Source organism: Alteromonas sp. S167, assembly GCF_036864375.1.
Classification (GTDB): domain Bacteria; phylum Pseudomonadota; class Gammaproteobacteria; order Enterobacterales; family Alteromonadaceae; genus Alteromonas.
This window is the reverse complement of the sequence record NZ_JAZETR010000001.1, coordinates 288358-740245: the sequence shown is the minus strand read 5'-3', so window position 1 is coordinate 740245 and position 451888 is coordinate 288358. Positions and strand designations below refer to the sequence as shown.

Sequence of the window (451888 nt, the reverse complement as noted above, 5' to 3'; positions counted from 1 at the left end):
ACACTAAAGGCACTTGCTTCGCTCGCCGGGACACTAAGACATGGATTGCGTCACTTAGTTCCTTATTTAGCCCATGTGTTATCGCCCTTTGTGCGGGTGTTATGTACTCAGGGAAGAAATTTAGATGTCAAAGAAATTATTACTACTTTTAGCCGTTCTAATTGGAGTCTTTATTTATTCCAAGAATGATCAAAACGTAGAAGTACTACCACAACCTGCCTTACCTCAACAAGAAACTCTAATTCAAGCAGACCGTTTTTCATTTCGTTGCGATGGTAGACAACATTGCAGTCAAATGACATCTTATGAAGAAGCAAAATTTTTCTTAGAGAACTGCCCAAATACAAAAATGGATGGCGACAATGACGGAATACCATGTGAAAAGCAGTTTTAGCAATGTAAATAACAAAACCAAGGAACTAATATGAAAGCTAAAACGAGAAAGATATTGGCTTACACAGCTGCGGTCATGATTTTAGGTAGTTTGGGGTTCTATGTGTCTATGGAAGACTACCAAAAACAGAATATGGCTAAATTTTTGAATCAAACATTTTCTTAAACTAGAAGTTTCAACCTCACTGAAAAGGCTCTCTGTTAAAGTGTGTGAACATAGGGAAATTAAACATTCACTGGGACGCTAACACAATACAGTTTCGCTGTTGCGCCCCACCCACAGTCGCCTGTTAATTAAAATCAGCTCTATCAAAAGGATTGTCACATGAAGAAGGGTTTTATCTTAGCATTATCATTAATTTGTTCGGTCGCAGCTGCGAATGAAAATAAAGTTATCGGCTACTCAAGCGATTCTCAAGCAGATGAAGAAAACTTTTTTCTAATCAGCACACAGGAAGGCAGCTATACAATTAAATCTTGGCAGTTCGACATGGAAAATGCGACGTGGGATGGCAAGGGAGAGCCAAGATTAGCAATCGGTGAGGCTGTTAATAAAGCATATAAGTATTTTGAAAAAGCAGAGTCTAACCTTGGTGTTAAAGAGGTCGAACTTAAACCTGCTTTCAGCCGAGAAGGGACCGTCATTTGGTACTATCTTGTAACACTGACAACTCTACCGTACAAGTTTAATTCTGATGAATTTGAAATTGTGGTTTTGCAAAGTGGTGAACTTCTTGAACCCAATAGTAAATAGAGTTAACAAGCAAATAGCCTCACTCACTTCGTTCGCTAGAAACGCATACACGCAGGGAAACGTAGCTTTTACGCTCCACCCGCCTGAACGCTAATAGGAAAGTTACTCAATATGGATATTTTTAATTACTTTCACCAAATGTTCGATTTGGCCTCAGAAGGAGAGCTTCAGGGAATTTGGTTCTGGGCTTCATGCTATATGCTCGTTGTGTGCCTTTATTCAGCATATTTTCAAATCCAAACACGATATTGGGCTTCTACTGTTGGCCAAATTCACAGCTTAGGACTGAAAAAGTTTGGTATCTCAAACGATTTAACCGAACAGCAATACCGTGGTAAAGCGCTCTATTCATATACAGTAGCTGGTAAAACTTATGAAGGAACGCGCATTTCACCTTGGGTCTTCGTTACCAATTACAATGCGAAGGGCTTACTTCTTAAACAACAATCTGGCATCAACATGCCAACCGAAGACACTGTTACCATTTACTACAACCCTAAAAAACCACAAAAAAGCTTTTTAATTAAGGCGAATAAATTTGGAATTTTGGTTACGCTTGTCGTCGCAGTGGCGCCTTTTTTGACTTATGTAAGTCGTTTTCATTTTTAAAGCACTGAAAAATTATCTAAGACACTTAACATTAGCTATGAAGCTAAACGCTAATTGCCAACTTTATTGAATGCCAATGCGCTTTCAATTAGCCTATAGTTTGGGCACGCTTGTTTCGCGTTTTTAGGGAAGACTATTCGCTGGTGTTTACAAACTGTACGAACTATTTTCACGTTTACACAAAGCCCTGTCGCTAATTCAGAATATGGAGGTTTTAATGGATTGTAAGAATTGCGGATCTGATAACACACAAAGATTAGAAGTTGTTTATGACGGCGGCTATTCAACGACTGAAAGCACAAGCTATTCGTTTGGTTTACTGGGTGGCAATTATGGAGGTGGTCTTGGTGGTGCAAGAACCACTACAAACGAAACATCAGTTTCTAACTTGGCAAAGAAAGCTGCGCCCCCTGAAAAGCTCACATACAGATACTTGATAATTCTAATTGCTATCGGCGCCCTCTTGGTAACAAAATCCAGCGAATTAAACTTCTGGTTTTTCTTTGGTTTGCTGTTAATAGCAACTGGCGGATACCTTGTGCATTTTGCCTATAAATTCAATAAATACCGGTGGCCCCTGCAATATGCACATTGGCATCGACAATGGTTTTGCCATAAATGCGGAAATATTTTTCACTAGACGATATATCTAATCGTTATGTAAAAAGCTATCTCATGACGGAAATTAATGAAAACAACTCGCAAGACACGGAGTCAACATGAAGCTTTTACTCATTCTTACCTTACTTAGCATACTTTCCGCATGCGCATCTAAACCCACTCAGGAAAAGGAACCTGAAAATAAAATAACTGTCACTGGCACTAGAATAAAGCGTTCAGAACTTCCGCCTGGCCCAAAACTCAAAATGAGTATTAATAGAGAAAACAAGTCGAGCAATATAATGCAGGCGTTGGCGGATATGCAAAACCTTCCTCAACCTAAGGACATAGGCAATTGCTCGGGGCTTATCTCAGCCTTATCTATGTCGAACTTAAAATTAAGAATAATAGATTCCAATAATGCAGTACTAAAAACTGAGCATGGTATATACGAATATTTATTCGACGACGAGAGCTGCCCAACTGATTAAAATAACTTATTTTTCGTTTTATAAGGGCTTGTTCCTTGTTCGATGAAATACAAAACAAACCACCAAGGAACACAACAATAAAATGGAACCCAACTACTCAGAATACTCCACAATAGAGCTTGAAGATGCGCTAGCTGATGTTGATAAAGACGCTTTTCCAGAGCGAGTTGAGCGCATTGAAAGCGAACTACGTGCCCGCCAAATCACAGAACAGAGCACGTCTAACAAGGTTAGTGATAAGCAAGAAGACATTAGTGGCTCTACCCTTGAAGCAGCCCCCAGAATGCTGAGGTTGGTTAATCACATTTTAGATGCGTTGGTTGTGTTTATATTTGCGTTTGTCGCTAGCTTTATTATGAACTTAATTGGCCTTGGCCATGTAACGGAAATGCTGTTTGAGTTGCCCGACATTGTTTTCGGACTGCTAATGTATTTAATTTACTATGTGCCGCTCGAAACAATCACAGGCAAATCTGTAGGTAAACATTTTACAAAAACAAAAGTGGTTAATTTGTCGGGTGAAAAGCCAGACATATATCAAATTGCTGGGCGCACATTTGCGCGCATGATTCCATTCGAACCACTTTCTATTTTTAGAAGCTCTCGCGATTGTTGGCACGACTCGCTAGCCAATACAAAAGTTGTTTTAGAGGACGATGAACAGGAACATAAGTCCTTAAAAGATTAGCTCATAAATCGTAGGTTGTTTTAAAAAGGACTAAACAAACGTAACGTTAAACACAAGGACTTTACAATGAAATCAAAACTTCTTTTCGCGCTTTTTACAGTTGTTATTTCGCTACTTTCGCTTTTTGCTGGATTTGTAGCAGGTACCTCAAACATTGCTGGTTCAAATGTAAGTCAACTGTATTATGGCGCTTTAGAATTACAAGCTATTCAGCATTACATTGATACTCAAAGGTATGAAGAAGCAAGAAGAGTGATATGTAACTCACTGAAAGCCAGAGTGAATATTATGAACCTGGCAAAGCCAATGATGAGCAGCAGAAAAAGTGACGAGATTGATCAATTTAGCCAATCGCTGTTGGTTTCGGAAATTGAAAACAATGAAGCGGCTCTGCTGGATAATTGCAATTAGAAAAACAGCCCTACCGCGAATGGCAAGCCCACGCTGCTGAACAAACGAGTTTTAAGGTGAATTTTTGTTCTGAACACTGTCAACTTGCTTAACACTTGAAGTAAAAAAAACGGTGCTCAAAAATAAACCAATGCAATAACATAGCCTTACATAGAAGGTATGATTTTTGCATCAAATACTACTAATGGTTGTATGTTGGTTTGGAGTCTGAAATGAAACGAACAGTAATTGGCGCTTTTCTATTTGTATTATCTAGCGTTGCGCATGCTGGATTGATAAGCATCGGTTTTGAAGAAGTTCAGGCTGGTTACACCCCGCAACCACAATTCAAACCACAAATCATCAGCAATCAATTTGCTAGTCTTGGCATTGTGTTCGAAAATGCATTAGTGGGTGATTGTACCAATAGCGCATATGGTACGGGTGTTGTGCATCTATACAGCGAAGGAAAAGGCGCCTGCGGAGACTACACGCCAGATATTAAAATGTTCTTTGTTAATCCTAACGATATAAATGAGCGTGCATTTACCACATTCTTTTCAATATTAGTTACCGATGGAAACGACACTACACTTGAAGCATACGACGTAGACAATAACTTGCTTACCAGCATTTCAACTATAGACGGCGGTAAGAATGAAACGCTAACCCTTGAAGAAATTGGCGATATAGCGTGGTTGAATATCTTTTCAATAAGTGATGGTACTGGCTACGACGACATTGTGTTTGAAGAAGTTAAGCTTTTTAGTGTGTCTGAACCTGTTGGCTTAGCCATTATGGGCTTGGCTTTAGCTGGCATTGGCTTCTCTAGGAAGAAAAAGAAGCACTAGGATAGCGCCAATGCTTAACGGCATTTAAGAACGCACGCATTCTTGCCGACTGATGAAGTCGCTGAGGATGTACAATATACATTGTGTGCTGCATCGGGTTAGCCTCTTTAAAGATAACTTCCATTTCACCTTGCTCAATACATTGCAATACTACGTAACTAGGCAGCCTAGCCACACCCCTTGCCTTTTTCACATGTGCTATTAACGACAAATTGTCGTTCACTTTAAGCCAGCCAGATACCGCCACACGCTTTCTGTTTATGGTCCAGCTGTCTTGATCAGGCCCTGTTAAACACGCATGTGAAGCTAATTCACTTACGTGCTCTATCATTCCGTTGGCTCGAATATAATCTGGCGAAGCCACTATCATATGCTCATATTGAAACAAAGGTTTTGCCACCATGTCCTGCGGCGGATTATTGGTCGACCTAAAGGCAATATCAAATTGACCTTTGTTGAGGTCGTGTCTGTGGTAGCTGGTATCAATGTGCAGCGACACTCCAGGGTTTTCTTGAGAAAATTGAAAACAGCATTCGCCCAAAACAAAATGCGCAAAAAGGTTTGGCGCCGTTAACGAAATTTTCCCCTCTAGTTGGGTTTGCTCACGAATTAAGTTTTGTTCTATATCTTGCACACATTTAGTCAGCTTCTTTGTATCGGCATGTACTTGTTGCCCTTCCGCAGTAAGGTGCACTTGCCTAGTTGAACGCTGCAGAAGCTTTACGCCTAGCGCCTCTTCAAGCGCCTTGATTTGCTCAGACAAATACCCTCTAGAAATGCCTAAGCGTTCAGCCGCTTCTCCAAAATTTAAGGTATCTGCAACCGCGCTAAACAACACTAAACGCTCAATTTTTTTATGTGGTTTCACAATCAACACTATTCACTATAGCTGCTATCTATTATTCACTATACCATACAATGAATTCGTTTTATTAACGCTGAAGAATTGCCAAAAGCCCTATACACTTTGTGTAATAAATTTCACAGTGATAAATACGACGAGAAGAATTATGAGCACGTTTCCTCTTCAACATTATTTTCCACATGCTAGCCAGCTTGTGTACGGCTGCATGGCCATTGGCGGTGAATGGAATACTTCACCACTTAGTAGCGAGCACCAAAAGCAAGCAGATCACGCGATAAATGCCGCGCTAGAGAGCGGTATCACAGTGTTTGATCATGCTGACATTTATAAAATGGGCAAAGCAGAACAGGCTTTTTCCAATGTGCTTACGCAAACACCGTCGCTACGTGAAAAGATGGTAATACAGTCGAAATGTGGCATTCGATTTGATGATGAGTCTGGCCCAAAGCGTTATGACTTGTCGTCTGAATGGATAATAGAAAGCGTTGAGCAGTCGCTTAAGCGTCTAAAAACCGACTATTTAGATATATTACTTTTCCACCGCCCCGACCCATTGATGGATCCTGCCGATATTGCCAGTGCAATGGATAAGCTGCACGAGAGCGGCAAGGTAAAACATTTTGGTGTGTCGAACATGAGTGCGCTTCAAATTCAGCACCTTCAACACTTTACCGATAGACCGCTTATTGCCAATCAAATTGAGATGAGCCTGACGAACCTTCAATTTGTTGAGGAAGGTATTTTGGTAGGCAATCCAGAAGGTGGCGCGGTGAACTTTACGCCCGGTACCATTGAATATGCAGTACAAAACGGCATTCAGCTTCAGTCGTGGGGCGCGGCAAGCCAAGGTAAATATACTGGTGCGCCGATGCAGCTTAACGAAAAAGAACAGCAAACCAAGGCATGTGTAGATTCGCTTGCAGAGAAATATAACGTGTCACCAGACGCTATTGTTTTGGCTTGGTTGATGCGCTTAAGTGCAAATATTCAGCCTATTATCGGGTCGGCCAACCCACAGCGAATTAAAAGCGCTGCGGCAGCAACTTCAATTCAATTAACCCGTGAAGACTGGTATTCGCTTTACGTACTTGCCAGAGGAGCTGAATTACCATGATGTCTGACAATGATACGCAAATAAGCATGCAGCAAGCTCAAGCAGTCACTGATTACGCTATTAAGTGGGCACAGAGCAATCAACAAAACATTGCAGTTGCTGTTGTCGATAGCGCCGGCGAGCTTATTACGTTTAGCAGAATGGATTTAGCCAGCCCACAAACGTGCTTGCTTGCCCAAAACAAAGCGTATACATCTGCCCGCGACAGACAAAAAACCAGTACACTTGCAAAGTGGGCACTTAGTACCAACAAAACCATTAACTTTTGGACTGACACCAGAATTACCGGAATGGCTGGCGGTGCGCCAGTAGAAAACAGTGAAAACCGTGTTATTGGTGGTGTTGGTATTAGTGGTATGGATGAGTTTGAAGACGAAAAGCTTGCCGTGGATGCCATAGAAACCATTTTCAATAACAGCTAAGGCTGAAAACAATGAAAAAGAGAACAAGCATTAAGCTACTAACCCTTTCTGTTTTACTAGGCTGTTTAAGTGCATGTGATGGAAACGAAAAGGCAGCAATACCACACAATACTGCGCTTACTCACTACCTTCAGCGTGATATTCAAGAAGACAGTTTTTATTTTGTTATGCCTGATAGGTTTTACAATGGAAATACTGAAAACGATTTAGGAGCACCAGTAGGTTCTATTTCGCACGGCGGGTTTGAACCCACATCAAAGTGGGCGTTTCACGGCGGCGATATGGCGGGTATTGAGCAAAAACTCGATTACCTTGAAGGTATGGGCATTACCGCTATTTGGATGACGCCTATTCTTAGGAATAAAGCCGTGCAGGATGACGGCATAGCGCATCACGGATATTGGATAGTCGATTTTACCGAGATTGACCCGCACTTTGGTAGTAATGCTGACTTAAAACAGCTTATAGACGCAGCGCATAGCAGAAATATAAAGGTGTTTTTCGACATTATTACCAACCATACCGCAGATGTTATTAAGTATGAGGAATGTCATCAGAAAAACGGCGAGCACCTTGAAGGTAGAGACCACTGTGAATACCGAACCCTCGCTGAGGTTAAAGAAAAAGGCACGTTAACGCCTTTTATAACGGCTGACGAAGAATCGGTGAAGTCGCCTGAATGGCTGAACGACACTCGCTACTATCACAATCAGGGCGACACTTCTTTTCAGGGTGAAAACAGCTTGTTTGGCGATTTTAATGGTCTAGACGACATTAATACCGAGCACCCAGATGTGGTGTCGGGCATGATAGATATTTACAAGAACCTGATCACCGAATTTAAACCAGATGGCTTTAGAATAGACACTGTGCGTCATGTTCAGCTGCCATTTTGGCAGGCATTTTCGCCAGCAATTATGGCTCATGCCCATAAAGAAGGCATTCCGAAATTTCATATATTCGGAGAGGTTTACGACGCATCACCAAAAGCGCTAAGCCTTTACACTACTGAAGGAAAACTCCCCGCTGTGTTAGACTTCGGGTTTCAAGATGCTGCTCGTCATGTGTTTTTCGACAATAGCAAGGTTAGCAAGTTAGCCAGTTTAATTGAACAAGATAACTTGTATAACGATGATAATAGTGATGTTACTCAACTGCTTACCTTTTTAGGCAATCACGATATGGGCAGACCTGGACATTTTATTAATAGCGCATTAAGTGATGCGCCTCATGAGGAAAAGCTTCAACGAAGCATACTTGCCCATGCCTTCATGTATTTTTCTAGAGGTGTGCCAGTTGTTTATTATGGTGACGAGCAAGGTTTTACGGGTGATGGCAACGACGTAGATGCCAGAGAAGATATGATGCCGTCATATGTCGCCTCGTATAACGACAACGACCTTCTTGGTACAAATGCCACCACGGTTGACGATAACTTCGATACAAAGCACCCTATTTACCAAGCTATTTCAACGTTTGCTAATATTCGCAAGCAGCTGCCTGTATTGCAGTACGGCGAAATGAAAACACAGTTGGTAGATAACAGTAAGCAAGTGTATACCTATGTGCGTACTAGCGATGTCCACGGAAGCCCTTTGTTTGTAGCTTTTAACGCATCTACACAAAAACAAGTGGTTAAACTTGATGCGTCGTTTGCGCAGCAAAAACACTTATTTGGTGATGCGCGCCTAATGGAGAAAGACGGCGTAGTACAGCTTGCTTTGCCTGCGCTTAGCTTTGGAATCTTTGCGCTTTAGTCATGAATTAATGGATTAGCCGCTTACCACCTTTCAATTAGGTACATGGGTAATCTCTTGTATTACTGACGCTCCTATTAAAAAGCACGCTATAGCGTGCTTTTTACGATAACCTGTTACCATCGCAGTTTTACTGCAACAACATACGCACTAACTGTGCAATAAGCAAAATACCCATTAGTGGCCAAATCCACTTTGCCCATTTTGCGGCATCTTCATTGCTAATTCTCATTTTCGAGCGTTCAATAAGCGGTATGATGAGCGCTAATGCGCCAAACAATACGGCCAATAAAATAATAACTTCCATTATCGCATTCCTATCGCGTATTTAAGCACTTCTTTCTTCGCAGGCTCTATGCGCTGGGCAACCGAAAGAAGCTGATTTCTTATCCATTTTATGGGGGCAACGTCGTTGCTAAACAAGGTATAGAACCCATCCATTGCCGTCATCATTATAACGTTATCGCGCTTTCTTGGCGTTTCAAAGTCTTGTTTTAAGGCACTCACAAATGCATCAGAATGTAATGGCATGCGCTTGGCGGTTACCGACAAAAAGGCTTCAATGTCCTTAAAGCCTAAGTTAACGCCCTGCCCCGCTAACGGGTTTATAGTGTGCGCTGCATCACCAAGAATAACACTGCAACCCTTGATATAACTGTTCGCATGCGAACGCGTAAGCGGGAATACGGCCTTATCAACCACCGAAAACGTATTATTGTTAAGGGTTAGCTCTTGTGGGAACGCTGCCGTAATTTCTTGTGTAAGCTGTGCATTATTAAGGCTTTTTAGGCGCTTTAATTCGTCAACACTGTCGTACCATACAAGCGAGGCGTAATTGCCAAACATGGGCAAGAAAGCCTTTGGGCCACTAGGCGTAAATTGTTGCCACGTTATGGCGTCTACCGGCTTTTGCATTTCAACTGTAATGCCCATCGCTTGCTGAGCGTATTGCCAACCGTTAGTGCCTATACCAGCCGCTTGTCGCACTTGGGAATTCGCACCATCCGCACCAACAAGCCATTGCGCCTCAATTGAGGTGTCATCGGCTAGCGTTACCGTTGCCGTTTGCTCAAGTGCAATACGTTTAACCTTTTTCCCGGTAATAACCGTTACGTTCTCAAATTGTTCAAGTGCTTGTAGACAGCCAAGCTGCAACAACCTGTTTTCAACAAAATACCCTAGTTGAGGTACGTTGATGCTTTGGGCGGTAAAGTCGGTTCGATGCTGTGGTTCATCCCATACGCTTAACCCCGTATAGGGTTTTACACGCATCGCTTTAATATGCTGCCATGCGCCTAATGCTTCAAGAAGTGTCACCGACGCATCGCTTATAGCTGATACACGAAGATCAGGGCCATCGCTATCGCTAAACGGCTTGGGTAAAAATGGCTCTATCACCACCACGTTATACTGCTGCTGGGCTAAACCCAACGCTAACGCTGCGCCTACCATGCCGCCGCCATTAATACAAAAATCGACCATTTACTCTCCTTAAAACACGCACTTGCATTATGTAATAAAACACTTTGCCGTGTGAAGTAAAACGTAGAATAGGTTTGCCTTAGATCAAAACACAATGAATCGTCGCAAGACACTGGGAATATGCGTGCATAACAGGTAAAATATGCGGCTATTTTGAACATCTTACGTAACGGGTGTTGCGCAATTGTTGGAATTACTCATACAACACACCGCCACCACTTACTTGGAACTTTATCAGGTTATCGAATAGTTGTTATGACTAAAAAGCTGTATATCAAAACCTGGGGCTGCCAAATGAACGAGTACGACTCGGAAAAAATGGCAGACTTACTCGACTCAACGCACGGCTACAGCGCGGCAGAAAGCGCTGAAGAGGCCGATGTTATTTTGCTTAACACGTGCTCTATTCGCGAAAAAGCACAAGAAAAAGTGTTTCACCAACTAGGTCGTTGGAAAACCCTTAAGCAAGATAAGCCCGAACTTATTATTGGCGTTGGTGGCTGCGTTGCCTCACAAGAAGGCGACACTATTCGTCAGCGAGCACCGTTTGTTGACTTAGTTTTCGGCCCACAAACACTGCACCGTTTGCCTGAAATGATTAACGAACTTCAAGGCGGCGCAAAGTCAGTGATTGACGTGAGCTTCCCTGAAATCGAGAAATTCGACCGCTTACCCGAGCCTCGCGCTGAAGGGCCAACGGCGTTTGTTTCTATTATGGAAGGTTGCTCGAAATACTGCACTTTCTGCGTAGTACCGTACACCCGTGGTGAAGAAGTAAGCCGCCCGGTTGATGACGTGTTACTTGAAATTGCGCAACTTGCCGGGCAAGGCGTTCGCGAAGTTAACTTACTTGGCCAAAACGTAAACGCGTTTCGCGGTGAACACTTCGACGGCACGATTTGCCGTTTCTCAGAGCTTTTAGAGCTTGTTGCCGCTATCGATGGTATTGACCGTATTCGTTACACCACGTCACACCCAGTAGAATTTACTGACGACATTATTGAAGCGTACGCCTCTATTCCTGAGCTTGTAGACCACTTACACCTTCCAATTCAAAGCGGTTCAGATCGCGTTTTGAATCTGATGAAGCGTGGTCACACGGCGTTAGAATATAAATCTAAAATGCGTAAGCTTAAGAAGATTCGCCCAAACATTAGTTTGTCGAGTGACTTCATTATTGGTTTCCCTGGCGAAACTGACGCCGACTTTGAAGCTACCATGGATTTAATTCAGGCCGTAGATTACGACCTTAGCTTCAGCTTCATTTACAGTGCACGTCCAGGTACACCTGCAGCCGATGCCGTAGATGATGTAAGCGAAGAGACTAAGAAGCAACGCTTACACCTACTCCAACAACGCATTACTCAGCAAGCACTGCGCATTGCACGCCACATGGTGGGTACAGAGCAGCGTATTTTGGTTGAAGGCCCGTCTAAGAAAAACCCGATGGAGCTTTCAGGCCGTACTGAAAACAACCGCGTGGTTAACTTTGAAGGCACGCCAGACATGATTGGTGAGTTTGTTGATGTGAACATTACCGATGTTTTCACCAACTCATTGCGTGGTGAAGTTGTGCGTAGAGAAAGCGAAATGGGCTTGCGTGTTGCCGTTTCGCCCCAATCTATCATGGCAAAACATCAGGCAGATTTGCCGGATGAACTTGGCGTGGGTCAATTTAACCCAGCCTAACAACACTTTTTTAAAAGAGCGAGGAATAAAGTAGCTTGAGTACTTTGGTTAGTAATGAATTTGATTTAGAACCGGCAGATACCAAACGTTTGTCCAGTTTATGTGGCCCTTTTGATGACAACATCAAGCAAATAGAACGCAGATTAGGGGTAGAGATTACCTACCGCAATAATGCATTTAAGGTACTAGGCGAGCCACAGCAAATAAAAAGCGCCAGCGAGCTACTGAAGCTACTTTATATTGAAACACAGCCTGTTAAAGGCCGTGTTCCCGAGCTTGAAGCAGAACAGGTTCACCTTGCTATTCAAGAAGCCCGCGTTATTGAGAAAGACGCAACAGGCGGCTATGGCAAGGAAGTGAACATCAAAACCAAACGTGGCGTTATTAAGCCGCGTAATCCAAACCAAGCGCAATACGTGGCAAACATTGTTAACCACGACATTACATTTGGTATTGGCCCCGCTGGTACAGGTAAAACTTACCTAGCCGTTGCCGCTGCAGTTGATGCCTTAGAGCGTCAAGAGATTCGCCGAATATTGCTTACCCGCCCAGCGGTTGAAGCAGGTGAAAAGCTTGGTTTCTTACCGGGCGATTTATCTCAAAAAGTGGACCCATACTTACGCCCACTTTACGATGCCCTGTTTGAAATGTTGGGTTTCGAAAAAGTAGAAAAGCTTATGGAGCGCAACGTTATTGAAGTAGCGCCATTAGCATATATGCGTGGTAGGACGCTTAACGACGCCTTTATTATTTTGGATGAAAGCCAAAACACCACGGTTGAGCAAATGAAGATGTTCTTAACCCGTATTGGCTTTAATTCGAAAGCGGTTATTACCGGTGATATCACTCAGGTGGATTTACCGCGCGGTGCTAAGTCAGGGCTACGTCACGCTATTGAAGTATTAAGCGAAGTGGATGATATTTCGTTTAACTTCTTTAACGCAGAAGATGTAGTACGTCACCCTGTTGTAGCCCGTATTGTGCGTGCCTATGAAGTTCACGATGCTGAACAAGAACGTTTGCGTAAAGAGCGCAAGGAAGAAGCACTTCGACTACAGCGCGAGCAAACAGCAAGTGACGCACAAAGTAGTAATAGCACTAGCAGTAATGCTAGCAACAGCGATAACACCCCATCGTGAGCGCCATTATTGACTATCAGCAAGCGTTTGAGGGCGACAACGCCATTTTAGCTGCAATCCCCTCACCCGCTGACCTTGAAACTTGGGCTAACGCAGTGCTTGCCTGTGAAGGGCTTGAGCATCAAGAAGTGACCATTCGTTTTACCGATGAAAGCGAAAGCCAGAGCCTAAACAGTGAATATCGCGGAAAAGACAAACCAACCAATGTACTGTCTTTTCCGTTTGAGGCGCCACCCGGCATTGAGATGAATCTGCTGGGCGACCTTATTATTTGTGCTCCTGTTATCAGCCGTGAAGCTGCCGAGCAGAATAAGGCAGTGCTTCATCATTACGCCCATATGACGGTACACGGCATATTGCATTTGTTAGGCTACGACCATATTGACGATGCAGAGGCCGAGGAAATGGAAAGCAAAGAGATTGCTATTCTTGCGGGCTTAGATATAGAAAATCCCTACGAAGTCTAGGCAGCGCAATTCGTTTAGAAAGGAAGCTGAATATACTTTACTGAAGAGGCGTTACAAAACTTTATAAGTGTATGTAACACCTATCGTTTTATACTTAACAACAATAAATCATTGACGACCAGCAAGAAGCATTTTAACGTTGGCGTTGAACTAACAATTAAACGGACATTATGAGCGACGATAATCCTCACTCTACCAACGGCTCATCAGGCAAGAGTTGGTTAGATAAACTAAAAAATTCAATTTCTGGCGAGCCGAGAAGTAAAGAAGAGTTGGTATCAGTAATAACTGATGCCGAGCAAAACGAAATCATCGACCCACAAACCCGCGAAATGATTGAAGGGGTAATTGGGGTAAACGAAATGCGAGTAAGGGATATTATGATCCCTCGCGCTCAAATGACCACCATAGACGTAGAGCAAAAGGTAGAAGAGTTTTTACCTGTAATGCTTGAATCTGCCCATTCCCGTTTTCCTGTAATTAGCGAAGACAAAGACCACATTGAAGGCATATTGCTAGCAAAAGATTTACTGTCTTTTGCGTTTAATGCCGAAAAAGAATTCAACCTTCGCGACATTCTTCGCCCTGCTGTAATTGTGCCAGAGAGCAAGCGTGTAGACGTCTTATTAAAAGAATTTCGCCAGCAGCGCTACCACATGGCAATTGTTGTTGATGAGTACGGCGGTGTGTCTGGCCTGGTTACCATTGAAGATATCCTAGAGATCATCGTGGGTGAAATTGAAGACGAGTACGATACCGAAGAAGACGGTACAGACGATATTCGCCCGTTAAACAAGTCGACCTACACGGTAAAAGCACTTACGCCTGTTGACGACTTTAACGAGTTCTTCGAAACAAAATTCAGCGAAGAAGAAGCCGATACTATTGGCGGCATTGTGCTTAAAGCGTTTGGCCATATGCCAGAGACCAACGACGAAATTGTGATAAACGATATTCAGTTTAAAGTGACAAACTCAGACAAGCGCCGCTTAATTCAGCTTAAAGTGTCGGTACCGTCACTCGAGTAAAGTAAGAAAAAACAAGTTACTCATACAGGTGCTGAAAGGCACCTGTATTGTTTTAGGCAGTTTTTATCGCTTTTTTACTGCCTTTTTACTGCTTTTTTAAGAACATATTTAGCAAAGCTAGCTTTAAGCTATCGCTGTAGCAGCTTAAATTCATTAAACATACGGTAAGTCACTCACCATCATGTTAAAACGCAATTCCTCAGGCTTTTTATCGCACCGCTTTTCACACTTCTTACCGCACCTGCTGCTTGTTATGAGTGGTGCAAGTTTAACTCTAGCTTTTGCGCCCTTTAACTTGTGGCTTATTACCATACCTGCTCTTGCATTGGCTTTTCGTCAAATAATAAAACTGAAGCACAAGCCTTTTTTGGCGGGCTGGCTACTTGGCGCAGGTTGGTTTGGTGCAGGCGTAAGTTGGGTGCATGTGAGTATTGCCGACTTTGGCGGTCTGCCGCTTATAGCATCAATCGGTTTAATGGCACTGTTGTGTGGCTACCTTGCACTGTACCCCGCGCTTGCTATTAAATTTACTGCGAAATACTTTCCAACACGGCTTTGGCCAATGGCGCTGCCCTTTTTCTGGGTGGTAGCAGAATGGTTGCGAAGCTGGATGCTGTCTGGTTTTCCATGGCTTTCGCTTGGGTACAGCCAGCTTGATAGCCCACTAGCTGGGTTTGCCCCAATAATTGGCGAAACCGGCATTACCGCACTGCTGGTGTTAAGTGCGGCACTGCTAGCACTAATAAATAATAAACGTACGGTGTTTAATGCCGCGTTGGTTATTAGCTGCTTATTTGTAAGTGGCTATATGCTTTCACAGCACACGTGGGTGAAGCCAAAACAGACCTACAGTGTGGGGATGGCACAAGGCAATATTGCGCAAAGTTTACGTTGGGTTCCCGAGCAAGACGAACCCACTATGCAAACTTACTGGTCGCTTACTGAAGGGCTTTGGAGCAATGATTTAGTTGTATGGCCTGAGGCTGCCGTACCCAAACTAGAACCCCTTGCTCAGCCATTTTTAGCCCAAGTGAACGAGCGCGCTTTTAACGAAAACACAGCGCTTATTACTGGCATTGTGAACTACAACTGGGAAACCGACGAAGCGTGGAATAACCTAATTGTGTTGGGGAAACGCAATGATGATGCCGCGTATCCTGACTATCAATACTTTCACAACAACCGCTTTGCTAAACATCATCTTCTACCTGTTGGAGAGTTTGTCCCCTTTGAAGACTGGCTACGCCCGCTTGCCCCTTTGTTCGATTTACCCATGTCGAGCTTTTCAAGAGGCGATTTTCAGCAACCTAACTTAGAAGCTAACGGCATTAAATTAGCGCCGGCCATATGTTTTGAAATTACGTTTCCAAGGCAGGTAATAGCTAACGTACATGCTGATACCGATATGATCATTACAGTAAGTAATGATGCATGGTTTGGTCGTTCACATGGCCCTGCGCAGCATTTACAGATTGCGCAAATGCGTGCTCTGGAAATGGGGCGCCCTGTGCTGCGTGCAACTAATAACGGTATTACTGCGTTTATCGACCATAAAGGCAAGATAAATGCCGTGCTGCCTCAGTTTGAAGCGGCGAGCATTACCGCACCGGTTATTGCAACCACTGGCTTTACACCCTACTACCACCTACAAGACTTAGGCGTGTGGTTTATAGTTACCTTGCTACTTATTGGTGCTGTGGTAGTTAAAAGACGAGGTTAATATTTAACCTCGTTTTAAGATATGAGTATCCAAAGCAATAATACTTTTCATGAGTAAAATAGCTTCTAACGCATAAACGATAAATTACGCGTAGAGAAGTTAGCTAAATTTGGAAATACTTCCAGCAATTGGCTATCCGTTAGTCCAAACCATGCGCCCAACGTGGCGGCGTATTGGTCTACCGCAATGGTGGGCAGCAACCTTCCGTCACCAATGTCCTGATTACCGTTTAGCATTAGCTCTGGCACTTCGCCATATACATCACCACCATTTACTGCACCGCCAAGCACAATTTGATGACCGCCCCAACCATGATCAGTGCCATCACCATTGCTTGTCATTGTTCTACCAAAATCTGATGCGGTGAACGTAGTAACAGCCTCCGCTACACCCAGCTCTTGAGTTGCGCTGTAGAACGCCGCTAAACCTTCTGCTAACTCGGTTAGCAAACGTGGATGGTCGGCGTTTTGGTTGTCGTGCGTGTCCCACCCCCCCATCGCAACGTAATAAACTTGCCGTGGCTGATCTAGAGTTTGCTGCGTAGCTATCATTCTTGCCACACCTTCCATTTGCGCACCAAAGCGCGATGCTGGAAATTCAGTTTGTAACTCATCAACTGTAGCTAATGCACTGTTCACCAGTGAGCCAGTTCTTCGGGTACGCTGCACAATATCACTAAATGCTTGCTGAAAACGGTTAGACGCACCGCCATTAATAGTATCGTAAAAGGCCGCATTAGCTTGTTGCCAAGACACATCTGTATTAATGCCCACCATTTCTTCAGCGCCGTTTGGCCCTAAAGCAAATGGCAGCACGTTTCGCCCCGTTTGCCATAAGTTGCCACCAGCCATTGATAAGTTCATAGACAGCGGATGCCCCGAGTCATAAATCAAGTCGGCCATTCTGCCCGCCCACCCAGTAAGTGCAACGTTTTGTGGGTCAGCAGTTTGCCAATGATTTTGCTGGTCACTATGAGAGAATAACTGCGGAGGTAATACAGCTTGCCCCGATAACACCTGACTTACTGTTACCGGCTGAATAAGTGGCCCCATATTTGACACAAATGCGGCATGCCCGCTTGCGTAAACGTTTGATAAACTAGCGAGCGATGGATGCAACCCAAGCGAAGAGTACTGTGCAGAACGGGTAGTAATAGGTAGTGTTTCTTCAAGGGCTACTGCTAAGTTTTGGCGTGTACTTTCATAAGCGCTATACGCTGCAGACTCTGTTGGTACAAGCATGTTTAGGCTGTCGTTTCCGCCAAGTAAAAACACGCACACCAACGCTTTGTAGTCATTAAACGGTTGGGTTTGAGACATGGCCTGCACTAAAGAAAATTGTGAAGACACACCATATAGCGAGCTGGCACCAACGGCTGAAGCGATTCCTTTTTTTAGAAATATACGTCTATTCATCATTGTGCTCCAAGCCTAAGGTTGAATGGCAAATTCAGGGGAAATAGTGGCGAGATACACTAAGTTTGCGTATTTCATCCAAGCGACTTCTGCACCCGACCAGTGCTCGGCGGCGCTGTTTAATGCCAGCCGCGTTTCATCATTCATTTGCCCTGCAAACAACACTAGGTTTATATATTCGATAATGGCGTCATCGTTTTGAAGCGCTGCTAATTGGTCGAAATTAACGATGCCAACATCATCTTCTACTATCTCGTCGCCCCGTAAATTATTAAACCACGCCATGTAGAACATATAGTTGATGTAGCGCGTCACGCTAATTTCATTTTCTAACTGAAACTCTGGCGAGATTAGGCCGCTATCGCGAATGTCGCCCGGTAAGCTGTAGTCAGGGCGATAAAAATTAAATACGCTAGGCGAGCCTAGTGGTGAAAGCCCTAAATTATATTCAACAAATTCATGGCCCATGCCGTTGTCCCGTGCTCCTGAGTTAAAAGCGCGCATGGTATGCGCTAATCTAAGTAACGGCATACGTAGCTTTCCAGTTTGCCGAGCGCTTAGCGAGACTGCTTCTTCATCGAGCAAAATAGCCTGAACAACCGCTTGCAAGTCGCCTCTTACGCCATCGCCGTTATCATTAAAAACCTGCGATACCCGCGCAACATACTGTGGCGATGGATTACTACTTACTAGCCTTTGTATCAGCTGTTTTGAAATAAATGGGCCAACATTAGGATGATGAAATAAGTTATCTAACGCTTGGCTTAAGTCTTGTTCTGCACTTTGACCTGCAGGCAACACAGTGCCGTTTAACAGTACTTTTTCACCTTCATCATGAAAGGCGTTGTAGGCCGACATAGGCGTTAAACTATCGTAGTGCCATTCCCACCAATGTGATTTTCCAGCAAAGTGCCAACCTGTAAACACATGGGCAAACCCTTCAATCTCATCTTGGCCATAGGTAGCAATTGTATTGCCCGCTGCATCGCGTTTTGCGGTGCCGTCGGGGTTAAGTTCAACCAAGCCAATGGTAAATAGCTGCATCACTTCTCTAGCGAAGTTTTCATCTGGTCGTATATTTCGCTCGTCGTCGGGGCGTTCATTACCCAGCATGCTCAAATACATACCCATCATCGGGTTTAGGGTAACCTCTTCCAAAAGGGTTCTGAAATTACCGAAACTGTTTCGTACCAAAACATCGTAGTAGTTGGCGACACCGTGTGGGTCAACCAACAAACGATCGTCTTTGGTCGACACAACGAAGATTTGTGATAGTGCAAAGGCTACACGCTGACGAAGCTGGTCATCGCTGTTGACTACCCTGTCCCACCATGACTCAACCCAATGCTGTGAATACATTTCATCGGCGGCATATTTGGTACTAAGCAATGGCAAGTGTAGTGATGCAGGCGTATTAAATTGTTCGGCTAGCCAAGTTTGCCTATCGATGTTGGCTGCATACTCAATACTTTGTTGCGTTGGACCAAACGTAGACTGCATTAAAAATAACGCAGCACTTTCCTGCCCCATGGGTGTTGGCTCATCTTCTGGCGGAGGCGGTGCTTCGGGTGGGGGCGTTTCAGGTGGCGCTTCTGGTGGTGTTTCAGGCGGCGGTGTTTCAGGTGGTGCTGGCGAAGGTGAGACCGGTGTTGCACCGTCTCCCTCTATGGGAGTTTGTGGTGACGCGCTGTCACCAGAACCACCACAGGCAGTTAGAAACAAACAAAAAAGGAAGATATAGAGTGCTCGCATAACCCTTGCCTACGATGATTTACACCATTTAAGTGTATATCACGCGTGCAACATTTGGTTATTGCACGCGTGCTTTAGGTATAAAATCACTGACCACCGGCAGCCTGTATTGCCGTTAGCGCTATAGTAAACACAATGTCATCTACCAGCGCGCCGCGGCTTAAGTCGTTAACCGGCTTACGCATGCCTTGAAGCATTGGGCCAATGCACACTAAGTCAAAACTGCGCTGAACTGCTTTGTAAGTGGTGTTTCCAGTATTAAGGTCTGGGAACACAAACACGTTTGCCTTACCTGCAACAGGGCTGTTTGGCGCCTTACTTCGCCCTACACTCTCAATGGCAGCCGCATCGTATTGAAGTGGTCCATCAATGAGTAAGTCAGGGCGCAATGACTGTGCAATTTTGGTTGCTTCTCGCACTTTTTCCACATCGCTGCCCGCGCCTGAAGTACCTGTACTGTAGCTGATCATTGCAACGCGAGGCTCTATGCCGAACATTTGAGCAGAAGTAGCCGATTGGATAGCAATGTCGGCAAGCTGCTGTGCATTAGGGTCTGGGTTAATAGCACAATCGCCATATACCAACACTTGATCAGGCAGCAGCATAAAGAACACAGACGAAACGAGTGATGCATTTTCTGCGGTTTTTATAAGCTGTAATGCTGGGCGAATAGTATTGGCCGTGGTATTAACCGCGCCTGACACTAAGCCATCTACGTGGTCTTGCTGAAGCATCATGGTGCCAAGCGTTACGTTATCGCTCAACAACTCGTTAGCAACAACCTCGGTTACGCCTTTATGGCCGCGCAGTGCTACTAACCCTTCAACATAGTCTTGTTTAATGTTGCTCGGCGATAATATTTCAACGCCGTCACCAAGCACTACACCCTGCTGTTCTGCTACGCGTCTTATCTCAGTCTCGTCACCCAGTAAAACCGGGCGCGCTAAACCACGCTTTGCACAAATTGACGCTGCTACAACTGTGCGTGGTTCGTTACCTTCGGGAAGCACAATGCGCTTGTTAACCTGCCTTGCACGGTTAGTCAGGTAAAAACGAAACGCCGAAGGTGACAGCTTTCTCTGTCGTGATACTTTTTCAGTAAGCGAGGTTACCCACTTTGCATCTAAGCTTTCTGCAGTATGTACCATTACCTTTTCTATACGATTGCTATCGTCAACCGGCACTTCTTGGTTAAACGCCTGCAGGTTTTGTGCTGTTTGCCATGTATTGGTATTTACCAGCATCACCGGCAAGCCTGTTTCCATTGCTTGGCTGCACAGCGCCATAATGTTCTCATCTGGCTCGTAGCCACCAGTCAGTAATAACGCACCTAGCTTGGTACCGTTTAATGCGGCAAGACAGCACGATACAAATACGTCACCGCGGTCGCCAGACATTACAAGCAATGCCCCTGGTTTTAGGGTATGAGTCATGTTGTGAATTTCACGGGCACAAAATGAAACGCTGCTTAATCTGCGCTCTGCCATTTCCCCTTCATTTAACAAGGTAGCATTTAAATGTTTTGCCACGTCGGTTGCCCGTGGCGACACTAAATCGGCGCTCCAGTCTATGGTGCCTAATAAGCTTAAGCCTTTCTTGAAGATTGGAAGGTCACGCAGTGCTTGTGTGCGAGCTTCGTCATGCTCAGGCGCTTCAATGGCGCCAATATCGGCACGTAAACGACCATGCTCATCAAAAGGCGCATTTACTTTATTGAATATGCAGCCAACCACTTTTTGGCTTTTATGGCCGCCGTAAGTATCAACCACAATTTCTAGACGGTGATTAATGTCGGTTACCGAGTCGTTTCCAGGCACAGCAACAAATACAATATCAGCGTCTAATGCTCTGCTGATCTCTAGGTTTAAACGCTCAGCATACGGATGGTGTCGTGTGGTAACTAAGCCTTCAATTACCGTAACGGCTTCATGCTCACTGTTATCTTCAAAACGCTCGATAATTTCTTCTAACAACTCATCTGTGCTGTCGTTACTGATCATGCGCTCTACATAATCTAGCGTAAACGGAGAAATAGGTGACACGCTGGCGTGGTGTGAAATGATGGCCGTTGAACGTTCTTCACCATTATCACCTCTTCGAGGCTGCGCAACTGGCTTGAAGAAGTTAAGTTTAATGCCTTGCTCTTCAATAGCGCGAACAAGACCCATGCTGACAGTAGTAAGGCCCACACTGGTGCCCACTGGGATCAACATTATTTTGCGAGACATAAATGCTCCTGATATAGCGCCTTATTGCAAAGGCGCCGGTTCAAAACTAATTAAAAACCTGATGCAAACTTAGGCTGGCTAATGCAAGCCTAAGCAAACTGTGCGGCTTGTGCTGCAATAACCCACTCTTCATTGGTAGGCACAACTAGCACTTTGGTGCTTGATGATGGTGCACTTATTTCGCCCGCGTTTCCAAATCGCGCATCAAGGTTTCTCTGCTCATCAATTGCTACACCAAAATGCTTGAAATAGCCCATAGTGGTTTCGCGGATCAGTGACGAGTTTTCGCCAATTCCGCCGGTAAACACAATGGCATCTAGGGTTGGTACGGCAATCATGTAGCCCGATATGTATTTGGCCAAGCGATAACAGAAAATTTCAATGGCAAGTAACGCACCTTCATGTCCGTTAAGTGCGGCTTCTTCCAATGTTCTACAGTCGTTACTTAACTCGGAGATACCCAATAGACCAGATTGCTTGTTCAACAGGTCGTTTATTTCTTCTGCCGTTTTACCAAGCTTTCGTTGCAATGTTCCAGGAAGACTTGGGTCTAAGTCACCACATCGGGTGCCCATCACTAACCCCTCAAGCGGTGTAAAGCCTAGGCTGGTGTCTACTGCTTGACCTTTTTCGATGGCTGATACGCTACAGCCATTGCCAAGGTGTGCACTTATGATGCTTGTGTCCTCTACCGATTTATTTAGTTGAGCAGCAGTACTGTCTAAAATAAATTTATGGCTAGTACCGTGGAATCCGTAGCGACGGATACCGTGTTCTTTGTAAAGCGCCATTGGAAGCGCATAAACAAAGGCTTTCTTCGGGATGGTTTGGAAAAATGACGTATCGAATACAGCAACATGCGGTAAATTCGGGTAGGCCTTTTGCGCAGTAGTAATACCTTTCAAGTTTGCCATGTTGTGAAGCGGCGCCATGCTGGCATATTCTTCAATGGCAGCCAGAACGGTTTCATCTACCAATGCTGCTTGTTTAAATTTCTCGCCACCATGCACCACACGGTGACCAATAGCGATTGGCACAACACCGGTTTGCGCAATAACCGACTGAATAGCATTCAACGCTTCTGTGTGACCCGCTTTCTCGGGCAATGCTAACGTATTTTTTTTGCCGTCTATCTTATACGACAAGCTAGCGTCTTGGTTGCCTAGGCTCTCTGCCATTCCAGATAGCCCTGCTTCACCAGTTTCAGCATTAATAATGGCAAACTTCACAGAAGAGCTGCCGCAATTTAAAACAATAACGTCTTTTTTCATTTGGCTTTCAAATTAAAAGTGGTGGGTCAAACAATGAATTTGAATTGTAGCATTTATAAACAAAAAGGTTGGTTAACGTTATGCTAAATCTTTTATAAAAAACATCGCATTCACTTGTTTTTCAAAGGGTCTTTTAGGTTTTTCTATTTATTTCAACAGGCCTTAACTTTCCTGTAAAAATGGGTTTTAGGGGCCCTTTTCAGATGGCATTAACGAACGCTAAAAACAAAAAATATAAAATTTTTTTTGTTTTTAGTGTTGAAAAGCATTTGGCCTATCCCTACATAGTATTCGTCGGCGCTGAAAGGTCAGGTCGACACAAACGCCGCCGAATTGTCGGGGCACATTAATTTAAACATATTGCTTTATTTTGAGGATATGACTATGCGTACTATCGATCTATCTCCACTTTACCGTTCATTCATCGGTTCAGACCACCTTGCTTCTCTTATCGACGCGGCTTCGCGCTCTGAGAAACAAAGCACTTACCCTCCGTACAACATCGAGCTTTTAGGCGACGATAAATATCGCGTAACCATGGCGATTGCAGGTTTCAGTAAAGACGACGTTTCGATTCAGGTTGAAGAGAACACCCTGACTATTACTGGCACTAAAAAAGCGGAAGAGAAAGAGAGTAACGAACGTAAGTTCTTACATAAAGGTATTTCTGAGCGCAATTTTGAGCGTAAATTCCAACTTGGCGACCATGTGAAAGTATTGGCAGCTGATATGGAAAATGGCCTTCTACATATCGATATGGAGCGAGTCATTCCAGAATCGAAAAAACCACGTCAAATTGAAATTGGTTCTCGACTTATCGAAAACTAATCACTCAATTTCATAATTTCTTGGTTTGTTTCCCATTTTTTCGCGGCGCCTCTTGGCGCCGCTTTTTATGTCGGTCAGAGCGCACAGTTTAAATCAATTTCTTCCTCACGACCTGTAAACCCACCTCTTCCTTTCGCATCGTTTTCTGTAACCACGCCAATTATATAAGGGTTTGATGTATCAAGCTCCGCATTCACACCGTCAGTAGCAACCGCTCTCTCATGAAAAAGTATCATTCCTACTGGAATGATGTCACTTTGCTAAACTGCATCAAATATCGAACCCACTATCGCAAAGCTAGTTGATTTAATTCATGGACTCGTGAGGGATATGACATAGCTTGCTTTGCCTGCCTCGCCTGAAGAGAACGTGCCTGATATACACTTATTGGAAAGCTCCCCCGTGGATGCCGACGTTATTGCGTGAAAAGAACTAGTAGCCACACCCGTATCGAAAATACCTTCGTGTTTTAAAGTTACTGTCCCCCTCAAGCCATTTATTACACCTACAAATGATTCAAAACCAACAAATGACGCCTTAGTTGGAGTTTCATATGCCATGATATACTCAATACTCGACTCACCGACCATATCACCAGCGTATGTTTGTTTTACGGAAGCGCGGGTTAGCTTTGCACCTCCAGATTTTTCAGATACCGTATCCTCTTCCCAGCCCACGATAGAAAAATCACCTCTGCATTCCATACTTTTTCCTCCAACGCTTTTTTAGGATGCTAACGTGGTTAATAAATAGTGCAAAGTAATTAAAGTGTAACAGAGTGTTAAGTTGTGCTTTTAATCAAGAGTGAAGCTCGAGATAGCTCTTCTCAATACAGTATTGTTTTCTTTCATTGAATGAGATAATTTTGAAAGTGACTCAGCTAACTCAACCTCGTGTTTAGCTGCTGATTCTACATCGACGATATCTTTTGCAACTTCTCTCGTTGTCACTGACTGCTGTTCTGCAGCCGCAGACATACTGTTTGCCATCGCTTCTAATTGAGATGCTGCATCTTTTACCTTTTTAGCCGTTTCTCTTCCATCACCTGTTACTTCCACTGAGTTTTTCACTGCAATCGCGTTTTTATTTATATCCTCCACCACGACCATACTCGCTTGCTGAAGCGATGCGAGTAGCGATGATATCTGATCCGACGCGTTACGGCTGCTCTGTGCTAGCTTTCTCACTTCATCAGCAACAACAGCGAAACCACGACCATGCTCACCCGCTCGGGCAGCTTCTATCGCAGCATTCAAAGCCAGTAAATTAGTTTGGTCTGACAGAGCATTAATGGTTTCTAATATGCCACTAATTTCCGTTACCTGTTTCTCCATATCAGCAGCATTATTTTCAACGGAACTCATGTCCTCTTCTAATTGCTTCATCTCCCTTCTGATTGACTCATTTATCTCGAATGCTGTATTTGATAATGTGTCTAAGGATTGACTGGCAGATAATGTGTCAAATGCCGATTTTGCAATTTCATCGCTCGTCACTGATACCTCCTCCAGGGCAGATGCAATATTCAGTGAGCGTTGCTGTGTATCGCCTGCATCTGCAACCATTGCGGCGCAGGACTCCTCTAACTCTGATGACAAACGAGTACTTGCCTCAATTGATTGCTCTAAGCCACGGATAAGATCTTTCAGAGCCAGGATCGTTTTATTAACTGCGCGAGAGACCGAGCCTAGCTCATTTCTTGCTTGTGAGCTGACGTCTACTGTTAAATCACCGTTATCCGCTATGTTGTGTAGATTTTGGATAAGGCGTCGTAACTGCGTATTGAGGATATGAAGGAGCGAACGATAAATAAGCGCAACAACCGAAACACCGACAATAATAATTAAAACAGTAACGGTAAGTGCAAGAACAGCAGAATCGTGCATGGCACGGGCGTCTTGCGCTACTTTCTGCCAAATATCATCAAGTATGCCTTTCACGCCCTTTATTTGAGAAGTTGCAGCGCCAAACCAATTATCGTTTGAAGGAAGTGAGTTAAAATCTATATTTTCTGATTCTAGTGATACAAGTGTGCGCGTTATTAAAGCGGCCTCTTGTGATGACAAAACATCATTAAACACAGCAAAATTGTCTGGGGGTAAACTGTTTTTCAATTTGCCTGAAATGTATTCCACTTCCTGCTTGTATTTTGCAAGCTGGCTCTTAACCACACTATTTGCACTTTTTCGTGCAATCACACCATTTACTTTCCCTCTTTGCTGTCCCAAGCGCTCTTTTAGTTGGGCAAGTAAAATAGCGTTAGCCAGTGATTCCTTTGATGCAAGGTTATTAACATAGATTGTGAGTGAATTTGCAGCGTTGAGCGCCGCAGCATTCAGTGAACTATAAAAAGTAAATGCTCTCCCGCCACTACCACTGTCGACCTCACGTCTTAAAGCATCCTTACCCGCTAAATATTCTTTTAAAGCAAGTAAAATGCGACTCACTTTTTCCCCATAGGCTGCGTTTTCGGATAGCAAAGATTCAAGTTTTCGTTGCGCCTCGTCTGCGTTTTTTCTTTGAGCTTTTACTTTGTCAAATGCTGCATCGCTAGGGTTACCAAGATAGCCAGCTGTCAGCCCTCGCTCAACTGCGTGATGATGTGCTATTGCCTCGACAGACGCAATAAGGTCAATCATTTCAACGTCGCTACTTGCCGCAATTGTATCTGAAAGAGAACGGCTAACATCTTTAAATGCAAGAAAAGCAACGCTGATAAGAAGAATTGAAGCACCGCAGATAGTTAGCTGGAAAATTGATAATCGTTGTAGCACGCGCACGATCGAACTCCGTGTATATGATGTACTATTGAAAGAAAATACATGACCTCCGTTGAAACCAACTGAAAGGCGCCTTTTTCCAGTATAGAAAACAATCAAATAAGCGCAAATAACGATATTTCGCTCATTGCTCAGGATTAGTTTTGTATTGTGAATACAAAAAAGCCGAACGGGTGCATAGCGCTTTTCATGTCTCAATCTAAATGAAGCTGGAAGATTTGACTAACAGCTCTAGGTATCCATCAATTAAGGCTCCGATCGCCCACGAGGCAGGAACTGAGAGTGCAATTGCGAGGGTTTTCATACCTTGGGGGATGTCAATCGCCAATTCAGATACGTTTGCAATTTGTTGTTTAGAACTAATCAATGAACTTAACTTCCTCAATCGAACTGGGTCGTCTGTAAGACGCCTGTTACTGTGGCCTGAACTGCTAAACAGACTTTTTATTGAGTGGTTTATTCTTTCTACTGCAAGTGCTTTCTTCTTTGAGATGTTTTTCTGTACCTTATGAATAGGACGAAAGAGATAAACGATAAGCACTAGGAAAATAACGGCTACGATCACGCGGTCAATTACTGGGACAACTGTACCAAGCCAAAACAGCGGTATCAGACTTAGTGATACGGCACTCACTATCGCATTTGATATGACCAAATCAGATAAGTGTTCAAAACGCTCAATACCAAATAAATCAACAAGCTTTTCATTCAAAAAATGTGAAATCACGAACCAAGTGATAAAAAGGACGGTATAGAGTGTTAAGAATGCATAGCGCCAAAAGAATATGCCCAAAAAAGACAAATACCACGCCAAATAGTCTGTACTCGATACCAACTTTTCACTGGTAATGTATAAAATAGTGAAAAGTATTCCGGTAATCCAGCTGTATCTCAAACCGAAGTTAATCCCACTCGTAAGCTTTAGCTTTAATTCTTTATGACTCATTTCATTCGGATACTTGGTGAGAAACTCATTAAGGCAATATAAGCAGCGGTGATAAAGAAACTGGTTAGCGTATATGAAAAATGCAATCATTATTGCGAAGGTAAGTGCGGCATTGCGCTGTCTAATGCCTAACGTTGAATTCAGGAGACTAAGCTCAAACGCACCAAAAAAATTGGCAACGACAATTGCAAAAACCCCTGCAGATATACTTATTACGGCGAGCAAAAACCTTCGATAATTACTCATTACAACACCTGCTTTATAGCTTGGCTCACTAAACCAGCTCCCGTCCAAGACAATAAAGGTAGAAACACAAGGAAGCTCACTTTAATTGCAAAAGGCAACGTTAAAGGCCAACTTGGTGCCCCTTCTATCTCGGAACGCACTGTTAACAAGTCAGAAATAAATTGAAGTTTGGTATCACTGTCTACTAATCGTCGCGTTGCACTTTTACTATACGTCTCTAGCGTCTCCTTTTTTAGAACTTCATTGATTCGTTCTAAGGCCTTAGACTTTTTATCAGCAACTACATTGTGCACTTCAAATATTGGCTGGAACAAAACCAAAAGGATTATTAACGAGAACACAATGAGTAAAAATGCATCAGCGGTTGTTACTGTGATAAAAATAAATGAAACCGCAAATATACAAAGATACACCGATGCAATGAAAAAATTGTGTAAAACAAGCATGCATAGCGGTCGTAAGTGCTCTATTTCAAACAACCTCACTCTAAAATGCTTACGAAGGTGCCTTTTAATGAAGCGCAATACTGCTACATTAGCTGCAAGAAAAAACAAGCCAGTTGTCCACATAGGTATTGCTTGTGCTATTAAAAATGTCCTCTTTGGCTCATCGCCAAGAGTATCTGCAATGTCTTGCGACAAAATATAAAAACACGCTAAAAATACAGCTAACGCAAAAACAGGAAAAAAAGACTTTCTCAAATTTTCTGAGATTATGACTCTGATCCTTGCCTCAACTTTATCTCTTCTCTTTTTCCGCCGATGGGAAAGTAAAAAAGAAAGATAGACTGAAGACTTATCTACTGTTTGTCTATGTGCCCACCATGCAAAAGCCACGAGAAAAGGCGCTGTCAGAGCTGTTGCAGAATCTCTTGCGGCTAAAGAAGAAGGATCAAGGCCGAATGAAATAAACCCTAATGCAGCATTGGCTGTTAGAAAAGTAAGTAAATACACTAGGTAAAGCTTCGTTTTGATAAGCTCGTTAACTCCTTTTAACACCCTATTCTCCAAAATACTTTCGGTAAATGCATTCTTCTGTATATATTATGACCAACAGACTGTATGTCAATAGATACAAAAAAGCCGAGCAAATGCTCGGCTTTCCAATATGGCTATATCAAAACATAGCTTAGATGTATTCGACCTCAATGATTTCCACTTCAACAGCGCCCGCTGGCGTTTGAATGGTTACCATATCGTCAAGCTCTTTACCAATTAGCCCACGAGCAATTGGAGAGTTCACAGAGATCAGATTGTTTTTAATATCTGCTTCATCATCGCCCACTATGCGGTAGGTAGTTTCTTCATCGGTATCAACATTTAAAATGGTTACAGTAGTACCGAAAATAACCTTTCCGGTGTTGTCCATTTTAGTAACGTCGATGATTTGCGCATTCGACAGCTTGCCTTCGATATCTTGAATACGACCTTCACAAAAGCTTTGCTGCTCACGTGCTGCGTGATATTCGGCGTTCTCTTTAAGGTCGCCGTGCTCACGCGCTTCAGCAATCGATTCGATAATACGCGGACGGGTTTTGGTTTTAAGCTCGTTTAGTTCGTCACGCAGCATTTGAGCGCCACGCGCTGTCATTGGATACTGACTCATGGATACAGTCTCGCCTAGCTAGTTATTTAAAACAGAAAAGTGCGCCGCGAAGGCGCACTTTTTATTCGTTCACACAAATGTAATATGACTAGGATACCTCGTATCCTAGCCATTGTCATTAGTGTTTAATTCTAGCGTGCAGTTCTTGAACTGATGCTACTCTGTTGCGGTCATCAGCTGACTTAGCTCTAATTGTAGCGAACGCAGCATTCATTGTTGTTGTGTAGGTTACTTTATTAAGTAACGCTTCACGTCGAATGTATACCGAGTCGGTAATAGCTTGTCGGCCTTCAGTTGTGTTAACCAAATAGGCGTATTCACCGTTTTTGATTGCATCAACAATGTTAGGACGACCTTCCGACATTTTATTCACTACCGTGCTCATAATGCCTGCATCATAAAGCTCTGTCGCTGTTCCGCGCGTTGCTTCAATTTTAAAGCCGGCCTCAACGAGCGCTTTTGCCAGTTCAATCATGCGAGGTTTGTCGTTATCACGAACCGAGATAAGTGCTTTACCCTCTTTAGGAAGCGGAGCACCTGCGCCTAAGTTCGCTTTAGCGTACGCTTCTTCAAACGTATCGCCCACACCCATAACTTCACCAGTCGAACGCATTTCTGGGCCTAATAGTGGGTCAACGCCTTGGAACTTAGCAAACGGAAGTACTACTTCTTTCACAGAGTAGAAAGGAGGAATAACTTCTTCCGTTACGCCCTGCTCTGCCAGGCTTACACCTACCATTGCACGTGCGGCAACTTTTGCTAATGGAATACCTGTCGCTTTCGACACGAACGGTACCGTACGTGCAGCGCGCGGGTTAACTTCGATTAGGTACACTTCACCATCTTTGATTGCGAACTGTGTATTCATCAAGCCAACTACGCCAAGTTCAAGGGCCATAGCTTTAACTTGCTCGCGCATTACATCTTGAATTTCTTTAGACAGTGAATGTGGAGGCAGTGAACATGCAGAGTCGCCAGAGTGAACACCCGCTTGCTCGATATGCTCCATAATGCCGCCGATTACCACTTCTTTGCCATCGCAAATTGCGTCGATATCAACTTCAATAGCATCGTCAAGGAAACGGTCTAGCAGTACTGGCGCGTCGTTAGACACTTTTACTGCTTCGTTTAGGTAGCGCTTAAGATCTTTAATGTCGTATACGATTTCCATCGCACGACCACCTAGTACATAACTTGGGCGAACAACCAGCGGGAAGCCAATTTCTTCAGCCATTGCAAGGGCTTGTTCAACGTTAGTTACCGTGGCATTTGCTGGCTGCTTAAGGTTGAGCTTGTTAACCATTTGTTGGAAACGCTCACGATCTTCAGCCCGGTCAATGGCTTCCGGTGAAGTACCAATAATGGGTACGCCGGCCGCTTCAAGAGCGCGTGCTAGTTTAAGCGGCGTTTGACCACCGTACTGCACGATAACGCCTTTCGGGTTTTCTTTCGCAACAATCTCAAGCACATCTTCAAGCGTGACTGGCTCGAAGTACAGGCGATCTGACGTGTCGTAGTCGGTAGAAACCGTTTCAGGGTTACAGTTAACCATGATGGTTTCGTAACCGTCTTCACGCATAGATAGTGCCGCGTGAACACAGCAGTAATCGAATTCGATACCTTGACCGATACGGTTTGGACCACCTCCCAATACCATAATCTTGTCGTTGTCGGTTGGTGCCGCTTCACACTCTTCGTCATACGTCGAGTACATGTAAGCAGTACTGGTCGAGAACTCAGCGGCACAGGTATCTACACGCTTGTATACAGGTGAAATGCCAAAACCGCGGCGAGTTTCACGTACATCACTTTCAGCTACTTTGGTAAGTTCCGCTAGACGTGCGTCAGAGAAACCTTTGCGCTTAAGCGAACGCATTAGATCTGCATCGATGCGCGGTAAACCAAGTTCGGCCACTTTTGCTTCAAGAAGAATAAGGTCCTCAAGCTGTACAAGGTACCAGCGGTCAATATTAGTAAGGTTGAATACTTCTTCAACCGTCATACCCATACGGAAGGCATCGCCGATGTACCAAATACGCTCTGCACCAGGTTGACGAAGTTCATAAACCACTTTATTGCGCGACTCAGGGTCGTCAAGGTCAACCATTGGGTTTAAGCCAGTTGCACCTACTTCTAAGCCGCGAAGGGCTTTTTGCAATGACTCTTGCTGGTTACGACCAATTGCCATAACCTCACCTACCGACTTCATTTGGGTAGTAAGACGGTCGTTAGCGCCGGCAAACTTCTCAAAGTTGAAGCGTGGGATCTTAGTGACAACGTAGTCAATTGACGGCTCGAACGACGCAGGTGTAAGGCCACCTGTGATATCGTTCGCGAGTTCATCTAGTGTGTAACCGATTGCTAGTTTTGCTGCCACTTTTGCAATAGGGAAACCCGTTGCTTTAGACGCAAGTGCTGATGAACGCGAAACACGCGGGTTCATCTCGATGATAACCATGCGCCCAGTTTTAGGGTCTACACCAAACTGTACGTTTGAACCGCCGGTTTCAACACCAATTTCACGCAGTACAGCCATAGCGGCATTGCGCATAAGTTGGAATTCTTTGTCGGTAAGCGTTTGCGCTGGTGCAACGGTAATAGAATCACCAGTGTGAACACCCATTGGGTCGAAGTTTTCAATAGTACACACAATAATGCAGTTGTCTGCTTTATCGCGCACCACTTCCATTTCGTACTCTTTCCAACCTAGCAGCGACTCGTCGATAAGTAGCTCACTAGTAGGAGATAGGTCTAAACCGCGGTTACAAATTTCATTGAACTCATCAATGTTGTAAGCAATACCGCCACCTGTTCCACCCATGGTGAATGATGGACGAATAATACAAGGGAAACCAATGCGACTTAATACATCATGTGCTTCTTGCATGCTGTGCGCAATTTCCGCACGCGGGCATTCAAGGCCAATATTTTTCATTGCCTTGTCGAAACGCTCGCGGTTTTCAGCTTTATCGATAGCATCTGCCGTTGCACCGATAAGTTCACAACCGAACTCTTCTAATACACCATGTTTATCAAGGTCTAGTGCACAGTTAAGCGCCGTTTGACCACCCATGGTGGGAAGAATGGCGTCTGGACGCTCTTTTTCGATAATTTTACGCACTACTTCCCAGTGAATTGGCTCGATGTATGTAGCATCTGCCATTTCTGGGTCTGTCATAATGGTGGCTGGGTTAGAGTTCACCAAAATAACTCGGTAGCCTTCTTCGCGAAGGGCTTTACACGCTTGCGCGCCTGAATAGTCAAATTCACAAGCCTGGCCGATAACAATAGGGCCAGCACCAATGATAAGAATGCTTTTTATGTCGGTACGTTTTGGCATAACGGGCTAATTCCTACTGCTTGTGTTGTTCAATAAGTTCAATGAAATGGTCGAATAATGGTGCCGCTTCATGTGGACCTGGGCTGGCTTCAGGGTGACCCTGGAAGCTAAATGCAGGCTTGTCGGTGCGATGAATGCCTTGCAACGACTTGTCGAACAACGAAACGTGAGTTACTTCTAGGTTATCTGGCAAGCTAGACTCATCTACAGCAAAACCATGGTTTTGGCTGGTGATCATAACTACGTTACGCTTTAGGTCTTTAACCGGGTGGTTCGCGCCATGGTGGCCGAATTTCATTTTCACTGTAGTTGCACCACTTGCAAGCGCAAGTAACTGGTGCCCAAGACAGATGCCGAAAACAGGTATGCCCGTTTCAACAATGGTTTTAATAGCCGTAATTGCGTAATCACAAGGCTCAGGGTCGCCTGGGCCATTAGACAGGAATACGCCATCTGGATTCATGGCCAATACATCTTCAGCAGGCGTTTGTGCTGGCACCAGGGTAACTTTACAACCGCGGTCAGCAAGCATGCGAAGGATATTGTTTTTTACGCCGAAGTCGTAAGCAACAACGTGGTATTTTGTTTCACTTGGCGTGACATAACCTTTACCAAGTTCCCAGCTACCTTCAGTCCATGTTTTTGGCTCAGTAATGCTCACTACTTTTGCCAAATCCATGCCTTTTAGGCCAGGAAAAGCTTTTGCTTGCGCTAATGCGCTAGACTCGTCTAATTCATCAGTACAAATGATGCAGCCATTTTGTGCACCTTTGTCTCGTAAGATACGCGTTAAACGGCGTGTATCTATGTCAGCAATACCCACAACGCCTTTCGCTTTTAGGTATTCAGACAGTGTTTGCTGTTGACGAAAGTTACTAGCAACAAGAGGTAGGTCACGAATGATAAGACCTTTTGACCAGATTTTATCTGCTTCAACGTCTTCGTCGTTAGTGCCGGTGTTGCCAATGTGTGGATAAGTAAGGGTGATGATTTGTTCAGCGTAGGATGGGTCGGTGAGAATTTCTTGATAGCCAGTCATGGAAGTATTAAAAACAACTTCCCCGACGGCGGAGCCTGTAGCGCCTATCGCCGTACCTTTAAAAACAGAACCATCCTCTAACACCAAAAGGGCAGAATTAGCCAAGTCAACCTCCAGATTAAGGATAACTATGTGTTTGTGCAGTTTTTTGCACAAACCCCACAAAAAACGGGAGTTATTGATAACAATACATCCCGTTTTACGATCTTTGCAGCTAATAAAACCGCACTCTTCAGCCATTTTCGAGGCCTCAGAATACGAAATTCTGGCAAATTCCGGTGAGTATACATCACTGTCGGAAAATGGCAAATTTATTTGCAGTAATTTATCAAAATAGAGGCTTTAGCGCGTTTTTCGCTTAAAACCACCGAAAGTATGACTCGTTGGTCAAGATTAGCACAACATAACGTTAACATTTACTCAACGGAATACTTAACCGAACGAGGAGCGAGCACGAATACATTGCACTAACACACTGTATTTTAACTAACAGTAGTGGTTGCTAGACCTTTAAGTTCAATACATCCACCATGGAGTATAGACCAGGTTCTTTGCCATTCAACCATTGTGCAGCATGCACCGCTCCCTTTGCGAAGGTGAGTCGGCTAGATGCTTTGTGCGTTATTTCTAATCGTTCCCCAATGTCAGCGAACAGTGCCGTGTGCTCACCAACAATGTCCCCTGCGCGCACCGTAGCAAAACCAATGGTGCCCTGATCTCGCTCAGGCTCTTTACCTTCGCGTCCATATACTGCACATGTTTTTAAATCTCTGCCAAGCTCATCAGCAATTGCTTCACCTATGGCCATCGCGGTGCCTGAAGGTGCATCTTGCTTGAACCTATGATGCGCTTCGGTAATTTCAATGTCTGCGGTTTCGCCCAACACGCTCGCGGCTTGTCGAACAAGCGACAGCATTAGGTTTACCCCTACGCTGTAATTTGCAGCAAACACAATAGGGATGTGCTTTGCAGCACTATCCAATGCAGCTAGCTGCACTTCATTAAGCCCTGTAGTGCCTATTACTACCGGCATATTATTTTTTACGCACCATTCAAGGTTACTCTCAATAATTGAAGGCAACGTAAAATCAATCATTACATCGGCATCACTACTGTTAAGCGACGACACTGCAGTACAATTAATGTCTTTTTTTCCAATACCAGCAAGTTCACCTACGTTCATACCCACCCAAGGCGAGTCGTCCCTTACGGTAGCAACACCAAGCTGCGCATTCTCATTTAATTCTAACGCTTCAATAAGCACACGACCCATACGCCCGTTGGCGCCAAACAAACCTACTTTCATGCTATTTCACACTTTTTAATTATTGGGTAATTGCTCTGCATTCTGCCAAATGAAAATACTATTGCAATGCAAGAATGGCATTTAATATATCAATTACGTTTCGCGTTAATGCAAATTACATCTCCAATATAAATTTACACTACCGTTTAACTGAAACCATATGAGAGGCGCAAAAGTTAATATGCGAGAGTCTGCACAGAAAAAACGCTCATTAGCTGCCGACTACTCTTACTTTTAGATACACTTGGCTCTGCGCTTAGATACATTGTTAAACGTATTCATACTGTGCCGATTTAATCTTAGCCGGAGCTCGCTAGTATGCTTTTATTCGTTTCTTATTCAAAACAAACCTAAAGATAAAAATATGAAGAAAAACGCGCTAATTTGGGACATCCCCACTCGCCTGTTTCACTGGTTGCTTGTAGGAAGTATTGTGGCCCAATATGCCACTGTAAACTGGTTAGATAATGCTGTGCAATGGCACTTCTATGTTGGTTATTTTACGCTTTTTCTTGTTGTATTTAGACTGTTTTGGGGTGTGGTGGGCACGCGCTACGCCAAATTCACGCAGTTTGTTAAAGGCCCTAAATTAGTGGTGAATTATTTAAAATCACTCTTTGATAAGCACGCGACTCCAACGGCAGGACACAACCCATTAGGCGGATGGTTTGTTATTGTCATGCTGATTTTGGTGGCTATACAGGCTATTTCAGGCCTATTTATGACTGACGACATCTTTTTAGATGGCCCTTACCGAGCACTGGCAACTGAAGAAGTGTTAAGTGTAATGTCGTCATTACATCATCTTGCTTTCGACGCTTTACTCTATGTGATTGTTCTACATATTGGTGCTGTTATCTTCTATACAGCGTTTAAAAAGCAAAAACTCGCACCTGCAATGGTCCATGGTAAAAAAGAGGTTTTCCATAATGAAGTAGATGGAAAGCATATAAGTATCGAGCACTCAAAGTTAGTTCGTGCATTAATAGTGGCTTTAATAGCTGCATTCGTTGTGTACTTAGTCATTGAAGTGTATCCACCCGCACCGCAGGTGGACGACTTCTATTATTAGCAGCGCCTGTATTCCGCTAACTTTCACCAGGCCTTTGCGAAGCGCGCAATAGACACCAACGTGGCGTTTATTGCGCTTTAGCTTTAGCAACTAGCCCTTTTTGCATCATTACCTGTTGAATTTCAGCTACACTAGCAGGGTCATCGATAGTAGAAGGAACGGTAATATTTTCGTTAGCGGCGACTTGCCTAATAAGTTTACGAAGAATTTTACCCGAGCGAGTTTTCGGTAGTCGGTTTACTACAATGGCGCGTTTAAAACTAGCGACAGGTCCAATGGTCTCTCGTACAAGGCTTACAAGCTCGCTTTCCAACTGAGTTTCATTAATATCAACACCATCTTTTAACAGCACCAAGCCAATGGGAAGTTGGCCTTTTAACGTATCGTTAATCCCAATTACGCTGCATTCGGCAATGGCAGGGTGTGAAGCTAGAACTTCTTCCATCTCACCGGTAGAGAGCCTGTGACCTGCAACATTAATTACATCGTCTGTACGCCCCATAATAAATACAAATCCATCATCATCGATGAAACCATTATCCCCTGTACTGTAATACCCTTCATACTCGGTTAAATAGCCTTGAATAAAGCGGTCATTATCTTGCCAAATAGATTGTAAGCACCCTGGAGGCAGCGGCAGCTTTATAGCAATAGCACCTTTTTTACCTACATCTTGTTGCTCGCCATTACTGTTAAGTACTTGTACATTAAAACCTGGCGTAGGCACACTAGAAGAGCCAGGTTTAGTTTGAAGTGGTTGAATACCCATAGGGTTTGAACAAATCGGCCACCCCGTTTCGGTTTGCCACCAGTGATCGATAACCGGTACACCCATTTTTTCGCTTGCCCAATAGTAGGTAGAAGGGTCAAGACGTTCACCTGCCATAAAGAGTGTGCGTAAACTTGAAATGTCATATTCTGATAAAAGTAGCGCATTGGGATCTTCTTTTCGTATAGCACGAAACGCCGTTGGTGCAGCGAACAGTACGTTCACTTTATGCTTTTGAACTACACGCCAAAATGCGCCCGCGTCGGGTGTACCAACAGGTTTACCTTCATACATCACCGTGGTTGCCCCCTTAATTAGAGGACCGTAAACAATGTATGAATGCCCTACAACCCAGCCAACGTCAGATGCCGCCCAAAAAACGTCTTCTTCACTTATACCGTATATGGCATCTAGTGAATAATGCAACGCAACGGCATGCCCACCGTTGTCTCTTACCACGCCCTTGGGCTTTCCTGTTGTGCCCGATGTATAAAGTACATATAAAGGGTGCGTGGCATCTAGTTCTACTGCCTCTACTGGGCTACTACTTGACATAAGGTAATGCCAATCGTGATCGTAACCAGTCTCAAGCCGTGCTTTCAGCTGTTCTCGTTGAACCAAAATACAACCCTGAGGTTTGTGCGTTGCCAAATTAATTGCCTCATCAACTAATGGCTTATAGGGCAATACTTTTTTACCTTCAATACCACATGATGCAGTTACGATAATTTTTGGCGTTGCATCGTCTATCCGCACCGCAAGCTCATTGGCTGCAAACCCACCAAAAACGACAGAATGAATAGCGCCTATTCGCGCGCAAGCTAACATAGCGATAGCGGCTTGAGGGATCATAGGCATGTAAATAATGACGCGGTCGCCTTTTGTGACACCTAGCCTAGAGAGTGCACCTGCGAATGTTGAAACCTCACTAAGCAGTTCGCTATAAGTAAAAGATACTGTGCTTTGCGTTACGGGGGATTCATAAATAAGTGCTGTTTTATCACCCTTTCCAGATTGGACATGATGATCGAGCGCGAGGTAGCTAGTATTTAGGGTGCCACCTTTAAACCACTCAACAGTGCCGCCGGATATATTATTAAACGCAGAGGGAGGGGTCTTGAACCAGTCGATAGCCTTCGCTTTTTCAAGCCAAAATGCCTGTGGCGATTGCGTGGCAGCTGAATATTCCTTCTTATAAAGCATAACGATGTCCAATAAAGATGAAGTAGTTATTACCCTACTTCATCGCGATGGCTAATGCTTATAAGACTTCAGGCTTAAGGGTCTTATATTATTGAAAATAAAGACATTTAATATCTAAATTTTCATTACTTATTGTGCGTTAAATATTCTTTCTCGCCAAACATCAACACTCATAGGTTTATCAAGCCAAAACCCCTGAAAAGAATCACATCCACAGGTACGAGCGTGTGATAGTTGATGGTCAGTCTCAATACCTTCAGCCACGGTATTAATGTTCATTGCATTTGCAAAGTTACAAATACTGCGAACTAACAGTCGCTTTTGGTCCGAGTCATCTATGTCCTCTATGAAAAGCCGGTCAACTTTTAGCTCTTTAATGGGCAGAGATTCTAAATAATTTAAATTCGATTCTGCTTTTCCGAAGTTACCGATGGATATGTTAAAACCAAATTCAGAAAGCACTTTAATTCGTGATTGAATAATACTGATACCGCGCTTCAACGCTCCTTCGGCCAATTCTAATGTGAGCATATTGCTTGGTATCTTCCATCGCTCAACAGTAGCAACAAACTTAGATACAAAATCAGCACGAGCCAAATGCTTCGTGCTTATGTTCAACGAAAGCTGAGTAGTAACGTTTTTCTCCAAACACTCGCTAAGTAATTGACAAGCGCGGTCACAAACCCATAACCCCAAGTCAGCAATAGCATCGTCTTCTTCAGCAATCGGGATAAACTCATTGGGTTGAATTACGCCTAAATGTGGATGATGCCAACGTAAAAGTACTTCAGAACTAATAATATTTTTTTCTGCGTTATATTGCGGCTGAAGTTCGATAAACAATTCATTGCTAGACAAAGCTCGAGAAAGAGAGCGCTTGATATAACTGTACCTCTCAATATCCTGCGTATTGATATGAGTAACGTCGTGTACAAGGCTTCCTGAGTTCATAGCCTTTCCACTACTCACGGCTGTTATCGCCATGCAATCAATTAACTTCTTATAGCTCACATGCTTTGAGGAAATGGTGCAGCTAACAGTCTCAGCCTCAATTTGAAGCGCATTATTATGAAGCGTAAATGGAATTAACACATGCTCTTCGAGCAGGTTGCACACTTTTGAAATGGCTTCACACGATGTTATTGAGTCGATAAACGACTGCATTGGCACGACATAAAAAGCGCCGCGTTCTCCTTTCGCTACCATATACGCACTTGATAAAAATGTTCGCGCCAACCTATTGGAAACAATTCGCATAATATAGTCGAAGGTGGCTACACCAAATACATCTTCGTATTCACTAATATGCTTTATTGCCACACGCATAAACACGCGCGTGCTGGGGATAGAACTCGATTTGGCACCAATTTCATTGATGTATCTCTCCAGTTTACAAAGGTTCGATAACCCTGTAACAGAATCTTCAAAAGCGAGTTGCTTGTAGTATGTCAGGTCTCGTTCATGTTCAGAGTTATCTTTAATGGTCACTACCGTTAAAGACTGCTGATGAATATTGCATTGTTTTTGCGACACTTCACAACTTAAACGCTTACCATTTTTATGCCGCACGTGACGCGTTGATACATCGTTGCTAAATGTTGTAGCTGGAAAATGGCTTGTAGCTGATTGGGCAAAAATAATGTTGATGTCTTGTCCAATGAGTTCATCAGGACAATAGCCTAGTGTCGGTTTTGCCTGCTCGTTCACCGTCAGCACCGTACCGTGTTCATCAACGGTCATTACCACTGCGTCAATGTGGTTAAGTATAAGAGAAACATAGTCAGCAAAGTTATTTTGTGAGTCGGATAACAGCTGGGTTTGCGTTTCATCCTGAATTGCACCATAAAGACGTTTGAGCTTAACACCATCACGTTTTTCTAACTGGCAATAAACAGTAAGCTTTATACTTCGCTTGCCTTTATTTCTATCGCGTAGACTAAAGTGAAAATCAAAACAATCGCTACGTTTTATCGCACGCAGTAAAGACGTAATAAACGTACGCCTTTCTTCATAAGTCAATATGTCAAGAATATGTTGGTAAGACATAAAGCCAACATGCTCGAGCCCCAGTATCTCTTTAACTATGGAGGTACATTGTAACGTTCCAGACTCTCTATCTAACTCCCACGCCCCAACACGAGAAACTTCACTCACCTTTTCAAGTAATGCTAGTTGCTGTGAAAGCTTTTCAGAATAAGGGTGTTTGGCAAGATGGTAGTGAAGCGCTATTTCAATCTTTTGGCGAATAATGTCTAGGTAGCAATGCTGAACTGTGTTCAACGATTTATTTTTCAAAAAGGTGAGCGCAACATACTCTATTGCACCATGAACATTTTTGATTGCTTTCACAACAATATAGGTGTTTTCGTAACATGCAAGCTCAGGCGGTAATGCAAGCTCTTCTGCTGCAATTGGCGCGCTCATTGCCGACATTGCAAGCATTTGATTAATATCGTCGGGCAACCTAATAGACAGTTTTTCTAGATTGGTGTGTGAAGAATCGGCGTGTGTGATAACAGCCACACCTGAGTGAATGTTAATAGAGGCCATCAAGACGCAAAGCGCTTGTGTCTGTTGCCTCCCCTCATCGAGCAAGCTGCCAAAATCAGGGTTGTCAGCGTAGTGCGTTGAGAGTGTGTTGCTGTTGCGTAGTTCCATCTAACTTATGCCCCACAAAATAAAAACGTAATTCGGTCAATCAGCGTGTCTACGCCAAAAATATTCACTTGCGTATGCTACGCCTTTTAGCTCATCCTTTAGTCTAAATTTTAGTCAACAAACCCTCCAATATCCAGTTTGCATTGTGTTTTAACGTGCAATTTTTTATCGATTATTTCACTCTACTTCAAATCAATTGTTTGACGTTTGTCGAAAATATGCAGCTTTAATTCGTTGATGTTTATCAACTTTACACACAAGCAACATTGTATAGTGCTGAATTGCTCGTGTGTAAGTTGGTATATTTGCTAACTAAAGCTTCTTATGTAGCCGTTTTTACAATGACCTGTCTTTTTTAATTTAGTCTTTCTTATGATCAGTCTTTTTTGTAATCAGTCTTTTTTATAATCATCGTGACAAGACTTACAGCTAGCGCCAATTTTACCAATAGCGCTGCGATACGCACTTTCATCGCCAGCATCAACCACGGTTTGAAGGTTTTGTGATGCTGCCTTAAGGGCCATAACTTTCTTTTCAACGTCTGAGAAGTTTTCCCAAATTGCATCTTTTGCACCTGTCTCAACGCTAAATTCACGTGTATCGACCGCCATGTAGTCACTCATCATATCCGCTAGTTGTTCTAGGCGGACGGCGTTGGTTTTCATAACAGATTCGTCAAACGGAAGTGCGCCTTTCGCCATTCCACCTAATGGCCCCATATTGCTGCGTACAAGCTGAAAAATTGCCTGGCGATATTGGGTAGCCGCTTTAGCATGCTTTTCTGAAGATGCTGGTTTTACTTCTACCGCAAACGTCGCACTTGAAATACATGCTGCTACAGCGCCCACTACTATTGCTTTTGAAAAAAATTTCATGCCTGTTCCCTATTTCATTTTTTGTATTTTTATAAATCGAACGAATTCAAACTGTGTTGTTCTGAACAACGTAAATGCACACAGTAGCGTTATGTAGAAAATAGCGACCGATTTGCCGCTTCCATAGCTCGTTCGTTCCTATGAATGTGTTTTTCTATCGTGACTAATAGTGCAATAAAGCGCAAGAATTATAACGCTGAATGACATTATTGAAGGGGCTAACAACAAAAAAAGCCCTCAAATGAGGGCTTTAACTATTTACGATACTGTAAATGCTTTAAACACTTAGTTCGTTAAGTCGTCGAAAAACTTCTTCACACCGTCAAAGAAGCCTTGTGCTTTTGGACTGTGCTTACCAGATGCCTTGCCAACCGAGTCTTCAAGTTCTTGAAGCAGCTCTTTTTGGCGCGCAGACAAGTTAACCGGTGTTTCCACAACAACTTTACACATCAAGTCGCCCATTGCGCCGCTACGTACTGACTTAACGCCTTTACCACGTAGACGGAACATACGGCCCGTTTGCGTTTCAGGGCTAATTTTTAGCTTAACTTTACCGTCAAGCGTTGGTACTTCAAGCTCACCGCCTAACGCTGCTGTAGTGAAGCTTAATGGTACTTCACAGTAAAGGTTATTTCCGTCACGTTGGAAGATATCGTGGTCTCGTACATGCACTTGCACGTACAAGTCGCCTGCTGGGGCACCGTTTTCTCCCGCTTCACCTTCACCCGATAGGCGAATTCGATCACCTGTGTCTACGCCGGCTGGAATTTTAACGTTAAGGGTCTTGGTTTTCTCTTTGCGACCGTGACCGTGACAGCTGTTGCAAGGGTCTTCGATAATCTTGCCCTTACCAGAACATGTAGGACATGTCTGTTGCACAGCAAAGAAACCCTGACGCATCTGTACTTGACCATTTCCATGACACGTTGGACAGGTTTTAGGTGACGAGCCTTTCTTCGCGCCAGAGCCATCACACACGTCACACTCTACAAGTGTAGGTACGCGAATGTCGACACTCTTTCCGCGTACCGCTTCTTCTAGTGATAATTCTAGGTTGTAGCGAAGGTCGGAGCCTTGGCGTGCACGCGATTGACGGCCGCCACGACCTCCACCACCAAAGATGTCGCCGAATACGTCACCGAAGATATCGCCAAAATCAGCACCGCCGCCGTAGCCGCCGCCACCGCGATTAGGATCAACGCCCGCATGACCGTACTGGTCGTAAGCGGCACGTTTTTGTGAATCTGACAGGATTTCGTAGGCTTCTTGGATTTCTTTAAACTTATCTTCTAGCGCTTTATCGCCTTGCGTACGGTCAGGGTGATATTTCATCGCAAGCTTTTTATACGCTTTTTTAATTTCGCGGTCGCCTGCGCTCTTATCCACCCCGAGCACTTCGTAGTAGTCACGTTTCGACATATCGTTCACTTATCCTACTTTTTTGTCGACAAGCACGCAGTGCCTATCGAATCTACATCTGACTGTTGTGAAAATAACCTAAGTGAGTAGCTGTGCTATATCGCTAAGCCATTTACACCAAGTTATTTACACAACAAAGGCGCAACAAGAAAACCCTGCTGCGCCTGAACTGCTATTTACGGCCCGCTAGGTTGTAAACGGGCCTTTCGCAACAGCTTACTTTTTATCGTCGTCTTTTACTTCTTCGAACTCAGCGTCAACAACATCGTCGTCCGCTTTACCAGACGCTTGTTGCTCTGCACCTTCAGCGCCGCCAGCGGCCGCTTGTTGTGCTTGCGCTGCTTCCATCAGCTTGCTAGACGCTTGAATAAGTTCTTGCGTTTTCGCTTCGATTTCCGCTTTGTCTTCGCCTTTTGACGCTGTTTCAAGAGCAGTAAGGGCTTCTTCAATTGGCGCTTTGTCTTCTGCACTTAGTGCATCGCCAACTTCTTCAAGCTGTTTGCGCGTAGCGTGAATCATGCCATCAGCTTGGTTACGCGCTTGAATTAGCTCTTCAAACTTCGCATCAGCTTCTTTGTTCGCTTCTGCGTCTGCTACCATTTTTTCTACTTCTTCATCGCTTAGGCCTGAAGAAGCTTTGATGGTGATCTTCTGCTCTTTACCTGTGTCTTTATCTTTCGCAGACACGTGTAGGATACCGTCAGCATCTAGGTCGAAAGTTACTTCGATTTGCGGTACACCGCGCGCTGCTGGACGAATACCTTCAAGGTTGAACTGACCAAGAGACTTGTTGCCGCTTGATTGCTTACGCTCACCCTGTAGTACGTGTACTGTTACCGCAGACTGGTTGTCTTCCGCTGTCGAGAACGTTTGTGACTTCTTAGTAGGGATAGTCGTGTTCTTCTCGATAAGCGCAGTCATTACACCACCCATTGTCTCGATACCTAGAGACAGAGGCGTAACGTCTAGAAGTAGTACGTCTTTAACGTCACCAGAAAGTACACCACCTTGAATTGCCGCACCTACTGCTACCGCTTCATCAGGGTTCACGTCTTTACGTGGCTCTTTGCCGAAGAACTCAGTTACATACTTCTGTACTAGTGGCATACGAGTTTGACCACCCACAAGGATGATGTCGTTGATGTCGCCTACAGATAGGTCTGAGTCAGCTAGTGCTTGCTTAAGTGGGTTAAGCGAGTTTTTCACTAGGTCTTCAACTAAAGACTCAAGTTTTGCACGAGTAAGCTTAATCGCTAAGTGCTTAGGACCTGTCGCATCAGCAGTGATGTAAGGCAGGTTAACTTCTGTCTGTTGTGAAGAAGAAAGTTCGATTTTGGCTTTCTCGCCCGCTTCTTTAAGACGCTGCATAGCTAGCGGATCTTTACGAAGGTCGATGCCTTGATCTTTCTTGAACTCTTCAACTAGGTAGTTGATGACACGGTTATCGAAGTCTTCACCACCAAGGTGTGTGTCACCGTTAGTCGCTAGTACTTCAAACGTGTGCTCGCCATCTACTTCATCAATTTCGATGATAGAGATATCAAATGTACCACCACCTAAGTCGTATACCGCAACAACGTTGTCGCCTTGCTTCTTGTCCATGCCGTACGCAAGAGCAGCAGCAGTTGGCTCGTTGATGATACGCTTAACTTCAAGACCTGCAATGCGACCCGCATCTTTAGTAGCTTGACGCTGAGAGTCGTTGAAGTAAGCCGGTACAGTGATAACTGCGCCAGTCACTTCTTCGCCTAGATAGTCTTCAGCGGTCTTTTTCATTTTCTTAAGTACTTCAGCAGAGATCTGCGGCGGCGCCATTTTCTCGCCTTTCGCTTCTACCCACGCATCACCATTATCAGCGCCTACAATTTTGAAAGGCATGATGTCGATGTCACGCTGTACTTCTTTGTCTTGGAAGCGACGACCAATTAAACGCTTGATAGCGAATAACGTGTTTTCAGGGTTTGTTACCGCCTGACGCTTCGCTGATTGACCTACAAGTGTTTCACCATCGTTTGTGTAAGCGATGATAGAAGGGGTTGTACGATCGCCTTCCGCGTTTTCAATTACGCGAGGTTTGTCGCCGTCTAGAACTGCGACACATGAATTCGTTGTACCTAAGTCGATACCAATGATTCTACCCATTTCGTGTCTCCGAAAAAGTTTCTTAATTCTGTACTTTTAGTGGGGTTATTCCCCAATGTTTTCAATAGATGTCAGTAAAAAAACTGACATTTTTGTGTGTTTGTCGCAAAAAGCGTGATTTACGCTTGCGTGTCCACACCACCACTTGGTGCGCGCGATACCATTACCATGGCAGGGCGCAGCAAACGGCCGTTAATTTGATAACCTTTTTGCATCACGGCCATTACAGTATTTGGCTCGTGGTCTGCGCTTTCTTGCATCGACATCGCCTGATGCAAATCAGGGTTGAAGGTTTCGCCCTGCGGATCAATAAGGCTTAATCCGAATTTCTCAATAGTGCTTAGGAAAGTTTTGTGGGTCATTTCCACGCCTTCCAGCAATGGCTTAACCGCTTCGTTTTCAGCATCGGTCATTTCGATAGCACGCTCTAGGTTATCGATAACCGGAAGCAGCTCGCCAGCAAAGCGTTCTAGCGCAAACTTACGCGCTTTTTCTACTTCGCCTTCAGCACGACGACGAGCATTTTCAGCCTCAGCGCGAGCACGAAGAACACTATCTTGTTGCTCTTTTACTGTCGCTTGCGCTTCAGATAATGCAGTTTCTAGTTCATAAATACGTTGCGCGTTCTCATCAAGAGGCGCCTCTGCCCCTTCAACCGCTTCAGCTTCAACTTGTGTATCAGCTGCTTGCACAGTTTCGTCCACTGTATTCTCTTGTTCTGCCTGCACGTCGCGATTGTCGCTCATGCCTACCTCCAAACGTTTTTTTAATTAGGCATTGCCCAAAAATGATTAAAATTTATGGGAATCTTTCTGATGGGCTTATTTATGGGGCTAGTTTTGGGGCGATCAAGGGTATCCACACAATTTTTGTGGATGATTTTTTAAAAAGTATAAAAACCCACTGTTTCAATGCGAAATCTGTACTAAAGTACCGCGAGTAAGCGCACTTCAAAATACGACAACATGTAAAAAGCGTGTTAATGTAATTTAAGCTAAGCAGTTGTTTTTATATGGACCTTTTATGCTGAGTATTTGGACAGTGGGCACGTTGGTTGGCGTGTATCTTATTGCGCTTTTTGCTGTGGCGTTTTGGGGTGATAAACGCCTGCGAGATAACCAGCAACACCCTGTTCTGTACAGCTTGGGGTTGGGTGTACACTGTACGTCGTGGGCCTTTTTTGGAACTGCATCACAAGGTGCGCAGTACGGCTGGGCTATCATACCCACTTACCTTGGTATTATGTTAACCATGGCTTTTGGCTTTCCTGTTGTGCTGCACATAAGCCGACTGTGCCAACAACATAACATTAGTTCACTTGCCGACCTTATCTCACTTAAATACCGTCACTCTCACCTCATTGCAGCGCTTATTACGCTGTTGTGTTTTATCGGTGTTATTCCCTATATCGCGCTTCAATTAGACGCTATCACAAAGTCAATAAGCTTAATTACAGACGCACCACAATCGAGTAACCCTCAGGTAAGTGTTTACGTTGCTGGTCTTATGGCGCTATTTGCTATCATTTTTGGTACGCGTTCGCTCAATTTAACCGACAAACACCCCGGCCTTTTGCTTACCATTGCTTTCGAATCGGTTATAAAACTTTTAGCGCTTTGGGCTGTTGGCATTTTTGTTTGCTTTTATTTGTTTGAAGGCGTCCTTGATTTAATCGCAAAGGCATCAGCACATGAAGCAGCGAAAGCGGTGATATATGCAGACAGCGCTATAGGCGTTTATGTAACCCACGTTGCGCTTGGCATTTGCTCAATGTTCGTGTTACCGAGACAATTTCATATGAACTTTGTTGAGCAAAATGGTGAAGGTGAACTACGCACAGCGCGATGGCTGTTTCCGCTTTACCTCTTAGGAATGACACTATTCGTTATTCCCATCGCGCTTGCCGGTAAAATGCTGCTACCAAGCAGCACCAATTCAGACGCTTATGTACTAGCGATACCGCTTTACGCTGAAAATATGGCACTTTCTTCTTTTGCCTTTATTGGCGGACTGGCAGCGACAACCAGTATGGTTATTGTTGCCACACTTGCCATGGGGATAATGATTGCAAACAATGTCATTACGCCGCTATGGCTAAAAGCACGGTTAAAAACAGCGCCCGAAAGGTCAATGCAACCAGGCAGGATCCTTACAATTCGACGGCTTACCGTGTTAGTGGTGTTAACAACCGCGCTGTGGTACCACCTAAATATCAGCCAAGCTGCACCGTTGGTGAAAAGCGGCGTTATTGCTATTGCGCTGCTAGGGCAATGTATGCCGGTACTGATGTTTGGCTTGTATTGGAAAAAAAGCACACGGGCTGCTGCCATATGTGCGCTGCTGGCGGGCTTTGTTTGCTGGTCAATTTTTTTACTTTATCCAAGCATTTTATCAAGCTACTACTTTAATCCGCCACCAACCGACGAAGCCCTAGGTGTAGGCTTTACTTATTCACTTATAGCAAACTGCATTACTTTCGTTGTTATTGCTTTGCTTACCTATAGGTCATCAGAACCCGTTGCTACAGATGGCGCACAGTTAACCCAAGCACCACGCTTGATGGTAAAGGTAAAAGACTTGATCTCACTTACAAAACGCGTGCTAGACGAACCTTCTCAAGAACGACTTACGCAGCAACTGTCTGTTGATGTTAATCGCGCATTTGCCCGAGGTTACGCTAGCCATGCATTAATTGAGCGGGTCGATAAGCTATTAGCCGCACAGGTAGGAGCGCCAAGTGCACGCATTTTACTTGGTGCAATTGCAGACACCGGTAGCGACACATTACCAGAGCTGGTTGATTGGGTTGAAGAAGCCTCTCAGTCTTTTCAGTTTAATCACGAAGTGTTGCAGTCTTCGGTTCAAAATATTGAACAAGGTATTAGCGTTCTTGATGAGAAATTGCAGCTGCTAGCGTGGAACGACAGATACATTGAGCTATTTAACTACCCCAAAGGCTTCTTGAAAGCGGGCATGCCCATAGCCGACATATTACGATTTAATGCCAATCGCGGGCTGTTCAGCTCGCACACTGACAAACACAACATCAACAATAACAGCAATACAGATACGGCGTCAGAAGCTGAAATAAAGAAACGAATTCGTTACATGCTTACGGGAAGCCGACATAAATTTATTCGCAAGCAACCCGATGGGCGCGTAATTGAGCTTAATGGCGCACCTTTACCCGGCGGTGGTTACGTAACAACATACAGCGATATTACCGAGTACATTGCTATTCAAAACGCCCTCGAGGAGGCAAAATCGGACCTTGAAGCAAGAGTAATACAGCGCACTGCAGAGCTAGAAGAAGCAAAGCATCAAGCCGACAAAGCCAACGAAAGTAAAACACGTTTTCTTGCTGCCGCGGGTCATGACTTAATGCAACCTTTTAATGCAGCATCGCTATTCGCGTCTATGTTGAATAAGAAGACAGAGGGCAGCGAATTAGCGAGTTTGTCAGAAGGTGTAGTGAATTCGCTTAACAACGCCCAAAGTTTATTAACGATGCTACTTGATATGACAAAGCTAGATGCTGGCGTTTTAACCCCACAAAAAGTAACGTTTGACCTAGATGATGTGCTGGCATCGTTAGTACAAGAGTTTAGTATTCTTGCGCAACAGAAAAACATTGAGCTGCGCTATGTACCCACTAAAGTAAAGGTGTATAGCGACATTAATTTACTTAGACGAGTACTGCAGAACTTACTTTCTAACGCCGTTCGCTACACCCACACGGGAAGGATTGTAGTGGGTATAAGGCGACATTCAACGCATCATAAGCATGGGCCTAGCGTAAGTATCTTTGTATACGACACCGGCAGTGGTATTGCGCCAGAGCAGCAGCAGGAAATATTTAGCGAATTTCACCAGCTTGAGAGCAATCACAGCGGAGAAGGTATTGGGCTGGGCCTGACTATAGTAGATAAAATTTGTAAGCTGTTGGAGCACAACGTTGCGCTAACGTCGGTGCCCAATCGCGGCAGCAGTTTTAGTGTTACTGTACCTCGAGTGTGCACTGAAATGGGCGTGCCCTATAATGCTTCTGCAAACAAGCCTGTTGATGAGGCAAATATTCTTGTAGGGGGGAATGAAGAAAATGGTGATATTAGCATTGATAAGAGCATTCAAAATAGTACGTTAAATAGCTTGGCCTTTTTGAAAAACAGCGCCTTTTTGCTAATAGAAAATGATGAGCAGGTAGCCAGTGCCATGTGCGCTTTACTTCAAGATTGGGGAGCAACAGTAACGTGGGTAAAAGGTGCAGAACAAGCACTGCGTTATTCGCAAGAAGACTTCGACGTACTTATTGCAGACTACCACCTCAATCATGGGGAGAAAGGTACTGACGTAACAAACTCCCTTTACGAAGCAGGAATGCAGTTCACCTTAAGCGTGCTTATTACCGCTAATAGAAGCAACGAAGTTCGCCAAGAAGCGGATGAGCTTGGCATGGCTTACCTACCGAAACCAGCCAAGCCACCAGCGTTGAAGCGACTGCTTAAACAATCGCTTATTTTGAACACAGACTGTTAAGGTTTATTGGCATCAGTGGTGTCGCTGGTGCTTGTTTCTTTTGTCAGGGTTTTCCCGTGTTTGGTTTCTTTAAGTTCGGTAGCTTCAGGTTGAATTAGCGCATCAATAACCGATTGCTCGTGCGCGGTAAACGCTGTTGAAAAGTTATCAAACCCAACTGTAATTTTCTTTTTCTCAGCGGGAGCTAGGCGCGCGTTAGCGTTTGCTAATTGCTGAGTGAACTGGTTAATGGAAATACGATTGTAAGTATGTATCCCCGGTTTCCCCGACGTTGAAGGAGTAAGTAAATCATCGTGCTCAAGCATAAATGCATGTTTAAACACCGCTTGAGATTTTGTAAAACAGGCCGTTGGGCTTCGCAATAATGCAGCTTCTGGTAATGCTTTAATTCTAACGCTTTTACCGTCCTCACTTTTTTGCCACGTAACACCGCACACACTGATATTGAAGGCACCGGTCTGGTTGGCAACCTCTTCTCGGGCAAGTGTTGAGTGTTCATTTAATGCCTGAAGCTCTTTAACCACTTCATGAAGGCGGTCAATGGATAACTTCTCAATGGTGACAGCACCAGCTTTAGACTGATAAGTAAGCTTTATCGTATTTTCTAGGTAGTACACTTGCCCGGTATCACGCCATATAGATACCTTTTGTGAAGTGTCTTGGACTGCCGTTGTATTATCACGACGCTTTTTAATGTTTTTAAAAATTCTAGAAAGCACAGCATTTACATAAGCAAACAAAGGTAATGTTGTTACGCATTTAATGCTGTGACGGATTTCTGAAATCGGGCTATTTGAAGCGTGAGTAGTTTGCTAAATGTGCATGGCATTTTTAAACGCTATGCCTGCTTTAGTGCGATTAATTACACCCAGCTTTTTAAGCACTGCTGAAACGTGCTGTTTCACCGTGGATTCTGAAATGGCAAGTTCGTAGGCAATTTGTTTGTTAAGCAGGCCATCAGACACCATTTTGAGCACTTTCAGTTGATGCGGAGTAAGCTGTCGCAATCGTGCGTGAAAGTCGTCCGGTTCATCTTGATCTATCGATTCAGGTGCAGGCGTTGTGGGAACCCAAGTTTCTCCTTCTAACACTTGTTCAACCGCATCTACAATGGTTTCTACCGACGCCGATTTGGGAATAAAACCACTTGCGCCAAGAGAAATCGCTTTTTGAATTAAATTTGGTGACTCCTGCGCTGTAACAATTACTACTAGCACGTCTGGAAACCTTGCTTGAAGGTCTGATAGGCCATGCAAACCTTCATTCCCTGGCATAGACAAGTCTAAAAATACAAGCTCGATATTGTCGTTTGCTTCTAACGTCGCAATAGTTTCTGGGTAGGATGATGCTTCACACAGTTCTGTGCCCTCCATGGTACTTAGCGCGTGGCACATTGCAGCGCGAAAAAGTGGGTGGTCATCAGCAATTAGAATATGTACAGGCATCATGCAGTATTTAGCGTTACTTCTTTAAAAAGAACATAACACCACAGCGCAGGTAAATAAACTGCCTTTACCTATGCTGCAGCGTAAAGTGATGGTTGTAGTAAAGAAGCGCGCGTTTGCTTCTTTTTACAAGAACACACAAACGCGCTTATCCGATTAGAAACGATAACCTACCGTAAGGTGTACGGTGCGTGGGTCGCCATAATAACCAATTAATGTGGTATCGCCGCCCAGACCTGGTCCAAAGTTACCGTCTTCATCGCGCGTTACAAAATCGTAACCACCTACAAGGTACTCTTCGTCGGTAAGGTTTTTCACATGTAAACCCGCGTACCAATCGCCTTCCAAGCTCTCCCATCTAGCACTTAAATTAACCATGCCGTAGGCATCTTGCTGAATAAGGTCGCTCGTTTCAAATAACAGGTAGTCGTCGCGGTAGTAGTAGTTGGCGTTAAACGTAATGTCACCAAAGCCGGTTTCTAGCAAATAGTTAGCATTTACGTTAAAGGTGTTTTCAGGTGTGCTGGCCAAACCAATCAATGGCGGAGTAGCGTTATTTTCCTTAATTTCAAAATCAATGAAACCATAGGCTACGTCAAACTGAAGGTTGTCAGTGGCTACCCATGTCATTTCAAGTTCAGCACCTTTCGCCGCTGTTTCTGCTGCATTACGCAAACGTTGATCTAGTGCTGTCGGGTCTGATAAATCCCCTTCAACACCAATATACTGACGGTCTTTGTGGTCATAGGAGAATAGGGTTACGTTTAAACGAAGCGCGTCGTTAATGTCGCTTTTCATACCCACTTCAAAGCTATCGACCACCTCTGGTGCCACGCCAGGCTCGTTCACTGTGGCTCTTGGGTTAAACGTACCTGACTTAAAGCCTTGCGAATAACTAGCAAAGAACATAGTGTCGCGGTTCATTTGATACTCAACACCTACGCGTGGCGTAAAGCGTGACCAGCTTTGTACAGCTGGCGCATCAAGCACGCCGTCGCCGTCAGTATCATTACCTAGTACTTGTGGAACAAGCTGACCATCAGGACGCACATAACCGTCAATCCAGCCTGTAGACGGGTAAACGTTGTCGAAAATAAGCCCGTTGTTTACGAAGGCCGACTTTTCTTCGTCTGTGTATCTGGCACCCAAAGAAAGTGAAAGCTTGTCGTTAATATCGTAGTTTAATTGCGTGTAAGCCGCCCAGCTTTCTGAGTTATTACACCCCGTTACTTCACGCGTTAACCCAGGAGCACCAAGCGCTACACCCAGCACGCCAAGTATGGCATCGAAGTTACCGCAGCTTTCACCGTCGTAGTAATACAGGCCAGAAACTAGGCTGAAGTTATCCCCAAAATAGTTTGCTTGAAGTTCGTGCGTGTCATTGCTGTCATCATACTCTGCCGGTACGTCGAAAATTGGCAACGGCGTATTATCAAAGTCGATGTTTGTTGGCGAGTAGCTTTCGCGGTGCGAGCCTATGTATTTGAGCTCTAATTTGTCACTTACATTGTAGCGCGCAAGCCAGTTATAGCCTTCAAGCTCAACTTTGTTCCACGTTGGAAGACTGGTGTAAGAGTCAAACACTGAATCTGGCACTGGTGCGTCAGTTAAGACGCTTGGAAGCAAACGGTAGCCCCCTTTTGCATTCGACGTATCTTCGGTTTTATCCCAGCCAATTCTAAAGAATAAATCTTCACTTGGATGAATTTCTAACGAAACACGGGCTGCCCATAAGTCTTTGTTATAGTTTTCTCTATCTTGGTTTGGCAAAGCACTTACTAGATACTCACCAAAACCGTCACGATTAAGGTTGGCATAGCCCACGCCTAAGTAAACAGTGTCTTCTACCACCGGAATTTGACCAGTTACGCGTATATCACGCTGATTGTAACTACCTACCGTCGCTTCTACATTCATTTGAGTGTCGCCAGACATCTCTTTAGTAACATACTTAACCGCGCCGCCGATGGTGTTTTTACCATATAGTGTACCCTGAGGGCCGCGCAGCACCTCAATTCTTTGCACATCGAGCAAGTCTAAAACCGCGCCTTGTGGACGCGCTATGTATACATCATCAACATAAATGCCCACGCCAGGCTCGTAGCCCCAAAGCGGATCCTGCTGCCCCAGCCCACGAATAAACGCAGTAAGCGTTGAGTTGGTACCACGGCTAGTTTGTAGTGTGGTATTTGGAGAGAACTGCTGAACTTCGGTTAATACGGCAATGCCCTTTTCGCCAAGCTCTGCTGCACCTATTGATGTAATGGCGACAGGCGTTTCTTGTAAAGACTCAACGGTTCTACGCGCGGTAACTTCAATACGCTCTAGTTTGCCCTTTTCATTTTCTGCGGCCTCGCCGTTATCTTGTGCATGAGATGGTAGTGCAAACAAGCTAGTTGCTACCGCTATGGCACATAGGCTAGCGCGCGTGCTGCCAATTGATAAAGGTTTCGACATGGCTGCTCTCATTTTTGTAGTGCTAAAAGCATTGTGTGTTGATAGTGACATAGTGAGTCCTTTTTTGTTCTAGGTTTTGTTTCACTGCCGGATGTATTGCCTACGGTCCAAATCACTTTAGTTAATTATTTGTTAACAGTATGTAGTACCATCGTACTATGGGATTTTCGGAAAAGTAACGTCAAACTTCATCTGGTTATAAAATGCTTTTTTATTGATTTGTATATGCTTTTACGTTTTTCTTTTTACATAGCATATCAGTTACTCATCGACTTAACTGTTCCGGATCATCTGCGGTCACAGATTTTTAAAGGATAATAACTATGTTAAGTATGATTGGCTTAGTAGGTGGATTAGTACTGCTTATTGTTTTAACAATACGCGGTATGAATTTGTTTATTGCGGCCCCTTTGTGTGCGCTTGTTGTCGCCCTCACCAATAATATTGCCGTGTTTACCGGTGAGGTAAACTTTGTTGAAACCTACATGAGTGGCTTTTCGGGTTTTATTGCGTCTTGGTTCTTTATGTTTTTACTTGGCGCTTTGTTCGGCAAGTTTATGGAAGACACAGGTGCTGCAGATGCCGTATCGGGCTGGATTATTAATAAAATAGGCTACAAACGCGCGGTGCTGGCCGTTGTTATCGCGTGCGCCCTGCTAACATATGGTGGTGTAAGCGTTTTTGTTGTTGCTTTTTCAGTGTACCCCATGGCTGTTAGCCTATTTAAAGACGCCAATTTACCTCGACGTTTTATTCCCGCCGCCATGGCCTTTGGCTCGGTGACGTTTACCATGACATCGGCGGGTTCGCCTGAAATCCAAAACTGGATCCCTATTAAATATTTGGGCACATCGCCTTTTGCCGCATGGGAAGTAAGCTTAATAGTTGCCGTATTCATGGCCGTATTTGGCTATTGGTGGCTTGCTAAAATGATTCGTAAAGCGGTGAATAATGGTGAAGTGTTCGAGGCGCGCGACAGCGACCCTGAAATTCGAGAACGTGCATTACCTCACCCAATGACAGGAATTCTTCCTCTTGTAGTGGTTTTGCTTATCTCATTTTTCTTCCACGAATCGCTAGCGCAGTTAGCCTTAATTTTGGCACTTGGCGGCGGTGTGCTTTGTTTGCTGGCAATCAATTTCAAACACTTTAACAGCTTACCCTTAGCCATAAATGCCGGTACAACAGGCGCTTTAATTGCTATCGGCAATACCGCAGCGGTGGTAGGTTTTGGTTCAATCGCCAAAAATACTGAAGCTTTTCAAAGCACGGTAGCCTTGATGACACAAATTCCAGGCAACGAACTTATTGGCGCAGCCATAGCCGTGAGTGTAATTGCAGGATTGACGGGAAGTGCCTCTGGCGGACAAGCCATTGCTCTGCCCTTAGTAGCGCCTCATTACCTAGATCAAGGCGTTGAGCCTGACCAGCTACATCGTATAGTTTCTATATCATCCGGCGCGCTAGATTCATTGCCCCATAATGGCTATGTGGTTACCACCATTCGCGCCATTTGCCATGAAACCCACCAGGCTGCGTATTGGGCTGTGGGCGCATTAACCGTGGTTGTACCGCTTATTGGATTAGCCATGGCCATTGGTTTATTTAGTATTTTATAGCCAGTGGCTAAACCAATGAATACTGAACAGCAGATTATGCAAGATGCTAAATTATAATAGGTTTCAATGTATGACGACGTCCACAAACGCATGTAACAGCCAGCAGCGCTCAATCTTTTATAGAGATAGAAATAAGAACCGCATGTTGAAGTGTGTTGTGTTGCTTGCAGGTGTTATTGCGAGTGTTCTTGGGCAGCCACTGTTGGCTCTAGCAAGCGATGGCCTGCCGCCTTCTACTACACTTGTGGCGGCTGAACTTACCGCCCAAGCAGTTAATGAACATAGCAGCATGCTAGTTAAAAAGCGTACATTTAGCTTGGATAGCTTTACGACCTTTGGCGGACAAACCATCAAGCAAGTAAAAGTGGGTTGGGAAGCTTACGGCACGCTGTCTACCAATAAAGACAATGTGGTGTTAGTTACCCATTATTTTTCTGGCTCTTCGCATGCCGCAGGAAAATACTCACCAGATGATGCATCGCCGGGCTATTGGGACAGTATTATAGGGCGAGGAAAAGCCATTGATACCAACAAATTCTATGTAGTGTCTGTCGATACACTGGCTAATTTGAATGCGTTTGACGAACGCGTAATTACGACAGGACCTGCTAGCATTAATCCGGATACAGGGAAGCCCTACGGTTTAAGCTTTCCGGTGGTCACCATTCGTGATTTTGTAAACGTACAAAAAGCCTTACTAGAAAGCTTAGGCATAACCAAACTTCATGCTGTTGTGGGCCCATCGATGGGGTCAATGCAAGCGATCGACTGGGCAGCAGCATATCCAGATTGGGTGGAGCGCATGATATCAGTGATAGGAAGCGCGCAAAGTGATGCATGGACCACCAGCGCACTTGAACATTGGGCAACGCCTATTAAGCTGGACACACACTTTAATAACGGTGATTACTATGACGCCTCGGCACCTACCTCAGGCTTAGTGGCATCGTTAATGCTGATAACTCAAAACGCACTTACTCCTGCGTTTTTTAATCTGCAAGGAAGTAAGCTTCAAGCTGAAGATACCAGCGCGCTTGCGCACATCAACAACGAGCCTGCAATCGTGGCGTGGTTAAGAAAACGCGCCGAAGCGCGAAGCGCAAAAATGGATGCAAATCATCTATTGTATTTGGTTAGAGCATGCCAGCTTTTTATCGCAGGTCATCAAGGCTCACTTACAGCGGGTTTATCGAACATCAAAGCGAAAACCCTTTTTATTCCGTCTAATTCAGACTTGCTACTAATGCCCTATTTATCGCAAGAAGCGCACAAGCAACTTAATGAACTGGGCAACGATACACATTACCTAGAACTCGACGGCAACCTTGGACACCTTGAAGGCGTTTCAAACATTAGCGCGCAAGCGGCAGCCATAAAAACGTTTTTAGAAAAGGACTAATTATGACAAAACGAAATAGACTTTCAGCAGCATGTGTAGTTGCACTTGGTGCGCTATTTACCACGAACGTCTGCACTGCAGATAGCCATGATGAAAGTAAAATGGCGTTAAACCTGAATTTAACCAACGTCACAGTATCAGGCCTTTCTTCTGGCGGATATATGGCAACGCAATTTCACATCGCGCACAGCGACTGGGTGAAAGGCGCAGGCGTACTTGCAGCTGGCCCGTATTTTTGTGCAAAAGGTGATATCACAACAGCACTTGCCCAATGCGTGAACAAGGTAGAAGGTGACACATCAGCGACAGAACTTGCGCAAACTGCCAAAAAATACGAAGAACAAGGCAAAATTGCGTCTCTTGATAATTTAAAGAATGCAAAAGTATGGCTATTTCACGGTACACAAGACAACCGCGTTATTGGTGACGTTTCCGACAAGCTCCACGAACAATACCTAACGTGGACAGACACTCAAAATGTTAAGTACATAAACGACAAACCCATCGCTCATGTATTTCCAACCCAAAACAACGGCGTTAACTGTATGAAATCGGAAAGCCCGTTTATTGGAAACTGTGATTATGACGCCGCTGGCGACATGCTTAACCATCTAATTGATGGCCTTAAAACGCCAGACGATGCACTTAGCGGTACAGTGCATTCACTTGATCAGCAAGCGATTGCAGGCGACAGCGCCAAAACACTTGCCAGTGAAGGGTTTGTATATGTTCCGGCGTCTTGCGCTGAGGGAGACGAATGTCGCGTACACATCAGCTTTCATGGATGCAACCAGTATGCAGAAACGGTTGGAGATGCCTACGTTACTCAAACTGGCATTAATGAATGGGCTGACGACAACGCAATAGTTGTACTTTATCCGCAAACGAAAAAGTCTTTATTTATGCCGCTTAACCCTCAAGGTTGTTGGGACTGGTGGGGATACGCGTCACCCGACTACGCCAACAGAGAAGGGTCGCAAGTAAAAGCGGTAACAAGCATGGTGCATTATCTTGCAAGCGACAGTGCAGCGCTTTCGCACAAGAAAGCCAATTAATTTGGTAAGAGACGAATAATGAATAAAAGAACCGTTTTTATTACTGGCGGTGCTAGTGGTATTGGCTTTGGAATTGCAGAAGCGATGGCTAAACAGGGGCATCACGTAATTATTGCCGATATTAATGAACAAGCAGCCCAAGAGGCTGCGGCTAAACTAGCGCAGTTTGATGGCTCGGCCAGTGCCATTGCCGTTGACGTTTGCGACGCCGAACAAGTTGCAATGTTGCCCGAAGCGTTGGGCGTGCTTAGCGTAGATGTTCTTATAAACAATGCGGGTATCCAACATGTTGCCAAGCTAGAGGACTTTCCCCCACAAAAATGGCAGCAACTGATCAACATTATGTTAGTTGGCCCTGCCCTTCTTACTCAAGCATTTTTGCCTGCAATGCGTGCGCAAAATTTTGGGCGGATAATAAACGTGGGCTCTATTCATTCTGTGGTAGCATCGCCCTATAAATCGGCGTATGTTGCAGCAAAACACGGGCTTCTTGGCTTTTCAAAAACCGTAGCATTAGAAACGGGCGACTGTGACGTTACTATTAATACACTGTGCCCCGCCTACGTGAAAACGCCCTTAGTTGAGCAGCAAATAGCTGCGCAAGCAAAAGAAAACAACCTTACCGAAGAGGATGTGGTTAACAAGATAATGCTTGAGCCCATGCCTAAAAAGCAGTTTATCAGCGTTGAAGAACTGGCAGATACGGCAGCGTTTTTGATGTCAAACAGTGCGAGAAACATTACAGGACAAACCATGATCCTAGATGGTGGTTGGACTGCGCGTTAATCACCACAACGATGTGTAAATAGAGACGATTTCATCCGCCGTTGGCACGCGAGGATTATTGCCTGGCGAACCCGATGCTAAAGCTTGTTCAGCCATAGTATCTACAATGGCAAAAAAGGCAGCCTTATCTATTCCAAAATCTGCAGGTGTGGGAACCTGCAGATCAGCATTTAGTGCGTTTAGCTCTTGCAGCAGTTTTTCATTTGCAACATCGTCGGCGTCGGCTTGAGAAGCGACACCCATCGCTCGTGCACACATAGCATATCGAGTTGTTGCACTTGGCAACGAAAACGCAGTAACAGCGGGAAGCAACATGGCGTTTGATAACCCGTGAGGCACATGAAACGCTGCACCAATAGGCCTACTCATACCGTGTACAAGTGCAACAGATGCATTGGAAAATGCAATACCTGCTAAAGTAGAACCCAACATCATCGCTTCTCGTGCCTGCTCGTTATTTCCATCTACGAAGACAGTGCGCAAATTTGGGGCTATAAGCGCCATAGCTGACAAGGCTTGTGCATCACTGTAAAGGTTCGCTTTTTTGCTTACAAACGCCTCAATAGCGTGTGTTAGTGCATCTATGCCAGTATCGGCAGTAACGCGTTGAGGTAAACTTTGCGTTAACGTGTAATCGACCAGTGCCGCGGTTGGCATAAAACCACGCCCTACACACAGCATTTTCTCACTTGTTTTTTCATCGGTAATAATAGTAAAGCGCGTAACTTCTGACCCAGTACCGGCTGTAGTAGGTATTGCAATAATAGGTAATCCAGCTACATCAGTAACGGTTGGAAATTTGTAGTCACGCATTTGACCACCGTATTTCCCGAGTATGGAAATCGCTTTAGCGCTATCAATAGGACTGCCCCCACCAAGCGCAACAATGCAGTCGTACTCGTTTTCCCGCACCATAGATACGCCAGACTCAATTGAAGACACCGTAGGCTCGGGAACCGTGTCGGCAAAAACATCAGCCACTATTCCAATGTCCGCAAGCTGTGTTGTTATTTTTTCAGCGTAACCAAGCTCAACCATCATTTTATCTGTGACAATAAGCGGCTTGCTACAATCAAGGCTTGCAAGTATGTCAGACACTTTTTCACTTGCGCCCTTCCCGATTTCCATCATCCTTGGCAGCAAAATATGATGTGACATAAACAACTCCTTGAATTTAACGCCTGAAAGCACAGTTGATATTTCTTGTTACAGTATCGTTTATTTACTCGCCAATGAAATAAATAAAGAAAATAAGACGTCATTAATACGCGTAATTGCACGCTAAACGCTTTTATTTTGCAAAAAACCTGTGCTACTGTCCGAACATTGGAAATGAAAGGATAGTTGCGTTCCATGCCCTATCAAACCGTTGCTTTAATTGGAAAACCTCAACACGCCGCCACCCACGACAGTCTAAATATTCTTGCAGAATATCTACTGGCCAAAGGGTGTACATTATTGGTAGAAGAATGTATTGCAGAAGAACTCGAAACAGACAACTTTCGAAGCTGCAACTTAGTGACCATAGGCAAAGAAGCCGACTTAGCGGTTGTTGTAGGTGGCGACGGAAGTATGTTGGGAGCAGCACGCGTGCTTGCGCGCTTCGATATTCACGTTGTTGGTGTTAACCGAGGCAACCTGGGCTTTCTAACCGATATTCATCCCGACGAGATTGTTCAACAATTAGACCTAATATTCACCGGTGACTGCGTAGTAGAAAAGCGTTTCTTACTAGAAGTGGAAGTGTATCGACACGAGAAACTTAAAAGTAATAATTCCGCAATGAACGAAGTGGTTCTGCATCATGGCAAAGTAGCACACATGATGGAGTTTGAAATTTACATCGACGATCAGTTTGTTTTCAGTCAGCGTAGCGACGGTCTTATTGTTGCTACGCCAACAGGCTCCACGGCTTATTCTCTATCTGCTGGCGGGCCAATAATAATGCCCAAATTAGATGCGTTAACACTGGTACCTATGTTTCCCCACACACTAAGCAGCCGCCCAATTGTGGTTGATGCCGATAGCCAGGTATCGATGAAGGTGTCTAAAGTAAACAGCGATTCACTACAGGTGAGCTGCGACAGCCATATTGTCCTTCCAGTGCTTCCCGGTGATGAAATAAGAATTAACAAAAGCGCCGACAAGCTGCACCTTGTTCACCCTAAGGGATACAGTTACTTTAACGTGTTACGTAAAAAGCTGGGCTGGGGCAGTAAATTATATTAATTCAAATTGAAACGCGCTTCGTTTGTTATCGAAACCACGATAGACGGTAGCGCTCTGCATTTCTTACATGCCCCTGTACCTTTTACTCACCTTTAGCGTATTGAAAAATAGCGATTTTTTAACCTTTCGTGTTTTTTCCATGCGTTTCATGAGCTTATAAAAAACGGTATTGTCGGCACACGCGTTGCAACATCTTCTATATCGAGTTTGGTCGTGTTTACAGCGGCTTTAACACTTTTACACTAGATAATCAGGAGATGTCATGAGTAATACCAATATCAAATTTACAGCACCAGGTATGGATAACGATGCGGCTGCGAAAACCATTGAGGTATTGGAGAAGCGTTTAACTGCATTGCTGGACTTACAATTAACATTGAAACACATTCACTGGAATGTAGTGGGTCCAAATTTCATCGGTGTACATGAAATGTTAGATCCACAAGTTGATGCGGTGCGTGATATGACAGACACCATTGCCGAACGTATTGCAACATTAGGTGGCGTACCAAAAGGCACACCAAAAGCGATTGTAGAGAGCCGAAGCTGGGATGACTACAGCATTGGTAAAGGTTTGGTAATGGACCATCTGAAGGCGTTGGATGCGGTATATGATGGCGTAAATGGCGATCACCGTTCTGCTATTGAAACAGTAGGCGAGCTAGACGCTGTATCTGAGGATATGATTACAGGCCAGCTAGCTGATTTAGAACAATTTCAATGGTTTGTGCGTGCACACATTGAATCGAGCGACGGTGAACTACAGCAATAAATGCTTAAAGGTCTTTGAATTGTTGAAAAGGAGAGGATTGCCCTCTCCTTTTTTATGATTTTTCCATTTAAGAAAATACTTAATCCTTTTTACCACACGAAACGAAAATGCTGTACAGTGTTGAACAGTACTGTTTAACGCGTTAATGCTTAAAACGAAAAAAATTTAATCAGCAGACGTTGAGCATAAAAAATTTTAAACGCTTAATATCAGCAACTTAACGCTATCACCTCGCTTGTAACTCTTTTTAATTTCAATCTTCACTTTACACACAAAAAATACTGTATATATTTACACGTACTGTATATATCATCATGTTTATTTTGAAGGTGTACTTATGTTGGCGCATTTATCAATTTCTAATTTTGCCGTTGTAAAGCAGCTGTCTGTTCAGCTAGAAAATGGTTTAACGGCCATTACCGGTGAAACTGGTGCTGGTAAATCAATTGCAATAGACGCATTAAGTCTGTGCCTTGGAGAGCGCGCCGACGCCAATGCCGTAAGAAAAGGTGCAGCAAAAGCTGAAATAATCGCGCATTTTTCGCTTTCAGGTAATTCGGCTGCGAAAACATACCTCGATGAACATGAACTTACATCAGATGAAGACGAAAATAGCTGCTTTGTTCGACGCGTAGTGTCAAAAGAAGGCCGCTCAAAAGCCTTTATTAATGGTGTTCCCGCCTCGCTGCAACAGCTTAAAGGGCTTGGTCAATATTTGTTGGCTATTCATGGCCAAAATACGCATCTGCAATTATTGAAAGAAGACCATCAACGCTCGCTTCTTGATACCTACGCAAAACACACCAGTCAAATAGATAGCGTTGAACACGCATATTCAAACTGGAAAGAAAAGCAGCGTATGCTGCAATCGTTAAAAGAACAAGCTCAACAACGAGAAGACAGACTTCAGCTATTAACTTATCAAGTACAAGAACTAGATGAATTTGCTATTGAAGAGGGTGAGTTTGAAGAGCTTGAAGTAGAACACAAGCGCCTAAGTAATGGGCAAAGCTTACTTGAACAAGCTCAAACCAGCGTTTACAACCTGTATGAAAACGACGAGGGGAATGCGCTAGCAGTCATTCAAAATAGTATTGAGCGATTAGGTGAACTAGAAGCCCACGACGCAAGCTTAACGCCAATTATAAGCCTTCTAAACGAAGCCTCTATACAAGTTGAAGAAGCAGCTAGTGAGCTTCGTAGCTACTGCGATCAGTTAGAAATTGACCCACTTCGACTACAGCAAGTAGAGGCGCGCTATGCCAAAGCCATGGAACTTGCCAGAAAGCATGCGGTAATGCCAGAAGCCTTGTTCCAATATCACCAGATGCTAGCAAGCGAATTTAGTGCGCTAGGAGAACAAGAAACGTTATTGGGCACCCTTGAGTCAGAAGTAGACAATATGCATGCACAATATCTTGCTGCAACGAAAGCGTTGTCTGAAAGTCGTTCGTGCGCAGCAGTTAATTTAGCAAAAGACATTGAAGCGCAAATACAACAAATGAATATGCCACATGCAAAAGTGGCCATAGACGTGTTGTACGACGAACTTAAAAAGCCCTCAAGCACAGGTTTAGACAATATAGAATTTAAGGTATCTACCAACCCTGGTCAGGATGCAGATAAACTTGAAAAAGTGGTGTCAGGCGGTGAGCTTTCAAGAATTGGTTTGGCAATTCAAGTTATTGCCAGTGACAATCATGCTACGCCTACAATGATTTTTGATGAAGTAGATACTGGTATTAGTGGCCCTACAGCATCGATTGTAGGCGCGCTTCTTCGCAGACTTGGCAATCAAGCGCAGGTTATGTGCGTAACCCATTTACCTCAAGTTGCAGCGCAAGCGCATAATCAGCTTTTCGTGACGAAGCTTACTGATGGTGAAAGTACAGAAACACAAATGTTAGCGTTAACCAAGCAAGACAGAATTGATGAGCTGGCAAGACTACTTGCAGGTGATAAAATAACCAAATCTGCGTTGGCTAATGCAAAAGAACTGCTTAAAAGCGCCGCATCGAACTAAAATGCAGTTGATTGGTCATAGTTGTCAATGTAGCATGCCTTCGCGCTTGCATTAAAACAGTTCGGATTAACTATTCCGTTGACCGAACACGAACAAAGGCAATACTGGACTTAATAACGCATGAAGTTGCAACACCTACTAGTAATACTTGGTATCACGCTTACATCAACCGCTTGTTCTAACTGGATTTACAGAATCGACGTGCCCCAGGGAAACTTCCTTGATCAACGTGACGTGGAAAAACTACGCATCGGCATGACTAAAGAACAGGTTATTTATGTTCTTGGAAACCCTGTAGTTCAAGATTCGTTTAATGATGATACGTGGTACTACGTTTATGATATGAAGCGCGGAATGAGAAAGCGCGGCGAAGATTTTCAAAAGCAGATGATCATTCACTTTGTAGATAACAAAGTAGAGTCGGTGGAAGGTGACTTTGAGCTCTCTGAAGACTTTGATACCCCGCTAGACAGTTAATAAAAAAGGAGTGCTCGCACTCCTTTTTGTTATCCCCCAGTCTTTTCATTTCCTACATTTGGCAAACACTATGTTTGTTGGCGTTTTGATTTACTAAAACACAAAGGACGATAAATGGAACACAGTTTTTGGCACAGTAAATGGCAGAAAAATGAGATTGGATTTCACGAGCCTAAAGGGAACGCTCTACTAGTAAAACATGCTCAGTATTTACTAGGCACTATGCCAAATTCAGCACGTATTTTTGTACCGCTTTGTGGAAAAACGCGAGACATTGCCTGGTTATTGTCGCAAGGCGCATCGGTAGTAGGTGCAGAGTTAAGTGAAGTTGCTGTTACCCAACTCTTTGAAGAGCTTGGCGAGGCACCGTCTATATCACAAACACCTACCGGTAAAATTTTCCACAAAGAAAACCTTACTGTGTTTGTAGGTGACATTTTTAAGCTAACGGCAAATGATATTGGTGCGGTGACCGGTGTTTACGACAGAGCAGCTTTAGTTGCCCTACCTGATGCAATGCGCTCTCTTTACGCATCACATATTGTAGAAATAACTGAAAGCGCGCCTCAGCTTATTGTTTCTTTTGAATACGACCAAAGCCGCATGCCCGGCCCCCCTTTTAGTGTTAACGAAGCAACCGTCGAGTCGTTGTATGGCGATACCTACGTCATAACTAGGTTAGAGAGATCGGTGCTTGAAGGTAAGCTCAAAGGCAAAGTAGATGCAGACAACCTTGTATTCCATTTAAAGGGGAATAGCTAGTTAGCTTGTCTGGCTTCTAAAAAGCCATTAAAGTTTCGATACCAAATAAAATGGCGCCAATAAGGCCACCCACAATGGTGCCATTTATCCTTACCTTTTGAAGATCTCTTCCAATATTTAACTCTACTTGCTGCGCCATTTCCCTCTCATCCCAACTATTAATCGTATCTTTGATATGTCGTGTAAGAAAATCGGCAAGCTCTGGCGCCATATACTTGGCAGCTTCGCCAATATGCTTATTAAAGGCCAGAGCCAATTCACCATCACTGTTCAAATTAGTGCCTAGCTCTTTGTATAACTTGGCGACTTTCGCTTCCGCTTTCCCTTGTTTTTCTTCAAGGGAAGATAAAAGCCAATTGCTCAGTTTAGCCCAGCTTTGATGGATGTAATTTTTCAATGCCGGGTCGTTAATGATTTTGTCTTTGTAGCCATTAACTTTATTTTCCATTAATGGACTGTGTTGTAATTCGTACAAAAACTCATGTACTTGCTCATCAAAAGCATGCCTTATTGGGTGCTCTTCGTCGTTATAAATGTCTTCTAAAATACTCGACACTGCTTTTACTGCAATAAGTGCCCCTTGTTCACTTAACCAGCTTGAAGGTAGCAACTTTTCAATTCGGCTATATTCTGTTTTTAACCAAACAACTAGAGTATCGGCAATGTAAACCTGTGTATCTGGCTGAGCGAGCAGGTGCGCCAATTTTCCAAGGATACGATCTAAAACAACCTGGTGCTGGCGCTCTCTTGTTACAGCGTTAAGCGACGTTGACATTAGCTGACGTAAATCTAACTGATGAATACCTTTCTCTGCAGTGCGCGATATAAACTCTTTTACTGGCTTATCGTCGAGTACACGCAACAAGCCCGCTAATGCATCACACGTGAAGCGACTTAGTCTAGCCGAGTTAGCATCAACACTTAGCCAACGCCCCGCCCCTTTTGCAGGGTTACTGCTAGCAATAAGCTTTTCTATTGCATCTGGATGGAAGAACTTTTCTTTTACAAACAGAGATAGATTTTCTGCGATAACAGACTTATTTGTTGCGACGATATTGGTGTGGGGAATTGGATAACGACGAGGGATAGGCTTAAAAAGCGCAGTAACGGCGAACCAGTCTGCCAAGCCTCCAACTAGCGCCGCTTCGCTCGCCATTTTTGTCAAGCCTAGCCACCAAGCACCTGATAGTGATGGAAAAAATCGAGGAGCCAACGTTGTTAACACGAAAACGCTAGCAGCAATAATTAGACAACCTAACGCAAGCCGCTTCGCACGTGTTAACTGTGCATGTTTATCCAAAATTTCCTTCTCCACTTTACAAACCACAAACTAAGCCACCAATCACCAGCATCACATATTTCCCAAAGAAAAGAAAAACTATGCAAACAACAGACCGACTACTTCCCAAACCAAACATTCATCACTAATTCATTCTTTTCAACGTGGACAGGCACTCTAACTGAACTGCATTTGTTTACGTGCACTAACGTGTACTAACGTGTACTAACGTGGACAGACACTTTTATAGACTTTTTTGTACCAAGTGCTCCTTACCTTTCATTTTTACGTTGAGCTCAATAAATCAATGGTAAGCAAGCATTTTGAGTGTGTGTCCACATAAGGCTTTATAAACGTGGACAGGCACTTTTAGAGCTTTTCTGTATAACAAACCTATATGCCCCTCGCTAAAAGTTAATCTCTAGAATTCTACGAGAGCCCTGCTTGTCTTAGTTTTTGAGTGTGTGTCCACGTAACGCTATAAGCTTGCATGTTTGAATGTCTGTCCATGTAAACTTTCTTAGTGTCTGTCCACGTAAACTTCCTAACTAGAGTAGGCACTCTTTTTATTTAGTTGAGTATTAGCTATTTTCCTTAACATTTAGTCAGTATTGCTAATTGCTAGGCAACTCAGTGTTTCACCTTTATTTTCAGACACCTTAAAAAAGCCATAAAACATTGATTAGATTGAAAAATTCAATAATGGCATAATAAGTGAAGAACTTGAGATATAAGTTCATGAATTAAGAATGTAAGGATATAAAATGAATAAATCTCTTGTTGCTGGCGCTATTTTACTAGCTACTTCGTCATTACTTTCTGGCTGCGTAGTTCACGTTGGCAATGCAAGCGCAATGGATGGCAGCGATTTCAGCTCAATTTTAGGCAACATAGATATCGCTGAAGGCAAACATGCGGGCGATATTTCCTCTGTAAATGGCAACGTGGAAATCAGTGACAACGCCGGCGCTGACGATGTTAGCATTGTTAATGGTAATTTAGAGATGGAAAGCCACGTTACCGTGTCGAGCATTGATATTGTAAATGGCGATATTACAGCGACATCGCACTTAACAGTAACTAATGATATTGAATCGGTGAACGGTGATATTTTGATCCCAGCGCATAGTAAAGTGGGTGGTGATATCGAAACCGTAAACGGTGATATTTCAATTACAAACAGTACTATTGGCAGTGATATTGAAACAGTAAATGGCGACATCACCCTTACTGACAACACACATATTGCCGGTGACATTATTTACAGAGCAAGTGAAAGCTCATGGGGCAAGATGTCTGACTCAACTCCTACACTTGTTATAGATGCTTCAGTATCTGTTGATGGTGACATTATTTTAGAGCGCCCAGTAAACCTTGAAATAGAAAACCAAGCGATTGAGCAAAAAGTTGTTGTAAGCTACCGAAACGCACAGTAATTTGTGATTTTTAAAATCAACTTTACGTAATATGACCGAACTTGAAAAGATGCTGGCGGGAGAGCTTTATTTCCCGTCAGACAAGCTGCTTACTTCAATGCGCAAGGCGTGCCGCAAGCAACTCGATATTCTAAATGCAACCTGCCAGACTGAACATAAGAGACGTACGCAACTGCTTAAAGCATTATTTGGCAGTACCGGAAAGCGCCTGTATATCGAGTCATCGTTTAAATGTGACTATGGCGATAATATTCATGTAGGTGAAAATTTTTACGCTAACTTTAACTGCGTTATTTTAGACGCAGCCAAGGTAACAATTGGCGATAATTGTATGATTGCCCCCCAAGTAGGTATTTACACGGCCACTCACCCTATTAATGCTGAGCAGCGAGCTACAGGTATCGAATTTGCCAAACCTATTACGTTAGGAGATAACTGCTGGATTGGCGGGAATGCGGTTATTAACCCAGGCGTTACGTTGGGAAATAATGTTGTGGTTGCATCTGGTGCAGTGGTAACCAAGTCGTTTGGCGACAATGTGGTTATTGGGGGCAATCCTGCAAGAGTAATAAAACCAGTCTCCTAAAAAGATAACGCTATTCAAATAAACACATAAAAAACCGCTCTAACGAGCGGTTTTTTAAAGTTACTTTCTTTTACCTGGGCGTCCAGCGCGCTTGTTCAAGCCTTGTTGCTTACGCACTTTGTGCTTCTTCACAGAACGACGCATTCGACTTAGCCTTGCGTGATCAAGCTTACCTTGACGTACGTTTACCATCGTTTGCGTTTCATCTGGTAGTTGAACATGGCTGCGTAGCGCGTTGACATCTTCAAGTCCAAGCTCAACCCATGCACCTTGCGGCAAACGTTTTTGAAGTTCAATCGGGCCGTATTTCACACGAATAAGTCGACTTACTTGAACGCCTTGCGATTCCCACAAGCGGCGCACTTCACGGTTACGCCCTTCTTTCAAGGTAACATTAAACCAGCGGTTCATGCTCTCTTCTTCAGCATGTTGCGGTGTTGGTGTACCAGATATTGTCAGGAACTTTGCTTCGCCGTCTTCAAGTTCAACACCTTTTTGCAGGGTATTAAGCGTTTTGCCCGTTACCTCTCCAAAAACACGCACTGCGTATTCGCGTTCAACTTCACATTTGGGGTGCATTAAGCGGTTCGCTAATTCACCGTCATTAGTGAAAAGCAATAAACCACTGGTATTCATATCAAGGCGACCAACGGTTATCCATCGGCCTAAACGAATAGCAGGTAATCTATCAAAAACGGTATCACGTCCTTCAGGATCGTGACGGCTGCACAATTCGCCTTCTGGTTTGTTGTACATCAACACGCGGCAAATTGGCTGTTCGGTTTGACGAGACAATAAATGACCGTCTACGCGAATTTGCGCAGTGTGATCGACTCTATCACCTAGCGTCGCTACTGCGCCGTTTACTGATACACGTCCCTCTTCTATCCAACGTTCCATTTCTCGTCGCGAGCCTAGCCCTTGGTTAGCCAGTACTTTTTGCAACTTTTCAGTCATGGTTTCACTCTTTATTGCTTGTTTACGGTCGCACGGTCTATTCAGACGGTGCCTCATTTAACACCTTAAGCGGCGAGTCGGATGCAATGCTTTCAGCCATATTTTCAAACGCATCAGCGTTGGGTAAATCGCCCAATGATGTCATTGAAAAGTAATCTAAAAAACTTTTGGTAGTAGCATACAGCGCGGGTCTTCCCGGCACTTCTTTATGACCCACTACCCTTATCCAGTCTCGTTCTGTGAGTGTTTTTATAATGTTGCTGCTTACCGCAACACCACGCACTTGCTCAATCTCGCCGCGCGTAATGGGTTGACGGTATGCAATTAGCGCCAATGTTTCGAGCATGGCTCGTGAATACTTTGGCGCATTTTCTTGCCATAATTTACTTAACCACGGGCTAAGCGCATCTAACGATTGAAATCGAAAGCCGCTTGCTACTTCAACTAACTGAATGCCACGAGGTTGATAGTCTAGCTTTAGTTCATTAAGCACCTTGCTAAGGGTTCTATCAGCCACGCTAAATTCGTTTAGTACAGTTTCTCTAAGCTGTTGTCTTGAAATGGGTTTATCAGCAACAAAGATTGCTGCTTCAACCAACTGCTTAAGCTGCGCCGTGTTAATTTTCTTCATGAGCACCTAATTTTACATGAATTTTGGCATAAGGACCTGCCTGAATGCATAAAATAAGCTGTTCTTTTACCAATTCGAGTATTGCAAGGAAGCAAACCACCACACCAGCCTTACCTTCTTCTACAGTAAAAAGACGCTCTAGTGGCGTGTATTCTGCGTTAGTTAAAACAGAGAGAATTAACGACATCCGTTCCCTAGTGCTTAACGCCTCGCGCTCAATAGTATGATTTTCAAATGCATCTGCGCGTTTCATGGCCGCGCTAAAAGCAAGCACAATTTCAGCCAGTGTCACATCGGGCTCAATACGAATGGGCGCTACGCTGTCACTCGTCTCGACGTGTGTTTTAAATATGTCACGCTCCAATCGAGGCTGTAAATCTAAGTCTTCTGCAGCCTGTTTTACCAGCTCATATTCTTTTAGCCTTCGTATAAGCTCTGCACGAGGATCTTCCTCTTCGTCAACATCATCACTTCGTTTTGGCAGTAAAAGGCGCGACTTTATTTCGGCTAAAATAGCAGCCATAAGAAGGTATTCGGCTGCGAGCTCAAGCTTAAGAGACATCATTGCATCAACATATTCCATGTATTGCTTGGTGACGTCTGCAATAGGTAAGGTGGTAATATCGAATTTTTGTTTTCTGATTAAATACAGCAATAAGTCTAGAGGCCCTTCAAATGTTTCTAAAATTACCTCTAGTGCATCGGGTGGAATAAAAAGGTCTTCAGGCTTTTCTATTAACGCTTCACCGTTAATAAATGCAAGTGGCAGTGGTTGCTGTATGGGCGTAACGCCCTCCACTCGCTTATCTTCTATGCTGTTCTCTGTGATATCCGACACAATATTTTATTCTTGTTACGCACTTCACGCGCTTATTATTCTTATTTACTCAAATGGTGATGGGTCGCCAGTTCCACGACGCAGAATAACTGGCGTATCTTCTGATAAATCTACCACCGTAGTAGGGTGCTCACCAATATAGCCGCCATGAATTATTAGCCCAACCTGTTTTTCTAAATTGTCGCGAATAACATCAGGATCGGACTCGGCCATGGTATTACCTGGAAGAATTAACGATGTAGACATCAGCGGCTCGCCTAATTCCTCTAACAATGCCAGAGCAATAGCATTATCAGGTACGCGGATACCAATAGTTTTGCGTTTGGGGTTTTGTAAACGCTTTGGCACTTCTCGAGTTGCCTTGAGCACAAAGGTATAGCTTCCAGGCGTATTATTTTTTATTTGACGAAATGCCGTGTTATCCACCTTCGCGTAAATAGATAGCTCAGACATGTCTCTGCACATCAGCGTAAAGTTATGCTCTTTGTCTATTTGTCGAATTCGGCATAGCTGTTCAAGTGCTTTTTTGTCTTCAATTTGACAGCCAATGGCATACCCCGAATCGGTAGGGTAAACCACAACTGCACCGTCTCGAATTAGCTCGCAGGCTTGCGTAATCAAACGCTTTTGCGGATTGTCTGGATGAACATAAAAAAACTGGCTCATGACGCCTCCTTTGTCTTAACACGTTTAATGATTAACGATTGATACATTCCACAACCCTTAACGCTAACCTATATAGCACTCGTCGCTTCGGCACTTGCCTTTTCAACATACACCTATGTAGCAATCGCCGCTCATCAATAGCAATAAAATGATAAACCTACGCTTCAATTTGCGTCCAATTGTGCCAAATAGGCGTAAGTTTGCTGCTAATCCCCAAGTTTTTACCAAGCTCTGTCCAGCGCGATGGAAAATGAAAATCAGACCCCGCCGACGCCAACAAGCCATGCGTTAACGCAAGTTCATTTATAAGCTCTTGCTTTGTTTTATTGATGCCAGGAAACGCAGTTTCAATTGCATCACCGCCGGCACTTTCAAATAAGGCCACCAATCGACGAAGCCATTTGGCTGTCATGTCGTAGTGCGCAGGGTGTGCGAGCACTGCTTGACCGCCAGCGTCTTGGATCCACTTTATTGCAGTTTCAATGCTCGGCCACTCGGCTTTAACCGCAGCTCGTTTGCCTTTGCCAAGGTATTTTTTAAACGCCGCTTCCATGGTCGGCACGCCGTAGTTGTTTACAAGCACTCTGGCAAAGTGTGCACGTGTTACTTGCCCTACTCCTGCGAGCGCTTTGGCTCTTGGTAGTACGCCTTCAAAGCCGCACTTTTCTAATTTCTCCGCAATTTTTTCCGCACGCGCTTCGCGCACTTGTGCCTGACCGTTAAGGCGCTCTAAAAAATCCGGACACTGACGATTAACATTTAAACCAACAACATGGATATCAAAACCATGCCACATCGTGGATATTTCTACCCCGTCGATTATTGTGAGTTCCCGCTTTTGCTTAGCTTGAACGCTATGCGCTGAATCTAAACCGGCGACAGTATCATGGTCGGTAATTGCGAGTACATCCACTTGCATGGTGTGCGCACGAAGTACTAATTCTTCTGGGGTTAAATGCCCATCTGAGAATTTTGTATGGCTATGTAGATCTATTTTCAATGTCTTATGCAAATTTATGGTTGACACAAAAGGCGATTTGTTTTCTTCTATATACACAAAGTATACGTACTAACGACTTCAAATCCTATCGAAGTTTGAACAAACAACGAGTAATTCATGCACACGCAAAATAAATATACAGCAATGACAGTTGCAGCTTGGTGGTGGCACTCCCTTACTTAACGGGCGGTGTGTACGATAGTGCGTGAATGAAAACACATAAAGGCCCGTTGATACGGGCCTTTTTTTTATCTTTTTGCAGTTGGAGAGAAGCAAAAATGAGTTTAGCGGAACTGGGCACATCCCCAGGTAAAGTAGAGACAATAGAACAAGCGGGGCATTATATTGATGATCCGCTTGCTGCTTTCGCCCACCTGTGTGGAAATTCTAGCAATGCGCTTTTGCTAGAGTCGGCAGAAATAGAGTCGAAAGACGACCTACAAAGCCTGCTGATGGTCGATGCTGCATTGCGCATGGAGTGCAGAGGTAATCGCGTTGAAATTACGGCGTTAACTGATAACGGCTCATCGGTTTTACCCTTATTTGCAACACAAAGCCCCGTTGGTTTAAACGTCATAGACAGCAGTGAAAGCCATGTAATTCTTGAGTGCGATGAAGTGGCGAGTGACTTGGACGAAGACAGTCGATTAAAAGCGGCAAGCGTGATGGACGCCCTACGCATTGTAGTAAACAAAATAACGCCCATACGTCAGCATCCTCACGCTGTGTTTTTGGGCGGTGTGTTTGCCTACGACATGCTAGCCGGTTTTGAACAACTTCCTAATGTTGCCGAAGGCGAAAACGACTGCCCAGACTTTGTGTTTTATCTTGCAGAGACACTGATAACTGTCGACCACCAAACGCGCGAAACCCATCTTATTGGTAGCGTCTTTAGCGGACACGACGTTGCACAGCAGTATTTCGCTATTGCTCAACGTTTAGAAGCTATTCACCAGCAGCTACACGATATGCCAGCAGAGCCTGTTCTTAAAGGATCCCGATTGGCTCAATACGCTCAACATGATTCTGTAAGTGGTTCTGAACTTGGACAGACACTTTCGTCACACACATTTCAAGAGGAACAGGTTGACGTCAGTGACGAGGAATTCTGCAACCACGTTCTAGATTTAAAGCAACATATTTTGGCTGGTGACATTTTTCAGGTGGTGCCGTCACGCACATTCTCTCTCCCCTGCCCGTCACCGCTTCTGGCTTATGCTAAATTAAAAGAATCGAATCCAAGCCCTTACATGTTTTACTTGCAGGATAAAGCGTTTAGCATATTTGGCGCATCCCCTGAGTCAGCACTTAAATACGATAGTGAAAGTAATCAAGTAGAAATTTATCCTATTGCAGGTACCCGACCTAGAGGCAAGCGAGCAGACGGTACTATTGATAGAGACTTAGACAGTCGTATTGAATTAAACCTTCGCGAAGATACCAAAGAAAAGTCTGAACACATCATGCTAGTTGATTTAGCGCGTAATGACGTGGCCAAGGTAAGCCGCCCCGGCACACGATATGTAAAAGACCTTTTAAAAGTAGACCGCTACTCTCACGTGATGCATTTGGTTTCACGGGTTGTAGGTCAATTGCGCGACGACTTAGACGCACTGCATGCGTATCAAGCCTGTATGAACATGGGTACGCTAGTGGGGGCACCAAAAGTAAGTGCTGCCACTCTCATCCGTGAAGTTGAACAAAAACGCAGGGGGAGTTATGGCGGCGCAGTAGGTTATCTGAACGGTAAAGGCGATATGGATACGTGTATTGTTATTCGTTCTGCATTTGTTAAAAACAACACTGCCTATATCCAAGCCGGTGCTGGCGTGGTACACGATTCAAACCCACAGGCAGAAGCAGATGAGACGCGCGCTAAAGCACAGGCAGTCATTGGCGCTGTTAAAGCAGCGCTTAAAGAAGAATTTGAACCAAGCACAGAGGGCAAGCAATGAATCAACAAATTACCACCCTCTTTCTTCTTGATAACGTTGATTCGTTTACCTACAACTTGGTGGACGAGCTGCGTACCTTGAATTTGGACATTAAGGTATACCGAAACACGGTATGTGCCGACACACTGTTTAATCGCATGCAGGAGCAGGCAACAAAAGGGCCTGTGCTTTTAATGTTATCGCCAGGCCCCGGCGCACCAAGCGAGGCAGGTTGTATGCCGAAACTACTTGATAAAGTACGCGGCGTGTTTCCAGTAATTGGTATTTGTTTAGGCCATCAGGCTATTGTAGAGCATTACGGCGGTACCGTTGGCCGCGCCAGCCAAGTAATGCATGGTAAATCATCAGCCATTACACATTCAGAGAAAGCAATGTTTGAAGGGCTTCAACAACCGCTTCACGTTGCGCGCTATCACTCATTAGTTGCTCATGAACTTCCCAGTGCGTTGAGTGTATGTGCTTCAACCATTAATGATGATGGCAGCGAGGCTGTTATGGCTGTGTACAGCGAACATGACCGCATGCTGGGATTTCAATTTCATCCGGAATCCATATTAACGGCGCAAGGCAGCCAATTGCTAAAGCAAAGTATTGACTATTTGACCCAACAGGAAGCGAACCATGCTTAACGCTGGCCCATTACTAGAACAACTTATGTTGCGAGAATCACTCTCGCAAACAGAGGCATACAGCCTATTTAACAGCATCATGCACGGCGAGCAAAGTGAAGTGATGATGGCTGCAGTGCTAACTGCACTAAAAATGAAAAAAGAGTCCCCAAGCGAGATTGCCGGTGCAGCGAGCGCGATGGTAGCAAATGCTCTCCCCTTTCCATCACCAGACTACGAGTTTGCCGATATTGTGGGAACGGGAGGCGATGGCCATAACACTATAAACATTTCTAGTGCCGCTGCCGTTGTAGCTGCCGCATGCGGAGTGAAGGTAGCAAAGCACGGAAATAGAAGTGTATCGAGCAAATCTGGCTCTGCTGATCTTTTCCGCCAATTTGGTCTAAATTTAGAAATTAGCCCCGATGTATCGAAAAAATGCTTAGATGAAGCAAATTTCACATTTCTTTTTGCGCCTGTTTATCACGCAGGAATGCGCCACGCAGCCCCCGTGCGCGCTGCGATGAAGACCAGAACCCTATTTAATATACTGGGCCCATTGGCCAACCCTGCCGGTCCAACACACGGTGTATTCGGCGTATACTCTCCCGAATTGCTTGAACCTTATGCAAAAACCCTTATGCTGCTGGGTCAACATCGCGCCATGATTGTACATGGTGACGGGCTTGATGAACTTGCGCTGCATGGCGAGTCGTTAATTTACGATTTAGAGCACGGTGACATTAGAAGGCTTACTGTGACGTCGGATGATTTCGGGCTTCCTCGATTCCCACTTTCGGCGATAGAGGGTGGCGAACCCGAGGAAAACAAACAATTCGTTGAGGCAGCCCTTAATGGTGAGGGAAAAGAGGCTCACAGAGCTGCCATAGCAATGAATTGCGGTGCATTACTTAAGGTCACAGGCAAAGCGAGCTCTTTTAAAGACGGTTCTGAAATGGCCATGGAGGCTATGGCTAAAGGTCTACCCATGCAGCTACTATCGAAGGTTGCCAAAATTACTCAGGAGGTAAGCACGAATGGCTAATGTGCTTGAGAAAATTGTTGCAGACAAACGCGAAGAAATAGCGGCAAGAAAAGCGGCTTTACCGCTAGAAACATTTAAAGATGCGCTTGTTCCATCAACGAAAAGCTTATTCGAAGCACTAAGCGAACCCAATGCGGGCTTTATTTTTGAGTGCAAAAAGGCGTCTCCGTCGAAAGGGCTCATCCGAGAGAACTTTGATTTAGATGAAATTCTGGCTGCGTACACGCCTTATGCAGCGGGAATTTCTGTACTTACCGACGAAAAGTATTTCCAAGGCAAATTTGAGTATCTTGCTTATGTTACCGAGCGCGTTTCTCAACCTGTATTAAATAAAGACTTCTTCGTAGAAACGTATCAGGTTTATTTGGCACGTCATTACAACGCAGACGCCGTTTTATTAATGCTGAGTGTTTTAAGTGACGACGAGTACCGACAGCTTGCCAAAGTAGCGAATAGCTTAAACTTAGACATTCTGACCGAAGTGAGTAACGAAGAAGAAATGCTGCGGGCCATTGCACTTGAAGCCAACATTATTGGCATTAACAACCGCAACCTTCGCGATTTATCTACAGACCTCGCCACTACAGAACGCCTTGTGCCAATGCTAGAGAGAGCAACACATGACTTCGTAGTGATTTCAGAGTCGGGAATTTATACCCACGACGACGTGCTTCGACTTGCTCCGCTGTCACAAGGTTTTCTAGTTGGCAGCGCTTTAATGGCAGAACAAGACTTGCCTCGAGCAGTTAAAACATTGGTTAACGGCGCGGTTAAGGTGTGCGGATTAACAACCGCCGACCAAGCTAAGCTTGCCTTTGATAGCGGCGCAAGTTTCGGCGGGCTTATTTTTGCAGAAAAATCACCTCGCTATGTTAGTTCAGACGTGGCAATAAACATCGTTGAAAAAACGCAAGGCGCTTACGTGGGTGTTTTTGTAAACAGCGATGCCGATGAAGTTGCAACAATTGCCAAAACACTAAACCTACACGCTGTGCAGCTGCACGGCGATGAAGACGAAGCCTATGTAGCCGCGCTAGCGCCAAAACTACCTGAAAACTGCGAAATATGGGTGGTAGAAGGGGTAAAAGCAGATAACGCGAATGCGATGCCTATTAACGTGGACAGACACTTTAATAACCCACTTGTTAGCCGCGTTTTACTTGACTGCCAAGTTGGCGATGCAAAAGGTGGTACAGGTGAATCTTTCAACTGGCAACTGCTTGATGAAATTGAGCAAAAAGAAAAGCTAGTGCTTGCTGGGGGTATCAGCCCGCACAATATAAAAAGCGCAATAAATACTCACTGTGGCGTGATTGATGTGAACTCCGGCGTGGAAGACGCCCCTGGCAAAAAATCATCAGACAAGTTGCGCGCACTTTTCGATGTGTGCCGTCAGTACTAAATTTAAGAAACAGGACAACGTAATGAACCAACTAGACACAAAATTTGGCGAATTTGGTGGCATGTACGTGCCCGAATTGCTAATTCCTGCACTAGACCAGCTAGAAAAAGCGTTTTTAGACGCGAAAGAAGACCCGTCATTCAATGAAGAATTCCTTTCATTATTGAAAGATTATGCAGGGCGTCCAACGTCAATGACGTTAACCCGTAATTTGGTTAGTAACCCGAAGGTAAAACTATATTTAAAGCGTGAAGATTTGCTTCACGGCGGTGCGCATAAAACCAACCAAGTTCTTGGACAGGCACTGCTAACTAAACGTATGGGCAAAAAAGAAGTAATTGCCGAGACGGGCGCTGGACAGCACGGTGTAGCAACCGCCTTGGCGTGTGCCCTATTAGGCCTTAAAGCGCGTATTTACATGGGCGCTAAAGACGTAGAGCGACAAGCCCCTAACGTTTTCCGAATGAAGTTAATGGGTGCCGAAGTTATCCCAGTAAACGCCGGGTCTGGTACGCTAAAAGATGCCGTGAACGAAGCGATGCGTGATTGGTCTGCAAATTATGAAACTGCACATTACTTACTAGGTACAGCCGCAGGCCCTCACCCTTTCCCAACTATTGTCCGTGAATACCATCGTATGATTGGCGAAGAGACGCGTGCTCAAATTATGGAAAAAGAAGGCCGTTTGCCAGATGCAGTAGTGGCTTGTGTTGGTGGCGGCTCGAATGCTATTGGTATGTTTGCCGACTTTATCGACGAACCTTCAGTACGTTTGGTTGGTGTGGAGCCTGCAGGTAAAGGTGTTCATACTAAAGAGCACGGTGCAACGATTGTAACGGGTACCAAAGGTATTCTGCATGGCGCATACACGTTTATCATGCAAGACAAAGAAGGCCAAATTGAAGAGAGCTATTCGGTGTCTGCCGGGCTAGATTACCCAGCAGTAGGCCCGCAACATGCGTACTTACACGATATTGGTCGCGCTGAATATGTAGCGGCTACCGATGAAGAAGCATTGAACGCGTTTCAACTCCTTGCCAGAAAAGAAGGTATCATTCCTGCGCTTGAGTCATCACATGCTCTAGCTCATGCATTGAACATGGCAGATGAAGCAGAAGAAGAAACTATCATTGTGGTGAACTTATCTGGTCGCGGCGACAAAGATCTTGCGCACGTTATTAACATTCTAGGGGACGATTTATAATGGATAGATATGCTGAAATGTTTGCGCAACTGAACGAAAAAAACCAAGGCGCATTCGTACCCTTCGTTATGGTTGGCGATCCTGACCTTGTACAGTCTGAAGCGATAATTTGCCAGTTAATTGAAAGTGGCGCAGATGCACTTGAATTGGGCATTCCCTACTCAGACCCCATCGCCGATGGCCCAACTATTCAGGCTTCGGCTATTCGCGCCTTAAGTCATAAAGTTACCGTTGCCGACTGCCTAGGCGTAATTTCACGCGTTCGCGCAAAGTACCCTAATGTGCCTATTGGGTTATTGCTATACAGCAACCTAGTAATGGCACAAGGTATTGAAGGCTTTTACAAAAAGGCGCAAGAAGCGGGCGTCGATTCCATCTTGGTGGCTGATGTTCCTATTCGCGAAGCAGCCCCTTTCCAAAAAGCGGCTGACAGTACTGGAATTTCTCAAATTTTAATTGCACCGCCAAATGCAACCGATGAGACCATGGAAAAAATTGGCGAGTACTCCAAAGGCTACACTTATTTGTTAGGTCGTGCAGGCGTAACGGGTGCAGAGACCGCAGCAAATGTACCAGCTGCTGACTTAATAGCTAGGTTAAACAAACACAATGCCGCCCCCGCATTACTTGGCTTTGGTATTTCGACACCTGAACAGGTGAAGTCGGCGGTAGATGCTGGCGCCGCAGGCGCAATTTCTGGCTCTGCAACAGTGAACATTATTGCTGCAAACCTAGACAACAATGAAAAAATGCTTAGTGAATTAGGCAGCTTTGTTGAGAGTATGAAAGCCGCGACAAATAAGGGTTAATTGTTAATGCTTTATATGATTTGTGCGACAGACACACCAAATAGTTTAGAGAAGCGACTAGCTGCGCGCCCTGCTCACCTAGAGCGACTTATCGCGCTTAAAGCAGACGGTAGACTCACGATGGCAGGCCCCTTCCCTGCTATCGATAGTCCAGATCCAGGACCTGCCGGCTTCACAGGTTCTTTAGTTGTTGCCGAGTTTGAGTCGCTAGAGGCAGCACAAGCATGGGCTAATGCTGACCCTTACATCGAGGCAGGTGTGTACGACAAAGTTGTTGTTAAGCCGTATAAAAAAGTGCTTCCTTAATCAGGTAGTAATTAATGCGTATAAAGCCCAGCAAAGCTGGGCTTTTTTGTGGCTGGAGGTTTGTTGATGTTTTTAAATATGAGCAATTTTTAAGTGGACAGGCACTTCAATTTTTTACGTGGACAGACACTTTTGCTTAAGTGGACAAGCACTCTATTGATGTTCGGCAACAGCAGGTTATCTGGGAATACTTTATGTGGACAGGCACTATAAGCATTTCGTGGACAGACACTTTAACGTCCCTCCCTTTTAAGAGTATTGTTTATGTAATCCAGCAGACCGACGTTCTTCCGTTAACGCAAGATAGAAGTGTGTGTCCTTGTAATTTTGCTAGTAACTCTTCGATTTACTGCCCTTCATCACAGCTTCCTAAAGCTTTCACGCTATACACATTCCTAATGGCGAGGTAGACTTAATCTAAATTCAGTAACTGTTCAGATTGCCGCGATATACTTGCTTTTAGTTTGGCGCGAGCGCTGTTTTTATTGTGAGGTTGTATGACATTATCGCTTCGAGTTTTGGTTGTTTGCATTGTGCTGGCGTTTAGTTTCGTTAGCCCAGCTTCTGCATTGCAAAATTCTGGCGGCAACCTTACAAAAAGCGAAGCCGCTGAACGAGCCCGCAAAGCTGAGAATGGACGTGTTCTTAAGGTTGAACAAACGTCGAAAAGCTACCGGGTAAAAGTACTTAAAAAATCGGGGCGTGTTGTATCGGTAGATGTCGATAAGCGCTCAGGTAACGTTAAAACATCGAAAGATAGATAGGGACAGTTATGCGCATTCTAATTGCTGAGGACGACAGTAGACTACTGACTCAATTGGACGCCTTGCTGCAGCAACATGGTTACAGTGTAGACCTTGCAGACAATGGTGAGCACGCTCTTTTTTTGATAAAAGAATACAGCTACGACCTTGCCATTATTGATATTGGCATGCCTAAATTAGATGGCTTTGAAGTCATAAAAAAAGCCAGACAGGCCGATATTACTTGCCCTATTTTGATCCTGACTGCACGCGACAGATGGCAAGAAAAAGTGGAAGGGTTAGATGCCGGCGCTGACGACTACTTAACCAAACCTTTCCACGATGAAGAGCTTCTCGCAAGAGCAAAAGCTTTGATCAGACGCGCTTCAGGGCAAGCAAACCCAACTATTCAGTTCGGCCCAATATCGCTTGATACAGTAAGTGAAGAACTGTCGCTGAATGGACAGGCACTCGATTTAACGGCATATGAGTATAAAGTGATGGAATACTTGATGCTAAATCCACAAAAGGTTATCTCTAAAACTGAGCTCACCGAGCATATCTATGACCAAGATTTCGACCTGGATAGCAACGTAATTGAGGTTTTTGTTGGTCGACTACGTAAGAAACTAGATCCTTCTGGCGAGCTTAAACCTATTGAAACACTGCGCGGTCGCGGCTATAGGATTAACCGTAGCCTATGAGGCAGCTGTCTCTTAGAGTAAGAAGCGTTTTACTTGCAGTAGCGCTACTAGCGCTGTTTGCACCATTCACTGTAGTAATTCTTGAAGAGGCCTACACAAAAAGCCTTACACAAGCAAAGATGAGTGAACTACGCCTAATGAACTTAGGGTTACTGTCTGCATTTGAATTAGACGGCGACCTGCCCTACATGCCCGAGATTCTGTACGAGGAGCAATTAAACCTTCCAGGTTCGGGTTACTTGGGTATTATCGTATTTAGAAACGAAGTGATTTGGCAGTCTGCATCTGCACTTGAATATACATTTACGACCCCAGACATTGACGTGCCTGTTGGAAACGAACTATTTGTTGAATCTGTTGAGCCTGACTTTTCCCAAAACTCAGAATACTTTGTGTATGCCTTTACCGCAGAGTTTGCCTCAAGTAGAGATTTTGAGCCTGTGCGTTTTTACATCTTCAACGATAAGGCTCTGTTTCAACAAGAAAGAGAAACCTTTCTGACTACAACATGGCAGTGGATTGTTACGCTTTGTTTAGCGTTACTTGTTTTCATTGTTATCGGTATCAGCGTAATTCTACTTCCTGTAAGGAAGCTGATTGATGAAATATCCCAAGCTTCTAGCGGCAATAAAGAAAAGCTAGATGCAAGATACCCTGTAGAATTCGATTCGCTAAAACATTCAATTAATGACCTGCTTCATACAGAAGCGGCTCAACGCACTCGATATAAGAACAGTTTGGGCGATTTAGCACACAGTTTAAAAACCCCGCTAGCCGTGGCGTCCGGCCACAAGGAGCTACCTGCCGAAGTGTCTGATTCACTCAATCAAATTGATCGCATTATCCAGCGACAATTAAAACGTGCGAGCGCTGGAAAGTCTGGCTGGCAGAGTGCAATTAATGTCGAGCCTGTCTTACATCGGCTTGCTGACGCGATGGATAAAGTCTATCAAGATAAAGCACTAGTAATTGACTTTGACGTTAGTGAAGATGCAACGTTCAATGGTGATGAAACCGACTTGATGGAGCTTTGTGGGAATGTTTTAGACAATGCCTGCAAGGCTGCAAAGAACAAAGTATTGGTTTCAGCCAAGACAATTGGTGCATGGTTAACAATATCAATTGAAGATGATGGCCCGGGGATCCCAGTTAATAAGAAAGCTATGCTGCTAGAGCGAGGCGCTAGGCTTGATACTTACGCTGAAGGTCACGGCATAGGCATGGCACTAGTTGCTGATTTAGTCTCCATTTATGAGGGCAGAATGCAAATTGAAGACAGTGACTTGGGCGGTGCAAACATTATCATAAAGTTTCCGCAGAAACGTTAATTATCTATGCGCTCTTAAATACGTTAAGAAGAAAAGTTCTTAACGTATTTAAGAGTGTCTGTCCATGTAAATGCATTTTATTAGACATGGACAAACACGGCTGTTTAAAAGTGTCTGTCCACGTAAAACTTTATATAAACAAGTTCACATAGAAAGCTAGAATCACGATGCCTTCGCCACTTCATCACCATCGCTTGATAGTAAAACAGCAAGCCACTTGCTTTCTTCTCTAGACTCAAGCGCTATTTTAACCACCATTGTAAGTGGTACCGAAAGAAGCATACCTACGGTGCCAAGTAACCATCCCCAAAAGATTAAAGACAAGAACACAACAAGGGTTGAAAGCCCCATCCCTTTACCCATCAAGCGCGGTTCTACCATGTTGCCCATAATGGTATTTACTAATAAGAAACCAAGCGCAGCAAAGCCCGCTGATGCCGGCCCCAACTGTACAAAAGCAATTAATACTGCAGGCACGGCGGCAATTATCGAGCCTATGTTAGGAATAAAGTTCAGCATAAAAGCCAGAACAGCCCATAGCATGAAATGGTCAACACCCATTATGTACAACCATATACCTATAATTAAACCGGTTCCCAAGCTCACCACCGTTTTAATCGCAAGATAGCTGTTAACCGACTTAATAAACCGGTCTATGTGCTTCAGTTTCATACCTGGGTCGGCTAATGCTATATGCAGCCTACGAGGGATACTGTCTGCTTCAAAAAGCATGAAAATAACCGTAAGCAAAATTAGAAACAGGTTTGATAGAACACCTCCCATACCGCTTATGAAATTTGTAGCGACAGACATTGCAGTAGCAGGGTCTAAGTGGGAAGCAATTAGCTCGCGATTAATATGTATGTTGTACTCTGATAACTGAGATACAACCCACGCGAATTCCGAGTCTAATTTAGTTCTGTATTCAGGAAGATTTTCTCTGAACTCTGTCATTGACTGCCCAACAAGGCCAGCTAAAAGAAAACCAAATATAACAATTAGCAGTATAACAAAGGTGATAGAGAGCCACTTTGGTATGCCGAACTTTGACGTCCAGTGAATAATTGGACTGCACGCAATTGCGATAAAGATCGAAAGAAAAAAGGGCACCATTATTGTGCTTGCGGCCTTAATACCCGCCATTACGACAACGAGACATGCAAGTACAATAAGAATTTTTGCTGTTGACGAGCGTAGTTCCATAGACATTTGTGCTACATTCCTGAATAAAACAGCAACACTTTACAACGACTTATATTCAACTACAAACAAGAGACTGTAATGAACTTTAACCTTGCCACTATAAGAATCAAGAACCTCAGACTTCGTACCTACATTGGTATAAACGAAGATGAGATAAAAAATAAGCAAGATGTTGTGGTTAATGTGAAAATTGACTACGACGCCGAAAAGGCAACGAACACAGATAATATGGACGATGCGCTTAACTATAAAACCATCACCAAGGCCATCATCAAGCTGGTTGAAGACAACCGCTTCTCATTACTAGAAAAGTTAACAGCTGATGTATTGGCTATTGCGGCAGAGCACTCATCAGTGCGTTATGCAGAAGTAGAGGTTGATAAGCCTCATGCACTACGCTTCTCAGACTCGGTATCACTTATGTTGTCTTGCAACAAATCTGAATAACGGACTTTCTTTAAAGGAACCTAATGAACATTCTTTTCACCGGCGGCACTGGCCTTATTGGACAAGCTTTCATAAACAAGTTTCGTACAGAACATAGTTTTACGGTTGTTTCTCGTAATACCGCAAAAGCGGCGGAAATATTGGGAAATGACTTAAGCTATGCAGCAAGCATTGCAGAGATAAACGACATTGGCGTTTTTGACGCAGTGATAAATCTTGCAGGCGAACCCATTGCCGATAAACGGTGGACAGACACTCAAAAAAAAGTGATATGCGATAGCCGCTGGGACACAACATCCCAGCTAGCGTCTAAAATAACAAGCAGCAACAACCCGCCAAAAGTATTTATTTCTGGGTCAGCCATTGGCTACTATGGCGACCAAGGCGACTTCATTGTTGATGAAGATACTCCACCAAAACAAGAGTTCACACATGAGCTTTGCAGTAAGTGGGAGAACATTGCAGAAACGGCAAGCTCAGAGAATACGCGATTGGTTTTACTGCGAACGGGCGTAGTGTTAAGCCCTAATGGTGGTGCTTTAGATAAAATGGCAATGCCGTTCAAACTGGGTGTAGGCGGTACTCTTGGTACTGGCGAACAATACCTTGCCTGGATCCACATCGACGATATGGTGGATGCAATTGCTTATCTACTTCATTCAGAATCAAGCTCGGGCGCTTTTAACCTTACCGCGCCCAACCCTGTTACGAACAAGGTGTTTTCAAAGCAGCTTGCCAACTCACTTAATCGCCCTTGCCTGTTTAACGTGCCCAGCTTTGTAATGAAAATTGCGATGGGTGAATCGTCAGAAATGATTTTGAAAGGACAACGCGTTATTCCTAAGAAACTTTCTGAGGCAGGCTACACGTTTACTTTCCCTACTGTTGATAAAGCATTAAAGAACATCTACAGCAAATAAACTTGCTTTCTGGCCTCGCTTTCAATTGATACTTCGCTTTGTAAACTAAGCTCGGGTAAAACCGAACTTTTGTGCATTTGTTGGCGTCTTAGAAACAACTTGCATGTAGGTGTGCTCATTCAACTTCGAGGCAGGCTTATTACATTGGTGTGCAATTGCGTGGACAGACACTTATAAAAGCAGTGTTTTTAAGACAAGCACTCCAAATTAGAGTGCCTGTCCACGTTAAAGCTTGGTCTTAATGACCGTAACGCAAGTTCGCTAAACCATTTTCCTTAACATTTGGCTAGTGTTTAGGGTAAGCAAGCGCCAGCATCCAAAAGCACCAAGTATTCCTACGACCACAGCCCCTACGGTGGGTGCAATTGCCCAGTACTCAAAATGTAAACTCCCCTCCATTTGAAACACAGAAGTCTGCAGCATGTATAAGCTAAGTTCATTTGCTAGCGCAGCCATGAAACCTGCAACTGAGCCGATAATAACAAACTCGAAAATAACACTTTGTCTTATCAAGCCGCCTTTAGCACCCAAAGTGCGGAGTATGGCAATCTCTTGGCGCCTCTCGTCCATGCTCGCCTGTACTTGTGCTATCAACACTAAGCTTCCAGCCATTAGTACAAGTACAAGGATAAACTCAACCGCAACCGATACTTGGTCAACAATTTCTCTCAACTGGTTGATTCGAGCATCAACATCGAACATCGTTATAGAGCCAAACGGCCGCAAAAGGTTTGTTAACTCTGGCTTGCGTTCTGTAGGCAAATAAAAGCTAGTGATATACGTTGGGCTGAATGATTTCATTACATCTGGGTGGATAACAAAAAAGAAATTTGGCTGCATAGTCTGCCAATTTACTTCTCTGATACTGGTAACTTTAGTTTCAACGATTTCACTACCAACATTGAATGTAAGCTTATCGCCCATTTTTATGCCTAGACGCGTTGCCACTCCCTCCTCTACTGAAACAGGATATATACCTTCATTAACATAAGTGTCTGTCCCAGCATGCCACTGACCCTCAATCACCTTATTTTCTTTTTGAAGCGTATTACTCCACGTAAGGTTCGCCTCGCGCCCTAGGCCTCGGCGACCTTCTCTATTAGGCTCTTCTTCTTTTGATACATCGGTATTTACGCCTTCATCGTTAACAGCAACAAAGCGCCCTCTAATTACGGGGTAGAACTCTTCAATCTGAATACCGTTGTCACTAAAGTGTCTGTCCAAGTTAGGTTGGATGTCAGGTGTAATATTTATAAGAAAGTAATTGGGCGTGCCTTCTGGTAATTGTGAGCGCCATTGTGACACCATGTCGTTTCGCATTACCAACACAACAAGCAGCAACATTATGGTAACTGAGAAGCTTATAAGCTGAACGCTGTTGTCCATCGCTCTTCGCTTAATTCTTGCCCACGCTAGCTGCCACGGGCCCATTCGGCCACTTCCAAGGCGCCTTCCTAATGCTATCAAAACAAATGTCGCGCCCAGCAACCCTAGGACCAAAGCAGCGCCTGACACAAATAAAATCGCACTAATTTTTAAGTCTTGGCTGTACATCCACATAAGCGAAAAAATGGCACCGCCAGATGCAATAAATTGAATGCTTCGAGAACGTAAATTAGCGCTGATATCTTTTCTTAACACGCGCAAAGGTGGAACAGAAAACAGTTGTAACAAAGGATATAGCGAGAATAACAGTGCGCACGTTGCCCCTGTTGCAACTGCTATTATTAAGGGTCTCCAGTGCCAAACATCTAATGACACATCAACTCTGTCGGCTACTAATGAAACGACAATTTGCTGACCAATGAAACCAATAATTAAACCAATAGCAATACCTAACGCTGTAATAAACAGTATCTGATAAAGGTATACCTGCCTAATTACCTTACTGGTTGCACCTAGTGTTTTCATAATCGCTACAGGGTCGAAATGCCTTTGTGCATAGCGCTGTGCAGCGACAGCAATTGAAACGGCAGCTAAAACGATGGCTAACAGGCTAGCAAGTAAAAAGTAACGTTCAGCACTCGCCACCGAGCGCCCAATGGCAGATTCATCATCGGCCACTGTTCGCCACGAGTGCAAATCATCATTTAAATTGGGTAACAACCAATCGCTAAACGCATCAAGGTTATTTGGCTGTCCTGAAAAATACCCAACGTAACGAACTCTGCTGCCAGGCCCTGTCACCGCAGTTTTGTCTAAATCAGACATATTAATAAGTGCAATGGGGTCGGTATTAAAGATACTAAAACCAGCATCAGGGATATCTACAAGCACTCGGGTCACGCGAAAAGTGCCATCCCCTATTTCTATGTCATCGCCAAGTGTCAGACTTAGCGTCTGAAATAGTCTAGCTTGCACCCACGCTTCGCCTGGCGCTGGCAGTGTTTTAGTTTCCTGCTTCTCACCGAAAGGCTGATCGCTCACGCTTACCGATCCTTTCAGCGGATATTGTTCATTCACCGCACGTAAATCAACAAGTGACATGTCGTCACCACTAAACACCATAGAGCGTGTAGCAACTTGTTTTGCCGTACTCAGCCCTTCTTCGCGCGCTTTAGTCAACCAAGCTTCATCTATAGGATCGTCTGAGCGAAGCTGGGCATCAGCAGCAATGAAAGCAGCAGAGCGCGATTTAAGCGCACCTTGTAAACGTTCACTGAATAGCGATAAAGAAAGAACTGCAGCAACCGAAAGCACTATTGCCAACAGAATAATAGTAAGCTCACCCCGCCTGGCTTCATGACGAAACAAGCGCCAGGCTAAATTAAACGATGTTGTCATTTAGTTCGCCTCAACACGTTGTTCAGCAGTACGGCTAGTGGTTTCAACTAACTCTCCGGCACTCATCGTTAATTGTCTACTACAATGCTGTGCTAGGGTGTTGTCATGTGTCACAAGCACAAGTGTTGTGCCTTTATCCTTGTTCAGGTCGAACAGTAACTGTTCTATTTTTTCACTGTTCTTTGCATCTAAATTACCCGTCGGTTCATCGGCAAATAAGATTTTTGGCGATGTGATAAAAGCGCGGGCAATTGCTACACGTTGCTGCTCGCCTCCAGATAATTGATTCGGAAAGTGGCTTGCTCGATGCTTTAGGCCTACCTGTTCAAGAATATCTAAGGCCTTCTGTTTTGGGTTTTCTAAACCTGCAATCTCAGCAGGTAACATAACGTTTTCCAAAGCTGTTAGGCTTTGCACCAACATAAAGCTTTGAAAGATAAACCCTACTTTGTTGCCTCTTAAAATAGCGCGCTGCTCTTCGTCCATAGTGTGGAGTGCTTCGTTATCAAGAAAAATCTCGCCTTCAGTTACTTCGTCAAGGCCCGCAAGTAATCCCAAAAGCGTAGATTTTCCAGAGCCTGACGCACCAATTATGGCAACTGACTCACCTGACTTGACTTCAAACGAGATTGGGCGAAGGATCTGCAAAGAACCTTCACTCGTATTCACTACTTTCGTTACAGAATTAGCTTTTATCATAAGAGGTATTCAATTCGTGTTTGTTAAGTTTCGTAATTTGTTTGCTTTTTTCTTTATTCTTTTAATACCCGCACATGCGGTATCAGATCAAGCAGAGCCATATGAGCAGTCAAAAAATGCTGTGCTTCTTGTACTTGGCGATAGTTTATCTGCAGCATACGGCTTACAGCAAAGTGAAGGCTGGGTTAGTTTGTTACAAAAGATGTGGCAAGACGACAACATTCCGATTGAAATTGTAAATGCTGCGGTGAGTGGAGAAACCACTGACGGTGGATTAGCAAGATTCCCTCGACTGTTAGAACAACATTCGCCAACCCATGTGCTAATTGAACTAGGTGGTAATGATGGTTTACAAGGGCACAATACTAAAAAGATTAAGCGTAATTTACTGTCGCTAGTGAACACAGCTAAAGAAAGTGGTGCTACCGTTTACTTGCAGGAAATGCAGATTCCATCTAATTACGGAAAGCGATACACGCAGATGTTTACCAAAAACTATTCTGATGTGGCTGTAGATGCGGATATTCAGAAAATTCCTTTCTTTCTTGAAGAGATAGCGCTAGATGACTCGCTAATGCAGAACGACGGAATACACCCCAATGCGACGGCTCAGCCTTTAATCGCACGTTTCATGGACAGACACTTAAGAAACTTAATACTTAACAGCAAATAGTTGTGCTATTTTTATACTAAGCAAATGCATAAAGTAGGAGTATGCTATGGACGTATCTTCAGTAAACTCAGCACCGGTGTCAGCGACACTTGAGACACCTCAACGTGCTTCACAGCAGCAAGTACAGCAACGTAGTGAGCAACCACAGGTATCTGAACCACAATCCTCTCAGCAAACAACTGCAAACACCGACAGTCGTGTGGGATCGCGCGTGGATGTATTTGTTTAAGGACGTGGTGCTGTAGAGCTCATTTCTGTGATTTTGTCGTGAAAACGAATAGTCCGAAGGGCATACAACCCGTGTACATAACTCTTGGACAGACACTCGAATTCATAGAGTTCACTTTTGGCTTTACGCATCATTTCATGGACAGGCACTCTTATTCATCTTAGATGAAAAAGGCTCTGAGTCTGGTTATCTAAGAAGCTTGAGTGTATGTCCGCTCAGACTAGGTCTCTTCTTGAACATAGAGTGTCTGTCCACATAGGCCCTAACTTATGTAAGTCCTTATCTATGAACGTGCATTTAAATTCCCCACCCTTGCAACCTTTTCAGCTCTCTTGGTCACCAAGGCTCTTTTTTTACCAAGCCTCGCAATTCGACAAAAGCGCTAATAGTAACCACCTATTTTGGTAAACCAAAATTATGAAAAATGTCTAATTAGCACGTTTATAAACTGTACTAAAACTGAACTCTTCGGCAGTTTCTTATCCTTTTTTAACCCTCATAATAAAGAAAAATAAGTTTGGGATACGGATATGCCATTACCTCGCTACAAACAAATAAATACAGACGTCACGCCTTATTACCACTGTATTTCTAGATGTGTTCGCCAGTCATTTCTCTGCGGAAAAGACAAAAACTCTGGCACAAATTACGAACATCGACGCAAATGGGTACAAAAAAGACTTCATGAATTAACCAAGGCCTTTGCAATTAACCTTTGTGCATATGCTGTTATGCACAATCATCTACACGTTGTGCTACATATTGCTAAAGCGAGAGCCGAAGCTTGGAGTATGGATGAGGTGCTACTGAGATGGCGTATGTTCTACAAATGCCCTTCCGTAGTTCAGCGATATTTAGATGAGCCTGACGCTGTTTTCACGGATGATGAATTAGCTAAAATTGAGGCGTTGTCTGTTACTTACCGTCAAAGACTCCAATGTATTAGTTGGTTTATGAAGTTGTTGAATGAATATATTGCACGCAAAGCCAATAAAGAGGAAAGGTGTACAGGTTATTTTTGGGAAAGACGTTTTCGTTCACAAGCGATATTGGATGATAAAGCGCTTGCATCCGTCTTGGCCTACGTTGACCTAAACCCAATACGAGCTAACATAGCTTCTACTTTACGAAGTTCAAAGTTTACAAGCATTCAGTACAGGCTGAATGCCCAAAAAGCAGCAAAAATTCCTAAATTCCTAATGCCGTTTAAAGGGCAATGCCCAAGAAGATTTAAATACCTTCCATTTAGTTTTGAAGACTATTTACATCTGCTTGAGCATACTCGCAGTCGGAAGGCCAATATGGAAGTAGGCACTAATATGAAACCAAGTATCTCTCCCCTTACAAAGCTAAATATTACTGAGGAAGACTGGTGTTACATAACAACAAACTTTGAGAAGCTCTTCTGCGGGCCAGTAGGTAGCCCTGACACTATGCACCAATTTGCTGAGGCCACTGATAGACATCGTAGCCCAAACATGGCAAATGCTCAGCGATATCTAGCTTGAGACTAATCAAATAAGCGTTATATGCTGATCTATCAGGGTTCGAATGTTCAAATTTAGATTGCTATGAAGACGCCTGACGTGCCAGTACGTCTACAATATCCTGTGAATTGGTCAAACGACGAATGTCGTTGAATAACAGCTCAGCTTCTGGATATTGTCTTTTCAGGTAACCGCACCACTGTTTTATACGATTAGGATAATACTGACCTTTATCACCAAAAATTTCATAGCCCGAGTATTGTATTAACAATGACGTTAGCTCAGACCAGGGCATCGGAGCGAGAGCATTTTTGATACACAACGCAAGATTGGGAAGTGCAAGCGCTCCTCGACCTACCATCAAATTGATACAGTCAGATTGCTCTTGGCAACGTTTTGCATCTTCAGCACTCCATATTTCTCCGTTGGCTACTAGCGGTATTTCAGTGTGCTGTTTTATCTTCGCAATCCAATCCCAATATGCCGGCGGTTTGTAGCCTTCAGTTTTCGTGCGAGCATGTACAACGAGTTCTGAGGCGCCTGCTTCGGTTATAGCTAAGGCGTTATCGATAGCCAGTGATTTGTCTTCAAACCCCAATCGTATTTTTGCGGAAACCGGGATATTAGCTGGCACGGCATCACGAACGGCTTTAACGATGTTATAGAGGGTCTGTGTTTCTTTTAATAAAACAGCCCCCCCTTTGCTTTTGTTTACGGTTTTGGCTGGGCAACCGAAGTTCAAATCGACCCCAGGTGACCCCAGCTCAATTGCGGTTTGCGCATTCTCAGCAAGCCACTCGGGGTGTTGTCCAAGTAACTGAACTCTTACGGGAACACCAGAAGGCGTTTTGCCACCGTTATGCAACTCTGGACACAGACGATAAAAGGTTTTCTTGGGCAGTTTTTGATCCACAACACGCACAAACTCAGTAACGCACTGATCGAAGCCACCCACACGGGTAAGCATGTCTCTCATAAGGTGGTCAACAACGCCCTCCATAGGGGCAAGCATCACTTTCATCGACGAATATTCTCTAAATATCAGCATAAAAATCGGCGCGAGAGTTTAACAAAAACGCTAACCGCCTGCTACGAAGAAAAATTAAATTGTGTTTTTAAACTAAGTGATCGTTATGTGGATTTTTACGTGGACAGACACTCTTAACTGAATTGTTAACAGCCTAATACAATAGAAGAGGAGCCATAGCTGTGAGTGACTGTCTGCATAGTTTGTAAGTGACTGTCCATGCAATTGCATGCAATTGAAAAGTGCTGATGTAGATGGTTTGATGGGTATTTAAGTGTCTGTCCACGAAACAGATACATGACACTCTAAACCAGAAAGTTGTTGAGTATTTAAGTGTCTGTCCATGTAATTTGTGCATGAAACAGATACACGAAACATATACATGACACACTAAACCAGAGAGTTGTTGAGTATTTAAGTGCCTGTCCACGTAATTTGCTTAAGTGTCAGTCCACGTGATTTGAGCATTAATGCTGCACATAATGTTTTTGCTGAAGTTGAATAGCCTGTTGCTACTGTTGATTATTAGACGCGCTAGCTTCGACTAACTTACTCAGCCTTGTGAAAACACCTTTCTTTTGTTCAATTGAGAATGAACGCCAATTCACTATTTCTTCGATTGTGCGTTTACAACCTATGCAAACATCTTCGTCGTTGAGTTTGCATTGGGCGATACATGGTGATTCAGGGTACATTTTTAGCGTTCAGTACTTATGTTGTTTATGGCGCCGTTGCAGAATTGCGCACTTTGGGAGTTGGCAATCATTGATATTGTGCTTGCAGATAATTCTTTATTTGACCACAAACACACGTAACACCCAAATCGAGCTTGCAAATACGCGTCAAAATCAGACTCTGTTCTTGCGTCGAATTTTACCAAATTTTGCTTATTGCCGTCGTAAATTACCGCAGAAAATGTAAACACATGAGCCTCCTTAACAGAAGGCTCAATATACATCTAGACGTCTAAACGTTCAAGCGTCTATTTAATAAAATCTAATGCGGCGCAAATTGCTGCTACTTGTGCATCATTACAGTTCTGAGGCGTTGCATTCTCACTATCTGGATACACTTCGGTGGTCGTTACGTATTTCGCATCTGTCATACCACCACATAGAAAAAGAGACTTTTTGTCATAGCAAATCACGCCATCACTCACTACATTAGCCCCAATGATCTTACCGTTTTTATCAGGAGGTGCGATATGTGTAACTTCTCTTACCGCGTCTATAACCGACTTTTGGAATTCAATTTCTGGGCTTGGAGTATTGGCAACGGTGTAAAAGCCGTCAGGAATATTCCAATTGTCGTGTGTCACTCCGTCCCTTGCAGCCAGTGCTGGCCTAAACTCACTATTGTCGGTATCAGTTGTCTCATGAAGGTCAATGTGTAAAGCAAAAGGCAGGTTTAATGAATCGACAAACTTCATTACCTGTGCAGCTTCTGGAGATGGGGAATCGACAAAGAACGAACGGTTGGGATCTATTGCCATCGGATTCCACCGATTAATGGTTTCATACCCCCAAGGGCTAACGCAGGGAACCACAACAACATTAAACTGCTCTGCATAGTCCTTTAAACGTGTTTCAATAAACTGCAATGCCCCCTGTACACCGCTAGTCTCGTAACCATGCACACCACCAGTGACAAGAGCACTAGGCTTCGCATTGTCAAATTCAACTGGCACTACTGCAAAAAGCGGATAGCGTGATTCATCATACGGCAGCGCTCCGTAAGCTAGCTTTTTGAAGCCATCTGGCACAATACTCTCAAGCTTATCTAACACTTCTTCTCGATAGCTTCTTTGAACTGTTTGTCTCGCTTTCCACTGCAATTTTTCGTCATCAGTCCAAGGTGTTCCTGGCGTGCCTATTGGATAGTGTTGCATTTATCGTCTCCATTTTTATTTTGTCGTGATTCTAGCAGTTTACAGCGGTGGAGTAAGACAAAGTAAGACTGAATAACAATTATCATCGGTAGCAAGACGCACAAAGACCTATTGAACTAGCCTTCGCCCAACTCTTTTAATGATGCTGCTAATGAATAAATATAAGTAGGCATCTGAATGAAATCTAATTAAAGTGCCTGTCCACGTTAAGCAGACATCAGACGCAGCGAGGAAATCCGATCAATAAGAGTGTCTGTCCACAATATAAAGCGCGATTTAATCCGACCAACAAAAGAGTCTGTCCACGATGTAGGACGCATGATGTAAGGTGCGTTATTAAAGGTAAAATTTTCTGGAATAAGGCAGTAGAAACAAAAAAACCAGCCGGATGGCTGGTTTTTTGATATGGCGTCCCCTAGGGGATTCGAACCCCTGTTACCGCCGTGAAAGGGCGGTGTCCTAGGCCTCTAGACGAAGGGGACAGAAATTTTGCTAGTGAAGTGAAGCTTCACTAAATTTCTGTAAGGCGAGAAGAACTCTGCGAATCGAGCGACCTTATCCTTACCGAAATTTCCGTCCGGAGTTAAATACTCCAGCCTATTTCACAGTTTTAAACGACTGTGACGCGATAAAATGGCGTCCCCTAGGGGATTCGAACCCCTGTTACCGCCGTGAAAGGGCGGTGTCCTAGGCCTCTAGACGAAGGGGACTGAAAATCTTTTTTCGAAAGCTTCGCTTTCGAGATTTTCAGTAAGGCGAAGTGAGCCAGCGAACTGAGCGACCTTTCCTTACTGATTTTTCAGTCAGAAGTTGTGTTAACAACTCCAGCCTATTTCACAGTATTAATCGACTGTGACGCGATAAAATATGGCGTCCCCTAGGGGATTCGAACCCCTGTTACCGCCGTGAAAGGGCGGTGTCCTAGGCCTCTAGACGAAGGGGACTGAAAATCTTTTTTCGAAAGCTTCGCTTTCGAGATTTTCAGTAAGGCGAAGTGAGCCAGCGAACTGAGCGACCTTTCCTTACTGATTTTTCAGTCAGAAGTTGAATCATCAACTCCAGCCTATTTCACAGTATTAATCGACTGTGACGCGATAAAATATGGCGTCCCCTAGGGGATTCGAACCCCTGTTACCGCCGTGAAAGGGCGGTGTCCTAGGCCTCTAGACGAAGGGGACAGAAATTTTGCTAGTGAAGCAAAGCTTCACTAAATTTCTGTAAGGCGAGATGAGCTCTGCGAATCGAGCGACATTATCCTTACTGAAACTTCCGTCCGGAGATAAAAACTCCAGCCTATATAACCAAGCTACATTCAATTTCTTGTGTGTAATCTGGTGGAGCCAGGCGGGATCGAACCGCCGACCTCCTGCATGCCATGCAGGCGCTCTCCCAGCTGAGCTATGGCCCCGTCATGCATCAGTCAGTGTTATGTGACTGTTCCGTGACAGCGGGGCGCATTCTAGGCATCCCCCCCTGTCATGTCAACGCTTTTTTTATGAATTTTCTCTGTTTGCTATAAAAGTAAGCGCTTTGTCGATTCTCTCGCCAATTTTCTCTTTTGACAATAGATTCAACGTGATATCAAGCGAAGGAGAATTGCCACCACCTGTAACTGCTACACGCAGCGGCATACCTACTTTGCCCATACCTACTTCTAATTCTTCGGCGGTACCATTAATAGCAGCTTGAATATTTTCAGGGTTCCACTCTTCAATTGCCATTAATTTATCTTTAACTAGCTCAAGAGGACCTCTTGCAACCGGACGAAGGTGCTTTTTCGCAGCATTCGCATCAAAATCTTCGTAATCTTGATAAAAGTAGGTAGAAATCTCTGCCAGCTCTTTTAAAGTCTTAACACGGTCTGCTTGAATGGCAATTACCGATTCAAGTGCAGGGCCTGTAGTTAAATCTACATTCAACTCATCAAAATGCCATTTTGCATGCGCAGCAACTTCACTCGCAGGTAGCTCTTTAATGTAATGTTGGTTTAACCAAATTAGCTTTTCAGTATTGAATGCCGACGCCGACTGTCCAATAGCATCCAAACTAAACTTCTCAATCATTTCATCAAGAGTGAAAATTTCTTGATCGCCATGAGACCACCCTAGCCTTACAAGATAGTTTAGTACTGCTTGAGGAAGGAAGCCATCATCACGATATTGCATTACGCTTACTGCACCGTGGCGCTTCGACAGCTTTTTACCATCGTCACCCAATATCATTGACACGTGCGCGTATTCTGGTACTGGTGCACCTAGCGCTTCCAATATATTAATTTGGCGAGGCGTGTTGTTAATATGGTCTTCACCGCGCACAACGTGAGTAATGCCCATATCCCAATCATCTACCACTACGCAGAAATTATACGTTGGTGTGCCGTCACTACGCTGTATGATTAAATCATCAAGCTCAGTGTTACTTATTTCAATTTTGCCACGAACGTGGTCATTAATAACCACTGTACCTTCTAGCGGGTTCTTGAAGCGAATAACGAAAGGCTGATCTTCAGGGTGATCGGTTCTATCTCTCCACGTTCCAGGGTAACGAGGTTTTTCGCCGCGCTCTTTCTGTGCTTCACGAATGCCGTCTAATTCTTCCGAGCTCATAAAGCACTTGTACGCTTTACCTTCATCTAAGAGCTGTTGGATTAGCTCTTTATAACGGTCGAAGCGCGCTGTTTGATAAATAGGACCTGTGTCCCACGTTAGTCCAAGCCACTGCATGCCATCTAAAATAGCTTGCTTCGCTTCTTCTGTAGAACGCTCGATATCTGTATCTTCAATACGAAGAACAAACTCGCCACCTTTGTTTTTAGCAACAAGCCAAGAATAAAGCGCAGTACGCGCGCCACCAACGTGAAGATAGCCTGTTGGGCTAGGTGCAAATCGTGTAACAACCGACATGATCACTCTCTATTTAAACAATTCCAAAAAGTTGCGCGCATTCTACCAGTGTAAGCAACACTTCAAAAGTAAGATGATGAGTTCTGTTAGTAATAAAGATTCAGAGCTACATATATGCGCGCGGAATGCGTTCTGAATTTTGGGAAACTTATTAAGATAAAAGCTATGTAATTAACCTAAATCGGTGCTCTTTTCATCAATTTAATCAATATCCCAGCAGAATGTTTAAAATTCGGGCATGCAGTCATTTTTCTTTAATTTTATTGTTGACACTATCGGAACCGACTCTATAATACCGCCCCACTTGCTTCGGCAAGGATTGAAAAAATGGACGCTTAGCTCAGTTGGGAGAGCATCGCCCTTACAAGGCGAGGGTCACTGGTTCAAGCCCAGTAGCGTCCACCACTTTTCAATCGCATTTAAAATATGGACGCTTAGCTCAGTTGGGAGAGCATCGCCCTTACAAGGCGAGGGTCACTGGTTCAAGCCCAGTAGCGTCCACCACTTTTCAAATGCATTCAAAATATGGACGCTTAGCTCAGTTGGGAGAGCATCGCCCTTACAAGGCGAGGGTCACTGGTTCAAGCCCAGTAGCGTCCACCACTTTTCAAATGCATTCAAAATATGGACGCTTAGCTCAGTTGGAAGAGCATCGCCCTTACAAGGCGAGGGTCACTGGTTCAAGCCCAGTAGCGTCCACCATTCTTTTTCTATATCGAATTCAAATAACCAGCTCCTCTTTTAGCGCATCGTATAGCCTTAGGCTAATTTTACCCCATTAAAGCTTTTTCCCTTACGCTCCGATACATTGTATATTGTTGATATTGTGCCCAATACAATGAACGTATCTATACTTACCGAAGTACAAAATCGTGGTATTGTGTAAAAATACGCCTTAAGGACAAAGCCTAAATGAAACTAAACTTAGCGAAAAATACTAAGTTACTGATTGCAGAAGACCAAGTGCTGGCAAAAAGCCACATGCACTATGCGCTTCAGCAGTTGGGTTTCAAGAATATGGACTATGTTGACAGGCCCTCGTCTGCACTTTCAGCAATGCAGCAACACGACTACGATGCCATTATATGCTCTTACAGCCTGCGCTCTGAACAAGGCGGCTATTTTCTGCTAGAGCAGCTTACCCATGAAAAAGCACTTCCGCTTACTAGCGCTTTCATCTTTACCAGTGCCGATACTTCAACAGAAGTGGTTCACGCTATCATCGAGCTACAGCCAGACGAATTTATTGCAAAGCCGTTTTCTGTTAACGAACTAGATAAGCGTTTAAGCCGTGTTTTGTCGCGTAAAAAGGCGCTAAAAAATGTTTATCGTTTTATGGATTCAGGCGACCATGAGCGCGCATTGGCGGAAGTAGAACACTTTCTTGTGCAACCAGAAAATGCAGATCACTACCCTCTTGCGTTTAAGATAAAGGGCGATCTGCTTTTATTAACCGAACGTTTTCAGCAAGCCGTTGCCTTTTACGAGTCGATAATTAATGTTCAGGAATTTAATTGGGCAAAACTCGGTATAGCCACTGCGCTTCTAGCACTCGACGAATTAGATGACGCGGAACGAGAAATTATACAGTTGGCTATGCGTCCAGATTCGGCACTAAATGCTTACGACTTATTAGCACAAGTCCAAATAAAGCGTTCAGAATTCGATGATGCATTGGAAAGTACGCACTTAGCATGCGACATTTCACCGCGAAATATCGCTCGCCACCAGCAGGCGTTAAATCTAGCTCGTATCACTCACGACTATGAAAGCCAGTTCAACAGCGCTAGAAAAATGGTGCGATATGCCAAAGGGTCAATACACGATAAGCCCGAGGTTTACTTAACTGCGGCACGGGCAGGTGTAGATTTCGCAATGACGTCAGAACCTGAGCATATACATAGCATCATAAAGCAATCGAATGAATACCTAAGGCAACTCAAACAAGCTCACCCTAAGGCTTCATTAAGTGATGAACTTGCCGTTATTGAAGCGCGAATGCACTATTTGAAAGATGATACCTTGAAAGCGCAAACCCTGTTGTCAGAGTTCTATACCGATCATAGCGAGCAGCACTCAACTGAAGCGCTACTCGACCGCGCGAAGGCTCTTCATGAAGTGGGAATGAAAAAAGAGTCACTTAAAATTCTAGACGCTATTGCTGACAAGCAAACACATAGCGCTGGCGAGGTTGATTTGGTGCAGACTTACCTAAAACAAGAGCGAGCCGAAAAGAAAGCCATCTCGCTAAGTCCGAAAGTGCTAAACAACACAGCAGTTGCGCAATACAAGAAAGGCAACTTAGAGCAGTCGTACAATATCTTTGCGCAAGCGTTCCGCGTAATGCCTAAAAACCCGTCTATTGCACTAAACTATTTGCAGGCTATACTGCGGGCACGAAAGGCAAATACAGCACTTCTACCAAATACTAGGCAGGCAATAAAAAACTGTAGAGAAATTTTAGAATCTGCCGTGCTTACCAGCGACCAACAAACCCGTTACGATTCGGTTAAGCAAATACTTAGCAACGCCTAGCAGAAAAGATTAATTGGTATAAACCACAACTGTCTCGTCGAATATTTTGTCTTTGTATTCAAGCTCATGACTAAACGACATCCCTAGTTTTTTCATAATATTGATAGACGCTGCATTGTCTGGGTTTGCGATGGCAGAAAATTTTTCTACACCTATTTCGTACAACGCTTCTTTTACCGTTAATGCAGCTTCGGTCGCGTAGCCTTTACCCCAACTAGACTGTTTAAAGCGCCAGCCTAATTCAATATTATCGGTTTCAGGATGTTGGGTGAAAAAGCCGAAGGGCCTAACAAGGATCCAGCCTATACTTTCACCATCGTCCAATTTGTCGACACGCCATAGGCCCCAGCCGAAAGCAAAATTAGAGAATGCTTGCACTCTAGGAATGAAAATGTTTTGGATATCTTCTTTTGAAGACTTTTTACCGCCGTTGATGTACTTCATAACTAGTTCATCCTGATCTAGTTCCCATAAGAAATCAGCGTCTGATTCGGTAATGTAGTGGTAAGAAAGACGCGCACTGTCCGTGATATGCATATACTTCCTTTATTATTGTTCTTAAACGTTACAGCTTTTTTGAATATAGCCTATTTTTACATCAAACCAAATAAAAATCAGGGTCTTTAACCGCCCAGCATGGCAAGGTGTTTGGTAGCCCCGGTTTTTCGTTCGTGTAAATAGTGTGTTTCGTGCTTCTGACCCAGCACGTTTTGTAAGAACGCGACCACATCATTTACGTTTCCACTGGTCAATAAATCGCGCATATCAATACCGTTTTCACTGAATAAACATAAATGAAGCTTTCCTGGCGCTGAAACTCTCAACCTGTTGCAGGTTTTACAGAAGTCTTTACTGTACGGCATTATCAGGCCAATACGCCCTTTATAGTCAGGGTGATAAAACTCTTGCGCAGGGCCCGCATCTTTTCGTCTTAATAACGGTTGCCAACCCATTTCAATTAACGTGTCTTTAAGGGGAGAGCCGCTTTGGTGCTGCTGGTTAAAAAATTGCGGTAAGTTACCGGTCTCCATCAACTCGATAAAGCGAAGAGTGACAGGCATATCCTTTAACCACGCTAAAAAGCGCTGGAGGCGACTATCTGAAAAATCATTCAGCAGTACTGAATTTACTTTTACGTCTAAACCACAGTCTATCGCGGCATCAAGCCCGCGCAACACTGCCTGAAGTTTATCTTGCCCTGTAATTGCAGCGAACTGTCTAGGGTCAAGACTATCAATGCTAACGTTTACTTGATGAAGCCCAGCCTGTTTCCACTGGGATGCGAATTTTTCCATTCTCGCACCATGCGTGGTCATTGCTACCCGCTCAATACCGGGCGTGTTTGCAGTAAGCTGTAAAATATCGAGGAAATCACGGCGCAGTGTGGGTTCGCCACCTGTAAGGCGTACTTTGGACGTACCCAATTGTGCAAACGCTTTAAGAAGAATGTCGATTTCAGCAAGCGACATGAATTGATCACTAGATGGACCTTCGTATCCGTCAGGTAAACAATACTGACAACGAAAGTTGCACGCTTCGGTAACGGACAAACGTAAATAATGAAATTGTCTACCGAAACTATCTTCTAACAAACCAACCTCTCGTCACTATATAATTAATGTTTAATCTTCCCGTTAAACCGTGAACTAAGTCACCGCTTAGTTGAGCTGCTTCCGAATTACTCAACGCCGTTACTATCTCTATTCACAAGTTCACATGCAGATTAAAACGTTTCACACCAATAAAAAAGACCAAATTAATCTCTTATATATTTCATTGCGTATTCTTGTCGGCTTGAAACACAAAACTCGTGTTATCTTAAACGCAATGTCGCATCGTTAACCATCACGCTTTAGAGCTTCACTATACACGAATATGAGAAGAAACCGATTCCCAACTAACGCCGACGAACCCGTAAAATGGCAAACCTTATCGCAACTATGGCCTTATTTGCTTGAGTTTAAGCGCCGTGTGGCACTTGCCATACTGTGCCTTATTGCAGCGAAATTAGCCAGTATCGGCCTGCCCTACGTGCTGAAATATACGGTGGACAGCTTAAATGGCGACCTCACCACGCTAGCTATTGCGGTGCCTATAAGTTTAGTGATTGCCTATGGAGCGCTGAGATTAATTAATGTGTTGCTTGGTGAAATACGCGACACATTGTTTGGACGGGTCACCGAACGTGCAATGCGACGACTTGGATTAAAAGTTTTTAAGCATCTTCACAACCTTGATTTAGGTTTTCACTTAAACCGACGTACTGGCGGTTTGTCACGAGATATAGAGCGTGGCACCAGCGGCATAAGTTTCTTAATGCGTTTTATGGTGTTTAACATCGTGCCCACGCTATTAGAAATTAGTTTAGTAGTTGGCCTGCTGCTATTTCAGTTTGGTGTGTCGTTTGCGCTTATTATTGTGATAAGCGTGGTGGCCTACATCGGCTTTTCCATGAAAGCTACCGACTGGCGTACGCGTTTTGTTGTACAAATGAATGAAGCCGATTCAACAACCAATTCGCGCGCAGTAGACAGCTTATTAAATTTTGAAACAGTTAAATACTTTAATAATGAACAGTTTGAAGCCAACCGCTACGACACCGACTTAGCAGCGTGGGAAAAGGCGCGCAGAAAAAACCGATTATCGCTTTTCGCATTAAATGGTGGTCAAGCCAGTATTATCGCCATTGCCATGACATCTATGATGGCCAACGCGGCATATGGTGTAATAAACGGCACTATGACCATTGGTGACTTTGTGCTTATTAACGCCTTTACGATGCAAATATTCATGCCGCTAAACTTTCTTGGATTTGTTTATAGAGAGATCCGCGGTAGCTTGGCGAATATCGATAAGTTATTCAGCCTGCTGGAACAGGTGCCTGCAATAAGCGATAGTTTAGACGCCAAACCATTAAACACTACTAACCCAGAGATAAGGTTCGACAATGTTGCGTTCGCCTATAATGAAAAACGCCAAATTCTAAATGGCATAAGCTTTACGGTTCCGGCGGGTGCTAAGGTAGCAGTAGTGGGTGAAAGCGGCGCTGGAAAATCTACGTTAATGAAGCTCCTGTTTCGCTTTTACGAGCCAACGCAGGGCGCAGTATGCATAGACGGGCAAGACATTCGCTCACTTACTCAGCAAAGCGTACGCAACCATATTGGTATTGTGCCCCAAGACACTGTTCTGTTTAACACCTCGCTAATTGAAAATATCCGCTATGGAAAGCCGGATGCTACCGATGATGAAATTGAGAAGGTAATTAAACTGGCTCACCTTGAAGACTTTGTAGCCAAACTACCAGAAAAACTAGAGACAACGGTTGGAGAACGTGGCTTAAAACTCTCTGGTGGCGAAAAACAGCGCGTAGCAATAGCCAGAGCATTGTTAAAAGGCGCGCCAATAATGATTTTTGATGAAGCGACCAGCTCCCTTGATAGCACATCTGAGCGTGCTATTTTATCTGCACTGCAAAATGCTGCCAAAGGCCACACAAGCTTAGTAATCGCACACAGGCTATCAACCATTGTGGATGCAGATAAAATTTTGGTGCTTAAACAAGGTAATATTGTTGAAGAAGGCACACACAGCGAGTTGTTGAGCAAAAACGGAGAGTACGCTCAATTATGGCAAGCTCAGCTTCGCGACAAAACAGAGAGTAACGATGGATCCCAATCAAATTAAAGCGGCTATCAACCAAGTTATGCCCTTTGGCAAGTACTCTGGAAGGCGCTTGTTTCATTTGCCTGAACCTTATTTGGTGTGGTTTCACAAACAAGGCTTTCCAAACAATACATTAGGTAAACAACTGGCGCTGATGTACGAAATTAAGCTAAACGGCTTAGAGTCGGTTGTAGAACCTTTATTAAACGACGATTAACGCAAAAAATTAGTAATGTTAGCAAGACCAAGAAAACAGCGACGAAGCGAAGTAAACCAACGTATTCGCAAACTACATGAAGCCATTGCCGATAAGGTATTAGCCAATCCAGATTTATTAGATGGTATTGAAGCTAAGCTAAAACAACGCTATGAATCAAAAATGATGCGATATGGCAGCTATATGCTGTGGAAAAGCATTTTAGAAACGGTAAATCAGCCCGATGTGTTCAAAGCACTGCTTCTTGCAGAGGATGAGCGTACCGCTAACCTGCGACGAGAAACCATTTTCACGGGCGTATTAACGGAAGAAGAGCGCACTAGCGCTCTTCAAAACTAACCAATAGCGAGACGTGCATCTGGATACTTAATTCGGCTGCTGCGAGGACTTGCAATAAAGTACGCCAGTGAGCGCTTTATGCTTACTGGCGTGCTTTATTTTCATATTTCTTATTCGCAAATTGCTAGTTACGCACTACGCAAATGATCGGCCACTAAAAATGCCATTTCAAGTACTTGGTCTGCATTTAAGCGCGGGTCGCACTGCGTTTTATACGCTTGCGCCAGGTCGTCGTCACTTATTTGATAAGCACCACCAGTACATTCGGTAACGTGTTGACCCGTCATCTCAAGGTGAATACCACCAGCATGGGTTCCCTCTGCTTCGTGAGCTTGAAAGAACTGCTTAATTTCACGCAAAATAGCATCGAAATTACGGGTTTTGTAACCGCTTGATGCAGAGAACGTGTTGCCGTGCATTGGATCAGAGCTCCATACCACGTGACGCCCTTCCTCTTTAACGCGGCGAAGAAGACGCGGTAAATTGTCTGCCAAGTTATCAGCACCCATGCGCGTTATTAGCGTTAAGCGACCAGGGTCGTTTGACGGGTTAAGTGCATCTATCAAACGAATAAGCTCGTCTTCCTGCATACTTGGCCCCACTTTCACACCAATTGGGTTGTGAATACCGCGGAAGAACTCTACATGTGCATGATCTAGCTGACGGGTACGTTCACCAATCCACACCATGTGCGCAGAACAGTCGTAAGGTTTACCCGTTAGGGTATCAATACGCGTAAGTGCTTGCTCATAGTTAAGCAACAATGCCTCGTGTGAGGTAAATAATGAGGTTTCATGCAGCGTAGTGCTGGTTTGCGCATTAATGCCAATCACGTCCATAAATGCCAGCGTGTCTTGAATACGCGTGGCCATATCCGAATAGCGCTCTTTCAACGGGTTATTTTCAACAAATGCCATGTTCCAGCGGTTCACTTCGTGAAGATCGGCCAAACCGCCCTGTGCAAAAGCGCGCAGCAAGTTAAGCGTTGAGGCGCTGCGATGATAAGCTTCAAGTAAACGGTCTGGATCTGGGCGGCGTGCCGCTTCGGTAAACTCAAAGTTATTGATTATGTCGCCGCGATAGCTTGGCAGCGTAACACCATTACGGGTTTCAAAATCTGAAGAGCGCGGCTTTGCGTACTGCCCTGCCATTCTCGCTACCTTTGTTACCGGGCAACGACCAGCAAAGGTAAGCACAATGGCCATTTGCAGCAACACTTTAAACGTATCGCGAATTTTAGGCGCATTAAACTCATCAAAAGATTCAGCACAATCGCCACCTTGTAATAGGAAGCCCTTTCCTAAGCTTACTTCACCTAGCTGACGGCGCAGTTCACGAGCTTCAGCTGCAAAAACGAGTGGCGGATACGTACTAAGTGTTTGCTCTACTTCTTGTAATCGTACTTTGTCTTCGTACTCGGGTTGTTGAAGAATAGGTTTATTTCTCCAACTATCTACTTGCCAATTACTCAACGGTGTTCTCCTGAAAATATTAACGTAGGGCAAACGTTTTAATATTGATAATAATGAAAATGCTGATGTAAGCGTAACGACTTGCGCCAATCAGTCTAATTAGGAATTAAATGATAAAAATGTAATTGAAGCACTGTATCACATTTACTCAAGCGAAATAGGTGCACAAACTTGAAATTCTAGAAAGTTATCGTGCTTGCTTATAGCAAAATGGCATTCAAAAACAGTTTCTAAATTACCCTTTGTAAGTACAGCCTCTGGTTTGCCTGCGCCAACAATACATCCATGCTGCATTAGCCATATAGTATTGCTGTAGCTTGCGCTTAGCCCAATATCATGACAGCTCATAATAATGGTATTGCCTTTACTGCATAGTGCTTGAACTAATTGCGCTACCGCATATTGATGACGAATATCTAACCCTTGCAAAGGCTCATCTAATAGCACTAAGGCTTCGCCTTTTTGCAGTTGATGCCAAAGCTGAAGCAGAACACGCCCAAGCTCCACACGCTGTCGTTCGCCACCAGAAAGCTGAGTGAGGGTTTTATCCAGAAATGAGGTTATCTCAAGTGCTTTTTCTAGTATAGCTGGAATTATTACATCGGCTGCCGCAGTGCTTGGCACATAAAAACTAAGATACTCACGCACGCTTAGATGAAAACTGCTCTGTGTATGTTGAGGTAGCAACGTTCGTACGTTAGCAAGGCTTGCCAAAGGCCATTGTTCAATCGCTTTGTTGTGCAGTAACACGCTTCCAGAATCGGTAGCAATCATTCCAGCTATAACAAACAAAAGCGAAGATTTACCCGCACCATTTGGGCCCAGAATGTAAATACACTCGCCTTTTTTTGCATGTAATCTTTCGATATTCAGCCGTTTTTCCAGCTTGATATTAGATAGCGAAATGATTGGTTGCTGTTGGTTTTCCATACCCTAGCCTCGCACGTGACCTTTTGCCAATGCCCAAATAAGCAAAGGTCCGCCAAGGGTGGCAGTAACCATAGAAACCGGAAGAGTAATGGCTCGGGTTAGCTCTGAAGTAAGGGCAACCAGTAAAAGCAAGCTTGCCCCCGCAAGCGCGCTTAAGGGCAGTAGCCACCTATTATTGTGCCCCACCATTAAGCGTAAAATGTGAGGTACCAGCAAACCAACAAAAGCAATAGAGCCTGCCATAGACACTGCAGCACCAACGGCTACAGCGCATAGGATAAGACAGCGCTCAGTCAGTTTTTCAACGTCAACACCACTACTTCTCGCCGCTATATCACCGGCATACAGTTTGTTTAGTGAACCTGCATAAAAAATTTGACCACCAACAGCGCCAATAATAAGCGGTGCTCCTACTGCTAAAATAGGCCAGTCGGTTTGATAAACACTACCCATTAACCAAAAAGTGAGGTTGCGCAATGCACTTGCGTCACTAAATAAATAAAGCCACGCGATAATTGCGCCGGCGAGTGTGGATATTGCAATACCAGACAATATTACCGCCGTTGACGACCCCAAGAACTTTCGCGCCAATCGGTATATTACAAACGTGGTAGCAAGTGCCCCAATAAAGCACCCGAAAGGAAGAAGGTAATGCAAATAAGGCTGAGCCCAACTGGGTGACAGTAAAAGTAATGCTGCTGCGACCAAGCTTGCACCACTTGTAATGCCTACAATTCCCGGGTCGGCCAGTGGGTTGCGCAATACCACCTGTAGTGTTGCGCCACTACTTGCCAATGCCGCGCCCACCAATATTGCTGTAATTACTAACGGAAGCTGCAGCTGTAACGTTATATGCTGCTTTAATGCAGGCTCAATATCCGAAAAAAATACGACGCCAAGCACACTGCAAATCGCTAGCACGAATATAATGGTAAGCGCTACAGCTACATTTTTCCCTTGGTTCAACCTTTTTATATTCCTATTAAGATTGTTGAATATGCGTAATTAGCCCGTCTGACGCTTCTTCAATTAAGTCTAATACAAGCTCAAAACCGCGCTTTCCGCCATAATACGGGTCGGGAACTTCTTTATCTTCAACGCTTGCGAAGTCTAGAAACAGCTTTATTTTGTCTTGATATTGACTAGGCGACATTCCGCGTAAATTCGATAAGTTGCTGTCGTCCATTGCAAGAATGTAGTCAAACTTTTCAAAATCACTTTCATCTACACGACGGCATTTAAGCCCCTTAAAACTATAACCTCGCGCTACGCCTGCTGCTTGTGAACGCTTATCCGGCGCTTTGCCGATGTGATAACCATGGGTGCCTGCAGAGTCGATGACTAATTTTAATCCTGCGTCAGCGGCTTTTTGTTTAAATACAGCTTCAGCGGTTGGAGAACGACAGATATTTCCCAAGCACACAAATAAAACCGACGTTGATTGTCCCATTTACTTTCCCATTTACCTTTATGTGAAGTCGCTATGACAGAGCGTGACTAAACTTTACGCCTAGTTTCACGTATGATACGCCGTCAGAAAAATTGTGGAGTTTGTATGACCGCACACGTATTAATGCTTAGCAGTTCACGACAAGGCAGCGAGCCTTACCTAGAACACGCAAGGGCGCTTATTTTTGCACACTTAGGTGACATTCGCGACCTTCTATTTGTACCCTACGCTGCAGTAACACAAAGTTACGACGCTTATGTAGAAGCTGTTGCTACAGCACTGCCAGAATGCAATGTAACTGGCCTACATACGTTTGATGATCCGGTAAGTGCTATTAATAACGCTAAAAAGAATAATCAAGCCATTGTGGTAGGCGGTGGAAACACGTTTCACTTACTATCAAGCCTTTATTCAAATGCGCTAATAGTACCTATGAAACATGCTATTGCAGACGGCACACCTTATGTAGGCTGGAGTGCTGGTTCGAATATTTGTGGCCAGTCAATAAGAACCACCAACGATATGCCTATTATCGAGCCGCCTAGCTTTGATGCGCTTGATATCGTGCCGTTTCAACTTAACCCGCACTATACCGACTATCAGCCACCTGGGCATAATGGCGAAACCCGCGATCAACGCTTAGCTGAGTTTACCACGCTGAACCCTACCACACCCGTGGTAGCAATTAGAGAAGGTACTGCATTAAAGCTTAGTGGCGGAACCCTGACGCTAGAGGATGGACGTTCGCATAAGAAAGACGAGCACGACGGCTTTATCTTTGTAGGTGATGAGAAAAAGCCGTTAAACGCAGGTGCAGATTTAACGCACCTGATTTAAATAAATCTAATTAACGAAGCCTGTTAATATAGCTGTTCGATAGCTCGTTGTAATATGTCGGCAGCAGGCTCGGACTGGTAGGGAATTTCAGCCAGTAAAGGTTCAGGTAACATGTCACAAAGTGATGCAAGGTTTTCTTGATAACGTGACATGTTTCCTGTGACATCATTAGCTACCCACCCTTTTATCGTTAGCCCATCTGAACGTATTGCTTCAGCGGTTAATAACGCGTGATTTAAGCAGCCAAGACGCATACCAACCACTAATATCACGTCTATCTTCAACGCTTTAACCACATCTGAAAGATAGTGAGTAGGTGTAGTTTTATTGCCTATCGATAACGGTAAGCGCCATCCGCCCGCACCTTCCATTAGCAAAAAGTCTGGCTGGTAGCTTTCTAAATGACTTAGCCCTTTTTCAATACTGGCTTGCGTAAGTTGCACACCAGCTTCTTTCGCTGCGATATGCGGTGCAATGGGTGGTTTCAATGCAATAGGGTTAATTTCGTTTATTGGCAATGCTAGGCCACTAGCCTGCTGGATATTCGCCGCGTCTTCGTTAACCCATTCGCCGTCTATTAACTCGCAACCTGCCGCAATGGGTTTGTAGCCAACCGATTTAAGTTGAGCTTTGCTTGCGGCACGAAGTAAATGACAGGTAACGTAAGTCTTACCCACTTCAGTGTCTGTCCCTGTAACAAAATACTGCTTCATCAGTTTCTCAATTTCCTAAATCTATCGTTTTTCTAGCCTAAAATGGCTCACGCGGTAGGTAAGCGGTAACTCACCGTCTACCCCACTTGTGTTCTGATAAGCCATGGCTAACTTTTTAATATCGCGGCGCGACAATGAAGGCTGTTTGCTGCCCGTTTCACCTGCGCCTACGCCTTTCACAGAGTGCAGAAGCTGCATTAACGATGAGTGTGTGTCCACGTAATCTTTCGTGATCACTCGCGACAGTGATAGCGACGATTTTCGAAATGCGCTAACCCAATCAGACGTGCTTGGCATGGGCGTATTTGCCTGAGGCAATTGGGCAACTTTGCGGGCGTTTTGAAGTTCTGTAAACGAACCACTCACCATAATAGCCAGCTCGGCTATACCATTTTTAGAAAGCACGCGTTGTATTTGCTCAGCAACAAGTACTGGCGAGCTTGACCATTGCAGCGCCATTGACGAAAACACAGTTTGAAAACTATCAGCTTCAAAAGGAAGTGCTTGAGCACTGGCGTTTACAAACTTCACATTGTTAAATGAATTTGCAGCTACATCTAACATACCTTGCGCAATGTCTACACCAATGGCGTTGGCACCACGCACGCTTAATGTATGGGTATGCATGCCGGTTCCACAGCCTATATCTAATGCACTGCCCTTTAGGTTTTGAGGTAAATATGAAAGGCACTGTTGCGCTATCCGCTTTTGAATATTGGCGATACTGTCGTATTGACCGGCTGCCTTTGAGAAACGAGTAGCGACTGCCTGCTCATTTATCGCGCTGGCGCTTGCTTCACTGGTAACCAACGTACAAGCTTTAACACTGTACTGTTCAGTAGTACCAGTATTCACGCTGCTGTCTGTATTGGCGCTTTTATAGCAGGCATTGTTTGCGATTACTGTCACTTACACAAGCTCCTCATACGCTAGGGCGATAGCATCAACCAATACATCTATATCCTGCGCAGTGTGATTTGCAGATAAGGTTACGCGCAGTCTATCTTGATTTTTAGGTACCGTAGGATATCGAATAGCCGACACCCAAATACCGCGCTGTTTTAATCCTTCGCTAAGCGCAACGGCGCGATTTGGGCAGCCAACAATAATAGGTTGTATGGCACTTTTTGACTCAGCAAGTGTGAGCGCGATTGGCGGCTTATCGCTTGCTGTATCAGTCGCTTTTTCTTTCGAATAACTATCTGCATTTGCACTAAAAACAGAATTAAACCGCTGCCTAAAATAGGCAATATTTTCAGCAAGTTTGTCTCTCTGTGTTACATCGTTAGCGATATGGGACAGAGAATAAAGCGTTGCAACCGCCTGTGCAGGCGGCATTGCTGTGGAATACACATAGTGTTTAGCAAAATTCACAAGGAAGTCGATAAGGGTTTGGCTGCCCGCAATAAATGCGCCTGCGGTACCAATGGCTTTTCCGAATGTGCCCATCACTATGGGAGCTTGCGTCTGTGTTAAGCCGTGTGCTTCAACAGTGCCAAAGCCGTTTTGCCCTAACACACCCATGCCGTGTGCATCATCTAACATAAACCATGCGTTATGCTTTTGCGCTAGTGCCGCTATTTCTGTACTTGGTGCAACATCACCGTCCATACTGAATACGCCCTCACTCACTATAAGGGTATCGGCATATTCAGCGTTCGATGTACTTAAACTTCTTTTTTCAAGCATACTTTCAAGATGGTTAACGTCGTTGTGTTTGAAACGACGCAGCTGCGCCTGTACACCGACACACATGGCACCTTCTAAAAACGATGCGTGCATAAGCTTATCGGCAAAAATGGCACCCTTTGCGCTTGAACTTACATTTTCATTGTCGACCTTTGCCACGCCTGCATGGCGAGAAAACAGTGCCATGCACAATGCTTGGTTGGCTGCAAAACCCGAATTAAACAGCAATGCCGCTTCGCGATTTAGCCCATCTGCAATGTACGCCTCAAGTGCCAAGTGCGCCTGCGTATGGCCTGTAACTAATGGTGAAGCTCCGCTTCCGCCACCAAACTGCGCCAAGCCTTCAACCCAAGCTTGTAATACACCTTCATGCTGACGCATGCCAAGGTAGTCGTTGCTTGAAAAATTTAGATAGTGGCTGTCATTAATACAAATAATGTTGTCTTTTTCGTATTGCTGACAATAACGCTGACGCAACAAGCCCTGTTCTGCTCGCTGCGTCAGTTTTGTTTCCAACCAATCAAAGGCCATTAGGCGTCCAACGTGCTTGCTACTTTTTCGCTTTTTGCTTTAGGCTTGCTCGCATCGTAGAACAAATCGCTACTGTCAGCCTGCTGCTCTTGCTGCTGCGCAATCTCTTCTTCTAATACCTGCTGGTGTGCCTCATCAGAAAAGTCACGAGTACGTTCGGTATTAATGCCTAACTTCTTGAACAACATTACATCTTCGTGAGTATCAGGGTTAGACGTTGTAAGTAGCTTACAACCGTAGAAGATAGAGTTAGCACCTGCCATAAAGCACAGCGCCTGCATTTGCTCGTTCATGGCTTCGCGGCCCGCAGATAAACGCACATGAGACTTCGGCATCATAATACGCGCCACCGCGATGGTGCGGATAAACTCAAAGTAATCTAAGTCTTCAACGCTATCTAACGGCGTACCTTTCACTTTCACCAACATGTTAATAGGTACGCTTTGTGGCTGCTCTGGTAAGTTAGCAAGCTGCACCAGCATACTCGCGCGATCGCTTACTGTTTCGCCCATACCCACAATACCGCCAGAGCATACATTCATACCGGCTTCACGCACGTTTTCTAGCGTGTTTAAACGGTCTTGGTATGTACGCGTAGTAATAATGTCGCCATAAAATTCTGGCGAGGTATCAAGGTTGTGGTTGTAGTAATCAAGTCCAGCTTGTTTTAAAGCAACCGCTTGGTCGCGAGTAAGCATGCCAAGTGTCATACAGGTTTCAAGGCCTAGGCTTTTCACCTCTTCAACCATTTTTAAAATGTAAGGCATGTCGCGATCGCGCGGATTACGCCACGCAGCGCCCATGCAGAAACGTGTCGAGCCAACCTGCTTCGCTTCTTTTGCGCGTTGAATAACTTTTTCTATTTCTAACAGACGCTCTTTTTCAAGCCCGGTGTCGTAACGTGCGCTTTGTGGGCAGTATTTACAGTCTTCAGGGCAAGCGCCGGTTTTAATCGACAACAATGTACTAACTTGCACTTCATTTGGATTGAAGTGCTGTCTATGAACAACCTGCGCGTTAAACAGCAGGTCGTTAAAGGGCATTGCAAACATTGCCTCTACTTCGGCTTTGGTCCAATCGTTACGGAGTGTTGTCGTTTGCGCATTTTGCGCTGAAGCCGTGGTCATTAAATGTCCCTTACTTAATCTTTACTAAATGAGAATGCTGGCTTAGTCTATGCGTCATTGAAAAGTTGTCAACTCTGACCATTTGAAAAGATTTACTAACGGTTAAATTTTGAACAATATAGAATTTGATAAGCAACACATTTGGCACCCTTATACCTCTGCAGTAAACCCACTTCCTTGTTACGAAGTTACGGGCGCAAAAGGCGCAGAGCTTACCCTCGCTACTGGAGAAGTATTGGTAGACGGCATGTCGAGTTGGTGGGCAGCCATTCACGGCTACAATAACCCTGCACTGAACAAAGCTGCACACGATCAAATTGAAGCCTTTTCTCACGTTATGTTTGGCGGTATTACGCACCAACCCGCTATTGATGTGTGTAAAACGTTATTGAATATGGTGCCTGCAGGGCTAGAGCGCGTATTTTTGGCCGACTCGGGCTCGGTGTCGGTTGAAGTTGCCATTAAAATGGCTATTCAATACTGGGCTTGCCAAGGTCGCGCAGAGAAGTCGCGAATTGTTGCACCTCGTAATGGTTATCACGGTGATACATTCGCCGCCATGAGTGTGTGCGACCCCGTAAACGGCATGCACAGCTTGTTTGAGGGTGTGTTAAGTAAGCAAATTTTTGCTCCCGCACCTCAAACGCGTTTTGGCCAGACGTTTAGCGAAGACGACATTTTGCCGCTGCAAGAGCTATTTGAAAAACACCATCATGAAATGGCCGCACTCATTTTAGAGCCTGTAGTACAAGGCGCAGGCGGCATGCGCATTTATCATCCAGAGTATTTAAAGCGCTGCCGACAACTTTGCGATAGCTACGATGTACTGCTTATTTGCGATGAAATTGCCACTGGTTTTGGCCGCACGGGCAAACTGTTTGCCTGCGAACACGCAGGAATTTCACCCGACATTATGTGTTTAGGCAAAGCCATTACCGGCGGCTACATGACGCTGGCAGCAACCCTGTGTACTGAAGATGTAGCACTGGGCGTTTGCCAAGGCGAACCGGGCGTGTTTATGCATGGTCCTACCTACATGGGTAACCCGTTAGCCTGTGCTGTTGCTAATGCTAGCCTTACGCTAATTAATGAAAATGCATGGCAGCATCAAATTCCAGCCATTGAGCAACAATTACAGAGCGAACTTGCAAAATGTGCATCATTACCCAGCGTAGCCGACGTTAGAGTGTTAGGGGCTATAGGTGTAGTAGAAACCGTTAAACCAGTGAATGTTGCCGAAATACAGCGCCATTTCGTGAAACATGGCGTATGGGTACGACCTTTCGGAAAGCTGGTATACATTATGCCTCCCTACATAGTAAGTGCTGAGCAATTAAGCAAATTAACACATGCTATCTATACTGCTTTAAAATGATCAGTTGTTGTCGTGTATTTTTCTTCCAACGAGCAAGTAATTTGCACAAAGGCGCTGAGAGGCGCACAAAAGCTTGGCACAGAAGGTAAAGCAAAAAGGTAGTAGACACATAGAGGCATAGAGGCATAGAGGCATAGAGGCATAGAGATGGTAGTACGAGTATTAGATAAGGTGTTATTCGCAGTGTTGTTTATCATTACACTGCAAGTCCCTATTCTTGCCGACCACTACCGCCAATATTTAAGCGGCTACTATGACGCCCTTAGAGACGAAATTACAACGTCTACCAATATAGCCAAAAACCATGGTTTCACATCGGTAGACGCTATGCTAGATAGCTTGCAACAAAATAGCGAAGCCGTTGTGCGTGAAAATGCGAAGCTTAAAGCCGAACGGTTTGCACAAATGGCTACGGTTGAGCAAGGTATTCGAAAGTTAGAGCACGGACACTATTTTGAAAAGCTGGCGTTTATTGCGTCACCTTCACAGTACCACACGCTAACACGGGTTTTAGACAACTACCGCCCGTCGGTTCCGCTTACCCCTTCTTCTATTGTATTCAGTTTGGTAACAGCCATTTTGTTGAACCTACTTCTGTGGACACCGCACTTTTGCTATTGCCAAATCAAACACATAAAAAGCAAGCCAAAGCGTTTTTCTTATAAATAGGTGCTCATGCTTGCCATAGCGCAATGGTGCTATTTGTTTTATCTGAGCCTTGAATATGCTTAAAAATGCTAAAGTTCAATTCATCAAGGCGGCATATTAACGCAGTGTATTAGCGCACCACGGGTTACAACATATCAGACGAAAATGTTAAGCAATTTCCCGTTTTAGAAATTTTACCGTCCACTTTTTATACAACTAAAAATATATACCTTTTATCGTAAAGCGATAATTAACGCCTGTTTTCATTGTGTTAGCTTTATTTTTCGTACTTTGGCACTAATGATGCAAATACCTATATGAGATACGAAGAAGGTAACGCATCAACATTTTCATAGCACAGTTTCTTTTTATGAAAAAGCCAATGAAAACAGAGTGATACCAGAAAAACGTTGTACAGGAGTGAATATTATGCCAACTGACGCACAATTACTAATTGGGAAAGTGTTGCAAATTAAAGACAAAATCAGTGCAAAACATCACTGTATTCCAAGCGATCTCGCTGACGAATGGCAGTCACTCGATAAGCAAACTCAGTGCTTTGAAAGCCAGGGGTTGTACAGAAGCGCAGTTAAAGGCCAGCAAATGAGTAAACGCATTGCGTATTCTGGCTCGGTGAAAGAACTGTCTCAACTAGTTTCTAAGCTTAAAAAACTGAACAAGAAAGTTACGGTAAACCAGCTTTAACACTAGAACGCTCAAGCGAACTAGTGTGATTGCAAGATGTAGTCGATGTGAAGTACTACTAAGCAGGTGCTTTTAAGCTGTTTCTTTAAAGGAATTTGCTTCAGACTATTTCTTTTTGCAAAAGCACTAGGGTGCGAATTTTACGTGTACCGTAACTGGCAAGTCGCAAAAAGTCTTCCCGCGCTACGGGAATGTGCTGATATTCAACAACTTGCCCTTCGCTGGCATCCGGGTCGTGCAAATAGTAGCAGTGCGTGTCTGCACCCGTTACGGCTACCCAGTGCGGTATTTTCTTTTTGTCGAATGCGTATGTGCTAATTAAGCACAACACTGTACCACCCGCTTTCAAAGTATTGTCAATGACGTCTGTATGCCAGTCGACAATGTCTACAGGAATGCCCTTTTCATGGGCCTGTGCCATAAACTGACTTTCGACTTTTTCAACAATGGCCTTTTTTTCAACGTTGCGCACGCCGTCGATAAACAAGGGCACGTCTTGATTGATAACAACGCGCGCTCGATAACCTTCATTCGCAGCAGCAAGTGCTAGCCCAACAGGGTGGCAGCCACCATGCCCCGACATCATAAAAATAGTGGTAGCCGTGCGCCACAACGACAGTTCTTTTTCTTGCGTCATTTCAAAGCGACTATCAAGGGCGCACAAAGCCATCATTAATGCAGATGGCCCGCACGTGAAATCTGTGGTTTGTTGATACCAAGGATAAACACTCGGCTTGGCCGTTTTACTCTTAAACAATACCTTTTGCATACGTAATGCATCCGTATGGTCGTCGTAATAATCGGTATACATACCAAATTGGCTGAAACCTAATTTTTTATACAGCGCTATGGCCCCCGTATTCCACTCGGCCACTTCTAGGCGCATAAACCGCTTTCCCCGCGAAAGCGCCCGCTCCCCCAAGCTGTTAATAAGTTGTTCGGCAACACCTAACCCGCGCGCTTCTGGTAACACTGCAATAGAATACAAACGTGTTAACTGCGTTCCTCTTCGCAGTAATAGTAAACCGTAGCCTACTATTTGCTGCTGAAGAGGCGATTGTAGATTAGCGTCTTGGTTGTCATTCCCTTGGCTAGCTTCGTCGTTTGCAGCCAAAATTCTTTCTGCAACAACTAATTCAGCATGTTGCGCTTCTACATAAAATTTGAAACGTGATTTACTTAGCCTGTCGGTTGTAAAACAGGTTTTCTCAATATGCTGTAACGCCGCAAAATCGCTTGTTGTGGCAGCGCGCAATGAAATCATCGCCCTCTTTGCTCCAGTCGATTAGCAAATTCCTGCATAATTAATTCGTACAGGGCCTTGCCTAAATATTTGTCTTCCACACCCGAATCAATACTCGGGTTGTCGTTTACTTCAATAACGTAAACGGCATTGCCTTGCTGTTTAATATCAACACCATACAGGCCATCGCCAACCACTTTTGCCGCTTTAATAGCAGCTTGAAGCACGGGTTTAGGCACTTCAAACGTAGGCATTGTGGTAAAACCACCCGATGAAAACCTGTCACCCTGATGGTTGTATATTTGCCAGTGGTTTCTCACCATAAAATACTGACATGCGTAAATAGGTTTGCCACCCAATACACCAATGCGCCAGTCGAACTCGGTAAAGATATACTCTTGAACCAATACTAAGGCCGACTCAGCAAGCATTTGCGTTAGCCTTGCTTTCAACGTTTCTTTGTTTTCAGCTTTGTGCACGCCACGCGAGAATGAGCTCTCTGGTAGCTTTAACACAAGCGGTAATCCAAAGTCGTTTATCAACTTGTCACACACTTCATCCGTTGCACTTGAAACAAATGTAGCTTTCGGTGCAGGCACCTTTTGATACGCGAAGGCGTCTTGCAAAAACACTTTGTTGCAGCAGCGCAAAATAGACTGCGTATCATCCATAACCACAATGCCTTCACGCTCAGCGGCGCGTGCCAAGCGGTACGTGTGATGGTCGATAGCAGTGGTTTCACGAATGAAAAGTGCATCGTAATGACCAAGCTCTTCTGCCGACAAACGGCTGACTACATCGGCACGAAAGCCCGCTTTATCAGCAGCTTTCACAAAGTGTTTAATGGCCTTTTCGTCGCTAGGCGGCGTAGATTCTTCTGGGTTTACCAATATCGCCATATCCCAACGCGTACGCTTACTTGCTTTACTAGCACGCCATTGTTTTTTAGTATGTATTTCTAGCTGCTCAATAAACCGTGTTTGCTGTTTTTCAGCAAGATCTTTGAACGCTTTTACTTGTACAGTTGCAACACCTTCAACCTGCACTTTACCCGACGCTTTGGTCAACACTTTGGTGTGGGTAACCGATGGCGTCACTATCAATATTGGGCAAGGATATTTTTCAAACGCTTGGCGCGCTAAACGCTTAAAACGCTGATCTTTCACTTCACCGAATAGCACTAACAAAGGCTCGCTCAATACTTCTGCATTGTCTTGCTGTACCGACAACGAAAACACCATGCGGTCGATACTTTTCTCTTCGGCCACGCGTAAGTCGTTAATAGTATTGACTGTAGGTAACACTAGGTGACTTCTTGCTTGCGCCAGCAAAGAACAGTAGTAACCTTCACTTAAATAGCGCGATGTGTCGCATAAGTTTATAACGCGAGTTTTCGGCTCGTTCAGCTTCGGAAAGTCAGCAAGGTATTCTTGAAAAGTCAGCACGGTTAAAGCGGTGTTACAAAAAGGAGTAACATCATCTGTAACAATCAGTGTATTGTGCATGTAATTCGCTTCTAAAAAGTGAGTTGTCGGTTACAATAAATAGTGGCGACTTCAATATTTCGCCACTGGAAAATGTGTGCTGAGTTTACGCCTATGTATTCATTTGCATAGCAATATCAGCACGGCTTTTTTTCATCGTTAAGACAACAAAAAGTTATGAGTTTTATGGCGGTTGCAATGTACTTGAGTACTCAAGAAATATGCGTTACTTCAATACAAAAAACGCCAGTAAGAAATGTGTTAAGGAGTAAGTATGCTATTGGCCACTTTGGCTATTTTGATTGGTCTACCCATTTTATTATGGAGTGCAGATAAATTTGTTGGTGGTGCTGCCTCTGTTGCCAATCACTTTGGAATGTCTCCTCTTCTCATTGGTATGCTTATTATTGGTTTTGGAACATCTGCTCCCGAAATCATCGTTTCAATTTTTGCTGCTATTCAAGGAAACTCTGGTATTGCCTTAGGTAACGCCTACGGTTCTAACGTAGCAAACATCCTACTTATTTTGGGTTTGACGGCAGTAATAAGCCCTATCGCCGTTAAGTCGAATATTATTAAGAAAGAACTTCCAGTTTTATTGGGCATCACGTTTTTTGCTGCATGGCAGGTGCTCGACCAAAACGTATCGAAAGACGATGCATTTTCACTGCTAGGACTATTTGTATTATTGATATCGTGGAGCATTTACCACGGCATGAAAGGTGACAGTGACGACCTGGCTGGCGATTACAGCGATGAAATAAACGCCAATGCAAGTACGGTAAAAACCCATGTTGTTTGGCTTATCACAGGGTTACTGCTTTTAGTGGCAAGCTCACGCATGCTGGTATGGGGTGCAGTTGAAGTAGCCACATATTTTGGTGTAAGCGATACTATTATTGGGCTTACCGTCATTGCCATAGGTACATCGCTTCCAGAACTAGCATCATCATTGGTAGCAGTGAAAAAAGGCGAGCACGATTTAGCAATCGGTAATGTTATTGGCTCAAATATGTTTAATACGCTGGCGGTTGTGGGCATTGCCGGTACTATTCAGCCTATGGCGGTGTCGGCCGACTTCCTATATCGAGATGTAGTTGTAATGCTAGCGTCAACGGTTGCATTATTCATTTTCTGTATTGGTATAAAACGTCAGGGCCGCTTAAACCGTTTAGAAGGTGGTGCGTTTGTGCTGGCCTATGCAGCTTATACCTATTGGCTTATTCAAGTAGCGTTTATATAACGCTACACGTTTCGCCTTTTCCGAAAAAGCATCTTTGTATTTAAAAGCGTGTGCTGCTTCATGCACGCGCTTGTTAAAGGCCTAACGTCGTTACCAGTGTAATTAAGCTTATTACTGCAATGGCAATCAATATAAACAAATTAACGCCAAAGCTATCAGTCTTGCGTCTGTTTCTTTTTGCCCGCATCACTATACTGATTAAGCTTAGTACCACGCACACCTGCAGCATTATCGTCATTGCTGATAAGTGCTCTTCAGACCATGATGTATCCCCTTCAATGCCCCAATATTCTTGAAGCCCAGTGATTAGTTCAGGTCTGGCATAGTGAAACAACACTAACACTACAACCATACTTATCCATGCAAGTATGTTTACGCCTATCATTATGCGAAAGAATGGCGTTTGTGCGCGATCTACCGAACGACGCTCAGCCAGCTTTTCATAAGTGATTATCTCGTCAGTATTACCTGTGCTGGCCCTGCTATTTTTGGCTGCATCACTATTCGTAGATGATGCTTCAGCTTCATTTTCTGACGTTGAACTATTTTTATTTCCCATTTGTCACTCTGTTCTCTGGCATCCCGCTTACGGTTGAGTATACTAGCGTGCTAGTAAATTGTGCCCTTTGTTTATTTTTGCATCACCATATCATCGTACTCGATTATGTACCGAACGGTCTAAGCCGTAAACGCAAAAAAATGCCACACTCATTATGTGTTTAGTTATCGGCAGCACAATTTAAAAACCTTGATTTAAAAAAACAGTTTCGTGCATTTTGCACTTTGTTGTTGAATATGTCTCAATACCAGCAACAACAATAAAATTTGTAAGACGGAGAAATTAACATGACGCATGCGCCCGTAGTTGACGTACTTAAGGGTAAGTACGCCGTTGGCGAATCGGTAACCGTAAAAGGTTGGGTAAGAACACGCCGAGATTCTAAAGCCGGGTTATCATTTATAGCGCTACATGACGGTAGCTGCTTCGATCCTGTTCAGGTAATTGCGCTTAATTCTTTGTCTAATTATGCTGATATACAGCGCTTAACGGCAGGTTGCTCACTGTCTGTAACAGGCACAGTGAAAGAGTCGCAAGGCCAAGGTCAGTCGCTTGAAATTGATGCAACTGAAGTGGAAGTGCTGGGCATGGTAGAAAACCCAGACACTTACCCAATGGCCGCAAAGCGCCACAGCATTGAATATCTTCGTGAGTACGCACACCTTCGCCCTCGCACTAACGTTATCGGTGCGGTTACACGTGTACGTAACTGTTTGTCTCAGGCTATCCACCGCTTCTTCCACGAGAAGGGTTACTTCTGGATCTCAACGCCTATTTTAACGGCAAGTGATACAGAGGGTGCAGGTGAAATGTTCCGCGTATCTACATTAGATATGATGAACATTCCTCGTGATGACAAAGGCAACGTTGACTACTCTGAAGATTTCTTTGGAAAAGAGACTTACCTAACAGTATCTGGTCAGCTAAACGTTGAAACATACTGTACTGCGATGTCGAAAGTATATACGTTTGGCCCTACGTTCCGTGCCGAGAACTCAAACACATCTCGCCACTTGGCAGAATTCTGGATGATTGAGCCCGAAGTAGCATTTGCTGAATTGAAAGACGTAGCGCAACTTGCTGAAGACATGCTGAAATATGTGTGTAAAGCGGTACTCGAAGAGCTACCAGACGACATGGCGTTCTTTGCTCAGCGTATTAAGAAAGACGCAATTGAGCGTTTAGAAAAGTTAGTCAGCTCTGATTTCGTGCGCATGGACTACACAGACGCTATCGAGATTCTGCAAAACTGCGGTAAAGAATTCGAATTCCCTGTTGAATGGGGTATCGATTTATCGTCTGAACACGAGCGCTACTTAGCCGAAGAGCACGTTGGCGCGCCAATTATCATGCAGAACTACCCGAAAGATATTAAAGCGTTCTACATGCGCATTAACGACGACGGTAAAACGGTTGCTGCAATGGACGTACTTGCACCGGGCATTGGTGAAATCATCGGTGGTTCTCAGCGTGAAGAACGTCTTGATGTATTCGACGCTCGCCTTGAAGAAATGGGCTTATCGAAAGAAGACTACGCGTGGTATCGCGACTTACGCCGTTATGGCACCGTGCCTCACTCAGGTTTCGGTCTAGGTTTCGAGCGTCTTGTTGCATACGTAACCGGTATGCAAAACGTACGTGACGTAATTCCGTTCCCACGTACACCTGGCAACGCGAGCTTCTAAAGCGTTTGTTGACGTATTAAGAAATCCGCGTCCAGTTTTGCTGTTCGCGGATTTTTTGTAACTTTGACAAAAAAGTATCTCTAACGTTAGTAATAAATCTAAAAGTAAAATAATGAAGATTTTTAAAATTATTGTAGGCACGCTAATTGTTCTAATGGCAGGCGGTTACTTATTTGTAAAAATGCATTCAGTAGATGATATTCCAGTTGAGCAGTTAGCCTCCAAGTGGATGTACAAGACGTCTACATTTGTTGATGTTAACGGGCTTCGTGTGCATGTTAGTGATGAAGGTGCCAATAATTCGGCTGTACCAATTGTTCTCATCCATGGCACTGGTGCATCACTACACACCTGGGATGGCTGGGTTTCTGAGTTAAAAAATGAGCGCAGAGTTATTCGTTTTGATCTGCCTGGATTTGGCCTTACCGGCCCAGAACCTGACAACAACTACACAATAGAACAATACACAAACTATGTGGTAGGGATACTCGACAGTCTAGGTGTTTCAGAAGCCATTATTGCCGGTAATTCCCTGGGCGGTTACATTGCCTGGGCAACTGCCGTACGTTATCCCAACAGAGTGTCAAAGTTAGTACTAGTGGACGCTTCTGGCTACCCTTACGAAGCGGAGTCTGTACCTATTGCATTTAAACTTTCACAAAATAAACTTGCAAAGTTATTACTTAAGAATTTTATTCCTAAATTTGTTATCAGAAGCAGTGTAGAGAACGTTTTTGGTAACCCTGCTTTAGTGACTGATTACTTAGTAGATAGGTACTATGAGCTAACGCTTCGCGAAGGTAATCGCGCCGCGATAAAAGAGCGTTTTGAGCAAACACAGCCTGGTGAGCTTCGCAAATCACTGCCTAAATTAACAATACCCACACTCATATTGTGGGGAGCAAAAGATAAACTAATTCCGCTAAAACTGGGCAAGCGATTCGAAAAAGATATCCCTAACAGTTCCCTCATTATTTTCGATGAACTTGGCCACGTGCCTCACGAAGAGGCACCGCAAATAACAGTTTCACCGGTACTTGATTTTATTAACGAATAAAATTTATTTGTTCTCACCTAAGCCAATTGCAGCAGATTTACATGCGAGCACCTGATAATCGAAGCCGATTTCATTGGTTTCGTCTTTATTTTGCGTAACCTGAAGTATTTCATAGTCGTTAAGCTCTATAACTCTACTGCTTTCAGTATGCGCACAACGGGAGCGCGCATCCGCTTCATACTCGAAAATAAAGTGCGCCAACGCTACACGCTGCATGCGCCGGAAAGATTTACTTTTTTCAGCGGCGTCTCTTAAAACATCGTCAAGCTCATTGTTGAGTTCATTAGCGTCAGCGTTTATTTGTTTTATGGTTTGCCTCACTTCATCTTGTTTTGAAGTATCTGTTACATTGGCTAACGCTTGAGCTTTTGTAATAGCATTTTGCTGTGACGAGTTATTGGGCTCTCTTTCAAGTACAGGCGCAGTAGATGCCTGTTTATTAAGAGCCGCCACTTCCCCCTCTTCACTTCGCAAGATCTCTGTTGCCAACTTTCCTGCAGCATAATCAATAGTTACAACCTCTCCTTCGTCACTATCCGCTACAGGCTCAACAATACCTAACTGCAATGCGATAACGATTAACTTTAAGAAAACTCCCCAAGTAAGGATGTATCGAACGAAAGCTGTGGTGAAAACGAACCGATATTCAGGCGGATGCCAAACCCGCTTTATGCCAATAGGCTTGAGCAGAAGCAAAACAAGGAGGTATAAAGGCGTGAGTATGATCGCACTAAATAAAAGGAGTGTAGAAGTAAGAAAAAACCAACTCGGCAACATCAAAATTAGGGCGAAATTGTGACTGTAGGGCAAAGCTGAAGCTGATACACCTGTAACGTCATTAACCATGCCGCTCGCCGATGCAAGCGCGAAATTTGCGATAACAGCGTAAACAAATAAAATAGCAGCTTTCCCGGGCAAACTATTCCACACCAACATAAATTTCGGCCATGTCTCTTTGAACACACCAACCAGCACAAAGCTAAACATCAACAGTTCGAACGCTGCACTGTTGATATCAAAATACAGCCAAAGTGCAAACAAGCAAGTGGCAGAAAAATAGCAACGCTGTGCGAAGTTAAGACTTCGCCAAAATCGAACCACACCTACGCTCTTTTTTGATACAAAGCGCCTTCCCTGGTTTTTACCACTAAGGTAAAGAGTACGTATACCGTTTGTTATTTCCATAATCAAATTCGCTTTAATGCTCGTTTTTCTTTTGTATGTTCTAGTGCTTGGCGCGCTTTACTTCCCGACACGCCAACAATGCGCTATGCTGTAAAGTCTTAAAATCAACAAGTTATACCTTGGATATTACACGTTGAACAAGTGGCACACGAATTTTTATGACGCATTCTGAAAACTTAACGCTTGTTTGCGAACAGTGCCATACGTCTGCACATATCCCTTCTTTAGCACATCGACAGCGCGCGGTTTGCCCCGTTTGCAATCACACGTTGGTTTCACACCGAAACAATTCGAGCGAAAACATGATTGCTTATTCGTTCAGCGCCATTGTGTTACTGCTGCTTTCACTGTCGTTTAACTTCCTCACCTTTAAAGCCAGTGGCCAAAAGCATAGCATCGACTTACCATCAGGCATTGCTGTGCTTATTCAACAAGATTATTTGTCGCTTGCCATTATTACGGGGTTAGCCACCATCCTACTACCGGGAATGGTTTTAATGGGAATATTATGGTTGTCGTTGGCACAGTATCGCAATCACCGTCCATCATATCTTCCGCGTATTTTACAGATGGTAACCACGCTAATGCCGTGGAGTATGGCAGAGATTTTTCTGGTCGGAACATTGGTTAGCCTTATCAAAGTGACTGAACTTGCTGATGTAGCTATCGGCCTTTCGTTTTATGCGTTTATTGGGTTTTCTGCTTTCACCGCGCTATGTATTGCGCAGTTTGATACGACAAAATGCGCAATGTGGTTAGCCGAAGGCGTGCCACCACAACCCAAGCAGTTAAGTAAACAACGAGCCCATGTAAGCATTCAGCGCACCTGGGCCTTATTGCTAACAGCATGTATTTTGTACATTCCTGCGAACGTGCTGCCCATTATGCACACGGAACTGTTTGGCCAACAAACGCCAAACACCATTATTGGCGGCGTTATAAGCCTTTGGCAAACAGGCTCATACCCAGTTGCAATAGTGATATTGGTGGCCAGTGTAGTGGTTCCAGTAGCTAAAATAGTTATTCTTTGTTGGTTGAATTACTCAGTTCAGCAGCAGAAAACCAATTCAAAACAGCTTCGCATAAAGTATTATCGTATTACCGAGGCCATTGGCAGATGGTCTATGATTGATGTTTTTGTGGTAGCTGTACTAGTGGCACTTATTCAAATGGGAAGCACGCTATCTATTCACCCCGGCCAGGCAGCTATTGCCTTTTGTGCCGTAGTTTTTGTAACAATGATTGCCGCGATGACATTTGACTCGCGACTTATTTGGCAGCAGTGGAAGCAAGAAAAATGACCGACGACACAAAGTCAATTGAAGCTAACGTAAAGCCCACTTCGTCTGTATCACGTATTTGGCTAATTCCCATTTTGGTGGTGTTAGTAGGCGGCTGGATGGTGTACTACCAATGGAAGAATCAGGGCCCCTTAATTACGATAGAGCTACAATCGGCCACCGGTATAGAAGTAAACAAAACGCCAATCAAAATACGCGATCTAGACATTGGGCAAGTAAAGAAAATCACACTTAAGCCCGATTTGACTGGTGTATTGGTTACCGCGCGCATCGATGCCAGCGCAGAGCATTTATTGAATGAGCATGCGGAATTTTGGGTAGTTGCGCCCCGAATTAGCTTTTCAGAGGTATCAGGGCTTAACACGCTGTTGTCAGGCAGCTACATTGCAATGTCAGCACAAGATGAGGGCAAAGAACAATTGCAGTTTACTGCTTTGGAACGTCCGCCTGTCACACCTCAGGGCACACCTGGCCTTCATGTGATGCTTAAAAGCGATGATGAATTCGCGTATAAGCCTGGCGACCCAATTATTTATAAAGGGTTTAAAGTAGGTGAATTTGAAGACGCCACCTTTGATATTGACGAGCGAATTGTTTATTACGACGCATTCATAGAAGCGCCCTACCACAAGCTTATTACCTACAATACGCGGTTTTGGGATGTGAGCGGCGTTAAACTTCTGCTGGAATCTAGCGGCGTTACTGTTGAAACAGGAAGCCTTGAAACCCTGTTGGCAAACGGCATTACATTTGGTATTCCAGAAGACGTGCCTAAAGGTGAACTGGTTACTGAGAACGCTGAATTCACTATCTACAAAGATAGTGCCGCGGCGTCGGATGCCCGCTTTAAAGTGGCCGCTGAATACCTTTTACTTATAGATGAAAGTGTACGCGGTCTTACCGTTGGTGCACCGGTTGAATATCGCGGTATAGAAATTGGTTATGTGACTGCCATCAACTCATTTGCGGCAGTAGAGGGCAACGTGCTTGAGCGCGACTACCCCATTCCAGTACTGATTAACATTTACCCAGGAAAAGCGCGACAGCCAGATACCCAAGAAGGGCTGAACGCTATACAACAAACCATACGAAATTGGTTAGCGCGCGATCTGCGTGCTTCGCTGCGTATGGGTAACGTGCTTACTGGTGGCCTATTTGTTGATCTTCAGCACTTCCCTGATGAAGACAGCCAAGGAATGATACAGGTAATAAATGGCTACGAGGTTATTCCAACTGTTAGCAACGAGTTTACGCAGCTCACTCAAAAAGCGGACGCCATTTTAGATAAGATTAACCAGCTTCCACTAAAAGAGATGGTGGAAAATGTACAACTCGCTGTGGAAGATATGAAGCTTGCGGCAGAGTCGGTTGAAACCGCCAGCAGCGATTTTGACTTACTGATTGAAGAGATAGATGCAAAAGCGCTTAACAGTAACCTTAATCAGGTGCTAGTTAGTCTTGATGGCCTATTGAAAAATTACAGTGAAGGCGGTTTCAATCAATCTGAAATTAAAGAAACCGTTGATACTTTGCAAGAAACTATGCGCAGCATTCAGCCTTTACTATTGAAACTGAATCAAACGCCCAATAGTTTGATTTTTTCGCCAGGCGATGAAATTGACATTCAACCGAAAGCGAAAAAAGATTAACGATAGTCTGCGCTGCCTTCAAATGGCAGCACAGAGACCAAAATGGATTAAAAAATGAACGTAACAATGAGCAAATTCGACAGTAAAGTAGGCGGATGGCGACTGGCTGGTTTCTTGTGCGTATTAGTTTTATTTATGGGTGGATGTTCAAGCTCTTCGTCATCACTTAATTACTATTTGTTGCATTCAACATCAGCAACCCACAGTGTTAACGCTCAAGCCAATAAAACGCCTGCCCTGCTAACAATAGATAAATTAGTGATACCTGAATATTTAAAACAGCGCGGTCTCGTATATCAGATAAGTGAAACCAATATTCACATATCAACAACGCATTTATGGGCTGAACCGGTCGAAGAAGGCATAGTGAAAGTACTGCGTAGCGCGCTTTCCTCAAAAGGCGTTAAACTGCTTAAGCAAGCCGATTACGCAAGAGGTTCAGTGCCTGCAGCTAACCATAGAATAAGCATTTTAATAAACGACTTCGTGAGCACATATGGCGGAGAGGTTATTTTAAGCGGTGAGTATGTTATTACCGCTGCTGACTCTGAGGCAATGCATCAATCATTTATGTTTAAAGCCCCCATCAACCATGATGGCTTTGAAGCAAGTATTAAGGCGATGCGCGCCACACTTAACCAGTTAAGCGAACAAATAAAAGAAACAATGTAACCACCTGCACAATGATAAGTAATTTTAAAAACTACGCTTTAAGTGGAGTTAACTGCCACTACAAAGACGAGACTAATCGACGAATAATTGTAGTAAATCTGTTTGCTGCAGTGGGCATGAGTATAACTTTTGTTCTGGGTTTTCGTGCTTTGTTTGCCAATGAAATGGGGCTTGCTATAACCCTATTGGTCGCCAGTGTAGTTTTTGCTGTGTCTCAACGTTTGCAAGTACGAGTCCCCACAAAAGAAGCACGAACAACCTCTATAAGCTTACTTATATCATGCCTAATGATATTAACCCTTTTGCTTATCATTACTGGCGGCAAAGACAACACAGGCCCCTTATGGATTTACCTTGTACCACCGGTAACCATGTTTTTTGCGGGCTTCGTACGCGGTCTGCTTGCCCTAATTGCTTATACCGTAGTATGCGCATTAATCATGTTTACATATAACGATATGTTGCTATTAACACAGTATTCTTACGCTTTTAAAACACGTCTTCTGTACTCTTTTCTAACTGTATCTTTCTTGTCTGCTTTTTATGAATTTAGCCGCCAGAAAAGTTATGACACCGCACTTTACTTAAAAGAACAATTTGAAAGACAAGCAAAACACGACCACTTAACGCAATTACTCAATCGCCGAGGTGGGCAGGAATATCTTGAACATGAATATGCGCGCTTTCTTCGCAACAAACAGCCTTTTGCCATCGCCATTGCCGATATCGATCGCTTTAAGAATATTAACGACACCCTAGGCCATGAGCATGGAGACGAGGTACTTAGACAAATTTCAAAAGCGTTTTTATCGAAACTTCGCAGCGAAGACATTCTTGCTAGATGGGGTGGCGAAGAATTCCTGTTCATCCTTGTAGGCGCCAATGAGGAAAATGCCGTTAAAGCGCTTGAAAAAATTCGCAACTGCTTAAATACCAACCCACTAGTCATTAATGGTGAAAAACTTGAAGTAACAAGCAGTTTTGGCGTGTGTGAAGTAAATCAAGGAATGACCCTATCACACGCGGTTAAGCAAGCCGACAAAGCGCTTTATCACGCGAAAGACACAGGAAGAAACAAAGTGTGTAGTGCATCGTCACTTACCTAACTTTTTTCGCTCATTTCCATTTCTATTTGCTCTGTTTATCTCAAAAACATAACAATTCATCACGCTTATTCACCTTTACACAAAATTGACTCATCTTTAGTTACATTTGGACTGTATCTCTGAAACACTTTAGCGCTACACTATGTACAGATATTACGACTAAAGTTGAAGCAGTTATGAAATGGATGAAAGTTGCGCTTCCAATCGGCGTTTTGCTATTGGGCTACTTGGGTATGAAAGGTATTGAGGCATCTGCTGACGATTCCGCCATAACGGACGAAGTAGACACTCGCCCTACAGTTACTGTTGAATCGATTTCACCTGAGGATATTCGCGTTCAATTAACCTCTTATGGTGAAATTACGCCACTTGAAACAACCAATTTGGCTGCTCAGGTCTCAGGTGAAGTACAAAGCTGGAACCCTAAATTTGTAAGCGGTGGCTTAATTCGAAGAGGCGAAGTGCTTTTCTCAATTGAACCAGACGCCTACGAGGCGGCACTACTGCTAGCAGAGGCAAACTTAGCCAGCGCTCAAGCTCAGCTAATTCAAGAACAAGCCCAAGCCGATGTGGCGGCAAAAGAAGCCAAAACCATGCCTAACGCCAGAGTAACTGATCTTTACTTAAGAAAACCTCAAGTAATGAGCGCACAGGCTGGTGTTAAATCTGCAGAAGCACAGCTTAAGATTGCCAAACGCGACTTAGAGAACTGCCAAGTAAAAGCACCTTACGACGCTTTGGTAGTCTCGCGTAATATCAGTACAGGCGACTACGTTTCGCAAGGTACCGCGGTTGCTGTGCTAAACAATATTGAATATGCAGAAATTACCTTCCCTATTGCTGGTTTCGACAAAATGTTTCTTGCCGACAACACTATTGGTAGTGAAATTGCTATTGAAATAGATGATGTGGCTGGTGCTAAGGTGAAAGGCACTATTCACCGTGACACCGGTGTTATAGACAACAATACCCGTATGAGCTATTTCGTGGCTCGCGTTGAAGACCCCTACGCCATTCATTCAAACAAGCCAGTGATTAAATTTGGCTCATACAGCACGATTTCTTTTGAAGGTAAAACACTGAACGATGTTTACCGCGTTCCTCAAGAGTTGGTAAACAATCGTTTGCTATGGACACTTGACGATGACAACAAGTTAAAGTCACAAAAGGTGAAAGTTGTACGTGAAGAAAACGGCGACTTCCTAATTCAAGGGTCGTTCAACCCTAATAAAGTGGTTATGTCACTACCTGAGTATCCGCAAAATGGGATGGCGGTAAAAGTGATTAAAAACACTTCTGATCTTGTGACAGCGAAAGCAGACTAAGGAACTGTCATGGACAATAAAAACGATCCTCAAACTGGCTTAATTGCATGGTTTGCGCGCAATTCAGTTGCCGCAAATCTGTTGATGATTTTTATCATCATTATGGGTGTGGCTAGCTATTTCACCATTCAGCGCCAGATGTTTCCCAACATCGAAATTAACTACATTAATGTAGAAGCAAGTTACCCCGGAGCTTCACCTCAGGAAATTGAAGAAAGTATCTTCATAAAGGTTGAAGAAGCGCTTAAAGATATAACGGAAATAAAGCGAACCGTTTCCCGAGCAAGACGTGGTGGCGGTGCGGTAACGCTTGAAATTGACACAAAAGCTGAACTTACCGACGTTCTTGATAAAGTGAAGCTGCGTGTAGACAGTATTGCTACTTTTCCCGCAGATATGGAGCCATTAACCATATCGCAAGTGGAGTTTCAGCAGCAAGTTATTGAAATGCCTCTAGTGGGTGACCTTCCCCTTTCCGAATTAAAAGTACTGGCAAAAGAAGTGGAAGACGAACTACTTCAATTAGGTTCAGTGTCTTTGGTGACGGTAAATGCGCCTAATGATGAGATTGCCATTGAAATTAAGCCCGATACGCTGCGTAAATACGGGCTGAATATTAGTGATATTACGAGCGCCATTAATAACTATTCAGCAAATATGTCAGCGGGTCAGCTTCGCACCAATTCAGGCATTGTTTCGGTTCGTGTTGAGAATCAATACTACAGCGGAGAAGAATTCCGCCAGATCCCAGTTAAGATTGGTGCAAGTGGTGCCCGTGTTACGCTAGGTGATGTTGCTTATATAAACGACGGATTTGTTGAAGGCGAACGCTACTTTAAATACAACGGCATGAATGCCATGTATATCGCAGTAAAAGCCACTAAAACGCAAAACACCATTCCTGTTGCTGAAACGGTTAAAGCCTATATTGAACAAAAGAACGAAACCTTACCTGAAGGCATTAGTCTAGAGATATTGGTAGATATGACCTACTACCTTAATGCTCGCCTAGACATGATGCTGTCTAACTTAGTGCAGGGCTCTGTATTAGTTGCGTTTATGCTCACCCTGTTCTTACGCTTCAGACTTGCACTTTGGGTAATGATTGGCCTTCCAGTTTGTTTCCTTGGCGCGATGATGCTAATGCCATTGTTTGGTGTAAGCATTAATATTTTGTCGCTATTCGCGTTTATTATGGTACTGGGTATTGTGGTAGACGACGCCATAGTTATAGGAGAAAGCGCCTACACCGAAATAGAAAGCAAAGGCGGCGGCATAGACAACGTTATTCGTGGTGCAAAGCGTGTAGCAACCCCTGCTACATTTGGGGTGTTAACGACCATTGCAGTATTTGCTCCATTTACGTTAAGTAGTGGCCCTGAAGGCGCTTTCTTTTACAACATAGCTGTAGTGGTTATCTTATGCTTGGTTTTCAGTTTAATTGAATCGAAGCTTATCTTACCTGCGCATATTGCTCACACTACGTTTTCAGAAGTAAAACCAAACGGCTGGCGTTCTCGCTTCAACAAACGCTTTTTTGCTTTTGTAAACGGCCCATATAAACGCACCGTTGAGCGGGCTATTAATTGGCGTTGGGCGGTGTTAATGATGTTTATTGCGCTACTTATGCTTAGCTTCGGCTTAATAAACGCGAACTATGTGCGCATGGTGCCTAATCCTAAGGTGCCTCACGACTTCCCTAGCGTTCGCATCGAAATGAATGAAAACGTGTCTGATATGACTACCATTAACGCGTTAAGAATTGTTGAACAAACAATTTTAGATGTTGAGGAAGACATCATTAACGAATTTGGCACCGGTATGATCAGAGACCGTTTGGTCTTCAACGATGGTCGCTCAGAGGGTCGTATTCTTGCGCCTTTGGTCAATGAAGATGCGCGCCCTATCGATACCTTCGAACTTGCACGTCGCTGGCGTGCTGCAATACCCGAAATTGCCGGCATGAAGTCATTTACCGTTATTGACGATGTAAACGGTGATAACGGCAACGGTGACGGTGAATTTGGGTACCTTCTGTTTGGTCCAGATATAGATACGTTAAATGCTGCTGGCCTTAAATTTATTGAAATGCTGCAGCAGCAAGAAGGACTATTTGACGTTAGCTCAACCATTGACCCACCTAGCAAAGAAGTGCAAATGAAACTTCTACCGGTTGCTTATGACTTAGGTTTAACGCTGTCGAGTGTGGCATCGCAAGTGGGTGCAGGCTTTTATGGTGGCGAAGCGCAGCGAGTACTTCGCAATGGTGAAGAAGTACGCGTGATGGTGCGCTACCCAGAGCTTACTCGCGAACGCTTTGCCGACCTTAAATACACCTTGATAAAAACGCCTTCTGGCGAGGATGTAATGTTAGGCGACGTTGTTGTTCTAGAGGAGAAGCCAGGTATTAGCTACATTCGCCGTGAAGGTGGTTATCGCAGTGTGTACGTTTGGGGCAACATCGACGAAGAAAAAGTTGAGCCAAATGAGGTTGTGGATGAAATTCAAGAGAAGCTACTTCCACAACTTCAAGAACAATTCCCTAGCGTAATGACAGAGCTAGGTGGTGACATTGAAGAACAGCAAGCACAACAAAACGAGCAAATCCTGTTCTTCCTAGCGGCTATGATCATGGTATACATTCTTCTGGCGGTACCGCTAAAAAGTTATGGCCAACCGCTCATAATTATGTCGGTGATTCCGTTTAGCCTTACCGGCGCAATTTGGGGCCATTACCTATTGGGCCTCGACCTTTCGATGATGTCTACATTTGGCCTTATTGCTGCTGCCGGTGTAGTAATAAACGACTCGCTGGTAATGACAGACTTTGTGAATCAGCGACGGGCACAGGGTTACAGTGTTAAAGAAGCGGTAGTAGAAGCAGGTACGGCACGCTTTAGGGCCATTACGCTTACCTCTATTACAACCTTCGCGGGCGTGCTGCCAATAATGTTTGAAACAAGTCTACAGGCTGCGTTTGTAATTCCAATGGCCGTTGCGTTAGGTTTCGCTGTACTTTACGCCACATTGGTTACGCTTATTTTAGTGCCGTGCTTATATGTTATTTTACTAGACTTACGTGGTCCGTTCTCTTACATAAAGCGCACGGTATCAAGACGTAAAGCATCGTCGAATACAAGTAGCGACACGCTAAGCGGCGCACCACAAACCAGTAGCGCTGTTGATTAAACGGGTATACTCTTTTACCGTTTTGATTTAGCGTAGATAACGTTTTTAAATGTCAAAATCAGCCTTCCACAAGGCTGATTTTTTTTGACCACAGAAAAAGGACACTCTCATGACTAACGCGGTTTCGATTAGAAAGGCCACACCTGACGATATTGCACAAATACGCCAGTTTATACTTGAGCTCGCCATTTATGAAAAAGCGGAGCATGAAGTTGAGGCCTCTGAAGCAGACTTACACAACACGCTGTTTGGCCCTGGCGCAACGGCACACTGTGTAATGTGCGAAAGCAATGGCTCTGCAATTGGGTTTGCTGTGTATTTCTTTAATTACTCAACATGGCAAGGCAGAAACGGGCTTTATTTAGAAGACCTTTATGTGTCTGTGGCTTCTCGTGGTATGGGTGCGGGCAAAGCATTATTGCAGCACCTTGCGAAGATTGCAGTAGAGAACAACTGCGGGCGTTTTGAGTGGAGCGTTTTAGACTGGAACAAACCTGCTATCGATTTTTATGAATCGCTTGGCGCAAAACCTAAAAGTGAATGGCTAGGCTATCGTATGGACGGACAAACGTTAATCGACTTTGCTAACAACGGCTGACATTATTTTTATACTTAGAAATTTTCTATTTAGCTACTTTTTTAATTAGAAACTGGCTTATTTAGAAACATTCGTATTTCGATGCGCCTTATTCACCTACTCCTCTATTAACATACTGTGCTTAGTTACTGCTTAAAACGTAGTCGCAGCACTAGCTTACAGACAACAAAAAAAGCCATGTATTACTACATGGCTTTTCAATATTAAACGCTAGGCTTAATAAATATTAGAACGAACCAATTAATGAAAGACGCGCGTTAATTGGTGCGCCAACTGTTGCTTGGTGACGTGAGTGAGCATTCGGGAAGTAAAGCTCATCAGTTAGGTTCTCAACGTTTAGCTGTAAGCGCATGTCACTGTTGATGTCGTAGTATGCAGATGCATCAACACGTACATAGCTAGGTAGCACTGGTGAATTATCAGCGGTCAAGATGAAGCTTTCATCTTGGTAGGTTGCACCAACACCAAAACCAAATACGTCACTTACTTCATAAGCAGCCCATACCGAGAACGTGTTCTCTGGTAGCTCACGTAGCGCTACGCCGTCAGAGTTTTCACCGTCAAGGTTGCTGTAGTTTGCAGTAATGTGAAGTTTTTCTGTTACGTAACCTTGAAGTTGAAGCTCGAAACCAGACACGTCTGAATCAACTTCAACAAAGCCTTCAGGGTCGTTCGGATCGTTATCAAGTGATACTTGCTCGTTCTCAAAGATTGCCGCAGTGAAGCTTAAACCTTCCATGAAGTCCCATTTAATACCAATTTCCTGGTTAGTAAATGTATCTGGATCAAGCTGGTCTGCGTCACCATTGATGTTCGCGTATTGCTCGCCAGAACGCGGCAAGAAAGACTCGCTGTAGCTTGCGTAAATTGAGATATTTTCTTGAGGCTTGTAAACCACACCTGCACGTGGAGATACTTCTTCGTCAGTTCTGTTGCGAAGCTCATCTGCTGCAACGTTGAATACTTCAATATCGAAGCTGTCGAAACGTGCACCTAGTACTAGGTCGAAGTTTTCAGATAGCGCAATTTCATCTTGTACGTAGAACGAGTAAACGTCTAGGTCAACATGCGTATCGTCGTTAAGTGCAGAGAAAGCCGTTGTTACATTCACGCCATCCGCATTCACGCCTTGAAGGCCACGGAAGCTTAGTGGTCGCATAACGTTAAATGCTTCTTTATCGTTACCGGTTGAATCGAACACTGGGTTAAAACGGTCTTGGTTTGACTTGGTGTTAATCATTTCACCGCCAAAAATCACCGTATGTTCAATGCTGCCCGTCGCAAATTCACCGACAAGGTTAGCACTCAAAATAAGGTTTTCACGCTGCGTTGTATCGATGTAACCATCAAGAGTTGCTACGTTTGTTTCTGGGTCGAAACCTGCAGCATAGAAGGTAGCGTATACTTTATCGTAGTCACCGTAAAAGGCATTGAAGTTACCTTTTAGGTTATCAGAAAACGTGTGTTGTAGGTTTGCACGGAATACGTCTGCGTCAAGTGTTTGGTAGTTGTTATCTGGGTCGCCAAATACAATGTCTTCAAACGCTTCAACCGGCTCGCCGTTTGCGCCAGTTGGAATACCACGGTCGATAAAGCGTTCGTGGTCGATATACTCATAAGACAAATCAATAATAGTGTCGTCGCTTAGCTGGAAACGCGCAGTTGGGTTGAAGCCGTAGCGATCGCCGTAGAAGAAATCACGGTGGTTATCTAGGCTTTCGTACATTGCGTTAATGCGTACGCCAGACTCATCGCCTGTATCAATGTTTGTATCTAGCTGCAGGTTGTATGCACCAAACGTGTTAGCTGACACGTTATAGTTTACAAACTGTTCGCCCACTTGAGCTTTTTTAGATACACGGTTAAAAATACCGCCAGTACCGCCACGACCAAACAATAGCGCGTTCGGACCACGTAGAATTTCTACCTGTTCTACGTTGTATAATGCACGGTAATACTGAACGTCGTCGCGGTTTCCGTCAATGTAGAAGTCTGCGGTAGAGCGTACGCCACGAAATACCACCGCGTCACGGTGACCTTCACCTTGAGATGTATTTACACCTGGCATGTAATCGATAATTTGACCAACGCTTGTGATACCACGGGCGGTGATCTCTTCAGATGTCATAATTGACAAGCTTTGCGGCACGTCAATGATTGGTGTAGGGCTTTTAATTGAGTTCGACTGGTTTACCGACAGGTACTGTCCATTGATAGTTACACGCTCGATGTTCTCTAAGTCAACAGCTAGCGCTGCAGGGCTCAATAATACGGCTGTAGCAATACTGGTAAGTTTAAACTTCAATTTTCATCTCCAAGTTTTAAACATTTCAAATGTGTTTGTGTGGCGTTTAGCAAAGCGTTGAAAATGGCTCGTTGAGTGTGTGAACCGAAAACGCTTTCTAAGTGCTAATAAGAATCGTTGTTATTTTCGGTTGGCATCATATAGAAAAATTTCTACCTTGACGAGAGGTAAAGCCATATTTTTTGTAGTTTGGTGATGAATTCATTGAGAAAAAGCAAAAAGAGAGACATAAATGCGCAAAGGAAAAAGGTATAAGGGAAGAGTTTCAGAGGAAGAAAGCGCAAAAGTATAGGCCGTCAGTCACTGGCCTATACAGTTTTTAGAGAATAAATAAGTGATGTTAGTGAGATTTAAGAGGTTTGTGTTAGTTGTGGGGCTCACTTCGAGCTCATGTTGCGTAGCGGCTTAATATAAGTGCCGCAATATTTGTCGCTATTCTATTTTGATCGTCAGCACTTAGTGCATCTTCAATTTTAAATAGCTGCGGCCAAAAGCACTGTCCTTTCACTAAACTGTCAATTTCATCAACAACGCGGTCTAAATCATCAAAACCAAGCTTACCGTCTTCTTTAGCTTCTTTTAACCAGCGGTGCATGGCCGTCTCTTGTGCTTTTAGTTGAGCAACTTCGTCTTTCAATTTCTCGGGTTTATAGAAAAAATGTCCAATAGCAACGCGTGCTAAATCTAAGTGAGACTCGCTGACCATAAATTCAATATCTTGCAGAATTAGGGCTACCAACTGTTTATCCAACGGCGCGTTGCTGTTGTAGTCTGCTTTGGTATTTAAAATTGCACTTTGCCATTGCTGCGTAACAAGGTGCATTACTAGGTCTTCTTTTGTCGAAAAATGGTTGTATACCGTGCGCTTCGATACATTCGCCAGTTCTGCTAGCTTATCCATGCTTGTGCCATTTACGCCAAACTCTTGAAAAGCCTGCGTGGCAGCCTGAATTATGGCTTCACGTTTAATATCGCTGCGCGTGCGCGTTGTGCCTGTCATAAGACATGTCCTTTAAAAAACCTACTGCCATTTTACACCGGGCAGTTTACTTTTCAATGCAACGACACTAAAATGCACTCACCAGTTTACTTTATACAATTATTTACCTGTAACCTGTGTGTAGAGTAACTCTTTTTTATCAATACAAATGGATACCCAATCATCATGTCCATCACGCGAATATCTCATACGCTGTTCACCAGCCTACTTTCAATTACGTTGCTTACCTCTTTAAGCGCTTGCACAACGGAAGAGGCATTAGAACAAAAGCCTGCATCTCCGCGCTATGTAAAACTAGCAACAGTAAGCACTATTCCAGATTTCGACGAGTTTACATTTCCTGCTGTCGTGTCTGCTGTAAAGACAATTGATTTAAGTTTCGAGGTGTCAGGTCGTCTTGTGCAAACCGACCTAGTGACAGGAAGCGATATTAAAGAAGGAAAACTGCTTGCCACTATTGATAGAAAACCCTTCGAGCGACGTGTTGAAGAATCTAAAACGCGCCTTGAACAAGCCAAGCGAGAGCTTGATAGAATTGAAAAAATGTTTTCACAAAACTTGGTAGCACAAAGTAACTTAGACTCAGCGAAAACGTCTTACGAGCTTGCCGTTATTGATTTGAAAAACGCTCAAGAAGATTTGAGCTATACGCAGCTGTACGCCCCTTTCAACGCAAAAGTGTCGCAACGGTTGGTTGAAAACAATAGCTTTGTATCAGCGGGCACTCCCATCGCGCGGCTTCAAGATGTATCAAAAATTTATTTCAACATTAACGTTCCCGAGCGTTTGGTAACAGCGAATTTAGGAAGAGGAATAGACAGAGCAAGTGCAACCTTGGCAAGTAATCGAAACCAATGGTACGCGGTGGAATATGTAGAGCACTCTACACAGCCCGATCCAATCTCTCAAACTTATGAAGTAGTATTCGCTATGGCGCCAAGAGAAGAGTTACCGCTTACGCCAGGCGCAAGAGCAGTCGTAAAAGTTGGTTTGCAAGGCACACTATTTACCGATGGGTTTGTGGTACCGGTAAAAGCGTTAGTAGGCAATGAAGATAATGGCTTTGCCGTTTGGCTTTACGACAACCAGTCTGAATCGGTAATAAAAACACCTGTTGAAGTTAAGCATATAGAAAACAAGCTGGCGGTAATAACGGGTAACGTTGAGCTTGGCCAACGTGTGGTGGCCGCTGGTGCCGCGCAAATGCGTGATGGAATGAAAGTGCTTCCTTATAAGGGAGAAAAGTAGTTTATGGATATTGCACGCTACTCCATCGACAAACCCGTAAACGTGTGGCTTATGGTAGTTATACTGCTACTTGGCGGCATGCTTGCGATGTCTAAAATAGGCAGGCTAGAAGACCCCGCTTTCACTATCAAACAAGTAAAAGTATATACCGCATACCCTGGCGCCAGTGCTGAAAAAGTAGAGCGAGAGGTTACCGAAAGGCTGGAAATTGCGATTCAGCAAATGCCGCAGCTAAAAGAAGTTACTTCGGTCTCATCACCAGGTCGTTCTGAAATTACAGTTGAAGTAAAAAGTACCTACAACAGTAGTTTATTACCTCAAGTGTGGGATGAACTGCGCAAGCGTCTTCGAGATATTCAAAGCTCTTTACCCGTTGGCGCTAGAGCTCCTGTTGTGTTCGATGACTTTGGTGACGTTTACGGACTATATTACGCGTTAAGTGCTCCCGATTTTGACACCCGAGAACTACGCGAGTTTGCACGTATTATTCGACGAGATTTGTTAACCACCAGCGGTGTTGCCAAAGTAAATGTTACGGGTGTACAAAAAGAGCAGATAGTCGCTTATATCAACCCCTATCAACTGGCCGGTTTAGGCATTTCTTTTCCAGACTTAGCAAAACTTTTTGAGGATAACTTGCGTCCATTCAATGGCGGGCGCGTAAAAGTGGATGAAAAGAACGTACGTCTAATTGTTGAACGGGCCCCCGATAGATTGGAAGAGATTTCCAACCTTTCTGTGGTCATACCCGGCACCAACCGCTCCTTGCGTGTTGCTGACGTGGCAACGTTAAAGTTAGAGCCTGCTGATATACAGCCTGTATTAGTGCGCTACAACGGAGAAGAAGCCCTTACGCTTAGTGTGTCGGCGTTAACTGATGTTAACATTGTTGATGTAGGTAAAAGAGTGAATGCGAAGGTTGATGCTTTGCTAAAGCAACTTCCTGTCGGCATAACGCTTACTCCAATATACGACCAGGCCTCAGTGGTTGATGAGTCAGTGACCGGCTTTATAAACAACCTTATTATGTCGGTTGCTGTGGTAACGCTAACGCTGTGTTTGTTTATGGGCTGGCGCTCTGGCGTAGTTGTTGGCTCCGTATTATTGGTAACCGTGTTAGGTACTATTTTAGTAATGTGGCTTATGGGTATTCAGCTTCAGCGTATTTCGCTAGGCGCCATGGTAATTGCCATGGGAATGCTGGTAGATAACGCCATCGTAGTTGCGGAAGGTATGATGCTTCGTATGGCCACAGGCGCAACAGCAAAAGAAGCTGCAAGCTTTATTGTTAAACGTACGCAATGGCCGTTACTGGGCGCCACAGTGATAGGAATTGCCGCCTTTTCTGGTATCGGGTTATCGAACGATGCTACCGGTGAATTCCTTTACTCATTGTTCGCTGTAGTGCTTGTTTCTTTGATGATCAGCTGGGTGCTAGCAGTTACGCTTGTACCCGTGTTGGGTGCACATTTTTACCGCAAAGGGTTTTCCCAATCGAGTAACACAAAACCGTCTGCCATGCAGCGTTGGTTCAAAGGTACGTTGCTTGGTGCACTAAAACTGCGCTGGGTGACTATTGGTGCACTAGTGTTAATTACCGTCGCGGCATACGGAAGCTTTGGTATGGTGAAGCAAGGCTTCTTCCCACCATCGAATGCTCCCCTTTTCTTCGTGCATTATTGGGGTCCACAAGACCGCGATATTCGTACCACAGAAAACATCGCCAAAGCTGCAGAGCAGCGTATGTTAGCACTAGATAATGTAACTGCAGTAACCACGTTTGTTGGTCAGGGTGCCGACCGATTTACGCTTACTTACTCGCCTAAGAGTGCAAATGAAAATTATGCGTTTTTTATTGTGCGAGCTGATGAGCTAAGCGACATTCCTGCTATTCAAGCTAAGCTTGACAACCAGCTAAACGATTTAGATTTAGACGCCAACTTCTACATGGAACGCATGCAGTTTGGCCCGGGCTCAGGTGCAAAGTTAGAAGCGCGTTTTTCTGGCCCAGATACAGAAGTGCTACGCCAGCTTGCTGAAGAAGCAAAAGCAAAACTGTATGCAGACGGTAATATCATCGACATTAGACACAACTGGCGAGAGAAAGGCTTTGCAATTAATACACAGTTCGACAACTATAATGCCGGTATTGCGGGCGTATCACACAGTGACTTTAGCCAAACCGTTCAATACGCCAGCAATGGCGTACAGCTAGGTACTGTGCAAGATGGTGATTATGCTTACAGTATTATTGCTAAAATGGGTAACGCTGAAAACGATGAACTCCAGTCTATTCGTGAATCTCAGGTTTGGTCGTCGCAGCAACGTCAATATGTGCCGTTTACTCAAGTATCTCATGGCCTTGAGTTAATGACAGAAGAAATGCGCATACATCGAAAAGACAGACTTCGCACCATTACTGTTGAAGCAGAGCCTGGAGAAAATGAGACCGCAGCAAAAGCACTTGCACGCGTGCGCCCGCAGTTGGAGGCTATTCCCCTCCCCCCAGGATATCACCTTGAATGGGGTGGCGAATTTGAAAGTTCAAGTGAAGCACAGCAAGCACTTGGTGCAGGTTTGCCAGCAGGCTTCTTGGTGATGTTTATTATTTCAGTATTGCTATTTGGTCGTGCTCGTCAGCCGCTTATTATTTGGTTAGTAGTACCTATGGCCATTGTCGGCGTGGTGACAGGTTTGCTGTCTACTGATATGCCCTTTGGCTTTATGTCTTTACTTGGCTTCCTAAGTTTGTTCGGCATGCTTATTAAAAACGCCATTGTGCTTATAGAAGAAATCGATCTTCAAATTGAAGAAGGGCTAGCAATACACAACGCTATTGTAGAAGCAACCCTCAGCCGTGTAAGGCCTGTGGCATTAGCAGCTGTCACCACCATACTGGGTATGGCGCCATTGTTGTTCGACGCATTTTTCGCAGACATGGCGGTGACTATTATGGGTGGACTAGCATTTGCGACAGTATTAACGTTAGTTGCAGTGCCAGTGCTCTATAGCCTGCTATTTAAAGTAAGTTATAGAAACAGCCAAGCTTAAAAAAACGCACTGGCGGCGAAAATTTTCTGCCAGTGCGCACTATCTTTTTGCCTCTATACGCGACTGCATGTATTTCATGACATCGCGCCAGCTTACGATGCCAACTGGGTGCTTTTTCTCGTTTATTATTGGGATACAAGAAATTTTATTCTGGTTAAACAGTGTAATAGCAGTGTAAATAGAATCGTTTGATGTGAGGGTAATCACCTCACGCGTCATAATTTGGTGAGCCTTTTTGTCAAGCGTGGCGCGGTCTAGCATGCGCTCACTAATAGTATCCACGAATGGACTTACCGCTTTCATCAAATCTCTGTCGGAAATAATACCTTTAAGTATGTTGTCATTTACGACCACTAAATGATGAAAACCAGTAGCAGCAAACAGCTCGCGTAACGACTGCAAACTGTCGTCCATATGAACGCTAACAACACGGGTAGACATTATTTGTGAAATGCTCATTATCACTTCTATCCTTTATAGAGTAATAGCTTACATAAGATGACTAACACATTACTAATAGCGTAGAAATGAGTGTACTTTTTTACAAGCTCCCCATTTCTTATTGTTCTTTACTCGGTGTTTTCTTTGCGCCATATCAAATTAAATTGCGTGCTTTCTCGCTCTAACCTTTTTCCATTTCTCAAATCTTTACTATCCTTTAGTCTGTGTTGAATGCTTAACAGTATGAAACTATTGAAACAATTAATGATGTTTTTCATCTTAGGTAAGTATGAATGATTAAAGGACAGTTTTCGGCAATCGCACTACTTTGCAGCGGCATGGCAGCATTTAATGCTTCGGCCGAACAAGAAAGACTTAATATTAGCGGGTTCGGAACTATTGCAACTGCAACAGCTGACACAAACAATTTTGAGTTTCGAAACGACCGTTCACAAGACGCTAAGGCGAAAAAAGACGGCTTTGCTTTTAGGCCGTTGAGCTCAATTGGTGTTCAAATAGATTATCGCATTACAGATAAGCTCGACTTCGTTGGCCAGTTTGTTTATCGCGACCAAGATTTTCAAAAGCTCGACTCAATAACGCAAATGGCCTTCTTGCGTTACCAGCTTTCGCCGTCATGGCAATTAAGAGCTGGAAGAGTTGCAGCAGATATTTTTCACTTTAGCGATACACGGGATGTATCAATTGCCTATCCATGGGTAAAAGTACCGACGGAAGTTTATGGTATTGTACCGAGTCGAAGCTTAGATGGCGCAGACGTTTCCTATTTAAAACCCTACGATAATTTCGAGTTGTCGCTTAAAGCCTTTTTTGGGAAAGGTGAGAGTGACTTTACTAGCGATGACTTTGTTCCTATACAGTTCGACAACTTGTACACCTTAGGCATTGAGCTAACCTCCCTTGACTGGAGCGTTGCTTTAAAACACACCAAAACCGAAGCCGAAAATGCATCACCTGGGGCTAATTTCGTATCAGAATCAGTAGCGCAATTACAACCAATTTGGAGCGGTGCAACTGCGTATGCAAGAGAGTTGTCAACTGAAGGCGCTGACATTGAATATACCTCTCTATACTTTAACCGATTTTTGGGTGAGTGGGAGTTATCGGGTGAGCTATCGCATATTGACTCTACCTCTATTGGGTTACGCCATTCAATAAACGGCTTCTTTAATTTAAGCTATTTTTATGGTGCGCACACGTTTTACGCCCTTTACTCGTTTGCCGATACAGATGCTTACTACATAGGCGAAGAGCGACCTGACTTCCCTATAAACGCTAACACGTTGCAGCTCGCCGCACTGGCAGAAGAGGTTGCAAACTCTCTAGCTCATAGCCAACAATCATTTTCTGTAGGTTGGCGATGGGATTTAAAAGAAAACTTAGCATTTAAAGCGCAAATTGAACGTACCGATATAGATGAAAGAGGAGGCGGCTTAAGAGCACGTGATGACCTCGTCATAAATGGAGAAGAGAGCGTCGCACATACTTTGTTTCTAGGACTAAGCTTTAGCTTTTAGGAGTAGACATGAAGTTATTTACAACCTGCTCCACTATGCTGTTTATTGGTATTTTAGTGTTGTTTACAAGCACAAAGTTTGCGTACGCACAGGAAACTATTGTTGTTGTAACTAGTCAGAACAACACCATTCAATCAATAGACAAAAAAGGGCTTATTGATTTATACATGGGTAAATACTCTGCATTTCCAAATGGTGAACGCGCAACGCCAATAGACGTAGAAAAAGACAGTAATTTAAAAGAAACGTTTTATAGGGCATTGGTAGGTTTACCACTAGCCCGTGTCAACGCCTATTGGTCGCGCTTGAAATTCTCAGGTAGAGCGAAGCCACCGGCTGTTGAACAAACATTAGACGATATTGAACAGCGTATTAACAACGACAGTTCCGCGCTGGCCTATATTTACGAATCTAAAGTAACTGACAAAATGAAGGTAGTATATCGTTTTGATTAATGTGCATGGTTTAGGTGTCCGCTTTTCACTTTTTCTTGTTGCAGCGTCGGTGCTCGTCGTTATTGTTACCGCCGAATTTTTCTATCGCACCACATTCGAAAATGAAATAAGTGAGGCCAACAGTGATATCAAAGAGCTGTATGAAACCGTATCTGCTACGGCGTCGATTGCTGCGTTTTTGGAAGATGAAGACCTAGCTAAAGAAGCTATAAATGGTTTGGTGAAGAGTAATAAAATTCTCGCAGCATCTATCAAAAGCGAAACGCTGTATTACCAAGTCAACGTTACAAACGCAATAAACAGAAACACTGAACCTCGTGTTTTTGTAGTGCGTCACCCGTTTATTCCCGAAGACACATTGGCTGAAGTGAATGTTTATCCCGACTTCAATTACATCATTAAGCAAGCCGGTGAAATCAGTGTCGACAACAGCTTCTCACTTTACGTGTCTTCATTAGTTGTGGGGTTTGTCGCATTAATAATTACCTATTACGTTACGATTGCACCGATGTTAAGAGTGGGTCGTTCGCTTAATAAGATAAAACCAGGCACATCACAGCGTATTAATGTACCACGCTATCACAAGCGCAGCGAAATAGGCACGTTGGTAAAAGACACCAACAAATTGTTGGGCAAGGTAGAAGAACAGTTTACGCAAGAGCGCCAATTGCGCGAAGAAATAGAGTTTTTAGAAAAGCGCTTTCGAATGCTTTTTGAAAACGCGAAGTCTTCTATTGTGTTAATGACAGAGCACGGATTTATAGAGCTTAGAAACAAAGCGTTTAACGAACTTGTCGAAAAAATCGGGTTGGGCGTAAAGCAAGATTATGGCGAGCTACTTGAAGAGCTTTTTGAGCAACCCACTGTTGTGAAAAATACACTGAACGAGGCATTCAAAAGAAACGAGTTTGCCACAGGAGAGTTCAAGTTAAATACAAGTGCTAACGTAGACACTATGTGGGTGCAGTTAATTGCCAACCCGCTATTGACCGAAAACGGCGAGCGCTTTTATCAGCTTACGTTAATTGATATATCAAGCCGAAAACAAGAGCTGCAAAAGCTAGCGCTTCAGGCGGACTTCGACGCATTAACAGGCATATACAACCGAAATGGTGGCGAGAAGCTGATTGCAAAGCTAATGAATAAAGGGCACAACTTTGCATTGGCACTTATCGATTTAAATGGTTTTAAAGCGGTGAATGACATTTTTGGACACGATGCTGGTGACGAAGTGCTGGTATTTGTGTCTCAGCAACTAAAAGACACCATACGTAAAAATGACGTTGCCATTAGATGGGGTGGCGATGAGTTTGTTCTGCTATTGCAGGCGGATGACGAAGCCTCTGTAACAAAAGCCATCACCAAGGTTAACGAAGCGGTGAAACAACCTTTCTATTTTGAGAACGACAATAACCCTACTTTTGTGTCTATGAGCGTAGGCGTTGCTTTCTTCCCATCGATGACCAGCGATATGAGCACGCTAATAAAACTTGCGGATGTTGCTATGTATAAAGCGAAACAGAACAAGGTATCGGCACCTGAAGACTATTTATTCTTCGCCGAACCCGGTGAGTAAATGTGAGCTTACATTTAGCACGCGCAAATATTGCCCACCTTTGTTTATCGTATAACGTCGAAAGATTATTTATAAAAAACCATCTAGTCAGTTTCATCTTTTAGCCTTAGACTGCCATCACAATAATAATGACGACAGGTATTGTGTAAGCATTGCGTTTTGGCTAATGACTTACGTTTACTCATCCATTTGCAACAAGGTTTTCAGTTAAATGTCACAACAAAAAGTAGGTTTAGTGGGCTGGCGAGGCATGGTTGGCTCAGTATTGATGCAGCGCATGCAGCAAGAGCAAGATTTTGCGCACATCGAGCCCACCTTTTTCACTACCTCTCAAAAAGGCAGTGCAGCACCAAATTTCACAGGTAAAGATGCAGGAGTTCTTGAGGACGCCTTTGATATTGAAGTATTAGCTAAGCAAGACATTATCATTACGTGCCAAGGCGGCGACTATACCAAAGCCGTTTATAACGACCTTCGTGCAACGGGCTGGAATGGATATTGGATTGACGCAGCGTCGGCTTTACGCATGAAAGATGACGCCGTTATTGTGCTAGATCCAGTAAACAGAAAAGAAATCGACAATGGTATTGCCAGTGGCAAACGCACCTTTGTTGGCGGAAACTGCACGGTCTCACTTATGCTACTGGCGTTGGGTGGCTTGTTTGAAAAAGGCCTCGTTGAATGGGCATCACCTATGACGTATCAAGCTGCGTCAGGTTCAGGTGCTAAACATATGCGTGAACTCATTAGCCAGATGGGCGCTATTCATACCAATGTAAAAGACAAGATTGACGACCCGGCTACCGCAATTTTAGACATTGATGAGCAGGTGTCTGAGTTTATACGCAGTGATGACTATCCCAGTGAACGATTTGGCGTGCCGTTAGCGGGCAGTTTAATTCCGTACATCGATTCTCAGCTTCCCTCAGGCCAAAGTAGAGAAGAATGGAAAGCGCAAGCTGAAGCTAACAAAATACTGGGTACACAAGGACCTGAAGTGCCTATTGACGGTATTTGCGTTCGCGTAGGTGCTATGCGTTGTCACAGCCAAGCGGTTACGTTAAAGCTTAAAAAAGACCTTCCAATAGATGAAATAGAGCGCATACTTGCTGAACATAACGCGTGGGTAAAAGTTATTCCTAACGACCGCGATGTAACCATGCAAGAGCTTACGCCAGCAAAAGTTACTGGCACCTTGTCTATTCCAGTAGGACGTATTCGTAAACTTACGATGGGGCCTGAATATATTTCTGCCTTTACGGTTGGCGACCAGCTTTTATGGGGCGCAGCAGAGCCGCTAAGAAGAATGCTGCGTATCGTGTTAGAAAATGTTTAGAAAATAATTCGCTTTAGGCGAGGAAAAACATTAAAAAAGCCCCTGTAAAGGGGCTTTTTAGTATTAGCGTGACTCAGACCATACGGCAAACTCATTGCCGCCTGGCTCTACAAAATGAAAGCGACAGCCTCCGGGAAACTCAAAGATAGGCTTGCTTATCTGCCCACCGCCCTGCTCTACTTCACGTTGCGTTTGCTCAATATTCTTCGAATAGAACACGAGCAAAGGGGCACCATTTGATGCCTGCGCAACAGTAGATGATACGAAAAAGCCACCTTCAAGTCCGGCATTACTAAATGCACTGTATTCACTGCCGTAATCTGTGAACAACCAACCAAAAACATCCCCGAAGAAGGCTTTAGATGCTGTAATATCAGTGGTGGCAAACTCAGCATAGTTAAGCTGTGCTTTCTCAGTCATTTTCTTTTTCCTTCAATGACAATTTACTGGAGTATGTAGAAGTTCTGCTGCGCTCAGCATAGGGCTTTTGCTGTTTTTGCCCTGTGCCCGCTTAATAAGTGCAATTATGTTGCTATTTACCGGAGTAGCAATCTTGTGTTTTTTACCTAAGCGCTCTATTTCACCGTTCAGAAAATCAATTTCGGTAGTACGTCCAAGTTGTAAATCTTCATACATTGAAGAGCGCGCTTGGGGGTCTATTTTCAACGTTGATGCTGCAACAATATTAAAAAGAAAATTGGGCAGCATCATAATAGTTGGCATTAGTTTGGGGATCACTTTACCTGTTCTTGCTGGTGCAATGCCTTCAGCTTTTAATACAAAAAGCGCCTCTTTAAGTACCTCTGCCATTACCAGTCTGTAGGCTCTCTCACCAAGCTGCTGCTTGAGCGGAATACCGGACAACGCGTTAACGGCGTTGTTTAAATTCATAATTAACTTACCGTACTGAACACTGCTAATGTCATCGTATACCGTTACTGGAAGTTGAGCTCGCTCTAACAAATCGACAACAGGCGTACAAATAGACTCAGGATCTTCAATAGCAAGATGCCCTTCTGTACCGCAATGAAAGCGTCCGCTACCTTGATAGAATACGTTAAAAGGCACCATGCCTTTAACAATGGGTTGAGATAGCTGGCTCGCTAAAATATCACCGTTTGCAACGCCATTTTGGAAACTGATAACAGTAGCATCACTTTTAGCATGCTCTTGAATGATTTGCGCTGCGCTTTGTGAATCTTGGCTTTTTACGCACAGTAATATGAAATCGGCTGATGCGAGGGCGTCATAGTCAATCGTAAAATTAATGAGGCTTGAAGCGATTTTATCGTTACGCCCCTGCCAATCAGTCAGGGTAAGTCCATTAGTAAGAATGTCATGCTGTAACCTAGGGCGGCCAATTAGCGTAAGCGTAAAAGGTGCACATTGCTCTGTGCAGCCATTGTGTGCCAATATACAACCAGCCAAATAACATCCAATGCTACCAGCACCTAATACTACGACATTAAGTGTTTTTGCTTCACTGTTCATTAACGCTCCTCTAGCTGGTTCAGCAACGTAAGAATACCGATACAAAATTAACACTTATTTTACAACTAAGCCATTGTAAGTAAGTGTTTTTTCAATCAAACCGATTCATTCTTTCAATTTTAAGTTTGATCGTGATCTGTCTAATCTTTGACTAGGTAGTCAATATATATCGTTTATTTTTAGAAGGTCATTATGTGTCACAGCAGTGCTTCATCAGAGTCGAACGTAAGTGCCAAGAGAGTGAAAACAGCACTTGTCGCCGAGGGCGGCGGACAGCGCGGAATTTTTACTGCTGGAGTATTAGATGCATGGTTAGAACATGACTATGACCCTTTTGATATTTTAATAGGTACGTCTGCGGGTTCGCAAAACCTAACGAGTTTCGTGTCACGCCAAAAAGGCTATGCTAAGCGGCTTATTCGTGGGTTGACTCGCCACAAACAATTTTTTCAAGTTGGACGTGGTCTACTTGGAAAGCATATCGTTGATTTAGATTGGTACTTCGAAAAAACGAAAGAAGCAAAACGTGCGTTAGACCTTCAAACGGCTATGAACAATGTTGAAGAAAGAGAAATACTTTTTACTGCAACTAACGTTCGCGACAGACAGGCTTATTTCTTGAGCCCTAAAGCCAGTAAAAACGACTGGATAGAGCTAATAAAAGCGTCAAGCGCGCTTCCTCTTCTTTACAAGCAAGGCGTACCGCTGGTAGCTGACGACCAACGCCAAAATGATGCTGCAAACACAGATTTTTATCTGGACGGCGGTTTGGCTGCGCCGCTACCTGTAACCGAAGCTTATAAGCGTGGAGCAAGAAAAATAGTTGTAATTCGTACAGTGGATAAAGACTTCCAAGCCCAATCTGCTTGGCTACAGCGATTAAGCGCAATAATGTGTGCAACAGGGCAATGTCCAAAAACCATTGATTATTTATTGCAGCATGAAAAAGCCTATCAAAAAGAACTGGCGTTTATAAATAATCCCCCCGATGACGTGGAAATAATTCAGCTGTTTTCTAACCAAAAACTGAAAAGTAAACTACTCGGAAGCTCAAATGCTGAATTAAAACATGATTATGCCGAGGGTAAACACGTCGGGTCGTCGTTTTTGAATGATACAGAAGGGAACGTCGACCAAGTAGCGAGTGAGCTAAAAGTCCATGCCGCGTAGCGTCTGAAAGAATCATCGCTTCACGCTTGGTCAGCACAATCTATTCTATGTATCCAAGATTGAAAATAAAACGAAAAGCTGCTTACTTTATCAAACAGCTCCTGCGTCTGTAATCATTTACTCTTTCATGCCCTGATACAAACCATAGGCACATACTGCCGCATAAAACATCACAATCATTGCTTGCAGCACCGCGTCAAACGCAGCAAAGCTTTCTCTAAAGATACCGACAAAGAGGCCAAAGCCTAGGGAGAACAACGAGACAAATAACCAAAGGCGCTTTTTCCAGAAAGCAAAGAAGTCGGTTTGAGGTGATAAATGATTTTGTAGTGCGTTCATTATTTTTTCCTTCAACTACCCTGTCTATGCGGAACAATTGTTTCTGCTCGAAGCTAACTGTTACCGCTCATAACAAAACACCGTTAACTGCTTAAGTGAAGCGTATTATGGAAACGAGTTGTGATAACTGAACACCCATCTACTTCAAGCTTAATAACGTTAAACCTGTAATGCGAGGCACGTTTATGAAGCGCACCGCCAATCGCAAATTACTACTTTAGTATGAACAAATAATGCACTTCATCAAATTAAATTTATTAGATAATTTTAATTTTCGTTAATTTAATGATCGAGTAGGTGCGAAAGCAGCGCTAAGTTATTGAACCCTATATGAACCTTTTACACTATTTCCAACATTAAAAAAGCCAGCTATTGATGGTCAATTCAATCAGCTGGCTTTTGATTTCTCAATTCAAACTAGGTTAGTCAAACATATATGACACCGTAGCACCGAATGTTCTTGGTTGATTTGGATAAGCATTAAAGCTTCCCGCTTGAATTGGCGGTGGGAATGCCGACATGAAGTATTCATCATTGGTGAGGTTACGTACCCATACCTGCACGCTCACACCATTTTCGAACTCAAGACCCGCACTAGCATTTAACGTGCGGACTTCACGCGTAAGCTCTGGTGGTACGTTTTCAACTAACTGAGCTTCGCTTTCGTACAAATAATCGCTTCGCACATAACCTGTCATGCCGTTCTCAAAATCTAGGTAGTACGTCAAACCGGCAACGAAGCTTCTTTCGTGAATACCCGATGGCATTTCGCCCGATAAATCAGTTGGGCCATTTAGCCCATTAGCACCCTCGAACGAATCATAAACTGGATCTAGAATGGTGCCCGCGAAAGTAAAGGTTAGATTGTCGGTAATGTCATACTTCGAATCAAATTCAACCCCTTTAGTCGATTGCTCACCCGCATTTGCAAGTACAAAACCTGTGCCCACAAATATGCTCGATTGAAACCCTTCTATCGTTTGATCGAATAACGTTACGTTAAACGCACCGCGCTTAAAGCGAGCCTTCATACCCAACTCGTAAACAGTTGACTCTTCAGGGCCTGCGTATCGCGTACCGTAGCTCTGGTTTGCGCGTGGCAAGTCTGCGGCAAGCAACGCGGTTTGGTCAGCAGCAAATGGTCTTGTATCACGAGACAAGTTCCAAGATGACGCTTTAAAGCCTGTAGCGGCTGTAGCAAAAACGTTGATATTGTCATTAACCTCGTAGGCTAAGCGCGCACTCCACGTTACTTTGTCATCGTTAGTGTTACCGTTTTCTACACTGTTAGGAAAGATAAGTTGAGGTGGTAAAAACTGTACGCTCTGTAACGTTGGGATAAACGGTGTTAGCGCTGGTGCGGCAACAGATAGTGGTACTCCAAACACAGTTGGGTCATTCACAAAATCAATTGATGAAAGCACTTCTGTATTAATTTGCTCAATAGACACGTCTTTTTCGTCTTCGGTGTAGCTAACGCCAAGCGTAGCGGTTAGGTCATCTGACAGGTGATAGTCTAGGTTTAGGAAAATCGACAATGCATCATTTTCTTGTAAAAACTCACTGTTTACATACTGTCCAGCAGCAAAGAAAGTACCGGGCGCTTGACCATAAAGCCGCTCGAACGTACCTAGGAAGCCTGCTGGGAAAACAGCATCAAACGGCAAAGGCGCAATCGCTTGAGCAACACCTCCGTTAAGCAGTACGTCGAAGTAAGGCCTTGTAGCTTGGCCGTAAGTTAACGTATCCCCCGTATCTACTTCTTCAGAGAAGTAGAACATGCCAACCATCCAATCTAACGTATTGTCGCCCGTCGATGTTAAGCGAAACTCTTGCGTGAAGGTATCGATATCGGTATTACCTTCTTCGGTCAAAATATCTAGCGAGGTGTAGTCAACATCGCCAATATAGTTCGATTTGTTGTTGCGATACGCGGTAATTGACGTAAACGAGAATGTATCAAAGTCTACATCCAGTTGAAGAGAAATGCCTCCATCTTCCACTTGGTTATTGGGGTTGAAGTTTAGCGCTGACTCGTAAGCGAATGGGTCGTCCGTTTCAAGTACCGTTCCACCTAAGGCACGAACCACCCCTGTTGTTGGGCCATTAATAACGTCTGCCACTGTACAGCAACGTTCATCAATTTCACTGTAGTCGGCAATTAGGCGTAGTTTCACATCTGCTGTTGGTTCGTATAACGCCTGTCCGCGCACATTCCAGCGGTCGCGATTATTGAGCTCGTCAACACCATCCACAACGCTGTCGGTGTAACCGTCACGTTTGTTAATACCACCAGAAATACTAAATGCTAGTTCATCGGTAATACCATTGGTGTAATAGCCTCGAAGCAGTCGCTGATTGAAGTTACCGATACCAAGCGTAATTTTACCTTCTTCAGTATACGAAGGTGCGCCAGTACGAATGCTAATTACACCCGCTGATGCGTTTTTACCGAACAGCGTGCTTTGTGGGCCACTTAACACCTCTACCTGCTGTAAGCGCGGTAGGTCACCAATTTGTGCCGCCGCCCGTGAGCGATAAACACCATCGATAAACACACCTACCGAAGGCTCTATACCCGTGTTGTTAGTACCGTTACCAAAGCCACGTATAGAGAAGTTAGTATTGGCAGAACGCTGCAATGGCGTTACACGAAGTGTAGGTACTAACGCCTGCATGTCCTGAATATCAAGAACCTGCGTTTGCTCTATTGCTTCACCACTTGTTACAGAAACAGCAATTGGGGTCTCTTGAAGCCCAGTGCTACGTTTTGATGCAGTAATTTGTATTTGTTCGTAAAGTTCGTCCTTGCTCTGCTCTTCTTCTGCTTCTTGCGCATAAAGTGCTGTACTGGTTAATCCCAGACTTAGCGCAATTAGCGTTGCAGCGCGATTTCGTTTGAAGTTTGAGGGTAAGCGTTTACTCATTTTTTCTTCTCTTCTTTTTCTTTTGTATTTTTTTATTGTTTTAGAGCGACGAACTTTAGTACTGACTTAGCGAACGGCTCATAGGTAGTGGAAAACCTACAATAACCAAGAAAGAAAACAGATGTAAAACATTTGTTTAAATTTTGTAAAATGAAAAAGGAGGTGTAGACACTGTTAATTATTTATAACACCTTAAAAAACAAGGCGCGCAGCGGTTTTAGCACACCTTAAAAAAGTGTATTCAAAATTTTTATAGTGGTGAATTAGTAGTCTGGATATAAAAAAACCGGCAAAAGCCGGTTCCTTTATATTTGGCGGAGAGAGAGGGATTAATTCAAAACGCTATGGCGTTTTGTCCCCTTCGGGCTTCGCGGTCAAGCCGCTCATTTCAAGTTGCTCAGCCGCAACTTGTCGAACCCTGTACTCGGGCTCTCGTCCGTCACATTCCAACAAATATAAAAAAACCGGCAAAAGCCGGTTCCTTTATATTTGGCGGAGAGAGAGGGATTCGAACCCTCGATACGCTATAAACGTATACACACTTTCCAGGCGTGCGCCTTCAGCCACTCAGCCATCTCTCCAAATCTGTTTTCAAGGTTTCCCTTGAGCGCGCGTATAGTAGGTAAAGCCACGCGCTTAATCAAGAACTTGCTTTAAATTAGTGAGCAAGTGCTTATAAAACGTGCTTCCTACAGGCCGCCTTTCGCTTTTAACTCGGCTGAAAAGTCTAGCATGCGATCGAGTGGAATTAGCGCACCTTTTCTTAGTTCGTCGTCAACAAAGATCTCATGGCCTTCACTTTCGCCCGTTAAAGACGCCTTAATGGCTTCTAAGCCGTTCATTGCCATCCAAGGACAGTGAGCACAGCTTTTACATGTAGCGCCGTTACCGCCCGTTGGCGCTTCAATAAAGGTCTTATTTGGTGTTAGTTGCTGCATCTTGTAAAAGATGCCTTTGTCGGTAGCTACAATGAACGTGTCGTTGTCCATGGTTTGCGACGCTTTAATTAGCTGGCTAGTAGAGCCAACGGCGTCAGCCATATCAACAACGCTAACGGGTGATTCAGGGTGAACCAACACGGCAGCGTCAGGATATAACGCTTTCATATCAGCAAGCTTTTGTGCAGAGAATTCGTCATGTACGATGCACTCGCCCTGCCACATTAACATTTCAGCGCCAGTCTGTTTGGCAATGTAAGAGCCAAGGTGTCTGTCTGGGCCCCAAATAATTTTCTTGCCCTGACTGTCTAGGTGTTCAACGATTTCTAACGCAATACTAGAGGTTACCACCCAATCTGCTCGCGCTTTTACGGCCGCAGAAGTATTTGCATAAACCACTACTGTGTGGTCGGGATGCTGGTCACAGAATTCGCTGAATTCTTTCACCGGGCAGCCAATGTCTAATGAGCACGTAGCTTCAAGGGTTGGCATTAGCACCGTTTTTTCAGGGCTTAGGATTTTTGCCGTTTCGCCCATAAAGCGTACGCCAGCAACAATGAGTGTTTGTTCTTCTGCGTCGCGGCCAAAACGAGCCATTTCTAACGAGTCTGCTACACAGCCGCCAGTTTCTTCGGCCAATGCCTGAATTTCATGGTCGGTATAATAATGCGCTACCAACACGGCATTGCGTGCTTTTAACAAGGCTTTAATTTCAGCCTTTAATTCAGCTTTACGTGCTTCTGATAATGGCTGTGGTTTTGCAGGGAACGGGTATTCAACCTGGTCCACTCGAAATGCTACTGACATTGACCTACATCTCTGTTGCGACAAGGGTGCGGATTATACCCAACTGTCATAAAAATTACACACTACATAAGCAACAATAGCGTAATAAATTAGTTGTAATGATGCTTATTGTAGACACCGCCAAATAGGGCTTGAGGTTACTTACAGCATGAATTAGTGCGGAGATCATATCGCTGCGCGAGTTTTGTCGACCAGCTTCGCTGGTTCAAATCCTAGTCTAACGCAATAAGATATTTTAAGAGTTATGGAATATTGAGTATTAGGCTTGATGGTGGGTCGTGCTGGATTACTCGTCACTGCGTTCCTCGCCCTTCGGGCCGTGCTAAAGCACGTTCAAAATCGCTGCGCGAATTTTGTCGACCAGCTTCGCTGGTTCAAATCCTAGTCTAACGCAATAAGATATTTTAAGAGTTATGGAATATTGAGTATTAGGCTTGATGGTGGGTCGTGCTGGATTCGAACCAGCGACCAATTGATTAAAAGTCAACTGCTCTACCAACTGAGCTAACGACCCATCAAGTGACACGATGATGTGTGATGCAGTTCAAATGATGGTGGGTCGTGCTGGATTCGAACCAGCGACCAATTGATTAAAAGTCAACTGCTCTACCAACTGAGCTAACGACCCATCATTTGATGCTAGGAGAGAAAGTGGTGGGTCGTGCTGGATTCGAACCAGCGACCAATTGATTAAAAGTCAACTGCTCTACCAACTGAGCTAACGACCCTTTCTTTCCTGTTGTTGCCTGTGTCTTGGCAACGGCGGCATATAATACTCAGATTTTTATTCGACGCAACCCATAACGTCTTTTTATTTTCATTTTTCTGTCAAATTGCGACTAAACGGTCAAAATGAAAACAAATCGCTGGGTATTTATACCAGAGGTTACTGAGTTTAGTAGAAACTTCGTAGCTTCGCCTATTTTTAAGTGCAGAAGAATTACGCTACTTGTATCGATTAATTTCTGTTTTTCAAAACAATAATGCACAAAAAAGCCTCTTTAAAAGAGGCTTTGTTCATTACAAGTTATTTAATCTAGATTCAGCAAGGCGTTTTGCCGAGGAATCTGGGTATTCGTTAATAACTTGCTGCAATAATTGTCTTGCCGAAGCGGTGTCGCCAGTACGCTCAGCAATTACGCCTAACTTCAATAATGCATCAGGACGTTTGGCAGAATCACTAAAGCGATTTGCAACGATGTTGAACTGTTCGCTAGCTTCATCCCACTTCTGTTCATTAAACAGCAGTTGCCCTAACCAATAATGCGCATTGGGCGCATAACTGCTGTTAGGAAAGCGAGAGATGAATGATTGAAACGCTGGAACGGCCTTATCGTACTCTCTTGATTTAAGAATAAGATTGACTGCATCCTCGTACGCTTCATCCTCTCCCACCTCAGGTGTAGATGATGGTAAGCTTGGCGTAGACTCGATAGGTGTCTCTACTCCAGCACTCGGCATTGCAGTATTGGTTACACCGCCCGCTTGCTTAAGCGCTTCTACGCGTTTGTCTATTTCTAGATACAGTTCACGCTGTCGCTCAAGCACTTTTTGAAGTTCATTAGTATTCACTTCTACAGCGCCACGAAGCTGATCAACTTCCATCTGCATGTTGTCGAGCTGTGTTTGTAGCCTATGCTGCATTTCCGTGCGGCTTTTCACAATGCGTTCGAGCACTGCTATTCGCTGCTCTAGTTCACCACCGCCATTGGCATCAACAACGGGAGCTTGTGCAAAAGCGCTAGAAACGGCAAGGGCGGCACTTAACGTGACGCCCATTTTTAATGTCTTATTCGTTAGAATAGTCATTAGCGGTATACAACCACTCCGCGACGGTTTTGAGCAAATGCGTACTCAGTAGAACCCATCACAGCTGGCTTTTCTTCACCGTAAGATACAACAGATACTTGGCTGCTGCTTACGCCTGCGTTAAGCAGGTAAGTTTCAACAGACTGGGCACGACGCTCGCCTAGTGCAATGTTGTACTCTGGCGTACCGCGGCTGTCTGTGTGACCTTCAATAGTTACGTTCATGCTTGGGTTTTTCACCAAGAATGCCGCATGCTTGTCTAGAATGCGTTGGAATTCAGGCTTGATACTTGAACGGTCGAAGTCGAAGTAAACGGTTTGCTCGTTTTTCAACGCTTCCATTTCTTGCTGAACCATCTCTTCTTGACGCTTCATGCGTTGTGCCGCTTCTGCTTTAACACGCATTGCTTCTGCTTCACGTGCTTCAGCTTCTGCAGCAGCTTGCTCTTGTGCAAGACGGTTGCGTTCTGCAGCTAATTCTTCCTCGCTAGGGCCTGACGAACACGCCATCATTGTCACTACTGGCAAGGCGATAATGAAGCTTTTCATCACTTTATTCATTTGCATCCCACTAATCCTTAATTTTATTGTTTAGTCTTAAATTGTTAGAACAAAAATGGTGACCAACTTGGCGATTTAACTTGCCCATTGGCTGCTGGTAACCTAGCTTTAAAGCGCCCATCAAGAGAAACCAGTGACAACACTTGGGTGCCCTCGTGTAGGGTGCTGTAAATAATCATGCTTCCATTCGGCGCTACGCTTGGTGATTCATCCAAGTACGTCCGTGTCAGTACTTGTGGCGAACCACCATCCAAAGACTGCTTCGCAATGTGATAGTTACCGTTTGTTTGGTTAACCATAATCATCTGCTTACCGTCGGGTGAAATTGTACCGCCAAGGTTCTGTTCACCTACAAAGGTAACTCGCCTTACTTTCCCAGAGCTTAAATTTACGCTATATATCTGGGGTTTACCACCCCGTTCAGAGCTAAATATTAACCCTTTGCCGTCAGGAAGCCAGGCTGGCTCCGTATCAATCGCTCTATTGCGAGTAATACGGCGCAAGTTTTTCGTCGCAAGATCCATAATATAGATCTCTGGATTCCCATCTTTCGATAATACCATAGCAAGTTGCTTGCCATCTGGTGAAAAAACAGGACTACTATTTATTCCTCTAAAATCTGTGATGCGTGTGCGCTCACTTGTATAGATGTTTTGAATGTATATTTGTGGACGTCTATTTTCAAAACTGACATACGCCAGCGTTTCACCATCAGGAGACCACACCGGCGACATCAACGGTTCAGGTGATGAAAGTAGGCGAGTTTCGTTCTCACCGTCATAGTCAGCAATAACAAGCTGATACGGCTTATCTACGGTTTTTCTGTCGCGAACAATAACGTATGCAATTTTTGTAAGGAACGCGCCACGCACTCCTGTCAGCTTTTCATAAACGATGTCGCTTATGCGATGTGCATATTGGCGGAAATCACTGCCGTTTATCGCAGCTTGTCGCGCAACAATAACGTGTTCGTTACTGGTAACGAGTGCGCCATTCTTCAATACCTTAGCTTGTCCGCCGTCAAGTTGCCCCTTTAGAATGTCCACAAGCTGGTAAGTCACTAAGTAACGGTCTGCCCCTTGCTCTTCAACGCTACCTACAAGCACAGTATCAACACCTAGTGTTGCCCACGCCGTATAGCTTACCTCGTCGGCGGTACCTGGGTATTGCGGCATATCGTTTACTGCTACCGGATTGAATTTACCACTTCGCATTAAATCTGCCATGATAACTTCAGAAATATTACCCGGCATGGCCCCCTGCCCTTTCCACTTGAATGGCACAACCCCGATAGGACGCGCGCTGTCCACGCCTTCGGTTATCACAATTTCTAAGGAAGCCAATGCCTTGGTACTCAGTACCATCGTCATTAGCGCTATCCATAAACCTAGTTTTTTCATACCACTATAGTTCCACTTTTAAAGTAATGTCTTTAAGTTGCTCGTACACATCTGGCGCATCTGACACGGGTAGCTTCTCAGCGCGACGTACAGCGCTCTCAGCAGCGCGACATAGCGCATCATTTCCGCCTAATACACGAATACTTGTCACAAACCCTGTTGTGGCCAACTTAATATTTAGTCGACATGTCTTTCCACTGTAACTGTCGTCTGAATATAGGTTATTCTTTATTGTCTGCTGTATTAGTGCGGTATAGCGCTCTACCTCGCTAAGCACCACCTTGCGCCTGCGTTCTTGCTGTGCTGCTCGTTCTTGTGCCAGCTGCTCTTGCATTATTCTTTCCATTTCTGCACGTTCAGCGGCTTCTTTCTTTTTGCGCTCAGCTTCTGCCTTTGCGGCTGCCTCTCGCTCCTTACGGGCTTGCTCTTTTTGTGCTGCAAGTCGCTCTAGTTCTTTTTGCCGCTTCGCTTCAGCGGCTTCAGCCTCTCGTTTTTCTCGCGCACGCTTGGCTGCAAGCTGCTGTTGACGCTTTTTCTCAGCTTCAGCCTTTGCTTTGCGCTGCCGTTCTTGCTCCTGTGCTCTTGCTTGTGCCTCGGCTTGCGCTTGTGCACGCTTTTTATCTTCAATAGCTTGAGCATCGATAAACGTGGCTTCAATAACGGGCGCATTCGAAGGCATGCTTGGCAGCGGGTCGGGAGAGAAACTGACGCTAATTAGCAACACTACTGCCACTACAGCATGAAGCCCAAGCGATTTATACAAACCTACTTGTTCAGGATTCATGCTGCTGGCTTTTTTCGACTTACCCACTTGCGATGTCGATTTGTTAGACAATTCGGATTTCGACATTGTACTGTTACTCAACCGGATCGGTCATTAACCCTACCGATGGCACGCCTGCTTCTTGCAATAACACCATTAGTTGAATGACTTCATTATAAGCCACTTGCCCATCGCCTTTTACAACAACGGGAGTATTTGGCTCTTTGGTCAGCTGAGCTTTTACAATGGCACCCAGTTCGTCTTTACTGATAGGGCTTTCTTGATCGTTACCTACGTTCAGAAAATAGCGCCCCTTTACGTCCACCGACGCAATAATTGGCGGATTATCTTCTTGTTCAATAGGGTTTGCACTCGCCTTAGGTAAATCAACCTTCACGCCTTGTGAAATAAGCGGGGCTGTTACCATAAAGATAATCAGCAGTACCAGCATAACATCAATATAAGGTACTACATTAATCTCAGACACCGGTCTGCGGCGTTTTCTTACATACATAACAAGTCCTCCGTTTGGAATGTAAACGCTTAGGCTTGTTGTTGTGCTTGCGCAGCAACCGCTTGGCGATGAAGAATGGCAGAAAACTCTTCCATAAAGTTTCCATAGCTATTTTCAAGCTTTTCAACTTGATGGCTAAAGCGGTTGTAGGCAATAACGGCAGGTATTGCCGCAAAAAGACCAATAGCTGTTGCAATAAGCGCTTCGGCAATACCAGGGGCAACCATTGCCAACGTGGCTTGCTGAACCTCACCTAGGGCGATAAACGCGTTCATGATGCCCCACACCGTTCCAAATAAACCAATGTACGGACTAATTGAGCCTGCAGTGGCAAGAAACGGTAAACGGCTTTCTAATTCTTCTACTTGGCGCGACATAGACACACGCATAGCGCGATAAGTACCGTCAACAATACCGTTAGTGGCCGTATTTGACTTTCTTAGTCGAACGAACTCTTTGAACCCTGCACAAAAGATGCTGCCCATCCCCGTTAAATTTGTGCGAGCTGAAAGTTCTTGGTATAGGCGGTTTAAGTCTGCACCTGACCAAAACTTATCTTCAAACTGACGCATTTCAGTACGTGCCGCAGACAATGCTTTACTACGCTGAAAAATAAATGTCCAAGAAGCAACCGAAACGCTTAGCAATAGCAGCATTACAAGCTGAACAATAAAACTCGCTTGCAGAAACAAGCCAATAAATGTGAGATCAGATGACACGCGAAATTTCCCCTAACAAAGTACGTGGTAGTCTTTTTGGCTTCATTGTAGCCAAATCGACGCAGGCAACCTGAATATCTCCTGATACCAGTTTGTCGCCCTGTTCATTTTTTATGATTTGTTGAAACGTCATACTAGCGCCCTTTAATTCTACAACGTGAGACTCAATACTCAACAGCTGGTTGAATCGCGCTGGCGCATAGTTATGCATCTCAACGCGTTTGACGACAAATGCGATAGATTGTTCCATTAATGTGTCTTGTTCAAAGCCAAGCCCGCGAAGCCACTCGGTTCGCGCTCTTTCCATAAACTTTAAATAGTTGGCGTAATACACTATGCCGCCCGCGTCAGTATCTTCGTAATACACCCTTACCTGGTGTTTATGCATAACTATTCCCAAAATAAAAAAATTTATAATCCAGTACAGCACTTAAACAACAAAAAACAGCGATAAATTAAAAACACAAAACAAGCTACAGGCCACACTATAATTAGGTTTTAATTATTTTTAAACCAATCGTAAACACTTATTTAACACATTAGATTTTCTAATTAGAAAGAACAATTTAACTCAATTGTAGTTTTTTCGGCACTCCCTATAATGCACAGCATCAGTCATACAGAGCGTGATGGTGCGAAGCACGGTCATGCAAGAGACATTCTCCTGTTAGACATGAGTTCCCTGGATTTATTTCCTTCAACACTTGTTGTTTTAGCCCGCTCTCTGAGCGGGCTTTTTTTTTGCTTTTTTCACCACAAAATAAATGACTGCCTGCCCGCTTGATGTAAAACGTAAGTTTTTACAAAATTTGATAACGCTATTTCTTTGTATTTAATTTAAGAAAATTCAGCAAAGGGCATGCCACAACACTGCCATGCCGCTGAATATCAATATCTCTGAAGTGTTAAATACAGCGTTAGTCTGATGGAGTGAAGCCGAAATGAAGATAGGCACGCTGTGACACAATACGCCCACGAGGAGTGCGCTGTAGAAAGCCCTGTTGAATTAGAAAAGGCTCAATCACATCCTCTATGGTTTCTTTCTCTTCTCCAATAGCAGCAGCAAGATTGTCTAAACCAACCGGACCGCCATCAAATTTTTCGATAATAGCCGTCAGCAGCTTGCGGTCCATGTAGTCAAAACCTTCTTTGTCTACGTCAAGCATATCAAGCGCTTTTGCCGCTATATCTGCACCCACTGTACCATCGGCTTTAATTTCTGCGTAGTCACGTACTCTGCGCAATAAGCGGTTAGCTATTCGTGGTGTGCCTCTTGATCGACGAGCGACTTCTTGGGCGCCCTCTTCGCTCATATCCAAGTTTAAGAAGCTTGCACTTCTTGCCACAATACTTGTGAGGTCTTTTACGTTATAGAACTCAAGACGCTGTACTATGCCGAAGCGATCTCTCAGCGGTGATGTTAGTGAGCCAGCACGCGTTGTGGCGCCAACTAATGTAAACGGAGGAAGGTCTAGCTTTATTGAACGCGCAGCAGGGCCCTCACCAATCATAATATCAAGCTGGTAGTCTTCCATTGCAGGGTAAAGGATTTCTTCAACCACTGGACTTAGACGGTGTATTTCATCAATAAACAACACATCGTTGCGTTCTAAATTGGTAAGAAGCGCTGCTAAGTCACCCGCTTTTTCTAACACTGGGCCAGACGTAGTTTTAATATTTACGCCCATTTCATTAGCAACAATGTTAGCCAACGTGGTTTTACCCAGTCCAGGAGGACCAAAAATAAGTAAATGATCTAAAGCATCGTCGCGATTGCGCGCCGCTTGAATAAAAATCTCCATTTGCTCGCAAACATGTGGTTGACCGGTATAGTCCTCCAGCATTTTGGGGCGTATGGCACGGTCAATCACCTCGTCTTCGGTGCTTGCGTCGGGCGTAATGAGTCTGTCGGCTTCAATCATGATAGTTCTACTTTAAACAATAACGTGAACGCACTGGCTTTTGAGTGCAATACCTTCACAAGGCGCTTTTAAATGGCCGCTTTTAACGCTTCACGAATAAGGGCTTCACTTTCCATTCCCTCATTGTAAACACTATCAACCAGCTTACTGGCCTGCGCTGGCTTGTAACCTAGCGCTATCAGTGCACTTTGCGCTTCCTCACGCGCATCGTTCACTTCAACAATGGTATTTTTCGACAATAGGTCGCCGCTTGGTGGCGGAACAACAATACTTTGTGCTTTTCCAAATTTTGCCAATCTGTCTTTAAGCTCTACTACCAAGCGTTCTGCCGTTTTCTTTCCAATACCCGGTAAACTTACCAGTGCTGATACATCTTCGTTTTGCACGCTTGCCAAAAACTGCCCTGCTGACATACCAGATAAAATAGCCAAGCCAAGTTTAGGGCCAACACCATTGGCTTTAATTAGCTCGCGGAATAAACCTCGTTCCATTTTATCGGCAAAACCAAATAGCAGCTGCGCGTCTTCACGAACAACAAAATGCGTATACACCACCACTTCCTCGCCTACAGCAGGTAGTTGGTAAAAGCTTGTCATGGGCATATGAATTTCGTAACCAACACCGGCTACATCTACAAGAATTTCTGGTGGCTGCTTTTCAGCCAACGTACCGCGAATTCGTCCTATCATGAAAAATCTCTGTAAAAGCGTAAGCTACAGGCAGTTTTATCGCAGGCGGCCTCGTACCGTTTTGCGCGCTTGCCCTGCCATATTTATCAGGCTCTGTTCGGTGTGTGCATGACACAAGGCAACAGCTAATGCATCGGCTGCGTCGGCTTGTGGTGTGCCGCTTAAGTTCAAAAGGTGTTTAACCATATGCTGAACTTGCGTTTTATCTGCACTCCCTTTTCCTACCACCGACTGTTTAATTTGCCTGGCGCTATATTCAGCAACAGGAAGCTGCGCTTGTGTTGCCGCTACAATAGCTGCGCCTCTTGCCTGACCAAGCTTTAATGCCGAGTCGGGGTTCTTTGCCATAAAGACTTGCTCTATGGCAAATTGCTGAGGCTTGTATTGGCGAATAATATCGCCAATGCCAGTGAAAATATTGGCAAGTCGCGAGGGTAAATCGGTCGTCCCTACACGAATACAGCCACTGGCCACATACACCAGCTTACCTTGCTTACGTTCAATTAAACCGTAGCCTGTAATTCTAGAACCTGGATCTATACCCAGTATAACCATTAAGGCACACTCGGTACAAACAAAGATACCGCTTCTTTATTTGATGGAGACCATAAACGCGAAAGCGCTTCTTCTTTAGACACCCACTGGTACTGTAAATGTTCAGTAAGCGTAATGGGTAAGTTGCTGTTTATTTGTAGAGAAAATACATGCTCTGTATTGTGAACAGTGCCGGGAGGATAACGATGCAGCCAGCGGCTACGAATAACATATTGGTTTTGCTTATTGTGGTCGTTAACCACAAAACCATGAGCCTTAGCGTCTATTCCTACCTCTTCGCCTACTTCTCGGTAAGCGGTCTCGATAGGACGCTCCCCGTCTTCGAGCGCGCCAGTAACAGACTGCCAAAAAGTAGGGTCGTCTTGTCGCTGTAACAACAGCACTCGGTAGTGTTGGTCATACAACACTACCAGTGCAGATTCAGGCTTCTTATATGCCATAAATTACGATTGCTTTTTCACCGTTGCAATAGCAAGCTCTTCAAGCTGCTGTGGATTTGCAGGGCTAGGTGCAGACGTTAACGGGCACGCCGCCGTTGTTGTTTTCGGGAATGCCATTACATCACGAATAGACGTTGCGCCAGTCATTAGCATTACTAAGCGGTCTAGACCAAATGCAAGACCTGCATGCGGTGGTGCACCAAAGCGCAGTGCATCAAGCAAGAAGCCGAATTTATTCTTCGCTTCTTCATCGTCAATACCAAGAATGTTGAACACAGTCGCCTGCATATCTTCGTTGTGAATACGTACAGATCCACCACCTAACTCAACGCCGTTCAGTACCATGTCGTAAGCGTCAGATAAGGCTTCAGCAGGGTTCGCTTTTAGCTCTTCTGGCGTTAGGCCACGTGGCGCCGTGAACGGGTGGTGAATAGCGTGAAGCTGACCATCAAATTCTTCAAACATTGGGAAGTCAACTACCCAAAGAGGCTTCCACTCGCCTTCAAGCAGTTCAAAGTCTTCGCCCAATTTAAGACGAAGCGCACCCATTGCTTCTGTCACTACTGTGTAGCTGTCTGCGCCAAACAGTAAAATGTCACCGCTTTGTGCACCAGTGCGCTCAAGCATAGCGTTAGTGATATCTTCCGTTAGGAATTTAAGAATTGGAGACTGTAGACCTTCAAGACCTGCTTGCGCGTCGTTCACTTTAATCCATGCTAGGCCTTTAGCACCGTAAATGCCTACAAATTTGGTGTACTCATCAATTTGCTTACGCGACAGTGACGCACCGCCTGGCACACGAATAGCCGCAACACGACCTTTTGGATCGTTCGCCGGACCGCTGAATACTTTAAAGTCTACATTCGCTAGTAAGTCTGCTACGTCTGTTAACTCTAGCGGGTTACGTAAGTCTGGCTTATCACTACCAAAACGCTTCATCGCTTCCGCGTAAGTCATTCGCGGGAAGTCGCCAAGGTCAACATTAAGCATTTTGTTGAACAAGTCGCGGATCATGCGCTCGGTAATAGACATCACGCCGTCTGCGTCTAAGAACGTAGTCTCAATATCGATTTGTGTGAATTCTGGCTGGCGATCAGCACGTAAGTCTTCATCACGGAAGCACTTAACGATTTGATAATAACGGTCCATGCCCGACATCATTAGCAGCTGCTTAAATAGCTGTGGCGATTGTGGTAACGCGAAAAACTCGCCTTTGTGCGTACGACTTGGCACTAGATAATCACGCGCGCCTTCTGGGGTTGCCTTGGTAAGAATTGGCGTTTCAATATCAAGGAAACCTTCTTCTTCTAGGAAGCGACGCACTGCACCAGTCACTTTTGCACGGAACTGCAAACGCTGGCTCATTAGTGGACGACGAAGGTCTAAATAACGATAGCGAAGGCGCTGCTCTTCTGAGTTTTCTTGATTCCAATCTAACGGTAAAACATCAGACTTATTAATTACTTCAAGCCCTGTACCCAAGATTTCAATCTCTCCGGTACGCATGTCTTTATTTACTTGACCTTCTGGACGCGCACGTACTTTACCCGTTAGCTTTACGCAGAATTCGCTACGCAGTGTGTTGGCTACCGATAAAACCTCAGGTAAGTCTGGGTCGAACACCACTTGTACGATACCTTCGCGGTCACGTAAGTCGATGAAGATTACACCGCCTAAATCGCGACGCTTATTTACCCACCCGCAAAGGGTAACTTCTTGTCCAATGTATGATGAATCGATATTCCCACAGTAATCTGTGCGCATGGTCCTTGACCCCTGATATATTTTCTTGCTTCTCATGCAGTGAAATGGCGCGTTGTTTATCGTGTGTTTTAGGGCTTAAGCACAGCCATAAAATCGCGTAAACTTGCTGGCCAATTCGCTGGCCCGCCCACTACATGCATAATGTAATGATTTAAAGGCCGCATAGTATAAACAAATGCTTGATAAAGCCCAATGACAAATATGCACAAATCAGCCATATCACAAGGAAATATCTACATTGGTCTGCCAATGTGGCAGCACAGCCACTGGCCAAGCACATGGTTTGCAAACTCGCCTAAGTCTGATAATGCATTATCGCTATATGCTAAAGAGTGTAATACCGTAGAGGGAAACACGACGTTCTACTCACTTCCCCACCAAGACGCTGTAACACGTTGGTGTGAGTCAGTACCTGACAACTTCCGGTTCACATTTAAGTTTCACCAAAATATTAGTCATGTACATCAACTACAACATTGTGAGGACGAAGTTGCACAGCAGCTATCGCTTTTACAGCCTATGCGCGAAAAATTAGGCGTGGTGATGCTGCAGTTACCCGCATCCTTTGGCCCTGACAAGCTACCATTATTGGAACAATTTATAGCCGCATTGCCGAGTGATTTGAACATTGCCGTAGAAGTCCGTCATTTGGCATTCTTCGCTAAGGGCGAAGAAGAGAAAGCCTTAAATCAGGTTCTTATACGCCATAACTGCAACCGTATTATTATGGATACAAGAGCGCTGTTCACAGGCCCCTGCAACTCTGACATCCTGTCTGAAGTAAGAGGAAAAAAGCCCAGAGTACCCGTTAATGTCATTGCGACTGGCAACACCCCTGTAGTGCGTTTTGTAGGTAATGATGAAGATGCAGACAACGAGGCCTGCTTACGCCCATGGGTGAATAAAGTGCAGCAGTGGCAACAAGAGGGAAAAGATGTCTATTTCTTTTGTCATCGCCCTGACAACAAAGACGCTCCATGGCTGGCTCAGCAGTTTATTGATTTGTATAACGCTACCAATCCAGCTGTGAATCTGCCAGACCTTGCAATAAAAGCGCAACCAGAGCAAGACAGCCTATTTTAGCGACAAACGCACGCGTTCAGGCGTTCAGGCGTTCACTTAATCATGCGTGCGTTTTTCTATGGATGAGATAGCCTTAACAGCATCAGAATATGCTAGTTATCATCAGGCACCTTGTCGAAAATCAGATGCATCAAGCTCATGCTTTTTCATTAGCTTGTGCATATCTGTTCTGTTTCGCCCAGCCAGTTCAGCCGCACGGGTCACATTTCCATCTGTCATTTTAAGTAGCTTATGCAGATACTGTTGTTCAAATGCATCGCGAGCTTCAGTCAGCGTTGGCCAGCTCTGTCTTGTTGCAGAAAGTGCTTGTTCTACCAAATGAAGCGGGATCACCGGAGTTTGTGTTAGTGCTACGCACTGCTCTACTACATTTACGAGTTGGCGAACGTTACCCGGCCACGATGAAGTGACTAACTGCTGCATAGCATCATCAGAGAACTGGCTTACATTTACACCATGGCGCTGTGCACTTTGCTGCAATAGAGAGCGAGCAAGTAACGGAATATCTTCACTTCGCGCTTTAAGCGACGGGAGCTTCAAGTTCACCACGTTTAAGCGGTAGTACAAATCTTCACGGAATGTGCCGTCTTCCATCTCTTTGTGCAGGTCTTTGTGCGTCGCTGAGATAATGCGCACATCAATATCAACATGTTTACTGCTGCCTACAGGGCGAATTTGGCGTTCTTGCAAAGCACGCAACAGCTTTACCTGAAGCGTCATTGGCATATCGCCAATTTCATCTAAAAACAGTGTACCACCATCGGCTTCTCTGAATAGACCAGGGTGGGCTGCAACAGCCCCCGTGAATGCACCTTTGGCGTGACCAAACAGCTCTGATTCTAAAAGGTTTTCTGGTAGCGCACCGCAGTTGATTGCCACAAAAGGTTTGTCGCCGCGATTACTTGCTTTGTGAATGGCGTTCGCGAGTAGCTCTTTACCTGTTCCACTCGCGCCGCTAATGAGTACCGACACTTCGCGTTGCGCTATACGAAAAGCCTGATCAAGCACGTTCAGCATTTCAGGGGAACGGGTAATAATGTCTTTCGCCCAATCTCCTGGCTTAGCCGCTTGCGACTGACTTAGTGCTTTTTGCAGCAACGTGCGCAATTCATCGTGATCGACAGGCTTCGGTAAAAAGCCGAATACACCGCGCTGAGTTGCAGCCACTGCATCAGAAATAGTGCCGTGAGCCGTCATCAAAATAACAGGGATATCTTTTCGAATGCCCATAATTTCTTCAAACAGGCTTAACCCGTCTAAACCTGGCATACGCAAGTCGCTGAGCACTACATCGTAGTTTTCGTTTTGCAGCTTTCGCAATGCTGCATTGCCATCTTCTACTGCCGTTACGTTGTATCCTTCGCCTTCAAGTCGAATGGTAAGCAACCTAAGCAGGCTTTTATCGTCATCGACCAACAATAAGTTAGGGTTACTACTTTCCTTTTCGCTCACTGTTGAGTACTCCTGTTTTTATCCATCAATGCCGCTTCTATTTGCAGCAATTCTTCTAATTTTTTGCGTAAGCTCACCGCGTCATCACGTAATTGTTGTAATGCCTCGCCCCGTTGCGTATTTTCCTTTTCCAGTACAACAAGCGCAGACTCTAATTGCATAAGCTGATTGTTTTGTTCTGCTGCTACCACGTTAATTACTTCTTTGGCTGATGCTGTGAACTTTTCAGAAAGAGTATCTAAAGCAAGCTGAGCACGAAGCCTATCTTGGTAAGGCGTATCGTTTGGCAATGTAAGAACGTAAGCACGTACAATATCGTACTGAGAGTTTCCCATTTCCTTAATAGTGGCTTTACGCTCGCTCCATGACGTTGCGCTTGCAACTACCCACTCATTTATCCAAAACCGCATATCGCAATTGTGTTCGAAGTCTTTTGGGGCGTGTTCAAAAAGACATATATCTTCATCTAGTATGGCCCTTGCCGCTTCATTTGGCGCGGGCTCACTGCTTTTTGGTTTACTCAACAAACTCTGACACCCTGTCAGCATGAGTAACATCACAATTAATCCACTCAATCTCATCTTTTTTATTGTTCCTGCTGTGGAATGGTTACCCTGAAACATACGTCTGCATAATCAACATCGACCACATGTACTTCACCATGCATTAGTCTTGCGCAGTCGGCTACAATAGATAGCCCTAAGCCCGTTCCAATTACATTGTCGTTTCGGGGCTCTGTCCCTCGAATAAATGGTTCAAATAGGGTTGCAACAGATTCTGGCGCAATGCGTTTCCCGCGATTGGCAACGTCTAACACCAGTTTATCCGCGTTGAGGTATATTTTAATATCAATTGGTCTGCCAACGGCACCGTGCGCTACCGCATTTGATACCAAATTATCGAGTATTCGACGAAACAACTCTTCATCTAATATTGCTCTCTCGGGCGCAATACTTACTTTCACATCTCGGTTTTGAATGGCAAGTGCGTAGTCCTCAAGGCAAGCATCGACAAGTTGTTTAGGAGAGCTCGACACTAATTTGGGCTGTGCCTGTTGTAACAGCAAATTATAATCGAGTAGTTTTTCAACTAATGTGTTTAATCGGTGAGTGCTGGCGGTTAATAGTGATAATACTTCTCGCTGACCGTTATTTAATTCACCCACTACGTTTTCTGAAAGCAGGCTACAACCCTCTTTAATACTGGCTAGCGGGGTTTTTAACTCGTGCGCGGCATGACGTAGCAACGCTGTGCGTATGTGTTCTAACTGCTGAAGCCTGTCGTAAAGCCAATGCAAATCTTTTTCTACATCAATAAGCTCTTTCGGTGCTTGGCGTGATAATGGCGGAAGTTCTCCACCACTATGCGCAACAATGCGAATGATTTTTTTGAGGTTATTTACAGGGTTAACAATAAGCTGACTGCCAAGCAAAATAAGCAAAAGCGACACACTTACCAGCATTGCGGTAGACCACGCCTGTTTTGCCTGCATGGCATTTAAGTCATCTTGCTGCAGCTGTACACGCTGGCTAATTGCGCCTTCAACGTCGTCTCGCAATTGTTCTACACTGTTACTCACAGAAGCAAGATAAGCGTTTAGCAGCAGCTGATCTTCAATGGTTCGATAATCAGCAAGTTGGTTTAGTTGTTCAGATAGTCTTTCGCACGTCGGTGACGCCGACAACGCTTGGCACAAATTATCGGCAGCCACGGCAAATTGTTCTAGCGCGTTATCAGACAGTGTAGCCACTTGCTCGTTTCTCAAAACAGCAAATTGTCTGACACTACGCTCAACGTCTGTTACCGCATTGTCTAAACGCTGCATGTCACCCACTACATCTACCACAAAGCGGGTTTCAAGCGTTGTCATTTGGCCTACCTTGGCTAAATCGCTTTGGCTTTGCCATAGCAAGGCAATAAGAGGAATAAGGGCTAGAACAAAACTACCTAAGGTTAACTGCCGAAGCGAGCCCACCTGCATCAGGCGTTCACCCAATGAAAACTTATTAATCAGAACCTTCCCCTTAAAAAACCATCGCCAAACTAACTAAAAAACACGACTTAGTTACTGGCTATCTCTTTTTTGTTGCCCGGTGTTAATTGACTTTTGGTTAACTCAGCTTCAGAAAGCTTTCCGTCTTCGTTGTCGTCAATCAAGCCGAAGTTACGCAGCAAACCAGTGTGGCGAACAGCTTCTTTAAGCGAAATAAGACCGTCTTTATCCGAGTCTAACTGTTCCATAAGAGAGCGCGCCGGCGACGCCTGAACGTCTGCCATTAATACAGCTTGCATTGCTGCCACTGTAAACGCAGCTAAGAATACTTTTTCGAGTCGTTTCATCATGAATCCTCCGCAAAAATGCTCGTTAAAATCCTTCTTACTAGGCCCTTCAAAACACGCATTTATTTAAACGGTATTCGTTTTGAAAAGTGCCTAGATAGTATCACTAGTCATCAATTAACCACTACTGTAAGTTTGCAAATTACATCAACAGATATTGTTGTGAATAGCCTATGCGAGTTTCAGACCAAAACTACATTAGCTTTTTATTTCAATGATTTGATTCAAAAATTGGATTGTATACACACAAGAGCACAAAGAGTGTGTTGCAAAAAAGTAACAATTATTTGCAACACTTTCTTTTAGGAGAATTCTTCAACACTGTATTGCGCCTTTAGGGTTAAAAGCTGGTCTAAAGGAATGGGCTTACTGAACATAAAACCTTGTACACTATCGCAACCATGAAGTTTCAAGTAATCCCATTGTTCGAGGTTTTCGATGCCTTCTGCACACACCGAAAGCGATAATCGTTTCGCCAAGTCAATAATAGCCCCCGTTACTAGGCGACTTCTTTCAGAGGTTTGTATTTCAGTAACAAACTGACGGTCAACTTTTAGGGTGTCTATATTAATTTGCGTTAGATAGCTTAGCGAAGAATAGCCTGTGCCAAAGTCGTCCAGCGCGATAGCACACCCCATATTACCAATACGTCTAAAGAATTTGTTAGATAAAGCGAAGTTTTCAAGGTAAGCACTTTCGGTCACTTCAAACTCTATATTTTCGGGGTTAATACCGTTTACGCTGAAAGTATTGTAAATAAAGTCGAACAGATGAGCATTACGAAGGTCGTGACCAGATAAGTTAATCGACACTCTAAAAGTGCTTGATGATGCCCAGTGCTTGATAGTTGGAATATCTAAGCAAACACGCTGTATTACCCATTGTGTAATAGCGGTAATTTTTCCGCCCTGCTCCGCAATCGGGATAAACTCGTTGGGCATAACTAATCCAAATTCAGGGTGTTGCCAGCGAATTAGTGCTTCAGCCCCAATTATGTACCCGTTGTTATTCACTTTAACTTGGTAATGAACCACAAATTCATCGTTATTTATGCCGCTTTCAATACCATTGGCAAGGTGTAATTTACGTTTGTGTGATTCCACCATATCCGGTGTAAATAAGGTGAAACTACCTCGCCCTCTTGCCTTTGAACGATACATAGCAAGGTCAGCATTACTCATTAACTCGCTTAAGTCATAGTTTGCATCAGTAGCATTTGCTATGCCCACACTCAGGCCAACGGTTAATGACAAACCACGTAACTCAAAAGGCTCATCAAACGCAGTAATAAGACGTGTAGCAAGGCTTTCCGCTGCCGCTGTCGATACATCCCTATCAGGCAGCACTAGGAACTCGTCGCCACCCAAACGGGCAAATAAGTCACCATCTCTTAGCAATTGCTGCACGCGGTCTGCCACTTCAATTAAAATCAAATCGCCGGTTTCGTGCCCTAACGAATCGTTGATACCTTTGAACCCGTCTAGGTCAAAAAACAGCAGCATAATGTCTTCATCATTACGCTTTGCTCTTGCCAACTCCAAGCGCAAATTATCTAATACAAACTGTCTATTTGGTAAGCCAGTCAAACTGTCAAAATTAGCAAGCCGCGCCATGGTTTCTTGTTGATCAACCAGCGTTTGCTTCTGCTCAAAGTTTATCAGCAGCTCTACTTCAATAGTATCGAGCAAACTGTTGATGTTGTTTGACAAGCGACCTATTTCGTTACCTGAAACGATTGAACTTCTTAATGAATAATCTTTTGATTCGAAAACACTTTGTGTGAATTTTTTTAGCGTTGTTAGTGGTGTAATTAAAAGGTGAATACAAAGCATGCAGATAGCGACGCACAATATCCAAACCACCATAATTACAGGCACTTGATTAAAAAGGGTTTTCTTTGAACCTTGCGTTAATGCACCATCTACATCAACGTAAATAACCACGTGGCCAAGCGGATATAAGCTGCTACCTATTAACTGGTGCGCGACCATGGCACTGCCGTAACGTGTTACGCCAAATGGAATGCTTTGAGGCTTGTTTGGTATATCAGAAAGTACTTCAGGTTTTATGTTGGATTGTTCAACAGAAGACAGGACGCGATAGTTATTATCGTAAAAAGTAGCCGACAATACATTGGGGTTGCCTCTTAAAGACTGAAACACCTTGTTATGGAGTGTTTTATTGCCTGGGCTTTGCTCCATCACCACCGCAAGTTGACGGGCAAGTTCGTCGCTTAATGCTGAAGTGTTCTTTAAAAGAATGTCTTCAATGGCGTTATTGTGTTCAACTTTTGTAACTACTGCTACCGAAATAGCAAGCACCGACATAGACAGCGCGATAACCACACCAATTGGTACTTTTAACGTTTTAAACACACGTACACCTTTAACTATTGCTACTCAATACAAAGCCCAAATAACTAATTTATTAGATACACTAGCTTTGTTTACTGCCAATGAGGTGCCCAATAGTAAGATACTGTTAGCAAAAACTAAAATAAAATTTAGTCATAGTGTTTTGGTTATTAAATGAATAAAACGCTTAGCTTCCCTCAACCACTGCAAGTTTTGCTTTAATGAACTGACTGTGTGGCACATAAAGCAATTCAGCGATTTGACGAATAGTGCTTTCTTCCAGAGGTGCCAAGCTTTTGTCAGCATAGGCAATTGCCCATAAGCTTTTAATAATATCGTTGCGCTCTTGTGCACTACAGTGCTGATTAACAACTTGTGTAAACTGAACAAGGTCAACAGCGTCTTCTGCTGTATCCTGGCCCTTCCTTAACAACAACGACATAGCTTCTTCATCAAGCTTTACGTGCTTTTGGAGCTGTTTCTTGTATTCATCTCGTTCTTCGTCAGTCACTTCATTGTCAGCGCTTACTATTTCACTGAGTAAAGCTGCGGTTGCTAACTCTAGGGTGTAAGAAGGAGAAGACGCTGTCTTCGTTTCAAAAAGATTAAGAAATGATTTAAGCACTATAAACTACCGTTAAAATGAAAGAGTCTTGTTTTATGTTGCACTTTTGACAAGCAAAATACGTTTATTCAACACTCACAAGCGTTAAGCAAAACCGGCATAGTCAGTATTGAGCAAACAGGTGATTTTGCTTCCCCCTTTGTCAAACCATACTTTTTCACATAAAGCATGCAAAAGCGGGATCCCTCTTCCGTAAGAGGCTTCCGAGTTAGCCTGAGATGCATTTTTCCAATTAAAACCCTCTCCGCTGTCTTCAACACTCAGTAGCACTTTACTTTCTTGCGGTACCGATTCAACACGCACAATAATACGCCCGGTCTCAAGTGCATTTAAACTTTTTTCTCGTGCTTCATAATAAGCATGAAACCCGTTCTCTTCCGATTTCAATTTAGAGTCGAGTGCTAAAATGCCATGCTCAAGTGCATTATTAAATAATTCAGAAAGTACCGTATACATGATTGAGCGAACGCCTTTAACTCCCTCACATTGTCCTGCCAGCTGGAGAACACGTTGCAGTATATCAGGTTGTTTTAGGTGCTCGGCATCTAGTGCCACTTCATGAACCGATGGTAGACCAACTGCACTTTTCGAGGGCTCCGTCAACGTAATGGGCTTTGCCGTAAAAATGACTAAGGTCACGTCATCTTCAAACTCATCGCTGGCTGCGAAGGTTTCAACACGCTGTTTTAAAGACGATGTTGATAACACCCCTGTTTCTTGTAGCTCCGACTTAACCAAATCTGCGAAACCTTCCTCAAGCAGCATGTCATTATTTGCGTTAGTCCTTTCTATTAAACCGTCACTGTAAATAATAAGCTGTTCACCAGCGTCTAATTGAATTGAATCGTAGTCGGTATTAAGTTCGTGGTCTTCAAGTATACCTAATGCCATATGCCGTGATGGGAGCTGGCGAAAAGACGTGTTGTTGCTTGACGGAATAAAGATAGATGGCATTCCGCCTTGCCAAATATTTACTCTATTTCCTCTTGCGTTTATCTCGCCCACTACCGCAGCCATAAACATATCATTAGGCAGGAATTGCAAAAGAATAGTGTTTAGTTCAGCAACGATTTCACTTACTGATACGCCTTGCTGAGTAAGTTCTTGAAACGCCCGGGTAACTGGCAGCGCACCAATAGCCGATGCCAAGCCATGGCCAGTAAAGTCGCCCACAATAAAATATATGCCACCACTTGGGCTTGCTTCACAAAGGAATAAATCGCCATTGAATGTTTCAGCAGGGTTCAAACAATAGTCAAAATGAGACAGTACGTCACTACTGTTAACAATGGCGTGACTGAATATATGTTCGACGATGGCGTGCTCCCGCGCCACTCGCTGATTGAACAGTCGAAGCGTTTGATTTTGCTGTTCAACATGTAAACTTAATGCACGTATCTTTAAATGCGCGCGGATTTTTGCGGTAAGAATATGTTTATCGAAGGGTTTGGTTACGAAATCATTTCCCCCCACTTCTAAACACTGTACTAAGCTGTCTTTATCTTCCAAAGCCGTAATAAAAAGAATAGGAAGATAAGGACCTTGGGTTAATGCGCGAATTTGTGGGGCGACATCGTAGCCAGATAACCCTGGCATCACCACATCAAGCAGCACTAAATCGGGTTTATGCTGCTTGAAAAGTTCCATCGCCTCTTCGCCGTCTTTCGCTTCTACGCAGTCTTTATAGCCTGCGTTGAACAACATATTAGACAGCAGCGAACGATTGATAAATTCGTCATCAACAATCAGTATTTTCAAGAGCTTTCTCTAGTGTGATTTACTTGATTTCAAACTTTTTATCGAACCGCGAAATTTTCAATATTTTTGCCACCTGAGGTCTTGCGTTTTCAATACTGTATGAGAGCTTTCGCTCGTTCAGCGCTTTTTGCATGTTTAGTAGCATTCCCAGTGCAGAACTGTCCATATACTCGGTTCTTGATAGTTCGACCGTTATGTGTGTTGTTTCCTCTTTTAGCTCGGCGTAGGCATTGCGAAATTCTTCTACTTTACTGAAATCGAACTTATTACCTACGTCAATAACCAATATTTCGCCTTGGCTGCGATAGCTAGACGTTATATCCATATGCGCTCCTTGGAAAATCTCGCGTTAAATGCTTCATCAGATGCGGTTAATTTTGCTATTCTTTATACTAGTTGAAGATAATAGCAATGTCACAAAAGCCGTCTTAAACTTTTGAATATGACAAGAGTAAAAATTGCTTTGTGATAGAGTACTGAGCTTTTGGGTACTTAGTTTTGGGGTACATTCTATGCAAGACTGGCAAGACGCTCTTTTGGTTTACAGTACCGAAAGCGGCAAAGTTAAGCCCGAACCAAAGAAAGAAGTCCGTTCAACGTCTAGTGATGGCGTTGTGCGAATACACAGAGAGACGAAGGGACGAAAAGGAAAAGGCGTCTCGTTAGTTAAAGGACTAGACTTAGATGCTGCAGCGTTGAAGACGCTGGGATCTGAACTAAAGAAAAAATGTGGTTGTGGTGGCGCTGTGAAAGACGGCGTAATTGAAGTTCAAACTGACGACAGAGAGAAACTAAGCACCCTACTACAAGCGAAAGGTTACAAGGTAAAACTTGCCGGCGGTTGATTAAGTCAACTACCTCTTTTTCATAAACGTATAACAAAAAGAGTCTGAAATGGAAAAGCTGTCAATTTCTGATTTACATATTATTCTGGTGGAGCCTTCTGATACACAGAGGAAGATTATCACCACGCTACTGCTTCAAGAGAACGTTAAGGAAATTGACCCTGTCAGTACCCTAGCTGAAGCTCGCTCTGCAGTAAAAGCACATGGCGCCGACCTTATAGTAAGTGCCATGTATTATGAAGATGGTACTGCACTAGAGCTGTTGAAATTCATCAAAGAAGACGAGAATTTCAAAACCATACCGTTTATGTTGGTTTCAAGTGAAAACCGCATGAGCAAGCTCGATGAATTTAAGCAAGCAGGCGTTGCGGCTATTCTTCCCAAGCCGTTTGAGCCGTTGCACCTGTCTCGAGCGTTAAACGCAAGTCTTGATCTTATCAACCACGACGAACTAGAGCTTGAGCTTTTCGATGTTCACGACGTTCGCGTTTTGCTTGTTGACGACAGCAAGCTTGCCAGAAACCATATTCGACGCGTTCTAGAAGGTATGGGGCTTAAACGTATCAAAGAGGCAGAAAATGGCGCAATGGCGCTTACGTTTATTAAAGAAGAGTCGTTTGATTTGGTAGTAACGGATTACAATATGCCTGAAATGGATGGCCGTGAGCTTTCTGAGTTTATTCGCTTTAATCCAGAAACAACGCATATACCCATTATAATGGTAACGTCTGAATCGGCAGATAGCGCGCATATGTCAAACATTCAGCAAACGGGTGTTAACGCACTATGCGACAAGCCTTTCGAGCCAAATGAAGTGCGACAAATGCTGTCTGCGCTACTTGGAAACTAACGTTTCTCAGGTTGAAAGAGCGTATTGTTGACCCGCGACTACATGAGCAACGATATCAATTATACAAACGCGTGCTTCACAGAGTGAATGCACGCTTTTTTTTGCTTTGTTTAATGACACGCGAGCATGATTTGTTCGCACTCGAGCCTCATTTTATTACACACAAAATGCGCCTAATTAATTTCTAAAAACTTAGCAACCCCCAGACATTAAAAAAGCCGCCCAACAATGTAAAAATTGATTGACACACTACAAACTTCCGCATACAGTCAAACCATGAAAAAAATTACATCACATGCAGCCATTTTCTTTTTTGCGTTTACGTCCTTTAATTAGGGAGGCGCAGTAGCATGCATGAAAAAACCTCCCTTCAGGGAGGTTTTTTTTTAACTTAAACATGCACAAATATGGCCAACACTTAATATTACTTACATCAAGCTTGAACACGGGAACATTATGTCAGACAACGCCTTAGATACGGTAAGAGCGAGGATAACAACGCTCGACACTGAACTACTTACTTTACTTTCGGAGCGCAGACAGCTTACTAACGAAGTTGCAGAGACGAAAATTAAGCACCATATTCCCGTTAGAGATCAAAAGCGTGAAGAACAACTGTTAGTGCGCTTGATAAAAGAAGGCCAACGCATAGGACTTGATCCTCATTACGTTACGCAAATTTTTCATGTCATCATTGAAGATTCGGTTCTTAATCAGCAGGCAATGTTAGCCGAGCGCGCTAACCCTGGCAGCTCACTTCCATTGAACCGAGTAGCATTTCTTGGTGATAAGGGTTCGTACTCTTATTTGGCAACTCAAAAGTATTTCTCTCGCCGCCCGGGGGAGCTTTTGGAAATCGGTTGCCAAAGTTTTGCTGAAATTATTCATAAAGTAGAAAACGCTGAAGCCGACTATGCTGTTTTACCAATCGAAAACACCACGTCTGGCAGCATTAATGAAGTTTACGACCAACTTCAGCATACACAATTAAGTATTATAGGCGAGCTAACCCACCCTATTCGCCATACTTTGCTGGTGGGCACCGACACCAGTATTGATAAAATCAAAACCCTGTACGCACACCCGCAAGTGTTCACCCAGTGCAGTCACTTCTTAGCCGAGCTTGGCAATGTAGAGGTGAAAACGATGGATAGCACATCTAGCGCCATGTTGACGGTAAGTGAGCTACAGCGCGACGACGTAGCTGCTATTGGTAGTGAAGCGGGCGGTAACCTTTACGGGCTAATGGCCATAAAAAGTAACTTGGCGAACCAAAAAGAGAACCACAGCCGCTTTATTGTGGTTGCTAGAAAACCGGTAGTCGTTCCTCTACAAGTACCAGCGAAAACTACGTTGGTCATGTCTACTATTCAAAAACCTGGGGCTTTAGTTGAGGCGTTGTTAGTATTGAAAGATAACAATATCAACATGACCAAGCTTGAATCTCGCCCTATTCCAGGTAACCAATGGGAAGAGATGTTTTACATAGATGTTGAGGGTAATGTGGAAGATGGCCCTATGCAGAATGCACTAGATGCACTACGTAATATTACCCGCTATGTGAAAGTGCTTGGGTGCTATCCCAGCGAAGAAATTAGCCCTACTAAAGTTGCCGCGGCAAGTGCCCTAACAACATAGGTAAGGCACTGCACACTCCGCTATTTATACTGACAAAACAGCGGCAGCATTACTTTCAACTGCCGCTATTTCTGGAGCAGGCCGATAAACACTCACTTTGTTACGGCCATTGCGTTTACTTTCGTAAAGCGCTTCATCGGCATTCGCGTACAACGACTCAAACTGCGCATTAGACGTAAGTGTAGATGCGATACCGAAGCTCGCGCTGATATCAAAAACGTGGCCAGTCTCGGCTGTGTTAATCTCGCTTATTCTTTGGCGCATTGCATTGGCAATTTCGAACGCCCTTCTTTCTGGGCAACCTGGTAACAACAGTCCAAATTCTTCACCACCAAGACGACCAAGAATGTCCTCTCTGCGAATATTTGGTTTAACACTGTCAATAACTGCTTTAAGTACCCAATCGCCCACCGGGTGGCCATAAGTGTCGTTCACTGACTTAAAGTGGTCGAGGTCGAAAATTACAAAGGTTAACGGTTCGTTTGTGTCTTTTGCCTGCTTCAACGCTTTAAGCGCAAGCTCGGTAAAATAATGACGGTTTGAGATTTTAGTTAGCGAATCGGTTTGTGCTTTTTCTCTAAGCGCAATATGCAGCTTGCGGTTAATGATACCCCACATCAAAACAAGAATAGTAGTTGAGGCTAACAGCGTAATTAATAGCAAATGGTTCTGCTTTTCTTCGCTTGATAAATCGGCTTGCGCTTTAAGCAAGCTGTTCTCTTTATCGAGTAACTGAATTTCTATATTTTTTTCTAAGCTATCAAATTTGGCTTGTTGTATAGCCATTTGCTTGATGTTGTGCTCATCTAAATAGGCTTTATCTGCTTCCGCATATTGAATATAAGCATTTAATGCTTCGTTACTGTTACCTTCGGCTTTCGCAGCTTCAAAAAGCACATAGTAGGCCGACTTCATTGGTCTAGAATTCCCCATGCCTTTTGCCAGTTCCGCACCTTTCAGCGCACTGCCGCGAGCATTGTTAAAATAGCGGTTTGCCAAATATACTTGCGCCAACGTTGTATAATATTCAGCGGTTAACCGCGGGTAATTAATACCTTCAACATCTGCCTGAATGGCAATTAGGTCGTCTAATGCTTGCGCTGCTTGCTGCAGGTCACCAAGCATTAGCTGTGCTTTCCACAACTTAGATAAATTTAGCGGTATTGGCTCTTTACTGTCGGTACAAATATCAATGGCAGTTTGTAGCGTTTCAAGATCTAACTTTCCGGTGTAATGTAATGACTCACTTCTTAAATTGTGAGCCATGCAGCGGTTACGTGAAGAAAGGTTGCTATTTACTACACGGTTTGTGTAAACCAAGCTTTGTTCAAAATCTTCCAACTGATTGTAAAAAAGCGCGATGGTGAGAATGGCGAGGTTTTTATCCGTCTCGTTAGCACGGGATAGCAAAGGCACCATATCCGGAATTTGCTGAAGCGCTTTGGGAAAGTCTCTCACTAAAGCGTAGTTATTAAGAATAGAGTTCTTCGCCCTAAGCTTGAGCGAATAGTCTAACGAACTAGCAAATACGCCTTCATAAAGAGGAATAGCATCTAGCAATTTACCCGCGTAAGACAGGCTATAAGCGTTTAAGTAATTGAAATATTGAGTTTGCTCGGGAGAAAATTTGCTGGCGTCAGGCGACAGCGCATCTAACGCGTCTCGAAACGCATTGACGTTTTGGCTTCTTAGTTCGTCAGCCACTTTAAGCTTGTCGTCAAACTCATCAGCCATTACTGCTAGTACGAAAAAGGGGCTAATTAATGCCCCTATTAAAAACTGTTTCAACATTAGTACGTTACTGCATGTTATTAATGTACAGTTACCTGATTATCTTTGTCGTCTTCAGGCGTTTCATCTGGCTGCTCGCCATTTTCATCTTCAGGCATTAATAAACACCACATCTTTTCTTTTTCTTGATGAAGCTCATCAGCGTGGTCAGCCTTGAATTGAGCAATAACGTCTGTATTGCGTTGCTTCGACGCGTCTTGAGCGATAGCGAGGAGTTCTTTTAGCGCTTTCATAACTATGATTCTTCTTATTAGGATATAAGTTTTTAAGATGAGGTTTTAGACTATCAGGTAATTACAGAGATGTTAATTACTTATCAATAACTTTTATCGGCCTATTCAACCCCTCAATGATCTTTTAAGTGGTAGTAAAAAAAACGCCTATCAGCTTCTTTTGGCTCAACAAAAGTGCTTTCTTCAAACCCCAATGTGGTTACTAGCCTTTTCGTTGCGAGGTGTTTTTTATCGAAGGTTGCTGTTATGGCTGTCAATCCCAAAGTGCCAAGACCAAAATGTGCTAATGCTCCCATAGCTTCGACAGCTACGCCCCGCCCGTTAGCTTCTCGTCGCAAGATTATACCTATCTCAGCCTCATTTCTACCTGCCTCTTTACGCAACATTTGAATACCGCAAAACGTATTAGAGTCTACAGAGGTAATTGCCCATACCTTTTGTACTGGCCAAGGTTTCTGGTTATTTTTTAAAAACTGCGTTACTACCGCTCTGCTTTGCACTTCTGATAGCGGGTCACCAATAAGGCGCATAACTTTACTGTCTTGATAAAGTGCTGCTGTCTCAAATGCATGATTACTATCAAGTAATGTATTGTTAAATCGCGGTGTAGAAAACGACAGCGTGCCCTTCATTATTGATAATACTCGTCAATAACTAAAGGCGTTTGTGGCGGCACAACCAGCGTTGAGTGTTGGTGTATTTCTTGTTCGTGCAAGGCAGCCAGTGTTACCTTTGAAGCTCTGAACGATTCGATAGGCAGCGTTGCTGCTTCATAAATAATAACTGTATGGTCAGCATCGTAATGCTGTAAAAGTTTATCAGTAAGGCGACTGCGCTGTTTTTTCGTGGATGTGAAAACGGCTGTAGAAAAATCACCGGCAACCCCCACTTGCCAAAGCACAAGATACCCCGACGTGTCGATTACCCGTTTATAGCGTAAAAACTGATTCGCTTCATAGTGCTGACAACCGAACTGACCGGGATCGATATTTAAGTCTGCATAAAGGCAAGCTTCAGCTGAGATACCTGGCAACATGTAGGCTTCAAAGCCTAATTCTCGTGCTTCAATAATGGCTTGGTGCGGCACTTTTGCAAACACGCCGGGGTGCCCGTAAAACGCCCCTACCACTTTTTTACCCTGCTTTACTTGCTCAAGCATAGCATCGCACATTTGCTGATAGGTATGCCGCCTATCCTTACCCTCGTTATATAAGGGCTGCAAATTTACGGCGTTCGCGTTCAGCGACATGATCCAAGCTTCCATGTAATGCTCTGCCACACAAACAAATACGATATCAGCTTGTTCTATATGGCTTTGGCATAGTGGCGCCATATGCGCACCAACCATCATTCCTGTGCCTACGCACACTAAACTGCCTACTTGTGAAGGCTGTTCCATTTAATCTTCCTTTTACTTAGCACTTGTCTGTTTTTTCAAGCACCTTGTTACTGCATGAGTTACTTATTTGAGTGATGCGAAAAAGCACTTTTAACTGTTTCTATCGTGCTGGCAAGCGTTACCTTTTCAGCAAACGTTATCACTCCGTTCGCCTTTTTATCATTCTCGATCTCATGGCTCTCTTTCTTATCACTACGTCTATCGCCAACATTTCCTTTGCTTCTGTCGAAAATTGTGTAGTACTGCGATATTAACGGTAGCCCTAGAATGCTTTGATTCGGCCAATGCTTTAAAGGAAAGATTTTAAAGGAAGCGCTATTGAACTCGGGAGCGTTTATTTGCCAATAAGCCTCGGGAGGTAAGGTTAACACCACATCTTCTCCATTTTCACCTTCAAGAAAAAACTCAATTTTCGGCCAGTCTGATAGTGTTAATGATGCTAGTGGAATGCCCTTTTCTTGACTTGAAAAAGCGCTAAAGGGCTCAAGGATTGATGATAAATCACTAATATATTTTTCAAGGCTTTCAACCACTTTGTCGTACAAAGAAACGGGCAATCCTATTACCGTCGCCCCAGTATCGACAATAGCGTTGGAACACCAGCGAGTAACGTCTTTTTCAGCAAGCACAGGGGCACTGTGAAGGTCTGTTTCGCCCACTTTAACTGACAGCAAGTTTACGTTGTAAAACTTATCATGCAATACTTTCGCTGACAGCATTGGTTCACGATATAGATCGCGGTGCATCACAGGCTCGCCCATTACAAAAAGCCCGTGATTTTGCCAGTGGGCTAACGCTTTTGTTCTACAGCTTCCATTATCGTAATAAATGCTTGAGCGGTGCAGCCAAAACGCAAACTTATCCGAAACCACGCCCTGCTCTTCAAGTGACGTAAAATAACTGGGTAACGTAACCGCCTTCATTTGCTTATATGCAGGGCTGTCGTTTGCGCCCGACATAATGTATTGATAAACGTCTTTCTTGGGTGTTTGTGTCTCGGCCGCTTCAAATAAATAATGCGCGTGATTTAAGGGGCGGTATGCCAGTCCTAAAATGCCATCAGCATGCTTAAAACACTCGAACTTCCCTGTGTCTGCAATAGCTGTGTAGGCGTCAGGCAGCGTAACGCCATGACCAAACATGCCAAGACTAACCTGGGTTTTAATTACCGGTCCGTGCCAGCTACCTACGCCGTAATTAATAGATTGGGTGTAATAGGTGAAATCAGCATGATTGTCGCTTTCAAGGCGATAACAGGTGTGATTAACCGCAAGCGTTGAACTACCAGTATCTAAAATGAGGTGAACGGCGTGCTGATGAGTGCCAACGTGTGCTCTTACACAGTAGCCGCCATCAGCTAGCGTATTGGTTAACGCCAGCCTAATTGAATGCGCCATCGGTAACTATTTATCTCGCAGTAGCTGGCCGTCGTCGGCTTTTAAAAGCAGTTGTTTGCTGTCTACAAGGCACTTTTTCGCGTAATCGCCAAACCAGCCGCCCACTTTCATAAACTGTTCAACAAATCCCTTTTTATCGCCACTTTCAAGTAACGACAGCGCTAGGCCGAAGCGCTCATAAAAACGTCGTAGTAAGGCAAAATTATCAGGGTTATTGAAGATAATATCTGCATAAAGCTGCGGAGACTGTGCGAACAAACGCCCTACCATTGCAAGCTCTAGGCGATAGATAGGCGAACTGAACATGGTTAGCGATTCTAAATCTGGGTTTTCGCCTTTTAGGTGCTGACCATAAACGAAGGTGTTGAAGTGTCGCATAACCTGAATGTAGGCCATAGCTTCGTCATGTTCTTTTGCCGACGAGTCGTGAATGGTTGCTCCCCATATACGCATCTGCTCGATAAGCCATGCGTATTTTTCACTGCCTCGGCCTTCGCACACCACCACAACTTGCTTAATCATGCCCGGAGCATCGGGGCCAAACATAGGGTGCAGCCCTACTACGGGCCCATTATGAACCGCAAGCATCGCTTCAAGTGGCTTGGCCTTAATACTGGTGATATCCGCTAACACACAGTTTTCGGGCAACATGGTAAGTTTGGCTATAACCGATTCGGTTAAATTAATTGGCACAGATACAATTACCAGTGACGCTGTTTGAAGCACTGACTCTGCGTACCCGTTTTCCCAATCGTCTCGTTCAACCACAGACACGTTGTAGTTACTACGTTCAAACAAGCTGACAAAAACGCGTCCTAACGCACCTGCACCACCAATTACAACAACATTGTCAATTTCCGGTTTAACACAGCGGTACTTGTTATTTTGGGTGTGATACGACTCGCGCATTACCCTGCGAAGTAAATCTTCGGTAAGATCGGGAGACACGCCAAGGGCATCAGCCTGTTGGCGTCTTGAAGCAATTAACGCTTTTTCGCGCTCGGGGACATAAACTGGCATACCAGCTTCAGCTTTTATCTGGCCTACTTGCGTGGTGATTTGGTTGCGTTTAGCGAGTAAATCGACAAGCTGGCTGTCCAGCTCGTCGATACCTTTACGCAGCTTTTCTAATTCTTTTAAATGCTGCGAAGAATCGGTCATTTTCTCTTGTTCCTTGAATCAAATGACTCGGGGCGTTTTAGTTAATTAGCGATATTTAGCTATACCGTTAACTATGCCACCGTGCGTTTGTTTTGACGTAAGGGTAACACAGTTATTAACTTATCTCTGGTTTGAGCAATCAAATTTTCTGTTGTTTCCCAGTCAATACAACCGTCGGTAATAGACACGCCGTATTCTAGTTCTTCCGGCTTTTTACCATCAGACTTCTGATTGCCAGGCTTCAGATGACTTTCCAGCATTAGGCCAATAATTGATTGATTACCTTCTAAAATTTGGTTTACCACATTTTGCGCAACCAATGGCTGACGGCGATAGTCTTTTGACGAGTTAGCATGACTGCAATCTACCACCAATCCAGCGGTTAAGCCCGCCTGCTCTAGCTCAATTTCACATTCAGATACACATACTGAATCGTAATTTGGCTGCTTTCCACCACGCAGGATAATGTGCCCATCAGGGTTACCGCTTGTACCGATAATGCTTACTTGTCCTTGCTTGTTAATACCCATAAATCGGTGGCTTGAAGCCGCAGATTTAAGTGCATTGATAGCAATATCTAAACTTCCGTCGGTACCGTTTTTAAACCCAACCGGCATAGACAGGCCACTTGCCATTTCACGGTGTGTTTGTGATTCAGAAGTACGTGCACCAATTGCAGCCCAGCTGAACAGTTCAGCAAGATACTGCGGGCTAATAGGGTCTAGCGCTTCAGTCGCCACCGGTAATTCTAATTCTGCAAGCCAGATTAGTAGCTCGCGAGCTTTTCTAAGCCCTGCTTCAATGTCGAAGCTTCCGTCGATATGAGGGTCGTTAATTAGGCCTTTCCAACCTGTGGTTGTGCGTGGCTTTTCGAAGTAAACACGCATCACGATAAATAGCGTGTCTTTGCAAGATTCGTGGAGTTCTTTAAGTTTAAGCGCGTATTCTTTTGCAGCTTCAACATCGTGAATTGAACATGGGCCGCACACTACTAGCATGCGATGGTCGCGGCGATGAATAATATCAGACACAATTTTGCGCGACGCTGAAATAGCTTCTAGCGCTTTGTCTGATACGGGAAGTTCAGCGCTCAACGCTTCCGGCGTGATGAGTACGTCTTCTGTACTGACGTGAACGTTATTGACAGTGTCCTTGATCATGAGGGCTCTCTTAACTTAAAAATTGAAGAAGAAAACGTTAAAAGAGTTTGCAATCTGCATGTAAACTTTATTGTACAACCAGCTTTTTCTATGTTTCTTTAACGTCATTGACTTTTTAACAACTCACGAATGACAACGCAAGCATAAACACATAATACTTTAATCTAGAATAGATTCGAAGCGATGAAGCATGACGTATTGGCAATAAACAAAGAAAGAAGAGCAAAATTTAACCAGAAGTGAGGTTTATTCAAGTTCGTTTTTATTTTTCTGTCGTATGCCGTGCTTGAAAGCCTTTTTCATAAGCGTCAGCCATCAGAACATTGCCAGCCATAGCGCTCGCTAAAACAGAGAGCACAAATAGCATCTCTCTAGCGTTTTCAATGCCACCAACAAGCCACCACACAATAAACATCAGTGTGGTTAAACCAAGTTGAGTGAAGGTAAACGCTAAATACAACTTTTTCATTGATATAGTTCCTTCAAAAGGAAAGCAAGCCCTCCCCATGAGAAATCGCCATTAAAAGCCGAGCCGAGAAGGTAAGCACTAGCACCAAATGCAGCTCCATGTAGGAAAGCATCATTAACTTCATCCAACTCATCTTGTGTTAATTCAATTAAATCCATAACTATATCCATTAGTAAAAAGATTATCTTCAACTACATCGTTGAAGCCCTGTGCAATTACTCTCAACCAATCCTGAGAGTAATGACAAGTTACTAAAATTTGTCGATATGAATAACTGACCAGCTGGCGGTATTGCACCGTGTCGATGTTGAATTTTGTTTCAAGTATTCTTTTCATTTTAAGTATTGAAATGAGGTAAATTGGTCAAGCAATTACTTTTTTTGCCGATAGTCAATTCATAACAAATAAAACGTACCTAACTGATGAAAAAACAATTCCTCATGGAAAACAGCCCTTGGATTTCAAGAGTGGCTGAAAACTATGCTCGAGAAACTGTTATAAATGATGAGCTTTTAAACCGTTTAATCTGTGGAGCAATCAAGGAAGCACTTAATTTTTACACAGCATTTTTAGACGTTGATATAGATACATTCGACTTTCATCAACTGGATTCAAAATATAAACGCCACTATCTAGAAGCAAAAGAGATTGGTTTGTTCGAGCAAGGTGGTGTTCGAGAAAAGGACCATTTGAACTTTTGGTGTTTAAGCCAAGTTTTAAATCCAAGTTGTTATATAGAATCTGGTGTTTTCATAGGTAGCTCTTTACATGCTTTTTTAGACAACATTGCTCTTAAAAAAGTAATCGCCATAGACCCTGACCTGTCAAAACTGAAGCTTTCTATTTCAAACAACAGTAAATTTGAACTTGTAGGTGATAAAGACTTCTCTGAGTTAAAAATAGACGGAGTACCACAAAATACACTAGCTTATTTCGACGATCATATTGATTCAGCTAATCGTATAATCTGTGCAAAAAAGTTAGGTATAAAATATCTAATCTTTGATGACTCAACAGGGTTACAAGGTATAACTCAAAGGCTATACCCTGCACTTCCAACTGTACCAATGATAATGAAACATGACCTGTACCAAATAGGTGATGAAATTAGCTGGTCGTTTAATCACCCAAAAATAGGGATAAGTAGGCAGTTAGTTACAATTTCTAAAGAGCTCTTAGAACAGTGTGCTTTGGCAAAGCGCTTAATCAAACGGGTTCAGAAACTTCCTGACCTTGGCGACTACATACCGCTTAAACATCCAACTCCAATGAACGATATGACAAAGTACATATTAGAACTGTACTAGGCAAAAAACGCAGACACAAAAAAGCCCGCTTAAAGCGGGCTTTTTCGAAGTTAACAATAACGCAAGGATTAGTAATCTTAGTTAAGCTTCTCTTTGATACGTGCAGACTTACCTGAACGCTCACGTAGATAGTAAAGCTTAGCACGACGAACCGCACCGCGACGTTTAACTTCAATTGAAGAAACTGCCGGGCTGTGTGTTTGGAACACACGCTCAACGCCTTCGCCGCTAGAAATTTTACGCACGGTAAAAGACGAGTGCAGACCACGGTTACGTTTAGCGATAACAACACCTTCATAAGCCTGAAGACGCTCTTTGTCACCTTCGGTAACGCGAACTTTAACAACTACTGTGTCACCTGGACCAAACGCAGGAACATCAGTTTTTAGCTGTGCTTCTTCGATTTTTTTGATGATATCTTGACTGACTTTGCTCATCATATCCTCTCGTCCTAGTTAACTGTCATCTTGCTGCAGTTGCGCTTGGAATAATTCAAGCAAACGCTGCTGCTCCTCAGTCAGAGCTAGGTGATTTAACAATTCAGGGCGACGCTGCCAGGTTCTACCTAATGATTGCATCAATCGCCACTGCCTAATTTTTTCATGGTCCCCACTTAACAACACATCAGGTACCTTTTGACCATCAAGTATTTCGGGCCGCGTATAGTGCGGACAATCCAAAAGACCGTCAGTGAAGGAATCTTCAACCGCTGAAGCTTTATGCCCCAACACACCGGGAACTAGTCTAGCAACTGCGTCCATAAGAACCATTGCTGGAAGTTCTCCGCCGCTTAACACGTAATCACCAATAGAGACTTCTTCATCTACATGGCTTTCGATTACTCGCTCGTCGATGCCTTCATATCGACCACAAATTAAAATTGTGCGGTCAATGTTAGCAAGGCGTTGTACGCCTGCTTGGTCAAGGGGTTTCCCTTGTGGTGATAAGTAGATCACCTTACTTTTTTCGCCACCTACTTTCTTGGCGGCTTGTATTGCGTCGGTAAGCGGTTTTACCATCATCAGCATACCGGGTCCGCCTCCGTAGGGGCGGTCGTCTACTGTACGATGGCGATCATGAGTAAAGTCGCGGGGGTTGAATGTATCGACCGTTACTGTTCCTGACTTAACTGCCCTGCCGATTACACCTTGTTGGGTGAATGGGCCGAACATATCTGGAAACAGGCTAACAACACCAAACCACTTTTCCGGTGTCACTTAAAACCCCGGGTCCCAGTCAACTTCAATGACCTTCGCTTCCTTATTTACCTCTTGTACGACATCGTCGAACACAAAAGGTATAAGTCTTTCTTTTTGACCAAAAGCGTCACCTACATTCGCTTTAACGTGAATCACGTCGTTAGCACCTGTATTAAACACTTCTTTCACCACACCTAAGTCGTAACCTTGCGTTGTTACCACTTTCATGCCGGTGAGCTCACGCCAATAAACACCTTCATCACCTAAATCAGGCAGCTGTGAAGCATTTATGTTGATATCCAAGTTTTTGATGCGTTCTGCATCATCTCGGCTATCAACGCCCACAATTTTTGCAACTAGGCTTTTACCGTGCGGTCGCCACTGGTCAATTTGGTATTCTTTTTCTTCGCCAATAAACCATGGCGCATACTCAAAAATGCCTTCTGGTGTTTCTGTATAGCTGTTGATTTTGACCCAACCTTTAACACCGTACGGTGCGCCAATTTTGCCAACAATCACTTTGTCAGACGCTAGACTCATCTATACCACCAGTTAATAACAGCTTACGCTGCAGATTTTTTAGCTTCTTTTACCAAGCTAGAAACGCGATCTGATAAGCTCGCGCCTACGCCAACCCAGTATTCAACACGCTCTAGGTCGATGCGAAGACGTTCCGCTTGACCTTGTGCAGTTGGGTTGAAGAAACCGATGTTTTCAATGAAACGACCGTTTCTCGCACGACGGCTATCAGCCACCACTAGTTGATAAAATGGACGCTTTTTCGCGCCACCACGCTGTAAACGAATAGTAACCATAAATGCCTCAAACTCGTTGTAGCGTTACCGTTAACTTAAGCCTTCGTTTGACGACTAAAAATTAGACACCAATTAGAAGGCCGCCGAATTATACGGATACACCGGTTAATTGCAAGTTTTATATGAGTAAATAGCTGAAGGTAAGCATGTTGAATACCGCTGAAATACAACATGCATTAAGATGATATTCGAAATTAAACTGTTAGGCCGCAGCGATGTCGCTTTGCATCTCCATTGATACGGTGATTTTGGTTCCCACGCCTACTTTGGACGATATTTCAAATTGCCCACCCATATTCCTCATTAGTGCCTCTGCAATTGACAAGCCAAGCCCAGAGCCCTCTAAGTTAGAAAAGCGCTGATAGGGCTGAGTACACTTATTAATTTGCTCAGCAGTCATTCCTTTACCCGTATCTTCAACAATGACAGACATTCGTCCGTAATCTGACTCAACAGTTCTTATCGTTACCGACCCTTTATCGATATTATATTTAATGGCGTTTTCTATAAGATTAATGATTACTTGGCGAATACCCCGTGGCTCTACGTGCACTATGATGTCGTTAGCCAATGCAAGCTCTAGTGTTACCTGCTTTTTGTCCGCTAATGGCTGCAATAAAGTCACCACTTCAATTATGAGTTTATTAACTGAAATATTCCTAAAGTTACGCTCGTCCACGGTATCCACCAAAGACGAACTATTCAGTGAATACTCAACCACATCCCGCATTAATGATGCAGATTGGTGAAGCGAGTCCATCAACGCTTTGCTTTTTATATCATTACTTATTTCATATCGTTTGCGAAGAATATCAGATAAACCTAACAAGCCATGCAGTGGTGTTTTTAACTCGTGAAATAGCTTCGCCATCATCTCATTTCGGAGATTGTTTTCTGTGATAGCCTTTTCGCGCGCAGCAATAAGCGAGTTCCTAATACGAGTTGCCTCTGTGATATCGATAAATTCATAGATAACAAGCCGCATTAAGCTCTCTTTGGGCTGTGTAATTTCGAAGTACTCAAACAATAGGCCATGGCGTACCGTAACGTCTCTTATGCCGTTTGTTACCGTATTAATGACAATAGGATTTTCGGTATCCGCCGCTTTGTCCCAATCTAACCCAATAGAATTGGAGAAGTCTTCAAAAGAAGCACCAAGAAAATCAGAGTGACTTATATTAAAAGACTCCGCAGTGACGTTATTTATAGCCACAACGGAGTTGGTAGCAGTGGTGCCCTGCTCAATACCAATCGCTATACCAGATGTTATGCTGTCTATTACATCTGTTGCCACAGAACGCAAACTCTCTTTCTTCTTGAGCGCTCGTCGCATTCCGCTTCGCAATAAAATGGCTAATTCAGAGTTATCAACTTCTAAGAATGCCCGTACACTCTTAAAAGCACTCTCGATAGCATTCTTGTGTTGCTCACTCCATGGCGCTGACCGTCCCTCTACATTTTCTACCCATTTTTCAAAACTTTTTCGTGGAGTGTAACGCAGTACCCCCTCATCTTGCTGACCATAATGACGAGGGTCTCCTCCCCAAGTAACAGTCTGGTTTAACCCTTTTCTGTATATGACTATGGCACAAAAAGGGTATTTACTTAGGATATGAATAGCCATTCCCGCAACGTTGTTTGACAAAGGAAATGAAAAGGGCGACTGCTCGTAGAAATGGGTCCCATCTTTAAACTCACATGTCAGGTGGTTTCTCATCTTTATCAATTCATCTTGCTTTGGGATATTCCCTAAGCTTGATATTTCATTACCAATAAACAACGAGATACCTTGCCCTCCTGATATCTTGTGAAGAGCAACATCTGAGAGTATAAGTGTTTGGAAAGGCTCCACTTCCTCTTCAAGTTTCTGCATTAACCTGCTAACCGCATTTTGGCTACGCACGCTAAGCATTTGACTCTGCTTGTATATAGCCCTTTCAAATGCTTGGTTTACACCATCACTGAGCTGCTGAAAATATACGAACTCATTGATGTCTACTGCTCGTTTGTCTGAGAAATGAAGAGAAAGAAGTCCCCATAGCTTTCCTTCTGTAACAATGGCGCATGAAAGTGTGCTTGCACTGCCCATATTTTTTAAATATTCAATATGAAATGGAGAAATACTGCGAGACAAACAGTAAGAAAGGTCAACATCTTTCGCATTTGCTTCACTCGATTCACATATAAGCGAAATAGCCGGTTCAACATTGAACAAGTGCCGGGTTTTTACTTGTAAATATAAGTCTCTGGCGACTTTCGGGATATCAGTTGGGGGGTATCTTAAGCCTAAAAAGCTTTCGGTATTATCGGCAATGCGTTCACTAATTACTTCTCCTGACCAGTCTTCGTGAAACTGGTACACCATAACGCGTTCTGCTGAAATATTTTCTGAAACAAATTGGCAAATTTGGTCAGCACATTTCCATACATTGGCCACGTCTAAATTGTGAATTTCGTTTGAATACTTTTTCTTATTTGAAGATGCAGTGCTAGCGCAGTCGCTACATTCCAAAAATGTATATTCTTTGTTAGTGTGTTTTAACCATAGCGTGCCCGACTTATCTTCAATTACATTATGACGCTCGTGTAAAAAAGCCTTGGAAGGCAAGTGTAATGCAGCAATAGCTTTGCTTTTGATATCTTGACTAACACTATCGGAAAACCCGACGATTTTATCGTTTTTAAAAACAACCACATGCATTCCATATTGAAATGCCCCCGTTTGCCTCAAATTTTCCTGTTCACACTGATAAAACTGTTTTGCATAATTCACATTACTGTTAATCATTTTTCCATTCCTTGGCTAAAGTAAAGTCATAACCTTCTCTTCAAAACGTGGAAAGTCTATCGGCTTCACAAAAACGTCTATAAAACCCGCATCTTTCAATGCCTCAATTTCTTGAGGGCGCGACTTCGCAGTAAAAGCAACAATTGGGCACGAAAAATGTTTTTTCATCTGAGGTAAAATTGAAAGTGAATTGCCATCGGGCAGCATGATGTCGAGCAACAAAAGGTCAGCCGCTTCACTTGATTTGGTCTGGACAAAGTCGTTGATTTCGGCAATGGAGTTAAATCGCGTTACTTTATTTATGCCTAACAACTCAAGCATAGCTTCGGCGACTTGAAAATTGATATCGTTGTCTTCAAGGTAAAAAACGTGTTTGTCCATCACGAAACCAATATGTTTATTTTTTGTACAAACATAGATTACGGACGAACATAAATAAAGTCTTAAATTAATTTTTTTTAATCTTAGTATCAATAAATTACATGCACAAAAAACTATATAAAAGAAGGAGAAGAACTCACAAACAGTGACTAACCGCCACCCTCATCAACTTTTACAGTGGTAGTAATTTTCAGCTATGTACCTGTACACAAGGTTTATACTTTTTTACGCTACTAGCCAGTCAAATAAGCATATACTTTATCTAGTCATCGCAATATCTGTTGTCTATATTGGGTGTAGGAAAAATAATCTTAAGCAGTGCGTCCAATCGAACCGCCGAAGACTAAAGGTTAGACAATAAGGAATGTTCAAATGAAAATAGCACCATTATTAGTAGCTGCCGCTATCACTCCCCTCGTTGCTTGTACTTCAGTGGATGAAGTTATTAATGAGCAAGCCACAATACAGCCCAATGAAGCCCGCATCGACTTCTTTGCAAATCGCGGAGAGGCATTTGATAACCAGCGTGAGTTTGTGAAACTCATGTGCTTCAACAAAAGGCCAAATGGCGCATTAATTTTGCGTGATGTTGAAGAGGGTGAGCATGTGCTGTTTGTGCGTGCCAGCGTAATAAACTCAGACTTGCCTTTCGGTAACGAGCGTGAAGCGATAGTTCGCCTTGAGGCAAATTTAGAAGGCGGAAAGCGATACTCTTTAAATCAAACCCGCGACAACCTTAATATGAAAGTATGGCTTCAAGAAACAGACACCGGAGTTCCCGTTTCTGAAGTAGTAAGCACACGTGTTGAATACCCCCAATATGTTGGAGATTTACGACTACAACAATGCAAAGAAGGCACAGTTTGAGCAAACTAAGAAACTCAGGTGTTTAAGTGGCACCATTGTTTTAGAGTGCCCGAATAGTAAGGAAGAGCCCCGTGCAAGCTTAGCATTGCTGTAAAGCCCTGCTGCTTGCACACATATGCAAATAAAATAAGGAATGTTTTTATGAAGCTAGCAACACTTGTGGCAACGATAGCCATCACCACGCTTGTCGCCTGCACTTCAGTCGAAAAGGTTATTGACGAGCAAGCCACAATACAGCCCAATGAAGCCCGCATCGACTTTTATGTTCAGCGCTTGGACCGACAGCGAGAGTTTGTTCAACTTATGTGTGAAAACAATCGTCCAAATGATGAGATAGAAATACTAGATATTGAGGCTGGAGAGCACATTCTTTATGTACGTTCCAGAGTAATAAACTCAAATTTACTGTTTAAAAATGTGCGAGAAGCGGTAGTTCGCTTAGACGTTAATTTAGAAGGTGGCAAACGCTACACACTTAATCAAGACAGGGAAGATGACAATGTAACGCTGTGGCTTCAAGAAGCAGACACCGGCCTGATTGTTTCTGAGACTGTATCTACCACTATGGGGTTAACTGGCGCTGTAGGTAACCTTAGAATGAAACAGTGCCAAGAAGGCACTGTGTAATATTTTAAATTGATTTTTATAGCGTTCTTCAAGACATAGAGATTGAGGAGCGCTATTTGCCTCAAATCCTCTTTGCATAAACGTAAACTTCAATCATTCTTTCCCGTTTATTCGTATACTACCCCTTTGTAAATATGCACAAGCTGGTTCCAGCTGTTGCATAAAGATTGTCTCAGTAAGCTTGAATACGCTACTCCATTTCATTAAAGAGGTCGTTTTGGGTAAAGAAGTATTGTCAGTGTCAACAAAACAAGTGATGCAATGGATTTTAAGCCACCTGCTTAATTACAAAGCGAAAATGCTTGGTGCAGTAGCCGCTTTGTTTGTTGCAGCATTTGCTTGGCTTATACTAGGTCAGGGTATTAAGTACGCCGTTGATAACGGTTTTATGGAGAATGCCGCAGACACGCTCAATAACTCCATGGTGCTAGTGTTGGCTATTACAGTACTAGCCTGTTTAGCTACCTATGCACGTTTTTACTTAATGACCTGGTTGGGTGAACGGGTAAGCGCAGATATTAGAAACCAAGTATATTCACACTTATTATCATTGCCCCCTTCCTTTTTTGCCGAACTTCGCACCGGCGAGGTGATATCTCGGTTTACCAGCGACACCACCATTATTCAAACGGTGGTGGGTATGAGCTTATCCATGACACTACGCTCTATTGTTACCTTTGTCGGCGCGTTAGCGTTGATGACATTCTCTAGCCCGCTATTAACATTTTGCGTGATCGTAGCAGTACCGGCTGTCTTAGTTCCCATTAAAGTACTAGCGCCTCAGGTTCGAAAATTTGCCAAGGAAAGCCAAGACAAAGTGGCCGATTTAGGTGCACGAATTGATGAGAGCTTACACGAGATAATGACCGTTCAAGCCTACACGGCTGAAAACAGTGAACGTACGCATTTTGCTAAGCAAGTTGAAAGTGCCATGCAAGTTGCCGAAAAACGTATTCACTATCGCTCTTTATTAATTGGCTGCATTATGTGTATCAGTATGACCGCCATAATTTTTATTGCTTGGGTAGGCGCTAGACAAGTACTGTCGGGTAACATGACAGTGGGTGAACTGTCGGCCTTTTTGTTCTATGCCGTAATGGCTGGCGGTAGCGTAGCCACAATAAGCGAAGTAATCGGCGAGGTGCAACGCGGCGTTGGCGCAAGCGAAAGGCTTTATGAGCTATTGAATACGTGCCCAACTATTACTTCTCCTTCTATTTCCCCTCACTCTAACATTGCCCCTTCAGGCAGCGCCGAAAAGCATATTAAAGATGAAGCTTACCCAAAACTTGCAAGCGCACCACGCATTCAAATTTCCGATGTTACGTTTGGCTATTCCAAAGACAAACCGCTTTTCAAGAATTTAAATTTTGATATTCAGGAGGGAGAGCGCCTTGCGTTAGTGGGCCCTAGCGGCGCGGGCAAAACAACCTTATTCCAACTCTTGTTACGATTTTACGACCCACAAGAAGGTACAATTAGTTTTAATTCAAAGCCCATAAGCAACATGCCTTTGGCGTACCTTCGCCAACATATTGCGGTGGTAACTCAGGAACCTGTGGTGTTTGCTAATTCTGTAATGGAGAACATTCGCTATGGCAAACCAGAAGCGAGTGATGAGGATGTTATTAATGCAGCAAAACAGGCATTTGCGCACGAGTTTATTGATAAATTAGACGAGCGATATCAAACGCAGTTAGGTGAGCGCGGCATTAAACTGTCTGGCGGTCAAAAGCAACGTATCGCTATTGCTCGAGCAATACTGGCTGACCGCCCCATTTTATTACTTGACGAAGCCACCAGCGCACTCGATGCAATGAGTGAACGAATGGTACAACAGGCAATAGACAGACTGATGGTAGGTAAAACTAGTATTGTGATTGCGCATAGGCTAGCCACGGTTCAACACGCAGATCGAATCGTCGTGATGGATAACGGTGAAATAGTAGGTAGTGGCAAGCATAGCGAACTAATGAAAAGCGATACCCTATATAGGGAATACGCTGAATTGCAACTGCTCAGCTGAACCACATGCGATGCTATACGGTATTAAGAACGTTAGCAAAAAGTCTAATTTTCAACCAATAAAGCACAATGAAAATATCGCACAGGTTAACAATGAAGAAGTTTTTATCTACATACTGCATGACATGGATAAGTCTAGTGGTACTAAGTTTGAGTGTAACTAGCGCACATGCACAGTTTTTTGGTGATCGCCAAGCAAAATTGGTAGTGACTAAGCCAATTACCTTTATGAATGAAACCAGAAAGGTAGAGGCTGTAGGTAGTGCTGAAGCGGTTCGCTCAATTGTTCTTTATGCTGCTGTGTCTGATGAAGTAACAGAAATAAACTTTGTACCAGGCCAAACCGTTGAAAAAGGTAAGGTGTTGTTAAAGTTAGACGATCGTAGGCAGCAAACCGCTCTTAAACGCGCAGAGCTAACGCTGGCAGATGCTCAGCGCACGGTTGAGCGATTAGCTGACAGTTACAAAAACGGCGCAGTGCCTGTCAGCGAGCTAGACTTAGCTAGAACGCAGCGTGACCTTGCTGAAGTTGCGTTAGAAGATGCTAAATCAGACCTAGAAGACAGACGTATTGTTGCCCCCTTCACCGGTGTTGTGGGTATTACCGATGTTGAAGTGGGCGATCGCATTAACGAACAGACAGTGATTACTACACTTGATAACCGTAACAAATTATTTGTTAACTTCAGAGCTCCCGAGGCCGCCCTGCCCGTGCTGCTAAATGCGCCAGAAGTTACCCTTGAACCATGGAGCGACAAAGAAAAACGCGTAAGTGCTGAGATAGCACAAGTTGATTCTAGAATTAACGAAGCAGATCGAACGTTGCGCGCGCGCGCTGTACTAGATAACTCAAACGATGCCTTTCGTCCAGGCATGAGTTTTAGAGTCAATTTAAGTATTGAAGGCGACCGTTATGCTGCAGTGCCAGAAGCAGCCCTACTTTGGGGTGCGACAGGTGCATACATTTGGCTTGCAAAAGACGGGAAAGCACAAAGGGTTGATGTAAATGTTCATCAGCGACTTAGAGGCACAATATTGGTGTCGGGTGAAATTCAAGAAGGTGACACCTTAATCGCCGAAGGCGTTCAACGTTTACGTAACGGCCAAGCTATTACTACCGAACTGGCTGGAGGGCCAACCGGTGAGTGATCCACAGCTTTCTACATCAACAAACGACCTTCCATCTTTATCCATTCGTCGCCCAGTACTAATTGTTGTACTTAACCTTCTTATTGCTATTGCAGGTCTTGCCGCATTAAGCGGTTTAGAGGTAAGAGAACTACCCGATGTTGATACTCCCCGCGTTACGGTAACAGCACAATTCCCTGGCGCATCGCCTGAAACGGTAGACGCCGAAGTAACAGGCCGGCTTGAGGGTGCGGTAGCCCGCGTAAGTGGCGTGAAAAACATTTATGCTCAAAGCGAAGAGAATTCTGCACGGGTTCGCGTGGAGTTTCGCCCAGGCGTTAATTTAGAAGATGCCGCCAACGAAGTTCGAGAATCAGTAAGTCGTGTTCAGCGACAGCTGCCTGAAGACGTTGAACAAGTTGCCATTATTAGGGCTGACAGCGATGCACAAGCCGTTGTAAGCCTTGCTATCTCGAGTAATACTCTTGATATGGAAACGTTGACCGAGCGCGTTGATACCGATGTTGCGCCGCTTTTTCTAAGTATTCCCGGCGTTGCAGACGTTACTCTTAATGGTGATAGAGAGCGCGTGCTTCGCGTGTCGGTAGATCCACTTCGTTTAACCAGCTTTAACTTATCAATGAGCGATATTGCGAATGCGCTAGCACTTGCTCCTTTTGACGTGCCCGCGGGCAGCATTCAATCGGCAGAACAAGCACTTATTGTTCGCGCTGATGCTACGTCAGTTACCGCAGAAGATGTGGGTAACATTGTAGTTGCTGGCGACATACGTATAAATGATGTGGCGAGTGTGTATTTTGGTCCAGCCGATACCACCAGCATGGTTCGCCTTGATGGCACACCTGTAATTGGTGTAGGCGTTATTCGTCAGGCAAGTTCGAACACCATTGAAATATCTGATGAAGTGCTTGCTATGGTGCGCGATTTAGACAAACGCTTTACCGACATGAACATTGTTGTAACGTCTGACGATGCGGAGTTTATTCGCGACTCGGTAAAAGAAGTTGTGGTAAGCCTTAGCCTTACTATTGCCTTGGTAATTGTAACCTTGCTGGTATTCATTGGTTCTTGGCGCGCAACCATTGTCCCTGCTCTATCCATACCCGTCTCGTTAGCTGGCGCACTCGCCATTATTTGGGGCATGGGGTTTTCCGTAAATATTCTTACCTTACTTGCACTCGTTCTTGCTACAGGCATGATTGTTGATGACGCCATTGTGGTTTCAGAAAATATACAAAGGCGCAGAGCTATGGGCCTCGGCGCGCGAGCCGCTGCCGTTATCGGAACAAGAGAAGTATTCTTCGCGGTGGTAGCAACCACAGCCGTGCTTGCTTCTGTGTTTATTCCCATTGCCTTTTTGCCCTCAACTGCAGGCCGTCTATTTAGAGAGTTTGGTGGTGTATTAGCGGGTGCCGTGGTTATTTCTTCGTTTGTTGCACTATCGTTAGTGCCGGCGCTTACCGCACGACTGAAAGTAAAGCAAAACACTAAAAATGGCTTGTTCAGTAAAACCTTCGGTCGCTTTGGTAAAAAGTGCTTGTCGCTGTATCAGGCGTCACTATTAAAGGCGTTAAAATATGGCTGGCTAGTTGGTGCTTTAAGCCTTGCGGCAGGCGGTGGCGCCTATATTTTGTCGAAAAATATCGACAACGAATTACTGCCAAGTGAAGATCGCGGCACCATTCGCATTTTTGCTAGAGGTCCAGACGGCGCTGGGCTGAACTTCATGGACAAACAAGCTGAAAAAATGGAAGAGCTGCTGCTGCCCTATGTTGAAAACGGCACCATCGATTCTATGTACACGATTGTAGGTCGCTGGGATCCAAACATCGTATTTATCACAGCACCCTTGAAGCATTGGGACGAACGAGACCAATCTCTGCAAGATGTGGTGAACGAAATACGACCTCAGCTGCGCCAAATTCCTGGTGCACCAGGCAACGCTTTTGGCGGCAATAGTTTGAATCTTCGTGGTCAAGGCGGTGGTCTTGAACTCGCCCTTACTGGCGACACATACGAAAACATTTTTGTGGCATCACAAAATTTTTCAAAGGTAATAGAAGAAGCACTGCCAGACTTGGGAAGACCACGAATAAGCTACGACCCAACACAGCCGCAGATGCGAGTAAATATAGACAGACGTCGTGCCGAAGAACTTGGCGTGCCGCTTAACGACATTGCCAGTACATTGCGTGCCGCGGTAAACGGTGATGATATTGCCGACTTAAATGTGGGCGACCAAGCAATTCCTATTATGCTGCAAACCAGTAATAGAAGTACGCTTGACCCATCAGACCTTACCAGCCTGTTTGTAAAAAGTAGCAACGGAAACTTAGTACCACTGTCTAGCGTGGCGTTTATTAGCGAAGAAGGCGTGGCTGCGGAGCTTGAGCGACAAGCACAGCGCCGAGCGATTAAAATTGAGATGGAGCTACCCGAAGATGCTGCGCTAAGCGAACTGGTTGATACCATTCGAAACCTAGCGCAAGAAACCCTTCCTGACGGTATTGGTTTAGTCTTCTTGGGGGAAGCACAAACCTTTGAAGAGACCTCAAAGCAAGTGGCTATGACCTACATATTAGCGTTCATTATTGTGCTGTTGGTATTAGCTGCACAGTTTGAGAGCGTGAATAGCGCAGTGGTTGTGATGCTAACCGTACCTTTCGGTATAGCCGCCGCTGTATATGCACTGTTTCTAACCGGCACAAGCATTAATATTTACTCTCAAATTGGTTTAGTAATGCTAATTGGTTTACTGGCTAAAAACGCCATTTTACTTATTGAGTTTGCTGACCAGTTGCGAGACAAAGGCTACGACATATTCGATGCAATTGTTGAAGCAGGTAAAGTGCGTTTGCGCCCTATTATGATGACCTTGGTATCAACCATTTTGGGTGGACTACCACTCATTCTTTCTACCGGTGCTGGCGCAGAAGCGCGTAATGCAATTGGTTGGGTGGTATTTGGCGGTTTGGGTATTGCTGTTGTATTTACACTGTACCTTACGCCTGTGCTATATCTTGCCTTAGCTCGCTTTACTAAACCTCGCGCCGATGAAAGCGCTCGTTTAGAAAGAGAGATGGAAGAGGCGCAAGCACAGCAGTAACCAGCATTAAGTTGCGTATTAGTGTTTTGAAGCCAAAAAAACATAAAAAGCCACTGATTTACAGTGGCTTTTTCGTATTTCAGAGCAATTTTGTTAAACCGCATAACGTTTAACGACATAGCCCATTAGTTTTCTCTATGTGTGTAAACGCAACTAGCTGTGTTACAAGCTGTTCAAAATAAGGGTTATACGTTAAGCGAGCATGTACTTTCCCGTCTTCTTTGTATCCCCATGGACCATACCAAACATCACCGCCCGATTTACACACACGCTCCTTTTCAGCTCCCTGCCCGTTATCACAAATACGAAATGCGCTTTGAGTACCATAGAAAGCATTATCTTTTGAGAACAGAGGGCTCATATGTGACGCTGCGCTAATTTGTAGCTCAGGGCGCTTCATAGATTGCACCATGAGGTGCTGGGGCATGACATCAGGCGCATTTTGCCCCTGCCATATCAAGCATTTTTTGGGGTGGGTAAAGTTGCTTTTGAATTGCTCTGCAACCGTTTTAGTATCAACAACGCTATCTTCCTCGGCGACAACCATTAAAACAGGAATATGTAATTTACTGTTAGCGTCTTTCTTGTCGTTCAATCTTGCCTGCAGTGCATTAACACTTTCTTGATAAGCAGCGAACCCCGGCATCGCTGTAGAGTTATAGCGCGTTGGGTTGTCTTCTTCTTCAACATTTGGCCATGGAAACAGCGTGTCAATGTAAGGCGCTAAACGTGATACAAAAAAACGCGACTTAAACGCTGGTGAAAAATGAACAAGACCTGCAATGTCTGAGCGTTCAAAAGCCGCCAGCGTAGTTAAATTAGCGCCGGTTGAAAAGCCGCCTATAAACAGGGTATTCACTTCTCTGGAAAACAGTTCAACATGAAAGTTTGTTTCGTTTTGCCACTGCTCATAGCTTACTGTCAACATATCCCCAGGCTTTGTCCCGTGACCAGTTAACAATAATGTTCGCACACGAACACCCTGCGCACACATGGCGTTAGCAATATCATGAAAGAAGAAGGGGGAGTCACCTAAACCATGAACCAATAGTAGGCCTATGTCACTGTTTTCTGCCCCACACTCAAAAGGCATATTCATTGCAATTTCGGCAGCGTTGTTATCGCCAATAAATTCTCTATTTGCTTCAAGGTATTGCTTCACCTGACGCAAGTACTTACTAAATGGAGCGGTTTGAATGGGAAATGTGGCATTACTGGCGGTAAACTGCGCGCTGTGAGAAGAGTGACACGCTGATAGCAAAGTCATTCCCGCTAGGGCGATGCCTGCTTGCATAGCCCTTGTTAATAATGAAGGTAATTTCAAATTAATATGTTCATTTGGTTAGTTCTACAAGGCTATTTTTTAAGAAACGCTTTACGATTATAGTGGCAGCTCACAATTATAGTTTCATCGCACTATTGTAGTGTTTCTTGAGTAGCCGCAACCGCGCTCTCTGCCCCCGAGACTAACGCCTTGGCAAGCAATTTATGCGTAAGAAGCGAAAGTAGCTCTGTTTCTTCTTCGCTGCGCTCTCCATCAACGCCCGTTATTGCCATAGCAACTTCCATGGTTTTCTCAGCGTTGAAAGCTAAATCGTCTTTTAAGCTACGAAGGTAGGTAATTGCGTCACCCGTATCGATGGCTTTTCGAGTTTGATAAATCGTGTCGTTTAGAAATGCTTCGGGACAGATAGGGCTTTGCCAATCTAGAGAGTCGACCATGTCGTTAAGATAGTCTTGTTCTGATAGGGTTACCATTCCATCGACCTGATACAGTAAAACAGACAGTTTGATAAGGGCTTGGTTGAAGCTCTGTTGATCTGATAATTGCATAGTATTCTTCCTCTTCGTACCGTACGCGGCAGTACCACTGCTTGTTCCGCATCCTGCAGAACACTTCTACGTGCAGCCCTATTGAAAGCTGCTTCAGCTGTGTTTTGGCACTTGTACTAACATAGACCGTTAAATTGACAGAAGAGTTACGTCTTCGTGAACGTTAAAGTTCAAATGTTAAATAAGTGTAAACACCTATAGCATTATATCGACATTTAGACATCAGCCAAGAGCGTTATGCTCAATTTTTTTTGATAACAGACACAAAAAAAACCCGCTTTGCCTAACTCTCCTTAATTTACAAAAAAGACATCATGCAGACGGGCTTTCTAATTTTCTGATTTTAAATAGCTTTACCGTTATCTCTAACGCTACCTCAATCCAAGCGTGATATCGCTGATATAAAAATTGCCGGTATAGACTTTATCGTTATTACCGTGCGGTTCTAATGCAAAAAACTGCTTATCCTGGTCGTCCAAAGCCTGATAACCACCAATAACTTGGTAAATCCATACTTCAGGATCGAACTCAAGCGACTGTTCTTCATAATAATCTAATGCAGTTTTTGGCTGCCCTGAGTCAATAACGTCGCAGAAATAAGCTTCTACCGCTTTTTGCAGCGGATCTTTTTCTAGCGACACCGTAGATTGTTCGGTTACGTCAATATCAACAGGCTTGGTGTCTTCGTGCTTCACTTTGCGTTTATGCACATGTGTAAGTGATGCCACTATTTGTTGATAATCAACTTCGTGTTCAACGTTATTTACATTTGCCGCAGCAGTCGAAATCGTTGATGTAGACTGATTAAACAATACCGGTACATTAGTAAGGTTGGCATAATTACCTGGGACAAAGTCGGGCTGTTGCTCCATATGCAGCAAAAAGCCTTTAAGCAATCGAGTGCGCCCTTGAAACTCTCTAAAGCGACCTAGTAAGTCAAGCAAGCGAGCTTGAACCACTGAAAGCTCTTGCGCTGCTTTTGCAAAACGCTGTTGTAGCGAAACAACAAGCAAATGACGAAGTTCACGGTTAGAGCCGGCAAGTTCACTAAGCTCGTCAAAGCGAAAGCACTCAAGTTGCGCAAGCAAGTCTGTTACCTGCCCTTGCGCCAATTCGTTTTCACGAATTTTTGCCTCAACCGACGATACATAACCAAATTCGTTATTTATGCGGCTAAACATTACACGTACGCTATTGCTCAACGACTCAGATAGCTGATAAACGTGCTCGGTTAAATCGCCCATATGGGCTGCCGCTTCGTTGTATTTGTTGTAATGTAGCGCTTCTTTATAGTGTTCGGTAAGTGTTTTTAAACTTGCTAACGATGCACCAATATTGGCGTTAATGGTGCGATTTCGCTCGTCTTGTAAGCTTCCTTCAAGTAAGGTTCTTACCGCACTTTTTAGACGTAGCTCGCTTTGCGCTTCTGGGCGCCACAGCACGCCTAACTGTACTAACTGCTCTAGCACTTTAGGGCTGTAATCACGCTCTTTTACCGAACCATTAACATACGCCTGCATGATTAAGTCGCTATGGCGACCTAACGCATTAAGCAGTTTGGTGCCGGCCTGTATTAACACTTGGCTCATATCAGGCTACCTTGCGAAATAGCGGCCTCCGCCTGTTCGGATAAACTAAGCGCCTCGGTTTCGTCAATAAAGCGCAGCATCTCATAAAGGTGTTCAATTTTACCTGTGCCCAGATATATCTGTTTATCTGGATTGGGTTTAATTAAATACCCCATTTCTGTTAAACGTTTAAATACCTGCTTTAATTGGCCGTCCAAGTTAACACTGGTAGAGCCAAACATACGATAGCGAGAAATCTTCTCAAGCTGCTCGGCATATGCTGGCGTATCCTCAATGGTAGTTTGCAGCTCATTTAAGCGAATTGCACTGCCCATGGTGATAGGCATGTCTGACTCGTTCGCTTGCTGCACAAGAAGAAGCCATTCAACCAAAGGAACAAGGTTTGACGCCGTATCTTGAAACTGCTGCGTGAGTACCTTTCTTTCGCTTTCGCCTATTGTGAGATAACTAGCAAAAAATACGTCGCCTTCAGCGGTAGTAGAAAGTGTACGGTTTAACAGCGTAAGGTGAGGTTCGAGTTGCGCGGCATTGTCTCTGCTTTTTAAAAAGCGCCAGCCTTCTTCGTCGGTTACCTGACAAATAAACGCGCCCTGTAAAAGTGCACTTAGCACACGGCCTTGTTCTGTCATCATGCTGATGTCTCCTCACCGGCTACTTCACCGCTTTTTCTTGCTTTAATTCTAGCTGCTATAGTGCTTGCTTTTGGTTGCACCACCTGCAATTGACGTGTGACTTTGTCAATTAAATAACGGTTCTCAAACAGAGTAAGTACTTCCGACTCAGGGTTAGGGAATGCCCCCACTACGCTAATGTTATTGTTTTGACATGCTTCGAAAATTTTCTTCACGTTGTTTTGGTGCAACGTACCTAATTCATCAATAGGCCAGTGCACCGTGGCATCGGCATCACCACGAAGAAGACGGGTGAAGGCCAATAAAAACTTACACAAAATAAGGTACGCCATACCGTGACTCGAGGACTCATTAAGCTGACGGTCGGTACGAATAACAAGGTCGCTATTACCTTCACGAAGATGTAGCTCGATATCAAGCAGCTTACTGATACCTCCGGTAAGCGCGGCGCGCCCAAGAATATCTAGCACTCGACGCATGCTTTGGCCGTACTCTTCTTCAGGCAATTCGTTCGCGCCCTCCTCCATCCAGTGCTCATAAAGCTTTCTGAACTGCTCAAGTTCTGGCCAAAATTCAAGTTCGCTAATACGAGAGCGAATTTTCACTGCGGAATCTGATACACCGTCAAGCGATAAGTCGCCATCAACCTCTTGGGTGATGCGACGGCTTTGCGACACAATGCGTTTATCGATATCGGCTAGAACGAAGTAGTATTGTGAGAGGTCAGCACCAAAAATACGGCCTTGCTCACGTAACCCCTGTAGCTTTTGGGGCACGATAACGTTAAGCAATTGAGCAAGATGCGACACCATACGGCGATGATCAAAACTTTTCACTCCATGCGCATTAAGCGTTGCACATTCCTCACGCGCGCGTTCCCACGTGTCTGATAACCCCGTGCCCGCCTGAGCAGCAATTAGCTGATCGAAACGCTCAACATAAGCGCGTATATCACTGAGTAAATTTTCACGCTCTTGTAGCTGACTCTGAACCTCTGAAATACGCTGGCCAATACTTACATCATCGTGCTTAATTTCTAGGCTTTCATCGCCTGCGTGAAGCGAGAGTTTTGCCAAAGACTTACTTAATGATCTAACTTGTTCTAAGTGCTCAGTTGAGGTTTTTAACGTTGCTTCAAGCTGGGCATGCTGTTCTTGCAGCTGTTCGCGAGTAGCTTTATACATACTTTGTTTGCTTGCTAGGCTTCGCTCAGATTCCCCTAGTAATTTACGAGATTTCGATAGGCCTTCTTGCCACACCACTTTTTGCTTTGTAAACACATTAGTGTACCAGCGCTCGTAATCGGCCACTTTGTGACGATGTGTTTCAGTGCGAGCGATATCTTCTTTAAGCTTGTTGATTGTTTTTTTCAACTGGCCTATTTCGTCAACATCTACGCCTCGATTATTTAATTCACTTTCAAGCCAGTCTTGCATGTCTTGGCGATCTTTCGCAGCGCTTTCTTTCGCTTTGCGCATGTCACTATCTAGCTGTGACACACGTGCTTCACTGTCTGCGATAAGCTGTTGCCAGTGAAATTTATGTTCGGTTTGCGCTTCGCGCTGCTGATCTTTTATTTCCTCTCGACTTAGCTCGAACTGGGCTTTTTGTTGTTTTTGCGCTTGCTGATTACTTTCAAGTTTTGCTTTTGCTTTTTGCTTTCTTGCAGACAACGCTTGTTGATATTCACTGAGTACGGTGTCTCTATCTTGCTGTGCTCGTTTCCTAGAAGCCTCAGCACTTTTAACCGCATTGTCTTTCTGCGTTACCACAAGCTCGGCATTGCGTACGTCTTCATTCGCTTTTGCTAGTCGCTGTTCGCATTCATTCTGCGCAGCAAGTGACGCCGCCTGACGTATTTCCGCTTCCTGAAGCTGCTGTTTAAGCGCTTGCTCGGTATAGGCATAATCTGGCGTATCAAGCTCACCAAGCGCCAGCTTAATTCCCATAAACGTATCGGTTGCATCTCCCATTTCAGGCGCAAGATCGGTACGTTCTAGTAACTCTGGACGAATGACTTTACCTAGAGAAAGCTCCCAGTCGTCAACATTGGCGCGCAAAAACTCAAGCAATGATCCTTCACCTGGGTATAACAAGGCATTAATCTTGTTAACCGCTTTTTCTTCTAACTGAAATGCACCGCGTGCCTTATCGAGAGCGTTAGAACACTCTTTGCGAAATTCAACGGCTTTATTGTGTGCTTGCTGAGACTGTCGAAGCTCTGCCCTAGCCGCATCTTCGTTAACCGACGCTTCTTTTATTGCCGCATCTAAAATATCTAGCTGAGATTGCTCAAATTCGTTGTAGCCAGCATTGCTTAACGACGCTTTAAGCTCAGCTTCAGCTACCTTTAATTCGCTTAAACTATTTTGATAGTCGTTGTTAAGCGCATTCAGCTGGCTCGTGTAATCATCTTGAATACGGCTTAACGCTTCTCGTTCATTTTGCTGCTGCTCTGCCTTGTTCTCGGCAGCTTCTTGGCGAGCAGCCGACATTTCTTCTAAAGAGATAGATAACTTTTCGCCAAGCTCAGCTAAACGCCTATTGTATGCAGACTCTATATCTTGGTGCTTTTCAGTAAGCAGAATATACCGGCTCTCTGCCAACGATTTTTCATTCTGCCATTGCGATAAATTGGCAACATCTTCTTTAAGCTGCTCGATATTTTCGTCTTGCCACTTATCGAATTCTTGCTCAACCGTGTCGAGCTCGCTGGTAAATTTTTCAACATCGGCGCGGGCAGCAGAAATAACTTGGTTTAAGTGGTCACGAGTATCGCCCCACTCACTGTCAGTTTGCTTGCGCTGAAAGCTGTTTTCGTCAAGTTCATTCTTTGTAGTTTCAACGCGAGCAGCAAGGTAGGTTTTATCAAGTTCAAAACTGTGCTTAAGGTTAGCAAGCACTTGCTCTGTTGACGTTAATGCCATATCCGCTTGTTCAAGTTTTGAAAACTCTGGGCGAATTTTGTCGAATTGTTTTATTAAATGACACTCTTTAATCCAGTCATCTACGCGATGCCGACTAAGGCCAGAGGTTGGTGGTGTTACGCCATCTTCCTCTAAAATTGCGGCAATCATGGCTTTGATGGTTTCCATCTTGCCTTCTTTTGAATGCACCGCTTTTGCGAGTTTTTCGATATGACGCATGTGCTTTGATGGCTCACACAGGCTGAATATTTTTGCGTAACCGAGTAATTCACGCGCATTGTTACTTTGATTAAGCACACCATGGTCGTTTTGTACGATTGCGCGGAAATCTTTGGTATTAAGCAGGCTTGTAACCATTACGTTGTTGCGTTTCATAGCGCGCGCTAGCTCTGCACTACTTACACTGGCATGTTTACCGCTTTTTTGTTCAATTAGGTAATCGGCAATGTCAAAAGGCTTACCAATTAAACGGTAATTTACACCCGTGCCATTTGAACTTAGCACTGCTTGGCATAAATCACCTTCAGCACGGGTATATTCATAGATAATAAAACTTGATAAACGAGGTAAGTACCAACGTTCAAAGCTATCTCGTGTTGCAGGAACCACTCGGCTTGGGTATTCACCATAAAACACGGGAATAAGACGCTGCAAAGTGGTCTTACCCGATGCATTTGTTCCACATATATTGGTGTGTCCATCAAGCTTTAGCTCAACCACGCCTGGCAAATGCGTGTCGATAAGAATTATACGTTTTAAGCCTGCCATAGTGTTCCTGTATTGTTTAATCTGCTGTATGAACCTTCATACAGTACTACAACGCACTGATTTTATTATGCTTCTGGCAGCATAGTAGTGCTACTGTTAGTACGCGCTGAATACCTAGCCGGTCAGTGTATTATGAATTGAGGAATTTGCACAGATGTCACGTTGTTAGTTGACTACAAAGCGTGCTAAATCAAATATGCTGAAGATTAAAAATGGCGTGCAGAGAAGTTTAAAAGGGTGTGTAAAACATTGAAGTACGTGCATCAAAAGACAGCGTACCTCAATGTTTATATTACGGCTTGAGCGTTACTTAATTGACAATACTTGAACCGATTCTGGCGCAGGATACATAGCACTAAATGTTGCTGTAATATCACCAGAAGGAGAGTTTAAGATATTGTCGAAGCGTTAAATCATACCGTTAGACTTCTCGGCAACATACACATGACCATTGCTCATCATTAGGTCAACTGGATTACCTAACATCGAATTAGGGCCAGCGATGTTTACTGATACGTTAGTCAGTCCATCAGCACGACTAGCACCTGGAATGACATACAATTTACCATCGGTGGCATCTGCAGCACTTCCCACATCAGAAACCACTAAGCTATCGCTCTGGACATCATAGTCTATACCATGAAGATTAGTGGGTGCAGCAAACGCAGTATCAGCACTTGCAGGTATAATCAGCCTGTCTTCACCTGTAAGAACGGTTTCCCCACCGTTCATTCGGCGGATCACTTCTTCGAATACTGCAACCGTACCATTGGTTAGTGCAAGGTACGCTGTATCGGTAGCTGGGTCGTAGTCAACGTCCCATGGTCTACCGCCATTAGCAGCCTCCAATGTAAGCAGTGGTGCAACATCGCCTGATGCACAAGGCGAGAAAACGCGTACAGCTGGTGTGGTAGCGTTCACGTCGGCCACGAATACCACACCGTCATTTGAGGAAATATCTAAGCCTTTAGGGGCAATTAGTCCCGTTGAACTACCTGCTATCATGTGGTCCATGCTTTCGTTGTACATCATGCCATCACGCATGGTTTTAATACGGTTAACAACAATCAACCCGCCGGTTGATGTGGTTGGATCATCAAAGGTAATAACACCGTCACCACTTCCCGTAAATGCGGCACTTTCGATACTCATTCCAGCATTAAAACTACTTGTTTGACTTGATAGTAATGCGCTGTATTGTGCAACTTCCCCGGTTGTTGGCCCGTCTGTTGAAGGGTTACTTGATACTGCTAGTCCCATGATTGGAACTGTGGTCAAGCCATCGTCTGATGCATCGACAATAGCTTCAACATCTGCAAATTCTGTAATTGATTCAGGCTTAATGGAAGGTGTTGCAAGCGTAGGAGCAATATCGCCACTGGCGCCGCTGAAAATATTTGAAAAGACTAAAATTGCGTCATTCGATTTTTCAGCTACTCGCAAATCTGAGCCAGTGAGCAAAATATCAACAGGGTTACCAAGCTGTGTTGCTGGACCGGCGATTACTCTTGCAGGCTCTACGGCGCCATCCGCCATAGAAACATTCTCGATAACGAAAATCTGTCCATCATCTGCAACTGCGGCATCCCCAACATCTGATAATACCATTCGATTAGACATTGGTTCATAAGAGATGCCGTGAAGGTTCACTGATATCTGATTACCATCTGCATCTGAAGGCACAACAGAACGCATTACCGTTGGCGCAAACCCAGATTGTGCAACGTCATCGTATACCGCCAACGTTCCATCTGTTAACGCTACAAATAACCTATCGTTTTGCTCGTCGTATGCTACATCCCAAGGTTTAGCAGACGTCATAATTTCAGCGACAGGAGCTACATCTCCAGCTGCTTGACCGCCGAATACACTTACTTTCTGCCCGTTAAAGTCGGCTATCATAATCAAGCCAGCTTCTTCAGCAAATGCAATACCTTTTGGATTGACCAGCCCAGTGGCAGCGCCTGTTATTTCGTGACCCGTTCTTGCTGAAAAGCCATCCTGTGCATCGAAGTTACACATACTGCGTACAAGCGGCAAGTCACTATCTCCGGCCTGAACGAGCGTACTGTTTTGAGTAAACACAACGCCTTGGTTTGCTCCCGTAGTAACATTGGTCAACACATTTGCGTTTTGATCCACCGAACTAACCGTGTTTCGATTAGTGTCTCCGTTATTAGCAACTAAAAATGTTGCAGCATCAAAACCCGGACTACCATCTTGTCCAGGCGCGCCATCTTGCCCCGGAGCGCCGTCAGCACCGTCAACTCCATTAGCACCATCAAGACCGTTGATACCATCATCGCCATCACATGCGCCCAATGCCAAAACCATAAACGATGCAAGAAGTGAAACCTTAAATTTTTGTTGTGAAGCTTTACCTATATTCATATTTGTCTCTATACAATTTCTTTGTTCATATACAAAACCCGTTCGCAACAACTTCTAAACATTACGAAGACATTTATTTCACAAAGCCGTACGTTCCAAAATTTGAATTAGATGCAGAAAATAAACAAGCCCCAACGTGAAACACGTTGAGGCTTTAATTATAGCTGTAGGACTGCTACCTTTTAGCGAGGTGGGAAACCACCGCCACCGCCAAAACCGCCTGGACCTCCGAAGCCGCCTGGACCACCCGGCCCTCCTGGTCCACCGAAACCGCCACCTGGTGGCATCATGCCTTTCATTTGACGCATCATTTTCTTCATGCCGCCGCCCGACATTTTTTTCATCATTTTCTGCATCTGCGTGAATTGTTTAAGCAAACGGTTTACATCTTGGATTTGTGTGCCAGAACCTGCGGCTATACGACGTTTGCGCGACCCTTTAATCATATCTGGGCGTGCGCGCTCTGCTGGCGTCATCGAATTAATGATGGCTTCCATCTGATTAAACTGTTTGTCGTTGGCTTGGTCTTTAATTTTATCCGTCATGCCGCCCATGCCAGGAAGCTTATCTAGCATTCCCATCATGCCGCCCATGTTTTTCATTTGTTCAAGCTGATCTTTAAAGTCTTGAAGGTCAAATCCTTTACCTTTTTGAACTTTCTTCGCAAGCTTTTCGGCTTTTGATTTATCAACCTTGCGCTCAACTTCTTCAATTAAGCTAAGCACATCGCCCATACCAAGAATACGCGAGGCAATACGCTCAGGATGGAATGGCTCTAGCGCATCAACTTTCTCGCCCATACCGATAAACTTAATCGGCTTGCCAGTAATGTGACGTACCGAAAGCGCAGCACCACCTCTGGCGTCACCGTCAGCTTTCGTAAGGATAACGCCCGTTAGCGGCAGCGCATCGTTAAATGCTTTAGCGGTATTCGCGGCATCCTGACCCGTCATAGCGTCTACTACGAACAAGGTTTCAACGGGTTTAACAGCAGCATGAAGCTCTTTAATTTCGTCCATCATGTCATTGTCGACATGTAAACGCCCTGCTGTATCTACAAGTAGCACGTCAAAGAAGTTTTTCTTTGCTTCTGCAATTGCATCATTAACAATGTCAACTGGCTGTTGAAGAATTGTTGATGGGTGGAATGCAACATCCACTTCACCCGCAAGGGTTTCAAGCTGTTTTATGGCGGCTGGTCGATAAACGTCAGCACTCACTACCATTACTTTTTTCTTTTCGCGCTCGGTAAGGTATTTAGCAAGTTTACCAACCGAGGTCGTTTTACCCGCACCTTGAAGACCTGCCATAAGCACTACAGCCGGTGGTTGCGTTGCAAGGTTCAGCTTTTCATTTGCTTCACCCATTACTGACTCAAGTTCGGACTGAACAATTTTTATGAAAACTTGACCGGGCTTAAGGCTCTTTGTTACTTCAGTGCCTACCGCGCGCTCTTTCACCTGTGCAACAAACGCTTTTACAACAGGTAGTGCAACGTCGGCCTCAAGTAAAGCCATGCGCACTTCGCGAAGTGTTTCTTTGATATTGTCTTCTGTAAGACGCCCTTTGCCGCTAACATTTCTTAATGTTTGGCCTAAGCGTTCTGATAAATTCTCAAACATAGTATGAAACTTCTTTTTATTTCAGACGTAATGCGTACATTGTAACGTAAAAGGTTTTGCTAACGTACCCGTAAACACGGTTAATTTTTACATTCAATGAATTAATAGCTTGGCTACACGCATAATTTGCATACAGTGAAAATGGGCGCGAAACAAACAAAATCAAGGAGATGGTTGAATTTCCGTGCAAGTTGAAGTATCAATACCGACTTAGCAGGTGAACCTACTCACCATTGCAATACAGGAAGCAACATGAACACCCTTTTCGCCATTTCTGCCGCTCTTCTCTACGCACTTGCAGCCGCAGTGTTAATTGGCAAGTTTGTCCATCAAGATGGTCCTAATAAAAAGCTTGGATTATCCTTGGCCAGTGTGGGTGTTATTGCGCACATTGCGTACTTGACCAATGCCATTATGGGAGCTCCCGGGCAAGACATGAGTGTTACTAATGTACTCTCTTTAGTGTCTTGGATCATAACCGTTTCAATGCTGCTTTTTGCTCGCGCTATCCCAAATTTAATTCTACTACCCGTTGTATTTAGTTTCGCTAGCTTCTCTGTGCTGGTGTCGAAATTTATTCCTGTAAGCTACATTATGCATATTGAACTGCAGCCTGGACTGGTCATCCATATCAGCTTGTCGTTATTCGCTTATTGTACGCTTGTAATAGCCTTTTTGTATGCTCTGCAAATGTCCTACATAACGTACCGCCTAAAAGAGAAAGGGGCCGCATTGTTACATTCGTCGCTACCGCCGCTTATGTTAGTAGAGGGCATCCTTTTTAAACTGTTACTTGCTGGAACCACACTGCTTACTGTCTCATTGCTAAGCGGCTTTCTTTTCTTAGATGACATGTTTAGTAAGGCGTATGCGCATAAAACCGCTCTGTCTATCGCGGCACTCGTTGTGTTTGTTATATTGTTAGCAGGCCAAAAGATAAAAGGGTGGCGCGGAAAGCAAGTTATTGTGCTAACTATTGTTGGCGTGATTTTGCTGTCATTGGCGTATTTCGGTAGCAAATTAGTAAGAGAACTTATCCTCTAACCCCATCAAAGAACACGCTTCATAGTATTCATGCTGATCCATAGAAGGCTAAATTTTTGAAAACTCGCCTAGCATTGTTACATTTCAGCACATTTCGCTTGAAACCCGTTGCTCAAAAAACTACATTTGAAGGCTAATTAAAGACAGGAACCCCATACTTGGACGACATATCAACGAGTACGCTGTTTATCGCGCTCGGCGTACTCATATTATTATCAGCGTATTTTTCCAGTTCTGAAACTGGAATGATGTCGATTAATCGATATCGCCTTAAACACCTTCAAGGTGAAGGAAACCGCTCAGCTATTCGCGTTGCAAAGCTGCTTGACCGCCCTGACCGCCTGATAGGCTTAATTCTAATTGGTAACAATTTAGTCAACATTGCCGCATCATCACTTGCCACTATATTATGCATTCGCCTTTTCGGTGATTACTGGGGCTTATTCGCGGCAACATTTGGATTAACGCTGGTTCTTCTGATATTCGCCGAAGTAACCCCTAAAACGCTTGCTGCCTTATATCCAGAAAAAGTAGCCTTTCCAAGCTCAATTATTTTATTGCCGCTGCTAACGTTAATGTACCCTTTCGTAGCTGCTATTAATGGTATTACCAACGGCATTTTAGCTATGCTTCGTATTAGCACGGCTAACGGTAATGACGACTCACTAAGCAGAGAAGAACTTAGAACTGTGGTGTTTGAAGCAGGTACGATGATACCTAAAAAACACCAAGATATGCTGGTGAGTATTCTTGATTTAGAAAGCGTTACCGCTGAAGACATCATGGTGCCGAGGGCGGAGATTTTTGCTATCGACATTAATGATGACTGGAAGAAAATACAAAAGTCACTGACCCATGCCCAGCATACGCGCGTTTTACTTTACAGAGACAGTATCGACGATGCGGTTGGTTTTGTTCATGTTCGTGATGCACTGCGGCTACTTTCTAAAGACCAATTTACTAAATCAAGTTTGCTTCGAGCGGTTCGTGAAATTTACTACACGCCAGAATCTACGCCATTGCATACCTTAATGTATAAATTCCAGGCGGAAAAAGAGCGTATTGCTTTGGTGGTTGATGAGTATGGCGACATTATGGGGCTAGTCACGCTAGAAGACATTCTAGAAGAAATTATTGGTGACTTTACCACTAGCATGGTGCCAGATCACAGCAAAGAAGCCCACGTCCAGCAAGACGGCTCAGTATTAGTTGATGGCAGTGCCAACATACGTGAATTAAACAAAGAAATGGATTGGAACTTACCAACCGAAGGACCTAAAACACTAAATGGATTATTGTTGGAGTATTTAGAAGATATTCCGGAAAACAAGATAAGCGTGCGTTTAGCGGGCTATCCGCTCGAGATAGTGGACATTACGGAAAACATGATTAAAACCGTAAGAATAATGCCTGAGTTTTATGTTGCGCCTAAAGATGGTGGGTTGGACTAGAAACCGGCGCTGTACTACATTGAAAGAACTGGTAAGCATAGATTGTGTCGCGTAGCGACAATCTGTGCGCTAGTGGCCTGAATATTATTTATCACTTATTTCGTGCTAGCGCGCTCAGCCCGTTTGGCTAACGCTTTCGCTTTTGCAGCCGCTACCTTGTCTGATAAAACAGATAGCTTAGCAATTATATCCTGCGTCTCCTCATCTTCACGCAAATCTGCCTCCGCCATATGCGACTGCAACGAACGCTTAAGGAGCTCAGGAATAGATTTGCTGTCCATTTCCCAACCCTTCAATAGAATAAACTTTGACACTCTCAAAGGAAGTATCGACCGAGAAACTATTTACTTAACGTTTTTTGCTGAAAAATATTAAACAAATAACTAAGAAGTGCTGAAACAGAAAATAGAGCGACTATATACCTTGATACTATACACCTTGATAGTGTGTAACTAGCGTACCTTTATGGTCTTTGAGTGAGTATTTTATGACAGCAATGGACGCTGTCGAAAATAGACTGGTGGTATACGACTGGCAAAGCTCGTCGACCAGGTAGCTAACCAATGGCATATGGCTTACTACGAGCATTGATTTAATTGGCTTTTTCGCATTTACAGCAGCATGCACTCTTGCATCGATGTAGTCGCTAACAAGGCGCGGTGAACCATCAGGTACAATGTCATCATTGTTTTCGATTTTATTTGCAATAATGTCTAACGAAACCATGTCGTGGGTTTGACGCGCTCTACGGTATGGACTAACCAATGCCAAGTCTACAGCACCATTGTTGCAATAGTGCGCTTTCAACCACTGTGCAGCAAGCGTAGATTGCTCTCTTCCGAGCGCGGTTAACTGGCGGCTTTTATCGTCCAATCGTGGTGCTTCAGCCTCGCCATGACGCATGATAAAAAGATAGATGTCGTCGTTGCTACTTTGACCTGACATAACATTGCGCATACTATTAATGAAAGAATTGTTACGATATCAAAGTGCTGATAATACGCATAGTAATAAACGGTGAATTATAGAAATTTTTAGCTATTATTGGTTTTGTACATTAGACATTTCTAAATAATCGTCGCACAGTTCTCAATTTATCATTGACTGCCAAATAGCGAGAAAATGTGAATAACACTATCGACTTCGAAAACGCGCATCACTTCAGCCTACCCAACGGTTTGCGCGTGATGGTGTGTCACACACCGAATCTCAACGAAACGAATGTGTCGATGTCGATTAGAGCCGGTCACTTTTATGACCCCGACGACTGTCACGGGCTTGCACACCTATTAGAGCATATGCTGTTTATGGGCAGTAGGCACTTACCAAAACCGAATGCCATCAATGGATTCATAGAGCAGCATGGTGGCAATATAAATGCTTGGACAGGCACTGAATATGCCAACTACCATTACCACTGTTCAGGCGACGCGGTGGCACAAACCCTTCCCGCTTTCGCAGACATGCTACGGCAACCGCTTTTCGAAGAAGCGTCGTTGTGTAATGAAATAAAAAATATTCACGCTGAATTTGAATTTAAGAAAAAAGACGATTTACGCCGGCTTTATCAAATTCACAAAGAAACATGTAATCCAGAGCACCCGTTTGCCAAATTTTCAGTAGGAAACAGCGATACCTTTTCAAAGCATTCAAGCACTGAATTAAAGTCACGACTTAAAACAATGCACGGTGCGCTGTATTGTGCACAGAATATGAGGTTATGTATTTCGTGTCCCATGCCTATTCAACAACTAGAGGCATTAATACATCAGTGTTTCGGTTCTTTCAAAGCTGGCAAACTTGCCAATGATAACTGGCCAAGCTTGTACACAGAAAATGAGCTCGGTGTGCAGATAAATATTCATCCACTGCAGGCTGCGAAGCGGATGATCGTAACTTTCGCATTGCCAGCATTGCAAAATGACTACAAAAGTAAGCCGTTGAATTATATAAGTCATTTAATTGGCGATGAAGGTGAAGGAAGTTTATTAGCGTATCTAAAACAGAAAGAATGGGCGCTAAATCTTATAGCCGGTTCTGGTATTGAAGGTGACGCATTTAAAGATTTCAATGTCAGTTTTCAGCTTACTCAAAAAGGATTAGAAAATAGATATCGCGTTGTAGAGGCGCTTTTTAGTTACATCGCTCTCATAAGACAGTCGTCAGGTGAGGCGTGGCGATACGAAGAAAAAGCCAAGCTTAATGCGCTCGCACTTGAACATGAAGAAAACGTCAAATCACTCAGTCTTGTAACAGAATATGCCCAGCATCAATTTCTTTTTACTCCTGAGCAACTTAACGAGCTTCGCACCACAATAGGTAATTATGATAAAGCAGTTTTAGAGCATGCGCTGTCTTTCTTTACGCCGAATAACTTGCGAATAAAACTGATATCAAAAGACGTCAAAACAACAAAGGTATGTGCATTTTACAATGCCGAATACAGTGTTGAAGCTGTTGACGAAAAAGAGTTAATCGCTTTTCGCTCTCCCCAAAAAATTGAAGCTTTGCAACTGCCTCCAGCGAACCCTTACTTGGGCAGTGAGTACCAATTAGTCTTGCCTGAAACCTCTTTTGATACGCCTAATAAGATGCATGAAGCGTCAGGCTTCAGGTTTTGGTTTGCACAAGATCAACAATTTCACAGCCCTAAGGGCGATATCTACGTTTCTTTCGATTCTGCTGACTTTTCAGATTCATTGCCAGCAGTAGCAGCAAAGCGTATATGGCTAGGCGCGTTGAACGATCACCTTCAGGCAAGATATTATCGCGCTGAAATTGCAGGTTTACATTATCGAATTTATGGCCACCAAGCGGGCTTTACCTTGCACACGCGAGGCTTCACTAATCAACAAACGTTGCTAGCTAATCAACTGCTCGATGCCGTTATCAACTTTACTCCTTCAGAAAGAGACTTTGAGCATCACAAAGCGCTGCAGATACAAAGCCTTCATAACTCGTTACTAAACAAACCCACTAACCGTTTGTTCTCTAGACTAAGTGTACTTATTCAACGAAATACGCAAGCGCCGGTTGAACTACTAGATGTAATTGACAACATTTCATATTCACAATTGCTCGAGTTTAAGTCGGCCGCTTTTAGTCAATATTTTGTCGAAGCCTTTATGCACGGTAATTGGACAAGTAAAGATGCGGGCTCATTTTGCAATCAAATAAAAGAACACTGCGCGAATGCGAATAGCCAACCTCTATCTAGGTCGGTATCAAAGTTACCGATTGGCGAAACGCTATACCACGAAGTAACCTGTAATCATGATGATTCTGCCGTAGTACTCTACTTACAAGCGCCATCGCAAGAACTTACCGATACCGTTTTATGCATGGTCATTGAACAAATGCTAGCAGCACCGTTTTTCAACGCGCTGAGAACTGAACAACAATTGGGTTATATTGTGGGTACTGGTTTCGTTCCGCATAATCAGCATCCAGGTATGGCTTTTTATATCCAAAGCCCTCAATGCAGCCCAAAGCAGCTTCTTGATGCAATAACCACATTCCTGTTTCAACAGCTTCACGAATTAGAGTTTTACCGTTTTTATTGGCCAACTATTCAGCAAAACTTAATAAAACAACTGGAAGAGCGTGACCTCACGTTGTCGATGAAATCTCAGCGGCTTTGGGTAAGCTTGGGAACACAAGATCTTTCCTTTAATAGAAACGCGAAGCTGGCCGAGAGAATAAAGTCTTTAACGTTTGAAGAGGTACAAGCTTTTGCTGGAGAATTAGCACAAAGAGAGCGTTGTGGTGAGCTGGTATTGTACTCAAAAGGCAAGTTTGAGGCGATGACAACAAACGCGAAACGAACGATCAATAGCATTTCAGAATTCAAACAGCTTATTCCTTACTATTAGCCTGAAAATGCGCCACACCATACGTATATAGTGATATACGCCATAAAGTTTGCTCAAGAAGTAAACCATCACCCTTTTAAAGTTAAAAAATCCTTGTAGAGGCTACGTTAATTCGGCATATTTATTATTCTGGTTGTTAGGGATGCTGCCAGTAAAAATAAAAAAATAATAAATGGTGTAAGCCAAAGGTGTTTAGGTGCGCTCAACCCTAATATTTACAATCTATTTTCTTATGTCGGTTTTGCCAGGACTCGTTTGTGTTCCTGCGAAAGCGATAGAGATTTCTGATCTCCATTTTAAAGAGCTCACAAAGCGCAATGGCTTGTCTGATAACAGCGTATTGGACATGGTCGAAGACAGCCATGGCTATATCTGGATAGCTACACCGTCAGGCTTAAATAGATACTCTGGCGAAACAGTGAAAAAGTATTCGCCTTCTGATATCGAGCAAAATTCAATTCCCTCTGGCTTTATACAAGATCTCTTCTTAGATTCTGATGGCGAACTTTGGGTTGGAACTCATGCAGGCTTAGCCAAATATCTTCCCAAAACAGACAACTTCGAAATTTTTGATAGTAATAACACAGCGATAAAAACGGACCATATCACTGCTATCAGCGAGTCAACTGATGGAGACATTTTATTCACTGATCGTAAATACCTATACCGCTTGATTAAAAATACTCAGCAAGTTCGTCCTGTCTCCCAAATTTTTGACGAAGAGAGCCTGATAAGAGTAATTTTTGATGAGCCAAATAGAACATGGTTGGGCTCACGAACACTTGGCGCAAGAATTATTGACAAAGAAACTGGCACTGTTCATGACCTCAGTAAAGTTAACCCATACGGCATTTTTATAGACTCCAACGCTATACTTGATATAAAAGTCATACAGGGTAACTATTGGATTGGAACCAATAATGGAGTAAATATTTTCGCCGCTAGTGGCAAAAGTTTGGGTATCATTGACGAGAATAAATTAAACACCAACCAACGTATTATAGGACTCGGCATTACACAGATTGGAGACAATGTGTGGTTAGCTACGACATCAGGCCTACACATAATCAAAGGTGTAACCAGTGCAAATTTCAATTTTAAAAACAATCTAGACTCAATTCACCTTTACAGCGATAGCTACAGTACAACAGGACTCCCGCAAGCTATTACCTTAAAAATAATGCAGGATAGAGCCGGTGCAGTGTGGGTTTCCACTTTGCAACAAGGTGCATTTCGTTTTCATCCTCACTATGCAAGTGTTTATTTCAAACCTACTTACAAGTCAGAGCGACAATCTGTAGACAACTATGCATCTATCTGGGCGTTATCCGAAAACGCAAATGGTGATATTTTCTTAATATCACAAAGCCGAGGTTTGGGCTTTGTATCTAATGTGCAAGAAGACGTTGAATTTTACGAAATCTTTTCTAATTTCGAACAATCAGTGTCTTTCTGGGATTTGGAAATAGACTCTAACGATTTATTCTGGATTGCTTCTAGCAATGGGTTATTGGTGTTCCAATTCGATAATGGCTCCCCGGTCTTAGTTAATCACTTCTTCGAGGGCGAATTTATTGACAATATCCATATGGATAGCGAAAAAGTATGGGTGTGGGTGGACTCCAAAGGCACGTTTTCGATAGAAATCGAGAGTGACATTGCACGGGCAAAGCCGAGTATACTGCAAGGCTCGTCAATCACCGAAAGAATGCTGCCAATCTACACTGACGGTGATGGCCGTTTGTGGCTACGAGATGATAAAGAACTGTTGATTTACTCAACCGCACAGAAAAAAGCCGTAAAGGTGTTAGGTAAAAATGAAAACCTCAATTCATTTGTTCATGGCATCTTCGAGTACGGCGATTCTTATTGGGTTACTACACGCTCTAACATTTTACGTCTCGACAAAGAGACCTTAACAATTACCCAAAGGCAATCAAGAAACTCTCAACGAAGCGGCATCATCACTTCTATGGTAGGCGCTAGAAACAGCATTTGGTATGCTGATGAACTGGGAGTGCATCAGATGAAGCTTCCTAGCATGAGAAAGGAAACTACAATCACCAATGAAGAACTAAAGTTTAATTCACTTGGAGAAGGTTCCGTTTTATTAGCGTCTGACAACTCTATTTACTTTGGCGGTAATAGAGGATTCAACAAAGTATCCAAATCTGTTAATGATGTTCATTCACGAACGTTAACTACATTGGCACCACAGTTGACAGAATTCAGTGTATTCGGCTCCAAACGGGAAGGCCTATTAAATAATATCGACATAGAAGGTGCTGATATAGAGTTGGCTGAGGTTGAACTCGATTCATTATCTAGCACCGAAAATATTCAAATGGTGAACGAAAAGAGCCTTGAATATGACCAGTCTAGATTTAGCATATCTTTTGAACTTATAAATGCTATCTATCCAAACCAAGTATTCTACCGATACAAATTGAATGGCTTTGAAAAAGACTGGAACTATATCGGTTTAGACGCAAGTAAGACTGCTCAATTTAATAACATCAGCTTTGGAGACTATTCGTTCGAAGTCCAAGCGAAAGAAAATGGCAAAGAGTGGTCTCAAAGTAGAATGTTGACTATTAAAGTTGACCGTCCGCCTTGGTTACACACGGTCGCTCTGGTTTTTTACGCAATTTTGCTTTTTGCTTTTGTAGGCTTTTTGATTCGACAATATCAAATTCGCAAGTTTAATCAGCTCGCAATTAAAGAATCAGAAGAGCGCTTAAAACTCACTTTGTGGAGTTCAGGTGATGAGCTATGGGACTGGGATGTATACCGTGGTCAGGTTTATCGCGCGAACACATGGGGCACGCTAGACTTCCCACAAGACGATATTCGCACCACAGGCGCTTATGATGCCAATATTCATCCTAATGATATAACAAGAGTGAAAGACTCTTTACGTGAACACTTAGAGGGTAAAAGCGACTTCTACGAACTGGCATATCGTGCAAAGACCTTTAACAATCAGTGGATTTGGATCCTAGATCGCGGAAAAGTGGTAGAGCGCGACCACAACGAGCAACCTGTTCGAATGACGGGTACTCTGAAAAACATTCACCACCTTAAGGAAGCGGAAGAACAGCTTAATCTATTTAAACGCTCTATTGAAAACATCTCTGAAGGTGTATTCATTACCAATACACAGTTTAAGTTTATCAGCGTGAATAATGCGTATTGCGGTTACACGGGCGAAACGCGAGATCAAGCACTAGCTAGCTACATGCATTTCCATTTATACCCGGATGCATTCACCGAAGAGATTAAGAAAACGCTTAAATCAAAAGGTAATTGGTCTGGTGAGGTTGAAAGTGTTCGCGTTAACGGCGAGCGTTATGAGATGGAATTAAACATCGATGCCGTTCACGACGAAGATGGAAAAATAAGCCACTTTGTGGGCGTATTCAGCGACATTACTTCTCGTAAAAATACCGAGAAAGAACTACTTAAACTTGCAAATACTGACCCGCTTACCGAGTTACCAAACCGCTCATTCTTCCAGGCTAGCCATCAGAATTTAGTTCGTAAGGGCGCACAGCACACTTTGCTGTGTTTGGATATGGATAACTTCAAGAAAATAAACGATTCACTAGGCCATCAAACTGGCGACATTCTTATTAAGCAGATTGCGAAGCGTCTACAGCGAACAACAGGTAAAAGTGCAACCTGTTACCGCTTAGGTGGTGATGAGTTCAGCATACTGATGGACGATAATGCTGACGTTCACACCGTTACTCACTACGCTCAAAGCTTGTTAGATACACTTTCTCGCCCTTTTATTATTAATAAGCAAGAGTTTGTATTGGGCGCTAGTATCGGCATAGCCTTTTACCCAGATGATGGTAACTCTCCACAAGAAATGCTGAAAAACGCCGATACTGCTATGTACTTTGCCAAGAACAATGGCGGTAATAGCTACCAGTTCTTCAGTGGCGAGATGAATCAAAATGCGGTTCGCCAGCTGCAAATTGAAAACTTGATTAGGCAAGGTATCAAAGAAGACCTGTTTACGGTTTATTATCAACCCAAAGTAGATATTGCTACTGGTAAGCTTGTGAGCATGGAAGCCTTAGTGCGCTTTGAACACCCGCAAAAAGGCATCGTTAGCCCAGGGCAATTTATTCCACTTGCTGAGCAAACCGGTCAGATAATTGAAATTGGTGAGCAAGTGCTACGAAAAGCCTGTGCTGATACCAAACGTTGGGTTAGTCAGGGCCTTTTCAGTGGTCGTGTTGCTGTTAATATTTCTGCAAAACAGTTTGAATTACCAGACCTTGATGATCGCATTAACCGTATCCTAAGCGATGTGGGCCTCTCCCCTCTTCACCTAGAGTGTGAGATTACTGAGGGCACGCTAATGGAAAGTCCTGAAAATGGCCTACAGATGATGAACAGGCTACGTGAACGTGGTATTCACTTAGCTTTAGATGATTTTGGAACGGGGTATTCATCTCTTGCATATTTAAAACGCTTTCCGCTAAACACGCTTAAAATTGATAAAGCCTTTATTGACGACATTGCCGTTAGTAATGTTGATAGACACATGGCAGCAGCCATCATTAACATTGCTCACAATCTCGGTTTAAAAGTTGTGGCTGAAGGTGTAGAAGAAGAAGCCCAGCTTGATATTCTGAGACGATACGATTGCGAAATGCTACAAGGTTTCTTATATAGCCGACCGCTAAACGCAGAACGCTTTGAAAAACTACTCACTGAAAACCAGCAGCTTCACACTATTCTGAGCCAGTCTGGCGTCTAGCGCAGTGCGTCCTTACCGCCCTTTCAAGACATAAGTTCGGATGTAAGTCATCAACACACTTCATGCTAGTTAAGTCTCTACCTAGCCATAAATAACCTACTAGCTAAGACGCTACTCTTTTGCTTTGCTCCTCTAATTACTAAATAGCTCCTATAAGTGATGCGTTACGCATTTGAGTCGTTTTACACCTGACAAATTAAGACAAACGCCTCATGCGCACAAAGTTTAGGAAAGCGTCGGAAAGTTGCCGTTAAACAATAACTTAAATACTGCTAACGTCAAACAAATGTCGCCCCCACCAAAAACAAACATAACCAATTGATTTAAAGCAATTTATAAAAATTGGCACGCTACTAGCTATGTAATTAATACCGATAACTATAACTACATATCGGTTTTGTTTGTTCGTTCAAAAAAAATTAGAGGAAAATAACATGTTAAAAGAGTACGCTGTTGCACTAGTACTTTCTACCGCCACTCCAGTAGCTGCTGACAAGCAAGAAGGTGCAAAAAAAGCACCTGAGTCACAACGTGAGACAATTACTCAGCCACAAGGCGTTAAGCCAAAAACCGGTGGTAACGGCTGGGGTACAGGCATAGACTTTTAATAAGCGCTAACCAAATTTCCCAAAAGGAGAGCCATGTGCTCTCTTTTTTTTCGTCTAAAGAAAAGGAAGTTTTTTACACCGACATCGGTCAAGTGCGAGAAATAGCTTTTTACGTAGTACTGAAGACTTACGCTGCAATATAGAGGTTGTTAAAACCAACGGCATTTCGCCAGTGAACATGCCGTGCAATAGAAAACATGGGTAACAAAATAGGCCCTAAGACTAAACCTGCAACGGCCCATTTCTTTGCATGCATACCCCACTTGAAGGCTTCAACATAAAAGTAGATAGAAAATACGATGCTAAGTAGTAAAAGGGAAATCACGTTACCTCCAAGAGAACTCGATATCTACGCAAAACGACTTAAATAGGTGTTTTAAGATGCAACCTATTGATTTCGCGAAACCGCTAAACACTGTTCAATAAATCAGCGGCACGAATTTTACTCAAAACTGCGCAATAAACCAGCAAAAATAAGCAATAGACGTAAAAAAACCGGGCAAAGCCCGGCTTTTAACATTAAATTTACTTTTTAGTAAAACGTCTGCTCAGAATCAGCCATTTTTACAAGTACTTCAGCTGGTGCAAATTTGTCGCCAACAGCAGTTGCAAAGTGATTCAAACGTTCAACCACGTGCTTGATACCAAGGGTATCCATGTAACGGAATGGACCGCCAAGGAAAGGCGGGAAGCCTATACCAAAAATAGCGCCAATATCACCGTCACGAGCGTTGCGAATTACGCCTTCGTCAAGACAGCGTGCAGCCTCGTTAAGCATCATCAATACACAACGCTCGGCAACTTCTTTCTCGCTTAGCTTCGCTGAAGGTGTTAAGCCTAGAAGTGAATAAATGCTTTCATCTACTTCTTTACCCGGCTTTTTACCTTCGTAAAGATAGAAACCTTTTTGGTTCTTTTTACCTTTACGGCCATCAGCAAGTACTTTGTCAAACGCACTTGGAGCAGTAAAACGCTCGCCAAACGCTTCTACAAGGAATGGGATGATCTTAGTACCAACATCAATACCTACTTCATCAAGTAGCTTCACAGGGCCTACAGGGAAGCCAAACTTCACTAAAGACTTATCGATATGTTCAATCGGCTCGCCGTCCAAAATAAGGTTTGCCGCTTCGTTCATGTATGGCGCCAAAATACGATTGACGTAGAAACCAGCACCGTCTTTCACTACTACAGGCGTTTTACCTTGTTTCTTGGCAAACTCTACTGTTGAAGAGATAACTTGGTCCGACGTATTCTCATGCGCAATTACTTCTGCTAACGGCATTTTATCTACAGGTGAGAAGTAATGTAGACCAATCACATTCTCTGGACGTTCAGCCTTTGCAGCAATTTGAGTAATTGGAATTGATGATGTATTGGAAGCGAAAATTGTGCTTTCTTTACAATTTGCTTCAATGTCAGCAACCATTTTTTGTTTAAGATCTAAATCTTCAAAAACAGCTTCAACGACAATGTCAGCATCTTGATAACCGCTGTAGTCTAATGTTCCTGTTAACAATGCTAGTTGCTTTTGCATTTCGCTATTGCGAATAAAGCGCTTTTTAACCTTCTTGTTCAAGATGTCGTAACTGTACTTCATCGCATTGGCGATACCTTCTGCGCGTACGTCTTTAATACGCACTGGTACTCCTGCTTTCGTAGAGGTAACGAACGCAATACCGCCGCCCATTAAGCCGCCACCTAGCACGCCTACTTTCTTCATCTTTTCAGGTTTAACACCTTCAACACCGTTTTCTTTTTTCATCTCGGTTGTTGCGAAGAAAATTTGACGTAACTGGAAAGACTCTGGCGTCATAACTAGTTTACCAAAAGCTTCTGCTTCGGCTTTTAAACCAGCCTTCATACCGTCGTTCATGCCAGTTTCAATTACATCAATAATATAGCCAGGCGCAGGATAGTTACCCTTCGTCTTTGCAAACGTAGCTTCACGCGCTTTTTTGAACAACATACCTCGACCTGGGCCGGTATTTTCAAGCATTTTGTTCATCACACCTTTCTGCGGTGCATCGCGTTCTGGTTTACGCTTAAGGGCAAACTGTTCTGCTACTTTTAGTAGAACGCTTTGCGGAACAACTTCATCAACAATGCCGTATTTTTTAGCTTGTTTTGCACGCGCAGGCGCACCAGTAAGCATCATCTTCATTGCTTGCTGAATACCAATTAATCGAGGTAAGCGCTGTGTGCCACCACTTCCTGGCAGTAGACCTAGTTGAACTTCAGGCAAACCAACTTGCGTGCTTGGTGAATCAGTACATACACGATAGTGACACGCCAACGCTAACTCTAGCCCACCACCTAATGCCGGACCATGAATTGCCGCTACGAATGTAGCCTTCATGTTTTCAATTCTGTCGAAAATAGCTTGGCCGCCTGCTGCAATGGTTGTAGCGTCTTCGGCAGTTTTGCAGGCAGCTAGCATGGTAATGTCAGCACCGGCAACGAAAGAACTAGGTTTGCCGCTAGTTAATACAACACCTTTGATGCTGTTGTCACTCTCAATGTCATCAAGCATGGCTGAGATTTCATCACCAAACTCAGCTTTGAGCGTATTCATGCTCTCGCCTGGTACGTCCATGCTTAGAATAGCGACGCCGTTGTCTTGTTTGGTTAACGTAAATGCGCCTGATGTTGGCTGAACGTCATTTGTCATTTCTTGTTCCTGACTCATATTATTCTGTCTCCACAATCATTGCAGCACCAAGACCACCAGCAGCACAGGCTGTTAGCAGGCCAGTACCACCGCCACGACGATTCAGTTCGTTAAGCATTTGCGTGATCATTCGCGTACCTGTTGCTGCAAATGGGTGACCGTAAGCAATAGAGCTCCCCATCACGTTGAACTTATCCATATCAATTTCGCCCGTTGCTTTGCTTCTGCCTAGCTTCTCTTTCGCGAATTTATCGCTTGCGAACATTTTCACGTTTGCCAACGTTTGAGCCGCAAAGGCTTCGTGCATTTCGATCAGCGTAAGGTCGTTTAGCGTCATACCCGCACGGTCTAGTGCAATTGGTGTGGCGTAAGATGGCCCCATTAGCATATCTTCCCATACGTCGATTGCAGAGAATGCATAGCTGCGAATGTAACCTAGTGGCTTATAGCCCAGTTCCTTAGCGCGACTTTCTGTCATCATTAGCACCGCTGAGGCGCCATCAGTAAGAGGCGTTGCATTCGCTGCTGTTACCGAGCCGTATTTCTTGTCAAATACTGGACGTAGCTTGGCGTAGCCTTCTAACTTAGAGTCGAAACGCACGTTATTATCGCGCTCAAGTGCACCTTTATAAGGTTCTGCATATGCAGTCATAACTTCGTCAGCTAACTTACCGCCCTCCCAACTTTCAGCTGCAAGGCTATGCGAACGATGTGCTAACTTGTCTTGATCTTCACGAGAGATTTGGTGTGTTTTTGCCATTTGTTCTGCAGTTTGTCCCATAGACAAACCAGTAGAATATTCCGCAACCGCTGGCGGAACAGGAGCTAAATCTTTCAAGCTCAGGCGCTTAAAGATATTAAGTTTTTGACCCAACGTTTTTGTCTTTTGCAGGTCAACTAAGGCCCTTGCAAGGTTTTTAGACACACCAATTGGAGAAACAGAAGTAGAGTCGGCACCACCAGCAATACCCACCTGAACAGTACCTGCCATCATACTCTCGGCAACGTTCACGGTAGACTGGAAACTCGTTGCACACGCGCGCGATACGCTGTAAGCATCTGTATGCACATTCATACCGGTGCCAAGTACAATTTCACGAGCAATATTTGGCGCCTCTGGCATTTGAACAACCTGACCATAAACAACTTGGTCAACCCACTCTTTTTGAACACCATGACGAACAAGAAGTTCGTTAACGACCATCTTACCTAAATCAACAGCCGGTACGCCGTGAAAATATGTCGCCATCTTCGCGAACGGAGTACGTAACCCCGCGACAATGGCGATGCGATCACCCTCTCGGGTTGTTACTGATTGTTTTGTAGCCATAATGCACCTAAATAATTGACCCTATTGGTTATCTTCAAAAACCAATAAAGTGGTCTGACCTGTAATACACCTGATTTTTACAAACAATGAACAAAATAGCAAATAATGCACATAAGGTGATGTGTTAAGCGTAATATTTATTTTGCGAATATTGACATCAAAGCTATGCCAACAACCGTTTTTGTCAAAAACGCTATCGAAGTCAAATTCTTTCCGATTATGATATTGAAGAAAGGTAGAATGAACCTTATATGAAAATCATAGTCTGTTTTGTGTCATAGTGAGTACGTAGTTGTAGCGTGTATGTTCACTTCGGCTAACTTCGATGTATTGAAAAATTAACTTCAATACAACGCCATACGTTTCACTGACACCCCCAAAAACGAGAATTAAAACGGAAAATTGCAATATGGCAGCAGAGCAGTTTCAACAGTTGCATGCGTATTTAGACCAACAAATTATTGGTCAGAGTGCGCTAACGAAAAGCCTTTTAATCGCGCTACTTGCCGATGGTCACTTGCTGGTAGAAGGTCCCCCTGGACTTGCAAAAACACGAGCAATCAATGCATTAGCAAACGGCATTGATGGGGATTTCCATAGAGTACAATTTACCCCAGATTTACTTCCTGCAGACTTAACAGGCACCGACATTTATCGTCCTGAGACAGGTGAGTTTGTTTTTCAGAAAGGCCCATTGTTTCACAACCTAGTACTTGCCGACGAAATAAACAGGGCGCCAGCAAAGGTTCAGTCGGCGTTATTAGAGGCAATGGCAGAACGCCAAATAACCGTAGGAAGCAAAACCTATCCACTTCCACCGCTGTTTCTTGTAATGGCAACGCAAAACCCACTCGAACAAGAAGGTACTTACCCGCTACCTGAAGCGCAGTTAGACCGTTTCCTTATGCATGTTGATATTGACTATCCGGGGGCAGAAACAGAGTTAGAAATACTAAGGCTGACAAGAGGTGAAGCACTTTCTGAGCCGCCTGTAACGCCCCCTACTCTCTCTCAAGGCGATATATTCAGCGCTCGCAAAGAAGCGCTTTCTTTGTACATGGCGCCAGAGTTAGAACAATACCTGGTGCAACTTATTATGGCCACTCGGCAACCTGCACAATTTAGCCCAGACCTAGCCCAGTGGATTGCGATGGGCACTAGCCCACGGGCTACCATTAGTCTAGATAAATGTGCTCGAGCGCACGCTTGGTTGAACGGTCGTGATTTTGTGGGACCTGACGATATTCAGGCAGTGGTTCACAATGTACTCCGTCATCGAATAATTCTGTCTTATCAAGCTGAAGCTGAGGGCATTACGGTGAATGACGTACTCGACAAAATAGTGGCGACTGTCTCAGTACCGTAAAGTCATGACAAATATTCAAACCCAATTGAATAAGCTGCTGACTGACGGCGTTACACTGTCAACGGCAGAGTTGCTTCGTTATCAGCAGTTATCAACGCTTTTTAGTTTAGTACCTAAACACGCGCCTCAAGCGCGACTAGCGGGAAGCTATTTGACCAAGCACAAAGGCAGGGGCATGGAATTCGACGAAGCCAGGCATTACCAACCTGGTGACGATATACGCGCCATTGATTGGCGCGTAACTGCGCGAACGGGTAAAACGCACACCAAGGTATATCGAGAAGAACGCGAACGCCCTGTTTTCTTATTCTGTGACTACTCACCTTCTATGGCATTTGGCACGCAACTACTCACGAAGGCGGTACAAGCCGCTCACGTTTGTTCTTTAATAAGCTGGTCGGCTGCAGCAAGGGGCGACAAAGTAGGCGCATTAATATTCAATCAATCCCAACACAAAGAAGTAAAACCGCTTACACGAAAAAAAGCGGTTTTAAGAGTCTGCCACGAACTTATGTCACTACATAGCGAGAGCCTACAAATTTCGCCGAATAAGACACGCGATGAAGCAGCTTTTGTCGATGCCTGCGCTAGGGCGCGCCGACTTGCTCGTCCGGGTAGTCTTGTTTATTTGGTATCAGATTTTCAAAATCTAACTTCACAAGCATTGAGCCACCTTAATAATTTGACTAAACATTGTGAGGTAAGAGCAATAGTGGTTACCGACCCTATTGAGCATAGCTTGCCAAAGTTAAACGCTGTGCAAGCAGTAAATGTGTCTGACGGTGTAACGCAGCAACGCTGGATATTGGGCGACGAAAAAGAGCAACAAGAGTACGCAATGTGGCGTGCCGACCAGAATGAAGGTATCAGTACAGCGCTTAGTAAGAACAAAATTTCTCGCTATACCGTCTCGGCAGGGGCAATGCTTGATGATCAGTTGCAAAGTATGCAAAGGGAGCTACTGTAATGCAGTTACAACCTTGGGCACCTAACGGCAACGCCGTATCAAGTAATCCTGCAACTAATAGCTCGGTACCAAGTACTCTTGCACAGCAGGATCCTCTTGCACAGCTACGCGATATTCACGTGCCGTCAGATGTGAATGTATGGCCTCTCGACTGGGGGTGGTGGTGTCTTATTGTCGTCGTTATCACTACTACTTTTTTTACTGTAAGAGCCATTTATCGTCACATTCGACACACTAAGGCCAAGAAGCATGCCCTTCAAGTACTGAAGACAATATCGATAGAAGATAAAGATTGGCCACAATCACTTAATACCTTGTTAAAACGTGTGGCGTTATCTTATTACCCGCAAAGTGACGTGGCGTCGCTGCATGGCAATGCGTGGTTTACGTTTTTAACAAATCAATGCATTGCAAATGAACGCGTTGATAAAGGGTTCAATGCATTGCAACTTAATCTCTATAAAAGACATGTTAACAATGACGCATTTGCAGATTGTTTCTACGCTACGGAATATTGGATAAACAACACATCATTTCCAAAAGACAATATTCAAAATTCAGAGCAAGGCCACGGGCTTTCAGCTCACAAGAAATCAAACTCGAGTAAAACCTCAGAAGCAAATAAAGATGTAAGCTCGGAGGTGCATAGTGCTTGAATTTGCATGGTGGTGGGCATTTTTTGCACTTCCGCTACCTCTATTAGTTCGCTTTTTTTCACCCAGAGCGCAGGAAACTGCGATGTCAGCGTTAAAAGTGCCAAGACTTAAGCCTAACGAAACAGCACATTTGTCGAGTGCTAAAAATAATAAAATACCCATGTTGGTGGCTACGATTATTTGGATCTTGATGATATGTGCTACCGCCAGGCCACAATGGCTTGGTGAGCCTATTAGCATTCCCAATGAAGGGCGAGAAATGATGCTTGCGGTGGACCTTTCTGGCAGCATGAAAATAGACGACATGCAGTTAAACGGTCGCCAAGTTAATCGGCTTACTATGACTAAGTCGGTACTTTACGACTTCATTCAACGCCGTGTGGGCGACAGACTAGGCCTTATTTTGTTTGCTGATACTGCTTACGTACAGGCTCCTCTTACCTACGATAGAGATACCGTCTCTACCCTACTTCGCGAGGCTGTTATAGGTCTTGTGGGTGAACAAACCGCTATTGGCGACGCCATAGGTTTGGCAGTTAAACGCTTCGACGAAAAAGAAGAGTCAAACAATGTGCTTATTTTGCTTACCGATGGACAAAATACCGCAGGAAATATTACCCCAGAGCAAGCAAAAAGTTTGGCTATCAATAAAGGTATAAAGGTATACACCATTGGTGTGGGTGCAGACAAAATGCTTATTCAAAGCTTTTTTGGAAGCCGACAAGTAAACCCCTCGCAAGAACTCGATGAGGGCATGTTAACAGACATTGCCACTTCAACCGGTGGGCAATATTTTAGAGCGCGAAATGCAGAGGAACTTCAAGCCATCTATCAACAATTAGATGCTCTTGAACCCATAGAAGGTGAGACACGCAAAATGCGCCCGCTTACAGCGCTCTACTTCTACCCTGCAGCATTTGCCTTGTTACTGAGCATTTTGTGGGTAATGGTTGCAGTTCTGTCACCACTTATTAGTCGTGTGGCGAAAAAGTTTAAGCATAAAGAAACCACTGAAGGAGCCAAGGTATAATGGACTTTTCGTCATTTTCACTTGATACCTTTATTGAGCAATTTCACTTTATTCGCCCGCAGTGGTTCCTTGCACTCATCCCTTTAATGGGTTTGTATCTCTGGCTGAAACGTACAGCCAGTAATAGCTCTGGCTGGCAATCTGTTATTCCTTCTCACCTATATCAGCACATGGTTGTGGGTAAAACACAAAAAGGTAAGCGCCCCCCTTTTTGGCTTCTTGTAGCAGGATGGTTAATGCTAGTTATCTCGTTAGCAGGGCCAACATGGGAACGCTTGCCCCAGCCTGTTTATCAATTAAAAATGGGACACGTGATAGTACTGGATATGTCGCTATCTATGCGTGCTACTGATATGACGCCTGACCGATTGACCCGCGCAAAATACAAGGCTATTGATTTAGTTAGTGCGATAAGCGAAGGCGAAATGGGTCTGGTTGCGTACGCGGGTGACGCGTTCGTTATAAGTCCATTGACCGAAGATGCTGCTAACATTACGGCCTTACTTCCAAGCTTATCGCCTGAAATTATGCCAGTTCCCGGAAGCGACCCTTTGCTTGGTATAGAAAGCGCGGTAGAGCTGCTAACCAATGCAGGTTACAACGATGGCATGATTTACTGGATCACCGACGGCATTGACTTCCAACAACAGTCGGAACTGCAAGAATACGTATCTACCCTTCCCTTCAAGGTAAACGCGCTTACCGTTGGAACGCCCCAAGGTGCACCTATTCGCCAATTGACTGGCGAGCTGTTGAAGGATGCAACAGGCAGCATTGTTATCCCTAAACTAAATAAAAGCTCGGTAAAAGGTGTGATAAATGCAAATGGTGGAACCTTCGCCTCATTTACCGCCAACGATGATGACGTGAATACCCTTGCGTCATTGTCATTAATGGATCGCCGGAATGCAGACGATGAAGGTGAAAAGAGTAATATTCAAGGTGACCAGTTTAAAGAGATGGGACCATATATCCTTCTTTTACTTGTTCCCTTTGCCGCCTTTGCATTCAAGCGAGGGGTGATTTTTGCACTCGCAACATGTTTACTGCTACCTCTCTCTGCCCCGCCGTCTTTGGCGCAAGAAGCTTCAAACACATCAGCATCATCGATACAGTCACAAAATAGACAACCATTGTCGTGGTGGCAAAAACCCTTCCTAAATGCAGATCAAGAAGGACATTCCGCGTTTAAACAAGAGCGTTTCAAAGACGCGGCTAAAGTGTTTGAAAATGATGAGTGGAAAGCTTCATCGTTGTACAAATCAGGTGACTATGAAGCTGCCCTTGATGCTTATAAAAAGATACCTGGCGCTGATAGCCTTTACAACCAAGGCAATGCGCTTGCCAAGCTTGGTCAATTAGAAGAAGCACTAAAGAAATACGAACAGGCACTTGAAGAAAACCCATCTTTAGAAGATGCACAAGTGAATAAAACGGTTGTAGAAGAGCTGTTAGAACAACAGCAACAGCAAGAGAATCAACAATCTGAAAACAACCAAGATGAAAACGAGCAAGCTGGCGACGATAGCGATAATCAAGACCAAAACGGCAATCAGAACGGCGAGCAAAATGATGATTCAAGCTCTGATTCAAACCCTGATTCAGACAATCAGAACCAAGAGCCAGGCAATGAAGACTCGCAGAGCGGTGAACAAGACAATGGTGATCAGCAAAATGATGCCAATTCACCTGAATCACAAGCGAATAACAATGAAGCTGCACAGAACGACCCACAACCAGAACAACAAGAGTCAACAGGTGAGCAGCAGCGTCAACAGCAAGCGGAACAAAGTAAGAACGAACCTGAAGTAGACGCCAAAGGGCAACCCATTGCTGAAACAGAGCTAACGGATGAAGAAAAAGAAGAAATGCAGCGTATGGAAAGCCTAATGCGTAGAGTTCCCGACGACCCCGCGTTCCTATTAAAACGCAAAATGCAGCTTGAAGCCCAAAAACGACAACGACAACGTATGCCTTCAAATCGGAGTGATTGGTAGATGAAAGTAGTTTCCCTATCTACGTTTATTTTTATATTTCTATGTACGTTTTCGTACTCAGCTAACGCAGATATAAATTCTGTTGAAGCAACGATAGACAGAAATCCAGTTATGCTGGATGAGGCGATACGGCTTACTGTAACCGCAGATGGAAGTGCAGACAGAGACGCCTTTGACAGCTCACCGCTGTTGAAAGACTTTGTTGTTGGACGAACATCGGTAAGCAGTCAAACTTCTATAGTTAATTTTGATACAAAACGTACCACGGTCTGGACCACAACATTGTTTCCCAGAAAAGAAGGTACATTCACTATTCCAGCATTAAGCGTTGAAGGCAAATCAACAAAGCCTATTCGCGTTAAAGTCATTCCTGTTCAAGAACAAGGACAAGGCAGCGTTGCACGCGATTATTACGTGACGACTGACATTGACTTAAAAGAGGCTTACCTGAATCAGCAACTGCTTTACACCGTTAAGTTGTATTTATCGGGTAGCATAGAGCGTGGCAGCCTTCAGGCGCCTGAAATGCAAAATGCTGATATTAAACAGCTAGGTGAAGACAAGCAGTACAGTGATATCGTTAACGGTAAGCGCTATCAAATTATTGAACGGCAATTTGCCGTTATACCTCAGGCGTCTGGTGAATTCACACTACGCGGCCCTATTTTTACCGGCGAAGTACTTGCCCCTAATACCAACCAACGCTTTGGCTTTTTTAATAGAACTCAACAGATAAATCGCGTGGGACCTGATATTACTATTACGATAAAGCCAATTCCGCAAGGTATTGATTATCCGTGGCTCCCCTCTGAAATGGTAAGAGTTGATGAAGAATGGCCGCAAGGTGATCAGTTTATCGCCGGAGAGCCTGTAACACGCATAGTAACACTTACGGCGCTTGGTGTGGTTGAAGAGCAATTGCCAGACATTCCTGAATTTTACCCTCCTAGCTTTAAGCTATACCCAGATCAGTCAACCACTACCACGGTAGAGCGTGACCAAAACTTAATATCGCAGCGTCAAACATCGTTAGCAATTATTCCAACACAGCCAGGCAGCTACGTGTTACCCGAGGTAACTATACCTTGGTTTAATACGCTTACTGAAAAAACGGAATACGCAACTATTGCTGCAAGGACAATTAATGTAGTGTCGCCGAACGCAAAGACAGCGGCTCAACCGTTGGCGCCTTCTGCGACAAGTAATACTGCAACTGACGTAAAGGAAAACGATAACGTAAGTGAAAAAAATGCTGCTTCGCTTAATGAAAACGAAACGAATGCAGCAGCGCAAACCACACCAGAAACATCGGCTACAGATAGAATTTGGTTTTATACCGCGTGTGTTTCACTGCTGGTCAGCACGCTATTGCTAGTAGGCTGGATTTATACTGGTATTAAACTTCGTCGCATAAAAAGGCTACTACAAAGCCCTAGTGGTTATGTAGCCGCGCCGCAAGGTAATCAGCAAATAGTAAATAATACAGAGAGCGACGCGTTCAAATTCCTGTTAAAAACATTGACAAAGCAAGATGTGAAAGCTTCCGAGGGCGCACTAGTAAAATGGCTGGCTGCACTTGAAAGTGAGAATAAACCGCGTGCTTTACCAGGTAACATTCCTGAAACAAAGGCAATCAAGCCTTACTTTGACGCGTTAGTTGCGCTTCGCTTCTCGCCTTCTCAAGCAAACGTTAAGTCGCAAAGCAATAAACAGATATTTGTTGATCTGTTGGACGCCGTAAAAACGTCACGAAAACAATGGTTAGACAAAGAATCAGAAAAAGCGCAACGGTTATCCACCTTATATCCTGCTGGGTAAACCGCACAGCACTTGTCAAATGAGTAAGAGTTGAATAAAGGTAAGTGAGAAATCGAATAATAAAACTTTGCAACGTCACGCGGCGCAAAGCTTTTTAAAAAGCAGGCGTCTTTGACAAATAAGCGCAAATGAAAAGCACAGGGAAACTTTATGAAAACACAATTTAAGCATTTAACGACTAAACTTACGCCTTTGGCGTTAGCCTTAGCAGCTATTTCGGGCCTAGCTGCGTGTTCACCAGCCTCGCAAACCACACCTGCATCGCAAACAGCCATAGAACAAGCGTCAACGCCTAAACAAGAGCAAGTAGCTCAGCAATCTGAATCACAGCGACTAAGCGCATTTTTCGAAAGAACATTCGAAGAAGATTTAAAACGCTCTCCTCTTTTTCAAAGCTATTTAGGCAAAAAGTGGGATTACGACAAATGGGATGACATTAGCGATAAGCAAGCAGATGAGCGTGTTGCCATTGCTAAAGAGCGTCTTGCAACACTAGATGCCTTTGACACCACGCAATTAAGCGAGCAAGAGCAACTTAGCCTGCGCCTTTACAAACTAGGAATTGAGCGCGATTTAGCAAATGATAAGTTTCGCCACCACCGCTACATTGTTCATCAGTTTCGCGCTGCACATACACAAGTTCCTAGCTTTCTAATTAATATCCATAGCGTTAAAAGCGAAGACGATGCAAAGGCCTATATTGGAAGACTGAATAATGTGTCTACCTATTTTGATCAGGTTATTGCTCAAATGAAAATTCGCGAAGATTTAGGCGTTTTCCCACCTGCGTGGGCTTACGACCAAATGATTGATGCATCTAAGAATGTGGTATCTGGTGCGCCGTTTGATGGCAGTGAAACTGAGTCGACACTATGGGAAGACTTTCAAAACAAAGTATCAGCGTTAGATATTGAAGAAACTAAAAAGCAGGCTTTACTAGACGATGCGAAAGCAGCATTAATAAACTCGGTTCAACCAGCCTATAATAAATTCATTGATGCATTAGCGCATCAACAAACCCTCACACCTGAAGGTGACGGCGCTTGGCGATTACCTGACGGCGACAAATGGTATCAAAACCGTCTTAATTGGTTCACAACTACCGATTTGACCGCTGAAGAAGTACATCAGATTGGTTTAGACAACGTAGAACGTATACACAACGCCATGCGAGCAATCATGCAGAAGGTTGGCTTTGAAGGCACCCTTCAAGAATTTTTTGTTTTCATGCGTGAAGATGATCAATTCTATCTTCCTTCTACCGACGCAGGCAGACAGCAATACCTTGATGACGCCAAAAAAGCCATTGACGATATGCGTGATGCAATTCCTGAATACTTCGGTATCTTGCCGCAGGCGCCTATGATCGTTAAGCGCGTTGAAGCATTTAGAGAACAGTCTGCAGGTAAGGCGTTTTATCAAAGCCCAGCGCAAGACGGAAGTCGACCAGGTATTTATTACGCCAACCTTTTTGATATGAAAGCAATGCCAACTTATCAGTTAGAAGCATTGGCTTACCACGAAGGAATTCCTGGCCACCATATGCAGCGAACCATTGCGCAAGAGCTAGAAGGTGTACCACAGTTCCAGAAGTTCTTGAGCTTTACGGCATATACTGAAGGTTGGGGTCTGTACACCGAAGAATTAGCAAAAGATATGGGCTTTTACCAAGACCCTTATTCTGATTTCGGCCGCTTAGCAATGGAGCTATGGCGCGCATGCCGTTTAGTGGTTGATACAGGCATTCATTCAAAGCAATGGTCGAGAGAAAAAGCCGTTGATTACTTGGTAGAAAATACACCAAACCCACAATACGACGCGCAAAAGGCCATTGAGCGTTATATTGCTATGCCTGGCCAAGCTACTGCTTACATGATTGGCAAATTGAAAATCATGGAACTTCGAGAAAAAGCGATGAACGAATTGGGTGATAAGTTTGATTGGAAAGGTTTCCACGATGAGATCCTTCAATATGGGCCTGTACCCCTGTCTATTTTGGAAGAAAACATAGAAACTTGGATTTCTAGCCAAAAACAACAGTAATTGAACCGTTCACGAAAAATAAAATTGACCGCTTAACGAACGCGCCTTTTTGGTAACGAAAAGGCGCGTTTTTTATGTGTGGTTTTTTGTGTCATAGTTACAAGAAATTTATTTTTGGAAATATTTATGTTTTCGCGAAATAAAATCGATAATGCTCAGGTCTTATCGAGTATGAAAGCAAAACACCAAAGATATGAGGCGCTTGTTAAGGCGTTTCACGCAGACATATACCGCTACGCTTACTGGTTAGTGAAAGACCAAAGTGTGGCTGAAGATATCGTGCAAGAAACGTTTCTACGAGCATGGCGCTCGCTTGATGCATTGAATGATGAAAAAGCCGCTAAGTCTTGGCTTATCACTATTTTGCGCAGAGAGAACGCTCGGCGTTTTGAACGAAAGCAGTTTGATACCGTTGATATTGATGACGTGAGTATTCACGACGACACCCAACAAGCCGATGGCGATTTAAAAGACAGAGAATTGCAGCGGCTTTTAGGCGGTTTAAGTGTTGAGTACCGAGAGCCGTTAATACTTCAGCTTATTTTTGGTTTTAGCGGTGAAGAAATTGCCAACCAACTGGGCCTGAACAAAAACACGGTAATGACGCGCCTTTTTCGCGCGCGGAATCAGCTTAAAGAGGCATTAGAGAAGCAAAATGAACAGAGAGGTCGTGTAAATGGATGAATTAGAATTTAGGCGTCGAATTTACGCCGATCCAGAAACGACTGACAGTGACGTTGTAGAAGCGGCGAAAACGGATGACAATAAACGCCATTTCTGGAATGAACAAAAACAGTTAGATAAACAGCTTAAGCAAGCATTGAAAGTAGATGTACCAGAGGATTTAGCTAGTAAACTCATTTGGCAGCAGTCGGCCGATGAATTTACACGCTACAAGCGAAGAAGTCGTTGGTATTTAGCTATGGCAGCATCGGTGGCGTTTACTGTAGGCATTGCATTGACGATGTGGTATCACAAGCCACTTAGCATTGGCGGGCAAGCGCTGGCGCATATGCAATATGCAGATATGGAGCAAGCACATTCGCTGTTGCCGGTAGACTTGAATATGGTGAATGCCAAACTAGCTAGTTTTGGCGCAAGCTTTAATGAAATGCTAGACGGCGTTGAAGTAGCTAACTATTGCCATTTAAGTACAGTAAGAAGCCTTCACCTTATTGTTGATACACCACAAGGCAAAATGTCGGTATTTGTTGTACCTGAGCGCGGCGACGTTACAGTGCCAAGCGAGTTCGCAGACAAACAATATCGTGGTGAAAGCTTAAAGCTTCAACGTGCTAACGTGATGATTGTAGGCGATAAAGACGCAGACTTAAGCGAAATGAAAGAAGCCGTTGCAAAGCGTATTCAGTTTTCTGCTTAAAAAATGAAAGTCTAAACAACACATTGTGTGCAGTAACACAATACATTTAACGTTTAAGTACATAAGCTTACGAGACTGTACTTCTTTATATTAAGATCGGCCTTCACGGCCGATTTTTTGTTTTAATATCTTCAACTAACATCATTCCCTAATTTTTTAAGTCGATTCATATCCCCCTTCAAACGGGCTGATTTTAATCTAAAGCAAGGTTATACTGCCTCCAAAATAAAACAAACGTTTCAATTACCTTCCAGTTTTAGACCTGCAAAAAAAGAGAATTATTAAAGTGACGCACTGCTGCCGATTATTGAAGGCAATCCTATTAATTTATTTACTGCCTTCAACATATGCCACTTCACAAGAGGCTGTAATCGAGAGCTCAAAAGAAACACAGAAACTCGCAGAATATTCGGCACTGTTGCACGCGGTTATCTACGATTGGAACTTTACTTCAGCTATCTCTAATGAAGATATTAAGATACGCATTGAAGAAAGCGGGATTCAGCAAGATGAGTCGGAATTAAGTGTGGTTTTTCGTCATCTTATGGCATTGAGTACAGCAGAAGAGGAGCAGTATGAAAAAGTGCCTGTTTTTGTGAAAAAGCCGTTACTTGAAAAAAACTGGACCGCGTTAAAAGAATTATCAATAGAGACATATGCTTACGCTCGAGCCTACGGTATTTATATTGAAGGGCTGAACAACTACAAAGGTACAAAAAATAGAAGCCAAGTAACCATTCCTGCAATGCAGCAATTAAAGCGCGAGATGCTTAAAACCGGCAACAAACATGCTGTTGCTACGGTGAGTATGTGGCTGGCAATGGAATACTCGGAGTCCTCTCCACTGCGTGAGATCAATGAGATTGAATATGCACTCCCTCATCTGCCCGTAAGATCATCATCGGACCTACTAAAAACAGAGCTAGATAAGCCTACCGCTCTAGCTTGGCTTGCCGACAGCTACAATGAACTCAATATCCCAAGTCGTGCCTTAGACCATGGAAAAGCATTAATTGCGCTAAAGAAAAAGCATGAGTCAGTGACAGTTTTAGATTATTCCTATGCCATATCAGCAGCTAATTCAATGGATAAACACGATATTGCACTCGGTCTTATTGAAGACGCAAAAACGATTAATACTGAGCAAAGCCCATTGCAAAAACTAATTCTGCACACATTAGAATTAACTACGCATAGCTATGCATCTAATTTTGAGCCATTGAATATAATTAAAGATCTTGCACTTGCTATTGAAGCGACAGATATCAAAGAAGTTCCGATATTAATTGCAGAAATAAAAGAGTATGCCTCTCTCGTACATGATGCTTTCTTTGGTTCAGACGATGAATTTGAAAAGGCTTTGACAGCGTATAAAAATGCAGTATCCAAAAAGATTGAAGCGTTACCGTTTAAACGTCAAGCAGAACTGGAATATCTGCTAACACTTAAAAACGTTTTCACTATAAGAAAAGACAATGAAAAAGCTAATCATTACAGGCAAAAATTCAACGCCACTCTGATTAACTACAATACTCAGCTATTTGAATTTGATGACAATTTAACTTCATCGTCCCTAGCTGAAGACGTTGAGTTGGAAATGCTTAGACAAAAAGAAATTGAACAACTTAGACAAGAACGGTTAGGGCTTTATAACAAAACCGAGAATATGCGCTCCACAATTAACGCCCTACTTATTGTCATTCTGACACTTCTATCTTCATGGTTGTGGTTTTCTAGAAATAGGGCGAAGTAAATCAACTACTCCGTTTTATTAGGCCATGCCATTCGAAATGCTGTGTTGGGGCCCTAAACTCTGGATGCAATCATAGTCAAAAGTACTAGGCTCGTAATTAAAACATTCGTTTGATTTACGATATAATAGGGCATCATTTGGTTCTTGGATTTCTTTAATAAATGCGTTGTATAAAGTGGTGTAGCCCTATAGCTATATTGTTTTTTTGCCTTCCTCTTTCTGCCAACACAGAATCAAGCCAAGCGACAAGCAGTATTGAGACTAAGCTGGCTTCATACAGCCAACTTGTTGCGACAGCGATTTTTCATTGGAACTTAGAGAGCGATATCTCGAATCAAGACATTATTGAGCTTCTCAAGCGTTCTGGCTTACAGGAAGACACCGCACAAGAAGCGATAGTTTTTCGTCATTTGTTGGCAACAGCCACGGCCAATGACATTGGTGACTCAAGAATTCCAATTTTTGTAAAACAGCCATTGCTAGAGAAGCACTGGCAACAATTGAAAGGTATGAACCCAACTTTATACGCCGCATCAAAGGCGTTTTATATTTTTAGTAAAAACGCAAACAAGTTTGATGATGCTTTTGAAAGAGTCAAATATACTGTCCCCGGACTAACAAACCTCAAGATGGAATTACTCAACACGGAAAAAGCTGAAGCAACAGCAATTGCTAGTATCTGGCTTGCAATGGAACTAAGTGTTGCAAGCCCTATACAGGCCATATCTGAAATTGAATATGCTCTACCTCACCTTCCCAAAAAAAGCACGACTAGATCATTAGAAAATTATCTCTCTAGTTCTGTAGCTCATGACTGGTTAAGAGCTTCTTATATGGAACTATCAGTTCCTAGCAGAGCGTATCATCACGCATTTATGCTGTTAAACGAAACCGCCGACAATGATTTTTCAAAAACTTGGGCTTATTTCTCGGCTATTGACGCATTAATTATGCAAAATAAATACGCCGAATCGATTAAGCTAAGCGAAAAAGCAATTGAATTTGTTAATTCGAGACCTTTGGATTTTGAAAAATATCTTATTTATTTACAGAAATTTAGAGTTCTCGTTTTTGATACAAATCAAGCTAAGCGAAAAGAACTTAATAATATTCAGAGCAAAATTGAGTCTCTTGATGAAAGTAAAGTGAATGCACAATCTGAAGAGCTAGTAGCGTACTATTCTGCTCTCAAAAGCGCCTTAAATGGCGATGAAGAAGCCTTTCGTTCATCTATTAAGCGATACAAACGAGCGCTTTATCAGTCACAAGCGCGCTCACAGTTTAAATCGTTGCTCGCAGTAACCGGCGAACTCGAACTTTCCCGACTATACGAAGTTTTTGGCGATAACGATTTAGCCTACCATCACCTTAAAAACTACAATGCTATTCTTGTTAAAAAGAACAGTGAGCAATTTAAAGTTAACGATGCGTCCTTTGCCGATAGTATTTTAAAAGACATTGAGCTAGCGAGATTTAGAAGAGAAGAGTTGAATGAACTTCGTGCTGAGCGCTTGGGCTTATCTGAAGATAACGAGCAAAAAACAAATACTATCTACCTGTTAATAGTAGTTATTGCCGCTATATTGCTCATATGGCGACGCATTGCTGGAAATCAAAAAGCGAAATCAAATAGTGCTAGATAAAATTAGCCAACTACTGCAAATAGCGTTTTAAACAACTCTACTAAATACGACAGGCCATTGAATTTCCACATTATGGATTTGCCAAACAAAATTTACACATTCCCATTCTTGTATTGATTGAGTTCTATGACAGCCGTAGAGACTCAAACGCTAAGGTGTTAGCATTAAAGAAAAAATCACAGGGAAATAATATGGCAACTGGCACGATTATCTCGTTAGGCTTGTACTTTGTAGTAATGTTAGGAATAGGCTTGTTCGCCTATCGTCAAACAGATACCAACGTTGAAGGTTATATGCTTGGCGGTCGCCAATTAGGGCCGGCGGTAACCGCACTATCTGCAGGTGCTTCGGATATGAGTGGCTGGATGTTGATGGGGCTTCCTGGTGCTATGTACATTTCAGGTTTATCTGCGGGATGGATTGCCGTTGGTTTAGTGTTAGGTGCACTAGCCAACTATATTTTAGTGGCTCCAAGACTTCGTATTTTTACCGAAGTAGCAAACAACTCAATTACCCTACCCGATTATTTTGAAAACCGCTTTGCAGACAATTCTCGCTTACTTCGCGTCATCGCCTCCGTGGTTATTGTTGTTTTCTTCACGCTTTACACTTCTTCTGGCGTTGTTGCAGGCGGCAAACTATTCGAAACATCATTTGGGTTAAGCTACGAGACTGGCTTATACGTAACAGCGGGCGTTGTTGTTGCTTACACACTTGTAGGCGGATTTATGGCAGTAAGCATGACCGATTTTGTGCAAGGCTGCATAATGTTTGTTTCATTGGTGATGGTACCAGCAGTAGTCATTAGTGAACTAGGTGGAATTGGTGCCTCGATTGACGCCCTCGAAAACATAAACCCAGCTCTTTTTAACGCCTTCATGGACGCATCTACGAATGAAGCACTTACCGTAGTTGGCATTATATCCTTGATGTCTTGGGGCTTAGGTTACTTTGGTCAGCCGCATATTATCGTGCGCTTTATGGCTATTCGTTCAGTTAAAGATATTCCAACAGCAAGAAATATCGGTATGAGCTGGATGATTGTATCGATTATCGGCGCGTTGATGACGGGGTTATTTGGACTTGCTTATGTTACTGGCAACGGAAACCAAATCGATCCAGAAACTGTTTTTATTTATCTGTCTCAAATTCTCTTCCATCCGTTAATTGGGGGCTTTTTACTGGCAGCCATTCTTGCGGCCATCATGAGTACAATTTCTTCGCAGCTATTAGTGACCTCTAGCTCACTAACCAGCGACTTTTACCAAGCGTTTTTACGACGTGACGCATCAGACAGTGAACTTGTTATTGCCGGCCGCGTAAGCGTTATTGCAGTGGCGCTTGTAGCGATATTTTTGGCTTACGACAGAGACAGCAGCATTTTAACGCTGGTAAGCAATGCATGGGCAGGCTTTGGCGCTGCGTTTGGGCCACTTGTGTTGTTTAGTTTGTTCAAACGCGAAATGACTCGCCGTGCTGCACTTGGCGGTATGATCGTTGGTGCTGTTACCGTGCTTATTTGGATTTATCTCCCTGTTGAAATTGGTGGGCAGCAATTAAGTGCATGGATGTACGAAATTGTGCCCGGGTTTATCTTATCTAGCTTAACCATAATGGTATTGAGCAAGTCAGGCAGCCCTCGCGAAGGCGTTACCGAAACTTTTGATGCATTCCAAGCTCAACTCAATAAAAAATAAACTTTTTTAAGACGGTAAAAAAGGCTCCACATGCGTTGTATGAGGAGCCTTTTTTTGTTTTCTAGCTCAGAAAAATAGGGCTTATGCTTCAATTATGTGAAAGTTTTATTTATTGAAATAAGTTAGCTATTTTAAATAGCAAAATCGCATACTACTTTTCAATGCAAGTATGCTATCGTTCTATGCAATTATATTACCCAGCTATAACTTTTTTGCATATAACATAAAATTCGGACTTCAAAATGACTGCTAATATCCCGTCTGTTACGCATCTGAAACAACTCGAAGCCGAGAGTATTCAGATTTTCCGTGAAGTAGCTGCTGAGTTTGAAAACCCAGTTATGCTTTATTCTGTAGGAAAAGACTCTTCTGTACTGCTTCACCTTGCCCGTAAAGCCTTCGCGCCAGGCAAAATTCCTTTCCCACTTTTACACGTAGACACTACGTGGAAGTTTGGTGAAATGATTAAATTCCGTGATGAACAAGCTAAGAAACACGGGTTCGATTTGCTCGTTCACATTAATGAAGAAGGTGTAGAAGCTGGTGTCGGCCCATTTACACATGGTTCAGCAAAACACACTGACATCATGAAAACCCAAGCGCTTAAGCAAGCGTTGAACAAATATAAGTTCGATGCTGCGTTCGGTGGTGCTCGACGTGACGAAGAAAAGTCACGTGCGAAAGAGCGTGTTTATTCATTCCGCGACAGCAACCATCGCTGGGACCCTAAAAACCAGCGTCCAGAGCTTTGGAATATCTATAACTCTCAGGTTAACAAAGGCGAAAGCATTCGTGTATTCCCAATGTCTAACTGGACTGAGCTAGATATCTGGCAATACATCTACCTAGAAAACATCGATATTCCACAACTTTACCTTTCTAAGCCTCGCCCTGTCGTTGAGCGCGACGGCATTCTTATTATGGTTGATGACGACCGTATGCCGCTTGAAGAAGGTGAAGTACCAGAGATGCGTTCTGTGCGTTTCCGTACCCTTGGCTGTTACCCACTTACCGGTGCGGTAGAGTCAGAAGCAGCAACCCTCCCTGAAGTTATTCAAGAAATGCTGCTTACCAAAACGTCTGAACGTCAAGGCCGAGTTATCGACCATGACAGCGCAGGCTCTATGGAGAAGAAGAAAATGGAAGGGTACTTCTAATGGCCACCGACAACGTTGTTTGGCATAAACACGAAGTAAACAAGACCACCCGCGCTGAAAAACTTGGTCAAACACCACGTGTATTTTGGCTAACGGGTTTAAGCGGCTCTGGTAAATCGACGCTGGCAAATTTGCTTGAGAAGAAACTTCACGAGCAAAACAAGCACACCTACCTTTTAGATGGCGACAATGTGCGTCACGGTTTGTGCGGCGACCTTGGTTTTAGCGATAAGGATCGCGTTGAAAATATTCGTCGCATTAGCGAAGTGGCAAAGCTATTTGTTGATGCTGGCACGATTGTATTAACTGCATTTATTTCACCTTTTAAGGTTGATCGCGACTACTGCCGCAGCCTCTTAGGTGATGGTGAATTTGTTGAAGTGTTTGTCGATACACCGCTTGAAGTGTGTGAAAAACGCGACCCGAAAGGGCTATACAAGAAAGCGCGTAGCGGTGAAATTAAGGACTTTACAGGTATCGATTCAGCCTATGAAGCCCCTGAAGCGCCAGAAGTACACTTAACGTATCAGGATGAACCCGCAGAGCAAACCGCTGAACGTTTGTATGCTTTGCTTCAAGAAAAGGGATTGGTGTAATGGCACAACCTTTAAATAGTCTTGCACAAAAAGTGCTAGCTATCGCCAAAGAAGCCGGCGATAAGATAATGGCCATTTACGAGAAAGACTTCGCCATTTATGAAAAGCAGGATACCAGCCCGCTAACAGAAGCTGACCTTGCCGCACATAACGTGATTGTTAACGCCCTAGAAGCTGAATCTGACCTGCCGATTCTTTCTGAAGAGTCAGCAGATATTTCATGGGATGAACGCAAAACGTGGTCGTCATACTGGCTGGTAGACCCGCTAGACGGCACTAAAGAGTTTATTAAGAAAAACGGTGAGTTTACGGTAAATATTGCACTTATCGAAAACGGTAAACCGACCATGGGCGTGGTTTACGCACCAGCACTTAACAAAAGCTATGTTGGCATTGTAGGTGAAGGTGCGTGGACTGAAGTGAATAGCGAGTTTACAGCTATTTCGGCGCGTAAGCACAACGGTGCTGAAGTGTGGAAAGTAGTAGGCAGCCGCTCTCATCAAAGCCCTGAAATACAAAATTTATTGGCACAGCTTGAAGGTGAAACCGAGCTTGTGGCGATGGGCAGCTCACTGAAGCTTTGCTTGGTGGCCGAGGGCGAAGCACATCTTTACCCTCGATTAGGCCCAACATCTGAATGGGATACAGGTGCAGCGCACGCAGTCGCACTAGCAGCTGGCGCAAACGTAACTGTACTAGACCCTGAAAACCCATTAGATGACAACGCTGACGCTCTTACTTACAACCAAAAAGAGTCTGTGTTAAACCCCTTTTTCCTTGTGAGCGCATAACATGAACAATGAAAACGAATTACTAAGACAGGACATTCTGTCTTACCTAGAACAACACGAAAAGAAAGACATGCTACGTTTCCTTACCTGCGGAAGCGTAGACGACGGTAAAAGTACCCTAATTGGTCGCTTACTTCACGATTCAAAAATGATTTATGAAGACCAACTTGCAGCTATCACTAAAGACAGCAAAAAAGTAGGTACCACAGGTGAGAAAGTTGACCTTGCGCTTCTCGTTGATGGTCTTCAGTCAGAACGTGAGCAAGGGATTACTATCGACGTAGCATACCGCTACTTCTCTACTGACAAGCGTAAGTTTATTATCGCAGATACTCCGGGGCACGAGCAGTACACCCGTAACATGGTAACAGGCGCGTCTACTTGCGACCTTGCAATTATTCTTGTTGATGCTCGCGGCGGCGTTAAGGTACAAACGAAACGTCACTCGTTCCTAGTTTCTCTTTTGGGTATTAAGCACGTTATTGTTGCTATCAACAAAATGGACTTGATGGACTATTCAGAAGAGGTGTACAACCAAATTCAGCAAGACTATCTAAAATTTGCTGAGCAGCTTGATATTCCGGATATTCAGTTCGTACCACTTTCAGCACTTGAAGGCGACAACGTAGTAGGCAAGAGCGAAAAAACGCCATGGTTTAACGGCGCACCACTAATGGAAATTTTGGAAAACATTGAAATTGGCGAAGATGACAACCTAGACGACTTCCGCTTCCCAGTGCAATACGTTAACCGCCCTAACCTAGATTTCCGTGGTTTTGCGGGTACTGTTGTATCAGGTCAAGTTGCACCGGGTGATGAAATAACTGCGCTTCCTTCTGGTAAGAAATCAAAAGTAAAGCAGGTAGTTACCTTTGAAGGCGATCAAGAACGCGCTTATGTTCCACAAGCCGTTACGCTAACGCTAGAGGATGAAATTGATATCTCTCGTGGCGATATGATTGTTAAATCAGATAACTTGCCGTTGCTTAACACACAATTTAAAACCCACCTAGTGTGGATGTCTGAAGAGCCGCTAATGCCAAACAAGCAGTACTTGTTTAAATTCGCGACTAAGTCAACGCCTGGGGTTGTTGCTCATATTGATAACCAAATTGATGTGAACACATTAGAAGAAACGGATGCTATGCACCTAAACCTTAACGAGATTGGTGTAGTAGATGTTAAGTTCACACAACCTGTAGCGTGCGACCCGTACAAGCGCAACCGCCCCACTGGTTCATTTATCGTTATCGATCGTCTTACTAACGGTACCGTTGGTGCAGGCATGATCATAGACGAAATCGCAGGTGACGCTAAGCATGCATCACCTAATTTCTCTGAGTTCGAGCTAGAATTTAATGCGCTAGTACGCAAGCACTTCCCGCATTGGAACTCTGTGGACATCAGTAAACTATAAGCAGGACTGGAGCATTATGGATGTGACCCAGTTTATCGTACTGGCAATTTTTGCCAGTACGATTTTAGCGCTGATTTTTACTAATCAGCGCCCCTCTACTGTATTTTCAGGTACAGTGTTGGCATTACTGGTTACTCAGCAGTTATCGCTTGATGACATATTGCTAAATTTAACAAACAAGGGCCTTATAACCCTTGTTTTGTTGCTTTTGGTAAGTAGTGCAATTGATAAAACAGCGTTGATAAAACGTCTAGGTCGAAAGCTGGTAAGTGCTAACTTTACGCAGTCATACTGGCGCTTATTTTCATTAACGTTTTTGTCATCGGCACTGTTGAATAATACCGCAATAGTGGCAAGTCTTATTGGCCCTATTAAACAAAACCAATACCACCCTGCCTCACGGTTATTAATTCCTTTATCCTATGCGGCTATATTAGGGGGTACCGTTACCCTCATTGGCACGTCTACCAATTTAATTGTAGATAGCTTTTTGCAAGAACACGGACACCCGGGTTTTAACTTTTTCGACTTCACGCTATATGGCGCTATAGCCGGATTAAGCTGTGGCCTATTAATGTTCTTTATGCTTCCTTGGTTGCCCCATATTGGCAATAAGAGCAACAACTATCAAGAATATATGGTTGAGGCTGAGGTTGAAGCTGGTTCGGAACTCATCGGTAAAAGCGTTGAGCAAAACCATTTGCGTAATTTGCCCGAACTGTTTTTAGTAGAAGTAGTTCGCAACGGCAACCTTATCTCGCCTGTTGGCCCTGACCTTGTAATTTTAGAGAACGACAAGCTTATCTTTTCGGGTAACGTACAAAAGCTTGAGAACTTAAGTCATATTAAAGGCTTAAGCATGTTTGCAGAAACCGACGGTGTGTTGCGTGAAAGCTTAACTGAAGTTGTTGTGGCTAACCGAGCACAAGTTATCGGGCAAACTATCAAAAAACTAGGGTTTAGAGCGCTATTCGACGCTGCTGTAGTCGCTATTCGACGCGATGGTGAACAGCTCTCAGGTAAATTGGGCGAGATAAAACTGCAAGCCGGTGATTTTTTGTTACTTGCTACGGGGCCAGATTTTGCAACACGTCAGAATTTAAATAAGAACTTTTTTATCTTATCAGAGCAAAAAATTGCTCGCCCGCTTACCAACAAGCAAGAGTGGATAACGCTTGGTGGCTTTTTAACTACAGTATTACTGGCCGCAGCTAATGTTATTTCACTAGCCATTGGGCTGTTATTTTTAGCTGCTGTGTTAACCGGTGTAAAAGTAGCTTCAAGCGGTGAGATGAAGCGCAACTTACCGTTAAATTTAATTGTGGTGATTGTTGGTGCGTTGAGCTTAGCAACGGCACTTGAGGCTTCCGGGGTAATTGCGTTAACTACCGATAAGCTAATGCCATTTTTAGCAGGTGCTGACTGGTTTGTGGCGCTTGTGGGCATTTATTTGCTTACCTTGGTATTAACCGAGTTTGTAACCAATAACGCCGCGGCCGCGCTTATGTTCCCGTTTGCATATGGTTTAGTGCAAATACTTGGTGCTCCGCTTATGCCGTTTGCATTGGCTGTTGCATTTGCCGCTAGCGCAAGCTTTATATCGCCATTTGGCTACCAAACCAATCTGCTAGTTTATAACGCAGCGAACTACCGATATTCTCACTTTATAAAAATGGGTTTACCTATTTCTGTGGTTTACAGCACTATTGTGCTTACCCTTTTAAATATTACCTACCTATAACTGAAAAGAGGTCCTTAAAAAAAGGGCCTCTTTTGTTTCAGAACAGGGTTAACTGCTCTCATTCGAAATAGTTTTTTACAAAAAAAATCACCGTACACCAATAAACTCTGTACTTAAAATTTGCTGCTCAGTACTCTATTAGTAGTTAAGTAAAAAATATAAAAATCAATTTTAGGAGCAGCGGATGCACGAGGTATCAAATCCTTTTCAAGCTTGTAATGATATTTTCTTCAAGCCCAATGGTGTTTTTAAAGCCGTAGGTGAAAACAACAACTGGAGCTGGATGCCCTTCATCCTCGTCATGGGTGTTTCCATGGCGATGCAGTACCTCTATGTGAACTTTGTTGATATAGAATGGTTTGCAAATTTAAACATTGCTGCACAAGGTGATATGAGCCCAGCAGAAGAAGACCAAATGCGAGCTTTCTTTACTCGCGAGAGCCTAATGTGGACGCAGCTGATTGGAGCTTTCTTTGCTATTACGGTGATAAACGCTATTTACGCTGTTTACGTAAATTTAGCCACTCGCTCTGACGATAGCCATGTGTTTGGCTTTACTGATTGGTATGGTTTCTCTTGGTGGTTATCTATGCCGTATGTTATTACAGGCTTGATCGGAGTGGTTTTACTGGTGTTAAGTGACAACCATCAAGTATCTCCAGTTATCATGGCCCCCACTTCACTAAGCTACCTTTTAAGTATTCCAATGGATTCCGATTGGTTTGCTTTTGGTCAGGCCATTCGCTTAGAGCTTTTCTGGGGCATCTACCTCGCGACAGTGGGTATTTCACAGTGGACTTCGTTCGAACGTAAAAAAGCCGCTATCATCGCGACCGCACCTTATGCGATTTTGTATGGTATTTGGTTAGTATTTATCGCCGTATTCTAAGAGCAATTTGAGCGTAGAAAATAGCTTGAAATATAGGCTCCAAAGCTACTTGAACGAAAAAGGCCTTGTTTAAACCAAGGCCTTTTTTATTCCTGTGGCCCTTCACTGAGCCTATATCAATAAAACTGCACTTCAGAGCGGCAATTGAATAGTAGGTTTAGCATTCGCTCTAAGCGGTCTGAAATAATCTTTATTGGCGTAAAAAGCAGGTGTCTGGTCATTGTGCCAGCCCGGTACGCCCAGAAGTGGAAGCGGCTTTAATAATGGCGCACTGTTAAAATCATTTAGCTCATTCAGGCGCGCTAGCATAGCCTCATCTAACACTTGTCGCTGTTCCCACTTATCTAGTTCACTAAACCCTTGTGCAACAGGTACTGCAAGCCATTTTCCAGTAAGTCCAATAAAAGGACTCAACATCATTTCTAAGTTAGCGTGCCCAAAAATAAACGGCGTCACTTGATTATGCCAAACGCTTCGGCTTTGAATAAAAACGTCGTGCCATTGATGGTTTGCCAAGGCGTTTAACCATTGCGCAACATCGACTGCATTTAGTTTATTATCGATGTAACTAGCACTTTGCTTTTGGTTCTTTTGATCGTTTTTAAACGAGGGGGCTGGTATTTCAACCGCCAGTACAATACCACATTCGTCAAAGTGGGTAATACGATTACGCCTTTCTGTCCTCGGGTTCGCACCATAGCTAACAATATCTTTAACGTGCAGTGTATTTAAGTATTTCTTCGTTTTCGGGAACTGTAACCAAACTAACGCATTAAATAGGTCGTGCCAGCTTTCTTCTCGCGTAGGTACCGTATTGTCTTCGCTTATGATGGTTTCATAATAACGGTTTTCGCTCTCATCATATGTTCCCTGATCTTTAAAAACAGGTGCGCTCCACTTGTCATAAAAACGCTTTGCTAGCGCATTTAACATGCAGCTATCTGGAAAGACGTCACTCTCTAACAGCCCTACTTCATCTAATAACTCGATAACTGGCTTACTTGCGTACGCTTTCAAATAACGTTTACAGAATGGAATATGTGCAGATTGCATAACAACTATTGGTTCACCAAACGGATTTCTCTATACTGAGCGGGTATTGTAGAGCAAACAGAGACCAACAATGAAAAAAATGTTTTTGCCAATGCTTGTACCCGCGCTTCTAGGCGTGATTGCTTGCACACCATCTAACGACACCACAACTTCAAAAGACGATTCAGCCAAATCTATGGCTGCCACATCAAACTTTGACAGTGTATACAACAGCATTTCTGATGCCGATATTCGCGAGCCGCTAAAGACACTTGCTTCTGATGAATTTGAAGGTCGCTTGCCTACCACTGAAGGCGAAAAGAAAACGATCGATTTTCTTGTAAGCGAGTTTAAAAAAGCGGGGCTTAAGCCTGGCAATGGAGATAGCTTTTTACAAAAAGTGGAGTTGATGGAAATTACTGCTGACGCAGATATGACCATGACAATTGGTGACAACACCTTCGCTTACAAAGAAGACATGGTAGCTTCATCGAAACGTGAGCAAAATACGGTTTCACTGGAAAACTCCGAACTAGTGTTCGTAGGCTACGGCGTAAATGCACCAGAATACAACTGGAACGATTACGAGGGCCTTGATGTTGAAGGTAAAACCGTCGTAATCCTAATTAACGACCCAGGCTTTGAAAACCCAAAAGGCGGTAAGTTTCAAGGCACCACTATGACTTACTATGGTCGTTGGAGCTATAAGTATGAAGAAGCAAGCCGTCAGGGTGCTGCCGGCGCTATCATTGTTCACGAAACTGCACCAGCATCTTACGGCTGGTCTGTTGTGGCTAATAGCTGGAGCGGCCCTCAGTACGGGTTGGTTAGCAAAGACAAAGGCGCAAGCCGTGTGGCTGTTGAAGGCTGGCTAACACTAGATGCGGCTAAAAAAGTATTTAGTGATGCAGGCTTAAACTTTGATGAAGAAAAAGCCAATGCAATGAAAGGTCCTTACAATAAAGCAATGGATATTGCGGCATCGGTAACAGTTAAAAACACGTTTAAAAAGTCTGAAAGCAATAACGTAATAGCAACACTTGAAGGGTCAGAAATGCCTAACGAGCACGTTATTTACACTGCACACTGGGACCACCTTGGTAAAGATGAAAGCAAAGAAGGCGATCAAATTTACAATGGTGCTCACGACAATGCCACTGGTACAGCAGCTATTCTAGCGATGGCAAAGGCGTATGGAGAGCTTACACCTGCTCCTAAGCGCTCAGTGTCGTTTCTTGTAGTAACAGCTGAAGAACAAGGCCTTCTTGGCAGCAAGTACTATGCTAGTAACCCTGTAATTCCTATTGAAAACACCGTTGCCAATATCAATATGGACGCAATGAATGTATTGGGTAAAACCAAGAATGTTGCTGTAGTAGGCATGGGTAAATCAGAAATGGAAGATTACCTAAAAAGTGCAGCATCTAAACAAGGCCGTACGCTTACACAAGAAGACAGACCTGAAGCAGGCTACTACTATCGCTCAGACCACTTCAGCTTTGCAAAGCAAGGCGTGCCTGCGTTATATGCTGAGGGTGGCAATGAACCTGCAGACGAGGAAACTGCTAAATACCGAAAGCGTATGAACGTTATCGTAACAGGTTGCTATCATCAGGTGTGCGACGAGTATCGCGATGACTGGGACTTGAGCGGCATAGTTCAAGACACGCAAATGTTGTTTGATGTTGGCGTTAATGTATCAAACGCAGAAGCGTGGCCAAAATGGAATGAGAGCAGCGAATTCCAACGAGCTTACTAAAATGTAAAGCTTAGATTTCAAATAAAAAAGCCCCATTACGGGGCTTTTTTTAGCGCTATTTAAAGTGTATTTACATTAAAATAGCTTTTAATTCCTCTGCGCCAAATGTCGCAATTTCAAACGCAATTAGAATAATAATTATCCATTCAAGAAAGGATGAATGCTTATGGTTTAAATCATCTGCCAACATCTCGAAAAGCTCATGAATGACGTCTAATTTGTTCGACAAAACTTCAACTCGCGGTCTTATATCAAGATAGCGCGACGTTAACGTGTAGGCGTACTCATATTCAGGATATTCCCAGAAAAATTCCGGTGTATCTAGTAACCCATAATGCAGAAAAATATCGCTTTTGGTGCTAAATAAGTGACCGCGAATTTTCGCAAGCGCTGTTCGCCCTAGCTTTATTTTGCCCGTTTCAGCAAGCGCGTTTGGCAAATAACCGTATTGAGTTATAGTGTCTTGCGCCTTTTCTTCATACTGATTTAACTTTATCGACTGTGCCAAACCATGACTGATAGATAGCCGTAGTAGTTCATCACTGTTAGGCAGGGCAATGAGGTCCCGTTGAAGTTTTAAGGTTTCACCGTCAAAAGCAAAGCGAAGGTGCTCTTGATGCTGCCCTGTTAATACATCTTCATTCACTTGAAGTCTGTTGAGTAACGCTAGCTTTTCGTCCTCATCAACGCCCCAGAAAACGATTACGCCGTACTCAAATAGCCAAGCCTCACCGCCAAACACATCAATTTGTACTGCATCGCGGAAACGCGAACCTAAACTTGCCATTAAGTCTTGTGAAATAGCGAAATCGGGAATAATAAAAGCCGACACGCGGTCGTTAGAGAATTGCATACCTATAACCATATAGATTAAAAATCGGCGCGATTATGCGCCTAATTCGTGCACTACAACAGACATTTCATGCGTTAAAAAACTAATGGTTACGACGACAAATTTTGTTCAAAGATACATCAATTTAGGATGACTATAATTTGAATTGTGCTCTTTGGAATAAGTATTTCCATTTTCTCATCATATTGTACTTGCAATTTCCTGTCAGACTGGCACATTCAAAGCACGCGATTAAACAATAAAAATAAAATCTTCGCTCACTCGTACGCGAGTACCCGACAGAAAAAGCCCCAATATTTTTTCAACAAGTGAACAGAGAGAATCCGTAATATGTGTGGTATTTTCGGTATCCTTGATATCAAAACCGATGTGTCTGAACTCAGAACCCAAGCCCTCGATTTATCTAAACTATTGCGCCACCGTGGCCCTGACTGGTCGGGTATCTGGAATAATGACAATACCATTCTTTGTCACGAAAGACTGGCCATTGTAGATGTAGACACCGGTGCACAGCCCCTTATAAGCCAAAACGACAAACATATCCTTGCCGTAAACGGCGAAATTTATAACCACAAGCAGCTTGCTGCTGCTTTGGACGAGCCATATCCTTTCAAAACACGCTCAGACTGCGAAGTAATACTCCCGCTTTTCCAGCAAAAAGGCGTCGACTTCATTGACGAACTTGAAGGTATGTTTGCCTTTATTCTTTACGATGAAGAGCAAGACGCCTACCTTATCGCTCGCGACCATATTGGTATTATTCCGCTTTACACTGGGTACGATGAACACGGGAACTTTTACGTATCCTCTGAAATGAAGGCCCTTGCTGGCGTATGTAAAACAATCAGTGAATTCCCTCCTGGCCACTACCTGTGGAGCAAAGAAGGCAAAATTACAAAGTATTACAAACGCGATTGGATGGAATACGACAACGTAAAAGACAACACTAGCGACCTAGACGAACTTCGTGTTGCTTTTGAGAAAGCCGTTAAGTCTCACATGATGTCTGACGTTCCCTACGCCGTGCTGCTTTCGGGCGGCCTAGATTCGTCGCTGGTTTCAGCTGTGGCTGCACAATACGTTGCCAAACGCGTAGAAGACGAAGACAAAACCGATGCGTGGTGGCCTCGCCTGCACAGCTTTGCTGTAGGTCTTGAAGGTGCACCAGATTTAAAAGCTGCAAAGAAAGTAGCGGATATGATTGGCACGGTTCACCATGAGATCCACTTCACAATCCAAGAAGGTCTAGATGCTATTCGTGATGTTATCTATCACCTAGAAACCTATGACACCACAACCATTCGCGCAGCAACGCCCATGTATTTAATGACCCGTAAAATTAAAGCGATGGGCATTAAAATGGTGCTGTCGGGCGAAGGTTCGGATGAAATATTTGGTGGTTACTTATATTTCCACAAAGCGCCAAATGCCAAAGAATTCCACGAAGAAACGGTTCGCAAACTAGATCGCTTACACATGTTTGACTGCGCGCGCGCGAACAAAGCAACCTCTGCATGGGGTGTGGAGGCGCGTGTTCCATTCTTAGATAAAAACTTTATCGACGTTGCGATGCGCTTAAATCCTCAAGACAAAATGTGCCTTGAGGGCAAAATGGAAAAGTGGATTTTACGTAAAGCGTTCGACAACGGCGAAACGCTTCCTGCCGAAGTACTGTGGCGTCAAAAAGAACAGTTTGGTGACGGTGTAGGCTATTCATGGATAGATTCAATTCGCGACTTTGTAGACAGCGAAGTGACTGACCAACAACTTGCTACTGCGGAATTCCGCTTTCCAGTGAACACGCCTGATACTAAAGAAGGCTATTACTACCGCACTATCTTTGAAAGCTATTTCCCTCAAGAAAGCGCAGCTCGTTGCGTTCCAGGCGGTAAGTCTATTGCGTGTAGTACCGTAGAGGCGCTTGAATGGGATGAGAGCTTCAAGAACAATGCAGACCCTTCAGGTCGCTCTATGAAAGACGTACATGCGGGTGAGTCTTAATCTTATACTGTAATGAAAAAACGCGGCGTTAAGCCGCGTTTTTTGTGTCTACTAGCAAGAGGTTTTTACTGTGCAACAACGCTTTCTGTTTTGTACCACAGACGGGCATCATTTAACGGGGTCTCAGCCGGTAAAAGCGGATTTTCAAGGGTAAATACGTTTCTACCATTCATGTCTAACTCGGCAATAATTGGTGCATAGGTTGTGTAGAACAAAGCATCAAAAGACCCATCCTCAAGAGCTCTTTGAAGACCGGTTTCAATGAGATTCGCCAAGGTTACGTTATTACTATTTACAAAGTAATACATGGCTGTGGGGTAATACAATGCCATCGAGGGCTCGATAAATAGGTTACTGCTTCTCCCCTCTTCAGCCATTTCTACACTCACTTCCATTATTGAACGGGGGAAAAAGTCAGCCTTACCTTGCTTTATTAAATCGTATGCTTCGCGAAACTCGGGCACAGTAAACACGTTAAAGCCATTTGCTTGAAGTATTTTTGTATCGGGCCATTCCTCGCCTTGAATCGGAACCAGCTTGCGCATATCAGCAAGCGATTCCAGACCTTCAAACTTCTGTTTTTTTGCATTGTTTACCACAAAAACGCGCATTCCAATCAAGCCTTTTGCAATAGGAATACGAATAGGTGCAACCTCTTTTTCACGTTGCGAGTCGGTCATGCTCCACACTACGTTAACTTCTCGGTTTTCCCGAAGTTGTCGCATGGCCTTACCCGGTAAAAGAATACGGTCGGAAGGACGTAACTCATAGTTTACCCCAGTTTTACCTAAGGCTAGCTTCAATAAAGCAATGGGATATTGGGCACGCGCATCTGAGTCATCAAGTGGCTTAGGGTAAGTAATTGTCCATGTTGCAGCGTATGCACTGAATTGGATAGCCAACCCCACAAAACATGTAGCGAGAACCTTACACTTAATCATTGATATTTATCCCTCACAAACCAAATGGCAACGCTAGAACAGTACTGTATTACTCAATACCAATATATTTATGTGTTTGTAAAGATAGCCGCCAGTTGCGAGCAATACAAGTACGTACCGCTAGTTCAGTTGCCCGAGGCTGTTGACTAATTGGTTGTAAACACACTTGTTTTTTATCTATATTTGGCACATCTGCAAGCAAAGCATCCAGCTCATCAATGTGTTTTTGCATAGCAACGGGGTGTTTAATTTCGTCTGCTCGCTCAAGCGCACTCTTAAGCACTTCAAAGCCACCTTTCATGTTAATTTTTGGCGATACCGTCACGTACGTTCTGCTGTCGCAAAATATCTCAAATGTGCCACTGGTTTCTATCTGAGAAGAAAAACCATTGTCATGCAGCAGTGCAGTTAGAGAACGCAGATCGTACATACATGGCTCACCGCCTGTAATAACCACGTGCTTTGCAACGTATCCTTCTTTAGCAAAAAGCGCTAATAAGTCTTGAGGGTCAGTAACAAAATAGGTTTCAGATTCTTCTGTTTTTGCAATAACATCTTTGGCGGGAATGCTTAAATTACTTTTTATTTCCCAAGTGTGCTTTGTATCGCACCAAGGGCAACCCACGGGACAACCCTGCAAGCGAACAAATATGGAAGGTATACCTGTATGAGCACCCTCACCTTGAATAGTTTCAAACATCTCATTGATGTTTAGCGCAGTTAATAGCGACAATTTAAACCCCTTTTGCGAATGTATGTTGGGATTTTACCAAGGATCACATAAAATTCGGGCATAATTTATTAATTCTTGAAAAAACTATGTCAGAAAACGTTGTTGTTATCTATTCAGGAGGCATGGACTCCTTTACTGTGCTTCACAAAGCACTTCGCGCTGGCAAAAAAGTGCATGCGTTAAGTTTTAATTATGGTCAGCGTCACAAGAAAGAGTTGGATTATGCCGCACTGGTTTGTAACTCACTAAACGTACCTCATAAAATTGTCGATATAAGCGCCATTAACAGCCTAATTGGTGGATCAGCACTTACGTCGGATATAGAGGTACCTGAAGGCCACTATGAAGAGCCTAGTATGAAACAAACGGTAGTGCCCAATAGAAACATGATTTTGCTTTCTTTGGCTGTGGGTTACGCAGTTAGCCTTGAAGCAAAAGAAGTCTATTACGGGGCACACTCTGGTGATCATGCTATTTACCCCGACTGCAGGCCTGAGTTTGTGCATAGAATGAATGATGTTTGCGGTATAGCTAATTACACACCTGTTGAGATTATGGTGCCGTATATTGATGATAGCAAAACCGCCATATTAACAGATGGCTTGAAAATGGGCTTAGATTACTCGCAAACGTGGACCTGCTATAACGGTAGAGAAAAAGCCTGTGGTAAATGCGGCGCATGCGAAGAAAGATTAGAAGCGTTTAAAGACAACAATGCGATTGACCCGCTTGAATACGAATAATCTCGCCTAAATGCTTTTTTGAAATGCCTCGTTTATGCGGTTGCGTATCAAAACGAGGCGTTTCAAGGCAGTCACCGTTGCAAGGCAGTCAGGAATGCTAAAGCAAAAGCTATCACGTAGCTATCCTTGCTAGCGCTCTTACGTTTCAAAATTGCATATCAATCTGAAGCATCAACATGACGCTTTTCAACTGTTACGTTTGAAAAAGTAGTTAAAGCAGTAACTCAAGCAGCTTACTATCGAGACGCAGACAAAAGCACATACACCCAATGCGCCTCCTACCCCGTCAAGATGTGGCAGCACAGTAACAAATAAGCCTGCAAATAATGTTGATGCGCCAACAACGCCAGTAATAGACAACCGCACTGGCGAACTCATTCCTACAAAGCTTCCACCAAAAAATACTGCTCCATAAAGATTGGCTTCTACCGCGCCACAAAACCACCAAACAGCGATATAAAACAGTAAACTTGAACCACTACTCGCTCTTACTGAATCACACTTTTTGTTACTTGATAAATGGAAAGTAATAAGTGCGCCACAGATCGCTGAAAGCAAAACCAACATTTAACTCACCACACCTTTTAACAGTAAAAGCAAGGCAACTGCGCTAAATGCTATTGCGCCTAGTTTACCTCCAACGCCATTTAGGTGTTGCCTCATAGCTGTGTAAAGCAATGCCCCCATAGCACTGACAAAAAGCAGCTCATTGACGTTTTGGATAACTTCAGATGTACACATGCCCGCAAAGGCTCCAGCATAAACAGCAGTACGAGGATGGGAATTTACAAATTGGTACTTTGGAATAAAGCTACCGGCAAAGCCAATAATAGCCGCGCTCAGCACACTAGGTAAAGAGAAGGTTTGGTGAAGCAAAAAGCAACTTATTAGGCCCACCGAGAACGCCATGAACTTCACAGTGAAAAATACGCTAATATCTTTCATCGTGTTCGAAGCTTAAAGGCGTGAAATATACGCATAGTTGTCAGTATGTTGAAAGCAAAAAGCGTTAAAAGAAAAACCCGATGACAGAGCTTTAAACTCTGCAATCGGGTTTGTGCGTTTGTATGTATTTATTACTTCTGACTTTCAGCAATAAAATACGTTAGCTCTTTAATGCAGTGACGTAATACTGGGTTAAGGCGCGTGTTTTTGCCGTTCATCACAAACAGTTCATGACCGAAGTTGAATAGGCTCCCTTTAGCGATAGGTACTAAACCCAACGCCGCCCCCTGCTCTTTAGCCATATAGTCTGGCAGCAACCCTACATATTCACCTGTCATAATTGCTGACATTGCAGCATCGAATGAATCAGAAAACGTTTGAATAGAAAGTCGCGACTCGTCTTCAATATAATTAGCCGATGAAAGGCCAGAAATACCGATGGCAGGATAATCTTCAATGTTCACGCCATCAGGTAAGTCGCTATCTCTGTATTTCGCTAGCGGGTGCGTTGGTGCACAATACAAGCGTCCTTTGGTTTCAATACCGATAGGATGGAAAGTCACAGACTCTGGCTTTACCATATCATAGGTCGATACGACTAAGTGACATTCACCAGACAACGCAACATGCTCCACTTCATTGTACAAGCGTGTTTGAATATTGACGTGAATGTCGTCAAACTTTTTCATCGTGCTTTTAACCGCTTTACTTACAGCAAGGTGCATCGACAGTGGAAGGCCAGCCATAAGTACTAACGTTATATGGCCTGAGTAATCATCGTGAAGCGACTTTAAGTTAAATACGAAATTATCGAAGGCGTTGAAAATACGTTTAGTTTCTTGAAAAACCACTTCGCCTTCTTTGGTCATCTGAAAACCACCTCGGCCGCGATGACAAAGCACTAAATCTAGGCGTTCTTCGAGTTTCTTGATAGCTGCACTGATATTGGGGCGTTGCATGCGCAACACGGGTTCTGCCGCAGTAAATCCATTGCAGCTTGCTACAGCGTAAAACACACGCAGTAGCTTTATATCCGACTCCTGAAGACGATTTAGCATGTTAGCACCTGTTTATAGGTATAGTTATTGATACTCAACGTAGACTATATGAAACTCGCTGTTGTATTACAACGACAATTTATTGGTTTTCGACTCAAAAGCACCATGGAAAGCGGTGAAAATTGAATTTTTTTGTTATTCAGCTGAATACGAAACTAAAATCAACAAAAAAGCCTCACACTGTACTGCTATCAACAGCAGTTCCGTGTGAGGCTTTTATTGTATTACATGACGTTTTATTCTTCAGGTAATACTACGATAGCGTGACGACTTGTTTTCGTAATGCTTCAATGTCGTCACGCATTGATGCCGCTTTTTCAAATTCAAGTTCACGAGCGTATTCGAACATTTGCTTTTCTAATTCGGCAATTTGGTCCATCAACTCAGTTGCGCTTGCTGCTTTTTGCTGTTTCTTCTTCTCTTCTACTTTGCGCAGCTTCACTTTACCCGAGGCTGGATGGGCGCTATCGCCTAAGTCCATTATATCCGTGATAGGCTTATTAAGACGCATTGGCGTTATACCATTTGCCTCATTATGCGCCATTTGCTTTTCGCGACGACGCTCGGTTTCATCCATGGCCTTTTTCATTGACTTGGTAATGCTGTCGGCGTACAAAATTGCTTTACCGTTCACGTGACGCGCCGCACGACCAATGGTCTGAATAAGTGAGCGCTCTGCACGTAAGAAACCTTCCTTGTCAGCGTCTAAAATAGCGACAAGTGAAACTTCAGGCATGTCCAAACCTTCCCGCAATAAGTTGATGCCAACCAATACATCAAATTTACCTAAACGAAGGTCGCGGATTATTTCAATGCGTTCAACGGTGTCGATATCGGAATGTAGATAACGCACTTTAACGCCGTGTTCATTCAAGTATTCACTTAAATCTTCAGCCATGCGTTTTGTGAGCGTTGTTATAAGCACCCGCTCATCCAGCTCAACACGCTTTTTAATCTCAGAGAGCACGTCGTCAACCTGCGTTGCAACTGGCCTTACTTCAATTACTGGATCTAGTAACCCTGTAGGGCGAACAACTTGCTCTACTATTTCGCCCTCCGTCTTCTTAAGTTCGTAGTCACCCGGCGTCGCCGACACATATATAGTTTGCGGACATATTTGCTCAAACTCTTCAAACTTCAGTGGTCTGTTGTCTAACGCCGATGGCAATCTAAAACCAAATTCAACCAGGGTTTCTTTCCTCGACCTATCGCCACGATACATAGCACCGACCTGCGATACAGTAACGTGAGACTCATCAATAAACATCAAGCCGTCAGCTGGAAAATAATCAAGTAACGTTGGAGGCGGCTCACCTGGAGCACGACCAGACAGATAGCGAGAATAGTTTTCGATCCCCGAGCAGTATCCCAACTCCATCATCATCTCTATATCAAATTGGGTTCGCTGTGAAATTCGCTGCTCTTCAATAAGCTTATTCGCCTCTTGAAGTTGTTTTTTTCTGTCGCCAAGCTCTTCCTTTATATGCTCGATAGCATTAAGAATTTTTTCTCTCGGCGTTACGTAGTGTGTTTTAGGGAAGACCGTTGCGCGGATCACCGATTTATCTACTGCCCCGGTTAGTGGGTCGAACAGACTAATTTTATCAATCTCGTCGTCGAACAGTTCAACGCGAACTGCTTGCTTCTCAGAATCGGCAGGAAAAATATCAATCACGTCGCCGCGTACTCTAAATGTACCTCGCTCAAACGCAAGATCGTTTCGTTTATATTGAAGCTCAGCAAGTCTTCGCAAAATATCCCGCTGATCCATTGTGTCGCCCTGTCGCAAATGAAGCAACATTTTCATGTAAGACTCTGGATCGCCAAGACCGTATATAGCCGACACACTAGCCACAATCACAACATCGCGTCGTTCCATTAGTGCTTTGGTAGCAGATAAACGCATTTGCTCGATATGATCGTTTATAGATGCATCTTTCTCTATAAAGGTATCAGTACTTGGAACATAAGCTTCGGGTTGATAATAGTCGTAGTAAGAAACAAAATACTCTACAGCGTTATTGGGGAAAAACTCTTTCATTTCGCCGTAAAGCTGAGCCGCCAGTGTTTTGTTGTGAGCAAGAATAAGCGTTGGGCGCTGAACTTCCTTAATTACGTTTGCCATCGTAAAGGTTTTACCTGAACCGGTAACACCTAATAACGTCTGCCCTGCAAGACCGCTGTCTAACCCATCTACCAATGCTTCAATAGCGGCGGGTTGATCACCAGCCGGTTTATACTTCGAATGAAGTTCAAACCCTCTACTCATTTACACTACCTTATTAACTTTTGACTTCTTCGGAGTCGAACTGCGCAACGGCTTTCTTAAACACAATGAATGAAATGCATGCCATAACGATATTGGCAATAACATTACCGACAAACAGCCCTTTCAGACCAAAGAGCACGCTGCCAGCAATGCTGATTGGTACGAAGAAAACGAATAAGCGGATGATACTTAGCACTAACGCGCTCATAGGACGATGCATCGCATTCAGTGAAGAGTTAGTTAGAATGATGATTCCCTGCATGCCATACCCTAAAGGCACTATCATCAAAAATAGTTGAATAAGTTCGCTTACCTCTTTTTCATTAGCAAACGCCACTGCAATCCATGACGACAATCCCCACATAACAAGGAAAATAATGAACTGCCATAAAAGTACGAACTTAAGCGTTAACGTGTAAGACTGCTTTACGCGTTCAATATTACCCGCGCCCATGTTTTGGCTAATAAAAGGCGGCAAGGTCATTGAAAGTGCCAGCACAACAATACTGGCGATAGATTCCATACGGTTACCCACGCCCCATGCTGCGACAGCTTCTGCTCCGTAGCTTGCGACAACCGCAGTCATTACGCCACCGGCTATAGGCGTTAACATGTTCGCTCCAGCTGCGGGTAAACCAATCTTTAATATCTCACGACTGCTTTCACGTAGCTCAGCCATTGTAAGTAGCCTCGGCAGCATTAGTTTCTTTCTAACCGCAAGGATATATAAAATCCAAATTGCGCCAACTATCCAAGCAATAAAAGTTGCAAGTGCTGCACCTTGTATACCCATGGCAGGAATAGGTCCAAACCCAAATATAAATAAAGGGTCTAATAGTGCATTCAATCCACCACCGGTAGCCATAACAATACTTGGTGTTCGTGTGTCACCGCAGGCTCTTAACACACTATTTCCCACCATCGGCATGGCAAGAAAAATACTCGATAAGTACCAAAGCCCCATGTAATCCGATATATAAGGCATAAGTTGCTGAGATGCATTAAGTAACGTGAAAGTAGGCTCGATGGTAAATAATCCGATAAGCGCCAATGCACCAACCAAAATCACCGACAGCATAAGTGAGCCTGAGGCATATAGCTTCGACTTTGTAAGTGCTTTACTACCTTGTAGCTTTCCTATAATTGCAGATGTTCCGATCCCTAAGCCAATATTTAAGCTTATAACGGTAAACGTAACGGGAAAGGTAAAGCTAATAGCAGCAAGCTGGTCAGTACCTAATAAACTGACAAAAAACGTATCAATTAACCCGAAACTCATCATCATAACCATGCCCAAAATCATTGGGATGGTCATTTTTCGGAGCGTTGAGCTTATATTCCCCTCAAGTAAGTCGGAAGAACGTTGCGTTACATTGCGTTTAGTCACTAAGACCTCAGTGTGTGGATATCGAATAAGTAACGTGAAAAGTGCGGAAGCCACTCGTGCACATTTCAACAAGGAGCATAAGTGTAAAAGAGACAGCATGGCTTGGCTACGACTTATCGATAAACGAAATAGTAAATAGGAGCACTGACGCTACAACATTAGTACATTTGTATTAACGCCCACACTTCTCTTAATTCTGTTCGAAGTGAGTTAAAACACCTTTTTTCTTGTTGCCACCTTCTGTCTTGCTCAAAATTCAAACATTACAGTTACGTTTCTGTAAAATGACAGTTTAAATTAACAGATAGCGGCTTTTATCCTATTAAAAACTATCAACAAGATACGTATACGAAACCCGCAAAAATGTTAACCATTTGTAACACCCTGAAGTTAATGGCGGATTTTCTTGGATAGCTTTTAAACATTCGTTGAATTAACACACAAGCTAAAAATTGTTCAATAGATCAATACCGATCGTTAAATAAGATCATCAAAAACAATATAAAACCATGTTTAAAAAGACTTTTTGGTTTATTTCAATGGTTATGTTGCGAGATCAAATTCAATGTGATCGGCAGATTCTTTTGTGCTAATCAAACCTATCAACATAGTTATCCACAGATTTAGTGGATAACTAACGCAAGACCATATTTGGCGGCATTTTGTGCCCTCGTACAAAATATTTTGGTAAGTGATGACTAACCTTTCAATGCCGAGGTACAGGTTACAGTAATATTAAAAACTGTATATAACAACAGTATAAAAGCTTTTTTTTATTCTATTTAGTTATAGGCTGGACTTATATGGAGATATATAGCTTAAAACAGTAACTTCATACTTTGCGCATCTAATATAAGTAGATAAACATCGCCACTTCGCAATAATGATTAGATATTAACCATTACTTTCAGCCTTTTGGCGACAAATTAAGCACAAAACACGTAAAAAGCTATTTTTTGCGCAGTCAGTACAATTATTTCATTTATCTTGTTGACAGTTTACTAGTACGTCTTTAATATTCGCCTCCGTTGAAGCACAGGTCCCCCTTAGCTCAGTTGGTTAGAGCGACGGACTGTTAATCCGCAGGTCCCCCGTTCGAGTCGGGGAGGGGGAGCCAACTTCAGCAAACAACTTAGGTGTCGATTCCCCCTTAGCTCAGTTGGTTAGAGCGACGGACTGTTAATCCGCAGGTCCCCCGTTCGAGTCGGGGAGGGGGAGCCACTTAGTTGGCTCCTATACACATTTCTTGCTATCCATCTTTAGTATCTTCAAACTGCACGCTAAGACATTAAATAACCCTAATTCAATCAAGTTGTTAAACCCGTTCTAAAAAGGGATAATAGACCACATAGGTTTTCTTTTTAATTACGGGCGTAGTCCGTCAAAATTCCTTGAAGGAATTGCGTTATTCATGACTGAATTTTTACTGTTATTGATAGGCACAGTACTGGTTAATAACTTTGTACTGGTTAAGTTTCTTGGCTTATGCCCCTTTATGGGCGTCTCAAGCAAACTTGAAACCGCTATGGGTATGTCGATGGCGACAACCTTTGTGCTTACGCTTGCCTCTGCTTCTAGTTATCTAGTTGAAACTTATTTACTTGCACCTTTAGGTATTGGATACCTAAGAACACTTGCCTTCATATTAGTTATCGCGGTTGTAGTGCAGTTCACTGAAATGGTAGTGCATAAAACTAGCCCTACTCTTTATCGTTTATTAGGGATATTTTTACCTCTTATTACCACAAACTGTGCTGTCTTAGGCGTAGCCCTATTGAATCTAACTGAACAGCATAACTTCATGCAAAGCCTAATATATGGCTTTGGCGCTGCGGTAGGGTTCTCTCTAGTCCTTATATTGTTTGCAGCAATGCGCGAACGACTTGCTGCTGCCGATGTACCCGTAGCCTTCAAAGGCGCGTCCATTGCAATGATTACTGCCGGTTTAATGTCTTTGGCATTTATGGGTTTTAGTGGATTGGTGAAATTCTAATGACGATCTCTAGCGCAATATTATTTGCTGTAATTGCCATTGGTGCCCTTGCTTTAGCGTTCGGGCTTGCGCTTGGCTATGCCAGCATTCGCTTTAAAGTAGAAGGCGACCCTCTTGTTGAGCAAATTGATGCTGTACTTCCACAGACACAATGTGGTCAATGTGGTTATCCTGGCTGCAAACCTTACGCAGAAGCTATCGCAGAAGGTGACGATATAAATAAGTGCCCCCCTGGTGGTGAAGCAACAATTAAAAAGTTAGCAGACCTGATGGGCGTTGAACCAAAGCCCCTTGATGCAGCTCATGGCGAAGAAGACGTTAAAAAAGTGGCATTCATTCGCGAAGATGAATGTATAGGCTGCACAAAATGCATTCAAGCATGCCCAGTTGACGCTATATTGGGAGCCGCTAAACACATGCATACTGTAATTACTGATGAATGCACGGGGTGTGACTTATGCGTAGACCCCTGCCCTGTCGACTGTATTGATATGGTACCCATTACCCAAACTACGTCTACGTGGAAATGGGACTTCTCAGATTCGCCTAAAGGCGATATCCCCGTAAAAATGGTGTCGTAATTGTGATGTATCCTAGTTTTGATTCAATTATTGAGAACCTAAATGCAGGGAAAACATATTCCTTCCCTGGCGGTGTGCACCCTGACGATAAAAAATCACTGTCGAATAAAGAGAGTATTGCTACACCGTCAATTCCTGCTTTATTAGTGATTCCATTACGACAACACATTGGCTCTGACGGTGTTTGTTGTGTTGAGGTGGGTGATCATGTCTTAAAAGGGCAAATACTGTCGCAAAGTTCATCGCCTTTTTCAGTGCCAGTTCATGCGCCTACATCCGGCGAAGTTGTGGCTATAGCGCCGCATGTGGTTGCCCACCCTAGCGGTCTTACCGAGATGTGTATTTCTATCAAGCCAGATGGAAAAGACACATGGTGTGCGCTTGAGCCTACAACAAATTACACAGAGCAAGATAAAAGCGACCTCATAGCAAAAATCTGCCAAGCCGGTATCTCTGGTATGGGCGGCGCGGGTTTTCCAACTCACATAAAAACATCAACATCGAAGCCGGTTGAGTTTCTAGTATTAAACGGCATTGAATGCGAACCCTACATCACATCAGATGATAGGTTAATGCGAGAGCATGCATGGCAAATTCGACAAGGCCTAGATATCTTAACGCACCTCATCGAACCCAAAGCCATTATTGTAGCTGTTGAAGATAACAAGCCTGAGGCGCTAGAAGCACTTAATATAGCGTGCCAAGACAAAGCAGAATATCGCGTAGTAAGCGTTGAAACAAAATATCCTGCGGGCGGTGAAAAACAGCTTATTCAAGTGCTTACTGGGCGCGAGGTACCACGAAATGGTTTACCTGCAGACGTTGGCGTGATGATGTTTAATGTAGGCACTTGCTACGCCATTGCTGACGCCATTCTACACGGTAAGCCTCTGATAGAACGCATAGTTACCGTTACAGGTGAAGCTGTCAATAAGCCTCGTAATTTCAAAGCTATGCTGGGTACGCCTGTATCGCATTTACTTGAAGAAGCGCAATACAATACCAAAAAACAGAAAACGCCAAAGGTTATTATGGGTGGTCCCATGATGGGCTTTACGCTGTCTGACGCCACAATTCCAGTGGTAAAGACCACTAACTGTTTACTGGTGCCTGCTAAGAAAGAGCTTGTAGACGATAGCGCAGAACGCGCATGTATACGCTGCAGCGCATGTGCAGATGCTTGCCCAGCCTCATTGTTACCTCAGCAGATGTTCTGGCATGCGAAAGCCAAAGAATATGACAAAGTAGAAGAATATGACTTATTCGACTGTATTGAGTGTGGCGCTTGCGCCTATGTGTGCCCAAGCGAAATTCCACTTGTTCATTATTATCGCCAAGCAAAATCAGAAATTCGTTTACAGCGTGACGAGAAAAATAAAGCTGAAAAGGCGAAACAGCGGTTTGAAGCACGCAACGCAAGACTAGAGCGCGAGAAACTTGAGCGTGAAGAAAAACACAGAAAAGCAAAAGAAGCGCGACTAGCGGCGAATAAAGCCAAAGAGCAAGCCGCGACGAACGAGAAACAGACAAGTCCGGCACCGAGTGACGCAAAAGATAAAGTAGCTGCCGCACTTGCACGTGCTAAAGCGAAAAAGGCAGCGATGCAAGCAAATGCTGGCGAAGCCAAAAACGCAGAACCAATTAACGCGCAAGACACAAGCAATACACCAGCTGATGATAAAAAAGCACAGGTAGCTGCGGCAATTGCCAGAGCAAAGGCTAAGAAAGCCGCTCAAGCTCAGAAATCGTCTGAGCAATCTGAAGCTACTGCGAGTAATTCGTCTACTGATACAAACGACACATCGAACGCTGCGACAGCACCTGGGCAGGTTAGTGAACAGGACGATAAGAAGGCAAAAGTTGCCGCTGCTATTGCTCGTGCAAAAGCTAAGAAAGCAGCTCAGCAAGCAGACGCACCTGAAAAAACGCAGCCACAGCATAATAAAAACGAAGGCGATAGTACTGCAAGCATCAATGCGGATGACGAGAAAAAAGCACGCATTGCTGCTGCGGTTGCCAAAGCAAAAGCGAAAAAGGCCGCAAAACAACAAACGTCTGGCGACGACAATACCAACGTCATAGAAAATGCTACAGCTTCTCTTAGCAACGAGCCTAAGGACGAAAGTGCTGTGAAGCCCGATGCTGATGATGCAAAGAAAGCACGCGTTGCAGCAGCCGTCGCCAAAGCAAAAGCGAAAAAAGCCGCACAACAACAGACTACTGGCGACGACAATACCAATGCCACAGACAATGTCTCTGCTTCTAAAAACAACGAGCCTAAAGACGAAAGTGCGGTGAAACCTGATGCTGATGATGCCAAGAAAGCACGCATTGCAGCAGCCGTCGCCAAAGCAAAAGCGAAAAAAGCAGCAAAAGCAGAGTTAGAAAGAGAGAATAAACCCGAATGAAATTAAGCCTGTCTAGTTCACCTCATCAGCGGGTTAAACGCGATACTGGCCAAGTTATGCGCTTGGTTATTTACGCCATGGTTCCCGGCATACTAGCGCAGTCATTCTTTTTTGGCTGGGGTGTACTTATACAATCACTTATTGCTGTAACAAGTGCTTTGATTTTCGAAGGCGTTATTCTTGCGCTTCGAAATAAGCCTGTCGAGCGAACACTTACCGACTACAGCGCCGTGTTAACAGGCTTATTGATTGCTATTAGTATTCCCCCAACGTTACCTTGGTGGATGACTGTAACCGGCGTTTTCTTTGCAATAGCAGTAGCGAAACAAATATACGGCGGTCTAGGGTTTAACATCTTTAACCCCGCGATGATTGCCTATGTTGTGCTGCTTATTTCTTTTCCTGCGGCGATGAGCCTTTGGCTTCCACCTGCAACACATGCAGAGGTAGTACCCACTTTCTTTGACGCTTTGTCACTGATTTTTACCGGGTTCACCACCAGCGGATATGATGTAACACAACTTAAAACAGTGGCTGACGGCGTAACAATGGCAACGCCATTAGACACCCTTAAAACAGACCTTACGCAAGGTGTTACATACAGTGAATCTTTAAACAGTCCTATTTTTGAAGGTAGTATCTTTGACGCTGTCGGTGCAGGCTGGGGTTGGGTAAGCTTTGCATATTTGCTAGGCGGCTTGTTCCTTGTAAAAACAAGAGTTATTAGCTGGCACATTCCAGGTAGCATGATTGTAAGCGTGTTTGTTTGTGCACTTCTCATGCACCTTATAAATGCAGACTATTATGCTTCGCCGCTTTTCCATTTATTCAACGGTGCAGTTATTGTAGGTGCGTTTTTTATTGCCACCGACCCTGTGTCGGCGTCGACCACACCGAAAGGCCGTATTATCTTTGGCGCTGCAATTGGTTTTTGGATTGTTATAATTCGTACGTTTGGCGCTTACCCAGACGCCGTTGCATTTGCCGTCATAATAATGAATATGGCTGTGCCACTTATCGACTATTACACTCGTCCGCGCGTTTATGGAAAAACAGTTAAAGGTAAAGCGAGAGGCCGTTCGTAATGATGAAAGAAAGCTTAGTTAAAAACGGTACCATGCTAGGCGCGTTTGCCGTTGTTACCACGGCACTTATCGCACTGACTTTTTTTGGCACAGAAGAAAAAATAGAACAGCAGCGTAAGCAAAAGCTGCTTAGCGTGCTTAATGAGGTAGTACCGAAACGCTATCACGATAATGCCTTGTACGCTGATTGTGCACTTATAGAAGCATCAGAGCTTGGGGAGCAATCTACACACAAAGTATATCGAGCACGCCTTGAAGGTAAACCCAGCGCGCTAATATTGGAAGCCACGGCACCTGATGGCTATAGCGGGAACATTGATATGGTTATTGGTGTAGACACGTCAATGACCGTGCTTGGCGTGCGTGTAGTTGATCACAAAGAAACCCCTGGTCTTGGTGATAAAGTAGAATTGGCGATAAGTGACTGGATTAAATCATTCTCTGGTCGCACATTTAGCAGCGACAATACGAAGCAGTGGCAAGTTAAAAAAGACGGCGGTGAGTTTGACCAGTTTACGGGTGCCACCATTACTCCTCGCGCGGTAGTGGGCGCAGTGAAACGAGCACTGGCTTTCACTAATGACAATCAAGCACAGCTGTTCAACGCACCTAATGCATGTGCACCGGGCGACGCAGAACTAGCCGCAAATGTGATTGATACAGATGTTATTGAACCAGACGAGCAACCCATTAATAACAACGAAGGGGAGCAAGATGACTGATTTTCGAGACTTATCTTTACAAGGTCTTTGGAAGAACAATCCTGCTCTTGTTCAACTGTTAGGCCTATGCCCTCTTCTTGCTGTTACTGCCACCTTCATTAACGGACTGGGTTTGGGTATTGCAACATTGCTGGTATTAGTAGGAAGTAACGTCACCGTGTCTTTGGTCCGTAATATAGTAAGAAACGAGATACGCATTCCTGTTTTCGTAATGATTATTGCATCATTTGTAACCATTGTTCAGCTGTTAATGAATGCCTACACCTACGACTTGTATCTTGCATTAGGGATTTTCATCCCGCTTATTGTTACTAACTGCGCCATTATTGGACGTGCTGAAGCTTTCGCATCGAAGAACGCGCCTCTTGCTGCGGCTTATGATGGGGTTATGATGGGCCTAGGTTTTACCGCAGTATTAGTGGTGTTAGGCGGTATGCGTGAAATATTAGGCGCAGGCACATTGTTTGCTGGTGCAGACCGGTTATTTGGCGACATTGCAACAAACTGGACTATTACGTTATTTGAGACCGACGCGCCATTTTTGCTGGCAATTCTTCCGCCCGGTGCATTTTTGGGCATGGGCTTACTGATTGCCATAAAAAATATAATCGATGCGAAGCTTGCGAAAAAAGCAGAAGTGACCACAGTAAAAGCAGAGCGCGTGAGAGTTACCGCAGAAAGTTAAACATTAGCATGTATTCTGCAACGTATTTCAAAGCGCTAAATCAACGTATAAGTTGTGTATTAAGCATCGTTAAAACAGTAAACAAAAATTCGGAACGTGATTAATGACTACCCTGGTTAAGCCTATTTCAAAACAAGAAAAAGTAGAGGCGATAATTAACATATTGGAATCACTTTACCCTGAGGTGCCAGTACCGTTAGATCACACCGATCCATACACGCTTCTTATCGCCGTTTTGCTTTCAGCACAATGTACTGACGAACGGGTAAACCAAATAACGCCGAAGCTGTTTGCTCGTGCCGACAATCCATTCGACATGGTGAAAATGAGTATTGAAGAAATTCAAGACATTATTCGCCCCTGTGGGTTATCACCTATGAAATCTAAAGGTATTTGGCACCTTTCAGATATGATTATTAAGCAACACAATGGCGAAGTGCCTGCAGACTTTACAGCGTTAGAGGCTATGCCTGCTGTTGGTCATAAAACTGCATCGGTAGTCATGTCTCAAGGTTTCGGCATACCTGCATTCCCCGTTGATACGCATATACATAGGCTGATGTATCGTTGGGGGTTGTCGAATGGCAAAAGCGTAGAGCAAACAGAACGCGACGCAAAACGTTTATTCCCGCGTGAAAAATGGAACGACCTTCATCTACAAATTATTTTTTATGGTAGAGAATATTGTCCTGCACGAGGGTTTGATTTAAACAAGTGCATAATAACTCGCGAATACGGACGCAAAAGCTTCATTAATGAAGTACTTAAAGAGCAAGAGAAAAAAGCAAAAGCTGCACTAAAGAAAAAGCGAAAGTAGTTTTTCACAATACAATCAGCAAAAAGTAAATATATTCGTTCTAACAAATTTCAGTCCCTACTATTTATGCACGCCCCTTCGCGCGTGCTTTACTTTTGCGATTAACCTACCATTCAAGCATATGGTTTGCCTCGAAAGCACCGAGTAAATTGGCTATGATGTGCCCGTAAAACCTAATACTCACAACTAAAATTAAAAACATAACCCACGGAGAGCACATGTCTCGATTGAATACTGTCGCTAAACACCTAGCGATTGGTGCATTAATGAGTGCAGCTAGTTTTGGCGTTTTTGCAAAAACATCACTGGTTACAGACAAGCAACGACAAAACGCCGAAATGCTTATTGAAAAAGCGTTAGATAGCGATTTGGGCTACAGCATTGTTGAGTCACTCACCACCGAAGTAGGTCCAAGGCTAGGTGGTTCAGAGGCCGAGAAACGTGCACGTAATTGGGGCGTCTCATTAGGTAAAGAACTAGGCTTCGACAAAGCGAGTATTGAAGAGTTTTCAATGCCGTTTTGGGACCGAGGTCACCTTCATATCACAATGACATCACCCTACGTGCAACCGCTTTATGGCACAGCATTAGGCGGCGCAGCACCTTCAGAAAAAGAAATTAATGCAGACATTGTTTATTTTCGCGATATTCACGCACTTAAAGAAGTAAAAGACGGCGCTCTAAAAGGTAAAGTGGCGTTTGTTGATGGCGACGCCATGGTAAAGAGCCAGACAGGCGCTGGCTATAGTCAAGCAAACATGCGCCGTCGGATAGGCTGGCAGCATGCCGAGCGTGGTGGTGCTGAAGCACTTGTTGTGCGCTCTGTAGGCTCTGACTCACACCGCTTCCCTCACTCGGGCATGATGAGTTCAAATGATGACAAATGGGCTGAAATTCCTGTTATTGCCATCTCAAATCCAGATGCCGATCATTTACGTCGTTTACATAATTTCGATAAACCTATTTCATTGTCGCTGCATTCAGAGTCGAAGTGGAAAGGCGAGGTAAACAGCGGTAACGTGATCCTTGACTTGGTAGGCAGCGAGAAACCTGAAGAAATAGTGTTGATTGGCGGCCATTTAGATAGTTGGGACCTAGGTACAGGAGCTGTAGATGACGGTGCAGGCATTGCCATTACCACTGCGGCAGCAGCACTTATTGCATCGCTACCAGAGCGCCCAAAACGTACCATCCGTGTTGTTATGTTTGGTGCTGAAGAAGTTGGCTTGCTTGGTGCTTTTGCCTATGCCAAGCAACATGAAAACAATCTTGAAAGCCACGTGTTAGCTACTGAGTCAGATTTCGGTGCACAAACCATCTGGCAAATTGTATCTAACGTTAATCCGCAAGCCACAATGTTGGTTGATGAAATAGCAAAGATTCTATCTCCACTTGGTATAGTGCGTGGTGGCTCTGACGTTGTTGGTGGCGGCCCTGACATTATTCCGCTAGCAGCAAAAGGTGTACCTACTATCAGGCTGAATCAAAATGGCCATGACTATTTTGATTTGCACCACACACCAGATGATACGCTAGACAAAATAGACCCAGACGAACTTGCGCAGAATATTGCTGCATACGCTGCGAGTATATACTTGTTAGCTGACAGTGATGTGTCGCTTAAGCCAAGTAAATAATCAAAGTTAGCAACGCTACAGGCTAAGATTAAATTGATAATCTTAGCCTTTTTTATTTGTAGTGATTACGTGACTGTGTTTGCACTCGCGCTTATTTGCAATAGTGCAGCATGCTGTTTACAGTGAAAGAAAAGAAAGGGACATCTATGCGACTCTATTTACTGCCTGTTTTATTGACCTCTGTGTTGACACTATCTTCATGCGGCTCAGGGCAATCTTCGTCGTCAATTAACGAAGGTGAATCAACCTCTCCTTCACCTGAAGCTGACATTGCCGTGCTGATGATGGGAAACAGCCACACTGCAGCAAATGGCCTACCAGCATTATTAGAAACTTTACTTCGCAATAATCAGCCAACCCAATCAATAATGGTAGAGCGAATTCCGGCAAGTGGTTTCTTAATAGACCATGCAGATTCGAGTAGCACACTGGATAATGTTGCTTCGGGCAAATGGACTCATGTAGTGCTTCAAGGGCAAAAATACTCCCAAAGCTTTCAAATTGAATACCCGATTACAGGCGCGCTTACGTTAATCGAGGCCGCGCAGAATGCCAAAGCATTGCCCATTATGTTTCCTGAATGGGCGCAGATAAACGCACCTCAAGAAACAGACTATATCCACAATATTCACGAGAATATTGCTCTACAAACTGGTGCTTGCGTGGCACCGATTGGCTACGCATGGGAGCACGCTTTAACAATAAACCCAGAGATAACGCTGCACGCTAACGATGGAAACCATGCGGTATTAGCGGGAAGTTTCCTTACCGCTTTAGTTATTTACGAAACTATTACGGGCCATGCGGCTGAACTCACTGTACCAGATACCTCTTTCGATATTTCTGAATCACAACAAATATTTCTCGGCCAAATGGCATCATATGCTGTTGCAAACCATCCTGCTTGCGAATACGGCAATTAATTTACCCTTCCCTGACTCGAAATATTCATACACTGAGCGTATCATCTAAAACACTTTTATCTATTTCGAAGGGCTCGTATTGAGAGAGCGCTTGTAATGAGGGAGAGCTTGTAGTGAGAATGTTACACACTATGTTACGCGTCGAAAATTTGGACGCGTCGTTACACTTTTATACTGAGCTAATGGGCATGCGTTTGCTTCGCCAATCAGATAATAAAGAGTACGAATATACGCTAGCGTTTGTAGGTTATGGCGATGAGGCTGACAGTACAGTGTTAGAGCTTACGTATAACTGGGGCGAAAATACCTACGACAAAGGCACAGCATACGGTCATATTGCCATTGAAGTAGACGATATCTACACCTTTTGCGAGAAGTTAGAGCAAAGTGGCGCTGACGTATATCGCAAGCCGGGGCCGGTTAAGGGTGGCTCTACGGTCATCGCGTTTGTAAGGGATCCAGACGGTTACGCTATTGAACTCATTCAAAATAAGTCGCTTTAGGCCAATATTGCCGCCTTTTATTTTTTCAAAGTAAGGATACGCTTGATGAACTTAGTAAGAAAAAGCACACTTGCTTTTCGCACGATAGTATTCACTTCATTGTTATGCGGATTTATATCGATCGCTACCGTAAGCACGAACGCTGACGCAGAGACTAACGTAAACGCAACTGCTGTTAAAGGCGAAGTTTCATCAACGCAGGAAAATAATTCTCCAGCAAGCACCACTTTGCAAAATCACTTTGCCATTATCGCCCACCGTGGTGCTTCTGGATATCTTCCCGAGCATACTCTTGCATCCACAGCCCTTGCTTTCGCTCAAGGGCCCGACTTTATTGAACAAGATGTTGTAATTACAAAAGACAATAAGCCTGTAGTGCTGCATGATATTCACCTTGAAACCGTTACGAATGTGGAGCATGTTTTCCCAACGCGCAACAGAGATGACGGCCGTTTTTATGCAATAGACTTTACATTAAATGAATTAAAACAATTACGCGTACACGAGCGAGCAGATTCAAGCGGAAAGCAAGTATTCGCAGAACGTTATCAAGGCCAAGTCGCACATTTCACCATTGCAACGTTAGACGAGCATTTTGAGCTTATTCGTGAACTTAACCGCGAATTAGATAAAAGCATCGGCGTTTATCCCGAAGTTAAATCGCCAAAGTTCCATTTAGACGAAGGCGTTGATGCGTCTGCAATAGTTATCGATACCCTAAATAAATATAGCTTTAGCGGCCCCGATGGTAATAGCTTTTTGCAGTGTTTCGATTTTAACGAAGTGAAACGAATTCGTAACCAATTGGCGTACAAAGGTAAATTAGTGATGCTAATTGGTGAAAATGAATGGAGCGAGAGTGACACTGATTACAATTGGATACGCTCTAAAGAAGGAATGGACACTGTTGCTGAATATGCCGATGGCATTGCCCCTTGGCTGGGTCAGTTACTCGATAAAACCGCTTTAGATACAGGCAATATTAAAGCGGCATCATGGTTACAACACGCTCATACTAATGCGCTAACCATCCACCCATATACATTCCGTCAAGATGCACTTTTAGGTGGTATGACTCAAACACAGCTTTTAGATACGCTAAAACATGTGATAAAAGTGGACGGCGTGTTTACCGATCACACACCAGCAGTTGTTAAATGGAGAAATGCCCAGCAATAGTGTTGAGATGAAATTCTAAGACTTAGACAAACGCACAACAACGCGTCTGTTTTGTGCCCTGCTTTCACGAGTGTCATTAGGCGCAATATGACGCTTTTCGCCATGCCCTGTAAGCTTAATGCGGTCTTGAGGAACACCAAGTGTTGTTAAGTAACTTTTCACCTCGTTGGCTCGTCTTATAGAAAGCTGTTCATTATTGTAACGGCCACCGTAGCTGTCGGTGTAGCCATCAAGCAAGACAAGCTCTAGCTCAGCGTCCTCTTTCAAGTACTCACCAATCATCGTTAATCGTTTTTGCGAGTACTTTGACAGCTCAGTACTGTTGTTCTGATAAGAAAGAACGGTATACGAGATGTCATCAAAACTAAAAGGCAGTAAATTCGACACACATTGAACAAATTCTCGATAAACACTTGTGAAGTTGCTTGCATTAAGCGCCACGCTCACTTTGTCGTATTTGTTATACCAGTCTTGATAATAAATAGTTGGCCAAAAACCTTTTTCTAATTCCGAAAGCATTGTCCATGCGGCGTCTTGACCAAGGTCGCCGTTGTATTGCTTACGCAAAGACATATCGGCAATGGTTTTAGGCGCAACGCCTGGCATCCATGAAGGAGGAACTGAGTACACTGCGGCAACATCGAACTTGTTGGGAAGTAATTGCATATCAAGCTCGAATTCCATGTTCAGCTTTTTCGATGCAACACTGGTAAACATGGCATCGCCGTAACCAGGTACGGGATGATTTAAGGTACACTGAAGGCGCGAGTTGTCTGTAACCATCCAATTCGAGGTTTCAATAGTAGCCGAGTATTGACGCATGGCGGCGTTGGACGATAACGACCCCACTAAACTTAAAAGCGCAATGTATTTTAACTTCGACACCATAACCAGAAACTCACATTGATAACGGAAAACAAACTACCGGCGTGAAAACCACTAGATTAGTAATACTATCGCCCGAACTGTAGAAAAGTTTAGCGTTTAATACCATTACTTCATATTAACTTTAACAAACGCCGGCTTTAAAACGTTCTTAATGGGTTGAAGTAGGATGTTCAAATTCAAACTAGTATCTCACCACCATACTTGCGATAATTAGAGATTCATCTTACTGGCTTCGTATTCGATAGTCACCTTCGCCATACAGACCAAATTTATAAGAGTGTTTATGTCTTCAAACCCACCGCTTTTATCACAACGATTTCGAGGCTATTTTCCGGTAGTTATAGATGTAGAAACCGCTGGTTTCAACGCGGGAACTGATGCGCTTTTAGAGCTTGCTGCGGTTACCGTGAAAATGGATGAACAAGGTGATTTACATCCCGATCAAACTTTTCACTATCACATAGATCCTTTTGAAGGCGCAAATTTAGAACCGGCGGCATTGGAATTTAACGGAATAGATCCACACTGCGCGCTTCGAGGTGCAATTGCAGAAAGTGAAGCTATGAAAGCCTTGTGTAAAGGCATTAGAAAAGCGCAAAAGGACGCTGACTGTCAACGCTCGGTTATTGTTGCTCATAACGCCACGTTCGACCAAAGCTTTGTCAATGCTGCTATTGATAGATGCAACATTAAGCGAACACCATTTCACCCATTCGTGTCATTTGACACTACAAGCCTAGCAGGACTGGCGTTAGGCCAAACGGTGCTTGTAAAAGCCTGTCGCGCTGCAGGTATTGCCTTTGACCAAAGTGAAGCCCACAGTGCGTTGTACGATGCGCAGAAAACAACTGAATTATTCTGTTACATGGTGAATCGCTACAAAGCGCTTGGTGGTTGGCCGTTGGCCGAAGAAGAAAGCTAAACTTTTATAATGCAAGTTATTAGCTAGCATATTAGATGGCAGACACACGTTAAAAACGCATCTTACATACAGAACCTACAAACAAAAACAGCGCCGAAAGGCGCTGTTTTTTTTATCTTTTTAGAAAGTGACTTACAGTTTGTCAGCTTCTTCAGACAAGTACTTAGCAACACCTTCTGGTGACGCATCCATACCAGCTTTACCTTCAGTCCAACCTGCAGGGCAAACTTCACCGTGCTCTTGGTTAAACGCTAGCGCGTCAACCATGCGAAGCATTTCGTCAACGTTACGGCCTAGAGGCAGGTCGTTAACAACTTGGTGACGAACAAGGCCGTCTTCATCAATTAGGAATGAACCACGGAACGCTACGCCATCTTCTGGGTGCTCAACGTCGTACGCCTGGCAGATTTCATGTTTAACGTCAGCAACTAGTGTGTACTTAACTGGACCAATACCACCTTGATTTACTGGCGTGTTTCTCCAGGCGTTGTGCGAGAATTGAGAGTCAATTGATACACCGATAACTTCAACGCCACGCTTCTGGAACTCTTCAAAGCGCTTATCAAACGCGATTAGCTCAGAAGGACATACAAAAGTGAAGTCTAGTGGATAAAAGAAAACAACCGCTTTTTTGCCTTTGATTGCTTCGCTAAGCGTGAATGAGTCAACGATCTCACCACTACCTAGTACTGCTGCAGCAGTAAAATCTGGCGCTGGACGGCCTACTAATACACTCATGAGTCTCTCCATTTATTTTTGGATTGTAATAATTTGCATACTTGTTTCGCACGAATGCACTAAAGCATGCTTTTAGAATAATGCTGGTTGATGAAATAGGTACTAAATAAAAAATAACAACAACAAAAAATGCCTTTTTTTACTGATCGTACCAATATTGAACAACACCTATTAAAACTAGCTTTGATTTTAATGAAAAAAACACATTATTTGCTACATCCATCTACGGTAGGTTTTGCTGAAAGTATACTTTCCATTCAATTTTCATTGAAAAGAAACTTGCCATTCATATGAATAACAATTATTATCATTTACAGATTCATTTGGAGTACGTTTAATGTTTGTGTGTATGTGTTACGGGGTAACAGACAAAACTATTCGCGCCGCTGTGGAAACAAACGGTGTGGGTAATATGCGTGAGTTACGTCAGCATCTTGAGCTGGGTTCACAGTGCGGGAAATGCATCCAAATGGCTCAACAAATCATTGACCAAACCATTGTTGACGAATCACTCTTTAAAAACGTAGGCTAGTTTAACACTCGCGGCCTCTGCGCAGCATCATATCCCTCTTTTACTAATCTTCGGTTCTCATCAAATAGAAAAGCGCCGTAGCACCTAATTGCCTACTTGAAACTGTGTTCTAGCCCTAAATAGTAAAATGCTCCGTTAATGCCATTTGGTGATGTTGGTGGATACAATGCACCTACTTCGCCTTGAAATGGGTTTACGTCTGGCAACGTGTTAAACAGGTTTTGACCACCAAGGGTAAAGCGTGTTGTCGGCGTAAATTGCCAGGCAATTTGGGTATCGAAGGTCGTTATTGCACTTCCAAATATATCCATCCCTGCCGACGCATCGAGATGGTCTTCATAAAAAGAACCGAAGTAATTTAATCGCCAAGTCAGTGACCAGTTGTCGCGGCGTTGTTCAAGTGTAAGGCTTCCTCTATGTGCCGGTAAATTATCTTCTAACATACGAATTCGAGCACTCGTCAAATTCGGCAATAACTGTATTTCATTATTCACCAGCGCCGGATATAGCGTTACCCGTTCAACCTGTGTATCAGTCCAGTTGTATGCTAGTAGTAGTGTGTTGTTCCAATCGCCCAACAAAAAGCCATAGTTCACAACGACGTCAATACCTTGAGTTTTAGTATCAAAATCGTTAGTGAAATATTTTGCTGCATTATAGTTTGCGGCGTCTACACGACCTTGAGACACTAATATTGCAACATCATTGTCAGTAAGGGGAATTGCTGATGTAGTGCTAATACGGTCTGATAAACGAATATTGAAGTAGTCAATGGTGGCGAAGAACTGCTCACTCATTTGCATAACAGCACCAAGGCTAAAATTCACCGACTCTTCTGGCGTAAGCGGTGTGGCGCCAAGCTGCACAGAAATAAGGTCGGTAGGCGGCAGCGTTGCTTGATCCTCAAGGCCATTCACACCATAAGCCGTAGTGACGTTAATAACATTGCTCTGCCCTACCGTTGGCGCTTTAAAACCGGTATTGATAGACCCTCGAAATGCAAATGTTTCATCTATTTTGTAACGCGCACTTAACTTTCCATCGAACGTTGAGCCAAAATCGCTAAAATGCTCTACCCGCGTTGCCACACCTAGTTGTAAAGCCTCGTTTAAATAAAACTCTAAGTCTGCATACAACGCCCAGTTATTACGACTCCAATGCCCTGCAGACTGCGGTTGATAGCCAGGGAAACCATTAGATCCAATCGAAAAGCCTTGTGTTAAACCTAACGGGGGCTCCAAGGCATAAGGCCCAGCAATATACGACGCTTGATCGCCCGCTTTTTGAAAATACGTTTCTTTTCGCCACTCAGCGCCAACGGCAATACTAACTGGGTCTTCAAACACGGTTTGAATAAGCTTGGTGAAGTCTAAATTAAAGGTCCGCTCTACTTGAGACACGCCACCGGGAGAAAAGGTGGTAGGTGAAAGAGGCCCAAGAGACGGGTTAACTGTTTGTGAAATACGGTACTCAATGTCACTGTAGCCTACTGTCGCACTTGCATCCATTGCCCAACCTTGAGGCAGCTCTCGCTTTACGCCAACGGCTATCGAACTATCGGTAATTGTTCCGCCAAAGCGTGGCGTGAAACCACCAGGAAACCATTCATTAAAAGCAAAACAGTTATTGCCCAAAGCAGTTTGGTTATCTGCAATCAGTGCGTAATTTGGATCATTCAAAACATTACTTTCAGATAACAAAATTGAAGGACATGCTATACCGTTATCCAACCCATCTAAATCGGCAACAATTAGCCTACGCTCGCCTGTCTTATTGTTTGTTCTACTAAAAACCCCTTCCCTAGTTTGAGGATTTCTAAAATAAAAGCCCCCTGTTAAATCGCGTTGAGCAGCAGTAGCAAAGCTATAGAGTTTTATAGACGGGGAAAGCGCATACCCAGCGTTAAGCGCCATTTTTATGTCTTCATCAACATCCAATGCGCCCCAAATTTGCGAAGGGCTCTGAATAAAAGTATTACCAGCAGCCGTCAGTGAAATGGCGTCATCACGCTGCACAGAACGTGATGTCCCTTGCTGCTGTCGATATTCTGCAGTAGCGTTTAAGAAACCATTTTCACCTAATGCGAAACCTTTATTGGCTTGAATTTGCAATAGCTTACCGTCACCTTCTGAGAAACCACCAGCTTTTAACGCAACACTGCCGCCTTCTGCGCTGTCTTTAAGCACAAAGTTAATGACGCCTGCTATTGCGTCTGATCCATATTGCGCAGACGCGCCATCACGCAACACCTCAACTTGCTTCAGTGCATAGGCAGGAATTACTGAGATGTCTGGCCCTTGAGCGCCGTCAGATAACCCTCCACCTAAGAACGTAATAACGGCAGAGCGATGGCGACGTTTTCCATTTAATAGCAACAGTGTGTGATCTGATGACATACCGCGAAGATTTGCAGGACGCACCAAACTACTGGCATCGTTTATAGGCTGATCGTTGACATTTAGCGATGGAACCATAGTGCTAAGCATGGACAGTACGTCAGTATTTCCCTGCGAGCCAAGAGATTCACTATCGATTATGTCAAGCGGCACCGGCGAATCAACTACGCTTCGTGGTGAACTGCGTGTACCAACCACTGCTATTTTTTCCAAACCAAAGCTCTTATCTTCACTGGTTCTGGTTTGTTTCTTTTCTGGTGTCTTATCTGCTATTAATGACGCTCTGGAGCGGATACTTACTTTGCCACTTTCATCAGTTACAACAGCAAGCTCGGTACCTTCTAGCAGTTGTCGAAGGGCTTGATTTAACGTGAACTCACCTTCGAGTGCGTTAGTTTTTACGCGCTTCGCTAAATCGAATGGAAATAGAAGTGTCGTGTTCGCCTGCTTTGCTAACTCTGTTAGTGCTTCATTTGCATCCTGTGCAGGAATAGAAAAAGTAAATGCTGAGGAAGAGGTACTTTTTTGTGTTTGCGCCAGAGCATTGGTAGTTAATGACGTGTACAGAAAAAAAGCAGATGCAATCAACGGTAAAGAAGAGCGCGGTAAAGAAGAACGCGAAAAGGCAGCGCCGGATGAAGGCGATAAAATTCGCGCACGTATACACGCACGAAACGTGTTATAGCGTGTTGTTATTAACTTGTTATTTGCCAGAGCGCCTTGTTGCAAAATGATGTATCGATGTGCTTATTATTTTTATCATAGTGTCACATTATATAATGTGATGCCAACGGCTAACGCACAATGCATGCGTTAGGGCTGATTTAGCTTTTTGATGCGTACAGCTGAATGCTATTTTCGGTTACGCGCTCATGGTCAACGTCGAAGCTACTTTTCAGCGCAGATAATAGACCGTCAATGTCACCTACTTTAAAGTAGCCAGCCACACGGCGCTTTCTCAGTTTATCATCAGATATGTTGAATCTTACTGGCGTGTATCGCCCAATTTCCAATAACACCGCTTCTAAAGGCTCGCCTTTAAAGACAATCATGCCTTGCTGCCACGCTAAGTCATCATCAATGTCGTTTTGCGATAGGTTTTCTTTTGCTTCAACCTTCCCTTCAACTGTTGCCTTTTCTCCGGCAAACATTAATAGCCCTTCTTCCGTAATTGGCTTCCTACCAAAAAGCAGATCGTTAGAGCCAGTGTCTTTGAAGCGGTCTTTTACTAGTACTTTGCCCTCTGTTACAACAAGTTCGAAAGCGTCATCATTCACGTACTGCATATTAAATGCGGTGCCTACTGCAGTAACAGTATTATTACCAGCGGTAACTGAAAATGGGCGAGTTTTATCGTGAGCAACATCGAAGTGCGCCTCACCTTTAAGCAGCACAATGTTTCTTGCTTTCGATGAAAAGTCGACGGTAACAATAGAATTTGTATTAAGGTGAAGCTTAGACCCATCGGCGAGCGTGACATTTTTTTGCTCGCCTACACCAGTTTGTACTTTTTGACTGACCGCCGCAAACTGAGGTGCCGATTCAAACCAGGTGCGCTGTACCAAAACACTCAAAGCAATCGCTGCTACAAAAAATGAAGCTGCTATGCTCCATACAACCGGTTTGCTTTTAAGGTTTGGCGAACGACGCTTTCCGGTTTGTGGTAGAGGGAAAAGGCCGCTTAATTCGTTAAGCACCGACATGTCGTCCCACAGACTTGCGGCGTCAAGTAGGGCTTGCCTGTGAGCGTTGCTTTCGCTCAACCATAATTCAAGCTCTGTTTTTTCATCGTCACGAAGACCACGATCAAGACGGCTCACCCACAAGCACGCGTGCTCCTGAATATCTTCTTTACTAGCAAACTGGCGAATATTGTTCATGTTAACTACGGCTTATGTCCTGAGTTGCAGTAACGGTATCACTTGGGGTAGCAGCGTCTTTTGAGAGCTCTGCTAGATATCTTGAGCACATCATCAAACCTTTGGCGACATGCTTCTCAACTGTGCTTTCACTTAGCCCCACAAGCTCAGCAATCTCTTTTTGTCGCATGCCATACACTTTCTTGAGCAAAAACACGCGCTTCACATCCGCTGATAAAGTATCAGTGGCTCGGCAAAAGTGAATAAAACGCTCTTTGCTTTCTACATTTTTTTCTAAGCTGTGCCCTACAAGCTCGTAAGGCAAAATATCCATGTCTTCCAGAGGCTGTTTGTTTTTATTTTCAGCTTTGGCGACATGGTTCAGCGCCAAGTTACGCGCTGTTTTGAGCATGTAAGTACGCTCGTACTGTATCTCTTGTTTTAATTCGGCTTCGTAGCTTTTTATAAAAGCTTCTTGCACGATATCTTCAATGTCGTCGGCACCAACAATAGACCCTACCACGCGCATTAGCTTAGAGCGGTATTTTAAAAAGGTTTCGGCTACTGTCGACTTTCTCGTCATAATTCCTAATTCAGTGTGTTTCGAATTTCTTACAAGGCCAACATCATGCCCTTGTTTTTACTATTTTTCACGCTTTTATCACTGTGCTTTAGTAGAAGATTCGCAAAAGTGCTCTTAACTGTATTGCGCATGCGCACGGTATAAAACACAGTGATAAAAACAACAAAAACGAAAGGGGGCACGCGCCCCCTTTTATTTGTTGCTAACTTAGAAAGAGTACACGCCTCTTAGATAGTAGAAACCACCGTTGATACCAATAGGTGATGTTGTAGGGTATTGCGAACCCGCGATTTGCGCGTAAGTAATACCGCCAGCATCAGTATTGTTTTCGTCTGGGTACTCATCGAATGCGTTTCTAGCACCAAGGGTAACCGTCAGCTGCTCGCTCACGTTGTAAGCCACTTCGAAATCGAACGTAATCTCAGAGCTTACCTTATCGATAGGTAACGCTGAGTCTAAGTGGTCTTCAAAAATGCTACCAAAGTAGTTCATGCGAGCAAGGAAGCGCCAGTCGCCATTGGTGTGATTCGCCGTCGCACTGTAACGGACCGCTGGTAGATTGTCTTCTAGCATACGGATACGGAAATCAGAGATATTGTCTGACGCACGGTCAACTTCTGTTGATGTCCAGTTGTAAGCAAGTGAGAACTTAGTTTCACCGCCCATCATATCCATAGCATAGTTCGCAACAACGTCTAAACCTTCAGTAGTTGTATCGAAGTCATTGGTGAAGAAACTAATTTCAGAGAAGCTAGATGCATCGCTGATACCCTGCGCAAGCAAAGTAGCAATATCTTCATCGGTTAATGCAATACCAGATGCAGTACTAATACGGTCAGTTAGTTCGATGTTGTAGTAGTCGGCAGTGATAAATAGACCATTATCAAAGTCAGCAACTACACCAAACGTGATGCTTTCTGACTCTTCAGGCGTTAACTGCTCGCCACCTTTAAGCTGAGATACAGGGTCTGTTGGTGGTAATGTTGCGCGGTCGATAAGCTGACCACCAGTACCAAACGCAGTGGTTACGTTACGCACATTACTTTGACCAAGTGTTGGTGCTTTAAAGCCAGTAGAGAACGCACCACGGAAGGCAATGTTCTCAAGTGCTTGCCAGCGGAACGCAATCTTGCCCTTAGTAGTGTCGCCGAAATCAGAGAAATCTTCGTAGCGAAGTGCACCCGCTAGCATGAAGTTTTCAGTAATATACGCTTCAGCGTCTACGTATAAAGCAATGTTGTTGCGCGACACACGGCCTTGGCTGTTGGCCGCTAAGCCAGGGAAACCATTTGAGCCAATGCCAAAACCTTGTGTCGCCAACGGACCTATTTCATAAGATGCAGTATCACCGGCAAAGCTTTCATAGCTTTCGTTACGATACTGGAAGCCTGCTGCTACGAATAGAGGCTCATATAAACCGGCATCGAATGGTTTTGTGAAATCGATATCAAGCGTTTGCTCAGATTGCGTGTAACGACCTGGGCTAAATTCGAACGGTGTATCTGGGCCTAGCGATGGGTTGATAGTGTTGCTAATCGCAAAATCGACTTCGTTTTGGCCTAGGTTTAAGCTGATGTCATAAGTAACTTCGTTGTCTAGCTCGCCTTTCGTACCAAATACCAAAGACATATCAGTTACGGTACCACCAAAACGCGGAGTGAAGCCGCCTGGAAGAATTTCATTGAAAGCAAAACAGTCTGGGTTGTTTGCCACTTCATTAATATAGCGCGGATTCTCAAGAACGTTTGCGCCAACAACGATATCGGTTGGACAGTTACCTGACATATCACCTGTTAGGTCACCAACAAGTAACAGCTGTTCGCCGTCATCGTTCGTGCCACCGTCATTTACACCACCACGGTTATGAGGATTACGGAAGTAAAAACCGCCTTCCACTTCACGCTCAGCAAAGTTACCGAACATATAAGCTTCTGCTGAATCAGATAGCTCTAAACCTAAATTAGCGAATAATTTGATGTCGTGCTTAATCTCAGGCGAGCCCCAGATTTGCGCCGGATCTGCAACAAACGTATTACCCGCAGCCACTAAACCTGCAGCATCAGCGCGCTGAATGCTGCGCGAAGTGTCATCAGCTGTGCGATATTCAGCTGAAAGGTTAATAAAGCCTTTGTCTGTTAGCGGCATACCCACGTTACCAGACAGCTGAATCATGTCGCCGTCACCCTCGTAGAACGAACCGTAGCGCGCCTCGAACAAACCACCTTCAGAGGCGTCGTTCAGTACGAAGTTAATTACACCAGCGATAGCATCAGAACCGTACTGTGCCGCAGCACCGTCACGAAGTACTTCTACCTGTTTAAGCGCAGCAGCTGGAATTACAGAGATATCTGGACCTTGCGCACCGTCAGATAGACCGCCACCAAGGAATGTAATTACCGCCGAACGGTGACGACGCTTACCATTTACCAACACAAGTGTATGGTCTGACGCCATACCACGAAGGTTGGCAGGACGAACAAGCGTCGACGCATCGTTAATGGGCTGGTCGTTTACGTTAAACGATGGAACAACAGTTTGCATCATCGACACCATGTCGGTAGCACCTTGCTGCTTAAATTCTTCACTAGAGATAATATCGATTGGTACCGCTGAGTCTGCTACTGAACGAGGCGCAGCGCGTGACCCTACAACCGCGATTTGTTCAAAATCTTCTGCTTTAGCACCCTCTTCTGCTTCTTGTGCAAAAACAGGCGCTGCAGCTATTACTGAAAACGCCGCTGATGCTGCTAGCACGCCGCGAACGTTTTTGGTCAATAAAGACAGGTTTGTATTCATGGTGGTTTCCCGGATTTTCTCGTGATCACGGTGTTGAGTTTGAACGCAACTTACGTGGACCGAGTGGTTGTTATTTTATACCTTCAACACTGAACTTCTTTGCGGCATGTCGTTGTGAAAACATACGTAATGACGCCATCAGTTGAACTTTTTATAGAACGCAAGACACTAAAAAACAAACCTTTTTCGACAAAAAAAATATATTTTTTCAAGCCGTAGAGGATTTTGTTTTCTGGCCTGTCTATTTAGGTTTTGAGGGAATTTATGCGAAGTATTTTAGGGGGCTTTTAATAGAAAAAGCCGACTTAAAGCCGGCTTTTTGATTAATTAACGAGAAGAGGTTTTATTCAGCGTCTTTGAACTTTGCAGCGGTTTCTTTGATAAGCGGTTGCAGTTCATTCTGTTGGAACATCTCGATAATAATATCGCATCCACCAATCAACTCGCCTTCAACCCAAAGTTGTGGAAATGTAGGCCAGTTTGCGTATTTAGGCAGCTCAGCTCGGATATCAGGGTTTTGCAAAATATCTACGTAAGCAAACGGTTCACCACAAGACATTAGTGCTTGTGATGCTTGCGATGAAAAACCACAGCTAGGTAGTTTAGGAGAGCCCTTCATATAAAGAAGGATTGGGTTCTCTTCGATTTGCTGTTTAATTCTATCTAGCGTTGATTGGTTTTCAGTGTTGTCCATCGTATCCTCTCAGCGGAAAATAAGTTTTTCTATAAAGTGGGAGTGCCAACTCTACTTTTCAAGAGCAGATTAACACAAAATTGTGTTTAAACGGTGTCTTCTTTACTTCGTTTTATTAAGTGTGGATTACAAGTAAAACGGCAAATATAACTGTTGGTACGGTGATCTGTTCGCCACAATTTGATCTATTTACCCTATTAAATAACAACAATACATAAGTAAGTGTGAAAAATTCACACATTTGTCATTGAGTTATATAACTTTATCCCCACATCTGCGTTATGCTTAAAGGTATAAAGTTTTAATTCGGGCCACAGCCCAGTGCACATCTCGCGAACAGGCATTAGAGATGTGTTCATCTAATTAAAAAACACTAAACCAACATGGAGACCGTCATGGCTTTTGAATTACCAGCATTACCATACGAACAAAATGCACTAGAACCACATATTTCTGCTGAAACGCTTGAGTACCACTACGGCAAGCACCACGCTACTTATGTAACTAAGCTTAATGGCCTAGTTGAAGGTACTGACATGGAAAACAAAAGCCTTGAAGACATTATTAAGTCTTCTGAAGGTGGTGTTTTCAACAACGCTGCACAAATCTGGAACCACACGTTCTACTGGCATAGCCTAAGCCCAAATGGCGGTGGCGAACCTACAGGTGCACTTGCTGACGCTATCAATGCAAAATGGGGCTCATTCGCTGACTTCCAAGCTGCATTTAACGACAAAGCAGTTAACAACTTTGGTTCTAGCTGGACCTGGTTAGTAAAAACTGCTGACGGCGACCTAGACATTGTAAATACTAGCAACGCTGAAACCCCAATTTCAGGTGACGAACTAACGCCATTACTTACTGTTGATCTTTGGGAACACGCATACTACATCGATTACCGTAATGCACGTCCTAAGTACCTAGAAAACTTCTGGGCACTAGCTAACTGGGAATTTGCTAACAGCAACTTCGCATAAGCCTGTATTAACCGTATTTTTAACGGTTACACAAAATTAAAGAATTAAAAGCCTCGCGTTAGCGGGGCTTTTTGTTGGGCTCTACCCTTACTTTCTAGCGATGTCATTCACCGCACAAGCGTGGTCCATTAGTATTAATTACTAACGTTTTCTCAAATACCTACTAAGATCTTAATACGGGCTAACCGTTTTTTCTAAGGGGTATTCATGGGTATCTTCGAACACTATCAAAATCGCTATGAGGAGCGAAAACAAGAAGAGTTCACCATAGGAGAGTTTCTCGATATCTGCAAAGAGGACCAACTCGCCTACGCCAATGCAGCCGAACGTTTGTTAAAGTCAATTGGCGAACCTGAACTCATCGACACTGCCAACGACCCGGCGCTAAGCCGAATCTTCTCAAACCGCGTTATATCTCGTTATCCTGCTTTTTCTGAATTTTACGGAATGGAAGAAGCCATTGAGCAAATTGTTTCTTACCTAAAACATGCTGCACAAGGCTTGGAAGAGAAGAAACAAATTCTTTATTTACTGGGGCCCGTTGGTGGTGGTAAGTCGTCATTAGCAGAACGTCTGAAAGAGCTAATGCAAAACGTACCTATCTATATGCTGAAAGGATCACCGGTTAACGACCACCCGTTTTGCTTATTTGATGTAAAAGAAGACGGCGACATTCTTGAAAAAGAATATGGCATACCAAAGCGGTATCTGAAAACCATTATGTCGCCTTGGGCACGTAAGCGACTGCACGAATTCAACGGCGACATAACCCAGTTTAAAGTGGTTCGCGTGTACCCAAGTGTTCTAGACCAAACGGGTATCGCTAAAACAGAGCCCGGAGATGAAAATAATCAAGATATTTCTTCACTGGTGGGTAAAGTAGATATACGCCGTCTTGAACAATTTGCCCAAAACGATCCCGATGCATACAGTTATTCCGGCTCGCTGTGTAAAGCTAACCAAGGGCTAATGGAATTTGTCGAAATGTTTAAAGCACCTATTAAAGTGCTGCATCCTTTGTTAACGGCAACGCAAGAAGGAAACTATAACCCCACTGAAGGCTTTTCTGCCCTGCCCTTCGACGGCCTTATTCTAGCGCACTCCAACGAATCTGAATGGCAGTCGTTTCGAAACAATAAGAACAATGAAGCATTTCTGGATCGTGTTTACATTGTGAAAGTGCCTTATTGTTTGCGCGTAAGCGAAGAGATAAAGATATACAAAAAGCTGTTAGATACCAGCGAACTGCACGGTGCGCCGTGTGCGCCAGATACACTGGAGTGCTTAGCGCAATTTACCGTGCTCTCTAGACTTAAAGCGCCAGAGAACTCTAGCTTATTCTCGAAGATGCGAGTTTACGACGGCGAAAGCTTGAAAGACACCGATCCAAAAGCGAAGTCTTACCAAGAATATCGCGACTATGCCGGCGTAGATGAGGGGATGGAGGGCTTGTCGACCCGCTTTGCATTTAAGATATTGTCGAGGGTATTTAACTTCGACCATCAAGAAGTGGCGGCCAATCCGGTTCACTTATTCTACGTGTTAGAAAGGCAAATAGAACGAGAGCAATTTCCACAAGACACAGCTGATAGGTACCTTGAGTTTTTGAAAGGTTACCTTATTCCTCGCTACGTGGAGTTTATTGGTAAAGAAATTCAAACGGCCTATTTGGAATCGTACTCTGAATACGGGCAGAACTTGTTCGACCGCTATGTAACGTACGCCGATTTCTGGATCCAAGACCAAGAGTATAGAGATCCAGAAACGGGCCAGCTTTTCGACCGTGCTTCACTGAATGCGGAATTAGAAAAAACCGAGAAACCCGCTGGCATTAGCAACCCTAAAGACTTCAGAAATGAAATTGTGAATTTTGTACTGCGAGCTCGCGCAAACAATTCTGGCAAAAATCCAGCATGGACGAGCTACGAGAAATTACGCACGGTCATTGAGAAAAAGATGTTCTCGAACACCGAAGACTTGCTGCCCGTCATTTCATTCAATACAAAAGGCTCAGCTGAAGAACAGAAAAAGCATGATGACTTTGTTAATCGTATGACAGAGAAAGGCTATACGCAAAAACAAGTTAGATTGCTATGTGAGTGGTATTTGCGTGTTCGTAAAGCGTCTTAAGCTTATTAACACTTAACGCGTTGTTGTAATAACGAACAAACAGGTGTGACGGTGCGCAACATACGCTGTCACTGCCTGTTCAACAAATTCACGAAACAAAGAGCAGGTTTATATGGCGCATTTTATTGACCGAAGGCTTAACAGCAAGGGCAAAAGCACAGTAAACCGTCAACGTTTTATTAAGCGATATAAACAGCAAATAAAACGAGCGGTGTCTGATGCCGTGGGCAAACGCTCTGTTACCGATGTAGACTCTGGCGAACAGATCAGTATTCCCGCAAAAGACATTTCTGAACCTATCTTTCACACTGGGCGAGGCGGTAGCAGGGACATAGTACACCCCGGCAACGACCAATTTACGGCTGGCGACACTATCGAGCGCCCTCCCGGCGGCGCTGGAAGAGGGTCAGGTGAAGGCGATGCTAGTAATGAAGGAGAAGGCCAAGACGAGTTTGTTTTTTCAATCTCTAAAGATGAGTACCTTGATTTACTGTTTGAAGATTTGGCACTACCAAATTTAAAGAAAAACCAATTCGACAAAGTTACGCAATATGAGACCTATCGCGCAGGTTATCAAACCGATGGCGTGCCAAGTAATTTAGATATTGTGCGTTCTCTTAAGGGCTCGGTGGCAAGACGTATTGCTTTAAGTGCCAGTGATAAACGCAAGCTCAAAGAATGCGAGGAAGAACTAGACCGCTTGTTAAATGACAAGCACGACAACACCATGCAGGTGTTAGCTCTTGAGGAAGAAATAGCGACGCTAAAGGCAAAGATTGCGCGCGTGCCCTTTATCGACACCTTTGATCTAAGATTTAAAAACTACGATAAGCGGCCCCTCCCCTCTAGTAAAGCGGTGATGTTTTGTTTAATGGACGTATCGGGCTCTATGGATCAAGCCACCAAAGACATGGCAAAGCGCTTTTATATTCTACTGTATCTCTTTCTTACGCGGACCTACGAAAACGTAGAGGTGGTTTACATTCGTCATCACACTCAAGCCAAAGAAGTTGATGAGCAAGAGTTTTTCTATTCACAAGAGACCGGAGGTACCATTGTTTCAAGCGCCTTAAAACTCATGGATGAAGTAATAAGGGAACGCTACAGCGATAGCGACTGGAACATTTATGCTGCTCAAGCCTCAGACGGCGATAATTGGGCAGATGACTCGCCGCAATGCCGCGATTTGCTGACTCAAAAACTGTTGCCGGCTACCCGTTATTACGCCTATATCGAAATTACCGAGCGACAGCATCAAAGCCTTTGGCGTGAATACGAAAAAGTGGCTGATACCCACGATAACTTTGTTTGTAAGCATATCCAGACCCAAGCAGATATCTACCCCGTGTTTAGAGAGCTTTTTAAACGCTCAGAGCAAGATGCAAAGCAGGGAGCGTAAGTGATGAACGAAGCACAACTTAAAGAAAAAGAAACGAAGCGTCATTTATTAAGTGACGGGCCTGACTGGACATTCCCTCTTATTGAAGAATACGAGCACCATATCGACCGTATTGCTAAGAAGTTCAGGTTGGATACTTATCCCAACCAAATCGAGCTGATTACCGCAGAGCAAATGATGGATGCCTATGCCAGTATTGGTATGCCTTTGAATTATACGCACTGGTCTTTTGGTAAAAAGTTTATCCAAACTGAACAACAATACCGCAGAGGCCAAATGGGGCTCGCTTATGAAATAGTGATTAACTCAGACCCATGCATTGCCTATTTAATGGAAGAAAACACCATTACCATGCAGGCACTGGTGATGGCTCATGCGTGTTATGGGCACAACTCATTTTTTAAAGGCAATTACTTATTTAAAACATGGACTGATGCGAGCTCAATTATCGACTATTTGGTGTTTGCTAAAAACTATATTGCCAAATGTGAGGAAAAGCACGGTTATGAGGAAGTAGAGAACATTCTCGATTCGTGCCATGCATTAATGAATTACGGCGTAGACCGCTACAAACGCCCTCAGAAAATATCACTGCAAGAAGAAAGGAATAGACAAGAAGAACGCGAGGCTTACTTACAATCTCAAGTTAACGAACTGTGGCGAACGTTACCAGGCAGCTCGCATCACGCACATAAAGAAGCGCCACGATTTCCGCAAGAGCCTCAAGAAAACCTGCTTTACTTTATAGAGAAAAATGCGCCGTTGTTAGAGCCATGGCAGCGTGAAATAGTACGTATAGTAAGAAAAGTATCGCAATATTTTTACCCGCAAAAGCAAACCCAAGTCATGAACGAGGGCTGGGCCTGTTTTTGGCACTATCACATTTTGAACGAAATGTACGACGAAGGCCTAGTGAGCGACCGTTTTATGATGGAGTTTTTGCATAGCCACTCAAGCGTTGTTATGCAGCCAGAATACAACAGCCCTTACTATTCCGGTATAAACCCTTATGCGCTTGGTTTTGCCATGTTTATGGACATAAAGCGGGTGTGCCAAGAACCCACAGAGGAAGACTATAAATATTTGCCCAGCATAGCCGGCAAAGACTGGTTAGAGACTGTGCATTTTGCAATGGAAAACTTTAAAGATGAAAGCTTTATCAGTCAGTTCCTGTCACCCAAAGTAATACGCGATTTTAAATTGTTTTCATTAGAGGATGACACCGCAAAATCGTTTATTCGCGTAAGCGCAATTCACGATGAAATGGGTTATCAAACCATTAAAGAGAAGCTTTCTGCACAATACAATTTAAGCAACCTAGAACCCAATATTCAGGTGCATAATGTAAACGTTAGAGGTGACCGCTCACTTACTCTTCGTTACATTCCTCAGCGAGGTATTCCATTAGGTAATTCGAAAGACGAAGTTATGAAACACCTCCACAGACTGTGGAAATTTGATGTGCGTCTTGAACAAGACAACGGCAATGACAACATAGAGCTAATAAGCGAGTGCAAGCGCACGGCAGAAGCAGGTAATTAGAGTAAGTAATACAAGCAGGTAGAATGACTACCTGCTTGTATTACATTTAATGCTGGGGAGCGCTGTTCATCGACTGTTTACTGCAAAGCAGTAACGACAATGCGCCCGCTGCTGCAAACACAGCGGCAGTAACGAAAGTCATATAGGCATTGGTGCCCTGAGACCACTGTTGGCCCGCCATATAATTACCAAATGCACCACCTAACCCAAAGGCAATGCTAATGTATACCGCCTGCCCTCGGCTTTGATAAGCCTTGGGTAGATATTGGTGAATAAAGTGGACAGACACAGCATGAGTAAGCCCAAAGCTAAGTGCATGAATAAGCTGGCTTATTATGATCACAACAAAGTAGTCGGCAAATGCCGCCATCAGGTACCAGCGCATAGACGTTAAAAGCAAGCTAGCAAAAAGCAAATTCCATACACCGAATTTGTCGATTAGCTGGCGGGCGATAAGAAAAATCCCAACTTCGGCCAGTACGCCTAGCGCGATAAATACACCTGTTTGCTGACCGCTATACCCCAGGTCACGCATGTACAACGCAAAGAAACCATAAAAAGCGCCAAAACTTATTTGCAAACAGGCTGAGGCGAAAATGAACACGGCAAAAGGACGTTGCTTAGCAAATTTCCAAATACTTCCAACCGCATTTTCTTGTGATGCTTTTTCAGCAGGTGCGTTTATGAATAATGTGCTAACAAATAACATAGCTAAAACGCCAACACTTACATAAACCGGAGACTCTGTGGAAAACAGATCCAGTGCTTTACCTACCATCACCGTAAGGCAGATAAAGCCAACGCTGCCCCACAAGCGAATTTGGCCATAAGTTGCTGAGGTTTTGGCCACCGTATTCATGGTAATAACCTCTAACTGCGGCAAAACAGCAGTCCAGAACATCATCATTAAACCAAACGATAGCGTTAGCCCCCAGAAACTAGAGAAATAAAACACAGACGAAAAAGTGACTACCGTTAGCAAGCACCCTAGGCGCATTACGCCAATGGCATTACCTGTTTTATCCGCCACGCCAGCCCATAAGCCGGGCCCTAAAATTCGCGCTAGGGTAATAACCGCAAATAACTCACCGATATCAGCAGAAGAAAAGCCTCGCCCATCAAGAAAAATACCCAAATAAGGCACGAGTACACCAAGCTGGCCGAAGTAAAGCCAGTAAGTGATTGCTAAAACGATTAGCGATGAGTTACCACGAAGTGTCAACGGTGATCTCCATATGCAAAAACGCCATTAGCCCTTAGCAATTGCTTTAGGTAATGGCGCAAAATTCGATGAGCTATGTTTCTGAGCTGGTGTACCGCGCAGGTCTGCTTTTTTAGTTTGTTACGCTTGATAGCAATTAAAAAAGTAACCAGCGAGCGTTGTATAGCAAGTATTTACTTACCAATTAAGCCTGACCAGCAATAGGCTTAGTAGATGAAACAATTCCCGCATTTTGCGCACGATGGCGCAGAAGGTGGTCCATCAATACTAGTGCAAGCATCGCTTCGGCGATAGGTACCGCACGAATACCAACACAAGGGTCGTGTCGACCTTTGGTAACAATGTCTATTTCTTCATTGTCTTTGTTAATGGTTTTACCCGGTACAGAAATGCTTGATGTTGGCTTAAGTGCCATGTGTACTTCAATGTCTTGGCCAGTTGAAATACCGCCTAGCACGCCGCCCGAGTGATTAGATGTAAACCCATCTGGCGTAAGTGTGTCGCGGTGTTCACTGCCTAATTGATTGATAACGTCAAAGCCATCACCAATTTCAACGCCTTTCACCGCGTTTATCCCCATCATAGCGTGGGCAATTTCGGCATCTAAACGATCGAACACAGGCTCACCTAAACCAACAGGCACATTTTTCGCAACAACTGACACTTTTGCACCAATACTGTCACCTGACTTCTTAAGGTTACGCATATATTCGTCGAGTGCTTCTAGCTTAGTTTCATCAGGACAGAAAAATGGGTTGGTGTTGGTAACGCTGTGGTCAACCTTATCAACAGCAATAGGGCCTAGTTCTGACAAATAACCTAACACCTCAATGCCATGAACCTCTTTGAGGTATTTTTTAGCAATGCCACCAGCTGCTACACGAATAGCCGTTTCGCGGGCTGATGAGCGACCACCACCGCGATAATCACGGCTGCCGTATTTCTGATCGTACGTATAGTCGGCATGTCCAGGACGGAAACGGTCTTTTATATTGCCATAGTCTTGGCTGCGCTGATCTTTGTTTTTAATAAGAAGGCCAATACTTGTGCCAGTGGTTTTACCTTCAAATACGCCAGATAAAATTTGAACTTCGTCATCTTCACGTCGTGCCGTTGTATAGCGTGATGTACCTGGTTTTCGTCTATCTAAATCTACCTGAAGATCTTCTTCAGTAATGCTTAAACCTGGAGGGCAACCATCTACCACACCGCCAATAGCGATACCGTGGCTTTCGCCAAACGTGGTTACAGTGAAAAGTTTTCCGAAGCTGTTACCTGACATAATCTATTATTATTCCTTACTGCTGAAAATGTTCTACCAGTGTCTCTTTACGCACTGCAAAAATACCTGAACCGCCGTTTTCAAACTCTAACCAAATCACTTCTAGACCTGGAAAACGCGTGCTCATATGCACTTCGCTGTTACCGACTTCAACGAATAACCAACCGCCATCATTTAGGTAGGTTGGCGCCTCGCGAAGCATAATATCGACAAGCTCAAGACCGTCTTCACCGGCAGCAAGCGCAAGCTCTGGCTCGTGGTGATACTCTTCAGGAAGGTCGGCCATGTCTTCAGCGTCAACATAAGGCGGGTTAGACACAATAAGGTCATACTTTTGACCTTCTAAACTAGAAAACAAGTCTGATTGAATTGGATAAACACGGTGACTTAAGCCGTGTTCCTGAATATTGATATCGGCTACCTCTAACGCATCTGTGCTGATATCAACTGCGTCCACTTGTGCTTCTGGGTACGCGTGAGCAAGTGCAATGGCAATACATGCTCCACCTGTACACATATCAAGAATACTGCTTGGTGTATTCTCTACAAAGGGGGCAAATTCGTTTTGTATTAGCTCTGCAAAAGGCGAGCGTGGAATAAGCACTCGCTCGTCAACATAAAATGGCATACCACAAAACCATGCCTCGTTAGTGATGTAAGGCAACGGCATACGTGTTTGCACGCGCTTAAGTATCAGCTCGGCAATTTTCTCACGTTCACTTTTGGTTAAACGAGACGACAACACGCTTTCACCTACCTGCTCTAAAATAGGATGTGGTAAATGCAGTGCCTGCAAAACAAGGCTTGTTGCTTCGTCCCATGCGTTGTCGGTGCCATGACCAAAATACAGCGCCGCGTCGTTAAAGCGGCTGGTTGCCCATCGCGTCATATCTAACAGGGTGTGTAGATCTTCAATGGCTTCTTCAAGGTAAAACTTATCGGTCATGGTGTTTGGGTACATCAGAAATTGCAAAGCTGGTATCATACTAACATTTACTGTGTTCGCCCATGTTAAATTGCATATTGATTCATAATGAAAGCGTTTAAAAAAGAACTAAAAGCCTTAAAGAAAAACTTGTCGGCACAAAATGTCAATAAAGCGGGCGACGCGGGAAAGGCTGATGCCGATAGCGTTGAGGAAGAAAGATTTTCATTCGCCGATGCAATGAAAGGCGTTAAGCCGCTGCAGCAAGACAAGGTAGAACCCGACAAACAGGTAGAGCTGTTTAATAAACGCCTACAAGCCTCACCAACGCGGTTAAAAAATAGTAAACAGCTAGCAGCCTCATTTAGCTTTTCAGACATGTATCAGGCGGCGCTTCCACAAGAAGGGCCTATGCGTTATTGCCGTGAAGGCGAGTCTACCCATATTGTAAAGCAATTACGACGTGGCGATTATTCACCCGAAATGATGCTAGATTTGCATGGCCTTACGAGAGAGTTGGCGAAAGAAGAACTTGCCGCTTTAATACACGCGGCGAGAAAAGACACCATAGACTGTGTTTGTGTAATGCACGGCTATGGGCAAGGTGTACTAAAAGCCGCCCTGCCTCATTATTTAGTTCAGCATCCACACGTTAGAGCGTTTCATCAAGCACCGCTTGAATATGGTGGTCAAGCAGCGCTATTAGTACTATTAGACGTGCCGCTTCAAAACAACAAACGCTAGTAACAATAAGCGCAAGCTTGGCTAATAAATTGTTGCGAATCACTTTTTAATAATTACTTAGCGTTTACATAGCTATTATTTAGTGGCGTCTGCACTATTATGCATAAACAAATAAGTGTAGTACGCCATCATTGCCACAATAATACCTATGCCTAAAAGCGAGCCCCATACCACCGGGTCTTTAATCATTGTCCAGAACATAATATTTCTCCTCTTCAACTGCATTAATAGTAGAGGAGACACACCTGTAACATCGTGATCTAGATCAAAGCTTACATCGTCAAAAAACCAAACCCCTTCATATTCTTGATCTGCATCAAACTTCAATAACACCTAGCCTTGATACAAAATTTTGGCCTACTTTTATTATTCTTTTGTATTACGTTAGTCAGCATTAAGGCTGTTACACAGTCGCTTTTTTGATTGAGAGGTTAAATTCATTGACAGAGCAAGCTTAAACGATTAAGTTTTGAAAATAGAATGTTATCAAAACATCAATACAATGAGTTTTAACTATGAAAGATTCACTTAAGCCCAAAATGCACTTTTGGCAAATATGGAACATGTGCTTTGGCTTTTTCGGTATTCAGTACGGATTCGGATTACAGCAAGCAAACCTCAGCCCCATCTTTCGCTACCACGGTGCTGCCGAACATGAATTACCTATTCTTTGGCTAGCGGGCCCAGTAACGGGTTTATTAATACAGCCGTTAATTGGCGTAATAAGTGACGGTACATGGACCCGATTTGGTCGACGTAAGCCTTTCTTTTTTATGGGTGCACTGGTTGGTTCAATTGCCGTTATGTTCATGCCTTATGTGCCTGAGCTTTGGATGGTAGTTGGCTTATTTTGGATCCTTGACGCTGCCATGAACACAGCGATGGAGCCCTATCGAGCACTGGTTGGCGACAAAGTAAATCAACAACAAAGACCGCTTGCTTACGCACTACAGCTATTCATGGTGGCAGGTGGCCAAATGCTTGCCGGCCTTATGCCGCTTATCATGATTGCCTTTGGCGTATCAATTGAAACTGACGGTAAAGAAATACCTGAAATAGTGAAATACTCATTTGTTGTAGGCGTTGTTGTCATACTTGTCTCTACGGTGTGGTCGTTCTACACCACTGATGAACTTCCCCCCGAAGACATGGAAGCCTTTAGAGCCAACCAACAACACACTAGTATTGCTCACGTATTCAAAGAACTCTGGAGCGCATTGCTAGAAATGCCAAAATCACTAAAGGCTATCTGGTGGGTGAAGCTAGCTACATGGTTTGCCCTACCTATGATGTGGCAGTATCTTGCACTGTCGATAGCACGTCATGTATACAACGCCCCTACTCCCGACAGCCCAGGGTTTGTTGAAGGAACTGCGCAGGTTGGTATGGCATTTACCGTAATGAACGTTACCACCATTGTTATGGCGTTGGTTATCGTTCGTTTTGTTAAGTACTTAGGCGATGCAAATACTTACGCACTCTTCTTGTTAATTGGCGGTGTAGGCTTCCTTTCAATGCAACTAACCACCGACCTCACCATGACATTTGTATGCATGTCGCTGGTTGGCGTTGGTTGGGCAGCCATTATGACCATACCTTTTATTATAACAGCGGACGTAACGCCGGCCGCTCGCGTTGGTGTTTACATGGGGTTACTTAACGCTATGATCTGCCTTCCTCAAATTCTTGAAATGTTCACTATTGGCTTTTTCTACGACTCATTACTAGGCAGCGACCCTCGAAACGCCCTAGCACTGTCGGGCCTTCTTTTTGTTGTTGGAGCGGCCTTAGCACTTCGCATTAAGTCAAAGCCAGATCACCTCATTAATCAGGAGGTTTCTCAATGAAAATCAGCACAATAAACCGCGAATGGTGGAAAGAAGGTGTTGTTTATCAAATTTATCCTAGAAGCTTTCAAGACTCTAACGGCGACGGCATTGGCGATCTGCAGGGCATTATTCAACGCTTAGATTACATTGCCTCATTGGGTATTGATATTGTATGGCTGAACCCGGTTTATCAGTCACCAAATCACGACAACGGCTACGATATTTCCGACTACCAAAACATTATGGATGACTTTGGTAGCATGGAAGACTTTGATGAAATGCTGGAAGGCTTTCACAAACGTGGCATTAAAGTAGTTATGGATTTGGTGGTAAACCACTCTAGTAGCGAGCACAAATGGTTTAAAGAATCGCGTTCTTCTCGTGATAACCCATACCGCGACTATTATCACTGGTGGCCGGCAGAAAAAGGCACACCGCCTGAGCGTTGGTCTTACTTTGATGAGGAAGGTAGCGCATGGGCGTTTGATGAAAAAACTAATGCCTACTATCTACATTATTTCGATAAAACGCAGCCCGATTTGAATTGGGAAAACCCGAAAGTACGAGAAGAAATTTTCGCTATGATGCATTTTTGGTTCAAAAAAGGCATCGACGGTTTCCGAATGGATGTGATTACGTTTATATCAAAACACGATGGCTACCCAACGTTTGAAGGCGTACATGGCGATAAAATGATAGACGTTTATGCCAGTGGCCCGCGCTTGCACCAATATTTACATGAAATGAACCGTGAAGTACTTCAACACTACGACATTATGACGGTTGCAGAAGGCCCTGGTACAAACTTATCCAACATTCACGATCTAGTAGATGAAGATCGCCAAGAGCTTAATATGAATTATCATTTTGAGCATGTAGAACTTGGCCTAGACGCTCGCAAAATTGTAAATAGCGACCATCGCAATCTGGTTAAATTTAAGAAGATAATGAGCGACTGGGCAACTGCCTTTGACCAAAAGGGCTGGGGAACTCAGTGGCATACCAATCACGACTTTCCTCGTCAGGTTTCATGGTTTGGAGACGACTCAGCTGAACACCGAGAGCAATCATCAAAGCTACTTAGCACGTTTTTGTTAACCATGCGCGGTACACCCTATTACTACATGGGTGATGAAATTGGTATGACGAACGCAAAGTTCGACAGTATTGATGATTACGATGACCTAATGACCATCAATTGGTACAACCTTACATTAGCTGAAGGCGGGGATGCACAAAAGCTTCTTGAATCGCATAAGTTAAGCGGCAGAGATAACGCTCGTACTCCGTTTCAATGGGACACATCAGAGAACGCTGGCTTTTCATCAGCCAAACCTTGGTTAAAAGTTACCGACAACTTCAAAGAAATAAACGCAGCAGAGCAAGAAAATAGGCCTGATTCACCGTTAAATTATTTTCGTGAGTTAACGCAGCTACGCAAAGATAACTTAACGTTAATTTACGGTGCGTATGCGCTGTTGCTGGCTGATGATGAGCACATTTACGCTTATACAAGAACGTTAGACGATGACGTGATTTTAGTACTGCTTAACTATTCGAGCTCGCCACAAGTCGCTGAAATACCTAACGCACTTCACAATGGCGATGTACTGATTAATAACTTCGACACGCTAGAAAAAGTAGATGCTGGCTTTAGTCTTCTGCCATGGCAGGCAGTGGTGCTAAAAATAAAGTAGCAGTAGTAACAATTTAAAACGGGTGCCTTAGTGCACAGAGTAAGCAAAACGCGCCTTAATCAAGGCGCGTTTTTTTTGGGGCTTACAACACTTCAAAGGTTAAGCTTGAAAAGTAGGTTTCGAAGTCTGCCTTCTCGTTGTTTACTAGGGGCTCGCCCCACACAACGTTAATTTTTACCGCGCCGGCCTTTGAGAATGCAAACGTAGCTTCGCCATTGTCATTAGTTTTTGATGCTTGCTCTGTTTCAGCGCTATCACCTAGCGCTATGGCATCAATTTTCGCACCTTTCAGCGGGCGGCCTTTATACAAAACCTTTACCGTAAGGGTGTTGTCCTTTAAAGAATAAGGGTGCGATGTAGGCACAATTTCAAGCGTATGACCAATAGCCTTTGTAGCATTATCGGTGAGCAGTTTACCCACTTGTACAATCGACTTAGCCTTTCGCGAATACAACTCTGAACCAGCGACTTGCTCTTGCCCTCTTTCTTTTCGATGGTTGAGTATTGCAGTAAGGCCTTCTTTGCTGGCGTAATCATTAAACTTCTCTGCACCTAAAACACTTACTGAATGATAACTTTCAAACCCAATAACGTAGGTTCCATCATTAAGCACCGGTGTTTTAGCAAGCCCAGGCACCAGCGATGTGCGCGGTACAATGCTACTGGCCATGTCTAACACACCCGATGATGAATACGCTCGCAACGCCACAATTTTATCCCACGTTAAACTCCAGTGATTAATATCGTCTTTATGACCTACCTTAAATTGAAAACCAAAAGCCGTTGGCTTGCTAGCGGTAAAACCCGAAGGCGCTAACCAGAAATCATGGGCAGTGGCAGCACTTGACGTCAATAATAGTGCAGCACTCAAAAACAGCTTTTTCATTTTCATAAATATTCTTCTTTAGTCATAAGTTGTACTAGGTATAGCATTGATAGTAGGTAAAAAGCGAGGTAAACAGAGATTCAACAAGCAGATCTCAGATTTCATATGATGATGAGTAATCGTTTTACGAAGGACTGTACAGAATACAAAAACGCCGTATATCAATTACTGACTAAGTAATTGTGATATTAGGGCATCGGTTTCTACAATGGGATCGTGACCGAACCAAATTGACCACAGCGCATGTATAAGCTCAGTATTATTGGTTTTAACAATAAATTCGTTATTAAAAAAGACAGAGAGTGAGCTACTTCCATGCCTTTCAAGGCGTAACAACGAGTGCTTTTTTATTTCATCGTCGAAGTCATAAGACAAACGCGCAATTTCCTTTTTAATGTGCGTTAGGTCCGTATTTTCGTTATTACGCTCTATTCCATCTATCAACGCTTTTTCTACTTGCTTTGGTGTTACATCTCGCAAAAATTCAAGCTCTACGCGCTGCGGTGCTCTTCCATTCAGAATGTGTGAGACTAACGCATTTCTTTGTGTGGGAAGGCCTTCAGTAGCTTTCATAAAGTGACTAATTTTATACACTTTAAAGAAGAACATTCTTCGCGTGGTGCTACCGCTTAATATAAGTGGGCTGTTGTTAATGTATTGCTTATCAAACCTATCGGAAACTGTTGTTGCATGTTCACTATCAACCGCGATATGCGCAAACGAAGTATTGGCGAAAAAAATGGAGCACGCCATATACACAAACGCTGCTGCAACCAATAAATTGAAGACAGACCTATATGAGTACGCCATTAAAATCTTCGTTGTCTGATTGTAGTGGTCATAAGCTGTCATTTTTGGGAAAATTTTATGTTGTAATGATAGCGCCTTTACTTGCACGGCGTGTATGAAATTACTTTAACGTTGATTATGGGTTCGTGTAATTCGTGATATTGGAGGGTTTCTTATCATCTTACATGGGCGTTAAGCGCACACTTAATTTTCGTTTCCACGAAAACACAGAATATCGTTTTTTAGAGGAAACGGGTTGTTAGTATGAAGTAGCTGTAATAAGTTGTAAGCTTTCCTTTAGGAGATTTATGAGAAGTCTTTTTCTTTTACTATTTTTAACTCCTCTCAGTACTTTTGCTTCGCAAGATTGTGTTGAGGCAATTGAAAAAATCAAAAATGAGGCTGAGGCATTTGTATTGGAGTTAAATATGGATAGAGTTGAACAACTTTTTTATATTAGGGAAAAACTCAATTTTGATGGTGGCCAAGAGTCAAGACAGGCATTAGATGTGGAGTTGTATATGAGTATCATGGAAGTTCTCATAAAATCCAAACCCAAATCAAAGATGATTTCCCGAATCCGAGAAATGCAGCGCAGTTTCAATGAGTTTCCTCTACAAATCTCAGATGAGAAGACTAAAGAACTTAATGATCAGCTCAGTAAAAAGTCAGCAGCGGGAATATAACAAAGCGCTTTATACGTGTGTCACTGCGTGCCACACTGGGACAGCAATGCAGAAGAGTTCCGCGATTAAACTGCCAAGTCATTACCCCTATGTTGGGGGTTAGCTATACAAGGAGTTCCATGAGCAATTCACAAAAAACTTGGCAAGAGTATTACGCCAGAATCAAAAATAGAAAGATAGATGAAGCAACTCAACTTTGGAATGCTGTTGTACGCTCTGGCGCTAATGATAAGACGTTATTCGCAATGGATTTCTCCCATTTTGGTGAAGTTCCGTCAAAATTAAACGACTTGGCTCAGCAACTCAGTGAGAATTATGAAGTTGAGGTTAGCGAAACCGACGAAAAAGGGTATCAATTTCTCACCGGTTCAACTCGACCTTATGGTAATGAATTGAGTGGAGAAGACTTCATTAACTGGGTGTCTTTTATGTGTGACGTTGCTCAGTCTTATAGTTGCGTATTTTCTGAGTTTACGTTGGAGAGTCCTGAACTTAACTTAGCTTGGTCAAATTCAGAGTTTGAATCGGGCAAATATAGCTAACAAAAACCTGTAGTTGCTCGCAAGTGCTCGCAGGGATCAAATACTCGTAGGCTTCCCTCGATTAGCTTGGTATTTTAGCCTTCGTATACTGGCCCTTTCCAATATTCCAGCTGGTGTTTGCAAACCTCCGACTCCTTGAAGAGGGTGAAGACTTATCTTGCGTTGAGTAATCTCAAAAAAACACTGTATCAGTGGGCTCAAATTGTGGGTCATAAAGCAACTTTCATCTTTGCCGCCCCCATTCTTTCCCCCCCATTTCTACTAACCTAGATGCAGCCCGTCGAAAGGAAAAAGCGAGATCATTGGCGGATGAAAATTGTGCTAGTGACACGCCAACTCGCCCTGTTGCCGACCACTCGTAATATTTCCCGTCTTTAGTGCGGATCATGGTCGTCGCAAAGGAACTCGAATTCCCCCCTTTGTCGTTAACAATTAATTCTCCATCACCATCATCGCTCTCGACGTGCGCTTCAAAGTCGACAAACAACTCGTTAAGCGGAACCTGTGCCGCCAGTATCAAACGGGTGCGAGCTTCATAACACGCATCAATAAGGGTTACGAATCGTCGTGCTTCGTTAAGGTGGTTAGCGTTTAGTTGAGGTACATGGTCAACAATGAGCACCGGAAACCGGTGACAAAGGGAAATATAATCGGACGCACCAAGCGGTTGATAGCACAACTCGGAAAAGTTGAACCACGCGCACCTATCATTCAATCGACTCACTTGGACAGTGCGACCAAAGTGGACAGATATAACCTCGGCCTGCATTCCAGATGCAGTGCCACCAAATATGTCCTCTAGCTGCGCCTGTATGCTGTTTATTGTGTCGCCATCATTGTTTGACCAGAAATAGGATTGGCCACTCGCTTTAGTTTCGCGTCGATAATCTGTTTGCGAACCCTCCATGGAAACAATGTCTAACGTGTCTTTCAACATGTCGATGAATGGCAAAAAGAGGGAGCGGTTTATGCCTCCCTCATACAAAGTATCGGGGGAGCGATTCGAGGTGGCCACCACTACAACATTCAAACTAGTTAATAGTGAAAACAGTCGTTTCAAAATCATGGCATCGGCAACGTCTGTTACTTGAAATTCATCGAAACAAAGCAGCTGGGCTTCTTGTGCCAGTTGTTGCGCAATAATAGGGAGTGCGTCATCTCTTGGATGCTTTTGTTTGTAGACAAAGATTCGATGATGAACCTCTAACATGAATTCATGAAAGTGAACACGGCGTTTGGTTATTTTAGACGCATTAACTAACGCGTAGAAAAGGTCCATTAGAAAGCTCTTACCCACCCCAACCGGGCCGTGGATATACATACCTCGAGGTGGCGGACCATAGGACCACAAATAAAACTTATTTTGAAAAAAAGACTGGGCAGATGCCAAAGCTTGCTTAAGTAGAAGTAACAGTGAACTGCGGCTTCTAGAGCCGCTGTCTGTCGATTTGTCGATGCGCACAGGTACTGGTGGGAGTGCGGTGAGAGACTCATACAGAGCATCGAGTTTTGCCGCTAGAGCAAATTGTGCGTTATCTTGTCGAACCTCGCCCGCATTTACCTTGCGTTCGTATGCCTCTGTTACTAGGCCTGTGGAGTTAGACTGCCGCTCGACACGATGTTGTACTGCTATATTATTCATCACCGTCTTCATCATGAACTTGATGAGGTTATCAACCTAATGGTTTTATCAACTTAATTTTTTGATCAACACGGTGAATAGGTACGCTAAATTTCTGTATAGGTATCAAATGAATTTGTATTAAAGACTTGAGTTTCGACGGTCAACTTAAATAAGGCACAAGACGGATAGATTAAACCACTCCTAAAAAAGAATGAAAATAATCCAAATTACTTATTGTAAATAATTCTCATTTACATTATCTTGTAAATGCCTGTTCGACGTTGGGTAAAAAACGGTCTTGGCTTAGCGTCGTAGAGGGATAGACGCCCGTCTATCCCTCTTTTTTTCTTGTACTAGTACACTTACCCATACTTTTATTGGTCATTAAGTCGTGAGATGTTTGACTTAGTTATCGCAAACATTTACGTAAATAACTTCATAAACCAACCTTTTTGAAGATCTTCTTCGCAGGTTTTAAGCTGTGTTGCATAACGTAATGAACGGGCTTTAACCTTAGATGCCACTTTCTTTAACCAAGGCTTCTTATCATAGCTACGTCTTTTATAACCGCCCCAGCCTTCGTGGTAATTCAAGTATTGTGCGTAAGCATCCCATTTAGACACGCCATTCACTTTCTGAGACTTGTAGATAAACCATCCCATAAAGTCGATGGCATCTTCGAAGTCGTCGCGATCTGCGCCACTGTTACCTGACTCGCGAATATAGTCGGCCCATGTAGGTGTTTTTGCTTGAGAATAACCATAGGCAGAACTTACGCGGCCCCATGGAATGAGCCCAAAAAACACATAATCGCGGGGTGGAAGCGCATCATGTCTAAACGAACTTTCTTGATACATCATGGCCATTGGCACGTGAATGGGTACTCCCCATTTATCTCGAGCATCAGCAGCTGCATCATACCAATCGTCCTTTTCGTAGAAAATTTCGCATAAATTACTTATATCTTTAGGAGGTGTAGTTGCACAGCCCGCGATAAGTAGCGGAAAAAGAACGATGAAAGTTGATAAAAAAATAACCAGTTTTTTGAACTTTTGGTTCATAGCTTGTCTTAATTAATGTTCTAGTAAAATGTGTGTTTCCCTGGAACCCTTCTATGCCTGACCCTTGTCAGGCATTTTTTTTGCCGGTGCTTCAGCGAAATAGTCGCGTATAAACGTATCGAAGTCTTTATTATCAGCCGCTTCAATCTCTTTCTGCGCCTTAAACGACACCTCAGCCTGTTCCGCAAACCCTTTTTCATCGGTAAAGGTATAGCTAAATTGCTTCATTTCCTGCTGATATTGTTGGGCAAGTTCTAAACCTAACACACCGTTGTCTTTATCGCTTTCAAGTAACCGTTTAAGTAATTGGCCAGACGGCGTTAAATCAGGGTTACCCACTTTTTCAAATTCAGAGTCTACTGCACGTGAGTAACGGTCGGTGTCGTTAGCTTTATCTAGGAGGGTTGCAGCCTGTTTAAAGTAGCCAAACAACGTGTCACACCATTGTGGCAGTGAAATTTCCGCGCCGTTGTTCGACAACATAAGTTCAGGGTTTCTTCCCTCAAGCACCACTTTATTCATGTTCTCTTTGGCTTCATTAAGCTGCACTTCATCAAGCTCGGCACTTGGAATTAGCAAGCAAGATAATAAGAACACATCTAGGAAATCAAACTGGGTTTGCGTTATGCCTATCGACGAGAATGGGTTTACATCTAAGGCACGTACTTCAATGTAATTGATACCGCGGCGAACAAGGGCGTCGGTAGGCTTTTCCATCGACTTAGTAGGCTGTTTCGGACGAATAGGTGAATACAGCTCATTTTCAATTTGAATAATATTACGGCTAAGCTGCTGATAATTGCCCTCTTCGCCTGCAGCAAAGCTACTAAAGCGTGTAGACGGTGTTGTCATTGCGCTTCTTAATAAATGTACGTAATTATCTAGCTCGTTATAACAAATCTTCAGCGACGATTGTTCTGCACTGGTATAGCCTAAATCGCTCATTCTAAGTGACGTGGCATATGGCATATAAACAGTGCCTTTTCCTACTTTCTCAAAGGGTAATGCATGTTGCTTACCTTTTAAAAATGAACCGCAAAGTGCTGGAGACGCACCGTATAGGAATGGGATTAGCCAGCAGAAACGTCGATAATTACGAATAAGGCCAAAGTAGTCGGCAGACGTTTGCTCTTGTGAATGCGCTTTACCGTTTAACGATGCCCATTGCGCCCAGAAACTGTCTGGTAATGAGAAGTTAAAGTGTACGCCTGCAATGGCCTGCATCATGCTGCCGTAACGGTTTTTTAAGCCAATACGGTATACGCGCTTCATTTTACCCACATTCGATTCGCCAAAATAAGCAATGGGAATGTGCGCTTCATCATCGATGAAACAAGGCATACTTAACGGCCAAATTTGCTCTTCACCAATGTTATCAATTACGTATTTATGAATGTCTTTAAGTTGCGCAGTTGTTGTTGCTGCGCTGCTTTCAGGAGGCGTAATAAACTCTAACAGTGACTCTGAAAAGTCTGTCGTTATCGATTCATGTGTAAGTGCTGAGCCTAACGGCTGAGGGTGCGGAGTTTGCGCCAGCGTACCATTGGGGTTAATTCGCAGTGCTTCTCGTTCAACACCACGCTTGATATCTTTAAGCGAAGATAAAAACTCTGAAGACTGAAGCGCTTCAATACGCGCCTCAAAACGGGTTGAGTTTGCAGTCAAAATGATGGTCCGTTATGTCATTATTGCCCCCAGTTATGGGGGGCAATAGTGTAAATTCAACAAAAATCAATCTATCAGTTTAACGCTTCTCGCGTGTTGCTCTCTACTGATAACTCGATAATTGGCATTGATAACGCGTTTAACTGAGGCAAAATTTTCGCTTTATCGCCCACTACAATAATTTGCATCTGTTCTATATTCAAATATTGCTTGGCAAGCGCATCAATGGTGTCTTTATCAATGTTGTTGATAATGTCGAGCTGCTCAGCGCGATACCCTTTCTCTAAATCGTAACTTAGCAACTGACGAAGGAAGCGCGCCTTACTGGTTGGTGTTTCAAATTCTAATGCATCGCTTAACGTGTAGGCGTTACGCATGAATTGAATTTCTTCTTCTGTAACCCCTTCCGTTCTATACAACTGAATCTCTCGTAGAATTTCAGCAATACCTTCTGCGGTATTGTTGGCCGTTAAATCGGTGCTTACTTCAAACCAACCCAACGTTTTACCGCCAATAAAGCCGCTATTTGCACCATAGGTAATGCCTTTATCTTCTCGCAGATTTAGATTAATGCGGCTGTTAAAAGCACCACCTAGAGGGAAGTTCATCAAACGTGTTTTAAAATGGTCGCCTGTGGCATCGAACGGCAGGCTGCGGTCAACAATGTACACCACAGACTGAACCGCTTCTGGGCTGTCTACCAAGTAAATGGTATTTTCTTGGTACTCAGGAAAGGCACTGTACTCGTTAAACTCGTAATCATTACCCTGCCACTTAGCTAAAAAGTCTAGATTGCTTAGCACAGCTTCTTGAGGCAAGTTGCCCACCACTACAATGCTTGCTTTCGACGGAGAATAGTACTGCTGGTAATAGCGTTTAATATCATCAAGCGTAATGGCGTTTACTGTATCAATAGTGCCTTCATCAGGCAGACTTACTCGGTTTTCAGCGCCAAACAACACTAAGTCGCGAGCACGCTTAGCAATACTCGATGGTGTTTTCGCTTGCTGCTGCAGCCCTTGCAGCACACGCTCTTTCATTCTATCGAAATCGGCCTGAGTAAAAGCAGGGTTAAACAGCTTCTCTTTCAAAAGTTCAAGCGTTGCATCTAAGTGTTTAGTTAACGTAGAAACGTAAATTTGAGAATAACGGCCGCCGGTGCTGAAGCTTATTGAACTACCTAACTTGGCAAGCTGATTGGCAAGCGCTTCGTTAGAGTAATTCGCCGTGGTTTCATTCATTAAAAGTGCAGTAAGGTAAGCGGTGCCTGCTTTTTCGCTGGTATCCAGCAACATGCCGCCATCTAGACCGATTGTCATGGTAATAGTAGGCGTTTCATCACTGGTCACACCAAGCACTTCAATACCATTACCTAGCTTTGCTTCCCAAAAATCGGGCACGGTTACCACAGGCGCTGGTCCTGCGTTAGGGATTTTGCTTCTATCAAAGCTTGAAGGTGCGCTTACAAACGTTTCGTCTGATAGGGCGTTGTCGTTTAACTCAGTGGCGTCGCTTAACGATTCAGGAATATTGCGTATTGGGCGTTCGAAAGTAGGCTTTGCGGCAGCAAGCTGAGGCTGACCTTTAGGTACAACGCTAAGCACAACGCTGTTGGTATCTTTAATGTACTTCTTGTACACACGCATTACATCCTGTGCAGTTACCGCGTTATAACGTGCTATATCATCGGCTATTAGGTCGGGAGTCTGATGAAAAGTTTCACCTGCTGCTAGCGCAGATACTTTACCCGATACACTTTGTAGGCCGAATACTGTACGCGCTTCAATTTGCCCTTTTGTACGCGCTAGGTCATCTGGCATCACGCCTCGTGCTTCAAACTCGTTTAACGTGTCGGCCATCACTTTTTCAAGCGTAGCAAGCGACTGCATTTTTGCTGGATTACCTAATGCGAGTAATTGGAACTCGCAAGCCAGTTCTCTACAGGGGTGTGAAACGACGGCTTGAACGGCTAACCCTTCTTTTACCAGGTTCTTGTAAAACAGAGACGTTTTCCCACCGCCTAAAATATCAGATAATACATCTAACGGCGCTTCGTCTTCATGCCTTGCATATACCGTTGGGAAGGTAATTTGTAACAGCGGCAGGTGCACTTTATCTTCCAGCGTCATGTAGCGCGTTTCAGACAATGTAACCAGTTCTGGCACTGGTTCTTCAACTTCAGGGCCTGTAGGAATGTCGCCAAAGTATTTCTCAACCCACTCCTTTGTTTTTGCAACATCAATGTCGCCGCCAATGGTTAACACCGCATTGTTTGGTCCGTACCAACGTTTAAAGAAGGCTTTTAAATCGTTTACATTTACGCGGTCTAGGTCTTCTACGTAACCAATGGTTAGCCAAGAATAAGGGTGCCCTTCTGGATACAGCGCTTCACCGTTCAGCTCGAAACGCAAGCCGTAAGGCTGATTGTCGACACGCTGCGCTCGCTCATTTTTCACGGTTTCGCGCTGGTTTTCGAACTTTTCTTGATCGACGGCTTCAAGCAAGTAGCCCATTCTGTCTGATTCAAGCCACAGCACTTTTTCCAACTGATTAGCAGGAACAGTTTCAAAATAATTGGTTCTATCGGTATTTGTAGTGCCGTTTAAATTGCCACCCGACTCAGTGATAACTTTGAAGTGCTGTTCATCGGCAACGTGTTTAGACCCCTGAAACATCATGTGCTCAAAGAAATGTGCGAAACCTGATTTTCCCACTTCCTCGCGCGCCGAACCAACGTGATACGTTACGTCAACGTGGACGAGTGGGTCTGAATGGTCTTCATGAAGAATGACGGTTAAGCCATTTTCTAGCGTGTACTTTTCATAATCTATTGATACGGTGTTGGCAGCTTTTGGCGTTTCAACATGCGCACGCTGGCAACCTGAAACCGCTAAAATACCAAGCGCAATTACCAGCGAACTGAGGGTCAGTTTTCCTGACATGACTATTCCTTTCCTATTCAACACACCTTTATGAGTGTGGCAATAACCATACTAATTTTCAGAAGATTACCAGACTTTTAAACGGTTTACTTCGTCTGACTTTGCTATGATTGTATTAATTTATGTAATTCTGAAATACACTAGCGAATAATCATCTACACTAGTCACTGGTTATTCCAGTTGATTGCGCTTATTGGTAGTCATTGGCAGATAAAAAGGCCGAGTTTGAACCGTAAGCAATAATGAGGTTAAAAGGAACGTTTAATGGATCAGTCGACAACAGTACTCGATATTGACTTTGGAATGTCACAGCTTAGCGGTAACAAAACGCTGTTGTTTACCCTTCTAGGAAAGTTTACCGAAGAATACCGCTCGATTGACGCAGATATTCAAACACATGTAGAAAAAGGCGAGTTCACAGAAGCCTATTCTCTTGTACATACCTTAAAAGGTGTTACTGGTAACCTAGGGTTATTTGCCTTACATCATGCAAGTAAGCCTATTGAAAGCAGCTTGCGAAACGATCAGCGTATTTCCGACGATTACCCAGCGTTCATCGCTTGTGTAGATGAAACCATGGCAGCGGTAGATGCACTAACAGCAGAGCCTGAAACAAATAGTCCAGCAAACGCGCCTGTAAATAGTGCTGCGGCTGAACAAGCGAAAACACAGCTTTTAGCGGCACTTAAGGCCAGTGAATTTATTTCACAAGAACGCCTTGATTCATGGCTTGTCAGCCTTTCTCTTCCCAACGATAAACAAGCTGCAATTGTTGATGCTGTTGACGAACTAGACTACGAAGCCGCTATAGCTGAATTAGAAAATAGCTAGTGCAAGACCTGTGTATCTTATACAACAGCGATGACCTTGTTGTTGTGAATAAACCTTCGGGTATCGGCATGCACGATACCCAAGCCGTCCAAAATTCATCACTTACTTCGCAGCAATTTCCTTCGACTGAAACTAGTGCTCAAGAAACACTCACTATTCCAGGTATAGTAACGTTGCTTAAAAAGCAGCTGAATTTGTCGCAACTGCATTTATGCCATCGCCTTGATACCGGCACATCGGGCTGCCTTTGTTTAGCTAAAAATGAACGGACTGCCGCTGAAATAGGCGAGCTGTTCAAAACAAGAGCGGTGGGTAAATACTACGTAGCCTTAAGCGAGAGCAAGCCTAAAAAGAAGCAAGGCGCAATAATTGGCGACATGAAAAACCGACGAGGCGGTCAAAGGATTTTGCTAAAAACTACTGAAAAGCCAGCTATTACGCAGTTTTTCAGTCAATCTGCTAAGCCTGGCGTGCGCGGCTTTATCGTAAAACCCTTTACCGGAAAAACCCATCAAATTCGCGTTGCGCTTAAAAGTATAGGCGCTCCTATTAATGGTGATACACTTTACGGAGGCAATAATTCAGAACGACTCAACCTTCACGCATGGCGCTTAATGCTGCCACTAAAAACTGGGCTGATTAGCGTAAGCGCAAATATTGAGACTCGCATTGCCTTGTTTGAGAAAAACGGTTTTACCTTGATGCAATACGAAGATGGCTTTGCAGACCCGCAAATACAAGAGTGGTTTTCACAGCTTCAGCCTCCCGAAAATTTACCGTGGCCAAACTTACCTAAAGGTTTAAGCCCATTGAAGGGAGAGATATTAGAAGAAGCCACTGTGGATAAACTGGCAGCAAAGGAGCCTAACTAGTGGCAATGCTGCATATCGTTGGTGGCGGCGCTATTGGTTCGCTAGTGGCTGCAGGGGCGCAAAAGCATGGCGTGCCTTATCAACAATACCCTCGAAATGTTAAAGATTGCCCGTCTTCTGCGGTATGGCTTAACGGCGAAGTTGTTACCTTGCAACCAGCGCGCTCTATTCCTTCAGTATTACACGCTGATGATGTACTCGTATTGCCTTTAAAAGTGTATCAGATGTCACAAGCACTTCACTCTTGGCTACCCTATTTAGTAAACCAACCTACTGTGGTATTGCTACATAATGGAATGGGCGGCGCAGAAATAGCAAATGATGTGCTTGGCGCCGATTACCCGCTATTGTTAGCAACCACAAGTCATGGTGCGCTAAAAAAAGAAGCTGAAAATGGCAGTGTTATCGTTGAGTATACGGGGACAGGTGAAACGCAAATAGGCGCGTTAGACGTGCAAACTTTTAGCCGCTCTAATGAAACTTCTACGACATTGAATTCAACGCTTTCATCCAAGCTCAGTTCTAAGCTCTATTCTAAACTTCCGTCAAAGCTTAGCGATGCCATAGCACTTATCAGCGCAGCGTTACCCCCTACCCATTACTGTGACAACATTCAAAAAGCGCTTTGGAGCAAACTTGCCGTAAATGCCGTTATCAACCCGCTTACTGCAATAAATAATATTCAAAACAAACATATTTTAGACGCGCAGTTCGATAAACAACGACAAGCTATTTGTGCAGAATTTACTGCGACCGCCAATGCTTATGGTTTTTCATTTTGTGAGAAGCAGGTGCATGAGCGTGTTATGGCAGTGGCAAAAGCGACAGGCGAAAACTATTCAAGCATGCATCAAGATATTGTTAATAAACGGCCTAGCGAAATAGGCGCTATTAACGGTTATCTTGTAGAAAGCGCCAAGCAAAAAGGCATCGCAACGCCAACCAACACGCTACTGATTCAGAAAATAAAAGAGATTGAAGCGCAGTTTAATAAAAACATTAGTATGTAAGTTAAAGGCTGTAGAATTTCCCGAAAGCGAGATCAAAAAAGGCGAGATTCAATCTCGCCTTTTTCATTTTTTGTCTAGCATTTGCCTAGCAATACCCAGCAACGTCTTACTACGCTTCCTGCGGTTTTACTAAGTAAGCGTTACCTTACTCTTCAGACTCAGACGCGTCTTTGGTCGCTTGTGGTTTCATGTGCGGGAACAAAATAACGTCTTTAATGGTTGAGCTGTCGGTAAACAACATCGCCAAACGGTCGATACCAATACCCTCACCCGCTGTTGGCGGTAAGCCATACTCAAGCGCGCGAATGTAGTCATCGTCGAAGTGCATTGCTTCATCATCGCCCGCGTCTTTTTCTTCAACCTGCTTCGCAAAACGCTCAGCTTGGTCTTCAGGATCATTTAGCTCGCTAAACCCGTTAGCAAGTTCACGTCCACCAACGAAGAACTCGAAACGGTCAGTAATGAATGGATTATTGTCGTTTCTGCGTGCAAGCGGCGATACTTCCCACGGATATTCAGTAATAAACGTAGGCTGCATAAGCTGCTCTTCAGCAGTGGCTTCGAAGATTTCGCAAAGGTACTTACCTGCACCCCAAATACCGTCTACTTCAGGCTCTTTAATATGAAGCTGTTTTGCCATTGCTTTAAGCGCATCTAGGTTTGCTTCTGGGTCGCGAATAGCGGCTTCATTGGCTTCTGGCCAGTACTTCAAAATAGCCTCACCCATACTTAAACGGTCAAACGGCTTACCGAAGTCATATTCTACTTCGCTTGTTACGTTGCCATCTGCATCTTTCGTGGTGTTGGTGATTTTAGTGGTACCAAGAATATCTTGTGCTAGCGTGCGCAACATATCTTCCGTAAGGTTCATCAGGTCATTGTAGTCTGCGTATGCTTGGTAGAACTCAAGCATAGTGAACTCAGGGTTATGACGCGTTGATAAACCTTCGTTACGGAAATTACGGTTAATTTCGAATACTCGCTCAAAGCCACCTACAACCAAACGCTTTAGGTAAAGCTCTGGCGCAATGCGCAGGTACATATCGATATCTAGCGCATTGTGGTGAGTCACAAACGGCTTCGCCGTAGCGCCGCCTGGAATAACCTGTAGCATTGGCGTTTCTACTTCTAAATAGTCGCGCTCGGTAAGGTACTTACGAATGCCGTTTACAATCTTACTTCTGATCATAAAGGTTTTACGCGTTTGCTCGCTGGTGATCAGGTCAACATAACGCTGGCGATATTTAGTTTCTTGGTCGCTAAGACCATGGAACTTTTCAGGTAGCGGACGAAGTGCTTTAGTTAGCAATTCATATTGCTCCATGTTCACGTAAAGGTCGCCTTTACCCGACTTGTGAAGAGCTCCTGCTACGCCGATAATGTCGCCAATATCCAACGCACCGTATTGTGCTTTAAGCGCTTTCTGCGTGTCTTTGTCTGCGTAAGCTTGAATACGGCCAGTCATGTCTTGTAGTAACAAGAAAGGTCCACGCTTAGCCATAATACGGCCAGCAATGCTTACTTTGTTGTCTTGCTCTTGCAAGGTTTCCTTGTCGAATTCACCGAACTTAGCTTGAAGTTCATCAGCGTAGTTTTCACGACGGAAGCTGTTTGGGAAACCGTTTGCACGGCACTGCTCGCGAATAGCGCTTAGCTTTGCACGGCGCTCTGCAATCAATTTGTTATCGTCTGTTTGTTGGTCAGTCATAACCTTTCACTTCGTTGTTCGGTTTACAGCCCAGATTTTAGGCTGGCTTCAATAAATTTGTCCAAGTCGCCATCAAGTACGGCTTGAGTATTACGTGTTTCCACGCCGGTACGTAAGTCTTTAATGCGAGAGTCGTCTAATACATAAGAACGTATTTGACTACCCCAGCCTATATCCGACTTACTGTCTTCCATCGCTTGTTTCTCAGCGTTTTGCTTTTGCAGCTCAAACTCATAGAGTTTAGCTTTAAGCTGCTTCATCGCCTGATCTTTGTTTTTATGCTGCGAACGGTCGTTCTGACACTGCACCACAATACCAGTGGGTTCATGCGTTATACGTACCGCTGAGTCTGTTCTGTTAACGTGCTGACCACCCGCGCCTGATGCGCGATAAGTGTCGATACGTAAATCAGAAGGGTTAATTTCAATGTCAATATCGTCATCAATTTCAGGATACACGAAAGCTGATGAAAACGACGTATGTCGGCGATTTCCAGAATCGAAAGGTGATTTTCGGACCAAACGATGTACGCCGGTTTCAGTGCGCAGCCATCCAAACGCATACTCACCTTCTAGACGCAGTGTTGCACTCTTGATGCCAGCCACCTCACCTTCAGACACTTCAATAAGTTCTGTTTTAAAACCGTGAGCCTCGCCCCATCGCAAGTACATACGCAAAAGCATGTTTGCCCAGTCTTGTGCTTCAGTACCACCTGAACCAGACTGAATATCAATGTAGCAATCGTTGGTGTCGTTTGGACCTGAAAACATGCGTCGAAACTCTAACGTTTCTAACTGCTCAATAAGCCCCTGCAGTTCAGCTTCGGCTTCATTAAATGTGTCTTCGTCTTCAGCTTCAACGGCCAGTTCCACCAGCCCTTCTACGTCTTCTACACCTTGCTCTAGCTTGTGAATAGTTTCAACAATTTGCTCTAGCGCAACTTTCTCTTTGCCAAGCGCCTGTGCTCTGTCTGGCTCGTTCCAAACGTCAGGACTTTCTAACTCTCGGCTTACTTCTTCTAAACGCTCTGACTTTGCATCAAAGTCAAAGATACCCCCTAAGCGCATCGGTGCGCTCGCGGATATCTTTTATCGCATTGGTAACGGGGTTTATTTCAAACATAGACCGCTTATTTCGTAAAATTCAAGACCGCGGATATTAACGAATTTAAGGTAATTTTGATAGGGGTTGGCGCAAATATTGCCATCTTCTTTTGGTATGTATTAGAAGCGTTTTCGTTGAACGATAGGAATTGGCCGACAAATGACTTTCAACACAGCTTGTTAAAGCAAAACATGTCCATACTTATTGATTTGGCGGCGTTTTTAATTTCACGTTTTCTGTGCCGACTTACTTCTTACATGCACCAATTTGGAAAAAAATGTCACTAAATAATTTATCTTCAGCCATCATTGGCATACTTTTGAGCTTATTTATTCTAGCCATGGGCCCAATAGTAGATTGTAGCGATTTAGCGGGTTCAACCATGACACTTCAGTGTCCTGACGGCGCACCAGTATCATTAATGTGGCCGGCGCTATCGCTGCTTGTAGCGGCCATCGGCATTGGAAATTGGCTTTACAAGAATAGAGAGCGTTAACCCGCCCCAACGCTAAATAGTGCTGGATAGCACAATATCTCACCGTGCAGCACTGATTCATAACGAGAAGTCGTTATTGCAACGATTTCTCGAATACTTGAAGGATACGGCTTTTTTCGTAGTAGTCGTTTTTATGCAACGAAACTATTAAACGGCACAGGCAGTATTTCTTTTAACTTATATACCTTTTGTAGGCCCTGCAAATTACCCAAATAAATTGGCATTTCAGCGTCGTAAAATTCAGATATGACCTGTAAGCACAAAGCACATGGCGGTACTGGGTCTTTCTGATCTGCAACCACAATAAGGTATTCCATATCCTGTTTGCCTACCGCTGCAACGCCACTCCATATTGCATTTCGCTCGGCACAAATAGTTGCACCATAGCTAGCGTTTTCAACATTACAGCCATAAAAAACCTGCTCAACACCTTTGAATTTTACTGCTGCACCAACTTTAAAATGAGAATACGGAGAATAAGAGTTTTCTAGTGCCGCTAATGCGTTTTTGTACGCATCCACAACATCCTGACGTAAATTTTCGAGCAATGTTCTGTTCCACTTTTCAAAAGGGGGTATGAAGATTAATGAGTATTACTACGTAGTGCAATAGAAAACTGACCATTTGGACAACTTGTAGCCAAAAACATGATACTTGATCTTTTTTTATTTGGGCGTACACTCGTACGCTCAAATAGAGTACAAGTGTACGCTCAAATTATTAACTGTCGTTTTAACTCTTGTAAGGTCAAAGCACTTAGTGAAATCGCTTCTTTCGAAAATCAGTCATTCTCTTTTCCATCACTCAACATGGAAAGGTTATTGGGAGCCACTTGTTCAACGGTTTAAACCTGCGTGGCGAGATGGCCTATTTCGCGCACAAATAACAAGTGCAACCTACTTAAACCCAAATACACTTCAAATTTTATTATCGCCAGAAAAAAAGTGGCCAGTACATCTGGCAGGGCAGCATGTGTCACTTACTGTTGAGATCAACGGCAGGCTTACAACTCGTGTGTTTACTATTGCATCGGGAGCCAGTACTCATGCATTAGAAAATAAATTACGCTTGATCATTCGTATTAAAGAACAAGGGGCGCTAACCCCTCACCTACCAACACTTTCACCTGGAAAGTGGGTAAACATTTCAGCGCCCATGGGGCGTTTTGAACTACAACAAGATAAAGATGTATTGATGATTGCAGGCGGCTCTGGCATTACCCCCTTCATCGCAATGTTAGAAGACTATACATCGAAGCATGCAGCCAAACATAGCTCTAATGACTGTAATGAGCACCACAGCCGCCAGGCTTCTATGAAGCCAAACATTCACTTGCTTTACTACGCCAAGCAAGGCGAACACTTGCTTATTGATGAGCTCTCAAAAATTTCATCAAAGCTACCCAATTTTGCGTTTCGCTTACTCACTAAAGCGAATGACGGTGATGTTGAACGCTATTTACCTGAATTTAATACGTATGAGTGGATGGTGTGTGGCCCTCAATCACTGTATGAGCCAGTTTCAAAAAACGCTTTGGCAAATAATATTTCACTTGAAAGCGAACATTTTACTGCACTTTTACCAACCGTATTTGATAGCTCAGAAGAAGAGCAAACTTTCCTTATTCAGCATGACGACAAAGCGCTTCATGTTAACAACCAGCAATCGCTTCTAACTCAGCTACAGCAGGCTAGTGTGCCGGTAAATTATGGGTGTGGCATGGGCATTTGCCATCAATGCCAGTGTGTAAAGAAACAGGGAATTGTGCGGGATATGCGCACCGGCGAGTTGTCAGATAACGCCGAGGAACTCATTCAGCTATGTGTATCTCAAGCCGTTACTAATTTGGAGCTTCAATCATAATGACGAGTAAACGAACTTCGACAATAACACCTAATAGATCCAATAAGCCGGATTATGAAAAGCTAGCCAAGCAGCTAAACGCAATTAAAACTGACATTCGTGCACGCGTTGGTAATGAAGATGCTCAATATATTAAACGCGTGATTGTTTTACAGCGTGTCTGTGAGTGGACGGGAAGAATATTGCTTATGCTGGGCTTTTTGCAGCCGATTCTGTGGGCTGTTGGTGTGCTTAGTTTGGCTACTGCCAAAATTCTCGACAATATGGAGATTGGGCACAACGTAATGCACGGGCAGTACGATTGGATGAACGACAAACATATTAACTCTAAAGCATACGAATGGGACATTGCCTGTGATGGTGCTAGTTGGAACAGAGTGCACAACTACGAACATCATACGTATACCAACATAATAGGCAAAGATCGTGATTTTGGTTATGGGTTACTCAGGCTTTCAAGCGACTTTCGCTGGCGTGTTAAAAATCTTTGGCAGTTTGTTACTTACCTTTTGTTAAGCGTTTTCTTTCAATGGGGAGTGGCGTACCACGAAATGGCTGCAGAGCGTGTATTCTTTGGTAAGAAAAAAGACAATAGAAAAAACACAGTTACTCATGCTCAATTGAAAAAGCGCTTCTTTAGCAAGGGGGCCAGACAGCTTGTAAAAGACTACGTGTTATTCCCTTTGCTCGCAGGGCCTCTTTTCCTGTGGGTGTTTGCAGGAAATGCATTGGCCAATTTGTTGCGAAACTTATGGACGTCTACCATCATTTTTTGCGGCCACTTTACGGGTGACGTTGAAACCTTCAAAGAAGAAGATTGTAGGAACGAAACACAAGGACAGTGGTATTACCGCCAAGCCCTTGGTTCTTCAAACATAACTGGAGGGAATGTTTTTCATGTGCTTACTGGGCACCTTAGTTTTCAAATAGAGCACCACTTGTTTCCCGACATTCCAGCTCGCAGATATCGTGAAATGGCGCCTAACGTTAAAGCCGTGTTTGAAGAACATGGCATGCACTACAATACCGGTAGCTTCGTTAAACAATATTCAAGCGTGCTTAAACGCATATTGCGATATTCATTGCCATAAACACAATCATCAGCACGTGATGTACGTCAACAAGCGTGCAGTTAACTGTGATAAATAAAATAGCACTGGGAAGCGTTAATTCTTGGTGCTATTTATCATCTCGCGCCAGTTGAAACCCTAACCAGCCCGACATTGCGCTTGCGCCGGTTAAACACGTTCCCCATACCCAGTCGATGCTCATAATAAAAAGTGTGAAGCCATCAATAATACTGTAGGCGGTAAGGTTATAAGCGCCGTAGCTTGCCAGCCCCAACAGAGCGCCATCGATGCCCGCATAAAGCAGTGATTTATCGCGATTAGCGACTACCGCAAGTACAAAAACAACACACCCATACATTGTGTAAAATACTAGCCAAGGCCAGGTTATAAACTGGCTTCGTAATAAAGGTGCCATTTCAGTTTGATACCAGCTATCTGCCACTACACCTAACCATATGAAATCAAGCACACCAAAGCAGATAAAAATAGCAGCTAGCGATGTTACAATCGGCTTCGCGTAGCGTACGATGTTCGCAAGCATGTTTCCTATTCCTTATAAAAGTTCCGTTAATTATCAATAGTGTGTCATGGTTTACGTAGCAAGAATAGCACTGCATTTATTAAGCATTATTTTGTGTTCACGGTTATCCGATTTCATCTGATTAATCTACGCATAGCGTAGGCTCAGCAATGCCGCCCGACACATATGTTCTGCAGCCAAATAAATTTGTAGACTCTAAGCAAACTCCGGCTGTGGCCGTACCCGGTGCAACGGGTTCGTTAAGCGCAACACAAGCTACTTCACAGTCGCGACTACTTTGACAAGACTTACCGGCATCGCTTGCTGGTAAAACACAGCTTTCCTTTTGTTGTTTACCAATGCGTTTCCACTGCCCCGCATGTTTTTCGCACACCTTTTCAGAAGCGATAGAATACGCCTGCTGTACAAGCGGTAGCGATGTATCAACCGTCGCCTCTAGTTGTGCAGTTTCTTTGAGCGTAGGTATCTTCTCTGGCGGTTTTGCACCGCATCCTGTCAAACAAACGAATGCCAGAATAAGAAAAGTACCGGTGACTTTATTGCCAGTAAATGAATAGCGCATAGTAGCAATTCCTTTTATATTCTTTACGTCTGACCTATTTTTTTAATTAAGTTTCAATAAATTATAAAAGCTTATTACGCAAACTGATTGCTTGCGCTGTTCAAAGAAAATAAATAGATGAAATTTTATTTAAATTTACTAGGTCTATGTGTGCCTACTGTTTGCACTAATTAACGAATTGGACTTTTCATGTCATATGCCCAAACAAAAAACAGCGTAACCTTATTACTTACCTTTAGCTTTGCCGTTTTAGGTATTACGTTTTTACTAGGCGCTAATCCTCGGGCGTTAACAGCAACATTCGGCTTCTACGAACTTACCGACATGTTGAGTGCATCAACACTTAGTGTGCTGGCAGGCGTAGGCATGTTAAGCGTTACTATAACAACATTGGCTGCAAGAATAGGCGTGTTGCCAGCGATTGTTCCGGTATCAATTACGCTTATCACAGTAGCAGTTCCGCTACTCACTTTGCTGTCACCCACTCGCTGGATGGCCGATTTAGGCGGGTTTCCTATCATTGGCAGCGGCCAAGGCATAATAAAGTACTTTGCAGTATTACCGCTTGTTGCATTTCTATTTTTCAAAGACAAATTTACGGCGAAACAACATACTTTCATGAATTACGCCTCGGTTGCTATGGTGCTTTTTTGGATTGGCGGCATGAAGTTCTATGAATTCGAAGCAAACGGCATTGTAGGGCTTGTCGAAACATCTCCATTTATGTCTTGGCTTTACGATGTCTTTACTGTGCAACAAGCGTCAAACGTAATTGGTGGCTTTGATATCCTCTTTGCCATACTACTTGGTATTGGTATTTTCATACGCAACAAGCCGCTTCTTGTGATAAGCGGCTTGGCGTGTTTGTCTGTATTTGTAATGACGCAAACATTTATGTTTTCAGTACCCGGCACATTTAATGGCGACACGCTTGTTAACGGCCTAGGGCACTTTGTTATTAAAGATTTATGGTTTATTGCTAACCTCATCATTGTTGCTCACTACACATTAAGCAATGATAGTGCGTACCAAGCCAAGCTTTAATTTATAGTCCTACAGGCGTAATTTCAGTAATACTGAAATTATTCTTCTAACTGCAAGCTTACCCAAACTAATCGATGGTCTGAGCTTGCAGCCCTGTCTTTGACTAAACGATGCAGAGCACTTTGCTTTTCTGGCCAGAATACGCCAGCGTCGGTTACCGTCATGCCATATTTTGAAGGAAGCACATAGTCGGCTCTTGCTCCCCAATACGCGGTAAACCGGTTGCTGTAAGGTAAATCCGATGAGTTTGCTCCGCCATCACTTTTAGGTATAACCGAATTGTTTACCAGTGGATGTTCGGTTAGCTGCTCGATAACACCTTTTCGATACTTGTCACCAATATCCGCTGCGTTAAAGTCGCCAACAAGAACAAACCGTGAGTTTTCGCTAAGCGTCACCTGTTTGCCGTTATCATCGTAAATATAACCGCCTTTTTTAGGCGATAAATAATCTGCCATAAGGCGGATTTCATCGCTATTACGTTTTCCGTTTCGGTCTTCATCTCCGTCAAAGTTCGGAGGCGTTGGGTGCATTGCCAGTATATGTACTGTTTTATCTCCTACTACAACAGGAATATCCCAGTGCGATTTTGAGCTAAGTCGAAAGGCATTCCATTCATCATCAGAATACCAAGCGCTATCAGTACTTTGTTGATTTTCACTTACCAGCATTGGGCGCTGTGCGTTGGGCATATCTTTCCACTTAAAATACTGAAAAGTACGAATATCGTTTTCCTTAATGGGGTACTTCGATAAAAGAGCCATGCCGTACTGCCCTGGGTACAAACCATAACCGTATGCGTCATTGCCGTATTGCGTAGCTTCACCGTTATTGTCTAAGTCGAATGGTGTTGGTTGGCCGGTATTTACTGCTGCAATATAAGTATAAGGGTAATCAAGCGGCGCTTGCCCTTGTTGAGAAACGTTCAGATACCGAGTTACAAAAGCGTTTACACCACTCTTTTTATTTTGAATGTAATCGAATTCGTTAAGCAGAATAACGTCTGGGTTAACACGCTGTATAATTTCAGCAATGTTTTTTACTTGATCGTTGTCACCCGTACTCAGCACCTGTTGCAGCACCTTGTCGCTTGGCGGCATGTTTAGGTGGCGATAATTAGTTGCCTCCATACTTACATTGAATGTGGCGACCTTGAGGGGCTGTGAAAAAACAGAAAAAGGCAAAAGCGCTAGCAGCGTGAAAAACGTTATGGGTTTCATGAGGGTAGTTTTTGTTACATTATCACACAAACATACCAGAACGTGAGAGGTAAGCAATACCGCGGTTGCAAGTTCTTGTTACGTGCTGTCCTTACCATATAGCCTACACCTCCACGAAACTATTGCTCCATGTAACTAACGCCTCTACATGACTAACACGTCAGCATAACCAACACGCTATGAATTGATAAACACGTATACTTTTCAGCGCATTTAAAAGCAAAATAAACCAAACAAAATTAAATATTAAAAACAAAATATTAATAAAAACATGAATATTAAAATTTATTTCCAATAAAACCAAAGCTAGCGCACAAATTTAAACATTTATTCTATGTTTGCCCTGCTATTGTCAATAGCAGTGGTGTTTTAACATAAAGGTATGCCGTGTCTCATTGGGTTTCAAAAGCAATTCAAACTATAAATGCCGACTTTCAACGTTCAGCAGATACTCATCTTATAAAGCTAGATCAACTTGCCATTCAAGGAGTAGATGTCTATTTGAAGGACGAGAGCACACATCCTACAGGGAGTTTGAAGCACCGCTTAGCGCGCTCTTTATTTTTATACGCGCTTTGTAATGGCAAAATTCATCAAAACACAACGGTAATAGAGGCGTCATCGGGCAGTACTGCTGTGTCTGAAGCCTACTTTGCCAAAATGATAGGCATTCCATTTGTTGCAGTAATGCCGCGTTCAACGGCACAGAGTAAAATAGCGTTAATTGAACGCTATGGTGGTGAATGCCACTTTGTTGACTGCCCTACTCAAATGCATAGCGAAGCCAAACGGGTTGCCAATGAACTAAATGGCTACTTTATGGACCAGTTTTTATACGCAGAGCGCGCTACTGACTGGCGAGGCAACAACAACATTGCTGAAAGTATCTTCGAGCAAATGAGCGCTGAGCCACATCCCATACCGCATACAATTGTCATGAGTGCAGGCACCGGCGGCACCTCAGCTACTATCGGTCGCTATATTCGTTATAAAGGATTAACCACAAAATTGATGGTAGTTGATCCACAGCACAGCGTTTTCTTTGATAGCTTTTATCAAAAAGACCATACACTTACATCACAACGCGGAAGTCGTATTGAGGGTATTGGCCGCCCTCAGGTAGAGGCCTCATTTCAGCATGATGTTATCGATACTATGTTGCGTGTTCCTGATGCTGCAAGTATTGCCACAATGCGGTGGCTAAATGAAAAAATGGGCATTAAGGCTGGCCCCTCCACCGGTACTAATTTGTGGGGCGCGTTAAATGAAGCGCAAGCTATGGAAAAAGAAGGAGTAACCGGGTCAATTGTTACTCTTATGTGTGACAGCGGAGAACGGTATAAAGACACTTACTACAATACCAGTTGGGTGGACAATAATATTGGGGAAACCAGTGAGTTCGATACCACTCTCGACAGAATAAAGGTGGCGTAGGCCACCGTTAGATACGCGATGACTTAATAGTGTTACCTTGTTGCTCCTTTTTAGCCAAGAAGATTAATCAGGCACTAGAGCACTACATTGAGTGTGCAGTGATGTAATGTCAATTTGAAAGATATAGAGCGACACTAAAGTAGTACCGCTACTTATAGGCACTCAACAAATAGCGCATTGCATCAAAAGATGTAGAAAGCGCTGTAGTTTCTTCTGAGAGTAATGGATTTTGCAATCTAAGCATGGTTCTATTGGCCAAATCCAGTTCGTTATTAAGATGTTCTGTATCAACATAACTCTTAAAGAGTTTCAAAAAACTTCCATCTTCAACGGCAATTTTTAAACCTTTCTCTATGCGACTAGCAAGTTCAGGCTTCGCCTTAGACACGAAGAAGAAAATGTAGGAAGGATAATAGAGTACATAATTGGGCTCTATTACAATGCCCTTATTTTTAAGCGCTTTTTGCTCAACAATGGCTTCATTTAATGCTCTAGGAAAGTAATCTATACGCTCTTTTTTAAGCAGTTCAACAAGGAGGTCGTAAGTACTTGTGCCTAATACTAAAAAACCATTTGAGTGAAGAATCTCGTAGTCAGGCCAGTCATGCCCCTGCCCTGCCACCATTTCAGTAAGCGAATTACCTTTGTTGAGGACTGTGAAATTACTCAGGTTTTCTTCAAGTACAAGGGAAACCCGTAAACCCATAATACCGTTTAACAACGGCACTCTAACAGGAATTGCGGTGGTTTCTCGTTCCTTTGACGTTACAGTCCAAAAAACATCAATACCGCCTTTGCCCTCTAACTCTTTCATAATACGGCTTTGTACAAGACGTTCTTTAGTGAAAGTTAATTTGGCTTTACCGTATTCACTTTCAGTCTTTGAAAGTGCAAGCCTTAGCAGTGAGGTGTAATAGTCGTGAGAGTCATAGTCAAATTGGCTACCTGGGAGTGTTCTTACATGCTCGACGTGAGTATCAAATACTTTCAGAGTATCTTCTGATGAAGCAGCATCACTTTTAGCGCTTACAAATATAAAAGGCGTAAGAAAGAAACTTAAAGATAGATTGCGCCACATAGACTTTTTCATGGTTGGGCTTTGAGAAACTCTCTTACTTAATCCCCTTTTCGAAATTCTAGTCCAAAAAACTATGCCCCTCAAACTTTTACATTTTGAAATACCTTAAAACAATAATTAAACGTCTCTTTACCCTTTAATCATATTTGGCAGCTTTTATTTCATTGTTACTTAAAGTAGCGCTTTTTCTAGGCTGACAAATAATGGCAAGCAATAAGATGTTTTGAAACTCTGGTTTTTAACTATCGTTTTTCTAAGAAAAAAAGAGAAACGACACGATGCATGTAAGATGAGGGAGGTGTAGATATGGTAAGTTTTCGATATCCTTACCATATCCAATACTATAGAAAAACGTATAAAGCTTTTGACCTAAAGGGCTAGCCAGCCACTTTCTTGGCAAGTTCTGCGGTTTCCTTACCTAAGTTTTTAAGCTGTTTAATGGTTTTTTCATCTGAAATTTCACCACTATCATTCATTAGCGAGTCGACTTTCGCTATCGCTTTTTGATTTGGTACCACCATAGTGCCTAAGTTCTCAAGCAGCATACGAAGCACGACTAGAACGCGCATTCCACCTAAACCACCAGCAGATGCCGCCATAATACCCGCCACCTTTCCGCGGTATGCCTGCAGTGGTTTTTCACCTTCACCCATGCGCGACGCCCAATCAATGGCATTTTTAAGCAGTGCTGGATAGCTTGAATTGTACTCTGGAGACGCAATTAGAAAACCATCGTGGCTCATTAGTAACTCTTTAAACGCTTGCGCTTTTTCAGGTGTGCCATATTGCGCCTCTTCATCTTCGTTAAATATTGGCATTTGATAGTCTGCCAAATCGATGACTGTAACTTCAGCGCCAGCTTCACGGGCACCTTCGGCGGCAACTTTCATGATGGCTTGGTTGAACGAACCTTTTCGAGTACTGCCTGCAAAAGCAAGGATCTTAGTCATTTGAGTTTCCTGTCGTTGATATTTTTTAATAACCGATAAGTTAAGTTTAACTACCTGTTCCGCGGCAATTCAAACTTCAGACTACTTATCTTCAATACTTCTAACGTAAGAACATAAAAAAAGGCTGACAATAATTGCCAGCCTTTTCAAAATTATTATTTCAGTTGTACCGCGAACGCTACATTTTTTCCAGTGTTTCAATACCCAGAAGGGTTAATCCCTGTTCAAGGGTTTTGGCAACTAACGCTGACAATGCCAAGCGACTGTCGCGAACCTGCGGCTCAATGCCGTCTTTCAGCATTGGGCATGCTTCGTAGAATGTCATAAACGCAGAAGCGACATCATATAGGTAAGTACACAGCACATGAGGCGTTGCTTCACGAGAAACTAGACCAATAACCTCTTCAAATTGAAGAAGCAATACCGCCAATGCGTGCTCTTGTTTTTCAGCAATGTTGATACTTGCTGGCAATGCTGCCATATCAACACCTGCTTTTCTAAATAAGCTTTTCACGCGAGTATAGGCATATTGAAGGTACGGTGCTGTGTTGCCTTCAAAGCTTAGCATCGAGTCCCAGTTAAACATGTAGTCGGTAGTGCGGTTTTTAGATAAATCGGCATATTTCACCGCACCAATACCTACTTTACGCGCTACTTCTTCAAGTTCAGCTTCCGTTAAGTCGCTGTCTCGCTCAGCAATAAGCTTACCTGCGCGCTCAACGGCTTCATCAAGCAATTCAACAAGTTTTACCGTGCCGCCCGTACGAGTTTTGAATGGCTTACCATCATTACCAAGCATCATACCAAATGGGCAGTGTTCATAGCTTTGCGACGCTTTCATAAAGCCCGCTTTACGACCCACAATTTCAGTTTGCTTGAAATGTAGTGCCTGGCGAGCATCGGTAAGAATAAGGGTGCGATCTGCGTTTAGTTTGCCACTGCGATAGCGCATCGCCGCAAGGTCGGTAGTGGCATAAAGATAACCGCCGCCTGACTTCTGCACAATGTACACCGCAGGATTGCCTTCTTTATCAGCAAGCTCAGGAATAAACACTACCTGAGCACCTTGGTCTTCTACCGCGATACCTTGTGCTTTCAGGTCACTAATTACATTGGCTAAATCGTCGTTATAAGCCGACTCACCCATAATGTCTTTGCGAGTAAGGCTTACGTTTAGCTTGTCATATACTTCTTCAGAGTGTGCAATAGACACATCGATGAACTTTTCCCAAAGCGCTAGGCACTGGGCGTCGCCACCTTGAAGCTTCACTACGTATTCACGTGCACGATCAGCAAAGCCGTCTTCTTCATCAAAACGCACTTTTGCTTCACGATAGAAGTCTTCAAGATCAGAAAGCGCTGTTTCCGCCACTTCGTCTTGCAGCTTGTCAGAAAGGTGCGCCAAAAGCATACCAAACTGCGTTCCCCAGTCACCCATATGGTTTTGGCGAATTACATTGTGACCTAAAAACTCAAGTACCTTAACTACGGCATCACCTATAATGGTGGTTCGAAGGTGACCTACGTGCATTTCTTTCGCTAAGTTTGGCGATGAGTAGTCTACAACAATGTTTTGCTGCTCTGACTTTGTGATGCCTAGACGCGAGTCGGCAAGCGACGCTTCGCATTGGTTAGCTAACCAATCGTTATTTAAGTGCACGTTAATAAAACCAGGGCCAGCGACTTCAAGTTTGCTTGCAACGTCTTCAAGCTTTACGGTTTCAACAATTTTTTCTGCAATATCACGTGGCTTTTGCTTTAGCTGCTTTGCTAATGCCATAGCACCGTTAAACTGATACTCGCCAAATTCAGGTCGAGCGCTGCGCGCAACCGGCACTGGCGCATTATCTACGCCCATCTCTTTAAGAGCGTCAGTGAAACGGTTAACTAATAGTGCATGTATATTCATAATGTGTTTTGTCTTTTTAAATTTTTACTGGCTGTGCTTTTGCTAGCTTGCGTTTAAATGAGCTTATCCAAATCAGCTTAGTTTTCGCGCGTGTTGGTAAACTGAATATCAGGGTAGCGCTCTTGAGCAAGCTGTAAATTCACCATGGTCGGTGCGATGTACGTAAGGTTATCACCACCATCTAAGGCAAGGTTTTGCTCGCCCTTGCGTCGGAATTCGTCCAGCTTTTTTTCGTCGCCACTGTAAACCCAACGCGCCGTTGCTACGTTAACGTGCTCGTATAAGGCATCTACGTTGTATTCCGCTTTAAGACGCGCAACAACCACATCAAACTGCAGAACACCTACCGCGCCCACAATAAGGTCGTTGTTTGCAAGAGGACGGAAAACCTGAACCGCACCTTCTTCTGAAAGCTGAATAAGCCCTTTAAGCAGCTGCTTTTGCTTTAGCGGATCTTTTAAGCGAATTCGCTTAAATAGCTCAGGTGCGAAGTTAGGAATGCCGGTAAAACGGTAATTGTCACCCGATGTGAACGTATCACCAATACGGATGGTACCGTGATTATGCAAGCCTATAATGTCACCAGCATAAGCTTCTTCTAGCAGTGCGCGATCGCCAGCAAGGAATGTTAGTGCATCTGAAATACGCACGTCTTTGCCCAAGCGACTGTTGCGCATTTTCATGCCCTTTTCATACTTACCCGACACAATTCGGCAAAATGCAATGCGGTCGCGGTGTTTAGGATCCATATTCGCTTGAATCTTAAATACAAAGCCGCTGAACTTACCGTCAGTACTCTCTATAGTGCCTTCTTCAGTTTCACGACCAAGTGGTGCAGGCGCCCACTCAACAAGGCCATCAAGCATATGGTCTACACCAAAGTTACCTAATGCTGTACCGAAAAATACTGGCGTTAATTGACCTTCTAAGAAAAGCTCTTGCTCAAATTCATTAGACGCACCGCGTACAAGTTCTAATTCATCACGCAGTGTTTCAACAAGGTCGCTACCTACCGCAGTATCAAGCTCTGGGTTATCTAGCCCCTTGATAATACGCACGTCTTGAATTGTGTGACCTTGACCGGTTTGATACAAAATAGTTTCGTCGCGATGCAGGTGATAAACGCCTTTGAAGCTTTTACCGCAACCAATTGGCCAGGTAATTGGCGCGCATAAAATATCAAGCTCTGTTTCTACTTCATCCAACAGTTCCATAGGATCGCGAATATCGCGGTCGAGCTTGTTCATAAAGGTTACGATAGGTGTATCGCGAAGACGCGTAACTTCCATCAGTTTACGTGTTCTGTCCTCTACACCTTTTGCTGCATCAATTACCATCAGGCATGAGTCAACAGCGGTAAGCGTACGATAAGTATCTTCAGAAAAGTCTTCGTGCCCTGGTGTATCTAGAAGATTCACCAAGTGGTCGCTGTACGGAAACTGCATGACAGATGTTGTCACCGAGATACCACGCTCTTTTTCCATCTCCATCCAGTCAGACTTGGCATGCTGCCCTGACTTTTTACCTTTTACAGTACCGGCAGTTTGTAGCGCGCGTCCGAACAATAATACTTTTTCAGTAATGGTAGTTTTACCGGCATCGGGGTGCGATATGATGGCGAACGTGCGTCGCTTTTTAATCTCTTCTAACAGCTTCTTATCTGACATTAATACTTATCTTCGTTATCTATCATCTTTGCAAACAACGTGTTTGCTAATGCGTTTCAAAGCGGATAAGCACTGCTTTTCCGCGCAAACTTAACGTTGCGATAAAACGCTTGATACATCATGGAATTTATTGGCGCGAATTTTAGCATTTTACGGCACGTAACAGTAGAGTGAATTGCCAAGAAACTTTGGGGTGTTTTTTGTCGTTGATAAAACAAATAATGCCGAAGAATGTTCCTGCTACATCTAGGTGTCAAAAACTAGACAGTAACAGTTAAATTTAACTATTGTGTTACTATGGATCGCAAAGGTTATAGCAAAGAATACTGCGTCAAAAACGTAGCTATTCTATTGGTTTATAAAGGAACTTCATGAAGAGAAGCTGCTTATTGTTTATTGTTTTACTGCTTAATTTCCATGAAGCGTTCGCATCTGCCAAATTCAATAATGAAAACAGTGCACTGGTGCTTGATGAACATATGGAGTTCGCCGTAAGCGACACAATATCATCTGATAACCTAAAGTGGGTGAAAGATGACGCCATACTGAATAGGCAGCCAAACCAGTATCTTCACTTTCGCGTCACGCTAAATAATGAATTCAACCAAACAATTCCAGTGTGGTTTAGTGTTGGCTTTCCGGCCATGAAAACCTTGGTCGTTAAAGCCAATGGAGAGGTATGGGAGACAGGAGACGCTTTCCCATTTAAATCAAGAGAAGTTCACGTTTCGAATTATCATTTTCCTCTACAGCTACAACCAAAAGAAACAGAACTGATTCAAGGGTATATGAAGGGTGAAATACTGCGCTACACGTTTGTTGTGGGTTCACCGGAATATTTTACCAATATGTATGTTGATACCCTTCAACGTGATATGACATTTTTCGGTGCAATGTCGCTGCTAACGCTGCTCTGCTTTTTAGGCTTTTTTGCTAGCCGGAAGATTGTATTCCTGAGCTTCGCCACATTCATTTTCGCAACCACATTCTGGTTTTTTCGAGTATTTGGATACGCCTTTGAACTGTTATGGCCACAAGCTCCATGGCTAAATGATATTAGCTATGCAGTTAGCGTTTATGCGGTTTTAATCTCTTCTTTCTGGGTAGTTTTTGCTAGCCTTTCAAGAGATGGGCACCAAGTGTTCGGCGCAACATGGGCGAAATGGTTTTGTGTAGCATTACCTTTTATTGGCCTACTAGCATGGCAAACAGTTAGCTTAGACTTTGCACTTAAACTACCTGTACTCCTGTTTTTCGGCTTCATTGTTATGGCAGCTATCGTGATAACCGTGGAACATAAAAAGGGTTCGGACCGAGCTAAATGGCTGGCCGCGGCGATGCTTCCAGTCACACTGAGCACGCTAATTCTAATCTCCATTGCTGTTTTTCAGATATCCATCGACCTTGATCCCATTGCTACCTTTATGACAGGTATCGTTCTTACTTCCCTGTTTATTGTTTCACTAACTACCAGCTACATGGTTAAAGTGGTTCAGCGAGAAAGAGATGCTCAAAAAGTAGCTGCGCAAGACAAAGCTCGACAAGCCGAAAAGTTAGAGGCTCTGGTAAAAGAGCGAACGCTTGAACTGGAAAAAACAAATAAAACGCTCGCTAAATTAGCATCATGCGACGTACTCACGGGGCTTCCAAATCGTCGAAGCATCGACTTTTTCGTAGACGAATCATTCACTGCTAACTCAGATGATGCGCAGCAATGCACAGAAGATATAGTACTTTTTGTGGCTTTACTCGACCTTGATCACTTTAAAAGCATTAACGATAGATATGGACATGACTTGGGCGATATAGTGCTTAAGGCGGTTGCACATGTGCTCCAAGACTTTAATAACGATACTCGAATTGCAGGACGATACGGCGGAGAGGAATTTGCAGTAATAGAAAGAAAGAGAGAAAGAAAGCGAGAGCGAGGAAACCACGAGGAAGCGTCCTTTGCAAAAACACTTTCTACAATTCACAAGTCGATTAATGAGCTTGAAATCGCTGAGCTTCCAGACCAACAAGTAGGTGTGAGCATAGGATGGTCGAGCTGCACAACTTCTGATGATATCGTTGATGCGTTTAGGCGAGCAGATAACGCCCTTTATGCCGCGAAGGATAGAGGGCGAAATGTAATACTAGATAGTTAACAATTAACGTACTACCTGCAAAAAGCATTTAATACGCAGTGCAACTAGTCCCATTCAGGGGCAAAGTCAGGCGTAGCTTGACGGTCTCCACAGTCAAGAGCGTCTATTTTTGCAATGTCTTCAGCGTCTAGCTTAAGTGATAACGACTTGAAGTTAGTTTCCAAATTCTTGCGCTTTGTTGAGGACGGTATAGTTATTAAGCCGTGTGCTAACTCCCATGCAACTACCACCTCAGCGGCTGTTACATTGTGCTTTTCTGCTATAGCGATAATGGTATCGTCTTTTAGCACCTTTCCTACAGCAAAAGGCATATAGCCTGTCACCGTTATACCATGCTTTGCACAGGCCTCACGTACCTTCTCGTTTATCAAATAAGGATGAACCTCAACCTGATTTGTGGCAATTTGGCCTTCGCCCAAGATGCTTACTGCCTGTTCAATTTGAGCAACAGTGAAATTAGAAACGCCAATTGCTTTGGTAAGGCCCATTTCTTTCACGCGCAGAAGTTCACCCAAATACTCTTCCATGCTTTCGCCGTTCTCAGGTGAAGGCCAATGAATAAGCAAAAGGTCGACATAAGATAGCTGCAGCTTGTTTAAGCTCTCTTTTACGCTATCAACAAACTGTGACTTGTTTAGCTTGTCATTCCACACTTTAGTAGTAACAAAAATATCCTCTCGCTCAACGCTACTGTCTTTAATAGCACGACCTACAGACTCTTCGTTACCATAAATTTGTGCTGTATCAATGTGCCTAAAGCCAACGTCTAGCGCCATTGTTACGCTGTCGTATGCTTCGTCATCTTTTAGACGAAATGTACCTACGCCTAATGAAGGAATGTTCCATGGTGATTGCTGTGCTACTTGCATAACGTCTCCTTTTAAGTTGAATACTTTATAGTGTTTGATAGGCCCATTTAGACCAGTTTCAACCCCAAAACGTTAATCTTCACTAACTACAGGCTATTGAACTTGAACAAGTGGGCATTGATTTCTAGCATAATTGGTCTTGCGGAATTTACGACTTCAGCGTTTGCGGAGCATTTTTGTCTAGGTAACCACTGAAACGGGTAAGTAATAGCGCTGCGACCGAGATAAGCGCACCTATCCATGCTGTATCAGACAATTGCATACCATCTACAATTGCGCCTCCCAAGATAGAGCCCACTGCAATGCCAATGTTAAATGCGGCAATGTTAAGACCTGAAGCTACGTCTACGGCATTGGGCGTATACTTCTCAGCCAATTGCACAACGTATACTTGAAGGCCGGGAACGTTACCAAAAGCAAAGGCTCCCCATAGCAGTACCGTGATCACAGCAGCTACCTTACTTCCCATAGTAAACGTTAGTGCAAACAGAATAATGGCAAGTGCAGAAAAGATAACGGTAAGTGCGCGAATTGGGCCTTTCTTATCCGCAAGTTTCCCACCGTATATGTTCCCTACTGCAACCGAAACGCCATAAACAAGCATAATTAGGCTTATAGCTGAGGGCGCAAAACCGGCCTCCTCTTGCAAAATAGGCGCTAAATAGGTAAAGGCCGTAAACGTACCGCCATAACCTAATATGGTCATAAGATAGACTAGTATAAGCCTAGGCTGAACAAGTACTCTCATTTGTTCACTGAACGTAGCGGGCTTGCTTTGCTTTAAGTTATTTGGCACCAGTAATGCGCTGCCAATCAGCGCAATAGTACCTAGCGCGGAAACCACTAAAAATGTGGCTCTCCATCCAAAGTTTTGCCCTATCCAGGTGCCTAACGGCACACCAGTAACAAGCGCTACAGTTAAGCCTGTAAACATAATGGCAATAGCACTCGCTTCCTTTTCTTTTGCGACCAAACCGGTAGCAATTGTTGAGCCTATAGAGAAAAATACGCCGTGGGCAAGACCCGTTAACACTCTAGCCACTATCAAACTCTCGTAACTAGGAGCCTGCCAAGCCAGTAGGTTTCCCGCCACAAAAAGCGCCATTAAACTTAATAGAACATGCTTTCTGTTCCATTTTCCAGTAAGTGCGGTTAACACTGGTGCGCCTACGGCAACTCCAACGGCGTATAAGCTAACTAACAAACCCGCACTGGGTAGTGAAACGCCTAAATCAGCGGCAATTGTTGGCACTAGCCCTACAATTACAAATTCTGTAGTACCAATAGCAAACGCACTTAGCGTTAGTGCAAATAATGCAATAGGCATTGTTAATCCTCACATCGTTAAAAGGCAAAGCGCAGCAGTAATAAAAAGCGCTCTGTTCTTTGTTATTTAAAAGTGTGTACAGTGTGAGGTGTTTTTTATTTGCAAAAAATAGCACTAATGACAAAATACTTTTGTTGTTTTCGTAAAAGAGTGTGCATTATGGCAGTGAAATCTAAAACCGAAGATCTTGAGGCATTTCTTACTGTGGTAGATACGGGAAGCTTCTCGGGCGCTGCAAGCTTGTTAAATCAGCAAGTAGCCAAAGTTAGCCGAGCTGTAACACGACTTGAAACGCAATTAGACGTCACGCTGTTAAACAGAACAACGCGAAGGCTAGAGTTGACTGAGGAAGGCGCTCTATTTTTACGCTACGCCCGAGAAAGCTTAAACACGCTAGAAAAAGGTGAAGAAGCGCTAAAGCTGCTTAAACACGCTCCATCAGGAAAGCTTCGTGTAGATGCCGCAAGCCCTTTTGTACTTCATCAACTTGCGCCTTTGGTCAAACCTTTCAATAAGCTGTATCCAGATATCTCTTTAGATATCACAAGCCACGACAGTATTATCGATTTACTGGAGCACAAAACGGATATTGCTATCCGCATAGGTGATTTAGGTGACTCAAACCTGCACGCTCGCCACTTAGGTAGAAGTAAGCTTTATCTTGTTGCAAGCCCTGAATACTTAAAAGATAACCCTATAAATGGCGACGTGAGTTCATTACCCCGACATAAACTCATTGGGTTTAGCGACTCAGCAAGCCTTAATAAATGGCCGTTAAAGCAAGAACCTAAACTTTCATTTCATTTGCAGGCATCAAGTGGCGAAACCATTAGGCACTTGTGTTTAGCGGGCCAAGGAATCGCTTTGTTGTCTTATTTTATGATTCATCACGATATCGAAAACGGTACGCTGGTCCCTATTTTCAAAGACGATATTGTCTCTCCAAACCGACGAGAAGCCGTGCAAGCGGTTTACTACAAAAATAGTGCTGTCTCGTCACGTATCACTGCTTTCCTTGATTTTATTCAACCAAGGCTGACACTTTAAACTTAGGTTATTGCCCTTTGCCTAGTAGCTTTTTCAAGGCGCTCGGCGGCAAGCCATTCACAATCAACGCAGCAATCATAAGTACTGCACCAGCAACCACCATAGGCAGTAGTGTTTCGTTTAATATGATCACTGAACTTACATAACCCACAATAGGCGTAAGCGTGCTTATAAGTACAATTTTATCAGGGGGAAGTTTCGGGCCAGCAGCAACCATTAAGCCAAACCCTAAGCCTGTAGCTACAGGGCCGATGTACATTAAAAGCAGCCAGTCTTGCCATGCATAGTTTACAAAATCTGGTGTGGGCTCAAATACAAGCGCTAGGGCAAGCATCGCCGCGCCTGCAACAGTGAACTGCCAAAATACGGCTTCAATCACCGTGCCCTGCCACTTGTGAAACGACACCCTTCTAATTGCAAGCGCCCATAACGCAGAGGCAAGTAACATTCCGGACAGGGGTAACCAAGCGCCAGGCTCACCACTAGCGAACAAAATCATGGCACAACCAATGGTAGAAATACCCGTTAATATCAGCCTTTTTGAAGGCGGTTTTTGCCTGTACCACAGCGTGTCGATAAGTAACATCCAAAGCGGTGTGGTATAGATCAATATGCTTGCAGTACCGGCTGGAATGTATTGCAGCGATAGCGTAATTAACCCCATTGATAAAATAAATTGAAAAAAAGCTACCACCAGCACAACTGCGCGATCTTTGCGGTTTAAAATAGGCAGCCTTTTCTTTGTGAACAGCACGAAAATAGCAAGGACGGGTAAGCTTAATAAAAAGCGCAAGCACACCATCCACACTGGGCCAACTATTTCTAACCCTACTTTCATACCAGGCCAGTTTAACCCTAAACACAATACGGCAACCAAAAGCATTTTTATGCCTTTAGACTGCTGTTTTTCCATTATCGATGCTGTAGACATTTATTTTCTTGTCCAAGATAACGCGAGGTTACTTTGTCGCGATTAAGAAGAATCTAAAACCGTATTGTGAATACTAGAACAGGGCACGGTTTTTTGCGGGCGCAAATATAAGTTAATTCAAAGAGGATTGAAACCATTGCGAGGTAAAATAACAGAGAAAGCTGACCACATGGTCAACATAAATAAACAGTGTATGGAAAGAATTAATTACAGATAAAAAAATGCGCAAGCAAGGTAGTGTTTATAGTGGTTTTTCCCACTTCATTATGACAGCATTTTCCTTACCGTTTGCTAGCGGATAATAGTTTTTGCGAATTTCGATGTGATAAAAGCCGTGTTTCTCATACAGTGCAATAGCACTTTCATTGCTCTCTCTCACCTCTAACCACACTTCTACCATACTGTTGTGTAATGATAATGCCAGCACGTGCTTAAGCAACATATCCCCTATTCCACGGCCACGGCATTCCTGTTTAACTGCAATGTCCATAAGGGTGGCTTCATCTAGTACTTCCAGCATAATGGCGTAACCCACAACAATCTCATCTTCTACTGCAAAAACACAGTAATAAGGAGGCGTTAGACAATCTTCGAAGGTGGTGAATTTCCAAGGTGAAAACTGTGCTTCAACATGAATTTCATAAGCTTGCATTATCCATGCAGTCGATGTGTCAGAAGTGACGAGGTGCAGGTTCATTAGTAATTATCGGGTTTGCGAAAAGCTAATTAATGCCTGCCAAAGCGCTCGCTTTTGCTTCTTATCTAGAGAAAGTGGGGCTGCAGGAAGAATGATTGCGTGTTCGTCTACCTTTAACGCAGTGCTTATCATCACACTAGCAACCAATGTAGACGGCAACCCAAGCTGCACACAAGCAAGCTGCAAATCACTAAGCCATAATGCAGCTTGTTCGCGTTGCTCGGCACTTAAAGGAACGCCTTCGGGAGATAAAGGAACGTTTCTCGGCTTTGCAGAGCTGCTGTGTGCTTGTGCATTTGAAGGTGCTGAAACTGAGGCTTTGACTGCCGGCTTATCAGGCTTCGTCTCTGATTTTGCTCCGCCACCCATTTGTGCGCGTAACTGCGCAAGCTTTGATTGCTTTTCTTCTTGGGTAATCGGTTTGGCCTGTGGGCGTTCTGTAACTTGAGCCTGGGATGTTTGTGTTAAAGCCGCCCCGTTATTTACCTGCGCTACTGTGTTATCGCTTTTTTGCTCTTCATAAGCTTTCTTGGTTACCCAAACGGTAATCCCCATTTCTTGAAGAACAGCTTGTTGGTACGAGGTTAGCGACATGGTGCTCACAGAATAACTTTGACTTGGCATAGTTTACGCGATGTTCATACAATATTAAACCTTGCCAGTACACCATACGCGTAACATTGCATATGAAGTACAAGACATTGAAAGCAGGTACTTTAAGGGTTACTTGTGGAAATAATTTGCTTTTCTATTTATCAGTATGAATATTGTTTTGTACAGGAAGTACAAGAGAAGAAAGTGGCAGGGGTGGAGGGACTCGAACCCCCAACCATCGGTTTTGGAGACCGCTGTTCTACCAATTCGAACTACACCCCTAGCGCGCTGTGCATTATACGGATGCGTTAACAAAGGTAAAGCGTTTTTCGTGTCAGTGGCAACTGCATGCTCATTTAACATGCAATACGATGTTTTTTCAGTCTATTCTGCTTCACTTTGACCTAAGGCCTTAAACCATAAGTCGTTTGTAACCGATACAATTTCCTTATGAAGCTGGAATTTAGCTAACGCTTCGTCAAAAGAAATACCAAGTATGGTGGTATAGCACTGTAAAAGCGCTGTGCTCTCTTCAACAGTTAACTTATTAATCAAACAGCAGCTTGCCAAATCGAAGTAACGGTTTCCCATTGCTGAGTACTCCCAGTCAATAACAACGGGAATATCGTTCGCTCTGCACAATACATGACTGGATAATAAATCATTATGGCAAAGTACTAAGTCATTGTCGTCTTGCTCACTTTTAATCACGTTACTACGAAGCGATACAGCGTGCAGGTACAGCGAGTCATTTGGTTCCAAATTAGCGACATTTATATAGTGTTGCCAGCGTTCAATAAGATTCAATGGCCTTGCAGTAATTGGCAGTTGGTGGATTCGAGCGAGTACATTAGCAAGGGTTTCAGGTTTTGCCTGCGCAACTTTTATATTTGGTTGCCATTGCTCTACCCATAGTGTTTCATCATCACTTAGCCAAATGGCACGGGGAGCAATATCAAGCGAATGCAACTGTTGTTGAAGTACAAACTGGTGAGTACGATTCACACCGCTGAAAGTGTCGTTACCCAGCCATTTTACTGCGTAGTCTGCGCTTGAAGATGTATCGTCATTTCCTTCATCCTGAACGCGATAAACATCATTTACCGCGCCTGCGGGATGCTTGGTGATTTTTGCATTGTCGGAAAGCCTAAGCGCCTTCTGCAGAAGCGGGAGGATATTCAACATTTCTGCTCTGCTTGTTGTACTGCATCATCCATTGATAGTAACCAAATATTGAGAAAACGACATAGCCTGCAAACAAGCAGGCAGACAGTGCGTAACCCACTTGAAAATATAAAAAGGCGGAAGCAATATTGATGAAGAACCAGTACACCCAGTTCTCCAATATCTTATGGGCTACCATAAAGGTAGTTATGACGCTTAGCAAGTTGATACTTGCATCGAGCAGTAAAAAGTCACTATTGAACTGAGAGCTAGCCATTATCGACAAGCCCCAAGCAAGCAACAATAAGGTAGGCACTAACAAACTATGTAACCACCATGGCCAGTGGATAATCGCGCTTTTCTCTGAACCGCCCCCCCCCTTTGACCACTGATAATAGCCATAACCCGCCATTACCATGTAAAAGAAGTTTAATGCTGACTGAAAAGGCAAAGTTACTTGCCAAAACAAGTAGGTATAGATAGCCGTGCTCACGAAAGCACACAGCCAGCACCAACTATTTTGCAAAGCGGCTAATAATACATAACCAATGGCAAGCACTACTGCCACCCACTCTAGTAGTGAAGTGGCAGCAATTTGCTCTGAAAAGCTTGTAAGGAAATCGGCCATTACGACTTTCTTGCCTGCATCGCGTCAAAGTTGAGGAACTTAGCTACAAATATTGCCTGCCCCACCTCTTCGTGCGTACGCTGCATTTCTTTACCCAAAATACCCATTACCTCACCGTATTCACCTGTCACTTGCGTGCTCGTAGAGCTAGTCGAGACAGTGATGGTGTCATAACCGTTTAACCTATCAATGAAGTTTTGGATAGGTGGAATGTATTCGTTCACCAATGGATAAAGCGACAACTCAACCATAACGTGCATAACGCCTCCTAGAACTCGTACTTAACCGTAACACCGTACTGACGACCGTTACCAATTTGAAAGTACGGCTCATCGAATGCATACTCATCGCGAGGGTCGTTACTAAAGCCGCCGAATCCACGTGTGAAATACTCTCTATCAAACGCGTTTTGTACCCATAATGAAGTTTGCCAATCGCCGCTAAATAGCACCAGTTCTGAATTCACTAAAGCAAAACTTGGCGACGTTACGTCATGGCCATCTGAGAAACGGTACTCACTTTTAAAGTCTACATCGACGCGCCACATTAGATTATCGGTAAACGCATATTCACTAAATACGTTAGCAGTCCATTTTGGTGCTTGCGCCTGACGTTGTTCATCAATAACAGTACCATCAGCAAGTGTGTAACCTTCAAATTTAGCGCTTAGGTAACCTACCGAGGCATCAATACGAAACGCATCGCTTGCAAACCAAGAAAGCTCAAGTTCAGCTCCCTTGTTTTCGCCTACATCAGCATTGGCAATGACGTCTGCAAAACCCGAGCTACCATCTTCACGCTCAATAACTTCAAAGTCACTTATTTGTGTGTCTTTTCTATCCATGAAGAAAATAGCGGCACGTGCTGTTAGTGACGGTGTAAACAGTGGTCCTTTCACACCTAACTCATAGTTCCAGTTGTACTCTTCATCAAAGAAACGTTGATTGTCTTGAAGACGATTGTCTGGGTTAAAGCCAGCGCCTTTGAAGCCGCGCGATATACTTGCATAGTAGAAATGGTCACCGGCTGTATATTGCAGTGCCACTTTACCGCCCACCATATTGGTGTCGAATGCACGGCCTAAACCGTTATTATCGATAAAGTCGAAGTCATAATTTTCTAAACGAAGGCCCGCCACCAATGTCAGGTTTTCTTGAAGCGCGGTTTCTGTCTGTAAATAAAGCGCCGTAGTGGTTGGCTCGTAGGTACTTGCATAGTCGCCGTCTGCGAAGGTGTATTGACGAAGTAAATTCTCTTCAGTGGTTTTGTAAAATGCGCCCAGTGTCCAATCGGTCATGCCATCAAACAAAGCAGCACTTTCAGATGAAACAAATCGGATTTCACCGGTTTGTGTTTCTACATCTCTGAAATAAGCGTCAAAAGAGGTATAGCCAAATGGGTGAAAGCCGGTGAACGTCCAATCTTCATCGTAGCCATACGCAATATTATGAGACGCATGTGTTGCGATAAGAATTAAGTCGCCCGCTTTTGAAGACGTTGTAGAGCGTATACTCACTGCATGGGTTTGATGCTCGTCGAAACCCGGCTCGTCCGAGCGTGTTTTATTGTCGTTATCTAATGAAAATGCGTCGTAGCCGTTATCTATATCAAACCAGCGGTAGGTTAATGCTAGCTTAGTGCGTTCGCTAACGTTACCTTCTAAAGCAAAACGCAGTGCCGATTCGTCAATATTATTGGTGTCGTCTCTGCCTAAAAACGTATTTTCAACAAAACCATCGCTGCGGTTATGTACTAATGCAACACGATATCCCCAATCGCTGTTGATATTATTGCCAGTGGCCGCTTCTATACGATAGCTATCTTTATTGCCGATACGCGCTTCAACATAATCTGGCGCGGCATCACCTACTTCATTACTAGTAAGCTTTACTGCACCGGCTAATGCACCTGTTCCATACAGTGTGGCTTGAGGGCCTCGGTATACTTCTAACTGTTTAGTATCGAAAATAATGCCCGCAGCGGCCAAACCAGAGAAGTCGAATTCATCTACGATGAAGCTAACTGAAGGGTTAATGGGTTCAGCAAATTGACTGCGCTCACCAATACCGCGAATTTGAATGAAACGTCCTCGCGAAGCACCAGCAGCAAAATTAACATTGGGAATACTGTTTAACACACTGTCGACATGAGAAGGCTGTCTGCTACGAAGACGCTCTTGATCAATAATTGAAGCACTAGCACTCAGCTGGTCTAACGTGGTTTGACGAAAATCGCCTGTTACAACAACGCGCTCTATGTCTTTTGGCGATGCGCTATCTGTTTGAGCATTTTCGCTAACGTTTTGAGCGTAAACAGAAACCGAGCTGGCAATTAATGAAAGTGTGAAAAGTGATTTGTACATGGGATCTCTTATTCTTCTAAAGAAAAAAGACCCGGCTTTAACGGCAGGTGATTAGGCTAAATTGTGCACCATCCCTACGCCGGTATTATCCGGATCAGGTGTAAGGGTTCCCACGATGTGGATCTCAGACCGAAAACGGACACCCCTTGGTAACGTGAGCGCAGCTAAACTGCCGCACTCAAAAACTGCGACGGAGTCTACCAGTTAGATAAACATCGTCAAGCGAAGTTAGCGTTAAGCTAACTTCATATTAGAAATAACATATACACTTAGCTTTCTTCGATATTCATATTAAGCCTACGAACTTCATCGTCGGTTTGTGCCTTAAGAACTTCTAAAGTTTTTCCGTGAGACGTTGGAAGGCGAGTTTCAGGATCTACTTTTACAAACACAATATCGTCGGCAAAACAAATTGTCTTTTTTGTTGCCTTGTTTCTTACCAAGCAACTTACCGTTATAGAAGTACGACCTACTGCTTTTGTCTCTAATCCAAATTCTACAATATCGCCTTGTAATGCCGGAGACTCGAAGCTAATTTCACCAATGTGCTTTGTTACCAGGCAATTGGTTTCCAATTGACAAATTGCCCAAATGGCAGCTTCTTCGTCTATCCATTCCAACGCGCGCCCACCAAAAAGTGAATTGGCATAGTTAAGATCGTTTGGCATTACTAAACGCCGAGAAAGAAAGCGCATTCGAATTCCTCTTTATAAATCGCTACTATATGGCTAAGTATAACGAAAAATCACACCTATGGCGCTAAACGAATTACGTAATTGGCTTCATTTCCCTTATGAAAACGCACAGTTAAACGCAAGCATTCATAGGCGGTTACTTGTTGTTAACGGTAACGAAACATTTGTTGATGAACAGGCCACTGCGCTACTAGCACAATTAGCCCCTGACTTAACTGTAAACACGTTCTACAGTGCTAAGTTAAAGGGTAAGAATCGACAGAATTTACTGGGAAACGAGTGGGACATTGCTGTTTTAGATTGCCGCAGTGTATTTAGGCCCAGTATTTTGATGGCCGTAGCCGGAACGGTGAAAAAAAGTGGCTGTTTGGTCTTACTGTGTCCTGACCTAGAAAAGTGGCCCCATAATGTAAATTTAGATTTTATATCGTTTGGCTACGAGCAAAAGCACAGTCGATATCTGCGCTATTTTGTAACACACCTTAAGCTGCAACCGTGGGTATGTTTTCATAACGAAAACGAAACTATTATTCCAGACAACGCCGTACTGGCGGCGAATACAAACAAGCAAAATACAGCAGCGCCGTTCAAATCGGCCGATCAAGAAAAAGCCTTTACCGAATTACAGGCCCTTTACAATAAGAAAGCACTTAATGCCACTATTACCGCGCCTAGGGGGCGAGGTAAGTCTTCTCTTTTAGGCTTATTTACTGTTCACTTGTTAAAACAAGGGCAAAACATTCTGCTTACCAGCAGCAACATAGAAAACATTGCGAATATACTACAACGTCTTCCTTTTAACGACGATGACCAACGTTTATCTATTTCTTCAAGAAAAACACGATTAGAGCTAGATTCTGGCACCTTGCAATGGGTAGCACCGGACGATCCTAGATTGGTTAACGACCATGACGAACAATGGGACATTTTAATTGTTGATGAAGCGGCCTCTATTCCTCTACCTTCGTTGCAGTCATTTATTTCCCATCATCATCATTGGTTATTAAGTACTACGCTTCAAGGATACGAGGGAAGTGGTAGCGGCTTTATGCTGAAGCTTATGCCGACTTTGGAAAGCAATAGGGTATCCCATATAACACTAACCAGCCCAATACGCTGGTATGACAACGATTTACTCGAGCGTTTCCTTACGTCGCACTGTTTGTTCAACAGCTCACTATCTCTTAGCCCTAAAAGAGACGACGATTTAGAGATACAACATGCTGTGTTTTCAATTGAAGAAATTAACCGACTGTCTTTAGAGGATGTGAGTAGCATAATGCAGCTACTTGCTTCAGCGCACTATCAGACGACTCCTGACGATTTCATGCGAATTTATGATAGCCCAGAGACAGTGCTAGCAGTACTTAGAATAGAACATCAAATTGTTGCGGCATGTATCGTAAACAAAGAAGGCGGAGAAAAACTAGCACCACTGGCTTCTGATATTGCTGACGGCAAGCGTCGTCCTAAAGGCCATTTAGGCGCCCAAAGATTAGCACTTTTGAGCGCTAATAAAGATACGGCTTTACTTAATTACTGGAGAATAAATCGCATTGCAGTTATACCTCACCTTCAAAGCCTAGGGCTGGGCAGTAATATGCTTAAACAAATTATTAAAGAAGCTCAAAGCGAAGGTGTAGATGCCGTATCTACATCGTACGGTGCAACACATGAGTTACATGCATTCTGGGAGGCTAATAAATTTTCTATTGTTGATACAGGCAGAAAACCCAACAAAGCCAGTGGCGAAACAAGCGCAATGGCACTTTTGCCCTTAACTGACAACGCTCGTGCCCTCACGGTAACGTTACAGAACCTCCAAACAGCAATAAGCGCCAGTGCGACGTTTTCTTCTTTGTCAGAAAGTTTGCAAACGCTATACGTTAAAAAGGTGCTTCACTTTGCTTCAGGGTATCGACAGCTTGGTGATGCGCAGCCCTACCTTATTGCTATTGCGCATTATCAACGTGCAAATGCAGGTCTTAGTGAAAAACTAATAACACAAGACGTTCTAAGCGCTTTAACTAGTGGCATGGAGTCTGTGCACGCGCTGCAAGCACAATTAGGTGCAAACGGCATTAAAGAATTACAAGCAATTATTAGAAAAAGTATAGATTCTGAAAAACTTGCTTCGTTAATGACAAAGTAAGAACTGCAATTAGCCTCTTTTTAGTCAAAAGCACTTTCTATTGGCAATAAAAAAGCCTCCCAAGGGAGGCTTTCAAAGAAAGTTCGAAGTATTAAATGCTAATACCACGGTTCTTCGCTTTTTCCTTAATGTAAGGTTCCCATGCTGACGCATTGCGACGCATAGAGCGATCTTTCTTAGCTTCAACTACGTGCTTGTAGGCTGCTTTGAAGTTACCTGCATAGAAGTTAGCTTCCATTAATGAGAAGTGGACCTTAGCAGGATTATCAATACCGCGCTCTAACGCACTCTCAAGAGCCTTTATAGCGCCTCTGTAATCTTCAGCAACCATTAACAGCGTACCTTGCTTGCGATAATGCTCAGGGTCTGAACTCTTCGCTGCTGCTTGCGCATAAAGGCCTGCCGCAGTTTTAAAGTTCTTAGCCTGGTGATAGGCGTTCGCAATATTTGCAAGCATATCTGCATCATTCTTAAGCAAACCGCCCTTCATGTGCTTTTCAAGCAGACGAGCTGCGCGATAAGGCATACCGTTTGTTTGGTATAACTGAGCAAGTGTCTTTATTTCGTTCTCTTTCTCCAAAAAGCCTTGGTTATACGCCATTTCGAACGTTGAAAGACCTTTTTTATAGTCTTCAACTAAAAGATAAAAGAAACCTAGACGAGACCACCACGTTTTTTCCTGAGGGAAAACACGTACTAGTTCTTCAGCTACTGCAACCGTTTCTGGGTACATCTTACGCTCGTAGTAAGAAGTCAGCTTTAATACATACGGGTTTTTGTTCGGCTCTTCGTACAGTGCAATTGCTCTGTCTGCTGGCTCTACCATTTTGTCTAATTGCTTAGACTCAAATAGCGCCTGTGCCAAACGCGTATATGTATCAGCGTCTTCTTTACACGTAAAATCCATCCAAGCATTGTACCACTTGATAGCGCCCGTGTACTTCTCTTCTTGCATGCTCAGGTCACCAAGAAGTTTCAGTGTTTGAGCGTGTTCAAGATCATTCAGTACTTTTGGCTCTACTGCATCAACAAGATAGCCCAACGCTTTACCGCCTTGGCCTTCTTGTGCTGCTAGCAAGTTACCAATAAAACGTTGCACGTACGCTTTGTCAAAGTCGTCAGAAGGGTCAAGTTCGTATAAAACATTTAACGCTTCGTTAACCTGGTCAAGATTGTAGAATTCGAAAGCTTTTTGCACTTTCTTACCCGTACGCTCACCTACAAGCGTTGTTTTTCCTTTTGTATATCCAGGACAAACAACAGGTGCCGACTGCGCTAGGGCAGCCGGTGCTGAAAGCACCGCACCTGCACCAAGCACTAAAGCAAATGCTGACATTTTGAATGTTTGTTTCATCATGATCATTGCTCCAGTTTAAAGTCTAGCTGTACGAACATGCCTGTTTGTCTAACCGGCTTGCCGTCTACAATCTTAGGCTTGTATTTCCACTTACGTAGCGCACGACGCGCTTCACGGTCGAATACACGCTTAGGTTCAGCTTCGATAACTTCGATATCTTCTACACCACCAACTTCGTTGATTGTGAAAGATAGTCTTACCCAACCTTCACGGCCGTCACGGGCTGCATCAGGTGGATATTTCGGGTCGATACGAACGATAGGTGTAGCATCACCATCGCGCTGCATAGCACCAACACCACCAATGTTTACACCAACACCGCCAGTATCTACAGCAGGGATAGCTAAGCTAAAACCGTCTGCATCTGGTTCCGCTGTTTCCGGCTCAACTTGCTCCATTTTTGGAGGCTGAGGCGGCGGAGGCGGAGGTGGTGGCGGAACACGAGTACGCGTTTGCGTCTGGTCGTCTGGTTCCTGCATTACAATATCAATTACCGGTGCAGGCGGTACTTCGTCTGCTGGTCTAGATGAGTTTTCAATCAACTTAGCCATTAGAACGAACAGGGCAAATGCAACACCAGCACCTAATAGTATAGATACAATTATACGTAACATCTTATCCCCTTGCCGCTACCGAGACTCGGTTAACGCCAGCGGCTTTAACCTGATCCATAATCTCAACTACCAAACCATGCTTCGCCTTAACATCGGCTTGAATGATTACGTAGTCAGTAGGCTGCTCGGTAAGCAGTCTTTCAATATTCGCTCTTACGCTGTCCGGCGCAACTTCACGTTTATCTAACCAAACATTTCCATCTTCCGTTACGGCGATAAAGATGTTCGCATTTTTGTGAAGAATTGCCTGGCTCGCATCTGGCTTGTTAACTTCAATCCCTGCTTCTTTAACGAAAACAGTGGTAACGATAAAGAAGATAAGCATGATAAACACGATGTCCAACATGGGCGTCATGTCGATCTGTGCATCTTCTTCCTCGGTTCTGACTTTTCGAGCCATAATCTCTCTCTCTAATGATGTGGCAGGCTATCAACTAGCCCTTCTCTTGCCAGCTTCACTTTCGCTTCAAGACGTGAACTGATGAACAGTCCAGATAGCGCTGCAACCATTCCCGCCATTGTAGGGATTGTTGCCATAGAGATACCAGCGGCCATAAGACGAGCGTTGCTGGTGCCCTGCGTTGCCATTGTCTCGAAAACGCCGATCATTCCGGTCACTGTTCCAAGTAGACCGATTAGTGGACACATTGCAATAATGGTTCTAATAATCAGCATTCTAGCGTTTAGGTCATCTGACGCTTGAGAAATCCACGCGTCACGGATTCTATGCGCATACCATGATGTGGTATCAGCTCGGGCATCCCAATTGGCGATGATTGTTTTCTTCACCTTTGGAAAGACCGAGGTTAAATACCAGTAACGCTCAATCATTAATACCCACATGAGAAAGAGCGCGGCAGCAACGAAATATAGTACGTCACCGCCGGTAGCGATAAAGTCCCTGACCGATTCGAATAATCCAATCAGGTAATTCATATTACGCCTTCTCCGACTCTGTGTGAGCAGCTACGATACCCGCAGTTTGCTCATCAAGAATGTGGATGATTGACTTGCTACGAGAAGCTACGATGCTGTGAGTAAGGATTAGAGGCAGAGCCGCGATAATACCCTGAGCAGTAGTTACAAGAGCCATTGAGATACTTCCAGCCATCATACGTGGGTCACCAGTACCGAATAGTGTGATAGTTTGGAATGTCTCGATCATACCAAGTACAGTACCTAGTAGACCTAGTAGAGGTGCAATAGCTGCGAAAATCTTAATTACGTTAATGCCGCTTTCGATACGTGGAAGTTCACGTAAGATTGCTTCATCAAGTTTAAGTTCAAGGTTTTCAGCGTCAGCTGTCTTGTTCTCTTGGTATACCTTAAGAATGCGACCTAGAGGGTTGCTATCTGAAGGGTTGCCAACGTTCTTAAGCTGTGAGCGCATTTTGCCGCCAACCAGCGTAAGCGTGATCATTTTGTAAAGACCGATTAGTAGACCAACACCAAGCATAAGCGTGATTGTATAACCTACTGGACCACCAGCGTGATAACGCTCAGACATTGTCGCTTTTTGCTTCAATAGACCAAGGATAGCGCCTTGTGATGGGTCAGCGTAGAAAGGAGTGAAACCTGAAGTTGCGTCGATTAGGTCAGCTGTAGAAGCTACAAAGTGACCATCTGGCTGACGACCTAGAGGCTGTACGATTTCGCCTTCAGCGTCGTAAGCTAGGTAACCAGCTTCACCAACAAGGTTAAATGTACCAACACGTAGTACTTCTTGTTGAGATGAGCCGCCATCTAGATTTACAACTTCTGTAGTGAACTTAACTACTTCACCACCTTCAGTCATTTCTTTTTGTAGTGCGAACCAAAGATCTTCAAGTTCTTTGATGTTTGGTAGGCCTTTAGAGTCTTCTGACATTGCAGCAAGGAACTCACCACGACCTGGGAATTGTGCACTTACGATAGACGTTGAGATACGACCAAACGCTTCAGAAGACGCTTGACGTACAACACCGAACATTTCACCAAGCGTACCAGTTGCTTGGTCTAGCTCAGCTGCTTTTTCGTTTAGTGTTACTTCGTTGTCAGCAAATTGCTTCTGAAGACGGTCACCACGGTTTTGCTCAGCTTTAAGGTCAGCTTGAGCTTTACGTAGAAGCGCCTGCTTGTCAGCACGTGCAGACTGGAACTCAGCTTCACGTTGCTTGTCTAGGCGTGCTTCAGATACACGGTTTTGCTGTACTTGATCAAGTAGATCTTTAAGGCTCTTTGCTTCCTGAGCTTGTGCTCCGGTTGCCGTAACCGCTACTGCAACAGCGGCTAAAAGAGTTTTGAATACTGGTTTCATTAACTATTACTCCGCTGCGCTAACTGGAATTTTAATTAGGTCCGCTGGGATTGAACCGTTAGCCATTTTCACTGCTTCAATTACAGAAGACAGGTACTCGTCGCCTAGTTTTTCCCAAGTGCGAGTTTCATTATTCCAAACCCAAGCATGAGTTTGGTCTAGTGAAAGTGCAGTAAGAGCAGCACGACCAAGGTTAAAGAAGTCTACAGTTACTTCTGTGCCCGCGTCGTTAATAGTACCTTGATAAGAGTTGATCTTAGTACCGTACTCAACTTCTACTAGGTATGCGTCCAACACCTGACGGAACTGCTCAGAAACAGTCACGTTAGAGTTAGCCATAAGGTCACGAAGACGCTCTACACGACCAAGACGCTCATCCAAGTGAATTGGACGGTCTAGTTTGATGAACTGCTCAAGGCTGTCGATCATGCGGAACATAAGAGGAACGATGCCCTGCTTAGTTTCTTCGATACTATCGATTTGACGCTGTAGTGAGTCGATACCGCGTTGCTGATCAGCAACAAGACTAGCGATGTAATCGTTGTAAACTTTAAGGTTTTCTGTCTCATCTACTGTTTGACGATACTCAACAAGTAGTTCTTGAGATTGTTCAAACAACGTATTGATTTTTTCTTGAGATTTCGCTGCAGCCGCGTGGATTTTCGCTTCTTCTTTATGAAGATCTTCAAGCGTATCTGCAGAGACTGCGCTACCTGTTAGTGCGAATGCACCCATAACAGTAGAAGCAATAAGAGTTCTCTTGCTCATTTTGGACATAGTTCCCAACCAAATTTCTTATTTGAATCCTCGCCGATAGGAAAATATTCGGGCAAGGGGCGTATAAAACTTTTACAATTTTGTTTCAGGAATGCAGTACAAACGTCAACCGTCAGTACTACGAACGTAGTATACTCACATGGATTGTTACGTTTAGTCAAGTAACACCCCATTTACACCTTACAGTTTTAACGCTATCTGCTGGTTTTACCGCCACTTTTCGGTAAAGTCACAATTGTGAGCGTTAACGTACGTTCGTTTATTCCTTAATCGATTAACTTGAATTTAGCGCTATTTTCCCTTCTTTCAGCGCAAATACAGGCCAATTAGGTCGCTTTAAACCAACCCGTTAACGCATAACGAGGCTGCTGAGCAAAAGGGGTGACATAACTCACGCTGTGAATATGTTTTACATCAAAAAGGCTCAAAGTGTTAAATTCTGGTGCCCAACTTTCAGTGGTCGTACCATCTTCTTCGTAAAATTGTAACAAACCACCCCAATCTGGATGCCATTGCGGAGCTAAATTAATAACGTAAGCTAATCGACGCTGCTCACGCTCTACTACATCTTGATGGCGGGTTAAAAACTGCCCAGGGGTATAGCGCGTAGCTTGAACGCTTGCAGTGCAAATATCATCAAAACCACTAAGGTCCCTCGCCCACTGAAGTACAGCTTCACTGTTTATCCAATCGTAAAACTTACTCATTTGCGCAATGCGCTCGGTAGATGTAACCAAATGGCGTCCGTAGACAAACCCTATTCCTTTGGCTGCGTTTGACATCACCTCTGTATTAACAGCCTGTTTGGCTTGATTATCCATCGCCTTCCAAGCGCTTTGAGAAATAGATTCGTAACGTCCACCGCGCACTAGCGCCATTTCAAAAGGAACTTCATTAGTTAGACTCAATAGAAGCTGCTCGGCGTGATCTTGCGTTAAGAAACTCTTAACCCTTACTTTTCTTTCTTTGTCGAAAGAGGCTTTTACATCAGCTTGAGACAGCTGACTATTCATACCATCAATCATCGATTTTCCTGTTTTATTTCGTTCGGATACGCATTTCTTTCGAAGCGTTTTTCTTACAATAGCGTTGGATTGTACAACACAATTTGCTATTAATGACCGTCATAGTCTCATAGAAATAAAATTAAGAACAATACAATGACACAACCAATTTACAGTCATACTGTTGGCAACAAACCAATCTGGGTTTTCGATAATCTGTGCTCACAAGATGAAGCTACTTCAATATACAAAGGGCTTGAAATAAGTGCATTTAAACATAACGAAGTAGCACGCCCTGATACGGCGCAATACAAGCATTGGGCTGTTGAACTCAGCGATGCGCAGATTGCATCATTACCTGTATACCAGCGAGCTATGGCACAGATTTCTGAAACCACAGGTAAAAAATATCGCGCTTACAGAGGCTATGTTAATTATGCATCGTATGGAGACATGCTGTTTACACATACCGACTGCTTACCAGAAGCAGATGAGTTAACAGTGCTAGTTTATCTTTGTCCTGAGTGGGACATTGAATGGGGAGGCGAAACGCTATTTTACAACGACCATGATGACTGTGTATTCGCCAGCACACCTAAGCCTGGCAGAACGGTAATATTTCATGGGGCCATTAAACATGTAGGTCGTCCCCCTAATCGAATTTGCTATACACCACGCTACACTTTGGCTTTTAAATTGGAGCCAGTTACCTAACACACACCTGTACGCTTGAATATGTGTGCTGCATCAAGTGTTAAGGTATAGCCGCGTCACATTAAAATGTATCACGCTATCTATGATGCGGCAGAGTTTGAGTGAATAGAGGGTTAACTCCCGTAATAAACAACGCCCTTGTTAACCCTTTTTATCTTTTGGAACAATATCAAAGGCAACGGTCATTCTTTGGCTATTCGTTTCAATAGGGTTTGTGCCGTGCCACATATATGAAGGAAAGAAGACTACCGTGCCTGCTTCTGGCTTTATCGCAAAATCTTCGTCCATTTCTACGCCGTTTATATCTGGCCTACCAAAGCAAAGCCATCCATTACCACCTAGGTTAACCTCTTCCGGCACGTCTATATAAAGCACACCGCTTAGCCACCCCTCAGAGTGATAGTGAGATTTGTGAAAGCCCGACTTGCGAAGGCGAACCGACCAGCTTCCTATAAAGGTAAGGTCCTGACTTAACCTGGACAGAAACGGATGTTTCTTTTCTGTTTGAAGACTAGCAATAAACTCCGAGGCCCTTTCCTCTAAAAAATGTTTTAACTTCTGTAGTAAAGAATTATCACTGTCTAACAAGTTCTCAAAGGTTTGCGAGCCATTTCTTAAAGACTGTCCAATTGGGTGCCTTTCATCGCTATGCAGTGTTGAAAGATAGTCCTTCAAAACGTTTATAAAACTGTCATTTTCATCGCTACTGGGGATGAGCATTCGAGCGTTCACAAATCGCTGATAATCACAAAGGTTGCTGTACTTAGTTGTATTGCCATTAGCCTTGTAGGCCGTTGAAAGCAATGTCCAATAACCTTGATTAAGCGGTGCCATACGGCACACCCTTTCGAATACTAAAATAGCGTCTTTGAATCTATTTAGGCTAAGTAACGCATACCCTTTCTCAACAAGAAGTGAAATGGTATCACCGGATGTTCCTTTAAGCTTACTTTCACTAACTTTTAGCGCAGCTTCAAACTCTCCCATATCCCGAAGGGCACTGCTTAAATGAGCGGCCGCGGCAAGGCGAACGCTATCGTCTGCATGGTCTGTTAACCGCTCTAACCACTTGCGCGCTTTTTCGGCCTCGCCAATTCGTAGCATCAACTCACAATAAACCACTACTAAGGCTGCATTTTCTACCGACAACTGTTTCTCAAAAAAAGAAAACGGAGATGATACGTTTTTTATCCATGCGAAATGCGCATACTCTTTATTTAATGCGCTGTCTGTGGGAAAACGCGTCAAACCTTTTTCATATATTGCTAAAGCGGCTTCTGTATCACCATTCAGTCCCATCACCGCAGCTAAGTTTTGATAAATTAACGGTGTATCTACTTTATCTTGAATGGCGTTAGAAAGTGCTAACTCGTACTGTTTGATTGCTTCAACTAGTTTACCCTGCCCCCGTAAAAGGTTTCCTAAGTTATTCAATGCCGTAATATTCCGGTTATCGATATTGATAACAGCTACTAGGTAGCCTTCGGCATTTTCTGTGTTGCCAAGCTCAGTTTCAATGGCGGCAAGTTGGATAATGAGTGAAGGATGATTCGGGCTGTTTTTTAACAGCATCTCTCCTAGTTGCTTAGCCTCACGGTACTTGCTTTCAGCAGCAAGCGATCTTACAAGGTTGTATTTATAGTCTAATGAAGACGTATTTATACTGCTCGCTTTTCTGAAAAGCTGTGATGCTTTTGCTGGATTACCATTATCTAAAAGAAAATTGCCATAGCTGTTCATTAAGTCGGTTGATGACGGAAACTTTTTTAGCCCTTTTTCGAACACTTTTGCCGCTTTTTTATGCTGCGCTAGTTTGCGTAATGCACCGCCGTATAACTGCACTACTACGGGGTCGATATTAACAAGAGACGGCGTCGCTTCAACCGCTTTTACAATGCTTAAAAAGTCTTTTTGTCTAAATGCATTGATGAGCTGAGGAATAACAATATTAGGTTGGCCTTGCATGGTGTTAATAAAACCTCTTATCCAATACTGAAATCGCACCAAAACGTGCAGACCAATTTGCATATTCGCGCATCAACTTCTGTATGTCTTGCTTTTCGGCTGAGGTTAGATGAGGGTTCCAAATATCAATGATCAACACCGCCCTTGCTTCGTCAGCCGGGTTTTCAGCACTGTGGATAAAACTATCGTCAAACAATAGCGCTTTTGTGTCCTCACTCCACGTTCTTTTTTCACCCGCTACATCTAAATAAGCCTTGTTGTTAACAACAAGCGGAATATGCAGTGTCCACTTAATATTCGAAATACCGAAATGTGGAGGAATATAAGCTTTTGGCTTTAGCACTGAAATAACAACCTCAGGCGCGTGCGTAGGGCAATGTGCTAGTATTGAAGAATTAAACAAGGCTATTACGTTTTTTGGTAGACGCTTGGCATGTTCTGTCAAATCGCCGCCTTTCATTAAATGCATGGAAGACCAATTCTCGCTTAGTCGCTTCCAATCATCTGACTTGGGCACTTCACCTATTTCATGGACATAGTTATCGTTTGCATGTTTGACGCAAGAAAGAAAAGCGTTTTGATGTGAAGACAAAGCGTCGACTAAATCCTTGAGACCACCCACTTCATTGATGTTAGAAAATGGAGCAGACGGTAAATCGGGTATATAAAGAAAACTTGGCTTTTGCACTTCATGTTGAAAAGCCTTTTTTTCAACGCCACATAACATGTTTACCGCTTTTATTATTCGAGGCGTACTGCCTATCTTACAGCAAGCGTTGTACAGCGCCCTTCGCGCCAAGTTTGCAGCATTATGAATGTGCGTAGCCCGAGACTTAGTAACAGGCTCGTCCATTTCGGGCCCTAAAAATTCGGGATATTGTTCAAACAAAGAGGCGTAAAAAGACAATGCTGAATCATAGTCAGCTTGTTCGACCAGAGTTGCAATACGACTTGTTAATTCAGAGATGTGGTTATTATTGTTATTCATATAAAAATGGGAAGCGTTTTGCTTCCCATAGTAAACTAATGAGGCTGTGAATTACAGGTCGCCACCACCGGTTTCATTACGACCTTGCATACGAGTCCAAGCTTCACGACCTGCTTCTCGCATTTGCTCACGTTCTTCTACTGAATAACAAACGCGATGCATGCGGTTAGAGCCAATTTTCTTTTCTAACTTACATACCATTCCATCGTCGCCTTCGTCAGTTTTTGCGTACGCAGAAGATGAATCGTTGCTAGTAGAGCTACAAGCAGCCATAGATAAAGCAACAGAAGCTGCTAGTAGTACGCGTAATAGATTTTTCATCCGTGTTATCCTTTAGTTTAATTACCATATATAAACCTACCATAGTTTGTTGTACATTTCCTAATCCATTTTGTAACTAACCATTTATTTTCGTCGATTATTTTTTCACCAGCATGATAGCTGTTTAAAATAGTCTTCTCTTGTTCGTCAGTATTAGGAAAAACAAGCATACTTCCTTGAACTGGTGCCACTTTCAAATTTAACTTTGGAAATACAGTACAACCACCTTTTTCAACAGTATTCAAATAGACTAACGCTGTTTTAACGCGCTGCCCACCATCTTGAAAAATAGCTGCGTCCTGACCAACACTCAATGCATCATAATGCGGTTTATATTCTTGACCGGCTTCGTAGCGCAATAAACTTAACGCCTCACCTTGATTCACATGCGTGTTAGTCAGTAAGGCTATGCTGGTGTCTATTTTACGCGTAATCCAGTCAGCCACTTGCGGTACTATCGTAGCAATATAGCTCGTTCTTACACTGTCTACGCGCCCTTTGCCTGTTATGGGGTCGACAACCATAGATGGTTCAAGCATCGGTGAAAACTTAGTGATTAAATAGTGACATTCAAAGGCACTTAGCACGTCTTCGTACACCACAATTGGCATTACATCTTCAATAACATTTCGTGCTTTTTTATCTAAACGAGTTGCAGATTCAAAATGTGCTTTCAATAATTCACTTGCTTCGTTGCCTGAAAGCATTGTGTGCCCGTCAGATAAAAAGCGATTAAGTTGAAGTTGTTGGTAAATGTTTGGGCTTTTTTGTTGAAGCCCCTTTGCCACATATTCAAATTCAGGGCTTTTCACTGGTGCATAAGCTAACAACGTGATACTTGCTTCAATTACGCCTTGTTTTGCTAGCTGTAATAGTTTTTCTACTACTTCGCTGTCTGAGCTGTGAACCTGCCCAAAATAACCAATAAGCAATTGATGATAATGCACAATTGGCCTAACAGAATCAGGAATGGAATCTAGATATTGCACGGCCTCTTTTGGCTTTGAACTAGACAATTGATAAGCATAATCAAGGGCTGCATTCATACTACCTTGAAGTCCAGCTTCCTTTAAGAATCCCATCGCGCCATCAAAATCGGATTTAGCGTAGGCCTCGTTGGCTTTGTTAATCAGTTGTTCAATCGTCATTTATTACTCTTCTTAAACGAAAAAAGCCTCCGAAGAGGCTTTTTATTAATTCATTCTACACTTCTATTAGAAGTTCACGTTTACGCGTGAGTAGAAGAATTGTCCAGGTACTTCATACATTGACGGGTCGAAGCTGTTAGCAAACGTCGAGTATGATACTTCTGGGTCAGTGTTGAACAGGTTGTTAACACCAACAGTGATGCGTAGGTTATCGTTAACCGCATAGCCTAGTGACACATCGTGGTAAGCCATTGCTTCTAGCTCGTTGAAGCTATCGCCGCCCACTTCTGCACTTGGGTCGCTACATAGTTGCTGGTCAAGATCACCACCGTCAATCTGACAACGCTCTGTAGTGTTACCGATGTAACGCATTAACCAGTTAGCTGTCCAATCGTCGTAGTTCCAAGTAAGTGACAAGTTAGTACGTAGACGTGGAACAACGTCACGGTCGCCCGCTTGACCTGCATCGTTGAAGGTCTGTGAAGTACCAGTTACTGGGTCAACAACGATTAGTGAACGCTCGTCGATGTATGTACCATCCCAGTTCACACGGAAATCACCGTATTCAGTTTCGAAGTTATACGCTACGTTGTAATCGAAACCAGAAGTAGTTTGACCACCAAGGTTGATTTGACCGTTGAATAGGTCAACAACGTTACCACCAGCACCACGAGTGATTAGTGAACAAAGGTTAACCCCTGTTTCAGCACACGCGTTAAGGATAGTTTGCGCACCTACAGAAGATACAGCGTTGTCAACTTCGATATCGAACACGTCAAACGTGATTGATAGGCCGTCTAGCTGCTCTGGAGAGTATACGAAACCATATGTAAAGCTTTCTGCTTCTTCAGCTTGAAGATTTGCGTTACCACCAGTAGTGATACGAATCTGTGAGTTTGGCTGAGTATATGTTGCTGGGATACCCGCACAACCTGGAAGGTTAGGGTTAGCCGCTGCACCGCCGTTACATGGATCCGTTAGTGGTGGGAATGCGTCACTGTTACCGCTGAACAATTCAGTTAGTGATGGAGCACGGAAAGCTTCTGACCAAGTACCACGTACTAATAGGTCATCATTGATGCGCCACTTAAGACCAACTTTAGAGTTAGTTGTGTCACCGAAGTTGCTGTAGTCAGAGTAACGAGTAGCAAGTTCTAGGTCTAGTTGCTCTACGCCAGGCATATCTGAAAGTAGAGGAACTGCAAGCTCTAGGTAAGCTTCTTCAACGCTGAAAGCACCTGAGGTAGGCTGACGCGCGTTACCAGAAGTGATACCTGCTGCGATGATTGCATCTGGCTGGTCGTAACCTGACTGCCAACGCTTCTCGTAACCAGCAGCGAATGCTAGGTAACCAGCTGGAAGTTCAAATACTTCACCAGAGATGTTCGCTGAGTAGCTCTCTAGTGATGAGTTAAGCTCAGACTGTGCAGTGAACGTGATGTAATCAAGCATTTCTTGCGTGATAGTACCTTGACCGATATCAGTCGCGCCACCGAACAGGTTAAGTGGAGTACACTCACCAGTACAGTTTGCTGGATCGCCGATTGCTTGAGCAACACGGTTCATGTTTAGTAGACCGTCAGTAAGCGTGTTCTGCGTGATGTCTGCGTATGTGTAGTTCACATCCCAGAAGAATTCACGGTCAGCAAACTCGATAACACCGTCAAAACCACCGTTGAACTGGAATTGGTCAACGTTTTGCTTAAAGCTACGGAAACCCGCTTCCATCATACGACGACCGAATAGGAACATTTCTTGTGCGTCTGGGTTTGCATCAAGAACGTCTTGGTCAGTAGTTACGTCAACACCAAATGGGTTGAATGGGTTGTTTGCAGAAAGTGTGAAACCAGTGTCACCAAACGCAGTACCGATGAATAGTGGAGTAGGTGCAAGCGCCTGCTCTGACTTACGGTTGCCGTAGAAACCAGTTACGTTTACAGATACGTTATCAGTTAGCTCGTAACGTGCCTGAGTATAGATGTTTGTTCTTTCTTGTGGTGTAGAAAGGTAGTTAAATGGCGCAAAGTTGAAGCGGCTTGTAGGCTCAACCCATGGCTCTAGACCACCGTTGCTGTCACCTTGTAGGTTGTTAGCAGAACCATCTTGACCGAATGTGAAGAAACGACCTTGAGGTGGAGCTGATGAACCACCAAAGCCTTCTGGTGTACCGAAAGTAGGTACTGCAGAAATTTCACGGTCGCCCGCTAGTGTTGGCTCTTCTTCAACGTAAGAGATGTTGAAGTATACGTTACCTTTGTCGTTAGCAGTACCGAAACCGATGTCCCACTGCTCTTTGTTACCGTCGCCTTCGTCCCACTCACCGATGTAAGCAGATGCTTGAACGCCTTCAAAGTCTTGACGAGTAATGATGTTTACAACACCAGCGATTGCGTCAGAACCGTATACCGCAGAAGCACCGTCTTTAAGTACTTCGATACGCTCGATGATTGCAGCAGGGATGTTGTTAAGGTCAACAGAACCGCCAAGGCCTGGCGCCCAACGCTTACCGTTAACAAGAACTAGTGTACGGTTTGAACCAATACCACGGATGTTAATAGTAGTTGTACCATTACCACCGTTGTTATTGTTGGTGTTGATAGCAGAACCTGCTGAAGGAATTGCTTGAAGAACGTCACCGATTGACGTAACACCGAATCTTTCAATATCAACACGTGACATTACTGTAACTGGGTTCGCACCTTCGATGTCAGTACGACGGATACGTGAACCTGTTACCTCGATTTTTTCAACAGCGTCAGCTGCTTCTTCGGTTTCCTGTGCGTTAACTGCACCAGTGAAGCCGATTGTTGATGCAGCACCGAATGCGCACGCTAACTTCACTGACTTAGCCAGCTTAGAGTTTGTAAACATGTATTGTCTCCCTGGACCACTAACTCTTTAGTGTGTGTTTCTTAAATCGTTTAAAACGAATTATTATTAGTAAGGTCGAAGCCTCACTTTGATAATAACCACAACAAGAGTGAAGGGTCAACTGGGATCAGACGGCTGAGTTTCAAAAGTTCATTTTTTTTTCTATTTTTTTCAACAATCCGTAAATATTAACTTACATTTCACGGATTATTTACAAAAGACGCATTTTATCGGCTATTTTTTGTACTTCCCCGGTTGATAAACACCTCTCTATACTTTCGTAGTAACAAAATATGATTTGTCTCATACACAGCATTCGAGAGGTGCGAAGGAGAATAATTCGTAATTACACTGATTACCTTCAAGCTCGCTTATTACTGAAGAAAAAATCCAAGTTTTCGTTTGATGGATTCTGGTAAGTCAGGCAATGCTGTTTTAGGCAATAAGAATGTCGCCATGTTAAAGAAGTCAAGAAAGATGCGATTCGACTCTGTGGTTTTCTTCAAATAATGATGTCCAGATGAGCCACCAGTGCCAATTTTTGTTCCTAGCATACGTTGCACCATCATAGCGTGACGGTATCGCCATATGGTGAGTTGCTCGTCAATTTCCGTAAGCGCAGTAATTAGCTGAAATGGTAGGTTGAATATAGGCTCTTCTGAATACTGTTTGATAAATAACGCCGACAACAACGCTTCATGGCTTAACCTAAACTTTCCTTCTTTCAGTAATTGTTGATATTGCTCATCATCAAACAGCGCGGCGAAATTTTCTTTAGTTGATTGCCAATCATTTAGTTCCTGACGTTTTTCAACGTCAGATAGCATAGTATTAGTGGTAATAGTGTGATGGTCATCTTGCAGCATACTATCTGCTGCAGTTTTGTAGTACTGCCAAAAGTCAAAGTCATCGGTTTTCAGCAAAGGCATTCTTGATAGCCATTTATCTACTAGGTCGAATAAGCTTGGTTTTTCTTCGAGGCCCTCTAGTAAGGCACGGTCATTTTCGTTTAGGCGGTTATAAAAACTTTGCTTATCGAAGTTGATTCTAAACTCACGTTTCAAGCCCAGTGAGATTTCAAGCCGTTTAAACTGAATACTCTGAAAACCAGACGCTGGTACTAAATAGTCTCTGAAAGAAAGAAACTGTTGTGGTGTCATGGTTTCCATAATAGCGATTTGGTCATTCATTAAACGCTGAATTTGTATAACCCGATGTAGACGATGGACAACTTGGGTTAGCTGCTGGTCTTTGACCGTATCTTGATTAAACGTATCGATAACCGCATTTAATTCGTGAAGTACTTGTTTAAACCACAACTCATACACTTGATGCACTATGATGAACAACATTTCTTCGTGAGCAGGTTCACCGTACTTCGCACTCTGTAATTCTTGCGCTCCTAACACTTTGTCTAGGTGTAGGTAATCACCGTAATAGCATGGCTCGATATTTTTCTTCATGTTCTCGCCTTCAGTTTTAAAATATTCTTCAACTACTTTTTAATTTCACGATTCTATCACCACCTGCTCGACAACCACAGAATTCGCGCTATACCTTTTAAAAAGAAGCAGATTTCAAGTGTTAACAAGTTTGTACTTTTATGTATAAAAAACTATCCAATAGCGCTATGGTTAGAGAGCGTGGATCTTTGCGGTACGTTTTTGCTGCAAAGGTCAACACGCTCAAGTAGGCATAAGAAAAAAGGAAAAGGGTAAGTGCATGAAACTCGATGACGATATCCATAATTATTATGAGCATCTGGTCTTAGAAAGAATAAGCAGCCTAGGGTTAGATAAGACAAACGACGCTGACTATCTAGCAGATTTGTGTTGCTTGGCGCTAAACCAAGTACCCCCACGTTACATTCGTTACGAGGTTGATATGGCATTTTATTTGCCGCAAAGCGAACGAAGACAAATGGAAATGAACGTTGAGCACGCTATTCAGAAAGCGCTTAAGTTTTTGGATGATACGAAGAATTCGAAGTAGCTTTGGGCTAGAATAGAAATACCAAAAGGGGGTTTGGGTGGCGGGCCCCCAGCCACATCCCGGCACATGAGTCGTCTGCTGCGGCTGCTCCCTTCCAGGCCTGACCGGGTTCACAGAGTATCATTGCGGGAGGACCAAAAGCCCACCATAGAAAAATGCGACTAAAACAAAGTCGTAGCCCTGCTTCAGTGCGGGGCGCATTATGACTATTTGATTAATGGTTTTCAACCCTTAATCGAAAATCTCTCTTCAGCAATTACGTTCGCCACGCGATTGGTAGCGGCTCCTTCGCTTTCAGCACGCGTATAAATTTCTTTCAGCGTATCGCCGATTTGTTCAATATGTGCGCGCATTGCTTCGTTTGAGCTTGATTCCATGCGTTGGTGGAAGATATCGATAACACCACCTGCATTGATAACGTAATCAGGCGCATACAAAATACCGCGCTGCTGCAGTAGTTCGCCAATGTCTTCTCGCGCAAGCTGGTTATTTGCAGCCCCCGCAATAACTTTTGCTTTGATATCCGGCAGCGTTTGGTCGTTGATTGCCGCACCCAATGCACATGGCGCTAGTACATCAACATCCAAACTAAGAATCTCCTCCGGTGCTACAGCTGTTGCGCCAAGTTCAGCTGCCGCTTTTTCAACGCCTTCAGGGTAAATGTCGGCAACATACAGTTTTGCACCGTGATCATGCAGGTGTTTGGCCAGTCGATAGCCAACATGCCCCATTCCTTGAATAGCAACTGATACACCATCTAAGCTGCGTTTTAGGCCGTACTCAACTGTTGCCTTCAAGCCAACAAACACACCATAGGCAGTTGATGGAGCTGGATTTCCATCTGGTACTTCACCGGCATAGTGATATTTTGCGTTAACGCCAGCAATGTAGTCAGATTCAGTAGCCATTGTTTGAAGGTCGGTAACCGCAATACCAGAGTCTTCCGCTGTGAAATACTTGCCGCCTAATGACTCAACAAATTTGCCCATTGCTTTCATCATTTCCGGGGTTTTGGCTTTGCGTGGGTCACCGATAATCACAGATTTTCCGCCACCCAATTTTAAGTTTGCCATCGCCGCTTTGTAGGTCATGCCTTTCGACAAACGAAGAACATCTGTAAGGGCTTCGCTACTATTGACGTATGGCCACATGCGGCAGCCACCAAGCGCGGGGCCTAAATTCGTATTGTGTACAGCAATAATGGCACTAAGGCCCGCTTCTTTATCGTGATAAAACGCGACGTGCTCGTGATTATCAAACTCTGAATGATCGAAAACTGACATACATTCCCTATTATAACTGTAGTGATTTGGGTGAAGTCCTTCCCTACCATTCGATGTATTTGGAAAGACCCTAAGTTGACTGCAATGTTAGCTGAATATTTTGAGGACAGGCGTTGCAAAGTTTGTTAATGAAATTTACAAACTGAAACGCAAAGGAATTGAATACTATTTTACTAGGACATCTGTCCTAGGATTTATTTTTATATATAATAAACATCATAAAAACGACGGAATCAGTGTTCATGAAATTGGATAAATTCGACCGTGAGATCTTGCGTGTCCTACAGCAAGACGCCACAGTATCAATGGCCGACTTAAGTCAACGAGTAGGATTATCACATACTCCTTGTTGGCGTCGCGTAAAGCGGATGGAGGCCGACGGCATCATTTTAGGTAAAGTGACGCTGCTTAATAATAAAAAACTAAATCTAGGCGTGTCTGTTTTTATTTACGTTACGCTTAAAAACCACGATGGCGATTCGTTAACTGACTTTGAAAATGCCGTTCAAAATATTGATGAAATAGTTGAGTGTCACACAACAAGTGGTGAAAAAGACTATCTGCTGAAAGTTATTGTAGAAAGCATCGAAGAGTATGAATTTCTATTAAAAACGAAGCTTACTCACCTTCCATTGGTTGACCACCTAAGTTCAACGTTTGCCCTGAAACAGGTGAAAAACACCACTGAATTGCCTATAAAACGTCAGTAGCGTTTTTAATACGAACATAAAAGGCCGCATTCTTTTGCGGCCTTTCAAATTATCTTGCTTTCTACAATCCACTCAAGCAATTAACCTTTGCTTTTCTACATCAATTAGCTCGCATCAATCTGATTTTCAGGCTTGGCTTTTTCAAACGCTTCAAGCGCATTACAGTTATCAGCTATTTTACTAATCAGTGGGTACTTGTTCATATCTAGGTTAAAACGCTTCGCGTTGTATACCTGAGGTATTAAACAAACGTCAGCAAGCGTAACGTCAAAGTCAAAACAGTACTTACCAGCTTGTGTTTGAAGACGCTGCTCGATGCCGTCAAAGCCCAACGAGATCCAATGTGCAGCCCAGCGCTGCACGTCCTCTTGCTGCGCATCAAATGAGCCTTTAAGCGCATTAAGTACCCGCAGGTTTCCAAGAGGTTGGATGTCGCACGCAATATCCTGAGCAAGCGCTCTTACTCTGGCGCGCTCGGTTTTGTGTTCAGGTACAAGTCTAGGCGCGCTGTCGAAACGTTCGTCAATGTATTCAATGATCGATAAAGATTGGTTAAGTATAATATCCTCATCTTCATCGACCAAAGTAGGTACAAGGTGTGCAGGATTAAGTCGAGAGTATGGCTCAGCGTGCTGTTCACCGCCCTCTTTAACAAGATGAACCGGTACATACTCGTACTGCACGCCTTTCAGGTTTAACGCTATTCTTACGCGATAAGATGCTGTTGATCGCCAGTAGCCATACAATTTCAAACTCATACTGTTATACCTATCTGTGTATTAGTTAAGCGGCTTTACTTGCTGCTCTATTGCACCAAAAACACTGTTGCCGTCTTTATCCATCATCTCAATACGAATTCTATCACCGAACTGCATAAATGGCGTAGATGGCTTGCCATCGCGAATGGTTTCAATCATACGCACTTCGGCGATGCATGAATAACCTAAACCGCCCTCTGATATAGCTGACCCGTGGTCAGTGCCTTGCTTATTAGATACGGTACCAGAACCTATAATAGCACCTGCGCCAAGATTTCTGCTCTTAGCAGCGTGCGCAACCAATTCGCCAAAGTCGAACGTCATATCTTGCCCTGCCTCTGGCTTCCCAAACAGCTCACCGTTATACGTTGAACGCAACGGCAAATGCACTTTGTTGTCTTGCCAAGCATCACCAAGTTCGTCTGGTGTTACCGCAACAGGGGAAAAGCTTGAAGCAGGTTTCGATTGGAAAAAGCCAAAACCTTTTGCTAACTCACCCGGAATAAGGCCACGTAATGAAACATCATTTACAAGCATAATAAGACGAATACGTTCTGCTGCCTGTTGAGACGTACACGCCATTGGTACATCGTCTGTTACAACGGCAACTTCCCCTTCAAAGTCGATACCCCAATCATCGCTTGGTAAAATAATATCGTCATTAGGACCAATGAAGTCGTCCGAGCCACCTTGATACATTAGCGGGTCTGTCCAGAAGCTTTCTGGCATTTCGGCACCACGTGCTTTTCTCACTAATTCAACGTGATTTACATACGCACTGCCGTCGGCCCACTGGTAAGCGCGAGGAAGTGGTGATTCACAACGTGTGGTATCAAATGCAACGCTTTCACACTCATTGTTGTTGAGCTGCTGATAACGCATTTGCAACTGAGGAGAAATTTCTTGCCAGTTATCCAAGGCCTCTTGCATGGTTTTAGCAATGTCTTGTGCACTGCATGCTCGAGAAAGGTCACGTGACACCACCATTAGGCAGCCGTCGCGAGTATCATTTTTATATGTTGCTAACTTCATGTCTCTTTCCTCGAAATATTTTTGTGCTCTTGTTTGCGTCGTTGCGCTTTGACAGCCTTAGCCTTGGCACGCAATGCGCTGGCCAGCATGTTAGTAAACCTATGGTCGGTAGGCAGCCAGTTAGAGCGTTTTGAAAAATAGCTACCTATAGTTATGCCATTAGACTGTAGGCAATGAGAAGAGTGTAGCGAACGAAGTTTTTAGTGGCTGTAAGAAAGCGTGTACAAATAGGTCACAGTAAGTGTGCGACAGCCCCTAATACTGGTGTCTTCTGGCGCATTGTAAATAAAACGCAACACGCTAAAAGACACCTTTATAGGGCTCGAAAACAGCTTACTCGCTAGAGTTTGACCGTGGCTTTGTTAATACCGTACTCGCGCAGTTTATTGGCAATCGCAGTATGGCTGAGGCCCAATTTTTTAGCGAGTTGGCGCGTACTTGGATAGGAGGGATAAAGACGTTTAAGCAAATCTTTTTCAAACTTCTTCACTTCTTCATCTAGGGTGCCATCAAAATTCTCGTCAATATAGGTAACACTTGGCGCACAGCTTGGAAGCTGAATGTCTTCTTTGGTAATTTCTTTACCATCTAATAGCGATAACGCTCGATAAAGCGCATTTTGTAGCTGCCTTACATTTCCAGGCCATGGGTATTGCTGTAGGAAATCGACACACGATTTGCTTAATTTAGCCGGACGTCGTCCCAATTTTGTACTGTGCTGAACAATGAACGACTCTGCTAACGGCACGATGTCTTGGCGGCGATCTTTCAAACTTGGCATAACGAGGCTTAACACATTTAGTCTGTAGTAAAGCTCTTTCCTAAAGCGCCCCTCTTCAACAAGCTGTCCTAAATCACGACAGGTGGTACAAATAAAGCGTACGTCAACTTTAACAGGTGAAGCATCACCTACGCGCCTAAACTCCCCATCTTCCAAAACGCGCAATAGCTTGGCCTGAAGCTGAGACGACATATCAGCAATTTCGTCTAATAGAAGCGTGCCCCCTTTAGCTTGTTCAAGAAGCCCTAACTTAGCGTTTGGTTGGTTAAATGCGCCAGCGGCGTAACCAAATAACTCTGTTTCGGCTACGCTATCGGGTAACGATGCACAGTTTAGCGCTAGAAACGCCCCTTCACTGCGGCGGCTAGACTGATGACAGGCTCTCGCTATCATCTCTTTGCCTGTGCCAGTTTCACCGAAGATAAGAATAGGAGCGTCTAAGTCAGCCACGCGCTTCGCCTCATGAACGACTCTCTTCATAAAAGGAGACTGGGTGACAAAACGGTCGAAACTATCTGTAGGCGATTGGTGAAACGCGGTGAACTGCTGACCCAAACGCATTTCAGATTTTAAAATAACGACAGCACCGGCCATTATTTTATTTTGCTCACCATTTTTTTCACCATCAGGAACCGTAATAGGTAACATGTCGGCTAAATAGTCTTGCTGAATGAATTTTACTTTTGACGTTTGTGGACCCGGTGATTTCCCATCCATCCATTTAGTGAAGTTAAACCCTTTTACTACTTCACTGATTTCGCTGCCTTCGATATCACTAAACGACACTTCCAAGCCTGCGCAAACCGCTTCGTTGCACAACAGAATGTTGCCCTTTGCATCAATTGAAAACACGGGGTCTGGAAGCGTGCGAAGAATTGCTGACAACTGATTTTTCTCGCGCTCTCCGGGCATAAAAAGTGTTGTTTTTACGTCATCAATGCCATCAATGCGGCGTATTTGCGGCATTAAATGCTGAAAATCGGCAAACTCAATATTAGGAAAATTAAGGAAAATTTTTCCCACTGGATCGATTTCAATACCACGAAGGTCTATTTCTTTTGTAACCAGAATATCTAAAACATCTTGGGTTATGCCCAAGCGATCCTGGCAAATGATTTCTAAGCGCATAGGGTGTTATAGGATACTTGTAAAGAATTTTGTACAAGATATCACACTTTTACAAAAAGATAACATGATATTTGTAACAGACCGTTAAATAAGCACGCCAAACGGTGGATAGAGGCAGTTGGTAGAGGCTAATACAAAGATGCCGCTTCAACGAGCGGCATCCTATAAAAAACACATTTAATTAACAAGTCTTTAGCTTGCCTTTTTTTCCTTAGGAGGGAAAAGTGGGGAAAACAACCCTAATGACTTCGCTTTTTCAACCAGCGCCATAATGTCCATTTCCGCAAGTTCGAATAAATGGTCAAACTCGGGGAGTATGTAATATAACGGCTGCATGATATCAATTCGGTATGGCGTTCTAAGTGCATCTAATGCAGTTAGGGGGTTGCGAAGCGGTGTATCGCTATCCAATGCGTATATTGTTTCCCCTGGAGATGACAGAATGCCGCCGCCGTAGATTTTCAACTCGTCGTTTGCTCTTACTAAACCAAACTCTACAGTAAACCAATAAAGTCGAGCTAAGTAGACGCGGTCTTCTTTACTCGCCGCAAGCCCTAGCTTTCCGTAAGTATGTGTGAAGTGAGCGAACGCTGGATTAGTTAACAACGGACAATGCCCGAACACCTCGTGGAAGATATCAGGCTCTTGAAGATAATCGAACTCTTCACGCGTTCTGATAAAGGTAGCAACCGGAAACTGCTTATTCGCAAGTAAACGGAAAAACTCGCCAAAATTGATTAGGGCTGGCACTTCTGCCGTTTTCCAACCGGTTTTCTCCATCAATACTTTGTCGATATCTGGTAGCTGCGGAATTTTATCTTCGCTGAGCTTCAGCAAATCAAGGCCGTCCAGATATTGTTGGCAAGCACGCTCTTTCACCAGTGGGATTTGACGAGCATAGAGCTCAGACCAAATTTGGTTCTCTTCATCCGACCATGTAATATGACCGTTCTCGTCCGATTCTCTCGACTGATACTGTGTTGATTTTGGCATAACTTCAAAGACCAATAGTGTTAAAAACAACTTGCCCTTTAGTCTAATGAAATTCGTTGCGCCGGAAAGTAGTAGGACATTTGAAGTCCCACTTTTGAGTGTAATCAATATTTTACAACAACAAGCTAATGTATTGTAAAAAAAACAAAAAACCGCTTATAAAAAGCGGCTTTTCATACTTCGCACATTGCTTAGAGACGACTAATTTCTTTATTTAATTGATACTCTCTAGACGTAACGTACGTTTCCATTTTACGTAAGCGTGTTTCAGCCTTGGCGAAACGGTTTTTTATATCGTGGAACGCTTGTTTTGGCGGTTCGCCTGCTTGCCAAACTTTCGTTTTCACTTCTACCTTAGGGCTTTTAACTTGGCCTGCGTTAGGGTTTCTCCACCCTTTGCCTTTCGAGAAAACAGGCTCTGGCGCTTGTGTTTCTATACCTTCAGGTTTTTTATCTAGAATAAACCAAGCCGCAACGTAAGCCACCAACATGAAAGGCCCTGCTAATAAGAAGAAGCCAGTTACAACAAGAATTCGTACCAACCACGTCTCGAGCCCGAAATAGTCTGCAACACCTGCGCATACACCCGCTATACGCTTATTACTTGAGTCGCGGTAGAGCTGCTTTCCATTTCTCATGCTCTGTTCCTCCACTCAGGCGCCTCACTATCTAAAATGGCTTCTAGCGTTTCAATTCGCTCGCTCATCTTTTCTGCTTGCTCGGCTAGGACTTGAAGTTGAGCGTACTCTTCAGCACTAAGCCCTTGGTTGACTTGCTTTTTGCTGCGGTAATGCAAAATTAACCATATTGGCGCCACAAAAATAGTGAACACAACCAGCGGCATTACCAACATTGCAATGATACCTTCATCCATCTCAAATTCTCCAACAAACCCTATCTGCGTCCGCTCTATTCGCTCTCACATAATAAAGCGGCACCGTACTTTTTATTATTCTGATTTTTCGGTGCTACTTTTTGCACCTTTAATTTTGGCTTTAAGCGCCGCTAATTCGTCATCTACTTTATCGCTAGCTTCTAATTCAGCAAACTCATCTTGCAACGTTTTCTTGCCTAAGTCGTATGCTTCAACTTGGGATTCTAAATCGTCAATTTTGCGCTCGTACTGCTCGAAACGTCCCATAGCATTATCTACTTTAGTGCTATCAAGCGTCTTTTTCACCTCTAAACGAGAGCTCGCTGTTTTTTGGCGCATGATGATCGTTTTTTGACGGCTCTTGGCATCTGCAAGCTTTTCTTGAAGCTGTGCTATTTCATCTTGAAGTTTGCTAATTTGCTCATCAACAATAGCCAGCTCTTTGCTTAAGGCTTCTGCAGCCTCTGCCGATTTTTTCTTTTCCTGCAACGCTGCACGAGCAAGGTCTTCACGATCTTTGCTTAACGCAAGCTCCGCTTTAGCTTCCCAGTCTGACGCATCACTTTCATATTTCGCAATCTGGTTAGCAATGTCTTTTTTGTTCGCAATGGTTTTAGCTGAAGCTGAACGCACTTCAACCAGCGTGTCTTCCATTTCCTGAATAATTAGTCGAACCATTTTTTCAGGATCTTCCGCTTTATCTAAAAGCGCATTTATATTTGAGTTCACAATATCAGTGAAACGCGAGAAGATACCCATAATAATTACCTCTTGTTCTATAGCTAAGCTGTAATAACAACTTGTTTGATAAACACGGTTACTCTTGGCATAGACTATACAATATGCTTGCCACTTTTAATCATTGCGCAAGCGACTGCTTTTAAAGCATTTTTTTATAAAACAAATAATGCTCGTTTATCAAATTATTTTGCTCTACACTATTAATTGGTCGAAATGACTAACTTTTGAGGGATTTAATGAGTAGGTATCGACAGCAAGACAATTTGCTAGGACAAGCCAATAGTTTTTTGGAAGTGCTAGAGCAAATTTCACAGATAGCACCGCTAGATAAACCGGTTCTTGTTATTGGTGAACGAGGCACAGGTAAAGAGCTAATTGCAGCTCGCTTGCACTTTCTGTCTAAGCGATGGGATCAAAACTACGTAAAGTTAAACTGCGCGGCGCTGAGTGAAAGCTTGCTAGAGAGTGAACTGTTTGGTTATGAGGCTGGCGCCTTTACTGGTGCATCTAAACGCCGTGAAGGCCGATTTGAAGTGGCGCACAACGGTACATTGTTCCTTGATGAGTTAGCCAACACATCAGGCCTTATTCAAGAAAAACTACTTCGCGTCGTCGAATACGGTGAATTTGAGCGTGTTGGTGGCAGCAAATCAGTAAAAACTGATGTACGCCTTATAGCAGCAACAAATGAAGATTTACCTGCACTTGCTGACGCAGGTGAATTTCGCGCAGACTTACTCGACCGTTTGGCTTTTGACGTTATTACTATTCCACCGCTTCGCGAACGACGTGAAGATATTATGATGCTTGCAGAAAACTTCGCGATCAATATGGCGCGGGAAATGGAAATGGAGCTGTTCAGCGGTTTCACTGAAAAAGCCAAAAGAACACTGTTAGATTATCACTGGCCCGGCAATATACGTGAACTTAAAAACGTGGTTGAAAGAGCGGTTTATCGCACGAACAACCCTCACCTTCCCGTGCATGAAATTGTACTAGACCCATTTGAATCTGCTTATCGCCCTGTGGGTCGTGTAAAAACAAACGATAGAGTAAATAGTGATAATGCTACCCCAACAGCATCAACGATACCGTCTGCTTCCACAGCAATAAATGAAGCACAAGCACAAAACGACGCCCCTATTCCAACATCAGTAACGTCGCCAGAGGTTGTAGAGTATCCCATAGACCTTAAAGATCGCTCTCAACAATACGAGATTGATATGATAAAGCAGGCACTTGCAGATAGTCAGTTTAATCAAAAAAAGACGGCAGAAAAATTAAGCCTGACCTACCATCAGCTAAGGGGTTACTTAAAAAAGTACAACTTGTTAGATTCATCTGCGGAAAACGCAGAGAAATTCGAGGCGTAAGGTATGTACATGGGTGTAGTAAAGCGTTTAACAGTAGCGTTATGCACAGCATTACTTATTGTGTCCTGTGCGAAACAAAATAAAAAAGCGTTTTACAATACAGGTATTATTTATTGCTCTGAGAGCAACCCTGTTACCTTTAACCCGCAATTGGATACTTCCAGTACTACGTCGGATGCAACATCGCATCAGTTATACGATAGATTACTGGACTTTGACCCTGACTCGGGACGCATTGTACCCAGCCTAGCTAGTAGCTGGCTGGTAACCAACGATGGCTTAACATACGCATTTCAGTTACGCAGAGACGTTAAGTTTCACCAAACACACTATTTTACGCCCACCCGCAACTTTAACGCCGACGATGTTATTTTTAGTATTAACCGATGGCGCTTGCCCTCACACCCCTATCATTCGGTTTCTGGAGGCCGCTACCCTTATTTCGAAAGCTTAGGGCTTGCACAAAATATTGCATCGGTGGAAAGGGTTAATGGTTATCGCGTAGAAATTACACTGCATCGTCGAGATTCTTCATTCCTTGCAAACCTTGCAACAGACTTTGCCGTTATTCTTTCACAAGAATATGCAACCACATTATTTGAGGCCGGCAGTCCAAGTAAGATAGACATTCTGCCCGTAGGCACTGGCCCGTTTAAATTTGAAAGCTACAGAAAAGATCGATTTATAAAGTACCTTCGCCATGAAGACTATTGGCGCAAGAGTGAGTTAAGGGGTGACGACAACGTCGCATCATCCGCTGATGACTTTGACAACAGGTCGAATGTTGACGCAAATTGGCAAGACAACTTACAGTTAAATGGCAACATTAGTAATGATAATGTAGCAAACGTGCGGCAGTTGATATTCGACATAACCCCTAGAAGTTCATTACGCTTAGCCAAACTAATGACTGGGGAATGTGACGCAACGGCGTTTCCAGCGCAAACCGAACTTGAGGTAATACGAGCACGAAGCGATCTTACGCTTGCAGAGAAGCCTGGGTTGAATATTGGCTTTTGGGCCTTTAATACACAGCGCCCTCCTTTCGACAATCCAGACGTAAGACGCGCTCTTGCTGCTGCAATTGACAAGAACACCCTATTAGAAGCCGTTTATTTTGATAGCGCAACGCGTGCCAAAACGTTGTTGCCTGCGGCTAGCTGGGCATTTCAAAATGACGCAGACGACACCGCTTACAACCCTGTACTAGCAAGGCAACTTTTGGCCAATGCAGGAGTGAACGAAGGATTCTCGATGACTATTTGGGCAATGCCTGTAGAGCGAGCTTATAACCCAAACGCAACTAAAATGGCAGAGCTGATTCAACGCTACCTGCAAGATGTGGGTATTGAAGCCACTATCGTAAGTTATGACTGGGCAACATTCAGAAGACATTTACAAGACGGATTGCACGACTCAGTACTTATAGGTTGGTCGGCAGACAACGGCGACCCCGATAACTTCTACCGACCACTTCTAAGCTGCGGTGCTATTCCCTCTGGTACAAACCGCGCTATGTGGTGTGATGAGGATTACGATAGATTGTTAAACGAAGCGCTTAAAACAGACGATATTGACGAGCGAACTGCAATCTATCATCAAGTAAACCGGTTACTTTACGAGCGACTACCTTTGGTACCTATTGCACATGCGTACCGCTATCAAGCATATCGAGAAGAGTTAAATGGCGTTGTAATCAATCCATTTGGTGGCGTTCGCTTCGGTGGAGTAGAGAAAACACTGTGATTCAAATTTTAACCCGATACTGCACCCTTCTTGTTTTAACGCTATTAGTACTAGCCGTGATGTCATTTTCATTGGCCTATTTATTTCCGGGCGATACGCTTGAAAACCTAACCGGTCTGGTGCCTGAAAACGAGGCACAGCGAGAAGCACTTGAAAGACAGTTTAAGCTCGATAGTTCAGTGGTTCTTCAGTTTTTCTATTACTTAGGCAATTTATTAGTTGGCGATTGGGGATACAGTTTCACATCGGGTCTTCCGCTTCTAGAAGAGGTTGGCATTGCATTGCCGGCCACGATAGAACTTGCCACCTACGCAATGCTAATGGCACTTTTTGTTGGTATTCCACTTGGCTATTACGCTGGTATTCGTTGCTACTCTACCACCGACCATATTCTTAACAGTGCCAGCATGACCACCTACTCGTTTCCTGTGTTTTGGTTTGCGTTGTTACTCATACTGGTTTTCAGTTTACAGCTAGATGCAGCGCCACTCTCTGGACGCATAAGCCTGCTTTACGATGTCCCTAGAGTAACTGGCTTTATACTGGTAGACGTGCTGTTGAGCGATTTAGACAATAAATCATTGGCGTTTAAAGATGCATTGTCGCACATTGCGTTACCTACGTTCGCCATTGGTGCCATTACTACAGCGTCTTTGATAAGAATAACGCGTCGTTCTGTTATTGATGTTAAACACCGGCCCTATATTGCAGCGGCGGTATCAAGAGGACTGTCGAGCTGGCAAATTTTTACGCGGCACATTTTGCGAAATGCGCTGCTTCCTATCTTGCCTTTAATGGCTATTCAAATTACAACGCTTATTACTAATGCAATGATTGTTGAAACACTGTTTTCTTGGCCGGGAATTGGTAATTGGCTAATACAAGCCATCTATCAACGGGATTATCCCGCGCTACGTATTGGTATGATGGCAGTATCGACGTTAGTTATTACTTTAACCATTCTGGTAGATTTGTTTAACCGCATTATCGACCCTAGCAGAGAGAAGTACGAACATGCCGCAGTTTAGTTTGTACGAAGAAGAGTTTCACCCATCGCCGTGGCAGCGCACTTGGGCTGCATTCCGATCGAGCCATATTGCGATGGTGGGTCTTGTTATGTTGGGATGCTTTGTATTTTTCGCATTATTTGCTCCTATTATCACGCCTTATGATGCAACAGAACAAAATATTGATGGCTTGCTCATTCCTCCTAGTTGGACGGCAAACGGCGTTATTTCCCATTTATTTGGTACGGATGCACTAGGAAGAGACCTGTTTACGCGCATTATCTACGGCTGCCGTATTACCCTAGGCACTGCTTTTATCACGGTTGTGCTTGCAATGCTTGTGGGCGTAAGCCTGGGTACATTTGCCGGTATGCTTCGTGGGGTGCGCTCTAGTATCGCCAACCATTTGCTAGATGCTTTGATGGCCATTCCTACTCTGCTGATCGCCATCATTATTGTTGCTATCTTAGGAGCAGGCCTTCTAAACAGCATGTGGGCTATTACGCTTGCGCTAATTCCACAATTTGTACATCACACTCGTAGCTTCGTTCGCGCAGAAATGAAAAAAGACTATATTGTTGCGTCCAAATTAGACGGTGCAAACCGATGGCAGCTATTCGTACATTCTATATTACCTAATATGATTGAGACTTTGGTTGTTCAAGGCACGTTAGCGCTTTCAATTGCTGTAATTGATATATCAGCGCTAGGCTTTTTGAACTTGGGGGCACAGTCACCGCTGCCAGAACTAGGTGTTATATTGGCTGATGGCCTTGATGCTGCCTATTTGGCACCGTGGAATGTTGCTGTGCCGGGTACTGCTATTTTCCTAATGGTGCTGTCGATAAATATCGTCGGTGACGGGCTACGTTCTGCACTACGAAAAAGAGTGAGCCACTAAAATGCCGATGTTGGATATTAAAAACCTTACGTTAGAAATGGGTAGTGGCGACAACACCATTAAAGCGCTGGACAAAGTTAACTTATCGGTAAGCAGTGGCGAAATTCGCGCATTAGTTGGAGAGTCGGGTTCAGGTAAAAGCCTTATCGTGTCAGCAATTTGTGGCGCACTTCCGGGCCAATGGCACCTAACCGCCGACCGCATGAGCTGGAATGGCGAAAACTTGCTTGGCATGTCTGTCTATCAGCGTCGAGAAGTAATGCGAAGGGAAATAGCGGTTGTGTTTCAAAACCCACAGGCATCCCTAGACCCCTCAGCCACATTGGGTGAGCAGTTAGCAGAGAGTATTCCAGAAGAATTTGTTGAAGGTAGCTGGTTTTGGCAGCGTGCGCAGCATCGAAAGAAAATTGCAATCAGCACCGTTCACAAGGTGGGTATAAAGCACCACAAACACTATTTAAGCGCCTACCCGCATCAAATACCTGCTGATATTGGTCAGAAGTTTATGATTGCAATGGCATTAGTGTCACAGCCAAAATTGCTTATTGCAGACGACCCTACTCGTGGAATGGAGCCGACAACAAAAGCACAAATATTGAAGTTGTTCACGCGTTTGAATCAAACTAAGTCGTTGTCTATTTTGTTTGTTAGCCACGACTTACTTGCAATTGCCAGTATGGCCCATTCCATGACCGTACTGTACGCTGGACAAACGGTAGAGTCGGGCAAAATGAAACATATTAAAAAGCGCCCGCTACATCCTTATACTCAAGCGTTGTTGGACAGTGCTCCAAGTTTTAGAAAAGACTTACCGCCTAAGTCCCATTTGCCAACGCTTGGTGGCTCAATACCCACGCTACAACATTTACCCATCGGCTGTCGATTGGGACCTAGATGCCCAAGAGCTCAGCGGGCATGCGTTCAAACGCCAGCAGTTAGGCGTATCCATGACCATAGCTACAGTTGCCACTATCCTTTGCATGTGGAGAAGCAGTAATGGACATAATGCAGGTTAAACAACTGTCGTTTGTACACAACGAAAAAAAGCGCTGGTTAAAGCGGCCTGAGATTTTTCAACTTGGGCCAGTAGATTTAAGCGTAAAACGTGGCGAAACTATTGCTATCATTGGTGAAAACCGCTCAGGTAAATCACTGTTAGCCAAGCTGCTCGTTGGTGCAGTGCCCGCCGATGCCGGTGAGATAGAAATAAATGCCCATAAATATGTAGCAAAATACCAATCGAAAGATAGCCAGCAAAAGCGTACTCACGACATACGTATGATATTGCAGCACAGCAGTGAATCGATGAATCCAGCGGTGCCTGTTGGCAAAATTCTAGATGAGCCATTAAGGCTAAACACAGACTTATCTGAAGCTGAACGAAAACCTATTATCGAGGATATGTTGGTAAAGGTTGGGCTTTTGCGCGAGCACTATTACTTCTACAGGCATATGCTGTCTGATGGACAACAACAGCGCGTTGCATTAGCTCGAGCCATTGTATTGAAGCCTAAAGTGCTCGTGGCCGACGAACCCTTTGCTGCGCTCGATCCGTCTATTCGCTCTCAAACGGTTAACCTAATATTAGAGCTGCAAAAGGAGCTGGGGTTAGCCTTCATTTTCATTAGTCACAACTTGGGGATTGTGCGCCACATTGCCGATAGGATTATTGTAATGGAGAACGGTGAAATTGTAGAAGAAGGTAAAACAGAAACCCTGTTTAGATGGCCACAGCACAGCCGCACGAAAAAGCTTGTATCAGCCTATCAGTCGTTGGTTCCCCAACACACTATTCGCTAGGCATGTTCGCCCAATCTACCCCACTTCACCCATCACATTAACCTACAAGAGCCAAAAGGATCCCCGCAGCTACAGCGCTACCTAAAACACCCGCAACGTTGGGGCCCATAGCATGCATTAAAAGAAAGTTGTGAGGGTTTGACTCAAGGCCAACCTTATTAACAACCCTAGCAGCCATAGGCACCGCAGAAACGCCTGCTGCACCAATTAATGGGTTAATGCTCCCGCCGGTCAGTCTACTCATCAGTTTAGCCATTAACACGCCTGCAGCCGTGCCAATAGCAAAGGCAATGGCACCTAGGCCTAAAATACCTAAGGTTTCAACGGTAAGAAATTGCTCGGCAGAAAGCTTAGAGCCCACAGCCAACCCTAAGAATATGGTTACGGTATTGATTAGCTCGTTTTGTGCCGTCTTGCTTAGGCGGTCTACAACACCACACTCTTTCATTAAATTACCAAAACAAAACATACCAACAAGTGGTGTTGCAGCAGGAAGGAACAGAATTGTCATAAACAGTACGGCTAACGGGAATATAATTTTCTCACGCTGTGACACCGGACGCAGTTGCCCCATCTTTATTTCACGCTCTTCTTTCGAGGTTAGCGCCTTCATGATCGGGGGCTGTATGATGGGAACCAGCGCCATATAAGAATACGCCGCCACCGCAATAGCGCCTAACAAATCAGGTGCAAGTCTAGATGCCAAGAAAATAGCGGTTGGGCCATCTGCACCACCAATAATGGCAATTGCGCTGGCGTCTTTTAACGTAAATTCAAAGCCCGGAACCAAGTTAAGCGCAATGGCACCAAACAAGGTGGCGAATATACCAAACTGAGCAGCCGCTCCTAACAGCAACATTTTAGGGTTGGCAATAAGCGCACTGAAATCGGTCATGGCACCAACACCCATAAAAATGAGCAATGGAAAAACACCGGTATCGATGCCGATTTTATAGATGTAATAAAGCAAACCACCTGCTTCAGAAAACCCTGCAAGCGGAATGTTTGTCAATAAAGCACCAAAACCAATGGGTAACAGTAACAGTGGCTCAAACTTTTTCACTATGGCTAAGTACAAAAGGCCAAAGCCAACGGCCATCATAATTAACTGGCCAGATTCAAAATGGGCCAGCGCTGTGCTGTCCCATAACACCATTAACTTTTCCATGCACTACCCCAATGTAATAAGCGGCTGACCACTAGAAACAGCGTCGCCCTCACCTACCATCACTGCGGTTACCGTTCCCTTAAATGCGGAACGAATTTCTGTTTCCATTTTCATGGCCTCTAAAATCATTACTATATCGCCCTCTTGCACCTCATCACCTTGACGCACCATGACTTTAAATACATTACCTGCTAGCGGCGCATCTATGCTCTGCGCTGATGAATTTGCCTGAGGGGCTTCTTCGTTTTGTGCGATACTTGCTGCTGTATTATCAGCAGAAGCACCCGAGTTAGATACTGGTTTAACGCTCTTCAGCGTTCCTGAAGGTGCGACTTCAACGTGATAAAGCTTTCCATCTACATTCACATCATACGTTGCTGTGCTTGTTGTACTTTGCGTCTGAGTAGCTTGTTTGTTTGTCGAGGCTTGTGCACTAGTTTGTGCTTTCGCATCATCGTCGTTGCTAGGTGCAGGCTCAAATGCATCCGGGTTGCCTCGATTCTCTAGAAACTTTAAGCCAATTTGAGGAAATAGCGCATAAGTCAGTACGTCATCAATTTTTTCATCGCACAACACAATGCCTTTTTTGGCTGCCAACGCATCCAGATCTGCGCTAAGTGATTCAATTTCAGGTTTAATGTTGTCTGCCGGTCTGCATGTAATCGGCTCGCCACCATCCAGCACGCGGTCTTGAAGTGCTTTGTTAACCGGTGCTGCAGTAGCGCCGTATTCGCCTTTTAAAACACCAGCGGTTTCTTTTGTAATGCTTTTATAGCGTTCGCCAGTAAGCACGTTAAGCACCGATTGCGTGCCTACGATTTGCGAAGTTGGTGTTACTAGCGGAATAAAGCCTAAATCTTCCCTCACTCTTGGAATTTCTTTTAATACATCTTCAAATTTATCTTGTGCACCTTGCTCTTTAAGCTGGCTTTCCATGTTGGTAAGCATGCCTCCTGGCACTTGAGCAACGAGAATACGCGCATCTACCCCTTTCAAGCTACCTTCAAACTTACTGTATTTTTTTCGAACCCCACGGAAATAGCTCGCTATCTCTTCTAACTCAGTTATTGCTATACCCGTATCCCGCTGGGTACCTTCAACAATAGACACTATTGTTTCTGTTGCGGTATGGCCGTATGTCATGCTCATTGGAGAAATAGCCGTGTCTAGCATATCAATACCCGCATCAATGGCCTTTTGATAAGTGGCAGTACTTAACCCTGTTGTTGCATGGCATTGCATTGCTATTGGCACGCTAACTGTTTCTTTTAAACCCGTGATAAGCGCCTCACAATCATAAGGCTTAAGTAAACCTGCCATATCTTTTATACAAATAGAATGAACACCCAAATCTTCTAGTTGCTTTGCCATTTCAAGCCACAATTTCAAGTTATGGACAGGGCTTACCGTATAAGAGATGGTACCTTGGGCATGTGCACCTGTATCGATGGTTGCTTTAATGGCTGTTTTTAAATTTCGTACATCATTCATTGCATCGAAAATACGAAAAACATCTACGCCGTTATCGTGTGCACGTTCGACAAAGCGAGTTACGACATCGTCTGCATAGTGACGATACCCCAACAAGTTTTGTCCTCGCAGCAGCATTTGCTGCTTGGTATTGGGCATCGCAGCCTTTAGCTTTCTTATACGTTCCCACGGATCTTCGCCAAGATAGCGAATACAGGCATCAAATGTTGCCCCGCCCCACGATTCAACTGACCAAAAGCCAGCTTTATCAAGTTGCTGCGCAATAGGCAGCATATCCTCAATTCGCAAACGGGTTGCTAATAACGATTGATGAGCGTCGCGCAGGACTAACTCGGTTAACGCTAGGGGCTTAGACATGTTTGCTCCAAGAGAAATTAAGACTTAGTTGAATTATGATGAGTATGGATGGCTGCAGATATTGCTGCAATAACTTTACCGTCAACACCTGACCGAGTGACTTGTGGAGTAGGTGCTGAGCTTGTTTTCACGTTTTCTACGTTACCGGGAAATATTTCGCAAAACCGTGCAATAAGGTGAATTCCAATAATAAGCAAACCAAGGAATGAAAATACAAACACCATTCCGATAAGCATAAGTGAACCAGCCTCTAAAAGTAAGCTAGCAACGGATTCTGGATTCATTTTAAGCCATGTTGTAGTTTTAACCTTTAACTAGTATCACTACGTTTTTAATAAAAATCAAAAGCGAATAAATTTAGGCCGTAAGCAGCAAGCAAAGCAGTAACATGATGAGCGTAAGTAGCTTGCTCAATGCACCCCAATATTGTTAGTAAAATCGTTGTCGAGCTCTTTGGCAAACTCTTTAGCATGCATCGCCACCAACTCGAGTTGCATATGTATTTCATCCTCGGGAACGTAAGAGGGCACGTTCTTAGGGGTTCCGTCTTTATCGACTGCCATGAAAGTAATAAAACAACGATTAGACACGCTCATATTGTCATCTGTGGCGTCTCCTGCTTTCACGACAACATATATATGCATACTGGAGGCCCCCGTGTGTACTAAACAAGCGTTGATTTCTACAAGTTGACCTACTTTTATTGGTTTTATAAAACGGATCCCATTTGCAGACACAGTGACACAATAACATTTTGACCACTGTGCGGCACAGGCATACGCGGCTTGATCTATCCATTTCATAACAATGCCGCCATGTACATTACCACCAAAATTGACGTCTGTAGGTTCAGCCAGAAATCGGAACGTGGTTATTGGATGCGTCATAACAAACCTCTCTTTGAATACAGCAGAGTTACATGATTCATATTAAGTTTAGTTTAATTTTTAAACGACGCGCTTAGACAATAGTGGAAACGTCAATATCCTCTTCGACACGCTTTAAGATCACATGACGTTTTTTGAATAGATAATATGCTGTAAGTATTCTAAAGCTTGTGACTAGTCGGAAGCACAGGGCAAAGCCCGAAGCACTTACAGCGAGTTCGAACAACCCTGTGAAATATTGATATTTTTGCAGAGGTATAAAAAAACCCACCTCAATGAGGTGGGCTTTTTTAATGTGGCGCGTGTGGAAGGATTCGAACCTCCGACCGCCTGGTTCGTAGCCAGGTACTCTATCCAGCTGAGCTACACACGCGTTAACTTGTATACTTCCGATTTTCACATCGAAAGGTGACGCTTTAAAATAAGTGGCGCGTGTGGAAGGATTCGAACCTCCGACCGCCTGGTTCGTAGCCAGGTACTCTATCCAGCTGAGCTACACACGCGCAAAAACTTTTTTGTTGACCGCCACTACCAACGAATAATGGCGGAGAGGGAGGGATTCGAACCCTCGATACGCGTATATGCGTATGGTTCCTTAGCAGGGAACTGGTTTCAGCCACTCACCCACCTCTCCGTAAGTGCGGGGTGCATTTTACGGATTCATGGCCTTGAGTCAAACCTTTTTTATAAAGAAAATGTTCGCTCGCTGGCTTTTTATTCGATTCGTTCAAAAAAGAGGTGTTTTGTATAGCTAACATACAATTCATCTTTGATTAGCTAGGGTTTTCTTAATTTAACACTGCACTTTTCTGTTGTAAGTTTAAGCAGTAATTTGTGTTTGTGCGTCGAAATTCCTTAAAAAAATAAATTTATTTGAAAATTATTTTAGTTTTTTTCAAAGACGACACGTTTTCACATAAAAAATTGAAACTAAAAGCGCCATATTTATGAGATTTTGACAATGCCACATCCGCATTTTTTACATAGCTTGTAATAGGTAGTGAATATAGCGTCTATTTAAATATCACTTTGCAGAAGTGCTTACTAGAAACAAAAAAGGCCAGCTTTCGCTGACCTTTCCAATGAAGAGTATTATGCAATTACTCAGCAGTATCAGGCTGACCGCCTTTCTCCGCTTGAATGCGCATGTATATTTCTTCACGGTGCACAGAAACTTCTTTTGGTGCATTAACACCGATTCGTACCTGATTCCCTTTTACACCTAGTACAGTGACAGTTACGTCGTCACCAACCATAAGCGTTTCACCAACTCGACGAGTCAAAATAAGCATTCGCTTGCTCCTGTTCCTTATATATGAACATATCCTTTTACTTTCGCTTTTACAGGCACGACCCCGTAAAAGCAGCAGTGGTTCCCTGTTTCTGTGTCACTTCAAAAACTCACTGTTATTCACAAAATAATTATAGCTTATCTTGCAACCATGCGTTAACCGAATCTAGTGCAGCTGGAAGACTTTCTGGCTTATCGCCACCCGCTTGAGCCATATCAGGACGGCCGCCGCCCTTTCCACCAACCTGTGAAGCCACGAAATTAACTAATTCACCCGCTTTCACTTTTGACGTTAGATTCTTCGTAACACCAGCAATAAGGTTTACTTTTGCATCACCTGCTACACCTAGTACTACGATACCCTCGCCAATTCGGTTTTTAATGTCATCCATCATTGAGCGTAAAGACTTCGCCTCAACACCCTCTAAATTAGCAACGAGAACCTTAACGCCATTTATTTCCACTGCACTACTAAGCATATCAGCACCCTGCTGACTCGCCAGCTTTTGTTTGGCAGAATTAAGCGCTTTTTCTAGTTCTTTAGTTTGATTTTGTAATGCTGTAACGCGTTCTACTACGTTTTGACTATCTGTTTTTAGTAAAGCAGATAACGAAGACAGCGTCGCTTGCTGAGCTTGAACTACGTCCATTGCCTGTACGCCGGTTACTGCTTCAATACGTCTTACGCCAGATGCAATGCCTGCTTCACTGGTAATTTTAAACAAGCCAATATCACCTGTGCGCGTTACGTGAGTACCGCCGCAAAGCTCTACTGAGAATGGCCCCATAGTAACAACGCGTACTTTCTCGTCGTACTTTTCACCAAATAGTGCCATTGCACCAGACGCTTTCGCCTCATCCAGTTCCATCAATTCAGTAGCAAGAGAATGGTTTGCACGAATCTCTTCGTTAACGCGACGCTCTATTTCAGCAAGCTGCTGTGCAGTTACTGCTTCAAAATGGGAGAAGTCAAAGCGAAGGCGAGGTGCCTCAACCAGGGAGCCCTTCTGTGTAACATGCTCGCCTAATATTTCACGAAGCGCGGCGTGCAATAAGTGCGTTGCACTGTGGTTTTTCTTAATGGCTTCGCGATTTGCCGCATCAATAGCAGCAGTAGCAGTGTCGCCCTTTGAAACCGATCCTATTACTACACCTTTATGTGCAAAAGCATTACCCATTTTCTGCGTGTCTGAAACAATAAACTCACCGTTAGCCAAACGTAAAACACCTTTATCGCCCGCTTGGCCACCACTTTCAGCATAAAATGGCGTACTGTCTAGCACCACTACACCTTCTTGCCCATCGCTTAGGCTGTCTACAAACGCGTTATCAGCAATGAGCTCTACCACGTTTGCTTGACCTTCTACGTCGGTATAACCAGTAAACGCAGTGGTGTGTTCAATCGCCAGCTTATTGTTGTAATCGGCACCAAAGTTACTTGCTTGCTGAGCACGCGCGCGCTGAGCTTGCATAGCAGCCTCAAAACCCTCTTCATCAATTTTAAGCTCGTGCTCACGCGCAACATCGTTAGTTAGATCAGTAGGGAAACCATAGGTATCGTAAAGTTTAAATACTACGTCACCTGGTATAGTGTCGCCTTCCAAGCCTTCAAGAGTGTCGTTTAGCATGGCCATACCGCGAGCCAGTGTTTTGCTAAATTGCTCTTCTTCAACGCGTAATACTTTTTCTACTACCGGCAACTGGTCTACAAGTTCTGGATACGCTTCGCCCATTTCTTTTGCTAATGAGGCAACCAACTTGTAGAAGAAAATGTCGTTCGCACCCATTTTGTAACCGTGACGAACCGCACGACGAATAATACGGCGCAGTACATAACCACGTCCTTCATTAGATGGCATCACACCATCGCAAATAAGGAAGCTACAAGAGCGAATGTGGTCGGCGATAACACGAAGAGATTTATTTTCTAAATCGTCTGTGCCAACAATAGATGCTGCAGATTTAATTAGGTTTTGGAACAGGTCAATTTCATAGTTACTATGAACGTTTTGTAAAATAGCAGAAATACGCTCTAGTCCCATTCCCGTATCGATAGAAGGTTTAGGCAGAGGTTCCATGGTACCGTCAGCTTGCTTGTTAAACTGCATGAATACCAAGTTCCAGATCTCGATGAATCGATCGCCATCTTCTTCAGGTGTTCCAGGAGGTCCACCCCAAATGTGTTCGCCGTGGTCGTAAAAGATTTCAGAACACGGACCACAAGGGCCAGTATCCCCCATAGACCAAAAGTTATCAGATGTACTGATGCGGATAATTTTTTCTTTTGGTACACCAATATGGTTTTCCCATATATCAAACGCTTCATCGTCTTCCGAGTATACGGTTACTAACAGCTTCTCTTTTGGTAAACCTACTTCTTTAGTTAAGAATGTCCACGCAAATTCGATGGCCTCTTTTTTGAAATAATCGCCAAAACTAAAATTGCCCAGCATTTCAAAAAAGGTATGGTGACGGGCAGTATAACCAACGTTTTCAAGGTCGTTGTGCTTACCACCTGCGCGAACACATCGCTGCGATGACACCGCACGAGTATAGCTGCGCTTTTCAGCGCCTAGAAACGTGTCTTTAAACTGGTTCATGCCCGCGTTGGTAAAAAGAAGCGTGGGATCATCTGCTGGTACCAGTGACGAACTTGCCACTGCTTGGTGGCCATGACTTTTGAAATATTCTATAAACTTGTTACGCAAGTCAGCAGTTGATAATGTCATTGAAAACCTAACTTCCTTTATTCTATTAAATGGGTGTGCACCGCTTAAGCGAGAAGCGTTTTACATGTATTAAACCATGCTTGGCGTGCCCCGTAATATCAAAGTAAGGGGACGGGTGCTTTTATATGCACAGATTTGCGCAACAATACCATGGAAAGCGCGTTTCTGTTAAGACCAAGCAAGCGCTCGTTAGCATAATTTTGACGTATATATTATGTGTGATGGCTGATATTCACTGAATTAGTCGCTGCTTACCGCATAGTCAATGTGCTCTTGATAAAAACCACGGTACTGTAGAAACTGCTTTTGCTTTAGACGAGCGGCATAGTCGGTCTCATAAAATTCGCCAAACTTTTTAATTTTTACCGTCTTTGCACTTTCAAACCAATCAGCATCGATTTCTTCTAATGCCTGATGAGCGCAATACTCATCAACACCGTATTGTTGCAGGTCGAGTTTTATGGTTCTGGGCCCTTTCCCCTTCAGGTAAAGCGCTCTTGCTCGACTTTCGGCAAACCTTGCATCGCTTTGTATATCAGCTGTTCTGAACTCTTCTAGAATGTCGATAAAGTCTTCTATTGGCATACCTTTTTGCTTTAACTTTCTAACGATTTCGTTATAGCTATGTTCTCGTCGTGCCAACATGCGAGTAATCGCGTCGGTAATGATTTTTCTATCAAACTCTGACATTTTGTGTGAACTTACTCTGAATATTATGACGTATTACTGTATTTTACAGATGTTATTAGCAAGATCAGTCTGATTTTGGAATTTCGCGTTCATACTGCAACGCTTTACCGCTTTCATCTTGCTACAAAAGAGCGTCCTTGCGAACTTCATGAATTATAGAATAACCACCTTTAGCCAGATATCGCAGGTATCTAAATCTGATTGGAATTCCCTTGCGAAAGGTGCTGGGCCTTTCCTTCAATATGATTTTTTACATGCACTTGAGCAAACAGGTTGCTGTAATAGTGAAACAGGCTGGGAACCTTGCCATGTTGTTATTTTTTCAGATGATAAAATGGTTGGTGCTATTCCTGGATACCTTAAAACACACAGTTACGGTGAGTATGTTTTCGACCATGCATGGGCAAACGCCTATCACCAACATGGTTTATCGTATTACCCAAAATGGATTGCTGCTATACCGTTTACCCCTGTAACTGGCGCTAGATTACTTACGCACGATGAGAGCCTTGTGACGCCTGCGCTGCTAAACGACATTAGCAATACTCTGCAAACCTACACAAAATCTGCATATGACGAAGCGCTTTCTTCGATGCACTGGCTATTTACATCGCAAGAACAACAAGCGCTTTTAATGCAAAATTCTACAAATTTAGTGCGTCATGCGGTGCAGTTTCAGTGGCACAACTACAACTATTCGCAGTTTGACGATTTTCTTAGCGCACTTACATCAAGAAAACGTAAAGACATCAAAAAACTGCGACGTAAACATCAAGAAGCTGGTATTCATTTTAGCTATCACAGCGGTGACGATATACAAACTGACACGCTCGCATTTTTTATAGAGTGTTACCAAGCAACCTATTTAAAACGAAGCGGACATACTGGGTACCTAAACGATGCTTTCTTTAGCAGTTTGCACAACACCATGCGTGATAACATGCTCATAGTTGTTGCCCATCAAAACCAGCAGCCAGTAGCTAGCGCGCTTTTCTTTTACGACACAACAGGTTTGTACGGTCGTTATTGGGGCGCATTGAAAGAGATTGACGGCTTACATTTTGCCTGTTGCTACTTTGAAGGTATTGAATTTGCCATTGCTAACAAGCTGCCTCATTTTAGTCCTGGCACGCAGGGAGAGCACAAAATACTGCGTGGTTTTGAACCTATCTATTGTTATTCAAACCACCAGCTTTTTGAGCCAGCATTTGCTAATGCTGTGGCGCAGTTTTTACAGCAAGAAACACAACATCTTGCAAACTATTTTAATCAGGCTCGGAATGCATTACCGTTTAATCAGGAATTCGTGCCTTTATTAAAAACAACACGTGTTAAACACCCTAACGACGACACGCATAACCACAACGAGAAAAACTATGAAATATAACTTACTTGCCGTTGCTATAGCGGCATCACTGGGCCTTGCTGGCTGCGGTCAACCTGAACAAGCAAAAGAGCAAACAGTAAAAGTTGAAGCACCTGAGGTGAAAGGCGAAGCTGAGCTGGGATCATTCGGTGTAGACTTAACAGCACGTAACGAAGCTGTTAAACCTGGCGATGACTTCTTTATGTATGCCAGCGGCACCTGGTATGACAACTACGAGCTACCCGCTGACAAGACTCGCTTTGGCGCGTTTACTGCGCTTGCTGAGCGCAGTGAAGAGCAAGTTAAAAACATTATCGATGGTTTACTGGAAAAAACATCGTTAAACGCCGAAGAGCAACTTGTACATGACTTTTTTGTAGCCTACATGGACACAGACACCATCAATGAGAAAGGCATTACGCCAATTACTGATGTACTGCAATCTATTGATGGCATTGAAAACACTACAGATCTTACTGCAGCGTTTGGTAAAAGTTGGCTAGTTGGCTCCAAAACGCCTATTGCAGGTGGCATGTGGTACAACCGCCTAGATCCCAACGAATACCAGCTTAGTGTTGGCGTAAGTGGCTTAGGCCTTCCAGACCGTGATTACTACTTAAGCGACGCTGAGCGTTTCGTAGATATTCGCAACGCCTATGTTGCTCATATCGAACAAATGCTTAACTTTGCGGGTGTAGAAAATGCAGCGGAGAAAGCGGCGAACATCTTAGCGCTTGAAACACAAATTGCTGAAGTACAATGGCCACGTGAGAAGCGTCGTAACCGTGATTTAACGTTAAATCAAATAGACCGCAGTGAGCTTTCAGACGAATACCCGGGTTTTGATTGGGACACCTTATTCGCGCAAACAGGTTATAAAGTACCTGCGCTTAACATTACACAGCCTGAGCCAGTAAAAGAAGTTATTAAGCTTATCAATGAAGCCGACCTAGCTGACTGGAAAGCCTATTTGAAATATCACACAATTTCGAATAACGCAGGCTTTCTCTCAGAAGAGATTTACCTTGCTAACTTCGACTTCTTTGGTCGCACGTTAAGTGGGCAACAAGAGCCTCGCCCGCGCTGGAAGCGTGCAGTTAGTCAAATGTCTGGCACTGAATCTCTGGGTTTCGCTATTGGTAAAATTTACGTAAACGAATACTTCCCAGAAAGCTCTAAAACACAAATGGCAGAATTGGTTGAAAACCTTCGTACCGCATTAGGTGAGCGCATCGACAATCTTGATTGGATGGGTGAAGAAACCAAGGTAAATGCAAAAGAAAAGCTAATGGCGTTTAACCCGAAAATTGGGTATCCAGATGAATGGCAGTCGTTTGAAGGACTAACAATTTCAGACAAAGACCTTATCGGCAACGTAAGAGGTTTGCGTGAATTCTTTCAAGCACAATCCGTTGAACGTGAACTTGAGAAAACTGACCGCAATCGTTGGGGTATGACACCACAGCGCGTAAATGCCTACTACAATAGCTCGTTTAACGAAATTGTATTCCCAGCAGCCATTTTACAACCTCCGTTCTTCGATCCTAATGCTGATGCGGCTGTAAACTATGGTGCCATTGGTGCGGTTATCGGCCACGAAATGGGGCATGGATTCGATGACCAAGGTTCAAAGTCTGATGCAAATGGTATTCAGCGTAACTGGTGGACAGACTCTGACCGTGCAGCTTTTGAAGAAAAAGCGGACATGCTTGCAGAGCAATACAGTCAGTACGAGCCCATTGAAGGTAACTTCGTAAACGGCCGAAACAGCTTGGGTGAAAATATCGGTGATGTGGGTGGTCTAGCAATGGCATACCACGCTTATAAGCTTAGCTTGAACGGCGAAGAAGCACCGGTAATTGATGGTTTAACAGGCGATCAGCGTTTCTTCTTGGCATGGGCACAAGTGTGGAAAGAAAAGCGCACCGAGCAAAGCATGCTTAACCAACTACGTGCTGGTACTCACGCACCGGGACGCTACCGTGCACAAGCACCGCGTAATCACGACGCGTGGTACAAAGCATTTAATGTACAACCAGGTGATGCACTGTACTTACCTCCTGAAGAGCGTGTACGCATTTGGTAATAGGTTTATAAACCAATAAAAAAGCCCTCCAATTGGAGGGCTTTTTAGTATCTGGAGTATTTAAGTGCTCAGTGTCTGAGACTTAACAAATTCTAAGACTGCGCTGCGGTTTGAAAGCTAGCTTGTGTGCTCTCAGTTCCCGCTACATTCTTTTTTGCATGTAACAATGCCTCGTGTAGCGTTGCGTAATTAGGAATGCCTGGATGCGCTTCATTAACGCCTTCAAGTACCTTGTTTACTTCTTCGTTTGCACCACAGATTAATAACTGTCTACCTGCAGCCAAGGCATCAGAAGTTACGGTATCAACCGCCATTGCTGCAGACACGTCCATTAACGGTACACGAGAGAAATCTAGAATTGTGAATTTAGAGCCTGGCTTCACGCGCTCACGCACGTGGTGACCTAAATCGGCTGCCGCACCAAAACTTAACGGACCGCCAAAGCTGAAAATAGACACTTTACCTTTCAGCGACTCAAGAAGCTTGTTCTCAGCAGGGTCATTCAATGACTCTGGAATTTTATTAAGCTCTTCAATTTGAAGCCTCGCGATTTGCTTCACGTAAGCAAGTGCAGCGAATACAACGCCAACACCAACTGCAGTAATCAGGTCAACGAACACAGTAAGACCAAGAACCATTAGCATAAGCGCGAAGTCCCAGCGAGGGCCTTTGTGTGCGCGTTTCAGGTAGCTCCAATCAATAATATCTAGGCCTACTTTAACCAGGATACCAGCAAGTACTGCGTGAGGGATTTGAGCGGCAAGAGGGCTTAAGCCTAACACGATTGCTAGCAGTACTAATGCGTGAGTCATTCCAGAAATATTGTACTTACCGCCGCTTCGGATATTAACCACGGTACGCATGGTTGCACCTGCACCTGCGATACCACCAATTAAACCCGCAAAAGTATTACCAATACCCTGACCGATAAGCTCTTTATTACTGTCGTGACGTGTGCGCGTCATGTTGTCCGCAACCAACGATGTTAGCAAGCTATCAATTGCGCCCAGAACAGCAAGTATAAAGGCAGCTTCTAAGATAAGTAATGCTTTGCTTTGGTCAAACACCGGTAGATGTAAACTTGGAAGACCTGTTGGAATATCACCTAGTACAGGTACTGACAATGCTAAGCTCACCAACGTACCGATAATTAGTGCAGCAAGTGCGCCAGGAACAAACTTACCTAGTGCAGGTGGCCACTTATAGGCAATAACCAAAGTACCTAGGCCCAGTGCAAGCGTAATAAAGTCGATATCAGCTAACGCAGTCGGAAGGTATGTAAGTGCACCAATTGTGCCGCCCGGAGGCTCGTGCCCCAATAAACGACCAATTTGAAGAATAATAATGATGGCACCGATACCAGACATGAAGCCAGAGATAACCGGATAAGGAACTAGGCGGATATATTGACCCACCCCTAAAACACCAAACACTATCTGGAAAATACCGGCCAATATAACCGCCGTAAAGATAAGGCTAGCATCGCCAGACAAACTAGCAAACAAACCCGCTAGAACAACCACCATTGGGCCAGTAGGACCAGATATCTGAGCAGGTGTACCGCCAAATAATGCGGCAAAGAAACCTACTGCAATAGCGCCATACAGACCAGCCATTGGGCCAAGACCAGAAGCAACACCAAGCGCAAGCGCGAGTGGCAGGGCAACGATACCGGCGGTTAAACCACCCGTAAGATCGCCTCGAATATTAGATAGATTAATTTTGACCATATTTCTTCGCCCCTTTGAGGTCGGCTACAGCGGAAATAACGTGATCCATTAATAGCTCCCAATTAAATAGTTTTTATCATTATGTTAATACTTTAGTGTCACTTGATAGATTAATAGTTTAATATACCAGTTCGCGATAGCCATTTACTATCATGTGGCTAACAAACTTGCTGTCAGCCTAACTAAACCTCGGAATATCTTGTATGCAACTTAGCGGTAAAACCCCTTCCATCAACCAAATTAGGTACTTTGTTGCAGTAGCAAAATATTTAAGCTTTCGACAAGCCGCTGGGATATTGGGAATAAGTCAGCCTACTTTGACCAGTCAAATAAGTGCCCTTGAAACCACGTTGGGCATTAACTTGTTTGAGCGCTCGCGTACCGGCACGCTGTTGTCACCTCAAGGGAAAGCGTTATTGTCGGTAGCAGAAGAAGTCCTACAGTCGACACAGCGCTTTAGTGAAATTGCCCGAGATTTGTCTGAAGGCGACATTGTGACTTATCGTTTAGGCATTCCACCTACACTAGGCCCTTATTTGTTGCCTTTTGTTTTACCCGATTTGCACAAGCGCAGACCAGGCCTACGTTTTTATGTGCGTGAAGCTGCACCAAGTGCCTTACAGCATGGATTGTTGCGTGGTGAATACGACCTTATTCTTGCACCTTTATCGGGTGAAAACTCACAACTTATTACGCAGCCCCTTTTCAAAGAGCCGCTTAAATTTGTTATTCCCTCTGACCACAAATTAGCAGGAAAAGCGTACGTTAGACCAGAAGAGCTAAAAGGTGAAAAAGTGCTCACATTGGAAGACCGACACCATTTCCACCATCAGGTACAGCGCATTTGCGATGATATTGGTGCAGATCTTCAACGGGATTATGAGGGCACCAGTTTAGATACACTCCGCCAAATGGTGGTAATGGGAATGGGCGTTGCCTTTTTACCAGGGCTTTATATTCACTCTGAATTGCACAAACCCGAAGCACTGCATGTGTGCGAAATTGCCGATTTACCAATAGAGCGCCAACACGCTCTAGCTTGGAGAAACACGGCTCCTGGAAGAAAGACGTTTAGAGAAATATCAATTATTGTAAAAGAAATAATAGAGGCACGTCTTTCTACCGCCGTCTCTATATCGTAAACGTGTTAGTTATGACCAACAGCAATAAATAATGCACTACAAAGCATGAATAAAAGTGTTAACTTAACTTAAAACCATTCACTTTGTTCATAGTTATGATTGACCGGCAACATCTTCGCATTGTTAAAGCTATTCAGACACAAGGCACCGTTACCGATGCCGCAAAATCTTTGTTTTTAACGCAGTCGGCGCTAAGCCATGCAATGAAAAAGCTTGAGGCAACATACAATGTGCCGCTATGGGAAAAAGAAGGCAGGCGCTTACGTTTAACTCAAGCAGGGCATAGTGTGATGGCGCTGGCCGACCGTGTACTCCCTCAGTTTGAACATACCGAGGAACAGCTAAAGCGCTTCTCTGAAGGTAAGCAAGGTATATTGCGAATTGGTATGGAATGCCACCCTTGCTTTGAATGGTTACTGAAGGTTGTAGCGCCCTTTCTTAAAGCTTACCCTGACGTCGATGTAGACGTTATGCGTGCATTCTCATTTGGTGGCCTTCAAGCTTTGCACGGTTACGATATCGACCTACTACTTACTCCTGATCCGTTAAAACTCAATACTATTACTTACACGCCCGTTTTTGAGTATGAGCAAGTATTAGTCATGCACAAGATGAACACGTTGGCTGACAAGCCATTTATCACACCTACTGACTTAGCCAATGAAACACTGATTACTTACCCGGTAGAGCAAAGCCGGTTAGATGTGTTTTCTCAGTTTCTAACGCCTGCGCAATGCTCGGTAAAACGCCACAAAACCATAGAGACAACTGAAATTATTCTGCAAATGGTGGCTGCAGATCGTGGTGTTACGGCACTACCGAATTGGCTAATTGACGAACTGGATGATAACGCCAATCTTGTCTATCGACCTCTAGGTAAGCATGGACTGCCCAAAACTCTGTACATTGGGCATAGGAAAACGAACGATGCTCTTGGCTTTGTGGAGGAATTTATAAAGCTAGCGTGCGATGTACGCGCGTAATGAAATAAAGGCGGAAGGCACATATGCTCTCCCGCCCATCTAATACTACGTTTCTAGAACTAAATTCTAAATTGTCCTACTAGCTCTTTTAAGTCGGTAGACACGGCGCTAAGTTGGGTTGCCTCTACAGCAAGCTCTTCTGCATGCTGACTGGTGCGGTCGCTCAAGCTCGTAATAGCCACAAGCGATTCATTTATATCCTGCGCCACTTCAGTCTGTTGCTCTGTAGCTAGGGCAATATGCGTACTTTGCTCGTGAACCTGCCCTATGGACTCGGTGATATCTTGTAATGTAACCACCACTTTTTCGGTTTTTTCAACACCTGATTCAGAGCGCAGTTTTCCAGCTTGCATCACTTGGTCGGTTTGTTCAGCCATACTTTGCAGCCTTTCCACCATTCTACCAATATCAGTTGTCGACTCTTGAGTACGACTAGCTAGCGAGCGCACTTCATCAGCAACAACAGCAAAACCTCGACCTTGCTCTCCCGCTCGCGCAGCTTCTATAGCTGCGTTTAGTGCCAACAGGTTAGTTTGTTCAGCAATACTGTTAATAACATCAACCACTGCACCAATGTTGTCCGACTCTTTACTTAGCCCGCTTACAACATCAACCCCTTCTTGAATAGAGTCAGCAAGCGCGCGTATTTCCGTCATTGCTTCTTGAATTTGTGCACTACCACTTTGTACAAGCTCATCAGCTTTTGTTGCTGCGGTGCTAGATTGCGCTGCATTTTGAGATATCTCGTCAACGGTCGCGGCCATTTGCGTAACTGCAGTAGACACATTATCAACCTGACTACGCTCTTGATTTATCTCTTGGCTGGTTGCATGGCTTACATCGCGAAGATGGTCGGCTGCATCGGATACCGCTTTTGTGCTTAGCGCTGTATCTTTAAGTAGGTCGCGCAATTTATCGGTAAAGGTATTAAATTCAACGGCGAGTGCGCCGATTTCATCGTTACTTTTTACCTCTAGACGCTTGGTAAGATCGCCATCGCCTCGCGCAATTTCCGCCATGGCACTGCGCATTTCTGCCAACGGCTTAGTCACTTTGGCACTAGCAATATAGGTAATTAGCGCAATTAAACCAATGATAACAAAAGCCACAACCGTAGCCGTTGTAATGGCTGTATTAATAGGCGTATTAATAATGCTTGCAGGTATGAGTATACCTAGCGACCAATTCATCTGGGGCGTATCTAAAGCAGCGTGCTCAAACACGGCTACGTATTCTTCTCCCTTCCAAACCACGGGTATGATACCTGACGAATTGGCTGAAATTGCAGATGCTAATTTATTAAAGCCTTGTGTGTCGTTAAACGCATTATCAAAGTTACTGATTGCAGAGCTAAGCGGCAGTTCAACTGACTGTTTAGGGAAATAAACTATGTTTTGATTTTCATCCAACAAAAAGGCAGTACCTTGGTTTTCGTAGCGAATGGTATCCACCACTTTACCCACGGTGCTGATTAAGATATCAACGCCACCTACACCAAGTAACTTGCCATTTTGATAAACCGGCGCTTGCACTACTGCCGACACACTACCATCCTGTGAATCTACCGCAGGTGGCGTAACATACAGTTTGCCTTGAGAAACGGCAGTGGTGAACCACGGTCGTTTAGTAGCAAAATAGCCCTCATTCGGGTTACCAGCATTCGGCCCGTCTGTGTCTACACCTACTCGCCCTTCTTCATAAAAGTATTCGCCAGTTAGCGCAGAACCAAAGAAAGCAGACTTAATTACAGGGTCTTCACTACTTACATTTTCAAACAGTGTATAAATGCGAGTAGCGTCGTTCATTTGCGCTTCTGACGCGCCGCGGGCGGTATGATCAGCAAAGAAGTCTTTTAAAAAAGGACTACTTAAGAATGCTTTTGCAACGCCACCGTAAGTGGCAAAGAAGCCTTTCACATCATTCGCTTCACGTGCCACAAGGGCTTTAACTTCCTTTTCAACTCTAAGTCGGGTGTTGTCAGCAACGGTGTTCACTAAAAACAAGGCTGTTATTAGCAACATAAATGCAATACTGCCACCCACTATAAGCATGAACTTTTTTTGCAGTGATATCGACTTCATTGATACTTCTCATTCTTATTATTGCTAAATTCAAACAACACCAGTGGAGGACTAGAGCGTGTTGTAAGACATAGCTTTATTTATATGCGGTAAAGGTTTACGGAAGGTGCTAAAAGAAAACTGCTAATTTAGAAAAATCCTTCAGTAACACAGTCTTACTTTGAAAGATAATGGCCAACATTACAACCCTCAAAGCAAATAAAAGTGCAAGTCTACGAAGGTATAGTTTTTGAAACGAAGTCGCTGATAAGTACTAATTGTCTTTCTTACGCCACACCAACATAAGGTTATTGGCGGGCATGGTTACAATCTCTTGCAACGTTAACATCGGCGCCCAAGCTATTAGCTCGTCGATATCACGATAGCCACCAAACCCTCTTTCTAACAGTGAGTGATGAAAGTCATGATTGCTTTGACTGTTAAATTTACCCTGCTGTGTAAAAGGGCCGTATTGACAGAAAAATGCACCAGAAGGTAAGTGAGTAGACACCAATTGCATTAGTATCTTAACTTCCTCTTTCTGCATGATGTGTGCGGTGTTTGCTGTGAAAATACCGTCGATAGGTAATTCGGGAAATTTATGCTCGCCCACTTTAAATTCAATTGGGGCGTGCAAGTTACTTTTAGGCTCATCAAGAAGCCACGCGTAGATGCCCGCATGGTAGTGTTGTTGGTCACTGGTGTACCAGTTAGCATGAGGTAAATTATCAGCAAAAAATACAGCGTGTTGACCGGTGCCGCTACCAATCTCAAGAATATGTCGCGTATTCTCAAACACGCTTGATAATACTGACAGAATGGGGCGCTTGTTATTTTCACACGCCTGACTAAAAGGCTTTTCAACTGGTATCATAATGTTATTTATCTCTGTTAGACGGGTACTGCTTAGTTAATATCAGTACCCGCCCAGCCTTTACAAAATCAGCTAATCCACCTAAGCACTTTTTAAAATACTTTGTTTAAGTGCGTTGTTTAAGTACGTTATTCACTAGCATGCTTAAACACTTTACTTAAATGGCTGCTCTATTAATCACTTAAATTAGGCCCTAGCCATTTTTCCGCTTCTTCTAGCGTCCAGCCTTTGCGCTTGGCATAATCTTCTACTTGGTCGGCTTGAATCTTCGCTACCGCAAAATACTTGCTTTGTGGGTGTGCAAAATACCAACCTGATACGGCGGCACCCGGCCACATAGCAAAGCTCTCGGTTAGCTTCATACCTGTGTTTTCTTCTGCCGATAGTAAATCCCATATTAACTGCTTTTCAGTGTGCTCAGGACAAGCGGCATAACCAGGCGCTGGTCGAATACCTTGGTATTTCTCTCTTATAAGCGCATCGTTATCTAACGATTCATCCGCAGCATAACCCCAATGATGTTTTCGTACTTGCTCATGTAAATATTCAGCAAAGGCCTCTGCAAGTCTATCGGCAACCGCTTTCACCATTATTCCGTTATAGTCATCACCGTTACTGATATAAGCATCAGCGAGTTCATCTTCGCCAATACCACCTGTCACCGCAAATGCACCAACATAATCGGCAATTCCACTTTGCTTTTCTGCCACAAAATCAGCCAAACAATAGTTGGCGAACTTATCTTTTAAGGTTTGCTGACGAAGATGGTGTGAAACACCAATAACCTGCTCTCTGCTTTCATCGGCATAAATCTCAATATCGTCATCAACACGATTGGCCGGAAACAAGCCAAAAACACCTTTCGCTACTAGCGTTTTCTCTTCAATGATTTTATCTAGCATAGCGTTTGCGTCTGCAAACAATGACGTTGCTTGCTCACCCACTACTTCATCGTTAAGAATACGTGGGTACTTTCCTGCCAACGACCATGTTAAGAAAAATGGTGTCCAGTCAATATAGTTTCGCAGCGTAGCTAGGTCGGCCGTAACTGTTTGTACGCCCAATGCCTGTGGTTTTACTGGTGCTGCTGTGAAATCAGGGTTAAATGCGTTAGCACGTGCTTGCTCAAGGGTAACAGGTTTACTTCGTGGCTTTTTACGAGCGTGCTGTTCGCGTACGGTGTTATACTCTTTAGCAAGTTCCTGCGCGAACACATCACGAGATGCCTTGTTGAGTAATCGTTGGCATACGCCAACCGCACGACTTGCATTTGGTACATAAACTACCGGTGAATGATAATTCTGCTCTATCTTCACAGCAGTATGTGCTTTAGATGTGGTTGCCCCGCCAATCAACAGCGGAATATCAAAACCCTGACGTTCCATTTCCTTAGCAACGTGCACCATCTCATCAAGCGACGGTGTAATAAGCCCAGATAGACCAATCATATCTACCTGTTCTTCTTTTGCCACCTGTAAAATTGTGGCTGCCGGTACCATAACGCCTAGGTCAATGACTTCGAAGTTATTACATTGAAGTACAACACCTACAATGTTTTTACCAATATCGTGAACGTCCCCCTTTACGGTGGCTAGCAATATTTTGCCATTGCTCTTGGCGTCGTCTGACTTTTCAGCCTCAATAAACGGTTGTAAGTGGGCAACGGCCTTTTTCATCACACGGGCAGACTTAACCACCTGTGGTAAGAACATCTTACCCTCACCAAACAAATCTCCTACTACATTCATGCCGTCCATAAGCGGACCTTCAATAACATGTAGCGGTCTTTCTGCTTGCTGCCTAGCTTCTTCGGTATCTTCAACGATGTAGTCGGTGATACCTTTTACTAACGCATGCTCTAAACGTTTATTGACGTCTTGTTCGCGCCAACTTAGGTCTTCTTTGGCAGCTGCTTTGCCATCGCCTTGATAATTCGGCGCAATATCAAGCAAGCGCTCTGTCGCATCGCTGCGCCTATTCAAGATCACGTCTTCAACACCATCGCGAAGTTCAGTCGGTATTTCATCATATACCTCTAGCTGCCCCGCATTCACAATGGCCATATCCATGCCAGCACGTATGGCATGGTATAGAAACACAGAGTGCATGGCTTCGCGTACCGGGTTGTTTCCACGAAACGAGAATGAAATATTAGACAGCCCACCTGAAATATGTGAGTACGGGCAGGTTTCGCGGATAACCCGTGTTGCCTCGATAAAATCGACAGCGTAATTATCGTGCTCTTCAATACCGGTTGCTACCGCAAAGATATTAGGGTCGAAGATAATATCCTCCGGCGGAAAACCTATTTCCTCGGTAAGCAGTTTGTAGCTACGTTGACAAATTTCGACCTTGCGAGCCTGTGTATCTGCTTGTCCTGTTTCATCAAAGGCCATTACCACAGTAGCGGCACCAAAACGTTTTATCTGCTTTGCCTGAGCGAGAAACTGCGTTTCCCCCTCTTTTAAGCTAATAGAGTTAACAATGGCCTTACCCTGCACACACTTAAGCCCAGCTTCGATGACTTCCCACTTTGATGAGTCAATCATAATAGGCACGCGACTTATGTCAGGCTCAGACGCGATTAAATTCAAGAAAGTGATCATCGCCTGTTTGGAATCAAGCATGGCTTCGTCCATGTTGATGTCGATGATTTGCGCACCGCTTTCGACCTGCTGTCTTGCAACATCAAGCGCGGTTTCATAATCGCCTTCTAGAATAAGACGCTTAAAGCGAGCTGAACCGGTTACGTTGGTTCGCTCACCTATATTAATAAATGTGGAAAATTCTGCGCTCACAAGGCCTCCTAATGTACAAACGGCTCAAGGCCTGACAGACGCATTTTGGGTTCAAACTGGGGAAGTGGACGAGGCGCAATGCCTTCTACGGCGTTAGCAATATCCCGAATATGTTCAGGCGTGCTGCCACAACAGCCGCCCACAATGTTGACTAATCCAGACTCAGCCCACTCTTTAATATGTTCGGCCATTTCTGGTCCTTCCATATCATACTCGCCAAACTCGTTGGGTAAGCCTGCATTGGGGTGTGCTGAAATAAAACATTCACTTACGTTTGCCACTTCATCAACATATTGACGCAGTAAGTCAGGCCCTAATGCACAGTTCAACCCGAATGAAAACGGACTTATATGGCGCATCGAATAGTAAAACGCTTCCGCGGTTTGGCCTGACAATGTTCTACCCGATGCATCAGTTATCGTGCCTGAGATCATAACTGGCAGCGACGTTCCTAACTTTTCAAATACGGTTTCAACCGCATAGGCTGCCGCCTTAGCGTTCAAAGTATCGAAAATAGTTTCAAGCATGATAAGGTCAACGCCGCCTTCTATCAGTGCTTCAGTAGACTCACTGTATGCCTCAACAAGCTCGTCAAATGTTACGTTGCGCTTTCCCGGATCATTTACATCAGGTGAAATAGAGGCCGTGCGATTTGTAGGGCCTAAAACACCAGCTACAAAGCGTGGTTTTTCAGGAGTTTTCGCGGTGTACTCATCAGCCGCTTTTCGCGCAAGCTTCGCTGCTGCAAGATTAATATCTCTGGACTGTGCTTGCATATCATAGTCTGCCATTGCAATGGTGGTTGCATTGAACGTGTTGGTTTCGATGATATCGGCGCCAGCTTCAAAATAATCGCAGTGAATCTGATAAATAATGTCAGGTTGAGTTATGACCAATAAATCATTATTGCCTTTCACATCGCAATGCCAATTGGCAAACTGCGTGCCTCGATAGTCTTCTTCTTCTAACTTATGACGCTGAATCATGGTGCCCATTGCGCCATCAAGAATAAGAATGCGTTTTTTGGCGGCGTCTGAAAGCGTGGCATGGGCCTTTGAAACGGTATTGTGACTCACGTGCTACCTCTTTGGCTGTGATTTTTCAGCAAGCTGATTTAAGTCGTAAGGGGTGGTCTGGTAAACGTAGTAATTTAGCCAGTTCGTAAATAATAAACTGCCGTGTGAGCGCCATTGAACAATGGGCGACTTCGACGGGTCGTCCCCTTCAAAATAGTTTTTTGGTACAGCGGGCGATTGTCCGCTACTCAGGTCTCTAAAGTACTCTTCTTTAAGTGTATCTGGATCATATTCTGGGTGACCCGTGACAAACACCATACGTTTATCTTCCGACGCAACAATGTAGGCGCCCACGTCTTGCGATTCTGCAACCACGTTCAATCCTTCTACATTGTTGTACTGCGCTTTGTCGATATGTCCATACCGAGAATGCGGCGCGTAAAAAACAGGGTCAAAACCTCGCAATAATTCATTGTGAGGGTCGTTCACTGTGTGTTTATAAACGCCTGAGAACTTCTCGTCTCGAAGCGTGCGAGTGACATCGTAAAAATGGTACATCGCTGCATGCGCTGCCCAGCACAAGTAAAGTGTTGAGTTCACGTGTCTCTGTGCCCACTCTAAAATCGTGGTCATCGTGTCCCAATATTTTACTTTGTCGTAATCAAGCATTGCTAATGGCGCGCCAGTAACGATAAGTCCATCGTACTTCTTATTAGCGACACTTGAAAAGTCGTGGTAAAACGCATCCATGTGCGACTGCGGAGTGTTCTTGGGTGCTTGGTTGTCTATTCGTATTAGATCAACATTAATTTGAAGCGGCGTATTTGAAAGAAGACGTAAAATTTGAACTTCAGTTTCAATTTTATTGGGCATTAAATTCAGAATGCCTACTTCAAGGGGACGAATATCCTGATTGGACGCCCTATCCATATCCATGGTAAAGATATTTTCACCTAGTAGTACATTCTGTGCAGGCAATTGCTCAGGGATACGAATTGGCATAAAGGGCTCCAGTCATAAAAACAACAATGACTGTATTGTGTCTATTACACAGAATATGTCAACATCTTTACGTCTAGACGTCTAAACGTTTTTTTTATAGATGGCTCATTCAACCGTTTTGACGATGCACCATCATAAGCATCTCTGCTTCGGCGCGAGGAATATCACAGGCCTCAATAATCTCGTCAATGCTTGCCCCCTGTTTTACCAGCTCGGCAGCGCGTTGATAAAGACGAAGAGATGGGTCTTGAAGCTTGAGTTCTCTTACTTGATTTTCAATATCAATTTGTTTTTCTTCCAAGGTTTGAAGATGACGAGTTATTACCAAACTGCGAGCTTGTGCTTCAGACTGCTGGTTGTTTGCATCATTCGCTTGTGCAGCCACATCTGAAAGCTTGGCAGACATGTCATTTTCTAAGTTGCTAAATGAGGCCTGCAGCGCATTAATTTTAGAGGCAAGAACACCTACTACAATAAACAGCAGTACAACAACTAGGGCTAGAAGGGCTTCGATGAGGCTAGGAGCAGCAAACTGCAAGTCCATGTGCGCATTACCTTTACGTACAAAAAAAGACAGTGAGGGTTACATCACTGTCTTCTTCGCAAATTAGATGTTGGTGAGCTCGTCCCACTCTTCATCGCTTAGCAGCTTATTCAAATCAACCAAAATAAGCAGCTCGCCATCGCGGTTACTTACACCTTGGATGAATTTCGCACTTTCTTCTGTGCCTACGTTCGGAGCACTATCAATTTCCGAAGACTTCAGATAAACCACTTCAGCTACGCTATCTACCAAGATGCCAACGACTTGCTCGTCAGATTCAATGATAACGATACGCGTGTTGTCAGTAATTTCCGTAGGCGGAAGACCGAAACGCGCGCGCGTATCAATAACGGTAACAACGTTACCACGCAGGTTGATTATCCCTAGCACGTAGTCAGGCGCACCTGGCACTGGGGCAATTTCGGTATAACGCAATACTTCTTGTACCTGCATTACATTAATACCGTATGTTTCTTCACCTAAGCGGTACGTAACCCATTGAAGGACCTCGTCATTGCTGTCAGTGGCATTATTATTTGTTCTTTCGTCGCTCATGTACTTGGCTCCCAACTATGGCGTCTGGTCGTTACTGCCTAAGCCTTTGTTAAGCATAGATATTAATTCTTCAACGTCAACTAGCGCGCACATTTTTTCTTTCACCATCCCGGCTAACCAAGGACGTTTACCTGTGGACTCGCGCCATTTAACATCATCGATAGTTAAATTTACTGTGTTTACAAGCTTTTCGCTTGCTAGACCCCACTCGCTTTCCCCTAACATTATAAGATATCGGTAGTTAAGCGATTCCGCGAGGTTTTCATCATATTTTTCTGGCATAACCCACTTGGCAGAGTCAACAACGTTCAGTTTTGAATCTCTGTGCAGCATCACACCCATAAACCAGTCCGGTTTGCCAAACAAAGGACCAACCTTCTCAATTTGATGGATACCACCTAATGTTGTTAGTGGGACCGCTAGTGTCAGACCAGCCACTTCAAAAAACAATGCTTGAAAACGATTCCCAAGCGAGTCCTTTAAAGGAATTTTAGTTTGTACTGACTCTTCTTCAAGTGTTGTTTCACTTTCTTCAACAACAACAGCTGTTTCAGCAGGCGTTTCTTTAAGAATAACCGCCTTTTTGGGTGACTCTAAATAAGATGACACCTCTTGTGCAATTTGTTCTTGTTCTGCGTAACTGTCTGCCTGCTGTTGTGTAGACGCCAGCGCGTCCTCTGCCATTTTTTGAGAAGCCTGTTCAAGCAGTTTTGCCGTGCGAACCGTTGCATCTTGCTCCGATGCAGGCTCTTTTAGAAGCGCGTCTAAATATGCTTCCATTACTTCTTCACGGGCAAATGGCGATTGCTTGCTCATTGTTTAATTACTTCTCCAATACATCTAATAGTTTCGAGTAAGCAGCTACTCCTCGTGTTTTCGGATAGGCAGCAGATATGGGTAGCTGCACTAAACTCGCATCTCGAAAATGCGTATCGACAGGGATTACGCCTGTCCAAACACGATCACCATAATCACTCATCAAACGTTTACGTGATGCCAATGCGGCATTTGTACGCTTGTCGAACATCGTGGGAATAATAACTGTATCAAACGATTTATCTAGCGAACGCCCCATTATTTCCATGGTTCGAATCATCCTGTCTAACCCCTTCAGCGCAAGGTATTCAGTTTGCGTAGGCACTATTACTTTATCGCAAGCCGCCAATGCGTTAACCATTAATACGCCGAGTACAGGTGGACAATCGATAATAGCAACGTCAAATTCATCTTGAATTGTTGCTAATGCTTTTTTAAGCACAAGCCCCATGCCTTGCTCGCTGCCCATTGTTCTGTCTAACGTGGCTAACGCCATAGTCGCAGGCAACACATAAAGATTATCTAATTTGGTTGAACCCAAACAATCTAATACGTTATCGGCGGTTATGCCGCTAGATTTAATAAAAATATCGTAAACAGAATGACTTCCAGCCTCCGCATCAATGCCGAAGTAGTAACTCAAAGAAGCATGAGGGTCGGTATCTATCATTAATACGCGCTTGCCTTTTTCAGCAAGCAGGCCGCCGAGACTAACCGTTGTGGTTGTCTTACCTACACCGCCTTTCTGATTTGCAACCGTCCATACTTTCATGATTTTTATTCCGTGAGCCTACACGCTGCTATCGCATCTCTGTCTTAATACAGTCACTTATATCATCAACATTTATATTTTTTGAAGATATGTTGGCTACCGCCACTGCTTGCGGCATACCGTATACTACACATGAATCCTGATCTTGTGCCCAAATGGTAGCGCCGCGCTCTTTTAATGTTCGGCAACCTTCACGACCATCTGCGCCCATACCTGTCAATATGATCCCCAATACATCACCACCGTAAGCACGCGCAACAGAATTAAACGTTAAATCTACGCTAGGCTTATAGCTTGCCTTGTCAGAAGGGTCCGCATCAACAATGGCAATACGCTTAACTGAACCAGAACTCTCAATAATCATTTGTTTCCCGCCTGGTGCAAGATAAGCATGACCGGGCTTGAGAATATCGCCACTCTCAGCCTCTTTGACTTTAATTTTACAGTTAGTGTCTAAGCGCTGCGCAAATGCCGTGGTAAATGTGCCAGGCATATGTTGGACAAGCAAAATGGGATAAGCGAAGTTTTCTGGTAATGGTGCTAGTACTTTTTGAAGCGCTACAGGGCCGCCCGTAGAGGCTCCAATAGCGAGACACTGGTAACGCTTGCCCGATGCCCTTACCGACGAAACTGTTGGCTGCTTTGCTGCATCCTTGCGACCTGACAGTAAACCAGAGCTCTTAAAAAAGGCCTGTTTTGGTGCGTTGTCTGGAAGTATTCTTGTTTCAACTGAGCGGAATGAAGGACGCTTTAAGCCTATGCCTCGCCTAGCAATCAGCCGTACTTTCGTACAAAGTAAACGAGAGGCATCTTTTCTATCTTGCGCGATATCTTCGAATTTTTTAGGTAAGAAGTCGAGAGCTCCAGCTTCTAATGCGTCAAGGGTTGCCTGTGCGCCGTGATGCGTAAGCGAGGAAAACATGAGAATAGGTACCGGACGCTTTTCCATAATGGCTTTTACAGCGGAAATGCCGTCCAAAATCGGCATTTCCACATCCATTGTTATCACGTCAGGCTTAAGCGCTTCTGCTTTTTCTAATGCGTCGCGCCCATTTTTCGCTTCCCCAACAACTTCAAGTTCCCTATCATCATCAAGTATCTCTTTCACTCGACGACGATAAAATGTCGAGTCATCCACGACAAGGACTTTAAAGACCATGGATTATTATTCCTGTTAATTCATCGCCTTACTTTATTGGTTTACGCGCGTACCGTTTTAGCAGGCTCGGAATATCTAAAATTAGTGCAATTCCACCATCTGAAGTTATGGTTGCACCCGCCATTCCAGGCGTTCCTTGCAACAATGCATCTAAAGGCTTGATAACCACTTCTTCTTGGCCTATTAGCGCGTCAACGACGAATCCGACCTGTTGAGTACCAATTTGTACTACAACAACATGCCCTTTTTCTCTATCAATGTTTTTAGGGCCACGAATTAGCCATTCACCAAGGAAGAATAGCGGAATTGCTTTTGAACGAACTATCATTGTTAGTTGGCCATCAACCGTATTGGTTTTCTTGATGTCCATATTTATTATTTCGTTCACCGCACCTAATGGTAACGCAAAGGTCTGTTTGCCTACAACAATCATTAGTGTAGGTAAGATAGCCAATGTCAGCGGCACTTTAATGTCTAAGCGAGTCCCTTTGCCAAGCTGTGAATCGATGTTAACCGTACCATTAAGTTGGTTAATCTTCGTTTTCACCACGTCCATACCAACACCACGACCAGAAATATCGCTGATTTCGGTCTTGGTTGAGAAGCCCGGTGCAAATATCAAGTTGAACGCTTCAACATCAGACATACGTGCAGCAGCGTCTGAATCTAGAACGCCACGGCTAATTGCAATATCTTTCAACTTTTCAGGGTCCATACCTTTACCATCATCTTCGATAGTAAGAAGGATATGATCGCCTTCTTGAGATGCAGATAATTGAACTGTACCCATACGCGGTTTACCCGCTGCAGCACGGTCATCCGGCATCTCAATGCCGTGGTCTACCGAGTTTCGAACCAAATGCACTAATGGATCGGCCAGGGCTTCAACCAGGTTTTTATCTAGATCTGTTTCTTCGCCCACCAACTCAAGTGTAATTTCTTTTTTCAGGCTTCTGGCAAGGTCACGAACAACGCGAGGAAAACGACCGAATACTTTCTTGATTGGCTGCATGCGGGTTTTCATTACCGCACCTTGAAGGTCACCTGTTACGACATCCAAGTTAGCAATAGCCTTCGACATACTCTCATCGTTGCTATTAATACCCAAGCTGATAAGTCGGTTTCGAACCAACACCAACTCTCCCACCATATTCATTATTTGGTCAAGACGTTTTGTATCTACACGTACTGTAGTTTCAGCAGGCGGAGCAGCAGGAGCTGCTTTTTTGTCGTCTTTCTTCGGTGCTTCTTTCTTAGGTGCAGGTGCAGCTTTAGGGGCTGCTGGCGCACTTGCTTTTGGTGCTGCTGGTGCTTGTTGTTTGGCTTTCTGGACGGCTTCAGTCGCAGCTTTATCTACAGGCGGCTCTGGTGATTTTGCAGAGCTGCTTGCTTGTGCAGTAGGGCCTTGACCAGAACCATGCAGTTGGTCTAGGAGCGCCTCGAATTCATCATCGGTAATTTCATCGTCGCCACCCGCTGGTGACGCAGGCGCCGGTGCCGGGGCTGCTTTTGGCGCGTCATCTTCAGCACTGCTGAATTTGCCTTTACCGTGTAAATCGTCAAGTAAAGCCTCAAACTCTTCATCAGTAATATCATCGCTATCACTAGAAGCGCTAGCTGATGTGGTAGGTGCTGCAGCTGAAGATGAAGACTTTCCTGGCGCGCTTGAACCATGCAGTTCGTCTAGCAACGCTTCAAATTCATCTTCTGTAATTTCGTCGATACCGCCTTCGGTATTGGACGCTGCAGGCTGCGAAGGCGTTTCTTCTACAACAGGCTCGGGCTCTGATGCTGCCTCGGCTGGTGCTGCGCCATCGTCTCCACCGAATATATTCTCGTCAGGAGACTCAGGTCGGCTGAGTTTGTGTAGTATGTCGACAAGGTTTGAGTCTGCAGGCTCAAGAGGTTCTCTTGCTTTTACGCGTTCAAACATTTCAACAACCACGTCGGTTGCTTGCAGAATGATATCCATCAGTTCAGGTGTGAGCGTTCGTTGTCCGTTTCTCATAACGTCAAACACGTTCTCTGCACCATGACAGATTTCAACAAGTTCAGTCAGCGAAAGGAAACCTGCGCCACCTTTAACTGTGTGATATCCGCGGAATATTGCGTTTAGCAAATCCGCATCTTCAGGATTGTTCTCAAGATCAACGAGCTGTTCTTGTAATTGTTCAAGTATCTCTCCAGCTTCTACTAGAAAGTCCTGTAATATATCCTCGTCAACATCAAACGACATGCGCCCGCTCCCCTAAAAACCTAAGCTAGACAGAAGATCATCAACATCATCTTGGCCAGAAACAACGTCATCACGTTGGTCGGCATCGATGATTGGGCCCTCTGCCTCTACACCATCAACTTTATCGGCCTTAACGCTAGAAGATTTAATTTGTTCTGCACCATCACGCTCTCCGAACATGGTTAACATGTTCACTAAGCTATCTTCCACTTCTTTAACCAAGTCGATTACACGACGAATTACCTGCCCCGTAAGGTCTTGGTATCCTTGCGCCATCAGCACTTCGGTAAGTAGCTGTGTAAGTTTAGTTGCCTGATCCGCACTGTCTTCAAGTAATTTATCCAAATCTGCACAAAGCACCTTAAACTCGCCCAGTTCTATTTGGCGGTTCATAAGCTTTTTCCACTCAGGCATAACTTTCTCAATGCCTTCGGCAATACCTTCGGCTATTGGCATACTTGCTTCAACAGCATCCATAGTAGTATTAGCAGCTTTTTCAGTTTCTTCAATTACGTACGTAAGGCGGGACTGCGCATCGGGAATATCGTCAGTGGCAAGATTCTTGATGCGGTCGTCAATTTGAAAATTATTTAGTGCGTCGTGAAGTTGACGCGTTAGCTTTCCTACTTCAGCAAACAGTTCAACATTTTCTTTCATTGACGCTGCTTCAAGAAGCGCATTAGCAGACTCGTTGTCACCTTCTTCAAGATATGCAACAAGCTGTTTAGCTTCTTCTAGCGATATAGGAACGTTTACATTCGTTGTCATCCAGTAAACCTCGTTTTTCTGGTGAGCGTCTGGATCAACCTAAACGTTCGAAGATTTTGTCTAATTTTTCTTTAAGTGTAGCCGCTGTAAACGGTTTAACGACGTAGCCGTTCACGCCTGCTTGTGCTGCAGCAACGATTTGCTCTTTCTTCGCTTCCGCAGTCACCATCAATACAGGAAGGTGCTTAAGCTTGTCGTCGGCACGGATAGCACGCAAAAGGTCAATACCTTGCATACCGGGCATATTCCAATCGGTAACGACAAAATCAAAGTCACCCTGCTGTAGCATAGGTAACGCAGTACTGCCGTCATCCGCTTCCTGGATGTTGGAGAAACCCAAATCTTTAAGTAGGTTTTTGATGATACGTCTCATGGTAGAAAAATCATCAACCACAAGAATCTTCATGCTTTTATCCAAAATAGCCTCCAGTGAGGGGTTAATTGTTATTAATATCTATTCTTCGTCAGCTTGCCACGATTTCATTCGTGATTTGAGTTTTAACATGGCCTGGCTGTGAATTTGACTCACTCTCGATTCACTAACATCGAGCACTTCACCTATTTCTCGAAGATTCAATTCTTCATCATAGTACAACGAGAGCACAATCGCTTCTCGTTCAGGTAGTGTTGTTATTGCATGCGCTAACGCCTTCTGGAAGGCGCCCTGCATTAAATCTTCTAAAGGCGCGTCGCTACCTTTGTTTTGTTCGGTAGTAATGACGTCTTCAGAAACACCCAAATCTTCAATACCCACTAACTTGCCAGCATTTACTTCATTGAGCATTTGGTGATAATCCTGCAAGCTTACATTTAGCTTAGCAGCAATATCAGAATCTCGTGCATCGCGACCGGTTTCGCTTTCTACTTGCGATATTGCCTCGGTAATAGCTCGGCCGTTTCTATGCACCGAGCGAGGCGTCCAGTCACCTTTACGAATTTCATCTAACATTGCGCCGCGAATACGAATACCCGCAAACGTTTCAAAACTAGCACCTTTGGAGCCGTCGAAATTTCTCGCGGCTTCTAGCAACCCAATCATGCCAGACTGGATTAAGTCATCGACAAGAACACTAGCAGGCAGACGCGCCATCAAGTGATGGGCAATACGCTTAACCAAAGGCGCATGTCTTTCAACTAACTGCGACTTATCGGTTTGTTGTTGATAAGCGGCTGCCTTGCTATTCAACGCTGACTTCCTACTGCTTTATCTGCAATTAATTGTTCAATAAAGAACTCTAAATGACCACCCGGTTGCGCCGGAATTGGCCACGACAATGCTTTATTGGCAAGTTGCGTAACAGCCACCGCTGCCGGTGAACTTGGGTACGCATCAACAATAGCGGTTTGCTTTCTTACCGCCTTGCGAATATTTTCGTCAAACGGCACCGTTGCTACTAATTCTAGTGCAACATCTAAAAAGCGCCCTGTAACCTTACTTAACTTGCTAAATAGCTCTTGCCCTTCGCGAATATCACGCACCATGTTGGCAACAACTTTAAAGCGGAACACGCCGTGCTCACGATTTAGTATTTTAATCAGTGCGTAGGCATCGGTTAGCGATGTAGGTTCATCACACACCACTACCATGATATCTTGCGACGCTTTTGAAAAGCTCAACACCATGTCTGAGATACCCGCGGCGGTATCAACGATAAGCACATCTATTTGCGAGCGCAGTTCGCTGAAGGCGCGAATAAGCCCTGCATGCTGTGTTGGCGATAGCTCTGCCATAGACTGCGTACCCGACGTTGCAGGGGCAATTTTTATCCCATGAGGGCCTGTGACAAGTACTTCATCTAGTGTGCATTCACCAGAAAGTACATGAGAAAGGTTTTTCTCAACTCTTAAGCCCAACATGACATCTACGTTTGCAAGACCTAAGTCTGCATCGAGAACCATCACTCGCTTACCCTGCTTTGCCATGGCAATGGCAGTGTTAAGCGTGATATTTGTTTTACCGACGCCACCTTTACCTCCGGTGACGGCAATAACTTTGATTAACCGTGATTGCTTCATTTTTCTTAAGCTACTCGCTTGGTCGTCAATCATACTGCTTATGCTGTTTTAATGGCGTTGTTAGCACTAGTATGATTCAAACCGTACTTTTTATAAAGCTTTGCAGCAGCGGAAACTAAAGATTTCGCTTCTGCAATCTTAATGTCTTCAGGTACTTTCTGACCATCGGTGACATAACTAACCGGTAATTGGTACTCTACCGCCGCACTTAGCACCTCTCCTAAAGAGTAGCACTCATCTAACTTTGTGAAAATACAGCCACTTAGTTCAATGTCATCATAAGCAGCAATTATTCTCTGAAGTGCAGGATATTGTGTATTGGCCTGTGCTACCAAATATTTTTTTACCTTTGGCATTTGGCCGTTGTCAAATTGTTTAATTTGCTTAATTAATCGACTATCGCGCTGACTAAATCCTGCCGTATCAATCAATACTAGACGTTTATGGCGAAGTTGGAATAATAAATCTGCAAGTTCTTCACTAGACTGTGCTTTTCTAACTGTACACCCAATGATCTTTCCGTAGGTAGCCAGCTGTTCGAACGCTGCAATTCTGTAGGTATCGATAGTTATCATCGCAACTGAATCTGCACCGTATTTTTGCGCATAGCGTGCAGCTAACTTTGCCACTGTGGTTGTTTTGCCTGTGCCTGTTGGGCCAACAAGCGCCACCGCACCTTGTGCTGTAAGTATATCGTTGCCGGTCACATTTATGCGATTAGCCAATAGGTTAAGAAGATATACCCATGCGTCGCGTTCGTTGTAATGCGCCGGTGTGTAGCTGATTAACTGTGCTGCAAGTGATGCGCTTAAGCCCATGTCAGTAAGACGGGTGATAAGATATTGGTGAACTGGTTTTTGACGCTTATTCTTTGCTTCCATCAAATCGGCGACCTGATATTGCAATACATCGCGAAGTGACGCTAACTCTTCTTTGATTTGCGCCAGCTCAGCTGACTGATTTGCTGGCATATCGCCCATGCTTGATGCTTGATGGGTTGGAAAAGCTTCAGAGTGCTGCTGCGCTTGCTGTTGTATCGGCTGAGATTGCTGCGACTCTACCTCGTCAATAAACTCATCTGAAAAGTTAAGGTGAGACGCAATGTCGTTAGCATGCTGTGCGTTAGCGGCATTGCTTTGTGATAAAGAGCTTGGTGATAAAGAGTTTGGCTGGCCGCCATGCTGCTTTTCAAGAAGTGCTTTCAAACTGTCTGGACCATCGTCACCGATAATCTCACTTAAACTTGGCACTGTTTTTTGGCCCGGCGCAGACGCCTGCTTTTTGGGCACTGATAACTTTGCTTCAGGTTCTTTATCGTAAGCCGCAACTAGCTCAATACCGTCCGCCACTTTGCGATTAGACATAATCACAGCGTCGCTGCCTAGCTCAGCTTTTACTTGGCTTAATGCCTCACGCATATCTTTGCCGAAGAAACGTCTAATTTTCATTGCAACCTCTCCAATCACCCAGTGTCAGATTATTGACCGACCGAACTGACTATTTTTATTTGTTTGTCATCAGGCACTTCTTGGTACGAAAGTACATTGAGCCCAACAACTGAATACTTTAAGAAGCGAGACAGTACCGGTCGTAGCATGCCAGACGTTAGAAGTACTGCGGGTTCGCCTTCTAACTCTTGCTGCTGACTGGCTTGCTGCAATGATTTTTGCAGCTTGTCTGCCAAGCCTGGCTCGATGCCAGCGCCGTCTTCGCCACCTGCTTGTAAAGACTGGTGCAACATCTGTTCCAACTCTGGCGCCAAGGTTATGACAGGTATCTCTTTTGCCCCTTGCGTGATTTCTTGAACAATGAGTCGCTTAAGCGCAATACGCACTGCAGACACCAGTACATCAGGGTCTTGGCTACGTGTACCGTATTCACTGAGCGTTTGAACAATGGTACGCATATCTCTAATTGGCACGCCTTCAAAGAGTAGCGTTTGAAGTACTTTAACCACCGTGCTTAATGGAAGAATGTCAGGAACCAACCCTTCTACAAGCTTCGGATGTTGTTTAGCTAACATGTCTAGAAGCTGCTGTGCTTCCTCATGGCCTAATAGCTGATAAGCATTATTTGTTAATAGCTGACTTAGATGTGTTGCCACTACAGTAGCTGCGTCTACCACAGTATAACCAAGGGTTTGTGCATGCTCGCGCTTGTTAGGCTTTATCCAAACCGCATCTAGCCCAAAGGCTGGGTCTTTGGTTACTCTACCTTCAAGCTTGCCAAATACTTGTCCTGGGTTAATCGCCAATTCTTCGTCATGGCTAATAACAGAATCACCTATGGTTACGCCCAGCATGGCAATGGTGTAGGTATTAGGTTCTAGGTCGAGGTTATCTCGAATGTGTACAGGTGGAATAAGAAATCCAAGCTCTTGGGACAACTTCTTTCGCACCCCTTTGATACGCGTTAATAGCTCACCACCCTGTGACTTATCAACCAACGGAATTAAGCGATAGCCCACTTCAAGTCCAATAGTATCTACCTGTTGTACATCGTCCCATCCAAGTTCTTTTACCTCAGGCGCAACAGTTTCATCTTTCACTACATTGTCTGGCACAGCTGGCGCTTCAGCGCGTTTTTTCTCTTGTACTGTTTGCCAGTAAGCAAACCCGGCGATTAAAAAAGAGAAGCCTAAAAATGCAATATGCGGCATACCAGGAATAATACCCATGACAAACAACACGCCAGATGCAATATATAGCGCTTGATTATTGCCTAGCTGACCACGTATTTCTTTACCCATTTCTTGTGTTTCGTTTTCACGCGTCACAATAATGGCTGTTGCAACAGAAAGTAGAAGTGAAGGAATTTGCGCTACAAGACCGTCACCAATGGTTAAGATAGTATAAATTTCTATGGCGTTACCGAACGACAGGTCGTGCTGAATCATGCCAATAAACAGCCCACCAACAATATTGATAAGCATAATGAACAAGCCCGCTACAGCATCACCTTTTACGAATTTAGAAGCACCATCCATCGACCCGTAAAAGTCTGCTTCTGCAGTAATTTCTTCACGGCGCTGACGGGCTTGATCTTGGTCTATGTAACCAGCATTAAGGTCGGCATCAATTGCCATTTGCTTACCAGGCATAGCGTCTAACGTAAAGCGGGCGCTTACTTCAGATATGCGCCCAGCACCAGCTGTCACAACTTTAAAGTTAATGATGAGTAGAATAGCGAATACTACGATACCCACGGCATAGTTGCCGCCGATAACAACTGCACCAAACGCTTCAATTACCTTACCTGCAGCGTCCCCCCCTTCATGACCATAAAGCAATACCACACGCGTTGATGCAACGTTTAACGCCAATCGCAAAACAGTTGCGATAAGTAGCACAAGAGGAAAGATACCAAAATCGACAGGACGCTGGGTAAGTACAGCAACTAAGATGATGACAAGCGAAAGCGCAATGTTAAAACTGAACAGGACGTCCAGTAAAAATGGGGGCATGGGCAATATAACCATGCCCATAATCGCTAAAAGTACAATTGGCGCACCAAGCCCGCTGGTAAAATTTTGCAGCTGATTTTTATCGAAACGCTGAAGATAACCGGATAACTGCATCGTTTACTGTCTCACTATCAGAAAATTGACGCTTTACGTAATACTGATAGGTGTTTTACAACTAACGTGCCAGCTTTTAGCTAAGTAACTTACTGCCTACTTAGCACCTGATATATAACTATTTTTAGCGTTTAACACACTACTTCATTTTGAACTATCGACGATACTCAGGCGGTATCGGTAGGTCGCGTTTTAATGGTTTAGGGCGTTTTCCTTTACCTGCACGATGGGCTTTTAACTGATATACGTGGGCTAATACTTGAGCAACCGCCATAAACAGCGCATTAGGGATCTCTTCTTCTACTTCTGTAGAGTAGAAAATTGCACGTGCTAGCATGGGGGATGGAATTAACGGCACATCATTAGCGGTAGCAATTTTTCTAATATGCATAGCGAGTTCATCTGCGCCTTTAGCTACTACCACAGGTGCTCGTGTACCGTTTTCATCATACTTAATGGCAACCGAGAAATGGGTAGGGTTAGTCACGACCACGTCAGCTTTAGGCACGTCTTGCATCATACGTTTGGTGGCAGCTTGATATTGCAAACGACGAATACGGCCTTTTACCATGGGGTCGCCCTCAGCGTTTTTACGCTCGTCTTTCACCTCTTGTTTGGTCATTTTCATTTCTTTGTTGTGCTTATACACTTGATAAGGCACATCAATTAACGCAATGGGTATCATGCCGCAGGCCAGAATGAGAAACGCCCACTTCAACATATCAAGCGCATGAAAAATATTGCCCGGATATAACTCCATATCGAGGTGTAATGCTTCATCTTGGAAGTACAGTAACGCCCCTATTGCCATTGAGATAATAAGCACAACTTTGGCGATAGACTTCAATAGCTCAACCAAACCATTCATGCCAAACATGCGTTTGAAGCCCTGAATAGGACTCATTTTAGAGCCTTTCGGTTTTGCGCCTTCCCACGTAAAGTTATAACCACCAAGCGCTATTGAGCCGTAAATACCGGCAATCATTGCCACCACCATGTAAAGCAACACCGATGGTCCAACGGCGGAAAAGGCTTCTCCCCAAGCACCAAACATGTGGGTAAGGTCGTAAGTTTCATCGCGAGATAGCGTGAACATGCGTTTGGTAAGTGAAAACACAGATTCGGCAATCCAACCGCCAACGAATAAAAACATAAAGGCGCTTATCACCAATACCAGCGTGGTAGACAATTCGCGGGATCGCGCAATCTGCCCTTTCTTCCGGGCATCTTCGAGTTTTTTCCCCGTGGGGTCTTCTGTTTTTTCACTTGAATCTGCCATTTGTTTGCTCTTTTTGCCTTTGTTGCGATGGGAGCAGAGCGACTTACAAGCACGCTGTAAACCCATCCATGGGCGCTCTGCCACCGCATCCATGCGGTGGAAGGCTTGCAAGTCGCCCTGCTCCTCTCGCCTAGTTTGTCATTTGGCTTGCTCGCAAACCTGTCATTTTCCGCGAACAATTTCTATCGCGACTTGTCTTTTTTAAGGACAAATATTCAATAGCTCACACATAAACTGTTCGGCGCGAAGCCACTGGGTTTCATAGTGTGCGGTAAAGTTGTCTAGCGTAATCCAAATAATCAGTAGGCCCATTACCTGTGCAATGGAAAAACCAATACTGAAAATATTCAGCTGCGGCGCGGCTTTTGTCATAACGCCAAACGCTAGGTTAACAATTAGAAGCGACACAATAGGGGCCAAAGATAATGTTACGGCCGAAAAAAACATCCAGCCCGCCCAATGTGCGATATCGCGAAATTGCTCGCCAGTCCACCAGGCCTCGCCGATGGGAAATGCCTCGAAACTCATTACAATCATGTGGATCATCGACAAATGGCCATCTAGGGTCCAAAAAAGCAGCGTAGCTAAAATAAGGTAAAACTGACCTACCGCAGGTACGTTAATGCCATTAACGGGGTCAACGATTGACGCAAAACCCAAACCGGTTTGCATAGCTATAATTTGGCCGGCCAGCACAAAGGTGTTTAGCACCATCATTGAAATAAAACCAATCACAATACCAATAAGCAACTGCTGAATAACAATAACGAAGGTTCCAACATCAACCAAATTCTCCACAGGCGATGGTGGTACTACAGGCATGATAATTAGCGTAAGCATAATGCCTAATAACGCCCTTACTTGAGGCGGAATAGATTTCGCACTTAGCCCTATCATTGCCACAAATAGGCCGCTAATACGCATAAATGGTAATAGCATGTCTGCCAAAAAGCGGTTGATGGTTGCTAGTTCAACTTCCACGTGGGCGCGCCCTTAACCTACTACCTGAGGTATTAGGTCAACCATACGAAACGTAAAGTCCATCAACTGTTGTACTAACCAATTACCGCCCCAGCTTAATGCCAACAAGGTGACCAACAAGCGAGGTAGAAAACTCATGGTTTGTTCGTTGATACTGGTTGCCGCTTGGAAAACCGCTACCACTAAACCTACAACAAGACTTGGTACAATAACGGCCGACACCAGCACAATAACCATAAACATGGCTTCGCGCAGGATTTCTACAAAGACTTCTGGTGACATAAGCCCTCCTAGACGCCCATACCAAAGCTGGTAGCTAGCGTACCAAAAATAAGGTTCCAACCATCTACAAGTACAAACAACATTAGCTTAAATGGCAGCGATACAATCATTGGGGAGAGCATCATCATACCCATTGCCATCAGGATTGAGGCAACAACCAGGTCGATAATCAAAAACGGAATAAACAGCATAAACCCAATTTGGAACGCGGTTTTAAGCTCGCTAGTTACAAAGGCAGGAATAAGAATATTAAGTGGTACCTCTTCGGTATCGGCATACTTCCCCTCATCGCCTGCAATGCGAACAAAGGTTTCTAAATCTTTTACCCGGGTTTGCGACAGCATAAAGGCACGCATAGGTCCTTTGGCTTGTTCAAGCGCATCTAAGCTAGTGAGCTCTTCATTCAGATAAGGCTGTAACGCTCTCTCGTTTACCTCTTCAAACACGGGCGCCATGATAAACATGGACAAAAACAGGCTAACACCAATGAGTATTTGGTTAGACGGTGACTGCTGAAGACCAATAGCCTGGCGTAGAATTGATAGCACAACAATAATTCGCGTAAACGACGTCATCATCATAATGAACGCAGGAATTAAGCTTAGCGCTGTCATGATAAACAGCGCCTGTAGCGTCATTGAATAGTCTTGGGTTCCGTCGCTATTAGTTACCACAGTTACTGCGGAAATGCCCTGCTGGGCATACACCGGCATGGTAACGCCAAATGCAACTAGTGTAAGTGTTAACACAGCAAGTAGCTTACGCATCACTCGATGCTCCCTTTTCGTTTTTCTTATTTAATTCAGGATTCATTTTTCCCGCCATCGCCGCGACCAGTTTTTGCTTAAAGTCGACACCATTTTGAGTAGCGCCTACAGCACTTCCCTTTGAACTTACTTCTAACGGTGTTTCCAGCTTGCTTAAATGGGAAATATTATGGCTGGTCACACCAATAAGGTGCTGTTCGTCGCCTACTTGAATGACCATAATCTTTTCTTTCGCACCAGCCACCATACTTGCTACTACTTTCATTTGGTTGCTGCCCATAGCAGTGACATTAAATCGACGCATGACGTATGCAAGCGCAAAAATAATGCCTACAACAAGCAGGAGCGATAGGAAAATTGACAGTACCGACGTGGGATTGGTAATTGATTGGGTAGACTGTGCGCCAACGAACTGGCTGAATAGAAGGGGCAGCATTGCGCAACCCCTTAGTAAATAAGAAGTTTTATCTGAGCTTCTTGATTCTCTCAATTTGACTAATAACATCCGTTAATCGAATACCAAATTTATCGTTGACCACTACTACTTCACCATGAGCAATCAACGTGCCATTTACTAATACATCTAATGGCTCACCGGCAACACGATCCAGCTCCACCACAGAACCCTGGTTCAACTGTAGCAGATTTCGAATACTTATTTGACTACGGCCTACTTCCATTGAAATGGTAACCGGAATATCAAGAATAGTATCTAGCTTTTTCTTTTCTTCTTGCGTAATGGGTGCATCGTCTTGAAGTTCATCTAACTCAGCAACTTGAACATCTTCGTTCTCGCCGCCCTCTTGTTCGCCTTCAGACTCTGCTTGCTCGGCCATCGCCGCAGCCCAATCGTCCATACCGTCTTCACTCATGGGAACTCCCCTATACCTTACAGGTCTTCTTCGAGTACTTGCAGCTCCGCATCATTATCTATAATGCGCCCGCCGCGGGTTAATAACTGTAACTCAGACTTCACAGAAGTCGGTCTTGCAATTTTTTCTACAATTTTCAGGGCTAAATTGTCTCTAGAACGACCTAATTTAGCTCTGAAGGTTGGTAAATCTTCAATAAGTACCGTAATGGTTTCTGGCATTTCCACCGGAATAATGTCGCCAGGCTGGAATTCCATTACTTCTCTAAGCGGCACATCAACATCAAGCATATGCGTGGTGAGTGCTACTTTAACATCCATAATTTCGTCGCGAAGCGCCTTGCTCCAACGAAGGTCCGTGTCTTCCTTGTCGCTTTGTACACCAGCATCAAGAAGTTCACGAATTGGCTCGAGCATGGAGTAAGGCAATGATACGTGGAAATCACCGCCACCGCCGTCTAACTCAATGTGAAACGAGCTTATTACTACTACTTCAGTGGGGCTTACAATATTCGCCATGGCTGGATTTACTTCTGAGTCAAGGTACTCAAAAGACACATCCATAACGGGCGCCCATGCTTCTTTATAATCTTCAAAGATGATTTTAAGCAGCATTTGAATAATACGACGTTCAGTAGGCGTGAACTCACGGCCTTCAATTTTAGCGTGATAACGACCGTCACCACCAAAGAAGTTATCAACCAGAATAAATACTAGTCGTGCTTCCATGGTAATAAGCCCTGTACCTTTCAAAGGGCGGAAGCGAACCATATTTAGGCTGGTAGGTACAAACAAGGTGTGAATGTACTCACCGAACTTGATCATTTGAATGCCGTTTATCGACACTTCGGCTGACCTACGCATCATGTTAAATAAGCTAACACGCATATGACGTGCAAAACGCTCATTTACAATTTCAAGCGTAGGCATTCGCCCACGAACAATCCTATCTTGTGAGGAGAAGTCATATTCAAGCGTAGAGGCATCAGACTCGCCACCACCACCTGGCTCGTCTTCATCTACGTCGTCTACGCCGTGTAGTAGCGCATCGATTTCGTCTTGAGATAATAAATCACTCACAATATTTACCTATGTAAATGGAACTAACGTTTGCGTGTAGGGGCTTTGTTTGCTTTATTGCATTACAAAACCAGTAAACAACACACGCTCAACTACGTCTTTACCTTCAATTTCTTTCAGTGCTTTTTGCACCTGAACCACCGCTTGCTCACGCAGTTCAATTTTACCCGCTTCAGTGATAAGGTCGTCAGCGTTAGATGCACTAAATGCTTGTAACAATGTACCTTCAATTAGCGGAATATGCGTTTTCGCAATTTCTTCATTTTCAGAGCCTCTTACTAGAAGCTGCACTTTGATTTGTACTAAACGATCACGCCCTGTGCCCGGCACGTTAAACACAAACGGTCTAGGCATGGCCACATATAATGCAGTACCAATTTCCGCATTTCCCGTAGGTGCGGGTGCGGCTTGCTCGGCTGCAGCGGCATCGGTTTGTGCAAGTTGCTCTTCAGTTGGTTCATCGCCACCAGCAAAAAGTAAGAAATAAGCTGCGGCGCCACCACCAATCAATACCACGGCAATAATGATGATAAGCATCATTTTACTTTTGCCTTTGCCACCTTCCTCTACTTGTAATTCTTCTTCAGCCATGTGTTACTCGCACTCAAATTTTTAAAAAAGGTATTATCGGACTTCCACTTAAAATGGCAATGGCTCAACAAACAAATGTACCGTAAAATTTAGCAGGTGAATCCCTTTCTCACCATGCTAAAACGCTTCACATTGAACGCTTGCTCATTAATTGCGCACAATACTTTTTAAGCAGCTTTGTTTCTAGGCGTAATAATCGATACCACCTTTCATTTCACGAGTAATAGATTGCTCTATTACGGCGCTTTCATTCATACCGTCAGAATTTGCGCTATTTTGATCTCCTGTACTCGCACTAGAGTTGTTTGCAAATTGCTGGCCACTTTCGTTACCAGATGAATTATCTTTTCGCACCTGTGCGTCACCAAGCTCTATACCTTGCTCAGATAACATGTCTCTAAGTCTAGGCATCGCCTCAGCCAGTGCCTCTTTAGCTTGTTGCGACTGCACAACAAAGCTTACGCTGGCGGCATCTCCCGACACATTAACACGTACCTGCATGCTTCCTAACTCAGGCGGATCTAAGCGAATTTCAGCCATGGTATTTCGCGCATTAACCATCCAGCGAATTTTTTCATTTAACTGTTGCTGTCCTTCAGGCTTATGAATATTGACTGCCTTATCGAAGCCTTCAAACTGCTGCTGTGTTTTTGACGCCTCCGAACGAAGCTGGTTATTTTCGTTCATTACCGTATCAGTTTGAGTGAATTGCGCTTGTAAAACTTGTGCTGCGGTAGACTGTGCATTATTCACTAACTGTAGGAACTGGCTGGCTTGCGTATCTACTTTGGCGGTAAGACTGGCAGCAACATCACTGCTCAACTGCGCTTCTTTTGCCGCATCAGCCACTATGGCAGACAAGTCAATACCAGGCTCTCTACCCTGCTGCACCTGCTGCTGGAACTCATTAATACCTGCAATAATATTGGCCTTAACTGCCTGCTGCTGTTGCGCGTTAGGTACCGCGCCTGCTATTTGCTCTGCAAACGCCTCAGCTGCCTTCTGCGCGGTTTGTAACGGCATTTCAGCTATTGTGTTTAAAAGGCTTGTGGCATCATTTTCAACCGCTTGCGCATTCGCTTGTGCTACTTGCGCACCTGCATTTTCGCTTTGATTGCCTGTTGTTTGTTCAGCGTTGTTCGCACTAATCCCAGTAGTAACAGTTGAATTTTCAGTTACGGTGTGTGCTAATTCCTGTTCACTGAGCTCACCTTCTAGCAAAGTCGTTAGTTCAGCTTGGTTTGGTTGGGCATTGTTACTTTGCTGTAACTCACCCTCTGCGCTTATGGCTTTGTTTAACTGGTCTTGTACTATATTCAATACCAGCGTTTCTTCGGCGCTGAGCTCTTCTGGGTTTAGTTTGTCAATAGCGTCTTTAAGGTTGTTGTCAGCTATCGCGCTTTCAGACTGTGTAACATCTATTTCGTCCTCATCACTGTTATTGACAAGCTTGGCAATAAGTTGCTGAAGCGAGTCAGAACTTTCCGGGTTATTGTTCTCAAAATCACCATCACTAGATAGACCAGACTGAGAGCCATTCAAAATCGCGCTTAGCTCGCCTTGTGCATCCTCACCTTTGATTCCTTGAAACTCTCGGTACACATCAATTTCGCCATCCCCTTTGCCGCTCGCTATACCATCAGATGCCCCTTTCTTTAAAAGTGCACTTAGCGATTTTACGGCGGCAATGATATCGGTATTTGACACTGTATCTGTGTTTTCAAGGCCTTCGTTTTCTTTTAGCTGCGTAAGCAAGTGGTTGAGTACAGACTCTGCCGAATTACTGTCTACGTTATCAGGGAGTTTCCACAGTTTGCCGGTTTCTTTTTGTGTTATTTCAATTCCGCGAGTATTGCTAGCTAGGTCTGCTTCGTTATTGATAGCTTTATTAACAATGCTATCGACGAAGGCAATCCAGTCGTTGCCGTCATTATCAGTATCACTTTTTCTATCGCCATGAAGTTCATCGTCAGGTATGCCTGGCGTCGTAATCTCACCTTTTAATGGGTTCGAAATTGCGTCGTTATCGGCTCGGCCGTTTTTATCAGAAAGCGTCGGCTTTGGAACACTTTCGTTTTGTTCACTCACATTTTGTGCATACTCGGCATCTTCTTGCATACTAGCTTCTTCGGGAAGCTCTTGGTCGTATGACTTTTCATCTGCCGGTAATTCAATGCTTTCGCCCTTCTTCATCGGAACATCCCGATGAGAAGCTTGGTTTTCATTAAGTAGCTTGTTGCTGGTTTGGTTATTATGTGATGCTTCACTTTTCGCTGGAGTTGCCTGTTTGGGAATAAAGTCAGGGTTTGATCCTTTTGCTTCTTCGTAGAACTGCTCAAACGAACGACCACCGTCTTTGCCTTGACCGGCCCCCACGCCATCGCTTACCGCTTTGGCTGTTGATGAAGCCGCAAACGGCAAAGCGGCAAGGTCTGTTTTTTGTGCGGCAACTTGTTGCATAATTTTTTACCGTCCTACTCTTTATACAAATTCAGCAAAATTGACTTGAAGTTTGCGCTTGCAACGTAAAACTTTTTTAGTCAAAGCAAATACAGCTTATTGATTAAAAACACTTTTATGCATGAAAATCATTTATTTTCGACGACCACAAAGTGTTGCTTGGTACGTTTTAATCTGTGTTAAAAACAATATTAAGTACCGTATATCGACCTATTGGTTTTAATATTGTGTCACAGCCAATAATTGTTGACTGCAAGGGTTGCGCCAAGTTTTTATGGTTATTAATAATGGGGCAAGATTGACGCTACGTTGGCTCTACATTGATGCTACATAAATACTAAAAAGGCACTACTCACTTTTATTTAAGGAGCTTTTCTAAAAACGGCGCGTTTCCAATAACGTCAGCAAAATAAAGGCCGTCAGAAATACACAAGGAAATAGCGCGCGGTAAAGAGTTAGGTTTGAAGTGCTAACTAATTGCTAATTAAATGGTGAACGCGCGGCGCGCAAAAAGCGTTGCGTCGCAAACTCATCCATCATGGCTTGCTCTGCTTTGGCTGCTTTTTTCTCAGCAGCCTGCTGCTTCTTATCAAGCAATAACGTTACAGCCTTAACTTTTTGCTGTTGCTTTAGCCAAAGCTGTTTACGCTGGTCGGCAGCCATCTTTGCCCGCGCAATTACCTGCATCTGTTGCTCGCAGGCTTTATCTAGTTTGCCCACAAACGAAAGGTGTTGTTGATAGTAGGTTGCCGTGACACCATCCTGCCCGGTTTGCTGAATGCCTTTGATGTAATCAATTCGATATTGCTCTAGGCTAGAGAGTTTTTGTTTTTGCTGCTCAACGTTCTGCTGTGCAACTTTATAGCTACGCGCCTCTCGCTGCTCTTTTTCCTTTTCAAACTCAGCAAGTCTTTGCAATTGTTTAGACATCAACCGCTATCCATTTGTTGTTTATTAGCCCGTCGTTTATCAGCTCAGCCGTAAACATTAACCCTGCCCCAAACCTTTCGCCAACGCCGCCATTCCTTCTAAGCTCTCGCTGTATGGCAGTACCTGCTTCATGCCCTGCTGAAGGAATGCATTAATTGCTGGCTCGGCGCGTATTGCAAGATCGATTCTAGGGTCTGAGCCTTTGGCATAGGCACCAATAGAAATGAGATCTTGGTTTTGCTTGTAATTTGAATATACCTGGCGAATTCGGCGCGCCATGAGCTGGTGCTCCTCACTTACCACCATTGGCATAACGCGGCTAATTGAGGCTTCGATATCTATTGCAGGGTAATGCCCGCTGTCTGCAAGCGATCTAGAAAGTACTACGTGGCCATCTAGAATGGCTCTTGCCGCGTCGGCTATAGGGTCTTGTAAGTCATCGCCCTCGGTGAGCACTGTATAAAAAGCAGTAATAGAGCCTTGCCTTTCACTTCCATTTCCAGCCCGTTCTACTAACGCAGGTAAACGCGCAAACACAGATGGCGGATATCCTTTTGTTGCTGGCGGCTCGCCAACGGCTAGCGCAATTTCACGCTGTGCCATCGCATAGCGTGTTAGCGAGTCGATAAGCAGCAGTACCTTCATGCCTTTGTCGCGAAAATACTCGGCTATGGTAACGGCTGTTTCACACCCCTTTAGACGCATCAATGGCGACGTATCTGCAGGTGCTGCCACTACCACGGCGCGCTTACGCTCTTCTTCGGTAAGTATCTCGTGAATAAATTCTTTTACTTCTCGACCACGCTCTCCAACAAGGCCAACTACAACAACATCAGCTTCACAGCCGCGCGTCATCATGCCCAGTAATACACTTTTGCCCACGCCACTTCCGGCAAATAGCCCCATACGTTGTCCAATACCCACGGTATTCAGCGCGTTAATAGCTCTTACACCCACATCCATAGGCGCATTGATGGGTTTTCTAATGAGTGGGTTCATAGGAGGGCGCGTGGTAGGTGCGCGTGCTTCAGCATCTATTTCACCCAACCCATCAAGAGGTTGACCGTTGCCGTCAACAACGCGGCCTAATAACCCCATTCCCACTGGCAAACCACTTTGACGATTTAGTGGCATTACGCGACTGCCAGGTACAATACCGCGCACCGCTTCTGTCGGCATGAGATAAGTAATATCATCACCAAAGCCAACCACTTCAGCTTCAATTTCGCCTTCGATAGTTTGCACTAAGCACTGGCTGCCAACGGGAAGTTGGCAACCTACGGCTTCAAGTGTTAACCCAATACCACGAACTAGTTTGCCTGCCGCGACAACAGGCGGAGACGTAACCTGCTTAGTAATAGTTTCGAAGTGATTGTGCCAGGGGCTACTCATCGCTTAGCCCTTGGTTTAGTAAGAATTTTTCAATAACATCGCGACAACGACGTTCAACAGACACATCTACGGCGTTCTGCGCAGTAGTAATGTCACACCCGCCACGCTCCATAGCGGGAGCTTCAATCAAGTTCCACCCTTTTTTGGCAACCTCTTCTTCACCAAAATGAGACTTAATGATGTCGATATCTTCTGGGTGCATATGAATTTGAAATTCTACCTGATTTATTGGAAGCGCCTTCAGACCCTCACTTAATGCTTGCAGAACCACTTGTGAGTTGGTGGTTACTTCGGTTTTGATAACCGCTTTGGCAAGTGTTACCGCTAGCTTAACCAGTTGATCACGGGTTTCATCGTTTGCTTGAGAGAGTGGGTCGTGAAGTTTATCTGCTAGTATTTGCCACACTTCGGCCTGCGTTTGAACTTGCTGTCGCCCCTCTTCTAGGCCTTGCTCAACGCCTTCTTTATAGCCTTGTTCTTTACCTTCAACATGCCCTGTTTCAAGACCTTCAGCTTTGCCTTCTTCAAAACCGGTAGTTTTACCTTCTTGATAACCTTCATCGTAAGCCGCTTGCCGTATCGCCTCAATTTCTTCAGCCGTAGGAGGAAGAATTTCCTCTTCCTCTTCAGGAGGCTCATATTTCCAGTCTGAGCGACGGTTTAGCGCATTGGTGGGTTCATCTTCTTTGACTGCAGAAGGGTCATCTACAAACGGTAGGTCCCACTTTTTAGCTTCATTTGCTTCGCTATCACTGAAACTCTTTTTTGCCGTCATGCTGCTACCGTCTGTGCTAATCAAAAATAATATTGGTGTTACTTACCGCGTAAAGGCTCTTATAAGAACTCTTCACCGCCACCACCGCCAAGCATAATTTCGCCTGAGTCAGATAGACGACGGGCAACTGACAGGATCTCTTTCTGCGCTGTTTCCACTTCACTAATACGCACAGGCCCAAGTGCTTCAAGGTCGTCGTTAAGCATTTCTGCTGCACGCTTAGACATATTGCGCATAATTTTGTCTTTAAGCTCTTCGTCAGCACCTTTAATGGCTTTAAGCAATGCGTCTTGCTGAACTTCACGTAGTATGGCTTGAATACCCTTGTCATCAACATCCACAAGGTTGTCGAATACAAACATAAGGTCTTGAATTTGCTGGCTCATTTCTTCGTCTTGCTCTCGGATTGCGTCCATTAGCTGACCTTCAATGGCAGTATCTAGGTAATTCATGATGTTCGCAGCCGACTTCAAGCCGCCCATCTTCGCTGCCTGCGTACCGGCTTGTCCCGCAAACTGTTTCTCCATAATTTCATTAAGTTCTTGTAGTGCTGCCGGCTGAACTTCTTCAAGGTTAGCAATACGCATTAACAAGTCTAAACGCACTTTCTCAGGGAACTGTGCCAAGATTTCGGCGCTTTGTTCTGGCTCAAGATACGACAATACAATGGTTTGTATCTGCGGGTGCTCGTTTCGAATAATGCTTGCAACTTGCTTCGAGTCCATCCACTTCAGTGAATCGAGACCTTTTGCTCCGCTGCCCATCAGAATTTGATCGATAAGGTTTGCCGCTTTGTCTTCACCTAGCGCTGCTGTTAATGCACGTTTAACGAAGTCCTGACTTTGGAAACCGATGGTGCTGTAGTTTTGTATTTCTTCGATAAAATGCTTGTGCACCGCAGTAATTTTGGTCTGCGTCATATCGTCCACTTTCGCCATTTCAGTACCCAGCTTCTGTACTTGTTTTGGCTCTAAGTGTTTTAAAATTTGCGCCGCATCTTCTTCAGATAAACTCAACAGAAGAATAGCTGCCTTTTCAACGCCTTCTAATTTACTGACGTCGTATGACGGCTCTTCAACATTTGCTAATTCTTCAGCCATGATTTCCTCTCACTACTCGTCTTGCATCAACCAGCCCTTCACTACTTGGGCTGATAGTTCTGGCTCATTTGCAACTAGTGCGCGCACTGCTTTTAATACATCTTCATCTTTGTGCAGATCTGGAAGCATAAGTGATCCATCTGGCGCGAAGCCCACCTGCCCTTCATCAAAGTCTGAAGTCAGCATGCTTATGGTGTCGTCACCTAGGTCTAGGCCTTCATCAGCATCAAAGTCTTCGGCGTCGTTTGACTCGTCAGGATTGATAAGACGACGAAGCATTGGACGTATAACAAAGATAATAAGTACGATTATAACCAATCCACCAATAACTAGCTTAAGAATTGGTAGAAAACCTGGTTGCTCCCAAAGTGGTAAGTCTTCAATTTCACCCGCATCCATTCGTGTAAATGGCACGCTTACTACTTCTAGCGAGTCGCCACGTGTTACGTCAAAACCTATGCCGCCTTGAAGTAGTCTACGAATATTCAGAAGTTCTTCTTGCTTACGAGGCGTTGGCGTCATGGCGCCGTCTTCACCCGCAATTTGCGCGTAATCAACGGCTACCGAAACGCTTAGTCTACGGATAGTACCTGTTTGCTTTTTAGTGTGGCTAATTGTGGTATCTAGCTCATAATTACGCGTCGACTCTTTAGCCGTTCTACCCGGCAGCGTTTGTTGGTTGGCCGCACTAGCTTCTTCAGGAATGTTGGAATCTAGCGGTGGTTGATTTGAAAGTGCACCAGGAATACCGCCTACACCGCCACCAACGCTGTTTTCTTCCATTATCATTTCGCTACGCACTGCTGGAAGGTCTGGGTTGTAGCTGCGCTGTGTTTGTTCCATGGCAGTAAAATCCATAGAAACATCGGCTTGTGCGGTATAGTTGCCAATGCCCAATACAGGAATAAGAATGGCATCAATTTTTTCTAGGTACTCTTGTTCGCGCTGGCGCTCAATTTCGTATTCTTTTCTAGCGCGTGCGCTCATAGAATCTTGCGAGCCAGAGTTAAGTAAACGGCCGTTACTGTCGGTTACGGTTACCTTTGAAGGCTCCATGTTTTGCACTGCTGAAGCCACAATATCTACCACCGCGTCAACTTCTTCACCTGCAATAACGGCGCCGCGTTTCGCAGTAAGTACAACAGTGGCTGACGCTTTCTTTTCTCTTCTTGCAAACACGTTTTCTTTTGGCATTGCCAATAGCACGCGCGCTTTTTGAATACTCGCAATGTCTTCTATTGTGGCGGCAATCTGTTGTTCGCGAGCGTGCTTAAGGCGTTCCATTTCAACGCGCTGACTTACGCCGAAACCCATATCTTGCATGATAATGTCGGTACCCGCGCTTGTAGTTTGAGTGAGACCTTGGCGCGTCATACCTAAACGAATTTTTTGAAATTCGTCGCTTCTTACATAAACCGTGTTGCCTTCAAGCTTATATTCAATCTGGTTGGCATCCATGTAGTCCAACGTTTCGATAAGCTCTTGCGTTTCCATTTTCGCCAGCGGACGATAGTCTGGCTCTTGCGACCAAATAAGTATAAAAATGGCGATAGCCACACAAATAACCAGCACCACAACCAGTGCCATCTGGCGCATCATATCTGCACTGCCTAGTGCATCCATAAAGCCTGATTTGTTTTCGGCTTCGTTATCTGTCGCCGTATTCTGATCAGGGACGGTAAGATTTGTACCAGTTGCTTCAGCCATAACCTATTCCACCTACACCGGCATATTCATAATTGTTTTGTATGCTTCAAGCACTTTATTACGCACTTGAACTGTCGCTTCAAAAGCTATTCCCGACTTTTCTTTCGCTAGCATCACTTCAGCCAGACTCAGATTTGGGTCGCCCATTTCAAAACGTTTTTGCATATCTCTTGATTCAAGTTGAAGTCCGTTCACACCGTCTACTGCATTTTTAAGCATGGATGCAAAGTCGTCTGCAGACGAATTAATCTCTGCGACCTGCTGAGGCTCGTTAACTTGAAGACGAGTTTGTCCAATCATGTTTTGCATTTCTTGGTACAAACTGCTGGCTTTAACGTCCATAACCACTCCTAGCGTACTAGTATAAAGTACTTTGCGTGCGCCCGAATTCAGGGCAAGAATCTTAGTAATGGATATAGATTAGCAAGGGGCTTGCCAACTTTAATTAATCAATAATTTCAGCAACTTAAGAAGGAGAAAGTAAGCAAAGCCAAAATTATGACAGGGGTTAAACGCGGGACACCAAAAAACCGCCACCCTGAATACAGCAAGGGCGACGGTCGGCTATGAAATCGATTATGCGGGAACTTCTATGCCATCTTCTCGCATTCTCGCTAGTTTGTAGCGAAGGGTTCGTGGGCTTATGCCCAACTTTTCAGCTACATCTTTACGCTTACCTTTACACGACGCTAAGGTATCAAGAATGATTTGATGTTCTTGGTATCTAAGCTCTGAGCCGAGCTTGTTATCGTCAACAGGCTCTGACATTACCTCGACTTGTGAGGTAATGCTTTCATCAATCATTAGATCGCCAGCGCCAATTTCGCCGTTTTCACAAAGAATAAGAGCGCGTTGAACGACATTTTCTAGCTCCCGCACGTTACCAGGCCAGCTATACTGACTAAGCTTATTTCGAGCGGCTGCACTTAATCGAATGGCTCCCAAACCTTGCGTAGAGGCATGACGCTCTATCAAATGCTCAGCAAGGGGAACAATATCACCAGGTCTTTGACCTAAAGGCTTCCACTCAATTGGAAATACATTTAAGCGATAGTATAAATCTTCTCTGAAATCACCGGCTTCAACCGCCTTTTTGAGGTCGCGGTTACTTGTTGCTATAACGCGAACATTCAGTTTCACGGTTTTTCTTCCACCTAGCCTTTCAACCTCGCGTTCTTGAAGAACACGCAGCAACTTGGCCTGAAGCGCTAAATCCATTTCCGTAATTTCATCAAGCAGTAACGTACCGTCTTGCGCTTGTTCAAATTTCCCAGGGCATGCTTGAATAGCGCCGGTAAAGGCACCTTTCTCGTAACCAAACAATGTTGCTTCCAGCATATTCTCCGGAATAGCCGCACAGTTGATGGCAACAAATGGCGCATCACTTCGCTGAGACTGATCGTGAATGTAACGCGACAACACTTCTTTACCCGAGCCACTCGGGCCTAACACCATTACGGTGGCTTCTGATTTCGCCACTTTTCTAGAAAGCTCAAGAAGCTTAATACTAGAGGGGTCGGCAACAATTGGCATGCGTGACTCTATCTTCTGAGCCGGTGCATAGCGACCTACTAAATTCAACAACACTTCTGGTGCAAATGGCTTAGACAAATAGTCGGTAGCACCATCTCGCATTGCCTGCACGGCATCGTCAATGGTGGCGTACGCTGTCATTAACAAGACAGGCATGTTTGGGTATTTTGCTTTAATATTTTTAAGCAATGTTAACCCATTCATTTCGCCCATCTGGATGTCACTTACTACAAGGTCAACCTTGTGTGCGCCAAGCTTCATCAGTGCGGTCTCTGCGCAATCAGCTTCAATAACGTTGTAGTCACCTAATAATAAAGTATCAAAAAGCGCTTCACGAAGACCTGCATCATCTTCAACTATCAAGATTGTTGTCTTTGCCATTTTGAACTCCTAATTATGCCACTTGCGTGAATGAATTTGATTGTGGCTTACACGGTAACGCTACGCTAAAACATGCACCACCATTAGCGGCATCTGTCACGCTTAAATTACCATTGTGTGCACCCACAACCGACTTCACTACTGCAAGCCCCAAACCTGTTCCATGGGTTTTAGTAGTGAAAAAAGGTTCGAATATTTTGACTTTTAACGCGTCTGGAACACCTGTGCCACTATCGATAACTGAGATGATAAGCTTTTCGTTATGATGTTTTGCTTCAACACAAATATCACTGTCTTTGGGTGAAACTTGAATGGCATTGTGTATAAGATTTAGTAGCCCTCCCTGCAGCGCAGTTAGGTTTCCCGTTATACACACATTACTCTCGAAGCCTTTAAATGAAACGTACTGATTTTGCTGCGACGCCATGGTGTTGGCATTACCTTCAATGGCGGCAAAAATGTCTTGAAGACTTAATTCACTTACGACTTGCTCTTCACCTGACTTGGCAAACAACAACATATCGTTAACCTGGCTCTCAAGCTCTTTTAATCGGTCAGAAAGCTTATGAGCAAACTGCGTTTGCGAGTCTTGCCCTAGTCCCTTACGTTTTAAATTCGCAGCATACAGCATAGCTGCCGACAATGGCGTACGTATCTGATGAGCAAGCGAAGCCACCATTTTTCCCAACGACGACAACCGCTGCATATGACTTACGCGTGCTTGTAGTCTTCGGGTTTCGGTGAGGTCGGTAATAACAATGAGTTGTCCTGGCTCTTTTTCCAAAGGCGTAATAGATAGCTTTACTCGACGTCCATCAACAAGGGATACTTCGTGTCCATCATCAGCACGAGGCTTAAACGAACGCGTAATAATACTGCGCCACACTTCTTCTTCTAACGGTTCGCCAAGAAGCGCTTTGGCTTGTTCGTTGGCTTGACGTACTACGCCTTTGCCATCAATCACAATCACGCCAGCGGGCATAACTTGCAACAAATGCTCTAGGCGACTTGCCTGAAGACGAAGCGAGTCAATATCATCGCTTGCAGCTTCAGAATAGCCATTGCCCGCTATTGCACTGTCGATGTCACTTAATACGTAACGCGACGCTGTGTTGTCAGATGAACTGTAAGTGCTGTCAAAAGCCATAATACCCTCGTCAAATTGCAGACGCTGTTTCATTATGACTAGTTAAAGCAGAAGGTGTGCCAATATTAATATGTTTTATATATCAGCAACATAGAGGGATAGAAAGGTTTATATGTAACGTCAATAACCTGACGTCACACATCTTCCGTACGCTGAATATCGTACTTACGCATTTTCTCTACAAGGGTTGTTCTTCGCATACCAAGCTTGTCAGCTGCACGTGCAACTACCCAATCTTGGTTATCGAGCGCTTGCTTAATAAGGTTAACTTCAAGCTCAGATAGATACTCTTTTAAGTTAACGCCCTCTTCTGGAAGCGAAGAAGATACCATTGTAGTCATAGTGTCTTGCTCGCCTTCGTCTAGATCGTCGTCAATTTCGTCGGCTGCCGCTTGTGCAAATAGCTCATTGAAAGCGTCGCGTTCTAGAATTTCTTCGGGATAGTCAGGCTCGTAGGCATGTACTTCGCCATACTGATATTTTTCGGGAAGGTCCGCAATATCAACAATTTGCCCAGGATACAAAATGGTAAGTCGCTCAACAAGGTTAGAAAGCTCACGTACGTTACCTGCCCACTCGTGCTCCATAAGTGACGCAATGGCACGTTCTGTAAACCTAACGCCCTCAACACCGTCGCCTTGAATCCTGCTATTTAGCTCTTGTAGCAATAGTGGAATATCGTCTTTGCGCTGTCGTAGCGCAGGGCTATCAATTGGAAAAACATTTAAGCGATAGTATAAGTCTTCTCGAAACTTATCTTCGTTTATCATTGTTTCCAAATTACGGTGAGTAGCAGCAATAATGCGAACATTACACTGTAGTGGCTTGTTCCCACCAACCCGTTCATAGGTTCTCTCTTGCAGAACACGCAGTAGTTTTACCTGCATTTGAAGTGGCATATCACCAATTTCGTCGAGAAACAGCGTACCGCCTTCGGCCAGTTCAAAGCGCCCTTTGCGCGAGCTTATTGCGCCGGTAAACGCCCCTTTTTCATGGCCAAACAATTCACTTTCTAGCAATTCGCCAGGAATAGCGCCACAGTTAACCGGAATAAATGGGCCTTCTTTGCGTTCAGACAAAAAGTGTACGTTGCGCGCAACCACTTCTTTACCCGTACCAGACTCACCTAAAATAAGCACAGTGGCGTCGGTTGGGGCTACTTGCTCAACTAAGCGACGAACAATTTGAATTTGGTCACTTTTTCCAACGAGACTTCTGAACAAACGCATTTTGTTGCCACCAGCACGCGATAACCCAGGCTTGCGCTTGGTATATTCTTGGCAACGATGAATAGCCTGAGTAAGCACAGGATAAGTGAGTGGTGTTGCGATGACGCTAACAAGATTTCGGTGGGCTGATGCTTCGCCGTTGTTTTCAACAAGCGCAACGAAAGGAACATGAGGAAACTGTTCAACGAACCCTTTCACAGCTTGCGCAGATACATGTTCAATTAGCACCGCATCTGCACCGCTTTCTTTAAGATACTGCTGCGCTTCATCAAAACCGCGTGCCTGACAAGACTCGCCCATGAAAACAACAATAGTTTCTAAGCTTTGAATAAGTTCCTGGTTGTCACTAACCAGCAAAATGTTCTTCATTAATTCCCCGAAAACGCTTTGTTATTATTTACAGTTTAGCGTATTTCTAAATTGTAACGGCAAAAGAGAGTTGCGCAACTGCTGTTTTAGGAAATTTATCAATAAAAAAAGCAGGTTGCCCTGCTTCTTTTGGATAATTTTGCTTGTTTAGCATTAACTTAGCAGTGAGAGTACTTGTCCTTCACGCTGATTAGCCTGCGCTTGTACACTAATTGAAGCTTGGCTTAACACATCGTTTGACGCTCGCTCCGACGCGGCCTGCGCAAAGTCGAGGTCTTGAATGCGGCTTCGCGCTTCAGCCGTATTAACGTTTGCTTGAGTAAGCGTACGCGCAGCGCTTTCAAATCTGTTTTGTGTAGCGCCAAGGTCGCCTCGCGCACCACCCACGGTCTCAATTGCAGCATCGGCTGCTTCTAGCGCGTCATTTACGCTGGTACCCGACGTAATATCAATAGCCAGCACATCACCTAACTGAGATGCAATGTCTTGGGTGTTAATGCTAATAGACTGCCCTGCACTCGAGCCAGACTGAAAGTCTAACGTACCGTTTTCTGATAACAAAGGCGTACCAGCAAAGTTCGTTTGCTCGATTGTTTGCGTAATATTCTCTTGCAGCTGGGTGATTTCAGATTGAATCGCTCGGCGGTCGCCTGCACTTAGCACGCCATTGCCGGATTGCAGAGTTAGCTCACGAATTCTATTAACGTCGTCGTTGATGCTACCAAGGCCGCCCTCTGCAACTTGAGCAACAGAAATACCGTCATACACATTATTTATAGCTTGGCGATTTCCCTCAACCTCAGAGGTTAAACGATCGATAATTTGCTGCGCAGATGCATCATCAAGCGCATTGTTCACCCTTTTTCCTGAAGCCAACTTTTCGAAAAGGCTATTTTGCTTCTCTTGAACTTGGCTTAGAAGAGACGAAACACCGTCGTTGTTAATTTGCATAAGAAAAGCCCTCAACTCTCACTTTTGTGAAGTATAGCACACCACTGGTCAAGTTATAACCAGCCTTATGTATGAAACGCTATACTGCATACACTTTATGTATACGTTTATAAAAGCCTGTTAGTGCTGTTTCACTTTTTGAAGTAAAGTTAACAACATAACGGCCGATTACCGTTGAAAGTGTAAATGTAAAGTGTAGCGAAGGGCATCAATGAACGTAGCAATCATCCCTGCCAGAGGTGGAAGTAAACGTATTCCACGTAAAAATATAAAGCCGTTTTGTGGTAAACCAATGGTAGCGCACACCATCGAAACTGCGCTGGCGAGTGAGTTTATCGATAATGTGGTTGTGTCGACCGACGACCAAGAGATAGCGGAAGTTGCTAAACAATATGGGGCCGATGTGCCTTTTCTTAGGCCACCTGAGCTTGCAGACGACTATACCGGTACTAGCCCAGTTGTTCGCCACGCATTAACTACCTTACTAGAAAGTGGTTGGGATATCGCATACTGTGCCTGTGTATATGCTACTTCACCGCTATTATCCACCGCACTTATTAACAGCTGCTATGAAAAGCTCGTAGCCAGTGAGAATACAGATTATGTATTCACCGCTGCGCGCTTTTCTTTTCCTATTCAACGGGCAATATTACAAACCGAATCGGGCGGTGTTAAGCCATTCGATTCATTTGGGATTACTCAGCGCTCACAAGACTTAGAGCCTGCTTATCACGACGCAGGACAACTGTATTGGGGTCACTATAAAACGTGGTTAGATACCTCTAAAAAAATCTTTGGTGCTAATTCTCAAATGGTGGTTATGCCCGATCACTTAGTGCAAGACATAGATACGCTTGAAGATTGGGAACGCGCCGAACTGCTTTATCAACTAATTCACAAAGAGCAACGTTAGTGCATATTGCCTTTAGAGTGGACGGCTCTCTCCATATAGGCTTAGGCCATATTATGCGTTGCTTAACCTTGGCGAAGCAGTGCATGGATGAGCATGATGTTACATTCATCTGTAGCGAATTGCCCGACCATGTTGAATCGCTTTTAAAGGATTCCGTGAATGCATTGATATTACTTGATGAGTCTCAATGGCTACTGGGTAATTATAAACTGTCAGATATTGAAAGCGCAGAAAGTGTTAATAAATCGAATGTGCATTCAGGCGCGGCTTTACCTGAGCAAGCGCAGCACAAGCAAGCACGTTACTGCATTGAAGCGCTTCAGGTACAATCAAACACACCACCCGACATTCTTATCGTTGACCACTACCAATTATCGTCACCGTTTTGCACGGCAATGCGAGATTACTGCAAACATATTGTAGTTATCGACGACCTTGCAAACCGTTCTCATGATTGCGATGTGTTGCTTGATCAAAACCTGTTTGAAAATACCAATACTCGTTACAAAGGGCTGGTTCCCGGTAATGCAGTACTTTTGTTAGGGCCTGAGTTTGCTGTTTTGAAAGAAGCGTTTTATCAAGCTTCAACTGAAATAACAGTGAAACCAACTTTGCAGTCTGAGCAGGACATACCGCTTCATAAGTCAAATCATATACTGGTTTGTTTTGGGGGGAGCGATCCATGCGATGTCACTCACAAAGTAGTAGCTGAGCTAAGTAATTTAAAGTCATACAGCTTCACGGCCGATATCGTAGTTGGCGGAGCGTATGCTCACGTTGATGCATTAACAACGTTAGTTGCTAAACATAACCACATGACGCTTCATCACAATACGCCTTCGATGCCACAGTTGATGCAAAAAGCGAGCTTTATGATTGGTGCTGGCGGTTCTATGCATTGGGAACGTGCCCAAATGAATTTGGCGGGTCTGATTATAACTATTGCTGATAATCAGATTGAAACAACGCGTTACCTGCACCAAAGAAACTGCTGTATGTGGCTAGGGGAAAGTGAAAAGGTAACGAGTGAAGAAATTCGCAAAGCCATTGAATTTGCGTTAAATTCGCCAGAAAAAATAAGCGATATTGCAAATAACGCACGCAGTTTATTAAACCATGAACAATGTTCTTCCTATGTGATGGACACTATAATTAACGCTATTACGAGGTAGCCATGAAGCCAATAACAATTGGTGATATGCAAATTGGGCCAGGCTTGGCGCCCTTTATTATTGCAGAGATGTCGGGAAACCACGGCCAATCACTCGAAAAGGCATATCGTTTAATTGATGCCGCTGCCAACGCGGGCGCACACGCTATTAAACTGCAAACTTACACGCCTGATACCATTACCCTTGATTGCCACGAAAACGAATTCTTTATAGAAGATCCGAACAGTTTGTGGAAAGGCAACTCTCTTTACAACTTATATAAAGAGGCCATGACACCATGGGAATGGCACGAAGAGCTATTTAATTACGCCAAAGAAAAAGGGTTGATGGCGTTTAGCACACCTTTCGATTTAACTGCCGTAGATTTTCTGGAAACGCTAAACCCGCCTTGCTACAAAGTAGCGTCGTTCGAAAATACTGACCACGCTATTTTAGCGGCAGTCGCAAAAACGGGAAAGCCGGTGATTGTATCAACCGGTATGGCAAGTCAGGCTGAAATTGCAGAGTCGGTGGAAGTACTGCGAGATAACGGGTGCAGCGACATTATTTTGTTAAAGTGTACCAGTAACTACCCTGCCAACCCTGTTGATGCGAATTTAAAAACCATTCCTCATTTAAGTGAGCTTTTCGATTGTCATGTTGGCCTGTCTGACCATACTCCAGGTGTAGGGGTTGCCGTTGCAGCGGTTGCGCTAGGTGCAACTGTGGTGGAAAAACACTTTGTTTTAGATCGCAGCGGCGGTGAAGTAGATGCCGAGTTTTCATTAGAGCCTGCTGAGTTAAAACTGCTTGTCGAAGAAACTGCGCGTGCAGCAGTGGCAATTGGCAAGGTTAGCTATGGCGCAACTGAAAGAGAAAAAGCGTCGTTAGTACATAGACGGTCGCTTTATATTGCAGAAGATCTAAAAGCAGGCGATACATTAAACGAGACTAACTTGCGCTCGGTGCGTCCAGGGCTTGGACTGGCACCAAAATATTTGCCCCTATTATTAGGTAAAAAATTACGTCAAGATGCGCCGAAAGGCACGCCAATGAGCTGGGAACTTTTATAAGATGAAAGTTATTCTGTTTGGTGCAAGCAAAGGTGGTGAGAACTACATTGCCAATCACCCTAATATCGACGTAGTCGCTTTTAGTGATAACGACGAGTCAAAACACGGCACTACATTTCTAGACCGTCCTGTTATTGCACCTGCAGATATAACTACATATTCTTTCGACAGTATTGTTATTACTAGCCAGTGGGTTGACCAGATTTTTCATCAGCTCACCAAGCAACAACATGTGCCCGAATCCAAAATTGTTATACCAAACAAGCAGGCAGTGAAAGCGGCCCTTCCTTTTGAAGATGCAGCCACTCTCAATTTTGCTCAGGAATTACTGTGTTGTATAAATAGATTTTGCCAGTCGCGCGATATCTCAGTGTGCTTAGATTCTGGCACTCTGTTGGGAGCAATAAGAAACAAAGGGCTAATTCCATGGGACGATGATATTGACCTAGCGATTAATGCTAAAGACTTTGCTAAGTTACATTCAGCTTTACCGGAACTGAAGGCTCAGTTAAAGCAGCAATTCAATGTTGACTGGCATATCGTGGTAATAACCGTCAACGGTACAGACGCTTGCATTAATATTGAATTTAGCAACTCGGAAATAAGTGAATTTGTGCTTTTCGATGTCAGTATTCAACGTCGAGAATCTATCAACGGGTATTCTGAACTATTGTCATCGGGAGGTCTTTTCTTCGCTCCTGCCGAACACTTCGATAGCTACGAGCCTATACAATTTCTCGGTGATACCTTTTTCGCACCCCATAATGCACATGCATTTTTAACCTTTATGTATGGCCATTGGGAAACCCCTAGAAAAACCACCCAAATTACAGAGTATGAAAACCGTCGTGCAACGCTTAAAACGCCCGAAGGTGGTATAAACGTGCGAAAACGCACTATTGAAGTCTAGTGCGGCCCTATTAATATGAACGTTCTTCTCTCAAGTGCTAGCAACAAAATACCGCTTCTTCGCGCATTACAACATGCCGTCAAAAGGGTTACCTCAAATGGAATTGTAACGGCTGGCGATTTGAATTCGAATGTTCTTAGTCGGCATTTTTGTGATGAGTTTTGGCAGATGCCAGCCACCATAGAGCAACATAAAGATGAAATCGTTAGTGCTTTGGAACAACGTGGTATTACCCATGTACTTCCCAGTCGTGATGGTGAACTTCTGTTTTGGGCACAGCTAAAAAGCTCACTTAAAGCCCACAATATTCACGTTATCGTTTCTTCGCCAGAGGCAGTTGAACAGTGCTTAGACAAATTACGCTTTGGAAATCACTCTATACCTGGTGCTGAATCAAATTGCATTATCCCTACTTCTAGCGCGCTTGAAGCACTTAAAGAGAATACAGACTCTGAGCGCTACGTGGTGAAGGAAAGGTTTGGTGCAGGTAGCAAGTCGATAGGTGTAAATCTGAATTCAAGCGAGGCAGCTGAGCACGCCAAAAAACTCTCAACACCAATTTATCAGCCCTTTATAGATGGACAAGAGATTAGTGTAGATGCGTGGTTATCAGAAAAACATGAAGTAAAAGCAGCCATGTGCCGTGTGCGCGCACTTGTCATTAATGGTGAATCTCAAATTACCTATACGCAGCCACAATCTGTATTCCTATCTGAAATTAAAAAAGCACTGACCTCACTAAAGCTTTCAGGCCCAGTTGTACTTCAAGCAATAGTAAGCAATAACAAACTTCATATTATTGAATGCAATACTCGCTTTGGCGGAGCTTCTACGCTTGGCATAAAAGCAGGCGTAGACAGCCTGTACTGGAGCTTAATGGAATCATCTGGTGAAAATGTAGATTCACTTCCGGTAAACCTTTCACGTGAAAAGATTACTCAAGTGCGTGCAGCAACAGATTACTATTTATGATTTATATTTTTGACCTAGATGACACCTTATACGACGAGCGTCAGTATGTTGAATCGGGACTGGAGGCCGTCGCTACCTTTGCTGAGTCTCGCTGGGGCATAGACAGTGAAAAAGGATTCAGCCAGTTAGTATCGTTGTTGGATCAACATGGAAGAGGCCGAGTATTTAACGATTATCTTGCTATGCATAACATTGCGGTCACCAAACAAAACGTAAAAGCCTGCGTGTCAGCTTATCGTCTTCACACACCCTCTATTGAAATGCCATCTTCCCACCGAGACTTGCTTGAGTCATTGCCTTCACCGCTATATTTGGTTACTGACGGAAACAAAATAGTACAAGGCAATAAAGTTGATTCCCTAAATATTGCTCATTACTTCAAACGCGTGTTTGTTACTCACCGATTTGGCGTGAAGCACGCAAAACCATCTACTTATTGTTTTGAAAAAATAAAACAAGCCGAGAGCGCCAACTGGCAAGATATGGTTTATATAGGTGATAACCCAGCCAAAGATTTTGTAAATTTAAACAAATTAGGAATGCCCACCGTGCGAGTGCTGACAGGCGTGCATGCTAATGTAGAAGCTCAACCTGGTTTTGATGCCAAATACACCATTTCGAAACTAACAGAATTACACTCGCTTAATCTTTAACATTAAGGCCTCAGCGATTACGCATGTGAGTAGAGTATTTTTGTTCAAGTGCGCCTTAAACATACACCTAAGCGCATAGAATCTAATGCTTTATGGCAAAAATGCCGACACATGATATATTGTGTTTATAACCATAAAAACAGCGAGCAAACCATGTTCGACGGAAAATCCATTCTCATCACAGGCGGTACCGGCTCATTTGGTCACAAGTACGTCGAAACCCTGCTGGCGAGACACAAACCAAAGCGCTTAATCATTTACTCGCGTGACGAACTTAAACAGTTCGAAATGCAGCAAAAATTTAACGCGCCATGCATGCGCTATTTTATCGGCGATGTGCGCGACAAAGAGCGTATGCACCGCGCTATGCAAGGGGTGGATTTCGTTATTCATGCCGCTGCTATGAAACAGGTTCCAGCCGCTGAATACAACCCCACTGAATGTATCAGAACCAATATAGATGGTGCTGAGAACGTTATTAATGCTGCTATTGATAATAATGTAGAGAAAGTCATTGCGCTTTCTACAGATAAAGCCGCTAACCCTGTTAATTTGTACGGGGCCACAAAATTAGCGTCTGATAAATTATTCGTTGCCGCTAATAATATCGTTGGTGCCGGTGCCTCACGCTTTTCCGTTGTTCGCTATGGTAATGTAGTAGGCTCTAGAGGGTCAGTTGTTCCTTACTTCAATAAGCTTATTGCAGAAGGCAGCGACCATATGCCCGTTACGCACAAAGACATGACGCGCTTTTGGATAACACTGCAGCAAGGCGTGGATTTTGTACTTAAAAACTTCGAGCGCATGCTTGGTGGCGAAATTTTTGTTCCTAAAATTCCTTCACTTCGCATTGTAGATTTAGCCAAAGCAATGGCACCAGACACCCCCATTAAGTATGTTGGTATTCGTCCAGGCGAAAAGCTTCACGAGATGATGTGTCCTGGTGATATGTCGCTTCATACTTTCGAGTTTGACGATCACTTTGTTATTGCCCCGGCCATTAAGTTTTTCCACAGAAGTAACAACTTTACCTCGAACGCGCTAAATGAACAGGGTAAGCCCGTTGAGTCTGGTTTCGAATATGTATCAGACACCAACGAGCACTTTCTTAGCATCGAGGAAATACAGCAGTTTAATGAGGATGCCAAAAAGTGATCCCCTATGGGCGCCAGCACCTTGATGAAATCGACGTTAAAGCGGTCGTAGAAACGTTAACATCGAATTGGCTCACCCAAGGCCCCGCCGTACCCAAATTTGAGGAGGCACTTGCCTCTTATTGTAATGCAGAGTTTGGCGTAGCGGTAAACAGCGCAACTTCAGCACTGCATATCGCCTGTTTAGCGTTAGGCGTTGGTAAAGAAGACTATGTTTGGACGTCACCTAATTCATTTGTAGCCTCGTCGAATTGCGCACTGTATTGCGGTGCTTCAGTAGACTTTGTAGATATAGACCTACAAACTGGCAATATGTGCATGACAGCACTAAAGCAGAAGCTTGAATATGCCCAAAGCGTTAATAAACTTCCCAAGGTGGTTATTCCAGTTCACTTTGCCGGGCAACCATGCGATATGGAAAGCCTTCATAAATTAGCAAAACAATTTGGCTTTTATGTTATTGAGGACGCATCCCACGCCGTTGGCGCAAAGTACAAAGACGATTTTATAGGTTGCGGAAAGTACGCTGACATCTGTGTTTTTAGTTTTCATCCCGTGAAAATAATTACCACGATGGAAGGTGGCATGGCGCTTACCAACAATAAAGAGTGGGCCGAGAAAATGCGCATGCTGCGCAGCCATGGCATTACTAACAATCCAGCCATGATGACAGAACAAAGTCATGGGCCTTGGTACTACCAACAAACCTCGTTAGGCTTTAACTACCGTATGACGGATGTAGAGGCCGCATTGGGGCTGAGCCAGTTAGATAAGCTAGAAGCGTTTTTGGAAAAGAGAAATGCGCTGGCAGCGTACTACGATGAATTATTTAGCAAAAGTGAAGGCATAACGCCTTTGAAGCAAAGTGCTAATAGCTATTCCAGCTATCACCTTTATGTGGTTCGCATAGATTTACTTAACAGTAAACAGCACGCTGCCCTGGTGACGAATTTACGTGAGCAAGGCATTTTTGCGCATGTGCACTACATTCCTATCCATATGCAGCCCTATTATAAAAACTTGGGCTTTAAGGTAGGCGACTTCCCAAATGCTGAGAAATACTACCAGCAGGCAGTTACGTTGCCGCTGTTTCCGGAGCTTAAATTTGAAGAAGCTGAGTTAATTGTGAATTCAGTGAAGGCAGCTGCTCGAATATAGCAGAAACTGCACATCACTTGCCCTTTAGCTCGTTACTACAGCGCTGCATTACGCTTAAGTATTTTCATTTTTAGTCGATATTAATAGCGATAAAGCATTAATAGCCTAACCTTCGAATTACCGATATATGTTAAAGAAAAAAGATATTCGCCACATCTACGATAGCTACTCACAATTAAGAAAAATGAAACGGGTGAATGAGCTTCGACCAGACAGTAAACCGAAGGCCCTAAATCTCAATATTGTTGATAGCTGCAATTCCAGATGCACAATGTGCAACATATGGAAGAATGAAGAAAGCGTAGATATTACCCCTGAAGAACTCGGCCTAATTTTGTCTGACCCGCTGTACAGTGAACTACAGCATGTCGGTGTAACGGGTGGCGAGCCAACGTTGCGTGAAGACTTACCGGATATTTATAGGACCATTATCGATACGCTGCCCTCACTCAAAGGCGTGAGCATGATAACTAATGCTATTGTAGAGAGAGACGTAAAGAATCGAATTACCGCTATTAATGATATTTGCAAAAGCAGAAACATGAGCTTTTCCGTTATGGTATCTATTGATGGTGTAGGGAGCGCTCATGATAGGGTTCGTGGAATAAAAGATAACTTCGCGTCTGCCATCGCTATTTTCGAATTTTGCCGAACCACGTTAGGGATTCCTACTACGTTCGGGTGCACTATTTCTAAACAGAATGTCTGGGAAGTGGATGACTTCCTCTATTATGCTAAAAAACACGACATGTATGGTAGGTTTCGTGTTGCCGAGTTTATCAACCGCCTATACAACGGTGATAGAGATAAGGTAATACGCAATTTCGATGAAGATGAAACCTATAACCTCTTATTATTTTTTGAGAAATTAAAAAGACAATACGAGCCTGGTTCCACGATCAAACGAACATATCGCAGTATTCAAAACATGCTACAAGGCGGCGAACGCTTGATAGGTTGTCCCTATCATAACGATGGTGTTGTTTTAGGTTCTAAAGGACAGGTCAATTACTGCGCGCCTAAAGGTAACGATATTGGCAACGCATTAGAAACCTCTTCGCAAGTTTTGTACAAAAACAACTTTGCGCAAAAAGAGGCTATCGCAGAACGCGACTGTAAAAACTGCATTCATGACTATCACGCAGGCATGACCTATGCAGAAAAACAAACGCAACTTACAGAATTAACTCATCACAGGCTTCTGAATATTGACAATATTCACCTGATTAAATGGTTAGCGAAAACATTAAAAACCCCACACAAAAGCAAACCCTACCAAGTATTTATATTTGGCTGGTATGGCACCGAAACCGTGGGAGACAAAGCAATATTGGGCGGAATCGTAGATGAATACACGAAATTGCACGGCGATAATATTGAGTTTGTTTTGGGAAGCTTATATCCATTTGTAACCAAAAGAACATGCAAAGAACTCAAAATCAACGCTAAGGTTGTTTCTACAAAATCCCTTGATGTATTGCGATATTCGAAAAGTGCCGACGAAGTTGTTATGGGTGGCGGCCCCCTCATGGATCTACACGAACTTTACATTCCTTTGCTAGGATTTAAGGTAGCCAAAGACAATGGAAAGAAAACCGTAGTTTATGGCTGTGGCCTTGGCCCACTTCATGAAGATAAGTATGAAAAAGCAGTAAAACAAATACTGGCGTTATCATCTGATATTAAGCTGAGAGATAGAAAAAGCGTAGCCACAGCCAACGCATGGGGATTTAAAAACGCCTCGCTTTCAGGTGATTTCGCGAAACCTTACATTGAACGTCATTTTATTAAGCAGTCAATAAAACCCAGCACGCCATTTATTGCCTGCTTCTTACGCGAGTGGACATACGAATACTCTCGCGAATTGACATTAGAGGAATTTGAAGTTCATAAAAAAGCATTTGAGGCCGGTATAGCTCGATTAATAAAAGAAAAAGTAAAGGAGCTGGGCGTAAATACCGTATTACTCGATCATATGCATAATTTTGATGTAGGTTATGATGATAGGGACTTCAGTCGTTACTTTATTGATACTTATTTCGCAGACGAGCCTGACATCGACATTTCATTTAATAAACGTTTATCTACTGTAGCTAGTGTTGTCCATACGATGCAGAGTGCGTCATTTAACATTTGCATGCGGTTCCACTCAGTCTTGTTTGCGCATACATTAGAAACCGATTTTTGCGCTATTGATTACACTAAAGGCGGTAAAATTACCAATTACCTTACTGACAACAATGAACTCAAGCGCATGTATTCGCCCGAAGAGCTTGCTCGCTAATGAAAGTTTTACTCGTTAATACATACGATAAAGGTGGAGCAGCGAACGCGTGTATCAGACTACATCTAGCATTAATCGATGCCGGACATACTAGTCACTTTTTGACACTAAATAAGACTAGGGACGATATCCCTTTCCATTTCGATTACAAATCATTCACTGGTTTAGAAGGTGGAAATATCCTAAATCGTGTTTCCCATATTACTGTAAATGGCGAACACGAATACAAGACTCAAGATATCAAAGATATTTGCACTGCTGCGTCTAAATATACCGATGTATTCTCTTCAATTTACAGTGATTTTAGAATTGAAAATGCGCCTCAGATTAGTGAGTATGACGTGGTAAATCTTCATTGGACCTCTCGGTTCTTGAACTGGCCTACTTTTTTCGCTTCTAAAAAGATTCGTCGGGTTATCTGGTCGTTACATGACATGGCATCATTTACGGGTGGATATCATTATAGTGACGGGTTTGAAGGATATAAAACCGATGACAGTAATCCACATTTTTTAAGGCAAACCAGTGATCCTGACTTTGCTAAAAAGTTATTGCTCTCGAAACAAACCATTCTACGGAACAGCGATATCCCAGTTGCCGTAATTTCATTGTCGAATTGGTTACACGAATGCGCGACATCTAGCACGCTGTTTAAACACTATCCGATAAAGCTGATTGCCAATAGTGTCAATACAGAAACATACCGCTATATGGACAAGCGAGAATCCAGAAAACATTTAGGACTACCTGAGGATAAAGACATCGTCCTTTTTGTAAGTGACAGTGTTAATAATAAAAGAAAGGGTTTTCACTTGCTTGAAAAAGCCATCATTAAAGCGAATAACAGTCGAATCATGTTATGCAGTGTGGGAAAAAATTTAAATAGCAGCCTCCCTGAAGTTCATGATTTTTCCGAGGTTCATGATGAACATAAGCTTGCGCTAATCTACAGCGCAGCTGATGTATTTGTGTTACCAGCTTTAGAAGATAACTTACCTAATGTTGTTATTGAATCGATATGTTGCGGCACTCCTGTGGTGGGTTTTAATATTGGAGGCATGCCAGATATGATTGAGGATGGAGTAAACGGAAGGCTTGCAAACGATATCAGTGCAGAAGGGTTGCTAGCATCGCTTAACGACGTGCTGAATAACGGCGTGTCAAAAACATCAGGGCAAATATCACAACACGCGCGAAACACTTACTCTCAATCTCGTCAGGCAGAGATGTTTAACCTATACCTCAATGATTTAAGAAACGACACATCTTTCCGCAAACCTTAGTTTCTAGGTAAAGGCACGGCAGTGTAAAAATCTTCCGACTCAGTATGTATCATAATCATCGAGCCTCGCGGCAACGCATCGTCATCAAGTGCTTTATATACAAACCGTAATGCTCTGCGCGGTAAATCAGAGCTATTTTGAGCTGAACTATGTATTAAATAATTACTAAATAAAACGATATCTCCAGGCTCAGTCTCAACAAAAACTTTGTTAGTTTCCTCGTTCTTAGCTAACACAATACGGTCGTGGTGCGTTGCCCCTTCGACATGAAACCATTCTCTAAATCCATGCTTATGCGAACCAGGTATTACCTGTAAACACCCATTTTCTTGTGTAGCTGAATCAAGAGAAACCCACGCTAATACCTTCTCGCTCTCATTAGGTCGATTAAGAAAATCTTGGTGCCAAGGCACTTCATTGTCTTTGTCTGCTGGCTTATAAAGGTAGGAGTTCACATAAAGGTAAACACTCTTATTAAAGTAGTTTTGCAAGAATGCTGTGACCCCAGGCATTTCAGCTGCTTTTCTAGTGTCTGGAAAACGCTGATAAACGTCGTAAAGCACGCCACTATCAGTGCGGTGAGTAAGGTACCATCGATTAGTAATATCTCTTGAAGACTGCGCAGAAATAATCTCTACGGCACGAGACAGCGTGTTACCTATCTCTTGACAGACAGCTGGAGCAATTTGTCGCTTTAAGACAACAAAACCGTCACGTTTGAATTGATTTATCAGTTGGGGAATATCAATTGCGGTCATAACGTGCCTTCAATATTGCTGAACTACGGTCCCAAATATGTGTAGCTTGTTCTGGTGACATTTTGTCCTTCCATTGCGCTACGGACGCATTGCGAACGAAGGTGAAATCTTCGTCAAAATTTACTGAGTGATTCGGTCTGGAATTTTCTCTTTCTACTGCTTTCAATTTATCAGGTTGTGAGAATAGAAGAGCTTTCTGAACTAGCTCCCTTTGTATATTTATTCCTAAATCATCAAGTACTCTGAGAAAACTAGATAAGGGGTCAAGCATAAGCGTTTCATAATCGAATACCCAAGTGGCTTTGCTATACCAGCTCTCAATGTGTTTGTTGTAAGCATCGATACCAAATGTACTATGTTCTACAAACTCGTCGAACGTACCTTCAAACCTGCTTTTCTTTCGCTTACTCGCATAGTAGTAGAACGAAAGCATTGTATCTCTCGGATCTCTTAAAATATAAAGTGCTTTGGGTTGAGCGTATAGCGAATTGTCTTCAGCAAGTTGATGAGTTTTCACAAGTCGCGGTAAGGGGGCACCTTTCCAGCAAAACTCGACAAGGTTATCTTTTAGACACTCAGGCATTATTCGCCCAAGATTGTAAAAATCCACAGGTTCCGAGCTTTTGTTGAGTAAATGAACAACATTCGCAAAAACAAAGCGTGTGAATGTAGAACCTGTTTTAGGAAACGAGACTATCAAAACATCTTCGCTAGATAAGCCCGTCAACCTATTTTCAGGGGTAATAGTCATCGTATGTCCCATTTCTCTACACCCTACAATTGTTACTATTTTCTTGAAACCATCTCCAGGTGCTGGATAGGCCATCGCGAAGTGAAATACTAGGTTTCCAATTAATTAAGGATTGTGCCAATGAAACATCTAGCCGTTTTACTGGTGTTCCTTCGGGCTTACTCGTGTCGAAATCAAGCTTCCCTGTAAATTGGGTTACTTCGCAAAGCAATTCAGCTAATTCTCGAATAGAGCAGTCTGTACCTGTCCCCATATTAATATGTGAACTCATTGGTGAGATGACTGCATTAAACTCAGCATTTGGAAGGTTTGCTATTTCAATAGAGCCTCGAGCCAAGTCAGAGACATGTAAAAACTCCCTTCTAGCCCTGCCACTACCCCAAATGTTTACCGATGAAGCATTATTTTGCTTCGCCTGTGCGAACTTATTGATAAGCGCTGGAATAACGTGACTGCCATTAAGCTCGAAGTTGTCATAAGGGCCATACAAATTAGTAGGCATCACGCTTCTATAATCTCTACCATATTGCCTGTTAAAGCTTTCGCAAAGCTTAATGCCTGCTATTTTGGCAATGGCATAAGGCTCATTCGTTGGTTCAAGTGCGCCTGAAAGAAGTGATGACTCTTTAATAGGTTGCTCCGCAAATTTTGGGTAAATACAGCTTGACCCTAAAAATAACAGCTTATTAATATCACTTTCATGTGCCGCTTTAATCACATTTGCACTTACCATCAAGTTCTCGTAAATGAAACTCGCTGGCAATGTATTGTTAGCGTGTATTCCCCCAACTTTTGCAGCCGCCAAGTACACCTCATCAACGTGATGGCTTTTGAAAAACTGCTTTACCGAAAGTTGATTTGTGAGGTCAAGTTGATCACGAGTGGCTGTTACTATTTCAATATTGCTATTTTTAGATAGTTCGCTAACTAGGGCGCGCCCCACCATTCCCCTGTGGCCCGCTACATAAATTCGTTTAGCCGACATTATCAACCTTCCCCACTGATAGGGAGTTCAAACCCGTTCGCTTTTAAAAATGCTAACCTACGCGCCTCTTCGGCATCTGATGCTACCATTTCTTCACACATTTCTTTCGCTGAGATTGTAGGCTCCCAGTTTAAGGTTTCTTTTGCCTTGGAAGGATCACCTAGCAAGGAATCAACTTCGGCGGGCCTAAAGTACTTTTTATCTACCCTGACTATCACATCTCCTACATTCAGTGCTGGTGACAGTGCTTTGTCGACAGAAACTACCGTAGCAATTTCGTGAACACCTGAACCAGAAAACCTAAGATCAACGCCTAATGCCTTTGCCGACCATTCAACAAATTGTCGAACTGAGTATTGCTCCCCAGTTGCTACAACAAAATCTTCAGGTTTTTCTTGTTGCAACATCAGCCACTGCATGTAAACGTAATCTTTGGCGTGCCCCCAATCTCTGAGCGCATCTAAATTTCCTAAATGTAAACAACTCTCTAGGCCCTGAGAAATGTTGGCTAGTCCACGCGTAATTTTTCTCGTTACAAAAGTTTCACCGCGGCGAGGCGATTCATGGTTAAATAAAATACCATTACACGCATATAGACCATATGCTTCTCTATAGTTGACCGTTATCCAATACGCATATAGTTTGGCGACGGCGTAAGGAGAGCGCGGGTGGAAAGGTGTAGTTTCTCTTTGCGGTGTTTCAACAACTTTGCCATAAAGCTCTGAAGTAGAGGCCTGATAAAATTTTGTTTTATCTTTCAAACCTAATAACTTAATAGCCTCGAGTAGCCTCAAGGTGCCCATTGCATCGACATCGGCAGTATATTCAGGTGAATCAAAACTCACAGCAACATGGCTTTGCGCTCCTAAATTATAAATTTCATCTGGTTGGATCATTTGCACCAACTTGATGATATTTGAGCTATCGGTTAAGTCGCCATAATGCAGAATAAAGTTTCTATTCGATTCGAAAGGATCTTGATAGATATGGTCAACACGTTGGGTATTAAATGATGAAGCTCTTCGCTTAATTCCATGAACTTCATATCCCTTTTCTAATAGGAGTTCGGCCAAATAGGAACCATCTTGGCCGGTGATACCTGTTATTAACGCTTTCTTTTTTTCAGGCATTACATATCTCTCCAACTTATCACTTTCATTCCTTCAAGTTTTTCTCTCAGCACTTTGCTTATAGTACTCTCGTGCTCGCCTTCAATGCCATTTATCACGAGCGAAAGCCCTAATTCATAAGCTTCCTCTATGGACTTTACTGGAACGCCAGTTATTTCATTTACACTTACTTGTGTGGTTTGCAGGAAACAGGCAACAATGGCACCTTGTTGCCTGAGCGCATTAGCAATTGTTATGGAAAGCTGCCTAGTACCAAATACACCAATTTTCATACCACTATAAATGGCTAGAGGCTCTTTTTTACTCAAAACCTTATCGAGAAGTAACTTTAAATCGATAACATTTTTATCTAACTGCACTTGCTTACTCGGTGTCGTTTCTCCAAGTAATTGAGCAACAGCATTAGCTTCTCTTTTTAGTAATAACCGACTGGCACTGCTGGAACTTGCGCCTCCTTGACGAAAATTGGCGGAAGTTGTGTCGATATGAATACCGTGAAACCGTGCGATTGCTTTTTTCATAAAGAAACTGTCAGCACATAACTGAAAGCATTCGCTAAAAGGGCCTATCTTTTCAAATAACGAGGACCGGCAGAAAAATCCTTGATGACAGATATTTGCCTCATCTGACATCTCTGTGTTGACATGCCATACCTCTCCTGACACCTCATCAAAACACCTTACTTTTGTTATCAGATAATCAATCTCTTCACATTCGAAAGCATCTACGACAGTTTCAATACAGCTTTTTTCATACAGTGAGTCATCTGCGCCGAGAAAATAAATTATGTCACCTGATGCTAATTCAACGCCACGATTAAATGCGTGGTAAATACCTCTGTCTGGTGCCGAATAAACTTTGGCGACATGGGGGTATTGAGAAATCGTGGACAATGTTTTGTCAGTAGAACCACCATCAACAATTATATGTTCAATTTTATCTATTGCTGTTTGCTCAGCAACACTGCGAAGACATTCTTCTATTAAATGAGCACAATTGTAAGTTGCCGTTATTATGGATATTTTCATTTTATTCCACGTTTTTACAGATACTATGCAAGAACAAAAAAGTCATGGCTATTGCTTAAATTTCTCTCCCTGAGCAGCGTCGAGATCTCCTCTCTAACCGGCTGCGCGGCGATCACTAGAAAAGCATTGGTCTTGGCCAGAAACAATTTTAAGGTCAATATTGGGAAAGCATCATTTCCCACGTTTACTGTCTCAGCAATTGGAGAGCTTTCTACAAACCCTGACACATTAACCCCTCTACCTATCATTATGCGTGCAAATGCTTTTGCCATTTGCCCCGTCCCAAATATGAATAGAGATTTACCTTGAAGACCAAGTGAAAGCCTGTTCCATTTTTCATCAACCACACAGGATAAGCCTTCTCCTAAAGCATTCTCACTTAAGGAAGCAGTTATCGAAGAATTGCTCACTCTCATATTAACAAGCACTTTTTCAACACAACCAAACTTATACCCACCTTTGAGCAGTCTAAGAAAAAGCACATAGTCTTCGAACATTCTCAGGCTCGGGTAACCAACTTTTTTAATTAAATCGGCTTTTCCAAAATAAGTGGTATGTGGAAAGCAAGGCCAATCAAGAAGTGTTGCTTCAATATCGTGAGGATGTCTAATATCGTTCAACAATACTTCTTTCTTGTTTTTGAATTGATTGAAGCGTTCCGAGACCTGAACCTTCGCATCGTCTGCAAAATACGAAAGGTAGCTCTTTACAATATCAAATTCGTTTTCGACTAAGAAACGTAATTGTTCTTCGAATCGTGTAGGAACGCTTATGTCATCAGCGTCAACTTTGGCAACGTAAGGTGTTTTTACAAACGAAAGGGCTTGGTTTAAGCAATGCCCTACCCCTCTATTACGGCTATTTGCAATTAGCTTTATCCGGCTATCAGAAAAACGCCGAATAGTCTCAACGGTGTCGTCAGTAGAGGCATCATCAATTATGAGAAATTCAAAGTCGTCAAAGGTTTGATTCAGAATAGACGTAATCGTATCTTCCACCCATCTAGAGGCATTGTAAGTTGTCATGAGCGCCGTAACTAAGGGCATTTTTTCACTCTCCCTTAGAGACGCCAACTTGCTTGAGTTTCGCAGACATACGTTGCGCATACTCGGCCTCATCAATATACTCTCTGCGCAAGTCTATCGCTTTTATGCGGGGCATTAAGATTAAGCGATCGCCGCTGGGCAATATGAGATCTTTTTCACTAATTGGCACATCACTTACAACAATAAAGTCTGGGCCCCCATAGGAGAATCTGCCTTTTCCTATTTTTTCGAACTGTTTTAAAAACTCAATATCAAGGCTAGGGTGCTGAGTGTACTTTTGTAAGAAAATGACGTTGTTTAAACCAGACACCATTGCTATCAATGCTAGGTCTAAACGTGAAGTATCATTTGCTTGAAGCGGTTCACTACTGTTTTCAAAGTTACCTGGCGATAATACTGTAATACCTTGAATAGGTTTATCGTCAAATTCATTAACATTGAGAGATACATTACAAAATGCTTGTTCGCTTTTAAAAGAAGCACCTTTACTAAGCCAATTAATTGATATATCTCTTGTCGTTTCACCCTGCGAATTTGCTAACAGATTCATTAGTGGACTTGCAGTCACTTGTTTACAAGGTACGAAGCTAAGATTAAATGTTGTTTCATTAAAGAACTTCGAAAGGACTTTTTGACGACGTACTCCTGAAAGCGATGAAATGGCGTCTAACCCATATTGATCATTGGAAATGATGGCGAGAATATCTCTCACATAGGCACTCCAAGTTTGAACAAGGCTATTTGCGGCATCTATTGCTAACACATCATCGGCAATATTAAGCAACTTACTAAAAATACTGTTTATGTAATTAAACGTGCCATTAAGATAATAAAACGCTAAGGACTTTTTTCTATGGAAAGAAGAAACGATAAAGTCTCTCTGCTTTACAATGAAGTCGTCTATATCCGATATGCTATCAAAATTTACATTCACTACGTCGCATAAAGCAGTAAGCTCTTCAATTAACCTTTCACTACTATAGTAGGACGCAAACTCTTCTACGAACCATTGGTTTTTTTCGTGTGTAAATGCAGTTTCAGAGAGTAAAGACTTTGCACGCTTTTTGGTTTCCTGTGTTGAAACAACCAAAATATTTTCCGCACGAAGAGGTTTTGCTCCAAATATCCTTGCTCCATCATTTAAATTGTAAACTTCACTATCTCTTGAGGTAAATACTTGCTCTAAAACACTCTTAGAGACTTTAAATTCATACTTAGTTTTTACCCATGGTTTAAAGTTTCCTTGAATAGTGAGCGACATTGCATGATTAGCAGAATAATCATATAACTCATTACCTTTCCCATCATAGTACCCTGATGATTTCGAATGATGATAAGAGTCGCTAACAAACCCCATATCTGTGCCAAACAAGTAGGCCTGAGTGAAACCGATTGTAGTCACTAAATCAGATGCAAAATTAGTTACAGTTGGGTAGGAAAAATCTAAAGTTGCAAACCCATGCTCTTTATCAAGTTCAGTGAATGCTACAGTAGAGGCCTCGCCTTGCTTAAACGCTAGTAATGTCTCACCAAACAATGTAGCAGCATCAGGGTGGACCCCATTACAACTCAAAAGAGTGATCCGCTTTAGAAACGCTTCATCATCTATCCTTTTGAGCCAATCGAAAGTTGAACGGTTAGTTTCAATTTCCGCGTGGAAATCTGGGCATATTCCGTTTCTGTGAAGCGCTTGGAGAGCGGTACCACAGGAAATCACAATG

The 451888-nt window shown here is 43.8% G+C and carries 388 protein-coding genes, 19 tRNA genes, 2 other RNA genes, 2 pseudogenes and 1 riboswitch (1 of these 412 cut by a window edge); of the genes and pseudogenes, 169 read left to right on the top strand and 242 right to left on the bottom strand.

The window, feature by feature from the left end; genetic code table 11:
- Positions 1-262: 262 nt before the first annotated feature.
- From V7R35_RS03215 to V7R35_RS03175, 9 genes and pseudogenes are all read left to right on the top strand, one after another.
- A pseudogene (locus V7R35_RS03215) lies at positions 263-394 on the top strand (excalibur calcium-binding domain-containing protein); the annotation flags it as partial.
- Positions 395-424: 30 nt separating this feature from the next.
- A complete protein-coding gene (locus tag V7R35_RS03210) occupies positions 425-559 on the top strand; it encodes a hypothetical protein (RefSeq protein ID WP_334013242.1) in 135 nt (44 codons plus the stop codon).
- A 159-nt stretch (positions 560-718) separates the two neighbouring features.
- Positions 719-1147 (top strand): hypothetical protein, encoded by a 429-nt coding sequence (locus V7R35_RS03205; protein ID WP_334013241.1) that lies wholly within the window; start codon positions 719-721, stop codon positions 1145-1147.
- 111 nt (positions 1148-1258) lie between these two features.
- Positions 1259-1756, top strand: coding sequence for a DUF3592 domain-containing protein (locus V7R35_RS03200; protein WP_334013240.1), 498 nt, complete (start codon positions 1259-1261; stop codon positions 1754-1756).
- Positions 1757-1973: 217 nt separating this feature from the next.
- Positions 1974-2396: a hypothetical protein gene (locus V7R35_RS03195; protein WP_334013239.1), complete on the top strand. Its 423-nt coding sequence runs from the start codon at positions 1974-1976 to the stop codon at positions 2394-2396.
- Between the two features lie 79 nt (positions 2397-2475).
- Positions 2476-2847, top strand: a complete 372-nt coding sequence (locus tag V7R35_RS03190) for a hypothetical protein (RefSeq protein WP_334013238.1) — start codon at positions 2476-2478, stop codon at positions 2845-2847.
- An 82-nt stretch (positions 2848-2929) separates the two neighbouring features.
- Entirely contained in the window at positions 2930-3535 is a 606-nt protein-coding gene (locus tag V7R35_RS03185; protein WP_334013237.1) for an RDD family protein, read from the top strand.
- 66 nt (positions 3536-3601) lie between these two features.
- Positions 3602-3946, top strand: coding sequence for a hypothetical protein (locus V7R35_RS03180; protein WP_334013236.1), 345 nt, complete (start codon positions 3602-3604; stop codon positions 3944-3946).
- Between the two features lie 212 nt (positions 3947-4158).
- The gene (locus V7R35_RS03175) at positions 4159-4776 is read left to right on the top strand and encodes a hypothetical protein (protein ID WP_334013235.1); all 618 of its coding nucleotides are present in this window, start codon (positions 4159-4161) and stop codon (positions 4774-4776) included.
- Here the strand turns inward: V7R35_RS03175 and V7R35_RS03170 are convergent.
- Positions 4754-5644: a LysR family transcriptional regulator gene (locus V7R35_RS03170; RefSeq protein WP_334013234.1), complete on the bottom strand. Its 891-nt coding sequence runs from the start codon at positions 5642-5644 to the stop codon at positions 4754-4756. The two genes, V7R35_RS03175 and V7R35_RS03170, sit on opposite strands and share 23 nt — an antisense overlap.
- A gap of 142 nt (positions 5645-5786) precedes the next feature.
- Between V7R35_RS03170 and V7R35_RS03165 the strand changes: the two genes are divergently transcribed.
- The 3 genes from V7R35_RS03165 to V7R35_RS03155 are packed head-to-tail and all read left to right on the top strand — an operon-like array spanning position 5787 to position 8934.
- The gene (locus V7R35_RS03165) at positions 5787-6755 is read left to right on the top strand and encodes an aldo/keto reductase (protein ID WP_334013233.1); all 969 of its coding nucleotides are present in this window, start codon (positions 5787-5789) and stop codon (positions 6753-6755) included.
- Positions 6752-7177 carry a GlcG/HbpS family heme-binding protein gene (locus tag V7R35_RS03160; protein ID WP_334013232.1) on the top strand — a complete coding sequence of 142 codons (426 nt, stop codon included), beginning with the start codon at positions 6752-6754 and terminating at the stop codon, positions 7175-7177. The genes V7R35_RS03165 and V7R35_RS03160 overlap by 4 nt, the downstream gene beginning before the upstream one ends.
- 11 nt (positions 7178-7188) lie before the next feature.
- Positions 7189-8934 (top strand): alpha-amylase family glycosyl hydrolase, encoded by a 1746-nt coding sequence (locus V7R35_RS03155; RefSeq protein WP_334013231.1) that lies wholly within the window; start codon positions 7189-7191, stop codon positions 8932-8934.
- A gap of 130 nt (positions 8935-9064) precedes the next feature.
- Here V7R35_RS03155 and V7R35_RS03150 read toward each other — a convergent pair whose 3' ends face one another.
- Entirely contained in the window at positions 9065-9241 is a 177-nt protein-coding gene (locus V7R35_RS03150) for a hypothetical protein (RefSeq protein ID WP_334013230.1), read from the bottom strand.
- Complete coding sequence (locus V7R35_RS03145) at positions 9241-10416, bottom strand: FAD-dependent monooxygenase (RefSeq protein WP_334013229.1); 1176 nt, start codon at positions 10414-10416, stop codon at positions 9241-9243. Before V7R35_RS03145 ends, V7R35_RS03150 begins: the two co-directional genes overlap by 1 nt.
- Before the next feature lie 255 nt (positions 10417-10671).
- On the opposite strand from V7R35_RS03145, the gene miaB reads away from it, so the two are divergent.
- The 5 genes from miaB to lnt all read left to right on the top strand — a co-directional run bounded on the left by miaB (position 10672) and on the right by lnt (position 16459).
- Complete coding sequence (miaB, locus tag V7R35_RS03140; protein ID WP_334013228.1) at positions 10672-12105, top strand: tRNA (N6-isopentenyl adenosine(37)-C2)-methylthiotransferase MiaB; 1434 nt, start codon at positions 10672-10674, stop codon at positions 12103-12105.
- A gap of 35 nt (positions 12106-12140) precedes the next feature.
- Entirely contained in the window at positions 12141-13244 is a 1104-nt protein-coding gene (locus tag V7R35_RS03135; RefSeq protein ID WP_334013227.1) for a PhoH family protein, read from the top strand.
- Complete coding sequence (gene ybeY / locus V7R35_RS03130) at positions 13241-13711, top strand: rRNA maturation RNase YbeY (protein WP_334013226.1); 471 nt, start codon at positions 13241-13243, stop codon at positions 13709-13711. The genes V7R35_RS03135 and ybeY overlap by 4 nt, the downstream gene beginning before the upstream one ends.
- A gap of 170 nt (positions 13712-13881) precedes the next feature.
- A complete protein-coding gene (gene corC / locus V7R35_RS03125) occupies positions 13882-14739 on the top strand; it encodes a CNNM family magnesium/cobalt transport protein CorC (RefSeq protein ID WP_334013225.1) in 858 nt (285 codons plus the stop codon).
- A gap of 181 nt (positions 14740-14920) precedes the next feature.
- Positions 14921-16459 (top strand): apolipoprotein N-acyltransferase, encoded by a 1539-nt coding sequence (lnt, locus tag V7R35_RS03120; RefSeq protein ID WP_334013224.1) that lies wholly within the window; start codon positions 14921-14923, stop codon positions 16457-16459.
- 65 nt (positions 16460-16524) lie between these two features.
- Here the strand turns inward: lnt and V7R35_RS03115 are convergent, their stop codons facing one another.
- The 4 genes from V7R35_RS03115 to V7R35_RS03100 all read right to left on the bottom strand — a co-directional run bounded on the left by V7R35_RS03115 (position 16525) and on the right by V7R35_RS03100 (position 23125).
- Positions 16525-17877 carry a DUF1501 domain-containing protein gene (locus tag V7R35_RS03115; protein WP_334013223.1) on the bottom strand — a complete coding sequence of 451 codons (1353 nt, stop codon included), beginning with the start codon at positions 17875-17877 and terminating at the stop codon, positions 16525-16527.
- A 12-nt stretch (positions 17878-17889) separates the two neighbouring features.
- Complete coding sequence (locus V7R35_RS03110) at positions 17890-19626, bottom strand: DUF1800 domain-containing protein (RefSeq protein WP_334013222.1); 1737 nt, start codon at positions 19624-19626, stop codon at positions 17890-17892.
- 86 nt (positions 19627-19712) lie between these two features.
- On the bottom strand, positions 19713-21854 hold the full coding sequence (gene pta, locus V7R35_RS03105) for a phosphate acetyltransferase (RefSeq protein ID WP_334013221.1): 2142 nt from the start codon (positions 21852-21854) through the stop codon (positions 19713-19715).
- A gap of 89 nt (positions 21855-21943) precedes the next feature.
- The gene (locus tag V7R35_RS03100; RefSeq protein ID WP_334013220.1) at positions 21944-23125 is read right to left on the bottom strand and encodes an acetate/propionate family kinase; all 1182 of its coding nucleotides are present in this window, start codon (positions 23123-23125) and stop codon (positions 21944-21946) included.
- A 384-nt stretch (positions 23126-23509) separates the two neighbouring features.
- Between V7R35_RS03100 and V7R35_RS03095 the strand changes: the two genes are divergently transcribed.
- Positions 23510-23953 carry an Hsp20 family protein gene (locus V7R35_RS03095; RefSeq protein ID WP_334013219.1) on the top strand — a complete coding sequence of 148 codons (444 nt, stop codon included), beginning with the start codon at positions 23510-23512 and terminating at the stop codon, positions 23951-23953.
- Between the two features lie 74 nt (positions 23954-24027).
- On the opposite strand, the gene V7R35_RS03090 is transcribed toward V7R35_RS03095, so the two are convergent.
- The 9 genes from V7R35_RS03090 to dapB form a co-directional block, all read right to left on the bottom strand.
- Positions 24028-24189, bottom strand: coding sequence for a hypothetical protein (locus V7R35_RS03090; RefSeq protein WP_334013218.1), 162 nt, complete (start codon positions 24187-24189; stop codon positions 24028-24030).
- A 75-nt stretch (positions 24190-24264) separates the two neighbouring features.
- Positions 24265-24657: a DUF3224 domain-containing protein gene (locus tag V7R35_RS03085; protein ID WP_334013217.1), complete on the bottom strand. Its 393-nt coding sequence runs from the start codon at positions 24655-24657 to the stop codon at positions 24265-24267.
- Between the two features lie 90 nt (positions 24658-24747).
- On the bottom strand, positions 24748-26931 hold the full coding sequence (locus tag V7R35_RS03080) for a methyl-accepting chemotaxis protein (protein WP_334013216.1): 2184 nt from the start codon (positions 26929-26931) through the stop codon (positions 24748-24750).
- A 1-nt stretch (position 26932) separates the two neighbouring features.
- On the bottom strand, positions 26933-27925 hold the full coding sequence (locus tag V7R35_RS03075; protein ID WP_334013215.1) for a hypothetical protein: 993 nt from the start codon (positions 27923-27925) through the stop codon (positions 26933-26935).
- On the bottom strand, positions 27925-28923 hold the full coding sequence (locus V7R35_RS03070; RefSeq protein ID WP_334013214.1) for a hypothetical protein: 999 nt from the start codon (positions 28921-28923) through the stop codon (positions 27925-27927). Before V7R35_RS03070 ends, V7R35_RS03075 begins: the two co-directional genes overlap by 1 nt.
- 130 nt (positions 28924-29053) lie before the next feature.
- Positions 29054-29530: a transcription elongation factor GreA gene (gene greA, locus V7R35_RS03065; protein ID WP_334013213.1), complete on the bottom strand. Its 477-nt coding sequence runs from the start codon at positions 29528-29530 to the stop codon at positions 29054-29056.
- A 118-nt stretch (positions 29531-29648) separates the two neighbouring features.
- A complete protein-coding gene (gene carB / locus V7R35_RS03060) occupies positions 29649-32870 on the bottom strand; it encodes a carbamoyl-phosphate synthase large subunit (protein WP_334013212.1) in 3222 nt (1073 codons plus the stop codon).
- Positions 32871-32883: 13 nt separating this feature from the next.
- Positions 32884-34014, bottom strand: coding sequence for a glutamine-hydrolyzing carbamoyl-phosphate synthase small subunit (gene carA, locus V7R35_RS03055; protein ID WP_334013211.1), 1131 nt, complete (start codon positions 34012-34014; stop codon positions 32884-32886).
- 397 nt (positions 34015-34411) lie between these two features.
- Complete coding sequence (gene dapB / locus V7R35_RS03050; RefSeq protein ID WP_334013210.1) at positions 34412-35215, bottom strand: 4-hydroxy-tetrahydrodipicolinate reductase; 804 nt, start codon at positions 35213-35215, stop codon at positions 34412-34414.
- Between the two features lie 364 nt (positions 35216-35579).
- On the opposite strand from dapB, the gene V7R35_RS03045 reads away from it, so the two are divergent.
- A complete protein-coding gene (locus tag V7R35_RS03045; protein ID WP_334013209.1) occupies positions 35580-36287 on the top strand; it encodes a cytochrome b/b6 domain-containing protein in 708 nt (235 codons plus the stop codon).
- A 67-nt stretch (positions 36288-36354) separates the two neighbouring features.
- Here the strand turns inward: V7R35_RS03045 and V7R35_RS03040 are convergent, their stop codons facing one another.
- From V7R35_RS03040 to grpE, 6 genes are all read right to left on the bottom strand, one after another.
- Positions 36355-38259 (bottom strand): propionyl-CoA synthetase, encoded by a 1905-nt coding sequence (locus V7R35_RS03040; protein WP_334013208.1) that lies wholly within the window; start codon positions 38257-38259, stop codon positions 36355-36357.
- A gap of 129 nt (positions 38260-38388) precedes the next feature.
- A complete protein-coding gene (locus V7R35_RS03035) occupies positions 38389-40917 on the bottom strand; it encodes an EAL domain-containing protein (RefSeq protein WP_334013207.1) in 2529 nt (842 codons plus the stop codon).
- A 392-nt stretch (positions 40918-41309) separates the two neighbouring features.
- Entirely contained in the window at positions 41310-41792 is a 483-nt protein-coding gene (locus V7R35_RS03030) for a c-type cytochrome (RefSeq protein WP_334013206.1), read from the bottom strand.
- 285 nt (positions 41793-42077) lie between these two features.
- The gene (gene dnaJ, locus V7R35_RS03025) at positions 42078-43211 is read right to left on the bottom strand and encodes a molecular chaperone DnaJ (protein ID WP_334013205.1); all 1134 of its coding nucleotides are present in this window, start codon (positions 43209-43211) and stop codon (positions 42078-42080) included.
- A gap of 216 nt (positions 43212-43427) precedes the next feature.
- Positions 43428-45353: a molecular chaperone DnaK gene (dnaK, locus tag V7R35_RS03020; protein ID WP_334013204.1), complete on the bottom strand. Its 1926-nt coding sequence runs from the start codon at positions 45351-45353 to the stop codon at positions 43428-43430.
- Between the two features lie 119 nt (positions 45354-45472).
- Positions 45473-46099, bottom strand: a complete 627-nt coding sequence (gene grpE, locus V7R35_RS03015) for a nucleotide exchange factor GrpE (RefSeq protein WP_334013203.1) — start codon at positions 46097-46099, stop codon at positions 45473-45475.
- A 277-nt stretch (positions 46100-46376) separates the two neighbouring features.
- Here grpE and V7R35_RS03010 point away from each other — a divergent pair, with 277 nt between their 5' ends.
- Positions 46377-49889, top strand: a complete 3513-nt coding sequence (locus V7R35_RS03010; protein ID WP_334013202.1) for a hybrid sensor histidine kinase/response regulator — start codon at positions 46377-46379, stop codon at positions 49887-49889.
- Here V7R35_RS03010 and V7R35_RS03005 read toward each other — a convergent pair.
- From V7R35_RS03005 to V7R35_RS02995, 3 genes are all read right to left on the bottom strand, one after another.
- Positions 49886-50608: a hypothetical protein gene (locus tag V7R35_RS03005; protein WP_334013201.1), complete on the bottom strand. Its 723-nt coding sequence runs from the start codon at positions 50606-50608 to the stop codon at positions 49886-49888. The two genes, V7R35_RS03010 and V7R35_RS03005, sit on opposite strands and share 4 nt — an antisense overlap.
- Before the next feature lie 93 nt (positions 50609-50701).
- Positions 50702-51334 (bottom strand): response regulator transcription factor, encoded by a 633-nt coding sequence (locus V7R35_RS03000; protein WP_334013269.1) that lies wholly within the window; start codon positions 51332-51334, stop codon positions 50702-50704.
- A 156-nt stretch (positions 51335-51490) separates the two neighbouring features.
- Positions 51491-53803: a TonB-dependent receptor gene (locus V7R35_RS02995; RefSeq protein ID WP_334013268.1), complete on the bottom strand. Its 2313-nt coding sequence runs from the start codon at positions 53801-53803 to the stop codon at positions 51491-51493.
- A 311-nt stretch (positions 53804-54114) separates the two neighbouring features.
- Between V7R35_RS02995 and V7R35_RS02990 the strand changes: the two genes are divergently transcribed.
- The 4 genes from V7R35_RS02990 to V7R35_RS02975 all read left to right on the top strand — a co-directional run bounded on the left by V7R35_RS02990 (position 54115) and on the right by V7R35_RS02975 (position 58650).
- Positions 54115-55410 carry a GntP family permease gene (locus tag V7R35_RS02990; RefSeq protein ID WP_334013200.1) on the top strand — a complete coding sequence of 432 codons (1296 nt, stop codon included), beginning with the start codon at positions 54115-54117 and terminating at the stop codon, positions 55408-55410.
- A gap of 142 nt (positions 55411-55552) precedes the next feature.
- Positions 55553-56809, top strand: coding sequence for an E22 family MetX-like putative esterase (locus V7R35_RS02985; protein WP_438823445.1), 1257 nt, complete (start codon positions 55553-55555; stop codon positions 56807-56809).
- A 2-nt stretch (positions 56810-56811) separates the two neighbouring features.
- Positions 56812-57864, top strand: coding sequence for an extracellular catalytic domain type 2 short-chain-length polyhydroxyalkanoate depolymerase (locus V7R35_RS02980; protein ID WP_334013198.1), 1053 nt, complete (start codon positions 56812-56814; stop codon positions 57862-57864).
- Positions 57865-57882: 18 nt separating this feature from the next.
- Positions 57883-58650: a 3-hydroxybutyrate dehydrogenase gene (locus V7R35_RS02975; RefSeq protein WP_334013197.1), complete on the top strand. Its 768-nt coding sequence runs from the start codon at positions 57883-57885 to the stop codon at positions 58648-58650.
- Here V7R35_RS02975 and V7R35_RS02970 read toward each other — a convergent pair whose 3' ends face one another.
- The gene (locus V7R35_RS02970) at positions 58651-59808 is read right to left on the bottom strand and encodes an iron-containing alcohol dehydrogenase (RefSeq protein ID WP_334013196.1); all 1158 of its coding nucleotides are present in this window, start codon (positions 59806-59808) and stop codon (positions 58651-58653) included.
- A 195-nt stretch (positions 59809-60003) separates the two neighbouring features.
- Here V7R35_RS02970 and nadK point away from each other — a divergent pair, with 195 nt between their 5' ends.
- The 5 genes from nadK to tmpT all read left to right on the top strand — a co-directional run bounded on the left by nadK (position 60004) and on the right by tmpT (position 64913).
- Complete coding sequence (gene nadK / locus V7R35_RS02965; RefSeq protein ID WP_334013195.1) at positions 60004-60879, top strand: NAD(+) kinase; 876 nt, start codon at positions 60004-60006, stop codon at positions 60877-60879.
- A 262-nt stretch (positions 60880-61141) separates the two neighbouring features.
- Positions 61142-61651: a DNA starvation/stationary phase protection protein Dps gene (gene dps / locus V7R35_RS02960; RefSeq protein WP_334013194.1), complete on the top strand. Its 510-nt coding sequence runs from the start codon at positions 61142-61144 to the stop codon at positions 61649-61651.
- Between the two features lie 337 nt (positions 61652-61988).
- Complete coding sequence (gene recN, locus V7R35_RS02955) at positions 61989-63674, top strand: DNA repair protein RecN (RefSeq protein ID WP_334013193.1); 1686 nt, start codon at positions 61989-61991, stop codon at positions 63672-63674.
- A 120-nt stretch (positions 63675-63794) separates the two neighbouring features.
- Complete coding sequence (locus V7R35_RS02950) at positions 63795-64151, top strand: outer membrane protein assembly factor BamE (RefSeq protein WP_334013192.1); 357 nt, start codon at positions 63795-63797, stop codon at positions 64149-64151.
- Positions 64152-64265: 114 nt separating this feature from the next.
- Positions 64266-64913: a thiopurine S-methyltransferase gene (tmpT, locus tag V7R35_RS02945; protein ID WP_334013191.1), complete on the top strand. Its 648-nt coding sequence runs from the start codon at positions 64266-64268 to the stop codon at positions 64911-64913.
- Positions 64914-64929: 16 nt separating this feature from the next.
- Here the strand turns inward: tmpT and V7R35_RS02940 are convergent, their stop codons facing one another.
- Positions 64930-66213, bottom strand: coding sequence for a DUF445 domain-containing protein (locus V7R35_RS02940; protein ID WP_334013190.1), 1284 nt, complete (start codon positions 66211-66213; stop codon positions 64930-64932).
- A 743-nt stretch (positions 66214-66956) separates the two neighbouring features.
- Between V7R35_RS02940 and V7R35_RS02935 the strand changes: the two genes are divergently transcribed.
- Positions 66957-67628: a hypothetical protein gene (locus V7R35_RS02935; protein WP_334013189.1), complete on the top strand. Its 672-nt coding sequence runs from the start codon at positions 66957-66959 to the stop codon at positions 67626-67628.
- A gap of 31 nt (positions 67629-67659) precedes the next feature.
- Positions 67660-68214, top strand: coding sequence for a sugar O-acetyltransferase (locus tag V7R35_RS02930; RefSeq protein ID WP_334013188.1), 555 nt, complete (start codon positions 67660-67662; stop codon positions 68212-68214).
- A 60-nt stretch (positions 68215-68274) separates the two neighbouring features.
- On the opposite strand, the gene rluB is transcribed toward V7R35_RS02930, so the two are convergent.
- The 5 genes from rluB to V7R35_RS02905 all read right to left on the bottom strand — a co-directional run bounded on the left by rluB (position 68275) and on the right by V7R35_RS02905 (position 72306).
- Positions 68275-69171, bottom strand: coding sequence for a 23S rRNA pseudouridine(2605) synthase RluB (gene rluB / locus V7R35_RS02925; RefSeq protein WP_334013187.1), 897 nt, complete (start codon positions 69169-69171; stop codon positions 68275-68277).
- Positions 69172-69208: 37 nt separating this feature from the next.
- Positions 69209-69802, bottom strand: coding sequence for an SMC-Scp complex subunit ScpB (gene scpB / locus V7R35_RS02920; protein ID WP_334013186.1), 594 nt, complete (start codon positions 69800-69802; stop codon positions 69209-69211).
- Positions 69789-70643 (bottom strand): segregation and condensation protein A, encoded by an 855-nt coding sequence (locus V7R35_RS02915; RefSeq protein ID WP_438823444.1) that lies wholly within the window; start codon positions 70641-70643, stop codon positions 69789-69791. The genes scpB and V7R35_RS02915 overlap by 14 nt, the downstream gene beginning before the upstream one ends.
- Positions 70644-70685: 42 nt before the next feature.
- On the bottom strand, positions 70686-71306 hold the full coding sequence (locus tag V7R35_RS02910) for an L-threonylcarbamoyladenylate synthase (protein ID WP_334013184.1): 621 nt from the start codon (positions 71304-71306) through the stop codon (positions 70686-70688).
- Between the two features lie 157 nt (positions 71307-71463).
- The gene (locus V7R35_RS02905; RefSeq protein WP_334013183.1) at positions 71464-72306 is read right to left on the bottom strand and encodes a PHP domain-containing protein; all 843 of its coding nucleotides are present in this window, start codon (positions 72304-72306) and stop codon (positions 71464-71466) included.
- Positions 72307-72584: 278 nt separating this feature from the next.
- On the opposite strand from V7R35_RS02905, the gene V7R35_RS02900 reads away from it, so the two are divergent.
- The 10 genes from V7R35_RS02900 to V7R35_RS02855 all read left to right on the top strand — a co-directional run bounded on the left by V7R35_RS02900 (position 72585) and on the right by V7R35_RS02855 (position 82410).
- Positions 72585-74261, top strand: coding sequence for an anthranilate synthase component 1 (locus V7R35_RS02900; protein ID WP_334013182.1), 1677 nt, complete (start codon positions 72585-72587; stop codon positions 74259-74261).
- Positions 74258-74890 carry an aminodeoxychorismate/anthranilate synthase component II gene (locus V7R35_RS02895; RefSeq protein WP_334013181.1) on the top strand — a complete coding sequence of 211 codons (633 nt, stop codon included), beginning with the start codon at positions 74258-74260 and terminating at the stop codon, positions 74888-74890. The genes V7R35_RS02900 and V7R35_RS02895 overlap by 4 nt, the downstream gene beginning before the upstream one ends.
- Positions 74883-75914, top strand: coding sequence for an anthranilate phosphoribosyltransferase (trpD, locus tag V7R35_RS02890; RefSeq protein ID WP_334013180.1), 1032 nt, complete (start codon positions 74883-74885; stop codon positions 75912-75914). Before V7R35_RS02895 ends, trpD begins: the two co-directional genes overlap by 8 nt.
- Positions 75907-77316, top strand: coding sequence for a bifunctional indole-3-glycerol-phosphate synthase TrpC/phosphoribosylanthranilate isomerase TrpF (gene trpCF, locus V7R35_RS02885; protein ID WP_334013179.1), 1410 nt, complete (start codon positions 75907-75909; stop codon positions 77314-77316). Before trpD ends, trpCF begins: the two co-directional genes overlap by 8 nt.
- 22 nt (positions 77317-77338) lie before the next feature.
- The gene (gene trpB, locus V7R35_RS02880) at positions 77339-78520 is read left to right on the top strand and encodes a tryptophan synthase subunit beta (protein ID WP_334013178.1); all 1182 of its coding nucleotides are present in this window, start codon (positions 77339-77341) and stop codon (positions 78518-78520) included.
- Positions 78520-79329: a tryptophan synthase subunit alpha gene (gene trpA, locus V7R35_RS02875; protein WP_334013177.1), complete on the top strand. Its 810-nt coding sequence runs from the start codon at positions 78520-78522 to the stop codon at positions 79327-79329. Before trpB ends, trpA begins: the two co-directional genes overlap by 1 nt.
- A 6-nt stretch (positions 79330-79335) precedes the next feature.
- On the top strand, positions 79336-79635 hold the full coding sequence (locus tag V7R35_RS02870) for a YciI family protein (protein WP_334013176.1): 300 nt from the start codon (positions 79336-79338) through the stop codon (positions 79633-79635).
- Positions 79636-80132: 497 nt separating this feature from the next.
- Entirely contained in the window at positions 80133-80399 is a 267-nt protein-coding gene (locus V7R35_RS02865; protein WP_334013175.1) for a PepSY domain-containing protein, read from the top strand.
- 8 nt (positions 80400-80407) lie between these two features.
- Positions 80408-81082 carry a response regulator transcription factor gene (locus V7R35_RS02860; protein ID WP_334013174.1) on the top strand — a complete coding sequence of 225 codons (675 nt, stop codon included), beginning with the start codon at positions 80408-80410 and terminating at the stop codon, positions 81080-81082.
- On the top strand, positions 81079-82410 hold the full coding sequence (locus V7R35_RS02855) for an ATP-binding protein (protein WP_334013173.1): 1332 nt from the start codon (positions 81079-81081) through the stop codon (positions 82408-82410). Before V7R35_RS02860 ends, V7R35_RS02855 begins: the two co-directional genes overlap by 4 nt.
- 162 nt (positions 82411-82572) lie before the next feature.
- On the opposite strand, the gene V7R35_RS02850 is transcribed toward V7R35_RS02855, so the two are convergent.
- Positions 82573-83619 carry an AI-2E family transporter gene (locus tag V7R35_RS02850; RefSeq protein WP_334013172.1) on the bottom strand — a complete coding sequence of 349 codons (1047 nt, stop codon included), beginning with the start codon at positions 83617-83619 and terminating at the stop codon, positions 82573-82575.
- 72 nt (positions 83620-83691) lie between these two features.
- On the opposite strand from V7R35_RS02850, the gene folX reads away from it, so the two are divergent.
- On the top strand, positions 83692-84060 hold the full coding sequence (folX, locus tag V7R35_RS02845) for a dihydroneopterin triphosphate 2'-epimerase (RefSeq protein ID WP_334013171.1): 369 nt from the start codon (positions 83692-83694) through the stop codon (positions 84058-84060).
- A gap of 23 nt (positions 84061-84083) precedes the next feature.
- Positions 84084-84980 (top strand): TIGR01777 family oxidoreductase, encoded by an 897-nt coding sequence (locus V7R35_RS02840; RefSeq protein WP_334013170.1) that lies wholly within the window; start codon positions 84084-84086, stop codon positions 84978-84980.
- A gap of 261 nt (positions 84981-85241) precedes the next feature.
- On the opposite strand, the gene V7R35_RS02835 is transcribed toward V7R35_RS02840, so the two are convergent.
- Both V7R35_RS02835 and V7R35_RS02830 read right to left on the bottom strand, forming a co-directional pair.
- Positions 85242-87764: an ABC transporter permease gene (locus V7R35_RS02835; protein WP_334013169.1), complete on the bottom strand. Its 2523-nt coding sequence runs from the start codon at positions 87762-87764 to the stop codon at positions 85242-85244.
- On the bottom strand, positions 87765-88463 hold the full coding sequence (locus V7R35_RS02830; RefSeq protein WP_334013168.1) for an ABC transporter ATP-binding protein: 699 nt from the start codon (positions 88461-88463) through the stop codon (positions 87765-87767). It abuts the gene before it with no gap.
- A 16-nt stretch (positions 88464-88479) separates the two neighbouring features.
- Between V7R35_RS02830 and V7R35_RS02825 the strand changes: the two genes are divergently transcribed.
- The 3 genes from V7R35_RS02825 (at position 88480) to V7R35_RS02815 (ending at position 90873) form a co-directional block, all read left to right on the top strand.
- Positions 88480-89136 (top strand): arylesterase, encoded by a 657-nt coding sequence (locus V7R35_RS02825; protein WP_334013167.1) that lies wholly within the window; start codon positions 88480-88482, stop codon positions 89134-89136.
- Between the two features lie 46 nt (positions 89137-89182).
- Positions 89183-89365 (top strand): hypothetical protein, encoded by a 183-nt coding sequence (locus V7R35_RS02820; RefSeq protein ID WP_334013166.1) that lies wholly within the window; start codon positions 89183-89185, stop codon positions 89363-89365.
- Between the two features lie 530 nt (positions 89366-89895).
- The gene (locus V7R35_RS02815; protein ID WP_334013165.1) at positions 89896-90873 is read left to right on the top strand and encodes a hypothetical protein; all 978 of its coding nucleotides are present in this window, start codon (positions 89896-89898) and stop codon (positions 90871-90873) included.
- Between the two features lie 61 nt (positions 90874-90934).
- Here V7R35_RS02815 and V7R35_RS02810 read toward each other — a convergent pair whose 3' ends face one another.
- From V7R35_RS02810 to gltX, 10 genes are all read right to left on the bottom strand, one after another.
- A complete protein-coding gene (locus V7R35_RS02810; protein ID WP_334013267.1) occupies positions 90935-91873 on the bottom strand; it encodes a tRNA-dihydrouridine synthase in 939 nt (312 codons plus the stop codon).
- A gap of 518 nt (positions 91874-92391) precedes the next feature.
- Positions 92392-92574: a DUF1289 domain-containing protein gene (locus V7R35_RS02805; RefSeq protein ID WP_334013164.1), complete on the bottom strand. Its 183-nt coding sequence runs from the start codon at positions 92572-92574 to the stop codon at positions 92392-92394.
- A 2-nt stretch (positions 92575-92576) separates the two neighbouring features.
- The gene (locus V7R35_RS02800; protein WP_334013163.1) at positions 92577-92804 is read right to left on the bottom strand and encodes a hypothetical protein; all 228 of its coding nucleotides are present in this window, start codon (positions 92802-92804) and stop codon (positions 92577-92579) included.
- Between the two features lie 57 nt (positions 92805-92861).
- Entirely contained in the window at positions 92862-93767 is a 906-nt protein-coding gene (locus V7R35_RS02795; protein WP_334013162.1) for a M14 family metallopeptidase, read from the bottom strand.
- Positions 93768-94173: 406 nt separating this feature from the next.
- Positions 94174-94249: transfer RNA gene (locus tag V7R35_RS02790), tRNA-Glu, on the bottom strand.
- 152 nt (positions 94250-94401) lie between these two features.
- Positions 94402-94477, bottom strand: a tRNA-Glu gene (locus tag V7R35_RS02785).
- A gap of 158 nt (positions 94478-94635) precedes the next feature.
- Positions 94636-94711: transfer RNA gene (locus V7R35_RS02780), tRNA-Glu, on the bottom strand.
- 158 nt (positions 94712-94869) lie between these two features.
- Positions 94870-94945 (bottom strand) — tRNA-Glu (locus V7R35_RS02775).
- A gap of 154 nt (positions 94946-95099) precedes the next feature.
- Positions 95100-95175: transfer RNA gene (locus tag V7R35_RS02770), tRNA-Ala, on the bottom strand.
- 85 nt (positions 95176-95260) lie between these two features.
- Positions 95261-96670 carry a glutamate--tRNA ligase gene (gene gltX, locus V7R35_RS02765; protein ID WP_334013161.1) on the bottom strand — a complete coding sequence of 470 codons (1410 nt, stop codon included), beginning with the start codon at positions 96668-96670 and terminating at the stop codon, positions 95261-95263.
- A 329-nt stretch (positions 96671-96999) separates the two neighbouring features.
- On the opposite strand from gltX, the gene V7R35_RS02760 reads away from it, so the two are divergent.
- From V7R35_RS02760 to V7R35_RS02740, 5 genes are all read left to right on the top strand, one after another.
- Positions 97000-97075: transfer RNA gene (locus V7R35_RS02760), tRNA-Val, on the top strand.
- 23 nt (positions 97076-97098) lie between these two features.
- Positions 97099-97174 (top strand) — tRNA-Val (locus V7R35_RS02755).
- 23 nt (positions 97175-97197) lie between these two features.
- A tRNA-Val gene (locus V7R35_RS02750) sits at positions 97198-97273 on the top strand.
- Between the two features lie 23 nt (positions 97274-97296).
- A tRNA-Val gene (locus V7R35_RS02745) sits at positions 97297-97372 on the top strand.
- A gap of 210 nt (positions 97373-97582) precedes the next feature.
- Positions 97583-99205 (top strand): response regulator, encoded by a 1623-nt coding sequence (locus V7R35_RS02740; protein ID WP_334013160.1) that lies wholly within the window; start codon positions 97583-97585, stop codon positions 99203-99205.
- Between the two features lie 9 nt (positions 99206-99214).
- On the opposite strand, the gene V7R35_RS02735 is transcribed toward V7R35_RS02740, so the two are convergent.
- Together V7R35_RS02735 and moaA are read right to left on the bottom strand one after the other, a co-directional pair.
- Complete coding sequence (locus V7R35_RS02735) at positions 99215-99742, bottom strand: GNAT family N-acetyltransferase (RefSeq protein ID WP_334013158.1); 528 nt, start codon at positions 99740-99742, stop codon at positions 99215-99217.
- A gap of 86 nt (positions 99743-99828) precedes the next feature.
- The gene (moaA, locus tag V7R35_RS02730; RefSeq protein WP_334013157.1) at positions 99829-100797 is read right to left on the bottom strand and encodes a GTP 3',8-cyclase MoaA; all 969 of its coding nucleotides are present in this window, start codon (positions 100795-100797) and stop codon (positions 99829-99831) included.
- Between the two features lie 283 nt (positions 100798-101080).
- Here moaA and V7R35_RS02725 point away from each other — a divergent pair, with 283 nt between their 5' ends.
- From V7R35_RS02725 to V7R35_RS02715, 3 genes are read left to right on the top strand one after another with little or no spacing between them, the layout of a single operon-like run.
- Entirely contained in the window at positions 101081-102892 is a 1812-nt protein-coding gene (locus V7R35_RS02725) for an ABCB family ABC transporter ATP-binding protein/permease (protein WP_334013155.1), read from the top strand.
- The gene (locus tag V7R35_RS02720) at positions 102873-103088 is read left to right on the top strand and encodes a DUF3820 family protein (protein WP_334013153.1); all 216 of its coding nucleotides are present in this window, start codon (positions 102873-102875) and stop codon (positions 103086-103088) included. The genes V7R35_RS02725 and V7R35_RS02720 overlap by 20 nt, the downstream gene beginning before the upstream one ends.
- Positions 103089-103103: 15 nt before the next feature.
- A complete protein-coding gene (locus tag V7R35_RS02715; protein WP_334013151.1) occupies positions 103104-103427 on the top strand; it encodes a hypothetical protein in 324 nt (107 codons plus the stop codon).
- Positions 103428-103555: 128 nt separating this feature from the next.
- Here V7R35_RS02715 and V7R35_RS02710 read toward each other — a convergent pair whose 3' ends face one another.
- The 4 genes from V7R35_RS02710 to V7R35_RS02695 form a co-directional block, all read right to left on the bottom strand.
- The gene (locus tag V7R35_RS02710) at positions 103556-104899 is read right to left on the bottom strand and encodes a class II 3-deoxy-7-phosphoheptulonate synthase (protein WP_334013149.1); all 1344 of its coding nucleotides are present in this window, start codon (positions 104897-104899) and stop codon (positions 103556-103558) included.
- Positions 104900-105043: 144 nt separating this feature from the next.
- Complete coding sequence (locus tag V7R35_RS02705; protein WP_334013147.1) at positions 105044-105829, bottom strand: ATP-binding cassette domain-containing protein; 786 nt, start codon at positions 105827-105829, stop codon at positions 105044-105046.
- Positions 105830-105832: 3 nt separating this feature from the next.
- Positions 105833-106741: a FecCD family ABC transporter permease gene (locus V7R35_RS02700; protein ID WP_334013266.1), complete on the bottom strand. Its 909-nt coding sequence runs from the start codon at positions 106739-106741 to the stop codon at positions 105833-105835.
- Between the two features lie 70 nt (positions 106742-106811).
- The gene (locus tag V7R35_RS02695; RefSeq protein WP_334013145.1) at positions 106812-107279 is read right to left on the bottom strand and encodes a low molecular weight protein-tyrosine-phosphatase; all 468 of its coding nucleotides are present in this window, start codon (positions 107277-107279) and stop codon (positions 106812-106814) included.
- A gap of 105 nt (positions 107280-107384) precedes the next feature.
- On the opposite strand from V7R35_RS02695, the gene pepE reads away from it, so the two are divergent.
- Positions 107385-108116, top strand: coding sequence for a dipeptidase PepE (gene pepE / locus V7R35_RS02690; protein ID WP_334013143.1), 732 nt, complete (start codon positions 107385-107387; stop codon positions 108114-108116).
- Between the two features lie 23 nt (positions 108117-108139).
- Here the strand turns inward: pepE and bioD are convergent, their stop codons facing one another.
- From bioD to bioB, 4 genes are read right to left on the bottom strand one after another with little or no spacing between them, the layout of a single operon-like run.
- Positions 108140-108829, bottom strand: a complete 690-nt coding sequence (bioD, locus tag V7R35_RS02685) for a dethiobiotin synthase (RefSeq protein ID WP_334013141.1) — start codon at positions 108827-108829, stop codon at positions 108140-108142.
- Positions 108830-108850: 21 nt separating this feature from the next.
- A complete protein-coding gene (locus V7R35_RS02680; RefSeq protein ID WP_334013139.1) occupies positions 108851-109738 on the bottom strand; it encodes a methyltransferase domain-containing protein in 888 nt (295 codons plus the stop codon).
- Entirely contained in the window at positions 109739-111049 is a 1311-nt protein-coding gene (locus tag V7R35_RS02675; protein ID WP_334013137.1) for an aminotransferase class I/II-fold pyridoxal phosphate-dependent enzyme, read from the bottom strand.
- Positions 111049-112176: a biotin synthase BioB gene (gene bioB, locus V7R35_RS02670; RefSeq protein ID WP_334013136.1), complete on the bottom strand. Its 1128-nt coding sequence runs from the start codon at positions 112174-112176 to the stop codon at positions 111049-111051. The genes V7R35_RS02675 and bioB overlap by 1 nt, the downstream gene beginning before the upstream one ends.
- 109 nt (positions 112177-112285) lie before the next feature.
- On the opposite strand from bioB, the gene bioA reads away from it, so the two are divergent.
- The 3 genes from bioA (at position 112286) to V7R35_RS02655 (ending at position 114904) form a co-directional block, all read left to right on the top strand.
- Positions 112286-113551: an adenosylmethionine--8-amino-7-oxononanoate transaminase gene (bioA, locus tag V7R35_RS02665; RefSeq protein WP_334013135.1), complete on the top strand. Its 1266-nt coding sequence runs from the start codon at positions 112286-112288 to the stop codon at positions 113549-113551.
- Positions 113552-113698: 147 nt separating this feature from the next.
- Complete coding sequence (locus V7R35_RS02660) at positions 113699-114220, top strand: DUF2937 family protein (RefSeq protein WP_334013134.1); 522 nt, start codon at positions 113699-113701, stop codon at positions 114218-114220.
- A gap of 408 nt (positions 114221-114628) precedes the next feature.
- Positions 114629-114904 carry a hypothetical protein gene (locus V7R35_RS02655; RefSeq protein ID WP_334013133.1) on the top strand — a complete coding sequence of 92 codons (276 nt, stop codon included), beginning with the start codon at positions 114629-114631 and terminating at the stop codon, positions 114902-114904.
- 100 nt (positions 114905-115004) lie between these two features.
- On the opposite strand, the gene V7R35_RS02650 is transcribed toward V7R35_RS02655, so the two are convergent.
- Together V7R35_RS02650 and V7R35_RS02645 are read right to left on the bottom strand one after the other, a co-directional pair.
- Complete coding sequence (locus tag V7R35_RS02650) at positions 115005-116168, bottom strand: GNAT family N-acetyltransferase/peptidase C39 family protein (RefSeq protein ID WP_334013132.1); 1164 nt, start codon at positions 116166-116168, stop codon at positions 115005-115007.
- On the bottom strand, positions 116165-117652 hold the full coding sequence (locus V7R35_RS02645) for a RimK family protein (protein ID WP_334013131.1): 1488 nt from the start codon (positions 117650-117652) through the stop codon (positions 116165-116167). Before V7R35_RS02645 ends, V7R35_RS02650 begins: the two co-directional genes overlap by 4 nt.
- Positions 117653-117905: 253 nt before the next feature.
- On the opposite strand from V7R35_RS02645, the gene V7R35_RS02640 reads away from it, so the two are divergent.
- Positions 117906-118874: a calcium/sodium antiporter gene (locus V7R35_RS02640; protein WP_334013130.1), complete on the top strand. Its 969-nt coding sequence runs from the start codon at positions 117906-117908 to the stop codon at positions 118872-118874.
- A gap of 73 nt (positions 118875-118947) precedes the next feature.
- Here V7R35_RS02640 and V7R35_RS02635 read toward each other — a convergent pair whose 3' ends face one another.
- Entirely contained in the window at positions 118948-119433 is a 486-nt protein-coding gene (locus tag V7R35_RS02635; protein WP_334013128.1) for a hypothetical protein, read from the bottom strand.
- A 287-nt stretch (positions 119434-119720) separates the two neighbouring features.
- Between V7R35_RS02635 and asnS the strand changes: the two genes are divergently transcribed.
- Together asnS and V7R35_RS02625 are read left to right on the top strand one after the other, a co-directional pair.
- Positions 119721-121118: an asparagine--tRNA ligase gene (gene asnS / locus V7R35_RS02630; protein WP_334013127.1), complete on the top strand. Its 1398-nt coding sequence runs from the start codon at positions 119721-119723 to the stop codon at positions 121116-121118.
- A gap of 112 nt (positions 121119-121230) precedes the next feature.
- The gene (locus V7R35_RS02625; protein WP_334013125.1) at positions 121231-122175 is read left to right on the top strand and encodes an alpha/beta fold hydrolase; all 945 of its coding nucleotides are present in this window, start codon (positions 121231-121233) and stop codon (positions 122173-122175) included.
- Positions 122176-122178: 3 nt separating this feature from the next.
- On the opposite strand, the gene V7R35_RS02620 is transcribed toward V7R35_RS02625, so the two are convergent.
- Entirely contained in the window at positions 122179-123360 is a 1182-nt protein-coding gene (locus V7R35_RS02620) for a hypothetical protein (protein ID WP_334013123.1), read from the bottom strand.
- Positions 123361-123518: 158 nt separating this feature from the next.
- Between V7R35_RS02620 and V7R35_RS02615 the strand changes: the two genes are divergently transcribed.
- The 7 genes from V7R35_RS02615 (at position 123519) to V7R35_RS02585 (ending at position 133200) form a co-directional block, all read left to right on the top strand.
- On the top strand, positions 123519-124661 hold the full coding sequence (locus V7R35_RS02615) for a paraquat-inducible protein A (RefSeq protein WP_334013122.1): 1143 nt from the start codon (positions 123519-123521) through the stop codon (positions 124659-124661).
- On the top strand, positions 124658-126310 hold the full coding sequence (pqiB, locus tag V7R35_RS02610; protein ID WP_334013121.1) for an intermembrane transport protein PqiB: 1653 nt from the start codon (positions 124658-124660) through the stop codon (positions 126308-126310). The genes V7R35_RS02615 and pqiB overlap by 4 nt, the downstream gene beginning before the upstream one ends.
- Positions 126311-126364: 54 nt before the next feature.
- Complete coding sequence (locus V7R35_RS02605) at positions 126365-126982, top strand: PqiC family protein (protein ID WP_334013120.1); 618 nt, start codon at positions 126365-126367, stop codon at positions 126980-126982.
- 116 nt (positions 126983-127098) lie between these two features.
- Positions 127099-128088, top strand: coding sequence for a GGDEF domain-containing protein (locus V7R35_RS02600; protein ID WP_334013118.1), 990 nt, complete (start codon positions 127099-127101; stop codon positions 128086-128088).
- A gap of 176 nt (positions 128089-128264) precedes the next feature.
- Complete coding sequence (locus V7R35_RS02595; protein WP_334013117.1) at positions 128265-129413, top strand: efflux RND transporter periplasmic adaptor subunit; 1149 nt, start codon at positions 128265-128267, stop codon at positions 129411-129413.
- 9 nt (positions 129414-129422) lie between these two features.
- Positions 129423-132602 carry an efflux RND transporter permease subunit gene (locus V7R35_RS02590; RefSeq protein WP_334013116.1) on the top strand — a complete coding sequence of 1060 codons (3180 nt, stop codon included), beginning with the start codon at positions 129423-129425 and terminating at the stop codon, positions 132600-132602.
- A 109-nt stretch (positions 132603-132711) separates the two neighbouring features.
- Positions 132712-133200: a GNAT family N-acetyltransferase gene (locus tag V7R35_RS02585; protein ID WP_334013115.1), complete on the top strand. Its 489-nt coding sequence runs from the start codon at positions 132712-132714 to the stop codon at positions 133198-133200.
- Between the two features lie 226 nt (positions 133201-133426).
- Here V7R35_RS02585 and V7R35_RS02580 read toward each other — a convergent pair whose 3' ends face one another.
- A complete protein-coding gene (locus V7R35_RS02580; RefSeq protein ID WP_334013114.1) occupies positions 133427-135505 on the bottom strand; it encodes a TonB-dependent receptor in 2079 nt (692 codons plus the stop codon).
- Positions 135506-135893: 388 nt separating this feature from the next.
- Positions 135894-136505: a TetR/AcrR family transcriptional regulator gene (locus V7R35_RS02575; RefSeq protein ID WP_334013113.1), complete on the bottom strand. Its 612-nt coding sequence runs from the start codon at positions 136503-136505 to the stop codon at positions 135894-135896.
- Between the two features lie 165 nt (positions 136506-136670).
- On the opposite strand from V7R35_RS02575, the gene V7R35_RS02570 reads away from it, so the two are divergent.
- Positions 136671-137753 (top strand): efflux RND transporter periplasmic adaptor subunit, encoded by a 1083-nt coding sequence (locus V7R35_RS02570; protein WP_334013112.1) that lies wholly within the window; start codon positions 136671-136673, stop codon positions 137751-137753.
- Between the two features lie 3 nt (positions 137754-137756).
- Positions 137757-140804: an efflux RND transporter permease subunit gene (locus tag V7R35_RS02565; RefSeq protein WP_334013111.1), complete on the top strand. Its 3048-nt coding sequence runs from the start codon at positions 137757-137759 to the stop codon at positions 140802-140804.
- A gap of 39 nt (positions 140805-140843) precedes the next feature.
- Here V7R35_RS02565 and V7R35_RS02560 read toward each other — a convergent pair whose 3' ends face one another.
- Complete coding sequence (locus V7R35_RS02560; RefSeq protein WP_334013110.1) at positions 140844-141263, bottom strand: CBS domain-containing protein; 420 nt, start codon at positions 141261-141263, stop codon at positions 140844-140846.
- A gap of 275 nt (positions 141264-141538) precedes the next feature.
- On the opposite strand from V7R35_RS02560, the gene V7R35_RS02555 reads away from it, so the two are divergent.
- The 4 genes from V7R35_RS02555 (at position 141539) to asd (ending at position 146150) form a co-directional block, all read left to right on the top strand.
- Positions 141539-142783 (top strand): hypothetical protein, encoded by a 1245-nt coding sequence (locus tag V7R35_RS02555; protein ID WP_334013109.1) that lies wholly within the window; start codon positions 141539-141541, stop codon positions 142781-142783.
- 8 nt (positions 142784-142791) lie between these two features.
- On the top strand, positions 142792-143238 hold the full coding sequence (locus V7R35_RS02550; RefSeq protein ID WP_334013108.1) for a hypothetical protein: 447 nt from the start codon (positions 142792-142794) through the stop codon (positions 143236-143238).
- Between the two features lies 1 nt (position 143239).
- Entirely contained in the window at positions 143240-144814 is a 1575-nt protein-coding gene (locus V7R35_RS02545; RefSeq protein WP_334013265.1) for a sensor domain-containing diguanylate cyclase, read from the top strand.
- A gap of 211 nt (positions 144815-145025) precedes the next feature.
- Positions 145026-146150: an aspartate-semialdehyde dehydrogenase gene (asd, locus tag V7R35_RS02540; RefSeq protein ID WP_334013107.1), complete on the top strand. Its 1125-nt coding sequence runs from the start codon at positions 145026-145028 to the stop codon at positions 146148-146150.
- A gap of 63 nt (positions 146151-146213) precedes the next feature.
- Here the strand turns inward: asd and V7R35_RS02535 are convergent, their stop codons facing one another.
- Together V7R35_RS02535 and V7R35_RS02530 are read right to left on the bottom strand one after the other, a co-directional pair.
- Positions 146214-146570: a VOC family protein gene (locus tag V7R35_RS02535; protein WP_334013106.1), complete on the bottom strand. Its 357-nt coding sequence runs from the start codon at positions 146568-146570 to the stop codon at positions 146214-146216.
- 12 nt (positions 146571-146582) lie between these two features.
- Entirely contained in the window at positions 146583-147641 is a 1059-nt protein-coding gene (locus V7R35_RS02530) for a 2-dehydropantoate 2-reductase (RefSeq protein WP_334013105.1), read from the bottom strand.
- Positions 147642-147833: 192 nt separating this feature from the next.
- On the opposite strand from V7R35_RS02530, the gene V7R35_RS02525 reads away from it, so the two are divergent.
- Positions 147834-148811, top strand: coding sequence for a patatin-like phospholipase family protein (locus V7R35_RS02525; protein ID WP_334013103.1), 978 nt, complete (start codon positions 147834-147836; stop codon positions 148809-148811).
- Positions 148812-148928: 117 nt separating this feature from the next.
- Here V7R35_RS02525 and V7R35_RS02520 read toward each other — a convergent pair whose 3' ends face one another.
- From V7R35_RS02520 to aspS, 20 genes are all read right to left on the bottom strand, one after another.
- Positions 148929-149150, bottom strand: coding sequence for a hypothetical protein (locus tag V7R35_RS02520; protein WP_334013101.1), 222 nt, complete (start codon positions 149148-149150; stop codon positions 148929-148931).
- A 422-nt stretch (positions 149151-149572) separates the two neighbouring features.
- Positions 149573-152077, bottom strand: coding sequence for a TonB-dependent receptor (locus tag V7R35_RS02515; RefSeq protein WP_334013100.1), 2505 nt, complete (start codon positions 152075-152077; stop codon positions 149573-149575).
- Between the two features lie 490 nt (positions 152078-152567).
- A tRNA-Ser gene (locus tag V7R35_RS02510) sits at positions 152568-152658 on the bottom strand.
- A gap of 108 nt (positions 152659-152766) precedes the next feature.
- Positions 152767-153822 (bottom strand): quinolinate synthase NadA, encoded by a 1056-nt coding sequence (nadA, locus tag V7R35_RS02505; protein WP_334013099.1) that lies wholly within the window; start codon positions 153820-153822, stop codon positions 152767-152769.
- Positions 153823-154091: 269 nt separating this feature from the next.
- A non-coding RNA gene (locus V7R35_RS02500) (RtT sRNA) lies at positions 154092-154203 on the bottom strand.
- Between the two features lie 57 nt (positions 154204-154260).
- Positions 154261-154336, bottom strand: a tRNA-Lys gene (locus V7R35_RS02495).
- Positions 154337-154374: 38 nt separating this feature from the next.
- Positions 154375-154450, bottom strand: a tRNA-Lys gene (locus tag V7R35_RS02490).
- 24 nt (positions 154451-154474) lie between these two features.
- Positions 154475-154550 (bottom strand) — tRNA-Lys (locus tag V7R35_RS02485).
- A gap of 292 nt (positions 154551-154842) precedes the next feature.
- Positions 154843-155631, bottom strand: coding sequence for a tol-pal system protein YbgF (ybgF, locus tag V7R35_RS02480; RefSeq protein WP_334013097.1), 789 nt, complete (start codon positions 155629-155631; stop codon positions 154843-154845).
- Positions 155631-156197: a peptidoglycan-associated lipoprotein Pal gene (pal, locus tag V7R35_RS02475; protein ID WP_334013095.1), complete on the bottom strand. Its 567-nt coding sequence runs from the start codon at positions 156195-156197 to the stop codon at positions 155631-155633. The genes ybgF and pal overlap by 1 nt, the downstream gene beginning before the upstream one ends.
- A 38-nt stretch (positions 156198-156235) precedes the next feature.
- Positions 156236-157591 (bottom strand): Tol-Pal system beta propeller repeat protein TolB, encoded by a 1356-nt coding sequence (tolB, locus tag V7R35_RS02470; protein ID WP_334013093.1) that lies wholly within the window; start codon positions 157589-157591, stop codon positions 156236-156238.
- Positions 157592-157595: 4 nt separating this feature from the next.
- Complete coding sequence (tolA, locus tag V7R35_RS02465; RefSeq protein WP_334013091.1) at positions 157596-158441, bottom strand: cell envelope integrity protein TolA; 846 nt, start codon at positions 158439-158441, stop codon at positions 157596-157598.
- 7 nt (positions 158442-158448) lie between these two features.
- A complete protein-coding gene (gene tolR, locus V7R35_RS02460; RefSeq protein ID WP_334013089.1) occupies positions 158449-158868 on the bottom strand; it encodes a protein TolR in 420 nt (139 codons plus the stop codon).
- Positions 158869-158897: 29 nt separating this feature from the next.
- On the bottom strand, positions 158898-159587 hold the full coding sequence (tolQ, locus tag V7R35_RS02455) for a protein TolQ (RefSeq protein WP_334013086.1): 690 nt from the start codon (positions 159585-159587) through the stop codon (positions 158898-158900).
- Positions 159577-159975 carry a tol-pal system-associated acyl-CoA thioesterase gene (gene ybgC, locus V7R35_RS02450; RefSeq protein WP_334013085.1) on the bottom strand — a complete coding sequence of 133 codons (399 nt, stop codon included), beginning with the start codon at positions 159973-159975 and terminating at the stop codon, positions 159577-159579. The genes tolQ and ybgC overlap by 11 nt, the downstream gene beginning before the upstream one ends.
- 529 nt (positions 159976-160504) lie before the next feature.
- Positions 160505-161509 (bottom strand): Holliday junction branch migration DNA helicase RuvB, encoded by a 1005-nt coding sequence (gene ruvB, locus V7R35_RS02445; protein ID WP_334013084.1) that lies wholly within the window; start codon positions 161507-161509, stop codon positions 160505-160507.
- 68 nt (positions 161510-161577) lie between these two features.
- The gene (ruvA, locus tag V7R35_RS02440) at positions 161578-162198 is read right to left on the bottom strand and encodes a Holliday junction branch migration protein RuvA (RefSeq protein ID WP_334013083.1); all 621 of its coding nucleotides are present in this window, start codon (positions 162196-162198) and stop codon (positions 161578-161580) included.
- A 36-nt stretch (positions 162199-162234) separates the two neighbouring features.
- The gene (gene ruvC, locus V7R35_RS02435; RefSeq protein ID WP_334013082.1) at positions 162235-162753 is read right to left on the bottom strand and encodes a crossover junction endodeoxyribonuclease RuvC; all 519 of its coding nucleotides are present in this window, start codon (positions 162751-162753) and stop codon (positions 162235-162237) included.
- Positions 162753-163193: a dihydroneopterin triphosphate diphosphatase gene (gene nudB, locus V7R35_RS02430; protein ID WP_334013081.1), complete on the bottom strand. Its 441-nt coding sequence runs from the start codon at positions 163191-163193 to the stop codon at positions 162753-162755. The genes ruvC and nudB overlap by 1 nt, the downstream gene beginning before the upstream one ends.
- Before the next feature lie 3 nt (positions 163194-163196).
- Positions 163197-164957 (bottom strand): aspartate--tRNA ligase, encoded by a 1761-nt coding sequence (gene aspS / locus V7R35_RS02425; RefSeq protein ID WP_334013080.1) that lies wholly within the window; start codon positions 164955-164957, stop codon positions 163197-163199.
- A gap of 201 nt (positions 164958-165158) precedes the next feature.
- On the opposite strand from aspS, the gene V7R35_RS02420 reads away from it, so the two are divergent.
- Positions 165159-166040 (top strand): DUF72 domain-containing protein, encoded by an 882-nt coding sequence (locus tag V7R35_RS02420; protein ID WP_334013078.1) that lies wholly within the window; start codon positions 165159-165161, stop codon positions 166038-166040.
- A 102-nt stretch (positions 166041-166142) separates the two neighbouring features.
- Here the strand turns inward: V7R35_RS02420 and V7R35_RS02415 are convergent, their stop codons facing one another.
- The 8 genes from V7R35_RS02415 to V7R35_RS02380 all read right to left on the bottom strand — a co-directional run bounded on the left by V7R35_RS02415 (position 166143) and on the right by V7R35_RS02380 (position 174894).
- The gene (locus V7R35_RS02415) at positions 166143-167492 is read right to left on the bottom strand and encodes a sigma 54-interacting transcriptional regulator (protein ID WP_334013077.1); all 1350 of its coding nucleotides are present in this window, start codon (positions 167490-167492) and stop codon (positions 166143-166145) included.
- On the bottom strand, positions 167489-168016 hold the full coding sequence (locus V7R35_RS02410) for a hypothetical protein (protein ID WP_334013076.1): 528 nt from the start codon (positions 168014-168016) through the stop codon (positions 167489-167491). The genes V7R35_RS02415 and V7R35_RS02410 overlap by 4 nt, the downstream gene beginning before the upstream one ends.
- A 62-nt stretch (positions 168017-168078) precedes the next feature.
- Positions 168079-169476 (bottom strand): sensor histidine kinase, encoded by a 1398-nt coding sequence (locus V7R35_RS02405; protein WP_334013264.1) that lies wholly within the window; start codon positions 169474-169476, stop codon positions 168079-168081.
- A 77-nt stretch (positions 169477-169553) separates the two neighbouring features.
- On the bottom strand, positions 169554-169835 hold the full coding sequence (locus tag V7R35_RS02400) for a calcium-binding protein (protein WP_334013073.1): 282 nt from the start codon (positions 169833-169835) through the stop codon (positions 169554-169556).
- 299 nt (positions 169836-170134) lie between these two features.
- On the bottom strand, positions 170135-172207 hold the full coding sequence (locus V7R35_RS02395; protein ID WP_334013071.1) for a putative bifunctional diguanylate cyclase/phosphodiesterase: 2073 nt from the start codon (positions 172205-172207) through the stop codon (positions 170135-170137).
- Between the two features lie 166 nt (positions 172208-172373).
- Positions 172374-172811, bottom strand: a complete 438-nt coding sequence (locus tag V7R35_RS02390; protein WP_334013070.1) for a tellurite resistance TerB family protein — start codon at positions 172809-172811, stop codon at positions 172374-172376.
- Between the two features lie 84 nt (positions 172812-172895).
- Entirely contained in the window at positions 172896-174569 is a 1674-nt protein-coding gene (locus V7R35_RS02385) for a fused response regulator/phosphatase (RefSeq protein ID WP_334013069.1), read from the bottom strand.
- A 19-nt stretch (positions 174570-174588) separates the two neighbouring features.
- Positions 174589-174894, bottom strand: coding sequence for an STAS domain-containing protein (locus V7R35_RS02380; protein ID WP_334013068.1), 306 nt, complete (start codon positions 174892-174894; stop codon positions 174589-174591).
- 187 nt (positions 174895-175081) lie between these two features.
- Here V7R35_RS02380 and yciH point away from each other — a divergent pair, with 187 nt between their 5' ends.
- From yciH to pheA, 3 genes are all read left to right on the top strand, one after another.
- Positions 175082-175414 carry a stress response translation initiation inhibitor YciH gene (yciH, locus tag V7R35_RS02375; protein WP_334013067.1) on the top strand — a complete coding sequence of 111 codons (333 nt, stop codon included), beginning with the start codon at positions 175082-175084 and terminating at the stop codon, positions 175412-175414.
- A 49-nt stretch (positions 175415-175463) separates the two neighbouring features.
- A complete protein-coding gene (locus V7R35_RS02370) occupies positions 175464-176264 on the top strand; it encodes a response regulator (protein ID WP_334013066.1) in 801 nt (266 codons plus the stop codon).
- Between the two features lie 456 nt (positions 176265-176720).
- The gene (gene pheA / locus V7R35_RS02365) at positions 176721-177902 is read left to right on the top strand and encodes a prephenate dehydratase (RefSeq protein WP_334013065.1); all 1182 of its coding nucleotides are present in this window, start codon (positions 176721-176723) and stop codon (positions 177900-177902) included.
- 24 nt (positions 177903-177926) lie between these two features.
- Here the strand turns inward: pheA and V7R35_RS02360 are convergent, their stop codons facing one another.
- The 9 genes from V7R35_RS02360 to V7R35_RS02320 form a co-directional block, all read right to left on the bottom strand.
- Positions 177927-179693: a tetratricopeptide repeat-containing diguanylate cyclase gene (locus V7R35_RS02360; protein WP_334013064.1), complete on the bottom strand. Its 1767-nt coding sequence runs from the start codon at positions 179691-179693 to the stop codon at positions 177927-177929.
- Positions 179694-179713: 20 nt separating this feature from the next.
- Positions 179714-179926 carry a hypothetical protein gene (locus V7R35_RS02355; protein ID WP_334013063.1) on the bottom strand — a complete coding sequence of 71 codons (213 nt, stop codon included), beginning with the start codon at positions 179924-179926 and terminating at the stop codon, positions 179714-179716.
- Positions 179927-180039: 113 nt separating this feature from the next.
- The gene (locus V7R35_RS02350; protein ID WP_334013061.1) at positions 180040-180558 is read right to left on the bottom strand and encodes a GNAT family N-acetyltransferase; all 519 of its coding nucleotides are present in this window, start codon (positions 180556-180558) and stop codon (positions 180040-180042) included.
- A complete protein-coding gene (locus V7R35_RS02345) occupies positions 180558-181325 on the bottom strand; it encodes an SAM-dependent methyltransferase (protein ID WP_334013059.1) in 768 nt (255 codons plus the stop codon). The genes V7R35_RS02350 and V7R35_RS02345 overlap by 1 nt, the downstream gene beginning before the upstream one ends.
- Positions 181326-181384: 59 nt before the next feature.
- A complete protein-coding gene (locus V7R35_RS02340; protein WP_334013057.1) occupies positions 181385-182722 on the bottom strand; it encodes a pepsin-like aspartic protease in 1338 nt (445 codons plus the stop codon).
- 6 nt (positions 182723-182728) lie between these two features.
- On the bottom strand, positions 182729-183883 hold the full coding sequence (tyrA, locus tag V7R35_RS02335) for a bifunctional chorismate mutase/prephenate dehydrogenase (protein WP_334013055.1): 1155 nt from the start codon (positions 183881-183883) through the stop codon (positions 182729-182731).
- Positions 183884-183954: 71 nt separating this feature from the next.
- Entirely contained in the window at positions 183955-185043 is a 1089-nt protein-coding gene (locus V7R35_RS02330) for a 3-deoxy-7-phosphoheptulonate synthase (protein WP_334013053.1), read from the bottom strand.
- A 262-nt stretch (positions 185044-185305) separates the two neighbouring features.
- Positions 185306-185512: a hypothetical protein gene (locus V7R35_RS02325; RefSeq protein ID WP_334013052.1), complete on the bottom strand. Its 207-nt coding sequence runs from the start codon at positions 185510-185512 to the stop codon at positions 185306-185308.
- Positions 185509-185670 carry a hypothetical protein gene (locus tag V7R35_RS02320; RefSeq protein WP_334013051.1) on the bottom strand — a complete coding sequence of 54 codons (162 nt, stop codon included), beginning with the start codon at positions 185668-185670 and terminating at the stop codon, positions 185509-185511. Before V7R35_RS02320 ends, V7R35_RS02325 begins: the two co-directional genes overlap by 4 nt.
- A 264-nt stretch (positions 185671-185934) precedes the next feature.
- Between V7R35_RS02320 and V7R35_RS02315 the strand changes: the two genes are divergently transcribed.
- Positions 185935-186819 carry a hypothetical protein gene (locus V7R35_RS02315; protein ID WP_334013049.1) on the top strand — a complete coding sequence of 295 codons (885 nt, stop codon included), beginning with the start codon at positions 185935-185937 and terminating at the stop codon, positions 186817-186819.
- Positions 186820-186896: 77 nt separating this feature from the next.
- Here the strand turns inward: V7R35_RS02315 and rplS are convergent, their stop codons facing one another.
- The 6 genes from rplS to V7R35_RS02285 form a co-directional block, all read right to left on the bottom strand.
- Complete coding sequence (gene rplS / locus V7R35_RS02310; protein ID WP_024015986.1) at positions 186897-187256, bottom strand: 50S ribosomal protein L19; 360 nt, start codon at positions 187254-187256, stop codon at positions 186897-186899.
- A gap of 18 nt (positions 187257-187274) precedes the next feature.
- The gene (gene trmD, locus V7R35_RS02305) at positions 187275-188036 is read right to left on the bottom strand and encodes a tRNA (guanosine(37)-N1)-methyltransferase TrmD (protein ID WP_334013048.1); all 762 of its coding nucleotides are present in this window, start codon (positions 188034-188036) and stop codon (positions 187275-187277) included.
- Positions 188037-188558, bottom strand: coding sequence for a ribosome maturation factor RimM (gene rimM / locus V7R35_RS02300; RefSeq protein WP_334013047.1), 522 nt, complete (start codon positions 188556-188558; stop codon positions 188037-188039). It lies immediately after the preceding gene.
- Between the two features lie 23 nt (positions 188559-188581).
- On the bottom strand, positions 188582-188833 hold the full coding sequence (gene rpsP / locus V7R35_RS02295) for a 30S ribosomal protein S16 (protein ID WP_131095552.1): 252 nt from the start codon (positions 188831-188833) through the stop codon (positions 188582-188584).
- A 202-nt stretch (positions 188834-189035) separates the two neighbouring features.
- On the bottom strand, positions 189036-191621 hold the full coding sequence (locus V7R35_RS02290) for an ATP-binding protein (RefSeq protein WP_334013044.1): 2586 nt from the start codon (positions 191619-191621) through the stop codon (positions 189036-189038).
- 15 nt (positions 191622-191636) lie between these two features.
- Complete coding sequence (locus V7R35_RS02285) at positions 191637-192002, bottom strand: response regulator (protein ID WP_334013043.1); 366 nt, start codon at positions 192000-192002, stop codon at positions 191637-191639.
- A gap of 372 nt (positions 192003-192374) precedes the next feature.
- Between V7R35_RS02285 and V7R35_RS02280 the strand changes: the two genes are divergently transcribed.
- The 5 genes from V7R35_RS02280 to V7R35_RS02260 all read left to right on the top strand — a co-directional run bounded on the left by V7R35_RS02280 (position 192375) and on the right by V7R35_RS02260 (position 199776).
- Positions 192375-192869 (top strand): hypothetical protein, encoded by a 495-nt coding sequence (locus tag V7R35_RS02280; RefSeq protein WP_334013042.1) that lies wholly within the window; start codon positions 192375-192377, stop codon positions 192867-192869.
- A 141-nt stretch (positions 192870-193010) separates the two neighbouring features.
- Positions 193011-193496 (top strand): hypothetical protein, encoded by a 486-nt coding sequence (locus tag V7R35_RS02275; RefSeq protein WP_334013039.1) that lies wholly within the window; start codon positions 193011-193013, stop codon positions 193494-193496.
- Between the two features lie 256 nt (positions 193497-193752).
- On the top strand, positions 193753-195522 hold the full coding sequence (locus V7R35_RS02270; RefSeq protein ID WP_334013263.1) for an ABC transporter transmembrane domain-containing protein: 1770 nt from the start codon (positions 193753-193755) through the stop codon (positions 195520-195522).
- A 92-nt stretch (positions 195523-195614) separates the two neighbouring features.
- Positions 195615-196670 (top strand): efflux RND transporter periplasmic adaptor subunit, encoded by a 1056-nt coding sequence (locus V7R35_RS02265; RefSeq protein ID WP_438823441.1) that lies wholly within the window; start codon positions 195615-195617, stop codon positions 196668-196670.
- A complete protein-coding gene (locus V7R35_RS02260) occupies positions 196663-199776 on the top strand; it encodes an efflux RND transporter permease subunit (RefSeq protein WP_334013038.1) in 3114 nt (1037 codons plus the stop codon). Before V7R35_RS02265 ends, V7R35_RS02260 begins: the two co-directional genes overlap by 8 nt.
- 109 nt (positions 199777-199885) lie before the next feature.
- Here V7R35_RS02260 and V7R35_RS02255 read toward each other — a convergent pair whose 3' ends face one another.
- From V7R35_RS02255 to ffh, 7 genes and pseudogenes are all read right to left on the bottom strand, one after another.
- Positions 199886-201070 carry an alpha/beta hydrolase gene (locus V7R35_RS02255; RefSeq protein WP_334013037.1) on the bottom strand — a complete coding sequence of 395 codons (1185 nt, stop codon included), beginning with the start codon at positions 201068-201070 and terminating at the stop codon, positions 199886-199888.
- 122 nt (positions 201071-201192) lie between these two features.
- Positions 201193-201609, bottom strand: coding sequence for a TerB family tellurite resistance protein (locus V7R35_RS02250; RefSeq protein WP_334013035.1), 417 nt, complete (start codon positions 201607-201609; stop codon positions 201193-201195).
- A gap of 371 nt (positions 201610-201980) precedes the next feature.
- Positions 201981-203198, bottom strand: coding sequence for a phosphoenolpyruvate carboxylase (locus tag V7R35_RS02245; RefSeq protein ID WP_334013034.1), 1218 nt, complete (start codon positions 203196-203198; stop codon positions 201981-201983).
- Complete coding sequence (locus V7R35_RS02240; protein WP_334013033.1) at positions 203195-203830, bottom strand: hypothetical protein; 636 nt, start codon at positions 203828-203830, stop codon at positions 203195-203197. Before V7R35_RS02240 ends, V7R35_RS02245 begins: the two co-directional genes overlap by 4 nt.
- Complete coding sequence (locus V7R35_RS02235; protein ID WP_334013032.1) at positions 203827-207525, bottom strand: ATP-binding protein; 3699 nt, start codon at positions 207523-207525, stop codon at positions 203827-203829. The genes V7R35_RS02240 and V7R35_RS02235 overlap by 4 nt, the downstream gene beginning before the upstream one ends.
- Before the next feature lie 306 nt (positions 207526-207831).
- Positions 207832-209916: pseudogene (locus V7R35_RS02230) on the bottom strand (hypothetical protein).
- Positions 209917-210098: 182 nt separating this feature from the next.
- Complete coding sequence (gene ffh, locus V7R35_RS02225) at positions 210099-211538, bottom strand: signal recognition particle protein (RefSeq protein WP_334013029.1); 1440 nt, start codon at positions 211536-211538, stop codon at positions 210099-210101.
- 252 nt (positions 211539-211790) lie between these two features.
- Between ffh and V7R35_RS02220 the strand changes: the two genes are divergently transcribed.
- Both V7R35_RS02220 and V7R35_RS02215 read left to right on the top strand, forming a co-directional pair.
- The gene (locus V7R35_RS02220; RefSeq protein WP_334013028.1) at positions 211791-212582 is read left to right on the top strand and encodes a cytochrome C assembly family protein; all 792 of its coding nucleotides are present in this window, start codon (positions 211791-211793) and stop codon (positions 212580-212582) included.
- A 158-nt stretch (positions 212583-212740) separates the two neighbouring features.
- Entirely contained in the window at positions 212741-214033 is a 1293-nt protein-coding gene (locus tag V7R35_RS02215; protein ID WP_334013026.1) for an HlyC/CorC family transporter, read from the top strand.
- A gap of 95 nt (positions 214034-214128) precedes the next feature.
- Here V7R35_RS02215 and V7R35_RS02210 read toward each other — a convergent pair whose 3' ends face one another.
- Both V7R35_RS02210 and sixA read right to left on the bottom strand, forming a co-directional pair.
- Positions 214129-214314 carry a hypothetical protein gene (locus tag V7R35_RS02210; protein WP_334013024.1) on the bottom strand — a complete coding sequence of 62 codons (186 nt, stop codon included), beginning with the start codon at positions 214312-214314 and terminating at the stop codon, positions 214129-214131.
- A 148-nt stretch (positions 214315-214462) separates the two neighbouring features.
- The gene (gene sixA / locus V7R35_RS02205) at positions 214463-214978 is read right to left on the bottom strand and encodes a phosphohistidine phosphatase SixA (protein WP_334013023.1); all 516 of its coding nucleotides are present in this window, start codon (positions 214976-214978) and stop codon (positions 214463-214465) included.
- Positions 214979-215157: 179 nt separating this feature from the next.
- On the opposite strand from sixA, the gene V7R35_RS02200 reads away from it, so the two are divergent.
- The 3 genes from V7R35_RS02200 to V7R35_RS02190 all read left to right on the top strand — a co-directional run bounded on the left by V7R35_RS02200 (position 215158) and on the right by V7R35_RS02190 (position 223287).
- On the top strand, positions 215158-217905 hold the full coding sequence (locus V7R35_RS02200) for an insulinase family protein (RefSeq protein WP_334013022.1): 2748 nt from the start codon (positions 215158-215160) through the stop codon (positions 217903-217905).
- Between the two features lie 196 nt (positions 217906-218101).
- Entirely contained in the window at positions 218102-222679 is a 4578-nt protein-coding gene (locus V7R35_RS02195; RefSeq protein ID WP_334013020.1) for an EAL domain-containing protein, read from the top strand.
- Between the two features lie 434 nt (positions 222680-223113).
- Positions 223114-223287: a hypothetical protein gene (locus V7R35_RS02190; protein ID WP_334013018.1), complete on the top strand. Its 174-nt coding sequence runs from the start codon at positions 223114-223116 to the stop codon at positions 223285-223287.
- Positions 223288-223414: 127 nt separating this feature from the next.
- Here the strand turns inward: V7R35_RS02190 and V7R35_RS02185 are convergent, their stop codons facing one another.
- The 3 genes from V7R35_RS02185 to fadI form a co-directional block, all read right to left on the bottom strand.
- Positions 223415-223612: a hypothetical protein gene (locus tag V7R35_RS02185; protein ID WP_334013016.1), complete on the bottom strand. Its 198-nt coding sequence runs from the start codon at positions 223610-223612 to the stop codon at positions 223415-223417.
- A gap of 207 nt (positions 223613-223819) precedes the next feature.
- On the bottom strand, positions 223820-225958 hold the full coding sequence (gene fadJ / locus V7R35_RS02180) for a fatty acid oxidation complex subunit alpha FadJ (protein WP_334013261.1): 2139 nt from the start codon (positions 225956-225958) through the stop codon (positions 223820-223822).
- A 19-nt stretch (positions 225959-225977) separates the two neighbouring features.
- Positions 225978-227288, bottom strand: coding sequence for an acetyl-CoA C-acyltransferase FadI (gene fadI, locus V7R35_RS02175; RefSeq protein WP_334013014.1), 1311 nt, complete (start codon positions 227286-227288; stop codon positions 225978-225980).
- Positions 227289-227697: 409 nt separating this feature from the next.
- On the opposite strand from fadI, the gene V7R35_RS02170 reads away from it, so the two are divergent.
- The 18 genes from V7R35_RS02170 to V7R35_RS02085 all read left to right on the top strand — a co-directional run bounded on the left by V7R35_RS02170 (position 227698) and on the right by V7R35_RS02085 (position 250230).
- Positions 227698-228654, top strand: a complete 957-nt coding sequence (locus V7R35_RS02170) for an AAA family ATPase (RefSeq protein WP_334013012.1) — start codon at positions 227698-227700, stop codon at positions 228652-228654.
- Positions 228655-228658: 4 nt separating this feature from the next.
- Positions 228659-229621 carry a DUF58 domain-containing protein gene (locus V7R35_RS02165; RefSeq protein ID WP_334013011.1) on the top strand — a complete coding sequence of 321 codons (963 nt, stop codon included), beginning with the start codon at positions 228659-228661 and terminating at the stop codon, positions 229619-229621.
- Complete coding sequence (locus V7R35_RS02160; RefSeq protein WP_334013010.1) at positions 229621-230277, top strand: DUF4381 domain-containing protein; 657 nt, start codon at positions 229621-229623, stop codon at positions 230275-230277. Before V7R35_RS02165 ends, V7R35_RS02160 begins: the two co-directional genes overlap by 1 nt.
- Entirely contained in the window at positions 230270-231307 is a 1038-nt protein-coding gene (locus V7R35_RS02155; protein WP_334013008.1) for a vWA domain-containing protein, read from the top strand. The genes V7R35_RS02160 and V7R35_RS02155 overlap by 8 nt, the downstream gene beginning before the upstream one ends.
- Positions 231307-233304, top strand: a complete 1998-nt coding sequence (locus V7R35_RS02150; RefSeq protein WP_334013007.1) for a VWA domain-containing protein — start codon at positions 231307-231309, stop codon at positions 233302-233304. The genes V7R35_RS02155 and V7R35_RS02150 overlap by 1 nt, the downstream gene beginning before the upstream one ends.
- Positions 233305-235122: a BatD family protein gene (locus tag V7R35_RS02145; protein WP_334013006.1), complete on the top strand. Its 1818-nt coding sequence runs from the start codon at positions 233305-233307 to the stop codon at positions 235120-235122. It begins immediately after the preceding gene.
- Positions 235123-235272: 150 nt separating this feature from the next.
- Positions 235273-237165, top strand: coding sequence for a DUF885 domain-containing protein (locus V7R35_RS02140; RefSeq protein WP_334013004.1), 1893 nt, complete (start codon positions 235273-235275; stop codon positions 237163-237165).
- Between the two features lie 126 nt (positions 237166-237291).
- Positions 237292-237849 (top strand): sigma-70 family RNA polymerase sigma factor, encoded by a 558-nt coding sequence (locus V7R35_RS02135; RefSeq protein ID WP_334013002.1) that lies wholly within the window; start codon positions 237292-237294, stop codon positions 237847-237849.
- Complete coding sequence (locus V7R35_RS02130) at positions 237842-238546, top strand: DUF3379 family protein (protein WP_334013001.1); 705 nt, start codon at positions 237842-237844, stop codon at positions 238544-238546. Before V7R35_RS02135 ends, V7R35_RS02130 begins: the two co-directional genes overlap by 8 nt.
- Before the next feature lie 307 nt (positions 238547-238853).
- Complete coding sequence (locus V7R35_RS02125) at positions 238854-240299, top strand: hypothetical protein (RefSeq protein ID WP_334013000.1); 1446 nt, start codon at positions 238854-238856, stop codon at positions 240297-240299.
- Between the two features lie 413 nt (positions 240300-240712).
- Positions 240713-241942 (top strand): hypothetical protein, encoded by a 1230-nt coding sequence (locus tag V7R35_RS02120; RefSeq protein ID WP_334012999.1) that lies wholly within the window; start codon positions 240713-240715, stop codon positions 241940-241942.
- 191 nt (positions 241943-242133) lie between these two features.
- Positions 242134-243639 (top strand): sodium/proline symporter PutP, encoded by a 1506-nt coding sequence (gene putP, locus V7R35_RS02115; protein ID WP_334012998.1) that lies wholly within the window; start codon positions 242134-242136, stop codon positions 243637-243639.
- Positions 243640-243881: 242 nt separating this feature from the next.
- On the top strand, positions 243882-244796 hold the full coding sequence (gene cysD / locus V7R35_RS02110) for a sulfate adenylyltransferase subunit CysD (RefSeq protein WP_334012997.1): 915 nt from the start codon (positions 243882-243884) through the stop codon (positions 244794-244796).
- A complete protein-coding gene (gene cysC / locus V7R35_RS02105) occupies positions 244796-245392 on the top strand; it encodes an adenylyl-sulfate kinase (RefSeq protein ID WP_334012995.1) in 597 nt (198 codons plus the stop codon). Before cysD ends, cysC begins: the two co-directional genes overlap by 1 nt.
- A complete protein-coding gene (cysQ, locus tag V7R35_RS02100) occupies positions 245392-246183 on the top strand; it encodes a 3'(2'),5'-bisphosphate nucleotidase CysQ (RefSeq protein ID WP_334012994.1) in 792 nt (263 codons plus the stop codon). Before cysC ends, cysQ begins: the two co-directional genes overlap by 1 nt.
- 1 nt (position 246184) lies before the next feature.
- The gene (gene cysN, locus V7R35_RS02095) at positions 246185-247600 is read left to right on the top strand and encodes a sulfate adenylyltransferase subunit CysN (RefSeq protein ID WP_334012992.1); all 1416 of its coding nucleotides are present in this window, start codon (positions 246185-246187) and stop codon (positions 247598-247600) included.
- A gap of 16 nt (positions 247601-247616) precedes the next feature.
- Complete coding sequence (locus V7R35_RS02090; protein WP_334012991.1) at positions 247617-249341, top strand: SLC13 family permease; 1725 nt, start codon at positions 247617-247619, stop codon at positions 249339-249341.
- A gap of 184 nt (positions 249342-249525) precedes the next feature.
- Positions 249526-250230: a YIP1 family protein gene (locus V7R35_RS02085; RefSeq protein WP_334012990.1), complete on the top strand. Its 705-nt coding sequence runs from the start codon at positions 249526-249528 to the stop codon at positions 250228-250230.
- A gap of 132 nt (positions 250231-250362) precedes the next feature.
- Here V7R35_RS02085 and V7R35_RS02080 read toward each other — a convergent pair whose 3' ends face one another.
- Entirely contained in the window at positions 250363-251283 is a 921-nt protein-coding gene (locus tag V7R35_RS02080; protein WP_334012989.1) for a DUF3025 domain-containing protein, read from the bottom strand.
- 70 nt (positions 251284-251353) lie between these two features.
- Between V7R35_RS02080 and V7R35_RS02075 the strand changes: the two genes are divergently transcribed.
- Positions 251354-253021: a M28 family metallopeptidase gene (locus tag V7R35_RS02075; protein WP_334012988.1), complete on the top strand. Its 1668-nt coding sequence runs from the start codon at positions 251354-251356 to the stop codon at positions 253019-253021.
- 70 nt (positions 253022-253091) lie between these two features.
- Here V7R35_RS02075 and V7R35_RS02070 read toward each other — a convergent pair whose 3' ends face one another.
- Positions 253092-253874: an RMD1 family protein gene (locus V7R35_RS02070; protein WP_334012986.1), complete on the bottom strand. Its 783-nt coding sequence runs from the start codon at positions 253872-253874 to the stop codon at positions 253092-253094.
- Between the two features lie 330 nt (positions 253875-254204).
- Here V7R35_RS02070 and asnB point away from each other — a divergent pair, with 330 nt between their 5' ends.
- Positions 254205-255875, top strand: coding sequence for an asparagine synthase B (gene asnB, locus V7R35_RS02065; RefSeq protein WP_334012985.1), 1671 nt, complete (start codon positions 254205-254207; stop codon positions 255873-255875).
- Between the two features lie 65 nt (positions 255876-255940).
- Here the strand turns inward: asnB and V7R35_RS02060 are convergent, their stop codons facing one another.
- Together V7R35_RS02060 and queE are read right to left on the bottom strand one after the other, a co-directional pair.
- Entirely contained in the window at positions 255941-256816 is an 876-nt protein-coding gene (locus tag V7R35_RS02060) for an amino acid ABC transporter substrate-binding protein (RefSeq protein WP_334012984.1), read from the bottom strand.
- Positions 256817-256865: 49 nt separating this feature from the next.
- On the bottom strand, positions 256866-257516 hold the full coding sequence (gene queE, locus V7R35_RS02055) for a 7-carboxy-7-deazaguanine synthase QueE (RefSeq protein ID WP_334013260.1): 651 nt from the start codon (positions 257514-257516) through the stop codon (positions 256866-256868).
- A gap of 119 nt (positions 257517-257635) precedes the next feature.
- On the opposite strand from queE, the gene queC reads away from it, so the two are divergent.
- Positions 257636-258292: a 7-cyano-7-deazaguanine synthase QueC gene (gene queC, locus V7R35_RS02050; RefSeq protein WP_334012983.1), complete on the top strand. Its 657-nt coding sequence runs from the start codon at positions 257636-257638 to the stop codon at positions 258290-258292.
- A 186-nt stretch (positions 258293-258478) separates the two neighbouring features.
- On the opposite strand, the gene V7R35_RS02045 is transcribed toward queC, so the two are convergent.
- The 5 genes from V7R35_RS02045 to V7R35_RS02025 all read right to left on the bottom strand — a co-directional run bounded on the left by V7R35_RS02045 (position 258479) and on the right by V7R35_RS02025 (position 263951).
- On the bottom strand, positions 258479-258859 hold the full coding sequence (locus tag V7R35_RS02045) for a hypothetical protein (protein ID WP_334012982.1): 381 nt from the start codon (positions 258857-258859) through the stop codon (positions 258479-258481).
- On the bottom strand, positions 258860-259237 hold the full coding sequence (locus tag V7R35_RS02040; RefSeq protein ID WP_334012980.1) for a hypothetical protein: 378 nt from the start codon (positions 259235-259237) through the stop codon (positions 258860-258862).
- Positions 259238-259368: 131 nt separating this feature from the next.
- On the bottom strand, positions 259369-260295 hold the full coding sequence (locus V7R35_RS02035) for a LysR family transcriptional regulator (RefSeq protein ID WP_334012979.1): 927 nt from the start codon (positions 260293-260295) through the stop codon (positions 259369-259371).
- Between the two features lie 253 nt (positions 260296-260548).
- The gene (gene uvrB / locus V7R35_RS02030; RefSeq protein ID WP_334012978.1) at positions 260549-262564 is read right to left on the bottom strand and encodes an excinuclease ABC subunit UvrB; all 2016 of its coding nucleotides are present in this window, start codon (positions 262562-262564) and stop codon (positions 260549-260551) included.
- Between the two features lie 13 nt (positions 262565-262577).
- Complete coding sequence (locus tag V7R35_RS02025) at positions 262578-263951, bottom strand: MATE family efflux transporter (protein WP_438823440.1); 1374 nt, start codon at positions 263949-263951, stop codon at positions 262578-262580.
- A 1040-nt stretch (positions 263952-264991) separates the two neighbouring features.
- Between V7R35_RS02025 and V7R35_RS02020 the strand changes: the two genes are divergently transcribed.
- From V7R35_RS02020 to glpQ, 13 genes are all read left to right on the top strand, one after another.
- Positions 264992-265068 (top strand) — tRNA-Asn (locus V7R35_RS02020).
- A gap of 27 nt (positions 265069-265095) precedes the next feature.
- A tRNA-Asn gene (locus tag V7R35_RS02015) sits at positions 265096-265172 on the top strand.
- A gap of 190 nt (positions 265173-265362) precedes the next feature.
- Positions 265363-265944, top strand: coding sequence for an electron transport complex subunit RsxA (rsxA, locus tag V7R35_RS02010; protein WP_334012977.1), 582 nt, complete (start codon positions 265363-265365; stop codon positions 265942-265944).
- Positions 265944-266525 (top strand): electron transport complex subunit RsxB, encoded by a 582-nt coding sequence (gene rsxB / locus V7R35_RS02005; protein ID WP_334012976.1) that lies wholly within the window; start codon positions 265944-265946, stop codon positions 266523-266525. Before rsxA ends, rsxB begins: the two co-directional genes overlap by 1 nt.
- A gap of 5 nt (positions 266526-266530) precedes the next feature.
- Entirely contained in the window at positions 266531-268933 is a 2403-nt protein-coding gene (gene rsxC, locus V7R35_RS02000) for an electron transport complex subunit RsxC (RefSeq protein ID WP_334013258.1), read from the top strand.
- Positions 268930-270018, top strand: coding sequence for an electron transport complex subunit RsxD (rsxD, locus tag V7R35_RS01995; protein WP_334012975.1), 1089 nt, complete (start codon positions 268930-268932; stop codon positions 270016-270018). Before rsxC ends, rsxD begins: the two co-directional genes overlap by 4 nt.
- The gene (gene rsxG / locus V7R35_RS01990; RefSeq protein ID WP_334012972.1) at positions 270018-270740 is read left to right on the top strand and encodes an electron transport complex subunit RsxG; all 723 of its coding nucleotides are present in this window, start codon (positions 270018-270020) and stop codon (positions 270738-270740) included. Before rsxD ends, rsxG begins: the two co-directional genes overlap by 1 nt.
- Positions 270733-271425: an electron transport complex subunit E gene (locus V7R35_RS01985; RefSeq protein ID WP_334012971.1), complete on the top strand. Its 693-nt coding sequence runs from the start codon at positions 270733-270735 to the stop codon at positions 271423-271425. The genes rsxG and V7R35_RS01985 overlap by 8 nt, the downstream gene beginning before the upstream one ends.
- 103 nt (positions 271426-271528) lie before the next feature.
- The gene (locus V7R35_RS01980) at positions 271529-272242 is read left to right on the top strand and encodes an endonuclease III domain-containing protein (protein ID WP_334012970.1); all 714 of its coding nucleotides are present in this window, start codon (positions 271529-271531) and stop codon (positions 272240-272242) included.
- Positions 272243-272460: 218 nt separating this feature from the next.
- Positions 272461-273879 (top strand): M20/M25/M40 family metallo-hydrolase, encoded by a 1419-nt coding sequence (locus tag V7R35_RS01975; protein WP_334012969.1) that lies wholly within the window; start codon positions 272461-272463, stop codon positions 273877-273879.
- Between the two features lie 146 nt (positions 273880-274025).
- A complete protein-coding gene (locus tag V7R35_RS01970; protein WP_334012968.1) occupies positions 274026-274802 on the top strand; it encodes a hypothetical protein in 777 nt (258 codons plus the stop codon).
- 113 nt (positions 274803-274915) lie between these two features.
- On the top strand, positions 274916-275305 hold the full coding sequence (gene gloA, locus V7R35_RS01965) for a lactoylglutathione lyase (RefSeq protein ID WP_334012967.1): 390 nt from the start codon (positions 274916-274918) through the stop codon (positions 275303-275305).
- A 45-nt stretch (positions 275306-275350) separates the two neighbouring features.
- Entirely contained in the window at positions 275351-276484 is a 1134-nt protein-coding gene (gene glpQ / locus V7R35_RS01960) for a glycerophosphodiester phosphodiesterase (protein WP_334012966.1), read from the top strand.
- A gap of 15 nt (positions 276485-276499) precedes the next feature.
- On the opposite strand, the gene V7R35_RS01955 is transcribed toward glpQ, so the two are convergent.
- Positions 276500-277372, bottom strand: a complete 873-nt coding sequence (locus V7R35_RS01955; protein WP_334012965.1) for a flagellar protein MotY — start codon at positions 277370-277372, stop codon at positions 276500-276502.
- A 283-nt stretch (positions 277373-277655) separates the two neighbouring features.
- Between V7R35_RS01955 and rnt the strand changes: the two genes are divergently transcribed.
- Positions 277656-278294 (top strand): ribonuclease T, encoded by a 639-nt coding sequence (gene rnt, locus V7R35_RS01950; RefSeq protein WP_334012964.1) that lies wholly within the window; start codon positions 277656-277658, stop codon positions 278292-278294.
- 132 nt (positions 278295-278426) lie between these two features.
- On the opposite strand, the gene V7R35_RS01945 is transcribed toward rnt, so the two are convergent.
- Positions 278427-279032, bottom strand: coding sequence for a peroxiredoxin (locus tag V7R35_RS01945; RefSeq protein ID WP_334012963.1), 606 nt, complete (start codon positions 279030-279032; stop codon positions 278427-278429).
- A 337-nt stretch (positions 279033-279369) separates the two neighbouring features.
- Between V7R35_RS01945 and V7R35_RS01940 the strand changes: the two genes are divergently transcribed.
- On the top strand, positions 279370-279564 hold the full coding sequence (locus V7R35_RS01940) for a bacterioferritin-associated ferredoxin (protein ID WP_334012962.1): 195 nt from the start codon (positions 279370-279372) through the stop codon (positions 279562-279564).
- Positions 279565-279656: 92 nt separating this feature from the next.
- On the opposite strand, the gene V7R35_RS01935 is transcribed toward V7R35_RS01940, so the two are convergent.
- The 5 genes from V7R35_RS01935 to V7R35_RS01915 all read right to left on the bottom strand — a co-directional run bounded on the left by V7R35_RS01935 (position 279657) and on the right by V7R35_RS01915 (position 287892).
- Positions 279657-282527, bottom strand: coding sequence for a TonB-dependent receptor (locus tag V7R35_RS01935; protein ID WP_334013257.1), 2871 nt, complete (start codon positions 282525-282527; stop codon positions 279657-279659).
- 257 nt (positions 282528-282784) lie between these two features.
- Positions 282785-283840 (bottom strand): FecR family protein, encoded by a 1056-nt coding sequence (locus V7R35_RS01930; RefSeq protein WP_334012961.1) that lies wholly within the window; start codon positions 283838-283840, stop codon positions 282785-282787.
- Between the two features lies 1 nt (position 283841).
- On the bottom strand, positions 283842-284402 hold the full coding sequence (locus V7R35_RS01925; protein ID WP_334012960.1) for an RNA polymerase sigma factor: 561 nt from the start codon (positions 284400-284402) through the stop codon (positions 283842-283844).
- A 207-nt stretch (positions 284403-284609) separates the two neighbouring features.
- Positions 284610-287198 carry a TonB-dependent receptor plug domain-containing protein gene (locus V7R35_RS01920; protein WP_334012959.1) on the bottom strand — a complete coding sequence of 863 codons (2589 nt, stop codon included), beginning with the start codon at positions 287196-287198 and terminating at the stop codon, positions 284610-284612.
- A gap of 343 nt (positions 287199-287541) precedes the next feature.
- Complete coding sequence (locus V7R35_RS01915) at positions 287542-287892, bottom strand: Grx4 family monothiol glutaredoxin (protein ID WP_334012957.1); 351 nt, start codon at positions 287890-287892, stop codon at positions 287542-287544.
- 395 nt (positions 287893-288287) lie between these two features.
- Between V7R35_RS01915 and sodB the strand changes: the two genes are divergently transcribed.
- From sodB to V7R35_RS01895, 4 genes are all read left to right on the top strand, one after another.
- Positions 288288-288869 (top strand): superoxide dismutase [Fe], encoded by a 582-nt coding sequence (gene sodB / locus V7R35_RS01910; protein ID WP_334012955.1) that lies wholly within the window; start codon positions 288288-288290, stop codon positions 288867-288869.
- Between the two features lie 207 nt (positions 288870-289076).
- Positions 289077-290999 carry a PrkA family serine protein kinase gene (locus tag V7R35_RS01905; RefSeq protein ID WP_334012953.1) on the top strand — a complete coding sequence of 641 codons (1923 nt, stop codon included), beginning with the start codon at positions 289077-289079 and terminating at the stop codon, positions 290997-290999.
- Positions 291000-291111: 112 nt separating this feature from the next.
- Positions 291112-292398, top strand: a complete 1287-nt coding sequence (locus tag V7R35_RS01900) for a YeaH/YhbH family protein (RefSeq protein ID WP_334012951.1) — start codon at positions 291112-291114, stop codon at positions 292396-292398.
- Between the two features lie 3 nt (positions 292399-292401).
- Positions 292402-293940, top strand: coding sequence for a SpoVR family protein (locus tag V7R35_RS01895; RefSeq protein WP_334012949.1), 1539 nt, complete (start codon positions 292402-292404; stop codon positions 293938-293940).
- A 46-nt stretch (positions 293941-293986) separates the two neighbouring features.
- Here V7R35_RS01895 and V7R35_RS01890 read toward each other — a convergent pair whose 3' ends face one another.
- The 3 genes from V7R35_RS01890 to prmB all read right to left on the bottom strand — a co-directional run bounded on the left by V7R35_RS01890 (position 293987) and on the right by prmB (position 297390).
- Positions 293987-295162 carry an MFS transporter gene (locus V7R35_RS01890; RefSeq protein ID WP_334012948.1) on the bottom strand — a complete coding sequence of 392 codons (1176 nt, stop codon included), beginning with the start codon at positions 295160-295162 and terminating at the stop codon, positions 293987-293989.
- Positions 295163-295346: 184 nt separating this feature from the next.
- Complete coding sequence (aroC, locus tag V7R35_RS01885; RefSeq protein WP_334012946.1) at positions 295347-296444, bottom strand: chorismate synthase; 1098 nt, start codon at positions 296442-296444, stop codon at positions 295347-295349.
- Between the two features lie 16 nt (positions 296445-296460).
- Positions 296461-297390 (bottom strand): 50S ribosomal protein L3 N(5)-glutamine methyltransferase, encoded by a 930-nt coding sequence (gene prmB, locus V7R35_RS01880; RefSeq protein ID WP_334012945.1) that lies wholly within the window; start codon positions 297388-297390, stop codon positions 296461-296463.
- Positions 297391-297477: 87 nt separating this feature from the next.
- On the opposite strand from prmB, the gene smrB reads away from it, so the two are divergent.
- Positions 297478-298113: an endonuclease SmrB gene (gene smrB, locus V7R35_RS01875; RefSeq protein WP_334012943.1), complete on the top strand. Its 636-nt coding sequence runs from the start codon at positions 297478-297480 to the stop codon at positions 298111-298113.
- Between the two features lie 75 nt (positions 298114-298188).
- Here smrB and V7R35_RS01870 read toward each other — a convergent pair whose 3' ends face one another.
- Complete coding sequence (locus V7R35_RS01870; RefSeq protein WP_334013270.1) at positions 298189-298440, bottom strand: hypothetical protein; 252 nt, start codon at positions 298438-298440, stop codon at positions 298189-298191.
- Positions 298441-298628: 188 nt separating this feature from the next.
- Here V7R35_RS01870 and V7R35_RS01865 point away from each other — a divergent pair, with 188 nt between their 5' ends.
- Positions 298629-299960, top strand: coding sequence for an MFS transporter (locus V7R35_RS01865; RefSeq protein ID WP_334012942.1), 1332 nt, complete (start codon positions 298629-298631; stop codon positions 299958-299960).
- Positions 299957-301639 (top strand): glycoside hydrolase family 13 protein, encoded by a 1683-nt coding sequence (locus V7R35_RS01860; RefSeq protein WP_334012940.1) that lies wholly within the window; start codon positions 299957-299959, stop codon positions 301637-301639. Before V7R35_RS01865 ends, V7R35_RS01860 begins: the two co-directional genes overlap by 4 nt.
- 82 nt (positions 301640-301721) lie before the next feature.
- Here the strand turns inward: V7R35_RS01860 and V7R35_RS01855 are convergent, their stop codons facing one another.
- Both V7R35_RS01855 and V7R35_RS01850 read right to left on the bottom strand, forming a co-directional pair.
- Positions 301722-302531, bottom strand: a complete 810-nt coding sequence (locus tag V7R35_RS01855) for a DUF4198 domain-containing protein (protein WP_334012938.1) — start codon at positions 302529-302531, stop codon at positions 301722-301724.
- Between the two features lie 159 nt (positions 302532-302690).
- A complete protein-coding gene (locus V7R35_RS01850) occupies positions 302691-303335 on the bottom strand; it encodes a chalcone isomerase family protein (RefSeq protein WP_334012937.1) in 645 nt (214 codons plus the stop codon).
- Between the two features lie 287 nt (positions 303336-303622).
- On the opposite strand from V7R35_RS01850, the gene V7R35_RS01845 reads away from it, so the two are divergent.
- Together V7R35_RS01845 and V7R35_RS01840 are read left to right on the top strand one after the other, a co-directional pair.
- Complete coding sequence (locus V7R35_RS01845; RefSeq protein ID WP_334012936.1) at positions 303623-304000, top strand: hypothetical protein; 378 nt, start codon at positions 303623-303625, stop codon at positions 303998-304000.
- Between the two features lie 119 nt (positions 304001-304119).
- Positions 304120-304542, top strand: coding sequence for a hypothetical protein (locus V7R35_RS01840; RefSeq protein WP_334012935.1), 423 nt, complete (start codon positions 304120-304122; stop codon positions 304540-304542).
- A gap of 223 nt (positions 304543-304765) precedes the next feature.
- Here V7R35_RS01840 and zapE read toward each other — a convergent pair whose 3' ends face one another.
- The 4 genes from zapE to V7R35_RS01820 form a co-directional block, all read right to left on the bottom strand.
- Positions 304766-306184 carry a cell division protein ZapE gene (gene zapE / locus V7R35_RS01835; protein ID WP_334012933.1) on the bottom strand — a complete coding sequence of 473 codons (1419 nt, stop codon included), beginning with the start codon at positions 306182-306184 and terminating at the stop codon, positions 304766-304768.
- A 404-nt stretch (positions 306185-306588) separates the two neighbouring features.
- Entirely contained in the window at positions 306589-307227 is a 639-nt protein-coding gene (locus V7R35_RS01830) for a transglycosylase SLT domain-containing protein (RefSeq protein WP_334012931.1), read from the bottom strand.
- 51 nt (positions 307228-307278) lie between these two features.
- Positions 307279-308892, bottom strand: a complete 1614-nt coding sequence (gene gshA, locus V7R35_RS01825; RefSeq protein ID WP_334012929.1) for a glutamate--cysteine ligase — start codon at positions 308890-308892, stop codon at positions 307279-307281.
- A 74-nt stretch (positions 308893-308966) separates the two neighbouring features.
- On the bottom strand, positions 308967-311834 hold the full coding sequence (locus V7R35_RS01820; RefSeq protein WP_334012928.1) for a M16 family metallopeptidase: 2868 nt from the start codon (positions 311832-311834) through the stop codon (positions 308967-308969).
- Between the two features lie 264 nt (positions 311835-312098).
- Between V7R35_RS01820 and V7R35_RS01815 the strand changes: the two genes are divergently transcribed.
- The 3 genes from V7R35_RS01815 to V7R35_RS01805 are packed head-to-tail and all read left to right on the top strand — an operon-like array spanning position 312099 to position 314547.
- Entirely contained in the window at positions 312099-312665 is a 567-nt protein-coding gene (locus V7R35_RS01815; protein WP_334012926.1) for an Hpt domain-containing protein, read from the top strand.
- The gene (locus V7R35_RS01810) at positions 312665-313537 is read left to right on the top strand and encodes a pseudouridine synthase (protein WP_334012925.1); all 873 of its coding nucleotides are present in this window, start codon (positions 312665-312667) and stop codon (positions 313535-313537) included. The genes V7R35_RS01815 and V7R35_RS01810 overlap by 1 nt, the downstream gene beginning before the upstream one ends.
- Positions 313538-313542: 5 nt before the next feature.
- On the top strand, positions 313543-314547 hold the full coding sequence (locus V7R35_RS01805; protein WP_334013256.1) for a ketopantoate reductase family protein: 1005 nt from the start codon (positions 313543-313545) through the stop codon (positions 314545-314547).
- A gap of 145 nt (positions 314548-314692) precedes the next feature.
- Here V7R35_RS01805 and lysS read toward each other — a convergent pair whose 3' ends face one another.
- Positions 314693-316255, bottom strand: coding sequence for a lysine--tRNA ligase (gene lysS / locus V7R35_RS01800; protein WP_334012924.1), 1563 nt, complete (start codon positions 316253-316255; stop codon positions 314693-314695).
- A 23-nt stretch (positions 316256-316278) separates the two neighbouring features.
- A protein-coding gene (gene prfB / locus V7R35_RS01795) for a peptide chain release factor 2 (RefSeq protein WP_334012923.1) occupies positions 316279-317377 on the bottom strand; the annotation gives its coding sequence in 2 pieces (ribosomal slippage) (positions 316279-317301 and positions 317303-317377; 1098 coding nt in all).
- Positions 317378-317636: 259 nt separating this feature from the next.
- Here prfB and V7R35_RS01790 point away from each other — a divergent pair.
- Positions 317637-317855, top strand: coding sequence for a hypothetical protein (locus V7R35_RS01790; RefSeq protein WP_334012922.1), 219 nt, complete (start codon positions 317637-317639; stop codon positions 317853-317855).
- Between the two features lie 131 nt (positions 317856-317986).
- On the opposite strand, the gene cdd is transcribed toward V7R35_RS01790, so the two are convergent.
- Complete coding sequence (gene cdd, locus V7R35_RS01785) at positions 317987-318403, bottom strand: cytidine deaminase (protein WP_334012921.1); 417 nt, start codon at positions 318401-318403, stop codon at positions 317987-317989.
- 211 nt (positions 318404-318614) lie between these two features.
- Between cdd and V7R35_RS01780 the strand changes: the two genes are divergently transcribed.
- Both V7R35_RS01780 and V7R35_RS01775 read left to right on the top strand, forming a co-directional pair.
- A complete protein-coding gene (locus tag V7R35_RS01780; RefSeq protein WP_334012920.1) occupies positions 318615-319718 on the top strand; it encodes a flavin reductase family protein in 1104 nt (367 codons plus the stop codon).
- On the top strand, positions 319718-320809 hold the full coding sequence (locus V7R35_RS01775) for a fatty acid desaturase family protein (protein WP_334012919.1): 1092 nt from the start codon (positions 319718-319720) through the stop codon (positions 320807-320809). Before V7R35_RS01780 ends, V7R35_RS01775 begins: the two co-directional genes overlap by 1 nt.
- Positions 320810-320897: 88 nt before the next feature.
- On the opposite strand, the gene V7R35_RS01770 is transcribed toward V7R35_RS01775, so the two are convergent.
- The gene (locus V7R35_RS01770; protein ID WP_334012918.1) at positions 320898-321329 is read right to left on the bottom strand and encodes a DUF2177 family protein; all 432 of its coding nucleotides are present in this window, start codon (positions 321327-321329) and stop codon (positions 320898-320900) included.
- 121 nt (positions 321330-321450) lie between these two features.
- Entirely contained in the window at positions 321451-321891 is a 441-nt protein-coding gene (locus tag V7R35_RS01765; RefSeq protein WP_334012916.1) for a hypothetical protein, read from the bottom strand.
- Between the two features lie 189 nt (positions 321892-322080).
- Between V7R35_RS01765 and V7R35_RS01760 the strand changes: the two genes are divergently transcribed.
- The gene (locus V7R35_RS01760) at positions 322081-322935 is read left to right on the top strand and encodes a DUF417 family protein (RefSeq protein WP_334012914.1); all 855 of its coding nucleotides are present in this window, start codon (positions 322081-322083) and stop codon (positions 322933-322935) included.
- A 38-nt stretch (positions 322936-322973) separates the two neighbouring features.
- Here the strand turns inward: V7R35_RS01760 and V7R35_RS01755 are convergent, their stop codons facing one another.
- Positions 322974-324155: an endonuclease/exonuclease/phosphatase family protein gene (locus V7R35_RS01755; RefSeq protein ID WP_334012912.1), complete on the bottom strand. Its 1182-nt coding sequence runs from the start codon at positions 324153-324155 to the stop codon at positions 322974-322976.
- Between the two features lie 387 nt (positions 324156-324542).
- Here V7R35_RS01755 and V7R35_RS01750 point away from each other — a divergent pair, with 387 nt between their 5' ends.
- Positions 324543-325589: a PLP-dependent cysteine synthase family protein gene (locus V7R35_RS01750; protein ID WP_334012910.1), complete on the top strand. Its 1047-nt coding sequence runs from the start codon at positions 324543-324545 to the stop codon at positions 325587-325589.
- Positions 325590-325737: 148 nt separating this feature from the next.
- Here V7R35_RS01750 and V7R35_RS01745 read toward each other — a convergent pair whose 3' ends face one another.
- The 4 genes from V7R35_RS01745 to prfC form a co-directional block, all read right to left on the bottom strand.
- A complete protein-coding gene (locus tag V7R35_RS01745; protein WP_334012909.1) occupies positions 325738-326679 on the bottom strand; it encodes a hypothetical protein in 942 nt (313 codons plus the stop codon).
- Between the two features lie 365 nt (positions 326680-327044).
- On the bottom strand, positions 327045-327617 hold the full coding sequence (locus tag V7R35_RS01740; protein WP_334012908.1) for an NADPH-dependent FMN reductase: 573 nt from the start codon (positions 327615-327617) through the stop codon (positions 327045-327047).
- 178 nt (positions 327618-327795) lie between these two features.
- Positions 327796-329526: an arginine--tRNA ligase gene (argS, locus tag V7R35_RS01735; RefSeq protein WP_334012906.1), complete on the bottom strand. Its 1731-nt coding sequence runs from the start codon at positions 329524-329526 to the stop codon at positions 327796-327798.
- A gap of 77 nt (positions 329527-329603) precedes the next feature.
- A complete protein-coding gene (gene prfC / locus V7R35_RS01730) occupies positions 329604-331193 on the bottom strand; it encodes a peptide chain release factor 3 (RefSeq protein ID WP_334012904.1) in 1590 nt (529 codons plus the stop codon).
- Between the two features lie 371 nt (positions 331194-331564).
- On the opposite strand from prfC, the gene V7R35_RS01725 reads away from it, so the two are divergent.
- Positions 331565-333340, top strand: a complete 1776-nt coding sequence (locus V7R35_RS01725; RefSeq protein WP_334012902.1) for a diguanylate cyclase — start codon at positions 331565-331567, stop codon at positions 333338-333340.
- Positions 333341-333384: 44 nt separating this feature from the next.
- Here V7R35_RS01725 and dkgB read toward each other — a convergent pair whose 3' ends face one another.
- Both dkgB and V7R35_RS01715 read right to left on the bottom strand, forming a co-directional pair.
- Positions 333385-334209, bottom strand: a complete 825-nt coding sequence (gene dkgB / locus V7R35_RS01720; RefSeq protein ID WP_334012900.1) for a 2,5-didehydrogluconate reductase DkgB — start codon at positions 334207-334209, stop codon at positions 333385-333387.
- Between the two features lie 148 nt (positions 334210-334357).
- Positions 334358-335536, bottom strand: a complete 1179-nt coding sequence (locus V7R35_RS01715) for an MFS transporter (RefSeq protein WP_334012898.1) — start codon at positions 335534-335536, stop codon at positions 334358-334360.
- Positions 335537-335695: 159 nt separating this feature from the next.
- Between V7R35_RS01715 and V7R35_RS01710 the strand changes: the two genes are divergently transcribed.
- Positions 335696-336583 carry a LysR substrate-binding domain-containing protein gene (locus V7R35_RS01710; RefSeq protein WP_334012897.1) on the top strand — a complete coding sequence of 296 codons (888 nt, stop codon included), beginning with the start codon at positions 335696-335698 and terminating at the stop codon, positions 336581-336583.
- 7 nt (positions 336584-336590) lie between these two features.
- Here V7R35_RS01710 and V7R35_RS01705 read toward each other — a convergent pair whose 3' ends face one another.
- The 9 genes from V7R35_RS01705 to V7R35_RS01665 all read right to left on the bottom strand — a co-directional run bounded on the left by V7R35_RS01705 (position 336591) and on the right by V7R35_RS01665 (position 343654).
- The gene (locus tag V7R35_RS01705) at positions 336591-337514 is read right to left on the bottom strand and encodes a DMT family transporter (RefSeq protein WP_334012895.1); all 924 of its coding nucleotides are present in this window, start codon (positions 337512-337514) and stop codon (positions 336591-336593) included.
- A 241-nt stretch (positions 337515-337755) separates the two neighbouring features.
- Entirely contained in the window at positions 337756-338211 is a 456-nt protein-coding gene (rimI, locus tag V7R35_RS01700) for a ribosomal protein S18-alanine N-acetyltransferase (RefSeq protein ID WP_334012894.1), read from the bottom strand.
- 6 nt (positions 338212-338217) lie between these two features.
- Positions 338218-338805 (bottom strand): alanine acetyltransferase, encoded by a 588-nt coding sequence (locus V7R35_RS01695; RefSeq protein ID WP_334012893.1) that lies wholly within the window; start codon positions 338803-338805, stop codon positions 338218-338220.
- Positions 338806-339010: 205 nt separating this feature from the next.
- A tRNA-Trp gene (locus V7R35_RS01690) sits at positions 339011-339087 on the bottom strand.
- A gap of 102 nt (positions 339088-339189) precedes the next feature.
- Positions 339190-339990, bottom strand: coding sequence for a phosphotransferase (locus tag V7R35_RS01685; RefSeq protein WP_334012891.1), 801 nt, complete (start codon positions 339988-339990; stop codon positions 339190-339192).
- Entirely contained in the window at positions 339953-340597 is a 645-nt protein-coding gene (gene pnuC, locus V7R35_RS01680) for a nicotinamide riboside transporter PnuC (RefSeq protein ID WP_334012889.1), read from the bottom strand. Before pnuC ends, V7R35_RS01685 begins: the two co-directional genes overlap by 38 nt.
- Positions 340597-340857, bottom strand: coding sequence for a hypothetical protein (locus V7R35_RS01675; RefSeq protein ID WP_334012888.1), 261 nt, complete (start codon positions 340855-340857; stop codon positions 340597-340599). Before V7R35_RS01675 ends, pnuC begins: the two co-directional genes overlap by 1 nt.
- Positions 340858-340865: 8 nt before the next feature.
- On the bottom strand, positions 340866-342959 hold the full coding sequence (locus V7R35_RS01670) for a TonB-dependent receptor (protein WP_334012887.1): 2094 nt from the start codon (positions 342957-342959) through the stop codon (positions 340866-340868).
- Positions 342960-343013: 54 nt separating this feature from the next.
- A riboswitch (TPP riboswitch) is annotated at positions 343014-343116 on the bottom strand.
- Between the two features lie 112 nt (positions 343117-343228).
- Positions 343229-343654 (bottom strand): acyl-CoA thioesterase, encoded by a 426-nt coding sequence (locus V7R35_RS01665; RefSeq protein WP_334012886.1) that lies wholly within the window; start codon positions 343652-343654, stop codon positions 343229-343231.
- A 58-nt stretch (positions 343655-343712) separates the two neighbouring features.
- Between V7R35_RS01665 and V7R35_RS01660 the strand changes: the two genes are divergently transcribed.
- Entirely contained in the window at positions 343713-345806 is a 2094-nt protein-coding gene (locus V7R35_RS01660) for a GNAT family N-acetyltransferase (RefSeq protein ID WP_334012884.1), read from the top strand.
- 91 nt (positions 345807-345897) lie between these two features.
- Here the strand turns inward: V7R35_RS01660 and V7R35_RS01655 are convergent, their stop codons facing one another.
- The 7 genes from V7R35_RS01655 to V7R35_RS01625 all read right to left on the bottom strand — a co-directional run bounded on the left by V7R35_RS01655 (position 345898) and on the right by V7R35_RS01625 (position 351875).
- Positions 345898-347163, bottom strand: a complete 1266-nt coding sequence (locus V7R35_RS01655; protein ID WP_334012882.1) for a tetratricopeptide repeat protein — start codon at positions 347161-347163, stop codon at positions 345898-345900.
- A 2-nt stretch (positions 347164-347165) separates the two neighbouring features.
- Positions 347166-347777 (bottom strand): energy transducer TonB, encoded by a 612-nt coding sequence (locus tag V7R35_RS01650; protein WP_334012881.1) that lies wholly within the window; start codon positions 347775-347777, stop codon positions 347166-347168.
- A 1-nt stretch (position 347778) separates the two neighbouring features.
- On the bottom strand, positions 347779-348177 hold the full coding sequence (locus V7R35_RS01645; protein ID WP_012517737.1) for an ExbD/TolR family protein: 399 nt from the start codon (positions 348175-348177) through the stop codon (positions 347779-347781).
- 11 nt (positions 348178-348188) lie between these two features.
- Entirely contained in the window at positions 348189-348713 is a 525-nt protein-coding gene (locus tag V7R35_RS01640; protein ID WP_334012880.1) for a MotA/TolQ/ExbB proton channel family protein, read from the bottom strand.
- A 1-nt stretch (position 348714) separates the two neighbouring features.
- Entirely contained in the window at positions 348715-350073 is a 1359-nt protein-coding gene (locus tag V7R35_RS01635; RefSeq protein WP_334012879.1) for a MotA/TolQ/ExbB proton channel family protein, read from the bottom strand.
- 6 nt (positions 350074-350079) lie between these two features.
- Positions 350080-350841 (bottom strand): DUF3450 domain-containing protein, encoded by a 762-nt coding sequence (locus V7R35_RS01630; RefSeq protein WP_334012878.1) that lies wholly within the window; start codon positions 350839-350841, stop codon positions 350080-350082.
- A 335-nt stretch (positions 350842-351176) separates the two neighbouring features.
- A complete protein-coding gene (locus tag V7R35_RS01625) occupies positions 351177-351875 on the bottom strand; it encodes a 2OG-Fe(II) oxygenase (protein ID WP_334012877.1) in 699 nt (232 codons plus the stop codon).
- A 135-nt stretch (positions 351876-352010) separates the two neighbouring features.
- Between V7R35_RS01625 and V7R35_RS01620 the strand changes: the two genes are divergently transcribed.
- Positions 352011-352568: a 2OG-Fe(II) oxygenase gene (locus V7R35_RS01620; protein ID WP_334012875.1), complete on the top strand. Its 558-nt coding sequence runs from the start codon at positions 352011-352013 to the stop codon at positions 352566-352568.
- Between the two features lie 141 nt (positions 352569-352709).
- Here the strand turns inward: V7R35_RS01620 and V7R35_RS01615 are convergent, their stop codons facing one another.
- From V7R35_RS01615 to V7R35_RS01590, 6 genes are all read right to left on the bottom strand, one after another.
- Positions 352710-354596: a putative 2OG-Fe(II) oxygenase gene (locus V7R35_RS01615; RefSeq protein ID WP_334012873.1), complete on the bottom strand. Its 1887-nt coding sequence runs from the start codon at positions 354594-354596 to the stop codon at positions 352710-352712.
- On the bottom strand, positions 354538-355521 hold the full coding sequence (locus V7R35_RS01610) for an aspartyl/asparaginyl beta-hydroxylase domain-containing protein (RefSeq protein ID WP_334012871.1): 984 nt from the start codon (positions 355519-355521) through the stop codon (positions 354538-354540). Before V7R35_RS01610 ends, V7R35_RS01615 begins: the two co-directional genes overlap by 59 nt.
- 51 nt (positions 355522-355572) lie before the next feature.
- The gene (locus V7R35_RS01605; protein WP_334012869.1) at positions 355573-355842 is read right to left on the bottom strand and encodes a hypothetical protein; all 270 of its coding nucleotides are present in this window, start codon (positions 355840-355842) and stop codon (positions 355573-355575) included.
- A gap of 17 nt (positions 355843-355859) precedes the next feature.
- Positions 355860-356990, bottom strand: a complete 1131-nt coding sequence (locus tag V7R35_RS01600; RefSeq protein WP_334012867.1) for a prolyl hydroxylase family protein — start codon at positions 356988-356990, stop codon at positions 355860-355862.
- A gap of 66 nt (positions 356991-357056) precedes the next feature.
- Positions 357057-359861, bottom strand: coding sequence for a TonB-dependent receptor (locus V7R35_RS01595; protein WP_334012866.1), 2805 nt, complete (start codon positions 359859-359861; stop codon positions 357057-357059).
- 374 nt (positions 359862-360235) lie between these two features.
- Positions 360236-361324, bottom strand: a complete 1089-nt coding sequence (locus V7R35_RS01590; protein WP_334012864.1) for a tryptophan 2,3-dioxygenase family protein — start codon at positions 361322-361324, stop codon at positions 360236-360238.
- A gap of 259 nt (positions 361325-361583) precedes the next feature.
- On the opposite strand from V7R35_RS01590, the gene V7R35_RS01585 reads away from it, so the two are divergent.
- Positions 361584-361853, top strand: a complete 270-nt coding sequence (locus tag V7R35_RS01585) for a late competence development ComFB family protein (RefSeq protein WP_334012862.1) — start codon at positions 361584-361586, stop codon at positions 361851-361853.
- Positions 361854-361896: 43 nt separating this feature from the next.
- On the opposite strand, the gene ffs is transcribed toward V7R35_RS01585, so the two are convergent.
- Together ffs and V7R35_RS01575 are read right to left on the bottom strand one after the other, a co-directional pair.
- Positions 361897-361993, bottom strand: an RNA gene (gene ffs / locus V7R35_RS01580) — signal recognition particle sRNA small type.
- Between the two features lie 84 nt (positions 361994-362077).
- Positions 362078-363136, bottom strand: a complete 1059-nt coding sequence (locus V7R35_RS01575; protein WP_334012861.1) for a Glu/Leu/Phe/Val dehydrogenase dimerization domain-containing protein — start codon at positions 363134-363136, stop codon at positions 362078-362080.
- Positions 363137-363378: 242 nt separating this feature from the next.
- Here V7R35_RS01575 and V7R35_RS01570 point away from each other — a divergent pair, with 242 nt between their 5' ends.
- A complete protein-coding gene (locus V7R35_RS01570; protein ID WP_131092592.1) occupies positions 363379-363846 on the top strand; it encodes an Lrp/AsnC family transcriptional regulator in 468 nt (155 codons plus the stop codon).
- A gap of 104 nt (positions 363847-363950) precedes the next feature.
- On the opposite strand, the gene maiA is transcribed toward V7R35_RS01570, so the two are convergent.
- From maiA to pspA, 7 genes are all read right to left on the bottom strand, one after another.
- Positions 363951-364604: a maleylacetoacetate isomerase gene (gene maiA, locus V7R35_RS01565; protein ID WP_334012858.1), complete on the bottom strand. Its 654-nt coding sequence runs from the start codon at positions 364602-364604 to the stop codon at positions 363951-363953.
- A gap of 21 nt (positions 364605-364625) precedes the next feature.
- Complete coding sequence (locus V7R35_RS01560) at positions 364626-365636, bottom strand: fumarylacetoacetate hydrolase family protein (RefSeq protein ID WP_334012856.1); 1011 nt, start codon at positions 365634-365636, stop codon at positions 364626-364628.
- 340 nt (positions 365637-365976) lie between these two features.
- On the bottom strand, positions 365977-367545 hold the full coding sequence (gene tyrR / locus V7R35_RS01555) for a transcriptional regulator TyrR (protein ID WP_334012855.1): 1569 nt from the start codon (positions 367543-367545) through the stop codon (positions 365977-365979).
- A gap of 192 nt (positions 367546-367737) precedes the next feature.
- Positions 367738-368538 carry a phenylalanine 4-monooxygenase gene (phhA, locus tag V7R35_RS01550; protein ID WP_334012854.1) on the bottom strand — a complete coding sequence of 267 codons (801 nt, stop codon included), beginning with the start codon at positions 368536-368538 and terminating at the stop codon, positions 367738-367740.
- Positions 368539-368729: 191 nt separating this feature from the next.
- Complete coding sequence (pspC, locus tag V7R35_RS01545; protein WP_334012852.1) at positions 368730-369176, bottom strand: envelope stress response membrane protein PspC; 447 nt, start codon at positions 369174-369176, stop codon at positions 368730-368732.
- The gene (gene pspB, locus V7R35_RS01540) at positions 369173-369412 is read right to left on the bottom strand and encodes an envelope stress response membrane protein PspB (protein ID WP_334012851.1); all 240 of its coding nucleotides are present in this window, start codon (positions 369410-369412) and stop codon (positions 369173-369175) included. The genes pspC and pspB overlap by 4 nt, the downstream gene beginning before the upstream one ends.
- A gap of 75 nt (positions 369413-369487) precedes the next feature.
- Entirely contained in the window at positions 369488-370171 is a 684-nt protein-coding gene (pspA, locus tag V7R35_RS01535; RefSeq protein ID WP_334012850.1) for a phage shock protein PspA, read from the bottom strand.
- Between the two features lie 218 nt (positions 370172-370389).
- Between pspA and pspF the strand changes: the two genes are divergently transcribed.
- Genes pspF through V7R35_RS01505 form a run of 6 tightly spaced genes read left to right on the top strand, consistent with a single transcriptional unit; the run spans position 370390 to position 376980 of the window.
- Complete coding sequence (pspF, locus tag V7R35_RS01530; RefSeq protein WP_334012849.1) at positions 370390-371526, top strand: phage shock protein operon transcriptional activator; 1137 nt, start codon at positions 370390-370392, stop codon at positions 371524-371526.
- A 3-nt stretch (positions 371527-371529) separates the two neighbouring features.
- A complete protein-coding gene (locus V7R35_RS01525) occupies positions 371530-373272 on the top strand; it encodes an ABC transporter substrate-binding protein (RefSeq protein ID WP_334012848.1) in 1743 nt (580 codons plus the stop codon).
- Positions 373269-374300: an ABC transporter permease gene (locus V7R35_RS01520; protein WP_334012847.1), complete on the top strand. Its 1032-nt coding sequence runs from the start codon at positions 373269-373271 to the stop codon at positions 374298-374300. The genes V7R35_RS01525 and V7R35_RS01520 overlap by 4 nt, the downstream gene beginning before the upstream one ends.
- The gene (locus V7R35_RS01515; RefSeq protein ID WP_334012845.1) at positions 374287-375180 is read left to right on the top strand and encodes an ABC transporter permease subunit; all 894 of its coding nucleotides are present in this window, start codon (positions 374287-374289) and stop codon (positions 375178-375180) included. The genes V7R35_RS01520 and V7R35_RS01515 overlap by 14 nt, the downstream gene beginning before the upstream one ends.
- Before the next feature lies 1 nt (position 375181).
- The gene (locus V7R35_RS01510) at positions 375182-376177 is read left to right on the top strand and encodes a peptide ABC transporter ATP-binding protein (protein WP_334012844.1); all 996 of its coding nucleotides are present in this window, start codon (positions 375182-375184) and stop codon (positions 376175-376177) included.
- The gene (locus V7R35_RS01505) at positions 376177-376980 is read left to right on the top strand and encodes an ATP-binding cassette domain-containing protein (RefSeq protein WP_334012843.1); all 804 of its coding nucleotides are present in this window, start codon (positions 376177-376179) and stop codon (positions 376978-376980) included. Before V7R35_RS01510 ends, V7R35_RS01505 begins: the two co-directional genes overlap by 1 nt.
- A gap of 37 nt (positions 376981-377017) precedes the next feature.
- Here V7R35_RS01505 and V7R35_RS01500 read toward each other — a convergent pair whose 3' ends face one another.
- The 10 genes from V7R35_RS01500 to V7R35_RS01455 form a co-directional block, all read right to left on the bottom strand.
- Positions 377018-378148, bottom strand: coding sequence for a sodium ion-translocating decarboxylase subunit beta (locus tag V7R35_RS01500; RefSeq protein WP_334012841.1), 1131 nt, complete (start codon positions 378146-378148; stop codon positions 377018-377020).
- 3 nt (positions 378149-378151) lie between these two features.
- A complete protein-coding gene (gene oadA, locus V7R35_RS01495; protein ID WP_334012839.1) occupies positions 378152-379996 on the bottom strand; it encodes a sodium-extruding oxaloacetate decarboxylase subunit alpha in 1845 nt (614 codons plus the stop codon).
- Positions 379997-380013: 17 nt separating this feature from the next.
- Positions 380014-380280, bottom strand: a complete 267-nt coding sequence (locus V7R35_RS01490) for an OadG family protein (RefSeq protein ID WP_334012838.1) — start codon at positions 380278-380280, stop codon at positions 380014-380016.
- A 126-nt stretch (positions 380281-380406) separates the two neighbouring features.
- Complete coding sequence (locus V7R35_RS01485; protein ID WP_334012836.1) at positions 380407-380883, bottom strand: acyl-CoA thioesterase; 477 nt, start codon at positions 380881-380883, stop codon at positions 380407-380409.
- A 296-nt stretch (positions 380884-381179) separates the two neighbouring features.
- Positions 381180-381256 (bottom strand) — tRNA-Arg (locus V7R35_RS01480).
- A 53-nt stretch (positions 381257-381309) separates the two neighbouring features.
- A tRNA-Arg gene (locus tag V7R35_RS01475) sits at positions 381310-381386 on the bottom strand.
- 39 nt (positions 381387-381425) lie between these two features.
- Positions 381426-381517: transfer RNA gene (locus V7R35_RS01470), tRNA-Ser, on the bottom strand.
- Between the two features lie 466 nt (positions 381518-381983).
- A complete protein-coding gene (csrA, locus tag V7R35_RS01465) occupies positions 381984-382175 on the bottom strand; it encodes a carbon storage regulator CsrA (RefSeq protein ID WP_334012835.1) in 192 nt (63 codons plus the stop codon).
- A gap of 130 nt (positions 382176-382305) precedes the next feature.
- A complete protein-coding gene (alaS, locus tag V7R35_RS01460) occupies positions 382306-384903 on the bottom strand; it encodes an alanine--tRNA ligase (RefSeq protein WP_334012834.1) in 2598 nt (865 codons plus the stop codon).
- Between the two features lie 240 nt (positions 384904-385143).
- Positions 385144-385593: a regulatory protein RecX gene (locus tag V7R35_RS01455; RefSeq protein ID WP_334012833.1), complete on the bottom strand. Its 450-nt coding sequence runs from the start codon at positions 385591-385593 to the stop codon at positions 385144-385146.
- 148 nt (positions 385594-385741) lie between these two features.
- Here V7R35_RS01455 and V7R35_RS01450 point away from each other — a divergent pair, with 148 nt between their 5' ends.
- Together V7R35_RS01450 and V7R35_RS01445 are read left to right on the top strand one after the other, a co-directional pair.
- On the top strand, positions 385742-386980 hold the full coding sequence (locus V7R35_RS01450; RefSeq protein WP_334012832.1) for a GNAT family N-acetyltransferase: 1239 nt from the start codon (positions 385742-385744) through the stop codon (positions 386978-386980).
- Entirely contained in the window at positions 386970-389045 is a 2076-nt protein-coding gene (locus tag V7R35_RS01445; RefSeq protein WP_334012831.1) for a M13 family metallopeptidase, read from the top strand. The genes V7R35_RS01450 and V7R35_RS01445 overlap by 11 nt, the downstream gene beginning before the upstream one ends.
- Positions 389046-389137: 92 nt before the next feature.
- Here the strand turns inward: V7R35_RS01445 and V7R35_RS01440 are convergent, their stop codons facing one another.
- Entirely contained in the window at positions 389138-390775 is a 1638-nt protein-coding gene (locus V7R35_RS01440) for a SulP family inorganic anion transporter (protein ID WP_334012830.1), read from the bottom strand.
- Positions 390776-390978: 203 nt separating this feature from the next.
- Here V7R35_RS01440 and V7R35_RS01435 point away from each other — a divergent pair, with 203 nt between their 5' ends.
- Both V7R35_RS01435 and V7R35_RS01430 read left to right on the top strand, forming a co-directional pair.
- On the top strand, positions 390979-391917 hold the full coding sequence (locus V7R35_RS01435; RefSeq protein WP_334012828.1) for a hydrogen peroxide-inducible genes activator: 939 nt from the start codon (positions 390979-390981) through the stop codon (positions 391915-391917).
- A gap of 95 nt (positions 391918-392012) precedes the next feature.
- Positions 392013-392900 (top strand): LysR family transcriptional regulator, encoded by an 888-nt coding sequence (locus V7R35_RS01430; RefSeq protein ID WP_334012827.1) that lies wholly within the window; start codon positions 392013-392015, stop codon positions 392898-392900.
- A 59-nt stretch (positions 392901-392959) separates the two neighbouring features.
- Here V7R35_RS01430 and V7R35_RS01425 read toward each other — a convergent pair whose 3' ends face one another.
- From V7R35_RS01425 to V7R35_RS01250, 36 genes are all read right to left on the bottom strand, one after another.
- Positions 392960-394981 (bottom strand): methyl-accepting chemotaxis protein, encoded by a 2022-nt coding sequence (locus tag V7R35_RS01425; RefSeq protein WP_334012825.1) that lies wholly within the window; start codon positions 394979-394981, stop codon positions 392960-392962.
- Between the two features lie 253 nt (positions 394982-395234).
- Positions 395235-395831 carry a DUF938 domain-containing protein gene (locus tag V7R35_RS01420; RefSeq protein WP_334013255.1) on the bottom strand — a complete coding sequence of 199 codons (597 nt, stop codon included), beginning with the start codon at positions 395829-395831 and terminating at the stop codon, positions 395235-395237.
- A 176-nt stretch (positions 395832-396007) separates the two neighbouring features.
- Positions 396008-398632 carry a methionine synthase gene (metH, locus tag V7R35_RS01415; protein WP_334012824.1) on the bottom strand — a complete coding sequence of 875 codons (2625 nt, stop codon included), beginning with the start codon at positions 398630-398632 and terminating at the stop codon, positions 396008-396010.
- 8 nt (positions 398633-398640) lie between these two features.
- Positions 398641-399708 (bottom strand): homocysteine S-methyltransferase family protein, encoded by a 1068-nt coding sequence (locus V7R35_RS01410; RefSeq protein ID WP_334012823.1) that lies wholly within the window; start codon positions 399706-399708, stop codon positions 398641-398643.
- Positions 399709-399711: 3 nt separating this feature from the next.
- Positions 399712-400650 carry a homoserine O-acetyltransferase MetA gene (gene metA, locus V7R35_RS01405; protein ID WP_334012822.1) on the bottom strand — a complete coding sequence of 313 codons (939 nt, stop codon included), beginning with the start codon at positions 400648-400650 and terminating at the stop codon, positions 399712-399714.
- A gap of 109 nt (positions 400651-400759) precedes the next feature.
- The gene (locus tag V7R35_RS01400) at positions 400760-401194 is read right to left on the bottom strand and encodes a DUF2802 domain-containing protein (RefSeq protein ID WP_334012821.1); all 435 of its coding nucleotides are present in this window, start codon (positions 401192-401194) and stop codon (positions 400760-400762) included.
- 63 nt (positions 401195-401257) lie between these two features.
- A complete protein-coding gene (locus V7R35_RS01395) occupies positions 401258-401749 on the bottom strand; it encodes a chemotaxis protein CheW (RefSeq protein WP_334012819.1) in 492 nt (163 codons plus the stop codon).
- 15 nt (positions 401750-401764) lie between these two features.
- Positions 401765-402565, bottom strand: coding sequence for a chemotaxis protein CheW (locus tag V7R35_RS01390; protein ID WP_334012818.1), 801 nt, complete (start codon positions 402563-402565; stop codon positions 401765-401767).
- A gap of 7 nt (positions 402566-402572) precedes the next feature.
- A complete protein-coding gene (locus V7R35_RS01385; protein WP_334012817.1) occupies positions 402573-403337 on the bottom strand; it encodes a ParA family protein in 765 nt (254 codons plus the stop codon).
- 28 nt (positions 403338-403365) lie between these two features.
- Positions 403366-404496 (bottom strand): protein-glutamate methylesterase/protein-glutamine glutaminase, encoded by a 1131-nt coding sequence (locus V7R35_RS01380; RefSeq protein ID WP_334012815.1) that lies wholly within the window; start codon positions 404494-404496, stop codon positions 403366-403368.
- A gap of 28 nt (positions 404497-404524) precedes the next feature.
- The gene (locus tag V7R35_RS01375; RefSeq protein WP_334012814.1) at positions 404525-406732 is read right to left on the bottom strand and encodes a chemotaxis protein CheA; all 2208 of its coding nucleotides are present in this window, start codon (positions 406730-406732) and stop codon (positions 404525-404527) included.
- Between the two features lie 12 nt (positions 406733-406744).
- Complete coding sequence (locus tag V7R35_RS01370; RefSeq protein ID WP_334012813.1) at positions 406745-407500, bottom strand: protein phosphatase CheZ; 756 nt, start codon at positions 407498-407500, stop codon at positions 406745-406747.
- 34 nt (positions 407501-407534) lie between these two features.
- Positions 407535-407918 carry a chemotaxis response regulator CheY gene (cheY, locus tag V7R35_RS01365; RefSeq protein WP_012517682.1) on the bottom strand — a complete coding sequence of 128 codons (384 nt, stop codon included), beginning with the start codon at positions 407916-407918 and terminating at the stop codon, positions 407535-407537.
- A gap of 36 nt (positions 407919-407954) precedes the next feature.
- Positions 407955-408686, bottom strand: coding sequence for an RNA polymerase sigma factor FliA (locus V7R35_RS01360; protein ID WP_334012812.1), 732 nt, complete (start codon positions 408684-408686; stop codon positions 407955-407957).
- On the bottom strand, positions 408683-409549 hold the full coding sequence (locus V7R35_RS01355) for a MinD/ParA family protein (protein ID WP_334012811.1): 867 nt from the start codon (positions 409547-409549) through the stop codon (positions 408683-408685). Before V7R35_RS01355 ends, V7R35_RS01360 begins: the two co-directional genes overlap by 4 nt.
- A gap of 5 nt (positions 409550-409554) precedes the next feature.
- Complete coding sequence (flhF, locus tag V7R35_RS01350) at positions 409555-410964, bottom strand: flagellar biosynthesis protein FlhF (RefSeq protein WP_334012810.1); 1410 nt, start codon at positions 410962-410964, stop codon at positions 409555-409557.
- A 29-nt stretch (positions 410965-410993) separates the two neighbouring features.
- Positions 410994-413093, bottom strand: coding sequence for a flagellar biosynthesis protein FlhA (gene flhA, locus V7R35_RS01345; RefSeq protein WP_334012809.1), 2100 nt, complete (start codon positions 413091-413093; stop codon positions 410994-410996).
- A 154-nt stretch (positions 413094-413247) separates the two neighbouring features.
- The gene (gene flhB / locus V7R35_RS01340; protein ID WP_334013254.1) at positions 413248-414372 is read right to left on the bottom strand and encodes a flagellar biosynthesis protein FlhB; all 1125 of its coding nucleotides are present in this window, start codon (positions 414370-414372) and stop codon (positions 413248-413250) included.
- 201 nt (positions 414373-414573) lie between these two features.
- Entirely contained in the window at positions 414574-415353 is a 780-nt protein-coding gene (gene fliR / locus V7R35_RS01335) for a flagellar biosynthetic protein FliR (protein WP_334012808.1), read from the bottom strand.
- Between the two features lie 12 nt (positions 415354-415365).
- The gene (gene fliQ / locus V7R35_RS01330) at positions 415366-415635 is read right to left on the bottom strand and encodes a flagellar biosynthesis protein FliQ (protein ID WP_334012806.1); all 270 of its coding nucleotides are present in this window, start codon (positions 415633-415635) and stop codon (positions 415366-415368) included.
- A gap of 8 nt (positions 415636-415643) precedes the next feature.
- The gene (gene fliP, locus V7R35_RS01325; protein WP_438823443.1) at positions 415644-416402 is read right to left on the bottom strand and encodes a flagellar type III secretion system pore protein FliP; all 759 of its coding nucleotides are present in this window, start codon (positions 416400-416402) and stop codon (positions 415644-415646) included.
- Positions 416395-416838 carry a flagellar biosynthetic protein FliO gene (fliO, locus tag V7R35_RS01320; protein WP_334012805.1) on the bottom strand — a complete coding sequence of 148 codons (444 nt, stop codon included), beginning with the start codon at positions 416836-416838 and terminating at the stop codon, positions 416395-416397. Before fliO ends, fliP begins: the two co-directional genes overlap by 8 nt.
- 28 nt (positions 416839-416866) lie before the next feature.
- Positions 416867-417274, bottom strand: a complete 408-nt coding sequence (gene fliN, locus V7R35_RS01315) for a flagellar motor switch protein FliN (RefSeq protein ID WP_334012804.1) — start codon at positions 417272-417274, stop codon at positions 416867-416869.
- A 17-nt stretch (positions 417275-417291) separates the two neighbouring features.
- Positions 417292-418353 (bottom strand): flagellar motor switch protein FliM, encoded by a 1062-nt coding sequence (gene fliM, locus V7R35_RS01310; protein WP_334012802.1) that lies wholly within the window; start codon positions 418351-418353, stop codon positions 417292-417294.
- Between the two features lie 54 nt (positions 418354-418407).
- Positions 418408-418944, bottom strand: a complete 537-nt coding sequence (gene fliL, locus V7R35_RS01305) for a flagellar basal body-associated protein FliL (protein WP_334012801.1) — start codon at positions 418942-418944, stop codon at positions 418408-418410.
- Between the two features lie 183 nt (positions 418945-419127).
- A complete protein-coding gene (locus tag V7R35_RS01300) occupies positions 419128-421404 on the bottom strand; it encodes a flagellar hook-length control protein FliK (protein ID WP_334012800.1) in 2277 nt (758 codons plus the stop codon).
- A 480-nt stretch (positions 421405-421884) separates the two neighbouring features.
- Entirely contained in the window at positions 421885-422334 is a 450-nt protein-coding gene (gene fliJ / locus V7R35_RS01295) for a flagellar export protein FliJ (RefSeq protein ID WP_334012798.1), read from the bottom strand.
- A gap of 57 nt (positions 422335-422391) precedes the next feature.
- On the bottom strand, positions 422392-423726 hold the full coding sequence (gene fliI, locus V7R35_RS01290) for a flagellar protein export ATPase FliI (protein ID WP_334012797.1): 1335 nt from the start codon (positions 423724-423726) through the stop codon (positions 422392-422394).
- On the bottom strand, positions 423719-424501 hold the full coding sequence (fliH, locus tag V7R35_RS01285) for a flagellar assembly protein FliH (protein WP_334012795.1): 783 nt from the start codon (positions 424499-424501) through the stop codon (positions 423719-423721). Before fliH ends, fliI begins: the two co-directional genes overlap by 8 nt.
- A 59-nt stretch (positions 424502-424560) precedes the next feature.
- Positions 424561-425601 carry a flagellar motor switch protein FliG gene (gene fliG / locus V7R35_RS01280; RefSeq protein WP_334012793.1) on the bottom strand — a complete coding sequence of 347 codons (1041 nt, stop codon included), beginning with the start codon at positions 425599-425601 and terminating at the stop codon, positions 424561-424563.
- Between the two features lie 12 nt (positions 425602-425613).
- Positions 425614-427308: a flagellar basal-body MS-ring/collar protein FliF gene (fliF, locus tag V7R35_RS01275; protein ID WP_334012792.1), complete on the bottom strand. Its 1695-nt coding sequence runs from the start codon at positions 427306-427308 to the stop codon at positions 425614-425616.
- Positions 427309-427320: 12 nt separating this feature from the next.
- Positions 427321-427650: a flagellar hook-basal body complex protein FliE gene (gene fliE, locus V7R35_RS01270; RefSeq protein WP_334012790.1), complete on the bottom strand. Its 330-nt coding sequence runs from the start codon at positions 427648-427650 to the stop codon at positions 427321-427323.
- A 234-nt stretch (positions 427651-427884) separates the two neighbouring features.
- On the bottom strand, positions 427885-429222 hold the full coding sequence (locus V7R35_RS01265) for a sigma-54-dependent transcriptional regulator (RefSeq protein ID WP_334012789.1): 1338 nt from the start codon (positions 429220-429222) through the stop codon (positions 427885-427887).
- Between the two features lie 13 nt (positions 429223-429235).
- Complete coding sequence (locus tag V7R35_RS01260) at positions 429236-430369, bottom strand: sensor histidine kinase (protein WP_334013252.1); 1134 nt, start codon at positions 430367-430369, stop codon at positions 429236-429238.
- 134 nt (positions 430370-430503) lie between these two features.
- The gene (locus V7R35_RS01255) at positions 430504-431967 is read right to left on the bottom strand and encodes a sigma-54 dependent transcriptional regulator (protein ID WP_334012787.1); all 1464 of its coding nucleotides are present in this window, start codon (positions 431965-431967) and stop codon (positions 430504-430506) included.
- 153 nt (positions 431968-432120) lie between these two features.
- A complete protein-coding gene (locus tag V7R35_RS01250) occupies positions 432121-432918 on the bottom strand; it encodes a flagellin N-terminal helical domain-containing protein (protein WP_334012786.1) in 798 nt (265 codons plus the stop codon).
- 211 nt (positions 432919-433129) lie between these two features.
- On the opposite strand from V7R35_RS01250, the gene pseF reads away from it, so the two are divergent.
- The 10 genes from pseF (at position 433130) to V7R35_RS01200 (ending at position 444469) form a co-directional block, all read left to right on the top strand.
- Positions 433130-433831 (top strand): pseudaminic acid cytidylyltransferase, encoded by a 702-nt coding sequence (gene pseF / locus V7R35_RS01245; protein ID WP_334012785.1) that lies wholly within the window; start codon positions 433130-433132, stop codon positions 433829-433831.
- Positions 433831-435003 carry a UDP-2,4-diacetamido-2,4,6-trideoxy-beta-L-altropyranose hydrolase gene (gene pseG / locus V7R35_RS01240; RefSeq protein WP_334012784.1) on the top strand — a complete coding sequence of 391 codons (1173 nt, stop codon included), beginning with the start codon at positions 433831-433833 and terminating at the stop codon, positions 435001-435003. Before pseF ends, pseG begins: the two co-directional genes overlap by 1 nt.
- Before the next feature lie 2 nt (positions 435004-435005).
- A complete protein-coding gene (pseI, locus tag V7R35_RS01235) occupies positions 435006-436055 on the top strand; it encodes a pseudaminic acid synthase (RefSeq protein ID WP_334012782.1) in 1050 nt (349 codons plus the stop codon).
- Between the two features lies 1 nt (position 436056).
- Positions 436057-436965 carry a LicD family protein gene (locus V7R35_RS01230; protein WP_334012780.1) on the top strand — a complete coding sequence of 303 codons (909 nt, stop codon included), beginning with the start codon at positions 436057-436059 and terminating at the stop codon, positions 436963-436965.
- A gap of 15 nt (positions 436966-436980) precedes the next feature.
- Complete coding sequence (locus V7R35_RS01225; protein WP_334012778.1) at positions 436981-437937, top strand: ATP-grasp domain-containing protein; 957 nt, start codon at positions 436981-436983, stop codon at positions 437935-437937.
- On the top strand, positions 437934-438590 hold the full coding sequence (locus V7R35_RS01220; protein ID WP_334012776.1) for an HAD family hydrolase: 657 nt from the start codon (positions 437934-437936) through the stop codon (positions 438588-438590). The genes V7R35_RS01225 and V7R35_RS01220 overlap by 4 nt, the downstream gene beginning before the upstream one ends.
- A gap of 153 nt (positions 438591-438743) precedes the next feature.
- Complete coding sequence (pseB, locus tag V7R35_RS01215) at positions 438744-439745, top strand: UDP-N-acetylglucosamine 4,6-dehydratase (inverting) (protein WP_334012775.1); 1002 nt, start codon at positions 438744-438746, stop codon at positions 439743-439745.
- Positions 439742-440902 (top strand): UDP-4-amino-4,6-dideoxy-N-acetyl-beta-L-altrosamine transaminase, encoded by a 1161-nt coding sequence (pseC, locus tag V7R35_RS01210; RefSeq protein WP_334012774.1) that lies wholly within the window; start codon positions 439742-439744, stop codon positions 440900-440902. The genes pseB and pseC overlap by 4 nt, the downstream gene beginning before the upstream one ends.
- A gap of 127 nt (positions 440903-441029) precedes the next feature.
- The gene (locus V7R35_RS01205; protein ID WP_334012773.1) at positions 441030-443186 is read left to right on the top strand and encodes a polysaccharide pyruvyl transferase family protein; all 2157 of its coding nucleotides are present in this window, start codon (positions 441030-441032) and stop codon (positions 443184-443186) included.
- A complete protein-coding gene (locus tag V7R35_RS01200) occupies positions 443186-444469 on the top strand; it encodes a glycosyltransferase (RefSeq protein ID WP_334012772.1) in 1284 nt (427 codons plus the stop codon). The genes V7R35_RS01205 and V7R35_RS01200 overlap by 1 nt, the downstream gene beginning before the upstream one ends.
- Here V7R35_RS01200 and V7R35_RS01195 read toward each other — a convergent pair.
- The 7 genes in view from V7R35_RS01195 to V7R35_RS01165 are tightly spaced (at most 23 nt apart) and all read right to left on the bottom strand, a layout consistent with a single transcriptional unit that may run on beyond the window.
- Positions 444466-445227: a phytanoyl-CoA dioxygenase family protein gene (locus V7R35_RS01195; protein WP_334012770.1), complete on the bottom strand. Its 762-nt coding sequence runs from the start codon at positions 445225-445227 to the stop codon at positions 444466-444468. The two genes, V7R35_RS01200 and V7R35_RS01195, sit on opposite strands and share 4 nt — an antisense overlap.
- Positions 445214-445990, bottom strand: coding sequence for a sulfotransferase domain-containing protein (locus V7R35_RS01190; RefSeq protein WP_334012768.1), 777 nt, complete (start codon positions 445988-445990; stop codon positions 445214-445216). The genes V7R35_RS01195 and V7R35_RS01190 overlap by 14 nt, the downstream gene beginning before the upstream one ends.
- Positions 445991-445994: 4 nt before the next feature.
- The gene (locus V7R35_RS01185) at positions 445995-446963 is read right to left on the bottom strand and encodes a GDP-L-fucose synthase family protein (RefSeq protein WP_334012766.1); all 969 of its coding nucleotides are present in this window, start codon (positions 446961-446963) and stop codon (positions 445995-445997) included.
- 2 nt (positions 446964-446965) lie between these two features.
- Entirely contained in the window at positions 446966-448093 is a 1128-nt protein-coding gene (gmd, locus tag V7R35_RS01180) for a GDP-mannose 4,6-dehydratase (protein ID WP_334012764.1), read from the bottom strand.
- Positions 448093-449121 carry a glycosyltransferase family 2 protein gene (locus V7R35_RS01175; RefSeq protein WP_334012762.1) on the bottom strand — a complete coding sequence of 343 codons (1029 nt, stop codon included), beginning with the start codon at positions 449119-449121 and terminating at the stop codon, positions 448093-448095. The genes gmd and V7R35_RS01175 overlap by 1 nt, the downstream gene beginning before the upstream one ends.
- A gap of 23 nt (positions 449122-449144) precedes the next feature.
- Positions 449145-450167, bottom strand: a complete 1023-nt coding sequence (locus tag V7R35_RS01170) for a glycosyltransferase family 2 protein (RefSeq protein ID WP_334012761.1) — start codon at positions 450165-450167, stop codon at positions 449145-449147.
- Positions 450168-450171: 4 nt separating this feature from the next.
- A protein-coding gene (locus tag V7R35_RS01165) for a 6-hydroxymethylpterin diphosphokinase MptE-like protein (RefSeq protein WP_334012759.1) crosses the window boundary here: on the bottom strand, positions 450172-451888 show its 3' portion. It continues 1661 nt past the right edge of the window; the window shows 1717 of its 3378 coding nt (coding positions 1662-3378); the start codon falls outside the window, past its right edge — the gene reads right to left on this strand; it ends in the stop codon at positions 450172-450174.

Excerpts from the sequence above, each read along its gene's own strand:
- V7R35_RS02695 (WP_334013145.1), bottom strand. The coding sequence starts at position 107,279 with ATGGGACAATCAACGTCGGTTTTATTTGTGTGCTTGGGAAATATCTGT.
- V7R35_RS01630 (WP_334012878.1), bottom strand. The coding sequence starts at position 350,841 with ATGAGCAAGAGAACTCTTATTGCTTCTACTGTTATGGGTGCATTCGCA.
- V7R35_RS02675 (WP_334013137.1), bottom strand. The coding sequence starts at position 111,049 with ATGGCCTTTGATTGGTTGGAAACAAAACTGACGCAGCGAGCAGAACAG.
- V7R35_RS02525 (WP_334013103.1), top strand. The coding sequence starts at position 147,834 with ATGTGTCACAGCAGTGCTTCATCAGAGTCGAACGTAAGTGCCAAGAGA.
- V7R35_RS02795 (WP_334013162.1), bottom strand. The coding sequence starts at position 93,767 with ATGCAACACTATCCAATAGGCACGCCAGGAACACCTTGGACTGATGAC.
- V7R35_RS02190 (WP_334013018.1), top strand. The coding sequence starts at position 223,114 with ATGTTAAAAGAGTACGCTGTTGCACTAGTACTTTCTACCGCCACTCCA.
- V7R35_RS02645 (WP_334013131.1), bottom strand. The coding sequence starts at position 117,652 with ATGCACAATACACTGATTGTTACAGATGATGTTACTCCTTTTTGTAAC.
- V7R35_RS02560 (WP_334013110.1), bottom strand. The coding sequence starts at position 141,263 with ATGAGCATTTCACAAATAATGTCTACCCGTGTTGTTAGCGTTCATATG.
- pspC (WP_334012852.1), bottom strand. The coding sequence starts at position 369,176 with ATGAGAAATGGAAAGCAGCTCTACCGCGACTCAAGTAATAAGCGTATA.
- nadK (WP_334013195.1), top strand. The coding sequence starts at position 60,004 with ATGCCCTATCAAACCGTTGCTTTAATTGGAAAACCTCAACACGCCGCC.
- V7R35_RS01620 (WP_334012875.1), top strand. The coding sequence starts at position 352,011 with ATGACACAACCAATTTACAGTCATACTGTTGGCAACAAACCAATCTGG.
- oadA (WP_334012839.1), bottom strand. The coding sequence starts at position 379,996 with ATGTCTAAGCCCCTAGCGTTAACCGAGTTAGTCCTGCGCGACGCTCAT.
- V7R35_RS01170 (WP_334012761.1), bottom strand. The coding sequence starts at position 450,167 with ATGCCCTTAGTTACGGCGCTCATGACAACTTACAATGCCTCTAGATGG.
- rnt (WP_334012964.1), top strand. The coding sequence starts at position 277,656 with ATGTCTTCAAACCCACCGCTTTTATCACAACGATTTCGAGGCTATTTT.
- pspF (WP_334012849.1), top strand. The coding sequence starts at position 370,390 with ATGAGTAGGTATCGACAGCAAGACAATTTGCTAGGACAAGCCAATAGT.
- rpsP (WP_131095552.1), bottom strand. The coding sequence starts at position 188,833 with ATGGTTACTATTCGTTTACAGCGTGGTGGCGCGAAAAAGCGTCCATTT.
- V7R35_RS02850 (WP_334013172.1), bottom strand. The coding sequence starts at position 83,619 with ATGTCTATGGAACTACGCTCGTCAACAGCAAAAATTCTTATTGTACTT.
- V7R35_RS01265 (WP_334012789.1), bottom strand. The coding sequence starts at position 429,222 with ATGGCAAAGACAACAATCTTGATAGTTGAAGATGATGCAGGTCTTCGT.
- V7R35_RS01770 (WP_334012918.1), bottom strand. The coding sequence starts at position 321,329 with ATGCTTGCGAACATCGTACGCTACGCGAAGCCGATTGTAACATCGCTA.
- ybgF (WP_334013097.1), bottom strand. The coding sequence starts at position 155,631 with ATGACTATTCTAACGAATAAGACATTAAAAATGGGCGTCACGTTAAGT.
- V7R35_RS01390 (WP_334012818.1), bottom strand. The coding sequence starts at position 402,565 with ATGAGCAAGCAATCGCCATTTGCCCGTGAAGAAGTAATGGAAGCATAT.
- V7R35_RS02910 (WP_334013184.1), bottom strand. The coding sequence starts at position 71,306 with ATGAGCCAGTTTTTTTATGTTCATCCAGACAATCCGCAAAAGCGTTTG.
- V7R35_RS03075 (WP_334013215.1), bottom strand. The coding sequence starts at position 27,925 with ATGAGTAATTATCGAAGGTTTTTGCTCGCCGTAATAAGTATATCTGCA.
- V7R35_RS02070 (WP_334012986.1), bottom strand. The coding sequence starts at position 253,874 with ATGCAATTCTCTAACGACCGCGTGTCGGCTTTTATTATTCCCGATTTC.
- V7R35_RS03010 (WP_334013202.1), top strand. The coding sequence starts at position 46,377 with ATGCTGAGTATTTGGACAGTGGGCACGTTGGTTGGCGTGTATCTTATT.
- V7R35_RS03205 (WP_334013241.1), top strand. The coding sequence starts at position 719 with ATGAAGAAGGGTTTTATCTTAGCATTATCATTAATTTGTTCGGTCGCA.
- V7R35_RS02165 (WP_334013011.1), top strand. The coding sequence starts at position 228,659 with ATGACAAATATTCAAACCCAATTGAATAAGCTGCTGACTGACGGCGTT.
- putP (WP_334012998.1), top strand. The coding sequence starts at position 242,134 with ATGGCAACTGGCACGATTATCTCGTTAGGCTTGTACTTTGTAGTAATG.
- V7R35_RS02060 (WP_334012984.1), bottom strand. The coding sequence starts at position 256,816 with ATGATTAAGTGTAAGGTTCTCGCTACATGTTTTGTGGGGTTGGCTATC.
- V7R35_RS02515 (WP_334013100.1), bottom strand. The coding sequence starts at position 152,077 with ATGAGTAAACGCTTACCCTCAAACTTCAAACGAAATCGCGCTGCAACG.
- flhB (WP_334013254.1), bottom strand. The coding sequence starts at position 414,372 with ATGGCAGATTCAAGTGAAAAAACAGAAGACCCCACGGGGAAAAAACTC.
- V7R35_RS02135 (WP_334013002.1), top strand. The coding sequence starts at position 237,292 with ATGTTTTCGCGAAATAAAATCGATAATGCTCAGGTCTTATCGAGTATG.
- smrB (WP_334012943.1), top strand. The coding sequence starts at position 297,478 with ATGAAAGCGTTTAAAAAAGAACTAAAAGCCTTAAAGAAAAACTTGTCG.
- V7R35_RS03110 (WP_334013222.1), bottom strand. The coding sequence starts at position 19,626 with ATGCGAGCACTCTATATCTTCCTTTTTTGTTTGTTTCTAACTGCCTGT.
- V7R35_RS03145 (WP_334013229.1), bottom strand. The coding sequence starts at position 10,416 with ATGGTCGATTTTTGTATTAATGGCGGCGGCATGGTAGGCGCAGCGTTA.
- pseB (WP_334012775.1), top strand. The coding sequence starts at position 438,744 with ATGTTCGACGGAAAATCCATTCTCATCACAGGCGGTACCGGCTCATTT.
- V7R35_RS01645 (WP_012517737.1), bottom strand. The coding sequence starts at position 348,177 with ATGGCTCGAAAAGTCAGAACCGAGGAAGAAGATGCACAGATCGACATG.
- V7R35_RS01790 (WP_334012922.1), top strand. The coding sequence starts at position 317,637 with ATGTCACTAAATAATTTATCTTCAGCCATCATTGGCATACTTTTGAGC.
- V7R35_RS03030 (WP_334013206.1), bottom strand. The coding sequence starts at position 41,792 with ATGAAATTTTTTTCAAAAGCAATAGTAGTGGGCGCTGTAGCAGCATGT.
- V7R35_RS03085 (WP_334013217.1), bottom strand. The coding sequence starts at position 24,657 with ATGGAATGCAGAGGTGATTTTTCTATCGTGGGCTGGGAAGAGGATACG.
- V7R35_RS01455 (WP_334012833.1), bottom strand. The coding sequence starts at position 385,593 with ATGTCAGAGTTTGATAGAAAAATCATTACCGACGCGATTACTCGCATG.
- V7R35_RS01635 (WP_334012879.1), bottom strand. The coding sequence starts at position 350,073 with ATGAAACCAGTATTCAAAACTCTTTTAGCCGCTGTTGCAGTAGCGGTT.
- V7R35_RS02600 (WP_334013118.1), top strand. The coding sequence starts at position 127,099 with ATGAGTATAACTTTTGTTCTGGGTTTTCGTGCTTTGTTTGCCAATGAA.
- V7R35_RS01905 (WP_334012953.1), top strand. The coding sequence starts at position 289,077 with ATGGGTATCTTCGAACACTATCAAAATCGCTATGAGGAGCGAAAACAA.
- flhF (WP_334012810.1), bottom strand. The coding sequence starts at position 410,964 with ATGAAAATTAGACGTTTCTTCGGCAAAGATATGCGTGAGGCATTAAGC.
- V7R35_RS02150 (WP_334013007.1), top strand. The coding sequence starts at position 231,307 with ATGGACTTTTCGTCATTTTCACTTGATACCTTTATTGAGCAATTTCAC.
- V7R35_RS03035 (WP_334013207.1), bottom strand. The coding sequence starts at position 40,917 with ATGGAACTACGCAACAGCAACACACTCTCAACGCACTACGCTGACAAC.
- pnuC (WP_334012889.1), bottom strand. The coding sequence starts at position 340,597 with ATGGCCGATTTCCTTACAAGCTTTTCAGAGCAAATTGCTGCCACTTCA.
- V7R35_RS01930 (WP_334012961.1), bottom strand. The coding sequence starts at position 283,840 with ATGAACAATATTCGCCAGTTTGCTAGTAAAGAAGATATTCAGGAGCAC.
- V7R35_RS02930 (WP_334013188.1), top strand. The coding sequence starts at position 67,660 with ATGACCGAACTTGAAAAGATGCTGGCGGGAGAGCTTTATTTCCCGTCA.
- asnB (WP_334012985.1), top strand. The coding sequence starts at position 254,205 with ATGTGTGGTATTTTCGGTATCCTTGATATCAAAACCGATGTGTCTGAA.
- V7R35_RS02570 (WP_334013112.1), top strand. The coding sequence starts at position 136,671 with ATGTCCATCACGCGAATATCTCATACGCTGTTCACCAGCCTACTTTCA.
- V7R35_RS02280 (WP_334013042.1), top strand. The coding sequence starts at position 192,375 with ATGAAAATAGCACCATTATTAGTAGCTGCCGCTATCACTCCCCTCGTT.
- V7R35_RS01430 (WP_334012827.1), top strand. The coding sequence starts at position 392,013 with ATGATTGACCGGCAACATCTTCGCATTGTTAAAGCTATTCAGACACAA.
- V7R35_RS02290 (WP_334013044.1), bottom strand. The coding sequence starts at position 191,621 with ATGATTAACAGTAATGTGAATTATGCAAAACAGTTTTATCAGTGTGAA.
- V7R35_RS02895 (WP_334013181.1), top strand. The coding sequence starts at position 74,258 with ATGAATCAACAAATTACCACCCTCTTTCTTCTTGATAACGTTGATTCG.
- V7R35_RS01590 (WP_334012864.1), bottom strand. The coding sequence starts at position 361,324 with ATGAAGAAAAATATCGAGCCATGCTATTACGGTGATTACCTACACCTA.
- V7R35_RS02625 (WP_334013125.1), top strand. The coding sequence starts at position 121,231 with ATGAAGATTTTTAAAATTATTGTAGGCACGCTAATTGTTCTAATGGCA.
- V7R35_RS02360 (WP_334013064.1), bottom strand. The coding sequence starts at position 179,693 with ATGTTGAAACAGTTTTTAATAGGGGCATTAATTAGCCCCTTTTTCGTA.
- pseF (WP_334012785.1), top strand. The coding sequence starts at position 433,130 with ATGAACGTAGCAATCATCCCTGCCAGAGGTGGAAGTAAACGTATTCCA.
- V7R35_RS02840 (WP_334013170.1), top strand. The coding sequence starts at position 84,084 with ATGAACATTCTTTTCACCGGCGGCACTGGCCTTATTGGACAAGCTTTC.
- V7R35_RS03095 (WP_334013219.1), top strand. The coding sequence starts at position 23,510 with ATGCGTACTATCGATCTATCTCCACTTTACCGTTCATTCATCGGTTCA.
- V7R35_RS02355 (WP_334013063.1), bottom strand. The coding sequence starts at position 179,926 with ATGAAAGCGCTAAAAGAACTCCTCGCTATCGCTCAAGACGCGTCGAAG.
- V7R35_RS03210 (WP_334013242.1), top strand. The coding sequence starts at position 425 with ATGAAAGCTAAAACGAGAAAGATATTGGCTTACACAGCTGCGGTCATG.
- yciH (WP_334013067.1), top strand. The coding sequence starts at position 175,082 with ATGCAAGACTGGCAAGACGCTCTTTTGGTTTACAGTACCGAAAGCGGC.
- V7R35_RS02990 (WP_334013200.1), top strand. The coding sequence starts at position 54,115 with ATGTTAAGTATGATTGGCTTAGTAGGTGGATTAGTACTGCTTATTGTT.
- tmpT (WP_334013191.1), top strand. The coding sequence starts at position 64,266 with ATGGAACACAGTTTTTGGCACAGTAAATGGCAGAAAAATGAGATTGGA.
- V7R35_RS01980 (WP_334012970.1), top strand. The coding sequence starts at position 271,529 with ATGACTACCCTGGTTAAGCCTATTTCAAAACAAGAAAAAGTAGAGGCG.
- argS (WP_334012906.1), bottom strand. The coding sequence starts at position 329,526 with ATGAATATACATGCACTATTAGTTAACCGTTTCACTGACGCTCTTAAA.
- rsxD (WP_334012975.1), top strand. The coding sequence starts at position 268,930 with ATGAAATTAAGCCTGTCTAGTTCACCTCATCAGCGGGTTAAACGCGAT.
- V7R35_RS02045 (WP_334012982.1), bottom strand. The coding sequence starts at position 258,859 with ATGTTGGTTTTGCTTTCAGCGATCTGTGGCGCACTTATTACTTTCCAT.
- V7R35_RS02900 (WP_334013182.1), top strand. The coding sequence starts at position 72,585 with ATGAGTTTAGCGGAACTGGGCACATCCCCAGGTAAAGTAGAGACAATA.
- V7R35_RS03200 (WP_334013240.1), top strand. The coding sequence starts at position 1,259 with ATGGATATTTTTAATTACTTTCACCAAATGTTCGATTTGGCCTCAGAA.
- asnS (WP_334013127.1), top strand. The coding sequence starts at position 119,721 with ATGACGCATGCGCCCGTAGTTGACGTACTTAAGGGTAAGTACGCCGTT.
- V7R35_RS02640 (WP_334013130.1), top strand. The coding sequence starts at position 117,906 with ATGCTATTGGCCACTTTGGCTATTTTGATTGGTCTACCCATTTTATTA.
- miaB (WP_334013228.1), top strand. The coding sequence starts at position 10,672 with ATGACTAAAAAGCTGTATATCAAAACCTGGGGCTGCCAAATGAACGAG.
- V7R35_RS02350 (WP_334013061.1), bottom strand. The coding sequence starts at position 180,558 with ATGAAGGGCACGCTGTCGTTTTCTACACCGCGATTTAACAATACATTA.
- V7R35_RS01860 (WP_334012940.1), top strand. The coding sequence starts at position 299,957 with ATGAAAATCAGCACAATAAACCGCGAATGGTGGAAAGAAGGTGTTGTT.
- V7R35_RS02210 (WP_334013024.1), bottom strand. The coding sequence starts at position 214,314 with ATGGACAGCAAATCTATTCCTGAGCTCCTTAAGCGTTCGTTGCAGTCG.
- V7R35_RS01985 (WP_334012971.1), top strand. The coding sequence starts at position 270,733 with ATGACTGATTTTCGAGACTTATCTTTACAAGGTCTTTGGAAGAACAAT.
- V7R35_RS01575 (WP_334012861.1), bottom strand. The coding sequence starts at position 363,136 with ATGTCAGTTTTCGATCATTCAGAGTTTGATAATCACGAGCACGTCGCG.
- V7R35_RS01190 (WP_334012768.1), bottom strand. The coding sequence starts at position 445,990 with ATGGGACATACGATGACTATTACCCCTGAAAATAGGTTGACGGGCTTA.
- trpCF (WP_334013179.1), top strand. The coding sequence starts at position 75,907 with ATGGCTAATGTGCTTGAGAAAATTGTTGCAGACAAACGCGAAGAAATA.
- V7R35_RS03195 (WP_334013239.1), top strand. The coding sequence starts at position 1,974 with ATGGATTGTAAGAATTGCGGATCTGATAACACACAAAGATTAGAAGTT.
- V7R35_RS02715 (WP_334013151.1), top strand. The coding sequence starts at position 103,104 with ATGTTAGCAAGACCAAGAAAACAGCGACGAAGCGAAGTAAACCAACGT.
- V7R35_RS02340 (WP_334013057.1), bottom strand. The coding sequence starts at position 182,722 with ATGGCGCATTCAATTAGGCTGGCGTTAACCAATACGCTAGCTGATGGC.
- V7R35_RS02265 (WP_438823441.1), top strand. The coding sequence starts at position 195,615 with ATGAAGAAGTTTTTATCTACATACTGCATGACATGGATAAGTCTAGTG.
- V7R35_RS01915 (WP_334012957.1), bottom strand. The coding sequence starts at position 287,892 with ATGGACAACACTGAAAACCAATCAACGCTAGATAGAATTAAACAGCAA.
- V7R35_RS01225 (WP_334012778.1), top strand. The coding sequence starts at position 436,981 with ATGAACGTTCTTCTCTCAAGTGCTAGCAACAAAATACCGCTTCTTCGC.
- dps (WP_334013194.1), top strand. The coding sequence starts at position 61,142 with ATGAGTAATACCAATATCAAATTTACAGCACCAGGTATGGATAACGAT.
- V7R35_RS02660 (WP_334013134.1), top strand. The coding sequence starts at position 113,699 with ATGGTAGTACGAGTATTAGATAAGGTGTTATTCGCAGTGTTGTTTATC.
- fliN (WP_334012804.1), bottom strand. The coding sequence starts at position 417,274 with ATGAGTGAAGACGGTATGGACGATTGGGCTGCGGCGATGGCCGAGCAA.
- pspA (WP_334012850.1), bottom strand. The coding sequence starts at position 370,171 with ATGGGTATCTTCTCGCGTTTCACTGATATTGTGAACTCAAATATAAAT.
- V7R35_RS01260 (WP_334013252.1), bottom strand. The coding sequence starts at position 430,369 with ATGGCTTTTGACAGCACTTACAGTTCATCTGACAACACAGCGTCGCGT.
- gltX (WP_334013161.1), bottom strand. The coding sequence starts at position 96,670 with ATGTCGGTTGTTACACGATTTGCACCTAGCCCAACAGGCTATCTTCAC.
- nadA (WP_334013099.1), bottom strand. The coding sequence starts at position 153,822 with ATGTCAGTAGCATTTCGAGTGGACCAGGTTGAATACCCGTTCCCTGCA.
- V7R35_RS02245 (WP_334013034.1), bottom strand. The coding sequence starts at position 203,198 with ATGAGCCAAGTGTTAATACAGGCCGGCACCAAACTGCTTAATGCGTTA.
- V7R35_RS01705 (WP_334012895.1), bottom strand. The coding sequence starts at position 337,514 with ATGTCTACAGCATCGATAATGGAAAAACAGCAGTCTAAAGGCATAAAA.
- V7R35_RS02080 (WP_334012989.1), bottom strand. The coding sequence starts at position 251,283 with ATGCAATCTGCACATATTCCATTCTGTAAACGTTATTTGAAAGCGTAC.
- pepE (WP_334013143.1), top strand. The coding sequence starts at position 107,385 with ATGACCGCACACGTATTAATGCTTAGCAGTTCACGACAAGGCAGCGAG.
- V7R35_RS01255 (WP_334012787.1), bottom strand. The coding sequence starts at position 431,967 with ATGAAGAACATTTTGCTGGTTAGTGACAACCAGGAACTTATTCAAAGC.
- V7R35_RS01760 (WP_334012914.1), top strand. The coding sequence starts at position 322,081 with ATGTCATATGCCCAAACAAAAAACAGCGTAACCTTATTACTTACCTTT.
- fliQ (WP_334012806.1), bottom strand. The coding sequence starts at position 415,635 with ATGTCACCAGAAGTCTTTGTAGAAATCCTGCGCGAAGCCATGTTTATG.
- V7R35_RS02145 (WP_334013006.1), top strand. The coding sequence starts at position 233,305 with ATGAAAGTAGTTTCCCTATCTACGTTTATTTTTATATTTCTATGTACG.
- V7R35_RS02805 (WP_334013164.1), bottom strand. The coding sequence starts at position 92,574 with ATGTACCCTGAATCACCATGTATCGCCCAATGCAAACTCAACGACGAA.
- rplS (WP_024015986.1), bottom strand. The coding sequence starts at position 187,256 with ATGAGCAAAGTCAGTCAAGATATCATCAAAAAAATCGAAGAAGCACAG.
- V7R35_RS01830 (WP_334012931.1), bottom strand. The coding sequence starts at position 307,227 with ATGAACCAAAAGTTCAAAAAACTGGTTATTTTTTTATCAACTTTCATC.
- V7R35_RS01665 (WP_334012886.1), bottom strand. The coding sequence starts at position 343,654 with ATGCGCTTTCTTTCTCGGCGTTTAGTAATGCCAAACGATCTTAACTAT.
- V7R35_RS01445 (WP_334012831.1), top strand. The coding sequence starts at position 386,970 with ATGAAATATAACTTACTTGCCGTTGCTATAGCGGCATCACTGGGCCTT.
- V7R35_RS02815 (WP_334013165.1), top strand. The coding sequence starts at position 89,896 with ATGCCATTACCTCGCTACAAACAAATAAATACAGACGTCACGCCTTAT.
- V7R35_RS02085 (WP_334012990.1), top strand. The coding sequence starts at position 249,526 with ATGCACGAGGTATCAAATCCTTTTCAAGCTTGTAATGATATTTTCTTC.
- V7R35_RS02980 (WP_334013198.1), top strand. The coding sequence starts at position 56,812 with ATGACAAAACGAAATAGACTTTCAGCAGCATGTGTAGTTGCACTTGGT.
- corC (WP_334013225.1), top strand. The coding sequence starts at position 13,882 with ATGAGCGACGATAATCCTCACTCTACCAACGGCTCATCAGGCAAGAGT.
- queE (WP_334013260.1), bottom strand. The coding sequence starts at position 257,516 with ATGTTTGAAACTATTCAAGGTGAGGGTGCTCATACAGGTATACCTTCC.
- V7R35_RS01605 (WP_334012869.1), bottom strand. The coding sequence starts at position 355,842 with ATGAAAAATCTATTACGCGTACTACTAGCAGCTTCTGTTGCTTTATCT.
- V7R35_RS01650 (WP_334012881.1), bottom strand. The coding sequence starts at position 347,777 with ATGTTACGTATAATTGTATCTATACTATTAGGTGCTGGTGTTGCATTT.
- V7R35_RS02285 (WP_334013043.1), bottom strand. The coding sequence starts at position 192,002 with ATGGACAAACACGTTTTTTACCTTGAAGACAACGATATCAATTTTCAA.
- tolA (WP_334013091.1), bottom strand. The coding sequence starts at position 158,441 with ATGTCGAAATCCGAATTGTCTAACAAATCGACATCGCAAGTGGGTAAG.
- V7R35_RS01675 (WP_334012888.1), bottom strand. The coding sequence starts at position 340,857 with ATGCACGTTATGGTTGAGTTGTCGCTTTATCCATTGGTGAACGAATAC.
- bioD (WP_334013141.1), bottom strand. The coding sequence starts at position 108,829 with ATGAAGCAGTATTTTGTTACAGGGACAGACACTGAAGTGGGTAAGACT.
- V7R35_RS03185 (WP_334013237.1), top strand. The coding sequence starts at position 2,930 with ATGGAACCCAACTACTCAGAATACTCCACAATAGAGCTTGAAGATGCG.
- V7R35_RS01865 (WP_334012942.1), top strand. The coding sequence starts at position 298,629 with ATGAAAGATTCACTTAAGCCCAAAATGCACTTTTGGCAAATATGGAAC.
- csrA (WP_334012835.1), bottom strand. The coding sequence starts at position 382,175 with ATGCTTATTTTGACTCGTCGAGTTGGTGAAACGCTTATGGTTGGTGAC.
- V7R35_RS01625 (WP_334012877.1), bottom strand. The coding sequence starts at position 351,875 with ATGATTGATGGTATGAATAGTCAGCTGTCTCAAGCTGATGTAAAAGCC.
- tolR (WP_334013089.1), bottom strand. The coding sequence starts at position 158,868 with ATGTATGTAAGAAAACGCCGCAGACCGGTGTCTGAGATTAATGTAGTA.
- V7R35_RS01940 (WP_334012962.1), top strand. The coding sequence starts at position 279,370 with ATGTTTGTGTGTATGTGTTACGGGGTAACAGACAAAACTATTCGCGCC.
- aspS (WP_334013080.1), bottom strand. The coding sequence starts at position 164,957 with ATGCGCACAGATTACTGTGGGAATATCGATTCATCATACATTGGACAA.
- V7R35_RS02275 (WP_334013039.1), top strand. The coding sequence starts at position 193,011 with ATGAAGCTAGCAACACTTGTGGCAACGATAGCCATCACCACGCTTGTC.
- V7R35_RS02075 (WP_334012988.1), top strand. The coding sequence starts at position 251,354 with ATGAAAAAAATGTTTTTGCCAATGCTTGTACCCGCGCTTCTAGGCGTG.
- V7R35_RS01695 (WP_334012893.1), bottom strand. The coding sequence starts at position 338,805 with ATGTCGCTAACCTCGTACCAACAAGCTGTTCTTCAAGAAATGGGGATT.
- V7R35_RS02870 (WP_334013176.1), top strand. The coding sequence starts at position 79,336 with ATGCTTTATATGATTTGTGCGACAGACACACCAAATAGTTTAGAGAAG.
- queC (WP_334012983.1), top strand. The coding sequence starts at position 257,636 with ATGTCAGAAAACGTTGTTGTTATCTATTCAGGAGGCATGGACTCCTTT.
- V7R35_RS01765 (WP_334012916.1), bottom strand. The coding sequence starts at position 321,891 with ATGCGCTATTCATTTACTGGCAATAAAGTCACCGGTACTTTTCTTATT.
- V7R35_RS02550 (WP_334013108.1), top strand. The coding sequence starts at position 142,792 with ATGAAGTTATTTACAACCTGCTCCACTATGCTGTTTATTGGTATTTTA.
- gmd (WP_334012764.1), bottom strand. The coding sequence starts at position 448,093 with ATGCCTGAAAAAAAGAAAGCGTTAATAACAGGTATCACCGGCCAAGAT.
- rluB (WP_334013187.1), bottom strand. The coding sequence starts at position 69,171 with ATGACTGAAAAGTTGCAAAAAGTACTGGCTAACCAAGGGCTAGGCTCG.
- V7R35_RS02160 (WP_334013010.1), top strand. The coding sequence starts at position 229,621 with ATGCAGTTACAACCTTGGGCACCTAACGGCAACGCCGTATCAAGTAAT.
- V7R35_RS01515 (WP_334012845.1), top strand. The coding sequence starts at position 374,287 with ATGCCGCAGTTTAGTTTGTACGAAGAAGAGTTTCACCCATCGCCGTGG.
- rsxC (WP_334013258.1), top strand. The coding sequence starts at position 266,531 with ATGTATCCTAGTTTTGATTCAATTATTGAGAACCTAAATGCAGGGAAA.
- V7R35_RS01200 (WP_334012772.1), top strand. The coding sequence starts at position 443,186 with ATGAAAGTTTTACTCGTTAATACATACGATAAAGGTGGAGCAGCGAAC.
- V7R35_RS02555 (WP_334013109.1), top strand. The coding sequence starts at position 141,539 with ATGATTAAAGGACAGTTTTCGGCAATCGCACTACTTTGCAGCGGCATG.
- V7R35_RS01195 (WP_334012770.1), bottom strand. The coding sequence starts at position 445,227 with ATGACCGCAATTGATATTCCCCAACTGATAAATCAATTCAAACGTGAC.
- V7R35_RS01670 (WP_334012887.1), bottom strand. The coding sequence starts at position 342,959 with ATGTACAAATCACTTTTCACACTTTCATTAATTGCCAGCTCGGTTTCT.
- V7R35_RS01375 (WP_334012814.1), bottom strand. The coding sequence starts at position 406,732 with ATGTCGTTTGATGTTGACGAGGATATATTACAGGACTTTCTAGTAGAA.
- V7R35_RS01380 (WP_334012815.1), bottom strand. The coding sequence starts at position 404,496 with ATGGTCTTTAAAGTCCTTGTCGTGGATGACTCGACATTTTATCGTCGT.
- fliE (WP_334012790.1), bottom strand. The coding sequence starts at position 427,650 with ATGGACGTTAAAGCCAGCAGTTTGTACCAAGAAATGCAAAACATGATT.
- rsxG (WP_334012972.1), top strand. The coding sequence starts at position 270,018 with ATGATGAAAGAAAGCTTAGTTAAAAACGGTACCATGCTAGGCGCGTTT.
- V7R35_RS02520 (WP_334013101.1), bottom strand. The coding sequence starts at position 149,150 with ATGAACGCACTACAAAATCATTTATCACCTCAAACCGACTTCTTTGCT.
- V7R35_RS02720 (WP_334013153.1), top strand. The coding sequence starts at position 102,873 with ATGGATCCCAATCAAATTAAAGCGGCTATCAACCAAGTTATGCCCTTT.
- V7R35_RS02860 (WP_334013174.1), top strand. The coding sequence starts at position 80,408 with ATGCGCATTCTAATTGCTGAGGACGACAGTAGACTACTGACTCAATTG.
- dapB (WP_334013210.1), bottom strand. The coding sequence starts at position 35,215 with ATGAAAGTAGGTTTGTTTGGCGCCAACGGGCGTATGGGTCGTGTGCTT.
- V7R35_RS02725 (WP_334013155.1), top strand. The coding sequence starts at position 101,081 with ATGAGAAGAAACCGATTCCCAACTAACGCCGACGAACCCGTAAAATGG.
- V7R35_RS02985 (WP_438823445.1), top strand. The coding sequence starts at position 55,553 with ATGTTGAAGTGTGTTGTGTTGCTTGCAGGTGTTATTGCGAGTGTTCTT.
- V7R35_RS02575 (WP_334013113.1), bottom strand. The coding sequence starts at position 136,505 with ATGACAGGCACAACGCGCACGCGCAGCGATATTAAACGTGAAGCCATA.
- fadI (WP_334013014.1), bottom strand. The coding sequence starts at position 227,288 with ATGGCTACAAAACAATCAGTAACAACCCGAGAGGGTGATCGCATCGCC.
- V7R35_RS01175 (WP_334012762.1), bottom strand. The coding sequence starts at position 449,121 with ATGAAAATATCCATAATAACGGCAACTTACAATTGTGCTCATTTAATA.
- pqiB (WP_334013121.1), top strand. The coding sequence starts at position 124,658 with ATGACCGACGACACAAAGTCAATTGAAGCTAACGTAAAGCCCACTTCG.
- V7R35_RS02320 (WP_334013051.1), bottom strand. The coding sequence starts at position 185,670 with ATGGATTTAATTGAATTAACACAAGATGAGTTGGATGAAGTTAATGAT.
- V7R35_RS01710 (WP_334012897.1), top strand. The coding sequence starts at position 335,696 with ATGGCAGTGAAATCTAAAACCGAAGATCTTGAGGCATTTCTTACTGTG.
- prmB (WP_334012945.1), bottom strand. The coding sequence starts at position 297,390 with ATGACCGATAAGTTTTACCTTGAAGAAGCCATTGAAGATCTACACACC.
- V7R35_RS01740 (WP_334012908.1), bottom strand. The coding sequence starts at position 327,617 with ATGACTAAGATCCTTGCTTTTGCAGGCAGTACTCGAAAAGGTTCGTTC.
- bioB (WP_334013136.1), bottom strand. The coding sequence starts at position 112,176 with ATGACCACGGCTTCAGCGCAAAATGCGCAAACGACAACACTCCGTAAC.
- fliF (WP_334012792.1), bottom strand. The coding sequence starts at position 427,308 with ATGGCTGAAGCAACTGGTACAAATCTTACCGTCCCTGATCAGAATACG.
- V7R35_RS02935 (WP_334013189.1), top strand. The coding sequence starts at position 66,957 with ATGAATAAATCTCTTGTTGCTGGCGCTATTTTACTAGCTACTTCGTCA.
- V7R35_RS01400 (WP_334012821.1), bottom strand. The coding sequence starts at position 401,194 with ATGGACTTGCAGTTTGCTGCTCCTAGCCTCATCGAAGCCCTTCTAGCC.
- V7R35_RS03160 (WP_334013232.1), top strand. The coding sequence starts at position 6,752 with ATGATGTCTGACAATGATACGCAAATAAGCATGCAGCAAGCTCAAGCA.
- uvrB (WP_334012978.1), bottom strand. The coding sequence starts at position 262,564 with ATGAGTAGAGGGTTTGAACTTCATTCGAAGTATAAACCGGCTGGTGAT.
- nudB (WP_334013081.1), bottom strand. The coding sequence starts at position 163,193 with ATGGCATATAAGAAGCCTGAATCTGCACTGGTAGTGTTGTATGACCAA.
- fliH (WP_334012795.1), bottom strand. The coding sequence starts at position 424,501 with ATGACGGCAAAAAAGAGTTTCAGTGATAGCGAAGCAAATGAAGCTAAA.
- V7R35_RS01435 (WP_334012828.1), top strand. The coding sequence starts at position 390,979 with ATGCAACTTAGCGGTAAAACCCCTTCCATCAACCAAATTAGGTACTTT.
- V7R35_RS02975 (WP_334013197.1), top strand. The coding sequence starts at position 57,883 with ATGAATAAAAGAACCGTTTTTATTACTGGCGGTGCTAGTGGTATTGGC.
- V7R35_RS03165 (WP_334013233.1), top strand. The coding sequence starts at position 5,787 with ATGAGCACGTTTCCTCTTCAACATTATTTTCCACATGCTAGCCAGCTT.
- tolB (WP_334013093.1), bottom strand. The coding sequence starts at position 157,591 with ATGAAAAAACTAGGTTTATGGATAGCGCTAATGACGATGGTACTGAGT.
- V7R35_RS02380 (WP_334013068.1), bottom strand. The coding sequence starts at position 174,894 with ATGGATATAACGTCTAGCTATCGCAGCCAAGGCGAAATATTGGTTATT.
- dnaK (WP_334013204.1), bottom strand. The coding sequence starts at position 45,353 with ATGGGTAGAATCATTGGTATCGACTTAGGTACAACGAATTCATGTGTC.
- V7R35_RS01450 (WP_334012832.1), top strand. The coding sequence starts at position 385,742 with ATGAATTATAGAATAACCACCTTTAGCCAGATATCGCAGGTATCTAAA.
- V7R35_RS02255 (WP_334013037.1), bottom strand. The coding sequence starts at position 201,070 with ATGCAAGCAGGCATCGCCCTAGCGGGAATGACTTTGCTATCAGCGTGT.
- tyrR (WP_334012855.1), bottom strand. The coding sequence starts at position 367,545 with ATGCGCTTAGAAATCATTTGCCAGGATCGCTTGGGCATAACCCAAGAT.
- V7R35_RS01370 (WP_334012813.1), bottom strand. The coding sequence starts at position 407,500 with ATGACAACGAATGTAAACGTTCCTATATCGCTAGAAGAAGCTAAACAG.
- flhA (WP_334012809.1), bottom strand. The coding sequence starts at position 413,093 with ATGCAGTTATCCGGTTATCTTCAGCGTTTCGATAAAAATCAGCTGCAA.
- V7R35_RS01715 (WP_334012898.1), bottom strand. The coding sequence starts at position 335,536 with ATGCCTATTGCATTATTTGCACTAACGCTAAGTGCGTTTGCTATTGGT.
- dkgB (WP_334012900.1), bottom strand. The coding sequence starts at position 334,209 with ATGCAAGTAGCACAGCAATCACCATGGAACATTCCTTCATTAGGCGTA.
- ruvA (WP_334013083.1), bottom strand. The coding sequence starts at position 162,198 with ATGATAGGACGAATTCGCGGTACGTTGGCTGAAAAGCAGCCACCAGAA.
- V7R35_RS01300 (WP_334012800.1), bottom strand. The coding sequence starts at position 421,404 with ATGCAACAAGTTGCCGCACAAAAAACAGACCTTGCCGCTTTGCCGTTT.
- lnt (WP_334013224.1), top strand. The coding sequence starts at position 14,921 with ATGTTAAAACGCAATTCCTCAGGCTTTTTATCGCACCGCTTTTCACAC.
- rsxB (WP_334012976.1), top strand. The coding sequence starts at position 265,944 with ATGACGATCTCTAGCGCAATATTATTTGCTGTAATTGCCATTGGTGCC.
- V7R35_RS01355 (WP_334012811.1), bottom strand. The coding sequence starts at position 409,549 with ATGATTGACGACCAAGCGAGTAGCTTAAGAAAAATGAAGCAATCACGG.
- V7R35_RS02270 (WP_334013263.1), top strand. The coding sequence starts at position 193,753 with ATGCAATGGATTTTAAGCCACCTGCTTAATTACAAAGCGAAAATGCTT.
- cysC (WP_334012995.1), top strand. The coding sequence starts at position 244,796 with ATGGCCACCGACAACGTTGTTTGGCATAAACACGAAGTAAACAAGACC.
- V7R35_RS02535 (WP_334013106.1), bottom strand. The coding sequence starts at position 146,570 with ATGACTGAGAAAGCACAGCTTAACTATGCTGAGTTTGCCACCACTGAT.
- V7R35_RS02235 (WP_334013032.1), bottom strand. The coding sequence starts at position 207,525 with ATGGCAGGCTTAAAACGTATAATTCTTATCGACACGCATTTGCCAGGC.
- ruvC (WP_334013082.1), bottom strand. The coding sequence starts at position 162,753 with ATGGTTATACTGGGTATAGATCCAGGTTCTAGAATTACAGGCTACGGT.
- V7R35_RS01850 (WP_334012937.1), bottom strand. The coding sequence starts at position 303,335 with ATGGCGTACTCATATAGGTCTGTCTTCAATTTATTGGTTGCAGCAGCG.
- V7R35_RS02810 (WP_334013267.1), bottom strand. The coding sequence starts at position 91,873 with ATGAAAGTGATGCTTGCCCCTATGGAGGGCGTTGTTGACCACCTTATG.
- V7R35_RS01385 (WP_334012817.1), bottom strand. The coding sequence starts at position 403,337 with ATGAAAGTATGGACGGTTGCAAATCAGAAAGGCGGTGTAGGTAAGACA.
- V7R35_RS03045 (WP_334013209.1), top strand. The coding sequence starts at position 35,580 with ATGAAGAAAAACGCGCTAATTTGGGACATCCCCACTCGCCTGTTTCAC.
- fadJ (WP_334013261.1), bottom strand. The coding sequence starts at position 225,958 with ATGACAAATGACGTTCAGCCAACATCAGGCGCATTTACGTTAACCAAA.
- V7R35_RS01230 (WP_334012780.1), top strand. The coding sequence starts at position 436,057 with ATGAAAGTTATTCTGTTTGGTGCAAGCAAAGGTGGTGAGAACTACATT.
- V7R35_RS01900 (WP_334012951.1), top strand. The coding sequence starts at position 291,112 with ATGGCGCATTTTATTGACCGAAGGCTTAACAGCAAGGGCAAAAGCACA.
- V7R35_RS01970 (WP_334012968.1), top strand. The coding sequence starts at position 274,026 with ATGCGACTCTATTTACTGCCTGTTTTATTGACCTCTGTGTTGACACTA.
- V7R35_RS01560 (WP_334012856.1), bottom strand. The coding sequence starts at position 365,636 with ATGAAGTTAGCAACATATAAAAATGATACTCGCGACGGCTGCCTAATG.
- V7R35_RS01505 (WP_334012843.1), top strand. The coding sequence starts at position 376,177 with ATGGACATAATGCAGGTTAAACAACTGTCGTTTGTACACAACGAAAAA.
- V7R35_RS02590 (WP_334013116.1), top strand. The coding sequence starts at position 129,423 with ATGGACAATAAAAACGATCCTCAAACTGGCTTAATTGCATGGTTTGCG.
- V7R35_RS02315 (WP_334013049.1), top strand. The coding sequence starts at position 185,935 with ATGAAAAAACAATTCCTCATGGAAAACAGCCCTTGGATTTCAAGAGTG.
- V7R35_RS02655 (WP_334013133.1), top strand. The coding sequence starts at position 114,629 with ATGCCAACTGACGCACAATTACTAATTGGGAAAGTGTTGCAAATTAAA.
- V7R35_RS01845 (WP_334012936.1), top strand. The coding sequence starts at position 303,623 with ATGAGAAGTCTTTTTCTTTTACTATTTTTAACTCCTCTCAGTACTTTT.
- metA (WP_334012822.1), bottom strand. The coding sequence starts at position 400,650 with ATGCCAATTCGTATCCCTGAGCAATTGCCTGCACAGAATGTACTACTA.
- fliJ (WP_334012798.1), bottom strand. The coding sequence starts at position 422,334 with ATGTCTAAACAATTGCAAAGACTTGCTGAGTTTGAAAAGGAAAAAGAG.
- V7R35_RS02170 (WP_334013012.1), top strand. The coding sequence starts at position 227,698 with ATGGCAGCAGAGCAGTTTCAACAGTTGCATGCGTATTTAGACCAACAA.
- V7R35_RS02635 (WP_334013128.1), bottom strand. The coding sequence starts at position 119,433 with ATGGGAAATAAAAATAGTTCAACGTCAGAAAATGAAGCTGAAGCATCA.
- V7R35_RS01615 (WP_334012873.1), bottom strand. The coding sequence starts at position 354,596 with ATGCAAATTGGTCTGCACGTTTTGGTGCGATTTCAGTATTGGATAAGA.
- glpQ (WP_334012966.1), top strand. The coding sequence starts at position 275,351 with ATGAACTTAGTAAGAAAAAGCACACTTGCTTTTCGCACGATAGTATTC.
- V7R35_RS02325 (WP_334013052.1), bottom strand. The coding sequence starts at position 185,512 with ATGAAAAAGTTGTATTTAGCGTTTACCTTCACTCAACTTGGTTTAACC.
- trpD (WP_334013180.1), top strand. The coding sequence starts at position 74,883 with ATGCTTAACGCTGGCCCATTACTAGAACAACTTATGTTGCGAGAATCA.
- folX (WP_334013171.1), top strand. The coding sequence starts at position 83,692 with ATGAACTTTAACCTTGCCACTATAAGAATCAAGAACCTCAGACTTCGT.
- V7R35_RS01440 (WP_334012830.1), bottom strand. The coding sequence starts at position 390,775 with ATGGTCAAAATTAATCTATCTAATATTCGAGGCGATCTTACGGGTGGT.
- pspB (WP_334012851.1), bottom strand. The coding sequence starts at position 369,412 with ATGGATGAAGGTATCATTGCAATGTTGGTAATGCCGCTGGTTGTGTTC.
- V7R35_RS03155 (WP_334013231.1), top strand. The coding sequence starts at position 7,189 with ATGAAAAAGAGAACAAGCATTAAGCTACTAACCCTTTCTGTTTTACTA.
- V7R35_RS02970 (WP_334013196.1), bottom strand. The coding sequence starts at position 59,808 with ATGTCACATCATATTTTGCTGCCAAGGATGATGGAAATCGGGAAGGGC.
- V7R35_RS02820 (WP_334013166.1), top strand. The coding sequence starts at position 89,183 with ATGGACGTATCTTCAGTAAACTCAGCACCGGTGTCAGCGACACTTGAG.
- V7R35_RS01925 (WP_334012960.1), bottom strand. The coding sequence starts at position 284,402 with ATGACGAGAAAGTCGACAGTAGCCGAAACCTTTTTAAAATACCGCTCT.
- V7R35_RS02650 (WP_334013132.1), bottom strand. The coding sequence starts at position 116,168 with ATGATTTCATTGCGCGCTGCCACAACAAGCGATTTTGCGGCGTTACAG.
- V7R35_RS01820 (WP_334012928.1), bottom strand. The coding sequence starts at position 311,834 with ATGTCAGGAAAACTGACCCTCAGTTCGCTGGTAATTGCGCTTGGTATT.
- V7R35_RS02835 (WP_334013169.1), bottom strand. The coding sequence starts at position 87,764 with ATGACAACATCGTTTAATTTAGCCTGGCGCTTGTTTCGTCATGAAGCC.
- V7R35_RS03000 (WP_334013269.1), bottom strand. The coding sequence starts at position 51,334 with ATGCCTGTACATATTCTAATTGCTGATGACCACCCACTTTTTCGCGCT.
- V7R35_RS02565 (WP_334013111.1), top strand. The coding sequence starts at position 137,757 with ATGGATATTGCACGCTACTCCATCGACAAACCCGTAAACGTGTGGCTT.
- V7R35_RS02250 (WP_334013035.1), bottom strand. The coding sequence starts at position 201,609 with ATGCAATTATCAGATCAACAGAGCTTCAACCAAGCCCTTATCAAACTG.
- V7R35_RS02740 (WP_334013160.1), top strand. The coding sequence starts at position 97,583 with ATGAAACTAAACTTAGCGAAAAATACTAAGTTACTGATTGCAGAAGAC.
- V7R35_RS03150 (WP_334013230.1), bottom strand. The coding sequence starts at position 9,241 with ATGGAAGTTATTATTTTATTGGCCGTATTGTTTGGCGCATTAGCGCTC.
- V7R35_RS02830 (WP_334013168.1), bottom strand. The coding sequence starts at position 88,463 with ATGATAAAAGCTAATTCTGTAACGAAAGTAGTGAATACGAGTGAAGGT.
- V7R35_RS02595 (WP_334013117.1), top strand. The coding sequence starts at position 128,265 with ATGAAATGGATGAAAGTTGCGCTTCCAATCGGCGTTTTGCTATTGGGC.
- V7R35_RS02705 (WP_334013147.1), bottom strand. The coding sequence starts at position 105,829 with ATGGAAAACCAACAGCAACCAATCATTTCGCTATCTAATATCAAGCTG.
- V7R35_RS02735 (WP_334013158.1), bottom strand. The coding sequence starts at position 99,742 with ATGCATATCACGGACAGTGCGCGTCTTTCTTACCACTACATTACCGAA.
- V7R35_RS01570 (WP_131092592.1), top strand. The coding sequence starts at position 363,379 with ATGAAATTGGATAAATTCGACCGTGAGATCTTGCGTGTCCTACAGCAA.
- V7R35_RS02585 (WP_334013115.1), top strand. The coding sequence starts at position 132,712 with ATGACTAACGCGGTTTCGATTAGAAAGGCCACACCTGACGATATTGCA.
- V7R35_RS02855 (WP_334013173.1), top strand. The coding sequence starts at position 81,079 with ATGAGGCAGCTGTCTCTTAGAGTAAGAAGCGTTTTACTTGCAGTAGCG.
- V7R35_RS01525 (WP_334012848.1), top strand. The coding sequence starts at position 371,530 with ATGTACATGGGTGTAGTAAAGCGTTTAACAGTAGCGTTATGCACAGCA.
- ffh (WP_334013029.1), bottom strand. The coding sequence starts at position 211,538 with ATGTTTGAGAATTTATCAGAACGCTTAGGCCAAACATTAAGAAATGTT.
- V7R35_RS01840 (WP_334012935.1), top strand. The coding sequence starts at position 304,120 with ATGAGCAATTCACAAAAAACTTGGCAAGAGTATTACGCCAGAATCAAA.
- asd (WP_334013107.1), top strand. The coding sequence starts at position 145,026 with ATGTCACAACAAAAAGTAGGTTTAGTGGGCTGGCGAGGCATGGTTGGC.
- V7R35_RS02995 (WP_334013268.1), bottom strand. The coding sequence starts at position 53,803 with ATGAGAGCAGCCATGTCGAAACCTTTATCAATTGGCAGCACGCGCGCT.
- V7R35_RS01250 (WP_334012786.1), bottom strand. The coding sequence starts at position 432,918 with ATGCAAATTAACAACGACGGTGTTTCGTCTCTTCTAAGCCAAGTTCAA.
- V7R35_RS01920 (WP_334012959.1), bottom strand. The coding sequence starts at position 287,198 with ATGAATACAAACCTGTCTTTATTGACCAAAAACGTTCGCGGCGTGCTA.
- V7R35_RS03115 (WP_334013223.1), bottom strand. The coding sequence starts at position 17,877 with ATGATGAATAGACGTATATTTCTAAAAAAAGGAATCGCTTCAGCCGTT.
- V7R35_RS03190 (WP_334013238.1), top strand. The coding sequence starts at position 2,476 with ATGAAGCTTTTACTCATTCTTACCTTACTTAGCATACTTTCCGCATGC.
- V7R35_RS03100 (WP_334013220.1), bottom strand. The coding sequence starts at position 23,125 with ATGAAAAAAGACGTTATTGTTTTAAATTGCGGCAGCTCTTCTGTGAAG.
- V7R35_RS01805 (WP_334013256.1), top strand. The coding sequence starts at position 313,543 with ATGCTGCATATCGTTGGTGGCGGCGCTATTGGTTCGCTAGTGGCTGCA.
- sodB (WP_334012955.1), top strand. The coding sequence starts at position 288,288 with ATGGCTTTTGAATTACCAGCATTACCATACGAACAAAATGCACTAGAA.
- V7R35_RS02530 (WP_334013105.1), bottom strand. The coding sequence starts at position 147,641 with ATGAACAGTGAAGCAAAAACACTTAATGTCGTAGTATTAGGTGCTGGT.
- pta (WP_334013221.1), bottom strand. The coding sequence starts at position 21,854 with ATGTCTCGCAAAATAATGTTGATCCCAGTGGGCACCAGTGTGGGCCTT.
- V7R35_RS01220 (WP_334012776.1), top strand. The coding sequence starts at position 437,934 with ATGATTTATATTTTTGACCTAGATGACACCTTATACGACGAGCGTCAG.
- zapE (WP_334012933.1), bottom strand. The coding sequence starts at position 306,184 with ATGAATAATATAGCAGTACAACATCGTGTCGAGCGGCAGTCTAACTCC.
- V7R35_RS01425 (WP_334012825.1), bottom strand. The coding sequence starts at position 394,981 with ATGAAGTCGATATCACTGCAAAAAAAGTTCATGCTTATAGTGGGTGGC.
- V7R35_RS01815 (WP_334012926.1), top strand. The coding sequence starts at position 312,099 with ATGGATCAGTCGACAACAGTACTCGATATTGACTTTGGAATGTCACAG.
- V7R35_RS01775 (WP_334012919.1), top strand. The coding sequence starts at position 319,718 with ATGACGAGTAAACGAACTTCGACAATAACACCTAATAGATCCAATAAG.
- V7R35_RS01640 (WP_334012880.1), bottom strand. The coding sequence starts at position 348,713 with ATGAATTACCTGATTGGATTATTCGAATCGGTCAGGGACTTTATCGCT.
- sixA (WP_334013023.1), bottom strand. The coding sequence starts at position 214,978 with ATGTCAGGTCAAAGTAGCAACGACGACATCTATCTTTTTATCATGCGT.
- V7R35_RS01945 (WP_334012963.1), bottom strand. The coding sequence starts at position 279,032 with ATGAGTGTATTAGTAGGCCGTCCAGCGCCAGATTTTACTGCTGCAGCA.
- V7R35_RS02140 (WP_334013004.1), top strand. The coding sequence starts at position 235,273 with ATGAAAACACAATTTAAGCATTTAACGACTAAACTTACGCCTTTGGCG.
- V7R35_RS02865 (WP_334013175.1), top strand. The coding sequence starts at position 80,133 with ATGACATTATCGCTTCGAGTTTTGGTTGTTTGCATTGTGCTGGCGTTT.
- V7R35_RS01395 (WP_334012819.1), bottom strand. The coding sequence starts at position 401,749 with ATGAGCGACGAAAGAACAAATAATAATGCCACTGACAGCAATGACGAG.
- V7R35_RS02370 (WP_334013066.1), top strand. The coding sequence starts at position 175,464 with ATGGAAAAGCTGTCAATTTCTGATTTACATATTATTCTGGTGGAGCCT.
- V7R35_RS01490 (WP_334012838.1), bottom strand. The coding sequence starts at position 380,280 with ATGAATCCAGAATCCGTTGCTAGCTTACTTTTAGAGGCTGGTTCACTT.
- recN (WP_334013193.1), top strand. The coding sequence starts at position 61,989 with ATGTTGGCGCATTTATCAATTTCTAATTTTGCCGTTGTAAAGCAGCTG.
- V7R35_RS02240 (WP_334013033.1), bottom strand. The coding sequence starts at position 203,830 with ATGATGACAGAACAAGGCCGTGTGCTAAGTGCACTTTTACAGGGCGCG.
- V7R35_RS01600 (WP_334012867.1), bottom strand. The coding sequence starts at position 356,990 with ATGACGATTGAACAACTGATTAACAAAGCCAACGAGGCCTACGCTAAA.
- V7R35_RS02620 (WP_334013123.1), bottom strand. The coding sequence starts at position 123,360 with ATGGAAATAACAAACGGTATACGTACTCTTTACCTTAGTGGTAAAAAC.
- V7R35_RS02130 (WP_334013001.1), top strand. The coding sequence starts at position 237,842 with ATGGATGAATTAGAATTTAGGCGTCGAATTTACGCCGATCCAGAAACG.
- V7R35_RS01725 (WP_334012902.1), top strand. The coding sequence starts at position 331,565 with ATGAAGAGAAGCTGCTTATTGTTTATTGTTTTACTGCTTAATTTCCAT.
- V7R35_RS03040 (WP_334013208.1), bottom strand. The coding sequence starts at position 38,259 with ATGCTTTATAAGAAGGAATATTCAGCTGCCACGCAATCGCCACAGGCA.
- V7R35_RS01955 (WP_334012965.1), bottom strand. The coding sequence starts at position 277,372 with ATGGTGTCGAAGTTAAAATACATTGCGCTTTTAAGTTTAGTGGGGTCG.
- rimM (WP_334013047.1), bottom strand. The coding sequence starts at position 188,558 with ATGAGTCTAGCGTCTGACAAAGTGATTGTTGGCAAAATTGGCGCACCG.
- V7R35_RS01510 (WP_334012844.1), top strand. The coding sequence starts at position 375,182 with ATGCCGATGTTGGATATTAAAAACCTTACGTTAGAAATGGGTAGTGGC.
- fliP (WP_438823443.1), bottom strand. The coding sequence starts at position 416,402 with ATGCGTAAGCTACTTGCTGTGTTAACACTTACACTAGTTGCATTTGGC.
- V7R35_RS01205 (WP_334012773.1), top strand. The coding sequence starts at position 441,030 with ATGTTAAAGAAAAAAGATATTCGCCACATCTACGATAGCTACTCACAA.
- pseI (WP_334012782.1), top strand. The coding sequence starts at position 435,006 with ATGAAGCCAATAACAATTGGTGATATGCAAATTGGGCCAGGCTTGGCG.
- V7R35_RS02950 (WP_334013192.1), top strand. The coding sequence starts at position 63,795 with ATGAAGTTGCAACACCTACTAGTAATACTTGGTATCACGCTTACATCA.
- fliI (WP_334012797.1), bottom strand. The coding sequence starts at position 423,726 with ATGAGTAGCCCCTGGCACAATCACTTCGAAACTATTACTAAGCAGGTT.
- V7R35_RS01660 (WP_334012884.1), top strand. The coding sequence starts at position 343,713 with ATGGCGCTAAACGAATTACGTAATTGGCTTCATTTCCCTTATGAAAAC.
- V7R35_RS02605 (WP_334013120.1), top strand. The coding sequence starts at position 126,365 with ATGAACGTAACAATGAGCAAATTCGACAGTAAAGTAGGCGGATGGCGA.
- V7R35_RS02090 (WP_334012991.1), top strand. The coding sequence starts at position 247,617 with ATGGATGTGACCCAGTTTATCGTACTGGCAATTTTTGCCAGTACGATT.
- V7R35_RS01685 (WP_334012891.1), bottom strand. The coding sequence starts at position 339,990 with ATGTTGAATATCCTCCCGCTTCTGCAGAAGGCGCTTAGGCTTTCCGAC.
- maiA (WP_334012858.1), bottom strand. The coding sequence starts at position 364,604 with ATGAGTTTGAAATTGTATGGCTACTGGCGATCAACAGCATCTTATCGC.
- V7R35_RS01655 (WP_334012882.1), bottom strand. The coding sequence starts at position 347,163 with ATGATGAAACAAACATTCAAAATGTCAGCATTTGCTTTAGTGCTTGGT.
- V7R35_RS01855 (WP_334012938.1), bottom strand. The coding sequence starts at position 302,531 with ATGAAAATGAAAAAGCTGTTTTTGAGTGCTGCACTATTATTGACGTCA.
- scpB (WP_334013186.1), bottom strand. The coding sequence starts at position 69,802 with ATGAAGAAAATTAACACGGCGCAGCTTAAGCAGTTGGTTGAAGCAGCA.
- phhA (WP_334012854.1), bottom strand. The coding sequence starts at position 368,538 with ATGCCAAAATCAACACAGTATCAGTCGAGAGAATCGGACGAGAACGGT.
- ruvB (WP_334013084.1), bottom strand. The coding sequence starts at position 161,509 with ATGATTGAAGCCGACAGACTCATTACGCCCGACGCAAGCACCGAAGAC.
- V7R35_RS02040 (WP_334012980.1), bottom strand. The coding sequence starts at position 259,237 with ATGAAAGATATTAGCGTATTTTTCACTGTGAAGTTCATGGCGTTCTCG.
- rsxA (WP_334012977.1), top strand. The coding sequence starts at position 265,363 with ATGACTGAATTTTTACTGTTATTGATAGGCACAGTACTGGTTAATAAC.
- fliO (WP_334012805.1), bottom strand. The coding sequence starts at position 416,838 with ATGCTGCCCCTTCTATTCAGCCAGTTCGTTGGCGCACAGTCTACCCAA.
- V7R35_RS02400 (WP_334013073.1), bottom strand. The coding sequence starts at position 169,835 with ATGATGAAACGACTCGAAAAAGTATTCTTAGCTGCGTTTACAGTGGCA.
- V7R35_RS01755 (WP_334012912.1), bottom strand. The coding sequence starts at position 324,155 with ATGAAACCCATAACGTTTTTCACGCTGCTAGCGCTTTTGCCTTTTTCT.
- pal (WP_334013095.1), bottom strand. The coding sequence starts at position 156,197 with ATGCAAATGAATAAAGTGATGAAAAGCTTCATTATCGCCTTGCCAGTA.
- tyrA (WP_334013055.1), bottom strand. The coding sequence starts at position 183,883 with ATGACCGATTCTTCGCAGCATTTAAAAGAATTAGAAAAGCTGCGTAAA.
- V7R35_RS03180 (WP_334013236.1), top strand. The coding sequence starts at position 3,602 with ATGAAATCAAAACTTCTTTTCGCGCTTTTTACAGTTGTTATTTCGCTA.
- V7R35_RS02345 (WP_334013059.1), bottom strand. The coding sequence starts at position 181,325 with ATGGAACAGCCTTCACAAGTAGGCAGTTTAGTGTGCGTAGGCACAGGA.
- V7R35_RS01895 (WP_334012949.1), top strand. The coding sequence starts at position 292,402 with ATGAACGAAGCACAACTTAAAGAAAAAGAAACGAAGCGTCATTTATTA.
- fliL (WP_334012801.1), bottom strand. The coding sequence starts at position 418,944 with ATGGCTGAAGAAGAATTACAAGTAGAGGAAGGTGGCAAAGGCAAAAGT.
- alaS (WP_334012834.1), bottom strand. The coding sequence starts at position 384,903 with ATGACATTATCAACTGCTGACTTGCGTAACAAGTTTATAGAATATTTC.
- rimI (WP_334012894.1), bottom strand. The coding sequence starts at position 338,211 with ATGAACCTGCACCTCGTCACTTCTGACACATCGACTGCATGGATAATG.
- cysN (WP_334012992.1), top strand. The coding sequence starts at position 246,185 with ATGAACAATGAAAACGAATTACTAAGACAGGACATTCTGTCTTACCTA.
- V7R35_RS01745 (WP_334012909.1), bottom strand. The coding sequence starts at position 326,679 with ATGAAAAAGTCTATGTGGCGCAATCTATCTTTAAGTTTCTTTCTTACG.
- aroC (WP_334012946.1), bottom strand. The coding sequence starts at position 296,444 with ATGTCAGGTAACAGCTTCGGAAAACTTTTCACTGTAACCACGTTTGGC.
- V7R35_RS02035 (WP_334012979.1), bottom strand. The coding sequence starts at position 260,295 with ATGCTAAATCGTCTTCAGGAGTCGGATATAAAGCTACTGCGTGTGTTT.
- greA (WP_334013213.1), bottom strand. The coding sequence starts at position 29,530 with ATGAGTCAGTATCCAATGACAGCGCGTGGCGCTCAAATGCTGCGTGAC.
- cysQ (WP_334012994.1), top strand. The coding sequence starts at position 245,392 with ATGGCACAACCTTTAAATAGTCTTGCACAAAAAGTGCTAGCTATCGCC.
- dnaJ (WP_334013205.1), bottom strand. The coding sequence starts at position 43,211 with ATGTCGAAACGTGACTACTACGAAGTGCTCGGGGTGGATAAGAGCGCA.
- V7R35_RS03175 (WP_334013235.1), top strand. The coding sequence starts at position 4,159 with ATGAAACGAACAGTAATTGGCGCTTTTCTATTTGTATTATCTAGCGTT.
- V7R35_RS01975 (WP_334012969.1), top strand. The coding sequence starts at position 272,461 with ATGTCTCGATTGAATACTGTCGCTAAACACCTAGCGATTGGTGCATTA.
- V7R35_RS01610 (WP_334012871.1), bottom strand. The coding sequence starts at position 355,521 with ATGAATAACAATAATAACCACATCTCTGAATTAACAAGTCGTATTGCA.
- pheA (WP_334013065.1), top strand. The coding sequence starts at position 176,721 with ATGTCAGACAACGCCTTAGATACGGTAAGAGCGAGGATAACAACGCTC.
- V7R35_RS02615 (WP_334013122.1), top strand. The coding sequence starts at position 123,519 with ATGACGCATTCTGAAAACTTAACGCTTGTTTGCGAACAGTGCCATACG.
- fliG (WP_334012793.1), bottom strand. The coding sequence starts at position 425,601 with ATGGCTGAAGAATTAGCAAATGTTGAAGAGCCGTCATACGACGTCAGT.
- grpE (WP_334013203.1), bottom strand. The coding sequence starts at position 46,099 with ATGAGCGACAATCGCGACGTGCAGGCAGAACAAGAGAATACAGTGGAC.
- carB (WP_334013212.1), bottom strand. The coding sequence starts at position 32,870 with ATGCCAAAACGTACCGACATAAAAAGCATTCTTATCATTGGTGCTGGC.
- V7R35_RS01595 (WP_334012866.1), bottom strand. The coding sequence starts at position 359,861 with ATGTTTACAAACTCTAAGCTGGCTAAGTCAGTGAAGTTAGCGTGCGCA.
- prfC (WP_334012904.1), bottom strand. The coding sequence starts at position 331,193 with ATGTCAGATAAGAAGCTGTTAGAAGAGATTAAAAAGCGACGCACGTTC.
- V7R35_RS02420 (WP_334013078.1), top strand. The coding sequence starts at position 165,159 with ATGCACAAATCAGCCATATCACAAGGAAATATCTACATTGGTCTGCCA.
- V7R35_RS01500 (WP_334012841.1), bottom strand. The coding sequence starts at position 378,148 with ATGGAAAAGTTAATGGTGTTATGGGACAGCACAGCGCTGGCCCATTTT.
- V7R35_RS01585 (WP_334012862.1), top strand. The coding sequence starts at position 361,584 with ATGAAACTCGATGACGATATCCATAATTATTATGAGCATCTGGTCTTA.
- V7R35_RS02220 (WP_334013028.1), top strand. The coding sequence starts at position 211,791 with ATGAACACCCTTTTCGCCATTTCTGCCGCTCTTCTCTACGCACTTGCA.
- V7R35_RS01185 (WP_334012766.1), bottom strand. The coding sequence starts at position 446,963 with ATGTCGGCTAAACGAATTTATGTAGCGGGCCACAGGGGAATGGTGGGG.
- cysD (WP_334012997.1), top strand. The coding sequence starts at position 243,882 with ATGACTGCTAATATCCCGTCTGTTACGCATCTGAAACAACTCGAAGCC.
- lysS (WP_334012924.1), bottom strand. The coding sequence starts at position 316,255 with ATGACTGACCAACAAACAGACGATAACAAATTGATTGCAGAGCGCCGT.
- V7R35_RS01485 (WP_334012836.1), bottom strand. The coding sequence starts at position 380,883 with ATGACGCATCCAATAACCACGTTCCGATTTCTGGCTGAACCTACAGAC.
- V7R35_RS02330 (WP_334013053.1), bottom strand. The coding sequence starts at position 185,043 with ATGATCAAGGACACTGTCAATAACGTTCACGTCAGTACAGAAGACGTA.
- trpA (WP_334013177.1), top strand. The coding sequence starts at position 78,520 with ATGGATAGATATGCTGAAATGTTTGCGCAACTGAACGAAAAAAACCAA.
- V7R35_RS03090 (WP_334013218.1), bottom strand. The coding sequence starts at position 24,189 with ATGATACTTTTTCATGAGAGAGCGGTTGCTACTGACGGTGTGAATGCG.
- ybgC (WP_334013085.1), bottom strand. The coding sequence starts at position 159,975 with ATGCATAAACACCAGGTAAGGGTGTATTACGAAGATACTGACGCGGGC.
- trpB (WP_334013178.1), top strand. The coding sequence starts at position 77,339 with ATGAACCAACTAGACACAAAATTTGGCGAATTTGGTGGCATGTACGTG.